Genomic DNA, 457,717 nt, shown 5'->3' with positions numbered 1-457,717 from the left:
TATATTTGGGGCGGTTTTGTAATTGCTCTAAAAATATAATAATAACAATATCTTACACCGTTCGAGTTGAGCCGATTGCGTGCTATTTGTGCAACACATCCCTAAAAACGGCTGGAACCGCACCGTTTCAAGGCGGTCCTTTGTTGCTTGATCACAAGTGTTGAGCAATTGTCTGTGAAGCGACGGAGGGGGGCATCCCGAGGTCGTTCCGTTAGGTGGTTTCGCTTAAGTCGCTCGCGTTCAGCGGGAGTGTCCGAAAGCGCGAGGCGGCCGAGCGGTTAGCGGGGATTAAGGGAACCACCCCAAGGTGTGACTTACACCGACGGACCGGAACCTTCCCTAACAGAGCAAAACTTGGAGGTTTTATGAGCAAGATTAAGAGCCTTATCCTCGGATCGGCTGCGGTTATCGCAGCATCCGCTGGAGCACAGGCAGCTGATCTTCCGGTGAAGGCGAAAGCCGTTCAGTACGTGAAGATCTGCTCCCTTTATGGCGCCGGTTTCTATTATATCCCCGGTACCGACACCTGCATCAAGCTGGGCGGCTACGTTCAGGCTGACGCGAACTTCAACGGCGGCAACTACGGCAAGCCGGCGTGGCAGGTTGTTGCAACGGACGTCAACGGTGCGCACAGCCGTGATGCTGACTTCTTCACCACTCGTACGCGTACCCAGCTGAACATCGACACCCGCACCGCCACTGAATACGGCGTTGTCCGTACCTTCTGGTCGAGCAACTTCCAGCACTCCACCGGTGAAGGTCCGTCGAGCGGCGTTCTCACCATGGACTATGGCTTCGTTCAGTTCGCCGGCTTCACCTTCGGTAAGGCGGTCTCGGTGTTCCAGACGCCATGGGGTGCCTACGGCGGCAACCAGAACAACTCGTTCACCCTCGGTGCTTACGATGACGCGACTGGCGTTACTCAGGCTGCCTACACTTGGCAGTTCGGTAACGGCGTTTCGGCGTCGGTCGCGGTCGAAGACGCACGCGGTATCTTCCGCGGCCCGTTGATCAACGGCAGCGCGGCTCCAACCGCTGCTAACCTCTACACGGGGGTGTATGCTAGCGCCTCCGGCGGCAACACCGCTCCGGACATTACGGGCAACATCAAGATCGACCAGGCTGCGTTCACCGCTCAGCTGTCGGCTGCTGCTCATAACATCCACTCCACCTATTATGGCGCGAACGAGACCACCGGACATCCGAGCGATGCCTGGGGCTTCGCCATCCAGGGCGGTCTTCAGTTGAAGAACCTGCCGACCGGACCTGGCGATAAGCTGTCCATCAGCGGTATCTACACCGACGGCGCGATCAAGTACGTGATCAGCGGCGTTACCGGAACCTCGTTCGCTTCCTACGGTGGCGGTGAAGGCGGGCTCGGATACAACACGTTCGCGGCCTTCCCGGTTGCAGACGGCGTTTTCGCGACTGGCGGATCGATCGAGAAGACGAAGGCCTGGGGCTTCCAGGGCGCTTTCGTTCATAACTGGACCCCGAATTGGGAAACCAGCGTGTTCGGCAGCTACACCAACGTCGACTTCAACACCAATGCGTCGGCGATCCTCTGCGCCGCTCCTGCTGCTGGTACTACCCGCAGCGTCGGTGCTACTTGCAACCCAGATTACAACATCTGGCAGATCGGCAGCCGCACGGCCTGGACTCCTGTCCAGAACCTGACGTTCAGTGCCGAAGTCATGTACACCACGCTCGACCAGAACAACACGGGCACACTGACCTCGACGACTGCGCCGACTACCTTCAAGCCGGCTGGTACTTACGAGTACAAGGATCAGGGCATCGTCTCTGGCAACATCCGCGTGCGCCGCACCTGGTAATGTAACCGCCTCACGGCGATTACAGCCTGAACTAAAAAAGACCTCCGGCAGGAAACTGCCGGGGGTTTTTCTTTGCGGCCTGAAGTGCAGAAGGTTCTCTCCGCGCATTCCCGCGTTTCAAAAAGGAATGGGCACTCGCCGCTCGCGGGGGCGAGGAGAGGAGCTGCAATCATCGCTGAGAAGTGCGGGACGGGTTAGATCTTCGCCCCATCGCACCGCGCGCAGAACGCGACGATACGCTCTATCGTAGGCCTGTCCGCCAGCAGGGGCGCGTGACCCTGATCGGCCACTTCCACCAGGTCGATGTCGCTGCGTCGCGCGACCATGTCCCGCACGCCCTGCGGGGACAGCAGGTCGGAGAGGCCGCCATGGATCAGCATCAGCGGCACGCTGGCCAGCTTGTCGAACAACTCCCACACCTGTGGCAGCGGATTGGCGGGGTCGAGGCCATCCAGCGTATGCGCGAGTTTCAGATCGTAGGTCCGTTCCAATCCGCCTTCGGCCTTTTCCCGGAACGCCCGTCGGGCCCACGCCATCCATTCCGCATCGGTAAGCGAAGGAAAAACGGTGCCGAACAGCTCCTTCAGCCCGCGGGCTGCCTCGTCCCATGTCTGCCGGGGCGGCGGATTGGCGATATAGCCCTTGATCTTCATCAGGCCGCCGATCTCAAGCGCAGGGCCGATGTCGTTCAGAACCACACCGGCCAGCAACTGAGGCTGCGCCGCCGCCAGCGCCATCGAAATCAGGCCGCCGCGCGAGGTGCCGAGCAGAATCGCGCGTGAAATACCCAGCGAAGCGGCGATGGTAAGGACATCGACCAGTTCGACGGGGACCGTGTATTTGGCGGGATCCGGATCGTAGTCCGACAGGCCGCGGCCGCGATAATCGACAGCCACCACCTTGCGGGGTGCTTTGGTGTCCGTGGCAATGGCGCTGGCGATGTCATCGAAATCGTCGGCGGTCCGCGTCAGGCCGGGCAGGCACAGCACCGGCAGCGCGGTGCTGTCATCGGGGCCGACGACCTTTGCATGAAGTTTCAGCCCGTCGGCCGACTGACAGAAGACGTCACGAAACGAGCTGGACATTTGCCGAGGTCTCTGTGGTTCGGTGTAGAAGGCGGGGCTAAGGAGCCAGTCTATTCCACGCTCGCACCGCGGCGCAAATCCGCCTCGATCAGCAGTTTTGACCCGCCGCCAAACCGGGCGCGGTAGACCTGCAGATTTTCCATGATCCTCTGAACGTAGTTGCGCGTTTCCGCGAATGGAATCTGCTCGACCCAGTCGACTGCATCCACCTTGGGATCACGCGGGTCGCCATAACGCTCGATCCACTTGCGCACGCTGCCGCGGCCGGCATTGTAGCCGGCGAATGTCATGATGTAGGAGCCACGGTAGTCCTCGATCAATCCGCCGAGTTCGGCCGCACCGAACGCGGCATTGTAGGCGGGATCGGACTTCAGCCGGGCCAGATCGAACGTCGCACCGTGGCGCTTGGCGACGTATTTGCCGGCGGCCGGCGTCACCTGCATCAGGCCATAGGCGTTGGCCGGAGAGACCACCGCCGGGTTAAACGCGCTTTCCTGGCGGGCGATGGCGAACACAATCGCTTTTTCGACTTCGGGTCCGAAATCCTTGTAGGGCGGGATGCCGCTGACGGGATAGGCATAGTGATCGAACGGCATGCCGCGGTTGAGTGCAGCCTTGCCGACCATCAGCATGCCCCGCGCATCGTCGCGCCGCTGGGTCAATTCGCAGAGCGCGAGCAGGGCATCCATATCGGCGCGCTCGCCCATGTCTGCCAGGATTGGAATCGCAAGCTCGCGTTCATCCAGTGCATAGAGCAGATCGACCGCGCGGACGATTTCCAGTCTCTCGCCGTTGCGCGAGCGTCCCGGTGGGCCGTTCAGCGCAATCTGGGGCAATCCCAGCTTGGCCCGCGCGAGCTGACCGTAATAGCTGGTCGATTGCGCCGCCGCCGCTTCATATCCTGCGCGGGCTTCCTGCGTTCGTCCCGCAGCCTCCGCTGCGCGGCCTTGCCAGTAACCGGCACGGGCCAGCGCGGTCGGATTGACGCTGCCGACGCCGATGCGGGCGAAATGCTGGGCGGCAAGATTCGGATCGTTGAGGAAACGCAACGCGATCCACCCCGCGGTGAATTCCTGCTCGGTCTTGTAGATATCGCGCGCGGGCAGAGATGCATCGCGGGCAACAGCGTAAGCGGTCCGCGGTTCATTGGTGTCGAGCAGCTTGCGCGCCAGCAGCCGCCGCTCGATCCACCATTCGTCGGCATTGACGAGCCGCGCCGGATCGCGCGGCGCGGCCTGCATGGTGCGCGCGGCTTCCGCGAACTTGTCTTCGCGCCGCAGCCACTGTGCCTTGCTGAAAAGATAGAGTGGATCGTTGTGTAGGTCGCCCGGGACCGCGTCGAGCAGGGCCTTCGCGTTCGAAGCCTTCTTGTTGAGGGCAATCCGCGCCTTGGCGAGCGCGACATGGCCGCTGCCGAGCCGCTTGGCGGACCGCAGCCCGGCTTCCGCGTTGTCGCCGCTGTACAGCAGCATATCCATCCGGACCTTGATGTCACCGGCCGTCAGCAGCGTGCCGAACCTGTCGAACGCGGTCTCTTCGGTGTCGGATGAAAAGGAATCGCCGCGCCAAGCCTCTCGCACCAGCCGCTCGGCGCTCGGACGATCGCCGCGTGCGAGCAATGCTCGTGCGAGCATGAAGCGGCCTTTGGCGGAAATCGGCTGCTCGCCGTTGAAGAATGCGAGGACAACGGAATCATCCCGCTTGTCGTCCCACAATGCAGCTTCGCCGCGCCGCCGCAGGAATGTCTGGCTCGGCCAGCTCGGATTTTCTGTGATGAACGCCTTGTACCGATCGGACGATGCGCCGTTGTCATCGCTGCGCAGGATGATCCATTCAGCCAGTTTGCGTGCGACCGGGTCGCCGATCGATGCCTGAAGCTGCGTGGCATCGGCCGGCTTTTTGTTGCGCACCAGTTCGATGACCTGCTCAAGCGTATCCGCATCCGCCTTCGAGGTGGATGATGTGGTGGACATGGCCAGGGGCGCCGAAGGCTTCTTCGGCGGAGCAGGGCGCGCGGCCGACTGGTCGGAGACTTTCGGCGCGGGGGCGAGCGGGGTTGCTTTGGCGGACGAGGCTGGTGGCGGCGCAGGCTTCGCCGGGACGGTCTGCGGAGTCACGTTGCGGGGGATCGGTCGCGGCTTGGGCAGCGGAACTCCAAGCGCCGCGTGCGATGCCAGTGAGATCGCCGCTGCACCGAGCAGCGCGGCACCCCAGCGCTTGCGCCGGGCTAGTCCCACCGATGAAGGAGCAAATGGCGTCACGGGCAGCCTGCGGGGCGAATCATCAAGAGCCTTCACCTTCGGTGTAGGGCATTGAATATGTGGACAAAACATCAAATGTGTTAGAAGGGGCACATTGTCGCAACACCGCGGCAAAATAGCGGCTGGTGCAGGCTGTTTTGGAGCGCCCATGCATCAGTCCCAAAGGCAGGGACTTTCATCGCGCCCCCGGACCCGGTATCAATCTGTCCCAAAATCATAGCGTCGCGATACGCGTTCGGAGAACGACCATGGCAGTCAAGACGAAGTTTGGAGGTTCCTTTACCGCCTTGGTTACGCCGTTCAAAAATGGCGCGCTGGACGAAGCCGGCTTGCGTGAACTGGTCAACTGGCAGATCGAGCAGGGATCGCATGGTCTCGTTCCCGTCGGCACGACCGGCGAAAGCCCGACGTTGACTCATGACGAGCACAACAAGGTGACCGAATGGGTCGTCGAGGAGGCGAAGGGCCGCGTCCCCGTGATCGCAGGCGCGGGCTCCAACTCGACCAAGGAAGCGGTCGCGCTGGCGAAGCATGCCGAGAAGGCTGGGGCAGATGCGGTTCTTGTGGTGACGCCTTACTACAACAAGCCAACCCAGGAAGGCATGTATCACCACTTCAAGGCGGTGAACGATGCGATCGGGATTCCGATTTTCATCTACAACATTCCGCCACGCTCGGTGGTCGATCTGTCGGTTGAGACAATGACGCGGCTGTTCGAACTGAAGAACATCGCGGGCGTGAAGGATGCGACCGCCAATCTTGCGCGCGTCTCGCAGCAGCGCCACGCCATGGGACCGGATTTCATCCAGCTCTCGGGCGAAGATATGACGGCGCTCGCCTATATGGCCGCGGGCGGCCATGGATGTATTTCGGTCGTTGCCAACGTCGCGCCGAAGCACTGTGCCGACCTGATGTCCGCGGTGCTGAAGGGCGATTATGCCGGCGCGCTCAAGATCCAGGATCGGCTGACGCCGCTGCACGATGCCATCTTCAAGGAGCCGGGCCTCGCCGGCGCAAAGCACGGCCTGAAGCTCTTGGGCCGCGTGCATGAAGAAGTGCGTCTGCCGCTGATGCCGGTGACGCCGCCGACCGGCAAGGTGATCCGCGATGCGATGGTGTATGCAGGATTGTTGAACTGACGCCGCAACGGATGGAGGTTGCCGATGCTTGAGGAATTCAAGAAATTCGCCCTGAAAGGCAACGTCGTCGACCTCGCGGTCGGTGTGATCATCGGGGCGGCGTTTGGAGCCATCGTCACGTCCATGGTATCGGACATCATCATGCCGATTATCGGTGCGGTGACGGGCGGGCTCGACTTCTCGAACTATTTCACCGGCCTCTCCAAATCGGTTACCGCAACAAACCTTGCCGATGCGAAAAAGCAGGGGGCGGTGCTGGCCTGGGGCAGTTTTCTCACACTAACGCTGAACTTCCTCATTGTTGCGTTCGTGCTGTTCCTGGTGATCCGTCTCATGAATCGGCTGAAAGCCAAGGAAGAGGCTGCGCCTGCACCAGCCGCACCCACGAAAGAAGAAGTGCTGCTGACGGAAATTCGTGACCTGTTGAAATCGAAATAATCACTATCTAACGCAGCAGATTCTCTGACAGCGCAAATCTGTTCGGAAGTGCAGTCAGCTTCATTCTGGAGGATTGCGTTCTCTCGCGCGCTGCTTGTCGCGCGACCACGCTCCGAGGCACTTGATGGCCGAAAAGAAAGAAAAACCGATCAAGGTCGTTGCGGAAAACCGCAAGGCCCGATTCAATTATGCCATCGAGGATACCGTCGAGGCAGGCATCGTACTGACCGGCACCGAGGTGAAGTCGATACGCGGCGGCAAGACCACGATCGCTGAGTCCTATGCCGATGCCAAGGACGGCGAAATCTGGCTGGTGAACGCAAATATCCCGGAATATCTGCAGGCGAATCGCTTCAATCACGAGCCGAAGCGGCTGCGCAAACTGCTGCTGCACAAGAAAGAGATCAACAAGCTCGCTAGCGCCATCGAGCGCGAAGGCATGACGCTGATTCCGCTCAAGATGTATTTCAATGAGCGCGGCCGCATCAAACTGCAGCTCGGTCTTGCCAAGGGCAAGAAGCTGCACGACAAGCGCGACACCGAGAAAAAGCGGGATTGGGAGCGCGAGAAGGGCCGACTGCTGCGGGCGAGAGGTTGAAATCATGAGCCAGCCAAACCTGATGGGGGTCGACTGGAGCAAAATTCCAGCGCCCCTGGATGACGGAGCCGCAGGGCATCTTGTCGGCATGAAAATCCCGCCGGTGACCTTGCCTGCGACCGACGGGACGTCAGTCACGCTTGCATCGTTGCCGGGGCGGGTGGTGCTGTTTGCCTATCCGCGCACCGGCGAACCGGGAAAGATCAGCCTTGTGGACGACTGGGACATGATTCCCGGTGCGCGTGGCTGTACGCCGCAGACCTGCGCGTTTCGCGATCTGTTCAAGGATCTCAGGGAAGCCGGCGCGAGGCACGTTTTCGGGATTTCGACTCAGGACACGGCCTATCAGCGCGAGATGGTGGAGCGGCTGCACGTGCCGTTTCAGGTGCTGTCCGACAGCGCTCTTGCGATGGCGCGCGCGCTCAAGCTGCCTTCAATGGATGTGGCGGGTCTGACGCTGATCAAGCGCCTGGCGCTGGTCATCGATGATGCAGCGATCGCGCATGTGTTCTATCCGGTGTTCCCGCCGGATAGGAATGCGGGTGACGTTCTGACGTGGCTGCAGGAAAATCCGCGCTAACCCAGATACTCCCGCACCCGGGCGAACACGGCCCTGAACATTTCAGGCGTAAGGACGCGCGTGTTCGTGTTGTATCGCGAGCAATGGTAGCTATCGAATAGCCGGACTGATCCTGCCTGATGTTCTGCGCCATGTGCGAACGGTGCGGCCGCAGCGCGAATGCCGAGCATCTTCAGGGTTGAATCGTGTGAGACACGCCCCAGCGCGACAATGGCTCGCAGGCGCGGCATCTCATCGATCGCGGCGCGCAAGAACGGGCGGCAGGTGTTGATTTCCACAGGTAAAGGTTTGTTCTGTGGGGGCACGCAACGCACAGCGTTGGCGATCCGGCAATCGACAAGGGTCATCCCATCATCGGGCCGGGCCTCATACGATCCCCGCGCGAAGCCCAGCTCCGTCAGCGTCCCGTAAAGAAGATCGCCTGCAAAGTCGCCGGTAAAAGGCCGTCCCGTGCGATTGGCGCCTTGCAGGCCGGGCGCGAGGCCCACGATCACAAGCCGCGCATCGGCGGGCCCGAAAGAGTGGACGGGCGCATTGTACCAATGCGGGTGCAGCGCGCGATTGGCGTCGCGATAATCTTTTAGGCGGGGGCAAAGAGGGCAATCCGGGCCGGGTTCGTTTGATTGCCCTGCAACGGAGACGGCAGGGCCGGCGCTGTTGCGCCGGCTTTCCTTGGTCTTGTCCTCAATCGTCGAATTGGTCGGCATCGCCTCGCGGTACAATGGTGCTCGTGCTTCGCTGCAGGAATTGCGGCGTGTGCTGACGAGGTTCGCGCGGTTCACGGGGAGCAGGGCGCTCGCTCGGATCGCGGCCGAGTTTGGACTGTAGCTGCACCAGATCAGTAAAGACATCCGCCTGCCGGCGCAATTCGTCGGCGATCATCGGAGGCTGGCTGGAGATGGTGGAGACGACCGTCACCCGCACGCCGCGGCGCTGCACAGCCTCGACCAGCGAGCGGAAATCCCCGTCGCCCGAGAACAGCACCATCTGGTCGATGTTTTCAGCCAGCTCCATGGCATCCACCGCAAGTTCGATGTCCATGTTGCCTTTCACCTTGCGGCGTCCCGAGGCGTCGATGAATTCTTTCGTCGCCTTGGTCACCACCGTGTAGCCGTTGTAATCCAGCCAGTCGATCAACGGCCTGATTGATGAGTACTCCTGATCCTCGATGATGGCGGTGTAATAGAAGGCTCGCACCAGAGTGCCACGACTCTGGAATTCAAGCAGAAGGCGCTTGTAGTCGATATCGAAACCAAGAGTCTTCGCTGTTGCATAGAGGTTGGCACCGTCAATAAACAGCGCGATCTTGTTCGTGGCAGAAGGCATCAGTTTTTTCTCGCATCGTTGTATTAGTATATTTTTGGCGCAGCGTTTTGGGGCGCTGCACTGGTGCGTGGATTTCAGCTATCCACGCTACGGGATTCTTTAAGGATTAGGGCCGTCAAAGCCAACCCGGCATGCGTGACGGTGCCAACATTCACTTCATCATCCTTCTGGATGAAAGAGGATGTTCTTTGTTAGATGAATAAAGCGATTTCTTGTCCATTGGACTAATTGCCTCGCAGCCATGCGCCAGGGGCAGGCTTCCGGGAGAGGCTGTTTTAACGCCCACCCTGAAATTCTTGCTTGCGGAAACACGCCGGTCGCTATACCTAGCGCGCATAGCGACATATTTTCAGGTCCAGACCCGGAGCGGCAGCCGATGGCGCGCGTCACTGTTGAAGATTGTATCGATAAGGTCGACAACCGGTTCGACCTCGTCCTGTTGGCCGCGCACCGCGCCCGCATGATCTCGTCCGGCTCGCCTTTGACCATTGACCGGGATAATGACAAAAATCCGGTCGTTTCGCTACGCGAAATCGCCGATACGACCATTTCTCCGGAAGATTTGCGGGAAGAATTGGTCCATTCGCTGCAGAAATTCGTCGAAGTGGACGAGCCGGAACCCGATACCGTGCCTCTGATCGGCTCCGCGGGGGCCTCCGTGGACGCCGACGACACCGAAGTGGCCGTCGAGCGTATGACGGAAGAAGAGCTCCTGAAGGGCTTGGAAGGTCTCGCGCCTCCCGAAGAGCAGCCCGAGGAAGACGAATAGGATACATTCGCTCGCCTGCGATCCCGAGTTTTGGGGGCTTGAATCAAATTTTCGCAAAGGCCCGGGCGGATCGCCCGGGCCTTTGCATTTATTGACATTTTTAGGGGCTTCCTTGTGGTGACCGGCGAAGCCGGTGATATTGTTGATAGCGGTTCCTTTTTAAATCGCTCTTCGAGGCAGCAAAGCGGATGGCCATCTGGCGCCGAAATCAGCCCCAAATGCAGGCGGCGACCGAAGCGGTCGCCGAGGCTCCGGCTGCGCCTTTGGCCGCGCCGGTCAAGAAGCCGCCGCGCGCCAAGATGATGCGGCAATACGACCTTGTGGACCGGGTCCGGGCCTATAATCCGAACACCGACGAAGATCTGCTCAATCGGGCTTACGTCTACGCCATGATGGCTCATGGCGAGCAGACACGCGCGTCGGGCGATCCGTACTTTTCGCATCCGCTGGAAGTGGCGGCGATCCTCACCAATCTGAAGCTGGACGATGCAACCATCGTTGCGGCGCTGCTTCACGACACTATCGAAGATACCGAATCGACCCGCACCGAAATCGACCAGATGTTCGGTCACGAAATCGGCGCGCTGGTGGAAGGGCTGACCAAGCTCAAGCGGCTCGAACTGGTGTCGCGCGAAGCCAAGCAGGCCGAAAATCTTCGTAAGCTGTTGCTTGCGATTGCGGATGACGTGCGCGTGCTGCTCATCAAGCTCGCCGACCGGCTGCACAATATGCGAACGCTGGAATTCGTACCGCCCGCGTCGCGTCACCGGATCGCGGAAGAGACGCTGGACATCTATGCGCCGCTCGCAGGCCGCATGGGTATGCAGGAAATGCGCGAGGAATTGGAAGATCTCGCGTTCAAGGTGATCGATCCGGATGCTCACGCCGTGGTCGTGCAGCGCCTCGATGCTCTGGAAGAGCGCGACCGCAATCTGATCGGCGAGATCGAAGCCCAACTGTCTGCCAAACTTACCAAGAACGGTGTCAACGCGCAGGTGAAGGGCCGCCGCAAGCAGCCTTTCTCGATCTGGATGAAGATGGAGCGCAAATCGGTCGGTTTCGAGCAGCTGTCCGACATCTTTGGCTTCCGCATCATCGTCAACAGCATCGCGGAAGTCTATCGCACGGTCGGCATCGTGCACACGACGTGGCCCGTCGTGCCAGGGCGGTTCAAGGATTATATCTCGACGCCGAAGCAGAACGACTATCGCTCGATCCACACCACGGTGATCGGCCCCGGCAAGCAGCGCGTCGAACTGCAGATTCGCACCGAGGAAATGGATCGCGTCAACGAATACGGCATCGCCGCGCATGCCTTCTACAAGGACGGCGTCGGTTCGCCCACCGAACGGCTTGAGCGCGAGTCCAACGCGTTCGCATGGTTGCGGCACACGGTCGAGGTGCTTTCGGAAAGCGCTAATCCGGAAGAATTTCTCGAACACACCAAGATGGAGCTTTTCCACGATCAGGTGTTCTGCTTCACCCCGAAGGGGAAACTGATCGCGCTGCCGCGCCGTGCCAATGTTATCGACTTCGCCTATGCCGTGCATACCGACGTCGGCAACAGCGCGGTGGGCTGCAAGATCAACGGCAAGTTCGCGCCGCTGTCGTCCGAATTGCAGAATGGCGACGAGGTGGAGGTGCTGACGTCGCAGGCGCAATCGGCGCCTCCGACAGCATGGGAATCCCTTGCAGTTACAGGCAAAGCCAAGGCGGCCATCCGCCGCGCCACGCGCACCGCCGTGCGCGATCAGTATGCCGGCCTCGGCCGGCGCATTGTCGAGCGCTTGTTCATGCGTGCCAAGATCGTTTACGCCGACGACAAGCTGAAGGGCGCGTTGCCGCGTCTCGCCCGCGCTTCCATCGACGATGTGATGGCGGCCGTCGGACGCGGTGAGATGAAAGCGTCCGATGTCGCCCGTGCGATGTATCCCGATTACAAGGAAGAGGCGCGGCTCAGCGGCAAGAAGGCTGCCGGCGCGAAGTCGAAGCCTGCGGGCGACGCCAAGACTTCGAACGCGATCCCGATTCGCGGCATCAACAGCGACCTGCCGGTGAAGTTCGCGCCGAACGGCGGTGCCGTGCCTGGCGACCGCATCGTCGGCATTGTGACACCGGGTGAGGGGATCACGATCTATCCGATCCAGTCACCGGCGCTGAAGGATTTTGAGGAGGAGCCGGAGCGCTGGCTCGACGTGCGCTGGGATACGGATGAGGCGGCGCCCCGCCGGTTTCCGGCGCGGTTGCTGGTGCAGAACGTCAACGAGCCGGGAAGTCTTGCGCAGGTCGCGGGTGTCATCGCGGAACATGACGGCAATATCGACAACATCAATATGAGCCGCCGGTCGCCGGATTTCACAGAACTGACCATCGATCTTGAGGTCTATGACCTCAAGCATTTGAACGGTATTATCGCGCAGCTTCGCGCCAAGGCGGTCGTCGCCAGTGTCGATCGCATTAACGGCTAATTGCCATCGCTATCCGGGTTTCCGTTTCCATGTCAGTCCTTCCGCCGCTGCGTCTCGGGGTCAATGTCGATCACGTCGCGACCCTGCGCAACGCCCGCAACGGGCGTGCGCCCGATCCGGTGCGGGCCGCACTGCTGGCGATCGAAGCCGGCGCCGATGGCATCACAGCGCATCTGCGCGAGGATCGCCGCCATATTCGCGACGACGACATGACGCGGCTCAAGGCTGAAATCTCCAAGCCGCTGAATTTCGAAATGGCCGCGACGGAAGACATGCTGCGGATCGCGCTCGCAACCGGGCCGCATGCGGTGTGTCTCGTCCCTGAGCGGCGAGAGGAACTGACCACCGAAGGGGGCCTCGATGTGGTCGGGCAGCAAAAAGCACTTGCGCCATTCATCACGCGGCTGAACGATGCTGGCGTGCGGGTCTCGCTCTTTATCGCAGCCGATCCGGCGCAGATCGAAATGGCGGCGAAGCTGCGTGCGCCCGTGATCGAGATTCACACCGGTGCCTGGTGTGATGCCGTGGTCGCCGACGACAAGGCGAAGGCAGAGTCGGAGTGGCAGCGGATCGTATCCGGCGCGGCGCTGGCGCAATCCGCCGGGCTCGAGGTGCATGCGGGGCATGGACTCGACTATGTCACTGCCGAGAAGATCGCAGCGTTGCCGCAGATCGTCGAACTCAACATCGGATATTTCATGATGGGCGAGGCGATGTTCGTAGGCCTCACGCAAACCGTGCTCGATATGCGCGCGGCGATGGACCGCGGCCGCAAGACGCTCCGGACCTACCTATGATTATCGGCATCGGATCGGACATCATCGATATCACCCGCATCGAGAAGGTGATCGGCCGTCACGGCGACCGCTTCATCGATCGCATCTTTACCGACGTCGAGCGGGCCAAGGCCGAGCGCCGCTCCGCGATGCCGAAGCTGATCTGGGCGACCTATGCCAAGCGATTCGCTGCCAAGGAAGCCTGCTCCAAGGCGCTGGGTACCGGCATCCGGCGCGGGGTGTGGTGGCGCGACATGGGTGTCATCAACCTGCCGGGGGGCCGTCCCACCATGAGATTGACCGGCGGGGCGCTGGTGCGGCTGGAATCCCTGATTCCGCCGGGCCATGAGGCGCGGATCGACCTTACGATCACCGACGATTGGCCGCTGGCACAGGCTTTTGTCATGATTTCGGCATTTCCTGCCGTCAGAGAGTGATCGGCGCTGGCCCCCGGATCAAATCGCTCAAGAATCTAAAATTCGCTGATTTGTCAGACGATTAGCAAGTTTTCATGACGCTCTTGATTGCGCCACTTGCGACAACCGTCTAAAACCCGCGCGGGTGATTTGGGCGGCGTGTTCGCCTCCTCGGGCGAAGTGATCCGGTCCGGAGGCGCATAACCAGGATTTTGAAAGAGCAGATGAGCGTGACAACCCCGGCCAAATCTGAAGGCGGCGTCGGCGAGACCGTCCGCGTCGTTATTCACGCACTCATTATCGCGCTGGTGATCCGCACCTTCCTGTTTCAGCCTTTCAACATTCCGTCCGGATCGATGAAGGCGACGCTGCTGGTCGGCGATTACCTGTTCGTCTCGAAATATTCTTACGGTTACAGCCACTATTCGATCCCGCTGTCGCCACGTCTTTTCACCGGGCGGATATTCGGTTCGGATCCCGATCGCGGCGACATCGTCGTGTTCCGTCTGCCGAAGGACGACACCACCGATTACATCAAGCGCGTCATCGGATTGCCGGGCGACCGTATCCAGATGAAGGAAGGGTTGCTCTACATCAACGACAAGCCGGTGCAGCGTGAGCGGCTGGCCGATTTCGTCGGCGAGGATCCTTGCGGCACGGATGCCACCGCGCGCGTCAAGCAATGGAAGGAAACGCTGCCCAACGGTGTCGTCTACAAGACGCTCGATTGCGTCGATAACGGTTTCTACGACAACACTAACGTCTACACCGTGCCGCCCGGACATTTCTTCATGATGGGCGATAACCGCGACAACTCCACCGACAGCCGCGTGCTGTCCGCCGTGGGTTATGTGCCCTCCGAAAATCTGATCGGTCGGGCGCAAATGATCTTCTTCTCCATTGCCGAGGGCGAACAGGCCTGGCAGTTCTGGCGCTGGCCGGTCTCGGTGCGCTGGAATCGTATCTTTTCCATCGTGCGATGAGCGGCGATACCGCAGCCGTCAAAACTCCTCCGGATACGGACGTCGCCGTGAGCACGGGCGCCGCGGACGTCAAGCCTGCGACGAAGAAGGCGCGCCGGCCGAGCGCGAAGGCCGCCGCCAAGATCATCGAACAGCGGATCGGTCATACCTTCGCCGATCCCTCGCTGCTGGCGACGGCGTTCACGCATGTTTCCGCGCTGAAATCCGCGCGCAGCCGCGCAGACAGCTATCAGCGTCTTGAATTTCTCGGCGACCACGTCCTCGGGCTGATTGTTTCGGACATGCTATATCGCGCGTTTCCGAAGGCCGACGAGGGCGAACTGTCGAAGCGTCTCGCCGATCTCGTGCGCCGGGAAGCCTGCGCCGATGTCGCCAAGTCGCTCGGGCTGGATGAAGCGATCAAACTTGGTTCGGTCGGCGCGGGCGCGAGCGCGCGGCTGCGCAACTCCGTTCTCGGCGACATCTGCGAAGCGGTGATCGGCGCGGTGTTCCTCGATGGCGGTTACGCGGCAGCGGCGGAATTCGTCGAACGCAACTGGACGGAGCGCATGCGCAAGCCGGTACGGCCGCTGCGCGATCCGAAAACCGTGTTGCAGGAATGGGCGCAGGGCAAGGGCCTGCCGACGCCGGTTTATCGCGAGGTAGAGCGCACCGGGCCGCATCACGATCCGCAGTTTCGCGTGGCGGTGGAATTGCCTGGACTGGCGGCAGCCGAAGGAGTTGGCGGCAGCAAGCGCGCCGCAGAGAAACTCGCAGCGACAGCGCTGCTGAAGCGGGAAGGCGTGACGGGCGGCAATGATGCCTGATGAAGCACAAAATGATACGGCCCGCGAAACGCGTTGCGGCTTCGTCGCCCTGATCGGCGCGCCGAATGTCGGCAAGTCGACGCTGGTGAATGCGCTGGTTGGCTCGAAGGTTACCATCGTCTCAAAGAAGGTGCAGACCACGCGCGCTCTGATCCGCGGTATCGTGGTCGAGGACAACGCGCAGATCATCCTTGTCGATACGCCGGGTATTTTCGCGCCAAAGCGCCGTCTCGATCGCGCGATGGTTTCGACCGCATGGAGCGGTGCGCACGATGCCGACCTTGTCTGCGTGTTGCTGGACGCGCGCGCGGGCATTGACGAGGAGGCTGATGCCATTCTCAGCAAGCTCGCCACCGTCAATCATCCGAAAATTCTGGTGCTGAACAAGATCGATCTGGTGCCGCGCGAGAAGCTGCTGGCACTGGCGCAGCAGGCGAACGAACGGCTGAAGTTTGCCGAGACCTTCATGATTGCGGCGCTGTCCGGCGATGGCGTCGATGACCTGCGCCGTGCGCTTGCCAAGGCGGTGCCGCCCGGTCCGTTTCACTATCCCGAAGACCAGATGTCCGACGCGCCGCTGCGGCATCTGGCGGCGGAGATCACGCGCGAGAAGATTTATCGTCACCTGCATCAGGAGTTGCCGTATCAGTCCACGGTCGAAACCGACTCATGGACCGATCGCAAGGACAAGTCGGTGCGGATCGAGCAGACGATCTTTGTGGAGCGCGATAGTCAGCGCAAGATCGTGCTCGGCAAGGGCGGCGCAACGATCAAGGCCATCGGCGCGGACTCGCGCAAGGAGATCGCGGAAATCGTTGGCCACCCGGTGCATCTGTTTCTGTTCGTGAAGGTGCGGGACGGCTGGGGCGACGATCCGGAGCGTTATCGCGAGATGGGTCTGGAGTTTCCAAAAGAATGAACGGCTCCAACGTTCAGGTTCCGAAGAATATCTTCTACTTTGAAGTGCTGTTGTATCTGTCGCTGCTGATCGACGTATTGTCGGCTGCGTTCCTCGATCGGATGCCCGACGACATAACCGAGTCGGCGAAGCTTGCGATCAACTTCATCGCCGTCGCGATGACGCTGGGATTTGTCCAACTTGTGTGGCTTGCCGCGCGTCGGCGCAGGAACTGGGCGCGGATGATCCTTTTGGCAGCGCTGGTGCTATCGACGGTGTCCATCCTCACGACGGTGGGAGATACCGGATTGCAGTTCAGCACGTTTGTGGATGTGATCTCGACGGCCTTAACCGCGCTGGGCCTGTTTTTCTCGTTCACCGGCGATGCGCAGAACTGGTTCCGGCAGCCGGAATAGCCCCGCTTTTCCGGAAATGTACCGGGCGACAGAAACGCGCAGAATCCTGTAAGCTCCGCTCATGGAATGGACCGACGAAGGCATCGTTCTTGGCGTGCGGCGGCATGGCGAATCCAGCGCCATCGTCGAACTGTTGACGCGTAGCCACGGCCGCCATCTGGGGCTGGTGCGCGGCGGCGCGGGCACGCGCATGCGCCCGCTGCTCCAGCCCGGCAACACTGTGAACGCGGTCTGGCGGGCGCGCCTCGACGAACATCTCGGATACTACGCCATCGAGGGGACGCGGCTGCGCGCGGCGACTATGTTTGCGTCTCCGCATGCGGTCTACGGCGTGACGCATCTGGCCTCGCTGGTCCGACTATTGCCCGAGCGTGATCCCCATGAAGACATCTACGAGATGCTGGAATCCATCCTCAACGATTTCGACGATACCACCGTGGCCGGCGTGCAACTCGTGAAGTTCGAACTCGCGATGCTGACCGAACTCGGCTTCGGCCTCGATCTGTCGTCCTGCGCCGCGAGCGGGACGGTGAACGATCTGATTTACGTGTCGCCGAAATCCGGCGGCGCGGTGTCGCGTCAGGCGGGCGAGCCGTGGCGAGACCGGCTGTTGCGATTGCCACCGTTCCTGCGCGAGAGTGATGACGGCACCAACGGCTGGACCGGCCAGGATGTCGAAGACGGCTTCCGGTTGACGGGCCTGTTCCTGCTGCGGAATGTGCTCGAGCCGCGCGGGCAGGGTCATTCGGATGCCCGCGAGGGCTTCATCAATGCGGTGCTCCGGCCGCGCGCCAGCGTGGCTGCCGAATAGGCGAAAAGCGGCGTTCTGCGCCTCAAAAACCCTCGAATCAGATGTTGTTCATCCGCCAGACAGGAGTTAACCCGTTTCCATGGGCAAAAGACTGATTCCACCAGAGCCGATGGACATTCAGGAGGTCGCACTCCGCGAAGCGCTGGAAGAGCGCTATCTCGCCTATGCGCTTTCGACCATCATGCACCGTGCGCTGCCGGATGCGCGTGACGGACTGAAGCCGGTTCACCGCCGCATCCTCTACGGCATGCGGCTGCTGCGGCTCGACCCCGGCACGCCGTTCAAGAAATCCGCCAAGATCGTCGGCGACGTGATGGGTTCGTTCCATCCGCACGGCGACCAGTCGATCTACGACGCGCTGGTGCGTCTCGCGCAGGATTTCTCTTCGCGCTATCCGCTGGTGGACGGGCAGGGCAACTTCGGCAACATCGACGGCGATAATCCCGCCGCCTATCGCTACACCGAAGCGCGCATGACGGAAGTCGCGCGGCTGCTGCTGGAAGGCATCGATGAGGACGCGGTTGAATTCCGCGCCAACTACGATGGCCAGTCGCGCGAACCGATCGTGCTGCCGGGCGCGTTTCCGAACCTGCTGGCCAACGGCGCGCAAGGTATCGCGGTCGGCATGGCCACCTCGATTCCCCCGCACAACGCAGCCGAACTCTGCGACGCCGCGCTGCACCTGATCGACAAGCCGAACACGAAATCCAGCGGCCTGCTGCGTTACGTCAAGGGCCCCGACTTTCCGACCGGCGGCATTGTCGTCGACTCCAAGGAAAGCATCGCGGAAGCCTATGCGACGGGACGCGGCTCTTTCCGTGTGCGCGCGAAATGGGCTCAGGAAGAGGGCGCGCGCGGCACCTGGAACATCGTTGTCACGGAAATTCCATGGCTGGTGCAGAAGTCGCGGCTGATCGAGCGCATCGCCGAACTGCTCAACGAGAAAAAACTGCTGCTGGTCGGCGACATCCGTGACGAGTCGGCGGAAGACGTGCGCATTGTCATCGAGCCGAAGTCGAAGAACGTCGATCCTGAAGTGCTGATGGAAACGCTGTTCAAGCAGACCGAACTTGAAAGCAAGATTCCGCTCAACCTCAACGTGTTGGTGAAGGGGCGCATCCCAAAGGTGCTCGGTCTCGCCGAGTGCCTGCGCGAATGGCTGGACCATCTGCGCGATGTACTCGTTCGGCGCGCGAATTTCCGCAAGAACCAGATCGAACATCGGCTCGAAGTGCTGGGTGGCTACCTGATCGCCTATCTGAATCTCGACAAGGTCATCAAGATCATCCGCACCGAGGACGAGCCGAAGCCGGTCCTGATCAAGACTTTCAAGCTGACCGATCTTCAGGCCGACTCCATTCTCAACATGCGGCTGCGCAACTTGCGCAAGCTCGAGGAAATGGAGATCCGGGGCGAGGACAAGGATCTTCGTAACGAATTGAAGGGCATCAAGGCCGTCCTCGCTTCGGAAGAAGAGCAGTGGAAGAAGGTCGGCGAGCAGGTCAGGAAGGTGCGCGACACCTTCGGTCCCAAGACGCCGCTCGGCAAACGCCGTACGCAGTTCGCCGATGCGCCGGAGCATGATCTTGCCGCCATCGAGGAAGCGCTGATCGAGCGCGAGCCGATTACGGTCGTGGTCTCGGACAAGGGCTGGGTCCGCACGCTGAAGGGCCATGTCGAGGATTTGTCGAACCTCGCGTTCAAGACCGACGACAGCATGGGCTTCTCGTTCTTTGCGGAAAGCACCTCGAAGCTGACGCTGTTCGCGACCAACGGCCGCTTTTACACGCTCGATGCGCAGAAGCTGCCGGGTGGGCGCGGCCATGGCGATCCAATCCGCATGACCATCGACATGGAAGGCGATGCCAACATTGTCTCCATGTTCGTGCAGAAGGGTGGCCGCAAGTTCCTCGTGGCGAGCAGCGACGGGCAAGGCTTCGTCGTCAACGAGGACGACTGCGTCGCCAACACCCGCAAGGGCAAGCAGGTTCTCAACGTCACCGCGCCCAATGAAGCGGCTGCAATTGCGACGGTCAGCGGCGATACCGTCGCGGTGATCGGCACCAACCACAAGATGGTGATCTTCCCGCTCGAGCAGATCCCGGAAATGGCGCGCGGGCGCGGTGTACGGTTGCAGAAGTACAGCGGCGGCAAGTTGTCCGACGTGATGACGTTCACATCGAAGGACGGCATGACGTGGAAAGATTCTGCCGGTCGCGACCAGAGTTCGACCTGGAAAGAACTCGCCGACTGGCGCGGCAACCGCGCGGACGCCGGCCGTCTGGCGCATGGTTTCCCGAAGTCAAACAAGTTCGGCAAGGTGATCGAGTAGGACGAAGTTCTCTCGCCAGCACGGCTTGTTCGCGTCGGAGGCGGCGCTAGATTACAGAACACTGCCGATGTGCCGGGTAAACTGAATGGTCCGTTACAACGAAATCCGCGATGGCGAGGTCGCCGTCGATCCACCACCGCCGACAGACGCCGGTCTCGTCTTCATCGGCCGCATCCATACGCCGTGGACCGATCGACTGATGACGCCGAGGCAGGGCAGGCAGGACGGTCCGATCTGCCGCATCGAGATTTTCGATCCCTGGGTGCCCGCATTGAAGGGACTCGACCGGTTCACGCAGGTCGAGGTGATCTACTGGCTGCATCAGTCGCGCCGCGATCTGGTGCATCAAAGCCCGGCAAGCGATGCCAAGACCCACGGCACCTTTGCCTTGAGGTCGCCGGTGCGGCCCAATCCGCTCGGCACCTCGATTGCCAAACTGGTCGGCATCGAAGGCAACATCGTTCTGGTCCAAGGTCTCGATTGTCTCGACGGCACGCCGCTGGTCGATCTCAAGCCCGATCGCTGCCAGTTCACCCCGGTTGCCCCGCCGCAGCCGGGAGATTTCGAGGCGGACGCCTGATATACATTGCAGTGCCTCAACGGTCGGCTGCTGTTGCAAATCAGTTGCAACTAGCTTCCTGTCATGCATAATAACATTATGGATGCACGATCTCCGTCAACGCCGCCCGAGCCGGCCGCTGCGCCGCTGGTGCCGGGCGGATGGCGGACGCCGCGTGGCGAGCCGTCGCTGGCGGATATGTTCGGTTCGATCCGCGTCGCCAAGAGCGGGTCGTTCTGGCGCAAGCTGGCGGCCTTCCTGGGCCCCGGCTATCTGGTCGCGGTCGGCTACATGGACCCGGGCAACTGGGCGACCTCGCTCGCCGGCGGCTCCAAGTTCGGTTACGCGCTGCTTGCGGTGGCGCTGATTTCCAACATCATGGCGATCGTGCTTCAGGCGCTGTGCGCGCGGCTCGGCGTCGGCTCGGGACGCGATCTGGCGCAGGCATGCCGTGATGCTTATCCGAAATGGGTGTCGTGGCCGCTCTGGCTGTTTGCGGAAATCGCCATCAGCGCGACGGACCTCGCCGAAATCATCGGCACCGCCATCGGCCTCAACCTGCTGTTTGGCATTCCGCTGGAAATTGGCGTGCTGATCACCGCACTCGATGTGTTTCTCATTCTGGGATTGCAGGCCATCGGCTTCCGCTGGATCGAGGCATTTGTAGTGACGCTGCTCGGCGTCATCGCCATGTGCTTCGCTATACAGATCGCGATGGCCGATCCGGACTGGGGCGCGGTGATCCGCGGTTTCGCGCCGACGGTCGACATCGTGCGCAATCCCGACATGCTCTACCTTGCGCTCGGCATTCTCGGCGCGACGGTGATGCCGCACAATCTCTATCTGCATTCCGGTCTGGTGCAGACGCGTGGATACGGCGACAGCGTTCCCGAGAAGAAGGAGGCGATCAAGCTCGCCACTATCGATTCCACCATCGCGTTGTGTCTTGCACTGCTCATCAACGCGTCGATCCTCATTCTCGCCGCAGCGACATTTCACAAGGCTGGAAAAACCGACGTCTCCGAACTCGATCAGGCGCACACGCTGTTGTCCCCGATGCTCGGTTCGTCGATTGCGCCCACGCTGTTCGGCATCGCGCTGCTCTGCTGCGGATTGAATTCAACCGTGACCGCGACGCTGTCCGGCCAGATCGTGATGGAAGGCTTCATCAACATCAGGATCGCGCCATGGCTGCGGCGTCTGGTGACGCGCGCCATCGCCATCATCCCCGCTGCCATCGTCACGATCTGGTACGGCGAGAAGGGCACGGGTCAGTTGCTTATTCTCAGTCAGGTGGTGTTGAGCCTGCAATTGCCGTTCGCCATCGTGCCGCTGGTGATGTTCACGGCGAGCAAGGCGAAGATGGGGACGTTCGTCGCCCCGCGCTGGCTCTCGTTGGCCGCAACGGTGATTGCGGCGGTCGTGATCGCGCTCAATGTAAAGCTGCTGGTCGATTTCGTGACCGGCTGATCGTCAGGACGCGATCAAGCGACGTGCGTCGCGCGTTCGCTGTGACCCTGATTCAATTTTCAAACAGCCACGCATCATTGCTCTCGCGCCGCGCGCGAGTTTTTCTTTCAGTCTCGCCCCACGAAACAACGAGGGGCATGGAGCGCCGCAAGGCGCAAATGTGTTGGTTCGCTTCCTCTGCGAAAAGGAAGCGCGTCGCCTCACGGCGCTCCATTCGCGGCGATTTGTGTCCGAGGGACCGTGCTTCCGGGACAGGACGAGCGCGTACCGCGCCTCCGATCCGGCAGGCTTTCGCCCGCCTTCATCCTGTCCTCGTCCAGCCATCGAAGGCAGAGCCACGTAGTTGGCCCGGACGGTGACCCCCGGCCTCCCGGACGTGTGGGTGCGAATCCACATCGCGCAGGCGCCGCATCCTGTTCCGCTTAACGAACGCCCTCGAGAAGCGCCCCTCACGAACAGGACGCTTCGAACTTAAGAGAGGTTTGAAGGGCGGGGATTGGTATCCCCATCACGAAATGTTTCGGCGCCGGAAGAGGTTTTCCGAGAGGTGCCAGGATCACTCGCGCGTGCTGTCGAACTTTTCGCGTGCGGTTTGAATCTGCGGCAGGTTGTCGAATGCCCACGAGCCCAGATTTTCCACTGGTCCTCGCAGAGAGCGGCCCAGCTCCGTCAGTTCATAATCGACCCTCGGCGGAATCGTCGGGAACACGGTGCGGGTGACAAGGCCATCGCGCTCCAGTCCCCGCAGTGTCAGCGTCAGCATCCGCTGCGAGATGCCGCCGACCATGCGCTTGATCTCGTTGAAGCGGCGCGGGCCGTTGGCCAGCAGCATGATGACGAGGACGCTCCACTTGTCGCCGATCCGCGACAGGATGGAACTGACTGCGGTGCAGTCGCCCGGCAGGTGTTGGTCTGGAGGGGCGGTCACATCCGTGTGCGCGGGTTTCATGCGTGTGCTCGGGTTCAAAAAATGTGCCTTCTTGTGCGGTTTATCAAAGGTCACCAATAGTGTCCAGGTATCAATCTGATACTAGAGCTAAAGGAGACCCCATGAAACTGCTCCACATCGACGCCAGCATTCTCGGCGGTAATTCCGTTTCCCGGCAACTCTCGGCCGCAGCCGTCGAGCGCCTGCGCAAGACCGCACCCAACCTCGACGTGACGTATCGCGACCTCAGCGCCGCGCCGCTCTCCCATCTGAGCGGAGAGCATCTTGCCGCCGCTCACGGTGCCACGCCGGAATCCGAGGCCGTGCGCGACGACATCGCCGCCAGCACTGCTGCGCTTGAGGAGTTTCTTGCCGCCGACACCGTGGTCATCGGCGCGCCGATGTACAATTTCACCATCCCAAGTCAGCTCAAGGCCTGGATCGATCGCATTCTGGTCGCGGGAAAGACCTTCAAATACTCTGAGAAGGGCGTCGAGGGCCTCGCGGGCGGCAAGCGCGTGATCGTTACCATCGCGCGCGGCGGTTTCTACGGCGCCGGCATGCCGGCTGCAGCGGGCGAACATCTGGAGACATATCTGCGCTGGGTGTTCGGCTTCATCGGCATCACCAATCCCGAAATCATCATTGCCGAGGGAATCCAGGTCAGCCCCGAGCAGCGCGAGAAGTCGGTTGCCGAAGCGTTGCAGGCGGCGGGCACCTTAAAGGCGGCTGCCGGTCTGCAGGCGGCGTAACAAATTATCTTACGTCATGCCCGGGAGTGCCGGGCATCTGCGTCTTGCCCCAACCTCAAGACGTGGGTGGCCGGGACGAAACCCGGCCATGACGACCTTCGAAACGGGGCGAAAAGTCAGTCCTGCGGTTCGGGCGCCATCGTGCCGGTGGCATCGACGCGCAGCCAGCCGCTGGGCGCGAGGCGCTGCTGCGGCAGGAAGCGGGCCTTGTAGTCCATCTTCCGCGAGCCATCGATCCAGTAGCCGAGATACACGTAAGGCAGGCCGAGCCGCCGGGCGCGGGCGATGTGGTCGAGGATCATGAAGGTGCCCATCGAGCGGCTTTCCTCGCCGGGCTCGAAGAACGAATAGACCATCGACAGTCCGTCCCCCAGCACATCGGTCAGCGCCACCGCGATCAGGTCGCCGCCCTTGCCGGTGATGCCGCTGTCGGGAGTGCGCCTGCGATATTCGATCAGCCGGGTTTCGACATGGCTGTCTTCGACCATCATCGCGTAGTCGAGCACGGTCATGTCGGCCATGCCGCCATCGCGATGGCGGGCGTCCAGATAAGCGCGAAACACCGAGTACTGTTCGGACGTCGGCACCGCAGTGCGCAACTCGCTGACGATGTCGCTATTGCGCGCCTGGATTTTCCGGAAATTGCGCGAGGGGCGGAATTCGTTGACGATGACGCGCACCGACACGCAGGCGCGGCACTGGTCGCAGGCCGGACGGTAAGCGATCGACTGGCTGCGGCGGAAGCCGCCATGAGTGAGGAGATCGTTCAACTCGCCGGCCTTATCGCCGACCAGATGGGTGAACACCTTGCGTTCCTGCTTGCCCTCCAGATAGGGGCAGGGTGAGGGCGCCGTCAGATAGAATTGCGGCGTATTGCGCGAGTGTTGTGTCACGTGAGGCCGTAGGTCTCCGATCAGCCGCGATTCCCGTCAGCAGCATCGCGCCGCGGCGGGCAGGGGTCAACGAATTTGAGCAGCCCGCGAGGACAGTTTGGCGTGATTGTAAGACCGCGTTGTCTGCAGCCGGCCGGGAGGATGACGCACCAAACATCATCCGCCCGGAGCCAAAGCCACGTTTAGACGCGGGTGGTCTGCACCGCGGATGCACGGACGCTGCTGTTGATGAAAACCGTGCCCAGCACGATGTCATGCAGCAGCCGGCGGCGGCCATTGAACAGGCCGACCAGCAGGACCAGCGGGGTCAGGAACGAGACCGACACCCAGTAGAGAATGGCGTGAACCGCGCCGAGAACGAAGTAGGGCCGCTCGCCGGTCCATGTCCGCATCTCGATGTCCATCATGCGCATACCGACGGTCGCGCCGTGCGGGCCGCCGAGCGACGCGCCGTAATAGATCAGCGCCCAGATCACCGAGAGCGGCGAGATCAGCCAGAACAGGAACCAGCCGAGCCCCAGCGTCACCACGCCGAACAACGTCACGAAGATGACAGCAAGGACGATGGGAATCGCCAGCACCACAAGGTCGATGAGGAACGCAAAGACCCGCTTGGTCAGCACGCCGCGAAACAGTTCGGGCTGCAACCACGGATCATAGGCCTGCTGCGCGCTGGCGCTGGCCGAAGGATTGTTGCGCCAGGTCGCACCCGGTGCCGCGCCGCCAGTGTTTCTCGTGTCAGACATGGAAACCCTCCTCCGGTCCCATCCGGACCGCTTGCTGCGCACATGGCCCCGCCGGTCCGCGCTCGCAAGACAGCTTAGGCTCACATGGAGAAAAAGTTATGGCGAGTTCCAGCCGGAAGACCGGCTCGAAGCTCAGGATGACGGTCAGCGTTTCTATCGCCCGGCCTTGAGTTTCTCCGCCGCGGCCGGTGCAAAATAGGTCAGCACACCGTCGGCGCCGGCGCGCTTGAACGCAATCAGGCTTTCCATGATCGTGCGATCACGCTCAAGCCAGCCGTTGTTGATGGCGCCCGCGATCATCGCGTATTCGCCGGACACCTGGTAGGCGAAGGTCGGCATCGCGAAGGTGTCCTTCACGCGCCGGACGATGTCGAGATAGGGCATGCCCGGCTTGACCATCACCATGTCCGCGCCTTCCGCGATGTCGAGTTCGACCTCGCGCAGCGCCTCGTCGGAATTTGCCGAATCCATCTGGTAGGTGCGCTTGTCGCCGGTCAGCGTCTTCGCCGAGCCGATGGCGTCGCGGAACGGGCCATAAAAGGCCGATGCGTACTTCGCCGCATAGGCCATGATCTGCACGTCGCCGAAGCCAGCGCGGTCGAGGCCCTCGCGGATCGCGGCGACGCGGCCGTCCATCATGTCCGACGGCGCAATGATGTCGCAACCGGCCTCAGCCTGCACCAGCGCCTGCCGCACAAGGATCGCGACCGTCTCGTCGTTCAGGATCCTGCCGTCCTGCAGCAGGCCGTCATGGCCGTGGCTGGTGAACGGGTCGAGTGCCACGTCGCAAAGGATGCCGAGATCGGGGAATTCCTTCTTGATCGCGCGCACCGCCTGGCACACGAGGTTGTTGGCGTTCAAGGCCTCGGAGCCGGTCTCGTCACGCAGCGATGGATCGGTGTAGGGGAACAGCGCGATGCAGGGGATGTCGAGCTTCATCGCGCGCTCGGCGTCGCGCACGGTCTGATCGACGCTGAGGCGGTCGACGCCGGGCATCGAGGCGATCGGCGCGCGCTTGTTGTCGCCGTCGACGACGAACAGCGGCCAGATCAGATCGTCGGTGGTGAGCACGTTCTCGCGCACCAGCCGCCGCGCCCATTCGGACTTGCGGTTGCGGCGCATCCGCGTGGTCAGATTAAGGGAAGGGGCGGCGTTGCCCAAGTTGTTGGCTAGGTCGCGCGGGGTGTCCCGCATTTCGATCGGACGTCCGAACTTGATCGCCATTGTGATACCACTCCCGCGCGAAACAGATGCAGCGAGATGTAGCATCTGCCGGGGCCGCCGTCACCGCACGGAGGTGTCATCGGGCGGATTGATTTTAGGGGCGTAAGGGATCAAACAGACGGCATGAACAAGGACATCCGGCAAACAATGGCCGCGCGCATGGTCCGTGGCGCGAACGACGACGTGCCGCGCGACCAGGTCAATCTGGTGACGCCGATGACGTCGCCGGACGCGGAGAGCGGCGACAACACGTGGACCGGCCGCCTCGTGCTGTTCCTGCGCGTCATGGCTGTGCTGTCGATGATCAAGGGCCTCTACCACTGGGCGGAGATCACCGGCTTCATCGGCGGCGAGGATCGCGCCTTCGAAGCGCAGACCACGCAATGGCAAACCGCCACGGTTTACTTCGCGGTGATCGAACTCGTGGCGGCGGTGGGACTGTGGCTCGCGACGCCATGGGGCGCGGTGGTGTGGCTTACGACCATCGTGTCCACCGCGGTGATCGAACTGATGTTCCCGGCGATCTATGGCGGCAACCTTTTCGCGGTGCTCGTCGCGTTGGTGCTGCTCGGGGCCTACCTTATCCTGGCGTGGCTTTCGGCGCGGGAGCGGCCGCCGTAGCGTTTCGCGACAGCCCTGCCTTGATGTTTTACGAAGTCTTTCAAATTTGAGCGACCGGTGTTCTGGAATGCGACAGGGCGCGCGACGAAGCGTGAACATCGGCCGTTCTCGGTGAATCAAAACTAACAAAAAGCCCTTATTTTATCGATGTAACATACGATTCACCGTTTCAAATAAACCTTCTCTTTATGCTGTTATTTAAGCTGATCTTCAAACGCCTCCCTTAGTTTCCACCTATCAGACGGGACAAAAGTTTCGTCGAATAAGTCGTAAAAAACGACAACAGGGGAAGTGTCATGATCAAAGCCGCCGCTACGGCCATTGAGCCCGCACGCGACAACGCTGCTGCACCCGTGCAGCCGCTCTATCTCGAAGCTCTTACGCTTGTCGAACGTCTGCATCGCCGTCTGCTCGACGTCATCAAGGATGAATTCGATCGCCGCGGCCGCGCCGACATCAACTCGGTCCAGGCGCTGCTGCTCTATAACATCGGCGACAAGGAACTGACCGCAGGTGAGCTGCGCACGCGCGGCTATTACCTCGGCTCCAACGTCTCCTACAATCTGAAGAAGCTCGTCGAGATGGGTTTCCTCGATCATCAGCGTTCGCGTGTCGATCGCCGCTCGGTCCGGATTCGTCTGACCGCGCAGGGCCAGGAAATCCGCCACATCGTCGACGCGCTGTATCAGAAGCACGTCAAGACGGTGGAGCAGGTGGGCGGCATCTCGAACGCCGAGTTCGCGACGCTGAACAAGTCGCTGCATCGCCTCGAGCGCTTCTGGACCGACCAGATCCTGTATCGGCTCTGAGACACCGGGCCTCACGATATTCGGGTCAGCCGGCGGATCAAAAAGACCGGCGGCCCGCGCCAACTTTCTGAAAGTTTAAGCCGGTGCCCTCCGGCCGTTACCGAAGTGCGCGCAAGATGCACGCGGAAGAATTCCGCACGAGTTTCCCCTGGTGTGGGACGACGCGACTTGAGGCGCCCGAAAAGGCGCCTTTTCGCGTTCATGTCCCCGAGAATCGACTCGTAAACGAGTCCTGAATCATCGCCCGCCAAGAGCAAAAATATCGTCCGAGACTCTTGCGCGGACTCTTTCCATCATCCTCACATCATGAGGCCGATTCTCAAATTCGCCGGCGACCGCCTGCAGGTCGCGTTGATGCTCGTTCTGCTGGCCGCGTGCTCGCTGAACGTGATGTTCCTTTACGCCCGGCTTTAACCGGGGCAGGGCATCCGCCCGCCGGCGTCCATTTTCTCATTAATTGCAGCCGGTCCGTATCGAACCCGGGTTCCCATGGGTCAATTCACGTATTCCCCGAAGGCGCGGGAATCGTCCAAGCGTGGGGGCGTTGGCAAACAATTAAGCGAAGAGCCGCACGATCATGTGGTCAAGGCTCTCACTGATGGAAACGAGGAAGCCCATGGACGCGCAGACCATTGCCATCGACGCGGTTGTCGTTCTGACCGGCAGTAACCGGGATACGGTCACCGCCCTGATTCAGAAATTCTACCTGACCGGGGTGAAGGACCCCAAGCGCCTGACCTTCAAGGGATTGCAGGCCGTCGCCCGGATTTAGGCGTTCCGCCCAAGGTCCAGCCGTCCCTGAGCCGCTCGTCGCCGTGCCGCGACAGGGGGCTGGCGGGTCGCTTTTCCTCGTTTTCGGCCGGTCAGACTGCCCAACGGGCCTGAAGCGCCGTTTTGTGGGCCGTTATCGCCTAAATGTGGCCCACCTGCTTGTGGAACTTGGACCCCACCGCCAGATATGGTATCTCGCGGCTGCCGCCCTTGATGCCACACAGCATTTTCAGGAAAAGTGGAAACCGGTTTTCCGTTGGAAAATGCTCCTAAACTGACCGTCCGTAGCCGTCCGAAGGCTGCGGCGGTGGAGACATTTCATCCATGAGCTCTTCCGCCAAAACCGCATCCGCCCCCGACTCGTTTTTCACGGCCTCGCTCGCGCAGGCCGATCCGGAGATCGCAAACGCGATCAAGGGCGAGCTTGGCCGCCAGCAGCATGAGATCGAGCTGATCGCGTCGGAAAACATCGTCAGCCGCGCCGTGCTCGAGGCGCAGGGCTCGGTGATGACCAACAAGTACGCGGAAGGCTATCCGGGCGCGCGCTATTACGGCGGCTGCGAGTTCGTCGATGTTGCCGAGACGCTGGCTATCGAGCGCGCCAAGAAACTGTTCGGCGCGGGTTTCGCCAATGTGCAGCCGAACTCCGGCAGCCAGATGAATCAGGCGGTGTTCCTCGCGCTGCTTCAGCCGGGCGATACCTTCATGGGCCTCGATCTTGCCGCGGGTGGACATCTCACCCACGGCGCGCCGGTGAACATGTCCGGCAAATGGTTCAAGCCTGTGCACTACACCGTGCGCCGCGAAGACCAGATCATCGATATGGACGCGGTGGCGAAGCAGGCTGAACAGGTCCGGCCGAAGCTCATCATTGCCGGTGGCTCGGCCTATTCGCGTGCGTGGGACTTCAAGCGTTTCCGCGAGATCGCCGACAGCGTCGGGGCCTATCTGCTGGTCGACATGGCGCATTTCGCGGGCCTCGTCGCGGGTGGTGTTCATGCCTCGCCGGTGCCGTATGCGCACGTCACAACCACGACCACACACAAGTCGCTGCGCGGTCCGCGCGGTGGCCTGATCCTCAGCAACGACGAGGCGATCGCCAAGAAGCTGAACTCGGCGATTTTCCCCGGTCTGCAGGGCGGCCCGCTGATGCATGTCATCGCGGCGAAGGCGGTGGCGTTCAAGGAAGCGCTGCAGCCGGACTTCAAGATCTACGCCAGGAACGTGGTCGAGAATGCCAAGGCGCTGGCGGAAACGCTGCGCTCCAACGGGTTCGAGATCGTCTCCGGCGGCACCGACAACCACCTGATGCTGGTGGACCTGCGGCCGAAGGGCCTCAAGGGCAATGTTTCGGAGAAGGCGCTGGTCCGCGCCGGTCTCACCTGCAACAAGAACGGCATTCCGTTCGACCCCGAAAAGCCGTTCGTCACCTCCGGCCTGCGTCTCGGCACGCCGGCAACCACCACGCGCGGTTTCGGCGTTGCCGAATTCAAGCAGGTCGGCGCGCTGATTTCGGAAGTGCTCAACGCGGTCGCACAGTCCGGCGACGGCGCGGCGCCTCTGGTCGAGGCTGCGGTGAAGGAAAAGGTGAAAGAACTCACCAGCCGCTTCCCGATCTACCAGTAAGGCGGGCTCATGCGCTGCCCAAGCTGCAACAGTCTCGATACGCAGGTGAAGGATTCACGGCCGACGGAAGATTCGGCCGTGATCCGGCGGCGGCGTGTCTGCATGGCGTGCAACTTCCGCTTCACCACCTTCGAGCGCGTGCAGCTTCGCGAACTCACCGTCATCAAGCGCAACAGCCGCCGCGTTCCGTTCGATCGGGACAAGCTGGTGCGCTCGCTGCAGATCAGCCTGCGCAAGCGCCCTGTCGATCCCGAGCGGGTGGAAAAGATGGTATCGGCCATCGTGCGCGAACTTGAAAGCGGCGGTGAGTCGGAGATTTCGTCTGAGGTGATCGGCGAGACCGTGATGGAGCATCTGCGCCAGCTCGATGACGTGGCCTATGTCCGCTTCGCCTCGGTCTATCGCAATTTCCGCGAGGCGAAGGACTTCGAAGCCGTGCTCGGTGAACTGTCGGGCGAGGACGAGCCGCCGCGTCCTGCGGTCGTGCGCAAATGATTTTCTTACGACGCGGCGTTCGCGTTTCCGCTACGCTTGATCGTTGTGACGGACGTTTCTGATCATCGATACATGCAGCTTGCGCTGGCGCTTGGCCGGCGCGGGCAGGGCCGTACCTGGCCGAACCCGGCCGTCGGCGCGGTGGTCGTCAAGGATGGCATCATCGTCGGGCGGGGCTGGACCCAGCCCGGTGGGCGGCCTCACGCCGAGCCCGAGGCCCTCAAGCGTGCGGGCGATGCGGCGCGCGGCGCGACGCTCTATGTCACGCTGGAGCCATGCTCGCATTTCGGCAAATCGCCGCCCTGCGCAGACGCGGTCATCGCGGCGGGCATTGCCCGAGTCGTCTCCGCCGTTGAAGATTCCAATCCCGAAGTGGGCGGACAAGGGCACGCGCGGCTGCGGGCCGCGGGCATCGCGGTGGAAGTCGGCGTCTGCGGCGAGGAAGCCGTGCGCGATCACGCCGGACACTTCCTGCGGATCCGGGAGAAGCGCCCGTTCGTGATCCTGAAACTTGCGGTCTCCGCTGACGACAAGATCGCCGCGGCGGGACATCGCCCGGTCGCGATCACCGGCGAGGCCGCGAAGGCGCGGATGCATCTGTTGCGCGCGCAAAGCGATGCGATCCTGGTCGGCATCGGTACCGTACTGGCCGACGATCCGCTCCTGACCTGCCGCCTGCCCGGGCTGGAGGCGCAATCGCCGGTGCGCGTGGTGCTGGATCGCGCTCTGCGGCTGCCCGGCGAAAGCAGGCTGGTTCATTCGGCGCGCGAACATCCGCTCTGGGTGATGACATCCGATCTGTCGGAAGCTCCGGCGGCGATGAAGCTGGGTGCAGCGGGCGCGCAGGTGATCCGCTTGCCTGTCATCACTGCGCCGATGCCGGGTCTCGATCTGAAAGCCGTTTCAAACACGCTGTCGGAGAAGGGCATCACGCGGCTGATGGTGGAAGGCGGCGCGCGGGTGGCGTCCTCGTTTCTGAGCGCGGGGCTGGTCGATGAGGTCTGGCTGCTGCGCGGGCCGGACACAATCGGCATGGATGGTATTCCGGCGCTCGATACGCAGCCATTGTCGGTCATCGCCCAGTCGCCTCGCTGGCGCGTGCGTGCTACCGAGACCTTGGATCGAGACATCCTGACAATTTACGAGCGCACCTGAATGTTCACCGGCATCATCACGGATATTGGAGAGATCACCACCTTCACGCCGACCGCGCCGGGGCAGCTGCACCGGCTGCGCATCGCTTGCCATTTCGACCAGACCACCATCGCCGACGGCGCGTCGATCGCGTGCAACGGCGTCTGCCTGACGGTCGTTCAGTCCGGCGTCGATCAGGGCCAGACGTGGTTCGATGTCGATACCGCCGCCGAGACATTGCGCATGACGACGGCGAAAGGCTGGGGCAAGGGCACCCGCCTCAATCTCGAACGCGCGCTCAAGATCGGCGACGAACTCGGCGGGCACATCGTGGCGGGCCATGTCGACGGAATCGCGACGATTGTTGCGCGCGATGATCTGCCGGACATCACAAGGTTAGAGATGGCGAAATTCGAACTGCGCGCGCCGCGCGATCTGGCGAAGTTCATCGCGGCCAAGGGATCGGTGACGCTCGACGGCGTTTCGTTGACCGTCAACACGGCCGTGGACGACCGGTTCTCCGTGCTGATCATTCCACATACGCTGAAGATGACGACACTAAGCGATTGGCGTGCAGGGTCCGAAATCAATCTCGAGGTCGATCTGATGGCGCGCTATGCGGCGCGGCTGACGGAGATGCGGACCTAGTGTGGTGGTTCGCAAGTCCGCAACACCGCTTCTGCACATCCATCTGCGGACTTGCGAACCAAAACCACACTAGAATTATAGTTTGCTAGTGTCCTTTTGAATCCGAAGTTCGCTATGGAGCGCGCGGCAAAATAAGGCGAACTTCGGATTCAGGACACTAGAAGCCGCATTTCATTCTGTCATTATAAAATCCGGGGGGATTCACATGCCGCTGTTCAGCGATTATCCGGTCGCAACGCTCGAGGACGTCGTTCGGTTCGAGACCGAGAAGACGCTCGAACAGCGCTACGATGCCCGCAGCGTCTACGACATTTTCGCAAAGAGCGCGGCGCGCCATCCCGACCGCACCGCGCTAACCATGCTGATGACGGGCGCGGATGACGAGACGCCGCGCCTCGTCACCTATCGGCAGATGCTGGAGGGGATCACCCGCGCGGCGAATTTCTTCGCAAGTCTCGGCGGACCCGGAGCAGGCATCGCCTACATTCTCCCGAGTCTGGTCGAGACGCACTTCACGCTCTGGGGCGCGGAAACCGCCGGCTACGCCGTGCCGCTCAATTTCCTGTTGCAGGCGCAGAATATCGCCGACCTCGTCCGTGCATCCGAGGCGAAGATCCTCGTGGCGCTCGGTCCGCATCCGCAACTCGACATCTGGGAGAAGGCGGTCGCAGTCGGCAAGCTGCTGCCGGACCTCAAGTTGGTGCAGGTGTCGCTGACCGATGCGCCGCGGCCGGACGGCGTGTTCGGGTTTGGGCCGGGGTTGAAGGAGCAGGACGGCAGCGCGCTGACCTTCGGACAGGCGCGCAGCGGCGAAGATGTCGCGGCCTATTTCCACACCGGCGGCACCACCGGCCTGCCCAAGCTCGTGACCCATACGCACCGCAACCAGATCGCAGCGGCGTTCGGCGGCACGGTGCTGCAGGATCTGACCGAAGCTGACGCTATCACCAACGGCCTGCCGCTGTTTCATGTCGCGGCGACGATCTCTTGCGGGCTGTCGTTTTTTATCGCGGGTGCGAATGTGCTCGTGCTCTCGCCGGCGGGTATGCGCAACCCGTCCATCGTCAAGAATTTCTGGAGGATCGTCGAACGCTATCGTGCCACCGTGATCGGCGGTGTGCCGACGGCGCTGGCCGCGCTGCTCAATGTGCCGGTCGATGCGGATATTTCCTCGGCCCGCTACAGCATCTCTGGTGCCTCGCTGCTGCCGCGCGCGGTCGCACTCGCGTTCCAGAAAATGACCGGAACGACGATCCACGAAATTCTCGGCATGACCGAAACTGGCGGATTGGTGTCGATAGACCCTGCGGCGGGCGAACCGGTGCTGGGTTCTGTCGGTGTCCGGCTGCCTTATACAAAGGTGGTTGTTCGCAAGCTCGGCGCCGATGGTTCGCTCAGCGAGGCCTGCGCGCCGCACGAGGTTGGCGTTATGACGATTTCCGGCCCGAACGTCACACCGGGTTACAAGGACGCAAGCCAGAACAGCGGAGCATTGCGCGCCGGTTATCTGGACAGCGGCGATCTTGCCTACACGGATGAGCAGGGGCGGCTGTTCGTTGCCGGCCGTTCCAAGGATCTGATCATCCGCAGCGGTCACAACATCGATCCGGTCCTGATCGAGGACGCGCTGCAATCCCACCCGGCGGTGGCGCTGGCAGCGGCGGTCGGTCAGCCCGACAAATATGCCGGTGAACTGCCGGTGTGCTACGTGGCGCTGAAGCCGGGCGCGCAGGCAACCGCCGACGAACTGAAGGCCTATGCCGAGCCGCTGATCGCGGAGCGTCCGGCGTGGCCGAAGCAGATCATCGTGATCGACGCCATTCCTACGACCAGCGTCGGCAAGATCTTCAAGCCGCAGTTGCGCACCGACGCCGTGCAGCGGCTGGTGGCGCAGGTGGTTGCAGAGGTGATGGGGAGCGGCGCCGCCGTGATCGACGTTGTGGCGGGGGGCAAGCGCGGCATCGACGTCACGGTGACGCTGCCTGCGGTGCTCGCGGGTCAGCAGGCCGTGGTTGAGAAGGTGCTGGATGGATACCTGTTCGACTACAAGGTGCAGCAAGCGAATTGAGGCGGTTCTGGTGTCCTGAATCTGAAGTTCACCTTGCATCCCTGCCTTGAAAGGCGGCTGTTGCGCTTGGCTTTGCGGCGGGCAGCGACTACAAACACGCAACACTGACAACATGCTCGTGACTGGATCGAATAATGGCTGAACCGCGCCGCGCCGAACTGAAAGATGAAACCGATATCAGCGGCGCGCATGTCGTGATTATCGAAGCGCGCTTCTATGATGACATCCAGGAAGCGTTGCTTCAGGGCGCGCTGAAGGAACTGGAGGCCGCGGGCGTCGGCTATGACGTGATCAGCGTTCCGGGCGCGCTGGAAATTCCGGCGGCGATTGCGATTGCGATGGATGCCTCGAAGAAAAACGGCAGGCCTTATGACGGTGCCATTGCGCTCGGTTGCGTCGTGCGCGGCGACACTATTCACTTTGAAATCGTCTCGATGGAGTCTTCGCGCGCCCTGATGGATCTTTCCGTCGCACGTGGCCTGCCGCTCGGCAACGGTATCATCACCGTCAACACCACGGAGCAGGCGTGGGAACGCGCCCGCGCCGACCGGCTGAACAAGGGCGGCGATGCGGCCCGTGCGGCACTTACGATGATGCGGATCAAGAAGCGTCTGGCGAAACCGCTATGAGCGAGCCCAGGAAGACTGGCGACAAGGGGCCGGGCGATAAGAAAGCCAACCGGCGCGGCGCGGCGCGTCTCGCAGCGGTGCAGGCTCTTTACCAGATGGACATCGCGGGCGCGGGTATCGGCGACATTTTCGCCGAGTTTGAAAGCCACTGGCTCGGCAGCGAAGTCGAAGGCGACACGTATCTGCCGGCCGAAGCGGCCTTCTTCAAGGACGTAGTCGCCGGCGTGGTGCGCGATCAGAGCAAGCTCGATCCGCTGATCGACAAGGCGCTCGAAAGCGGCTGGCCGCTGAAGCGTATCGACGCGATCCTGCGCGCGACGCTGCGGGCAGGGGCCTATGAACTCGAACATCGCAAGGACATTCCCGCCCGCGTCGTGGTGTCGGAATATGTCGATGTCGCGCATGCTTTCGTCGACAAGGATGAAACGGGAATGGTGAACGCCGTGCTCGACCAGATCGCGCGGCAGTTTCGTGCGGGCGAATTCGCGCGGGGGTAGGATACAGCCGTCATGCCCGGCCATGACGAAAATGGAATTGGTCGCAACGAATGGCCTCTGGTGAAGATGATCTCATCGCGCGCTACTTCCGTCCGCTCGCGACCGATCCCGGCGCGCTCGGCCTGATCGACGATGCCGCCTTGCTGAAACAGTCCGGCGACGATCTCGTTGTCACCACGGACGCTATTGTTGAAGGCGTCCACTTTCTCCCCAACGATCCACCGGACATTCTTGCGCGCAAGGCGCTGCGGGTGAACCTGTCGGATCTGGCAGCCAAAGGGGCCGTGCCCGCAGGTTTCGTGCTGACGCTGGCGTTGCGCGAGGCGAGCGACGAATGGCTCCGGCCGTTCGCGCAGGCGCTCGGCGAGGATGCGACTGCGTTCGGTTGCCCGGTACTCGGTGGCGATACGGTCTCGACGCCCGGTCCGCTGATGATCTCGATCACCGCATTCGGCCGCGTTCCGCCGGGCAGGATGGTCCGGCGCGACGGCGCGACGGCCGGCGACAGGATCGCCGTCACCGGGACCGTCGGCGATGCCGCACTGGGTTTGCGAATTCTCAAAGGCCAGATCGGAGGCGAAGCGCTCGACGTGCCCTCGCGCGATTTTCTCGTTCAGCGTTATCGCGTGCCGCAGCCCCGCAATGCGCTCGCTGTCGCCATCCGCGATCATGCGAGCGCGGCCATGGACGTCTCGGACGGCCTGGCCGGCGACCTAGCGAAATTGTGCGCGGCCTCAAACGTTGCAGCGTCCGTCGAAATGGCCACTGTTCCGCTCTCGGCACCGGCCCGTGCCTTGCTGGCAAAGGGAAGCGCCGGGATCGAGACATTGATATCGGGCGGTGACGACTACGAGGTCGTTTGCTCCGTCCCGGAGAATCAGTGGGATTCGTTCGTTGCCGCCGCGCGGAGGGCGGATGTCCCGGTTAGCGCCATTGGCAGAGTGGCGGCGGGCACGGCTGCGCCGCAGTTCCTTGACGCCTCCGGCAAGCCGGTCGCCCTGAAACGCTTGTCTTACAGCCATTTCTGACAGTTTCCCCCGCAAACGCGGCATCCGGCGCGATTCGTGGAATCGCCCGAAAAAGCGCCTCGCAAGCGTCTGGCGGCGTTGCGTCAAGGGTATGATTTTGGCATTGTCCGCGCCGAATTGAGGCAGCTTTTCGGCTTCCGACGAGCATGCCTCCTTTTTTGCGCCCCCGGCCATCCTGTACGGCCAGCGGAGCGTTTCTGGGGAAACAGCAGGGATCTGAGGCAAATTCAATGACAGCATTATGGTTGATCGTGCTCGCGGGAGCGCTTTCCATCGTTTACGCCGCGTGGGCCACCTCGTCGGTACTCGCAGCAGATGCGGGCAATGCCCGTATGCAGGAAATCGCAGCGGCGGTGCGCGAAGGCGCGCAGGCCTATCTCAAGCGTCAGTACCTGACGATCGGTATCGTCGGCATCGTGATCTTCGCGCTGCTGGCTTACTTCCTCGGCATTCTCGTGGCGGTCGGCTTTCTGATCGGCGCGGTGCTGTCCGGCGCCGCCGGCTTCATCGGCATGAACGTCTCGGTTCGCGCCAACGTGCGCACCGCGCAGGCGGCGACCAAGTCGCTGGCTGGCGGTCTTGAACTCGCGTTCAAGGCGGGCGCGATCACCGGTCTGCTCGTCGCAGGTCTCGCGCTGCTCGGCGTGACGCTGTACTTCATGTATCTGACGCAGGGTGCCGGTTTCGCCCCCAACAGCCGCACTGTTGTCGACGCCCTGGTGGCGCTCGGCTTCGGCGCATCGCTGATCTCGATCTTCGCGCGTCTCGGCGGCGGCATCTTCACCAAGGGTGCGGACGTCGGCGGCGATCTCGTCGGCAAGGTCGAAGCCGGTATTCCGGAAGACGATCCGCGCAACCCCGCCACCATCGCCGACAACGTCGGCGATAACGTCGGCGATTGCGCCGGCATGGCGGCGGACCTGTTCGAGACCTACGCGGTGACGGCTGTCGCCACCATGGTGCTGGCGGCGATCTTCTTCGCCACGTCGCCGCTGCTGGTGAACATGATGACGCTGCCGCTTGCCATCGGCGGCATCTGCATTCTGACCTCGATCGCCGGTACCTTCTTCGTGAAGCTCGGTGCCAGCCAGTCGATCATGGGTGCGCTGTACAAGGGCCTGATTGCCACCGGCGTTCTGTCGTTGATCGGTGTGGCGATCGTGATCCACCAGCTGATCGGCTTCGGTCCGCTCGCCGGCGTGAAGTACACCGGCCTCGCGCTGTTCGAATGCGGCATCGTCGGTCTGGTCGTTACGGGTCTCATCATCTGGATCACCGAATACTACACCGGCACGGATTTCCGTCCGGTGAAGTCGATTGCGGCGTCTTCGGTGACCGGTCACGGCACCAACGTGATCCAGGGTCTCGCGATCTCGATGGAATCGACAGCGGCTCCGGCCATCGTCATCATCGCGGGCATCCTCGTCACCTACAGCCTCGCAGGCCTGTTCGGCATTGCGATTGCCACCACGACGATGCTGGCGCTGGCCGGCATGATCGTCGCGCTCGACGCTTTCGGACCGGTCACCGACAATGCCGGCGGCATTGCCGAAATGGCCGGCCTTCCGAAGGAAGTGCGCAAGGCCACCGACGCGCTCGACGCGGTCGGCAACACCACCAAGGCCGTCACCAAGGGCTACGCGATCGGTTCGGCCGGTCTCGGCGCGCTGGTGCTGTTCGCGGCCTACAATGAAGACCTCAAGTTCTTCATCGCCAACGCCGCGAAGTACCCGTACTTCCAGGGCGTCATTCCGGACTTCTCGCTGAACAATCCTTACGTCGTGGTCGGCCTGCTGTTCGGCGGCCTGCTGCCGTATCTGTTCGGCGCGATGGGTATGACCGCTGTGGGCCGTGCGGCCGGCGCGATCGTCGAGGAAGTGCGTCGCCAGTTCCGCGAAAAGCCGGGCATCATGAAGGGCACCGACAAGCCGGATTACGGCAAGGCGGTCGATCTCCTGACCAGGGCGGCGATCAAGGAAATGATCATTCCGTCGCTGCTGCCGGTGCTGTCGCCGATCTTCGTCTACTTCGTGATCTACGTCATCGCGGGTGGCGGCGCGGCCGGCAAGTCGGCTGCCTTCTCGGCGGTCGGCGCCATGCTGCTCGGCGTCATCGTCACCGGTCTGTTCGTCGCGATCTCGATGACCTCGGGCGGCGGCGCATGGGACAACGCCAAGAAGTACATCGAGGACGGCCATCACGGCGGCAAGGGTTCCGACGCGCACAAGGCGGCGGTGACCGGCGATACCGTCGGCGACCCCTACAAGGATACGGCAGGTCCTGCGGTGAACCCAATGATCAAGATCACCAACATCGTGGCGCTGCTGCTGCTGGCGATCCTGGCACACTGATCATCAGGCCGAATCGAAAACAAACCCCGCAACGCAAGTTGCGGGGTTTTTTCATTGCGCGGACGCCACACCTGATTGTTGCGATTTGATGACATGTTGAATCGTTATCCCCGCTGAAAACTTTTCAGCAGCAGGAAACCCGAGCGCCGCGGCGTGCGTTGATCCAACTCACCAAGGGAGGCGAAACATGGCAGCCGACGACGGAGATCCGTTTGAGCAGGGGAAGCTTGCGCGATTCAACAACGAGCCGCACGACAATCCCTATCCGGAAAACACCGAGCAGCATCAGCGCTGGGAGGCGGGTTACAAGTTTGTCGAGCAGGGACTGATGTCGGTGTAACGCTGATCTATTTCGAAGACGAACGGCCGCTCCATCGGGGCGGCCGTTTTTATTTTGAGAACCGAGGGGCCTTTGACGTCGTCAGTTGACGTCCATCTTGAGGCCTTCCTTGTTGATGATGCCCGCGAACTTCTTGATCTCGTTATTGATGAAGGTCGTGAACTGTTCGGGCGTGCCGTAGTCCGGCACGGCGCCCATCGCCGCGATGTTCTTCTTGATGTCTTCGCGCTCCAGCATTTTCTTGATCTCGGCGTTGTAGGCATCGACGATCGGCCGCGGCGTGCCGCTCTGGATGAACATGCCGAACCACGATGACACGTCGAAATTGGCAAGCTCCGGGGCGCTCTCGCGCATGGTCGGGATGTTCGGCGCCTTGAAGCTGCGCTCCGGCGTGGTCACGGCCAGCGCCACCAGCGTTCCGGTCTCCGTCTGCGGCAGCGACGGATAGAGATTGTCGAACAGGATCGCGACATCACCGCCGAGCGCACCGGTGAGGGCGGGGCCAGCTCCGCGGAACGGGATGTGGGTCATCCTCAGTCCCGTCAGTTGCAGGAACCAGACCGCGGTGAGATGCGGGCTCTGTCCCACGCCTGAGGTGCCGTAGTTCAGCTTGTCCGGATTGGCCTTGAGATAGGCGATCAATTCCTTGATCGATTTGATTCCGCTCGAAGGATGCGCCGAGACGATGTTGGGAATCCGGATCGCGTTGCTGACCGGCTGAAGCTGTTCCGGTTTGTAGGGCAGGGAGCGGAAGATGCTGAAGGCGACCGCGTTGGGGCCGGGATTGCCGACCAGGATAGTGTTTCCGTCAGGCTTCTGTTGCGTGAAATAGGCTGTGCCGATGGTGCCGCCGCCACCGGACTTGTTCTCGACGACAGCCGAGATGCCCCACGCCTGTTGCAGATGCTGCGCGAGATAGCGCCCGATCACATCGGTGCTGCCGCCCGGCGCGGCGGGCACGATGATGCGGACGGTATCGGTCGGACGCCAGTCGGCGGCTTTCACCGAACGTGGCCAGAGCGAACTTGTAGAAAGAGCAGCAGCACCTGACAGCACGGTGCGGCGCGACAGTGAACGTGTCATCGGTATCCTCCCAGCGACATCTCGTTTGCGAGATTATTGTTGGGACGAAGCGTAGCGAGCGCGACCGCCCCGTCAAGCGACGAGGATTTCGCGCAGCGAAATGCCCGCAGCTAAAACTGCGGGCATGGCCGGCGAAGACAATGGAAATCAGCGCGGGCTGAGAATCTTGAAGATCGGAGTGAGGTAGCTCATCTCCTGACCACTGGTCGGTGTAGTGCGGCTGATGAAATCGAAGATCTTGCCGTCTTGCAGTCCGTAGTTGGCGACGCGCTGCACGGTGCGGTTCTTGTCGAAATAGATCGCGATCACGCGCTGGTCGACGACTTGCTGCTGCATGAACGCGACTTTGCGCTCGGAGCGTTGCGAGATGTAGTAAAATACCTCGCCGCTGAGGGTGGCAACCGTCGACGGTGTGCCCATCACGATCAGAACCTGATCCTGACTGGCGCCGATCGGAATTTGCTCAAGCGCGCCGGGCGGCAGGATGTAACCCTTCTGAAACTGCTCGCCGGCGCAAGCTCCCAGAATGGTGCAGACGAGTGCCACGACGGCACCCGCACGCAAGCGGGCGGCGAACCGTCGTGGTCCGGCAATATGAAGACCGGGCTGTATGGAAACAGTCATGTCTTGCGTAGCCTTCCTCTTGCTTCTTGGCTCTTGCGTCAGCCGGGGCGTTGACGTACCGGGCAGTTTCAATACACCGGGGGGCTCCGGGGACGATCAGATATCGTCTCCGGATTCGACGTGGAACCGAAAAATGCTTTGGCCGTTCAATCGTTTCAGGAACCCCGCCGTCCCGCGCGGCACCATTGAAGCCATCTATGGCATGATCGTGGCGCAAGCGCGAGAACCGGCGTTCTACGCGGATCTCCACGTCCGCGACACGGTTAATGGCCGTTTCGACCTGCTGATCCTGCATCTGTGGCTTGTGTTGCGCCGGTTGCAGCCGGCGCCGGGAGGCAGTGGCCTGTCGCAGGCGCTTTTCGACCGCTTTTGCGCGGACATGGACGACAATCTCCGGGAAATGGGGGTGGGCGACCTGACGGTCCCGAAACGGATGCAGGCGTTCGGCGAGGCGTTCTATGGGCGAACCTCGGCCTACGATCTGGCTTTTGAGGCGGGCGACGAGGCATTGGCGCAGGCGCTGTCGCGCAACGTCTTCAACGGCGAATTTCCCGAGAGTGCCAAGTTGCTTGCGGCCTACGTCCGCCAAACCAGCGATGCATTGAAGGCATTGGACGACGCGGTTATCACCGGCGGATCGTGGTCCTTTCCGAAACCCATGGTCGCCGCAGGGGCCTCAGCATGAGCAAATCTGGCCAGATGCCGGACGGGGATTTTCCGTGGAGCTTTCCCGTCGTGGTGGCTCAACTGCCCGAGGCAGGGTTGCATCAGGTTCTGGAAGCCAGCGCCGCGCAGCGGCAGCTGCTGGCGGACGCGGCCGGCGTGAATGCGGTGCTGCGGGCGACGGCGACCTTCGACGTCGTGCCAGAAGCGGATGGCCGGGTGAACGTCACCGGCAGCGTTCAGGCACGGGTGGAACAGGCGTGCGTGGTTTCGCTCGAGCCGGTGGAGAATGACCTCGACGAGAGCATCACGGCGGTGTTCGCGCCACCCGCGCAGATTCCGGTCAGTCCGAGATCCGTTCAGAAGGAAGATGGGGAGGATGCTGAGATCCCCGATCTGCCGGAGCCGATCGTTAATGGCGCTATCGACCTTGGCCATCTGGCGACGGAGTTCCTGATTCTGGGAATTGATCCCTATCCACGCAAACCGGGCGTGGCTTTTATCCCGCCCGCCACGCCGCAGGACCCGGATGAGCATCCGTTTGCTGCCCTAAAGGCGCTCAAGGCTGCTCCGGGCAAGCCTGAAGGGTCCAAAGGCAAGAAACCCAAGGGAAAATGATGGACAGGCGGGTAGGCGCTTGTCCGAACCGGCGGTCGTGGTCAAGCCGTTGTATCGCACCACAAAAACGCTATTGTCGCTGCCCGGCTGGGGTTGCGCTGGTTGTAGCGAATACCTCCGCCTAATGCTGTCAGAACGACGGCTTTCAGACCGCGGCCAATCACCTCAAGGCCGCAACGATCAGGTTTCCGGGACGCCTTATGCCGCAAAAGGTTCGAATCGCGCTTGATGCCATGGGCGGCGATTTCGGTGCATCGGTCGTCGTTCCGGGCGCGGCTCTCGCGTTGACGCGGCACACCGATATCGAATTTCTGCTGTTCGGCGACAGCGCCTTGATCAACACGCAACTGGAAGCCCATCCGGCGCTCAAGGCCGTGTCACGGGTCTTCCATGCCGATATTGCCATCAGCATGGACGAGAAGCCGAGCCAGGCGCTGCGCCGGGGCCGCAAGTCTTCTTCCATGTGGTTGGCGATCGATGCCGTGAAGAAGGGCGAGGCCGATGTCGCGGTTTCCGCCGGCAACACCGGCGCGCTGATGGCGATGGCGCGGCTGAACCTGCGGATGATGCCCGGCATTGACCGTCCGGCGATTGCAGCCGTTTGGCCGACGGTGCGCGGCGAATCCGTCGTGCTCGATGTCGGCGCCTCAATCGGGGGTGACGCGCGCCATCTCGCCTTCCTGGCGATCATGGGCAGCGCCATGGCGCGGGTGTTGTTCGATCTTGAGCGGCCGACGGTGGGCCTGCTCAACATCGGCGTGGAAGAAGTGAAGGGCGTCGAGGAGGTGCGGGGCGCGGCGGAACTGCTCCGGGCGATGAACCTGCCGCAACTCGAATTCATTGGATTTGTCGAGGGCGACGGCATCGGCAAGGGCGCTGCCGACGTTATCGTGACCGAAGGATTCAGCGGCAACATCGCCTTGAAGACTGCCGAAGGCACCGCGCGGCAGATCGCGGAATATCTGCGCAGCGCCATGAGCCGGACCTGGCGCTCGAAACTCGGTTACATCTTCGCGCGTGGCGCTTTCAACGCGCTGCGCGACAAGATGGATCCCCGCAAGGTCAATGGCGGCGTCTTTCTCGGGCTGAACGGAGTGGTCATCAAGAGCCACGGCGGCACCGATGCCGAGGGCTTTGCGTCGGCAGTCGATGTTGGTTATGACATGGTTCGCTACGATCTCCTGCCCAAGATCAATCAAACACTCAACCGCGATGGCCACGCTCTTTCGATCGTGCCCAACGCGCAGGAGGCTGTCTCGTGACTGTGATGCGTTCGGTCGTGCTTGGCTACGGTTCTTATATGCCGGAGCGCATCCTGACCAATGCCGAATTGGCAAAGATGGTGGACACATCCGACGAATGGATTGTCCAGCGTACCGGCATCAAGCAGCGGCACATCGCTGCGGAAGGCGAGTTCACGTCGCACCTCGGCCTCAAGGCCGCGCAGGCGGCGATCGCCAATGCCGGCATCGACACGCAGTCGATCGACCTGATCGTGCTGGCAACCTCGACGCCGGACAATACTTTTCCTGCCACGGCTGTCGCTATTCAGAACGGCCTCGGCATCAACCACGGCGCTGCATTCGATTTGCAGGCCGTGTGTTCGGGATTCATCTTCGCGCTGGCGACCGCCGATAATTTTCTCAAGAGCGGAGCGTTCAAGCGCGCGCTGGTGATCGGCGCAGAAACCTTCTCGCGGATTCTGGACTGGAACGACCGTGGAACCTGCGTCCTGTTCGGTGACGGGGCTGGTGCCGTGATCCTTGAAGCGCAACCGCAAGCCGGAACCTCCAACGATCGCGGCATTCTGACCACGCATCTGCGTTCCGATGGCCGCCACAAGGATAAGCTGTTCGTCGACGGTGGGCCGTCGAGCACCCAGACCGTGGGCCATCTGCGGATGGAGGGCCGGGAGGTGTTCAAGCACGCCGTCGGCATGATCACCGACGTCATCGTCGACGCCTTCGCTGCGACCGGCACCAGCGCGGACGATCTGGACTGGCTGGTTCCTCATCAGGCCAACAAGCGCATCATCGATGCGTCGGCGAAGAAGCTGCATATTGCGCCGCAGAAAGTGGTGCTGACGGTCGATCGCCACGGAAACACCTCAGCGGCGTCGATTCCTCTCGCGCTTGCGGAGGCCGCGGGTGACGGGCGCATCAAGAAGAATGATCTTTTGATGCTGGAGGCGATGGGCGGCGGATTTACGTGGGGATCGGCGCTGTTGCGCTGGTGAGTCTTTTGCTAAAGTCTGGCGATAATTGAATCCAATTCCATGCTTGTGCATTGATGAGCAAGGTTGACCCTCGCTCGCTAAGCTCATAATTTCAGAACATAAATTTTTCGCCGTGAGCGGGGCAGGCGATGACCGGAACCGGAAAGACAGTCACACGTGTCGATCTGTGCGAAGCAGTCTACCAAAAGGTAGGGCTGTCGCGTACGGAGTCGTCGGCATTTGTCGAGCTTGTGTTGAAAGAGATCACTGATTGCCTTGAGAAGGGCGAGACAGTGAAGCTGTCCTCGTTCGGCTCGTTCATGGTGCGCAAGAAGGGCCAGCGCATCGGCCGCAATCCCAAGACCGGAACGGAGGTGCCGATTTCTCCGCGCCGCGTTATGGTGTTCAAGCCGTCAGCGATTCTCAAGCAGCGTATCAACGGCAATGGCAGTGCCGCCGCGGCGGGCGCGGACGACTGACCACTGAGAGCGGCGGCTTTCAACGGGGAGCCTGCATTTGGACAAGGCGCCTGACGCATTTCGGACGATCAGTGAAGTCGCTGATGACCTTGATGTGCCGCAGCACGTCCTGAGGTTCTGGGAAACACGCTTCACCCAGATCAAGCCCATGAAACGGAGCGGCGGACGCCGCTATTACCGCCCGGACGACGTCAACCTGCTGCGCGGCATCCGACGCCTGCTGTACGGCGAGGGCTACACGATCCGCGGCGTGCAGCGCATTTTGCGGGAACACGGCATCAAGTCGGTGCAGAGCCTGACCGACGGGTCGGCGGATCATGCGTCGGCGCTGTTCGACGGTCCCTCCTTCGAGGCAGAGAAGAATGAGCGCGCGCCGAATCTGGCGGAACTCGATGCTGAGATCGAAGAGGAGGACGAGTTTGCGGAGGACGAGCCGGAGATTCGCTCCGGGAGCTATGCGTCGCCGCTGTCGCTGCGCGATCTTGGACCGCCGCTGAACGAGGCAGCCAAGGCTGTCATGCCGAAGCCGGTGCAGCCCGTCCCGGCAAATGGTCCATCAGGGGCCGAGGCCTATGCCCCGCCCAGCGTTCGCAAGGGCGCAAAGCCGATCGACCGGGGCAGGCTCCAGGCGGCGCTCGACGACCTGATCGGGGCGCGGGCGCTGATCGATCAGGTGCTGAAGGACAACTAAGGAAGGCGTTCTGCCGGGTCAAAACCGGCTCCATGGCCCCAGTGGGGGCGGCCCCTTCTTGCGCGGCAGCGTGAACGAGGCTACAGCATCCCTGCCTCTTGGCACGGTTCGGAGCGTAGCGCAGCCCGGTTAGCGCACTAGTCTGGGGGACTAGGGGTCGGAGGTTCAAATCCTCTCGCTCCGACCAACCAAATCAAAGACTTAAGCCCGATCTTTTTGTTCTATTTTTCCCAAAAACCCGGCTGGGAAGGGTGTGGGATTGCGGCAACAGGTCGCAGCAAAGTGACGGGCTTCAGGCGGCCTTCCAACTGAGGTTCGCGTTTTCGTCTTCTGAAAAGACCTCATCCCACCTGTCACGATAGGTTTTCTTTTCCGGTTTCAGCGCGCTGCCAGACACCATCTGATCGAGCAACTGGCCGATCAGACCCAAGGCGTCCACCGCGTCATCGTGCCGGCCCGCTGGGAAACTCATAAGCTCCGCTTTAAAATCGGGATACCAGTTGGCCGTCATCGGGACATACAGCCCCTTCATGGCCATGCGACCGCGAATGGACTGCGCGCGAACGGCTTTGTCCCCACGCGTCGGGAACTGTTGGCGATACACGTAAGCGTGTCGCTCACGCAGTCGCTTTTCTAGGAACGGCCCGACGCCGGATTTGATCTGGCCTGACTCTTCGGCCCAGGCCATCGGCTGCCACTGTCGAACAAGATCACAGAAACTCTCCACCCATTCATCCGACGCAGCCTGTTTGCGCCACAGGTCGAGCAGATACATATCGCCCTTCGGATCGATGCCGACCACGGCGTGCACCGTGTAGTCGCCCTTGTCGGCACTCACCGCGTAGTCGGATGCCCCGTAAATCCGCAGCTCCTTTCGATCTGGAATCTGATCATAAGCGCGGAGCCATTCTGCTTTGAAGTAGTCACCATCTTCCGGCGCGGGCTTCTGCTGAAACAGCGCCGCCCACATCATGGGCGAGGTTTCGTTCTGCCGAGCGCGGAGAAAGTCGCCGTATTTGTAGGCGGGATCATCGTCCCAAAGGTATTCACCGGGCGCGCGTCCGATCGGGTCGCTTTCACCAGCAATTGCCGGAATGTCGATTATCTTGCCGCGCACTTTGCCGGCCTCGATTTGAGAGACAATGCGTCCTGCAACGTCCATCTCATGCCAGCGCGTATTCATCAGAATGCGCTTGGCACCCGGCTTCAAACGCGATCCGAAATCGTCCGTATACCAATCCCATCGCTTCTCCCGCACTGTGTTTGACCACGCGTCCTCTCGATTACCGAACAAGTCATCGCAGAGGCCAAGGTCTGCACGGAAACCGCTGATGCCCTTGCCGGCACCCACCGCGTAATATTCGCCGCCTTGCTCAATGCTGAAATTGTCCGACGCCGCGTTAGATGCTGACAGACTGATTCCCAGCACATCCGAACAATCCTTGATCGACGCGCGCACCCTGCGGCCCCAGCGCATGGCGAAATCATCGGAATGTGTCGCAAACAGCGTGTTGTTCTGCGGGTAGTTGGCAAGATACCAGGGAGGAAATAACTGCGAGATGTAAGTTGATTTGGCGCAGCCGGGTGGGGCGTGGAATAGCAGGACGTCAAACTCATCTGTAGCGACGAAGCGCTCCAACTCGTCCATTATAATCTGATGGTGGCGAGCCGGCACATAGCCGCAATAGCGCGCCCATGACGAAAGCGACCGGCGCACAGCGAGGACGCCCTGCCTTTCAAGCAGTCGCCGCTCTAATTCGGCAAGGGCTTCCGGCGCAACGTCCGTAGTCAATGTTCTGTCTCGGTCTGGGCGTGTTGGCTGGCCGCCCTCATGGCGCGAAGATTGTTCAGCGCCTCAACGACTTCCTCCTCTGTCATGGCGTCGATTGCGCCATCAGAAACAAACAATTCTTTCGGAAGAATGCTGGCGACAATCTTGAGGTATTCCGTTGGCTTTTCAGCCCGAACGATTTTGATAACGCCCGCGCCATGCTCAGCGAAATCATTCGCAAGCTCGTCAATAAACTTTCCCTGCAAGCGATTGCGGGAGCCGGGCACGCGACCGTTGTTGCCCTTGCCAAATCGCCCGTTAGATTCACGAGACATCCGGCGCACTCCCAATTTCGGATTCCACGATATAGCGGTAGCGCTGAAGGGGAAGTTCTGCGGAGACGCCAGCCTCATGGCGGTACTCACAATGCACCCACTCGCCAGCATCGTTGCGATATTGGACAGCCAGGCGGAACGCCGAACCGTCGTCTGTCATGATCTTTACTTGCGCCATTCCCTCGTTCCTTTAATGTTTGTCCATGTCGAATGATCCGCGCGAGATTGCTTCAGGGGCAATTGCCAAACTTGAGCGCAAAATAAACGCGCCGTTTCCGGTTGCGGACATCAGGAGGCAAGCGGAGCCTCGTCTGTTACTCCCTCGGCCACGAAGAAATTGGCCGTGGTACGTTCTGCAATGGTCGGCGGTCCTTGGCGTAATTTTGCTAGAGTGGGCATACGAATGGACACCCAACGGTAATCCATGGGTGCTGGCCATCGCTTGCATCTTGGCTGCTGCTTGCGTCACCGCTTTGACTTCTCTTGTTCTAGACGGCGCTTATTTACTGCGCTCGATCCAGTCGCGATTATTCTCGCCGCAAGAATCTGACCGGCAGTAGAGTCAATCGGCATCCGAGAAATGTGCGCAAGCATCGTCCTTGATCGAGGATCAATAAGAAATTCCGCAATCCCGGTGAGATTGTTGCCTAGCTGCCAACGTGACCATGCGTCGGAAATGGTAGACAGCCATTTGGCGGGGCTGGCGCTGGTCTTGATGGCGTTGCCCACCGTCCCGCCTGACGAGAGGTCTTTAAGGTCCTGCACATTGAAGGCGGTCTTAGAGCCTTGCGCCTGACGTGTGCCGGTGGCCTGTACAATATCAAGAAGGCGGTCGAAACCATCCCACACACGCGGGCCATTTGGCCCAAGAGACTCCACGGCAGCCTGCAAGTTTGCGCGCTGCTGAGAATTGCCGACGAGGCGGTTCGCGAACTTTGCGCCGCCGAACTGATTGGGACCACTTTGCAGGCTGCGGGCGGATTCGTTAAACACACCCTCAACGTGAGCGCGGACAAGATCACGTGCCGCGCCGGGATTCCGGTTAACGAGCGTAGTCACCGTGCGGGCAATCTCCCGTTCCGAATTTGCGAGAGGCTGCGACGGGAACAGCGCATTGATTGCCTCGCGTGTAGGCAAGTCGCGTTTCGCGAGTCGTCCAATCGGGCCGTCAATGATCGGTTGCAGGATTTGCTCGCGGCCGCCGCTCTGGATTGCGAGCGCGGTGTCGTAGTCGGGAGAAGCGCGGCGGGCCGCGTCGCGTACCGCCGTAGCGTCCAAGCCATAGCCAGCCGAGCGCTGCATGTTCTGTTGCGCAGTGACCGGCGAAGCCGCATTTGTTGCAGACTGGTCTAGCTGTTTTTTGACTTCGTTCAGAAAGCCAACGGAATCCTCAGGCATACCGCGCACATAGCGCGCAAGTTGAGGATCACTGAAAACGGCGTTCCGCGCCTCCTCATAACCCGGCAGCGCACGCACGCGCGCCATTTCCTGCGGACTGAGGCGGACCCCTGCTGCTTGCGTATAGTAAGGCTCTGACGCCGTGTTAATCATCCCACGAGTGTCATCAATGTGACCCTCTGCGGCGCGACCGACAGCGGGGCCGATATTGGACGGCGCGTTGTTAGCCGGTGCTATATTTTGAAACTCGGCACGAGCTGCGTTTTCGATCTGCTGCGGGCGCTGCGCAAGAATTGGCGCGAGGACTTCACGGCCACCGCGATTTGATTCCACAACGCGCTGAAGGTTCGTAAGCCCCGCGCCTGGTGATACCTGTTCAAGGGCTTCCGCCCAGGTGAGGGTAACGCCATGCGCGGCGGCATCGTCCATCAACGCGGCGGCCTGCTGAACTGCCGCCTCATCGACATTGGCGGAAAGATTGGCACGAACAGCGCGGCCAACGGATGACGGGCGATTGATGGCCGCAGCCACACCGCCCGTCATCAACGCCGTTCCGACGCGGGCAGGAATTTCTAGCGCCGTGCCCTTCGTTGCGCCCCCCGCAAGTTCTGACGCGATGCCCGGCACCACTGCGAAATTGACAGCATTGCGAGCTGCGCCACCGGGGCCAAGTGCCGCGCCCGGCAAAAACTCACCGACTGTCTGTGCATACTCGCCAGCGCGGGTCTGTGGCTTGTAAAACTTTCCGGTCACGCCTTCGATGTACTGCTGAATATCATGAGAGGTCGGGATATATTTTGAAACCGTGTTGTCGCGCGCTGGCATGTCGTAAGCAGGAAAGCCCATCGCTTCCGCAGCTTTGTTGCCGAGGTAGTTCGTTGCCGTCGCAAGTCCCTGCGATGCATCCCCGATCAATCCACCGATACCGATTAGGCCACGACCAATTCCAACGCCGGCTGACTTCGCAACATCGAGCGCAACATCACCGGCAGTATTCGCGAACGGATCATAGTCAACTGGCGTCAATTTCGGACTTTCGGTGCCAGGGCCGATGTAGACGCGCTTGACGCCCGGCGTTGGAGCCGGGCTGTCTGCGAACGGGTCATAGTCAACAGCGGTAAGCGTTGGCATCAGGGATTGACCATCAAATATTTGCCGGGGCGCGCGGGATCGGGAACATAATAATTTCCGTCACGACCCTGACGGGGCTGCATCTGCATCTGCGCCTGGGCCGATTGGCCAGATGCAGCGCCATTCGGAAACAGCGGGTTTGAGTTCGACCACTCGGCAAGGTCACGATAAAAGCCCTCGTCCAAACGACCTTTTTTCTTGATGTAGTTCTGCCGAAATTGCTCAACATCAATGGCGCGCTGATTCAGCTTGCGATTTACGTCAACGATCAACCGGTTGCCATCCGGCGTCTTTTCAAGGCCGGGCTGCATCTCCTTCAAATAGGCTCGGTCGCTGTCCGACATAGAGCCGGGCATGCCAGCGCCCCCAGCAGGGTTGCGCGCTTGCAGGGCAAGTTGGTTAGAAATGGATTGCACCGCTTCGGCACCGCCTACACCCTCGCCAACATCAATCCCGAGAGATTTTGCAATCTTCTTGGCCTGTAAGACCTTCTCGCCAGCGGTGCCTTGATAGACGCCGGGGTCCTGAAGCAACTGTTCTAGGCGATCCAGATTTGCATTCGACGTGCGAGCGCTCGCAGCTCCCTTAATGATTCCAATGTTCATATCAGCAAGCTCTTTGCCCATCGCCTGATCGTATGCCTTCTCTTGCGGGGGCATATTGATCGTTGATTTATTTGCGCCTGCCTGAGAAACTGCCGTCTGATATTCGAGCGGCGACATGGGCGGCAAACCCTTTGCAGCGCGGGCGGCGTTCTCAGCGGAAAGGTTCTTCAGGGTGTCCGTCTGGTCGGCTTTGCCAATCGAGCCAATTGCAGTCAGGAGGGGAGCGGCCTGCGGTCCCATGCCGATAATCTTGCCGAGCGACGCCTTGTCGATCGCGCCTTTTGTTGCAATCTGATTGCCGACTTCAGCATACCCGTCTTCCAACTCGCGCTCTTTCATCTGCCTGCGCGTGGTGCCATAGGCAGACACCCCCGACATGAGGGCATCAAAGATATTCGGGGCCTGCACTTCAAAAGGATTTGCCATCAGGTTTTAACCCTTCGTAGTCTTGCGCTGCCTCTCGCGCTCTTGGGCGCGGGGGCTGGTGAGATAGCTCCGAAGATTCGACCCGGCATTTGCCAGCGCCGCGTCAGAGTCATAGAACGTCGCACCCCCTTGCGTTACCCTGTCACCGCTAGAGAAGACATCTCCGCGATGTTCAATGGTCCACTGCCAAGAGGGCAGCGCCACATTCGCCGCCGATGCGCGGGGCGTGTGGGTGATTGTAATTTTAGTTTCGGTCATGGTCGCTTCCTGTTGAAAATGTCTTCCAGCTTTGATGGCCCGCCCCAAGCGGGGCCGATCCGTTTCCCGACATTGCGAGCGCCGGCAAGATTCGTGGGCATGACTCGCGGACGAGCGTTCTGCTGCGAGGCGGTTGGCGACCAACCGAGAGTTTCTGATGCCCATTGCGCCATCACAGCGACGGGATCATTCGACGCTCGCATTCTCTCGCTAAGAATAGCGTGGTCGGGGTGACCCTTCCGCATTACGTCGTCAACGATCCGGTCAAGGTCCTCAAAGGTCGATTTGCCATACTCAGAAATAAACTCCGCTCGCGAAGCTCGCGAGTTCGTCCTGATTTCCACTTCCCGAACCGTCTCATGCGGATTTAACCAGTACTGAGTTTCTTCCGGTGAGGCCTCGCCCTTCTGCGACTGCTCATACAGCAGCGCGTCGCGCTCCTCTTCGACCTCCCGCAGGCGGGCGGCAGTGGCCTGTCGCTTTTTCTTCTCGCTCTCGAACGCCTTAAACGTCCAATTATTGTCGCGCTGGGCGTCGCTACCGGTATCATCGGGGCTTGCCGCGTCCGACTGCTCCCGATGATTCTGTTGTGTGGCGGATTGCGACTCCGCTGACGAATTCTGTTCGCTAAAAATCTGGCCAAGATCGGTTGGCGCAACAGGTGACTCGTTTAGAACCTGATTCTGATCGTCCATATGGTCTACTCCTTACGCCCGAAAGCCCGGCGTCAGCATTGCCCGATTATTGCGCCGGCACCACGCGAACGCGGTCACGACGCAACGTGCATCGTTCCGCGCGACCTATTTTCTCGAGAGTGATTTTTCGCGAACCATCGTGTGCCGGTCCATCGTCGTTCACGACGCGAGAATCCACATACTTCCATCCGAACACCGACGTGCGAACGATCTCGTCCGGGGCAAGAATAGGAAATGCATTTGCGCGCCGCTCTTGCTCGCGTCGCTGCTCAATTTCAAAGGAAGCGCGCCGCTTAGCAGCCCTATCCTCTTCTGAGATTTCTGGCCCGGCCATAGCTGCCAAACGCTCAGCTACAGACATGTCCTCAATGCGTTTATTGACTTTTGGTTTGCTCATTCGATTCTCACAGCTTGATGAAAAACGTGCCGAGCATGGTCTTTTGCACGTTGTTGTGCGCCGTACCGGAGCCTTGTGTGTTGGTCTTGTTCTGCGTGCCGCCGCCACCAGATGCACTGCGAACTTGAACGCCGGTTGTTGCCGCCTGAATCCCGATAGAGACGACGGTCTGCAAGCCGCTACCGGAACCGGTGCCGACCGACACGCCGTTGGCTCCAGTAAGCCCATTAGTGAGTGTGTGGTTGTGGCCGGGGTCATTTATGAACACGTCATGATCGTGTGAGGCGTGCTCCGCAGCAATGAGGGCATGAACAGTCTCACCAACGATGCTGCCGGCGGTCGTGACATTGCCGACTATAACGGGCACACCCGTGTACCCACCCGCCGCCGTATTGCCCATGTCATCGAGACCGCCGAGAACAACGTTGCGACCATTGAGGAGGGCAATCGGCTTGTTCGCAGCATAGTCCGCAGCAGCATTCGCGCCGCGACCGCCCGTAACGTGGCACAGCGTGTCAGAGAAATTATTCCAAAGCACAGTGTAAAGCGCAGACGTGTCAGCGTTCGCGCGCTCCGTCGCGCCGGAAGAGGTATTGCCTACGGTTCGACCGTTCAACCTGACCCAGCCGGTGCGCGTGCTGTTTACTGGCGACCAGATTACGTCGCCAGTTTGAGCAATGGTCGTCGGGTCAACACCACCGCCGCCGCTTTCGCCGGAGCTAGGTCCGATAACCGGGATGTTGTCCTGCGCGAATTGCTGGAGGCCGTTCGCATCTTCAATACGAATCTTAACCTGTCCATCTTCCAAGTAAAAAAATGGAATGTTTCCTCCGGCGTCCAGTGTGATCGGGCGCGGTAAGGGCTGCGTCAGTGCGCTGTCATAGAATCCGTCCTGCGGGGCAGAAGTAGTCCCGGCCTGGATGATCCAGACTTTCCCGCCGTTGAGTGGCTTTGCGGTGACGCTGTGGAGTCGCTGCGTGCCGGCAAGTGTGATTGTGCCAACCATTCGGTGTTACTTCTTTCCGGCGAGGGCGCTACCCCAGCCGCCGCCGAGCGCAGCACCGCCGAGATAGCCACCAACTTTGAGAAGATTCCCCAGAGCGCCGGCTTCAGCATTTGCCCCCGCTACCATCCCTTGGCCGATGGTGCCGGCAGCATTCATCTGCCCGCCAAAAGCGGTCTGCTGTGCACCGAGGTTACCAGTGAGGCCCTGGCCGACAGTGTTGACGTACTGACCGGTAGCGTTCTGACCCATCGTGGCCACGTTGCCGAGATTGCCGAGGTACTGTTGCGAGCGCTGATCTTCGTAGTCGCTACCGAATTTCATCGCGTCAATATCTGCGTTGCCGCTGTCCAGCATCCCGCCAGCCGCGCGACGGCGGTTGATCGCATCAAGACCGGTGCTAAGGCCAGCCTGATAACCCGGCGTCGCTCGATATGCCGCCGTAAAATCTGCCCCATTGCCGCCGAGGCCGAGGCCAGCCATCAGACGTTCAAGCGCAGATGTGCCGGCAGCCTGGTAGGGCTGAAACTCCCCCGCAAGCGATTTGAAGTCGGTCGCATACTGATTGCCCGCTGTCTTCAGATCGCCAATAGCGGTCTGCTGCTTTGCGTAGGTGTCAGCCGCAGCGGCCTTTGACGCCTTGCTGGCATCCTTGCCTAGCAACGTATCGAGAAATCCCATTAAGCTAACTCCGCTGCCGCTTGGCGGCTTTCCAGCGCCCGGCGCAGCGTCATGCGAATGAACGTTGAGGTGTTTAGACCCTCTCGCTCTGCTTCACGCTCAATGCGCTCTAGGTCAGATTCGGAAATCCGAGTTACGACCTGGGCTGACTTTCGTTCTCTCATCGGAAATCCTTTGTGTGCCGATGTCCTGAGAGGGATGTAGAAAACGTTGTCGTGCAAAAGAAGGACAAGCCGCTGCGTTTGTCGTGCCATGTGCTGCCAAGACGTGACAGCGCGCGGAATGTTTGCTCTCAAGTTCTGCTGACTAAGGGTCGCAAAACTCAAACGCCTGATTTGTCGCCGGATTTTCAGAAACGCAGCGCTGTTGCAACAAGTTGGGAAGTCAATGGGAAGACTTCGCGCGCCAAACGATGCCGTTACGTTTCCGACGCAGTCGCTCAGCAACTCTAGCTGCCGCTCGGTTTACAGCTCGTCGCTGATGTCTTGTCGGCGGCGTTCGCAATCGGGGATAACACCACGCCACCAGATCATGTGTTGAAAGCTCAGCAAGGGGCTTGGCAATGAATGCACGCCAGACCCGCCGCTGAATCCTCCCCAGGCCCTTTGGGGAGACGACAGCCGCCGCAGCCGCGCCGTTTGCGCCGGGCGCTGACACGTGATTTTTACCACCATCATCTTGCATGGTTACAGGTTCGGTTCGGGTTCGGTTCGGGTTCGGACTTCACAGGTTCGGGGTTCGGTTCGGTTCTCCCCCCTATAAGGGGAGAACGATCCGTAACCACCTCAGCGATGATCCACCGTCCAGCGGTCGCCATAGGAGCGCACCAGCCCCTTAGTTTTCAGGGCGTTGCGATTATCTGTCAGATCGGCTTTGCGGCGTTCGCCCAGCCCAGCCTCACGCGCGGCGGCATTCCATTCGTCCAGCGTCAATCCGCCGGCACCAGCATCGTGCAGGATGGCGAACATGGTTTGTTGGTTCTTGGTGAGGCGGGGGCCACGCTCTGCGGCCTTGGTGGCCTCCGGCGTGTCCGCACTCACGATGTTGACCGTGATCGGGTCGCCGTCCTCATCAACACCGAAATGGTGAATTTCCGAGGTGAAAGAAAACAGAGGCCCTTCGGGCATGTCGTTTGCTTTTATGACGGTTGCGGTCTTTACGGCGTCGCCACTGATTTGGACCATCACGTCCACGTCGCCAAGAATGGCGTTAGAGCCGCGCGCACCGCGAGACTCATCCTTGCCGGTGTGGCCGACAAGCGCGACGTGTGCTTCTTTGACCTTCTCCTTGATGCGCTGAATGTTGGCGAAGATTTTGCCCTGATCTTTCGCCTGTTGCTCATCGCCGCCGCCGGCAGCGATCAGCTTGGCGAACGTGTCAAAGATAATGAGCTGAACCGGCTGCCCTATCTCTTCGAAGGCGGCATCAATGGTGTCCAGGACATGCTTGACGGAGTCAGGGTGCGTCAAATCCACCATCCTATCGCAAACAGCGAGGGGGATTTCGGCCAACGTCTCTCCCGTTATTCCCTGCTTGGCGCAATGGGCTGCCAGGCGGCGGCGGACAAGGTCGGCTCGCTCGAGAGCAAAATAGATTACGGCGCGGCATGCTGTTGAACGGTGCCCATGCCAATCCAACTGCCATGCGGTGGCGAGAGCAAGCTGAGCCATCAGCGCGGATTTCATCCCGCCCGGCGGCGCGATCCATGCCGAGGTTTCACCCTGGGCAATGACCCCCTTCACGATCCAATATTTGCGAGGCGGCTTAATCGTGAAGTCGGAGATAAGCTGAAACGGGTATTTAAGTCCTTTGAGCCGCTGCCGACGATCATTTGCAAGTGTCTGAAGGTCCAACGCGATGTTTTCGTTCACTCCGCAGCCTCCAAGTGGGGCTGATCGATGATCGGGGGCACAGTGCCAAACACATGCGGCCCGCCGATGTCATGCGCCCATTCAACCGCCGTCTCATCGCTGATGAAGCCACCCTTCAAGGCGACTCCGATTGAGTCGATCTCGCTGGCCATGAGGCGGGTGTGTAGGCTGGCGGCCCGCAGCTTTGACAGCAGATATTCGGTGCGATTGGTCATGCGGCTACTCCCGTGCGCGTGAGTTGCCTGCCTGCTTCCTCATAAAGGGCTTCCGATGCGGCGGCCAATTCAGATGCAATCTCGGAAAGATCGATATGCGTCCCCTCGTTGTCGGGGGCCGTGCAGTACTCGGTGATCGCGCGAATCTGATTGATAAGCGCCCCGGTGTGGGTGTGGCCTGCGTTGATCATGCCGCCTCCTTGAATGCGAGGCGGGCGACAACGAGCGCATGTTCCGCGCTGATCCGATACCGGCGGGCGAGATATGAAGTGAGGGTTTCCAATGCCATCAGACCGCGACCCCACAGGTCGTGATCCGCTCAATTTCCGAAAGGGGAATTCCGCGCCTACGCTCCGAAAGAGAGATTACCTTGATCTCTTCCTTGGAAATCATCCGCCACAGGGTGCGCTCTGACACCGCGAGAGCGAAGGCCGCGCGCTTGATGGTCAGCACGCGCTGTTGCTTGGTATTGTCCATCGTCACCATGTCCTCTTTTGTGAGTGCATGGTGATGCATTGTGCACAGGTGCCCGTACGGGAAAACAGGTCCGAGATATAAACGTTGGTACGGAAATTACTTTCCGGGGGTTTTCGTAGGATAAACTGTGTCGAGGCGCGCCAAAGACATCCCGTCCTTTATCGGACGCGCGGCTGCGCGCTTCATGATGTCTTTGAATTCATAGTAGCGGGCTAGATGGCTGGCGGCAGCCTTAGTGCCAACAAGCGCCCTTGCTGCCTCGGTTAGCGGCACGACGCGGCCCTTGTTCTTCGCCATCTCCCGCTGCTTGGCTTCCAAATTCTCAACATGTGAAATTATCTTGACCGGATCATCATACTTGGATGGCCGACCAGCACGCTTTGCCGCCTTTGGCGGGGTGTTGGTCGTTTGAAAACCGGGGACGTGCTGGGCGGCAAGCTCTCTTGCTAGGCCCTCCCAATCGTTCGGCTCGATATCGTAAAGGATGAAAAGCAGATTCCAACGTGTGGTGACGCGACGATAAATCGCGTCGCGATACTCTCGCTTTGCTTTCGGCACCAACTTGGCCACCTTGCCGCCGGAAGCGATTTCCGCAGGCCATTGCTTTTCATCAACGTAAATTGGCTCTGACAGTGGATAAGGATACTTTTTAGGCCGCTTGCCCTTGCTCAATGACATACGGAATCTAGCGAATGCCTTAATTGATTCATCCTCGGTCATGGCTACTCCGAAATGGAAAGGGGCACGCAATATATGCGCACCCCATGTTGTCAGTTCAATTGCAGGATGTGAATCGAGCGGCTGACGCCCGCAAGGATGGCTTCCCTCGTTTCCGGCGGAAGCCCGCTCCACGCTTCTGCCGGCAACCCCCCGAGGTAGTCCCGTTGCCGCTGCAACTCCGGCACGTCTTTAGCAGCCGCCAGGATCACCGCCCGAAGTGTATGTCGCGCGACAGTTCGCTCCGGCGTCCTGAGGGCAGGCTTCATTGTCGCCAGCCGGTGAGCCGCTATAGCGATGTGGATCGGCACATTCACCGGCACAAATGCCGAGCAAGCCTTGATAACGCCCGCTGCGGTCAGGTCTTGAACGGCTGGCTCATGCCTCGGCATGGCAAAGCTCCAGATCTTGCCGCGCGCCAAGCTCGCCATCGACGGTCCAACCAAGTGACGGTTCGCGGTCGCCGTTATCCTCTGCATCGCAGTCGTCCAGCTCGAGGTCGGCTTCGTAGCAAAAGCCGATGCTGGGTTCATCGTCGCCCGTGTCCTCTAGATCAGGATCAAGGTCGCTTTCGTCCAGAAACCTTATCAGACGGTCGATCTCGTCGCGCGCCTGCCTCCTGAGTCTGGCAATGGTTTTAAGTGCGGATTGCCGTTCCTGCATCTGAATAGCCAGATGTGCGGGAATCGAATCCAGCGTGTCCGCCGGCCTTTCTAGTACGGTTTGCATGGTGGTGGTCTTTCGGTTTGGCTTCCTACAGCCGTCGCCAGCATCGGGCTGGCTGCCGGGGGGTAGGAACCTGCCGAAAGACAGGTCGCTGCGCTTTTAAGCTTGAAGGTTTGCCCCGATCTCTCGGTTGCCCCTTTTAAGCTCTGGACATGGCGCAACGCCCCCGGCATAAAGCCAGAACGGCGCGCCCGCCAAGGCGCTCCTTAGCGCCAGGAAAGCCCGCCAAGGCCTTCTGCGCTTTCGGCAGCAATCGACGCCAATCGATCGCCAGCCTATTTCGGTCCGGGTTCCTACACCCACGGACATGCTGCCACTGATTTGCTAAAAAAGTCCACCCCGCCAGGGGATGTAGAGAAGCAAATGGCTGAAGAAGACCCTTTCAAAATAGAAGACCCGTCAGGCCTAGAGGACGCTGACTACGCTGCGCTCAATAAGCTGAGACGAGCTTACGAGGAGGGCGGAGAGAAGGGCCTTTCGCTAGCTTTTGAAGCGCTGTCCAAGGACCCTCTACGATATATCCGGGTCGTTGGGGCCATGTTTCCCGATATGACCCGAGAAGCTATCAAGGACGAACTTGCGGCGAAGGGCATAGACGAGGAAGACCTCGCTGAAATGAAGCGCAAGGTCGAAAGCCCAGCGCGGGATCAGTGATTTTTCCAAGTGGGCATGACCTCACCATCCAGGGCCTTTACCGCGCGACGGATTGCTTTCCAGTTCAGCTTTTCAATATCTCGGGGGCGAGCGCTGCTAAAATAAGATCGAGTACGAGCCATTTTATCGACATCGAGTAGAGATAGATTTAGGCTGAAGGCTCGCGACCTTATTGAGTCCAACACTGGAACACCCGTTTTGGGGTATACTCTAGGGCGGGTGTAGCCAGCCTTTCGTGCGCGAGATTTGATTTCGTTTTGGGTTCTTCCGGGAAAGGCTTGATAGAGTTCGGCCCACGTGGCTTGGCTAAAAATCCTTCCCAACTTTTGCAAATCGCGAGAGGTCCAGGGCTTCCTCTTTTTACTGATACCTAGGTAGCAAGCCCGGCTTTGAATTGCCCAATACGACCGCAGCGGAAGTGCTTTCCGCAGGGCGACGTAATCGGGATAAAGATTGCGGACGATTCTGTCCTCAATCTTGGTCCAGATTCTATAACCGTAAAAGTTCACGCCTCTCCGGCGGCAACGCTCCCGTTGAACTTGGGCACGGGCCGCGTCTTTGCTGACTCGTCTGAGGTCCATCTGAAGCCCTCTTTTTTGGGGGGGCAGCTTGCATCCAGATTACTCAAGATTAGAATCGAAAACTAAAATCTCCCCGGTTTCCACATGCCGCTGACGCGCCGCCTTATGCGGAAAGATCAATACGAAGAATGGGGCGTCTTTGACGGAGACGTGCGTGTTGGAGGTCTAACTGAAGTGAGCGGGACCGGCGGTCGGACCATTTGGCAATGGGCGTGCGGCTTTTATCCAGGCTGTGACCGGAGTCAGATGTCTTCCGGCAGCCACGATACTTTCGTTGATGGCCGGGCGGCGCTTCAGGCAGCTTGGGAAAAACTGGAACCGCAGATCACCCCTGCCATGCGCCAAGAGTGGCTGGAGTATCAGGCGTTCACGGCGTGGAAATGCGCCATGTGGGACGCGGGCTGCCGGATGCCGACACAGAACACCACCGGTCGTTCGCGATGTTTCTGCGGGGCCGAGATAACCACCGATGGCGTTCCGGAGCATATTCGGGAACTTCACATGGCGATGGCCACCAGCCGTTAGAACGCGTGCTGTAAGATGACATACATCCAAGCGAGCAGGGTAACTCCTGCGGCCACGCCGGTAATGATCGCACCGCGTGCGATTAGCGGTAAGCTCCCCCAGCCCATCGGGTTAAGCTCTAAGCTGGACAACGTTCGCCCCCTCGGCACGAGCCAAGATCAGGGCCACGTGGTTGCCCCACAGGTCGAGCGCGGCGCGTTTCTCAGCGGCATAGGTGGATCGGTTGAACGGCTTGAAATAGAGCTGCAGGTGACGCTTGCACTGATCGAGGCTGGACGCCTTCATGTCGCTTTCGCGCGCCTCAAGGTAATCCTTCGCGACAGCCTCAAACCGGAGCTTGTCAGAGACCTTGGCGCGGGCCTTGGCGGCGATTGGGTCGGCACCCTCATCGATCCCAACCAGAAGCTTGCGGGCCTTCCTGCGGGCTTCGTCAAGCGACAGAACGCCCACCTTGCCGATGGTTGAGCGCCGCTGAAAATCGCCTTGGCTCCACTGAATGACGAACGTGCGCGATCCCGCCGAGCGGACCCGCAGATACAATCCCGGCACGCCTTGCTTGCTGTCACTATCGGAGTAGAGCGCGTCACCCTTCGGCCCAGCCGACAGGGTGCGGATCGATTCGGCAGTGAGTTTCGGCCCCTTGGTCATCTGCAATCCTTCGCGCTGGGAAGTGATTGGGAAGTGACGACGGACACCGCATGGCATCGTGTGTCACCAATGACTAAGGGTATGAGTCTCGAAACTCCTTATTTCAATGGGTTTGTCACACCATGGCACGCCATGGCAGAACAACGCTGATGTCTGGGGGACTAGGGGTCGGAGGTTCAAATCCTCTCGCTCCGACCATTTTCCATATGGATGGCGCACGCTCGCCAGGGCGTCTCAAGAACATCTTCAGGCTCCGGCAGGCAGGGCAGTGGTCCGCGAATGATCTAGAATTCGCGCGATTCGCCAGGAGCCGCCATGAACGAGACCTTGATTTCCGCCTGCCAGATGTTCCTGATCCCCGCGACAATCCTGTTTGCGGCCGTCGGCGTGCCGAACGGCCGGGGATTGAAGCTGCTCATTTGCCTGATGGGCATGGTCACGAGCGGGCTCTGGTTTTATCGCGTCTGGTATTGGGCCGGCCTGTCAGTGCTGGACCGCAGAACGGCGCTGGGCCTCGCCGGTCTCTATGTACTCGCCTGGATTTTCACCCTGCTGATCCACCTGAAGAACATGGCTTCGGCCGGGTACAACAGGCGCTGATCGGAATTATGCTCTGAACGACCGGTAGGCCAAGGTGTTCAAACCCTCTCGCCGCCACCGTCGGCATATCCGGAGCGCGATCCCTTTGCTACATTGTGACGGGGATCGGCGTTGAGGGGCGAATGCGGCGAACGGATATTGATGCCCTGCGAATAGTGCTCTGTTTCAGCATTATTCTCGTCCACGCGCTCGCGATTTTTTCAACCGAGCCGCACTACCATCTCAAGAGTTTCGAACCATCGCAGACGGCCACGGTTCTCTTCGACTTCGTTCGTGCGGCGGCGATTTCATCGTGGTTTGTATTGGCGGGATGGTCGGCGGTCACGTCGTTGCGCGCGCGAAGCCCTGGCCGCTTTGCGAAAGAGAGAGTGTCCCGCCTGCTGGTACCGCTGATATTCGGCATTGTGATCTTCGGTTCCATCATCAAATACATCGAACTCTACGACGGACGCGACATGGGCCTTCATGGCCTGCGTGAAGCAGAATGGCTGCAAGGGATCATGCAGCTTGACCGGCCCGTGGGCTACTTTGACTTTTTCCCGCGCAACCTGATGCGCCTGCCTTTGATGACGTGGTCGCATCTCTGGTTCCTGGCCTATCTGTTCATGATTTCGATCATGCTGTTGCCGCTGCTGGTGCGGCTCGCGCGGCGTCGTCCGAGTCCAGCCGTTCCTTCGGCTTTCTGGATCTATCTCCCCGTGCTCCCCATGGCGGCGCTGCTGGTGACATTCAATGGCTACTGGCCGTACTTTCCAAATCTGGTCACGGACTGGACGAATTTTTTCTATTTTGCGCTCTGCCTTGCGATCGGTGCCGGGATCGCTGCATGGCCCGGTTTCGAGACGGGACTTCGCGCGGAAGCACCGCGATTGCTGGGGCTCTTGTTGCTGGGTCTCGCTGGTCTGATCCTGTGCGGCGAATCCACATGGGGACGTTTCTTCATTGCGCTGATCGCGTGGGGCGGTGTGGGGGCAGGGCTTGGTTTCGCGGCCCGTTTGAATCCGGCCCCGGCACAGAGGATCGCTTATCTCAGTGAAGCGACACTTCCAGTCTACATCCTTCATCATGCGCCGCTGCTGCTGATCGGCTGGTACGTGCTGCCGCTCGCAGTTCCAGTCTGGCTTAAGGTTGTGGTGATTTGGCTCGCTGCGACAGCAGTCTCGCTGATGATCTACCACTGGCTTGTCAGGCCGTGGACGTGGGCCCGTTGGCTGATGGGGATGGCGCCTCAAAAGGGGAATCCGGTCGCGTTGCGCGTCGTCCCCGAGACGACCTGATACGCAAGGCCGTTGGGCGATCACCGCAGCTTGCCGCGTGCCGCCACTGGCAGAATGCCGACGATCTCGTCACCGCGGACCATCACCACCTCATCGGACATATTCACCACCACGCAGACATGGTTCGGCACGATGCGGACGACGTCGCCCACCGCCGGACGCGTATTGCTTCGGCTTAGATCGAGGAAGCCATGCTCCTCGGCGAAGCGCGCGATCCTTGCTTGCGGGTGTTCGAGGATCAGTCCGTAGCCGTCGAGCCCGCCGGTATCCGCGGTGAGAGTCTTGGAGCCGGCGTCGAGAATACCGCGATCGGGTGCGGCCCGGCTGACCACGGTGGAGTAGACGTGCAGGGCACAGTCCTCCCATGTGGCGACGCCGGCCGCGACCTGCATGCGGTCATTGTAGATATAGGTGCCGGGACGATGTTCGGTGGCGCCCTTGAGCTGACCGACGTTCTTCAGGTTCGGCGATCCGCCGGTCGAAACGATGGCAGGATCGAGACCCAACTGCCGAAGGCCGGCCAGGGCTTCATCATAAAAGCGCTGCGCATCGCTCCAGCCGGTTTCCGTCGGGTACATGAGGAGGCCTGCAAATGTGAGACCGCGCGCGTCCCTGATCTGTCGAGCAAGAGCGATCACTTCCGCCGGTGTCTCGACGCCGGCGCGCTTGCGGCCGGTGTCGCACTCGATCACCACAGGTAACGAGCGCCTGGCAACGGCCGCCGCGCCGGGCAGTCCTGCGATGACAACCTCATTGTCTGCTGCAACCGTGACATGGGTCTTTGCCAGCAGGGCGCCAAGGCGGGCCATCTTCTCGTCGCCGAGCAGATTATAGCTGATGAGAATGTCATTGATCCCGGCGTCGGCCATCACCTCGGCTTCGCCGAGCTTCTGGCAGGTGATGCCTTTTGCGCCGGCCTTGATCTGAAGCTGGGCAAGCAGCGGACTCTTGTGCGTCTTGATATGGGGCCGGTTGGCGACGCCCGCGGCATCGCAGATGCTCTGCACCCGCGCGATGTTTCGTTCAACACGATCCATGTCGATGACGAGCGCGGGCGTTCCGTATTCGCGAGCGATCTTTGCGGCGAGCGGGCTGGTCAAGACAATATCCTCGTTGCGGTGGGCGGATGTCGGCGGTGGGGTTACAAATCGCGTCAAGGCTAGCCCCATTCGCCGTGGCAATGAAGCCGGTGTCTCATCGCGATGCCGCCCATTCCAGACCTTCTCCGCCGCAAACCTTGCTTCACAAGACGTTGATCCCGGCAGGAAGCCGTTGTTGTCCCAAATTCATCCTTATTCTCGACCGATGATCGGAACCGTGGCGCTGCTGAAAGGTTAGCAGGGCTCAGTCTTTCGCTCGCTGATTTTGCGAGCGTTTCTGTATTGATGTGAGGTGCAATGCTTTCGTTTGAATCAATCGGACGGCGTGCCGCGGTCGCCGTCATTCTCGGACTTTCACTCGTTTCCAGCCAATCCTCTGCTCAATCAGGACAGCCATTTGCCGGCATGTCGGGTGTCTGGTCGGGGAAGGGCTCGATTTCGCTTGAAGGCGGCGCGCGCGAGGCGATCAGGTGCCGCGCGACATATGCGGTCCGGAATGACGGTAATGCTCTTCAGCAGACGCTGCGCTGCGCGAGCGACAGCTACAAGATCGAACTCACCAGCAATGTCGTTGCCAGTGGCGGCAAGCTGAGCGGGACATGGAGCGAGGCGACACGCAATGTCAGCGGCGATGTCGAAGGAACGACATCGGGGGGGCGGTTTCAGGTCGTGGTTCGCGCCGGAACATTCTCCGCGGATCTTGCCCTCACCACACGCGGCAATTCCCAATCAGTCGTGATCCGCTCCGAGGGCGGCGAGTTCAAGGGCGCCAACATCACATTGACTCGGACCTGACCATATCATCGACGATCCGAGCTTGAATCGGCGGACGTTCCGTGGACGTCCGCCGATTCGTATATCCGGCCCGCCGCGATGCCGACGACGATGACGTACAGCCAGCCCTGATAGAAATCGGAGAGATGGGAGTTGAACAGCGAACTCAGGATGTTCTGTGCGACCGCCAGCAGTCCGAACCAGGCGACAAGTCCGCTCCCGCGGAAGGTCCACAAATGTGTGATCCACATGGCGTAGAGGGCCAAGCATCCCAGGATTCCCCATTGCAGAGCAAACAGCAGCGTCTGGTTATGGGGATTGCCGGTGACCATCGCCTCCAGACCCGTCTTGCCGACGGCATCGCGCTGGAACAGGGTTCTGATCGCGCCGGTGCCGTGGCCGAGAACAGGGGCGGCTTCAAAAAATCTGATCGACTTATCCCAGTAGGTGAGCCTCTGTCCCACGGAGGAGGGGCCGCGATCCGTCATGCGGACCTGGTATTCGGTGAGCACCGCGGCAGTTTTGTTCTGGAGGTTCGGTGACGCCGCCCACAGACCGGCGGCGGCGAGAACGAGAGCCAGAACCGCGATCCAGAATCGCCTCCGGTCGAGATACCGATAGGCAAACAGCACGGCAAGAATTGGCGAATAGACAAGCGCCGTTCGGGCAACATTGACGAAGGCCAGATTGGCCAGGAGCGCCGTTGCGATGACGGCAGACAATATGGCGACGGCGCGTTTGTTTTTACGATAGGCCTCGACAGTCACCGCAGCGAGCGCGAACGCGCAAAAAACAAATCCCTGGCTTTGATCGATGTAATTCTTGACCGGAACGCCGGGCTGGTCGGATTTGTAGTGGATCGCAAAATTCGGGAAAAAAAGCACGATCCAGGAAAACAGCATCAGGATCGTACATGATGCGGCAAAGGCGAAGAAAATGTAACGGCTGCGCTCGGACTTTCCGAAGTAGTAGATCAGCACCGGAATGCCGAGCAGTTTGGCGATCGGCGTCAGGCCGCGCCACCGATCGGACCACGGAATATCAACGGCCCATAACAGTCCCAGCAACGCGATAAGGCAGATGGCCAGGACGCTCAGGCTGGCGGGATGCTTCAGAGAACGAAAGAAAGCCCCCGGCTTCATCGTGGTCAGGAATGCGATCAGAAACGCGAGCGCACAGGACGAGGCGATCGACGTCGACCACGGCAGCGCCGCCGCTGCGATAATGGCGAAGTTTTCCGTTCCCTTGCGTCGCGCAGCCTCGGCGAGTGCCCGGTTCGGGCCGCGCCACGTGCTGAACGCAAGCCACACATCGGCCAATTCCCGCTTTATTGCGATATACATTTGCCTCTGTGCGGGTGTTATTTCCGAGTGAAGGTGATAAGGAATACACAATATGTCTCAAGACGATAACAGCAAATCAGTGTATCTTCCAGAAGGACTGTCGCCGGAAGCCCGATGAGCGCCATCGACCGCTACATTGTCCGAACAACGCTGCTCGCGTTTCTGATGGTTCTCGTCTCGTTGACGAGCGTCATCTGGATCACGCAGGCGTTGCGCGGCATCGATCTGATGACCGGGCAGGGTCAATCGATTCTCGTCTTCCTCGGGGTCACGGGTCTGGCGATCCCGCTGCTGGCCATGATCATCGCGCCGATCGCGCTGCTGATCGCGGTGATGCATACCCTCAACCGGCTGGCCTCCGACTCCGAAATCATCGTCATGAATGCGGCCGGGCTAGCGCCGGCCAGATTCCTTCGCCCGTTTTTGATCGCAACATGCATCGTGAGTTTGTTCGTTGCGTTTCTTTCGACTTATCTCGCGCCGGAATGTTTGCGCGCGTTGCGGCGCTGGCAAACCGAAATCGGCGCTGATGTCCTCACCAACATTCTTCGTCCTGGCGAGTTTCAGAAACTCGGACCTCTGACGATCCGCATTCAGGGACGGCAACCCGGTGGTCTTCTCGTTGGAATTTTCATCGACGACCAGCGCAATCCGGCCGAGCGAATTGATATTCTAGCGGACCGCGGCACCGTTCAGAAGAACGAGCGGGGCTCGTTTCTGATTCTTCAGGACGGCAACTTGCAGCGGTTTGAGACCGGGAAGCGCGATCCGGCGCTTGTTGCGTTCAACAGCTACGCCTTCGATCTTTCTCAATTCTCGAATGTCGTTCAGAGCGTGACCTATGGTCCACGCGAGCGGTCGATGGGAGACCTGATCTCGCCGCCGCCCGACGATCCGGTGGTCAAGCGCGTCCCCGGCGAGTTTCGTGCCGAACTGCATGATCGGATTTTCGGGCCGATCTATCCCTTCGTTTTCGTCCTGATGGCCTTTGCCATTCTCGGCGCTCCACGGACCACGCGGCAGAATCGAAATTTCGCCATCGCGCTCCTCATTGTCGGAATCCTCGTGGTGCGTATCGCCGGATTCGGCCTTTCGACCGTATCGGTCGCGCAACCCATGGCGATTGTTCTCCAATACCTCATGCTGGCACTGGTCTGTGGGGCCAGCTTCTGGATGACGGTACGGGGGGTAATCGTCGATGCACCCACGAATTTGATCGGGGCGGTTAACGGCATATTCAGTCGTATGGGGTCATTAATGCCCAGGTAATCGGTCTCTCATGCGGAGACAGGGCGGTGATCCATGATCCATTCGAGCAAGCGCATTATGGTGACCGGAGGCGCGGGCTTTCTGGGGTCTCATCTGTGTGAAAAACTGCTTGAGGACGGGCATGACGTCCTGTGCGTTGATAATTTCTTTACCGGAAGCCGGCGCAACGTGGCGCCCCTGATGGGCGATCCGAACTTCGAACTGATGCGCCACGACGTGACGTTTCCGCTCTATGTCGAGGTCGACGAGATCTACAATCTGGCCTGTCCGGCGTCTCCGATCCACTACCAGTTCGATCCGGTGCAGACGACCAAGACGAGCGTGCACGGCGCGATCAATATGCTGGGCCTCGCCAAGCGGGTTCGCGCCAGGATATTCCAGGCTTCCACGTCCGAGGTTTATGGCGATCCCGCCGAGCATCCGCAGCGTGAGGAATACTGGGGCAACGTCAATCCGATCGGATTCCGCTCGTGTTACGACGAGGGCAAACGGTGCGCTGAAACGCTCTTCTTCGATTATCATCGTCAGCATCATCTGCGCATCAAGGTTGCGCGGATTTTCAATACCTATGGCCCCCGGATGCATCCGAACGATGGCCGCGTCGTCTCGAACTTCATCGTTCAGGCACTTCGCGGTGAGGAGATTTCGATTTACGGCGATGGTTCTCAATCGCGGGCCTTCTGCTACGTCGATGACATGATCGATGGATTTGTGCGGATGATGGACACGCCGGACTCGGTGACAGGGCCCGTCAATCTCGGAAACCCCTCTGAATTCACGATCCGTGAACTGGCGGAACGCGTGATCGACTTGACCGGATCGTCATCGAAAATCAGCTACAAGCCCTTGCCGCATGACGATCCGAGGCAGCGTTGCCCCGATATCAGCAAGGCACGTGAGCTGCTGAACTGGCAGCCCGTCACGTCCCTGAATGAGGGGCTTCTCAAGACCATCAATTATTTCGAGAACCAGCTCTCGGGTCTGGTCGAAAGTCCGAGTCTTTCTTTCGCGTAACTGCCGGTTCGGGCCTGTCGCGTCGTTGGACGCCCTCGATCGCCGCCAGTTCAACTTGCCGGATATCAGATGGTGGCCAGATCCCTTTTGATCGTGACTCCGGTCTTCAACGACTGGGATTCATTCGGCCAGTTGTTGGCAGAGATCGACAGGATCATGCCGGCCTGGAACGTGAGCGTCGACGTTATCGCGGTCGACGATGGATCGTCCCAGCGCCCCAGGATCGAGGCGGCAGTCAACTCGCTGCAAAACATCGACGGCGTGACCGTCGTGTCGCTCGCCGCCAATATGGGGCACCAGCGCGCCATTGCAGTTGGATTGGCGCACGCCAACCGCATGGCCGCGCACGATCTCTGCCTTGTCATGGATAGTGATGGAGAAGACAGGCCCGAAGACATCGCCACCATGCTGAATGTGTCGGCCAAGAAGCCCGGCGCTATCGTGGTCGCAAAGCGGGCGCAACGCTCGGAGAGCTGGCGTTTCCGTGCATTCTACAAGGTCTATAAAGCGCTGTTTCGTCTGCTGACCGGCAAGGCCATCGATTTCGGCAATTTCTGCCTGATACCGGGCGACCAGCTTGGGCGAATTGCCCATATGGCAGAGCTGTGGAATCATTTCGCTGGTGCGCTGGTGCGATCCAGAGTCCCGCTGGAAAGCACGGACACGACTCGTGGCACGCGCTACGCCGGGCAATCGACAATGAACTTTGTTTCGCTCGTCGTTCACGGCCTGAGCGCAATCTCGGTGTTCAGCGATCTCATGTTTGTTCGTTTGCTTGTCGGCTCGCTCATTGTCGGCGCATTGCCTGTTCTGATCTCTGCTGTCGCGATCGCATTGCGGCTCACAACGGATCTGGCCATTCCGGGATGGACGACGAACGTCGCGGGCTTCGCTGCGCTGGCGATCCTCCAGATACTTACGCTGCTGGTGACCAGTGTGTTCGTCTCTCTGAGCGGGCGCTCGGGCTTTCCATTCGTGCCTGCCATTCACGCCCTGACTTACATAAAGGATACGACGTGCCTGCGCCGATCGAGGAAGGATCCGGTCATTACAGCTATGAAGGCGGCGAACTAGATGTCTTCACGCTAGCGACCAACTGGAAGGCCTACTGGGCGTCGCGTATTGAACCGCATATGGGTCCGCGGGTGCTCGAGGTCGGTGCAGGGCTGGGCGCAACGGCGCGGACGCTATGCAAAAGGCAGAAGAGGTGGGTCGCGCTGGAGCCTGATCCGGCACTCGCCGGGCGAATGCGCGATGAAATCGCCGCGGGGCATTTGCCTGCGATCTGTGAAGTGAGGGTCGGAAAGCTCGAAGATCTCGACGCGTCGGAACTCTTCGATACCATTCTCTACATCGACGTTCTGGAGCATATTTTGAACGATCGTGGCGAACTTGAACGCGCCGCTGTGCAACTGGACCGCGGCGGTTGCATCGTCGTCATCGCGCCGGCGCATCAGTATCTGTATACGGCGTTCGATAAGGCGATCGGCCATTTCAGGCGGTACGATCGCGAAATGATCGTTGCATTAAATCCGTCCGGACTGAATCTCTCCAGATTCGAGTATCTCGACAGCGTCGGATTCCTGGCCAGCCTGGGAAATCGCTTGCTGCTGAATTCGGCTTCACCCAGTTCATCGCAGATCAAGATCTGGGACCGGTTCATGGTGCCGTTGTCGCGATGTCTCGATCCGATCTTGCAGCGCCGATTCGGAAAGTCGGTTCTTGCGGTATGGAGCAAGAATTGAGCGCGGCCGGCACGTTGGGCGTAAGAACAAGAGGACCGCATTGCTTCGTGCGCCGCGTTTCCGCGATTCTGTTTTTCTCTGGAATTAGTCGAAACCCGTGGTCGATCCCATGAAATCCTGGTTAGGCAAGCTCATGGCGAGCGCCGGGTTTGTCGTGATCGGCGTGGCGTTTGCCGTTTACGTGGTGGGCGTCAGGGTTCTCAATCCATTCGATATTTCTTGGCTGGGCGGAGATTCGGCGACAGGCTATCTCGGCTGGAAGTTCTTTCGTCAGGAAGAGCAACTGAGTTTTCCGCTGGGCTGGGCGTCCAAGCTCGGTTATCCGCTCGGAGAACCGATTGCATATCTGGACTCGCTGCCCCTCGTGGCGACCATATTCTGGCCTTTTCGCCATGTGCTGCCGACTGACTTTCAGTATATCGGCCCCTGGTTTGTGCTTTGCGTCGTTCTGCAATTCTATTTCGGGTATCGGATTTCAAAGCGGCTCACCGGAGGACATGAATTATCGGCGTTGCTCGGTGGCCTGCTGTTCATGACAGCTCCGCCGTTCATCTGGCGTGGGCTCGGGCATTTCCCGCTTGCGAGTCACTGGCTCATTTTGGCGGCGTTCGATTTCTATCTGTCGACCGCAAGGAGAATGTCACGCGCGCAGATGGCGGCTGGCGGTCTGCTGTGCTTCGTCGCGGGCGGCATCAATCCTTACATCACGGCGATGGTGCTGCTGGTTCTGTTTGCGGCTTATCTGCGCTGGTTCCTCGCGGCGGATGAGGAGTCGAAGCAGGGGAGGTTCGCCAGTTTTTCGCGTGCGGCGTTTGGCGCCGGTCTCTCGTTCGGACTCGCGATATCCGCGCTGTTGATCTTCGGGTTTCTCCGTCCGGGGGAGTCCGGTTACGCCGGGGCCGGATATAAAATCTATTCGATGAATCTGCTGGCACCGATCGATCCATGGGATTATCCGGGCCTTTTGTGGGATCGGCTGCCGATCTCGCCAAATCAGTATGAAGGCTACAACTATCTGGGCCTCGGCATCATCCTGCTGGGTCTGGCGGCGGTGGTGTGGCGCCCATCGATCATCACGGAATTGTTCAAGCGGGAAGCGATTGCAGGCTGGTTGATTTTCGCCGCGTCACTCTTTTTCGCTCTCTCTTTGAAAGCGACCGCCGGCAGCACTGTCCTCTATGACATTCCGGTTCCTGATTTTGTGTTGAATGCGTTCGGAGCCTTTCGCGCCTCCGGCCGGCTTTTCTGGCCGGCGTTTTATCTGATCCTGTGCTGCGTCATCGGCGCAGCGTATGCCGCATTCGGTACCGGCGTGAGGACGGCTTTATTGCTTGCGCTCCTCGTTCAAATGTTCGACCTGCGCCCGCTGCACATTGGAGTTCGTGAAAATTGGGCACGCACGTCTTCAGCGGCATTCACCGATGACCCGATCTGGCAGGAGGTCGGACGGAAGCATCGGCATTTGATCGTCATTCCGGCTTGGCAATGTAGCAAAGACAGCAAGGATACGCCGGGCGGGTTTTCCGGGTACTGGATTTTCGGAAAACTTGCCGCTGATCACGGCATGACAATCAACAGTTTTTATGCGGGGCGCAATACACCGAAACAACTGGAGTATTTCTGCGAAACACAGCCGGCGGCTATTGCAAGGGATGGCCTTGGATCGGACGCTGCTTACGTTTTCAACTCTGCCGCACCGTGGCTTTCAACGCAGATCCGAGGCCATTTCTGCCGCGGTTTGAACGGCGTAGTGTTGTGCTCGATTGTCGACGGCCAGCAAGGCAATGCGGGCAATATTCTGAGGTCCGGCCAATAGCACCGCGAGGAATCCGAGAGCCAACCAGGTCCGGGGCGGTGCTGTTTCAGTGCCTTGGCCAGGTATCTACAACGACTATCCGATTGACGGAAGCTCTTTGAAGTCAAGTCTTTTCAATAGGATGGCTATATTGTAGGAGTTCGCCATCTACGGTGGTTTAGTGTAATTTGGACACAGTCGACGTGCCCTTGCCGAGTTTGGAGCCTGCCGGCCAAACATGCAGTTGGACTGCGTCGTACATGCGGTCTGTAGGGCAGATAGCATTCCTGTACAAGAAATTCCGTACCGCGACCTTCCTGCCGGGTTGCGGTTCGCGTCGCAATGAAAGTCATATAAATGAAGCGAAAAACTGCACTCATTACCGGCATAACCGGGCAGGACGGGGCGTATCTCGCTGAACTGTTGTTGTCCAAAGGATATTCGGTTCACGGCATCAAGCGGCGTACCTCGCTCTTCAACACTGACCGCATCGATCATCTCTATCACGATCCGCACGACAAGGGTTACGACCTGACGCTGCACCATGGCGATCTGACCGACTCATCGAGTCTCATTCGCATCGTGCAGGAAGTTCAGCCGGACGAGATCTACAATCTCGCGGCTCAAAGTCACGTCGCGGTTTCTTTTGAGGAGCCCGAGTACACAGCTAATTCCGACGCATTGGGTCCGCTGCGCATACTCGAAGCGATCCGTATTCTCGGACTTGAGAAGAAAACCAAATTTTATCAGGCCTCGACTTCAGAGCTTTATGGCCTTGTGCAAGAGACTCCCCAGAAGGAGAGCACGCCCTTCTACCCTCGATCACCTTATGCGGTTGCAAAACTGTACGCATACTGGATCACGGTGAATTACCGCGAAGCCTATGGTCTGTTTGCGTGCAACGGAATTCTTTTCAATCATGAATCGCCGATCCGCGGTGAGACGTTCGTAACGAGAAAGATCACGCGAGCCTTGGCTCGCATCAAGCTCGGCCTTCAGGAGAAGGTCTATCTGGGAAATCTGAATGCCCTCCGCGACTGGGGGCATGCGCGTGACTATGTCGAAATGCAATGGCTGATGCTGCAGCAGGACGTGCCGGAAGATTATGTTATCGCCACCGGCGAACAGCACTCGGTGCGCGAGTTCCTTGAAGTCGCAGCGAAGGAAATAGGCATCGCCATCCGGTGGGAAGGGAACGGCGTCGACGAAAAGGGATACGATATCGCCACCGGCCGGTGTATTGTTGAGGTCGATCCGCGATACTTCCGGCCGGCGGAGGTGGAGACTTTGTTGGGCGATCCGGCAAAGGCTTACCGCAAGCTGGGATGGTCGCCAAAGACGTCTTTCGTCGAACTGGTGACGGAGATGATGGTTGAGGATATGAAAGTCGCGCAGCGCGATGAACTCGTGAAGCAGCACGGCTTCAAGCATTTCAATTATAACGAATGAATTTTTGAAGCGAGGATGCGTCCGGTGGCCTAACCTCGCTGGAGGTATGTTCTTCCAGAGGATGTTTTTTAATCTGTTTGGATGTGAGGCTATTGTAAGCTGGGTTGAGACGTAGGAATGCCGTTGAAAAAAGTATTGGTGACGGGGGCGTCCGGGCAGGACGGCTTTTACCTGATCAACCTGCTTCATCGGCAGGGATGTGTGGTGCACGCGCAGTCGCGCCGCCTGCCGCATCCAAGCCGTCGTCAGGATGAAACGTGCTGGCACGTCGGAGATCCCGCCGATCGCGATTTTCTCGATTCATTGGTGTCCAGCGTGATGCCGGACGAGATATACAATCTTGCCGCGATCTCTCGACCGATCCTGAGCTGGGGGCTGCCGCGAGAAACAGCAGACGTCAACGGACTTGTTCCGCAGGATCTCTGCGAGTTGTTGCTCAGGCACAAACCGGGTTGCCGTTTGTTTCAGGCTTCGTCTTCCGAGATTTTTGAAGACGGAGCTGATCGCATTCAAAATGAGCAAACGCCGTGCGTGCCAAAATCTCCATACGGCGTCGCCAAACTTTATGCTCATCGCATTATAGGCGCATATCGGGCCCAGTATGGCTTGCATGCGTCGACGGGCATCATGTTCAATCACGAAAGCCCACGGCGTCCGCTTTCCTTCGTTTCGCAAAAAATTGCCTATGCCGCGGCTGCTGTATCCCTGGGTTTGACTGAGACATCTGAAACCGACGAGCGTGGCCGGCCGATCTTGCTTGATGGGAAAATGGCTTTGGGCGATCTAAGCGTTCGGCGAGATTTTGGTTTTGCCGGTGACTACGTTGAGGCGATGCGGCTGATCGTTCAGCATCGTACGGCAGATGACTATGTCATCGGTACGGGCGAGGATCATTCGATTGAAGAGTTTTGCGACCGGGCTTTCGGCTTGGTAGGCCGCAGATGGACGGAGCACGTCAGTTCCGATCCCAGTTTGTTTCGAAGGGTGGACAGTCATTATACCCGCGCCGACACCGCCAAAATCCGTTCGATCTTGAACTGGCAGCCAAAAGTCGCTTTCGACGAGCTTGTTGCCATGATGGTGAAAGCGCAGATTGATTTTATTGAGCGGCGGACATTGTCACGCCTCCAGCCTGATGCCAGTCACCGGCGTGTCGAAAACTAATGCGGATCTTGCACGCCTATAAATGTTATTTGCCGGAAGTTTATGGCGGTGTTCCCTCCGTTATAGCCATGCTGGCCAGGCTTCCGCCCTTGGGATTCGATACCGAGGTCCTAGTTGCCCGTGTGCGCGGTTGGGCGCGCAAGTACAAGTTCGAGGGGGTGGAAGTCGAGGCAGTCGGATCAATTGGAATGTTGATGTCGATGCCTCTGGCGCCGACGTATGCTTTCAGGCTGGTCAAGCGGGCAAAAGATTTCGATATCATCGTTCATCATGCGCCCTTTCCCCTGATAGATCTGGCGGTATTGCTGATCCCGAAGAGTTGCAGCCTCATCATTCATTGGCATGCCGAGGTCAGCGGTCGCCCCACATTGATGAAGTTTCTGGCGCCATTGTTTCGACGCTCGCTGAAACGTGCGGACAAGATTATCGTGTCCGACCCGGCCATTATCGAGAATTCGCCCTTTCTGCGAAACTTCTCAGATAAATGTATTGTGGTCCCATACGGATGTGACCTGACGCACTGGAGTGAACTGAGCGCGGCCCAACGAGAGATCGTCGATAGATTACAGGAACAGTATCCACGACTCGTGATCGCGATCGGCCGGCTGGTCAGCTACAAGGGGTATGAGGTGTTTCTGCGCGCGATCCAGGACGTGGATGCCGAAGCGATTATCATTGGTGACGGGCCACTCAAGGCGGATCTCACCGGCCTCGCCGCACAACTGGGCATCCTGGACCGAGTCAGATTTTTGGGTGTATTGCCACCTGACGAAGTCAAACAATATCTTCACGCAGCAAAAGTGTTCGCATTTCCGTCGGTCACGGAGGCGGAGGCTTTCGGCCTCGTTCAGCTCGAGGCCATGGCTGCGGGCAAGCCGGTCGTCAATACCGATCTTCCTACCGCCGTTCCGCATGTGGCGCGCGATGGCATGGAGGGCTTCACCGTTCCGCCGAATGATCCGGCCGCATTTACGCTGTCGCTTCGCCGGCTGCTCGATCAGCCCGACCTTGCGGCCAGGTTGGGTGCCGCCGGGAAGGAGCGGGCTCATTCGGAGTTCAGTCAGTCATTGTTCCTATCGCGTATTCAAGCGGTTTATAACGAGGTCTTTGAACGTCGCCGTTCAGCTCGGTGAGCGGTTGAGCGCAACGTGTGGCAGATGACATCAAGGTGAATGAAACTGCGATGCTGGTGATCGGGCAGACACAGATGCCAAGTCAGGCGCAAATGGCATCGCAGGATGTTGTCGACGGGCTCTCGTTGTGGAGGCTATGGGGCGCGCTTGGATGGAATGATATTCTGCAGCGCTATCGGCGCTCGCTGCTGGGGCCGCTCTGGTTGACTGCGAGCATGGCTATCATGGTCGTGTCGCTCGGATTGATTTATTCAAGGATATTCAAAACGGAAATCGGCGACTTCATGCCGTTTCTCTGTGTCGGGCTTTTGCTTTGGAACTATATCGCTGCTGTTCTATCGGAAGCTGGCGCACTTTTTACCGGGGCGGAATCCTACATCAAGCAGATTCGTTTGCCGTATTCGGTTTACGTCTTGCGATTCATGTGGAGCAAAATCATCATCTTTGCCCACAATTTCGCAATCTACTTTGGCATTTTGCTCTATTTCCAGATCTGGCCCGGCAGCGTTGCGCTTTTTGCAATCCCGGGTTTTCTTCTGATAACGCTTAACGGTGCGCTGGCGGGTATGTATCTCGGTATGATGTCTGCACGCTTCCGGGATATTCCCCAGATCATCGGAAGCGTGATTCAGATCGTTTTTTTTATTACACCGATCATGTGGAAGCCTGAATTGCTCGGTCAGAATTCAGGACTCATCATTTTTAATCCGTTCTTTCATCTCGTCGAGATCGTGCGGGCGCCTTTGCTCGGATATATGGCGTCGCCGCTGAACTATGCGGCGGTAGGGCTGATCACGATCGTCAACGGCCTTCTGGCTGCGGGTTTCTTTATTCGTTTCCGCGCGCGTATCTCATACTGGATTTGATCCCGATGATGCAGCCGCAAAAAATTGGCGAGCGCGAAACGATTCTCGGTCTTGATCGTGTCAGCGTGTCTTTTCCAATCTACCACGGCGGGTCACGTTCGCTGAAGAAGATCATCTTGTCACGCAGTTCTGCGGGACGCATTGCCCGTGATGCCAACGACCGCGTCATGATCGATGCCTTGCGCGACGTGTCTCTCTCGCTCGTCAGCGGAGATCGGCTAGCCCTGATCGGCGCGAATGGCGCAGGAAAAACCACGTTGCTGCGTGTCATGGCCGGTATCTATGAACCTGTCTCGGGAGCCGTCCGGATACATGGCCGCGTCTCGCCGATGTTCGATCTTGGGCTCGGCATTGATACCGACCTGAGCGGTTACGATAACATCCGTATCCGAGGTTTGCTGCTCGGTCTCTCTTCCCAGGAAATCGAACGACTGCTGCCTGACATCGCGGAGTTCACGGAACTTGGCGAATATCTGGATATGCCGGTAAGGACCTATTCATCGGGCATGACATTGCGGCTTACTTTCGCCGTCGCCACCTGCTTTGAACCGGAAATTCTGCTGATGGATGAGTGGATCTTGGCCGGGGATGCGCACTTTATGGCGAAGGCACATGTGCGGATTGAATCGTTCTTGCGGAAGGCGAGCGTTCTTGTGCTGGCGTCGCATAACCTCGAGATCTGCCGCACATGGTGCAATAAGGGACTTTGGATGGAGCGGGGACGAGTACGGGCGCTTGGCCCGGTATCCGATGTAATTGCGGCGTATCAGGGCGCGGTGACTTAAGTTCGTCGCTCAGGAGAACATGTCAGCTCGCGTGTGACAGCTTTTATCGACGCGACGATAATTGTGGCGCTATTTTCCGCATTGAATCACAAGCCCGATCGATGTCGAGACAAAATTAGCGAGAGCCAGGCGGATGTGCGTATCTGCTGTGAATGGAGGAATATCGACAAAAAGGTCGATTGGCTCGCTCAGAACATCGTAGCAGACCTCCGCAACGAAATGACCATCGGAACGCAGTTCCTCCACGAGGCCGTCGATGTCGCGTCGTCGAAACAGCACGAGGGTCGGATTGTTGTCGATGGTCGCATCATTGGAGGAAACATTATATTCGGTCGTATGAACAGCAACTCCGCCGACCTTGAGGGTTTTGACCGAGGCCTTGATAAAGTCCAGCCCGGCTTTGATCGATCCCAGGTGTTCAAGGCTGCATGAAGACCAGCAGAAGTCGTAATCTGCGAAGGTAGCGGGAATTGCATTCATATCGCAGACTCCGAATGAAACCTTGCGATTGAACTCGTCGTCTGGACAAATTCCCTTTGAGTTCAATTGGGAGAGTTGCGACGCGTGTTGGTTTGTCTCCATCCAGCCCGCGGCCGTGGCAGCGTCGGGAGACATATCAGTCGCAAGAACGGAAACTCCAAGCGCGGCAAAAGCGGAAGGCAGTGGCTCCCGACCTACGCCGAAGCCAAGCCCTCGGCGTCCGGCCTGGATCAGCCCAGCGGCCTCGATATGTCTGGCGATGAACACATGTTCCCAGATCTTACGGTGAACGCGCGGCGTTTCCTTTATCAGGCCGAGCCAACGATGGAAATCTGGATGGCGGAAGTCCTGAGCCGTGCAAAGCGACGAGCGAAAATAGAGCCGCTCCCCGATTGCGGGAATTGTCGTGAAATCGACGCCTCTTCGGCCATCCATAGGATGGGAAAGTATATCCTGAATATGAGCGAAACGGTCCGCTTGCCAGCTGACGGTGGATCGGACATTCCTTCTCGCCGATCGAGACAGCAAGACAAGGGACCCATCCGGTCCTATCCTGATTCCCAGATATTCTGCCCCTTTCCGCAAAATTGACCGTAACATCCGTTAACCTCATAAATCGGCGAACATCGGGTTCCGGGCGGGCGACGTCACGCTGTGACCGTAGAACACAGAATCTATTTTGTGTTAGGACTTGCTATCAAGAAGTCTTATTTCCGGTCACCAAATGCTTTGGTTCGACGTTACTGACCTGCAAAGATGGCACCATTCTCACCTGACCGGTATTCAGCGGACCGCTGTGGGCGTTCTGTCAGAACTGTTGCAGTTGCGGAAGGACGTTGGTCTTTTTTGCTATGATGAAGCAGCGCGCGCGCTTCAAGTAACGACGAGTCAATCTCTGTCAGAAATCGTGCGGCGGCATCTCGATCAGGCCGGCAGCGATCCGGATTCTGCCCCCGCTGTTGACAGCTATACGCCAGCGATATTGGGGGAAGCCAGAACGTCCAGATCGCACGCCAGTTTAGCGGCCGCCCTGGCGCCGGTGGCTCCATTGGCGTACGCCACGGGGAGGTTGAGATCCAGGTCTGGCAGGTTTTTGCGGCCCATCATCGGCGCCGAGATGACGGATGCATTGCGAGATTTCTTGCGAAGCGGATTTCATTTGCTTCGAGTTATAAAGAAAAAACTTCAATCGGCTCTTTCAAGGGCAAATCGCATCGTTATCAACGCTGCAAAGAAAACTAAAATCATCTCTGAAGGTGTCGGCGTTCGACCGATCGTATTCCAGCCTGGCGATGTGTGTTTGTCGCTATCGGCCACTTGGGGAATTCATCGCTACGGAGAGACGATTGCCGAGAACAAGACTAAGTATCGTTTCAAATGCGTGAGCATGATCTATGATCTTATTCCGACGCTGTATCCTCAATGGCTGACGCCCGGCGCCTCGCGTGTTGTGACCCTGTGGGTTCGCCAACAGATTCGAAATGCCGATGTGATTTTGACAATTTCAAATTTTCAGAAACAAGAGATAGCGAAGTATATTGAGGATGAAAGGTTGCCATCACCGCCTGTTGAAGTCGTTCGCTTGGGTGATAATCCCAACTTCTACGGCCGAAAGGGTGCCAGCAACTCACCTCCATTGCCCCGCTTTGTTCCGGACAGGAAGTTCGCTATCTGCGTCTCGACACTCGACATCCGCAAAAATCAGAGCGTTCTCTATCAGGTATGGCGACGTCTGGCCGAAGACCTTAAGGAGGAATGCCCGCAACTTCTGTTGATCGGCACGCCTCATTTGTACGTGACCGATTTGCTCTATCAAATTCGGCACGACAGACTGGTCAATCGTCTTATCATGCCACTGACCGGAATTACAGACGAGGAACTGGCATGGTACTACAGGCACTGTCTGTTTACGTTGTACCCTTCGGTCTATGAAGGATGGGGATTGCCGATTTCAGAAAGCCTCGCTGTCGGAAAATATTGCATTGCTGGAGACAGGACCTCTCTTCCGGAGGCGGGAGGGGATTTCGTCGATTATTTCGATCCGCTCGATGTTCCGGCCTGCTACCGGCTCGTCCGCCGCGCAATCGATGATCCCGACTACGTCAAGATGCGCGAGACCAACATCTGCGAGAATTACAAGCCGTATTCTTGGAGGATGACAGCTCAGTCGATTTCTCAAATCGTAGATGAATGTATCGCAACAGACGTCAGCGCGATGTCAATGCTGACGCTACAGAGATGATACGCGCGGGTTTTGAATCCGGCATTCTCGATGGCCCGATGACGGGCATCGCGAATTATACGTTCCATATGATCCGCTCGGCGCTTGAGTTGTCGCCGGATCTGAGGTTCTCCGGTTTTCGCCGGTTTAATTGGGAGACGGTCGATCTCGCAGCGCTGGAGCAGTTCGCTGCACGGCAAGATTCGTATGGAGCGGAAAACGGACTTCGACGAGGAGCGCGCAGCGTTGTGCGCACGTCGCTTCTCAACGGCGGTCGCCGCGCAGGCTTGGGTTCAGTCCGGACGATCTATCGCGCATTGAGACGAATGCGTTTTGCGTCGTCGGTCGGCAGCCGATCGCTCGATCTGTTTCATACGTTTAATTTCCGCCCGCTGGCTGATCCCGGGGTGCCGGTGTTGCCGGTGATCTATGATCTCTCGACGTTCCGGCATCCGGAGTTTCATCCGGACGATCGGGTGCGATGGCTCTCGCCGTTGCGGGATACTCTCGCTCAGGCGCCGCGAGTGCAGACAATTTCCGAGTTCAGCAGGCGGGAAATCGCTGGACTTTTCGGCTATCCGCTCGACAGGATTTTTGTCGCGCCGCCGGCGGCTGCGGCGCAGTTTGCGCCGATGGGAGAAGGCGCGACGCAGCGCGATCTCGACATCCTGGATTTGCGTTATGGAAATTTCTTTCTTGCGGTCGGGACGCTCGAGCCCCGGAAGAATCTTCGCACGCTGATTGCGGCCTATGCGCAACTGCCGCTTGCTATTCGTGCCCGCTTTCCTCTGGTTGTAGCCGGCGGGGCGGGGTGGGGAGAACTGAAGTTGCCGACGCAAACGGCGGCGCTTGTCGCGGAAGGTGCGTTGCGCTTCGTTCAGCATGTGTCAGGCGCGCAGTTGCGCAGCCTGTATGAGGGTGCGCGGCTGTTGCTGATGCCGTCGCTTTACGAAGGGTTCGGAATGCCCGTGGTCGAGGCCCTGGCATGCGGGACGCCGGTAGCCCATAGCGCCGATACCGCGATGGACGAGATTTCCGCGAACCTTGGCAACCGGATCTCTGCCTTGGATGTCGATGGCTGGACAGATGCGCTTCAGGACGCGCTGGACAGCGGCGGGCATGCCGACCTCGCGCAGCGGCAAGCGCGGATCGCACAGGCCCGCCGGTTCGACTGGCGGCACAGCGCTGGTCTAATGGTCGATGCATACCGGCAGATTCTGCGCTGAATCGCTGCGCAGCAATCCGGCGGGCGACGTCGGATTTTGTGGACTTGGGTTGCATCGGAAATCTTGCCAATGTTGACCCGTCCGTGCCCGGTCGGATAGGGCTAACATCTCTATGTTGCAACCGGTGGGATCTTGCCATCATGGCCTCGTTTTTCGATACGTGGCTCGATGGCGTTGAGAAGGGCTGGGGTATTCCCGCACTGCTCGCGATCTTCGTAGTGCTGTGGACGGTGTTTCTCGGGATTGCCTACGCCAACGGTGATCTGCATCCGGACGTTCTGGAGGCCTGGACTATCGGGCGCGCGCCGGACTGGAGCGGAGCCAAGCATCCGCCGCTGATGGGCTGGATCAGTCATGTCTGGATGCTGGTTTTTCCGGTCAGGGACTGGTCGCTTTACCTGCTGGCCATGACGAATTCAGCCATGGCACTCTGGATCGTCGATCTGACGGCGCGCCGTTTTATTCGCGACGACAAACGCGCCATCATCCTGCTGCTGCTGATGCTGCTGCCGGTGTATCAATTCCAGGCGCAGCGCTTTAACGCGAATTCCGTCCTGTTCGCGATCTGGCCGCTTGCGATCTACTGCTTCCTGCGATCCTTCGAGACTCGACATGCCGGATGGGCTGTCGTGGCCGGGTTGGCCGGCGCTTTAGCCGTTCTCGGCAAGTACTATTCTGTCTTTCTGATCCTGGGGTTCGCTTTCGCGGCAGTGTGCCATCCCGCGCGCCGGGCTTATTTCACGTCCGGAGCCCCGTGGATTTCAACGGGGGCGGGCTTGCTGCTGCTGGGGCCGCACATCCATTGGATGCTGAGTTCGGGGGTAAGTCCCCTCGGTTACGCGCTGGCGACCCACGGCGGCTTCACCACCGGCCGTGCCTTCCTTTCGGGCCTGATGTTCCTGCTGAGCCTCGCGGCTACGCTGGCCCTGCCGGCGCTGGTGTGGGCCGTCATGATCCGCTCGCGGGCGGGGGACTATCTCAGGGGCCTGAGGACGCTGGAGCCGGGTCTCCTGCTGTTGCTTCTGGTCGCCATTGGAGCCGCCGTAACTCCCCCGCTGATCAGCCTGATCCTCGGAAGCTCGCTCAGCGCGGTCTGGGCATCCCCGGGAGTTTTCGCCTTCGTGCTCGTGGCGGTCTGCGCCGCCAGGTTTCCGGTCGAGTGGCGGGAAACGCGGCGGCTCGCTCTGGGTGTGCTGACGCTGACCGTGATCGCGGTCCTGCTTGCGCCAGCTCATGCCTACTACCGGAATAGTCACCCCTTTAGCGAGGGGCGGAATTACTACAGCCTCGCGACGAACGAGTTAATGAAGCACTGGCGTCAGACGTCGGTCAGCCCTTTGAAAACCGTCAGCGGTGACAAGCTGGCGATGGCGCTCGGGTTCTACTCCCCTGATCACCCGGCGTTCGTGATTCCGTTCAACCAGCAATACGTGTGGCAGATGCCGCCCGAGGCGGCACTACAGGGAGGCTGGGCGACCATGTGTCTCCCCGATGAGGAGACCTGCCTGATCTGGTCGAAACAAATCGCGGCAATTGCGCCAGGTGCCATCAGCTTCGATTTCGTCGTTCAGCCGCAGCTTTGGGGCATGCCGGGCGTTCCGGCGCGGATTGCCGCATTGATCGTTCCGCCTCGCGCGGTGCGCTGAGATCGGCGACGCTACAAGCCGTGACGTGAACCATACGCTGGATGTGGTGCAAATTACTTCAGTTCAAAAATTGAATTTTGGTTCCTGATTCATTCGATCGATGCAGGCGGATGGCATGCTGCTCTGCCTCATATCGCATGTTGTCCTTGTTTTACGGGGGGGTGCTCTCACCGGCACCGAACGATCCATTCCCCTGTCTCGGCGCTTGACTAGTTCTAAAAAAGAACTGTAACGTCGAAGCCAATGACGGCCAGTCCAAACGCCGCAGCCGAAAATCACGCCTGTGCCGGTCGCGAGGACGGGCGCAGTTCATTGCCAGGGAGGAGATACGATGTTCAAGGGCTTCAAAATTGCGTCGGCATTGGTGCTGGCGCTGTCCGGATCGGCGTTTGCGGCTGATGCGCCGGGAGTCACCGCAACGGAAATCAAGATCGGCGGCATATTCCCGTTCAGCGGGCCCGCATCGTCGATCGGACTGGTAGGCAAGGGCGTGCTTGCCTACGTGCAGTCGATCAACGACCGCGGCGGTATCAACGGCCGCAAGATCAATTACATCGCCTACGATGACGCCTACAGCCCGCCGAAGGCTGTCGAACATGCCCGCAAGCTCATCGAAAGCGACGAGGTCGCCTTCATGTTCGGGCAACTCGGAACGCCCGGTCTTTCCGCCACGTCGAAGTATTACGGCAGCAAGAAAATTCCATCGCTGGCGATCATCAGCGGATCGGCCAAGTTCACGAACGTCGCGGATTTTCCGACCACCACCACGGGCCTCGTCAGCTACGACACCGAGGGAAAGATCTACGCCAAGTATTTGACCAGAACGCTGCCGAACGCAAAATATGCGATCCTTTATCAGAATGACGACCTCGGCAAAGACTACGTCAAGGCCTTCAAGGAGTTTCTCGGGCCCGACTTCGACAAGCGGGTCGTGACCGCGGCTTACGAAATTTCCGATCCAACGGTCGATTCGCAGGTCGTCACGCTCAAGGCATCGGGCGCCGAGGCGTTGCTGGTTGCGGGCACGCCGAAGTTTTCCGCACAGGCCATTCGCAAGGCAGCCGAGATCGGATGGAAACCGACCCTTATCATCAACTTCCCCTCGACGTCGGTTGCGGCAACCCTGAAACCGGCCGGCCTGGACAAGTCTGTCGGCGTGATCGTCGGCACCTTCCTCAAGGACCCAACGGACTCGAAGTGGGACAACGATGCCGGAATGAAGCAATACCGGGCATTTTTCGACAAATATCTGTCGGGATCGGACATTGGTGACACCAACTACCTAACGGGATACCAGCAGGGTCTGGTTCTCGAGCAGTTGCTCAAGCAGTGCGGCGATGATCTGTCCCGGGAAAACGTCCTCAAGCAAGCCAAGAGCCTGAAGGACGTTGTGCTCCCGACGGCAATGCCGGGAATCAAAATCAACACCACCGACAAGGTCAACCAGCTCTGGACGCAGCTTCAGCTTCAGCGCTGGAGCGGTTCGAACTGGGAGCAGTTCGGCGACGTGCTGGACGCCAAGTCCGAGTAACGCGGCGCTTGTCGAACGAAAATCGCGGCCGGCGTCTGAACAAGGATGCCGGCCGCGTAACGAACTCTGCTCGTCGAAACCGCCTTCGAAATTCAGGGAGAAAGCCAGTGAAGGGCCTGATGCAAAATCAGCCGCTGCTGCTGTCGTCGCTTTTGCGCCATGCGGACCGGTTTCATGCCAGCACGGAGATCGTCTCGCGCACGGTCGAGGGACCGATCCATCGCTACACATATCGCGATGCTGCACGCCGGGCGCGCCAACTGGCCAGCGCCTTGCAACGCCACGGCATCGAACACAGCGACCGCGTCGCGACGCTGGCCTGGAATAACTATCGCCATTTCGAGATCGAACATGGCGTCACCGGGATGGGCGCCATCTGGCACGCGATCAATCCGAGGTTGATCCCGGCGCAGCTCATTTACATTGCCAATCACGCCGAGGACAAGGTTCTGTTTTTCGAGAGTTCTTTTCTGCCGGTGGTGGAGAAACTCGCGCCTGATCTATCAACCGTAGGTCTGTTCGTTCTGATGGCTGATCGGGCCGCGTTGCCCGCCGTGACCAACATTCCCAATCTTCAGTGCTATGAAGATTTCATCGCCTCAGGCGACGAAGGTTTTGTCTGGCCGGTGTTCGATGAACTGTCTGCATCGTCACTGTTTTACACCTCGGGCACGACGGGTAATCCGAAGGGCGTGCTTTATTCCCATCGTTCGGATGTGCTGCATTGTCTGTCCATCACAGGCGTCTACTCGATGGGGCTCGCCGCAACCGACACCATCTTGCCGATGACGCCGATGTTTCATGCCAACGGCGCATGGGGCTTCACCCATGCCGCGCCGATGGTGGGTGCGAAGCTTGTGTTCCCGGGCCCGAAAATGGATGCCGCGAGCATCGCCGAACTCATAGAGACCGAAGCGGTCACCGTCACCGCAGGCGTCCCGACGCTCTACTCCAAACTGCTCCAGCATTTCGAGGACCAGGGTCGGGGAGCGGGAACGATGCAGCGGCTGGTGGTGGCAGGCTCCGCGCCCGCGCCCAGCATGATTGAAGGTTTCGAGCGTCTCGGCGTTTCAGTCAATCACGTCTGGGGTATGACCGAAACCAGTCCGTGCGGGACATCGACGCAGCCGTCGCGGAAGGCAGCGAAGGCTTCGCCGCAGGAACAGCTTCGCCGCAAGACCATGCAAGGCACGCCGGTCTACGGCGTGGACGTCAAGATCGCCGACGAGAACGGCAATGAACTGCCGCATGACGGAAAATCCAGCGGGCGCTTCATGGTGCGCGGTCCTTGGGTTCTCAGCGGCTACTATCGCGACGAGAAGCCTTTGCTGGAGGACGGCTGGTTCAATACCGGCGATCTCGCTGTGATGGACGACGACAACTACATCCAGCTTACCGACCGCGCCAAGGACGTCATCAAGTCGGGCGGCGAGTGGATCAGTTCGATCGATGTCGAAAACCTGGCGGCGGGATGCCCTGGCGTCGCGGAGGCTGCGGTCATCGGCATTCCTCATCCGCAGTGGGAAGAGCGTCCGCTGCTCATCGTGGTGCCAGCGGCGTCTGAGCCGGCGACGGCGAAAGCCGTGTTGTCATTTCTCGAAGGGAAAATCGCCAAATGGTGGATGCCGGACGACGTCATCTTCGTCGAGGCATTAACTTACGGTGCGACCGGCAAGGTGCAGAAGATGGAATTGCGGCGGCGATTCGCGGGTCACTACACGTCGCAAAAGAGCGCCTGACAAAAAGGCGCCGGAAGGCCGGCGCCTTTGGTCGTTTTGGCCGTTGATCCCGACGTTCGGTGCTCAGGCGGCGCGGGCCTTTGCGCGCGCAGGCTTTGCCTTGGCAACTTTTGCCGGCTTCGGCGTATCGGTCTTCGGGCGGGCGCCGGGGCCGGGGAAGACGTCGACTTCCTTGGCGACGAGAGGGTCACCGCATTCCGAGCACACCATGACCGGATCGAACTGCTTGCCGCAATTCTTGTGAACATGGATCAGCGGGCGGCCGCGCTCGTCCACCATATGGATGTCGCCCCAGTGAACGATCGCCATCATGATCGGGTAGAGGTCGAGGCCCTTCTGGGTCAGAATATACTCGTGGCGCTTCGGCGATTCCTGATAGGGCACCCGCCGCAAGACGCCGAGACGGACCATCTTCTTGAGCCGTTCCGCCAGCAGATGCCGGGTGATCCCAAGCGCAGCCTGGAAGGCCTCGAACCGGCGGGTGCGGAGGAAGCATTCGCGCAGGATCAGCAGACTCCAGCGGTCGCCAATCACGCCGATGGTGCGGGCCATGGAGCATGGCTCCTCTTCAAGTTCGTCCCATCTCATAGTCGTCTCCGATTCGGTCCTTAGGCGTAGTTCCAATGGTATTTATATAGCCTGATGTGGTCCCATTCTAAATAGGCACTGAGCTGGACAAAAGTCCTAATCGGGCGGTTGCGAGCACAAAACCGAGGAACAGTTATCCCGAATTGACAGTTCGATTTTAGAACTTTATGAATGAGCCGTCGCTCCGGCAAGGTCAGGGCGTTAAAAAAGCACGCGGAAATGGCGTGCGGCAGAGGAGGAAAAGCGCGGTGGCCAGTCCCTTGAAAGTCGAGTTTCAGTTCGATTTTGGCAGTCCGAATGCCTATCTGGCGGAGTACGCCCTCCCGGGAATCGAAAAACGCACCGGCGTGAAGTTCGACTACGTTCCTGTTTTGCTTGGCGGGATTTACAAGGCGACCAACAACATGTCGCCGTTCGACTCGCTTCGCGGCATCAAGAACAAGCCGGAATACAACGCGCTCGAGACGCAGCGTTTCGTCCGCCGCCACAACATCACGAAATTCAAGCAGAACCAGTTCTTTCCGGTGAACACGCTGATGCTGATGCGCGGCGCCACAGCTGCGATATTCGAGAACATGTTCGAGCCGTACTTTCGCGCCGCCTACCATCACATGTGGGAAGAGCCGAAGAAGATGGACGACCCCGAAATTTTCCGGAACGCTTTCCTGTCATCAGGTATCGACATCGATCGCTTGATTGCCCGCGCGCAGCAGGACGATGTGAAAAAGAGGCTGATCGAGGTGACGACGGACGCTGTCAACCGCGGCGCGTTCGGTTCGCCGACTTTCTTCGTCGGCAAGGAGATGTTCTTCGGCAAGGACCAGCTTCGCGATGTCGAGGAATCGATCGTCGAGCAGCTCGGTGCAGCGAAAGCCAAATCCGCCTGATTTCGAAACGCTTGCTTAGCGTTTAAACTGATCTCCGGAATCCAGCGGCAAGGCCCTCAGCCAGCCCAGCTGTCAAGACAAACAGGAAGAAACAGATGCCCGGTCCCCTTCATGGCGTGCGCGTTCTGGATCTGACGGCGGTGGTGTCGGGTCCCTATGCGACGATGTTTCTGGCCGATCAGGGCGCGGATGTGCTGAAGATCGAGCCGACCAGCGGCGATGGCACGCGACGGAGCCGGACGCTGATCGATGCGGCCGGTGAGTTCTCGGCGCTGTTCGTGTCGTGCAATCGCGGCAAGCGCTCGCTTTCGATCGACATCAAGAGCGATGCGGGCCGCGAGGTGTTGGCCAAGCTGGCGTCGCAGGCAGACGTGCTGGTGCAGAACTTCCGCCCCGGCACCATGGAGCGCCTGGGACTCGGCCAGGAAGAGCTGCGCAAGAAATATCCGCGGCTGATCTATGTCTCGATCAGCGGCGTCGGCGACAGCGGTCCTTACGTCAAGAAGCGGGTCTACGATCCGATCATTCAGGCTCTGTCGGGCTTTGCCGACATCCAGTCGCAGCCGGTGACCAACCGCCCGCAGATGATCCGGACCATCGTCTGCGACAAGACAACCTCGGTCTTCACGGCGCAGGCGGTCTCGTCGGCGCTGTATGCCCGCGAGAAAACAGGCAAGGGCGACCACATCCAGGTGGCGATGCTCGACACCATGATCTCGTATCTGTGGCCGGAAGGCATGATGCAATACACCGTTGTCGGCTCCGAAGCGGCCGCGGGGGACCCGAACGACCGGCCTGACCTCGTGTTTCAGACGCTGGACGGCTATATCACCGCCGGCACCATTTCGGATTCCGAATGGCAGGGTTTCTGCAAGGCCTCGGGCGATCCGGAGCTAGCGAAAGACGAGCGTTTCGCGACGCCGAGCGCGCGTTTCGTCAACGCCACCGCGCGCATCAACAAGATGCAGGAATACATCAGTCAGCGCACCACCGCCGAATGGCTGGAGCGTCTGGATGCCGCCGATGTGCCGTGTTCTCCGATCCTGCGCCGCAGCGAGATTATCGGCAACGACCAGGTGGTGGCGCGCGGCCTGATCGAGGAATTCGACCAGCCGACGGTGGGGCGGGTGCGTCAGCCGAAGCCCGCGGCGATCTTCGAGGTCAACAAGGCCGTCATCGGCGGCCCTGCGCCGCGGGTCGGTGAGCATTCGCGCACCGTGCTGCGCGATCTCGGCTACAGCGACGCCGCCATCGATGCGATGATTGCTGATAAATCGGTGCGGGCGGCGCGCTGAAACAAAAAGGCCGCAGGTTTTGCCCGCAGCCTTTCCTTCATCCTGTTACGGACAACTCAGGCCGGCCGGACGGATGACCGGCTCGCCGGGTGCGGGCGGAACGTTCGCCGCGGTGCCGCGCTGGTAGCCGGGCCGCAACTGGATGCGTTCAAGATAAGGCTTGGCGTTGTCGCAGATGCCGACGCCGTAGGCGATCGCCCATTCGAGGCATGTCGTCAACAGAATGTCCGCGCTGGTAAATTGCTCGCCCATCAGGAAGGTTCGTCCGTCCTCAAGTGCGACCTCGACATGCCGCAATTGCTCGCGGAAGTATTCACCGGCTTTCGTGGTGACTTCCGGCGCAACGCCATAGATGTGTCCGAGCGCGCCGGCGCTATGGCGCCGCATGACATACAGGCTGGTGGAATCAAGTTCGGTGACGATGAAAAAACACCATTCCAGCCACTTGGCGTAGGCTTGCTTGTCATCGGGGATCAGCCATCGGCCGGGACTGCCATACGTCCGCGCCAGATAGGCGACGATGGCGGCACTCTCGCCGATCGAGAAGTCGCCGTCCTGAAGCATCGGCACTTTCTGACGCGGATTAAGTTTTGTGTATTCCGATGTCTTGGTTTCGCCGGTGCGGGGGCCAATGGCGCGAGTTTCGTAACGCAAACCGAGTTCTGCCAGCGCCCAATGCGGACGGACCGTGCGGCTGGTTCCGACGCCCCATAGCGTGAGGTTCGGAGCGGCAGCCATCTTACCATGTCTCCACAGAGGGACGCAGATCGAGTTCGTGAGTCCAGCCGTCGCGCCTCTGATGATGCGCGAACCAGTAGGCATCCGCGATGGAGTCCGTCTTTGTCAGGCTGTCGGCGGGGATGTCGCTTGCTTCGATCCCCTTCGCAGCTTTCATCCGCTGGTGAATGGCTTCGCTGTCCACAGCGGCGTCAATCAGCAGATGGATGACATGAATATTCTTCGGGCCGAGTTCACGGGCCATTGCTTGAGCGACGGCGCGCAGTCCGAATTTGGCGGACGCGAAGGCCGCGAATCCCTTGCCACCGCGGACGCTGGCGGTGGCGCCGGTAAACAGGATTGTGCCGTGGCCGCGCTGCATCATGTATTTGGCAGCTTCGCGTCCCACGAGGAACCCGCCGTAGCACGCAAGCTCCCATGCCTTGAAGAACAACTTCTCGGTGGTTTCCAGCAGCGGTTTGTTGACGTTGGATCCGGCGTTGTAGAGGCAAACCTCGATCGGGCCGATTTCCTTTTCGATGCGGGCGAACATGGCTTGCACATCGGCTTCCTGGCGGGCGTCCACGCTGATAGCGTGAACCTCGCATCCTTCCGCCTTCAATTCATCGACGAGCCCCTGAGACTTGGCTGCATCGCGGCGCGCCACACAAACCTTGTATCCGCCCTTGGCGAAGCGCCTGGCAACCGCTGCTCCGATGGCGTCGCCCGCACCAACCAACACCACTGCGCCTTTGCTTTGAGCCACGGAATCCTCCTATATAGTTCTTATTTGGTACTTTGTTTCATAACCGGCGGGATGCTCGTTGTAAACGGCTATCGCGCTGCGGAATGAACGTTATGTACCCGGGAGAGCAGTTCATATCTGTCTTGCGCCGCATCAAATCCGATTGACTAGTTCTAAAAAAGAACGATAGGTTGAGCGAAGTTCAAAGGTCGCCCCGGAAGCGGCCGGACATTGCCCGGGAGGTTGAAATTGGCAAGCGCTGCTCAGGCGATTGACGTCGCTGACATACTGAAAGAGATCCCGGATCGCCTGCACCAGACCATGGATCGCGCAGTCTCCGCGACGCCCGATCACCCGGCGCTAGTCGAAGGATCTGTAATCTGGTCGTACCGGCAGCTTTCCGAATCCGTGGAGCAGGTGGCCTCGGCGCTGCGGGAGCTCAACGTTCGGCCCGGCGACCGGATGATGATCGTCAGTGAGAATTGCATCGCGCTGGCAGCATTGTTGCTCGCGGCCAGCCGGATCGATGCTTGGGCGATCGTTGTCAATCCGCGGTTGTCCCCGCGCGAACTGGATCAGATTCGCGACCACAGCGGCGCAAGACGGATGTTCTTCACGGTGAACGTCTCGCCGGAGTCCGCGAACCATGCGACGCGCGTCGGCGCGACTATTGGCAATGTCGGTCCGCTGAAAGATATCGGGATCGGACTCCTGAATGAAACTGCGGCGGCGGAGCCGGTTCACGTCAATCCCGCCAAGCAGGTCGCCGTTCTGATCTATACTTCGGGGACTACAGGTACGCCGAAAGGCGTGATGCTGACTCACGAAAACCTGCTGTTCAGTGCCAAGGCGATCGCGCTGTTCCGGAAGATGGACAATCGCGACAGGGTCTATGTCGTGTTGCCGATCTCTCACATCGTCGGTGTCTCGCTGTTGCTCCAGACTCTGATGACCGGCGGCACGGTCCAAATGGTCAGCAAATACGATCCCGCTGTATTGGCAAAGGCCATCGCCGAGGACGGCGTGACCATCCTCAACGGCGTACCGGCAACCTTCCAGCGGTTGCTCGAATACAAGACGTTGCAGGGCATCGATAAACTGAACACCGGCTCGCTGCGCATGATCACCGTTGCAGGCGCGCCGCTCGATCTTGATCTCAAGCGCCGCACTGAACAGGAATTGGGTCTGTCGCTGCTGAACGGCTACGGCATCACGGAGTGCTCACCGGGCATTTCCGGCGTGCGGCTGGATTCGCCGCGTCCGGATGAGGCGGTCGGAACACTGTTGCCCGGTATCGAGGCGCGCATCGTCAACCGCGAAGGCGCAATTGTCGCTGACGGAACTGTCGGTGAACTGCATGTCCGCGGCCGCAACGTCATGCTTGGGTATTATCGCGCGCCGGATCTCACCGCGAAAGCGATCGACAGCGACGGCTGGTTCAATACCGGCGACCTTGCGCGCGCCGATGGCGGATGCTTCTTCATCGTCGGTCGCACCAAGGAAATGATTATCCGGTCGGGCTTCAATGTCTATCCGGCCGAGGTGGAGGCCGTGCTCAGTTCGCACGATGCCGTGGTGCAGTCCGCCGTGGTGGGGCGCTCTGCCGATGGCAATGAAGAAGTGGTGGCCTTCGTTCAGTTGCTGAAGGGCTCCAATGTGACCCCATCGGAGCTGATGGCCTTCGCCGGCAAGCAGCTTACGTCCTACAAGCGTCCGTCGCAGATCATCGTGCTGGACGCTCTGCCGGCGACATCGACGGGCAAGATCCTGAAGCACAAACTGGCTGAATCGCTGCGGGAGACGTGACGCAAGATTTGCGTCACTGAAATCGCGACAAAATCCTGAAATTTACTCTCGCCGGGAGAAAGACCTTGCAGAAACGTAACGCGACCGTGGCCGTCATCGGCGCCGGAGACTTCATCGGCGGCGAGATCGCCAAGAAATTCGCAGCCGAAGGCTTCACTGTTTTCGTCGGCCGGCGTCAAGGCGAGAAGCTTGAACCTCTGATGAAGGAAATCCGCGATGCAGGCGGCACGGTGTTTGGCCGCTCGCTCGATGCGCGCAAGGAAGAGGAGATGATTTCCTTCATCTCCGATGCCGACAAGCATGCGCCATTGGAAGTCTGCATTTTCAACATCGGCGCCAACGTTAACTTCCCCATTGTGGAAACCACCGAGCGCGTATTCCGCAAGGTCTGGGAAATGGCTTGCTATTCGGGCTTCCTCGCTGGGCGCGAAGCCGCCCGCGTGATGCTGCCGCGCGGCAAGGGGGCCATCTTCTTCACCGGTGCGACGGCGAGCTTACGCGGTGGTTCGGGTTTCGCGGCATTCGCCAGCGCCAAGTTCGGCCTGCGTGCCGTTGCGCAGTCGATTGCGCGCGAATTGGGCCCGAAGAACATTCACGTCGCCCATCTTATCATCGACTCCAGCGTCGATACCGAGTGGGTGCGGCAGTTGATCGCCAACCGCGAAGGCAAGGAGGCGATCGAGAACCTCGATCCGAATCGTCTGATGCGTCCGGCGGCCGTCGCGGAAACCTACTGGCAGCTTTATCAGCAGCCCCGCGACGCCTGGACATTCGAGACCGAAATCCGCCCGTTCGGCGAGAAGTGGTAACGGAGCCGTCCGATGGAGCTGAAGCTTTCCAGGGAGGATGCGGCATTTCGCGATGAGGTGAGAGCCTTCATCGCGGAAAACTATCCGCAGGAAATGCGCGTGCCGAATCCGGAAACGGATCTGACGAAAGAGCAGTCGATGCTCTGGCACAAAATTCTCCACAAGAAAGGCTGGATCGCTCCGCTGTGGCCGAAGGAATACGGCGGCCCCGGCTGGTCGATCACGCAGCGCTTCATTTTCGAGCAGGAGACGACCCGCGCCGGGACGCTGCCGCCGCTGGCTTTCAGCGTGACGATGGTGGGGCCGGTTATCTACACTTTCGGCAACGAGACGCAGAAAAAGAAATATCTACCCCGGATTTTGTCGGGCGAGGACTGGTGGTGTCAGGGCTATTCCGAGCCGGGCTCCGGTTCCGATCTCGCTTCGGTCCGCACCAAGGCTGTGCGCGAGGGTGACCATTACATCGTCAATGGTCACAAGACCTGGACCACGCTGGCGCAGCATGCGGACTGGATCTTCTGTCTGGTGCGCACCGATCCCGCCGCCAAGCCACAGTCGGGCATCTCGTTCCTGCTGATCGATATGAAGACACCGGGCGTCACCGTGCGTCCGATCATCACCATCGATGGTTCGCATGAGGTCAACGACGTTTTCCTCGAGAACGTTCGTGTGCCGGTTGAAAATCTGATCGGCGAGGAAAACAAGGGTTGGACCTACGCGAAGTTCCTGCTGGGCAACGAGCGCACCAGCATGGCCGGGATCGGGCGTTCGACCCGCTACCTGAACAAGCTCAAGACCATCGTGAAGACCGAGATCGGCGAGGACGACCCGGCTTTCGGCGAGTTCACCAAGGACATCGCGCGGGTCGAACTCGATGTGCTGGCACTGGAAGCTACCGAGCTTCGGGTTGTCGCGCAGATGTCGCGCGGCATCGATCCGGGACCGGCGGCGTCGCTGTTCAAGATCAGGGGGACTGAAATCTTTCAGCGCATCACCGATCTGACGCACAGGGCTATCGGAAACTACGGACTTGCGCTGCGCGAGCATCCGGTCAGCGCCAATATCTTTATGCCAGGGCCTGCCGAAGGGCACACCGCGGCTGAGAAATATCTGAACGCGCGCAAGCTCAGCATTTACGGCGGATCGAACGAGATCCAGCGCAACATCATCGCAAAAGCGGTGCTCGGACTTTAACGCGTCGCACGAGGCATCCGGTGGATATTCAGTTTACAGAAGAGCAGGAACTCCTGCGCAGCAGCATCCAGCGTCTGTTGCGGGACCAGTATGACTTCGACACACGCCGCAAGATCGTCGCGACCGAAGACGGCTGGAGCCGGAAGCACTGGAGTGCTTTCGCCGAGCTCGGTTTGCTGGCGGCGCCGTTTTCCGAGGCGTCCGGTGGCCTCGGCGGCGGTCCGTTGGCGACGATGATCGTGATGCAGGAATTCGGCCGTCATCTCGTCGTCGAGCCTTATTTTGAAACCGTAGTGCTGGCAGGTGGCCTGATTGAAAGCCAGGGGACCGACGCGCAGCGCGAGGCGCTGCTGCCGCCGATCATGGCGGGTGAAGCGATTTGGGCGTTGGCCTGGACCGAGGGCAAGTCGCGCTACGATCTCAACAATGTCAGCACGACTGCAAAGCGCAGTGGCGATAACTATATTCTGAACGGCGCCAAGGCGGCGGTGATTGGCGCGCCGTGGGCCGACAAGCTCATCGTGTCTGCGCGAACGTCGGGCGGTCCGCGCGACCGCGTCGGCGTCAGCCTTTTCATCGTGGACCGGCAGTCGGCGGGACTTCATCTGCAAAGTTTCAAGACCATCGACGGCCGGCGCGCGGCGGAAATCACGTTCAAAGACGTCAGCATTCCGGCGATCAGCTTGCTCGGGAAGGAAGGCGAGGGCGTCGTGGCACTCGAAGCATGCCGGGATCGCGCCATCGCAGCGCTCTGCGCGGAAGCGACCGGTGCAATGGATGTGCTGAACGCGTCGACGCTGGAATACACCAAGACCCGCAAGCAGTTCGGTGTGACGCTGGGGACCTTCCAGGTCCTGCAGCACCGGATGGTCGATATGTTCATCGCGCTGCAAGAAGCTACATCGCTGATGCAGCACCTGAACCTGACCGTCGCCGAGGGCGATCCGCAGGCATCGAAACTGGCGTCCGGCACGAAGTCAAAGGTCGGCGAGGCGGCGCGTTTCGTTGGCGAGCAGGCGATCCAGCTTCACGGCGGCATGGGTATGAGTGACGAGCTCAACGTCGGGCATTACTTCAAGCGCATCGCCGCAATCAATATCCAGTTCGGTGACCCGACTTACCATCTGCTTCGCTATGCGCGCGCGGCCTGATTTTCAATCGTAGCATTCGGGCCTCTTCGGCATGGCAGCCTTGCCAAGGCCTTGGGCGCTTCTAATTGAATGATGATTATCATATAACGTAGACATTCACAGAGAGTCCGCCCGCAAACTTGGTTGTGCCGGCTCATATATCGGAGGTCACCGCATGGTCGATGCAGTTATCGTTTCCACCGCCCGCACCGGAATCGGCAAGGCCTATCGCGGCGCGCTCAACAACACCGAAGGCCCGACCATGGCGGGGCATGTCATGGCTGAGGCCGTGAAACGGGCCGGAATCGATCCGGGTGAGGTCGAGGACGTGGTGATGGGCTGCGCCATGCAGCAGGGCACCATGGTGATGAACGTCGCGCGCAAGGGTGCGATCCGCGCCGGGCTTCCGGTCACGGTCGCAGGCACCACGATCGACCGGCAGTGTGCGTCCGGTTTGCAGGCGATCGCGGTTGCCGCGCGTTCGGTGATGCTCGACGGGGTCGAGGTCGCAATCGGCGGCGGCATTGAATCGATCAGCCTCGTTCAGAACGACCACATGAACAAGTTTCATGCGGTCGATGACGAACTGATGGCGATGAAGCCCGACATGTACATGTCGATGCTGGAGACCGCGGAAGTCGTTGCGGCGCGTTACAACATTCCGCGTGACAAGCAGGATGAGTACAGCCTGGAGTGTCAGCGCCGGACCGGCGCTGCCATTCAGGGCGGCCGTTTCAACGACGAGATCGTGCCGTTCAAGACCAAAATGGCGGTGATGGACAAGGAGACCAAGCAGGTCTCGTTCAAGGACGTCACCCTGACCAAGGACGAGGGGCCGCGTCCAGAGACCACAGCCGAGGGGCTCGCCGCCATCAAGCCGGTGTTCGAAGGCAAGACCATCAGCGCCGGAAACGCCAGCCAGCTGTCGGATGGCGCTTCGGCTTGCGTCATCATGAGCGACAAGGTCGCCGCGAAGAAGAACCTCAAACCGCTCGGCATCTTCCGCGGTTTCGTTGCCGCGGGCGTCGAGCCAGACGAGATGGGCGTCGGTCCTGTTGCTGCTATTCCCCGTCTGCTGAAGCGGCACGGCCTCAAGATCGACGACATCGATCTGTGGGAGCTGAACGAAGCCTATGCCGTTCAGGTGATCTATTGCCGCGACAAGCTCGGGATCGACCCCGAGAAGCTCAACGTCAACGGCGGTTCGATCTCGATGGGGCATCCCTATGGCATGACGGGCGCGCGTCTGGCCGGTCACGTGTTGATCGAAGGGCGCCGCCGCAAGGCCAAATACGGTGTTGTAACCATGTGCATCGGCGGCGGCATGGGGGCCGCAGGTCTTTTCGAAATCGTCCACTAAGGCGCTCAGCGTCTTTTGCTCTGTAAGGTACTCCCAGACTTGGCCCGGCTGCGGAAAGGCAGCCGGGATTTTTTTTGTCCGGTATTCACGGCCCGATCAGCTTCCAAAATTATTTGTATCAAGGCCGAACAAAAATACCTCTTGATGCGTTGGTGGGTGTCGATCAGTATTGCCGTCGATCCCCGACGATGATTGGGTACACCGTGTTGCGACGAAAAAGCATTGCTTTGGCACTGGGATCTCTCGCCGTGCTATTCGGCGGTGCCGCCATGGGTCAGACGGCTCAAACCACCGCCCCGGGTATCCAGTCTCCCTCAGAATCGCGCGATGCAGGTGTTCCGCCGCAGGCGACGGGGAGTCTTCCGACTAAGCAGGAGCCGGTTACCGCAGCTCCTGCGCAATCCGGTGAAGCTGCCCCCCCGGCATCACCGCCGGCACCGGTGGCATTGACGCCCGCTGAGCAAAAAGCCGCTGACAACAAAGCCGCCCTCGACACGCTCCTGGCTGAAGCGACGGCCTTGAAAACGAGTTATGAAAACGCCAGACGAAGCAGAAGCAAGACGCCGGTTTCAATCTCGGCGTTTCGCAGCATGGAGCTGCGCCTTCAGATGGCGGCTGCGGCGGACCCGGCGAATGGGGCCGCGCTGGATATGGCGCATGTCATGCGCATGGCCCAATACGAGATTCTTCAGCCATCGGTTCAAATCGCAGCCGTCGCCAATCGTGAGCTTTACGCGCACCAGATGGGCCAGCAGATGCGGGATGGCGGCATGAAAGTCGAGGCATCAGGCCGCGGAAATAGCACAGTCCGCTTTGTGTCGCCGCAGATGACCCGGCAGATGGCGATGCAGCTGGTTGAAACGGCAAAAATCCCCGAACAGGCGAGGGCGTTGCAGTTCAGGCGGGTGGTCTTCAGCAGCGGTCGTCGCTCCTGGACTTTCAATGTCGCCAGCGGACGCCTTCGATAAATTCTGACAAACCGTAAAAAGAAAGGCCGGTCTTACGACCGGCCTTTTTTGAATTCGCAGTGCTGAACTTAAGCGTCCAGCACGGCGACGATTTCCATCGTCCGGGGATTCACCACCACGATTTCATTGCCGACGAGGAAAAATTCATATCCGCGCCAGTCAGGATAAATGGTCACCACTTCCGCGGGCAGCGGATGGAAGCTCACGGTCCGGGGAACTCGCGTGCCGACGGAAATCGAGAAGTTGACGTTGGTGACAGGCTTGATGTTCTGCTTGGTGATAGACGTGCGAATGGTCGTGCGCTGATCGCTCGACAGCTTCGCACCGGCGCCGGCCTGACCGGTTGTGGTGCCGGCCTTGCCTTCGGCAGCGTTCTTCTGATCGGCCTTCATGCCGTTCTTCGACTTGTCCATCGTCGAATCCGTAGCGGCCTTGCCACCCTTCTGATCCTGGGTCGTCTCGGCGCCCTTCGACTTCATACCATCGCGCGCATTGTCCTGCGCTCGCTGGGCGCTACCGCCCTCACGAGGCATTTCAGCCTGGCCGCCTTTCATTCCACTTGGCGACTCTCCGCGATTCATCGGCGCGGCCCTCTCGGCCGGCGCGCCTTGTGTTGTGGACGGAGCGGATTGAGTTGCAGCCGGAGCGTTTGGTGCGTTGCTGGGAGCTTGCGCCGTCGCAATGCCAGCCGAGCCGATCAAAGCAGCCATGGCTGTCGTAATTAAAAGGCTATTTCTCATGATGTCCTCCTCGTTGTCTGCCCGGCTCTTCAACGGGAAGCGACAGTCTCTGTTCCGCCGGAAACAGGTATATTGCGTGAACATCCATTCATTGCGGAACAGGCGGGTGCTGCGACGATCAGGGGCTGTGGGTCAAAGCGCCGACGGGGACTAACGTACTTGCGCTGCGTGTTTGCGGGCCTGATAGCTGTAGGCATGGGCGGCGGCGAACATCGCCCACATCGTTCCCAGCATCATCCAGAAGTGACGCCAGTGGTCGACGTCGATGATGAAGGCTTCGCCGACTGTCCCCACGAACGCGGCAAAGATCGCGAGATAAGTCCGCTGCCACGGCACGCGGACGAAGATCAGCTTGAAGCCCATGACGACCGTCGTGAAAATTAGTGCGGGGAAGGCGATCCCCGCGATCCAGCCGCCGGACATGAATGCATTCAGGAATGAGTTGTGGGTGTCCTCGGGAAAGAACCTGGTGAACTGAAGCGGTCCGATCCCCAACGGCAATTCCAGGGCCATCTGGAAGCCCAGAGCGTGCCGCCCGAAGCGCCCGAAGCGCCCGGTGTCATAACTCTGATTGAAGCTGGCGCGCTCCTGAAAGAGGTTGCTGACGGAATCGAGTGACAGCAGCACGACCAGCAGCAACGCCGCGCAAATCGCAGCCGCGATTGCCACGGTCACGATGCGGGTGCGCTGTTTTTGGGACGGTGTCGTCAGGTACATCAGCACCAGCATGAAGGCCGAACAGATCACCAGTTGGCCCCAGGAGGCGCGCGAGAACGCCAGCAACACCGCGAGGCTGACAATTCCGAGCGCCACCGCGCTTCGAACCGATTTCCAGAAAGATTGCGTGACGACGGTTTGCAGCAGGAACAGCGCGGGCAGGATCAGATAGGCGCCCAGCACGTTGGGATCCTTGAATGTACCGCGTGCGCGGCTGTACAGGGTGAACAGGTCATATCCACCTGGCACAAGGTGAAAGTATCCCGCGACGGCAGCGAGCGAGGCGATCAGTGCCCCGAAAATCAGGCCGCGCCGAAGAAATTCAAGCCGGCTGGCCGTGTCCTCGGACAGCACCATCGCGAAAAACAGCGAGGTAATGGCCATGTACCACGAGGTCAGAATCCAGTTCAAAATCTCCTTCTTGTCCATCAGGTACACCGAGCAGATCGTGTAGCCGATGTTCAGCAGGAATAGCAGGATCAGCAGCGCGAGGAAGACCGGGCGCATGCGCAGGCCCGTGGCGAAGAAAAAGATGACCGACACCAGTGTCACGAGTTCGTAGGGGCTGGGCTCGATGAAAACGATAGCGCCGCCAGCGCCGACGCCCCACATCAATAGACGCTGGATGGCCGTGATGCCGGGCGGCGTCGCAGCCGCGGGAAGGGCGTAGTCTGCCGCTGCGAATGCCATGCGAACTGGAATCCCCTCCGCGCATCCTGCGCGTCAGTTCAATGATGTGAGCACGAGGTTTTCCGAAATCCGCCTCGTGATTTTCGGAGCCATGCGCTCAGTAAGCGTTCTCACCCTTGATCAGGGCGAATGGAGTCTTGAAGAGGATGTAAAGGTCGAACAGCACCGACCAGTTCTCGATGTAATACAGGTCGAACTCGACGCGCTTCTGGATCTTCTCTTCGCTGTCGACCTCGCCCCGCCAGCCGTTGATCTGCGCCCAGCCCGTAATTCCAGGCTTCACGCGATGGCGCGCGAAATATCCGTCGACGGCTTCGTCGAACAGCCGGCTTTGAAGCTTGCCCTGCACTGCATGGGGCCGCGGCCCGACCAGCGAAAGATTGCCCTTGAAGACCACATTGAACAGCTGCGGCAGTTCATCGAGACTGCTCTTGCGGATGAAGCGGCCAACGCGGGTGACGCGCTTGTCGCCTTTGGTGACCACCTTGGAGGCCAGCGGATCTGCTTGGTCGTGAAACAGCGAGCGGAATTTGTAGACGTCGATGCGCTCGTTGTTGAAGCCGTAGCGCTTTTGCAGGAACAGCACCGGGCCAGGACTGTCGAGTTTGATGGCAAGCGCGACGATCGCCATGACCGGGGAAAGCAGCACCAGAATGATTGCACCAACCACCCGGTCGAATGCCGCCTTCAGCACCATGTCCCAATCGGTGATCGGCTGCTCGAACACATCGAGCGTCGGAACCTTGCCGAGATAGGAGTAGGAGCGCGGCCGGAAGCGCAGCTTGTTTGTGTGGGCTGAGAGACGGATATCGACCGGCAGCACCCACAGTTTTTTCAGCATCTCCAGAATGCGTGTCTCCGCGGAGATCGGCAGCGCGAACAGCACGAGATCGATCCGGGTCCGGCGGGCAAACTCGACGATATCGTCGATCTTGCCGAGTTTGGGTTCGCCGGCGCATGTCTCCAGTGCACGGGAATCATTTCGGTCATCGAATACGCCGAGAATCTGAATGTCGGAATCGTCCTGGGCCTTGAGCGCGCGGATCAGGTTCTCTCCGTTCTCGTCGGAGCCGACGATAATCGTTCGGCGGTCGAGCCGGCCTTCGCGGGCCCAGCGGCGGACGAGGGCGCGCAGGATGAGCCGTTCCGCGAACAGCGCCGAGAGGCCGCCGAAGAAGAACGCCGACAGCCAGACGCGAGAGATGGTGCCGCCCAGTTTTGCGAAAAACGAGGCGCCGATGAACAACAGGAAGACGAAGGCCCATGACGACGCCAGCCGCGTCATCTGGCGAATCTGTCCGCGGAACACTTGAACGTCGTAGATTTCGGCGGCCTGAAAACTGATCACCGCGCAGGCGGCGACCGCGAGGACGGCGGCGGTGTACTGCCATGAGAAGCCGTCGATGGGCGTCACATACCAGAGATACAGAGCAAGGCCGACCACGCTCAGCAACAGGAAGTCGACGATGCGGACGATCCCGCTGATGACGACCGTCGAGTAGGCTTTTCTCACCTTCTCATTGGCGACCGCGAGCGCGGCAGGAGACAGCCGCTTGCGGCGTTCAGGCCGCGGTGCGCCATCGGCGTCGCCCATGGTCGCGGCTCCCGCCGTCGCGGCGTTCATCATGGTTCGGACGTCGATGGGTTCCAAGGTGCAAATTTCCGATCTGTGCCGTCATGTGGCGGTAAGCCACGCGGAACCAAGGGTTCCCGGCCTTATGCCTAGCCAACAAATCGGAAGAATTGGTTATCTCGATAAGGATAGGTTAACGCGCGTTGAATGCATCGCGATAGCCGTCCAAGACGCCTTCGACCATGGCCTTCTGGGAAAAGTGGATGAAGATCCGTTCGCGAAGGCTTTTGGCGCGCTCGCGAGCGGCACCGATGTCGCCGAGCGCTGTTTCGATCGCATCTGCAAGGGCACCGACGCTGCTCGCGACGAAAAGTCCGCTCGTATGCGGCCCGAGAATTTCAGGAATGCCACCGACGCTTGCGGCAATCATGGGAACACCTGCAGCGGCGGCCTCGATCACGACATAGGGCATGGAGTCGCCGCGCGATGGAACGACCAGCAGCTTGCCCTTCGAAAAACCATAACGCGCCCTGACGTGCCCGATGAAGCGGACTGCGTCCTCGATGTTCAGACGCTTAATGAGGGCTTTCAGCGCTGCCGTCTCTTCGCCGTCGCCGGCGAGCGTCAGGGTGACGGGTTTGCCGTCGGCCCGAAGCCGCGCCACCGCCTGGATCAGCAGGTCGGCGCCTTTGATCTCCCGGAATTCCCCGACATAGACCAGGTCGGTGGCATCTTCCGCGAGCGGCACTGGATCGAACTCCGACGCGGTCACGCCGTTGAAGACGCAGCGGACCAGACCGGCGGGTCTACCGACCACGCGCTCATAGGTGTCGCGCGCGAAAGCGCTTTCAAACAGGAACAACTCTGTTCGGTTCATGAGTGCGCGTTCGAGCCGCGCATAGAACGCGCCTTTGAGTGTATTCGGCGGATAGTGCAGGGAGCCGCCGTGCGGGGTGTAAACCCGGATCGTCTTTTTGGATTTTCCTTTCAGGCGGACGAAGGCGCCGGCCTTCGCGCCGTGACCGTGCAGAACATCCAGCTTGAGGGATCGCACGAGACGAAGAAAATGCAGCGATGCCACCGTATCGATCGGATGAGGCTCACGGCGGATCGCGAGGCGAAAGACGCCTAGTTTGAGTTTCGGGCCAAGCTCCTTCAGCGCGGTGTCCGCACGCTCCCCGCCGGTGAGGCTGTCGGCGAGAATACCGACCTCATGTCCGCGCTCGGCCTGTCCGGCGGCAAGGTCGAGAATATGACGGAATATTCCCCCCACAGGCGCGCGAACGGCGTGCAGGATGCGGAGCGGCGAATTGGACGTCTCGGGCATTGTCAGAACCAGCGTTCGGCGACAACGACCGTGTCCCCGGGTTTCAGGAGCGTGCCAGGCGGCACGACAGCCTGAGCGGTACCAGCTTCGCCCATGCGGGTTAATTTGATGCTGCTTCGCAGCGCGCGGGGCGTGAAACCGCCTGCGATGGCGACGGCGCTCTCGATCGTCATATTCGGCACGTAGGGGTATTGCCCGGGTGCGGCAACTTCTCCGAGAATAAAGAACGGGCGGTAGGTCTCCACCTCTGCTGCGACATAGGGTTCGCGCAGATAGCCGTTCTTCAGTCGCGATGTCACTGCGGCGGCCAATTGGGCCGGCGTCATGCCGCGCGCGCGCACCGCACCGATCAGCGGCATTGTGATCGAGCCACCGGCGTCGACGGTATAGGTGTTGGTAAGGCCTTCCTGGCCGTAGACCACAATCCGCAACCGGTCGCCCGCATCGAGCCGATATGGCTCGTCGTGGGCGGCATAAGCGTAGACGGGCGGGACAGGAGTTGTCGCAACCTCCATCGCGCGCACCGGCTGTACCTTGCCGTAAGCGATCGCATCGAGGCTGCCGTCGTCGACGGCGGCGACCGGCGCAGCCGTCCTCATGCAGCCCGAGACGATGAGCGCAAGAACAAGACAGGCGAGGCGCGCGCGGCTGCGCAGCATGAGAGAATCCGGGTAAGTATCGAAGCCGATTTAAGGACTTTCATGGTTAATAAAGTATGACGCAGGGCTTTTCCCAACTGGAAAACAGCCGGATCGGAACGTGGATTAACTCAGCGGCAACCTTAATAGACTGTAATCGCCCCCACAAAGTTCAGCAGTCGCCTGAGTTCAGTAGCGTCCGGGTGGGGAGTGTTCGATGCGTTTTTCGTTCTGGCGTGACTGGACGGACAAGATGCCGTTCCGGACAAAGGCGGATGCCGCAGTGGCCGCCCCGGCGCCCGCGTCCGTCACTCCGCGCAGACCCCTTCCAACCACAAGTCCTGAGTTCAGCGACGTGGACCTGCGCACGATTTGGCAGGCGATTGTCCGCAAGAGGATGTGGATCATCGTGCCGACTGCCTTTGCATTCGGTTTGTCGCTGCTCGCGGTCAATATGATCACGCCGCGCTACAAATCCGAGGCGCGCATTCTGATCGATGGCCGGGAAAATTTCTTCCTGCGCCCGACCGGCGAGCGCACCGAGGAGCGTGGCAGCCTCGACGCGGAAGCCGTCACCAGCCAGGTCCAGTTACTGCTGTCGCGCGATCTCGCCCGCGAGGTCATCAAGGAGAACAAGCTCGCCGAACTGCCCGAGTTCGACCCGGTGCTGCGCGGCGTCTCGCCGCTGCGGACGCTGCTGGCGCTTTTCGGCATCGGACGGGACCCATTCAAGATGACGCCCGAGGAGCGGGTGCTCGAGGCCTATTATGAGCGGCTGACGGCCTATGCCGTCGACAAGTCGCGGGTGATGGTGATCGAATTCCTGTCGCGCGATCCGGAACTGGCGGCGCGCGTTACCAATTCCATCGCCGACGGCTATCTGGTGCTTCAGCAGGCGGCGCGGCAGAATCAGGCGAAGTCGGCGTCACAGTGGCTGCTGGTCGAGATCGAGAGCCTGCGGAAGAAGGTCGCGGACGCCGAAGCACGCGTGGAAGAGTTTCGCTCGAAATCCAATCTCTTCGTCGGCACCAACAACACCACACTGTCGAACCAACAGCTTGGTGAGCTGAACACGCAACTCAACAATGCCCGTGCGCTGAAATCCGATGCGGAATCGAAAGCCCGTCTGATCCGCGAGATGCTTCAGAGTGGCAGGCCGATCGAAGCGTCGGAAGTCCTCAATTCCGAACTGGTGCGCCGCCTGTCCGAGCAGCGGGTGACACTGCGCGCGCAGCTTGCCGAGCAGTCATCTACATTGCTCGGGGGACATCCGCGCATCAAGGAATTGAAGGCGCAGATAGCGGATATCGATCGCCAGATCCGCGACGAGGCAAGCAAGATTTCCCGTTCGCTGGAGAACGATGCGCGAATCGCCAGCGCGCGGGCGGATGGGCTGAACGGCAGCCTCGACCAATTGAAACGTCAGGCGACATCGAACAACGGTCAGGACGTTCAACTCCGGGCCTTGGAGCGCGAAGCCAAGGCCCAGCGTGATCTGCTCGAATCCTATCTTGCCAAGTACCGCGAGGCGACCACGCGCGAGAACATTGATGCGGTCCCGGCCGATGGCAGGATCATCTCCCGAGCGATCGTCTCCAACACGCCCGCGTACCCGAAGAAACTTCCGACCGTGCTGATCGCGACCATGGCCATGCTGATGCTGACCGCGGGTTACATCGCCACCGGCGAGTTGTTGCGCATGACCGCACCGCGCCCGGTTTCCGGGGGCCTTATTCCGGTTGCTCCCGTGCACGACACGCATCCACAGATGCCGGCCGGCATCACGGAGATCGAGCGTCTGGCTGACATGCTGCGTCACGGCGGCGATTCGGCACGGAAGATCACGGTCATCGGGGCACATCAGGATGAAGGTGTGACGCTAACGGCTCTGACGCTCGCTCGCCTTCTCTCTCGGGGCTCCAAGGTTGTGCTGGTCGATCTGGCCATGGAATCGCCGACGCTTGCTGCGGTATCCTCCGATCCGTCTGCGCCGGGCCTGACCGAATTGATGCAAGGGGCGGCTTCGTTCGGCGAGATCATTACCAAGGATCGCCTGTCGGGGGTTCACATCGTCGGCGCAGGCCGGGACGCCGCTCAGCGCGAGCTGTTGCAGTTGCCGCGGATCAATCTTGCGATCGACGCGCTGTCACGGGCCTATGATCACGTTGTGCTGGATGCCGGCACGGCATCGGACCTGCCTGCGAGCGTCATTGCTGCGCAGTCGCACGCCGTGATCATTCCCGATCCGGCAATCACCGCCACTGCTCGCGAGGTGATGAAGGGCCAATTGCGGGCATCTGGATTTGCCGGCGTCACCATTCTGAGCGCGCCGCCGAAAGCGATGGACTTCGGTGTACCGGGAGACCGGTTTGTGGCGGCGTAAGTCCGCGCTACGGTATATTTCTAATCAGCGGGAGATGGCGTTGCGCAGCATCTGCGCCATCTGCATCAGCGCCGGATTTTGCTTCACGAGCCGTTTGGCGTGCGTGAGCGATGACATGCCGAGCGCCGCGAACTTTCCGCGGGCGGTCAGCGGAATAAAAGTATCCACCATCGGCTCGTCGTGCTTGCAGAACGTCAGCTTGTAAACGTCCGAGCCGACGCCGAAGTCGGCTGAACTGTAGCCGCGCTCGCCGAAGTGATCGATCATATAGCGCAGCAGAATAAGGCCGGGACTATAGCGGGCGTTGTCCGAGATCGTATAGGTATTGAACATGGTCGAGAAACGCTCACCGTCCGCGACGGCGGCAAAAATCGAAATCATCTCGCTGTCGCATTCGATGGCGTGAAGCTCGATCGCGCGCGCGCCGTTGGGAAGCGTTGCCAGGCAGGCGTCGCGAACAAATTTCTTGGTCGCCTCATCCGAAAACACATCGGGAAGTCTGGAGAGCGCCATGCGCTGCGGCTTGATGATGAAGAACGCGTCGAGAAGGCGGTTGATGTCGGCGTCGGTCTCGGCGACAAAATAGCGATAGCCGGGAAGGGACTGCAGTTTGCGTTCCTTGTTCCGCAATCGCCGCCGGGTGGACGCGCTGACGCGGTCTTCAGGCTTGCAACCCGGTGTCATGATCAGCAGTGGGCACTGATTGGTCGAGGGCTGCCCTGAGAGCTGAGCCAGCGGGTTCGCAATGTTCCGCCACCGCTGTGGCTGTTGCGTGAAAGCAAGTACGTCGGGACCGTTCGGCTGCCGGCGAATGGCCGCGATCAGGCCGTCGAGTTCGGTCCCCGTAATGGTTTCCGCGAACTCGCGTCGCCAGAGCGCCATGTTGAAGGTTGGATGCTTGCCGCCCATGAAGCGCGCAATTCTTGCGCCGTTCTCGCGGCCGACGGTCAGGGGAAGCAGCAGCAGCGGACGGTTGTCGGCGTCGGTGGCGATGACGATGAAAGGAGCGGCGCCGTCGTGCACGCCGATGGTCTGCTGCCAGGCATCGAGAAACTCGAAGCGCTGATAGGGCGTAAAAAGGAAATCGGGGCCCTCAAAGGCCTGCCAGCGATGTTCGGCTTCGACCATGTCACGAATAACATCGACACGCGCGATGCGGCTTGCATCGCCATGCGGTCGCGGATGCGCGTCTGCGTCGTGAAGCGTTGCAGCCATGGCCATTGGCGGACCTGTTTTCTCTGACATTTTAGGATTTATGGCTTGGGCCGACATTATTCAAAGAAATGTCAACAAAGAGTAATGAGAATGGCGTTCCGGCTGGCATTTATGTGTATCGGAAAGGGATTAAGTGCTGTTTCGAAAGGGCCTTCTCGCAGATATGGGGCTGGAATTCGCGTATTTCAGCGGCGTGGCGCGCATCATCGAGGCCAGAACCGGAGGCTCCGGTATCATCCTGAAGTTTGAGCATGTTCGTCCGCGGCGCAGCGAGCCGTTCCAGCCATTGCGTTCGCAGGACATAACCCCCGAATTTCTCGAGGACGCGATTGTTGCGCTAAAGCGGTGGAATTTCGATATTCTCTCTCTTGATGAAGTGGTCGAGCGGGCGCAGCAGGCATCGCTCGCGCGCCGTTTCGTCTGCCTGACGTTCGATGGCGGCCATCGCGATTTCATGACATTCGCCTATCCGGTGTTGTCGCGTCACCGGATACCGTTCGCGCTGTACGTTCCGACCGGCTTTGTCGACGGTATCGACCAGGCGTGGTGGCTGGCACTTGAGCAGGTCATCACGTGCAATCATCGGATCGGCCTCGTGATGAACCGCGTCGAGCGGCATTTCTTTGCCGCAAGTCTCGTGGAAAAGTACCAACTTTACGACATTCTGCATGCCTGGATGATGACATTGCCGCCGCCGGACCTGGCAACCGCGATCGGCGACCTGTGCGGGCGCTATGGCGTCGATCTCGCTGCGGTGTCGCGGGACATCGCGATGAGCTGGGAAGACCTGACGAAATTGGCGCGAGACCCGCATGCGACCATTGGAAGTGCAACTGTCAATTATCCGAACCTCGCGCATACCAAGGGGACTGCCGCGTTGCGCGAAATGATCATGGGCCGGACGGTGTTGGAGACCGCGCTCGGCGGCCCCTGTCCGCACTTCGCCTATCCGTTCGGCGGAGAAGGAAGCTTCGGTCCACGGGAGATGCTGTTGGCGCGAGAAGCCGGGTTTGTCGCGGCAGTTTCCACCAAACCCGGCGTCGTCAGGGCTGATGGCCAGTCGAACTTGATGGCGCTTCCGCGGATTTCATGGGACGGACGGCGATCGTTGCGCGCGCTGCGCGTGGTTCTTTCGGGAATGACGGCGCGCAGGGAGAAGCGCCGCGCGATCGAGCCAGCGATCAACTACGGTTGAGGATCCGGCCGGGACATCCACGCGATCAGCGGCATTGCAGGCAGTACCCAACCGAGGCCTGCGACGACATAAAAGATCGCCTGGGCGAGCTTTGACGCCGCCAGCCACGGCGTCTGGGCAATTGCCATTCCGGCAAGGGACCAGACGACGACGAGGCCGAGCAGGCCGAATGTTCCGATCAGTTTTCGCGTGCGGATATTCATAACAGAATTGTGCTGGTCGCTGCGGCAGCGCGCCTTGCGCGGAAAAGTGCGGGGACTATAAGGTCCGCGCGAATTCATTCAAGGCTGCAATTTCGGATCATGACCCACATCGCGACCGAGCGACCGGCAGGCGCCGCAGGCATGCGGAGCGTCCGCGCGTGGCTGATCGTCGTCGCGGCCCTCATTGTCTGCACCCTGATGGTCGGTGGCGCGACGCGGCTGACGGAATCCGGCCTTTCCATCGTCGAATGGAAGCCGGTTACCGGAACTCTGCCGCCATTGACGGATGCTGAATGGACGCGGCAGTTCGAAGCCTACAAGACCATTCCTCAATATCGCGAAATGAATCGCGGGATGAGCCTTTCCGAATTCAAGACCATCTTCTGGTGGGAGTGGGGACACCGCCTGCTCGGTCGTTTGATCGGCGCGGTGTTCTTGCTGCCGTTTCTCTGGTTCCTGTGGCGCGGGTTTCTGTCGCGGGAACTGAAGCGCCGGCTCTGGGTGATCTTTGTGCTCGGCGGCGCGCAGGGCGCAGTCGGATGGTGGATGGTCTCGTCCGGTCTGACAGAGCGTGTGTCCGTTTCTCAATACCGGCTTGCCATCCACTTCATGCTGGCGCTGGTGATTTTCGCGGCGATCGTCTGGACACTTCAGCGGCTTCAGCGCCAACCGCCTGCCATTGCGCCGCCGCGCGTGAAAATCACCGGCAGGATTCTGCTGGCTCTGGTGTTTCTGCAACTCTATTTCGGAGCACTCGTCGCCGGATTGCGGGCGGGCCGCGTGTTCAACACCTGGCCGCTGATCGATGGTTCGTTTATTCCGACCGCCGCGCGTCTGTTCTTTGAACAGCCGTGGTGGCGAAACTTTTTCGACAACATGCTGACGGTGCAGTTCACCCATCGCATGATCGCCTACACACTGGTGGTGGTGGCCGCTGCTCATGCCGTCGATGCCGTCCGCTCCCGCACCAGTCCGGCCGTCGTCACCGGCGCGGTCTGGATCGCGGCTGTGATGCTGGTGCAGGTCGCCATCGGCATCCTGACGCTGCTCAATCAGGTCCCGATCGATCTCGGTCTTGCCCATCAGGCCGTCGCGATCGTGGTGCTCACCCTGGCATTGTTTCAGGTCGAGCGGCTGGGCCGCACGTTGCCGGCAACGACGCCAGCCAAGCTGCGTCTTGTCGTCGACGAACGCCGCTAAATCGAAGTATTCTAAAGTAACCCGGAATGAAAGAAATGCCCGGTTAATGGGCGTTTCTTCAATTTCGTGCTCGGTCACGATTTGGTGCGGTCCGGGCGTACTTTAACTTCGATTTGCCGCGCGATAGAACGGTCACCCACGCCGATTATAGCAAGGTCATCCATGTCCAACGCATTCATCCAGGCCGCCGTTATCCTGTTGCGCGAAGGGCTGGAGGCCATGCTCGTTATTGCGGCGCTTGCGGGGTATCTGCGGAAGGTGGGAGGCGGCCACCGCGTGACGGCGCTGTACGCCGGCGCTCTGGCGGCGATCGGCGCCAGTATCATCGCCGCATGGCTCTTCGCCGTGCTCAATTCCGGCGAGCACAATGACATTTTCGAAGGCATTGTTATCCTCTTCGCGGCGGCGCTGATGCTCTATGTGAGTGGCTGGCTGATGGTGAAGCAGGATCCGCGCGGCTGGCAGGACTACCTGGCGACCAAGGCTGACGACGCGCTGGCGCAGGAGACGGCGTGGGCCGTCGGCGCGCTGGCGTTCTTCGCCGTGTTTCGTGAAGGCGCGGAAACCGTGCTCTTTATCAATGCGCTTGCTGTCACCGAGGGGGGCTGGAGCGCCGGGCTGTTCGCGGGTCTTGCCGTCGCGACCGCGGGTCTCGTGGTGCTGTTCTATTTCATCAACCTGATCGCGCGCAGAATTCCGCTGCGTCCGCTGTTCATCATCACATCGGCATTTCTGTTCGCGATGGGCATCAAGTTCATCGGCGAAGCGGTTCAGGAATTCCAGGAACAGAACATCGTGCCGTTCACCGAGTTGAAGGGCTTTGCGTGGCTGCAATCGCTCGGGCTCAATCCAAGCCTGGAGGCCTTGTCGGCTCAGCTTCTGGTGGTTCTGGTCGCTCTCGCGGCATTCTCGATTGTCCAGCGCAATGCCCGGCTGGCCCGTGAGAACAAGGCGAAAGCCGCCATGGAAACCGCAAAGACCTGAATTTTTCACAAAGCCATTTTGCTCTGTACCAATAAAAAACGCGGCGCCATGCCCGGCGCCGCGTTTGGTTTTTGATGTTGGAAGGCGGGCTACGCTTTCAGGGCCTGATCGAGATCGGCGATCAGGTCTTCCTTGTCTTCGAGACCGACCGAGAGCCGCACCACGTCCACGCCTGCGCCCGCCTGCGCCTTTTGCTCGTCGCTCAACTGGCTGTGGGTGGTCGACGCGGGATGGATGATCAGCGATCGGGTGTCGCCGACATTGGCCAGATGTGAGAACAGCTTGACGTTCGACACAAGGCTGACGCCGGCGTCGTATCCGCCTTTGAGGCCGAAGGTGAAGACCGCGCCGGCTCCCTTCGGTGAATATTTGCGGGCGAGATTGTGATAGCGGTCACCGGGCAATCCGGCATAGCTCACCCATGCAACGGCAGGATGATTGGAGAGCCACTCGGCGACGGCCTTGGCGTTGTCGGAGTGACGCTGCACGCGCAGCGGGAGCGTCTCGATACCCGTCAGGATCAGGAAGGCGTTGAACGGCGAGAGGGCTGGGCCGAGGTCGCGCAGTCCGATCACGCGTGCCGCAATGGCGAAAGCGAAGTTGCCGAACGTCTCCTGCAGCCTGATGCCGTGATATTCCGGCCGCGGTTCGCTCAGAACGGGGTAGCGCCCGCTCTTCGACCAGTCGAAGGTACCGGCATCTACAATGATGCCGCCGATCGAGTTGCCATGTCCGCCGAGAAACTTGGTCAGCGAATGAAGCACGATATCGGCGCCGTGATCGATCGGCTTGATCAGATAGGGTGACGCGAGCGTGTTGTCGACGATCAGCGGCACGCCTGCTTTGCGCGCAATGGCCGCAATGGCTTCGATATCGGTCACCGTGCCGCCCGGATTGGCGATGGATTCGATGAAGATCGCCTTGGTCTTCGGCGTGACAGCTTTTTCGAAGGTCGAGATGTCATCGGTGTCCGCCCAGACGACGTTCCAGCCGAAATTCTTGAACGAGTGATTGAACTGATTGATCGAGCCGCCGTACAGCCGCCGCGCCGCGATGAATTCATCGCCGGGCTGGAGCAGGGCGTGAAATGTCACCAGTTGCGCAGCATGTCCCGACGCAACGGCCAGCGCGGCAGTACCGCCTTCCAGCGCCGCGACCCGTTCTTCGAGCACGGCATTCGTGGGATTGCCGATACGGGTGTAGATGTTGCCGAACGCCTGCAGCCCGAACAGCGAGGCGGCGTGGTCGGCGTCATTGAAGACAAACGAGGTGGTCTGATAAATCGGCGTCGCGCGCGCGCCCGTGGTCGGATCCGGTTGCGCGCCGGCATGAATGGAGAGCGTGGAGAAGCCGGGCAGTCTGTCCGTCATGAGATGTCCCTTTGAGAGCCGCGAACGGGCGTGAGAAGGATATGCTGCGGGCAGGTATAGCCTTCGTCAAGCTATCAGCAAGCATTGACGTTAACAGGCAACAGTCCTGTCGTTATTTTCTTTGCGCGCGGACAATCGTTCTGCAGCGGGCAGGGTTTAAGGTACGTCGTTCTTGTCTTTGGCGGCGCGGTCGGCGGCCGTCGTTGCGCCGCCAACGACGCTGCTGCGATTCAGAGACAGTCGCATATTGCTGGTCGGAATGGGCGCGCGTTTGGAACTCAGCGTGCGCGAATTGACGCCCAGCCACTGAATTTCGGATGTCAGCCGCGCGTATTCGATCTTCGGGCAGCGATTCATCACGACCTTGAGGCCGGCGCTCTCCGCCTTTGCGGCCGCTTCGTCGTTCCGCACGCCGAGCTGCATCCAGATCACCTTCGGCGACACCGGCAGCGCGAGCGCGTCATCTACGACCGCCGCGGCGGCATCTGAATTGCGGAAAATATCGACCATGTCGACGGGACGTCCGATGTCCTTGAGCGAAGCGACGAACGGTTTGCCGACCAGACTTTTACCGACCTGGCCCGGATTGATCGGGATCATGTCGTAGCCGCGCTCGACGAGATATTTGAATGCGAAATAGCTCGGTCGCACATTGACCGGCGATGCGCCGACCATGGCGATCGACTTCACGCTGGTCAGGATCCCGCGGATATAGCTGTCGTCGTAGACGTCGTGGTTCACTTTGCGGCCATCAAATTCTTGTCGTCTTTGCGAGCGGAGCGAAGCAATCCAGCGTGAGAAAAGCAAGTCTGGATTGATTCGTCGCTTCACTTCTCGCAATGACGAATCGCAGGATTTACCGGTCTTCCCACTTGGGCGCGCGTTTTTCGATGAAGGCGCCGATGCCTTCCTGCGCGTCGCGCGCCATCATGTTCTCGGTCATCACCTGTGCCGCATAAGTATAGGCGTCCGCAAGATTCATCTCGGCCTGCCGGTAGAAGGCTTCCTTGCCCACCTTCAGCGTATAGGCGGATTTCAGCGCGATGGCCTTCGCAAGTTCGATCGCGGTATCGCGTTCTGTTCCGGCGGGGACCACGCTGTTGACGAGACCGAGTTCACGGGCGCGCTCGGCGGAAATATGGTCGCCGGTGAGCAGCATATGCAGGGCATGCTTGCGCGGTACGTTACGCGAGAGCGCCACCATCGGCGTCGAGCAGAACAGGCCGATATCGATCCCCGGGGTGCCAAAGGTCGCTTTCTCGGATGCGACCGCGAGATCGCAGGTCGCGACCAGCTGGCATCCGGCGGCGGTCGCGACGCCTTGCACGGATGCGACGACCGGTTTTGGCAAATGCACGATGGCCTGCATCATGTCGCTGCACGACTTCATTATGTGAGCGAAATAGGCGCGGCCCTTGTCCGCGTCGGTGCGGCGGGCGGTCAGTTCCTTCAGATTGTGGCCGGACGAATAGGCTGGACCGTTCGCGGCAATAACGACCGCGCGAACGTGCTTGTCGTCACGAATGGAATTCAGTTCGTCATGCAACGCCACGATCATCGCTTCCGATAGCGCGTTGCGCGTTGATGGTGAATCGAGCGTCAGCACGGCAATGCTGCCAATGGTTTCACGCAGCAGCGGCGAGGGCGCCTGTGGAGCGGCGGAGCGGGATGTTTGCGGCATGTTTTGGCTCAGATTCGAGGTTCGCTTTTCGGTTCTGTCAGGCTCGCCATCGTGCTCACCCTAAGATACAAAACCGTCACATACGAGAGCAGGGCAGGACATACGTTCCATGAACAAAGCGAAAATGACCGTGGCAGAAGTCGAAGCGTTTCTCCACAAGGAGTTTCCGCAGGCGTTCGCCAATGGCGATGTTCTGATCGAGAGCGCGGATGGTGCGACCTGTTTGCTGCGGCAGCCCTACAGCGAGCGCATGCTTCGCCCCGGTGGAACGGTCTCGGGACCGACGCTCATGGCGCTGGCGGATTTTGCCATGTACGTCGTGCTGCTTTCGGCCATCGGTCCTGTCGGACTGGCCATGACCACGAGCCTGAACATCAATTTCCTGCGCAAGGGCCAGCCCGGCCAGGACGTGCTGGCGGCGGCCAAGCTGATGAAACTTGGCAAGCGTCTCGCCGTTGGCGAAATAAGCCTGTTATCAGGGACTTCGCCGGATCCGATTGCTCACGTCACAGCGACTTACTCCATTCCGAATGTTCAGTGATTTTGCAGGTATTATCGCACCATATTTGTAAACAATTGTTATTGCTGCGCTATTTTAACATGCAAGGCATTGACGCGCAGCACTCGGTTATCTAGAACCGCGCCAGTTTGGCGATTGCGCCGAACGTGCCATTTCACGGACAACTCACATGAAGACGTTTTCGGCAAAGCCAGCCGAGGTCAACAAGAAGTGGGTGCTGATCGACGCCAAGGGTCTGGTGGTCGGTCGCCTCGCAACCTTGGTCGCCATGCGTTTGCGCGGCAAGCACCTCCCGACTTACACCCCCCACGTCGATTGCGGTGACAACGTCATCATCATCAACGCGGCTCATGTCGTTCTCACCGGACGCAAGCGTGAGAACAAGGTCTATTACAATCACACCGGTTTCATCGGCGGCATCAAGGAACGCACGGCGAAGTCGATCCTCGAGGGTCGTTTCCCGGAGCGCGTCGTCGAGAAAGCGATCGAGCGCATGATTCCGCGCGGTCCGCTGGGCCGCGTTCAGATGGGCAATCTGCGCGTCTATGCGGGCACCGAGCATCCGCACGAAGCACAGCAGCCGGAAGTCGTGGACATCGCGTCGATGAATCGCAAGAACATGAGGGCCGCGTAATGTCCGATACCATGCAGTCTCTCGACCAGTTGTCGGCGCTGAAGACGGCCGCTCCTGAGGGTCCGAAGTACGTCAAGAAGGTCGACAAGCAGGGCCGCGCCTATGCTACCGGCAAGCGCAAGGACGCGGTCGCGCGCGTCTGGATCAAGCCGGGCTCCGGCAAGGTCACCGTCAACACCCGTGAAGTCGAAGTCTACTTCGCGCGTCCCGTGCTGCGCATGATGATCCAGCAGCCGATCGTCGCGGCCGCCCGTCAGGGCCAGTACGACGTCGTCTGCACGGTCGCCGGCGGCGGTCTGTCGGGTCAGGCCGGCGCGGTGCGTCACGGCATCTCGAAGGCGCTGACGAATTTCGAACCGGATCTGCGCGGCGTCCTCAAGAAGGGCGGCTTTCTTACGCGCGACTCGCGTGTCGTCGAGCGCAAGAAGTACGGCAAGGCGAAAGCCCGCCGCTCGTTCCAGTTCTCGAAGCGCTAATCGTTTCGTTCAAATTGTCCGCAATTGCGGACTGCACAAAGTTACAAAGAGCGCCCTTGGGGGCGCTCTTTTTTGTTCCAGATACAACCGAATTACCGCGATTTTTCTAGAAAACTTTGTGACCGCCGCAAACGGAGTGCCAAGACACCGCTGCTAAATATGAAGGCGGTTGAGGGAGCTATTCAGGTTCCGTCTCGTTTTTGTAAGCGCTGCATAGAAAATGCCGGCTGGTACACATCTCTCCCTCGATATTTCCACGCTTTATCTCGCGGCGACGCTGGCGGCTGCGCTGCTCGGCGCCATGCTGCTGTTTTTGTGGCATCAGGAAAAGATCGAGGCGCTTGGCTGGTGGGGTGCTGCCTACGTTCTGGGCGCAGCGTCGGTGGCGTTGTGGTCGGTTGGCGGGTCCGATCTGGGCTGGGAACTGTCGCTTGCGGTTAACGCCGTGGGCTTCATCGCCTGTGGTCTGGTCTGGGATGCTGCACGTGTCTTCCACGGCCGCCCAGCCAACTGGATCGGCGTGATCGCGGGCCCCGCTCTCTGGGTCGCGGCGGTGGTCTGGCTCGATCCGATCGATCCTGAACTGCGGATGCTGCTCGGAGCGGGGATCGTCGCCTTCTATGCTGCTCTGACCGCGGGCGAGCTGTGGCGCGAGCGGCGCAAGAGTCTGCGCGCGCGCTGGCCCGCCATCGCCGTACCGGTCATGCACGGTGGCGTGCTGATGCTGCCGATCATTTTGGGCGATATGTTCCGCTCCAGCGATGCGGCAAGCATGGGGCCGGTTTGGATCGCGGCATTCGGAGCCGAGTTGCTTCTTTACGCCGTTGGAACTGTTTTCATCATCGTCATGCTGATGTCCGAGCGGACGGTCAGCGCGCACAAGACGGCTGCATCGGTCGATCCGCTCACGGGCTTGCTCAACCGGCGGGGCTTTAGCGAAGCGACCGCGCGCATGATCGACCGTGAAGCCAAGGCAGGGCGCCCCATCACCGTGATGATCTTCGACATCGACCACTTCAAGTCGGTCAACGACCGCTTCGGCCATGCCGCGGGCGACGACGTCCTGAAGGTTTTTTCCGACGTCGTCGTCAACAATCTGCGCATCAGCGATCTAGTCGGCCGGGTTGGCGGCGAAGAGTTCGCGGCGCTGCTGCCCTGCACCGTGGAGGAAGCGCTGGTCGCCGCCGAGCGCGTGCGCGAAGCGTTCGAGGCGTCCGGCATCAAGGTCGATGAAGCGCCCCTGGAAACCACGGTCAGCATCGGCATCGCAGGCGGCCCGGCGCAAACCGAGCTCGAAGTGCTGATGGCTTCGGCCGATACCGCGCTCTATCAGGCCAAGCGCGGCGGCCGCAACCGTGTGGAAGTCGCGGCTGAGCAGCCATTGTCGCTTCAGAGCGGCCGCCGCGGCCTGACGAAGAACGCCGCTGCGCCGAAGGCAGAGGCCGATATCGGCCGGGCAGAGCCGGTGATGGATTTTCGCATCTGAACGCCGGCGCGCCGCTTTTCATCGGGACATCACCGGCTTCTAACCATCTGTTTACCATACCCGCTCTACGATGCGGTCATGATCACCGCACGCAGCCACGATACAAATCCCGATCTCATCGCTCTTGAGGCCACGGTCGATTCCGCGCGCGCGGGATTTGCCTGCATGTTCTCGACATCCGACGAGTACGAACACGCCCTGATCGCCGCACGCCGCGCCGAAGGCCGCTACGGTTCATCCTTCGATTGGCAGCCGGTGCTGCTCGGCGGCTGCGCGGTTGTCCTCTTGGGGATGCTGCTCGCGCTCATCTGAGCGCAGAACGAAAACGGTCCGGACGACGGGACGCCTTGCTGCGTCCTTTTGCTTTTCTGGCCGGTCAATCTGCGCTACAGCCCTCACATAATCAAAAAGGGGCGGAAGACCATGATTACCGAGATTGCACAGATCGAGATCAAGCCGGGCAGCGAAAAGGATTTCGAGGCCGCGATTGCCATGGCGCAGCCGATCTTCAAGCGCTGCAAGGGCTGGAAGAGCTTCGAGCTGCATCGCTCGATCGAAAAGCCGTCGCGCTACCGGCTGCACATCACATGGGAAACGCTGGAAAATCACATGGTCGATTTCCGCGAATCCGCCGATTTCACCGAATGGCGCGGGCTGGTCGGCCCGCATTTCGCCTCACCGCCGGAAGTCGAGCACACCAACACGGTGATCAAGTTCTGAGATCGCGGGACTGAAGAAAAAAGGCGCCCGATGCGGCGCCTTTTGCGTTCATGTCACACCGTCTTGCATGTCAGGCCATCCTGAATTCGGGATCGCGGATCTCTTTATCCTCGCGCAGATAGGTCATGATCACCTTCACAATGGCCATCAGCGGCAGTGCCAGCGCCAGCCCCCACAGCCCGAACACGACGCCGAGCAGGATCTGGAACGCGAACAGCGTCGCCGGCGGAATGTCGAGCGCCTGGCGCTGGATGATCGGCGTCAGAATGTAGCTTTCCAGCGCATGCACGCCCAGGAACAGCAGGAAGGCGCTGAACGCCGCGACCCATCCCGACGCGAGGCTCGCCAGCACGATGATCAGCCCGCCCATCAGCGCGCCGACCGTCGGAATGAAGGCGAGCAGGCCGGCCTGGATTCCGAGAATGAACGAACTGTCGATACCGATGATCGAGAGGCCGATCCATGTCACGAGAAACACGGCGGCCATGGTGATCATCTGCGCGATCAGCCAGCGCTCCAGCGTATCGCTGATTCGGTCGACCACGACGGTGACGCTGTGGCGATGCCGCGCGGGGGCCAGCGCCAGCAGGCCCTTGCGATAGACGCTTGGCTGTGCCGCGAACGACAGCCCGAGGAACAGCACGATGAAGAAGTTGCCGACCACGCTGACGGTGCCCAGCAGCAGCTTCAGCGTTTGCGTGACGATGGCGCCGCCGCCGGAGGCCAGCGCACCCGCGCTCGGGAGATTTTTCGGCAATCCCGCCGGAGCGGTTTCGGGGCCCGTCGTGGACCCGGGCGTGGCGGTGGAGGGACTGCCGAGTTCGAGATAGCTCGTATCGACGCCGTGCTGTTCGAGGAACGCCTTGACGGTGACGATCTGCGACTTGAGCGTGTTGCTCAGCACCGTCGCCTGGTGTGCGATGGTCGAGCCGCCGAGGAAGACCACGCCCGACAGCAGCCCGGCCAGCACCACGCAGACAATCGCAAGGCGCAAGGCATGGGGTCCGCCCATGACCTTTTGCAGCAGATGCGTCATGGCGGTGAGGGCGACGCCGAGCAGCGCGCCGGCGAACACCAGGAACAGCGTGGCCGCATAGTACCAGGCGAACAGCACGAAGACGGCGAATGTGACGATGCCGATGCCGCCCACCGCGATCGACCATGCGAGGTCGCCACGGGTCTGAACTCTGGTCTCGATGGGGGCTGTCACGTCTGTCCTCCGAACTGGGTTGCGCCACTCTTTCCTGAAAGCCGGCGGCGGATCAAGCGAAGATAGCGTCGGACGGCGTATCGAGCACTCAGCCCACACGACTTACAGTTCGTCATGGCCGGGTTTGACCCGGCCATCCACGTCTTCCTTTCAACATAGCAAGCGAGGCGTGGATCACCGGGTCAAGCCCGGTGATGACGATTGTGGATGGCGCGACAGCGCGTGTTATCTCGAACTCCAGATTCAATTGTCATACGGCCACGCATAATTACCCCTGCGCGACGTCGCGCGGGTTGTGCTTTCAGTCTTGCCCCTTCAAAGCGAGGGGCATGGAGCGCCGCGAGGCGCACCTTGTCTTGTTTCGCTGCCGGCATCCGCTTGCGAGGCGAATGGTTCTCCGGAAGCGCGTCGCCTCACGGCGCTCCATTGCGGCGATTTTGGGCGAGAGGACCGTACTTCCGGGACAGGACGAGCGCGGCGCGTCTCTGATCCAGCGGGATTTCCCCGCCTTCATCCTGTCCTCGTCCAGCCGCTGACGGCAGAGCCACGTAGTTGGCCCGGACGGTGACCCCAGCCTCCCGAACACAACGGGTGCGAACCGTGCGTGCAGGCGCCGCATCCTGCTCCGCCTCAAGACGCCTCTAGAAAGCGCCCCTCACGAACAGGACGCTTCGAACTTAAGAGCGGTTTGAAGGGCGGGGATTCGTATCCCCATCACAAAATGTTTCGGCTCGCCGTCATTCCGGGCCTGCGCCAAGAGGCGCATCCCGGAATGACGGGCGGAAAATCATTCTGAAGCGCCGCGAAATCCGGAATGGCCGCCTGCCAAAACCCGCTTCGCTCCATCCGGGCCACGTCTGTTTTCGATGTTTTCCGAAACCACAAACTCGACCGGATGCGGGGTCATCTCAAACCCCGCGACCCCGGCGGCACCGTTGAAGGCTCTCTCACTTTGCTGTAAAATATTATCCGCGTGGCAAGCAGCAGGAATGCTTTCCGCTGCATGGTTGCCAACGGAGGAAGATGCAATGCGCAATCTTCGTTTTCCGCGGCTTACCGGTCTGTTGCTGGCGCTCACGGCCGGCGCCGCGATGCAGGCCAATTCCCAGACAGCGCCGCCAAATCTGCCGACAAAGGAACAGCTCGCCAACGACAACGGTCTCTTCCTCTCGCTCGCCCGAAAGTTTTTCAAGTGGGAAGAGCCGGCCGAGCCGGTCCGCATCGTCGGACCGGTTTATTTCGTCGGCACCAAGGGGCTTGGCGTATTCCTCATCACGACGCCGGAGGGCCACATCCTCATGAACACAGGCATGCCGTCCTCCGGTCCGATGATCGCGGAGTCGATCCGCAAGCTCGGATTCAAGCCTGAAGACATCAAGCTGATGATTAACGGCCACGCGCATATCGACCACGCCGGCGCATTTGCCTACATGAAGCAGCAGTTCGGCGCGCCGATTGCCGTCATGAAGGACGATGTGGCCGCAATGGAGAGCGGCGACAGCAACGATTTCAAATACGCCAACGACTTCGTTTATCCGGCGGTCAAGGTCGACCGCATTCTGCGCGACGGCGATCAGATCAAGATGGGCGACGTCATGCTCACGGCGTATCACACGCCCGGCCATACGCGCGGCGCGACGACGTGGGTGATGAACCTTGTGGTCGACGGTAAAGCCTATCTCGTGGTGTTTCCCGACGGCAGTGGATTCAATCCGGGCTATCGCATCGCCAAGAATCCCTCCTATCCGGGTATTGAGCATGACTATCGCCGCACGCATCACACGCTGGAAATGCTCAAGCCCGACATCTGGCTCGCTCAGCACAACGAGTATTACGATTTTGAAGGTAAGGCGAAGCGGGCTGCGACCGAGGGTATGACAGCGTGGATCGATCCGGAGGGCTATCGGCGTTTCATTTCGGGCAAGAAGCGCGCCTTCGAGGACGAGGTCGACGACGAACTGGGTGTGCCGAAAGACACCGGCAAATAACGGAGGCGGCTATGCAGTGTTTGAACCGCATCGCGCTGGGCATCGCTTCGCTTGCGCTCACTTCGGCGGCGTTCGCGCAGGATGCCAAGCCGACTCCCGTCACCGTGCAGAATTTCACGCGTGCGGAATCCGATCTCTACATGGGGCGGACGGCAAAGGACGGCGGGCTCGGAAAGTTCGTGCATAACCGCACGCCGACCGAGATCGACAATCAGAAAGTCATCCGCATGAACCGCGACACGCTCTATTCATCGGCGGTGTTCGATCTCGATGCCGGCCCGGTCACGATCACGCTGCCCGCCACGGGCAAGCGGTTCATGTCTTTGCAGGTCATCAACGAGGATCACTACACGCCGATGGTTGTGTACGCGCCCGCCACCGTGAAGTTGACTAAAGCAAATGTAGGCACGCGTTACGTCATGACGCCGGTGCGCACGCTGGTCGATCCCGCCGATCCGAACGATCTCAAGGCAGTTCATGCCGCGCAGGACGCCATCAAGGTCACCCAGGCAAGTATTGGCACGTTCGACGCGCCGAACTGGGATCAGGCGGCGCAGAACAAGATTCGCGACGCGTTGCTGGTGCTGGCGTCGATGAATGAAGGCTTTGGAAATTCGTTCGGTGTGAAAGGGCAGGTCGATCCGATCCGGCATCTCATTTCCACAGCGGCCGGCTGGGGCGGCAATCCGGACAAGGACGCGCGCTATTCGAGCTTCACGCCTGTGAAGAACGACGGCACGACGATCTACCGTCTCAAGGTGCCCGGCAACGTGCCTGTGGACGCATTCTGGTCAATCAGCGTTTACAACGCGGCGGGGTTCTTCGAGAAAAATCCCTACAACGCCTATTCGCTCAACAATCTGACGGCCAAGAAAAGCCCGGACGGCTCGGTCGATGTGCAGTTCGGTGGTTGCGATGGGAAAATCCCGAATTGCCTGCCAGCGTCGAAAGGCTGGAATTACACCGTGCGCATGTACCGCCCGCGCAAGGACATTCTCGACGGAAGCTGGAAGTTTCCGGAAGCGAAGCCGGTGACATAGGCCGGGGCGGTTCGGAGCCGGCGAAACAAAAAAGGCGCCCCGTTTGGAGCGCCTTTTGTCTTTTGCAAAAACAGTCGCGGTGAAGCGAGTGCTTACTGGGAGTAGTACATCTCGAACTCGACCGGATGCGGGGTCATTTCGAACCGCGCGACTTCGGTCATCTTCAGTTCGATGAAGCTGTCGATGAAGTCGTCGTCGAAGACGCCGCCGGCCTTCAGGAACGCGCGGTCCTTGTCGAGATTTTCCAGCGCCTCGCGCAAGCTGCCGCACACCGTCGGGATCTGCTTCAGCTCTTCCTTCGGCAGGTCGTAGAGGTCCTTGTCCATCGCCGGACCCGGATCGATCTTGTTCTTGATGCCGTCGAGGCCGGCCATCAGCATCGCGGCGAAGGCGAGGTAGGGATTCGCCATCGGATCGGGGAAGCGCACCTCGACGCGCTTGGCCTTCGGCGAAGCGGTGTAGGGGATGCGGCAGGAGGCCGAACGGTTGCGCGCCGAGTAGGCGAGCAGCACCGGCGCTTCGTAGCCCGGGACCAGACGCTTGTAGGAGTTGGTCGACGGGTTGGTGAAGGCGTTGATGGCCTTGGCGTGCTTGATGATGCCGCCGATGTAGTGGAGGCAGGTCTCGGAGAGGTCGGCGTACTTGTTGCCGGCGAACACCGGCTTGCCGTCCTTCCAGATCGACTGGTGCACGTGCATGCCCGAGCCGTTGTCGCCGTAGACCGGCTTCGGCATGAAGGTGGCGGTCTTGCCGTAGATGTGCGCGACCTGATGGATGCAGTACTTGTAGATCTGCATCTGGTCGGCCATGTGGGTCAGCGTGTCGAACTTCATGCCGAGTTCGTGCTGGGCGGAAGCGACTTCGTGGTGATGCTTCTCGACCTTGACGCCCATCCTGGCCATCGAGCCGAGCATTTCCGAGCGCATGTCCTGCACCGAGTCCTGCGGCGGAACGGGGAAGTAGCCGCCCTTGGTGCGGATGCGGTGGCCGAGGTTGCCGCCTTCATACTCGGTGTCCGAGTTGGTCGGCAGTTCGGAGGAGTCGAGCTTGAAGCCGGTGTTGTACGGCGTGGTCTGGAAACGCACGTCGTCGAACACGAAGAACTCGGCTTCGGGGCCGACGAACACGGTGTCGCCGATGCCGAGCGCCTTGACCTGGGCTTCGGCCTTCTTGGCGATGCCGCGCGGATCGCGGTTGTAGGGCTCGCCCGTGGACGGCTCGAGAATGTCGCAGGTGATGACCATGGTGGTCTCGGCGAAGAACGGGTCGATCGTCGCCGTGGTCGGATCGGGCATCAGCGTCATGTCGGATTCATTGATCGCCTTCCAGCCGGCGATCGAGGAGCCGTCGAACATCGTGCCTTCGGCGAAGATGTCTTCGTCGATCATCGAGATGTCGAAGGTGACGTGCTGCCACTTGCCGCGCGGATCGGTGAAACGCAGGTCGACGTATTTTACGTCGTTGTCCTTGATCGACTTTAGGACGTCTTTGGCGGTCTTCATGAATACCCCTTATGGCTGCTTGGTGTCGTTTTGGTCGTTCGTGGTGGGCTAGAGTCGTGGATGGTTCGTGGTCGTCGTGGTGGCGTCATTCGCGCGCCGGTCAAATCCGGCGATGCGGGCTGCCGCGAGGAAGGCGAGGCGGGCAGTCCTGATGGACAGGGTTAGATGGCGTCGAGGCCGGATTCGCCCGTTCTGATGCGGATGGCCTCCTCGATGTTGGACACAAATATCTTTCCGTCGCCGATGCGGCCGGTCTGTGCCGCACGCCTTATCGCGTCGATGGCTTTTTCGACAAGATCGTCGCCAATCACAATCTCAATTTTGACCTTCGGCAGGAAGTCCACGATGTATTCAGCGCCGCGATAAAGCTCGGCATGGCCTTTCTGCCGCCCGAAGCCCTTGGCCTCGGTGACGGTGATGCCCTGAATCCCGACTTCCTGAAGGGCCTCCTTCACTTCGTCGAGCTTGAAGGGCTTGATGATGGCCTCGATCTTTTTCACTGAGCGTCTCCCGGGCACTTCCAAATTGCTGCACGTCTATTTCCACATCGCGCGATGTCGCGCACCTCGTTTCACACCCGAGCGTGTCCGGTGTAAAATAGGCTTCGTCGTCGGAGCGCTTCTCCCTGAGGAGTTGCGCGCGTGATGTCCGCAAGCCGATAGGCGCTTTCGCAGATACGCGATTGCCGACCCTCCGGCTCACCGCCTCCCGTTGCCGGAATGCGGTGGCTTTATCGGCCGGCAAAGCCTAACGAACCTGTATCCAGCGCCCTAAAAGCAGGGTCCGTGCCAAATTCTTAACGCCTCTAATACTTTAGGTATATCAGATTGTTACTGCTGAAAACCGCCTGCTTCTTCAGCGCCTCGGCGATGGGGGTAGGCTATAAAATAGGCAATTGCCCATAAAGAAGGCGATTGATTCCGGGGTTTGATCCCGCAATTGCCTCAGGATGAGGCGAACCGAACAGGCAAGCAGCATGGAAGTTCTTACAGTCCCTGAAATGACGCGGGCTGATCAAATTGCGATCAGGGACGGCACGCCGGGATTTGCGCTGATGCGGGAGGCCGGCAGGGCCGTTGCCGATGTTGCCGAGGCGATGGCCGAACGGGGATCGATCCTGGTGGTTGCGGGCCGCGGCAACAATGGCGGCGACGGCTTCGTGGCGGCCACCGAACTCGCGGCGCGCGGGCGGGATGTCTCGGTCATGCTGCTGTGCGACCGCGCCACGCTGAAAGGCGATGCCGCGCTGGCCGCCGCCGCATGGAAAGGCCCGGTGCTGCCGTGCGATCCGTCGGTCCTCGGCAGGCCCAGCCTGATCATCGATGCGCTGTTCGGCGCCGGTCTCGACCGCCCGCTGAAAGGCGACCCCCACACCATCGTCGAGGCGATAAACGCCAGCGGCGTTCCTATTCTCGCCGTGGATCTGCCGAGCGGCGTCAGTGGCGATAGCGGCGAGGTGATGGGCATCGCGGTCGAGGCTTCGGCGACGGTCACGTTCTTCCGCCGCAAGCCCGGTCACTTGCTGCTGCCGGGCCGCGTTTACTGCGGCGAGGTCGAGGTCGCGGACATCGGCATCGAGCCGGAGGTGCTCGACGAGATCGCGCCGCAGACATTCGAGAACGTGCCGGACCTCTGGGCTGATATCTTTCCGTCGCCGCAGATCGACGGCCACAAATATGCACGCGGGCATGCGGTGGTGGTCTCCGGCGACATGACGTCGACCGGAGCCGCGCGGCTGTCGGCGCGGGCGGCGCTGCGCGCGGGCGCAGGGCTGGTGACGGTGGCGTCGCCGCGCGATGCGCTGGCGGTCAACGCGGCGGCGCTGACGGCGGTGATGGTGCGCGAGACGGAGAGCGCGCAGCAATTCGCTGACCTGCTGGCGGACAAGCGCCTCAATGCCTGCGTGATTGGGCCGGGCGCCGGTGTCAGTGATCGCACGCGCAGCTTTGTCCTGACGGTGTTGTTAGCGGGCCGTAGCCTCGTGCTCGATGCCGACGCGCTGACGAGTTTCGCCGAAAGTCCCGAGGCGCTTTTTGCCGGGATCAAAAAGCTGACCGATCCACAGGTTGTCCTCACCCCTCATACAGGCGAATTCGCGCGGCTGTTCAAAACTCTCACGGCGGGGGCGGCTCATTCAAAACTCGAACAGGCGCGGCTGGCCGCGCACACCTCGGGCGCGGTGGTCTTGCTCAAAGGCGCGGACACCGTGATCGCGTCACCGGACGGACGCGCGGCGATCACGGCCAACGCGCCGCCGTGGCTGGCGACGGCGGGATCGGGCGACGTGCTGGCCGGCATCATCGGCGGGATGCTTGCCCAAGGGGTGCCGGCATTCGAGGCGGCGAGCATGGCGGCATGGCTGCACGGCGAGGCGGCGCACGAGTTCGGTCCCGGCCTGATCGCGGAAGATCTTCCCGAGGCGCTGCCTGCGGTGCTGCGCAATCTCTACGACGAACTGGGGATCGCGTACTGAAGCCCGCCTGAAACGCTTTCAGAATTGCGTGCGATTGAGTCTTCGAAAGCGGTCGCGTTTTCGCTAAGCGGTTGTGCCGCAAGAAACGACGGGGAGAGGAATGACGGTTTACGTGATCGCCCAGTTGAAGTTCACCGACGCGGAACGCTATCGCAAGTATCAGGCGAGGTTCTTCGACGTGTTCAAGGAGTCCGGCGGCAGGTTGCTGGCCGCCGACGAAAAGCCTGTCGTTCTCGATGGCGACTGGGAACGTGACAAGATCGTTGTGATGTCGTTCGCCGACGAGGCACGGGCGAGGGGCTTTCTGGATTCGCCCGGCTATCGTGAGATTTCCAAGGACCGCATCGCCGGTGCGGATACCCTCGGCCTGCTGGTTCATGGGCTGCCGTCGCCCGCCTAGGCTGCGCTATTCCACCGCGTAACTGCGTAACAGTTTCGGTGCGGCCCAGTTGAGTGCGGTGGCTTCCATCAGCCAGCGTCCGGAATATTCCGCGAGGAACGCGATGCGCTGGGTCTGGCCCTTGTCCAGCATCAGCGTGTCGAGCCAGAACGGTTTCCAGCCGTCGTCGAGCCGGTCGAGCAGCCGGAAATGATGACCGTGCAGCCGGAACACCACCGGCGCTGTGGCCGGATTGGTGATCGCCATCACCGCGGTGCGTCCGCGCTTGACGCGCCAGGCCGGCGCGGTCGCGGCGTCGAATTTCACAGGCGACCCCCATTGCGCGTTCGGATCGAGCGACAGTTCGGCGCGCAGCGCGCCTTGCAGGTCGAGACGCGCGGGAAGGCCGACCGAGGGAAGCGCAGCCGACAGCGGCAGCGCCGCCGCCCGCACGGGCGCGTCGTTCGACATGATCAGCCGCGCGATGGTTTGTGGTGAGGCGCCGTCATGCAGGATAATCGGCGAGATGGTGCCCGGCGCCCGCGTCGCGTCGATGAAAGCATCGACGCGCGAACCGGGCGCTAGCACCAGTTGGCCGTCGCGGGCGGTGAAAGGTTCGGCGGGTGCGCCGTCGATTGCCATCACGCGAACGTCGTGATTCTCGATTTTCAATCCGACCGGCGACCGCGCGCAGCCGTTGATGAAGCGCAGCCGCAGCCGCTCGTTGATCTTCACGTTGAGGCTGAAGTTCAACTGTCCGTTGACGGTGTAGATTGCGGGCGTGGCGTCGGGAGCGGTTCCGGGAGCAACCGCCACACCCGATTTGAACCGCCATTCCTCGATCAGCAGAACCGCGTCGCGGTCCACGGCGACCGGCGGGCTGTCCTCGACGATGAGCGCACGGCCTGCCGTCGGAGGGGGCGCGCCTTCCGGCACCAGCGCGTTGACCAGATAGGTTCCGGATTGCCGCAGGGGCACGGTGAAGGACGCCCGTCCACCGGGTAGGACCGGAGCCTGTCCGGTCAGCGGCTCCGCGGCGGCTGCGCCGTCGATTCCAAGCCAGTTCAGGACGATAGGTGCGGGGAGTTCATTTGAAAGGTTGACGGCGAGATCGCCTTTGCCGAACCGCAGGGCACCCGCCTGATCCGTATCGAGCATCCAGACCGCCTGTCCGGTTCCTCCGGCCTGAAGGGGGATCGTTCCGGGCCGCGCCCGCAGGGACAGGCTTGCTCCGGACTGCGCGGCGGCGGGCAGCCGCAGCCCGGCAGTGAGAGCGGTCCCTCCCAGCCCGGCCAGCAGACCCCGTCTCGACGGCGAAAAAACCTGATTTGTCATGGCCTATGCGGACCATTTTCAATCCATCCTGTCCAGCGGACGGTTGGTCGCTGCCGAAGCCTCCGGCGCGCGCTCTAAGGCCGCGTCGCGAAAGCCATTTTTTTGGCTCGCGAAGCGGTTACACCATGTTATAAGCCCGCCGCTCGCGGCTGTGCCGGGACACTCAACCAACCAGACTGATGTGTGCTGCGCGCTCGTGGCGGAACTGGTAGACGCGCTGGGTTTAGGTTCCAGTGTCGAAAGATGTGGGGGTTCGAGTCCCTCCGAGCGCACCAAGCGCGATCTTATGTTTGCGCAAGATTTCTGGAGGAGGCGTTTCCGATTGGAGCGTTTCCGCCGCACCACCGATGCATGCCGGACGGCTCTGCTGCCGAACGGTTCGCATCCAACCGATTGACAACGACCCGGCCATGCCGGGCCAAGCCGGAAGAAGATTGACGCCATGCAGGTCACAGAAACCCTCGCCGAGGGATTGAAGCACGAGTTCAACGTTAGCGTTCCCGCTGCCGACATCGACGCCAAGGTGGACGCGAAACTCGTCGATCTGAAGGACAAGGTGAAGCTCAACGGCTTCCGTCCCGGCAAGGTGCCGGTCGCGCATCTCAAGAAGGTTTACGGCCGTTCGGTTGCCGCCGAGACCGTCGAGGAGCTGATCCGCGACACCAACGCCGGCATCTTCACCGAGCGCGGCTTCCGCCTGGCGACCGAACCCAAGGTCACCATGCCGAAGGAAGAGAAAGAGATCGAGGCGATTCTCGCCGGCAAGTCCGACCTGAACTATTCGGTCGCGATCGAAGTCGTGCCCGCGATCGAACTGGCCGATTTCAAGAGCTTCAACGTCGAGAAGCCGGTGGCCGAAGTCACCGACGCCGACGTCGACGAGGCGTTGAAGCGCATTGCCGAGCAGAGCCGTCCCTATGAAGCGAAGGCGGAAGGCGCGAAGGCCGAGAAGGGCGACCGCGTCACAATCGCGTTCAAGGGCACCATCGACGGCGTGGCATTCGACGGCGGCACCGGCGATGGTATTCAGGTCGTGATCGGCTCGGGTACGTTCATTCCGGGCTTCGAAGACCAGCTGATCGGCATCGCGTCCGGCGAGACACGCACCGTCAAGGCGTCGTTCCCGAAGAACTACACGGCGACACATCTCGCCGGTAAGGACGCGGAGTTCGAGACCACCGCGAGCCTGATTGAGGCTCCGCAGGACGCCAAGATCGATGATGAGTTCGCCAAGACCCTCGGCATGGAATCGCTCGACAAGCTGAAAGAAGCGATGCGCGAGCGTCTGGTGGTGGAATTCGCCGGGGCGTCGCGCCAGCGCGTCAAGCGCATCCTGCTCGACAAGCTCGACGAAACCCATCGCTTCGATCCGCCGCCGTCGCTGGTGGAGGAAGAGTTCAAGCTGATGTGGAATTCGATCCAGGCCGAGATGGAGTCCACCGGCAAGACCTTCGCCGATGAAGACACCACCGAGGAAAAGGCCAAGGACGAGTATCAGAAGATCGCTGACCGCCGCGTGCGCCTCGGCCTCGTGCTCTCCGAGATCGGCGAGAAGAACAAGATCACCGTCACCGACGATGAAGTCAGCCGGGCGCTGATCGATCGCGCCCGCCAGTCGCCGGGCCGCGAGAAGGAGGTCTGGGACTTCTATCGCAGCAATCCGAACGCGCTGGCCCAGCTTCGCGCCCCGATCTACGAGGACAAGGTTGTCGACTTCATTCTCGAACTCGCCAACGTGACCGAAAAGCAGGTGACCCGCGAGGACCTGCTCAAGGAAGAAGACGACAAGACCGCTGCCTGATCGGGGCCGTTGTCTCAACCACGACAAAGCCCGGCATTCGGGGCGTATTAACGATACGCCCCGAATGAGCCCGGCGCGGCGCGCGCTACCTTTGCGCCCCCCGCCGAATCAGCGTCAACTGCCGCCGCTTCGGCTTTTTGCCGATGCCGTTTTCCGCTCTTGTGGGCGGGCTAACCGCTCATATCTGTAGTGCCCAACCTTTTGCATCACGAGGCATTCCCGGCCGGCTGCCTCCGCCAACCCTCAGGTGACCAATGCGCGATCCCGTTGAAACCTACATGAACCTCGTGCCGATGGTGGTCGAGCAGACCAATCGCGGCGAGAGGGCCTACGACATTTTTTCGCGCCTGCTGAAGGAGCGCATTATCTTCGTCACCGGACCGGTCGAGGACGGCATGGCCACGCTGACGGTCGCGCAGTTGCTGTTTCTGGAAGCCGAGAATCCGAAGAAGGAAATCTCGATGTACATCAACTCGCCAGGCGGCGTGGTGACATCGGGTCTGGCGATCTACGACACCATGCAGTTCATCCGTCCCCCGGTCTCCACGCTGTGCACGGGACAGGCTGCGTCGATGGGCTCGCTGCTGCTCGCGGCCGGTCACAAGGACATGCGCTTCTCGCTGCCGAATTCGCGGATCATGGTTCACCAGCCGTCGGGCGGCTTCCAGGGCCAGGCCACCGACATCATGCTGCACGCGCAGGAAATCCTGAACCTGAAGAAGCGGCTCAACGAAATCTACGTCAAGCACACCGGCCAGGACTATAAGGCGATCGAGGACGCGCTGGAGCGCGACAAGTTCCTCACCGCCGACATGGCGAAGGACTTCGGTCTCGTCGACAAGGTGATCGACAAGCGGCCGGAGGAAGCAACTCCGAAGCTGCCGTAAGCCGGATCGCGGTCTGATTGTGAAAATTGAAGCGGACGCCTTTCCGGCGTCCGCTTTTTGTTTGAGCGCATCACCTGTTCGGGTGATTGCAAAATACTTTTGAGTTCCATCCTGCGCCGCGCTTGACCCTGTGCCGGTCTTTGCTCCTAATAATACCTATTGATCCGGGACCGTTGGACCCGTCGTTATTTTCAGTTCCGTATGTTTGAACGGCATCCAATTTCATCCCGGACACACCGCATTTTCGGTGGGAATGACAATGTCCGGGAGCGCGCCATGACGAAAACTGCACGAAGCCGCGTTGCGGCGTTTCTCGGCTTGCTCTGCTCGTTCGCAGCCGCTCCGCCAGCCTCCGCTCTTGAACTCGCGCAAGCGCAAGAGAGCTGCCGCAATTCGATTGGCCGGCCGACCTATATGGCCTGCAAGCAGAGCGGTGGACCGCACGAAGTCTGCATGGCGAGAGCCAAGGCCGCCGCAACGCCTTGCGTTCGCAATGCCATGATGGCCGCGCGCCCGAAGGCGGCGCTGTTCGACGCGGCGAAGGTGTCGGCGCCGAAGGCCGACGAGATCGCAGCAGGCGCCCAGCGCGCAAAGGAAAACACCACGCTCGTCGCGCCGCCGCGCACGGTCTCCGACATCACCGCCATTCTCGATCAGCAGAAACCCGACCCGGCGAAGATCGCCGAATTGACGGCGGCGGCCGACGCGCCGGTGCCCGCCGGTTTGAAAGGTACGGCTCTCGCGGACTTCCACTACAAGCGGGCGCAGGCCCGCACGCTGCTTGGCCGTTCCGAGGAGGCGCTTGCGGATTCCGAACTGGCCGTCAGCAATGGACAGGGCGGGGACTACAAGAACGAAGGCAGCCGCTACGAGTCGCTCCTGATGCGTCACCTGCGCGACGCGGGGCAGCACAAGCGCGCCAACGCGCTGTTGTCCAAGCAGTCGGCGGCGTTTGCCAATCAGGCAAAAGGCCGGCTGTTCGTTCTGCAGTACTTGCAGGTGATCGGTTATATCCGGAATGGCGATACCAATACCGCGGAGAGCTACGCCGCGCGAAATCGCTCGCTATTGGCAGAAGCGCAGCGCTGGCCGGTGTTTCCAATCTACGGGATGAGCTGGCAGGCGACCGTCGAAGATGGCAACGCGCGCGTTGCGGAAGCCCGCGGCCGGTTTGCCGATGCCGAGGCTGCCTATCACAAGGCATCTGTTTTTTACACAAATTCGCTCGCCACGCTCTCGAAATGGGAAAGCAAACCGCCGGAGGGGCAGATCGAGCGCTCCGCCGACTGGGCGCTGGCGCTGGAAGGACGCGTCAAGGTCAAGCAGGGCCGGGTCGGCGAGGGCGAGGCGGATGTGCGCCGCGCGCTGTTGAGCCGTCTGAGCAAGTCGGGGAAGTTTCATGCCGACACGGCCGGTGTTCTTGGCGTGCTGGTCTATGTCATTCAGGAACAAGGCCGCTACCAGGAGGCTGAGCAGCTTCAGCGTCAGGTCATCGACATCTACAAGGGGCTCGGCTACACGCCCGAGTCCGGTCAGATGGTTTCGGCGAATGTGTTCCTCGCGCAAATCCTGAATCTCGAACGTAAATACGACGAGGCGACGAAGCTCTACGACCAAGTCGATGTCTGGACGGCGAAGTGGGAGCCGTCGCGCCGCGAGGGGGTGAGCGGCGGACTGGCCCGCGTGTCGATTTTGTTGTCGCAGAAGAATTATGACAACGCGCTTGAAATCGCCCAGCGGTCCTTCGAGCGGGAGCGCAGCAGATCGGGCGACAAGAGTGTCAACACAGCCGTGACACGCGGCTACTACGCCGTGACGCTTGCGCGCAAAAACAGGCCGGAGGATGCGCTGCGGGAGTTCAAGGCCGCGATCCCCGTGCTGCTGACCGCATCGAACGGCAGCGACGACGACAGCGGATCGACCGCCGCTGCGCAGGAGGGACGGGTTCGTTTCGTGATCGAGGGGTATCTTCGATTTGTATCGGTCTTCCCCGCCGCTGCGCCCGCCAATGTGGCCGATGAAACCTTCGGCTACGCAGACGTGATGCGTGGGCAATCGGTACAGCGTGCGCTGCAGGCTTCGTCGGCTCGTTCCGCCGCCAGCAATCCTGAACTGGCGAAGCTGATGCGTGCGTCGCAGGACGGCGAGAAGCGGATCGGCGCGGCCGTCGCGACATTGAACAACCTGCTCACGCTGCCGCCGGCGGAGCGCGACGAGAAGGCGGTCAAGGCGACGCAGGCGGAGATCGCGGCGTTACAGGCATCGCGTGCGCAGACGCTGAAGGACATCGCGAAGAAGTTTCCGGACTACGGCAATCTGGTGAACCCGCCGCCGCCGAATTCCGCTGACATCCAGAAGCAGCTCAGGGACGACGAGGCGTTGCTGTCGTTCTACTTCGGCCGCTTTGACAGTTTCGTCTGGGTGCTGCGCAAGGACAGCCCGGTTCAGTTCGCCCGGCTCGGACTGTCGGTCGGCGACCTCAATGCGACCGTGACCAAGCTGCGCGAGGCGCTGGAGCCGAAAGCCGCGATGATTTCGGATATTCCCGCGTTCGACGTAAAACTCGCGTCCGAGCTTTACGACAAGATACTGAAGCCCGTCGAGAGTGGCTGGAAGCCGGCGAAGAGCCTGATCGTTGTGACCAACGGCGCGCTCGGGCTGTTGCCGTTGTCGCTGCTGCCGACGGCGGCTGCGGAGGTGAAAGCCGACGACGATCCGCTGTTCGTCAGTTACCGCAACGTGCCGTGGCTGGCGCGAACCCATGCTGTGACGCTGGTGCCGTCAGCGTCAGCTCTGCAGACCTTGCGTAAGCTGCCCCCGGGCAAGGCCACGCGGCAGGATCTGGTCGCGTTCGGCGATCCGTATTTCAACAAGGAGCAGGCCGACGACGCGGCGAAAGCCGACAAGCTGATCCAGGTCGCAGATGCGTCGAACGTCACGCGTGGCGCCCCGCTGAAGCGGCGCAACAGCCCGCAGCTTGAAGGCGTCGACAGCGCGCAACTTGGACAGTTGCCGCGCCTGCCGGACACATCCGACGAACTCACCTCCATCGCGCTCGCCTTGCAGGCCGATCCCGCCAAGGTTCTCAACCTCGGCAAGGACGCCAACGAGAAAAAGGTGAAATCGATGGACCTGTCGGGGTTCAAGATCGTCGCCTTCGCCACCCATGGTTTGGTGCCGGGCGAACTGGATGGTTTGACCCAACCGGCGCTGGCGCTGTCTGCACCCGCGCTGTCGGATTCCGACGGCGACGGGTTGCTGACAATGGAAGAAATCCTTTCGCTGAAGCTCGACGCCGACTGGGTCGTGCTGTCGGCCTGTAACACCGGCGCGGGGGCTGGAGCGGGAGCCGAAGCCGCGTCGGGGCTGGGCCGGGCGTTCTTCTACGCCGGGACGCGCGCGCTTCTGGTCACGAACTGGTCGGTGCATTCGCAATCGGCGCGTGAACTGGTGACCGACCTGTTCAAGCGGCAGGCGGACGATCCGAAGCTGACGCGCGGCGAGGCGCTGCGGCAAGCCATGATGGCGCTCGCCGATGGACCCGGCTATCTCGGCGCGGACGGCAAGACGGAGTTCGCCTATGCGCATCCGCTGTTCTGGGCGCCGTATTCGATCATCGGTGACGGCGGCGGGCGTTAAGGTAAAAAGAGAGACGTCTTTCGAAAAATCCCGCCGTGCTGTAGGCTCGCGGCATTGCTTGAAAGAGATTTGGCGGTTGGGGAGATTTGGAAATGCGGCGTTCGCTGTTTCAGGCGGCTGGCTTGGCGGCCGGGCTTGTTGTGTCGATGGTTTCACCCGGTGCGAGTGCGGGAACGGTTCTGATTTCTCCGGATGAGGCCAAGCTGCCGCCGCCGAAAGGCGGGGTTGCTGTCGCCACCCGCGGCATCACGCGCGGACCGAAGATCGAACTGGTCGGCAGTCCTGACGCCGCGCGGTCGCCGATGCGGCTGCAGTTGAAATTCGAATCCTTTGGCGGTGCCAAGATCGACACCGATTCACTGAAGGTGACATATATAAAAAGTCCCGCCGTCGATCTGACGTCGCGTCTGAAGCCCTTCGTAGTTCCCACCGGCATCGATATGCCCGACGCCGAACTGCCCGCCGGCGACCACCTCATTCGCGTCGATGTGAAGGATTCCGACGGCCGCACCGCGACCACCAGCTTCACACTCAAAGTGGCGCCCTGACCCGCATGACGGACGAGTGCCCCTTCTGCACGCAACCCGTCGCTCCCCGCGCAATGGTTTGCAGCTCATGTTCGCGCGATATCACGGTTCCTGAAACGCTGATTGCCGAGCGGGACGATCTCATCCGCAAGCGGGCCTTGGCCACGGACGAACTTGCGCATGCGAAGGCAGAACTTGAAACGCTTCGGCGCCGCCAGCGCCTCTCATTGCGGCGGAACTGACATGTTCACCCCACACGCACCGGCATTCTGATGGAATGTCCGTTCTGCGCCGAGAAGGTGAAAGACGAAGCGCTCGTCTGCAAGCATTGTTCGCGCGATCTCCGCGTTGTGCGGCCGGTGCTTCTCGAAATTGAGGACATCGTCGCCGACATCGAAAAGGTGAGGCGCGAGTTCGACAATGTCAGCGCGCGACTGTACCGCCGCCGTCATCCGGTCCGGTCCTTCGCTGTTCACAGCATCGCCTACATTCTGATCCCCACGATCCTGCTGGTTGCGGCCCACATCATCGTCACCATCGTGCTGAACGTGTCGCCGCTCTATCTGCGCATTGCGTCGGTGCTGATTCCGTTGCCGTTCGGCTTTGCGATCTACGCAATCCAGAAAGTTGGATATCGCGGGGCAACCATTGTCGGAGTCCTGACAGCGCTGCTCAGCGTATTCTGCATGCTGACGGTGACCGGCTTCAACGACCATGTTCCCATCCTTCCGGGACCGTGGATCGAATGGCGCGAGGTGCTCGAATACTCCGCGAGCATCGCGCTGGCCTTTGTGACCGGTAATATCCTCGGCATTTTGATGCTGCAGCTTCTTGCCAGTTCGCTGTCGCAGGGTGACAAGCCGAATGCGGCGGCCTATCGCGTGGCGAAGATCCTGGGCCCCTATGTCGGGGAGGACCAGTTGCGGCGCCGGGCGAGAATTATTCAGGAATTGATGAAGACGGCCGGTCCGCTGGCCGGCATTTTGTCGACTGCGGCGGGCTCGATCTACGCGGGCCTCAAGGGCATCATTGGCTCCTGACGCCCACCGAGGGCGGACCGGCGGAGTTCCGCCGGTCCGCCCGTGTCATTCCCGCAACGCTGCAATGAATTCGTTGCCGACTGTCCCTGAAAAGGCGCAAAATTGCGCCAAGATCACGGAGTTGGCTGTTTTGCGGGTTAGCGAATTCTTGATAGTCGGGTGGCACCATGATTGGCTAGTGTTTGTGGGTTACGATGACCGGGGATTCGATTGAACCGTGATTCGCACGGGAAACTGGAGTGCAGGGTCTTTTTTGGTACGGTTTTTGCTCCTATCTACACGTCATGCCGGTCTGTACCGGGATGGGGCAAACCCCTGAGACAAGATCGAGCGGCGGACGGAGACAGGAATGAGCAAGGTCGGTACGAGCGATTCAAAGAACACCCTCTATTGCTCGTTTTGCGGGAAGAGCCAGCACGAAGTCCGCAAACTGATCGCGGGCCCGACGGTCTTCATCTGCGATGAGTGCGTCGAACTGTGCATGGACATCATCCGCGAGGAGAACAAGTCCTCGCTGGTGAAGTCGCGCGACGGCATTCCGACGCCGAAGGAAATCTGCAAGGTTCTGGACGACTATGTGATCGGTCAGCAGCACGCCAAGAAGGTGCTCTCGGTCGCGGTCCACAACCACTACAAGCGCCTCAATCACCAGACCAAGCACAACGACGTTGAGCTTGCGAAGTCGAACATCCTGCTGATCGGTCCGACCGGTTCGGGCAAGACGCTGCTCGCGCAGACGCTCGCCCGCATCCTCGACGTGCCGTTCACGATGGCTGACGCGACGACGCTGACCGAAGCCGGCTACGTCGGCGAGGACGTCGAGAACATCATCCTGAAGCTGCTGCAGGCTGCCGACTACAACGTCGAGCGGGCGCAGCGCGGCATCGTCTATATCGACGAAATCGACAAGATCTCGCGCAAATCCGACAACCCCTCGATCACCCGCGACGTGTCGGGCGAGGGCGTGCAGCAGGCGCTGTTGAAGATCATGGAAGGCACGGTCGCTTCCGTGCCGCCGCAGGGCGGCCGCAAGCATCCGCAGCAGGAGTTCCTGCAGGTGGATACGACCAACATTCTCTTCATCTGCGGCGGTGCGTTTTCCGGCCTTGAGAAGATCATCTCGGGGCGCGGCCGCACCACGTCGATAGGCTTCGCCGCCCAGGTTCTGGCTCCCGAAGACCGCCGCACCGGCGAAATCTTCCGTCACGTCGAGCCTGAGGACTTGCTCAAGTATGGCCTGATTCCAGAGTTCGTCGGCCGTCTGCCGGTCGTGGCGACGCTCGAGGATCTGGATGAAGCCTCGTTGAAGAAGATCCTGACCGATCCGAAGAACGCGCTGGTGAAGCAGTATCAGCGCCTGTTCGAAATGGAGAACGTCGAGCTGACCTTCGCCGACGAGGCGCTTGGCGCGGTGGCCCGCAAGGCCATCGAGCGCAAGACCGGCGCGCGCGGTTTGCGGTCGATCCTTGAAAGCATCCTGCTGGAGACCATGTTCGATCTCCCCGGGCTGGAAGGCGTCGAGGAAGTTGTGATCTCGCGAGAAGTCGTCGAGGCGACGGCGCGTCCGCTTTATATCTACGCGGATCGGGCCAAAGAAGAGAACAGCGCCAGCGCCTGAGGCGCAGGGAAACCGTTGGCGGTTTTCCGACAAAACGGGCTGCCGAATGCCCTTCGGCAGCCATTGTCGTGTTCGTCTCCGCTTTAGAATAAGCCAAGACTGGCAGGGGTTTTCGCTCTCTTGACACCCCCATATGCCATAGCCACCTAATGGTGTGCTGCGGAACGAAGACCTTCCGAGATTCGCAGCAATCGACCCGGGCGGGTGAGTGGCCGTATCGCGGCCAGTGGCTCAAAAGAGCTCTTTCTTTTCCGGTACACACGGCACCTTGTGGCGGTTGCGTCAGTACGGCGGACTGCGTGCAAGGGGGCGCAACAAAAGGAATATGGGCATGACTGCCTCAAAGCCTCGTCCAACCATCGTTCACGGCGAAAGCCATTCCTATCCGGTGCTGCCGCTTCGCGACATCGTCGTCTTCCCGCATATGATCGTGCCGCTGTTCGTCGGCCGCGAGAAGTCGATCAAGGCGCTCGAAGAGGTGATGAAGAACGATGCGCTGATCTTCCTCGCGACGCAGAAGAATGCGTCCGATGATGATCCTGCTCCGGATTCCATCTATGAGATCGGCACGCTCGCCAGTGTGTTGCAGCTCCTGAAATTGCCCGACGGCACCGTGAAGGTGCTGGTGGAGGGCCTGGAGCGCGCCAAGGCCGGCAAGTATTCCGATCGCTCCGACTTCTACGAAGCCGAAGCAGTCGCGCTCGCCGACGTCGACGCCAAGAGCGTCGAGGCGGAAGCGCTGTCGCGCTCGGTCGTGTCGGACTTCGAGAGCTACGTGAAGCTGAACAAGAAGATTTCCGCCGAGGTGGTGGGCGTCGTTCAGCAGATCACGGATTTCGCGAAGCTCGCGGACACCGTGGCGTCGCATCTTGCCGTCAAGATTTCCGATCGTCAGGCGATCCTTGAAACCCTGTCCGTCTCCCAGCGCCTTGAGAAGGTGATGGGTCTGATGGAGAGCGAAATCTCGGTCCTGCAGGTCGAAAAGAAGATCCGCTCGCGCGTCAAGCGCCAGATGGAGAAGACCCAGCGCGAGTACTACCTCAACGAGCAGATGAAGGCGATCCAGAAGGAACTCGGCGACGACGAAGGTCGCGACGAGCTGGCCGATCTGGAAGAGAAGATCGCCAAGACCAAGCTCTCGAAGGAAGCTCGCGAGAAGGCGACCCACGAGCTCAAGAAGCTGCGGCAGATGTCTCCGATGTCCGCCGAGGCCACGGTCGTGCGCAACTATCTCGATTGGCTGCTGTCGATTCCATGGGGCAAGAAGTCCAAGGTCAAGAAGGACCTCGTTGCCGCGCAGGAAGTGCTCGACTCGGATCACTACGGGCTTGAGAAGGTCAAGGACCGCATCGTCGAGTATCTCGCCGTGCAGTCTCGCGCCAACAAGCTGACCGGACCGATCCTGTGCCTCGTCGGCCCTCCGGGCGTCGGCAAGACCTCGCTTGGCAAGTCGATCGCGAAGGCGACCGGACGTGAGTTCGTGCGCGTGTCGCTGGGCGGCGTGCGGGATGAAGCGGAAATCCGCGGACACCGCCGCACCTATATCGGCTCGATGCCCGGCAAGATCATCCAGTCGATGCGCAAGGCGAAGACCTCGAACCCGCTATTCCTGCTGGACGAGATCGACAAGATGGGCGCGGACTTCCGCGGCGATCCGTCGTCGGCTTTGCTTGAGGTCCTCGACCCCGAGCAGAACGCGACGTTCGCCGACCACTATCTGGAAGTCGACTACGATCTGTCGAACGTGATGTTCATCACAACCGCGAATACGCTCAATATTCCCGGCCCTCTGATGGACCGCATGGAGATCATCCGGATTGCCGGCTACACCGAGAACGAGAAGGTCGAGATCGCCCGCAAGCATCTCATCCCGAACGCGATCGCCAAGCACGGCCTGACCACGAAGGAATGGTCGATCGACGATGAGGCGCTGTCGTTCCTGATCCGCCGCTACACCCGCGAAGCGGGCGTGCGTAACCTCGAGCGTGAGATTTCGACACTGGCCCGCAAGGGTGTGAAGGAACTCATGATCTCGAAGAAGAAGTCGGTAAAGGTGACGGCGGCTGTGGTCGAGGAGTTCCTCGGCGTGCCGAAGTATCGCTACGGCGAGATCGAGAGCGACGACCAGGTGGGCGTCGTGACGGGTCTGGCGTGGACCGATGTCGGCGGCGAGCTGCTCACCATCGAAAGCGTCATGATGCCCGGCAAGGGCCGCATGACGGTGACGGGCAACCTGCGCGACGTGATGAAGGAGTCGATCTCGGCTGCTGCGTCCTACGTCCGCTCGCGGGCGATCAACTACGGCATCGAGCCGCCGCTGTTCGACCGTCGCGACATCCATGTGCACGTGCCGGAAGGCGCGACGCCCAAGGATGGTCCGTCGGCCGGCGTTGCGATGACGACCGCGATCGTGTCGGTGCTGACCGGCATCCCGATCCGGCATGATGTCGCCATGACCGGCGAGATCACGCTGCGGGGCAGGGTGCTGCCGATCGGCGGTCTGAAAGAAAAGCTGCTTGCGGCCGCACGTGGCGGCATCAAGACAGTCTTTATTCCGGAAGACAACGCCAAGGACCTGACGGAGATTTCCGACGCCATCAAGGGCGGCATGGAGATCATCCCGGTCGCTCGGATGGACGAAGTGCTGGCCAAGGCGCTGGTGCGCAAGCCCGTTCCGATCGTCTGGGAAGAGGACGTCAAGGCGCTGGCCAAGCCGGATGGCGCCGATGAAGCGGCCGGCGGCCTGACCGCGCACTGAGCGGCTTTTTGAACGAGATGGAAGCGGCGCCCGAAAGGGCGCCGTTTTTCTTTGTTTTAAGGGGAGCATCCTCTCCGAAGCAGGCTGTCCGTGTGGGGAATCATGCCCAAACAAATTCCCTGCCGCGGGCGATGCCGGGTTGCGCCAAAGGGGCCCGTCCAGCTAAAACACGCGGGCATCGCCGGTCATTCAACGGCATCGAGGGCGGTTAGCTCAGCTGGTTAGAGCATCTCGTTTACACCGAGAGGGTCGGCGGTTCGAATCCGTCACCGCCTACCACCGTCACGCCTCCGCCATGTTGCCCGCCTAAGCAACTCGCTATCGTCGGCCCCCAGAGCGATGTGTGTGATGAAGTATTTCCTGTGCCGTTTCATTCCTCCCGGCCCCGATTTCCTCAAGACCATGACGCTCGAGCAGAAGTCGCTGATGAAAGCGCATGGCGACTTCCTGCAAGCGCTGCTGGCAGAAGGCGGCGTCGTCGCACACGGTCCGGTGGCCGATCCGTCAGGCGGCTGGGGCATGTCGCTGTTCGAAACCGCCGACAACGAAACCATGGATGACGTCCGCGCCATCGTCGCGGAAGACCCGATGATCAAGGCGAATATCGGCGCGCGCTACGACGTGCTGCCGATGCTTCAGTTGCGGATGCGGGAATAAATACTTGGCTTTCTCGGTGTAAACGAGATGCGCTCATCACGCTGTCTGGCTACTTTTTCGTTAGCGTGAACTGCGACCGCGTCAGCCGGCACGGCTTGCCGCCAGTGCAATCGGCGAGGGCCAGCAGCTTCGCATCGCGGACGAGATGCTCCTTGGTGTCCTCGGAGCGCTGCGGCGTCAGTACCGTCATCGCGGTGCGCAGCGAATCCGCAATCTCCTCGTTGGCCCTGGCGTCGTTCTTGTCGGTCAGGATGGCCACGTCGATAATGTCGTGGTTGCGCGCGTCGATATCGACGAACACCAGTCCGATCGGCATCGGCTGGAGCGCGACATTGCTGAACGTGCAGGTCGTTTGGTTTTGACAAACCGACAACAGGCGGCGTCCTTCGGGACGCCACAGGCATTCCGGCTTTGCATTCGCACGCACGAGGCACACCGCGATATCGGGGGCCGCGTTGAGATTGAGCTTTGAATTGCCGAGCCGCGGCACGCCGTCCCACGGGCTGCCGTTGGCCTTCGTCGCATCCGCCGTCACGGTGATGTCGAACAGCTGTTCCTGTGCTCCTGCAGCCAGTGGCGCGAGGAGCACCAGCGCCAACGCGAAGGCCGCGCCGAGGCGTCTGATATTCCGGATCATGCTTTTTCTTCCCAGAGCGCCGCGAGGTGCACGATGGTTCGCACCGCCGCTTCCATGTCCTGAACGCTGACCCATTCGAGGCGCGAGTGAAAGGCGTGTTCGCCCGCGAAAATGTTCGGGCAGGGCAGACCCATGAAGGACAGGCGCGACCCGTCGGTGCCGCCGCGGATGCTGCTGAGCACCGGCTGCACGCCGGCGCGGCCGATCGCTTCCAGCGCGTTCTCGACCACTTCGGGGTGACGGTCGAGAACCTCTTTCATGTTGCGGTACTGCTGCTTGACCTCGATCCGGTAGGACGAGCGCGGAAAATCCTTCATGACGGCACGGACAAGGTCTTCGAGCAGGCCTTCCTTTTCCTTCAGGCCCTGTTCGGTAAAGTCTCGCACGATCAGGGACAGCGTTGCGCTGTCGAGGCCGCCTTCCAGGCCCACAGGATGCAGAAAGCCCTCGCGGCCTTCGGTGGTTTCCGGAGTCATGTCCTGCGGCAGCCGGTCGACGATGCGCGCGGCAATCTTGAGCGCGTGCTCCATCTTGCCCTTGGCGAAACCGGGATGCGCGCTGACGCCCTGGATGGTGATGGTCACGCCGTCCGCCGAAAACGTTTCGTCCTCAAGGTGGCCGACGCTTTCGCCGTCGATGGTGTAGCCGAAGGCGGCGCCGAGTTTTGTCAGATCGACCTTGTCCGCGCCGCGGCCGATTTCCTCGTCGGGTGTGAACAGGATCTTGATGGTGCCGTGCCTGATCTGCGGATTGGCGAGCAGCACCTGCACGGCGTCCATGATCTCAGCGACGCCGGCCTTGTTGTCGGCTCCGAGCAGCGTGGTGCCGTCGGTGGTGACGATGTCATTGCCGATCTGCTCGGCGAGCGCGGGATGCTCGGCGGCGCGGATGATCTGCTTTGGATCGGCGGGCAGCATGATGTCGCCGCCCCGGTAGTTGCGAACGATCTGCGGTTTCACGTCCTTGCCGGTGCAGTCCGGCGAGGTGTCCATGTGCGAGCAGAAGCAGATGACGGGCACGGTCTTGCCGGTGTTCGCGGGCAGCGTGCCATAGACATAGCCGTGCTCGTCCATATGCGCGTCTTTGAGCCCGAGATCGCGCAATTCCTGGGCGAGCAGGCGGCCGAGGTCTTTCTGCTTTTCTGTGGAGGGGCAGGTGGGCGACGACGCATCGGACTGGGTGTCGATTCGGACGTAACGCAGGAATCTGTCGAGGACGGTGTGGGTGAAGTTAGGGGACAAGATGGGCGGCTCCGGTTTCGATCGTCATACGCGGGCTTGACCCGCGTATCCATCTCACTTCGGGAAATACATTTCCTGGGAGATGGATTGCCGGGTCAAGCCCGGCAATGACAATCTGGACATTGCGCGCGATCTCGTGTCGGTGCCCCCCAAAAGAAAACGCCATCCCGGCATCGCGTGTCGCGACCGGAACGGCGTTTGATCTCTGCGAGTTAGGCCGTTGTTTAGACGGCTTCCTTGAGTTCCTTGGCGGCGCGGAAGGCAACCTTCTTGCTGGCCTTGATCTGGATCGCTTCGCCGGTGGCGGGGTTGCGGCCCATGCGGGCGGCGCGCTTGCGGACCTGAAGGATGCCGAGGCCGACGATGCGGATGCGCTCGCCCTTCTTGAGGTGCTTGGTGATCTTGGTGACGAGGTCGCCGAGGATGGCTTCGGCGGTCTTCTTCGACAACTCGTGCTCTTCGGCGAGCGCGGCGGCGAGATGCTTGAGGGTCACTGTGGCCGGGGTAGCTGCTTTCTTCGCCATATTGGTCCTCCTCTAGGGCACGTGGCGGTGCGGAACTAACGATATATCAGGGCTTAGTTGATTCGGGAGAGTCCTGACTACGAGTTTTGCCCATAAACAGGCGCTTATTTAAATCGACGGTGGAAAAGAGGCTGACACACAAGGGGATTTGCAACAACCTTGACTTGGAATGTTCGCCCCTTTAAGTCCCACCTCCTGTGCGGTTCGTATTCGATCCACGCGGGAGTAGCTCAGTTGGTTAGAGCGCCGGCCTGTCACGCCGGAGGTCGCGGGTTCGAGCCCCGTCTCTCGCGCCATCCTTAAAAAATCCCCCCATTTATTCAGTGGTTTACTGACGACGCGAGGTGCGCGGCGCGCCCGCCGGGCCGATTTGTCCGGCCGTGAACTGCGCCTGCCGCATTCCCGCCAGTTGCGATTCAGGGTTTTGGCCGCCGCACGCTGTCCTGTATTGCTGGGGCGCGTTCGCTCCGGACGCCAAGAATTCCCCTCAAAACATATGTCAGGCGAGGAACGTCAGCATGTCGTCCACCAGAACCGGGACCAACAGGAAATACAGGCTGGCCGTGATTCCCGGCGATGGTATCGGCAAGGAAGTGGTGCCGGAGGGCCTGCGCGTGCTGGAAGCGGCGGCCAAGAAGTTCAATTTTGAACTAACGCTCGACTCCTTCGACTTCGCGTCCTGCGACTACTATCAGAAGCACGGCAAGATGATGCCGGACGACTGGAAGGCCCAGATCGGCGGCCATGATGCGATCTTCTTCGGCGCGGTCGGCATGCCGTCGATTCTGCCGGACCACATTTCGCTGTGGGGCTCGCTGATCCAGTTTCGCAGGGAGTTCGACCAGTACGTCAACCTGCGTCCCGTGCGCCTGATGCCCGGCGTGACGTCGCCGCTGGCCGGCAGGAAGCCCGGCGACATCGACTTTTTCGTCGTGCGCGAGAACACTGAAGGCGAATACTCGTCCATCGGCGGGCGCATGTTTCCCGGCACCGACCGCGAGGTGGTGATTCAGGAAACCGTCATGTCGCGCACCGGCGTCGACCGGATTCTGAAGTTCGCGTTCGAACTGGCCCAGAGCCGCCCCAAGAAACACCTGACATCCGCGACCAAGTCCAACGGCATCTCGATCACCATGCCGTACTGGGACGAGCGCGTGGAAGAGATGGCGAAAGCCTATCCGGGCGTGAAATGGGACAAGTATCATATCGATATTCTGGCCGCGAACTTCGTGCTGCATCCGGACTGGTTCGACGTCGTGGTCGGATCGAACCTGTTCGGAGACATCCTGTCGGACCTTGGGCCGGCCTGCACCGGAACCATCGGCATTGCCCCGTCGGGCAGCCTCAATCCGGAACGCAAGTTTCCCTCGCTGTTCGAGCCGGTTCACGGCTCCGCGCCGGACATTGCCGGGCAGGGGATTGCCAACCCGGTGGGCCAGATCTGGTCGGCGGCGATGATGCTGGATCATCTCGGAGAGCCGGATGCAGGCCAAGCCATTGTCTCCGCCATCGAGACCGTTCTGGCGGACGAGAAAATGCGGACGCGGGACCTAGGCGGCAAGGCCGATACGGTGGCATGCGGCAAGGAAATCGCACGGCTGCTGTCATAAATTGCACAGGACCGCAGGACTAAGCCAAAGGTCGCAGATGCGCCGGTCCCCGGCGTCGTTCGCGCACGTAATAGGCGCACCGGATCAGGCCATCGGCGGCGCCTGTTGATCCAGGACAATCCGGTCAGGGGCGGTTTTCCCGGGGCGATGGAAGCGGGAACGCGCCTCAAAACAGCTTGTCTTGCCCTCCCTGTTGCGCTGCGCTATCCCTTTCGAACCATTCCAATGTTTCGCGAATCCGCGAGGCAAATTCGGGCAGCACGAGGGTCGCCGATGGGCGGAATTCTGCAGAATTATCTGCCACTAGTGGTGTTTATCGGGGTAGCGGCCGTGATCGGTCTTGCGCTCCTGATTGCGCCCTTCATCGTCGCCTATCAGCAGCCTGACCCGGAAAAGCTCTCGGCCTACGAATGCGGATTCAATGCATTCGACGACGCGCGCATGAAGTTCGACGTCCGGTTCTATCTCGTCGCGATCCTTTTCATCATCTTCGATCTCGAAGTCGCCTTCCTGTTTCCGTGGGCGGTGGCGTTCGGAAAGCTCGGCCTCGCCGGGTTCTGGTCGATGATGGTGTTTCTTGGCGTGCTGACCATCGGCTTTGCGTATGAGTGGAAGAAGGGAGCGCTCGAATGGGATTGAACCCGACAGTTGCTCCCGTCAGGCAGCCAATGGTTTCCCAGGCGGCCACAGGGATTCTCGACCCGCGCACCGGTCAGCCGATCGGCGCGGATGACAAATATTTCCTCGAGGTGAACAACGAACTGTCCGACAAGGGCTTCTTCGTTGCCGCGACCGACGACCTGATCACATGGGCGCGCACCGGCTCGCTGATGTGGATGACCTTCGGTCTTGCCTGCTGCGCGGTCGAGATGATGCAGGTCTCGATGCCGCGCTACGACGTCGAACGCTTCGGCTTCGCCCCGCGCGCGTCGCCGCGCCAGTCCGACGTCATGATCGTCGCCGGTACGCTGACCAACAAAATGGCGCCGGCTTTGCGCAAGGTCTATGACCAGATGCCGGAGCCGCGCTATGTGATCTCGATGGGATCGTGCGCAAACGGCGGTGGCTACTATCATTATTCCTATTCGGTGGTGCGCGGCTGCGATCGCATCGTGCCCGTCGATATTTACGTTCCGGGCTGTCCTCCGACGGCGGAAGCGCTGCTTTACGGCGTGCTGCTGCTGCAGAAGAAGATCCGGCGCACCGGCACGATTGAACGGTAACGCTGATGGACGACGCGCGACTCAACACGCTTGGCGAAACGATTGTGGCCGCGCTTCCGGGCGCGGCGCTCGGGTATGCGGTGGCGTTCAATGAACTGACGGTATCGGTCGATCTGGCGAAGATCGTGGATATCGTCCGCCTGCTGAAGAGCGATCCGCGCTTCCGCTTCGTCAACGTCACCGATGTGACGGCGGTGGATTATCCGGGCCGCGAGAACCGCTTCGATGTGATCTATCACTTCCTGTCGCCGGTGCTGAACACACGGCTGCGGCTGCGCGGCGAAGCCAACGAATCCACCCAGGTGCCGTCGATTATCACGGTGTTTCCGGGCGCGGACTGGTTCGAGCGCGAGACCTACGATCTTTACGGCGTGATTTTCACCGGTCATCCCGACATGCGCCGCCTGCTGACCGATTACGGTTTCGACGGTCATCCGCTGCGCAAGGATTTCCCGCTGACTGGTTTCGTCGAGGTCCGCTACGACGATTCCGAAAAGCGCGTGGTGTACGAGCCGGTCCGGCTCAATCAGGAATTCCGCAAGTTCGATTTCCTCTCGCCATGGGAAGGCGCGGACTATCCGCTGCCGGGCGACGAGAAGGCTGATACGCCGAAGGCAGGTGGCTGATGACTGAACAGCCCGGCATGCGCAACTTCACCATCAACTTCGGACCGCAGCATCCGGCGGCGCACGGCGTGTTGCGGCTTGTGCTGGAGCTCGACGGCGAAGTGGTCGAGCGCGTCGATCCGCATATCGGCCTGCTTCATCGCGGCACCGAGAAGCTGATCGAGCAGAAGACCTATCTGCAGGCGATTCCGTATTTCGACCGGCTCGATTACGTCGCGCCGATGAATCAGGAGCATGCGTTCTGCCTCGCGGCGGAAAAGCTGCTCGGCATCACCGTGCCGCGCCGTGGCCAGTTGATCCGCGTGCTTTACTGCGAGATCGGCCGCATCCTGTCGCATCTCCTCAACGTCACCACGCAGGCGATGGACGTCGGTGCGCTGACGCCGCCGCTATGGGGCTTCGAGGAACGCGAAAAGCTGATGGTGTTCTATGAGCGCGCCTCGGGCTCGCGCATGCACGCAGCATTCTTCCGCGTCGGCGGCGTGCATCAGGACCTGCCGCCGAAGCTGATCGGCGACATCGATGCCTGGTGCGATCCGTTCCTGAAGGTTGTTGACGACCTCGAGACCCTTCTGACCGACAACCGCATCTTCAAGCAGCGCAACGTCGATATCGGCGTGGTCACGCTGGAGCAGGCGTGGGAGTGGGGCTTCTCGGGCGTGATGGTGCGCGGCTCGGGCGCTGCATGGGATCTGCGCAAGTCGCAGCCTTACGAATGCTACGCCGAGATGGATTTCGATATTCCCATCGGAAAGAACGGCGACTGCTACGACCGCTACTGCATCCGCATGGAAGAGATGCGCCAGTCGGTGCGCATCATGAAGCAGTGCATCGAGAAGCTGCGCGCGCCGGACGGGCAGGGCCCCGTCGTTGTCGAGGACAACAAGATCGTGCCGCCGCGCCGTGGCGAGATGAAACGCTCGATGGAAGCGCTGATCCATCACTTCAAACTCTACACCGAAGGCGTCCGCGTTCCCGCCGGCGAAGTCTACGCTGCGGTGGAAGCGCCGAAGGGCGAGTTCGGTGTGTTCCTGGTCGCTGACGGCACCAACAAGCCTTACAAATGCAAGATCCGCGCGCCGGGCTTCGCCCACCTTCAGGCGATGGACTTTATTTGCAGGGGCCATCTGCTGGCCGACGTTTCCGCCATCCTCGGTTCGCTCGACATCGTGTTCGGTGAGGTGGACCGGTGATGGCCCAGCCGCCCATCGTTTTCGATCGCGTCACCGGCGACATGCGTGGCGCCAGTCCGTGGGAGCGCGGCATTGGCCTTGCGCTGATCGCGGGATCGAAGGTGGGCGCGCTCATCTCGCACCGCGGCTATAACGATTGCGCCAATCTGTTGAAAACGCTGCTGCCGGAGCGCGACATCAACATCATGCTCAATCCCGACGCGACGTTCTCGTTCCCCTATGGCGACGGCTACTGGAGCAAGCTGCTCAACCGTACGTTCAAGTACGAGGACGAACTGGAACTGTTCCTGCTGGATTCCGCGGACGTCGACTACACGCTGATCGATTGCGGCGCCAATTACGGCTATTGGTCGGTGATGGTTTCCAGCCGACGCTTCGGCTCGCACCGGTCGATTGCGATGGAGCCATCGTCGAAAAATTTTCCGCGGCTCGCGCATAACGCCAAGATCAACGGCAACCGGTTTTATCCGATCCATGCCGCCATCGGCGCGACGCGCGGCATCGCGCGCCTGTCCGGCACCAAGCATGAAGCTTTCAGCATCGCCGGCGGCGAAAACGCGGGTGGGGAGGAAGTTCAGGTGCTTTCGCTCGACAACCTGATCGACGATGGACGGGTGGCGGCGGAGGGCAAGTACATCATCAAGCTCGACGTCGAAGGCGTCGAGATCGACGCCATGAAGGGCGGCAAGCGGATTCTGGAGACCGACTCGGTGGTGGTCTGCGAGGAGCACGGCAACGACCCGACCCACAGCGTGTCGCGCTACATCCTCGAACAGACGCCGATGAAGGCCATCATCCACGACCCGGCCACCGATCGCTTCGAGGCGCTGACGCAACTCTCCACGCTCGACCGCATCAAGGTCGCCTCGCATGTCGGCTACAATGTTTTCGCCACGTCGAGCGCGTTCTGGGAAGAGCGCATCTACGGTTTGAACTCAGGCAATGCGCGCCGCGCCATGACGCAATAAAAGCTGGCGCAATGAAAGATCGAAAGACCTAAACGATGGCCGTTCGCCGTTTGGCCCCGAAAGAAAAGCAGCCCGCCAGTTTCGCGTTCAGCGCGGAGAATTTGGCGTGGGCGAAGGCGCAGATCGAGAAGTATCCGCCGGGCCGGCAGGCGTCGGCGGTGATTCCGGTCCTGTGGCGCGTGCAGGAGCAGCATGAGGGCTGGGTGTCGGAAGCCGCGATCCGTGCGGTCGCCGATCTGCTTCATATGCCCTATATCCGCGTGCTCGAAATCGCGACCTTCTACACGATGTTCCAGCTCGAGCCGGTCGGCAAGAAGGCGCACGTTCAGGTCTGCGGCACCACGCCCTGCATGCTGCGCGGCGCGAAGGATCTGATCGAGGTCTGCAAGCACCGCATTCATCACGATCAGTTCCATGTATCTGATGACGGTAACTTCAGTTGGGAAGAGGTCGAGTGCCTCGGTGCCTGCGTGAACGCGCCGATGGTCATGATCTGGAAGGACACCTACGAGGATCTGACACCGGATCTGCTGAACAAGGTGCTCGACGGCTTCGAGACTGGCAATCCGCCGAAGCCGGGTCCGCAGATCGACCGTCAGTATGCCGCGCCCGTGACTGGACTGACCTCGCTCAAGTCCGACTCCGGCACCAAGAGCAGCACATCCGCTCCGAAAAAGGAGCCGGTGCTGGCAGATGCCGAACCCAAGAAGCAGACCGAGTCCGCCAACGTGCAGGAGCGCCCTGCGCCGAAGCCGCCGATGGGCGACGCCAGCAAGGCCAATCCGCCGAAGGGGGACAAGTCATGACAGCCGACAAGATCCGTTACATCGGGCTGCATGCGCTTTGCGCGGCGGTCTTCATCTTCGTGCTGAACTTCTACATCCTGAAGTCCGAACTTCAGTCCGCCGTGTTCTGGGCCATCGGCTTCGGCGTGATGGCGGCGGGGCTCGCCTATCAGCAATCCAAGCGTTCGGGGTCTTAAGGTAGCGATCATGCTCGACGACAAGGACCGCATCTTCCGCAATCTCTACGGCCTCGAGGACTGGGGCCTGAAGGGCGCGCGCGCGCGCGGAGCCTGGGACGGCACCAAGGCCATCATCGACAAGGGCCGCGACTGGATCGTCAACGAGATGAAGGCGTCCGGCCTGCGCGGACGCGGCGGCGCGGGATTCCCGACCGGCATGAAGTGGTCGTTCATGCCGAAGGACAATGCCGACGGACGGCCGAGCTATCTTGTCGTCAATGCCGACGAATCCGAGCCGGGCACCTGCAAGGATCGCGAGATCATGCGGCACGATCCGCATCTGCTGGTGGAAGGCTGCCTGATCGCCAGCGCGGCCATGGGCGCGCATGTCTGCTACGTCTATGTGCGCGGCGAATTCATCCGCGAGCGCGAGCATCTGCAGGCTGCCGTCGATCAGGCTTACGAGGCCAAGCTGATCGGCAAGGACAACATCCACGGCTATCCGTTCGACATGTATGTCCACCACGGCGCGGGTGCTTACATCTGTGGCGAGGAAACCGCGCTGCTCGAAAGCCTCGAAGGCAAGAAGGGCCAGCCGCGGCTGAAGCCGCCGTTCCCGGCCAACGTCGGTCTTTATGGCTGCCCGACCACCGTGAACAACGTGGAGTCGATCGCGGTCGCGCCGGACATCCTGCGCCGGGGTGCGGCGTGGTTCGCGGGCATCGGCCGCGCGAACAATGTCGGCACCAAGCTGTTCGGCATCTCGGGTCATGTGAACACGCCCTGCGTCGTCGAAGACGCCATGGGCACCACGTTCCGCGAACTGGTCGAGAAGCACGGCGGCGGCATTCGCGGCGGCTGGGACAACCTGCTGGCGATCATCCCCGGCGGCGCATCCTGTCCGCTGATCCCGGCGGCGGATTGCCAGGAACTGATCATGGATTTCGATGGCACCCGTGCGGTGAAGTCGAGCCTCGGCACTGCCGGCATGATCGTGATGGACAAGTCGACCGACGTGGTCGCGGCCATCGCGCGCATTTCCTACTTCTTCAAGCATGAGAGCTGCGGCCAGTGCACGCCGTGCCGCGAGGGCACCGGCTGGATGTGGCGCGTGCTGTCGCGCATGGTCGAGGGCCGCGCCCACAAGCGCGAGATCGACATGCTGCTGGAAGTCACCAAGCAGGTCGAAGGCCACACCATCTGCGCGCTGGGCGACGCGGCGGCGTGGCCGATCCAGGGCCTGATCCGCGCCTTCCGTCCGGAGATCGAACGGCGCATCGACGATTTCACGCGCAAGGCCACGCTGGATGACCAGGGCATCCTCGATCCGGCCCACATGGTCGCGGCGGAGTGAATGCGATGACCAAGATTCTCATCGACGGCAAAGAGATCGATGTTCCGGCCGAGTACACGCTGTTGCAGGCGTGCGAGGCGGCGGGCGCTGAAATTCCGCGCTTCTGTTATCACGAGCGTCTGTCCATCGCCGGTAACTGCCGCATGTGCCTCGTCGAGGTTGCGGGTTCGCCGAAGCCGGTCGCAAGCTGTGCTTGGGGTGTGCGCGATTGCCGCCCGGGTCCGAAAGGCGAACTGCCGTCGGTCAGCACCAAGTCGCCGATCGTGAAGAAGGCACGCGAAGGCGTGATGGAATTCCTGCTGATCAACCATCCGCTCGATTGCCCGATCTGCGATCAGGGCGGCGAATGCGATTTGCAGGATCAGGCGATGGGTTACGGCGTCGATACCAGCCGGTTCGCCGAGAACAAGCGCGCGGTCGAAGACAAATACATCGGCGTGCTGGTGAAGACTTCGATGAATCGCTGCATCCAGTGCACGCGCTGCGTCCGCTTCACCACGGAAGTGTGCGGCGTGCCGGAAATGGGCCTGACCGGCCGCGGCGAGGACGTCGAGATCACGACCTATCTGGAAAGTGCGCTGACGTCAGAGTTGCAGGGCAATCTCGTGGACATCTGCCCGGTCGGCGCGCTGACCTCCAAGCCCTATGCGTTCGCGGCGCGTCCGTGGGAATTGCAGAAGACCCAGTCCATCGACGTGATGGACGCGGTCGGTTCGGCGATCCGAGTCGATACGCGCGGCCGCGAAGTGATGCGTATCCTGCCGCGCATCAATGAGAACGTGAACGAGGAATGGATTTCCGACAAGACGCGGCACATCGTCGATGGCCTGCGCACCCAGCGTCTCGACCGGCCTTATGTCCGTGAAGATGGCAAGCTGCGCGCGGCCACATGGAGCGAAGCCTTCGCGAAGATCGCCGCGGCGGTTGCGCGCACCGACGGCAAGCGCATCGGTGCGGTCGCGGGCGATCTCGCCGCCGTCGAGGAGATGTTCGCGCTCAAGGAACTGCTGGCGAAGTTCGGCTCGGCCAATGTCGCCCCGCAGGACGGCGCCGCGTTTGATCCGAAGGCGGGCCGCGCGTCCTACATCTTCAATCCGACCATCGCCGGCATCGAGCAGGCGGATGCGTTGCTGATCGTCGGCTCCAATCCACGCAAGGAAGCGGCTGTGCTCAACGCGCGCATCCGCAAGCGCTGGCGCACGGGTCAGCTCAAGATCGGCGTGATCGGCGACAAGGCTGATCTCACCTATAGCTATGAGCATCTAGGCGCGGGCACCGATACGCTGAGCGATCTGGCTGCGGGCAAGCATTCCTTCGCCGATGTGCTGAAGGGCGCCAAGAACCCGATCGTGCTGGTGGGCGCAGGCGTTGCAGGGCGTCACGATGGTTCGGCTGTGCTGGCGCTGGCGGCGAAACTCGCGGTGGACTTCGGCGCGCTGAAGGACGGCTGGAACGGCTTCGCCGTGCTTCACAAGGCGGCCTCGCAGGTCGGCGCGCTCGACATCGGCTTCACGCCGGGTGCGGGCGGCCTGAATGTGGCGCAGATGACGACGTTCGGCACGCTCGACGTGCTGTTCTCGCTCGGCGCGGATGACATTGCGCCGGCCGAAGGCACCTTTGTGGTCTACATCGGCACCCACGGCGACAAGGGCGCGCACCGCGCCGACGTGATCCTGCCGGGCGCGGCGTACACCGAGAAGGCCGGCATCTACGTCAATACCGAGGGCCGTACACAGATGGCCAACCGCGCCGCGTTCCCGCCGGGCGACGCGCGCGAGGACTGGGCCATTGTCCGCGCGCTGTCGGATGCACTGGGCAAGAAGCTGCCTTATGACTCGCTGGGCGCGTTGCGGCAGGCGATCTTCAGGGCCGCGCCGCACCTGATGCGGATCGACCAGATCGAGGCTGGTGATGCAGCGAGCGTGAAGACGCTTGCGGCGCGCGGCGGTTCGGTCGAGAAGGGCGTCTTCAAGAGCCCGGTCGAGGATTTCTACCTGACTAATCCCATCGCGCGGGCATCCGCCGTGATGGCCGAATGTTCCAAGCTCGCCTCCGGGCAAGTCCTGACGGCAGCGGAGTGAATGTGATCCGATGACCGAATTCTTCACAAGCGAGTTGTGGACAGGCTTTCTGTGGCCGCTGATCATCATTGTCGCGCAGAGCGTGCTGATGCTCGTCGTGCTGCTGATCGCGATTGCCTACATCCTGCTGGCAGACCGCAAGATCTGGGCGGCGGTGCAGATCCGGCGCGGCCCTAACGTGGTCGGGCCATGGGGCCTGCTGCAATCCTTCGCGGACCTGCTGAAGTTCGTGCTCAAGGAACCGACGATTCCGGACGGCGCCAACAAGGGCGTGTTCCTGCTCGCGCCACTGGTGAGTTGCGTGTTGGCGCTCGCGGCTTGGGCGGTGATCCCGGTCAACCTCAACTGGGTGATCGCCGACATCAATGTCGGTATCCTCTACATCTTCGCGATCTCGTCGCTGTCGGTCTACGGCATCATCATGGCCGGCTGGTCGTCGAACTCGAAGTATCCGTTTCTCGCCGCGCTTCGCTCCGCCGCGCAGATGGTGTCCTACGAAGTTTCCATCGGCTTCGTCATCATCACGGTGCTGCTGTGCGCCGGTTCGCTGAATCTCACGGCCGTGGTTGAGGCGCAGCACACCCGCGGTCTCGCCAGCCTGATCGGCCTGCCGTGGCTGACGTTCCTGAACTGGTACTGGCTGCCCCTGCTGCCGATGTTCGTCGTGTTTTACGTCTCGGCGCTGGCGGAAACCAATCGCCCGCCGTTCGACCTGGTCGAAGCGGAATCCGAACTGGTCGCCGGCTTCATGACCGAATACGGCTCGACGCCGTATCTGCTGTTCATGCTCGGCGAATATGTCGCGATCTGCACCATGTGCGCGCTGGGGGCCATCCTGTTCATGGGCGGCTGGTTGCCGCCGATCGATCTGCCGCCCTTCAACTGGGTGCCGGGCGTGATCTGGTTCAGCCTCAAGCTGTTCTTCATGTTCTTCATGATCGCGATGGCGAAGGCGATCGTGCCGCGCTACCGCTACGACCAGCTCATGCGTCTGGGCTGGAAAGTGTTCCTGCCGTTGTCGCTGGCGATGGTCATCATCGTCGCCGGTGTTCTGCAATTCGCGGGGCTTGCGCCGAAGTGAGGATGTCATGAGCATAGCAAGCACAGCCAATTCGCTTCTGCTGAAAGAGTTCGTTTCGGCGTTCATTCTCGCCATGCGTTACTTCTTCAAGCCGAAGCCGACGTTGAACTACCCCTTCGAGAAGGGGCCGATCTCACCCCGCTTCCGGGGCGAGCACGCGCTGCGCCGTTATCCGAACGGTGAGGAACGCTGCATCGCCTGCAAGCTGTGCGAGGCGATCTGCCCGGCGCAGGCCATCACCATCGAGGCCGGTCCGCGCCGCAACGACGGCACCCGCCGCACGGTGCGCTACGACATCGACATGGTGAAGTGCATCTACTGCGGACTTTGCCAGGAAGCCTGCCCGGTCGACGCCATCGTTGAGGGGCCGAACTTTGAATTCGCGACGGAAACGCGCGAGGAACTTTATTATGACAAGGCGAGGCTGCTCGCCAACGGCGACCGCTGGGAGCGCGAGATTGCGAAGAATATCGAACTCGATGCGCCGTACCGGTGAGGTGAAGGTATGATCGGTCCAGCGCTCTTCTTTTATCTGTTCGCCGGCGTTTGCGTGGCGTCCGCGATCATGGTCGTGACGTCGCGCAATCCCGTGCACTCGGTGCTGTTCCTGATCCTGGCGTTCGTCAACGCGGCGGGGCTTTTCATGCTGCTCGGCGCGGAATTCCTCGCCATGATCCTCATCGTCGTTTACGTCGGCGCCGTCGCGGTGCTGTTCCTGTTCGTCATCATGATGCTGGACGTGGACTTCGCCGAACTGCGCCAGGGCTTCATCGAATATCTGCCGTTCGGCCTTTTGATCGGCGCGGTGTTCCTCGCCGAACTGCTGCTGGTGGCCGGCGGCTGGGTTCTGAACCCGAATATCGCGAAGGCGATCACGTCGCCGATTCCGGGCGGCGTCACCAACACCGAGGCGCTCGGCCTCGTGCTGTACACGAAATATCTGCCGTACTTCCAGTTGTCGGGAATGGTGCTGCTGGTCGCCATGATCGGCGCCATCGTGCTGACGCTGCGGCACAAGCCGAGCGTGAAGCGGCAGGACATCAACGTCCAGAACGCGCGCACGAAGGCCGCCGCGATGGACGTGCGCAAGGTCGCCGTGGGGCAGGGCTTGCAGGATGCTGATTCCGGGGAGTGGGTGAAATGACGATCGGCCTCGGTCACTATCTCGCTGTCGCCGCGATCCTGTTCACGATCGGCATTCTTGGCATCTTCCTCAACCGGAAGAACGTGATCGTCATCCTGATGTCGATCGAACTCATTCTGCTGGCCGTGAATATCAATCTGGTGGCGTTCTCGTCGTTCCTCGGCGACATCGTGGGACAGGTGTTCGCGTTGCTGGTGCTGACGGTCGCCGCCGCCGAGGCCGCGATCGGTCTCGCCGTGCTGGTGGTGTTCTTCCGCAATCGGGGATCGATTGCGGTCGAGGACATCAATCTGATGAAGGGCTAACGAGCATGATCCCGAAAAGTGGGAACCGGTTTTCGGATCAGATCATGCTCAATGATATGAGCAGAGGTCGGGCGATGCTTTGTGCCGCCGGGCTTCGCTTGGGGACGTCGTTATGATTCAAGCCATCGTCTTCCTGCCGCTGATCGGCGCGCTCCTCGCGGGCGCGATCACGCTGTATGGCGCGCATCGGCGCAATCCGAGCGGCGACGAAATGGACCATGCGCACGGTCATGGGCATGGCGATCACGGGCACGATGCGGCTCATACCCACGCTGCGCACGACGATCATGCGCACGACGATCACGGCCCGGTCGAGCCACCCGCCGCCGGCTCGCGTGCGGCGGAAGTCGTCACCACGGCCTTGCTGCTGATCTCAGCGGCGCTGTCATGGGTGACGTTATTCGATGTCGGCTTCCTGCATCATGATGCGCGAGTTCAACTGCTGACCTGGGTTGGCTCGGGCGATCTCGTCGTGAATTGGGCGTTCCGCGTCGATACGCTGACCGCCGTGATGCTGGTGGTGGTCACCTCGGTATCGTCGCTCGTGCATCTGTATTCGATCGGCTACATGCACGAAGATCCGAACCGGCCGCGGTTCATGGCGTATCTGTCGCTGTTCACCTTCGCCATGCTGATGCTGGTGACGGCGGACAATCTCGTGCAGTTGTTCTTCGGTTGGGAAGGCGTCGGTCTTGCGAGCTATCTGTTGATCGGTTTCTGGTTCCAGAAGCCATCGGCGAATGCCGCAGCGATCAAAGCTTTCGTCGTCAACCGCGTCGGCGACTTTGGTTTCCTGCTCGGCATCTTCGGCATCTTCATGCTGGTGGGGTCGGTCGATTTTGACACAATCTTTGCCGCAGCACCGGGACTTGTCGGCAAGACCATTCACTTCTTCCGATGGGACATCGACGCGCTCACGCTGATCTGCCTGTTCCTGTTCATGGGCGCGATGGGCAAGTCGGCGCAGTTCCTGCTGCACACCTGGTTGCCGGACGCGATGGAAGGCCCGACCCCAGTGTCGGCGCTGATCCACGCCGCGACCATGGTCACCGCCGGCGTGTTCATGGTGGCCCGCCTGTCGCCGCTGTTCGAACTCGCGCCGAATGCGCAAGCCTTCGTGATGTTGATCGGCGCGACCACGGCGTTGTTCGCCGCGACCATCGGCCTCGTGCAGAACGACATCAAGCGCATTATCGCCTATTCGACCTGTTCGCAGCTCGGCTACATGTTCGTGGCGATGGGCGCGGGGGCCTACTCGGTCGGCATGTTCCACCTGTTCACCCACGCCTTCTTCAAGGCGCTGCTGTTCCTCGGCGCGGGCTCCGTGATCCACGCGATGCACCACGAGCAGGATATCCGCGCCATGGGCGGTCTAAAGGACCGGATTCCGTTCACTTACATCACCATGGTGATCGGCACGCTGGCGCTGACCGGCTTCCCGCTGACGGCGGGCTACTTCTCCAAGGATGCAATCATCGAGGCCGCCTTCGTCGCGCACAATCCGTTCGCGCTATACGGCTTCCTCTGCACCGTGGTCGCGGCGGGCCTCACCTCGTTCTATTCTTGGCGCCTGATCTTCAAGACGTTCCATGGCGAACCGCATGACGCGCACCATCATGAGGCGGCGCATGAGAGCCCCTATACGATGCTGATCCCGCTCGGCCTCTTGGCCGCGGGTTCGATCCTCGCGGGCTTCCCGTTTAAGGAACTGTTTGCCGGGCACGGCATCGGGGAGTTCTTCCGCTCGTCGCTGAAGATGAATCCGAAAATCATCGAGGAGATGCATCACATCCCCGCGATGATCGCGTTCCTGCCGACGGTGATGATGGCGCTCGGCTTCCTCGTCTCGTGGCTGTTCTACATCCGTAAGCCGTATCTGCCGGTCGAACTCGCGCACCAGCAGCCGCTGCTCTATAATTTCTTCCTCAACAAGTGGTACTTCGACGAGCTGTACGACATCATCTTCGTGCGCCCGACGAAGTGGCTTGGCCGCTTCCTGTGGAAGAAGGGCGACGGCTTCGTCATCGACGGTTTCGGGCCTGACGGCGTGTCGGCGCGCGTGCTGGATGTGACGCGCAACGTGGTGCGTCTGCAAACCGGCTATCTCTATCACTATGCCTTTGCGATGCTGATCGGCGTGGCTGGTCTCATCACATGGTTTATCTTCGGTCTTGGGGGCCAATGATGACAACCTGGCCCATCCTGTCGGTCGTCACGTTCCTGCCGGTTGTCGGCGCGATCCTGATCTATCTGAGCCGCGGCGACGACGAGGCCGCGCGCGGCAACGCGCGCTGGATCGCGCTGTGGACGACGATCATCACCTTCGCGGTGTCGATCATTCTGGTGTTGCGGTTCGATCCGTCGAATCCGGGCTTCCAGTTCGTCGAAAAGGCGCCGTGGCTCGCCAACACCATCACCTATCACATGGGCGTCGACGGCATTTCGCTGCCGTTCGTGATCCTGACCACTGCGCTGATGCCGTTCTGCATTCTGGCGAGCTGGAAGTCGGTTACCAAGCGCGTGCGCGAATACATGATGGCGTTTCTGTTCCTCGAAACGCTGATGATCGGCACGTTTTCCGCGCTCGACCTCGTGCTGTTCTATCTGTTTTTCGAAGGCGGCCTGATTCCGATGTTCCTGATCATCGGCGTGTGGGGCGGCCCACGCCGGGTCTATGCCAGCTTCAAGTTCTTCCTCTACACGCTGCTGGGCTCGGTGCTGATGCTGCTCGCCATTATGGCGCTGTATCTGAACGCCGGCACCACTGATATTCCGACGCTGATGCACACCGCCGTGCCGCGCAGCCTGCAGACATGGGCCTGGCTGGCGTTCTTCGCGTCCTTCGCGGTGAAAATGCCGATGTGGCCGGTCCACACCTGGCTGCCAGACGCGCACGTCGAAGCGCCGACGGCAGGCTCCGTTGTGCTCGCCGCGATCATGCTGAAGATGGGCGGCTATGGCTTCCTGCGCTTTTCGCTGCCGATGTTCCCGCTGGCCTCGTATGACTTCGCGCCGCTGATCTTCACGCTGTCAGCCGTTGCGATCGTCTACACGTCGCTGGTCGCGCTGATGCAGGAAGACATCAAGAAGCTGATTGCCTATTCGTCGGTCGCTCACATGGGCTTCGTCACCATGGGCATTTTCGCGGGCACCATGCAGGGCGTCGCAGGTGGTGTGTTCCAGATGATTTCGCACGGCATCGTCTCCGGTGCGCTGTTCCTCTGCGTTGGCGTCGTCTACGACCGGCTGCATACCCGCGAGATCGCGGCCTATGGCGGCCTGGTGAACCGGATGCCACTTTATGCCTTCGTGTTCCTCGTGTTCACGATGGCCAATGTCGGCCTGCCGGGAACCTCGGGCTTCGTAGGTGAATTCCTCACGCTGCTCGGCACCTTCAAGGTGAGCATCCCGACCGCGACGGTGGCGTCGCTGGGCGTCATCCTGTCGGCGGCCTATGCGCTGTGGCTCTATCGCAAGGTGGTGTTCGGCGTGCTCGACAAGCCGGCCTTGCAGGGCATCAAGGATCTGACGCTGCGGGAAGGGGTCATTCTGGCGCCACTCGTGGTCCTCACCATTCTCTTTGGCGTGTATCCGAAGCCGGTGCTCGATATGTCGGCGGCGTCGGTGCAGCAGCTTGTGAATAATTACAACACCGCCATCACCGCTGTGAAAGCGGCGGCGTTGGTTCAGTAAGGGCGGGATCGGGCTTATGACTTTCGCTGGGTATTCGCTGCTCCCCGTGCTGCCGGAACTGGTGCTGGCGATAGGCGCCATGGCGCTGCTGATGCTGGGCGCGTTCCGCGGCCAGCAGACGACGCAGCTTGTGACGGGGCTGGCGATTGCTCTTCTCGCGATAACGGGCGTGCTGATCTTCTGGCTGCCGGCAGGCAAGCTGACGACGTTCGGGGGCAGCTTCATCGTCGATGACTTCGCGCGGTTCCTGAAGGTGCTGGCACTGATCGGCTCCGGCACGGCGCTGATCCTGTCGCGCGGCTATCTCGCGCAGCAGGCCAAGATTTTCGAATACGCCATTCTGATTATGCTCTCGACCGTCGGCATGATGGTGCTGATCTCCGCCGGCGATCTTATCATGCTCTATCTTGGCCTCGAACTGATGAGCCTCGCGCTCTATGTCGTGGCGGCCAGCCACCGCGACGACACCAAGTCGACCGAAGCGGGCCTGAAGTACTTTGTCCTCGGCGCGCTGTCGTCCGGCATGCTGCTCTACGGCGCGTCGCTGGTTTACGGCTTCACCGGCACGGTCAGCTTCGCTGGCATCGCGGCGGAAGCGAAGAGCGCCAATGTCGGCCTGCTGTTCGGTCTCGTGTTCCTGCTCGCCGGTCTCTGCTTCAAGATTTCCGCCGTGCCGTTCCACATGTGGACGCCGGACGTTTACGAAGGCGCGCCGACGCCAGTCACCGCGTTCTTCGCATCCGCGCCGAAGGTCGCGGCGCTCGCTGTGTTCACCCGCGTGGCGCTCACCGCGTTTCCGGGCATCGTACCGCAGTGGCAGCAGATCGTGGTGTTCGTCTCCATCGCCTCGATGGCGCTGGGATCGTTTGCCGCCATCGGTCAGAAGAACATCAAGCGCCTGATGGCGTACTCCTCCATCGGCCACATGGGTTTCGCGCTGGTCGGCCTCGCCGCCGGAACCCAGCAGGGCGCGCAGGGCGTTCTGGTCTATATCGCGATCTATGTCGCCATGACCCTCGGCACCTTCGCCATCATCATCGCCATGAAGCGCAATGGTCAGGCCGTCGAAACCATCAGCGACTTCGCCGGATTGTCGCGCACCAATCCGCTGCTGGCATTCTTCTTTGCGATGTTCCTGTTCTCGCTGGCCGGCATTCCGCCGCTCGCAGGCTTCTTCGCGAAGTTCTATGTGTTCCTTGCCGCGATCAATGCCGGCTTGTTCACGCTCGCCGTGATCGGCGTCCTGACCAGCGTGGTCGGCGCGTTTTACTATCTCACCATCGTCAAGGTGATGTATTTCGACGAGCCGAAGGAAGCGGTCGAGCCGATGGGTGGCGAACTTAGGTTCGTGCTGGCCATCGCGGGTGTCTTCAACGTGCTGTTCTTCGTCTATCCCGCGCCGTTGGTCAGCGCAGCCACGGCGGCCGCGAAGTCGCTGTTTTAATGGTATTCGCGCTCGGTCCGCGAGCCAGAGCCCAGAACTACCGTCTGGAAGCGTTCGACAGTATTGGATCGACCAATGCCGAGGCGCTCGAACGGGCGCGGGCGGGGGAACGCGGTCCTCTATGGCTGGTGACGGACCAGCAAACCGCTGGACGCGGACGCCGTCAGCGCGCATGGATATCCCCGCGCGGCAATCTCGCAGCCACCATCGTCGAGACCATCGACGTGCAGCCCCCCGTCGCAGCGACGCTGGGCTTTGCAGCGGGGCTCGCACTCGAAGCGGCCTTGCAGGCCATCAGTCTGGAATACCGAATGCGATCTGGCGGCACAGCCAACAGCACGTTTCTTCTGAAATGGCCGAACGACGTTCTGGCGAGCGGCGAGAAGCTGTCAGGTATTTTGCTGGAGGCGGAAACCATCGGCGGCAATCTCGCGGTTGCCGTCGGCATGGGAACCAATGTGGTGTCCGCGCCGGAGGGAACGCCTTATCCCGCGACGTCGCTGGCGGCGCTGGGGATCACGGCCGGCGCAGAAGACCTGTTCATGGCGCTGTCGGACTCATGGGTCGAGTATCGCGGCGTCTGGGAAAACGGCAAAGGCTTTCCCGACATCCGCCGGCTGTGGCTGGAGCGTGCCGCAGGGCTCGGCGAGCCTGTCTCGGTACAGTCGGGTGGAGCGAGCGTCGAGGGAATTTTCGAGACCATCGATGACACCGGTTGTCTCATCATCGCGGGCCATGACGGCAAGCGCACACCGATTGCCGCCGGCGACGTGCATTTCGGATCGGCCAAATCGTCTGGAGCAGCCTGATGTCTCGTCCGGATGAGTTGACGTTTGCGCCGCTCGGCGGCGTCGGTGAGATCGGCATGAACCTGTCGATCTATGGTCTCGGCAACCGCCACCAGCGGAGCTGGCTCGCGGTCGATCTCGGCGTGTCTTTCGGCAATGAGGAGCATCTGCCGGGTATCGACGTCATCATGCCGGATATCCGTTTCTTGGTGAAGGAGCGGAAGAACCTGATGGGTCTGGTGCTGACCCACGCCCATGAGGATCATTTCGGTGCGATCATCGATCTGTGGCCGCAGCTGAAATGTCCCATTTACGCGACCCAGTTCAGCGCTTCGCTGTTCGAGGCGAAATGTGCCAGCGAACGCAATCCGCCGAAGATCCCGGTCACCGTCGTGCCGTCCGGCGGCACGGTGAACATCGGTCCCTTCAGCGTCGAATTCATTCCGGTGGCGCATTCGATTCCCGAATCCCATGCGCTCGGGATCAAGACCCCGGCCGGCACGGTGCTACACACCGGCGACTGGAAGATCGACCCGACGCCAATCATCGGCAAGCCGACCGACGAGAAGCGGCTGCGCGAACTGGGCGACGAGGGCGTGCTGGCGCTGGTCGGCGATTCGACCAATGCGGTGCGCGAAGGCCGCTCGCCCTCGGAGCAGGAAGTCGCCAAGAACATCACCGAACTGGTGAAGGCCGCACGCGGGCGCGTCGCGGTGACGACATTCGCATCCAACGTGGCGCGGCTGCGCGCCGTGGCGGATGCCGCGAAAGCCGCCGATCGCGAGGTTGTTGTTGTGGGCCGCGCGATGGAGCGCGTGGTGCAGGTCGCGCGTGAAACCGGCTACCTCGACGGCGTGCAGCCGTTTCGCGGCGCAGATCTCTATGGCCATTTCCCACCGGACAAGGTGCTGGCGCTGTGTACAGGCAGCCAGGGCGAGCCGCGTGCAGCGCTGGCGCGGATCGCCAATGACGATCATCCGCAGGTGACGCTCAACAGGGGCGACACCGTGATCTTTTCATCGCGCACGATTCCGGGCAACGAGAAGGCCGTCAGCGCGATCATCAATGGTCTTGTCACGCAGGGCATCGAGATCATCACCGACCGCACCCACATGGTGCATGTCTCGGGACATCCGCGCCGCGACGAATTGCGCGACATGATCTCGTGGGTGCGCCCGCAACTGCTGATCCCGGTCCACGGCGAGGCGCTGCACCTGTCGGAACACGCAAAGCTGGCGCGGGCCTGTGGCGTGCCGAAGGTGCTGATCTGCAAGAACGGCGATCTGGTGCGGCTGGGGCCGGGCGATCCGGCGATCATCGAGGAACTACCCAACGGCCGTCTTTACAAGGACGGCAATATCCTTGAGCCCGATAAGGCGCGCGCGGTGATCGAGCGGCGGCGGCTGGCGTTCGCCGGCTGCGCCTTCGTCGCCATTGCACTGACGGACAAAGGCGAACTGGCCGACGATCCCGAGGTTGATCTGGTCGGTATTCCGGAAAAGAATAAGGAAGGCGTGGTGATCGCAGACGATGTGTTCGATGCGGTTGTCACCACCGTGGAGAGCTTGCCGCGCGCGAAGCGCCGCGATCCCGATGCGGTCGCCGAATCCGTGCGGCGCGCAGTGCGTGCCGAGATCAACGATCAGTGGGGCAAGAAGACGCTTTGCATCGTTCACGTCCTGATGGTTTGATTCTCGTTATTGGTTTTGTGCGGAGAGAGACATGCTGGGCAGGCTCAATCATGTGGCGATTGCGGTGAAGGATGCCGAAAAGGCCGCGAAGATTTATGGCACGGCCTTTGGAGCTGAGATCTCCGGCGCGGTGCCGCTGCCGGAGCACGGCGTCATCACGGTGTTCGCGACGTTGCCCAATACCAAGATCGAATTCATCCAGCCGCTCGGCGAAGATTCGCCGATCGCGAAGTTCGTCGAGCGGAATCCCGACGGCGGCATTCATCACATCTGCTACGAGGTTCCGGAGATCATCGCGGCGCGTGACAAGCTGATCGCGGAGGGTGCGCGGGTGCTCGGCGACGGCAACCCGAAGATCGGGGCGCACGGAAAGCCGGTGCTGTTCCTGCATCCGAAGGACTTTTCCGGTGCGCTCGTCGAAATCGAGCAGTCGTAATTATGGTCTATTCGATCTCAACCGCGATCGCGATCTACTTCGTACTCTGGTGGGTGGTGCTGTTTGCGGTGCTGCCTTTCGGCGTGCGCAGTCAGCAGGAAAGCGGCGAGGAGATCGCAGGCACTGACCCGGGCGCGCCGAGCGTGCCCCGCATGGCGCGGAAGCTGCTGTGGACCACGGTGGTTTCGGCGGTGATCTTCGCCGCCGGCATGGCGGCCTTCAAGGCCGGCTACCTCAACATCGAGCGCTTGACCAAACTGATGGGCATCCCGCTCTAAGCGGCGGGACCGTGCCGGCCTGATCACCGTCGCTCAATGCATCAATGAATTGCTATATGTTCGGCGTCGTGTTCGGACAGATGTTGTCGAACACCGTGGCCAAATAAAAAAGAGCAGGGCCAAAGCCCTGCTCTAAAAATTGTGTCGACCCTATTTTCCCCGAAAAGGTTGGATTTATCCTTGATTGAACGGGGCGACGCTGCTTGTGCGCGCCAGGGACTCCTCCCGAGACTTGGACCACCAGAATGTGCAAGCTGATTGCCACACTTCTGACGGGGGATTTGTAGCTGAAGGATTCTGTGTTGTCACGTTTTTCGGCATGAAATGTCTACTTATGCGGCACTGCACAAATGGGCTATTTCGGCACGATATCTGATGTTTTCGGAGGCCCGAAGAAGGGCGCGAACAAGGCGAGCCATATCGGTGGTGCTGAACTACCATTTTACGCGCATCCCCGCATAGACGGCACGACCGGTGCCGGGTTCGAACAGCGGCGAGGCGGCGTTCGCCGTTCGCGCGATGCTTGAGCTGGCGATGTAGGCCGTGTTGGCGATGTTGCGGGCTTCGAGGTACATTGAATACGTGCCGTCATCGACGCCAGCCTTGAGTCCCCAGATCGCATACGCATCAGCCGCCAGCGTGTTGGCGTTGTCGACGTAGTAGGCCTGCGGCACCCATTCGATATTCGGGCCAATGTAGAATCCGTTGGCGTGCTTGTAGAGCACTTCCGCGCGCAGGAAGTGACGCGGGGCGCCGGGCAACTGGTTGTTGCCGAACGTGACGTCATTATCGAAACGGAAGTCGTTCAGCGTGTAGGCGAGGTTGAGCCAGATCTTGTCCGCGTCGGGGATGTTCGAGAAGATGTTCCTGAACACCGCGACGCCAAGGCCCGCCTCGAGACCCTGATGAATCGTTCGGTCGGCATTGACCACGTTGCATTGGCCCGGCGCGCCATACATGCATTGCAGTTCGTTCCGGATGTTGGCGCGGTAGCCGGTCAGCTCCCACGTCAGATCGGGACGTCGTCCGCGCGTGCCGATCTCGTAGGTCGTCGCCGTCTGCGGCTGGATCAGCCAGAACGGGATGGCGGGCGCGGATGAGCTTTCACCGAAGCTTGGCACCTCGGCGCTGCGCGAGATATTGGCGAAGGCCTGCCAGGTGGGATCGATGTCCCACAGCAGACCGCCTTTCGGACTCCATAGATTGAATTCCGTCGAACCGCTCGACGAGGCTCCGAACCGCGCCGTGCGGTCGCGCGTCGCGTACAGGAACTGCGTGCCGCCGATCGCTGCAACGTTCGGCAGGAAGTAGAATGAATTTTCGATATAGGCCGAGGTATTCTTCGACTTGTCGAGCGATGAAGACAGCAATGATCCTTTGTAACCGCCGACGTTGGCATACTGCTTGTTGTCGATCTCGCCGTTGACGACATTCACGCCTGCGATCAGCCGGTTGCGAAAGCCGCCGATCAGGCGGTCGTCGGTCGCTTTCGCAAAGCCTCCATAGTCGCGGTACTGGTAGTCGAGCCACTGGAAGATCGGATGCATCAGGTGGCGATCCACTGCGAATGCACCGAATTCAACAGTCGTGGCATCGAACCGGATGGTCGTCTTGTTGGCGATCCGCCCGCTGTCGATATTGCGCTGCTGGTCGTTGATGACGTTCCCGGCTGCAGCCGTCTCCGGCGAGGTGAGCGCAGACGCCCTTGTCACTGAACCCGGAATACGCTGACGCACGTCGTTCGCGTTGATGTAGAAGCGCGTCTCGAAGTCCGGCGAGAACTGGTAGCCGACGTTGCCGCTGGCGCGCGTGGAGTGCCCGTAGCTGTGATCGCGGAAACCTTCGGCGCTCTGGTTCGACGCCGTGAAGAACGCATCCCACGGACCGCTGGCGCCGCCGACGCTGCCCTGAAAGCGGCGATAGCCGAAAGCGCCGAGGTCGATGGCGGCGCTGTTGACCTTGGCATCGCGGCCGGTCGGCGTGACGAAGTTGATCGCGCCACCGAGCGAGTTCGCGCCGAACTGCAGCGCGTTCGCGCCCTTGTAGACCTCGACATATTTGTAGGCAGTCGGATCGATTTCCTGGAAATCGCCGTAGCCGTCCGATGTGTTGATCGGAATCCCGTCCATGTAGAGCTGAATGCCGCGCAGATGGAAATTGCGCGACAGGCTCGAACCACGAATCGAAAGGCGCGTATCGTCGCCCCATTTCGGCTGCGCGAATACGCCGGGCACGTAGCCGAGCACGTCCTTGATTGTGCTCGCGACGGAGTTGTTCTTGTAGTCTTCGGCGGCGACGACTGCGACGCCGCCGGGCGTTTGCTGAATGTCATGGCGTGCCTGATCGGCGGTCTTGACCCCGAGCGGTCCTTGCGGACCTGCCGGTGCGTTCAAGGTCGCGGCGGGAGCGCTTGTTGGCTGACGATTTGTTGTGGCCCGGTCTTGTTTGTCAGCCTCGACGACGACGGGAGGCAGCGTTTGAGGAGCGGTTTGCGCGCGTGCGAACGATACCGTCGCGACGGCGGCAGCGGACGCCAGCAGGATGCTGCGCGTCCGTACGGAAACGGAAAACATGGATGAACTTCCACCAATGAGAGACGATTGAACGGATGCGCCGGAGCGCGGGTCGTCAGCTCAGGTGGGGAGGGCCGCGCGGCTGGTGGTCGGTGGCGGCAAAGAGCGCAATGCCGTCGTCGTGCCGGGCTGTTTCGAACAGAATCTGCAACGCAATCCGGATTGCCAGCGCGGGCGACTGCGGCGGCAGGTCAACGGCCGCGACGCCGGAAATGCAGAGCGGGCAGCGGATGATCGGCTTGCTGTCGTCAGTGCTGCCGTCCGCGTTAGTGGAGGCCGAACCGGCGTTGAGACAGAGCTCATGGAGGGCGTTGAACTTGAGCGGGGAGATCGTCGCCAACACGGTGCTGGTCAGCATCACGTTGAAGACAAGCGCATAAGCTGCCGCCCAGGCGGCAAAACGTCCAATTCTCTTGATGCGCGACGTGAAGATCACGGCTGAACCCCCGTCATTTGTTAGCATGGCCGGAGAAGGTCGAAAAGAGCAGCTTTTTCCGGGATTTGGTTTGGATCTAGCCTCTTTTACTTGTGTTTTTGCAGCCGATCCGGTTTCACTAGCCGCCTCAGGCCTCATTCGATTCCTGACATCATCCAGCAAACTCCGAGTGTTCCCATGCGACTGTCGCGTTTCTTTCTGCCCATCCTCAAGGAGACGCCGAAGGAGGCCGAGATCGTCTCGCATCGGTTGATGCTGCGCGCGGGCATGATGCGGCAGGAAGCGGCCGGCATCTATGCGTGGCTGCCGCTCGGCTTCCGGGTGCTGAAGAAAATCGAGCAGATCGTGCGCGAAGAGCAGGACCGCGCGGGCGCGATCGAACTTCTGATGCCGACACTGCAACTCGCCGATCTCTGGCGCGAGAGCGGGCGGTACGACGCCTACGGCCCGGAGATGCTGCGCATTGCCGATCGGCACAAGCGCGAACTGCTCTACGGGCCGACCAACGAGGAAATGATCACCGAGATCTTCCGCGCTTATGTGAAGTCTTACCGGAGCCTGCCGCTCAATCTCTATCATATCCAATGGAAATTCCGCGACGAGCAGCGTCCGCGTTTCGGCGTGATGCGCGGCCGCGAATTCCTGATGAAGGACGCCTATTCCTTCGACATCGACGAGGCGGCGGCGCGGCTGTCCTACAACAGGATGTTCGTCGCCTACCTGCGCACCTTCGCGCGCATGGGGCTCAAGGCAATCCCGATGCGCGCCGAGACCGGCCCGATCGGCGGCGATCTCAGCCACGAGTTCATCGTGCTGGCGGAGACCGGCGAGTCCGGCGTGTTCTGCAACAAGGATGTGCTCGACCTGCCGGTGCCCGGCGCGGATGTCGACTACAACGGCGACCTCACGCCGATCATCAAGCAGTGGACGGATCTCTATGCCGCCACCGAGGATGTTCACGACACCGCGCGCTACGAAAGCGAAGTGCCGGCCGACAAGCGGGTGCAGACCCGGGGCATCGAAGTTGGGCAGATTTTCTATTTCGGCACCAAGTATTCCGACAGCATGAAAGCGCTGGTGTCCGGTCCGGACGGCGCGGAGAAGCCGATCCACGGCGGCTCCTACGGCGTCGGCGTGTCGCGTCTCGTCGGCGCGATCATCGAGGCCTGCCATGATGAAAACGGCATCAAGTGGCCGGAAGAGGTGGCACCTTTCCGCATCGCCATCCTCAATCTCAAGCAGGGCGATGATTTGACCGGCGCGGCGTGCGAGAAACTCTATGCCGCGCTGACGGCGAAGGGCGTCGACGTGCTCTACGACGACACCGACCAGCGGCCCGGCGGTAAATTCGCGACCGCCGATCTGATCGGTATTCCCTGGCAGATCCTGATCGGGCCGAAGGGGCTTGCCGACGGCAAGGTCGAAATCAAGCGCCGCAGCGATGGGTCGCGCGAGTTCATGAGTCTGGACGACGCGATCAATCGCTTCGCCGCCTGAAGTCATACACTGTTTTATGTGCAGGTCGTGTCGCAGTTACCGCGGCACGAGACTAGAATTTGCCCGATTCGTGTGAAAATCCGAACCATGGAACAGACATGAGCGAGCCAGTTCGGACCCCACCTTTCGCACCCTTCGAATGGATGTTGTCGTCCCGTTATCTGCGGGCTCGGCGCAAGGAAGGGTTCATTTCGGTCATCGCCGGCTTCTCGTTTCTCGGCATCATGCTCGGGGTGGCGACGCTTATCATCGTGATGGCGGTGATGAACGGCTTCCGCAAGGAATTGCTCGACAAGATTCTCGGATTGAACGGCCATATCGTTGTACAGCCGCTGGAATCGCCGCTGACCGACTGGAAGGACGTGGCCGAGCGTATCAGCAGGGTCCAGGGCATCCGCCTCGCGGCTCCGGTGGTGGACGGTCAGGCGCTCGCATCGTCGCCGTTCAACGCATCCGGCGTGTTCGTGCGCGGCATCCGCGCGCAGGATCTCAACGGCGTTACCTCGATCACCAAGAACATCAAGCAGGGCACGCTGGAAGGCTTCGACGAAGGGCAGGGCGTCGCCATCGGCCGCCGGCTTGCGGATCAACTGTCGCTGCGCGCCGGCGACAGCATCACGCTGGTCGCGCCGCGCGGTGCGGTGACGCCGATGGGCACGACGCCGCGCATCAAACCATACAAGGTCGCCGCCGTGTTCGAGATCGGGATGTCGGAATACGACTCCTCGTTCGTGTTCATGCCGCTGGTGGAGGCGCAGGCCTACTTCAACCGCGCCAACGATGTCACTGCCATCGAGATCTACACGACCAATCCGGACAGGATCGACACCTTCCGTAAGTCGGTGACCGAGGCGGCGCAGCGGCCGATCTTTCTGGTCGACTGGCGGCAGCGCAATTCCACGTTCTTCAATGCGTTGCAGGTGGAGCGCAATGTCATGTTCCTGATCTTGACCCTGATTGTGCTGGTGGCTGCGCTGAATATTGTTTCCGGCCTCATCATGCTGGTGAAGGACAAGGGCAGCGACATCGCGATCCTGCGCACCATGGGTGCGTCGCAGGGCTCGGTGATGCGGGTCTTCCTGATCACCGGCGCCGCCATCGGCGTGGTCGGGACGCTGGTGGGCTTTCTGCTGGGACTGATCGTCTGTCTCAACATCGAGTCGATCCGCCAGTTCATCTCATGGATGACCAACACGGAATTGTTCTCGCCCGAGCTTTACTTCCTTTCCAAGCTCCCGGCCGAGGTCGATGTCGGCGAAACCGCCGCTGTCGTCATCATGGCGCTGACGCTGTCGTTTCTGGCGACGCTGTATCCCTCCTGGCGCGCTGCGCGTCTCGATCCCATCGAAGCCCTCAGGTACGAATGAGCGCACAGATGGAGCAGGGGGAAAATGGCGTTCCGGTCGTGTATCTGCACGACGTCCACAGGCGTTACAAACAGGGCGAAGCGACGCTGACGATTCTCAGCGGCGCCAATCTGGCGTTGTGGGAAGGACAGTCGGTCGCGCTGGTCGCGCCGTCGGGCACCGGCAAATCGACGCTGCTGCATATCGCAGGCTTGCTCGAGCAGGCGGACGAGGGCGAGGTCTATGTCGGCGGCACCGCCACGTCCGGACTTTCCGATTCCGAACGCACCCAGATCCGCCGCACCGATATCGGTTTCGTCTACCAGTCGCACCGGCTGCTGCCGGAGTTCTCGGCGCTGGAGAACGTGATGATGCCGCAGATGATCCGCGGCCTGCCGAAGAAAGAGACCGTGAAGCGGTCGCAGGAAATCTTGGCCTATCTCGGATTGGCGGACCGGGTCACGCATCGCCCGGCGGAATTATCCGGCGGCGAGCAGCAGCGGGTCGCGATCGCCCGCGCGGTCGCCAACGCGCCGCGCGTTCTATTGGCCGACGAGCCGACGGGAAATCTCGATCCGCATACCGCGGATCACGTTTTCAACGCGCTCACCCAGCTTGTGCGGGCGACACGCGTCGCGATGCTGATCGCGACGCATAACATGGACCTCGCTGCGCGGATGGACCGTCGTGTGTCGATTCAGGATGGCCATGTCGTCGAACTCGACTGAGCCGTTAGACGTCAACGGAGCGAGAACTCGGCTCGCTTAGCGCAAGCGCCGGCGGGGCGCGTATCCCTGATCGTACCCGTCGTCGTCGGAACCGCCGCTGTAAAAGTAGTTGCGATCGCAGTAGGCACGGGTGCCGGAGGCTGTGGTCTGGCACTGGGCATAGGACCAGTAACGGCAGTCGCCGCGCGAGTTGCCGGAAAATTCCGCTCCGATCAGGCACCAGGGGCCTTCGCGCGCCTCGGCCGGAGCGCTGCCGATCGTTGTCAGCGCCGTGAAGGCGGCGAGGGCCAAAAGCAAACTGCGCATTCTGTTCTCCTGTCGGGTTGTCGCCCGCTTTGCCTGAAGTGTTGATGTAGCCACAGATCGTTGTTCGCGCCGTTCGTCAACTCACGTTCCCGCGTAGCAGTTGATGGATTTGCGAGCCGTTCCGGCTGTTTACGCTTTGTTAGCAACACTGCTTTGTCGAAAGAGGAACCTCAGGCTCCTATCCTTGACATTGAGAACAAAAAAGGAACAATGTTCTTATTACGTTCTCATGGAGTCGATAGGGAGTTCGGTCATGTTGAAGACGTTCGTGGAAGAAGCCGCTGCGCTGACCTCACTGGTGCTGTTCGTTGGAATGGTCGCAATCTGGGCGCAGGTCATTCCCCAGATGTGAGGAAGGCCCGGCTTCGGGACAGTCCGAGGCTGGGGATAAGGATGATGGATCAGCGGGTCCCCGTGTTCTGAATGGACTCTCGCCAGTCGGGGCACCACCATCAAACTCTGAGTCGCTCTGTTGCCGCTCGTGGTCCATCGCGTCCAAGACGATTTGCGAGTGACCGCCTGCGAAGGTTGCCAAGGTCACCATGTCCAAAACTGTTACGAAATCGGCCGGGTCGGACCCGGGGTTCGTGCATCTGCACGTCCATTCGGCCTATTCGCTGCTGCAAGGCTCGATCACCATCAGCAAGCTGCTCGACCTTGCCAAGGCCGATCACCAGCCTGCGCTCGCGCTGACCGACAACGACAACATGTTCGGCGCGCTGGAGTTTTCCGACAAACTGGCGGGCTACGGCATCCAGCCCATTACCGGCTGCGCGATGTCGATCGACTTCGGCGATCAGGACCCCGCCGCGCGCAACGCGCTGCTTCCGGCGCGGATCGTTCTGCTTGCGATGAACGAGGCCGGCTACAGCAGCCTGATGAAGCTGAACTCGCGCGCGTTTCAGGATACGCCGACCCATCAGGCGCCGCATATCAAGGTCGAATGGCTGGAGGGCGAAACCGGCGGCCTCATTGCATTGACCGGTGGCCCGGAAGGGCCGATCGCGCAGGCTGTCGCCGCCGATCAGCCAGCCTTGGCGCAGGCGCGCTGCGATACCCTGGCGCAATTGTTCGGCGACCGGCTCTACATCGAATTACAGCGCCACGGGCTGGACAGCGAGCGCCGCTGCGAATCCGCGCTGATCGACATGGCCTATGCCATGGATCTTCCGCTGGTTGCGACCAACCAGCCATATTTCGCCAGTGCTGATGACTACGAAGCTCACGACGCGCTGCTCTGCATCGCAGGCGGACGATTGGTGTCTGAGACCGACCGGCATCAACTCACGCCCGATCATCGCTTCAAGACGCGCGCCGAAATGGCCGTGCTGTTCGCCGACCTGCCGGAGGCGCTCGCGTCCACGGTCGAGATCGCGCGGCGCTGCGCGTTCCGTCCGAAGACGCGCAAGCCGATCCTGCCGCGCTTTGCGGTGGTCGGCAGCGCGAACGCTGTAGATGCGGAGAGCGAGGAGTCGGAGGAACTGCGGCGGCAAGCCGAGGAGGGGCTGGCGCGGCGGCTGGCAACGCACGGCCTGTCGCAAGGTGTGTCCGAGGAGGACTACCGCGCGCGGCTGGCGTTCGAGATCGATGTCATCATCCGGATGAAATATCCGGGCTACTTCCTGATCGTGTCGGACTTTATCAAATGGGCGAAGGCCCAGGGCATTCCGGTGGGGCCCGGCCGCGGCTCGGGCGCGGGATCGCTAGTCGCCTATGCACTCACCATCACCGACCTCGATCCGATCCGGTTCGGTCTGCTGTTCGAGCGCTTTCTCAATCCCGAACGCGTGTCGATGCCGGACTTCGACATTGATTTCTGTCAGGACCGGCGCGGCGAGGTGATCCGCTACGTGCAGGAGCGCTACGGCCGCGATCAGGTGGGCCAGATCATCACCTTCGGTACGTTGCAGGCACGCGGCGTTTTGCGCGACGTTGGCCGGGTGTTGCAGATGCCTTACGGGCAGGTCGACAGGCTCACGAAGCTGGTGCCCCAGAATCCGGCCGCACCCGTGACGTTGTCGGCGGCGATCGCCAGCGAGCCAAAACTGCAGGCCTTCCGTGACGAAGACCCCGTGGTCGCGCGCGCCTTCGACATCGCGCAGCGCCTTGAAGGCCTCACGCGCCACGCCTCGACCCACGCCGCGGGCATCGTGATCGGCGACCGGCCGCTCTCCGAACTCGTGCCGATGTACCGCGATCCGAAATCGGACATGCCGGTCACCCAGTTCAACATGAAGTGGGTTGAGCCTGCGGGACTGGTGAAATTCGACTTCCTTGGCCTGAAAACGCTGACGGTGCTCGATGTTGCGGTGAAGCTGCTCAAGCAGCGCAACATCGACGTCGATCTCGCTACCTTACCGCTCGACGACAAGCCAAGTTACGAGATGCTGGCGCGCGGCGAAGTGGTCGGGGTGTTCCAGGTTGAAAGTCAGGGCATGCGGCGCGCGCTCGTCGATATGCGCCCCGACCGTTTCGAGGACATCATCGCGCTGGTCGCGCTCTATCGGCCGGGTCCGATGGCGAACATCCCGACTTATTGCGCGCGCAAGCACGGCGACGAGGAGCCGGAATATCTGCATCCGATGCTGGAGCCGATCCTGAAGGAGACCTTCGGTGTCATCATCTATCAGGAACAGGTGATGCAGATCGCGCAGGTCATGGCTGGCTACTCGCTCGGCGACGCCGACCTGCTGCGTCGCGCGATGGGCAAAAAGATTCGTGCGGAGATGGACAAGCAGCGCGCCGGCTTCGTCGCCGGCGCCGTCAAGAACGGCGTGCCGAAGGGGCAGGCGGAAACCATCTTCGAACTGCTGGCGAAATTCGCCGACTACGGCTTCAACAAGAGCCACGCCGCGGCCTACGCGCTGGTGTCGTACCAGACCGCCTACATGAAGGCGCACTATCCGGTCGAATTCATCGCCGCGTCGATGACGCTCGACATGAACAACACCGACAAGCTCTCGGAATTCCGTGCTGAGGCGCAGCGGCTCGGCATCAAGGTCGAAGCACCGTCGGTCAATCGCTCCGGCGCGACGTTCGAGGTCAACGACAACACCATCTACTACGCGCTCGCAGCTCTGAAGGGCGTCGGCGCCCAGGCGGTTGAGTTGATTGTGGAGGCGCGGGGAGACCGCGCCTTCACTTCGCTGGCCGATTTCGCCTCCCGCGTCAGTCCGCGCGCCATTAACAAGCGCGTCGTGGAAAGCCTCGCGGCGGCGGGCGCGTTCGACACCATCGACGCCAACCGTGCGCGGGTGTTCGCGGGCGCGGAGGCCATCGTTGCTGCATGCCAGCGCGGTCACGAAGCTGCCACCAGCGGGCAGAACGACATGTTCGGCGGTATGGCGGATGCGCCGAGCATCGTGCTTCCCAACGTGGAGCCCTGGCTTCCGGCGGAACGCCTGCGGCGCGAATACGACGCCATCGGCTTCTTCCTGTCGGGGCACCCGCTAGACGATTACGCCACGGCGCTGAAGCGACTGCGCGTGCAATCTTGGAGCGAGTTCTCCCGTGCGGTGAAAACGGGTGCGACGGCCGGACGCGTTGCGGCCACCGTTGTGTCGCGCATGGAGCGTCGTACCAAGACCGGCAACAAGATGGGCATCATGGGCCTGTCCGATCCCACCGGCCATTTCGAAGCGGTGCTGTTCTCGGAAGGACTGGCGCAATATCGCGATGTGCTCGAACCCGGATCGGCGGTTCTGTTGCAACTCGGCGCAGAACTCCAGGGCGAGGACGTGCGCGCGCGGGTGCTGCATGCCGAACCGCTCGATGATGCCGCGGCCAAAACGCAAAAGGGTCTGCGCATTTTCGTGCGCGACGACAAGCCGCTGGAGTCCATTGCAAAGCGGCTGGAAGGCCAGCAGGCCCCGGCCGGAAACGTCAGCCGGTTCCAGCCGGCAAAGCCCGTCACCCCGACGCCCGGCGGAAGCGACGGCGAAGTCACCTTGGTGATGATGCTCGATCTCGAAACAGAAGTGGAGATCAAGCTACAGGGCAAGTTCCGGGTGTCGCCGCAGATTGCCGGCGCGATCAAGGCGGTCTCCGGCGTGGTGGACGTGCAGACGGTGTGACGCTTGCACGCAGGCATGCCTGCTGCCTTATTCCGACTACCTTTCGTTCAAACAATGTTCATGCGGCGCAGGATTGACTGCGCGTGATGGGCTGAACGGGGACACGTTTCATGCGCGGAATTGCCAGACTCCTGAATGTCGCGGCGGTATTGCTTGCCGCCGCCTCGATGTCGCCGCTTCACGCGCAGACGCAAACACAGCAACCGCAGGCCCAGCAGAACCGCATCGCGCTGGTGATCGGCAACGGCAACTATCCGGCAGCACCCCTGGCGACCGCCGCAAACGACGCCGGTCTCATCGCGCAGACATTGCAGGCGGCGGGATTCGATGTGGTCGGCGCACGCGATCTTGATGGCGAAACGTTGCGCCAGACCTTCCGCGATTTCATCCAGAAAGCCAAAACGGCGGGACCGGATACCGTCGCGGTGGTTTATCTCGCGGGCTATGGCTTGCAGCTTGCGGGCGAAAACTATTTCGCGCCGGTGGATGCGGCCATGGCGCGCGACACTGACGTTCCGGTCGAAGGCCTGCGGATCGGCGACTACATCCGGCAACTGTCGGCTTTGCCGTTGAAGGCCAATGTCGTCGTGCTCGATGCCGCCTACAATCCCCCATTCGCGAAGGACGGCCAGCCGCTCGCGGGCGGTCTTGCGCTGATAGAGCCAGAGCCGAAAGGCCTGATCGCGTTCAACGCCGCGCCTGGCACGATCGCCCCGTCGCCGACCGGCAACTATGGACCGTATGCACAGGCGCTGGCGGAGATGATCCGCACGGGCGGCATTTCGCTTCCCGAAATTTTCAACCGCACGCGCCTTCGCGTCAACGATGTCACCAAGGGCGCGCAGGTGCCGTGGGATGCGCAGAAACTCGAAGGTGACTTCGTGTTCTTCGAGCGCGCACCCGATGCGCCGCCGGTTGCGGCAAATCAGGATGCCACCGCCCGCTCAAAGCCGATACGCGATTTCAGCGCGCAGGAGGCTTACACTGCGGCGCTGGAGCGTGACACGATTGCGGACTACGAAGCGTTTCTCGCTGCTTATCCGGACGATCCGATGGCGAAGCGGGTGAGGGCGATCGTCGCCGCGCGCCGCGAGGCGATCACCTGGCGGCAGACCTACCGCGCCAACACGCAGCAATCCTACTGGTCGTATCTGAAGCGTTATCCGAAGGGACCGCATGCCGCAGACGCGCGCCGCCGTCTTGCCAACATCGCGGCTGCGCTCGAGCCGCCGCCGGCGTTCGACGAATATGCCTACGACGTGCCGCCGCCGCTGGACTACGAATATGAGTATGTCGATCGGCCGTACCTGATGTTCGACGATCCGGTGTTCGCATTCGCGCCGCCACCGCCGCCGCCGATCTTCTTCCTGCCGCCGCCGCCGGACGATTTCATCGTGCTTGATCCGCCGATGTATTACGACGACGTCTATTATCTGCCGCAGCCGGTATTCATTCCGATCCCGGTCTTTATCCGGCCGCCGATCTACGTGCGTCCGCCGAGGAACCGTTTCCTGTTCACGAACATCCACAACAGGGACGTCATCAACACCATCATCAACCGGCGTCCGCCGTCTGCCGATGCTCGTACTGCTCCTGGCGGTCAATTCCGGCCCGGCCGGGCCGGCAGGTTGGATAGTGCAGCGACGGTCCGTCCCGCTTTCGCTCCGGGCTTGCCGCCATCGGCTGAACGCAGGGGCAATCTGATCCGGCAAGGCCGTGTAGCAGCGCCTGCGGGTGTGCTGCCCGGCGCTGCCGGTCGTAGCCGCCCCGGACCGGGCCAGACACAGCAGGGTATCTCACGGCCAGGCAATCTTCCTGCGCCTAACCTGCTGCCGGGACAGACGCCGGGAATCGGTTCGGCGGCTCGTCCGGGCGGTCGTCCGCTGCTCAATGCCTTGCCGGCACCCAGTGTGTCCGGCCCGCAGCCCGGTCAGGATAGCCGCCCCGGACGATTCGACCGGAGTCCCGGCGGCAGACCCGGCCTTGCGCGGCCATCGGCGCAGCCGGAGACCGCTGCACCGTCTGGACCGGCGGCAAGGCCCGGCCGTCCGGAACGGCCTGCCGCCCAGTCCCGGCCGCAGTTCCAGAGGCCGACGGCCGCGCCACGGCCCCAGATGGCTCCCCGTCCACAGGTCCAGCGGCCTCAGTTCCAGCGCCCTGCGGCTGCTCCGCGTCCGCAGATGGCGCCGCGGCCACAGCCGCAATTCCAGCGGCCGGCCATGGCTCCACGGCCTCAGATGGCTCCGAGGTCTCAAATGGCCCCACGGCCTCAGCCGCAAATGGCTCCGCGTCCGCAAATGGCGCCGAGGCCGCAAATGGCCCCGCGTCCGGCTCCGCCGCCGCCGCGCGCAGCCCCGGCGCCCCGGCCCGCACCGGCCGCAAGGCCCGCAAGACCACCGCCGGGCTAGGGGATCGCGCAGCGAGCGCTCCGCACCGGGATCGGCAGCATCCGGCCGTAAAATCGGCCGGATTTGCTTGCTTAACCACGGTCGCGTGGGTATAAGCCGCGCATCTCACACGGAAGCATGGCTCTCAAAGGCCGTCCGGTGGCAACCGGGCCATAAGGCTCGTATTGCTCACACGCTTCCGGAGGAACCAACCGGAGAATAGAACTATGGCGCTACCCGAATTCTCGATGCGTCAGCTTTTGGAAGCTGGCGTTCACTTTGGTCACCAGTCTCATCGATGGAATCCGAAGATGGCGGATTACATCTTCGGTGCCCGCAACAACATTCACATCATCGACCTCGCGCAGACCGTGCCGCTGCTTCATCGCGCGTTGCAGGCTGTCAGCGACACCGTCGCCAAGGGCGGCCGCGTGCTGTTCGTCGGCACCAAGCGTCAGGCACAGGACGGCGTGGCTGAAGCCGCGAAGCGCTCCGCGCAGTACTTCGTCAATTCGCGCTGGCTCGGCGGCACGCTGACCAACTGGAAGACTGTATCCGGTTCGATCAAGCGTCTGCGCCAGCTCGACGAGATGCTCGGCTCGGGTGAAGGCAATCAGTACACGAAGAAAGAGCGCCTTACGCTGACGCGCGAGCGCGACAAGCTCGACCGTTCGCTTGGCGGCATCAAGGACATGGGCGGCTTGCCTGACCTGATCTTCGTGATCGACACCAACAAGGAAGACATCGCGATCCAGGAAGCCAACCGCCTGAATATTCCGGTGGCTGCGATCGTCGATACCAATTCCGACCCGAAGGGCATTTCCTACGTGGTGCCCGGCAACGACGACGCCGGCCGTGCGATCTCGCTGTATTGCGATCTCGTCGCCCGTGCGGTGATCGACGGCATTTCGCGCGCGCAGGGTGGTGCGGGCGTTGATATCGGCGCGATGGCGAGCCCGATTCCGGAGGCGGCGGTTGCGCCTGCAAAGTCGGAAGGCTTCCAGGGGCTCGCTGGCCCGCGCGGCGTTGCCGACGACCTCAAGAAGCTCAGCGGCGTGTCCGGCACGATCGAGAAGAAGCTGAATGACCTCGGCGTCTTCCACTTCTGGCAGATCGCCGAACTCGATCACGATACCGCCCACAAGATCGGCGAAGAAGTCGGTCTTCCGGCGCGTGCCGATGGCTGGGTTGCCCAGTCGAAGGCGCTGACCGCGGAAGCGGAATAAGCCTCGCCCCTTTCTCGCGGCCGGTTCATCCGGCCGCGACATTCTCCGGCTAACTAAAATCCTGCGCGTCGAACCCGGCTTGTCAGCATACGCTGCGCCGCGCGGCCCGCAGAGGCAAAGGACATTCCACAATGGCAACGATCACAGCAGCAATGGTCAAGGATCTGCGCGAGAAGACCGGCGTAGGCATGATGGATTGCAAGCAGGCGCTCAACGAAACCAGCGGCGACATGGAAGCCGCCATCGACTGGCTGCGCAAGAAGGGTCTCTCGAAGGCCGCCAAGAAGGCCGGCCGCGTTGCGGCTGAAGGTCTGATCGCAGCGATCACCGCGGGCACCAAGGGTGTCGTTGTCGAGGTCAACTCCGAGACCGATTTCGTTGCGCGCAACGAACAGTTCCAGGGCCTGGTCAAGATGGTCGGCCAGGTCGCTCTGAAGACCGGCACCGATATCGAGAAGATCAAGGCCGCCAAAGTCGGCGACATCACTGTCGAGCGAGCCATCGCCGACGCGATCGCCACCATCGGCGAGAACATGACGTTGCGCCGTGCGGCGGACCTGTCCGTGAGCGACGGTGTCATCGCAAGCTACATTCATAACGCGGTGTTCGACGGCCTCGGCAAGATGGGTGTGCTCGTCGCGCTGGAATCGACTGGTGCGAAGGATGAACTCGCGACCCTCGGCCGCCAGATCGCCATGCATGTCGCCGCCGCCAATCCGCAGGCGCTCGATGCCGCAAGCCTCGATCCCGAGGTCGTGCGCCGCGAGAAGGACGTCATGGCCGACAAGTACCGTCAGCAGGGCAAGCCGGACGCGATGATCGCCAAGATCGTCGAATCGGGCCTCAAGACCTACTACAAGGAAGTTACCCTGCTGGAGCAGGCCTTCATTCACGACAACGCCAAGAGCGTGGCGCAGGCCGTGAAGGAAGCTGAGGGCAAGGTCGGGGCGCCTATCAAGGTTACCGGGTTTGTGCGCTATGCTCTGGGCGAGGGAATCGAGAAGCAGGAATCCGATTTCGCCGCTGAAGTCGCCGCCGCTGCCGGGCAGGGGTAACGAGCATCTGCGCGCGCCGGTCGAGGTTCTGAGCGCATTCAGCAAAGCCGTTTTGCTCGGGAATGCGCTCAATTCGAAAGAGTGAGCGATCGCATGGGTGAACCGGCTTATCGACGTGTCGTGATCAAGGTCTCCGGCGAGTATCTCGCCGGCGATCAGCCCTTCGGCATTCACCAGCCCACCATCGATCGCATCGCCAGCGACCTCATCGAGGCCCGCAAACTCGGCGTCGAAGTCGCTGTCGTCGTCGGCGGCGGCAATATCTTTCGCGGCGTCGAGGTCTCCTCGCGCGGTGTGTCCCGCACCACCGGCGACACCATGGGTATGCTCGCCACCATCATGAACTGCCTCGCGCTGGAATCGGCGCTGGAACGCAAGGGCCAGCCGGCGCGGGCGCTGACGGCCTTCGTCATGCCGCAGATCTGCGAACTGTTCACCCGCGGCGCGGCTCACAAATATCTCGCCGAGGGGCGCATCGTGTTGCTCGCCGGGGGCACGGGCAATCCATACTTCACCACCGACACCACGGCTGTGCTGCGCGCGGCCGAGATCGGGGCGCAGGCGGTGCTCAAGGCCACCAACGTGGATGGCGTCTACAGCGCCGATCCGAAAAAGGACAAGTCCGCCAAGCGGTTTGAGCGGCTGACCCATTCGCAGGCTGTTGAAGGTGGCTATAAGGTGATGGATGCCACGGCCTTCGCGCTTGCCCGCGAGACCTCGTTGCCTATCATCGTGTTCTCGATCGCCGAGGCAGGGTCGATCGGCGCCATTCTGAGCGGCAAAGGCAAGGGAACGATCGTCTCCGGCTAAAAGCACGGATTTCATCGGGCGAAATTGAAAAAATCGCGCCGAAACAATAAGATAAAGATGCGCCTGATGCTTCGGGCCGCATCGGACCTGAAGGAGTAGCATCACATGGCCGCCGGGAATTTCGACATCAACGACCTCAAGCGCCGGATGGAAGGGGCGATCAACGCGCTCAAGCACGAACTGGGCGGATTGCGCACCGGCCGTGCTGCGATCTCGATGGTCGAACCGGTGCAGGTCGAAGCCTATGGCAGCCATATGCCGCTCAACCAGGTCGCCACCGTGAGCGTGCCCGAGCCGCGCCTGCTGTCGGTGCAGGTCTGGGACAAATCGATGGTGAAGGCGGTCGAAACCGCGATCGTCAATTCCAACCTCGGCCTCAGCCCGGCGACCGAAGGCCAGGTCATCCGCCTGCGGATTCCCGAACTCAACGAGGAGCGCCGCAAGGAACTGGTGAAGGTGGCGCACAAATACGCCGAAGCCGCGCGCGTCGCGGTCCGCCATGTTCGCCGCGACGGACTCGATGTTCTGAAAAAAGCCGAGAAGGATCACCAGCTTTCGGAGGACGACGAGAAGCGTCTTTCGGGTGATGTGCAGAAGGCCACGGACGCGGCGATTGCCGACGTCGACAAGCTGCTTGCGACCAAGGAAAAAGAAATTCTCACCGTTTAAGAGAACACGCGATGTCGAACGGCGCCATGCCAAAGCCTGAGGTCTCGGATCGTGCCGACGCGCCTCGGCATGTCGCGATCATCATGGACGGCAATGGACGCTGGGCGGCGGCGAGGGGACTGCCGCGCGCGGAAGGTCATCGCCGTGGCGTCGAGGCGCTGCGCAAGGTGGTCCGCGCGTCGCATGAACTCGGAATTTCCTATCTCACGATCTTCTCCTTCAGTTCGGAGAACTGGTCACGCCCTGCCAGCGAGATCGGCGATCTGTTTGGGCTGCTGCGGCGTTTCATCCGCAACGATCTTGCCTCGCTGCATGCCGATGGCGTGCGGGTCCGCGTGATTGGCGAGCGCGGGGGCCTGGAATCCGACATCTGCGCATTGCTGACCGAAGCCGAGGAACTGACGCGGAACAACACGCGGCTCACGCTCGTCGTCGCATTCAACTACGGTTCGCGGCAGGAAATCGCCAACGCGGCCCAGCGGCTCGCGCGCGAAGTCGCCGAGGGCAAGCGCGATCCCGCCACCATCACGCCCGAAACGCTGGGCCAGTATCTTGACGCACCGGACATTCCGGACCCCGATCTCATTATCCGCACCAGCGGCGAGCAGCGCCTGTCGAACTTCCTGATGTGGCAAGCCGCCTATAGCGAACTGGTGTTCGTTCCGATCCATTGGCCGGACTTCGACAAGGCCGCGCTTGAAAGCGCGATTGCCGAATACGCGACCCGCGAACGCCGCTTCGGCGGTCTGGTCGCGAAAAACGCGTCGTGAGCGGCGTGCCGCCGGAGACCTCCCCACAGACTCCCGAAACCGGCGCCGGCGCGAGCAATCTTTTCCTGCGCGTTGTGGCGGCGATGGTGCTGGCGCCGCTGACCATTGGCATCGCGTGGATTGGCGGTTGGCCATGGATCTGTCTCGTGACGGCGGCGGGCGCGCTGCTTTACGCCGAATGGCTGATGATCGTCGGCGCCTCGCGCAATCGCTTCCTCGTGGCCGCGGGTGTGTCGGCGCTGGTGATTGCCGGACTGCCGATGGTGGCCGGGCGAACAGATGTTGCCGTTGCAATTCTCGTCGCGGGAACAGCAGTCGTTGCGATCTTCGCCTCAAAGCAGCGATTGTGGGTTGCGGGTGGGATGGTCTATGCGGCAGCGGCCGTCATTGCTTCCATTCTCGTCCGGCTCGATGCGGAGGCGGGGTTTCTCGCGCTGATGTTCGTGCTGCTGGTCGTCTGGGTGACCGACATCGGTGGCTACTTTGCGGGTCGCGGCATCGGCGGACCGAAACTCTGGCCGCGCGTCAGCCCGAAAAAGACATGGGCCGGCGCGATCGGCGGACTGGTGCTCAGTCTTGCGGTCGCGGCGGCGTTCGCTCTGCTCGGTTATGGCAGAATGCTGCCGCTGTTGCTGCTCGGCACGATGTTGTCGGTGGTGTCGCAACTCGGCGATCTGTTCGAGTCTGCGATCAAGCGCCAGTTCGGCGTCAAGGATTCGAGCCACATCATTCCCGGCCACGGCGGACTGATGGATAGGCTCGACGGTTTCGTTGCGGCGATTGTCTTCGCCGCGTTTATCGGGTTCCTGCGTGGCGGCCTTGATGGCGTCGGCCGCGGTTTCATGGTTTGGTGATACGATGAGTGCAGTTCCGTTGCGTAACAACAAGGCTTCGGCGACCGCCGTGCGCGGCATCAGCGTTCTCGGCGCGACCGGATCAATCGGCGACAGCACGATGGATCTGCTGCGAGCCTCGCCGGAGCGCTATCGCGTCGAGTCGTTGACCGCCAATACCAATGTCGCGGGACTTGCGAAACTCGCCAAGGAATTTAACGCGCGGTTCGCAGCCGTGGCCGATGCGTCGCTGCTCGGTGAGTTGCGCTCGGCGCTGGCGGGTACCGGCATTGCCTGCGGCGCCGGTGAAAGCGCCATCATCGAAGCCGCCGAGCGGCCGGCGGACTGGCTGATGGCGGCGGTGAGCGGCGCGGCGGGATTGAAGCCTGCGCTTGCGGCGGTTGATCGCGGCACCACCATCGCGCTGGCGAACAAGGAATGCCTGGTTTGTGCCGGCGATTTCTTCATGCAGCGCGCCGCGAAGGCCGGGGCCTGCATCCTGCCGGCGGATTCCGAGCACAATGCGCTGTTCCAGGCGCTGGGATCCGGCAACCGCGAGGAACTGACCCGCGTCATCATCACCGCATCGGGCGGACCGTTCCGCACCTGGGCTGCGGCCGACATCGAACAGGCGACACTGGCGCAGGCGCTGAAGCATCCGAACTGGAGCATGGGGCAGAAGATCACCATTGATTCCGCATCGATGATGAACAAGGGCCTCGAAGTGATCGAAGCCTCGTATCTGTTTGCGCTGTCGCCGGACGAAATCGACGTGCTGGTGCATCCGCAGTCCATCGTTCACGGTATGGTCGAGTTTACCGACCGCTCGGTGATGGCGCAGTTGGGATCGCCCGACATGCGCACGCCGATTGCGCATTGCCTCGGATGGCCGGATCGCATTGTCGGCCCTGCGGCCAAGCTCGATCTCGCCAAAATTGGCCAACTGACGTTCGAGGCTCCTGATTACGACCGGTTCCCGGGACTGAAACTCGCATACGACGCGCTGCGGACCGGCGACGGCGCAACGACTGTCTATAACGCGGCCAACGAGATCGCGGTCGCGGCCTTCATCGCGCAGAAGATCAGGTTCGGTGCCATTGCGCGACTGGTCGAAGCCACCATGAATGCGTTCGTTCGCGGTGGAAATCTGGCGCCTTTGAGTTCCGCGGACGACGCGCTCGCTGTTGACTATAACGCGCGAAAAATAGCGGCCACCCTCTTGCCTCAAATTGCCTTAAAGGCATCCTAGAGCGTTGGGGAACGGGGCCGGGCGGCCCAGCGGTGAGGGATTGGGTTGTGGATTTTTTTCTGAATGGTTTCAATACGTTGAGTCATGGCCTGATCGGCTACATCATCCCCTTTCTGTTTGTTCTCACCATCGTCGTTTTCTTCCATGAACTCGGCCATTTTCTCGTCGCCCGCTGGGCCGGGGTGAAGGTGCTGACGTTCTCGCTCGGCTTCGGGCCGGAACTGTTCGGCTTCAACGACCGCCACGGGACGCGCTGGAAGGTGTCGGCAATTCCGCTCGGCGGTTACGTCAAGTTCTTCGGGGATGAGTCCGAAGCCAGCACCCCGTCGTCGGATGCGCTTCGCACGATGACGGAAGAGGAACGCAAGGTCTCCTTCCATGGCAAGAAGGTCGGTCCGCGCGCGGCTATCGTGGCGGCCGGGCCGATTGCGAACTTCTTGCTCGCGATCGTCATCTTCGCGGCTCTGTTCACGTTCTTTGGCAAGCCGAGCCAGACCGCGCGCGTCGATTCCGTGCAGGAGAACAGCGCCGCCGCAACTGCCGGCTTCAAACCCGGGGACATCGTCACTGCCATCGACGGCAGCGCGATCGAAAGTTTCACCGAGATGCAGCGGATCGTGAGCACCAAAGCGGGGACGCCGCTGGTCTTCACCGTGAAGCGCGGCGATACCGTCGTCACCCTGAACGGCACGCCGCAACTGCGCGAAATCAAGGACAGCTTCGGCAATGCCCATCGGGTTGGTGTGCTTGGAATCACCCGGGCCACCGGGCCGGGTGATACCGTCACCCAACCAGTGAATCCCGCGACCGCTGTTTGGCTGGGCGTGAAGGAAACCTGGTTCGTCGTTGACCGCACCGTCGCTTATATCGGCGGAATTTTCACGGGCCGCGAGAATGCCGACCAGGTCGGCGGTCCAATCCGGATCGCCCAGATCTCAGGCCAGGTCGCCACCATCGGCCTTTCGGCATTGATTCACCTTGCCGCGGTACTGTCGGTCTCGATCGGGCTGCTCAACCTGTTTCCGGTGCCGCTGCTCGATGGCGGACACCTTTTGTTCTATGCCGTTGAAGCGATCCGCGGGAAGCCGTTATCCGAACGTTCCCAGGAGCTCGGCTTCCGGGTCGGGCTGGCTCTGGTGCTAATGCTGATGCTGTTTGCGACCTACAACGACATCCTGCATCTGGCGGCTTCCTGATTGCGGCTTTTTTGCAGGCGTTGCCTATCAGCAACGTCTTGTTGGGAAATTGGAATTGCGTGGCGAAAGGACGTTTGCCCACTGGGTAAAATTGGCTACAAGCAGTGCAACATTTGGGGAATCTCCCGGCCCGGAAACGGATCGGCTTTGGAATGACAAGGGCGCCTGGCGCATGATGGTTGGAATGCGAGTGCTACGGGGTGGCTTGGCCGCCGCCCTGATCATGGTTGCTTTGCCGATCGCCGCGGTGGCGACGGTGTCGCTCGTGTCGTCTCAGGCCTCTGCCCAGACTACAGCCTCCATCGGCGTTGAAGGCAATCGCCGGATTGAAGCCGATACCATCCGTTCGTATTTCAAGCCCGGCCCCAATGGCCGTCTGGACAGCGCCCGCATCGATGACGGCCTCAAGGCTCTGATCGAGACCGGCTTGTTCCAGGACGTGAAGATCAACAACGCCGGCGGCCGTCTGGTCGTGGTCGTGGTTGAAAACCCGGTCATCGGACGCGTTGCCTTCGAAGGCAACAAGAAGGTGAAGGACGAGCAGCTTCAGGTTGAAGTGCAGTCCAAGGCGCGTGGGACGCTGTCGCGCGCGATGGTTCAGTCCGACACCGCGCGCATTACCGAAATCTATCGCCGCAACGGCCGCTACGACGTGAAGGTCGAGCCCAAGATCATCGAGCAGCCGAATAATCGCGTCGATCTGGTCTTCGAGGTCACCGAAGGATCGAAGACCACCGTCAAGTCCATCGAGTTTGTCGGCAATCAGGCCTTTTCGTCCTATCGGCTGAGGGATCAGATCAAGACCCGCGAAAGCAACTTCCTGAGCTTTCTCGCCTCCAACGATACCTACGATCCGGACCGCATCGAAGCCGATCGCGACGTTCTGCGCCGCTACTATCTCAAGAACGGCTACGCCGACGTTCAGATCGTCGCCGCGCTGACGGAATACGATCCGGCGCGCGGCGGTTTCCTCGTGACCTTCAAGATCGAGGAAGGCCAGCAGTATCGCGTCGGTTCGGTTGAATTTCAGTCGAGCATTGCGACGCTCGATGCGAACTCCTTCCGTCCTCTTTCCCGCGTGGGCGTCGGTTCGGTCTATAACGCCGAAGCCGTGGAAAAGTCGGTCGAGGAAATGTCGATCGAGGCCTCGCGCCGCGGTTACGCATTCGCGACGGTGAAGCCGCGCGGCGACCGCAACTTCGAGGCGCATACCGTTTCGATCGTGTTCGCCATCGAAGAGGGACCGCGCACCTACATCGAGCGAATCAACGTTCGCGGCAATACGCGAACCCGCGACTACGTCATCCGCCGTGAGTTCGATATTTCGGAAGGCGACGCGTACAACCGCGCGCTGGTCGATCGCGCCGAGCGCCGCCTCAAGAACCTGGACTACTTCAAGAGCGTGAAGATCGTACCCGAGCCGGGATCGTCATCCGATCGCGTCGTGCTGAACGTCGATCTTGAAGAGAAATCGACCGGCGACTTCTCTGTGTCTGGCGGCTATTCGACGGCTGATGGCTTCCTCGGCGAAGTCAGTGTCTCGGAGCGCAACCTCCTGGGCCGTGGTCTGTATGCGAAGGCGTCTGTGCAGTACGGAGAGCGCACGCAGGGCTATTCGCTGTCGTTCGTGGAGCCGTATCTGCTCGGCTACCGTGTCGCGCTGGGGCTCGATTTCTATCAGCGCAAACAGCTCGCTTCGAGCTATGTATCATATGATTCGAAGACGATGGGCTTCAGTCCGCGACTCGGCTTCCAGTTGCGCGAGGACTTGAACCTGCAGGTGCGCTACTCGATCTCGCAGCAGGAAATCACGCTGCCATCGTATCTGACGAACTGTAATAACAACATCAGCAATACTAACTTGCCGTTCAATCCAACGCCGGCATATGTTGCTGCCAACCCGGCTGATCCTAATGTGATTGCTGGAGGTTTTAGCCCACTAATTGGTGGTGTGAATTGCTACAGCGATGGCGAAGCTTCGGTTGCTGTGAAGGAAGGGCTTGCCAGTGGCCCGGTCATCACGTCCGCAGTGGGATATTCGTTGGCTTACAACACGCTCGACAACAACAAGGACCCAACCAGCGGTATTCTCGCGACCCTTAACCAGGATTTCGCTGGCGTCGGCGGTGACGTGAGCTACCTCAAGACAACCGGCGACGTGAAGCTCTATACGCCGGTCGTGTCCGACATCATCGGTGTCCTTCGGTTGCAGGGTGGCGTACTGACCGACACCGGCAAGGGCATCCGCATGCTGGATCACTTCCAGATGGGGCCGAACTTGGTCCGCGGTTTCGCGCCGGTCGGCATCGGCCCGCGTGACATCACGCCCGGCACCTATAACGACGCGCTCGGCGGCACGAAGTACTGGGGCGCATCGGCGGAGTTGCAGATGCCGTTCTGGTTCCTGCCCAAGGAAGTCGGCCTGAAGGGTGCAGTCTATGCCGATGCCGGTTCATTGTTTGGCTATGAGGGGCCGACATGCCGTGCAGCGACTGCGGAGTGTCTGACGGTCGGTGCCGACAACGGCCTCATCCGGACCTCGGTGGGCATGGGCCTGATCTGGCAGTCACCGTTCGGTCCGCTGCGCTTCGACTACGCGATCCCGCTGACCAAGAGCGCAAATGATCGCACGCAGGAATTCCGGTTCGGCGGCGGTACTTCATTCTGAGTTCGGGCCGAACTCGCATTTCGCACAGGCGGATACCGGACACGCGTCCGGTATCCGCTCGTTCTTTTAGTTGCAGGCATTTTCCCTCAACGCGCCCATGTTCGAGTCGCGGGAAAGTGCATTTCCCTGACCGCGGCGGGTGGAATGGCGCAGCCGACATTCTTTAAGCGGCCCTCGCCGGTGACGCTGGCGGATCTGGCCACGCTGACCGGGGCCCAGCTTGCGGACTCATCCTGTGCGGATCGGGTCATTGCAGGCACCGCGGCGCTCGATCGTGCGGGGCCGGGCCATCTGACCTTCTGCGAAAACAAGAAATACGCGGCGCAGCTCGAACAGACGCATGCGGGCGCCTGTCTGGTGAACGAGCGGCTGGAGGGGAGCGTTCCTTCCCATGTCGCCGTTCTCCGCGTCGCGGAGCCGTACCGTGCGTTCGTGATCGCGATGCGCATGCTGTATCCCGACACGCTGCGACCGACCTCATGGTTCGATAATAGCGGCGTCGCCGCCGCCGCCGTGGTGCATCCTTCCGCTCACCTCGAGGACGGTGTGGTGGTCGATCCGCTGGCGGTGGTCGGGCCCGATGTCGAAATAGGGTCCGGAACCGTGATCGGATCGGGCGCGGTGATAGGGGCAGGGGTCCGGATCGGCCGCGACTGCAATATCGGGGCGAATGCGTCGGTACTCTGCGCGCTGATCGGCAACGACGTCATCATCCATCCGGGCTGCCGGATCGGCCAGGACGGCTTCGGCTACATGATGGGGGCGAAGGGGCACCTGAAGGTACCGCAGGCCGGCCGGGTCATCATTCAGAACGGGGTCGAGATCGGCGCCGGCTGCACCATCGACCGCGGCGCGCTTAACGATACCGTCATCGGCGAGGGCAGCAAGATCGACAACCTGGTCCAGATCGGCCACAACGTCGTCATCGGCCGGAATTGTGTCGTGGTCAGCCAGAGCGGAATCGCGGGCAGTTCCACCCTGGGTGACGGTGTCGTCCTTGCCGCGCGGATCGGCGTCAGCGATCATGCGACGATCGGCGAGGGCGCGCAGATCGCGGCGCGCAGCAGCATCGTGGGCGAGGTGCCGGCGGGTGCGCGTTGGGGCGGTTCGCCGGCCAAGCCTATCAAGCAGTTCTTTCGCGAGCTGTTCGAAGTCGAACGTCTCGGCCGCGAAGGCAGCGCAAGACTCAAATCGAAGCCGTCCGGTTCGGGCGACGAGGAAAAGACATGACGGACGAGCAGGCCCCAATCACCATCGAGGCCGTGGACATCGGGCAGATCCTGAAGACCCTGCCGCATCGCTATCCCATGCTCCTGATCGACCGGGTGATCGACATCCGGAAGGATTTTAGCGGCATCGGCATCAAGAATGTCTCGGCCAACGAACCTCAATTCCAGGGACACTTTCCCAATCGTCCGATCTATCCCGGCGTGCTGATGATCGAGGGCATGGCGCAGACCGCCGGCGTGATCGGCATGCTGTCGACCGAAACCGACCGGCCGACTGCGGTGTATTTCCTGACCATCGACAAATGCAAATTCCGCAAGCCGACCGGGCCGGGGGATATCATTCATTATCACATGAAGCTGGTAACGCGCCGGCGCGACATGTGGTGGTTTCACGGTGACGCCAAGGTCAACGGTGAAATCGTCGCCCAGGCCGACGTCGGCGCGATGCTGGCCGACTGACCGGCTGGCGCTGCGCACGTCATCATACGTAACAATTCATGACCACATTTGTGCCGCCAATCCCCTAAGGGGTGGGTGGGGTTGAGTTATAAAATCGTCATGTCATTCGCGGGAGCAAATTTTCTGCTGTGCGAAGTCACTGACACGAGGGGCTTAATGGGCAAGATTGATCCAACCGCGCGAATTGAGGACGGAGCCGTGATCGGCGATGACGCCTCGATCGGGCCTTACTGCATCGTGGGACCACATGTGAAGATCGGCCCGGGCTGCACGCTGCACGCTCATGTCAATGTCACGGGTCACACCACCCTCGGGGGCGGCTGCACGGTATTTCCTTTCGCGTCACTCGGAACAGCACCGCAGGATCTCGGCTACCGTGACGAACCGACAACGCTGGAGATCGGTGAAAACTGTGTTATCCGCGAAAGCGTGACCATGAACGTCGGCACCGTCAAAGGCGGCGGCAAGACCCGCGTCGGCAACAACGGTTTCTTCATGGCCTATTCCCATATCGGCCACGACTGCATCGTCGGGAACAAGGTGATCTTCGCCAACAGCGCGACGCTGGGCGGTCACTGCGAGATCGGCGATTTCGTCTATTTCGGCGGGCTGTCCGCGGCCCATCAGTTCGTGCGCATCGGACATCAGGCGATGATCGGCGGTGTGTCGGGGCTGCGGCACGACATCATTCCATATGGTCTTGCCAGCGGCCAGTTTGCGCATCTTGAGGGTTTGAACGTCGTCGGCATGCGCCGCCGCGGCTTCACCCATCAGCGCCTGCAGGTGGTGCGCGATTTCTATCAGCAGCTGTTTCACGGCGGTGGAATCTTTGCCGAGCGGCTTGAGGCGCTGCGTCCGATGGCCGGCGCGGATCCTGCGATCAGCGAAATCCTCGCCTTTATCGACAATGGCGACAAACGTCCGATTTGCATGGCGCACAACAATCCCAACAAATCGACCGAGCGCGCCCACCTCGAACACCGATGACCCTCTCTCCCGCAATATCCTCCACGGTCGGCATCATCGCGGGAAGCGGTGTATTGCCGTTCTCGGTCGCGGAGTCTTTGCGCGGACGCGGGATCGCGCCAGTCCTGTTTGCCATCAGGGGCTTCTGCGATCCGGTTCAGGTCGCGAAGTTTTCTCATCACTGGGTCGCGCTCGGGCAGGTCGGTCGGCTGACGCGCCTGCTGCGCGCCGAAGGCTGCCGCGACATCGTTTTCATCGGCGGGCTGGTGCGGCCCGCACTCTCCGAGATTCGCCTTGATTGGGGCACCTTGCGCGCAATCCCCGCGATTGCCGCCGCGCTGCGCGGCGGTGACGATCATTTGCTGTCGGGCGTGAGCCGTATTTTCGAGCGATACGGTTTTCGCGTTGTCAGCATCTCCGATGTCGCCCCCGAATTGCTGATGCCGGAAGGCAGCATCACGCGCCTGACCCCTGATGTCGATGCTCTGTCCGACATCGCCAAGGGATGCGACCTGATGCGGGCTATCGGTCCGTTCGACATCGGGCAGGCGGTGGTCGTTATCGACGGTCATGTGGTGGCGGTCGAGGACATCGAGGGCACCGACGGGCTTCTGGCGCGGGTCGCGCGGCTGCGTCAGGAAAAGCGAATTCGCGCCAGGTCCGGGCGTGGCGTGCTGGTGAAGATGCCCAAGACCACCCAGGATTTGCGGTTCGATCTGCCGACGCTCGGTCCGAAGACCGTCGAGGGTCTTGTTGTCGCGGGGCTTGCGGGTATCGCCATCGTTGCCGGCCAATCCCTCGTCGCAGAGGCGGATGTGATGATTGCGAAAGCCGATCAGGCCGGACTGTTCGTTACGGGACTGCCGCAGTGAGCGCGCGCGACACCGGTGCGCCCCGGACGATATTCCTGATTGCCGCGGAGGAATCCGGAGACCGGCTGGGCGCGGGGCTGATGACCGCCTTGCGCGAACGGCTCGGACCTTCTGTGAAACTGGTCGGCATCGGCGGCCGTCACATGGCAGAGCAGGGACTCGCGTCGCTGGTTTCGATCGACGAATTGTCGATCATCGGCTTCATGGCGATCCCAAAGAAACTGCCGATGATCCTGCGGCGCATTCGCGAAGCAGCGGATGCGGTGCTGAACGAACGTCCCGACGTTCTTGTCATCATCGATAGCCCGGATTTCACCCATCGCGTGGCGCGGCGCGTGCGGGCTCGCGATCCGTCGATCCCTATCGTCAATTATGTCTCGCCGACGGTGTGGGTCTGGCGCGGCGGCCGCGCGAAAAAAATGCGCGCCTATATCGACCGGGTTTTGGCGGTGCTGCCGTTCGAGCCCGAGGTCCATCGCCGGCTCAGCGGGCCGCCCTGTATCTATGTCGGTCATCCTCTGCTGGAAGACCTCGATGCCCTCCGGCCGAATGTCCAGGAGCTGGCGCGCAGGACCGCCGCGCCGCCGCTGCTTCTGGTGCTGCCCGGAAGCCGCCGCAGCGAGATCAAGCGCAACATGGCGATCTTCGGCAACACGCTACGTCTGTTGCGGGACCAGGGCGTCACATTCGAGCCCGTCCTGCCGACAGTGCCTGATCTCTTGGAGAGCGTCCGGGCGGCTGCGGAAGGCTGGCCCGTCCAACCCAGGATCGTCGTCAGTGACAGCGACAAGAGGGCCGCCTTCCGGACGGCGCGCGCGGCTCTCGCAAAATCCGGAACGGTGACGCTAGAACTGGCGCTCGCCGGCGTGCCGATGGTGACGGCCTATCGCGTCACGGAAATCGAGGCTTTCGTTGCGCGGCGCGTGATCCAGACCCCGTCGATTATTCTCACCAATCTTATCCTCGGCGAGAATGTCGTGCCGGAGTTCCTGCAACAGGATTTCACGGCCGAGAAACTTGCGCCCGCGTTACGCGATATTCTCAGCGATACGCCGGCGCGACAGCGGCAGGTGGATGCTTTCGCTCGTCTCGAAGGGATTATGTCGACCGGCGGAAGGAAGCCCAGCGAACTGGCCGCCGATGAAATCATAGCGACGCTGCGCTGACTCGTCTGGCGAGGCCGGTTTCCATTGCCAAAAGAAAAGGCCGGAGCATCGCACCGGCCTTTCCGTGTCGTGAACGGGGTCGCGCTTACTTGCGCTTGTCGATGCCGACGTAGTCGCGCGAAGTCGCGCCCGAATAGAGCTGGCGTGGACGACCGATCTTCTGCTGCGGGTCCTGGATCATCTCGCTCCATTGGCTGATCCAGCCAACGGTGCGCGCGACCGCGAACAGCACAGTGAACATCGAAGTGGGGAAGCCCATCGCCTTCAGCGTAATGCCCGAATAGAAATCGACGTTCGGGTACAGCTTGCGGTCGATGAAGTACGGATCGCTCAGCGCGATCTTCTCGAGCTCTAGTGCGATCGGCAGCAGCGGGTCATTGGCGTGGCCGGTTTCCTTCAGCACCTTGTGGCACATCTGCTGCATGATCTTGGCGCGCGGATCATAGTTCTTGTAGACGCGGTGGCCGAAGCCCATCAGGCGGACGTTGCTGTTCTTGTCCTTCACCTTGGCGATGAATTCCGGAATCTTGTCGACGCTGCCGATCTCGGCCAGCATCTGCAACGCGGCTTCATTCGCGCCGCCGTGCGCGGGCCCCCACAGGCAGGCAATGCCGGCGGCGATACAGGCGAACGGATTGGCGCCCGACGAGCCGGCGATGCGCACTGTCGAGGTCGATGCGTTCTGTTCGTGGTCCGCATGCAGGATGAAGATCTTGTCCAGCGCTTCGGCCAGCACCGGATTGATCTTGTACTCCTCGCAGGGCACCGCGAAGCACATGTTGAGGAAGTTGGCTGCAAAGCCGAGCGAGTTCTTTGGATACACGAACGGCTGGCCGACATTGTATTTGAAGGCCATCGCGGCCAGCGTCGGGATCTTTGCGATCATGCGCATGGAGGCGATCATGCGCTGCGTCGGATCGGAGATGTCGGTGGAGTCGTTGTAGAACGCGGCCAAGGCACCGACCGATGCGACCATGACGGCCATCGGATGCGCGTCGCGACGGAAGCCCTGGAAGAAGCGGGCCATCTGTTCGTGAACCATCGTGTGGCGGGTCACACGATCGTCGAAATCTGCTTTCTGAGCGGCGGTGGGAAGCTCACCGTAAAGCAGCAGATAGCAGGTCTCGAGGAAGTCGCCTTTCTCGGCGAGCTGTTCGATCGGATAGCCACGATAGAGAAGAATACCAGCGTCGCCGTCGATGTAGGTGATCTTGGAATCGCAACTGCCGGTGGAGGTAAAGCCGGGGTCGTAGGTGAACATCCCGGTCTGGGCATACAGCTTGCTGATGTCGATGACGTCCGGCCCGACGGTGCCGCTCAGGACCGGGAAATCGACGGTCTTCCCTTCGACCGTCAGCGTTGCTTTTTTGGTGTTTGTCTTTGCATCCATCGTGAAGTCCCCGGTGAGTGTTGCGCAGGGCAAGAAGCGATGCTTACAGCGGTCATATAGCGATGTAAGCGTTTTGTTCCAGAAGCGTGGCTCAAATGGGTAGCTTATTGCTGTGTGCGCTGCAAGATAGGCGGTCTCAACCCAAAGTTGGGGCTGCCCTGCATTGGCGTTGATTATCCCGAGGCCTGATCTTGCAGGCGTTCCAGACAGGTTTGCCGCCCCAGTACGGCCAGAACGTCGAAGATGCCGGGCGAGGTGGTCCGGCCGGTCAACGCGACGCGTAACGGCTGCGCAATCGCCCCGAGTTTGAGGTTATTCTGCTCCGCGAAACTCCGCATTGCTGCTTCCGTGGTGGCCGCCGCCCAGGGCGTGACCGTTTCAAGCGCGGTGCGGAGCTTTCCGATCAGTTGCCGCGTTTCCGGCGTCAGGACTGCAGCCGCCTTCGGCTCAAGGGGAAGCGGCCGTTCGGCGAAAATAAACTGCGCGCTGTCGATCAGTTCGATCAGCGTTTTGGCACGTTCTTTCAGTCCCGGCATCGCGGCCAGCAGTTGGGCGCGGGTGGTGTCGTTCAGCTTGGCGCGAAGGTCCGCGCCGCCCGGAACGAATTGCAGCACATCCTCGAAACTTGCCAGCAACGCCTTGTCGTCGGCGTTGCGGATGTAATGGCCGTTGAGGTTTTCGAGTTTGGCGAAATCGAAGCGCGCGGCCGAGCGCCCGACCGCGGGCAGGTCGAATTCCTTAATCATCTCCTCGGTCGAGAAGATCTCCTGATCGCCATGGCTCCAGCCGAGCCTCACGAGATAGTTACGCAGCGCGGCCGGCAGGTAGCCCATGGCGCGGTAGGCGTCGACACCGAGGGCGCCGTGGCGCTTGGACAGTTTCGATCCGTCCGGTCCGTGGATCAACGGAATGTGAGACATGACCGGCACGTCCCAGCCCAGCGCATCGTAAATATGTTTCTGACGCGCGGCGTTGATGAGGTGGTCGTCGCCGCGGATGATGTGGGTGATGTCCATGTCGTGATCGTCCACCACTACGGCGAGCATGTAGGTCGGATTTCCGTCGGATCGCAGCAGCACCAGATCGTCGAAATTCTCGTTCTGCCAGACCACGCGGCCCTGCACCTGATCCTCGATCACGGTCTCGCCGGTTTGCGGCGCGCGGAGCCGGATCACCGGCTTGACGCCGGGCGGGGCTTCCGAGGGATCGCGGTCGCGCCAGCGGCCGTCGTAGCGCATGGCGCGGCCCTCGGCTTTGGCCGTTTCACGCATCTGGGTCAGTTCTTCTGCCGATGCGTAGCAGTAATAGGCCTTGCCGGCAGCGAGGAGCTGCTCGGCGACTTCCCGGTGCCTTGCGGCGCGGGTGAACTGGTAGACGGTCTCGCCATCCCATTCGATGCCGAGCCATTGCAGGCCATCGAGAATGGCCGCGATAGCCGCGTCGGTTGAGCGTTCGCGGTCGGTGTCCTCGATCCGCAGCAACATCCGGCCGCCGCGCCCGCGGGCATAGAGCCAGTTGAATAGGGCGGTGCGCGCTCCACCGATATGGAGGAAGCCGGTCGGAGAGGGCGCAAAGCGGGTGACGACGGGTTTGGTCATGGTGGCGGTCAATGGTCCCGGGATTGTTACCGGCGGGCGTGTATCACACCGTCCGCGGGCTGTCTCAGAGCGAATTGAGAAGGGTTATCGCCGGCCTTACGGGGTGGGGAACCGGTGTGCCCGGCCGAGGTGCCGGAAGGGCATTTTATCCGGGATCGGGACGTGGCCGGGAGGGTCCACGGCACTTGGCGCGGCCCCCCGGATTTGGCACATAGGCCCCAATGTCCTGAATCCGAAGTTCGCCTCTTTTCCCAGCCTGTTTCGTAGCGAATTTCGGATTCTAAAGGACACTGGAAGTTGTGATTCCAGTGTGGCGTCAGTTCGCAAGTTCGCAAAGGAACGTGCGGCCGAATGGTGCGGACTTGCGAACTGCCACGCTGGCTTGAAAGGGTCAAAATGAACGACGAATCGGTATCGGATGCAGGCGGCGATTTCATCCGCGATATTGTCACCGCGGATCTAGCGTCCGGAAAGCACAAGAGCGTGGTGACGCGCTTTCCGCCGGAGCCTAACGGATACCTGCATCTTGGCCACGCCAAGTCGATCTGCCTGAACTTCGGCATTGCTGAGGAATTCGGCGGGCATTGCAGTCTGCGTTTCGACGACACAAATCCGACCAAGGAAGAACAGGAATATATCGACGCCATCGAGCGCGATGTGCGCTGGCTCGGTTATGACTGGGGATCGCATCTTCACTTCGCCTCGGATTATTTCGAGCAGCTTTACGTCTGGGCGCAGCATCTGATCCGGGCCGGCAAGGCCTATATCGATGACCAGACGCAGGAGGAAATTCGCCTCACGCGCGGCACGTTGACCGAGCCGGGACAGAACAGCCCGTTCCGCGAACGTAGCGTCGATGAAAATCTCGACCTGTTCACGCGGATGCGCGCGGGCGAGTATCCGAACGGCGCGCGCGTGCTGCGCGCCAAGATCGACATGACCTCGGGCAACATCAACCTGCGCGATCCGGTGCTCTACCGTATTCTCCATGCGCACCATCCGCGCACCGGCGACAAGTGGTGCATTTATCCGAGCTACGATTTCGCGCACGGCCAATCCGACGCCATCGAGCACGTCACCCACTCGATCTGTACGCTGGAATTCGCCGATCACCGCCCGCTCTACGACTGGTGCATCGAGAACCTGCCGGTGCCGTCGCGGCCCCGCCAGTATGAATTCGCGCGGCTCAACGTCACCCACACGCTGCTCTCCAAACGCGTGCTCACCGAACTGGTGCGCGGCGGTCACGTCTCCGGCTGGGACGATCCGCGCATGCCGACGCTTGCGGGCTTGCAGCGGCGCGGCGTGCCGGCCGAAGCGCTGCGCGAATTCGTCAAGCGGATCGGCGTCGCAAAGTCGAACAGCACCGTGGATATCGGCATGTTCGATTTCGTGGTCCGCGAGACGCTGAACAAGACCGCGCCGCGCCGCATGGCGGTGCTGCGTCCGCTCAAGGTGGTGATCGAGAATTATCCCGAAGGACAGATCGAGCAGCTCGACGCCGTCAACCATCCCGAAATGCCGTCGCTCGGCACGCGGCAGATTCCATTTGGCCGCGAGCTCTACATCGAGCACGACGATTTCATGGAAAATCCGCCGAAGAAGTTCTTCCGTCTTGCACCGGGCAGGGAAGTGCGGCTGCGCTACGGCTATTTCATCACCTGCCGCGACGTCATCAAGAGCGCAGCGGGCGACGTGGTCGAACTGCGTTGCACCTACGATCCCGAAACGCGGGGCGGCAACGCGCCCGATGGCCGCAAGGTTAAGGGCACGATCCACTGGGTCAGCGCCGCGCACGGCGTGCCGGCGGAAGTGAGGATCTACAATCTGCTGTTCACGGCGCCGCAGCCCGATGCCACCAATTTCGCGGAGCAGGTCAATCCGGCATCGCTCGAAGTGGTCAATGCCATCGTCGAGCCTGCGCTGACCGGCGCGGATGAAGCTGGCGCGATGCAGTTCGAGCGGCAGGGGTACTTCTGCCGCGACAGGGACTCCACGCCGGGCAAGCTGGTGTTCAACCGCACCGTTGGCCTGCGCGATACGTGGGCCAAGGTCGCGTCAGAAGGCTGAGACCAGCTCAAATGCCGCCAATGCATTTTGGCGCTTCGCCAGAGTTCGTCATGGCCGGGACAGGCCCGGCCATGAAGGGCAGAGAGCCGTTCTCTCATCAAGCGTGGCGTTGCAGGTTCGGGCAATCGCCTGAAGATATAGCCGCGCATTCTGCATCCGTTCCGCTGTTCCGGCTGGCGGCTCGTCAGTAGCATCCCGTCACTGCAACGCGCGGACGGGGCGGCGCGATGGCCAGTCGGGACAGCGATCGGCGGCGGACGCACGGCCAGGTCAGCACCTGGCCGCCGCGCGATGCGGCGCGTGCCGGAGCGGCCGCCGACAGCGGCATCGGCGTTTGGTCGTCGTGGATCGAAGCTCTCAAAAGCTGGCTGCGCGCGGAAGCGGGGCCGGGCCGTTTGCTGCCATGGGTGCCGGTCGCATTCGGCACCGGCATCGCCTTGTATTTCGCGGCGGAGCGCGAGCCGGTGGCGTCTGTTGCTGCAGCGACTGCGGCAGCGCTCTGTATCGCCGCCTTCCTGGCGCGGCAGCATCCGGTCTTTCCGTTTGTTGTGATGCTGGCTGCGTTGTCGGCGGGCTTCGCCACGGCTGCGCTGAAGACCGCGCGGGTCGCCCATGGTGTGCTGGCGCGGCCGATGTTCTCCGTTGCCATGAAGGGGTTTGTCGAAACCCATGACGAGCGCGAACGCACCGACCGCTTCGTGTTGCGCGTGGAGGAGATGGAATCTCCGCGCAGTGAGGTGAAACTCGAGCGCGTGCGGCTCTCGGTCAAAAAGGGCACCGCACCGGCGGTCGGCAGTTTCGTAGAACTGAAAGCGCGATTGCAGCCGCCGCTGTCGCCGCTGCGGCCGGGCAGCTACGACTTTGGCCGCGATATGTACTTTCAGGGCATCGGCGCATCGGGCTTCGCGATGGGCACGATCAGGATGATCGAAGCGCCGCGCCCCGGAGGCGCGTATCTGCGTTATGCTGCGACGATGCAGAACATGCGCGACGCGATCGACGCGCGCATCCGCAGCGTGCTGAGCGGCGATTCGCGCGCCATCGCCACCGCGCTTTTGACCGGCCGCCGCGACGCGATTTCCGCGCCGGTCAACGACGCCATGTTCATCTCTGGATTGGGCCATGTGCTGTCGATCTCCGGCTATCACATGGCCGTGGTGGCGGGCGTGGTGTTCTTCGCGGTGCGGGCGTTGCTCGCGCTGTTTCCCGCGCTGACCGTGACGTTCCCGATCAAGAAGTGGTCGGCGGCAGCGGCCTTCCTCGCAGCCGCATTCTATCTGCTGCTGTCAGGGGCGGAGGTTGCGACCCAGCGCTCGTTTTTCATGACGGCGGTGGTGCTGATCGCGGTGATGGTGGATCGCCGTGCCATCACGTTCCGCACCCTCGCGGTGGCGGCGATGATCGTTCTTATCATCGCGCCGGAGGCGCTGGTGCATCCGAGTTTCCAGATGTCGTTCGCCGCCACGCTCGGGCTTGTGGCGCTGGTGCAACTCGGCATGCCGAACCTGTTCGCGTCGCCGGACAATTCTCAGGTGGCGCGCGCGGCATTGTGGGGCGGGCGGGAAATTACCATGCTGGCGCTGGCGTCGCTGGTCGCTGGCCTTGCGACCATGCCTTACGCGGCGTTTCATTTTCATCGCGTGACGCCTTACGGCGTGGTGGCCAATCTCGCCGCGATGCCGGTGGTGTCGGTGCTGGTGATGCCCGCAGGTTTGCTGGGGCTGCTGGCCATGCCGTTCGGCTTCGATGGCGTGTTCTGGCGGCTGATGGATCTCGGCATCGGCTGGATGGTTGCGGTGTCGCAATGGGTCGCGGCGTTGCCGGGCGCGATCGGGCGGCTGGCGGCATTCGGCGCCGGTCCGCTGGCGGCGATGAGCATGGGCATCATTGTCTTGGGCCTGTTGCGTACGCCGCTGCGCTGGGCCGGAGCAGGGCTCGTTGCGCTGGCAGCGCTGTGGGCGCTCACCACGCCGCAGCCGGACATTCTGGTGGCGGGCGACGGACAAACCGTCGGCGTGCGCGCCAAGGACGGCAGGCTGCGGCTGATGCGCACGGCGAAAGATACGTTTCTGTCGCGGGAATGGCTTGCGGCCGATGCCGATGCACGCAACGCCGCCGATCCGTCGCTGACGGAAGGCGTGTCATGCGACGGTTCAGGTTGCGTGGTGCAGGCCGCTGACGGCGCGATCATTGCGTTGACGCTGAAACCGGAGGCTTTCTCGGACGATTGCACACGCGCCGCTATGATCGTGACGTTGCGGCAGCCGCCAACCGATTGCGCCGCTCTGGTGTTGGATCAGGAAATGCTGAAGCGACGAGGACCGCTCGCCCTGCGCAAGATGGCTGAGGGCTACGCAATCACGGCGATCCGGCCCCGCGGCGTCGATCGTCCGTGGTCACCAGCCATTGCAGAGGACGACGCGGCTGTGCCTGTCGCTCGGCCCGGCCGTCCCGCGCAGTCGGTCGATGCGACGCCTGCGGAAAGCGACCTGCAGCCGGACGATTGATCCAGCGATCCGTCTCAGTACTTGCGGACGAGTCCGACCAGCTTGCCCTGAATCCGTACGCGGTTGGGCGGCAGGATGCGGACTTCATAGGCCGAGTTAGCGGGCTCGAGCGCGATGGATGCGCCGCGCCGCCGGAAGCGCTTCAGGGTGGCTTCTTCCTCATCGATCAGCGCCACCACGATGTCGCCGGTGTCAGCGCTCTCGTTGCGTTGAATCAGCACGGTGTCGCCGTCGAGGATGCCGGCCTCCATCATCGAGTCGCCGCGCACTTCGAGCGCGTAATGCTCGCCGGAGCCGAGCATGTCGGGCGGCACGCTGATGTTGTGGCTGCGGGTTTGCAGCGCCTCGATCGGTGTACCCGCCGCGATCCGCCCCATCATCGGCACCGAGACCGGAAAGCTCGCATCCTCGTCAGGACCGGCAGACGGATTGGAGCGGACCTTGCCGAGATTGCCTTCGATGACGCTCGGGGTGAAGCCGCGGCGTGCACCGCCGGGATTGACGCCCAGTTCAGGGAGCTTGATGACTTCGATGGCGCGGGCGCGGTTGGCCAGCCTGCGGATGAAGCCGCGCTCCTCGAGCGCAGTAATCAGCCGGTGAATACCGGACTTGGAGCGCAGATCCAGCGCATCCTTCATCTCGTCGAACGAGGGCGGAACGCCAGCTTCCTTCAGCCGCTCGTTGATGAAGCGAAGAAGCTCGTACTGTTTGCGTGTCAGCATCTGAAAAGGTCCCTGGTCCCGCGACTCTTGAAGTTTCGAGCTGCCGGTATCGCGCCTCTCTGGGCCCATTTTGAAGGGTGATCAGGAGTTGCGAGTCAGTCGAAACAAAGCATGAACGAACACTATCTGTTCCATATGTGTTCCGCAACCCCTTAATTTCAGGTCAACGGCGCGCGACGGAATGCAGATGGTTCAGCGCGGCAGCCGCAGGATCGTGCAGGGGGAGCCGGCTGGGGCGGCGGGCGCGAAAGGGGGCCGGACAATCAGCACGTTGGCCGCCGCCAGATTGGCCACCAGGGAGCTGTCCTGCGCGCCCACCGAGGATGCCACCGGCAGGCCGTCCGGGCCGGGTGCGGCTCGCGCGCGCAGATAATCCTGACGTTTGTCGTTGGCCGGCAGGTCGTGTCCGAGCACGGCACGCTCGGCCACGTGATCGATCTGCGTGCGTCCCGACAGCGCGCGGATCAGCGGCACCAGAAACACGAAGGCGCAGATGTAGGACGACACCGGATTGCCGGGCAGGCCGAGCACCCGCATCGACTTCAGCCGTCCGTGCATCATCGGCTTGCCGGGGCGCAGCGCGATCTTCCAGAATGCGATGTCGACGCCTTCGGCCCTCAGCGCCTCCTGAACATAATCGTGATCGCCCACCGACGCGCCGCCGGTGGTGACGAGCACATCGACGCCGAGATCGCGCGCGCGTCGGATGCTGCTGGACGTCGCCTCAAGCGTGTCGCGCGCGACGCCGAGATCGATCGGCTCCGCGCCCTCGCTGCGGACCAGCGCGGTCAGCGCGAAGACATTGCTGGAAATGATCTGGCCGGGGCCGGGCGTTGCGCCCGGCGCCACCAGTTCGTCGCCGGTGGCCAGGATCGCTACACGCGGGCGGCGGTGCACCGGGAGCCGCGGATGGTTCATTCCGGCCGCCAGCGCGACGGAGCGGTCGGACAGCAGGGTGCCGCGTGGCAGAAGCATGTCGCCCTCGCGGAAGTCGATGCCCGCCGCGCGGACATTCCTGCCTGCCGCGATGGCTGCGTTGACGATCACGAAGTCGCCGTCGCGGGTGGCGTCTTCCTGAATGACAACGGTATCCGCACCGTCGGGCATGACACCGCCGGTGAAGATGCGCGCCGCCTGTCCGGCGTGAACCGTCTCGTTGAAAGGCCGGCCCGCAGCGACTTCGCCGATCACCTTCAATCGTGCGCCGGGCACCGCATCTGCTGCGTGCACCGCATAACCGTCCATCGCCGACATGGCGGCGGGCGGCTGCGTGCGGAGCGCGGCGATGTCGCGCGACAGTGTGCGGTGGAAGGCGTCGGTGAGCGCGGCCGTCTCTTCGGGCAGTGCCTTGACGTCCTTGAGAATGGCGGCATAGGCCTCGGCGACCGGCATCAGCGCCATGGTGAAATCCTCAGTAGTCCGCCAGATAGTGACCGGACTTTCCGCCCTTCTTCTCGACCAGACGGACGCCTTCGATGTGAATGCCGCGCTCGACGGCTTTCACCATGTCGTAGATGGTGAGACATGCCACCGACACCGCGGTCAGCGCCTCCATCTCGACGCCGGTCGGCCCCTTGACCTTCACGGTTGCGCGGACGCGGCAGCCGGGCAGCTTGGTGTCCGGCGTGATGTCGAGCGTGACTTTCGACAGTGCCAGCGGATGACACAGCGGAATGAGGTCGGAGGTGCGCTTGGCCGCCATGATGCCGGCGACACGCGCAGTGCCGAGCACGTCGCCCTTGGCGGCATTGCCCTTGACGATGAGATCGAGAGTCTTGCGGGTCATGACGACATGGCCCTCGGCTACTGCCACCCGCTCGGTATCCGGCTTGGCGGAAACGTCCACCATGCGCGCCTCGCCCTTGGCGTCGATATGGGTGAGGGCGGCACCAGTCTTCTTTGATTTTTCCTTGGCCACGGCTCAGCGCGTCCCGGTGGCGCGTTGCGCATCGTTGCGTGCCAGCAGCGTGCGGGTCGCTGCGGTTACGTCGGCCTGCCGCATCAGACTTTCGCCGACAAGGAAAGTAGCCATGCCGACCTTGGCGAGCCGCGCCAGATCCTCCGGCGCGAAGATACCGCTTTCGCCGACGCTGATGCGATCCTTCGGGATCAGCGGCGCGAGGTCTTCGCTGGTGGCGAGCGTGGTCTCGAAGGTGCGCAGGTTGCGGTTGTTCACGCCAAGCAGCGGCGAGCGCAGCTTGAGCGCGCGGTCGAGTTCTTCGCGGTTATGAACTTCGAGCAGCACGTCCATGCCGCGCGCGAAAGCGTCCTCCTCGATGTCCTTGGCCGCAGCATCGTCGAGCGCGGCCATGATGATGAGAATGCAATCCGCGCCGTGCGCGCGGGCTTCCGCCACCTGATAGGTGTCGTACATGAAATCCTTGCGCAGCACCGGCAACGAAACGGCGGCGCGTGCGGCGACCATGAAATCCAGCGAGCCCTGAAACGAGGGCGTATCGGTCAGCACCGAGAGACAGGCCGCGCCGCCGGCCTCATAGGCTTTCGCCAGCGCCGGCGGATCGAAGTCGGCGCGAATGAGCCCCTTGGACGGCGAGGCCTTCTTGATCTCGGCGATCAGTGCATAGTCGCCACTGGCATGTTTCGCGCGGATAGCCTTGACGAACCCGCGCGGGGCGGGCGCGGCCTTGGCGCGCGCCTCCATCTCGCCGAACGAACACGCGCGCTTGGCTATGGCGATTTCCTCGCGCTTGTAGGCTTCGATCTTGGTGAGGATGTCCGACAAGGGCAGTTCTTCCTCAAGCATTGGAGACGGCGACGAGGCGCGTCAGCCGGTCGGTCGCAGCGCCAGTGTCCAGCGCCTTGGTGCCGAGCGCAACGCCTTCCTTGAGGTCTTTCGCTTGCCCTGCAACCACGAGCGCCGCGGCGGCGTTGATCAGCGCGACATTGCGATAGGCGCCGGGCTTGCCGTCCAGTACATCGCGCAGAGCGCTGGCATTGGCCTCGGCGTCGCCGCCCTTGAGTTCCTCACTGGTGGCGCGCGGCAGCCCGGCATCCTCGGGTGTGACTTCGAAGGTGCGGATGTTGCCCTTCTCTAGCGCCGCGACGTAGGTCGGGCCGGTGAGGGTGATCTCGTCGAGACCGTCGGAGCCGTGCACGACCCAGATCGACTCCGCGCCGAGGTTCTTCAGCACCTGCGCCAGCGGCTCGACCCAGTGCTTGGAGAACACACCGACCATCTGCCGTTTGACCCCGGCTGGATTGGACAGCGGTCCGAGCAGGTTGAAGATAGTGCGGGTGGCGAGTTCGACGCGGGTGGGGCCGACATTCTTCATCGCCGGATGATGCGTCGGTGCGAACATGAAGCCGATGCCGACCTCGGCAATGCAGCGGCCGACGTCGTCCGGCGTGATGTTGATGTTGACGCCGAGCGCCGCCAGCGCGTCGGCCGCGCCGGATTTCGATGATAGCGCGCGGTTGCCGTGCTTGGCGACCGGCACGCCGGTGCCTGCGAGAATGAACGACGCGCAGGTCGAGACGTTGACCGAGCCGGAGCCGTCGCCGCCAGTGCCGACGATGTCGACCGCGTCGGGCGGGGCTTTTACGGTGAGCATCTTGGCGCGCATCGCGGAGACCGCGCCGGTGATTTCATCGACGGTCTCGCCGCGCACGCGCAGCGCCATTAGCAGGCCGCCCATTTGCGACGGCGTCGCTTCTCCGGACATCATGCGGTCGAACGCCGCCGCCGCTTCCTCGCGCGTCAGCGCCGCGCCGGTCGCGACTTTTCCGATGGTAACTTTCAGATCGTCCATGATTTCGCTTTAGGTAGGATGACTTCCGATTTTGAGAGCGTCATTGAGTCGAGGCTGCGCCGGTCGCCACCGCAAACGCGTTCTGGTTGATCGTGACGCCGATCTCGGTCTCAAGCTTGGTCACATAGGCGGCGAGCTGCTCCTCGGCTTCCGCCTGGCGAAGATTGTCCTTCAGCTTCTTGACGTCCTCGGAGGCGAGATCGACCGCCGGCACGACGACGTCGGTCACCTTGAACACCAGCCAGTCGCTTCCGCCGGCACCTTCAGCCTGACCGTTGCCGTCCTTCGGCGTGCGGAACGCTGCCGCCACCAGCTGCTCGGGCACGCCCTTGGGGTCCGCGTCGCGCTTGAACAGCGCCGCCGTTTCAACCTTTACGCCGGCCGCCGCAGCTTCGGCGTCGAACTTGGCGCCCTTGTTCAGCTTCTCGACGATCTCCGCGGACTTGGCGCGGAGCCGCGTCGCGACCTGTTCGTCCCGCCAGCGGACTTCGACCTGCGCCTTTACTTCGTCGAGCGGGCGTTCGCGCGACGGTGTGATGCCGAGCACGTCGAACCAGACTTCGCCGCCATTGAACTGCGCCGGCTCGTTCTCGACGCCGATATTGCTGGCGAAGGCGGGGGCGATGATGTCGATGCCCTGCGGCAGGCCGGTCACCGGCTTGCCGTCGGGGCCGCGGCCGGAGCGGTCGACGGCCTCGATCGTGACGGCGGTGAGGCCGAGCTTCTGCGCGGCCTCGGCGATGTTTGATCCGCCGCCGCGCTCGTCCTCGATCTTGTTGTGCAGGTCCTGCAACTGCGCCCGCGCCCGCTCGACCGCGATCTCGCGTTTGATCTGCGCGGCGAGGCTTTCATAGCTGGGGTTGGTGCCCGGCTCGACCTTGGTGACCTTGAGCAGCGCGGTCACCAGCGCGCCCTTCACCGGCGGACTGACGGCGCCCGGCGCCAGCGCAAACGCGGCATCCGCGAGCGCGGCATCCATGCCGGCTCTGGTCACGTTGCCGAGATCGATGTCGCTCGGCGTGAGGTTGCGCTCCTTGGCGATGTCCTCGAACGATGTCCCGGCGGCGATGCGGTCGCTTGCGGCTTTCGCCTCGTCCGGATTCTGAAACGGGATCTGCAAGACCTGACGCTTTTCCGGCGTCGCGTAACGCTCACGGCGCTGCTCGAACACCTTCTTTGCATCGTCGTCCGATACCTCGATCTTCTTGGCGAGTTCGTCGGGCGTCAGCGCCAGCACCGCGATCTTGCGATACTCCGGCGCGCGGAACAGTTGCTTGCGGTCTTCGAAGTATGCGGCAAGCGCTTCGGGCGAGGGCGCTTCGATGGTGCCTGCCTGCGCCGCGGTCAGCCGGATGTATTCGGCCGAGCGCTGTTCGTTCTGGAAGCGGACCAGCGCTTCGAGCTGGGTCTTCGGCGGCTCAAGACCGGCGGTGATTGTGCCGGTGATCTGGGTGCGCAGCGAACGGCGGCGCTGCTCGGCGATGTAGCGCTGCTCGGTGTAGCCGGCCTGACGAATGATCTGCACGAACCGCTCATGCTCGAACCGGCCGTCGAGACCCTTGAAGTTCGGATCGTTTGAAATCACCCGCACCACGTCGGCGTCTGATTGTCCGAGACCCAGACGGCGCACGTTCTCGTCGAGGGCGGCGTCCGCGATCACTTCCTGAAGTACCTGGCGGTCGAGGCCGAACTGGCGCGCCTGCTCCATCGTGATCGGACGTCCGAAGCGGCGGCCGATCTGCTGGAGCTTGTCGGTGAACAGATTGCGGAATTGCTCGGTGGTGATTTCCGTGCTGCCGATCTTGGCCAGCGACGATTGTCCGAAGCCCTTGAAGATGTCGGCGATGCCCCAGACGCCGAAACTGACGATCAGCACGCCAAACAGGACGGACATTACCGTCTTGCCGAGCCAGTTCGATGAGGCTTTGCGCATTCCTCGGAGCATGGGACCAACTTGATGTTTCAGGAGGAGGGGCGGTTCGCCGCAGTGGCGTTACCGCGTTGTTTCGCCGACATATAAAGGGGTGCCGGTTCCCTAGCAACCGTGCTGACGGCGACGCTTCAGCGCGGTTAACAAGCCAGATGTGGAACTGGCGTCTTCGGACACCCTCTGCTAGCGCAAATCCATCAATTCGCATGTGAGATCGACGATGACCGACAAGCGCCGCCCCCTGATCGCCGGGAATTGGAAAATGAACGGCCTGAAAGCCTCGATGACCGAACTGGCGTCGATCTGGCAGGGGGCCGGGGAGTTGAAAGACAAGGCCGATCTTCTGGTCTGTCCGCCCGCGACACTGTTGTTCACCGCCGTTTCGGTTGTTTCCGGATCGAAGGTTGCGATCGGCGCGCAGGACTGCCACCCCGCGCCCTCCGGGGCTCATACGGGCGATATTTCGGCGGAAATGGTCGCTGACACGGGCGCCACGGCGGTAATCGTCGGCCATTCCGAGCGCCGCGCCGATCACGGCGAAAGCGACGCCGTGGTGCGGTCCAAGGCCGAGGCGGCATGGCGCGCCAAACTGGTCGCGATCGTCTGCGTCGGCGAGACGCAGGCCGAACGTGACGCGGGACAGACGCTTGATGTCGTCGGACGCCAGTTGGCCGGATCGCTGCCAGACGGCGCGACCGCGGCCAATGTGGTGGTCGCCTATGAACCGGTCTGGGCGATCGGAACCGGCAGAACCCCGACGACCAAGGATGTCGAGGAAGTTCATGCGTTTATCAGGGGCAAACTCAAGGAGCGGTTTAGCCAAGAGGGGGCCAGCGTGCGAATTCTGTATGGTGGCTCGGTCAAGCCCTCCAACGCCGCCGAACTGATGACGGTGCCGAATGTCGACGGGGCGCTCGTCGGAGGGGCCAGCCTGAAAGCGGTTGATTTCCTTGCGATTGCGGCTGCGTGCCCCTAAATGCCGTTGCGGCGGCACGGCCTTGCGGGGGTGACAATACCCCCTGCAATCGTGTACAGACCGCGCAACTTCAACCCCCGCAGGCATCCGTGCGGCCGGCTCCCCGGCGCTGGTGGCTTGTGACGGAAGGTCACGATGCAAACTGTCATTATCGTCATCCACCTCATGATCGTTGCGACCCTGATCGGGGTGGTGCTGCTGCAGCGATCTGAAGGCGGCGGCCTGGGTATCGGCGGCGGCGGAGGCGGCGGTTTCATGTCGAGCCGCGGCACCACCAACCTGCTGACGCGCACCACGGCCATTCTGGCAGCGGGCTTCTTCATCACCAGCCTGTTCCTGTCGTGGCTCGCGAGCTACGAACGCAAGCCGGCGTCGATCATCAACACCAGCCCGGCGCCGATCTCTCAGCCCGGTGCTCCAGCGGCCCCTGCGGGCGGCCTGCTGGATTCGCTTAAGAAGCCGGAAGCGCCGTCTGCTCCGCAAGCGCCGCAGTCGAAGTAGCTCGGGTGTCGCGTCAAGTCTTGCAGGCATGCGTGAACGGCTTGTCTGCAAGTCTTAGAATTGTCTTCCAAGCGCCTGACTAAACTTACATATCCAAGTCACCCACAGCGTCGCGATTTATCGGCGTGCGCGTGGGTTTCATTTTGCGAATCGCAGCGGCGGAGATAAAGGTAGAGTCCCATGACGCGGTATATTTTCATCACCGGCGGCGTGGTCTCCTCGCTCGGCAAGGGTCTGGCTTCAGCGGCGCTCGGCGCTGTTCTGCAGTCACGAGGCTACAAGGTCCGCCTTCGCAAGCTCGATCCCTATCTCAACCTCGATCCCGGAACGATGTCGCCGTATCAGCACGGCGAAGTATTCGTGACCGATGACGGCGCGGAGACCGATCTCGATCTCGGTCACTACGAGCGCTTCACGGGACGTCCCGCGACCAAGCAGGACAACATCACCACCGGCCGCATCTACCAGGACATCCTGAACAAGGAGCGCCGCGGCGATTATCTCGGCGCGACCGTTCAAGTGATTCCTCATGTCACCAACGCCATTAAGGAGTTCATCCTCGGTGGCAACGAAGGCTACGACTTCGTGCTTTGCGAAGTCGGCGGCACCGTCGGCGACATTGAGGGTCTGCCGTTCTTCGAGGCCATCCGCCAGGTGAAGAACGATCTGCCGCGCGGCGAGGTGATCTACATTCACCTCACGCTGCTGCCCTACATTCCAAGCGCCGGCGAACTGAAGACCAAGCCGACCCAGCACTCGGTCAAGGAACTGCGCTCCATCGGCATTCAGCCGGACATTCTGCTGTGCCGCACCGACCGCGAGATTCCGAAGGAAGAGCGCCGCAAGCTGGCGCTGTTCTGCAACGTGCGCGAATCCGCCGTCATCGAGGCGCGCGATGTCGACAACATCTATGCGGTGCCGGAGGCCTATCACGCCGCGGGTCTGGACGATGAAGTGCTGGCGGCGTTCGGGATCGAGCCGAGGACGAAGCCTTCGCTCGACAGCTGGCACGTTATCAACGAGCGCATCCGCCATCCGGAAGGCGAGGTGACCATCGCCATCGTCGGCAAGTACACCGGCATGAAGGACGCCTACAAATCGCTGATCGAGGCGCTGTCGCACGGCGGCATCGCCAACAAGGTGAAGGTCAATCTGGACTGGATCGAATCCGAGGTCTTCGAGAACGAGGACCCCGCGCCGTTCCTCGAGCACGTCAACGGCATTCTGGTGCCGGGCGGCTTCGGCCAGCGCGGCGCGGAAGGCAAGATCAAGGCGGCGCAGTTCGCGCGGGTGCGCGACGTGCCGTATTTCGGCATCTGCTTCGGCATGCAGATGGCGGTGATCGAGGCGGCGCGCAATCTGGTCGGAATCGAGGACGCCAATTCCACCGAGTTCGGCCCGACGAAGGAGCCGCTGGTCGGCCTGATGACGGAATGGCTGCGCGGCAACGAGCTTGAGAAGCGCTCCCGCGCGGGCGATCTCGGCGGCACCATGCGCCTCGGCGCGTACCCCGCCGCGCTCAAGAAGGGCAGCCGCGTCTCCGAAGTCTACGGCGGTGCCACGGAAATTTCCGAGCGCCATCGCCATCGCTACGAGGTCAACACCGCCTACAAGGATCGGCTGGAACAGCACGGCTTGCGGTTCTCGGGCATGTCGCCGGATGGCGTGCTGCCGGAGATCGTCGAGTATGAGGACCATCCGTGGTTCATCGGCGTGCAGTATCATCCAGAACTGAAATCGCGCCCGTTTGAACCGCATCCGCTGTTCGCGTCGTTTGTGCAGGCTGCGGTGGTGCAGAGCCGTCTGGTGTAACAGCCCCAGCCCTCATTACGGCGCTTTCATCCAGCCGGGCTTTCATTGAATGATCGCGGCCGCCAGATAAGCTGTCTCCGGAAATTACCGGGAACGCTGTCGGATTGCTCATGATTCCCAAGATCAAACCTCCTTCCGGCCCGTCGAACGGTGAACCGGCCGGGCCGTGGGGAAAGCCTCCGGCTGAACAGCCGCCGCATCAGCCAGCGGCTCCACAGCCCGAGGCTGGCCGTCGCCGCTGGCTCGGCCGCAGTTCACTTGTATCGATGCTGTTCGCGATCATGATCGTTGGCCTCTGGGGCAGCCGCGCGTATCAGGACCTGTCGTCGCCATCAGCCTGGGCGTACTGGAAAGATCTGTATTTTTCACCGTCGCTGACATCATCCGTTGTGCGGATCGAGATCGGCGGACGATCAGTTCGCGCGCTTGCCATCAAAGGGGAGATCGGTGCCGCCGCCGCGAGCTGGTTTCGCGACAGATTGGACGAAGCGAAACTCGTTCCGGGCGACCTCGTCCTGATGTCGTCGCCGGGCGGGCGTCTCGATCAGGCTATGATCATCGGCGAGGTCATTCGATCGCGCGGACTGACGACGATGGTCGGGACGGCCGACGCGGACGGACGCCTGCGCGCCTCTTATTGCGCCAGCGCCTGCGTGTTCGCCTATGCCGGCGGAAAAGTTCGCGAAGCCTTTCCCGGCTCGGCTTTGGGCGTTCACCAGTTCAGGACCGAAGCGCCAAAGGGGGCCGATGCCGGACGCGATATCGTTGCCGACACGCAAAAGACCACCGGGATGATTCTGGAATATATGACGCGGATGGGCGTTTCGCCGGCCATCCTGCAGGCAATGTCCACCACCAGGGATATTCGCTGGCTCAAGGAGAAAGAGGCTTTCGATCTCAATCTCGCAACCGATCGTTACGCTGCGAACTAAGAGCACGCGCCGTCCTTAGTTCGGACACCCCGACGTCTGGTCGCCGGTACGTGCCGCCGGCTTGCCGTTGATATAGATTCCGCCAGCGCCTCCGACCACCACGCCGCCGCATCCGGTTCTGCCGCCGAGCACCGCCGCGGGCCTGCCGTTAATGAAGACGTTGGGCGATCCCTCCACAATCGCGCTGCCGTCGCTCGTGGTGTCGCCCTGGCGTGCCGCGGGCTTTCCGTTGAAGGTCACGCCGTCCGCGCCGCCGGTGATGACGCCGGGCACGCCGGTCGACTGGGCCAGCACTGTCGTCGAGAGAGCTGCTGCCAAAGCGATCTGGCAAAACAACATGGTTCGCATGACAAGCCTCTGTTCGGCGGGAAGCGCTTGATAACCGTTCGCGCAGGCCACTATATGCCGGACCGGGAGAACCTGCATAACAACAGTCGGTGCCGCCCATGCGCCGGTTCAAAATAAGAAGAGGTGAAATGAGCAAGATTTACGAGATGCGCGTGTATCGCTGCCTGCCGGGTCGTCTTCCCAATCTGCTGAAGCGGTTTGAGAACACCACGCTGGAGCTTTGGAAAAAGCATGGCATTCGTCAGGCGGGCTTTTTCACCACCGCAGTCGGTGAATCCAATCAGGAACTCACGTATTTTCTGGAATGGGACTCGATGGCGGACCGCGAAACGAAGTGGACCGCGTTCATGACCGACCCGGCTTGGATTTCCGCGCGCGCCGAGACCGAGAAGGACGGTCAGATCGTCGGCAACATCGTCAATCAGTTCCTGGTGCCGACGGCGTTCTCGTCGGTGAAGTAAAGGGCGCATCTCGCGCAATCGCCATGCCTCGCGGTCTCGATCACATCGTTCATGCCGTTAGCGATCTCGATGCGGCAGCGGACGTCTATCGGCGCGCCGGCTTTACGATTGGCGCGCGCAACCGGCATCAGTGGGGCACGCACAACCACGTCGTTCAGTTTCCCGGCTTTTTCATCGAAATTCTGACAGTGGCCGAGCCTGAAAAGCTCGGCGACGACGGCCTGTCACAGCACTTCGGCAGTCCCAATCGCGAGGCGATCACGCGCGGCGACGAAGGCTTCTCGATGCTGGTGCTGGAAAGCACCGACAGCAATGCCGACGTGGCCGATTTCGCCCGCAGCGGCATTGGCGTCTCGCAGGCCCTGCCGTTTTCCCGCGAGGCAAAATTGCCGGACGGCAGCGCGACGACGGTGGGATTCTCGCTGGTCTTCGCCAGGGATGCGCGATCGCCGCACACCGGCTTCTTCACCTGCCGCCAGCAAAATCCGGCGGCGTTCTGGAAGCCCGACTATCAGCAACACGCCAACGGCGCGAGCGGCGTTCTCGGCGCGGTTCTCGCTGCCGGCAATCCGGCCGACCATCACATTTTTCTGGAGGCATTCACCGGCGTCCGCGATCTGCATGCGAGTTCGATGGGCATGACGGCGCATACGCCGCGCGGCGATATCGAGATCATGGAGCCGGTCGCCTTTCACGATCAGTTCGGTGTGACGCCCAAACTGGACGGCGAGGGCGCCTCGATTAAAGGACTACGTCTGGCGGCGCCGGACATCGACCGTATCGCGCGCGTGCTCAGGGACGGCGGGATTGCGTTCCGGCGTCATGTCGGGCGGCTCGTTGTTCCGCCCGAGGCCGCCTTCGGCGCAACCCTGATATTCGAGGCTCCCGGCAGGATTTGACGGCCCGCCCTTGATCGATTCATCCCGGGTCGGCATGGTCAATCCGGTTTCTGAAAAGGATATCTCTTGAACGCCAAGATCTCCGCAGCCCCGGTGGTGTCCGCAGGCAACGTCACATTCGGCAACGCGCTGCCGCTGGCGGTGATCGCAGGGCCGTGCCAACTGGAAAGCCGCGCGCATGCGCTTGAGACCGCGTCGGCGCTGAAGGAGATCGCGGCGCGTCTCGGCATCGGGCTGGTCTACAAGACCTCATTCGACAAGGCCAACCGCACCAGCGCGTCCGCCGCGCGCGGCATCGGACTTGAGACCGCGCTGCCGATCTTTGCCGAAATCCGTTCGTCGCTGGGATTGCCGGTGCTGACCGATGTGCACGAGATCGATCAGTGTGCGCGCGTCGCCGAAGCGGTGGACGTGTTGCAAATTCCGGCGTTCCTGTGCCGCCAGACTGATTTGCTGCTGGCGGCGGCGGCCACCGGCAAGGTGGTCAATGTCAAGAAGGGGCAATTCCTCGCACCCTGGGACATGGCCAACGTCGTCGCCAAAATCACCGGTGGCGGCAACGCCAATGTGCTGGTGACCGAGCGCGGCGCGTCGTTTGGCTACAACACCCTGGTCTCCGACATGCGTGCGCTGCCGATCCTGGCACGCACCACCGGCGCGCCGGTGATCTTCGACGCCACCCATTCGGTGCAGCAGCCCGGCGGCAAGGGCACCTCGAGCGGCGGCGAGCGTGAGTTCGTGCCGGTGCTCGCGCGGGCGGCGGTTGCGGTCGGTGTCGCGGGTGTGTTCATCGAGACCCATCCCGATCCTGACAACGCGCCATCGGACGGCCCCAACATGGTGCCGCTGAAGGATTTCGAGGCGCTGGTGAAAAATCTCATGGCATTTGACACGCTTGCAAAGAGCGGGACGCGCTAAAGCCAACCGGCTGGCGCGGCGTTAAAGGAACGAATGAAGTCCTGATGCTGCCAATCCTCAATGTCATCGCTATGGTGACCTTCGCCTCGGCTCTGTCGTCGCGCGCGATGGAGCCGGTTGTGCCGCTGGTGTCGACCGACCTTGCAGTCAGCATCGCGGCTGCGGCCAGCCTGTCCACCGCGATGGCGCTGACATTTGCGATCGTCCAGCCGATTATCGGTGCGGCGGCCGATGTGTTCGGCAAGCCGCGGCTCCTGATCGTCTGCCTGTCGCTGCTCGGGGTCGCGAACATCGCCGGCGCGCTGGCCGCGTCATTCGAAATGCTGTTCTTGTCCCGTATCCTCTGCGGCATCGCCGCCGGTGGTACGTTTCCGGTCGCGATGGGGCTGGCGTCCGATCTCGTGCCGCTGGAGCGGCGGCAGGTGGCGCTGGGCCGTCTGCTGTCCGGCGCCATGGCGGGCAATCTACTCGGCGCGACGGCGTCGGGTGTCATCGGCGACTTCCTTGGCTGGCGCGGCGTCCTCACCGTACTGGGCCTGCTGATGGTGTTCGCATCCGTTGCGGTCTGGCTCGGTTTCCGGCGCGGCGGAGTCACCCACGCGAAACAGGCGGTGAACTTCTCAGCGCTCAAGCGCGGCTACCGCACGATCATCGGCAATCCAAAGGCGCGAATCTGTTTTGCGGCAGTGTTCTTCAACGGGCTTCTCGTGTTCGGATTCTTCCCGTTCGTGGCGGCGTTGCTGTTCGAACTGGGGGAAACGCGGGCGTCCATTCCCGGGGTGATTATCGCTGTTTTCGCCATCGGTGGTCTAATCTATACGGTGACGGTGTCGCGGATGCTGGCGGCTTTCGGCGTCAAGGCGCTGATGATCGGCGGCGCACTGGTGGTGACGATTCAGTTCGTCATCGTCGCGCTGGGACCGGACTGGAGGGTGCAGGCTATCTGCTTCCTGCTGATGGGGATTGGCTTCTACAGCTTCCACGGCTCGCTGCAGGTGTTCTCCAGCGATCTCGCGCCGGAGGCGAGGGCGTCGGCGATGTCGCTGCATGCCTTCTGCTTCTTCATGGGGCAGGCGGCTGGCCCCATCGTCTACGGTTTCGCGCTCGCGCATTTCGGCACACTGTTCACGCTGTCGCTGAGCGGGACTATCATGCTCGTCAGCGGCGTGACGGCGGCATGGCTGTTGAACCGCCTGCCGCCCGACCGAAGCGCTCCCGCCTAGCCCCGCCCGCGATAGGGCGCGACACCCTGATCGGGCACCCAGACGCCGCCCGGCAGTTTTCCGGTCTGCCAGAACACATCGATGGGAATGCCGCCGCGCGGATACCAGTAGCCACCGATCCGCAGCCAGCGCGGCTTGATCTCCTTCACCAGCCGCTTGGCAATGGAGATGGTGCATTCCTCATGGAAGCCGCCGTGGTTGCGGAAGCTGGTGAGATAGAGCTTCAAGGCCTTGGACTCGACCAGCCACTGGCCGGGCACATAATCAATCACAAGGTGAGCGAAATCGGGCTGGCCGGTGATCGGGCACAGCGTCGTGAATTCGGGCGCCACAAAACGCACCAGATAATCCGTGCCGGGATGCGGGTTGGGCACGCGGTCGACTTTGGCCTGGTCGGGCGAGGCCGGGGTTTCGACCTGATGACCGAGTTGCAGGGACTGCGCAGCGGCCTTGCTGATGCGGGGCTTTCTGGACATGGGTGTCTCCGTTGCCCTCTGATAGCCATTCCTGATCAAAACGTCACGGGATCAAGAGCTTCGCCCGGCCTTTTCCAGCGCGGCGCGTTCCTGTAGAAGCTGCCCCAAATCCTTAAAACCGGACTCCTGAAAGGGCGCACATGACCGCAATCGTCGACATCATCGGCCGCGAAATCCTCGACAGCCGTGGCAACCCGACCGTGGAAGTCGATGTGATCCTTGAGGATGGTTCGCTGGGCCGCGCCGCGGTTCCGTCGGGCGCCTCCACCGGCGCGCATGAGGCCGTCGAACTGCGCGACGGCGACAAGAGCCGTTATCTCGGCAAGGGCGTTCAGAACGCGGTCGAGGCCGTCAACGGCGAGATCTTCGACGCTGTCGGCGGCATGGAAGCCGAACAGCAGGTCCAGATCGACGATACCATGATTGATCTCGACGGCACGCCCAACAAGAGCCGCCTCGGCGCCAACGCCATTCTCGGTGTGTCGCTGGCGGTCGCCAAGGCTGCTGCGGAATCGCTCGGCATGCCGTTGTATCGCTATGTGGGCGGCACCTCGGCGCGTACGCTTCCCGTGCCGATGATGAATATCGTCAACGGCGGCGTCCACGCCGACAACCCGATCGATTTCCAGGAAATCATGGTGATGCCGGTCGGCGCGAAGAGCTTCTCCGAGGGCTTGCGTTGCGGCGCGGAGATTTTCCACACGCTGAAGGGCGAACTGAAGAAGGCCGGCCACAACACCAATGTCGGCGACGAGGGCGGCTTCGCGCCGAACCTGCCGTCGGCGGACGCGGCGCTCGACTTCGTCATGAGCGCGATCGGCAAGGCCGGATATTCCGCGGGCAAGGACGTGATGCTGGCGCTCGATTGCGCCTCCACCGAATTCTTCAAGAACGGCGCCTACGTCTATGAAGGCGAAAAGAAAACCCGTTCGCGCTCGGAGCAGGCAAAATATCTTGCCGATCTCGTGTCCCGCTATCCCATCGTCTCGATCGAAGACGGCATGGCGGAAGACGACATGGACGGCTGGAAGGAACTGACCGATCTGATCGGAGCGAAGTGCCAGCTCGTCGGCGACGATCTGTTTGTCACCAACGTCACGCGCCTCGCGGACGGCATCAGGAAGGGTCTCGGCAATTCCATTCTGGTCAAGGTCAACCAGATCGGCTCGCTGACCGAGACACTGGCGGCCGTCGAGATGGCGCACAAGGCGGCCTACACCGCGGTGATGTCGCATCGTTCCGGCGAGACGGAGGATTCCACCATCGCCGATCTCGCGGTGGCGACCAACTGCGGGCAGATCAAGACCGGCTCGCTGGCGCGCGCCGACCGCACGGCAAAGTACAACCAGTTGCTGCGCATCGAGCAGGAACTCGGCAACCAGGCGATCTACGCGGGCAGGGCCGCGCTGAAGGCGCTTGCCTAAATTGCTTTGCGCCGGAAGTGACGCCGGAGCATCGCTGCATTTCATTTCTGTGAGCAACTGACGGCTTGCCTTGGCAGGCCGTCGCCGCTTGACTTGGTGCAAGCCGGGATTCCACCGGCGCAGGAGACGATGTGATGCAGGGTCCGCTCGCCGGAATCAAAGTCATTGAAATCGGACAGGCGCTCGCCGGTCCGCTGGCCGGCGCAATCATGGCGGACATGGGTGCCGACGTGATCAAGATCGAGAAGCCCGACGGCGGCGACGATGCGCGCGGCTGGGGGCCGCCGTTTATCGAGGAGGCCTCGATCATGTTCCACATCACCAACCGCAACAAGCGCTCGGTGACCATCGACATGAAGGATGCCGCCGGCATCGAGAAGCTCAAGACCCTGGTGCGCGGCGCCGACATCCTGATCCAGAATCTGCGCTCCGGCGTGGTCAACGATCTCGGCATCGGCCCCGGCGACATGCGCGCGCTCAACCCGCGGCTGATCTATTGCTCGATCTGGGCGTTCGGGCCGAAGGGGCCGTTGTCGAAAGCGCCGGGCTTCGATCCGCTGTTGCAGGCGTTCGGCGGCGTGATGATGCAGACCGGCCGTCACGAAGACCCGCCGACCTTCTGCGCGCCCGCCATCAACGACAAGGCCACTGCGCAGTGGTGCGTGATCGGCGCGCTTGCGGCGCTTCAGCAGCGCCACGTCACCGGCCAAGGATGCGTGATCGATACCTCGCTGCTCGACAGCGCCGCATCATGGGTGGATTCGTCGCTGGCGACCTATCACGTCACCCAGGAACTCTCGCCGCGCACGGGTGCCGCGACGCCGACCATCGTGCCGTATCAGGTATTCGAGACCGCCGACCGTCCGATGGTGATCGCCGCCGGTTACGACCGGCTGTTTCACAAGCTCGCAGCGGCGCTCGGATTTCCGGAATGGGCGACAGACCCGCGGTTCGCGCGGGGCAGGGATCGCTTCTTGCATCGCGAGGCTTTGCTGGGACTGATGAAGCCGGTGCTGCTGACAAAGACACGGGCCGAGTGGCTGGCCAGGTTCGAGGCGGTCGGCGTGCCGTGCAGTCCGGTCAACACCATTGCGGAACTTGAGCAGACCGAACAATTCAAGGCGTCCGATCTGCTTCGCGTGCTGCCGGGAAGCGGGTTGCCGGTCATCGGATTGCCGATTTCATTCGATGGTCAGCGCCCGCATCCGCATTCCGGCGCGCCGCACCTGGGGCAGCATAACGACGACGTGCTTGGGTGATTTGAGTCGGATGAGCGTGCGGCCTGAATTTAATGCACTTGCATCCTTTTGACGGCGACGCTAATCCGGCGTCTTGCGCGCTCGATTTGCAGTCGTTGAAAGGATCGTCTCATGGCCCATTCCGTCGCCGTCATTGTCGGCAGCCTCCGCAAGGAGTCGTTTTCCCTCAAGATCGCCAATGCGTTCGCCAAGCTTGCTCCATCGTCGCTGAAGCTTGAGATCGTGACCTTGCACGGTCTGTCGTTCTTCAATCAGGATCTGGAAGCGCCCCCCTCGGCGGACTGGGTGACGTTTCGCGAAACGATTCAGAAGTCCGACGCGGTGCTGTTCGTGACGCCGGAATACAACCGGTCCGTTCCCGGCGTCCTTAAGAATGCCATCGACGTCGGATCGCGTCCCTATGGCAAAAGCTCTTTCAACGGCAAGCCGACCGGGATCGTGGCCAATTCCCCCGGACCGCTGGGTGGCGTAGCGGCGGCCATGCACTTGAAAACCATTCTGCCAGGTATTTCCGGCCCGATCATGCAGCAGCCGGAAATCTACTTGAACGGGATCGGCACCGCCTTCGACGACAAGGGCAATCTGACAACGGAAGCCCTTGAGAAGGTGATGAAGGCCTACATCGACGCGTTCGCGGCCTGGGTCGATCGCCTGAAGAAATGACACCAGCGTGACGGCAGCGCGGTTGTTAGCACTCGATTAACCGCGCTGTCGCATCGTGCGGCATGGTTTCACGCTCCCGACTCAAAGCCGTCATGACCGGCCTCGCGCTCTACGCGATCGCGGCGGCGCTGATCGCCTATTTTGGCGTCAATGCCTACACCGGCAAGTACGGGCTGAATGCACGGCAGGATCTCGATCAAGAGATCGTGCAACTGACGGCGGAACTGGCGCGGCTCAAGGCCGAACGCATTGCGGCCGATCAGCGCGTGGCGCTGCTTCGCTCCGACCGCGTCGATCCCGATATGCTCGACGAACGCGCCCGTTATCAGCTCGATTACGTACATCCGCGTGATGTGGTCCGGATGATCGGTCCGAACTGATGTTCTAAGCCGAAGTTCGTGGCGCGCTCCCTTGCGAACCGCGACATCAGGTTTCAAATTTCAAAAATCGTTCGCTTTGGATTTTAAAATTGCGTTCGCTGCATTGCGTCATAGACGCGCGAATTTGCAGCACAGGCAATGCTTTCATGGTGATGTGAGTTGGAGTAGAGAGGATCGTATCCGCTCTCTCATCCGGACATGACATGGCCTCACCAAAGAAAAGCGCCGCAGCTCCAAATGCGGGCCAAGGCACCGGCAACGGCTCCCGCCATCCCAACACGCTGACGTTCACCAAGGAGCAGGAGCTTCACGCTTTTCGCGAGATGATGTTGATCCGCCGCTTCGAGGAGAAAGCGGGCCAGCTTTACGGAATGGGCGCGATTGGCGGTTTCTGCCATCTCTATATCGGCCAGGAAGCGGTCGTGGTGGGCATGCAGATGTCCCTCGAGCAGGGCGACCAGATCATTACCAGCTACCGCGACCACGGCCACATGCTGGCCTGCGGCATGGACCCAAAGGGCGTGATGGCCGAGCTGACTGGACGTGAAGCCGGCTATTCCAAGGGCAAGGGCGGCTCCATGCACATGTTCAGCAAGGAGAAGAATTTCTTCGGCGGTCACGGCATCGTCGGCGCGCAGGTTCCACTCGGCACGGGTCTGGCTTTCGCCAACCGCTATCGCGGCAACAAGAACGTCAGCATCGCCTATTTCGGCGATGGCGCGGCCAACCAGGGTCAGGTCTACGAAAGCTTCAACATGGCGGAGCTGTGGAAGCTCCCCGTGATCTACGTCATCGAGAACAACCGCTACGCGATGGGCACTTCGGTGACCCGCTCGTCGGCGCAGACCGATTTCTCCAAGCGCGGCGCGTCGTTCAACATTCCGGGCGAACAGGTCGACGGCATGGACGTCCGCGCCGTGAAGGCCGCGGGCGACAAGGCCGTGCAGTGGTGCCGCGAAGGCAACGGGCCCTTCATCCTCGAGATGCAGACTTATCGTTATCGCGGACATTCGATGTCGGACCCCGCCAAGTACCGGACCCGCGAGGAAGTGGACAAGGTGCGCCACGACAGCGATCCGATCGAGCAGGTGCGCCAGCGGCTGCTTGAACTCAAGGTGAGCGAGCAGGATTTGAAGTCGGTCGACGCGGAAGTGCGCGAGATTGTCAACGCCGCGGCGGATTTCGCGCAGCACACGCCGGAGCCGGACGCGTCCGAGCTTTACACTGACATTTACCGATAAGCGCGCGCAGCCTGCGCATTGAGAAGAATACGTCCGGAGCGACCATGCCGATTCAAGTTCTGATGCCCGCGCTTTCGCCCACCATGGAGAAGGGCAACCTTTCCAAATGGCTCAAGAAGGAGGGTGAAACCGTCAAGTCCGGCGATGTCATCGCCGAGATCGAGACCGACAAAGCCACGATGGAGGTCGAGGCGACCGACGAAGGCACGCTCGGCAAGATCCTGGTCGCGGAAGGCACCAACGACGTCGCGGTGAACACGCCGATCGCAACCATCCTGAGCGACGGCGAAAGCGCCGCCGATCTCGTTAAAGCTCCGGCGGCCGCTGCGGCCAAGGCCCCTGAACCCAGCGTTACAGTTAAGCAGGAGGTTGAAGAGTCCCGCTCACCCGTCGGGGAAGGCAAGCCCCAGATCAGTGCGCCGCCCGCCGTCGCAGCCCCAGTGGCCCCGGTCGAGCCGGACCCCGAAGTGCCGCCCGGCACGGAGATGGTGAAGATGACCGTGCGCGAAGCGCTGCGCGACGCCATGGCCGAGGAAATGCGCCGCGACGGCGATGTGTTCGTGATGGGCGAAGAGGTCGCGGAGTATCAGGGCGCCTACAAGATCACGCAGGGCCTGTTGCAGGAGTTCGGCGACAAGCGCGTGATCGATACGCCGATCACCGAGCACGGCTTTGCCGGCGTCGGCATCGGCGCGGCGATGGCCGGACTGAAACCGATCGTCGAATTCATGACTTTCAACTTCGCCATGCAGGCGATCGACCAGATCATCAACTCGGCGGCGAAGACGCTCTACATGTCCGGCGGCCAGATGGGCTGCTCGATCGTGTTCCGCGGTCCGAACGGTGCCGCGGCGCGCGTCGCCGCCCAGCACAGCCAGGATTACTCGGCCTGGTACTCGCAGATCCCCGGCCTGAAGGTCGTGACGCCATATTCTGCCGCCGATGCAAAGGGCCTGCTGAAAGCCGCGATCCGCGATCCCAATCCGGTGATCTTCCTCGAAAACGAAATCCTCTACGGGCACTCCGGCGACGTGCCGAAGCTCGACGACTATGTCGTTCCGATCGGCAAGGCGCGCATCGCACGCGCGGGCAAGGACGTCACCCTGATCGCGTGGTCGAACGGCATGACCTACGCGCTGAGCGCAGCCGAAGAGCTGGCCAAGGAAGGCATCGAGGCCGAAGTCATTGATCTTCGCACGCTGCGTCCGATGGACACCGAGGCCATCATCAATTCGGTGAAGAAGACGTCGCGCGCTGTCGTTGTCGAGGAAGGCTGGCAGCAGTCCGGCGTCGGCGCGGAAATCGCGGCGCGGATCATGGAGAACGCGTTCGACTACCTCGACGCTCCGGTGGCGCGCGTGTCGGGCAAGGACGTGCCGATGCCGTATGCGGCCAATCTCGAAAAGCTCGCACTGCCGACGGTGGCCGAAGTCGTCGCCGCCGCCAAGGCCGTTTCGTACCGCTGAGAGCAGGACCAGGTTCATGCCGATCAACATTCTGATGCCTGCGCTGTCTCCCACGATGGAGAAGGGCAACCTTTCGAAGTGGCTCAAGAAGGAAGGCGACAAGGTCAAGTCCGGCGACGTCATCGCCGAGATCGAGACCGACAAGGCCACGATGGAAGTCGAGGCCGTCGACGAAGGCACCATCGCGAAAATCCTCGTGCCGGAAGGCACGCAGGATGTTCCGGTCAACAACATTATCGCGGTGCTCGCGAGTGACGGCGAGGACGTGAAGGCTGCGGGAGCGGGGGCCGCATCGGCGCCTGCCGCGAAATCCGACGCGCCCAAAGCTGAAGCACCAAAGGCCGCAGCGCCTGCCGCAACTTCCGCGCCGGCATCGGCCGCGCCAGCGGCCAAAGCACCGGCTGCTCCGCAGGCAGCTCCACCTCAGGCTGCACCCGCCGCCAGCAACGGCGCGCGCGTGTTCTCGTCGCCGCTGGCTCGACGCCTCGCCAAAGAAGCGGGTATCGATCTGTCGCGCGTCAATGGCTCCGGTCCGCACGGCCGCGTGGTCGCGCGCGATATCGATCAGGCCAAATCCGGTCAGGGTCTCAAGCCTGCTGCTGCGGGCGCGCCCGCGGCCGGCACCGGCGCGGTCGGTGCACCGGCGATGTCCGACCAGCAGATTCTGGCGCTGTACGAGGAGGGCGGCTACGAAAGCGTGCCGCACGATTCCATGCGGCGGACCATCGCGCAGCGCCTCACCGCCGCGACCAGTTCGATGCCGACCTTCTACCTCACGGTGGATTGCGATCTCGGCAAGTTGAATGCGGCGCGCGAGGAGATCAACGCTGCGGCGGGCAAGGACAAGGACGGCAAGCCGCTCTACAAGCTCTCGGTCAACGACTTTGTCATCAAGGCGATGGCGCTGGCGCTGCAGAAAATCCCCGACGCCAACGTGTCGTGGACCGAGGCCGCCATGCTCAAACACAGGCATTCGGATATCGGCGTTGCGGTGGCATTGCCGTTCGGACTCATCACGCCGATCATCCGGCAGGCCGAGCTCAAGACGCTGTCGGCGATCTCCAGCGAGATGAAGGATCTTGCCGCGCGGGCAAAGGCCAAAAAGCTCAAGCCGAACGAATACCAGGGCGGCACGTCTTCGGTGTCGAACCTCGGCATGTACGGCATCAAGGATTTCACCGCGGTGATCAACCCGCCGCAGTCGTCGATCCTTGCAGTCGGCACCGGCGAGGAGCGCGCGGTGGTCCGCAACGGCCAGATCGTGGCCGCGTCCATGATGAGCGTGACGCTGTCCTGCGATCACCGCGCCATCGACGGCGCGCTCGGCGCGGAGCTGATCACGGCGTTCAAGAAGCTGATCGAAAATCCCGTGATGATGGTGGTGTAACGCCGGCGCGGGGGCTTCGATGAAACTCTTCGGCGTCGTCCTTCTGGCGGGTTTGTTGTCGCTGATCGTCGGCGTTGGCGTCACCATCGGACTCAATGCGATTGCACCGTGTTTCAGCGACAAGGCCGGATGTGGCCTGGCCGAGGCCTACCGTTTCTTCTTCGTGCCGGGCTTTGTGTTATTGGCAATGATCGCGTTCGGAATTTCGGCGGCAGGAAAGGGCCGGGAGCGGCCGCTCTGGCTGACGCTGATGACGCTCGCTCTGGTGCCGGTGTTTCTGGTCCTGTTCGCCGTCGGCTCGGATGTGTTGTCGGGTCGCGCGACGACGATCGGGGACCTGTCGGATTCATTGCTGGCCGCGCTTGCATTCTGGTCGGTCATTTTTGTGCAATGGCGTCTGATCTGTGATTTTCTGCGCCGTCGTGAAGCCGCATGGCAGGCATCCATATGACGACGCGTGTCAAAGCATTTTGGCCTTCGATCAAGATGCTGGCGGTTGCGGCAGCGCTTGCCGTTACGACCGGTGCTACGGCATCGGCGCAGATCAAGCCGAACATCACCGCGCTCAAGGATGTGCCGCGCAACGCTCTCTTTGTCGGCAACAGTTATTTTTACTACAATAACAGCCTGCACAATCACGTGCTCAATCTGCTGCGCAGCGCCGATCCAGCCAATACCTATGCGGCGACGTCTGCGACCATCAGCGGCGCTCCGCTGAGTCTGCACAATGTTGACGCCCTTCTCTCGTCGCACAAGCGCAAAGAATTCAACGCCGTGGTCATGGCCGATTGCAGTTGGTGTTCGGTCGATCCGAAGCGCAAGCCCACCTTCGCGGAGACGGTCGCGAAGGATGTCGCCGTCGTCCGCAAGCATGGCGCTCAGCCGGCGCTGTTCATGACGTGGGCTTACGCCGACAGGCCCGACCTGACGGACAAGCTGGCGGACGCGTATACGAGAGCGGGCAACGATAACAGCGCGCTTGTGATCCCGGCGGGTCTGGCATTCGCGCGCGCACGCGCGCAACGGCCCGATCTCTCTCTCAATGTGCCGGACAAAAGTCACCCGACTCTGGCGGGAACATATCTCGCCGCCTGCATAGTATTGGCTTCGGTCTATCGGCGCTCGCCGGTCGGCAACAGCTATCACGCCGATCTCGACGACAAGACCGCTGCATTTCTACAGGATGTCGCGCTGGCAACAGTGCAGGACTATTACGGACAATAGTGCGCCACCCGGCGAATGGAGTTCTCTATGGCTGATACATCTTTCGACGTCGTCGTGATCGGTTCGGGCCCCGGCGGCTATGTGACGGCCATCCGCGCCGCGCAGCTCGGCTTCAAGACCGCCATTGTCGAGAAGTCGTATCTCGGCGGCATCTGCAACAACTGGGGCTGCATACCGACCAAGGCGCTGCTGCGCTCCGCGGAAATCTACCATTACATGCAGCATGCCAAGGATTACGGCCTGTCCGCCGATAACGTCTCGTTCGATCCGAAGGCGGTGATCGCGCGCTCGCGCGCCGTGGTGAAGCGCCTCAACGGGGGCGTCGAATTCCTGATGAAGAAAAACAAGATCAGCATCATCTGGGGCAAGGCGACGCTCGACGGCGGCGGCAAGTTCACGGTGACGAAATCGGAAGTCGAAGCGCCGAAGGGATCGCTGGGCGAGGGCGCCTATACCGCCAAGCACATCATCGTCGCCAGCGGCGCGCGTCCACGCGTGCTGCCGGGCCTCGAGCCCGACAAGAAACTGGTCTGGACCTACTTCGAGGCGATGAATCCCGACAAGTTTCCGAAGTCGCTGCTGGTGGTGGGCTCTGGCGCGATCGGCATCGAGTTCGCCTCGTTCTACAAAACGATGGGCGCGGACGTGACGGTGGTCGAAGTGCTGCCGCAGATTCTTCCCGTGGAGGATGCCGAGATCGCAGCCTTCGCGCGCAAGCAATTTGAGAAGCAGGGCATCAAGGTGCTCGCCAATACCAAGGTGACCAAGCTCGACAAGAAGGCCGACAGCGTGGTCGCTACCATCGACGACGGCAAGAAGCCGGTGACGGCGGAATTCGACCGCGTCATCTCGGCGGTCGGCGTGGTCGGCAACATCGAGAACATCGGGCTGGAAAAGCTCGGTGTGAAGACCGATCGCGGCTGCATCGTGATCGACGGCTACGGCAAGACCAACGTGCCGGGCATCTACGCCATCGGCGACGTCGCCGGTCCGCCGATGCTGGCGCACAAGGCCGAGCACGAGGGCGTCGTCTGCGTCGAGGCCATCAAGGGCCTGCATCCGCATCCGATGGACAAGCTGCTGATCCCGGGATGCACCTATTGTCATCCTCAAATTGCTTCTGTCGGTCTCACCGAAGCCAGGGCAAAGGAAGCGGGCAAGGACGTCCGCGTCGGCCGCTTCCCGTTCGTCGGTAACGGCAAGGCGATCGCGCAGGGTGAAGATCAGGGCATGGTCAAGGTGGTGTTCGACAAGAAGACCGGGCAATTGCTCGGCGCGCACATGGTCGGCGCGGAAGTCACCGAACTGATCCAGGGCTTCGTGGTGGCGATGAATCTGGAAACCACGGAAGAAGAACTGTTCCACACCGTCTTCCCGCATCCGACCATTTCGGAAACGATGAAGGAAGCGGTGCTCGACGCCTACGGGCGCGTGCTGAACATGTGAGAGACGTTCAGGTTCGCCGGGCTTTCGTCGTGTCACGGAAGTAAGCTAGGGTGAGACGTTCGCCGGACGACTCGGTTGAACATTAAAGTTGGGGGGAACGATGGACGCACAGGCCTTCTTCAGCCAGCCGGGAGTGGGCTTCTTCACCATGCTCCTGATCGGCGCCATCGCCGGATGGATCGCCGAGCGGGTGACCTCGTCCGACCACGGCATCTTCACCAATATTCTGGTCGGCATCGCCGGATCGTTCGTCGGCGCCAAGCTCGCCGAAATCGCGCAGGTGCCGGTGTTCGGCTTCTGGCGCACGCTGATTTCTGCCGCGGTCGGCGCGGTCCTGTTGCTGTTTGCCTGGCGTATGATCCGCGGACGATAGACGCGGGACCTCTGCCGAGGGCGCCAGACGGGAAGGCCGTTACCCAAGCTGGGATTCGATGGCGGCCTTGTCGATAACCGACCAGACGTCGGCGATCCGTCCATCGCGAAATTCGTAGAAGACGTTTTCGGAAAACGACACGCGCTTGCCGTTAACGGGCAGGCCGAACAGGCTGGCTTTCGGCGTGCAGTCGAATATCAGACGGCTCGCCACACGCGGCGGCTCGGTCACCAGCACATCAATGTTGAAAGCGAGGTCCGGGATGTCGCGGAAATTCTCTTCCAGCATCTCGCGATAGCCGGACAGGCCAACACGCTTGCCGTTGTAGCGCACGTCCTCGTCGACGAATTGCCCGAGCTTCGGCCAGTCCTGCGCATTCAGGCAGGCGATGTAGTTTCGATAGATGTCGGAGAGGTGGGCCGTGGTCATGCGGTGGCGCCGTTTCCTTCAAGGCGGTGTGGCAAGCGGTATAAATGCCGCCCCAATGTAAGTCCCGAGCGGCCTGCTGGTTCTGATCCGGCCCTCGAAGGGCGGACGATCATCGTTGCCGCAGCGCAACGAATGTTGCGCCCCTACAACACTTCGTGAACATTTAACCGTCGCCGCAGCAAGCACTTGCGCGCGCCGCTATTTAGCCACACGCCTCCATGAGATCATTGCTCCGTAGGCTAAACGCCACAGTGTTCGCGAAGGTATTGGAAAATCCTGCTTTTTAAGGACTTTCCGGACGTCACGGCAGGCTGTTGGCCAAAGGGACACGATGGACGCGAAGAGCAACATCAAGGCGAGGCTTCCCAGCCGTCATGTGACGGAAGGTCCCGCGCGCGCTCCGCATCGGTCCTACCTCTATGCCATGGGCCTGACCACCGAGCAGATCCACCAGCCGTTCGTCGGCGTGGCGTCCTGCTGGAATGAAGCGGCTCCCTGCAATATTTCCCTGATGCGCCAGGCCCAGGCCGCCAAGAAGGGCGTCGCTGCCGCCAGCGGCACCCCCCGCGAGTTCTGCACCATCACCGTCACCGACGGCATCGCCATGGGCCACGAGGGCATGCGCTCGTCGCTTCCGTCCCGCGAGACCATCGCGGATTCGGTGGAATTGACCGTCCGCGGCCATGCCTATGACGCCCTGATCGGGCTCGCCGGCTGCGACAAGTCCTTGCCGGGCATGATGATGGCCATGCTGCGCCTCAACGTGCCGTCGATCTTCATCTATGGCGGGTCGATCCTGCCCGGCAATTTCCGCGGCCAGCAGGTCACGGTTCAGGACATGTTCGAGGCGGTCGGCAAGCACTCGGTGGGCGAGATGTCCGACGAGGATCTCGACGAAATCGAGCGGGTGGCGTGTCCTTCGGCAGGCGCCTGCGGTGCCCAGTTTACCGCCAACACCATGGCGACCGTGTCCGAGGCTATCGGCCTTGCGCTGCCGTATTCGGCCGGGGCGCCTGCGCCTTACGAAATCCGCGACGCCTTCTGCATGGCGGCCGGCGAGAAGATCATGGAATTGATCGCGCTGAACATTCGTCCGCGCGACATTGTCACCCGCAAGTCGCTGGAAAACGCCGCCGCCGTGGTTGCGGCCTCCGGCGGCTCCACCAATGCTGCGCTGCATCTTCCCGCAATGGCGCATGAATGCGGTATCGACTTCGATCTTTTCGATGTCGCCGAAATCTTCAAAAAGACACCGTATATCGCGGATTTGAAGCCGGGCGGTCGTTATGTCGCCAAAGATATGTTCGAAGCAGGTGGCATACCGCTTCTGATGAAGACGCTGCTGGACAACGGTTACTTGCACGGCGACTGCATGACAGTCACCGGCCGCACGATCGCCGAAAATCTGAAAGGCGTGAAGTGGAATCCTCATCAGGACGTGGTGCGTTCGGCCGATAACCCGATCACCGTCACCGGTGGCGTCGTCGGCATGAAGGGCAATCTCGCGCCGGACGGCGCGATCGTGAAAGTCGCTGGAATGTCGGTGCTGAAGTTCACGGGACCCGCGCGCTGCTTCGATAGCGAGGAAGCCGCGTTCGAGTGCGTGAACCGAAAGACCTACAAGGAAGGCGACGTCATCGTGATCCGCTACGAGGGCCCCCGGGGCGGTCCCGGCATGCGCGAAATGCTCCAGACCACGGCGGCTCTCACCGGGCAGGGCATGGGCGGCAAGGTCGCGCTCATTACCGACGGACGTTTCTCGGGAGCCACCCGTGGCTTCTGCGTCGGCCATGTCGGACCGGAGGCCGCGGTCGGCGGCCCGATCGGACTGATCCGCGACGGCGACATCATCGAACTCGACGCGGTCGACAACACCCTCAATGTCCGGCTGACGGATGCCGAACTGGCCGAGCGCCGCAAGGCCTGGAAGCCGCGCGAAACGTCGGTCGGCTCCGGCGTGCTCTGGAAATATGCCCAGCAGGTCGGACCAGCCGTAAAGGGGGCCGTGACCCATCCCGGCGGGGCCGGTGAGAAAGTGTGTTATGCGGACATCTGAACGCATCGGCATGGCTGCTGTCCTGACCGTCGCGATGTTCGCGGTGGCGCCGGCCTTTGCCTTTGAAGGCACATCGCCGGGCAGCAAGGAAGCCGCGCTCCCGGTGGCCGTCGCGCCGAGCGGCGTCGCTGTTCTGAAGAAGCCGGTTCCCCCGGCCGATATTCCGCAGGCGGCTCCGTCGCTGACGGCCCTGCAATATGCCGCCGAGGGCGGTCATCCGGTGGCGCAGTGGAAGCTCGGGCGGATGTACGCCAAGGGCGACGGCGTCGCGCAGGACGACCTGCGCGCCTATGACTATTTCAGCAAGATCGCCAATGCCCACGCCGAGGACAGCCCGTCGGCTCCGCAGGCGACCATCGTCGCCAACGCCTTCGTGGCGCTCGGCCGCTATTATGCCTCCGGCATCCCGAACACCCGCGTGAAGGCCGACCCGGAGCGGGCGCGGGAGATGTTCTCTTACGCCGCGTCGTATTTCGGCAATGCCGAGGCGCAGTACAATCTCGCGCGGATGTATCTCGACGGCGTCGGCATGCAGCGTGATGTGAAGTACGGGGTTCGCTGGCTCGCCCTTTCGGCCCAGAAGGGCCAGCATCAGGCGCAGGCGCTGCTCGGCCAGATGCTGTTCAACGGCGACCGCCTGCCGCGGCAGTCGGCGCGCGGCCTGATGTGGCTGACGCTGGCGCAGGACAGCGCCACGGCGGACGAAACCTGGATCAAGGACAGCTACAAGACCGCGATGGCCAAAGCGTCCGAGGACGACCGCGCGATGGCCTTGCAGATGCTGGAACGCTGGGTTCAGGGCCGGCGGGACTGACGGTCGCGTGCACTTTCCTCGTCATTGCGAGGAGCGCTTGCGACGAAGCAATCCAGCTTAATCTTCTTTCTGGCTGCTCATTCATGGATTGCCTTGCTGCGCTCGCAATGACGGGCAGGGGCACTGCGTTCAATCCAGATCCAGATCGATCCACACCGGCACGTGGTCTGATGCCTTCTCCCAACCGCGCACATGCTTGTCGATGCCGGCGTCGCGCAGCCGGTCGCTCGCCTGCGGTGACAGCAGGAGGTGGTCGATCCGGATGCCGTTGTTCTTCGGCCAGGCACCGGCCTGATAATCCCAGAACGTGTATTGCCCCGGCTGGTCGGACACCGCGCGGATCGCGTCGGTCAGGCCGAGGTTGAGCAGGGCGCGGAAGTGCTCGCGGGTCGTCGGCAGGAACAGGGCGTCGCCCGCCCAGGCTGCCGGATTATGAACATCGGCTGCGGTCGGGATGACGTTGAAATCACCCGCCAGCACCAGCGGCTGTTCGTGCTTCAGATTCTCTCTTGAGTAATCAAGAAGCCGCTTCATCCAGTTGATTTTATATTGATATTTATCTGTTTCCGGAGGGTTTCCGTTGGGCAGATAGAGGCAGGCGATCCGCAGCGGATGCTTGCCGTGCATCAGAAAGCCTTCGAGAAAACGGGCGTGGAGATCGGTGTCGTCGCCTTTCAGGCCGGGCCGGGTTTCTTCGAACGGAACGCGGGAGAGCAGGGCGACGCCGTTGAACGTCTTCTGTCCGTGGGTGACGACCTGATAGCCCAGCGCCTCGATCGGCTCGCGCGGGAAGGCCTCGTCCTGGCACTTGATCTCCTGAAGGCAGACCACGTCCGGCGCGCGCTCTTTCAGCCAGACCAGCAGGTGTTCGAGCCGCTGGCGGACAGAGTTAACGTTCCAGGTGGCGATCCGCATGGCCGATTCCGTTAGTTACAAAAGGGAATTTCAAAGAATTTCATGGATATGGCGTACCACGACAATCACGGCTGTGATAAGCCGGTTGCAAATAACGCTGGAAAACCAGCGCAAAAGGGGGCGGGAACAACAATGGCTGCCGGTTTGGCGGCCTGCGCCTGCGAGACGATATGGCATCAGGATTTTTGAAAAGACGCGGCCTGCTCATTCTGGGAGTCTGCGCGGTCGCGATTGCGGCCTATGCCACCCGCGGAATGTGGAGCGGTAGCGGGACGACGGCTCAGGTTGCGCCGCGGCCCCAGGCTGTTTCCGTTGAAGTTGCGAAGGCTGAAAAGAAGCCCGTTCCGGTCGACGTCGATTCCATCGGCGCGGTCACGCCGATCTCGAGCGTGGCGCTGAAATCCCGTCTCGAGACCACCATCGTCGCGGTCCACTTCGAGGACGGCGCCCGCGTCAAGGAAGGCGATCCGCTGTTCACGCTGGATTCGCGCCAGATCGACGCGCAGATCGCGCAGGCCGAAGGCAATCTCGCGCGGTCCAAATCGCAGCTGGTCGCCGCCGAGCGCGATGTGCGGCGTTTCAACGAATTGATCGGCAAGGGTGCCACGACCCAGGTCAGTGTTGATAACGCGAAGACCGCGGTGGACACCGCGACCGCGACGATCCAGGCGGATCAGGCGATCCTCGACAATCTGAAGGTTCAGAAGAGTTACACGAATATCACCGCGCCGATCAGCGGACGCATCAGCGCCGCCACGGTCAAGGTCGGGAATTTCGTCCGTCCGGCCGATACGTCGCCGCTCGCGACCATCAACCAGATGGCGCCGGTCTATGTGACGTTCGCGATTCCGCAGCGCGTGCTGAGCGATCTGCGCGACGCGATGAAAACCGGACAGTCCTCGGTGACGGCGACGATCCCCGGCAACGGCAAATCGGAAACCGGCACCATTGCCATGGTCGAAAACACCGTCGATGCCACCACGGGCATGGTGACGGTGCGCGGCATCATGGGCAACGAAAGCGAACTCCTGTGGCCGGGCATTCTGGTCAACACCCGGCTCACGGTCCGGACCGAAGAGGCGGTGATCGTGCCGTCGGTCGGCGTCCAGCGCAGCCAGACCGGGAACTTCGTGTTCGTGGTCAGAGACGGCAAGGCGCAGGTCCAGCCCGTTACCATCAGCCGCACGTTCCAGGGCTTTTCGGTAGTCGACAGCGGTCTGCAGGGCGGGGAAGATATCGTCGTCGATGGTCAGCTGCTGCTGTCGAATGGCACCGCGGTCGAGCCGCGCAGCCGCAAGGCCGGAGCGTAAACCCGGTGATCCGATTCTAATATTCGCCTCTCTTTTCGGCAGGCATTCTTACGAATGTTAGAATCAACGGATCACAAGCAAATATAAGTTTCGAGTGTCCTTCCGATCCGCCGTTCGCTGCGGAAGGCGCTGCAAGGTAGGGCGAACGGCGGATTCGGAACACTCGCATGAACCTGTCGGAGCTTTGTATCCGCAGACCGGTGATGACGACGTTGATGACAGCGTCGATCATTGCATTCGGCGTGTTCGGCTTCCGGCTGCTGCCGGTCTCGGCGCTGCCCAAAGTGGACTTCCCGACCATTCAGGTCACCGCGACCCTGCCGGGCGCAAGCGCCGACACCATGGCGGCCTCCGTCGCGGGTCCGATCGAGCGCCAGCTCTCGACCGTCGCGGGCATTTCCTCGATGTCGTCGAGCTCCTCGCAGGGCACGACCTCGATTACCATTCAGTTCGACCTCAACCGCAGCATCGATGGCGCAGCGCTCGATGTGCAGACCGCGTTGACCATCGCGCAGCGGCGCCTGCCGGTCGAGATGCTGATCCCGCCGAGCTTCCGCAAGGTGAACCCTGCGGATTTCCCCGTCCTGTTCGTGTCGCTCAGTTCGGAGACACTGCCGCTGTCGACGGTCAACGAATACGGCGACATCACCATCGGACAGACGCTGTCGCAGATTCCGGGCGTGGCGCAGGTCCTGATCTACGGCACCCAGAAATTCGCCATCCGCGTGCAGGCCGATCCCGAAGCCGCCGCGGCGCGCGGACTGTCGCTGGAAGACATCCGCGCGGCGGTGTCGCGCGCCAACTCGTCGACGCCGGTCGGCACGCTCAACGGGCCGAAGCAGGATATCGCGCTGCAGGCCTCCGGCCAGCTCAACAAGGCGATCGATTACCGTCAGGTGGTGGTGGCGTGGCGCAACGGCTCGCCCGTCAAGCTCGACGAGGTCGCCCGCATTTACGACAGCGTCGAGAACGACAAGATCGCGACCTGGTTCAACGGCACGCGCTCCATCGTTCTGGCGATCCAGAAACAGCCCGACGCCAATACGGTGGCGGTGGTCGATGCGGTCCGCGCCAAGCTGCCGTCGCTGCGGGCGCAGATCCCGCCGTCGATCACCATGGACGTCACCCTCGACCGTTCGGTCTCGGTGCGCGAATCCGTGGCCGACGTGGAAGAGACCCTGCTGATCGCGGTCGGTCTCGTGATCGTGGTGATCTTCCTGTTCCTGCGCTCGGCCTCGGCGACCTTCATTCCGGCGCTGGCGGTTCCGATTTCGGTGCTGGGCACCTGCGCCGTGATGTACGTGCTGGACTACTCGATCAACAACATGACGCTGCTGGCGCTGACGCTTTCGGTCGGCTTCGTGGTCGACGACGCCATCGTCATGCTCGAAAACATCATGCGCCACATCGAGGAGGGCATGAAGCCCTATGAGGCGGCGCTGAAAGGCGCGCGCGAAATCGGCTTCACCATTCTGTCGATCACCTTCTCGCTGATCGCGGTGTTCATCCCGGTGCTGCTGATGGGCGGCATCGTCGGCCGCGTGTTCCGCGAATTCGCTGTAACCATTTCGGTCGCGATCATCGTGTCCGGCTTCGTCTCGCTGACGCTGACTCCGATGCTGTGCGCCCGCGTGCTGAAGGCGCACGATCCGCATCACCGGCCGAATTTCGTTCTGCGCTGGTTCGAATCCGGGTTCAGTTCCTCGCTGCGCGCCTACGAATGGGCGCTCGACCGCGTGCTGGCCTACAAATCCATTATGCTGATGGTGACGTTCGCGACGCTCGGCGCAACGATCTGGCTGTATATGATTGTGCCGAAGGGCTTCTTCCCGCAAGAAGACACCGGCTTTCTCAGCGGCACCACGGAGGCGGCGACCGATACCTCGTTCGAGGCGATGGGCGCGCGGCAGAAGATCCTCGCGGACATCCTGCGCGCCGATCCCGCGGTCGAGTTCGTCAACAGCACGGTCGGCTCCGGCGGCCCCAATCCGACTGCGAACTACGGGCGGCTGTTCATCGGCCTGAAGCCCAAGAACGAACGCGATTCCGCACCGGTGGTGATGGGACGGCTGCGGCAGAAGGCGCTGCAGGTGCCCGGCCTGCAGGCGTTCTTCCAGGGCATCCAGAACCTCAACATCGGTGGGCGGCCGTCGAAGAGCCAATACCAGTACACGTTGCAGAGCGGCGACACGGAATCGCTGTATCGCGTCGCGCCGGAAATGCGCGAGAAGATCGCGAAAGTGCCGGGGCTGCAGGACGTAACCACGGACCTCTACATCAAGAACCCGCAGCTCACCGTCGAGATCGATCGCGAGAAGGCCGCCGTCTATGGCGTGACCGCCGACCAGATCCGCAACCAGCTCTTCAACGCTTATGGCGCGCGGCAGGTGGGCACGATCTACATGCCCTCGAACGACTACCAGATCATTCTGGAAGTGCAGCCCAAGTTCCGCGTCGATCCGACCGACCTGTCCAAGCTCTACGTCAAGACCGCGAACAACCAGACGATCCCGCTCGAGGCCGTGGCCAAGATGGTGCCGACGGTCGGACCGCTGCAGATCAATCACCAGGGCCAGCAGCCGGCGGTAACGATCTCGTTCAACCTCGCGCCGGGCACGTCGCTCGGCTATGCGGTCGACCAGATCACCCGGATCGAGCAGGAGTCGAATCTGCCGGCGACCATCGCCACCGGATTCTCCGGCACGGCGCAGGTGTTCCAGGACTCGCTGCGCGGGCAGGGCGTGCTGATCCTCGCCGCCGTATTCGCCGCGTTCGTCATCCTCGGCATTCTCTACGAGAGCTTCATCCATCCGATCACGATCATCTCGGGCCTGCCGTCGGCCGGCATCGGCGCGATCCTGACCCTGATGCTGTTCAAGATGGAGCTGTCGGTGATTGCCATGATCGGCATCGTCATGCTGGTCGGCATCGTCAAGAAGAACGCCATCATGATGGTCGACTTCGCCATCGAACGCCGCGCTGTGGGGCTGAGCGCCGAACACGCCATCCGCGAAGCGGCGCTGCTGCGTTTCCGCCCGATCATGATGACGACGTTTGCTGCGATCTTCGGCACGCTGCCGATCGCATTGGGTGCGGGCGCAGGCGCCGAGTTGCGCCAGCCGCTCGGCGTATCGGTGGTCGGCGGCCTCTTGGTGTCGCAACTCTTGACGCTGTTCATCACGCCGGTGATCTACATTTATCTCGACCGCATTGACCGCCGCCTGAAGCGCCGTCTCGATCCGACCCTGCAGGATACGCCGGACGTCGAGCCGCCGCGCGTCGCCGCGGCGGAGTAGAGCTTCGGTGCCCATCATGATTGCGAGAGTATTGGCGCGCGCCGCAGCGGCCGCTGCCGTCGTTCTGCTGGCTGCCGCGCCGCTGCGCGCGGCCGAGGAGCCGATCGAAATCTTCGATGCACATCTGCACTACAACTGGGAGCCGAAACCGTTCTACGATGTCGATCAGGTGCTCGCGCTGTTCAAGAAACATCGCGTCACCGGCATCCTCGCGACCAGCCGACCCAACGACGGCACGCACGCGCTGATGGATGCGACCAGGGGCGGCAAGGCCGCCGGGCTGTGGGTGGTGCCGTTTCTGCGGCCCTATCGGGTGCGGCCCGACATCCAGACCTGGTTCAACGATCCGACGATCTTCGATCTCATTCAGGATGAGTACAAGCGCGGCTACTATCGCGGCCTCGGCGAATTCCATCTGTCGGGAAAAGCCGCCGACACCGAATGGGTGAAGAAGGCGGTCAATTTCGCAGTCGCCCACGATCTCTACCTGCATGCCCATGCGGACGATGAGGCTGTGGAGATTCTGATGCGCCACAATCCGCGCGCGCGGATCATCTGGGCGCATACCGGATTTGGTCTTTCATCGGCGCGCGTGGCGGCGATGCTCGCGACCTATCCGCAATTGTGGGGTGAACTGTCCTATCGCAGCGGCATCACGGCGAACAGCGGCCAACTGACGCCGGAATGGCGCGGGCTGTTCGAAAAATATCCGGACCGCTTCCTGCTCGGATCGGACACCTGGATCAGCGAGCGCTGGGCGAGCTACGGCGCGATCATGGCTGAGTATCGCGGCTGGCTGAAGCAGCTGCCGCCGGATGTCGCCAAGCAGATCGCCCACGGCAACGCGCGGCGGCTGTTTGCGGAAAAGAATTAGCCACGCCCGTTGCCGTCATCCTGAGGTGCGCGCACTTTCTTGCGCGCCTCGAAGGATGGGCTGCAAGTGCTAAACTTTCATCCTTCGAGTCTCGCCGAAGGCGGCTCGCACCTCAGGATGACGGCGCGTTTCGTGGTGAAAAGCAGGTTCAGATCGAAAAGCTCGTGCCACAGCCGCAGGACGCGGTGGCGTTCGGATTGACCACGCGGAACGACGCGCCGATCAGGTCATCGACGAAATCGACTTCCGATCCGGCGAGGAACGGTACGGAGGCGGAGTCCACCAGCACCACGGCGCTGTCGCGCTCGATCACAAGATCGTCGTCGGTCTTGCCTCGTTCGACGTCGAACTTGTACTGGAACCCGGAGCAGCCGCCGCCCTCGACGCTGATGCGCAGCATCGCGCCGTCGCCTTCCGACTTGAGGATGGCGCCGATTCGCTGCGCAGCCCGCTCCGAGATTGTGACATTGGCGGCTGGGGCGAGGTCAGTTGCGGTCATAAAAGCCTCTCCGGACGTCCGGGGTGTTTGCAAGGGTGTTTGAATGTCCTTGAAGGACATAGTTAAGTCGGTACAGGCCAGAATCAAACACCGAAAGAAAAATAATTCGCATGTCCGTTGGAATGGCTGCTCCCCGCGTCGCCTATGGCTGCGATCCCGGCCAAAGCCGGGGCCGGCGCTTCAATGAGCCGCCGAGCCTGCGGCGCAGTGCCTTCCGGCGCGACTGCGACCGGGTGATCCATTCCACGGCATTCCGCCGCCTGAAGCACAAAACCCAGGTTTTCGTGTTCCACGAGGGCGATCATTACCGCACCCGTCTGACCCATACGCTCGAAGTGGCCCAGATCGCCCGCGCGCTGGCGCGGCAATTGGGCCTCGACGAGGACCTCACCGAAACGCTGGCGCTGGCCCACGATCTTGGCCACCCGCCGTTCGGTCATGCCGGGGAGCGGGCGCTGGACGAATGCCTGAAGGATCACGGCGGTTTCGACCACAATGCGCAGAGCCTGCGTGTGGTGACGCTGCTGGAGCGGCGCTATCCGGCCTTCGACGGCCTTAACCTCACGTGGGAAGCGCTGGAAGGCATCGTCAAGCACAACGGCCCGATGATCGATCGCAACGGCGAGGCGGTCGGACGCTACCGCGAACATGGCGTTCCGGTCGGCATCTCCGACTATGTCGCGTTTCACGATCTCGAACTATGGAGCCACGCCTCGCTGGAGGCGCAGGTGGCCGCCGTCGCCGACGACATCGCCTATGACGCCCACGACATCGACGACGGCTTGCGGGCGGGGCTGTTCTCCGTCGACGATCTCGGCGCTATTCCGCTGATCGCGGACATCAACGCCGTCGTCATCGCGCGCTATCCGGTGCTCGACGAAGCGCGGCGCGGCGCCGAACTGGTGCGCGAACTGATTTCCTATTTGATCGAGGACGTGTTTTCCGAGACGCTCAGGCGGCTCTCGGCGGTCAAGCCGAACAGCGCCGCCGATGTCCGCAATCATGGCGGCACCATCGTCGGCTTCTCCACCGAGGCGGAAATCACCGAAGCTGCGATCAAGCGTTTCCTGAAAGCGCGGATGTATCGCCACGAGCGGGTCATGCATGTGATGCGCGACGCCGAACGCGTGGTGCGCGATCTGTTCGGCCGCTACCAGGCTGCGCCCGCGGACCTGCCGGCCGAATGGCTGCCGGACGAGGGCGAGCACGACGAGGCGGGCCGGGCCCGCCGGATCGGCGATTTCATCGCCGGAATGACCGACAGATACGCCATCATCGAGCACCGGCGGCTTTTTGACTCGACCCCGGATTTGCGTTAGGCGGCGGCCTCACACGGCCATTTCTCCGCGTTGTACAGGACCCTCCGATGACGTCGCCCAGCCAGTCCCGGCATCTCTTCGCAGACGTGCTTTCGCGCGTTCATGCGGTCTGCGCGGCGCTGGCGGCCGACGGCGTGTTGCCTTCGGGTATTGATCTCACGCGCATCGTGGTCGAACCGCCGCGCGACCCGACCCACGGCGACATGGCGACCAACGCGGCGATGGTTCTGGCCAAGGACGCCAGGGCGAAGCCGCGCGAACTGGCGGACAAAATCGCCGACAAGCTGCGCGCCGATCCGGTGGTCGAGAAGGTCGCTGTCGCCGGTCCCGGCTTCATCAATCTGACGCTGAAGACCTCCGCATGGTTCGGCGCGCTGCGTTCGGTGCTGGAGCAGGGCAACGGCTATGGCCGAAGCACTGCGGGCGCGGGCGAGAAGGTCAATGTCGAATACGTCTCCGCCAACCCGACGGGGCCGATGCATGTCGGCCATTGCCGTGGCGCGGTGTTCGGCGACGCGTTGGCGAGCCTGCTGTCGTTCGCTGGCTTCGACGTCACCAAGGAATACTACATCAATGACGCTGGTGCGCAGGTCGATGTGCTCGCGCGCTCCGCGTTCCTGCGCTATCGCGAGGCGCTGGGCGAAAACGTCGGCGAGATTCCGGAAGGGCTTTATCCCGGCGATTATCTGAATCCGGTCGGCGAGGCGCTCGCGCGCGAACACGGCGACAAGCTGCTGAAGCAGCCGGAATCCGAATGGCTTCCGGTCGTGCGCGCCAAGGCCATCGCCATGATGATGGATATGATCAAGGGCGATCTCGCCGCGCTCAACATCCGGCACGACGTGTTCTTCTCCGAGCGCTCGCTCAACGAAAACGGCAATGACCGCGTCGGCGCGACCATCGCGGAGCTGCGCGCCAAGGGCGACGTCTATGAAGGCCGCCTGCCGCCGCCGAAAGGCGCTCCGGTGGAAGACTATGAAGACCGCGAGCAGACCCTGTTCCGCGCCACGGCTTTCGGTGACGACGTCGATCGCCCGCTGAAAAAGTCGGACGGCTCCTATACCTACTTCGCGTCCGACATCGCCTATCACAAGACCAAGGTCGATCGCGGCTTCCTCAACATGGTCGACGTGTGGGGTGCGGACCACGGCGGCTATATCAAGCGCGTGCAGGCGGCGATCAAGGCGGTCACGGCTAACAAGGCCACGCTCGACGTCAAGATCGTGCAACTCGTGAAGTTGCTGCGCAACGGCGAGCCGGTGAAGATGTCGAAGCGCTCCGGCGACTTCGTCACGCTGCGCGAGGTGGTCGACGAGGTCGGCTCGGATGCCGTGCGCTTCATGATGCTGTTCCGCAAGAACGACGCGGTGTTGGACTTCGATCTCGCCAAGGTGATCGAGCAGTCGAAGGACAACGCGGTGTTCTACGTGCAGTACGGCCACGCGCGCGGCCATTCGATCTTCAAGAATGCGCGTGAGACGGTGCCAAAATTGCCGGAGGAGGAGGCTGCGCGCGTCGCGTTCCTGCGCGATGCGAAGATCGAACGGCTTTCCGATCCGGTTGAGCTGAGCCTGATCCGGCAGATCGCGATCTTCCCCCGGATCGTGGAGGCAGCGGCGGTCGCCCATGAGCCGCACCGAATCGCTTTTTATCTCTATGATCTCGCCAGCGAGTTTCACGCCCTCTGGACCAAGGGCCGCGATATGCCTCATTTACGCTTCATTATCCAGAATGATGCAGAAGTAACAATCGCGCGACTGGCCTTGGTGCAAGGCGTCGTCTCGGTTCTGGCTTCAGGCCTCGCCGTTCTCGGCGTCCATGCTCCAGACGAGATGCGATAATGGGGGATATGACCGCCGCGGGGAACGGGTGGCGGCAGTGTGAACAGCGGCCGCTTCGTTTGAATGACGGGCGGGCAGCTTTCCCGAAGGGGATGCAACATCGCAATGGCGGACCGATATCGCGACAGACCGTTTCCGGCGGATGACGACTACGGCCGGGATCACTCACGCATGGCTCCACAGCCTCAGGGCGAGAGCGATCCGCTGGCAGAACTGGCGCGCCTGATCGGGCAGGCCGATCCGCTGTCCAGTTTCGGTCGCGAGACCCAGACCCATCCGGCTCGTCATGTTCAGCGCGATCAGGTGCAGCACGATCACTACGCCGAGCCGGAGGCTTATGCGCCGGACTCCTACGCGCCCGAGCCTTATGCCGACGAACCGGAGGAGCCGCCTGCCAGCCGCCCGTCCTGGATTCAGAATTTGACCGCGGGGCGGCAGTCCCGCGAGCCGTCCTATCGCGAGGACGATCATTTCGATCCGCGATATGTTGGCGGCGCCCAGCAGCCGGTTCACGGCCATCACGATCCGCAATTCGATCATACCGGTTACGATCCGCTGCCGCAGGAGCGCGCACGCGGCCAGCAGACGCCAAGCGATCGCTACGACGATGTGCTTTACGGCCGCACCGATCACGATGCCGGTCACGGTTATGCGCAAGAAGCGGCCTACGACGAGAGCTATGACCGGCCGCCTTACGATGACGGTTTCGACCAGCAGGAACAGAAGCCGCGCCGCGGCGGGACCATGACCGTTGTGGTCGTGCTGCTGCTGGCGGTTGTCGGTACCGGCGCCGCCTTCGCTTACCGCACGTTCATGGGTTCTCCGCGCAGCGGCGAGCCACCGGTCATCAAGGCCGATACCAGTCCGAACAAGGTCATTCCGCCGGGGGCCGGCGACGGCTCGGGCAAGCAGATTACCGATCGGGTCGGCGACAAGACCGCCGAGCGCGTGGTGTCGCGCGAGGAGCAGCCGGTCGACGTCAACGCCAAGACCGGCCCGCGCGTGGTGTTTCCGCCGCTGACCCAGAATGCCAATCCGCCGACGGTCGCCAGTGCTTCCACGGCCACCCGGCCGACCGGGGCAGGCGTCGGCAACGGCACGCTGAACGGCGAGGAGCCGCGCAAGATCCGCACCCTCAGCATCCGGCCGGATCAGGCGGCGGACGCCTCGGCGACTGCTGCGCCGGCGCCAGCTCCGCGTGCTCCGTCTCCGGTTCAGCGCACGGCTGCCGCTCCGGCCAGCACTGCATCCACAGGAGCGCCGTCAGCCAATGGGCCGGTATCGCTGTCGCCACAGGCGGCTCCGGCCGAAGCGCGCCCGAAGGTCGCCGCGGTTAATCCATCGATCGGAACCGGCGGGAGCGGTGCTTACGTGCAGGTCTCGTCGCAGAAGTCCGAAGCCGACGCGCGGGCGTCGTTCCGGGCGCTGCAGGGCAAGTACGCGGGCATTCTCGGCTCTCGGACGGCCTCGATCCACAAGGCCGACATCGCCGGCAAGGGCACCTTCTACCGCGCCATGGTTGGTCCGTTCGGGACAGGCGATGAAGCCGTGCAGTTTTGCACCAGCCTGAAATCCGCCGGCGGCCAGTGCGTGGTCCAGAGGAACTAGTATCGCGGAGATTTTGACGGGTTGAGCGGCGGCCAGCTTTGCGGCGCGCCGGATATCGAAGATCGCAAAACTTACGCCGGCAGAAGCCCGGCCACGCGATAGCTGTCGATCAATGCGTCGTAGACCGAAATATCCGAGCGGCTCCTCGCAATCAGTTGAGCGCCTGCGATGGCGGCAAAGATCGCGCGCGCCCTCTGTTCGCTTTCGTTGGCACCGACCACGCCCGCCGCGGACAACACCTTGCCTAGCCACGCCACATTGACATCGGCGAAGGTCTGGACCTCCTTTTGCACCGCTTCCGGCAGGTCGTCATGTTCGGCGGCCATGAAGCTGCAAAGGCACATGCGGTTGTTGTTCTCGAGCGCCCAGCGAAATGTATCGGGATATTGGCGCAGGCAACGCACCGGATCGGCGGTCTCCGCCAGCATTGTCTCGAGATAGGCCGCAGAGTCCTGCCAATAGCGCTTGGCTACCGCCGCAGCGAGATCGGCCTTGCCCGGGAAGTGGTGGTAGACGCTCGCGGCCTTGATGCCGACTTCGTCCGCGAGATCGCGAAAGTTCAGGCCGGCGTAGCCGTGTGCCTGCGCGGCCCGCTTGGCGGCCGCCAGGATGGCTTCCTTGGAGTTTGAACTCATTTTCCCTGCCTCACCGACCCGTGACCTACCAAGTGGCAGATAGGCGTTGACCGTCCAAATCATAGCCCTTACCCTCCAATCTACCAAGTGGCAGGTAGACAAAAGGTAAAGCAGCGATGATGAAGATTCACGATTGGCGCACTGGCCCTTATCCCGCGCGGGTCCGTATCGCTCTGGCCGAGAAAGACCTGCAGTCACGAGTCCGGTTCGTGTCGGTCGATCTCCGGAAAGGCGAGCACAAGACGCCCGAATTTCTCGCCAAGAATTACTCAGGCACGCTGCCGGTGCTCGAACTCGAAGACGGCACCTTCATTGCCGAGTGCACGGCCATTACCGAATACCTCGACGCGCTTGTCGGTGCTCCTGTGCTCACCGGCAGGACAGCTCGCGAAAAGGGCCTGATCCACATGATGAGCAAGCGCGCCGAACTGGAGCTGCTCGACGCGATCAGTGTTTATTTCCACCACGCCACACCGGGACTTGGACCGGACGTCGAGATTTATCAGAACGCCGAGTGGGGTTTTCGCCAGCGCGACAAAGCCCTTCGGGGCATGCACTACTTCAATGATATTCTCAAAAGGCAGCCGTTCGTCGCCGGTGAAGTCTTCTCCATGGCCGACATAACGGTCATCGGCGGTTTGATCTTTGCCGGGCTCGTGGAGTTGCCGGTGCCTGCGAACTGCGAGGCCCTCCAGGCCTGGTACGCAAGGATGCAGGAGCGTCCCAGCGTCAAGAACCGGGTGACGATGTCAGAACCGGCCAAGGCATCCATTTGAAATCGTCGTCCGTGGCCGCCAAATCATTGAGACGACTGCATTTGCGGCTGTGGATGACGCCCGCATTGCCTCCGGAATCTCCCGGCTTTCCTTGACCGTGCGGGCAGGTGCGGGCTAATCGCCGACCTATGGCCGCGCGCGCATTCATCACGGGTGTTTCCGGGACTGCTCTGACCGAGGACGAGCGGGCGTTTCTGCGCGACCGGCAGCCTTGGGGCTTTATCCTTTTCAAGCGCAACGTTGAGACCCCGGACCAAGTGGTTCGGCTGGTTCATGATTTGCGCGCGGCGGTCGGACGCCCCGACGCCCCGGTGCTGATCGACCAGGAGGGCGGCCGGGTGCAGCGCTTGCAGCCGCCGCAGTGGCCGGCGTACCCTCCCGGCGCGATCTTCAGCGCGCTTTACGACATCGATCGCGAGGCCGGGCTGGAAGCCGCCCGCCTGACCGCACGGCTGATTGCCGCCGATCTGGCCGATCTCGGGATCACGGTGGACTGCCTGCCGCTGGCGGATGTCCCGGTGCCGGGTGCGGATGCCGTGATCGGCGACCGGGCCTACGGCACCGCGCCGGACAAGGTGGCGGCGATTGCCCGGGCGGTGACCATCGGGCTGGAGCAGGGCGGCGTCCTGCCGGTCCTGAAACACATTCCCGGCCATGGAAGGGCCACAGCGGACAGCCATTTTCGGCTGCCGACGGTGGATGTTCCGGAGACGGAACTCGCCGGAACCGATTTTGCGGCCTTCAAGCCCCTGGCCGATCTGCCGATGGCGATGACGGCACATGTTGTGTTTAGCGCTCTCGACCCCGCCCAACCGGCGACGACATCTGCGACAATCATTGCTCAGGTGATTCGCGGAACGATTGGATTCCAAGGCTTGCTGATGAGTGATGACGTTTCCATGAATGCCCTGCAGGGATCGATTGCGGAGCGGACCCGCGCCAGTCTGGCGGCGGGCTGCGACGTGGTCCTGCATTGCAACGGCAAGCTCGACGAGATGACGCAGGTCGCCGATGAGACGCCGCTGCTTGCGGGCAAGGCATTGGCCCGCGCCGATCGCGCACTGGCGTCGCGCAAGGCGCCGCAGCCGTTCGATCGCGTGGCGGGGCGTGCCGAGCTGGACCGGCTGATCGGCCGCGCCGGAGGCCTGACCTCATGAGCGCGGAAATCCTGTCATTCGAAACCGGCTTGCCGGCAGCTGAACTTGCTGAAGACGAACCGTCGCTCGTTGTCGATGTCGAAGGCTACGAAGGCCCGCTCGATCTGCTGCTGGCGCTCGCGCGTCAGCAGAAGGTGGACCTGCACAAGATTTCCATTCTGGCGCTGGCCGACCAGTATCTCGTGTTCATCGAAGCGGCGCGGAAGCTGCGCCTCGAGCTCGCCGCCGACTATCTCGTCATGGCGGCGTGGCTTGCCTATCTCAAGTCGCGCCTGCTGCTGCCTGAGCCTCCCGAGGCGGAAGGCCCGAGCGCGGAAGATCTTGCGACCGCTCTCGCCAATCGGCTGCGCCGCCTCGAGCAGATACGCGAAGCCTCGAACCGGCTGATGACGCGGCCGCAGCTGCGGCGCGACATCTTCCCGCGCGGTCAGCCGGAATCCATTGCAACGGTCAAGCACGCCCGCTGGACCGCGACGCTGTACGATCTGTTGTCGGCTTACGCGACGCAGCGCCAGCAGCGCGTGCTGGCAACGGTGCATCTGGCCAAGCGCACGGTGTGGTCGCTGTCGGAAGCGCGCGCCTCGCTGGAGCGGCTGGTGGGGGCTGCGGATTCCGAGGACTGGGCGAGCCTCGACGAGCACCTGATGCGCTACGTGGTCGATCCCACGCAGAAGGCAACCGTGTTCGCATCGAGCTTTGCCGCGGCGCTTGAACTGGTGCGCGAAGGCACGCTCGATCTGCACCAGAAAGAAGCGTTCGCCCCTTTGTATTTCCGTAAACATGTGGCCCACGTGCCTCCCGACGCTCAGGCAGCGCCGGGAATGCAAGCTGATTAGTTGAAGCCGGCGAGTAAGTGGAAGAAGGAGACAAGGCCATGGCAAGTCCGGCAAGAACGAACGCGGTGGCGAAACATATCGCTCCGGTCGAGCAGGACTCCGTGCAGGAGCCTTCACAGGAATCAGCGCACGAGTCCGTGCAGGACTCCTCCGGCGATGCCGTCGCGCGGCCCGAGGAACTCCGCCTGCTCGAAGCGCTGCTGTTCGCATCGACCGAGCCGCTGGACGAGGCGTCGCTGGCCAAGCGCATGCCGGAAGGCGTGGACGTCAAGGTCGCGCTGGCGCAGTTGCAGGCCGACTATGCCATGCGCGGCGTCAATCTGGTCCGCGTCGCCAGCAAGTGGACCTTCCGCACCGCGGGCGATCTGGCGTGGCTGATGACCCGCGAGAGCACCGAGACCCGCCGCCTGTCGCGCGCCGCCATCGAGATGCTTGCGATCATCGCCTATCACCAGCCGGTGACGCGCGCCGAGATCGAGGAAATCCGCGGCGTGGTCACGTCCAAGGGAACCCTCGACGTGCTGCTGGAGACCGGCTGGATACGTCCGCGCGGACGGCGCAAGACGCCGGGCCGGCCGCTGACCTTCGGCACCACCGAAGCGTTCCTGTCGCAGTTCAGTCTGGAAGCCCTCGGCGATCTGCCGGGTCTGGACGAACTGAAGGGGGCCGGCCTGCTCGATACCCGCCTGCCGTCCGGCTTCAATGTTCCGTCGCCATCCGACGACCCGGCGCTGCGCGAGGACGAGGAGCCGCTCGATCCCGGCGATCTCGAACTGGCGCTGGCGCCCGCCGTGGAGCCGGAAAAGGGCGACGAAGGCTGAGTTTCCGCGTCCGGTCCTTGCCCCGGACGCGGCGCATCACGAAGTGGTGCGCTGCTGATCCGGGGCCGTTGCGGATGCGGTCTGTGCGGCGGTCCCGGTTCTGCGAAGCAAGGTTGCACGTTGCATCGCGCCCGGGACACGAAACGGACGGACGGGCGGCCCACATTAACGCTCGCGTCAATGCGTTAATCTGCGCAGCCGCGGGCAGGGCTTAAGTCCTTGTTTTTGACACCTCTGCGGCCTACTTTCCGGTCAGATTTGGCCGGATATGTCGGTCGCGTGTTTGGAGGACGGCAGTATGGGTTCGTTTAGTATCTGGCACTGGATCGTCGTGATCGGCGTTGTCCTGCTGCTGTTCGGCCGCGGCAAGATTTCGGACCTGATGGGCGACGTCGCGCAGGGCATCAAGGCCTTCAAGAAGGGCATGGCCGACGACGAGGTGAAGCCCGCCGACAAAGCCGATCCGGTCAAGACCATCGACAGCGCGCCGTCGGCCACGTCGTCGCGCACGGATGTCGGCAGCAAGGTGGTCTGACGTTCCGGCGTTGAAGTCCTGAGTGGATACGGGGCGTGGCCCCGTAAGCGGAATTTTCCATGTTCGACATCGGGTGGAGTGAACTGGTCGTCATCGGCGTCGTTGCGCTGATCGCCATCGGCCCGAAGGAGCTTCCCGGTGTGCTGCGCATGGTCGGGCAGTGGATCGGCAAGGCGCGTCGCATGGCCTCGGAATTCCAGGGCCAGTTCAACGAGGCGATGCGCGAAGCGGAAATGGCCGACATCAAGAAGACCTTCGACGACGCATCCGCCGCCGCGAAGGATCTGTCGCCGACCAATCTTCTGACCTCGATCGAGAAATACGGCGACGACGCATTGAAGACCGATCCGCCGGTGACGCCGACCACACCCGAACCGCCGACCCCGGCGACATTCGTGGAAGCGGAGGCACACGCGCCCGCGCCGCAGATTCCCGAGCCTGCCCCGGAAACGTCCGCGCCACACATTTCGGACGCCAAAGCGTCATGAGCGCCGAAGACATCGAAGCCACCAAGGCCCCCTTGATGGATCACCTGATCGAGCTGCGCTCGCGGCTGATCAAGGCGCTGCTGGCGTTCGCGCTCGCTTTCATCTTCTGCTTCTTCTTCGCCAAGCAGATCTACAACGTGTTGGTCTGGCCGTTCGTCTGGGTCGCGGGTCCGGAGAATTCCAAGTTCATCTACACCGCGCTGCTCGAATATTTTCTCACGCAGCTGAAGCTCGCGATGTTCGGCGCGGGTTTCATCTCGTTCCCGGTGATCGCGGCGCAGATCTACATGTTCGTCGCGCCCGGCCTCTACAAGCACGAGCGCGGCGCGTTCCTGCCGTACCTGATCGCGACGCCGATCTTCTTCGCGCTGGGTTCATTGCTGGTCTATTTCCTCGTGCTGCCGATGCTGATCCGCTTCTCGCTCGGCATGCAGCAGGTCGGCGGCGCCGAGACCGCGCAGATCGCGCTGTTGCCGAAGGTCGGCGAATATCTCTCGCTGATGATGTCGCTGATCTTCGCCTTCGGCATCGCGTTCCAGTTGCCGGTGATTCTGACGCTGCTGGGACGGATCGGCATTCTCACCTCGAAGCAGTTGCGCGAGAAGCGGCGCTATTTCATCGTGGTGGCGTTCATCATCGCCGCGGTGCTGACGCCGCCGGACGTCATCAGCCAGGCCTCGCTCGCGATCCCGCTGCTGATCCTCTACGAAGGCTCGATCATCGCGGTCAGCATTGTGGAAAGGAAGGCCGCCAAGGCTGCGGCCGGCACCACGCCGCCCGCCGATGCGCCCCCGACGCCTCCCGCCACGACGCCTGCGGAGTAGGGGCTCCGTTTCCTCCTGATCTCTGGAACGTGTCCCGGATGCAGCGCAGTGCGCCGCCTTGCGGCGTGGTGCGCTGCTGATCCGGGACCGTTACGTATGCCGTGTTTGAGGCGGTCCCGGCTCTGCGGAGCAGCGTGAAAAACGCTGCACCGCGTCCGGGACACAGCTCTCGCAGAGCAGGGCTGTCACGCCATTTGCGCGTATTCGCGTATCATTCGGCGCAAATCTCTCGATTCGTCATGCCCGGGCTTGACCCGGGCATCCACGCCTTGTTTTAACGCGCTCAACCGAAAGACGTGGATGGCCGGGACAAGCCCGGCCATGACGGGAATTTTCAAATGCACGACATCAAAGCCATCCGCGAAAATCCGGACAAATTTATTGAAGCCTTGGGGCGGCGCGGAATCGATGCAGCGGCGATCGCTCGATCCCTGATCGCGCTGGACGAGAAGCGCCGCGCGGCCATTCAGGCGTCGGAGCAGGCGCAGGCGCGGCGCAACGCGGCCTCGAAGGAAATCGGCGAAGCCAAGAAGGCCAAGGACAACGCCCGCGCCGATGCGCTGATGGCCGAGGTCGGCGAACTCAAGACAAAACTTCCCGAGCTTGAGTCCGCGGTGAAGCAGGTCGAAGAAGAACTCAAGAAAGAACTCGCGCAGATTCCGAACCTGCCGCTCGCTGAAGTACCGATTGGGGCCGACGAGCACGGCAATGTCGAGCATCATCGCTACGGTGCGAAACGCGAGTATGCGTTCAAGCCGAAGGAGCATGTCGAGCTTGGCGAAGGTCTGAAGTTCATGGACTTCGAGACCGCCGCCAAAATGTCCGGTGCGCGCTTCGTGGTTCTGAAGAAAGGCCTCGCGCGCCTTGAGCGCGCCATCGGGCAGTTCATGCTCGACCTGCATACGAACGAACACGGCTATGCCGAAGTCAATCCGCCGCTCCTGGTGCGCGACGATGCGATGTTCGGCACGGCGCAATTGCCGAAGTTTGAGGATGATCAATTCAAGGCGACTCGAAAACTAAGTCTCGAAGACCGAAAGAATATATTTGCTCAGATTGGTGTTGAGGATACGCAGCCAGACTCACAGGGAAATTCGAAATATCATGAGCTGATTGAAGAAATTCCGGGCAGGCAGAAGATTATTTTCAGCCCTGCGGGGTTGCAGCGAATTGAAGAATTGCGCGATGCAGCCAATTCGCTCTGGCTCATCCCCACCGCCGAAGTGCCGCTGACAAACCTCGTCCGCGAGTCCATCCTCGACGAAAAAGAACTGCCGATGCGCCTGACCGCGCTGACGCAGTGTTTCCGTGCGGAGGCGGGTGCTGCCGGACGCGACACGCGCGGCATGATCCGCCAGCATCAGTTCACCAAGGTCGAACTGGTCTCGATCACGACGCCGGAAGAGTCGATGAACGAACACGAGCGCATGCTGTCCTGCGCCGAGGAAGTTCTGAAACGGCTCGGCCTGCATTACCGCGTCATGACATTATGCACCGGCGACATGGGCTTCGCCTCGCAGAAGACCTACGACATCGAGGTGTGGATGCCGGGACAAGGTGAGGGCGGCATGTACCGCGAAATTTCATCTTGCTCGGTGTGCGGCGACTTCCAGGCGCGGCGCATGGACGCGCGCTCGCGCGGGCCGGACGGCAAGCCGCGCTTCGTGCACACGCTGAACGGCTCGGGCACGGCAGTTGGCCGCGCGCTGATCGCCGTGATGGAAACCTATCAGCAGGAGGACGGCTCGATCGCCGTGCCGGATGTGTTGCAGCCCTACATGGGCGGCCTCAAAGTGATCGCGAAGGACAACTAAGAAAATGCGCATTCTCTGCACCAACGACGACGGCATTCACGCGCCGGGCCTCAAGGTCATCGAGGAAATCGCCAAGCAGCTGTCCGACGATGTCTGGATCGTTGCGCCCGAACTCGACCAGTCCGGCGTCTCGCACTCGCTGTCGCTGAACGACCCGCTGCGCTTGCGCGAAATCGACGAGCGCCGCTTCGCGGTGCGCGGTACGCCGACCGATTGCGTCATCATGGGCTCGCGCCACCTCGTCGGCGACAAGCAGCCGGACCTTGTGCTGTCGGGCGTCAACAAGGGCCGCAACGTCGCCGAGGACGTGGTCTATTCCGGCACCATCGCCGGCGCGCTGGAAGGCACCATCCTCGGTCTGCCGTCGTTCGCGCTGTCGCAGGAATTCTCGATGGAGACCCGCAACAAGCCGACATGGGACACCGCGCTGACATTCGGCCCCGACATCATCCGCAACGTGATGAAGCTCGGCGTGCCGCGCGACACCGTGATCAACGTCAACTTTCCGGCGTGCACGCCCGACGAGGTCAAGGGCGTGATCGTCACCCGGCAAGGCAAGCGCAATCTCGGTTTTCTCAAGATCGACAGCCGCCGCGACGGCCGCGGCAATCCGTATTACTGGATCGGCTTCGAGAAGCTGGCGGTGATCGACGTTCCGGCCGAGGGCACCGACCTTGCCGCGCTCCGCGACAACTTCGTTTCGGTCACGCCGCTGCGGCTCGATCGCACCGATGTGGCGTTCTCGGAGCAGTTGAAGGGCGTGCTGAAGTAACCTTCGGAGTCGTCCCGGCCTGCACCGGGACGACGAAGAGAGATCGCGCTTCGCTCGCAATGACGAAGGCTTAAGCCGCGACGCCCTTCAGCACGCTCTCGATGGTGCGCGCCAGCGTCTCGATCTGGAACGGCTTCTGAATCGTCGGGCGGTCGCGGAATTTTTCCGGCAAACCCTGCGCGCCGTAGCCGGTGGCGAACACGAACGGCAGGCCGCGCAGTTGCACGGCTTCGGCCACCGGGGTGATCACCTTGCCGTTGACGTTGACATCGAGAATGGCGATGTCGAAATCGGCGACCTGCACCAGCCTGATGGCTTCGTCGATATCGCCGGCTTCGGCGGTGACGGTGTAGCCGATTTCTTCAAGCATGTCGGCGACCATCATGCGGATCATGACTTCGTCTTCGACCAGCATGACCGACCGGCGCGCCGCTGCTTTCAGTCCATCCGGCATTCGTGCCCCAACGACAAATTATGAATTGCCCGCTGCTAGAATAACATAATTATTCGCGCATAACTTACTTCCTACAAGATAGGTTCCACGGAAGGAACCATTTTGCAAATGCCCGGTCCCGGCATTGCCGCTAAATGCAGACAATCGGACCGCCTGTCCTCCAGCCCTTGATCGCCATGCCGTCACCCCAGCCCACGCCGCACGAAAAGATGATGTTTCAGCTCAACCTGCGGCAGCGCGGGATCAGCGATCAGGCCGTGCTGAAGGCCATGGAAGACGTACCGCGCGAGCTGTTTGTGACGTCGGCGGAACGGGCCTATGCCTACCGCGACACCGCGCTGGGGATCGCCTGCGGCCAGACCATCAGCCAGCCGTTCGTCGTGGCCTACATGACCGAGCAGCTCGATCTGCACCCCGAGCACCGGGTGCTGGAAGTGGGGACGGGGTCGGGCTACCAGGCCGCGATCCTGTCGAAGCTCGCCCGGGAAGTGGTGTCGCTGGAGCGGTTTCGCACGCTGGCGGATCGCGCCCGGCTGGTGCTTGCCGAACTCGGCTGCAGCAATGTGGATGTGGTTCTCGGCGACGGCTTCGACGTGCCGGAGACGCTCGGCACCTTCGACCGCATCATGGTCACCGCCGCGATGGAGGAGATTCCGGACGCGCTGCTGGCGCGGCTGGAGCCGGGCGGCGTCCTGATCGCGCCGGTTGGGCCAATGGACGACACGCAGATGCTGACCCGTGTGGTCCGCAACGGCGACGCGTTCGACCGCCAGGAATTGATGGCGGTGCGTTTCGTGCCCGCGCTGCAAGGCGTCGCCCGCGAGCTGTGAGGCGCGTTGCACGTTGCAAAATCGGGCGGAATTGCAGCCTTAAAGAGTTGTTTACTCGGCATGTGTTTACTCAAATTTGTGTTAGTTGCGTACAAGTGAGTAACCATGTCCCGCTTTGTCGAGTTGATAAGCTCGCGCCGTGCGCCGCATTTCGTGGTCCTGGCGCTCGTCTCGGTCGGATTTGGCGGATGCAGCGCCGACACCTCGACACGATTTTCTGACACCTCATTCTCGAATCCGTTTGCCTCGCGCAACGACGCGCCGCAATCGACGGGTTCGGTTCCGCAGACCAATTATCAGCAGCCGCCGCGCGAGCTTCCGCAGTACAGCCGTCCGCGCAGCGCGCCGGTGATCTCCGCGCCGTTGTCGGCGCCGGTCGCTACGTCCGGCGGGGGCAGGGGCATGGCCTCCTATGCGCCGCCGTCGTCGCCGATCGAGGCCACGGGAAGCGTCGCGCCACGTTCGGTCGCTGCGACCTCCGGCTACAGCCGCGAGGGTGGCACCACGATCATCGTCGGCACTGCCGACACGCTCGACGTCATCTCAAAACGCTACAACGTGCCGTCGGCTGAAATCCTGAAAGCCAACGGCTATGGCGGGCCGCGCGTTCTGCAGCCCGGTCAGCAGCTCATCATTCCGCGCCGCACGGCGAATGCGGCTCCGCCGGCGTTGTCACCTGCGCCGGGCACCAAGATCGCCGCCGGACTTCCGGCCAGCGTCCATGTCGTCAAGCCTGGCGACACGCTGATGAATCTGTCGCGCCGTCACAACATCGCGCCGGCACAGCTTGCCGCCGCGAACCACATCCCGGTGACGACGCAGCTCAAGATCGGCAGCAAGATCAACATTCCCGGCGGCAAGGCCGCCGCCGCAGTTCCCGCACCGCAGGTTGTCGCGGACGTACCGAAGCCTGCAGCGGCGCCTGTAGCTGCAGCACCGGCCGCAAAGCCGGTCGCTGTCGCACAGGCAACTGAACCTCAGCAGAAGGCGCGCGTCGCCACCGAAGCGACCGATTTGCCCGAAGCCCAGTCGCCCGTGAAGGCGGCGGACGCCACGAATGCATTGCCGACCTTCCGCTGGCCGGTGCGCGGCCGCGTGATCACGGCCTACGGCGCGAAGACGAATGGAAAACAGAACGACGGCATCAATGTCGCCGTTCCTGAAGGCACGCCGGTGAAAGCCGCTGAAGACGGCGTGGTTGCTTACTCGGGCAACGAACTCAAGGGTTATGGCAATCTGATCCTGGTGCGGCACTCCAACGGTTATGTCACCGCGTATGCCCACGCGAGTGAACTGATGGTGAAGCGCGGTGATACGATCAAGCGCGGCCAGGTCATTGCCAAATCGGGTCAGACGGGAGAGGTGGGGTCGCCGCAGCTTCACTTCGAGATCCGCAAAGGATCTTCAGCCGTCGACCCGCTTCAATTCCTGAACGGCGCGTAAGGAGAGGTCCAATCTCTCTCCACGTCGTCCCGGCGAATGCCGGGACCTATAATCCGTGAGCCATTGATTTATCGCGATGGCTGGGCAATCTCCTCGATCATCATCACAGCATTCGGGGTGATGGGTTCCGGCATTCGCCGGGACGACGAGGGATTTGCGCTCGGGTAAGGACAGTCCAGAGGTGACCGACGAAACGACGTGGCTGACGGTTATCTTCCTGCTCGTCGCCTTGCTGTACGCGTCGGTCGGCCAGGCCGGTGCGACCGGCTATCTTGCGGCGATGGGGCTGTTCCAACTCGCGCCATCCACCATGAAGACCACGGCGCTGTCTCTCAATCTTCTCGTGGCGGCGATCGGGACGTACCAGTTCTGGCGCAGCGGTCTGTTGTCGTGGCGCACCTTCTATCCCTTCGGCGTGCTTGGAATTCCGTTCTCGCTGGTGGGCGGCGCGGTGCAGATGCCGGCGCACGCCTACTATCCGGTGGTGGGCGTCATTCTGTTGCTTTCCGCCGCGCAGGTGGTTCGTTCGGCCATCACGACCAATAAGGACACGGACCTGACGCCTGCGGAGCCTCCGTTTATTCCTGCGCTGCTCACCGGCGCTGTGATCGGATTTATCTCAGGCACCACCGGGACGGGAGGCGGGGTTTTTCTGGCGCCCGCCATCCTTTCCATGAACTGGGTCAGCGTCCGCCGGACGGCGGCGGTGACGGCGGCCTACAACCTGCTGAACTCGGCGGCGGCGCTGATCGGCGCCTACGGCATTCTCGGCTCGCTGCCGCCCGCGCTGCCGGTCTGGCTCGTTGCCGTCGGCGTCGGCGGCACGATCGGGTCTTTCATCGGCAGCCGTTATCTTCCCGAAAGCGCGCTGCGCTACATTCTCGCCGCCATCCTGCTGGCGTCGGGCATCAAGCTGGTGCTGAGCTGATGCTCTTGTGGTTGATGGATGGCGCGGTTGGAAGAGGGCGCGCCGCCCGTCCAGATTCGAAAGGCAATCCGTTCATTGCGCCTTAGGCTGCCTCGCGCGGGGCGAGCGTGAGGCGCATCCCGAGAGGCTTGAGCGCCTTGTTGATCGTTTCCAGCGTTGGATTTCCGCCGGGCCTGAAGGCTTTATAGATCGCTTCGCGGCTTAGCCGAGACTCTTTTGCGAATTCACTCACCCCGCGCGCTTTCGCGACATCGCCGATTGCTGCTGCGATGAAGGAAGGATCGTCCTGTTCAAGAGCCGCTTCGAGATAGGCGATTTGTTCCTCGACCGTCTTGAGGTGTTCGAGAACATCGAATTTTTTGGTCTTGATGGGCATGTCAAATTTCCTTTGCCATTTTCTGGGCCGCAGCAATCTCCTTGCGCTGGCTTTTCTTGTCCCCACCGCAGAGCAGGACAACGGACCTGCCGCGCTTCGTGAAGTAGACCCGGTAGCCGGGGCCGTAATCGATCCGCATTTCGCTGACACCTTCTCCGACAGACTTGGCATCGCCAGCATTGCCGAGTTCGAGGCGGCGGATACGAACAACGATCCGCGCGGTGGCCTGAACATCAGCCAGCCCGGTCAGCCCTGCCGTGAAAGTCCCGGTTTGAACGATCTGCATTGTGTGTATCAAGATACACGCGGGGACCGGCGCTGTAAACTATAATACACAGATGTAATTTTTCTGGGAATCTGGATGGTTCGGCCGTCCGGCGCGACGTTTCGTTCGACGATGTTGCCGGGCGCTCTTTTACGTATTCGCCAGCCGCACACCCATCCGGCCCGCCAATTCCCGCGTCATTGCCGCCTTACCACAAGCCCCGGCCACCGCCCCGCCGCGCATTGCTCGGCTGGGGATTCGGATTGCGCTGGAAAAGGAAACCGAAGCCATCGTCCTGTTGGCTGCCGTTGCCCCAGCCGTTGTCGTCCGCCATGAGAACTTCGCTCGGTTTGCGCGTGATGAATCCGCCCTGGGGCTGGTCGTTCAGCACGGCCACAAACTCGGTGCGATAGTTGGTCTCCTCGCTCAGCGGCTCATCGGAGACGATGATCGAGGATCGCGGCAATGCGGTCGGCGCGATGCGATCGAGGACTTCCTTCGGCATGGTGATGCGGTCGAGCGCGTTTTTGGCGTCATCCGCATTCTCGATCGTAACAGCAGTCCAGCGCAGTCCGGCGTCGTTCCGCGCCACCGCCGTGAACACATGCGTGCCGAATGGTTTGCCCGGATCGCGGATCGTGACCGGCACTTCGATGGTTGCATCGAAAACCTCGCCGCCGCCGTCCGGCGCCGGTTTATGCGTGTTGCGCCGGACGTAAAGCGTCCGCGTCGCGCGGCTGACATAGATCGAGACCGGCTCGATCGCGAGCTTCGCGTCGAGCGCTGCTCTCGCGATGTCGGCTTTCTTCGTCTGAGCCGTCTTCGCCGCTTCTTTCGCGGCGCTGGCTGCGTCGAGCTTCGACGATGCCTCCGCCTTGGCGGCGTCGAACCGGGTTCCCAGCTCCGCCGCCTTGGCCGCGGCCTTTTGCCTGCGATCCTCGGCCTTCGCCCTGGCCTGGTCGGTCCTGGCGGCGGCCACAGCCTTGTCGGCGGCGAAGAGGTCGGCGTCGGCCCGGGTCTTGATCCGCTCCAGCTTGCGCAGGGACGCCGCGAGCGGTGCGGAGTCGCGGGCTGTGGTCGCAGCAATCTTCCTGGCTTCGTCGGCCGCCGCGGCAGCGTTCGCGGCCTCGCGTGCCAGCGTCTCGGCCTTTGCCGGAGCAGTTGCGATGGTCTCCGCGTTCGGCGTGAAGAGGGCCAGCGTCGGGTGCGAAAAGTCGGCCGGGGCCGCATCGTCCGGCGAGATGATCACGCGCATTCCGATCCGGGTCTTGTCGAACAGCTTCTCCGCAAAGCCAAAAGGCATTCGCACGCAGCCGTGTGAAGCCGCATAGCCGGGCAACGGCCCGCCATGCAGCGCGAGGCCGTTCCAGGTAATGCGCTGCATGTTCGGCATCGAGGCATCGTCATACATGTTGGACCGGTGGTCCTTGTTCTTCTCCACGATGGCGAAGACGCCGGCCGGCGTCTCGCGCTCCCTGACGCCGGTCGATACCGGCGCGCGCAGGATCCAGCCCTCGGCATCATAGAGCGTAACCTGCTGGCTCTTCAGCGACACGATCGCCATGATCGGTTCGCCTGCCTCGCGCGGCGCCGTTGTCTCGACGGGTTGCGCGCGGCGCGCCGGTTTCGCTGCGGCGTCGGCGGTCGGTGCGGCCAGCGCGGCCATCGCCGCGAACGCTACAACGGCTGAATGCCTCCAATGGCGCGTCGCCACCGCGGATTTCCCCGACGTCCATCGATTCAGCATTCGTTTCCCCGTTGCCGTGCCTGTCCGCCGCTGTGGCCCATCTCACATATCCGACTCGTGAGGAAGACGCATGTTCGCAACTGATATGGGCGATTTGCGGACCTCACGCGATTGGACGTGGGCGACAGCGCATTTATGGGGACACGCCCTAGTTGGCGAGCCGGACGCCCATCCGGCCGGCGATCTCCTGCGTGAACTGCCAGGCGACGCGGCCGGAGCGCGAGCCGCGCGTGGTGGACCATTCGAGCGCCTCGCGCTCGAGCTGGTCGTCGGGAACATTGACGCCGAAGTGCTTGCAGTAGCCGCGCACCATCTCGAGATATTCATCCTGGCTGCATTTGTGAAAGCCGAGCCAGAGGCCGAAGCGGTCCGACAGCGACACCTTTTCCTCGACGGCTTCGCCGGGATTGATCGAGGTCGAGCGCTCGTTCTCGATCATGTCGCGCGCCAGCAGGTGGCGGCGGTTCGAGGTGGCGTACAGGATGACGTTCTCGGGTCGGCCCTCGATGCCGCCTTCGAGCACCGCCTTGAGCGACTTGTAGGAGGCGTCGTTGCCGTCGAACGACAGGTCGTCGCAGAACACGATGAAATGGAATTTGGACTCGCGCAGCAGCGCCATCAGCAGCGGCAGGCTCTCGATGTCCTCGCGGTGAATTTCGATCAGCTTGAGCCGGCCGCGCACCTCGGGCATCGCGTTCACGCTGGCGTGGGCGGCCTTGACTAGCGACGACTTGCCCATGCCGCGCGCGCCCCACAACAGCGCGTTGTTGGCGGGCAGGCCCTTCGCGAAACGCTCGGTGTTCTCGATCAGGATGTCGCGCATCCGGTCGATGCCCCGCAGCAGGCCGAGATCGACGCGGCTGACCCTGGGAACCGGCACCAGATGGCCGTTGGGCTGCCAGACGAAGGCGTCGGCGGCTTTCAGGGAATCGGCATTTGACGGCCTGACCGCCGACGCGTTCAGGCTGGCCGCGATGCTCTCCAGCGCAAGGGCGATCCGGGCCGTGGTGGCGGCGTCGGCCTTTGCCGCAGGGCGTTTTGTCGCGGCCGGGACGGTTTTGCGGGAGGCGCGCTTTGTTGCGGTTTGTTTAGTTGTTTTGCGGGCTTTTTTGGCCATGATTTCCTCTTGCGCTGGCACCCTTAGCGAGGCTGAGGACCGCCCGCAAGCGCCACAAATGCATGGCAAAATCGGCCTAGTGGAGTGGATTTGACATTCGCGCTCGCGCGCCACAAGTCAGCAAAGCGAATGTCAAATCCAAACTCCACTAGAAACCCATATTTCTAGTGGTCCTTTGATTCCAGCATTCGCAAGAATGCCTGCCGAGACAGGGTGCGAATGCTGGAATCGGACCACTAGCCGGTGCCGTTGCTTTTGGGACGCCCATCGCTATAGTCCGCGCAAATTCGGCCAAAACGGCCCAACGCCAACGCGTTTCGCCCTTTGGCGTGCGCCTTCCCGAGGACTTTCCGAATGTTCATTACCCCTGCCTTTGCTCAGGCCGCTGGCGCCGGTGACACCAACAGCATGCTGATGTCGCTGCTGCCGTTCGCGCTGATCTTCGTCATCATGTACTTCCTGATCCTGAAGCCGCAGCAGAAGAAGCTGAAGGACCACGCCGAACTGGTGAAGAACATCCGCCGCGGCGACACTGTGGTGACCAATGGCGGCCTCGTCGGCAAGGTGACCAAGGTGGTCGACGACGACCAGATCGAGGTCGAAATCTCCGATGGCGTCCGCATTCGTCAGATGCGCCAGATGATCTCCGGCGTGCGGACCAAGGGCGAGCCCGCCAAGGACAAGGACTCCAAGGAAGAAACCGCCGCGAGCTGATGCTTCGGTCGCGTTGGTCGCGGCGCGCTTTACCAATCTGACGGGTTATCTCGATGCTATATTTCACGCGGTGGAAAGCGCTGGCGGTCATCCTGACCGCCTTGCTCGTCTGCCTTTGTGCGGTTCCGAATTTCTTTCCCGAGGCGACCGTCAAGACCTGGCCGAAATGGGCCCAGCGTCACATCGTGCTGGGTCTCGACCTGCAGGGCGGCTCCCACATCCTGCTCGAAGTCGACTCCAACTCGGTCAAGAAGGACAAGCTCGATCAGGTGCGCGACGACGTGCGCCGGGTGCTGCGTGACGCCAAGATCGGCTACACCGGTCTTGCGGTGCGCGGCGACAGCGCCGAAGTCCGGGTCAAGGATACCGACCTCACCAACGCCCTCGCCAAGCTGCGCGAACTCTCGCAGCCGCTCGGCGGACTGCTCGGCTCCTCAGGCCAGCGCAGTGTCGAGGTTTCCGACGCCGGCGGCGGCCTGATCCGGCTGACCGTTCCACCGGCCGCCATCACCGAGCGCATCCGTCAGTCGGTCGAACAGTCGATCCAGATCGTCGAACGCCGCATCAACGAACTCGGCACGGTCGAACCGCTGATCCAGCGTCAGGGCGTCGACCGCATCCTGGTGCAGGTGCCGGGTCTGCAGGACCCGACCCGCCTCAAGGAATTGCTCGGCAAGACCGCGAAGCTCGATTTCCGGATGGTGGATTCGACGGTGCCGCCGGATCAGGCGCAGCAGGGACGGGTTCCGCCGGATTCCGAAATCCTGATGAGCGCCCAGCCGCCGAAGGTGCCTTACGTCATCAAGAAGCAGGTGCTGGTGTCGGGCGGCGACCTGACCGACGCGCAGCCGGGTTTCGACCAGCGTTCCGGCGAGCCGATCGTCAGCTTCCGTTTCAACACCTCCGGCGCGCGCAAGTTCGCGCAGGCGACGCTTGAAAACGTCGGCCAGCCGTTCGCCATCGTGCTCGACAACGAAGTGATTTCCGCGCCGGTTATCCGCGAACCGATCACCGGCGGCTCCGGTCAGATTTCCGGCAGCTTCACCGTGCAGGGCGCCAACGATCTCGCCATTCTGCTGCGCGCGGGCGCGCTGCCTGCGCCGCTGACCATCATCGAGGAACGCACCGTCGGCCCCGGCCTCGGACAGGACTCGATCGCCGCCGGCGAACTCGCGTCCTATGTCGGCTCGGTGCTGGTCATCGTCTTCATGCTGCTGACCTACCGGCTGTTCGGGTTCTTCGCCAACGTCGCGGTCGCCATCAATGTCGCGATGATCTTCGGCATCCTGTCGCTGCTCAACGCCACCCTGACGCTGCCGGGCATCGCGGGCATCGTGCTGACGGTCGGCATCGCGGTGGACTCCAACGTGCTGATCTACGAGCGCATCCGCGAGGAACTGCGCGCCGGGCGCACCGCGATCTCGGCCATCGACGCCGGCTTCACCCGCGCGCTGGCCACGATTCTGGATTCCAACATCACCACGTTCATCGCGGCGGCCGTGCTGTTCTACATCGGCACCGGCCCGGTACGCGGCTTCGCCGTTACGCTCGGCATCGGCATCATCACCACGGTGTTCACGGCGTTCACCGTGACCCGGCTGATCGTTGCGACGTGGGTGAGCTGGAAGCGGCCCAAGACCGTGCCGATTTGAGGATTGTGTAAGCCGTGACTCATACCATCATCATCGCTCTCGCCGTCTTCATCGTCATTCTGACGGTGCTCAGCATCTATGGCGTGATTCCCGCGCTTCGTATCGTTCCGGACGATACCAAGTTCGACTTCATGCGCTTCCGCCGCATCAGCTTCCCGATCTCGGCGCTGTTGTCGCTGCTCGCGATCGGCCTTTATTTCGTGCACGGACTGAACTTCGGCATCGATTTCAAGGGCGGCACGCTGCTGGAAATCCAGACCAAGTCCGGCCCGGCGGACATCGCGGCCTTGCGCGCGCAGCTCACGACGCTCAATTTCGGCGACGTGCAGCTTCAGCAGTTCGGCGGCCCCTCCGACGTCCTGATCCGCATCGCAGAACAGCCCGGCGGCGATCAGGCGCAGCAGGCCGCCGTTCAGAAGGTCCGCCAGCTTTTGGGCGACAGCGTTGAATACCGCCGCGTCGAAGTGGTCGGACCGCGCGTGTCGAGCGAACTTTTGGCCTACGGCACTGTCGGTCTGATGCTCGCGATCATGGGCATCTTTATTTATCTCTGGTTCCGGTTCGAGTGGCAGTTCTCGCTCGGCGCGATGATCGCCAACGTCCACGATATCGTGCTCACGCTCGGCTTCATGTCGGTGACGCAGATCGAATTCGATCTGACCAGCATCGCGGCGCTGCTCACCATTCTTGGCTATTCGCTCAACGACACGGTCGTGATCTACGACCGCATCCGCGAAATGCTGCGGCGCTACAAGAAGATGCCGATGCCGGATCTGCTCAACACGTCGATCAACTCGACGCTGTCGCGCTCCATCATCACCCACGTCACCGTCACGCTGGCATTGCTCGCGCTGCTGCTGTTCGGCGGCAAGGCGATCCACTCCTTCGCCGCGACGATGACCTTCGGCGTGGTGCTGGTCGGCACCTATACGTCGATCTTCATCGCGGCGCCGATCCTGATCTATCTCGGTGTGGGCCAGAACCGGGGCGGCGAGGACAAGCCGCCGAAGCCTTAATGGCGGAACAACCGGACACGCTGCATCTTCCGCGGTCCGCGCCGATCGAGGCCTACGGCAACGGCGGTTTCCGTTTCGCCGAGATGTCGCATCGCGGCTCGCTGCTGTGCTTGCCGGACGCGATCTGGGCATGGGCGGTCAGCGATCCTTCTCAGATCGACCGTTATTCTTTGGCGCGGGTGTTCGAGAATGCCAACGTTATCGATACGCTGCTGATCGGCACGGGGAGCGGTGTCTGGATCGCGCCCGCGCCGCTGCGCAACGCCCTGCGATCCGCTGGCGTCGTGCTGGATACCATGCAGACCGGTCCCGCGATCCGCACCTATAATGTCATGATCGGGGAGCGGCGGCGCGTCGCCGCCGCTTTGATCGCGGTGCCATGAGCAACACTCCCGGCCATGATGCAGCGGCGTTCTGCGCCGATCTCGTGCGCGCGCAGGATTTCAGAACCTATGCGGCGACCCTGTTCGTACCTGCGGACGCGCGCCGCGCGTGGCTGGCGCTGGCGGCGTTCAACGCCGAAGTTGCGCACGTCCGCGATCATGTCAGACAGCCGCTGCCTGGCGAAATCCGCCTGCAGTGGTGGCGCGATGTGGTGACAGGCGAAGGGCAGGGCACGGATCGCGGGGAAGTCGAAGGCAATCCGGTCGCCGCCGAATTGTTGCGCGCGATCGCGCTGCACGATCTGTCCCGCGAAGCCCTGGTGCGCCTGATCGATGCGCATGTGTTCGACGTCTACGACGATCCGATGCCCGACATCGCGGCGCTGGAAGCGCACTGCCGTGATACGGCTGCGACGTTGTATCTGCTGCGTGCGAAAGTGCTCGGCGCAAATTCCCCCGAGATCGCGCGCTCGGCCGATCACGCCGGCATTGCCGAAGGCCTGACCGACGTGATGTTGACACTGCCCCGTCATGCCGCGCGGCGGCAGCTTTATCTGCCGGGCGATCTGATGACACTTCACGGCGCCGTCGCCGAAGAGATATTTTTGCATCAGGCGAATGCGCCGTTGAAAGAGGTGCTGTCGCATCTGCGTCGCGAGGCGCGGTCGCAGCTGGAGCAGGCGCTGGCGGTGCTCGCCGATGCGCCGCCTGCCGCACGCCGGGCTTTCCTGCCGCTTGCTGTAATCGGAAAGATTTTGACGCGGCTTGAGACGTCGGAGCCGTTCGCGCCGCCGTCGCAATCGCGGCTTGGCGCGCTCTGGACGACGTGGCGTGCGGCCAGCGCAAAGCCGCTCAAGGCGTGAACCGTTATTCGAACGTAGGCAGTCAAGTTAATTCGGCCCGGTTATGTGAGATGAATCACGATCCGGCTGCCGTCAACCTCCGTTGCAGTCCGGATCGAGCGTGTGTCGCCATTCGGCCGCCATTCCGCCTTTTGCAGCGAAGTCCGTCACCATTTTGCCGTTGTGATTTCGGCGCGATATTTCGTCCGCGCCGGGGCCGGTTTACGCCGCGTCCGCCGTCCGCAGCGTCTCCGCGATCCAGCGGTCGAGATCGGTAAGCGCCCGCGCGCTGATCGCCTGCTTCTTCGCGACGGTCTTCTCGTTGCCGCGCAGCCGTGTGCCGTCCGGTTTCTTCGTCGGCGGCGAGGCGAGCTGCGGAAACAATCCGAAGTTGATGTTCATCGGCTGGAACGAGCGCGGTCCGGCGTCGATGGTTTCGATATGGCCGCCGGTGATGTGTCCCAGCAGCGCGCCGAGCGCGGTCGTCGGCGGCGGCGGTGTGATTTCATTTCGCGTGGCATCGGCAGCCGCAAACAGGCCGGCGAGCAGGCCGACGCCGGCGGATTCGACGTAGCCTTCGCATCCCGTCATTTGCCCCGCGAAGCGCAGGCGCGGCTGCGCGTGCAGCCGCAGTTGCGGATCGAGCAGCTTCGGCGAATTCAGGAAAGTGTTGCGATGCAGGCCGCCGAGCCGGGCGAACTCCGCCTTCTCAAGACCTGGAATGGTGCGGAACACCTGTGTCTGCGCGCCGTGCTTCAGCTTGGTCTGGAAGCCGACCATGTTGTAGAGCGTGCCGAGCTTGTTGTCCTGCCGCAGTTGCACGATGGCATAGGCTTTCACGGTCGGATCGCGCGGATTGGTCAGGCCGACCGGCTTCATCGGGCCGTGACGCAGCGTCTCGCGGCCGCGCGCGGCCATCACCTCGATCGGCAGGCAGCCATCGAAGTAGGGCGTGTTTTCTTCCCATTCCTTGAAGTCGGTTTTCTCGCCCCCGATCAGTGCATCGACGAAGGCGTCGTATTGCTCGCGGGTCATCGGGCAGTTGATGTAGTCGGCGCCGGTGCCGCCGGGGCCGACCTTGTCGTAGCGCGACTGAAACCATGCGATCTCCATGTTGATGGAGTCGCGATGCACGATGGGCGCGATGGCGTCGAAGAAGGCGAGGGCGTCTTCACCGGACAGGCCGCGGATCGCATCGGCCAGCGCGGGCGATGTCAGCGGTCCGGTCGCGACGACGACGTTCTGCCATTCGGCCGGAGGGAGGCCCGCGATTTCCTCGCGGCGAATCTCGATCCGCGGATGAGACTGAAGAGCCGCGCTGACCGCTGCGGCAAAGCCGTCGCGATCGACCGCAAGCGCGCCGCCGGCCGGGACCTGGTTGGCATCGGCGCTGCGCATGATGAGGGAGTTGAGCTTGCGGAGTTCTGCGTGCAGCAGACCGACCGCGTTGTTGGCGGCGTCATCGGAGCGGAAGGAATTGGAGCAGACCAGTTCCGCAAGGCTCTCGGTGCGATGCGCGTCCGTCGTGCGAACCGGCCGCATCTCGTGCAGCACGACATCGACGCCGGCATTGGCGATCTGCCACGCGGCTTCCGAACCGGCGAGGCCGCCGCCGACAACATGGACGGTATCGGTCGGGGTGGTCTTGGGATGATTTGTCATGGCCCTGAAGTAGAGCCAGCCGGATCACCGCGCAACCGCAGTTCTCGCCGACAGCAATGACCGCGGGCCCTGATACGACAACGCCCGCGAGTGGCGGGCGTAATCCGTTCGTGATGCAGTTGCGGCCTTAGCCGTTGTAGGCGCCGGCTGCGACGCGCTGGATATCAGAGCGGTCAAGCCCGATATCGGCCAGTTCCCGATCGCTCAACTGGGACAGTTCAGCAACATTGCGCTGATAGTCGCGGAACGCCTGGATAGCGCGGATAAATGAGAGCAGCATGGTTAGTCTCCTTCGTAATCCCGATTCAGCTTTTCGATCAGCGTCCTCGTTGAAAACGAATATAGGGAAGGATTCTGCGGTGCAACACCGCAAATGTTGCGATGCAGCTAATCATACAGCGCATATCTATTGTAAGAAGTGATTAATCTTTCAGCTATGATTTGATCTTTTAAAGTCACAGCACGTTACATCTTTCAAGCCGCGCGCCAATTTTAGGACGATATTTCATCAGCTTGACATAAATCAAGTTGGGTCGGTCGAGGTTGTCCAGTGTATGGTATCTGAATAAGGTGTCATTAAGCTATGCTTTTCGAGGACTGATTCGGATACCAAACCGCTCTTCGGCCGCTTCGCCCTAGATGATGTATAATACCGAATATTTGTTCACTTTATGAACCGAAACCTTATGGTGATTTCAATCGAATGCTCGCAAGTCTGCGTAGACGTTGTGGCTGTGCCGTGGCATAGGCGCTAAATGACCGCCCGCTATTCCCTCCGCAGGCTCCTCGTCGCCTTGGCGCTGTCGCAGGTGCTCGCGCTTCAGGCCTTGCTGCTGAGCTGGGGCGGGGCGCTGGCGACTGCTGGCGAGTTTGCAGGTGGCGGCTTTGGTGTCCTTTGCTCCAGCCTGTTGGAAAGCGGGGGAGCCGCGGGCACCGAACCACCAGTCCAGCCCGTACCCCACAAAGACTGCTTTGACGCCTGCCTAATAGGACAGGCCCTCATCAAGCCGCCGGACAGCCCTTCGCTAATCGTGGAGCCAGCGGTTTACGCGGACGTTTCAGTCGTGGCTGAAACACCCCCGCGCGAAAGATCGGGAATGCGGGCCTTCCTGGCCCGGGCCCCGCCGATGCTGACCTGAGACGTTCGTTCCCGAATTCTCTCTCAGCTTCATTGAGGCAAATATGATCATCAACTTTCGCAGCCCCCAGCGGCTGCTGGCCGGCGTCGGCTTTGCCGCAACGGCCGTCATCGCATGGCAATCGACCGCATTCGCGCACGTCACGCTCGCGACGGGTGAGGTCCGCGCCAACACATACTACAAGGCGGTGTTTCAAGTGCCGCATGGTTGCGATGGCGCGGCCACCCAATCGATCCGTATCCAGATTCCGGAAGGCGTTATCGGCGTGAAGCCAATGCCCAAGGCGGGCTGGACGCTCAGCGTGACGCGCGGCGCTTACGCCAAGTCCTATCAGAGCCACGGCAAGGCCGTGACCGAAGGGCCCAAGGAGGTGGCTTGGTCGGGCGGAGCACTGTCCGACGATAATTACGACGAGTTTGTCTTCGCCAGCTTCGTCACGGATTTTCCTGCAGGGCAGGTCGTCACCTTTCCCACTGTTCAGCAATGCGCCAAAGGTGAAGTCCGCTGGGATCAGATCGCGTCGGCGGGAGAGAATCCGCACAACCTGAAATCGCCTGCACCGACATTGAAGATTGTCTCGGATACAACGGTCGCGCAGGCCCGAATGGACCATGGCAACATGGACCACACCAAGACAGGCGCCACGCCACAGACCGGCAGCGACACATTCAAGATTGGCGATCTCGTCGTGGCATCACCGTGGACGCGCGCAACCCCGGGTGGTGCCAAGATCGCTGGCGGCTATCTCAAAATCACCAACACCGGCAAGTCGCCGGATCGTCTGGTCGGTGCAACATCGGTTGGTGCCGATCGCGTGGAGATCCACGAAATGTCGATGACCGGCGGCGTTATGAAAATGCGGCCGCTGGCCGATGGATTGACCATCAAACCCGGCGAGACGGTGGAACTGAAACCGGGCGGCTTCCACATGATGTTCATGGACATCACCCAGCCACTGAAGCAGGGAGATGTGCTGAAAGCCACGCTGAAGTTCGAGAAGGCCGGCCCGCTCGACGTCAGCTTCAATGTCAGCGCGATGGGGGCGACCAGCGAGCCGGCGCACAAGCACTGACGGTCTCCGACAATGACGCGGCAGCATGCCTGCCGCGTCTTCCGCTTAACCGCACTCCGACCGCCACAAGATCACGCAGTGCGGCTATCGATTCCGGTGAATCCACGAGAACAGGTTGACCGGAAAATCCGCTGCATAGCCTCGTGCTTTGGGCTGCTGCTGCGGCTCATACGGCATTGCCACCGGCTCGACCACCTTACGGTAGAGATGCCACGTTGCGTGGCCGAGCATGGGGATGACGATGGTTAGACCGAGGAAGAACGGGATCGTTCCGGCCATCAGCATTGTCGTAACGATCAGGCCCCAGGCCGCCATCGGGATCGGATTCTGAGCGACCGCGCGCACTGATGTGAGCATAGCATCCGTCGCGCTGGCATGACGATCGAGCATCAGCGGGAATGAAACTACGCTGATGCAAAGCGCGAGCAGCGCAAACAGGAAGCCAACTCCACAGCCAACAATAATGAGTTGCCATCCCTCGGGCGTCGTCAACACGCGTTGGAAAAAGTCAGGAAAACTCGACGCCGGTGCGTATCCGAAGGTTGAATTGTAGATCGAATTCGCGGCCGCGAGCCACACCAGAAACAGGACAAGAAGAAGGCCGCCGAAGAAGGTCATGGCGCCCATGGACGGTGACTGCAGCACACTCAGGGCATGTGAAGCCGTGGGGGATTCGCCGTGTTCGCGGCGCCGGCTGAGATCATAGAATCCCAACGCTGCAAACGGCCCCAGCAACGCGAAGCCTGCCGCAAGCGGAAACAGCAGCGGCAGGATCGAATAGCCGAGGACGGTCCGGGCCAGCAGGATTCCGAGCACGGGATAGATCAGCGCCAGCAGAATGGCGTGAGTGGGAACGGCTTTGAAGTCCTCCCAACCCATGCGAAGTACATCGTTGAGGTCTTGCAAAGTAATTTTACGAACGGTGTATTTCGTTGAGTCCGACGCAAGCGGGAATGACTTGATGTCAGCGGAAACGGGGTTGCTCATGGTGACTGTCTCCTTGTCTCACAGCGCTCTGAGACGCTGTGGAATTTATAAGGGGCACCGTGCGAGCATTCAGACTATCACGATCAGTTAAACGCGCTTGAGAAAAGTGGCGACCAGTCTTCGCACTTGCGTGAGCAGGCGCCGCAAAGTTCTGAAACGTGATACTCGGAACCTATCGCGTACACTCTTGTTGTCGATGCGAAGGCCACAGTCATTGTGGCGTCATTTTGGCGCAATTGATTCAATTCACCGTCGGCACATTCAACTGCTGCATTGGCAAGCGATGATGCGACGTCTACACTCTTTTGTGACCGGTGGGACGTATGCCGGGGCAGGGAAAAGCGTCAGCTTCATCCACCATCCATTGATGGGTTATCGGGAGTTTACAGATGAGCATTTTCGGAAAGATCATGAGCGCGATTTTCGGCACCAAGGCTGACGCTGCTGAACCTGCCGGTGGCGCAGGCTCTACGGCGGGAGGATCGGGTGCGAGTGTGCCGATGGTTGATGTCGCGCCGATTCTCGATAAGGCGGTGGCCGCCAAGGGCGAAAAGCTTGAATGGCGTACCTCGATCGTGGATTTGATGAAGGCCCTCGATATCGATTCGAGCTTGGGCGCACGCAAGGAACTCGCCAAGGAATTGAAGTACGATGGCGATACCAGCGACTCTGCAAAGATGAATATCTGGCTGCACAAGCAGGTGATGACCAAGCTGGCGGCTAACGGCGGCAAATTGCCTGACGATCTCAAGCACTGAATTCTCTGGGTGCTTTCACTCAACGTTTTGAGGCCCGCCACGGCGGGCCTTTTTCGTTGCGCTGCACAAGCCATGCGCTGGCAGAGTCACTGTTCAAGTCGCGCCGGGTCGGAACAAAATGCCGGGGCCGGTATAATCGTCCGCGGCCCGGCTCGAATTCAATAACAATGCCCGCGCAGTTCAGCAGAAGAGGGAAACAAACATGACTGAATTCAATCGCAGAAATGTTCTTGCCGGTGGTGCTGCCGCCGTCACCGTTACCGGGAACGCCGAAGCGAAAATCGGCCGGACGCCGATTTTTTCCGTCGCCCAAGTGACAATCCCCGTTGTTGGTTTGAAGGAAGTCTTTCCCGTTCGCCGCATTTACTGCATCGGTCGAAACTACGCTGCTCATGCGATCGAGCGAGGCTCCGATCCAACGCGGGAACCGCCATTCTTCTTTCAGAAGCCCACCGATGCCATTCAAGTCGTCGCGATCGGCTTGGTGGCCGAGCATCCGTATCCGACGTTGACTAGGAATTATCATCACGAAGTCGAACTGGTGGCGGCGCTAAAGTCAGGCGGCAAAAATATCCCTGCCGACAAGGCGCTCGACCATGTCTACGGCTATGCGCTTGGCCTCGACATGACGCGGCGCGACTTGCAGAACGCGATGGGGGCCGAGAAGAAGCCGTGGGAAATCGGCAAGAGCTTCGATCAATCGGCGGTGCTTGGCCCGATCCATCCGGTGACCAAGACAGGGCACCTCACCAATGGCGCGATTTCGCTCGCCGTGAACGGCACGGTGAGACAGAATTCCGATCTCACTAAGATGATCTGGAGCGTGGCCGAGCAGATTTCGAAGCTGTCGGAGGCTTTTGAATTGAAGGCAGGCGACATCATCTATTCCGGAACGCCGGAGAATGTCGGCCCGGTCGTGAAGGGGGACGTCCTGCTCTGCAAGCTGGAAGGCTTGCCAGATATGTCGATCAAGATTGTCTGAGCGCCATTCAGATCCGCGAAAAGCCCGCCGATGTGGCGGGCTTTTTATTTGGATCATGATGGAAAGGCTAAGCCGCGAGATCAGCAAATTCGGGATGCTTGTCCAGATAATCGACGACGAAGCCGCAGCCGGCCACGACCTTCAATCCGTCGGCGCGGATTTGCTCCAGCGCGCCCTGCACGAGTTTTGACGCGATGCCGCGGCCGCGCAGGGCGGGCGGCGTCTCAGTGTGGGTAATGATGACGGTGCGGGGCGTGAGTCGGTAATTGGCAAACGCAATTGCGCCATCGACGTCGAGTTCATATCGGCTCAGCGCGGTGTTGTTGTGGACGGCATTCTGGCTCATGGGCTTCAGCCTCTTTGTCGTTAAAAATTGTGAAAGCCTATTTCAGAAGATCGGCATATTCCGGGTGTTTGCCGATGTAGGCCTTCACAAACGGGCACTGAGGGATGACCTTGAGCCCGGCCGCGCGCGCCTGATCCAGCGCCCCTTTGATGAGCCTCGATCCGATACCCTTGCCCTCTAGTTCCTTCGGCACTTCGGTGTGGATGAAGGTGATCACGCCATCCGAAAGCGCATAATAGGTCGCAGCGATATGGCCTTCGACGGCCAGTTCGTATCGTTTCCTGGAGGGATTGTTTTGGACTGTGTCGGTCATTGGTTGCTTTCTTGATGGTGGGATACAACAAATCATCTTGGCGCACCTTGTAAAGGCCTGCTGGATTCATATGTCGCTTGCAGACATACCCCGATGCGGCCAAAGGTCGTTTTCAATCGGAAGGTGAGGCCTGAGGGCCGCCGGCGTATGCCTCTTTACAGGAGGTTTTACGATGTCTGACATCCGGTTTTTCGAAACACATCACACATGGGAAGACTGGCTCGGCATGCTGTTGGGCCTGCTGATCGTGCTGTCGCCGTGGATCACGGGCGAATCGAATCACGGATTCGGCCAGCTCTATGAGCCGGGATTCGCAATTCTGAATGCGGTTCTGGTCGGCATCCTCGTCTTTGGCCTTGCCCAGATGGAATATATTGCGCTCCAGCGCTGGGAAGAGGCGGCCGAGATGGCGCTGGGTCTGTGGCTCGCCGTTTCGCCGTACGTCCTCGGCTATTCAGGAGAGGGCGCGCTCAGAGTCCTGCACACCGGCCTTGGCGGATTGGTCATTCTGCTGGCGGCGTTGAAACTCTGGCAGGACTGGGGTCTGACGGATCAAGATCTCGCCCGCCACGGGCAGTGACGTTTGCATGGCGCGCCACCGGTTGGCGTGACGCAATCCGGCCTGACGGCTCACGGTGGAGCCGTCAGGTCACATCTGTCCGCGCGGCATCATCACTCTCCCTCGCATTGAGCGAATAACGGCACCTTACGAGCCTTGCGGTGCTATGCTGGTCCCCGCGCGTGACGCATGCCTTAAACTGGAGAACTTCATGGCAAATGAAAAAGGCCCCAACATCAAAAAGAAGCAGAAGTGCAAGAATTGCGAAGGCAAGGGCTTGCTGAAGAAGGGCGACAAGGTTGTCACGTGCCAGCGCTGCAAGGGCACGGGAGTGAGGTGATGGTCCTCATGGCCTGGAGAAAAACGCTTGCCAATGCTCTATGGAAGCGGCGTTACTCCGCCGCCTCATCGGTATCGCGAATTTTTCCCGCGCGGCCTTTTTTCAGAACCGGTGCCAGGAATTTTCCGGTGTAGCTGCGCGGCGCCTTGACGATGTCTTCCGGCGGCCCCCATGCAACGATTTCGCCGCCGCCGTCGCCGCCTTCCGGCCCCAGATCGATGACCCAGTCGGCAGTCTTGATGACTTCGAGATTGTGCTCGATGACGACCACCGTGTTGCCCTGAGCGACCAGTTCGTGAAGCACCTCGAGCAGCTTGGCGACGTCGTGGAAATGCAGGCCCGTGGTCGGCTCGTCGAGAATATAGAGGGTGCGGCCGGTGGCCCGCTTGCTCAGCTCCTTCGCCAGCTTGACCCGCTGCGCCTCGCCGCCGGAGAGCGTAGTCGCTTGCTGGCCGACGTGAATGTAATCAAGCCCGACGCGATGCAGCGTTTTGAAGGTATCCCGGATGCGCGGCACCGCCTTGAAGAAGTCGGCGGCTTCCTCGACGGTCATATCCAGGACGTCGGCAATCGACTTGCCCTTGAACAGCACTTCCAGGGTTTCGCGATTGTAGCGCTTCCCCTTGCAAGTATCGCAAGTGACGTAGACGTCCGGCAGGAAGTGCATCTCGATCTTGATAACGCCGTCACCCTGGCAGGCTTCACAGCGTCCGCCCTTGACGTTGAACGAGAAGCGGCCCGGCTCGTAACCGCGCGCCTTGGATTCCGGCAAGCCGGCGAACCATTCGCGGATCGGTGTGAACGCGCCGGTATAGGTCGCGGGATTCGAGCGCGGCGTGCGGCCGATCGGCGACTGGTCGATGTCGATGATCTTGTCGATATGCTCCAGCCCCTCGATGCGATCATGTGGAGCAGGACCTTCCGACGCATTATTAAGCTTGCGCGCGATGGACTTGTACAGTGTGTCGATCAACAGCGTGGACTTGCCGCCGCCGGACACCCCGGTGACACAGGTGAATAGCCCGAGCGGGATTTCAGCCGATACGTTCTTGAGATTGTTGCCGCGCGCGTTGATCACCTTGATGGTGCGGCGATGATTAGGCGGCCGCCGCTCGGGAATCGGCACATACATCTCGCCGGTGAGATATTGTCCCGTCAGTGATTTGGGATTGGCCTTGATCTGCTCCGGCGTGCCCTGAGCAACGATATTGCCGCCATGTACGCCCGCACCGGGACCGACGTCCACGACGTAGTCTGCGGTTTCGATGGCGTCTTCGTCGTGTTCGACCACGATCACGGTGTTGCCCAGATCGCGCAGCCGGCGCAGCGTATCGAGCAGCCGTGCGTTGTCACGTTGATGCAGTCCGATGGATGGCTCGTCTAGCACATAGAGAACGCCGGTCAGACCGGAGCCGATCTGGGATGCGAGGCGGATGCGTTGGCTTTCGCCGCCCGACAGGGTGCCTGACGAACGAGACAACGTGAGATAGTTCAAGCCGACATCGAGCAGGAACGACAGCCGTTCACGAATCTCTTTAAGGATTCGGACAGCGATTTCGTTCTGCTGCTTGTTTAGTTGCTTAGGAACAGACTCGAACCATTCGCCGGCGCGCAGCACCGAAAGTTCCGAGATTTCGCCGATGTGCTTGCCGCCGATCTTGACGCAGAGAGCTTCGGGTTTCAGGCGATAGCCGTGACATGCTTCGCAAGGCACGTCGGTGAAATACTTGCCGAGTTCCTCGCGCGCCCATTCGCTTTCGGTCTCGTGAAACCGGCGCTCAATGTTGGTGACCACTCCTTCGAAGGGCTTCTTGGTGTCGTAAGACCGCACGCCGTCTTCATAGGAGAACTTGATCTCATCGTCGCCGGAGCCGAACAGGATGGCGTCCTTCGTCTTCTTTGGCAGGTCCTTCCACTTGGTGTCGAGCGTGAATTTGTAGAATTTGCCGAGCGCTTGCAAAGTCTGCACGTAGTAAGGTGATGACGACTTCGCCCACGGCGCGATCGCGCCCTTGCGCAGCGTCAGTTCCTTGTCCGGAATCACCAATTCCGCATCGATGTGCTGCTCGACGCCAAGGCCGCCGCATGCGGGGCACGCGCCATACGGATTGTTAAACGAGAACAGCCGCGGTTCGATCTCCGGAATTGTGAATCCGGACACCGGACAGGCGAATTTTTCCGAGAACAGGATGCGTTCTGGACCGCTTTTGTCGTGGATTTTGGCGGTCTTCTTGTCTGCCTTCTTCTCTGGCGCGGGTTCGCTGCCCGTAGGCGTGTCTGCGAACTCGACGACCGCCAGACCCTCCGCGAGTTTCAACGCGGTCTCGAAAGATTCCGCGAGCCGCTGCGCCATATCAGGGCGCACGACGATACGATCGACCACCACGTCAATGTTGTGGGGAAATTTCTTGTCCAGCGTCGGTGCTTCAGCCAGTTCGTAGAACTTGCCGTCAACCTTGACCCGCTGGAAGCCCTTCTTGAGAAACTCCGCGAACTCCTTGCGATACTCGCCCTTGCGACCCTGGACGACAGGCGCCAGCAAATACAGCCGCGTGCCTTCGGGCAGGGCGAGCACGCGGTCCACCATCTGCGAGACGGTCTGGCTTTCGATGGGAAGTCCTGTCGCTGGCGAATAGGGGATGCCGACCCGTGCCCACAACAGGCGCATGTAATCGTAGATCTCGGTGACGGTTCCGACCGTTGATCGCGGATTCTTGGATGTGGTTTTCTGTTCGATGGAGATGGCAGGCGACAGGCCGTCGATCTGGTCGACGTCGGGCTTCTGCATCATTTCCAAAAACTGACGAGCGTAGGCCGATAGCGATTCGACGTACCGGCGCTGCCCCTCGGCGTAGATCGTATCGAAGGCGAGCGACGATTTTCCGGAACCGGAAAGGCCGGTGAACACCACCAGCTTGTCGCGCGGGATTTCCAGGTCGACGTTCTTGAGATTGTGCTCGCGCGCTCCACGAATCGTAATGGCCCGCATGCTCGATCCAGCGGTCGATTTGCGGGTCGCCTTGATGACTTCATCCATTGGGGAGTTCCGGGCACGTTATGCGCATAAGCCGCGCTGCCTCCGGAAAACGCGATGATCGCTCGCCGGTTGCTTGTTGTCGGTCAGATTCATGTATCGGGAACATAGGAAGAACGAGGATGGATTTCCAGTCCCGTTCCAGCGTCATCAACGATTTGCTGTGTGGACGGCATTTGATCGTCAAAAAGTCGACCTGCAAGCAAAAAGGCCGGCTCAAAGAGCCGGCCTTTCCGTAATCCTGAGAAGCTCAGGTCTGCGAAGATCAATACTTCGCGACGACCGGGCCACCCCAGTTGAAGTGATAGTTCACGCCAACCTTCACAGTGTGAAGATCATCCTTGTAGCTGAGAGACTGCGGAAGACCGCCACCGGTGTAAGCAACGTTGGTGGTGTCGAAGTTATAGTACTGGTACTCAACCTTCGCCGACCAAGCGGGGGCGAACATGTATTCCAGACCACCGCCGACAGTGTAGCCGGTCGACTGGCGATCAGTAACCGCCGGCAGGAAGCCAGCGGTTGCAGCGAGGCCAGCATCATCACGGAACGCGACACCGCCCTTGGCGTAGATCAGGCCCGGACCCCAAGTGTAGCCGAGGCGGCCGGTGACCGAAGCGAGCCAGTCAGACTTGTCACGAAGAACATCGAAGCCATCGGTGAAGCTACGATCGTTGTTCGACAGGCCGCTGATCTGGCCTTCGATACCAACCAGCCAGTTCGGAGCGAACTGGTAGTCAGCGCCGATCTGACCGCCGCCGAGGAACGCTGCGTCCCGGTTGCTGCCGGAAAGCAGCGGATCGGTGGTCGCGAACCCATCATCACCACCGAAAGCGGCGCCGATGTGCGCACCGACGTAGATGCCGGTCCAGTTGTAGACAGGCGCGGCATAAACCGGCGCCTTGGTGTAGGTACGTGCCGGCAGGTCAGCAGCGACCGCCGAAGCAGTACCGAGGGCAACGAGTGCCACGGTGCCGAGCAAAAATTTCTTCATCTTCTCTTCTCCAGTTTTAGGCCTGCTTCGATTTTTCGAAGCAGTTTGTCCAACGCGCGAACGCAATGGGATTCTCGATTTCGTGGTCGGAATATACGCGGTCCTGCGGAAAAAGCCGTCTCCGAAATGCAACAGTCGAAAGCGAAGTGAAATCCTCTAATGCAAGGAATTGTTTGAGATATTTGACCTTTTGGTTCCATGATTTCATCACGGTTTGGACACATTTTCGGGAACCCGATTCAACAATGTTTTATGCATCAAAGGGTTCCCTCTCAGGTTCCGCTTGCACGAGAACAAAAAGAGTACGTATTATGTCTCGGATTTAGATGGGTTGCGTGTGGATAACCGGCGGCCCGGCGTCATTCGCTCGGACGGGAGAGTATAGGGTCATCTTGGAAGCGGGCGCACTCCCGGTTGGGATCGTGCTCTCGCGAACATAAATCCTTACAGATTCGGAGCGCGCCGGATTCGGAGCGCGAAAGTGGAGAACAGCCATGGCGGGAAGCGTCAATAAAGTCATTCTGGTTGGAAATCTTGGCGCAGACCCTGAGATCAAGCGCACGCAGGATGGCCGCCCGATCGCCAACCTCAGTGTTGCGACATCTGATACCTGGCGCGACAAGAACACCGGCGAGCGGAAAGAAAAGACGGAGTGGCATCGCGTGGTGATCTTCAGCGAAGGCCTTTGCAAGATTGCCGAGCAATACCTGAAAAAGGGCTCCAAGGTTTATCTTGAAGGTCAGTTGCAGACGCGCAAGTGGCAGGACAAGGATGGCAAGGACCGCTATTCGACCGAGGTCGTTCTTCAGAATTTCAATTCCACTTTGACAATGCTCGACGGCAAGAGCAGCGGTGGCGGCTCGTTTGGTGCTGAAGAAGGCGGCGGCGATTTCGGATCTTCTGGACCTTCGCGCTCGGCGGCGCCGCGCCGTGTGGCAGCCGGCGGCGGCGGCCGTGACGACATGAACGACGACATTCCATTCTGATCGTTTGTTTTCATAATGCGGGTGCAAAAGCCGGTGAGATTTTCACCGGCTTTTGCGTGACCATGATCATGTTGGTGCGTCTCCGCACCACAAACATTCCGGTGCAGAGAATGCGCCCTTGAATCGATTTAGAGCGGCCATCTAAATATCTGATAAAAAAGAGGTTTTTATCTCGTTTTCGAGCGGTGAGGTGGTTGGCGTTGGCCAGCGAAATGGCCTATATAATAACTGTATTTCGCACCCAGGATTCGCACGTTGGCTAACCAAGAAGATCCGCCGTCCGGCCCGCCCGAGACGGTCGATATCCGTCCCGTTTCGATCACGGATGAGATGAAGCGCTCCTACCTCGATTACGCCATGAGCGTGATCGTGGCGCGGGCGCTGCCGGATGCGCGCGACGGTTTGAAGCCGGTTCACCGCCGCATTCTTTATGCGATGTACGAGAACGGTTTCGAGTGGAACAAGCCGTACCGCAAGTCTGCGCGCACCGTCGGTGACGTGATCGGTAAGTATCATCCGCATGGCGACCAATCGGTCTACGATGCGATGGTCCGCATGGCGCAGGACTTCTCCATGCGCGTGCCGTTGATCGACGGGCAGGGCAACTTCGGTTCGGTGGATGGCGATATGGCCGCCGCCATGCGTTACACCGAAGCCCGCCTGCAAAAGGTTGCGCATTCGCTGCTCGACGACATCGACAAGGACACCGTCGATTTCCAGCCGAACTACGACAGTTCGGAGCGTGAGCCGAAGGTTCTGCCGGCAAAATTCCCGAATCTGCTCGTCAATGGCGCGGGCGGTATCGCGGTCGGCATGGCGACAAATATTCCGCCGCACAATCTCGGCGAAGTTATCGACGCCTGCATCGCGCTGATTAACGATCCCGCGCTTGGCATCGACGATCTCATGGGCATCATTCCCGGCCCCGATTTCCCGACTGGCGGCATTATCCTTGGCCGCCAGGGCATCCGGGCCGCCTATCATCTCGGCCGTGGCTCCATCGTGATGCGCGGCAAGGTGAGCATCGAAACGATCCGCAAGGACCGCGAAGCGATCATCGTCTCGGAAATCCCGTATCAGGTGAATAAGGCGAGCATGGTGGAGCGCATCGCCGAGCTGGTGCGCGAAAAGAAGATCGAAGGCATTTCCGATCTGCGCGACGAATCCGACCGCGACGGCTACCGCGTGGTTGTCGAGCTGAAGCGCGATGTCGTGCCCGAAGTGGTGCTGAACCAGCTCTACAAGTTCACGCCGCTCCAGACCAATTTCGGCGCCAATGTCGTGGCGCTGGATGGCGGCCGTCCGCAGGTGATGAACCTCAAGGACCTGCTGACGCTTTTCATCGCGTTTCGCGAAACCGTGGTCTCGCGGCGCACGAAGTTCCTGCTCAACAAGGCGCGCGACCGCGCCCACATCCTGGTCGGTCTCGCGATCGCCGTCGCCAATATCGACGAAGTCATCCGCGTCATCCGCACGTCGCCGGATCCGAACACCGCTCGCGAGACCCTGATGGCGCGGGACTGGCCCGCCAAAGACGTGGCGACGATGATTCTCCTGATCGACGACCCGCGCCATCGCGTCGCCGAAGACGGTACGGCCCGGCTATCGATGGAACAGGCCAAGGCCATTCTCGACTTGCGGCTGCAGCGCCTGACGGCGCTCGGCCGCGAGGAAATTTCGGATGAGCTCGACAAGCTCGCGGTGGAGATCGCGGATTATCTCGACATCCTGCGCTCGCGCGCGCGGATTCAGTCGATTATCAAGGACGAGCTGGTCGCGGTAAAGGATGAGTTCGCCACGCCGCGCCGGACCCAGATCATCGATCAGGAAGGCGAGGTCGAGGACGAAGACCTCATCCAGCGCGAGGATATGGTCGTTACCGTTTCGCACGCGGGCTACGTCAAGCGTGTCCCGCTGTCGGCTTACCGGGCGCAGAAGCGCGGCGGTAAGGGCCGTTCCGGAATGCAGACTCGCGACGAGGATTTCGTCAGCCGGCTGTTCATTGCTTCGACCCATACCCCGGTGCTGTTCTTCTCGTCTCGCGGACAGGTCTATAAGGAGAAGGTCTGGCGTCTGCCAATGGCTGCGCCGAACTCGCGCGGCAAGGCGCTGATCAACATCCTGCCGCTGGAGCAGGGTGAGCGCATTACCACCATCATGCCGCTGCCGGAGGATGAATCGTCGTGGGGCAACCTCGACGTGCTGTTCGCCACGACCGGCGGCAACGTCCGGCGCAACAAGCTGTCCGATTTCGTCGATGTGCGCCGCTCCGGCATTATCGCCATGAAGTTGGAGGACGGTGAATCCATCGTTGACGTGCAGATCGCCACGGAGAACGACGATGTGCTGCTGACCGCTGCAGGCGGTCAATGCATCCGTTTCCCGGTCACCGATGTGCGCGTGTTTTCCGGCCGCACATCCATGGGGGTGCGTGGTATCGCGCTCGGCGAAGGCGACAAGCTGATTTCGCTGACAATCCTGCGGCATCTTGAGGCTTCGTCTGACGAGCGGGTGGCATATCTGAAAATGCGCCGTGCGGTTGCGGGCGAGACAGCGGCTGAAGAGACAGCGGAGACGGATGCGGAAGAAACCTCGGCATCAGTGCAACTCAGCCAAAATCGTTATGTCGAGATGTCGGCCGCCGAGCAGTTCGTTCTCACGATCAGCGAGAATGGCTACGGCAAGCGCAGTTCATCGTTCGAATATCGCACCACCGGCCGTGGCGGTAAGGGTATCGTTGCGATGTCTGTCAACAACCGCAACGGCAAGCTGGTGGCGTCATTCCCCGTCGAGGACAGCGACCAGATTATGCTGGTCACCGATAAGGGACAGCTCATCCGCTGCCCGGTGGAAGACATTCGCATCGCCGGACGATCGACGCAGGGTGTAATCGTCTTCGATACGGCAGAGGACGAGCATGTGGTCTCCGTCGAACACATCACCGATGAGACCGAAAACGGCAACGGCGGCTAAAGCCGTGATCGCCGCGCTGACTGACCCGGACTCCGCTTCCGCTGGATTAACTGCGGTCGGTACTGACGACACGCACCGGCTGAATCGTCGTTTTTGAATTGCTGCGGCGCAGACAGGATACGTCGATATTCGGCCAGTTCTGACCCGCACAAGCATCGCTAAGGGCTCGAATCGGCAGCCGGTCTGCCTTGGTGAGTGTGTGGGGTACGCTCGCCTCCACCGGAGGCGCGAAGCTCGGCAGAAGAGTGATGGCGGCTGCGGCAAAGGCGGCAATCGTCACGGCTGCAATAGCTTTGATCATGTCCGTCCCCTGTGTAGATGGCCTCTGCGGCCCGCTTGCAGGGAAGACGCCTGAAACCCGTGAAAGGTTCACGGGACGTTAAAAATATGGTCTTCCGAAACTGGACCGGCCTGTGGAACCGGATGCGCTTGCGGCGCTCGCCGGGCCGGGGTAGGAGGGGTGCCATGTCTCGTGTCGCACTTTACCCGGGGTCGTTTGACCCTGTTACCAACGGCCATCTGGATGTAGTGCGACAGGCTTGCAGTCTGGTCGACCGGCTGATCGTGGCGATCGGTATTCATCCCGGCAAGGCACCGCTGTTTCCCGTGGAAGAACGGCTGGAGATGGTTCGCGAGGTTTTCGCGCCTATCGCCGCCCATGCCGGCTGCGAAATCGATTGCGTCACTTTTAGCGATCTGACGGTGACGGCCGCACAGCGGGCAGGCGCGACGATCCTGATTCGCGGGCTGCGTGACGGGACTGATCTCGACTACGAAATGCAGATTGCCGGCATGAACCAGACGTTGATGCCGGAAGTTTACACGGTTTTCCTCCCAGCCTCAGCCACCGTCCGCCCGATCACCGCCACACTGGTGCGTCAGATCGCGGGAATGGGGGGCGACGTTTCGCATTTCGTGCCCAAGGCGGTGGCCGCGCGCCTGAAGACAAAGTTCGCCGGCAAATAACTTTCCTCTGATCCGGAGTAGTCATGATCCGCATCCTCGCCGTTCTCGCGGCTTTCGCTTTTGCTACGCCCGCCTGGTCTCAGGCGCTTCCAGCCGGTCTCGACAAGGCCAACGCCATTGTTATCGACACCACCAAGGGGCGTGTGATCGTCAAATTGCGGCCGGACCTCGCTCCGCAGCATGCCGAGCGCATCAAGCTGCTGGCGCGCGACGGCTACTACAACAACGTGCCGTTCCACCGCGTGATCGAGGGCTTCATGGCGCAGACCGGCGACGGTCAGCGTTTCAATGGCACCGGCGGCTCGAAATATCCGAACCTGCCTGCGGAATTCTCCAACGTGCCATTCAAGCGCGGGATTGTGGGTATGGCGCGTTCGAGCGAACCGAATTCGGCCAACTCTCAGTTCTTTATCATGTTCGCCGACGGCAGCTTCCTGAACGGTAAATACACTGTCGTCGGTGAGGTCGTATCCGGCATGGATGTTGTGGACAAGATCAAGCGGGGCGAACCGGTTCAGGACCCCGACAAGATGGTCAAGGTCCAAGTCGCATCTGACATCAAGTAACGGAAATCATTCGACAGCGAGGGAGCGATGCCGCGGCTGCGAGGCATGGTTGTTTTCGGCGCGCCCCTCGCCATATTGCTCTTGGTGGAATCTTCCTGCGCGCGCGCGGAGGAAAATCCTGCCAACACCGTTCAGGAGATGATTGCGAAACTGAAGCAGTGCTGGAAACCGCCGGCACTGCCGCGTTCGAGCCCGGGAATGGAACTTACGGTGCTGGTGAGTTTCACGCGTCATGGCGAGATATTCGGTCATCCGAAAATTGTCCATGAATCCCCGGATGCCCCCGATGATGACCGGCTGCAATACCGGCTCGCGCTCATGAAGACCTTGGAATCATGCACGCCGATGTCGTTGACCGATGGCCTCGGTGATGCAGTCGCCGGACGCCCCTTCAGGATACGATTTGACGGGCGCAAACGAACTCCCAAACCGACAGAGAGAACAACATGGCTGATACCGAAAATACTCTGATCCTCGAAACCACCCAAGGTCCTGTGACCATCGAGATGCGTCCCGATCTCGCGCCGGGTCACGTCGAGCACATCAAGAAACTGGTCCGCGAAGGTTTCTACGACGGCATCGTGTTTCACCGCGTCATCGAAGGTTTCATGGCACAGACCGGCTGCCCCAATGGCACTGGCACGGGCGGCTCCAGCTACCCGAACCTCAAGGCCGAGTTCAACAAGGAGCCTCATGTGCGCGGCACTGCGTCCATGGCGCGCGCGGCCAATCCTGATTCCGCCAATTCGCAGTTCTTCATCTGCTTCGATGACGCTGCCTTCCTCAACGGCCAGTATACCGTTTGGGGCCAGGTGACGTCGGGCATGGAGAATGTCGACAAGATCAAGCGCGGGGAGCCGGTGAAGAACCCGGACAAGATCGTCAAGGCGCACATCGCGGCTGACGCCGCCTGACCGGCGTTATAATCTCAATTTGGTTGATGGCCCGGCGTAGCCGTTCGAAGAACGGCGTCGCTTTCGCTCGCCTGTGTCCGGCCATCGACATTTGAGCATCATGCGCACCGATCTTTTCGATTTCGAGCTTCCAGAAAGCAACATCGCGCTGCGGCCGGTCAGCCCGCGTGATGCAGCGCGTATGCTTGTGGTGATGCCGGATCAACCGCTGGCGGACGCCGTGGTTCGCGATCTGCCGAACTACCTCAAGGCCGGCGATCAGCTTGTGGTCAATGACACCAAAGTCATCCCGGCTCAGTTGTCTGGCCGTCGCATTGGCCGCGAGACCGAGCCAAAGATCGAGGCCACGCTCATCAAGCGTCTCGACGGTTCGCGCTGGCAGGCGTTGGTAAAGCCGGCAAAGAAACTGTCCGAAGGCGATAATATCCGTTTCGGCAATGAAGGCCGCGTTTGTCTGCTCGGCAATCTGGACGCGCGAGTCGAACGCAAGGGCGACAATGGCGAGGTGACGCTGGCGTTTTCCTTCCACGGTCCGGTGCTTGATCAGGCCATTGCGGATGTCGGCGCGCCGCCGCTGCCGCCTTACATCGCTTCGCGCCGCACCCCGGACGAGCGCGACACGACGGACTATCAGACTATGTTCGCGGTCAGCGAAGGCGCGGTCGCGGCTCCCACGGCAGGGCTGCATTTCACGCCGGCGCTCGAAGCCGCATTGCGCGAGCATGGCGTTGGTCTGCATCGTGTGACCCTGCATGTCGGGGCAGGGACGTTTCTGCCGGTGAAGGCCGACGACACGTCCGGCCACAAGATGCATGCGGAATGGGGTACGGTCTCCGCCGCGACAGCGGATGCCTTGAATGACGCGCGCGCCAAGGGCGGTAGGGTCGTAGCTGTGGGAACAACGTCATTGCGCCTGCTCGAGAGTGCCGCAGCGGATGATGGGAAGATCCAGCCGTTCAGCGCAGAGACCGCGATTTTCATCATCCCTGGCTACAGGTTCAAAGCTGTTGATGTGCTGATGACCAATTTCCATCTGCCGCGCTCGACGCTGTTCATGCTTGTGTCGGCCTTCAGCGGGCTGGAGACCATGCAGCATGCCTACGCCTACGCCATCGCAACGGGCTATCGTTTCTACTCCTACGGCGATGCGTCGCTGTTGTTTCGCAAGCCGACCTGACCCATAACGTCGCCCGATGACCGTTTCCAACCATTTCAAACTTCAGGGCCGTGACGGCGAAGCGCGGACCGGCGAATTGACCACGCCGCACGGCGCGGTGCGCACGCCTGCCTTCATGCCGGTCGGCACGGCGGGCGCAATGAAGGGCATTCACTGGCGCGACATTCGCGAGGCGGGCGCCGACATCGTGCTTGGCAACACCTACCACCTGATGCTGCGGCCGGGTGCCGAGCGCATCGCAGCGCTTGGCGGGCTGCAAAAGTTCACCACATGGAACGGTCCGATGCTGACCGACTCCGGCGGCTTTCAAGTCATGTCGCTCGCAAAAATTCGCAAGGTGACTGAGCGTGCCGTGACTTTCAGTTCGCACATCGACGGCACCAAGGTGGAATTGTCACCCGAACGCGCCATCGAGGTGCAGCGGCTGCTCGGCTCCGACATTGCCATGCAGCTCGACGAGTGTGTACGGCTGCCGGCCAACCATGCTGAGATCGAGCGGGCGATGCAGTTGTCGATCCGCTGGGCGGAGCGCAGCAAGCGGGCATTCGAGACAACGCCTGACGGCTACATGCTGTTCGGTATCGCGCAGGGCGGAGATATCCCTGAGTTGCGCCGGGAGAGCGCCCGTGCGCTGATCGACATCGGCTTTCATGGTTACGCGATCGGCGGACTGGCTGTCGGTGAGCCGCAGGCCGTCATGCTGGCGATGATCGAGGAGGTGGCGCCGATCCTGCCAAAGGATCGTCCACGCTATCTAATGGGCGTCGGGACGCCCGATGACATGCTGGAGGCGATCGCGCGTGGCATCGATATGTTTGATTGCGTGATGCCGACCCGAAATGGCCGGCACGGCCACGTCTTCACACGGTTTGGCGTGATCAACCTGCGCAATGCGCGGCACGCCGACGACCCGCGTCCGCTGGACGAAGAGAGCGGCTGGCGCTCCACCAGCGGCTATTCACGTGCTTATCTGCATCACTTGGTTAAGTCCGACGAGGCCCTTGGCGCGATGCTGCTCTCGGAAATCAATATTGCGTACTATCAGAGTTTGATGCACGACGCCCGTGCCGCCATCGCGGCTGGGACTTTCGACGATTTTCGCGCAGTGACTCGTGAGAGATGGTCGCGTGGCGACATTGCGCCGCGCTAGAACAATTCCGAACTCAGTTACAGGCGATGATCCGCGTCGAATGTTTCGTGACGAATCCATACCCGCAATTGTCGCAGGTCCAGAGATAACTGATCACATCGTCGGAGAGAAAAGCTGACGCCTCGGCGGCAACCATGGAGTTTGCGCAGACGGCGCAGAAAGGCCGGTCGGCAATGCGCGGGGGTAACCGTGATGGTCTGGTCGACAGAATTTCAGCAAGTGCTGGCATCGTGACCTCCCTTACAAACTTGGGCGCGCCCGCACTATAGACCGGAAAGTTTGAAAATGTCGCAACACAAATACGTTCCTTTTGCGAAATCCTGTTTTGCGATGCAATGCATCTCGTGATGCGATTGCCTCTTGCGCGCTCTATCGCTGCGCCTCTTAATGCTGAAGCTGCTCGTTTTGCAATATTATTCTCGATGCCGCGCATTTGACTGAATTCGGAGAGCAATCATGGATACCAAGACCACCCCCGCCGCGCAGACACATCGGCCCGGACGCGGCCGGGTTTACGACAGCATCGTTGATGCATTCGGTGATACGCCGATCGTGAAGCTGCGCCGCTTGCCGGAGCAGAACGGGGTGAAGGCGACGATTCTCGCCAAACTTGAGTATTTCAACCCTGCCGCAAGCGTGAAGGATCGGATCGGCGCGGCGATGATCATCGCGATGGAAAAGGCCGGGGTCATCAATCAGGATACCGTTCTTATTGAACCGACCTCCGGCAACACCGGCATTGCGTTAGCGTTTGTTGCCGCGTCGCGCGGCTACCGGCTGAAGCTTGTGATGCCGGAATCGATGTCGATCGAGCGCCGCAAGATGCTCGCGTTCCTCGGCGCGGAGATCGTTCTCACGCCGGCGGCTCAGGGCATGAAGGGCGCGATTGCCACGGCTGAAGAACTGATCCGCAGCACGCCCAATTCCGTGATGCCGCAGCAGTTCAAGAACCTCGCCAATCCGGAGGTTCACCGCCGCACCACGGCGGAGGAAATCTGGAACGACACCCACGGTAACATCGATATTTTTGTTGCGGGGGTCGGCACCGGCGGCACTATCACCGGCGTGGGGCAGATTCTGAAGCCGCGCAAGCCGTCGCTCCGCGTTGTCGCCGTCGAGCCGGTGGAAAGCCCAGTGCTGTCGGGCGGCCAGCATTCACCGCACAAGATTCAGGGCATCGGCGCAGGTTTCGTGCCTGACATTCTCGACCGATCCGTGATCGACGAGATCGTCAAGATCGACAGCTCCACCGCCATCGCGACATCCCGGGCGCTGGCGCGCATGGAGGGCATTCCGGCCGGTATCTCATCCGGCGCAGCCATCGCGGCGGCGCTGGAACTCGGCAAACGGCCGGAGAACGCCGGGAAGACGATTCTGGCGATCGTCCCATCGTTCGCGGAACGCTATCTGTCCACGGCGCTGTTTGAGGGAATTTGACGATGGCTTCACCTCCGAGACGGCCCCGCACGCTGAGCGACGCCAAGACCGAGGCCGAGGCGGCGTTCAAGGCGGCGACCAAAAAGGAGCCGGAGGCCGTTCCAAAGAAAGCTGCGATTCCGGGTATAAAGGAACTGGTGTCGATCCGGATCGACCAGGAGGTCCTTGAGCATTTTCAGGAGGATGGTCCCGGTTGGCAGGAGCGCATCAATGCCGCGCTGCGCAAGGCGGCGGGGATGGCGGAGTAGGTCAGGCGACGCGATTGGCGCGGGCGGCTTCCTTCTGCGTGTCGAAGTCGCGCCGCCGCCGGGCAAGATCCTCCGGAGACATGCGCTCGACGTTGTTGTAGTCGAGTTTCCAGGAGGCGTCGGCGCTCCAGCGCAGCGGCGATTGCACGGTTGTCTGCGGGCTCGGCGCACTTTCCAGAACTTTCAGCGCCAGTTCCAGCGTGAAAGCCTGTGATGCGACGTCGTGAGGTTTGCCGGCGGAATTGCCCAATGGAAAATCGCTGAACATGAAGCGTGGAACGGCGGCGTGTTCGACGATGTCCTTGGCGCAACCCATCACCACAGTCGGGATGCCGTTGGTTTCGAGATGGCGCGAAACGAGCGCCGTCGTCTGATGGCACACTGGACAGTTCGGCACGAGGACCGCGACATCGACGTGGTCGGCGTTGCATCGCGCCAGAATATCCGGCGCATCCGTCTCTACGGTGACGCGATAGCTGCGATTGGTGGGCGCGCCGAAGAAGCGCGGCGCCACGGAACCGATACGGCCTTGCGCGGCGAGGCGATGAAGCTGCGCCAGCGGAAACCAAGTGTTCATGTCAGTCGCGGACGTATGCGCGCGATCGTAGGCGATGTGGGAAATGCGCAGGTCGTGCTGCTGGGACGTATCGCCGTCGTAGACCTGATAGAATTTCGCGCTGCCGTTATAGGCTGCGCCCGGACCCTGATCGCCCTTCGTGGGATCGAACCGTGCCGCGGTTGTTATGATTGCGACGCGGGATGCCGCCAACGGCTTTTTCAGCGACTGGAACGGAGCGGCGATATTGTGCGCCCAGCGATAAGGTGTGTCGTAGCCGATTGCGAGATAATAGTCGCGGGTCCGCCGCATGTAAGGAACGGGCACGTCAAATTCGCTGGGGGCTTCCTGGAGTGGCGGCGAGTCCGTCATGGTGTATCGTCCTGAAATCGAACGAACCAGACGTAGCAGATGCGTCGGGGGTCAGCCATATTCAAGAGAAGATGCCGGCTATCCCGGCTCTGCCGGTAAGGAAACAACCCGATGACGGGCCCGAAGAAAAAAGACAAGGCCAAGACCAAGAGTGGCGGCAAACCAAAGCCACCCAAGGATCCGACCAAGGATGCGCCGTTCAAGGTTGATCCGGAAAGCAGTGATTTCGCGACGCCCCGGATCGATCTCAGCGAGGACGAACTGAAGGAACAGGAAGACCGCCTGTCCTAACGCGCAAATGCGTCGCATACAAAGATGGAATGTCAGAGCGCCGCGAGGTCCGAAGGAACGCTGCCAAAGGCCTTTAGCAGCGTGGCGTCTCTGAAATCGCCCGTCATGGGGTCACCGGAGCGGGTAAAGGCGAGCGCTCCTATAACGCCCTCGCTCCTTGAAAGTGTTTCGGCCCGCCGTATCGCGCTGGAGGCACTCTGAAACTCTTCCGCTGCTCCGGCTACGACACTGCCTTCATCGTCCGTGCTGAAGGGGAGGGCAACGTAGTAGGAAATGTCGGCCATCACGTTCAGTCCTCTTCATGACGTAGCTAGAATGTTCTCTTTTTGTTCCAATGTCAATGGAAGAGACCGCTGAGGCCGTGCCATGCACCTCCCGCGCCGCGCCCTAGCTCTCATGAAACGAATAAATCTTGATGCCGAATTCGGGATTGCACACGGCAAGATTGTTGTCGTGAATGGCAAGGCCCTTGGGACCGCCTTCCATTTTGTTTTCCGCATTCACTTTCTGAAAAATCGAATCCTCGCCGACGGACACTTGCAAGGCAGTCGGCCGATTCCACTTCATACGAAAGCGGCCTCTGCGCGGACTGTAAGCGCTAAAGAAGTTTCCTCCGGCATTGGTCACGACGAGGTGGTTGGTCCGTGGGGTAAATGCGACTGAATGCGGACAACGCAACTGATCGTCAGCGATAATCGATATGGGTTTGGGGCCAAATCGCAGCCTGCCCATTGTGCGCAACGTGTTGCGTCGGCTGAAAACACTGACGGTGTTGTTGCCGTGGTTGGCGACCGCGAGCCACGTACCGCACGGTGAGAAAGCCAGTCCATCGGGGTGAACGAGGCTCGGATGCGTCAGCTCGAAATCCGGCGTCACGGCGAAGCGTACCGGCGATGAAGAAACCCTCGGATAGAACGAAATGCTGTTCGTGATCAGATTGCACGCGGCGAGACAATCGTTGTAGGGCGGAACGAATGCGACGCCGTCGGAAAACGAGAGCTTCGATGTCTGACCGCTGATCTCGAAAATTCGTTCCGGCGCGAAGTCGTCGCGCGTTTCGTCCACGCGATAGAGCGGAATGGCCCCGGTTCGCTGGGCGATGGCCATCAGTTCAATCGGCCCGCACATGGAAAAGGAAAGATCGTGCGGATAGTCGAGCCCTTCAAGCCTGCGATATGGCGTGTCTTCAAAGAGTCCATTGCTCTGTCGGCGGAACAGCAGCACCGCATTTGTATCCGCTGTCGCGACGCCCAGCGTGCTCCCGGATGTCGAGAAGGCCAGACCCTCAAACCTCTCTGATTTGCCGGTCGGCGCGAGATGCTGAAGCGGCTTTTCACTGATTCTGAGATTGCTGGGGGACAAACGGAACCCGCGGTTTTGATCCTGATTGACCTCCCACAATAAACGGCCTGCCGCGTGCAGCAAGCAGCCCACGGTTCATCCATTGTCACGAGACCTTGCAGGCGCAAATCGGCGCCCTTGAGTCTCAATCTGCTTGTTTGATTTTGTTGGTGAGCGCGGAGGGACTCGAACCCTCGACCCCATGATTAAAAGTCACGTGCTCTACCGCCTGAGCTACGCGCTCACGTGTGGGGGTGTGTAGGTGGAGGGTCGGTGCGGGTCAAGTGCAGCGTCCTAGGGCTCGCTTCGGAAACATCCGAGAATCGAACGAGTTGCTCTGTCCCGTGCTCAGATTCTAGCTGGCAGGCTGTGCACAATGCCGGGAGCGCCCTCAATTCATGAACGAAAGACGAACATTGCGCTGTATCGATTCGATTGCGCTTGAATTGGGCGTCTCTTGTGGAATCTGCGCCCCTTCAGGCCGATGAAGACACCGATGGCGCTGGTGATGGGCGATTTCTGCGACTGGAATTTCTCGGTAAACGCCGAGAAACTGCTTCAGGATGGTACGAGCGCTGCAACTGAATGTGGCTCAGCAGAAGGATGTCCGTGCCAGGATCGCCGCAACCACCCGTCGGGCGATATGCAGACGTTTCCCGGCAACCGGGCAGGCGCGTTTGCGGCCAAGTTCTGCAAGCTGGAGGAACGCGTCAGGCTTGAGGCCATGATCGGGCGATTGCGTTCAAGTAACCCGTGTGTTGGCGTCCGAGAGAAACGGCACGAGCAACCGGCAAGCTCGGGCCGGGATCAGTTCGCTTCCGGCCGCGCATCTGAGGTGGCCGGCTGCTGCGCCGTAACGGCCGGAGTTGCCTCGCGGCGAAGCCCGATCAGTTCCGCTGCGCGGATCGTGGAGTTGCGCCAGAAGCTGAAGTCGTTGATCCGCGAGTTCTCGAGAATCGCGATGGCAACGGCCGACAAAAATGGCAGGCTCTGAAGCACCAGCACGCCCGCAAAGATGTCGATCTCGCGGACTTCCTTTTGATTGAAGGCCACGAGCACGATAGCGCCGATGATCAGGAGAATGCCGATCACCGCTTCCCAGAACGCCTGAAACTCCACCGACATGCGCGAGAGGCCGCCCTTGGAGGTGCGCGCGAACGGCAGGTGGTCGGTGATCAGGCCGTTGGCCACGGCGCGCGAGACGGTCCACTGCACCGACATCGCTGCAAACATCGCCCCCAGCATCTGGCCGACTTTCACCGGCACGCGGAGGCGGTAGAGGATCAGGAAATGCGACATCGAGACCACGAAAGCGGCGATGATCGGCAGTGTCAGAATCTTGTCGGGAATAGCGATGTCGGCGAACGAGACGATCGGCACCCAGATCAGGTTGAGGATCGCAACGACCACGCCAAGGCTCTCGGCGCCGAGCCAGTTTAGCCAGCCGAGTGCGAATTCACGCTTTTGATCCGGTGAAAGCCGGCTGGCGTTTGGTAGGAATCGGCGCCAATGTTTCTTCACGATCTGGAAGCCGCCATACGCCCAGCGGTGACGCTGTTTCTTGAACGCTTCGTAGGTGTCCGGCAGCAGACCGAAGCCATAACGCTTGTTGGTGTAGTGCGTCAGCCAGCCGTGTTCGACTATCGCGAGGCCGAGATCGGTGTCCTCGCAGATGGTGTCGCCGGCCCAGCCGCCCGCCATGTCCATCGCTGCGCGCCGGATCAGGCACATGGTGCCATGGACAATGATCGCGTTGGCTTCGTTCCGCTGCACCATGCCGATATCGAAGAAGCCGGCGTATTCGCCGTTCATGGCGTAATGCATCAGCGAGCGATCACCGTCGCGGTGATCCTGTGGCGCCTGCACAAGGCCTACATACGGATCGGCGAAGACGGGAACAAGATCCTTGAGCCAGTCCGGTGTCACCGTATAGTCGGCGTCGATGATGCCGATGATCTCGGCGTCGGCCGCGGTTCGCGCCATGGCGATCTTCAGCGCCCCGGCCTTGAAGCCTTCGACCTTTTCGGCGTTGATGAAAATGAAACGTTCGCCCAGCGCGCGGCAATGGTCCTGGATCGGCTGCCAGAAGGTCGGATCCGGCGTATTGTTGATGATCACGACGCATTCGAAATTCGGATAGTCCAGCCGCGACACCGCATCGAGGGTCAGTTTCAGCATCTCCGGCGGTTCGAAGTACGCCGGAATGTGAATTGAAACTTTCGGAAAGAAGCCTTCGTTGGCTGTTGGTGCGTTGCCGATCAAACGCGCGGGCTTGCGTCCGAATGCGATGGTGGCGATTTCCTCGATCCGGGCCATCGCAATCAGAACAAGCGGCACAAGAAGAATCAGACCCAGCGTGAGCGCAAAGGCCGATCCGAAGACGAAATAGTGCGTGTTCCAGTACGCGAACACGGTGGCGAACCAAGTGCCTACGCCGCATGCGGCGGTCGCCAGAACGATTGATTGCAGAACCGTCGGATGAGCAAGGCGCAAGATAGGAAGCGACAGCAAAACGCCAATCAGCAGGGCGATGCCTGCAATCTTCCAGTAATCCTGATCGACAATGGGGCCGGTCCATGCGAATTTCGGCTCGCGAGACGCATTAAGAATCCCCCAGTAAGGGCCTACGCCACCTTCGAAAAATTTCCACGGCTGATCGATCGCTTCGACGATATTGTAGTCCATGCCCACAGCTTCGGCGCGGGTCACGAAATTCCGCAAGACGGAGGCCTGTTCGAATGCGCCTGGAAAGGCGTTCTTCAGGTTGTAGCCGGCACTCGGCCAGCCAAATTCGGCAATCACCACCCGCTTGCCCGGGAAGCCGGTCCGAAGAAGCTGGTAGATGTACATGGCCTGATCGACGGCCTGCTTGTCGGTGAAGTTTTCCCAGTACGGCAGGATATGCGCGGCGATGAAATCGACGGACGAGGCGAGCTGCGGATTGTCGCGCCATATGTTCCAAATTTCACCCGTAGTTACAGGAACATTCGTCTGCTTCTTGACGCGTTGGATCAATTCGATGAGGTCTTCGACCTTTTGCTCGCCGCGGTAGATGGTTTCGTTGCCGACGACGATCCCGATGACATTGCTGTTGTGCTTGGCCAGATCGAGAGCTGCAGCAATCTCGCGCTCGTTCCGTTCCACGTTCTTGTCGATCCATGCGCCGACGGTGACCTTGAGGCCGAATTCGTTGGCGATGGCGGGGACCAGTTCCACGCCGCCCGTGGAGGAGTACAGACGGATGGCTTTGGTGAGCGGAACCAGCTTTTTCAGATCGGCGCGAATTTTCTCGGCGTTCGGGATGTTGTCGACGTCAGGATGCCCGGTCCCCTCGAACGGAGCATAGGACACGCTGGGCAGCATTCCATTGAAGTCTGGGGCTTTCTGCTCGTCCCGCAGAACGCCCCAGAGGGCGGCGTGGGCAGCGGTAACGCAGAGGAGAACAGCGACGATGGCGCGCATCAAGAAAAACCATACGGGGCCAAACGTGGCAGATCGCGAACCTGTCCCCTCGGTTCGGCAGCGTCAGAAGCTTTGGCAGCTTATCTATGCTGCGCAGCTTAACAACTCATATGGCGACATGGCCTTTTGAGGGCGCAGCCGGAAACCAATGGAAATTAAGCCGATTCGTTCCGGTCTGGTGAAACCGCGACCGGCTTATTTCGCTGGTGCAGCCGGCGCGGGTGCTGCTGCCGGGACAGGCGGCGTTGCAGTCGCCGGAGCGGCTGGCGGGGGCGCGGAAGCGGCGGCCTGCGGCTGGGCGGCGGGATTGATCCAGCAGGCATGGACGCGGCCGTTGAGGGTTTCGGCGACCTTGGGGTCGATGGTGGCGCCAAACCGCACGACGCAGCGGAACGTCGCCTGGATATGGCCGCCTGGGCATCCGAAACGCTCATAGAGATCGAGATGGCGGAAGGCCGTATCGAGATCGTCGCGCCACATCAGCCCGACGACGCGCCGGCCAAGCCAGACGCATTCGGGATTTCCGGCAGGGCCATTGATCGCCTGCGCGGCTTCGACGAATTCGTCCGCCTTGCGCTGGCTGTCCTTGGCGGCAGCATCCCCCGGGGTGGCCTGCTGCTTGGGAGCATTGTCCTGAGCGCGGCTGTCGCCGCTCTGGGCGATCGCGGCGCCGATCCCGATAAACAGCGCCAGGGCAGGGATGGCGACGCGCTGAAAAACTGCAACTCGAAACCCGGTACGAACCCGACGCATGAAATCCCCAATTGATTGTGGGCCGCACACCTCAGCGCGGCGCCACATGGATGCCTTCCTATTGCGGCGGAAGATAGCCTTACCGCAACTGCCTGATTCCCATGAAGGACATTTATGTTTTTGTCCAGCAAGGCAGAAGTCTGGCGCGTTTTTTTGGAACGTGTGCGACGAGAAGACCGGGGTCTGCTGCCCGCAGGGGTCTTGGCAGACCGTCAGCGACCGGTTATCGACGTGCCTCCCTGGAGGACGGATCCCATTTCCCTACGCACGCCGCTGGCCCTTCTCGTCATTTCCCTGAGTGCGATTGCCGCGGTGTGGTGGTGGCTGGCCACGCCGATCATCTTGGCGCGCGCGCCGATTGACCCTGCCGCCAAGCTCGAATGTGTCTCCTATGCCCCGTTCCGGGGAGCCCAGAACCCGCTCGAGCCGGGACTGGTGATTGCTGCCGAACAGATGGCAGAGGACTTTGCGCAGCTCGCCAAGGTCACCGGCTGCATTCGTACCTATTCTGTCGGCAACGGGCTGGACCGGGTGCCTGAGCTCGCGGAAAAGGCTGGCCTCAAGGTGATGCTCGGTGTCTGGATTGGCACCAATCGCACCGACAACAAGACCCAGATGGAAACCGGTATTGCGCTAGCCAAGAAATATCCGGGCACCGTTACCGCCTTCATCGTCGGCAATGAGGTTCTGCTACGCGGTGAAATGACGGCGGCCGATCTGGTAGCGAACATCCGCTACGTGAAGTCCAAGGTCGGCCCAATGCAGGTCACCTACGCGGACGTTTGGGAATTCTGGCTCAAGAACCGCGATGTTTACGACGCAGTGGATTTCGTCACCATCCATATCCTACCGTACTGGGAGGACTTTCCGATTCGGGCGCGCTACGCCGCCAATCATGTGGATTCAATCCGCAAGCGGATGGCGGTGGCATTTCCGAACAAGGAAATCCTGATCGGCGAGACCGGTTGGCCGAGCGCTGGCCGCATGCGGGAGGGGGCATTGCCCTCCCGTGCCAATCAGGCCCGCGTGGTGTCTGAAATTCTCCAGATGGCGCGGGAGCAGAAATTTCGCGTCAATCTGATCGAGGCCTACGATCAGCCTTGGAAGCGGATGTGGGAAGGGACCGTCGGCGGTCACTGGGGATTGTTCGACGCGAACGGCGACCGTGCGCTGAAATATCCTGCGGGCGAACCGATCACCAATTTCCCGCGCGCGAAGATCTACGCCGCCGCCGGCATGATCTTCTCCGCGCTTGTCTTCGGCGTGGCGCTGTTGACCCTGCGCCGCAGGCCCTGGTCGCCCCGATTGAGTTCATGGCTGACGGTGGCGATCTGCGCCACCGCTGGCGGCGCGCTGCTCGGTGTGGCGTACGACAAGATGGTGGTGGAAAGCCTTGGCATCGGCGGCTGGACCGTTGGCATCCTGCTGTTCGGAGCCGCAATCCTGTCGCCGCTGGTCGTCGCCAATACGGTGATGTACGGCCGCGGGCTTCCGACATTCCTCGAGCTTCTCGGGCCGAGCGGTTATCGCACCGGCTCCCGCATGCAGACCATTCTCGGAATTGTACTGCTTGTCACGACGGCGCTGGCAACCCAGACGGCGCTCGGGTTCGTGTTCGATCCCCGTTACCGTGATTTCCAGTTCGCGGCGCTGACCATGGCGATCGTGCCATTCCTGCTGCTGACGGCGCTCAACAGGCCAACGACCGGCGCGCGTCCGATCACCGAATCAGTCTTTGCTGTTACGCTTGCGCTGTCGGCGATCTATGTCGGCTTCAACGAGGGACCGGCCAACTGGCAGTCGCTCTGGACCTGTGGGTTGTATCTGCTGCTGGCGCTTACGCTGTCGCGGGCGCGGGTCGTGCGAACCCCAGGATAAGCAGCGCGATCGCAACGCCCGACAGGCCGATATTGTAGAGCACGATCCCGAAGCACGCTGCCACCAGCCCTGCGGTGAGGGTGACGATCGATGGGCGGATCACATGCAGCAGCGCGATGATCAGCGCGGCTATTCCGAACACGTAGTGCTTGAACAGGTAGGTCATGAGCAGCCGTGTCTTGCACAGCATCGTCTGCAATCCCGCCTCGCATTCGAGCCTGACCTGCGCAAATTCGATCGCCATGTAGCGCAGGTAGAGGGCGTATCCGATGGTGAGAAATCCCACGATCAGAATCCATTGGACCTGATAGGGCGTCAGTCTGAACGGCTCTTTTTTCATGCGTCGAATATGGTTCGGATCGAACGGCGATACAACCCAAACCTCACAGGCGAATCCGCGCGAACCGCGGCTATCGGCCGCCGAAAAATGAACTGAATGAGGAGGTTTTTGGTTTTTCTTCCGCAGCTTCTCCCCGCGACCGGCTGCGCCGTTTCGGACGCTGTACCGGACGTTCTTCGGCTGTGGCCTTTTCCTTTTCGGTTACGGGCTTTTCGCTGCTCAGGCTCAAGCGCTGGCCCTCATAGACCGACGTCTCGCAGGCGCGGTTGCTTTCGGTCAGGAGACCAGCGCAGATTTTTGCAGCTTCGGCGGCATCCGCCAGCGGCCCCGCAACCAGCCGGAGCTGCATTCTCAGACCGTCGGTCCGCTCCTTCACGACAATGATGGGTTGCAGTGACGCGAGATGCTGCGCGTTGGTCTTGATTGCGCCACGCCACACCGCGCGAAGGCCCTCGATGGATTTGGCTGTGCCGAGATCGACGCCGAATTCGGTGCGGCGCACGATGCCGGCCGAAGGCAGGTCACTGGTTGCCGGATCTGGCGGTATAGCAGCGGTTACCGTTGGCGCAGCCGATTCATCGGTGGCAGGCGTCTCTGCTCTCTGCTCGGCGGGTTTGGCGGGCGCGGGCGGAGTTGCCGCGGCGACAGTAGCGACGGGCGCAATCTTGGGAAGCGGCGCGGGGGGCTCGGCTTTTGTCTCTGCGGCACGGGTTTCGGATGGCCGCGAAGGACCGATCGGATCGGCCTCGGCCGATGGTACAGGTGATACTGGTGTGGCGGCCAAAGCCGAAGGTGGCGTCGGCTGCGCGGTTGTCGCGGGCTCAGGCTGCCGGGATAGTGCGCCGGTTACCGAGTCCAAGCCCTGCTCAAGGACGGTCACGCGTGTATACAGCCGGTCGCGGTCGGCGTTGAGGACTTCGACCGCCGCCGCAAGTTCACGCGCCTTGTTCTGGCTTTCCTTTGCGATCCACTGCACCTGCTGGGATTGCCGCGCGAGTTCTGCCGCCGCCGTTTGATCCCGGTTGATCGCTGCCGGCGAACGTGTTGCGAGGATCGCGACCACCAGGGCCGCCACCGAACCCGCGCCCCAGGACGCCAGACGCCACATCGAGCGCCCGTCGAATTCATCCTCCTCCGCAAGGAAACGATTGATCCAGCCGGCTCCATCGTCGTCCGGCAGATCGTCACGGAATTGGTTGCGATCCTTGGCCATGGTGCGTCGGCCCCTCCCGTAGCCCCGCGAATCATTGGAGAAAGATTAACAGAACCGGGGCCGTATGCGCGCATCCGGAGGCATCCAAAACACTTTTGTCGCCTGCTTCTCTCGGGTAAGACCGCTCCACAGGAGAAGGCATGAGCAGCAGATCAACACTCACTATTGTGCTCGCGGCCGGCGAAGGAACGCGGATGCGCTCCAGCCTGCCCAAGGTGCTGCATCCCGTGGCGGGTCGGCCATTGATCGCCCATGTGCTGGCTGCTGCGCCGGATGACAAGAACGATGCGATTGCGGTGGTGGTCGGTCCGGATCATCAGGTGGTGGTCGATGAGATCAAGCGCGCACGCCCCGAGGCGAAGACGTACGTGCAGCACGAGCGGCTCGGCACCGCGCATGCGGTGCTGGCTGCGCGCGAAGCCATCGCATCGGGTGCGGACGACATCCTGATCGCGTTCGGCGATACACCGCTGATTGACAAACGCACCTTCGAGCGATTGCGCACGGCATTGAGAGACGGCGCGGCGCTGGCGGTTCTGGGATTCCGCGCGGCCGACCCGACCGGCTATGGACGGTTGCTTGTGGAAGGTAGCGAACTCATTGCGATCCGCGAGCAGGCCGATGCCAACGAGGTCGAGCGCGCCGTGACCCTCTGCAATGCGGGCGTGATGGCTTTTGCGGGCAAGACCGCGCTGAAGATTCTCGACCGGATCGGCAATGGCAATAGCAAATGCGAATACTATCTGACCGATGCGGTGACCATCGTGCGCGAGCTTGGCCTGCGTGCGGCGGTGATCGAAACCGATGAGGACGAAGTGCGCGGAATCAACACCAAGGCCCAGCTGGCCGAAGCCGAGCAGGTGATGCAGCGCAAACTGCGGCAGGCGGCGCTCGACGCCGGCGTCACGCTGATCGCGCCGGAAACGGTTTTTCTCGCAGCCGATACGACGTTCGGCAAGGACGTCACCGTCGAGCCCTTCGTAGTGATCGGGCCTGGTGTATCGATCGACGACGGCACGGTGATTCATTCGTTTTCGAACATCGTCGGCGCGCGCATCGGCAGGAACGCATCCATCGGTCCTTATGCGCGGCTGCGGCCGGGCACCGTGCTGGGCGAGGGCGTCCGGATCGGCAACTTCGTCGAAACCAAAGCCGCCGATCTGGATGCCGGCGTGAAGGTCAATCACCTGACCTATATCGGCGACACCCATATCGGCGAGAACGCCAATATCGGTGCGGGCACTATCACCTGCAACTACGACGGCTTCGACAAGCACCGCACCGAGATCGGCGCCGGCGCGTTCGTCGGCTCGAATTCGTCGCTGGTGGCACCGGTCAGGATCGGCACGGGAGCGTATATCGGCTCGGGTTCGGTCATCAGCAAGGATGTGCCGGACGATGCGCTGGCCGTCGAACGGGCCGAACAGGCCCTCCGGCCAGGCTGGGCAAAACGCTTTCGTGACATGAAAATGCTCAATCGGAAGCCTAAAAGTCCGAAGTAAGGCACTCCCGCTTACCACGCTGATTTCGTTAACGGTTTACCCTGTCTCAATCCGCAACAATTGTTGAGGCGGGATTGTGTTATTCCTCGCTACACAAGGCCGCATTCGGGCGGGCTGGAGACATCGAACCGCATGTGCGGAATTGTAGGAATTCTCGGACGCGGACCGGTTGCGGAGCAACTGGTCGACTCCCTCAAGCGTCTCGAATATCGCGGCTACGACTCCGCGGGCGTCGCCACGCTTGAAGGTATGCAGCTCGATCGCCGCCGCGCCAAGGGCAAGCTGAAGAATCTCGAAGCCGTGCTGAAGACATCGCCGCTGGCGGGACACACCGGGATCGGCCACACGCGCTGGGCGACCCATGGCAAGCCGACCGAGAACAATGCACATCCCCATGCGACCGACAGGGTCGCTGTCGTTCACAACGGCATCATCGAGAATTTCCGCGAGCTGCGCGCGAAACTGGAATCCGAAGGCGCGAAGTTTTCCAGCGAGACCGATACCGAGGTCGTCGCGCATCTCGTCAGTTCGTATCTCGCCAAGGGCATGACGCCCGCGAACGCGGTGAAGGCGACGCTGCCGCTGCTGCACGGCGCGTTCGCGCTGGCCTTCATCTTCAAGGGCGAAGAGAACCTGATGATCGGCGCGCGCAAGGGCTCGCCGCTCGCGGTCGGCTATGGCGAGGGCGAGATGTATCTCGGCTCCGACGCCATCGCGCTCGGACCCTTTACCGACACCATCAGCTATCTCGACGACGGCGACTGGGTGGTGCTGTCGCGCAGTGACGCCACCGTCTACGACGACAAAAACGCGGTGGTCGAACGCGAGATCATCAAGCACAACACCGCAAGCGCGCTGGTCGACAAGGCCAACTATCGCCACTTCATGGCGAAGGAAATTCACGAGCAGCCCGAAGTCGTCGGTCATACGCTGGCGCATTACATCGACATGGCCACCGAGCGCGTGGCGCTGCCGGTGAAGCTGCCGTTCGACTTCTCCGCTATCCAGCGGGTGTCGATCACGGCATGCGGCACTGCGAGCTATGCGGGCTTTGTCTCGAAATACTGGTTCGAGCGCTTTGCGCGGTTGCCAGTCGAGCTCGATGTCGCCTCGGAGTTTCGTTACCGCGAAGCGCCGCTGCGCAAGGGCGATCTCGCTATCTTCATTTCGCAGTCCGGCGAGACCGCGGACACGCTGGCTGCGCTGCGCTATGCCAAGTCGCAGGGACTCCATACTGTTTCCATCGTGAACGTACCGACATCCACCATCGCGCGTGAAAGCGAGACGGTGCTGCCGACATTGGCCGGGCCGGAAATCGGCGTTGCTTCGACCAAGGCGTTCACCTGTCAGTTAGCGGCGCTCGCAGCGCTGGCCATCGCGGCGGGCAGGGCGCGCGGCGAACTGTCGGAAAGCGACGAGGCGAAGCTGGTGCACGGCCTGATTGAAGTGCCGCGCCTGATGACGGAAGCGCTCGCGCTCGAACCGCAGATCGAAAAGCTGGCGCGTGATATCGCCAAGAGCCAGGACGTGCTTTATCTCGGCCGCGGCACCAACTATCCGCTGGCGCTGGAAGGCGCGCTGAAGCTCAAGGAAATTTCCTATATTCATGCGGAAGGTTATGCGGCCGGCGAACTCAAGCACGGTCCGATCGCGCTGATTGACGAGAAGATGCCGGTCGTGGTGATCGCTCCTCATGACCGCGTGTTCGAGAAGACGGTTTCGAACATGCAGGAGGTCGCGGCGCGCGGCGGCCGGATCATTCTGATGACCGACGCGCAGGGGGCGAAGGAAGCCACCGTCGAGTCGCTGGTGACGATTATCCTGCCGGACATGCCTGCTGCCGTGACGCCGTTGGTCTATGCCATCCCCGTGCAGTTGCTGGCCTATCATACGGCTGTCGTGATGGGCACCGATGTCGACCAGCCCCGGAACCTCGCGAAGTCGGTGACGGTCGAGTAGGCCGCTGCCGGAACTGACAATCGGTCGCAGCGCGGGCCGTTCGCGTCCGGAAAAGTCTGATACAGTGGTGTCGCAATGATTTGCGATGCTGTTCCAACATATTGAATGAGGATGGTTCGGTTCGACGATGAACGAAAATCCGCCGCCCATGATACCCGAAGACTTGCCGGTCAGTCCGCCGCCTGAAACGCCGCGCGGCGTGATGGCGCGGCTGCGCGCGTACTTCCTGACGGGTCTGATCGTCGCAGGACCCATCGCGATCACGTTCTACCTGACATGGTGGTTCGTGACCTGGGTGGACGGTATTGTCCGGCCGTTCGTTCCGCTGGTGTACCGGCCGGAGACCTATCTACCGTTCGGTTTGCCGGGGTCCGGGTTGATCGTCGCCGTCGTCGGCCTGACGCTGCTCGGATTTCTCACCGCCAACCTGATCGGGCGTACCCTGGTCGATCTGGGAGAGGCGCTGCTCGGCCGGATGCCGGTGGTGCGTGCGATCTATCGCGGCCTCAAGCAGGTATTCGAGACGCTGTTCTCGGGCAAGGGCTCGAGCTTCCGCCGCGTCGGTCTAGTGGAATTCCCGTCGCCGGGGATGTGGTCGATCGTGCTGATCTCGCAGCCGCCAAGCGTTGAGATCGCGTCGAGCCTGCCCGGCAAGGAAGAGTTCATCTCGGTGTTTCTGCCGTGTGCGCCGAACCCGACCACGGGTTTCTTTTTCTACGTGCCGAAGAGCAAGATCATCGATGTCGACATGAGCGCCGAGGATGCCGCGACGCTGATCATGTCCGCGGGCGTGGTGCAGCCCGGCGGCGATGCGCAGAAGAAAGTCAATGCGCTGGCCGAGATGGCCAATGCCGCGCGCGTCGCGACGGCGTCCCAATCGCCCACTGCCGCGAAGGTCGAATAGCGGGCGGGGCGGCACGAATGTCCAGTTTAACGACGCGATCGCTGGTCTGGACGGTTGTTCTGATCAGCGTTCTGGTGACGGCCGTGACGGAATTGCGGATCGCAGGCTATGGCGGTACATCGCTGTCGGTTATTGTGGCTTACGCGGCATTCTTCGTAAACGTCGCTTGTTCAGGCTTGGGATTTCGGACGCCCCAGTGGGGATGGTGGATCGCTAATCTCGTGCTGAGCATATTGGCCATCACAGCGATCGGTGCGCCCACGCTTCCGAGCGCGCTCTGGACCATAGGGCGTGTTCTGTTGGCAAGGCTTCCGGGATAGGCCGGACGCTATCCGGCTCCGATCAGCGGCAGGGCTTCATCCCGCTCATAGAGATAGAGCAAACAGCGCAGCGCTTCGCCGCGCTCGCCCTTGAGCTTTGGATTGTCCTGCATGATCCGCACGGCTTCGTCGCGCGCCTGCGCGATCAGTTGGGCGTGAACCTCGGGCCGGGCGATGCGGTAGCCGGGCAGGCCGCTCTGACGGGTGCCGAGCACTTCGCCTTCGCCGCGCAAACGCAAATCTTCCTCGGCGATGCGGAAACCGTCGGTGGTTTCGCGGATCACCCTTAGCCGCGCTGCCGACATTTCCGTCAACGGCTCGTGGTAGAGCAGCAGGCAGGTCGAAGCTTCGGAACCCCGGCCGATGCGGCCGCGCAACTGATGTAACTGTGCGAGGCCAAAGCGTTCCGCGTTCTCGATCACCATGATGGTCGCCTGCGGAACATCGACGCCGACCTCAACCACGGTGGTCGCCACCAGGACCTGAATCTCGCCGGCGGCGAACTGCGCCATGACGCGATCCTTCTCGGTGCCTTTCATCTGGCCATGGACCAAGCCGACGCGGTCGCCGAAACGCTTTTGCAAAATCTCGAAGCGTCTGGTCGCGTTGGTCAGGTGCTCAATACCTTCGGCCTCGGATTCCTCCACCAGCGGACAGATCCAGTAGACCAGCTTGCCGTCCTTGATGGCGCGGCCCACCGCGTCGATGATCTCGCCGGTGCGGCTATCCGCCACCGCGCGGGTGTCGATCGGCTGGCGGCCCGCGGGTTTTTCGCGCAGTTCGGAAATATCCATGTCGCCGAAGTATGTGAGAACCAGCGTGCGCGGGATCGGCGTGGCGCTCAACACCAGCACATCGACGGCCTCGCCTTTTTCAGTCAGTGCCAGCCGCTCACGCACGCCGAAGCGGTGCTGCTCATCGACAACGGCGAGCGCCAGCGCCTTGAAGATTACATCGTCCTGAATCAGCGCGTGGGTGCCGACCAGAAGATCGATCTCGCCATCCGCGAGCCGTTCAATGATGTCGCGGCGCTCCTTGCCTTTCTCGCGGCCGGTGAGAATGGCAATGCGCATCCCGGCGCGTTCGGCCAGCGGCGCGATGGTCTTGATATGCTGGCGCGCGAGAATTTCCGTTGGCGCCATCAGTGCGGTCTGCTTGCCGGTTTCCGCCACGGCCGCGGCGGCAAGCAGCGCTACCACGGTCTTGCCGGAGCCGACGTCGCCCTGCAGCAGCCGCAGCATCCGCACCGGCTGGTTGAGATCGTCTGCGATGGCTTTGGCGGCGTCCTGCTGTGAGGTGGTCAGCGCGTAGGGCAGCGCATCGATGATCTTGTGCCGCAGATGCCCGTCGCCGGCGTTGCGCACGCCGGCGGGCCGGCGTAACTGCGCGCGCACCAGCGCCAGCGCCAATTGTCCCGCCAGCAGTTCGTCGAAAGCGAGCCGCGACCAGAATGGATTTTGCGGCAGGATGTCGGTGAGTTCTTTTGGCTCGTGAACCCGATGTAACGCTTCGGCAATCGGCGGGAACGAACAGCGCCGCAGCACTTCGGGGCTGATCCATTCCGGCAAGTCGGGTAATTTCGCGAGTGCTTGCGTCATGGCGCGGCGGATCGAGCCGATGGCGAGGCCTTCGGTCAGCGGATAGACGGTGTCGATCTGCGGCAGCTTGGCGAGACCTTCTTCGTCCACCACGCGGTCGGGATGCACGATCTGCAAGGTGCCGTCGAACATCTGCGCGGTGCCGGAGACGAAACGCTTCTCGCCCTTCGGCAGCAGCTTCTCGATGTAGTCGGGCTTGGCGCGGAAATAGGTGAGGACAACGTCGCCGGTTTCGTCGTTGGCATAAACCAGATGCGGCGCCTTGGAACGGCCTGGCGGTGCGGGACGATGACGGTCGATGGTCACTTCGAGGGTGACCACGGTTCCCGGAACGGCATCGCGGATTTTCGGCCGCGCGCGGCGGTCGATCACGTTCGTGGGCAGATGCAACAGCAGGTCCACCAGTCGCGGCGTCTCCGCGCGCGCGAGCAGATAGCGAAACATCTTGTCTTGTTTCGGCCCCACGCCTGTGAGGCTCGTCACGGGCGCGAACAGCGGATTGAGCAGTGCAGGGCGCATGCGGCGACTCGTTGGAGGGCTGCTTTTGCATATCCCGAATGCAAGACGAGAGAAATGCTGACACAGCCAGTCCCGATGGCTATATCAACCTCGCCCGGCATGTCCGGGCTTTCGGCGTTGGAAAGAATACGGGACATGACGGGAACGACACGATCGAGCGACGGCCTGGACGACCGGCGCAAGCGCTTGCTTTACCGCTGCTGGCACCGCGGCACACGCGAGATGGACCTTATCCTCGGTGGATTCGCCGATGTGCATATCGGGGAACTGTCCGATGCGGCCGTGGCCGATCTCGAGGGGCTCCTTGAACTGCCGGACCCGGATCTCTATGCCGCTTTCAGCGGTGGCAAGCCGCTCGATCCGGAGCATGCCAACGGCATCTTTGTCGACATCGCAAAGCATGTTGCCGCAGGCCAGCACCGATGAAGGCTCCGGTTAAATCTCCGGCGCAGGCGCTGCGGCCCGGCCACGCCTTGACGCTGGCCAATGTCGCGGAAGGTGCGGAAGGTCTGGTCGTCTCGGATCTGGCTCGCGCCGTGGCGGCGAAGAAGGACGCGCCAGCTGTGAGTCTGGCGATGGTGTGCCGAGACGGGCCGCGCATGGCGCAACTGGCGCGGGCACTGGAATTCTTCGCGCCAGATCTCGCCGTGATGCAGTTTCCGGCATGGGATTGCCAGCCCTATGATCGCGTCTCGCCGCACGGGGGCATTCTGGCGCAGCGTCTCACGACCCTGGCACGGCTGTCACGACTGCAAGGCAGCGAGAGGCCACTGATCGTGCTGACTACGGTCAACGCCATCGTGCAGCGCGTGCCCGCGCGGGATAATGTCGCGGCGCAAGCGTTGTCTGTCGCGCCGGGACATCGCGTGGCGATGGACAACATCGCGGCTTGGCTCGAGCACAACGGCTACAACCGCACCTCGACGGTGCGCGAGCCCGGCGAATATGCCGTGCGCGGCGGTATCCTCGATCTGTTTCCGGCCGGGCTCGACCAGCCGGTGCGATTTGATTTCTTTGGCGATACGCTGGAATCGATCCGCACCTTTGACGCGGAGTCCCAGCGCACGCTGCTCGACATGCGCGGACTCGATTTGGTGCCGGTGTCGGAATTCCAGCTTGTCACCGAAACCATCAAGCGTTTCCGCATGGGCTATGTCGCGCAGTTCGGCGCGCCGGAACGCGACGACATGCTGTACGAGGCGGTGAGCGAAGGCCGCCGCCATCCCGGCATGGAGCACTGGCTGCCGCTGTTCCAGGAGCGGATGGACACGCTGTTCGATTATCTCGGCGGTGCCCCCGTTGTGTTGGAGCATCAGGCCGACGACGCCGCGCGCGAGCGCTTCACCCAGATCAACGATTATTACGAGGCGCGGCGCGAGGTGATGGATACGCCGGGCGGCGGCGCGATCTACAAGCCGCTGCCACCGGACAAGCTGTATCTTACCGACGCGGAGTGGACATCGCTGTTGAGCCACAGTTCGTTGGCGCGGCTGACGCCGTTCGCGCTGCCGGACGGCGAGGGCGTGATCGACATCGATGCGCGGCAGGGCCGCGACTTCGCGCCAGAGCGCGCCGACACCAAGGTCAACGTGTTCGAAAGCGTGGTGGCGCATGTCAACGGCCTGCAGGCCGCGCGCAAGAAGGTGGTTGTGGCGCTGTGGTCGGAAGGCTCGCGCGACCGCATGGCCTCGATGCTGAAGGACCATAAGCTGCTCAACATCACCAGCGTCAATTCGTGGCGCGCTGTGCAGGCGACGCCACGCAACGAGACCATGCTGGCGGTGATCGGCCTAGAATCCGGTTTCGAGACCGAGACCACTGCACTCATTACCGAGCAGGACATTCTCGGCGACCGTCTGGTGCGGCCGCGCAAAGCGACGCGCAAGCTCGAGAACTTCATCTCGGAGGTAACGTCGCTTGCCACCGGCGATCTGGTGGTGCATGTCGAACATGGTATTGGCCGTTTCGTCGGCTTGCAGACGCTTCAGGTTGGCGGCGCGCCACACGACTGTCTCGAACTGCACTATGCCAACGACACCAAGCTGTTTCTGCCGGTCGAGAACATCGAACTGCTGTCACGCTACGGCTCCGACCATTCCAACGTCGAACTCGACAGGCTGGGCGGCGGCGGATGGCAGGCGCGCAAGGCCAAGCTCAAGAACCGGATTCGCGAAATTGCCGGGGACCTGATCAAGATCGCCGCCGAGCGGCATGTCCATGTCGCGCCGAAATTCCCGGTTCACCAAGGGACGTATGACGAATTCTGCGCGCGGTTCCCCTATGAGGAGACCGAGGACCAACTCGGCGCGATCAACGCGGCGCTGCACGACCTCGACGCCGGACGTCCGATGGACCGTCTGGTCTGCGGCGACGTCGGTTTCGGCAAGACGGAGGTAGCGCTGCGCGCGGCGTTTGCCGTCGCGCTGGACGGCAAGCAGGTCGCCGTCGTTGTGCCAACCACACTGCTAGCGCGGCAGCACACCAAGACGTTCACCGAACGCTTCAAGGGCTTCCCGGTCAATGTGGCGCAGGCCTCGCGCCTCGTCGCACCGAAGCAGATGACGCAGGTGAAGAAGGATCTGGCCGAAGGCAAGATCGACATTATCGTCGGCACCCACGCGCTGCTTGGCAAGAGCATCAAGTTCAAGGACCTCGGTCTCTTGATCGTGGACGAGGAGCAGCACTTCGGCGTGTCGCACAAGGAGCGGCTGAAGCAGTTACGCGCGGAAGTGCATGTTCTGACGCTATCGGCGACGCCGATCCCGCGCACGCTGCAACTGGCGCTCACGGGCGTGCGCGAACTGTCGATCATCGCCTCGCCGCCGGTGGATCGCCTTGCGGTGCGCACGTTTATTGCGCCGCACGACCCGCTGATGATCCGCGAGGCGCTGCTGCGCGAGCGGTATCGCGGCGGTCAGGCGTTCTATGTCTGCCCGCGCATCGAGTATCTCGCCGAGGCCAAGGACTTCCTCGACAAGCATGTGCCGGAAATGAAGGTCGCAGTCGCGCACGGCCAGATGCCGCCGACAGTAATCGAGGACATCATGTCCGCGTTCTACGATGGCAAGTACGATATCCTGCTCTCGACCACGATCGTGGAATCCGGCCTCGATATTCCGTCCGCCAACACGCTGATTGTGCATCGCGCCGACATGTTCGGTCTCGCGCAGCTCTATCAGTTGCGCGGCCGGGTGGGGCGCTCGAAGCTGCGCGCTTACGCGCTGTTCACGCTGCCGTCCACGCACAAGATCACCGCGCAGGCCGAGCGCCGCCTGAAGGTGCTGCAGTCGCTGGAAAACCTCGGCGCGGGCTTCCAGTTGGCGTCGCACGATCTCGACATCCGCGGCGCGGGCAACCTCTTGGGCGAGGAACAGTCCGGCCACATCAAGGAAGTCGGGTTCGAACTGTATCAGTCCATGCTGGAAGAGGCGATCCTGTCGCTCAAGGCCGGGATTTCCGAGCCGGTCGCGGATCGCTGGTCGCCGCAGATCACGCTGGGCATGCCGGTGCTGATTCCGGAAGACTATGTGGCCGACCTGTCGATCCGGCTGTCGTTGTATCGCCGTCTTGCGGATCTTGAGACCGACGACGAGATCGTGAATTTCGGCGCGGAACTGCGCGACCGGTTCGGCCCATTGCCGGACGAGGTGCGCTACCTGTTCCAGATCGCGGCGATCAAGGCCTACTGCCGCCGCGCCAACATCGAGAAGGTGGATGCCGGACCGAAAGGCGCGGTCATTTCGTTCCGCGACAATTCCTTCGCACACCCAGACAAGCTGATGTTCTTCATCAGCCGCCACGGCAAAGCCGCGAAGGTGAGGCCCGACATGAAGGTGGTGTTCTTCCAGGAATGGGAGACGGCGGACGAGCGTGTCGAAGGCACGACAACGATCCTGCGCGATCTCGCCAATCTCGCCGAGGGTAAGAAGGCGGCGTAGTCATTCTCCACCGTTCATTCCCGCACAGCGGGAATGAACGGAGATTTGCTTCTTACTTCGGATACTTGAACTCAGGCGCAGCCTTGAGCGCCTCCTTGGTGGTGTTCATCTTCGCGCTCCAAGTGTCCTTGTCCTTGTTGTAGCTGACGCGGACGGACGACGGCGACACGGCGACATAGCGCTCGCCCATGCCGAGGAATCCGCCGACGGACAGGATCATGGCCTGGATCTGTTCGCCCTTGCCGATAGCGAGATCGGTGATTTCGCCGACCTTTTCGTCCTTCTGATTATAGACGTTCAGGCCCTTGAGCTTCGAGCTGAACATCTCGTCCTTCGCAACGGTCGAGAACTTCGCCTCGGCGGGAGCGGTTCCGCTTGTGGATTGGGCGAAAGCGGGGGTGGTGAGGACGGCGAGCGCTGCGCCGATGAGTGCAAATTTCTTCATGGTAGCCTCCAATGGAACAAGAGGCTCGTCAATGCGAGACCGGCTCGATTGTTCCGGTCGAAATCAAACTGTAAATGAACCTGTCACGACGCCGCGCGATGGGGGTCCGTGTAGAGGCGGGCAAAGATTGTCGAGGCGGTATCGCCCGGCATCATGGTCGCGATAGCGACCTGCGGATCGAGTCGCTGGTCGCGCTTCTCGCTGTACATGGTGTGCTTCAGCACACTGCCGAGCCGCCGCGCGATCATGTGCGCGTTGCGCAGGTCGGTTTCCGCAAACACCACGATGATCGCGCCCGTGTCGTCGAGGGTGGCGAAGTCCATCCGCCGCATCAGCCGGCTAAGAATGCGCGCGGCGTCGAGGCGCATGCGTTCGGAGGTCTGGCCGCGAGCAAAGGATATGCGGGCGACCGACAATCCCGCGCCGCGCGCCTGGGTCTCGGTGACGGCGGTCTCGAAGTCGCGGTTGAAGGCTTCGTTGGTCAGCAGTCCGGTGCGGGGATCGAGCAGGCCGCCGACGTCGATTGATTTGAGCGCACGGCCAATGCGGGCCTCCAGCGCCTGCTGGCGGATCAGCGGAACGGCGTGCGCGGCGACCATGCGCGGTTCACCGCTGACGATTTCAAGGTTCGGCAGGTCGTAATCGGCGATTAGTCCCGGGGGACTTGCAACCACCACCGGAAGGTTGCGGAAGCGCGAGTCTTCCGAAAGTACGGTCAGGAAGGCATCGAGCACGCGAAGGGTGAAACCGTCGCCGACAATGATGCCGTCGAGTTCGCGCGCGTTGAGATGTTTGGCGGCGGCTTCGATGCTCAGCGCGCCGATCACGCCCATCTGCTGGCCGAGCGCAACCGACAGCGCCGGATAGGATGAGCCGCGGCCGAGCAGCAACACGGTGGCGTCGTCGAGTGGATCGTTGGTTGGCATTCGCGTCGCGGTGCGGTTGTTGGACAGGCGCCGGATCAGCGTGGCGTGCAGGGCGCGGACGCGTAGCGCGGCGTTGAGGCGGTGGACCAGACGTTCGGGACTGCGCCCGGTCTGCGTGAACGGGATCGCATTTCGCGGCAGCGTCGCCCCCGGATCGAGCGCGATCAGGGGCAGGTAAGGTTCGGCGCGGGCGGTCCGGCTTGCGAGCTCGGTCAGCGCAGCTATGTGTTCTTTCAGGTCGCTGACCAGCAGAGCGGCGGGATTCAGCCGTCCAACCGCGTCCACGGCATCCGGCCAGCTGACATCGATCAGGGGAAACATCTTCACCTGCGCAACAGCCTCTGCAAGCGCAGGACCTTCCCGATTTGAAACAGTGATGATCGGGCCTTGTTGCGACATGATCTGACGACTCGTGGACTTGTGGCGCAGCCGAACGCATCCGGCGCCAGCCGGAATCCTAGGCCTCGGGTCTTAATGGCAGGTCAATGTGATCGCGGAAATTAAGTCGAGCTGGATCGGTCGCGAAACGCTTCCACCATCAGGGGGTTAAGCCCCAGTTCGCCGAGCGCTTCGCGGGCGCGGCGGTTGTCCGAGGCGCGTCCGGCGAGACGGAACCCGTTCAGCTGATCCGGCAATGCCGTCAGCATCGCACCGGCCGCAAGCCTCCTGGCCCACTCGTCGAGATCCTGTGAGAGAAAACGATAACCGCCAACGCCGACGATGCCGACCGGCGGCGCAGTGATGCCGATGGTGCCCTTGGCACGATCGAGATGCGCGGCATATCCCGTATCGACATAATCGGGAGCAGGCGTTTCCATCAGCGACTCTCCCGACGGCAGGCGATAGGCGGTGACCGGCACCATTGCGCCACGTAGGGCCAGGGTTGCCTTTGGCGTCACGATGATCTCGCCGATGGATTTCGAACGTGCCGCGCCGCGCGGCGCGCCGAATGCTCCCGGCGCGATGGGAGCGGGTGCGCCGTCTTCGAGTCTGCGGGCGGCGAACAGGCCGATCTCGCCGAACAGATAGACATCGGTCAGCGTTGTGCCGCCGTCCTGCCAGTTGTCGCTCCCCGCCACGCGGTCTGGGGTGCGCCACAGGCCGACGACATGTTTCACCGCGGCTTGCGGCCGCGCCAGCGTGCCGTTCTCCGCCAGCCGCAGCGCCAGCAGGGCGGGTGCGATTAGCGTGTCACACGGGCCGTCGACGATCTGCTGTTCGAGAACCGGCAAGTCCGCCGGGTGATGCAGCGCGAGCGACCCGCCGCTCAAAAGCCACGTCATCACCGTCGACGCGAAGGCCGCGAACGACGCCGGAGCCATTGCCGAAAGCAGCTTTGCCCCCTGCGGCAGTCCGGCTTCGAGGAAGACCGCAAGTCCGCCCGAGATCAGTTGCAGATGGTTGCGCGGGATCGCGCGAAAGCCATCCGGCGTGACGTCGAATGTGATGATCGCCGGCCGCCGCGCATCGGGCGGAGCCGGCGGCAGCCAGCCGTTCATGCCGCTGGTCGTGATGGCAAGGGGCGCCATGCCTTCCGGCATATCGTTGCCGAAGCCGAACACGTGGCGGATGGAAAATGCCTCCGCCGCGGCGTTCAGTGTGAGGTCGGCGTGATCGATGATCTCGATGCGGCCGATGCCGACGATGGCGCGGGCGCCGATCCTGTTCAGCGCAGTGGTCAATTCCGATTGCCGCCACAGTTGCGGCAGCAGCGCCACCACGAGGCCGGCGCGGATGGCGGCCAGCGCCGTCACCGCGAACTCGACGGTGTTGGGCATCTGCATCGCGATAATCGACCCGGCCGGCAGTCCGGAGTCGACAAACTGGGCGGCAATCGCAGAGACGGCCTGATCGGCCTGCGCGAAGGTCAGTTGCAGCGGCGTTTCACCGGTGATGCGCTGCTTGTTCGGCGGATCGACCAGCGCAATGTCGTCGGGCTGGCGCGACACCGTGCGGCGAAACAGGTCGTCCAGCGTCAGCGCCGTGCCTGAGGAGCCTGCTGATGGGGTCGGCGCGGTCTGCAAAGGCTCGCTCACATCGTCTCGCTTACGGGGTTTTCGCACCCGGCTTTTGCCACCAAGTCTCCGGCAGATAGCCGGTGAGCGCGGCAGCCTTGGGCCGTTCTATCCGATTCCATCGCGCGATCCATTGCTGCTGCGCGTTATAAAGCGGGATAGCGTAGAAGCCCGACATCAGGGCACGGTCGAGTGCCCGAACAGCAGGCACGAAGTCGGTTTCTTCCCGGGCTTCAAGCAGCGCCGCGATCATGGCGTCCACAGCGTGGGATTTCGCTCCCATGTAATTGCGTGTGCCTTGATTATCGGCAGCGGCGCTGCCCCAGTAGAACGCTTGCTCGTTGCCGGGCGACAGCGACTGGTCCCAGCGGATCTGGATCATGTCGAAGTCGAAGGCGAGGCGTCGCTGGTCGAACTGCACAGCATCCACCGCGCGCACGGAGACGCCAATGCCGGCGCGCTTGAGATCGCGCTGATAGGCCAGCGCGATGCGCTCCTGATCGCGCGTCGTCACCAGTATCTCGAATGTCAGCGGCGCGCGGCTGCCGCGCTGGCGCAGTACGGTGCCGTCGAGGTCGTATCCGGCCTGCGCCAGCAGCGCCAATGCCACGCGCAGGTTGGCGCGGTCGCGGCCCGATGCGTCGGTGACGGGGAGGCGATAGCTGCCGTCCATGATGTCCGGCTTGATGTCGGCAGCGAAGGGCGCGAGCAGCGATTTTTCCCGCGCGTCCGCCGGGCGCATGTAGGCGGACAGTTCCGAGCCAGCGAAGTATCCCGCCGAACGGCCGTACAGGCCAAAGAAATAGTTGCGGTTGATCCATTCGAAATCGAACAGCAGGGTCAGCGCCTGACGGACGCGGATGTCCGCGAACATCGGCCTGCGGCTGTTGAAGACGAGATATTCCGACGGTTGCGGCGTGCCGGGTTTGACCGTGTCGCGTATGACCTCGCCGCTTTTCACCGCTGCGAAGTTGTAACCTTCGTGCCAGCGTAGCGGTTCGTTTTCGACGCGGAAGTCATATAGGCCGCGCTTGAACGCTTCGAACGCGCCGTTGGCCTCGCGGTAGTAATCCAGCCGCACCTCGTCGAAATTCCACAGGCCGCGGTTCAAGGGGAGGTCGCGCCCCCAGTAATCCGGATTGCGCGTCAGGGTGACGCTCTGGCCGGCACGCACGGCGGTGACCCGGTAGGGGCCAGATCCGATGAGGCCGGTAAGCGATGTCTCCTCGAAGGTTGCGACATCGATGGCGTGTTTTGGAAACACCGGCATCAGCCCGAGGATCAGCGGCAATTCGCGGTCGTTTGCGCCGCCGAAGTCGAACCGCACGGTGCGGTCGTCCAGCGCGTGGGCTTTTTCGACCTTGGCGTAATACAACCGGTGATTGGGACGGCCCTTGTCGCGCATCAACTGCCAAGAGAACAGCACGTCCTCCGCCAGCACCGGCTTGCCATCGGAGAACCGGGCAAGTGGGTTGAGCTTGAACGTCGCATAGCTGCGCGCGCTATCGGTCTCGACGCTCTGCGCCAGCAGACCGTAGAGCGTGAACGGTTCGTCGTTGCCGCGCGCCATCAGGCTCTCGATGACATAGCCGCGGATCTGCTGGACCGCGATCCCTTTCACGATGAACGGATTGAGACTGTCGAAACTACCCAATAAGCCGAAGATGATCCGGCCGCCTTTCGGCGCGTCGGGATTGGCGTAGGGCATGTGGGTAAAGCCGGCGGACAGGGCCGGGACGCCATGCATGGCGATGCCGTGGGCCGGAACCGGTGCGGGATACGCCGACTGGGCCTTAGCCTGCATCGCAGCGAGGCCGACGGAGGCCAAAACCGCGCAATACAGCCGCCACGCCCGGCCTCGGTCGCTGCGGCGCAACGCGGATGGCACCCTGTTTGATTCGGCTGCGGTCACGTCAAAATTTACCACGATGGAACGCGATAATATGCGGCGATCGGGGCAAATATCGCTGTCGGCATTGATCTTTTCGCGCGCCGTTGTATTGAAGGCGGGCAATTAGGGGCTGGATGCGCGATCTGTCACGTAACCGCCTCAATTCGCTCCGAGACAGCCGCCGAACAAACAGGCGTTCGCGCTTCCGCGAGGGGCTGGGCGTTCAGGTTCAGAAAGGGTTTTCCGCAATGAATTTCCGTATCTTGGCCGCGCAGGCCTCGCCGCGCAGCCGGGTGTTTGCCGCCATGACCGCCGGTGCCTTTTTGGCTGCCACGACCATTTCCGGCGCTTTCGCCCAGACCCCCGCGCCAGCTCCCGGCGCACCGGCTCCGAAGGCTGCGCCCAAGGCTGCTCCGAAGGCTGCTCCCAAAGCACCAGCTCCTGCCGCTCAGGCTCCCGCCGGCGCGCCGCAGCAGGCTCCGGCGGACCAGCAGGTTCAGTTGATCTATCAGCCCTGGACCAAGTTCTGCATGAAGGGCCAGGACGCTAACGCCAAGCAGGTCTGCTTTACCGGCAAGGACGGCCGCATCGAATCCGGCCAGCCCGTCGTCGCCGCCGTCATCATCGAGCCGGAAGGCGAACCGAAGAAGCTGCTGCGCGTCACGCTGCCGCTCGGCATGCAGCTCGTTCACGGCACTCGCATCATCGTCGACCAGAACGCACCGGCGCAGAGCCCTTACGTGATCTGCTTCGCCAACGGCTGTATGTCGGATTACGAAGTGACGCCCGAACTGCTCGCCAACATGAAGAAGGGCCAGAACCTCGTGGTTCAGGCGATCAACGCCAATGGCGCGCCGCTGACGCTGGCGCTGCCGCTCGCCGAGTTCGCGAAGGCCTACGACGGTCCGCCGACCGATCCGAAGGTGTTCGAGGAAACGCAGAAGAAATTGCAGGAAGAGCTTCAGAAGCGCGCGGCGGAAGCCCGCCAGAAGCTGGAAAACGCGGCGCCTGCCGCCAATCCTGCGGCGAAGTAACGCCGCAAACTCTGCACACCGATGAGGGCGCGCAGCACCGCGCGCCCTTTTCATTTGAGGCAGGGCGGAGCAAAATCCGCTCGCAGTCTTATTCGCAGGCGGGTCGATGCCGATCCGTCCCTAAGCCCGTTTCTTCCAGGAGACATCACGGCATGTCCGACTATAGCGCGCTCTCGCTTCCCGAACTCGAAGACCGCATCGCAATCGTGCGCGACAACATTCGCCAGTTGATCGAACAGGCTGCGGCTGTGTCCGGCGGTCAGAACGAGGAGCGCAACGCGGATCGTATCGCGCAGCAGACCGAAGAGCTGGAAGCCATGGTGAAAGAGCGGGACGGGCGCAAGCGCTCCTGAACCGACCGAAGTCCGAGCGTCAGTTCAACGACGGATTGCGCGGCCGGTAGCTGCCGGATTTGTCCTTGATGAAGATTTCGGCGACCTGCGAGTGGCGAATGGGCTCGCCCGAGTCGTCGGGCAGCAGGTTCTGCTCCGAAACGTAGGCGACGTATTCGGAGTCCGAGTTTTCGGCCAGCAGGTGATAGAACGGCTGGTCCTTGTGGGGCCGCATTTCCTCGGGAATCGACAGCCACCATTCCTCGGTGTTGTTGAATTCCGGATCGATATCGTAAATCACGCCACGGAAAGAGAAAATCCGGTGGCGGACGATCTGGCCGATCTGAAACTTGGCGGTGCGCGCTTTTATCATCATCCGTCGAATAGACCATGATTGTGGCCGATGCTAGGGGATAAGGCATGAATCGTGCCGGGTGGCACCCCTGCGCGGGGGCCGGTTTTCCGGCTCGGCCCCGCATGCCAAGCGTATCCCGATGATCGATATTCTGAATCTTGCATTGCCCTATTTCGGGCTGATCTTCATCGGCTACGCCTGCGGCAAGTATAAGCGCCTGCCCGAAGCGGGGCTGGAGTGGATGAACTTTTTCCTGCTCTACGTCTCGCTGCCGGCGCTGTTCTTTCGGACCCTCGCGAGGACGCCGCTCGAGGAATTGAACAATCCGCCGTTCGTGATCGCCACCACGCTCGCGACCGCGAGCGCGTTCTTTCTGTCCATGTTCGGCACAAAGCTGTTCGCGAAGCTCTCGATGCGCGAGTCCGCGATGGCGGGGCTGGGCGGCGGTTATGGCAACATCGGCTATATGGGGCCGGGGCTTGCGCTGGCGACGCTGGGCGCGAAAGCGAACGCGCCGGTCGCGCTGATTTTCTGCTTCGATACGATCTTCCTGTTCACGACCGTGCCGCTACTGATGGTGCTGACCGACGGCGAGCGACGGCCGTTGCTGCCCACGCTGAGGCTGGTCGCGAGACAAATCCTGCTGCATCCGCTGATCGTGGCGTCGTATTTTGGGGTGGCGGTGGCGGCGTTCCATGTGCCGGTGCCGGTCGGACTCGACAACATGTTCCAGTTTCTGCAAAGCGCGGCCGCGCCGGTTGCGCTGTTCGCGCTCGGCGTCACGGTTGCGCTGCGCCCCTTCGAGCGGGTGCCATGGGAAGTGCCCGGCGTGATCGCGGTCAAGTTGATCGCGCATCCGCTGATCGTGTTCGGATTGCTGATCCTGCTCGGACCGTTCCCGCCGGAATGGGCGGCAACAGCGCTGCTACTGGCGTCACTGCCGCCCGCTCTGAACGTGTTCGTGATCGCGCGTCAATATAACACTTGGATCGAGCCGGCCTCGACACTGGTGCTGGTCGGCACCTTCGTGTCGGTCGTGACCCTGACCAGTGTGATGTGGATGATCAAGACCGGTGCGATCGTGTTTCCCTGATACGCGTCACGCTCGAAAGATCGTGAACCCCAAGATTAGCAGGATCAGGAAGATCACGCCGAAGATGTAAAACAAGACGCGGGCGATGTCGGCAGATGCGGCGGAAATACCCGTGAATCCGAGCACGCCCGCGACAATTGAAATCAGAAAGAAGATCAAGGCCCATTTCAGGATCGTCATCGCAAGTCCTCACGTTCTCCGGTCCAATGAACGGCGAAAAATGAAGATGGTTCCAGCCCGGAACATCGGGCGCGGCCACTACAGGGACCGTTGATTCTCAGGTCGACAAACAGGCACGCAACGTGGCACGAGCGATTTCCGAGTTGGATCCAATCAGACATACGGCGTATGTGTTCATATCTTCCATCTTGCTTGACGGTCGATGAACCGCAAGTATTGAAGCTCCTTCAAGCATCACCAGGGAATTTCCGACCCATGCAATTTGATGACGTTATCCTCGGCCGCCGAAGCATTCGCGGATACAAGCCGGATCCGGTACCTATGGCGCTGATTAAGGAAATTATCGCTCTGGCGATGCGCGCTCCGTCATCGATGAACACCCAGCCCTGGAATTTCTACGTCGTCACCGGCGAACCGCTCAATCGCATCCGCGCCGGAAATACCGAGCGGATGCTGGCAGGCGTGCCGCAGTCCCGCGAATTTCGCACGGGCCAGGCATTCGCAGGTCCGCACCGTGAGAGGCAGGTTGGCGTCGCCAAGCAACTGTTCTCCGCCATGGGGATCGCCCGCGATGACAAGGATATGCGCCAGGACTGGGTTCTGCGGGGCTTCCGTCAATTCGACGCGCCTGTCTGCATCATCGTGACTTACGATCGCGTGCTCGACGGCAGCGACGATACGCCCTTCGATTGCGGAGCCGTGGCAACCGCCTTGGTCAATGCCGCCTGGTCTCGTGGGCTGGGGGCCGTGATCAACAGCCAGGGCATCATGCAGTCACCGGTGGTGCGTGAACATGCCGGGATAGCCGACGATCAAGTCATCATGAAAAGCATCGCATTGGGGTGGCCGGATGAAAGCTTCCCGGCAAATGCGGTGGTGTCCGAACGAAAGTCAGTCGAAGAGGCTGCGGTGTTCGTGGGTTTCGACAATTAACCCCTAGCGTCCGCGCCACGATGGCGACAATCCCTCGCGCATTGCGAGGCGGCGGATCGGTCCCACCCGATCCAGCAGATGCATTCCGGCGGCGCGCAGTGATTGCGCGGGCAGGAAATCGCTCAGCAACGTACGGTTCGCCATATCCACCGCGAAGGTGCGGCTGAACACGTCGGCGCGCCGTGCGCGGGCATAGCGCTGCAACACGTCGTCCGCGCCGGGATCGCTGCCCATCGAAAGCGCGTCGCGCACGATATTCGTCAGGTCCGCTGCGTCGCGCAGGCCCATGTTGAGGCCCTGCGCTCCGATCGGCGGGATGACATGAGCCGATTCACCCACCAGCACGATGCGGCCGGCGGCAAGACGGTCAGGAGTTTCGATGGCGAGCGGGAAGACATGACGGCCGGGCGCAATCGTCAGCTTGCCGAAAATGGAGTGCGACTGCTTTTCCAGCGCGAGCGCAAGCTGCTCGTCGTCAAGCGCCTTAAGCCGTTCGGCTTCATCGGGTCTCACCACCCAGACGATGCTGGAGCGCTGGCCGGGCAGCGGCACGAACACGCACGGACCGGATTCAGTGTGAAATTCAGTGGAGCAGTCATGATGCGGCCGCGCGTGCCCGATGTTCAGCGTGAGCGCGGACTGGTTCAACTTGCGCCGCTTGACGCCGATACCTGCTGCTTCCCGGCACAGCGAATGCCGTCCGTCAGCGCCCGCGACCAGCGCGGCGGTAAGCGACTGACCCTGCTTTGTCGTGATGGTGACTGATGACCGTCCGGTGACCACCGATTGCGCCTCGTCATCGATGCGCGTGAGGTTCGGCAGTTCCGCCGCGCGTGCTTCCATCGCGACCAGCAGCAGGCTGTTCTCGATGTTGTATCCAAACGCTTCCAGACCGATTTCGTCGGATGAGAACTTCACCTCAGGGGAACGGATCAGGCGGCGCGTGTCGTCCACCAGCCGCATCACGCGCAGCGCCGCGGCGTGAGCGCTGCAACGGTGCCAGATATCCAGCGATTGCAAAAAGTCCACCGATCCGCCGAGCAGCGCCGTGGTGCGGTTGTCGGCATAGGGCGAGCGGCGCGCGACCAAGGCGGTGCTGACGCCTTCCTGCGCCAGCGCGATGGCGGTGGCGAGGCCGGCGGGTCCGCCGCCAACAACGGCAGCCTGATAGAAGGGGGAAGGACGTTCGGTCATAAGCTATCTATCGCCGGAATTTAACGCTGTCACAATCGATCTGGGCGTCACCCTGAACCGCATTTGAGGCAAATCAGCGTGAGCGAGTTTGGTCGTATATGCAATCGCATGAGAATCCTGATAGTCACAACCCCAATGACTGAGCCGAGCCAACAGGACCAATCTTCGTTTTCTGCCAGAATGCGTGTGCGCGCCTTCGGGGTTCATATCTTCACGGCGCTGGGCGGCGCAATTGCGCTGATCGCTATGCTGGAGGCGGTGAGGGAACACTGGGCCGCGATGTTCGGCTGGCTGGGGCTGGCGCTGCTGATCGACGGTCTCGACGGGCCGCTGGCGCGCCGACTCAATGTCGGCGACGTGCTGCCGAACTGGTCAGGCGACACGCTCGATCTGGTGGTGGATTTTCTCACCTATGTCTTCGTGCCTGCCTATGCGATCACCGCGAGCGGCCTGCTGATCCCGCTGGCGACGCCGCTGCTCGGAGGCGCGATCGTCATTTCCGGCGCGCTGTATTTTTCCGACCGGCGCATGAAGACCCACGACAATCACTTTCGCGGTTTCCCGGCGCTGTGGAACGGTGCGGCGTTCTACCTGTTCCTGCTGAAGCCGCCGGCGGCGGTCGGCAGCATCGCCCTCGCCATTCTCGTGGTGCTTACCTTTGTACCGTTCCACGTCATGCATCCGCTGCGGACCACGCGGTTCCGCAAACTGAATGTCGCGCTGCTGACCGTGTGGGCGATCTTGGCAATGATCGCGATTGCTGCCAATTTCGAAGTGCCGGTTTGGGTCACTGCGGGGCTGTGCGCCATCGGCGTCTATATTCTTCTCAGTGACGTGCTGATCCGATTGATGGGCGGGACTCGCGCATGATGGAATTACTGACCAGCCCGGAAGCCTGGGCCGCCTTGCTGACTCTCACGGCGCTGGAGATCGTTCTCGGCATCGACAACGTGATCTTCCTGTCGGTGATCGTGTCGCGGATTCCGCCCGCGCAGGCGGAGAAGGCGCGCAAGATCGGCCTCGCGCTGGCGCTGATATTCCGAATCGCTCTGCTGAGCGTGCTGGTCTGGCTGATCGGACTGACGCAGCCGGTCTTCACCGTCGGCAAATTTGAACTGTCGTGGCGGGACATCATCCTGCTCGGCGGCGGCCTGTTCTTGATCGCCAAGGCGACTCACGAAATCCACGCCGAGGTCGAGGCGCGGGACGACGAGGGCGACGCCAAGCCGAAAGCCGGTGCATTTTTTTGGGTTATCGTGCAGATCATCGTCATCGATCTTGTCTTCTCGCTGGACTCGATCATCACCGCGATCGGGATGGCGCAGGATCTGGAAATCATGATCGCGGCGGTCGTGATCGCGGTCGGCGTTATGTATGTGTCATCCGGGCCGGTGGCATCATTCGTGGCCGAGCATCCAACCACGAAGATGCTCGCGCTGGCGTTCCTGGTGCTGATCGGTGTCGCGCTGGTTGCGGACGGCGCCCACTTCCACATTCCGCGCTCGTTCATCTATGTCGCGATCTGCTTCTCAGCGGCGGTCGAGGCTTTCAACATCATGGCCAAACGCAACCGCAGGAAGCACGTAAAAAACGAGAGCATTCAGGAAGGCTAAACCTTGCGGCTTTCGTCCGCGTTGACAATTGCAGTCCGATAGACTTCGCTCCCGCCTAGTAGTCCAATTCTCACATTCGCATCCCATTTCAGCGATATTCCTGCGAATGTGAGAATTGATGGACCACTAGCAAATTTGGGTTTCTAGTGGAGTTTCAGATTTGACATTGGCTTGGCGGGATCGCGGCTAGCTGCTAGCGAATGTCAGATCCACTCCACTAGGTCTTTCAAGAAAAAGCTCGGGAGAAACCATGACCAAGGCTGTGCGCGTCCACCAGGTGGGCGGTCCGGAAGTAATGATCTATGAGGACGTGGATGTGCCTGCACCGGGTAACGGCGAGGTTCGTATCCGCCAGCGCGCCATCGGTCTGAATTTCATCGATGTCTATTTCCGCAACGGCCTCTATAAGGCGCCTAGCCTGCCGTTCATCGTCGGCAACGAAGCGTCGGGCGAGGTGGTTTCGGTTGGTCCCGGCGTCACCAATTTTCACCCTGGCGACCGCGTGGCGTACTATTTCAACCTCGGCGGCTACGCGACCGAGCGTAACATTCCCGCCGACAAGCTGGTGAAGCTGCCGGATCAAATAACCGACGAGCAGGCCGCGGTGTTGATGCTCAAGGGGTTGACGGTCTGGTATCTGCTGCACAAGACCTTCAAGGTCGAACCAGGCCATCGCGTTCTGATCCATGCCGCGGCTGGCGGCATCGGATTACTGGCCTGCCAGTGGGCGAAGGCCTTGGGTGCGAACGTCATTGGCACCGTCGGCACGGAAGAGAAGGCCAAGCTGGCGTTGGCAAATGGCTGCGATCACGTCATTCTTTACAAAAAGGAAGACTTCGCTGAGCGCGTGAAGCAGATCAGCCGGGGCGAATTGTGCGACGTGGTTTATGACGGCGTCGGCAAGGACACCTTCGCCGGATCGCTGAAATCACTCAGGCCGCGCGGGTTGTTTGTGTCGTTCGGCAATGCGTCGGGACCGGTGCCGCCGTTCTCCATTGCAGAGTTGAACAATCACGGCTCGCTGTTCGCGACCCGTCCGAAACTCAACGACTATGTCGGCACCCGCAGCGAATTGATCGAAGGCGCCGACGCAATATTTGCCGCCGTGCTCAGCGGCACGCTGCATGTGCCGATCAATCACGCCTATGCGCTGAAGGATGCGCAGAAGGCGCATCGCGATCTCGAAAGCCGTGTCACCACGGGATCGTCGATTTTGAAGCCGTAAATTTCCTAGAACCCCGCCACGGTCCCGTGCAGGTCGTACTGATCTGCGCGGTCGATCTTTGCGGTGACGATGTCGCCGACCTTGAGCGGGCGGCGGCTCGAGACGTAAACATTGCCATCGATCTGCGGCGCGTCGGCCTTCGAGCGGCCCTTCGAGACGGTCGGGCCGACTTCGTCGATGATGATCTGCTGTCGCGTGCCGACTTTTCGTTTCAGCCGCTGCGCGGAAATCTTCTGCTGCCGCGCCATCAGTGCATTCCAGCGCGCGGTCTTGATCTCGTCCGGCACCGGGTTCTCGATGGTGTTGGAGGTCGCGCCCGCCACCGGTTCGTACTTGAAGCAGCCGAGACGATCGATCTGCGCTTCGTCCAGCCAATCGAGCAGATACTGGAAATCGGAATCCGTTTCGCCGGGGAAGCCGACGATGAAGGTCGAACGCAGCGTGAGGTCTGGACATTCCTCGCGCCACTTCTTGATGCGATTGAGTGTCTTGTCCTGCGCGGCGGGGCGGCGCATCTGCTTCAGCACATCCGGGGCGGCATGCTGGAACGGAATGTCGAGATAAGGAAGTATCTTGCCTTCGGTCATCAGGCTGATGACCTCGTCGACATGCGGGTAGGGGTAGACGTACTGCAGCCGGACCCATGCGCCGAGTTCGCCGAGTTCGCGTGACAGGTCGAAAAATTTTGCGCGGACCTCGCGGTCCTTCCACGGACCGGCAGCATACTTCAGATCGATGCCGTAAGCCGACGTGTCCTGCGACACCACCAGCAGTTCCTTCACGCCGGCGGCGACCAGCTTCTCGGCCTCGCGCAACACGTCGTTAGCCGGGCGCGACACCAGATCTCCGCGCAGTTTCGGAATGATGCAGAAGGTGCAGCGGTTGTTGCAGCCTTCGGAAATCTTCAGATAGGCATAATGGCGCGGCGTCAGCTTGATACCCTGCGGCGGCACCAGATCGAGATGCGGGTTGTGCAATGGCGGCAGCGCGCGATGCACCGCATCCAGCACGCTCTCGTATTGCTGGGGCCCAGTGATCGACAGCACGTTTGGATAGGCTTTCTCGATCTGTTCGGGTTCCGCGCCCATGCAGCCGGTAACGATGACCTTGCCGTTCTCGGCCATGGCCTCGCCGATGGCCCCCAGCGATTCCTGTTTGGCGCTGTCGAGGAACCCGCAGGTGTTGACGATCACCAGATCCGCGCCGTCGTGCTTGCGCGCAAGCTCATAGCCTTCGGCGCGCAGGCGCGTGATGATCCGCTCGGAATCCACCAGCGCCTTGGGGCATCCAAGCGACACAAAGCTGACTTTTGGGGCGACGCCCTGTTCCATACCACCACCTGTCGGGAGAGCGCATCAGCTATCCCCGATCCTGTACAAATACAAGGCTTTAAGCCTGGCGCGTGCGCATGCTAAGGTCGCTCTGCCGGAATGCAGGGATTGAATGGTCGCGGATTCGTCGTTCAAGATCGTCATCGTTGACGAAAGCCCGATCAGAGCCGCCATCCTGAAAGAGGGATTGCGTGATGCTGGCTTTGCCAGCGTCGAACACATCAGTGAAATGCACAACCTGCTGGCGCGGATCTATCGCATTGATCCCGACGTCATTCTGATCGACCTTGAGAACCCCAGCCGCGACGTTCTGGAACAGATGTTCCAGGTCAGCCGGGTGGTCCGCCGTCCCATTGCGATGTTCGTTGACCAGAGCGACGCCAGCTCCATTCAGGACGCGGTGGAAGCCGGCGTGTCGGCCTATATCGTCGACGGCCTCAAGAAAGAGCGCATCAAGCCGGTGCTCGATCTCTGCATTTCCCGGTTCAACGCCTTCGCAAAGCTGCAGGACGAACTCGATCGCACCAAGTCGGCGCTGGAGGACCGCAAGATTCTCGACCGCGCCAAGGGACTGCTGATGAAAGCGAAGGGCCTGACGGAAGAGGAGGCCTACGTGCTGATCCGCTCGACGGCCATGCGCGAGAAAAAGAAGATCGGCGAAATAGCGCAATCGATCATTACCGCGGCGGAGTTGCTGAAATGACGGACACACCGCTAAGGATTGGATTCATTCCGCTGGTCGATGCGGCGGCGCTGATCGTCGCCGTGGACAAGGGTTTCACCGCCGCCGAAGGCCTCGACGTCACGCTGGCGCGTGAGGTGTCATGGTCGAACGTGCGCGACAAGCTCAATATCGGTCTGTTCGACGCGGCGCATCTGCTGGCGCCTGTGGCGATTGCATCGACGCTCGGTCTCTCGCAGGTCAAGGTGCCGATCGTCGCCTCGTTCAATCTCGGCCTCAACGGCAATGCGATCACGGTGTCGCCAGCGCTGCACGCTGCGATCATGGCCGAAGCTGATGGCGATCCCGCAAATCCCATGGTGACGGCGAAGGCGCTGGCGCGCGTCGTCGCGGCGAGGCGCAAGAGCGGCGCTGATCCGCTCACCTTCGGCATGACGTTCCCGTTCTCGACGCACAATTACCAGTTGCGGTTCTGGATGGCCGCTGGCGGCGTCGATCCTGATGAGGATGTGCGGCTGGTGGTGCTGCCGCCGCCGTACATGGTCGAAAGCCTCGTCAACGGTCACGTCGATGCGTTCTGTGTCGGCGCCCCGTGGAATTCGGTCGCGGTCGACCTCGGCGTCGGTCACATCCTGCATTTCGTTTCCGACATTCTGGAGCGCGCGGCGGAAAAGGTTCTGGCGGTGCGGGAGAAGTGGTCGCTGGAACATCCGGAAGTGCTCGCGAAGCTGACGCGGGCGCATGGCCGCGCCGCCGACTTCATCGAGAACCCCGCCAATCGCGGGGAGGTGTCGCGCATCCTCGGCGCGCCGGAACGCATCGGGGTCGATCCCGAAGTGATCCAGCGCACGCTCGACGGCCGCCTGAAAATCTCGCCGGACGGTACGTTCCGCGAAAGCGGCCGCTATCTGCTGGTCGGGCGCGAGGGTGCTGCGCGGCCCGATCCGGTGCAGGCGGCCTGGCTCTATGCCCAGATGGTCCGCTGGGGGCAGGCGGCCTATTCGCAGGAGGCGCTGGAGACGGCCAGAAAGGTGTTCAGGCCCGATCTTTATGACGCCGCGTTGGGAGCGTCCGCACGGCCGGCCCATATCGTCAGGGACGGCGTAGGGGCGTTCGACGGCGCTCCGTTTGATCCCGCGAACATCGCTGCGCATCTGGCCTCGGTGACCATCAAGCGGCCCCCGCCCAAATAGCGAATTTAGGTTCAAATTTGCGTGCCTAAATTTTGCGCGACGCACACACAGTAGGCATTTGCCGCCTGTAGAGGCCGAGGCGCGCGCTGGCCAAGCGAAGGCGTTCTTTCAAACGATTGTAAATACTGGATTTGGTGCGCCGCACCCGGCTGGCACGATCCTTGAATAGCTATTCGCAGGCCGCGACGACGGCCAGAGGGTCCATCGATGGCCCAAGCAGCAAAGCCGCTGTCCCGACGACTACGCATCCGCGTGTCTCGGGCGCGGCTTTTGCTTTTTGGGCCCGGGGGACCGGGCGTTACGCGGCGAATGGACAGTTCAGACAGCGACACGGTCGAAAGGACGACAGACACGATGGCTACCAAACAGGGCAAGGATGGAATGATGGGCCGCAAGATGAGCCGCCGCGCGTTGCTCAAGGCCGGTGCGGGCACGGCGGCGCTTCTGGCAGCTGCAAAACTGAACTTCCCGGCCGGCGCCTTTGCGCAGACGGCTGGACCGGAAGTGACCAAGGCGATCTTCGGTTACATCGCGCTGATGGACGCCTCGCCGCTGGTGATCGCGAAGGAGAAGGGGATCTTCGCCAAGCACGGTGTGCCTGATGTCGAGGTCAACAAGCAGGCCTCGTGGGGCGCGACGCGCGACAACCTCTTGCTCGGTGGCGAGAAGAACGGCATCGATGGCGCGCACATCCTGACGCCGATGCCCTATCTGATTTCCGCCGGCAAGGTGACGCAGAACAACGTACCGACGCCGATGTACATCCTGGCGCGCCTCAATCTCGACGCGCAGGCGATCTCGGTTTCCAACGAATACAAGGATCTCAAGGTCACCGCGGACGCGTCCGCGCTGAAGGAAGCTTTCGCCAAGAAGAAGGCCGAAGGCAAGGAAGTGAAGGTCGCGATGACCTTCCCCGGCGGGACCCACGACCTATGGATTCGCTACTGGCTCGCGGCCGGCGGCATCGATCCCGACAAGGACGTCTCGACTATCGTCGTTCCGCCGCCGCAGATGGTGGCAAATATGAAGGTCGGCAACATGGACGCCTTCTGCGTCGGTGAACCGTGGGGCGAACAGCTGGTCAATCAGGGCATCGGCTTTTCAGCATGTTCGACCGGCGAAATCTGGTCGAAGCATCCGGAAAAGGCGCTCGGTATTCGCGCCGAATACGCCGACAAATATCCGAAGGCGACGCAGGCCATTCTCATGGCGGTTATGGAAGCCCAGCAGTGGTGCGACAAGCCCGCCAACCGCGCCGAAATGTCCGAGATCGTCGGCCGTCGTCAGTGGTTCAATGTGCCGGTCGCCGACATCATCGGCCGCGCCAACGGCGACATCAACTACGGCAACGGCCGCGTCGAGAAGGGCACCAAGCAGTTCATGAAGTTCTGGCAGGACCACGCGTCCTATCCGTTCAAGAGCCATGACGCCTGGTTCGTCACCGAAGACATTCGCTGGGGCAAGTTCGAGCCGACCACGGACGTCAAGGCCTTGGTCGACAAGGTCAACCGCGAGGACATCTGGCGGTCGGCGGCGAAGGCACTCGGCGTTGCGGCGGCTGACGTTCCGGCGACCTCGTCGCGCGGCAAGGAAACCTTTTTCGACGGCAAGGTTTTCGATCCGGAAAATCCGTCCGCGTATCTCAAGAGTCTCACGATCAAGCGTATCGAAGCCTGAGAACCTGCGGGCCGCTCCAAGCAGGGGCGGCCTCGCACTTAACGCAACCGAGGCCTCTCATGAACATGCCGCTCGTCAAAACGACCAGTCCCCTTCCGACAACGACACCGTCGCAGGCTTCGACCGCGGCAGTTCTTTCGCTGCCAAGGTCATCCCGGAGCTTTATGACGGACATGCTGCTTCCGAATTTGCGCGCGCTAGCCGCTCGCGTCATCCCGCCGATCATCATGCTCACACTGATCTTCGGCATCTGGCAAATTCTATGCATGAAGCCCGGCGCGACGCTGCCGTCGCCGTCGCGCATCTGGTCCGACGCCAAGGACCTGATCGTCGATCCGTTCTTCGTCACCGGCCCGCAGGACATCGGTCTGGGCTGGCGTGTGCTGACATCCTTGCAGCGCGTCGCCGTCGGCTTCGGTTTGGCGAGCATCGTCGGTGTGCTGGTCGGCGCTGTGATCGGTCAGTCGATTTGGGCGATGCGCGGTCTCGATCCGATCTTCCAGGTGCTGCGCACCGTGCCGCCGCTGGCCTGGCTGCCAATCTCGCTGGCCGCGTTCCGCGACAGCAATCCGTCGGCGATCTTCGTGATCTTCATCACCTCGATCTGGCCGATCATCATCAACACCGCGGTTGGCATCCGCAACATCCCGCAGGATTATCGCAACGTCGCCGCCGTGGTGCGGCTCAACCAGCTCGAGTTCTTCTGGAAGATCATGATCCCGTCGGCGGCGCCGTACATTTTCACTGGCCTGCGCATAGGCATCGGCCTGTCGTGGCTCGCCATCGTTGCGGCTGAAATGCTCACCGGCGGCGTCGGCATCGGCTTCTTCATCTGGGACGCGTGGAATTCATCGCGGCTGTCCGACATCTTCGTGGCGCTCGCCTACATCGGCATCGTCGGATTTGTGCTCGATCGCATTGTCGCCTTCGTCGGCAATATCGCGACACGCGGCGTGCAGGCAAGCTAGTGATCCGGTTCTGACATTCGTATCGTATCCTTCGCGGACGCCTTTACGAATGTCAGAACCAAAGGATCACTAGAACCATAGTTTGCTAGTGTCCTTTCGTATCCGACGTTCGCTCGGAAGGCGCTGCAAAGTGAGGCGAACGTCGGATACGGGACACTAGTGGAGAATGACAATGGCTTATCTTCAACTCGATCACATCGACAAGGTGTTCACCCGCGGTTCGACCCAGAGCGAAGTCCTGAAGGACATCAATCTGACCGTGGAGCAGGGCGACTACGTTTCGATCATCGGCCACTCCGGATGCGGCAAGTCCACGCTGCTCAACATCGTCGCCGGGCTCACCAACGCGACCCAGGGCGGTGTGCTGCTCGAAGGCCGCGAGGTGAATTCGCCCGGACCGGACCGCGCGGTTGTGTTCCAGAACCACAGCCTGCTGCCGTGGCTGACGGTCTATGACAACGTTCGTCTCGGCGTCGACAAGGTGTTCGGATCGAGCAAGAGCCGCGCCGAGCGCGACGAATGGGTACTGCACAATCTCAACCTCGTGCAAATGACCCACGCCAAGGACAAGCGGCCATCGGAAATTTCCGGTGGCATGAAGCAGCGCGTCGGCATTGCGCGTGCGCTGGCGATGGAGCCGAAGGTGCTGCTGCTCGACGAGCCGTTCGGCGCGCTGGACGCGCTGACCCGCGCCCATCTTCAGGACTCGGTGATGGCGCTGCATCAGAAGCTCAACAACACGGTGATGATGATCACCCACGACGTCGACGAGGCCGTGCTGCTGTCGGACCGCATCGTGATGATGACCAACGGCCCGAGTGCTCGGATCGGCGAGGTGCTCGAAGTGCCGCTGCCGCATCCGCGCAAGCGGCTCGAACTGGCTTCCAACCCGATCTACCTCAAGTGCCGGCAGCGTGTGCTCGAATTCCTCTACGAACGGCAGCGTTTCGTCGAGGCGGCGTGAATCAGGATTGAAACGAAAGGAGTAGACACCATGACTCCCGCTCAAGTTTCACTTGTTCAGGACAGTTTTGCCAAGGTCGTTCCGATCGCCGATCAGGCGGCGGAAATTTTCTACGGCCGTCTTTTCGAGATCGCACCGCAGGTCAAGCCGCTGTTCAAGGGCGACATGGCCAAGCAGCGCCGCGCGCTGATGGGCACGCTGGGCGTGGTGGTCAACGGCCTTTCCGACCTGCCGTCGGTTCTGCCGGCGGCGAGCGTGCTCGCCAAGAAGCACGTCAGCTATGGTGTCGAGGCGGCGCACTATCCCGTGGTTGGCGCCGCACTGCTGTGGACGCTTGAAAAGGGGCTTGGCGAGGCATGGACGCCTGAGGTTGCCGGCGCCTGGACCGATGCCTACGGCACCTTGTCGGGCTTCATGGTCAGCGAGGCTTACGGCCAGCAGGCGGCCGCGGAATAGGGGGCATAGCCGTGAGCGAACCTCTAGTCATCATCGGCAACGGCATGGCGGCAGCGCGCCTTGTCGAGGAAATGGCGAAGCGCGCGTTGGGCCGCTATGCCATCGCCGTGATCGGTGACGAGCCGCGGCTGGCCTATAACCGCGTGCTTTTGTCGTCGGTGCTGGCAGGCGAGGCGACCTCGCAGGAGATCGAGTTGAAGTCCGCCGCGTGGTGGCGCGATCGCGGCGTGACCGTCACCTACGGCTGTGCGGCGAGCGCGGTGGACCTCGCCACACGTCGGGTGCATCTCGCCAATGGCGCGGAGGTGCCGTTCTCTAAGCTGGTGTTTGCGACCGGCTCGACGCCGCTGCGGTTGCCAGTCCCCGGCTCCGATCTTGAAGGCGTTCACACCTTTCGTGATAGCCGCGATGTCGATCGGCTGCTCGCGCTCGCAGACACCAAGGCTCGCGTCGTGGTGGTCGGAGGCGGACTGCTCGGGCTGGAAGCGGCTTACGGTCTGGCAAAAGCCGGATCGAAGGTCACGCTACTGCACCTGATGGACCGGCTGATGGAGCGGCAGCTCGACGGGCCAGCCGCTGCGCTGCTCAAGCGCCTTGTGGAGATGAAGGGTGTCGAGGTGCTGCTCGGCGCGAACACTAGGCAGATTCTCGGTACCGAAAGGGTTGAAGGCATCGAACTGGCCGACGGACACACCGTCGCGACCGACGCCGTCGTGTTCGCGGCCGGTATCCGCCCGAACGTCGCGCTGGCGAAACAGGCCGGCGTGCCGGTCAATCGCGGGATCGTGGTCGACGACCAGCTCCGCACCGGCAGCGAGAACATCTATGCGCTCGGCGAATGCGCCGAGCATCGCGGTACCTGCTACGGCCTGGTCGAGCCGGCCTATGAGCAGGCTCGCGTGCTCGCCGATCATCTGGCCGACGGCGCCAGGGATTATTCCGGCAGCGTCGTCGCCACCAACTTGAAGGTCTCAGGAGTCAGCGTGTTTTCGGCCGGCGATTTCCTTGCCGCCGACGACAGCGAAACCCTCGTGTTCAACGATGAACGGCGGGGCACGTACAAGAAGCTTGTGGTGGCGGACGGCCGCCTCAGGGGAGCGGTGCTGGTGGGCGACACCCAGGATGCACTTTGGTATCTCGAATTGATCAGGACAACGGCGTCCATCGAAGCGATTCGCGGCGACATCATGTTCGGCCGCGCCATCGCACAACCGAAGGCCGCATAAGATGTCCGGTGATTTCTCTCCTGACCAGAAGCGTTACCTCGAAGGCTTTGTCTCCGGCCTAAGCGCATCGCGCGTGGCCCGGACCAATGCCCCAGCAAAATCCGAGCCGGTCGGACCCGACGCCGTCCATTTCAAGGCGCAGGACCGTGTTGTCGCGGCCGGCGGCAAGCTGGTCGATCAGGAGAAATGGAAGCGCGAGGAACATCCGTTCGATGCCTATTCGCGTCTTGTCAGGCAGGCAGAACACAACGAGGCGCCGAAACCGGCGGACAATTTCCGCTGGCGCTACTACGGTATCTTCTACGTCGCGCCGACGCAGTCGTCCTACATGTGCCGGATGCGGATTCCCAACGGCATCCTCAAGCACTGGCAGTTCGCCAGCATTGCCGATCTCGCCGAGAACTTCGCCGGCCCCTATGCCCATGTGACAACGCGCGCCAATCTTCAGCTCCGAGAGATCGAGCCGAAGAACGCGATCAATATCATCGAGGGGTTGCAGGATCTCGGCCTGTGCTCGCGCGGCTCCGGCGCGGATAACATCCGCAACGTCACCGGCACATCGACGGCGGGCATCGATCCGCAGGAACTGCTGGATACGCGGCCTTTCGCCAGGGCGTGGCACTATCACATCCTGAACGAGCGGGCTCTGTACGGGCTGCCGCGCAAATTCAACGTCGCGTTCGATGGAGCGGGGCGCATCGCGACGTTGGAAGAAACCAATGACATTGCCTTTCAGGCAGTTGATGTGCGCGAAGGCTTTGGCGTCGAGCCCGGCATCTATTTCCGCCTCGCGCTCGGCGGCATCACCGGCCACAAGGATTTCGCCCGTGATACCGGTGTGATCCTCAAGCCGAATGACGCCATTGGCCTCGCCGACGTCATCGTCCGCGTCTTCATCGAGAACGGCGACCGCACCAACCGCAACAAGTCGCGGCTGAAGTATGTGCTCGACTCCTGGGGCTTCGACAAGTTTCTTTCAGTCGTCGAGGAGCGGTTGGGGCGCAAGCTGGCACGCGTGCCGGCAGAGGCCATCGCGCCGCGTCCGGCCTATGACCGGCTCGCCCATATCGGCGTCCATCCGCAGAAACAGGCGGGCCTGAACTGGATCGGCGTTGCGCTGAAACTCGGTCGCCTGTTGCCGGAGCAGATCCGCGGCCTGGCGAAACTCGCCGCCGATTTTGGCGACGGTGATATTCGCCTCACGGTCTGGCAGAACCTGCTGATTTCCGGCGTCGCAGACGCCAATGTCGCCACCGTCGTGGCCGCCATTGAGGCGCTCGGGCTTGCCGCGGCGACGTCGACGCTTCGCGCGGGCCTGATCGCCTGCACCGGAGCCACTGGCTGCCGCTTCGCTGCTGCCCACACCAAGGAGAACGCCGACGAGATCGCTGCGTGGTGCGAAGATCGCGTGCCGCTGGAAACGCCGGTCAACATTCATCTCACGGGCTGTCACCATTCCTGCGCGCAGCATTATATCGGCGACATCGGCCTGATCGGCGCGCGGGTGCCGATCAACGATGACGGCGATACGGTCGCGGGCTATCACGTCTATGTCGGCGGCGGTTTCGGTCCCGAAGCCGCGATTGCCCGCGAGTTGATCCAGAATGTGAGGGCCGAGAACGCGCCGCAGGCCATCGAACGCGTGTTGAAAGCCTATGTTGCCAATCGTGCATCCAGCGACGAGACATTCCTCGGCTTCGCCAGCCGTTACGATGTCGATGCACTGCGCCAGCTGATCGGCCAGGGAGTCGCGGCATGAACCAGATGTCCCCAGCGCCGAACTTCGAGATCATTCCCGAGACCGCTCCGTTTTCGCCGGAGCAGCGCTCGTGGCTGAATGGCTTTTTCGCCGGACTCGTCTCGCTCGATAACGCCGTAACACCGCTGTCGCCGGAGCAGGGCGCGGCGGTGATGAAGGAAGCCACCGGCGATGGCGACGACGGCGAAGCGCCGTGGCACGACCAGACCATGCCGATCGCCGAGCGCATGAAACTAGCCGAGGGCCGGCCGCTGCGGCGGCGCATGATGGCGGCGATGGCGCAGCAGGATTGCGGCCAGTGCGGCTACAACTGTCACGATTATTCCGAGGTGATTGCCAACAAGAGTGAGGCACGGCTCAACCTCTGCGTTCCGGGCGGTAAGGAAACCGCGCGGATGCTTAAGTCTCTGTACGAAGAACTGGACAAGACACCCGCCGCGGTGGTGCCAGCAATACCCGCGCCAGGCGTCGCAGCTGCATCCGCCGGAGAAGCAGGCCGCTCGCGTGATAATCCGGCGAAGGCATCGTTCCTTTCGCGCCGTCTGCTCAACAAGTCCGGCTCTGACAAAGAGACCTGGCATATCGAGTTCGATCTGGAACAGGCCGGTCTCGATTACGTTGTCGGCGATTCCTTCGGCGTGTTCGCGCGCAACGATCTCGGCCTTGTGGATCAGATCATCGCCATGCTGGGCGCATCGCACATGACGGAGATCAACGGCAAGCCGTTGCGCGACGTGTTGCTCAACGATGTATCGCTATCGCCCGCACCCGATACGCTGTTCGAACTCATCTCCTTCGTCACCGGGGGTGCTCAACGCGAAAAGGCGCGGGCGCTGGCTCATGGTGACGATCCGGACGGCGATGCCGCCAATCTCGACGTGCTGGCAGCGCTGCAAAAATTCTCTGGCGTGCGTCCGCATCCCGAGGCCTTCATTGAAGCGCTGGAGCCGTTGCAGCCGCGGCTCTATTCGATCTCGTCATCGAACAACGCCACGCCGGGGCGATTGTCGCTGACCGTCGATGCGGTGCGTTATGTGATCGGCAAGCGCAAGCGTCTCGGCTTGGCGTCAACGTTTCTGGCCGAACGCATCAATCCCGGCGACCAGCTTGACGTTTATGTGCAGAAGGCCCATGGCTTCGGCCTGCCGCAGGATCCGAACACGCCCATCATTATGATCGGTCCCGGCACCGGCATCGCGCCATTCCGCGCCTTCCTGCACGACAGGCAGGCGACGAAAGCGCCGGGCCGCAACTGGCTATTCTTCGGCCATCAGCGCAGCGATTACGACTTCTTCTACGCCGACGAGTTGAACGCCATGAAGGCGTCCGGTGTGCTGACGCGGCTGTCGCTGGCATGGTCGCGCGACGGCGCGGAAAAGTTCTACGTGCAGGATCGCATGCGCGAGGTCGGACGCGAGTTGTGGACGTGGCTGGCCGACGGCGCGCATGTCTATGTCTGCGGCGACGCCAAGCGGATGGCGAAGGATGTCGAGCGCGCGCTGGTGGACATCGCCGCGCAGTTCGGCGCGCGTACCACCGACGAGGCAATCGCCTATGTGGCCGATCTGAAGAAGAAGGGCCGCTACCAGCAGGACGTCTATTGATGACGAAGGGGAGCGGAACGCGTATTTTGACGGAGATGGTTCGTTCTCTGCCGAGCATCTCGGGAGGAATTTTCTCTCTCGGAAGGCGGGCGGAGGCAACTTTATCGTCTTTTGCCAAGGCTCCTTGTAACCCTCTGACAAAGCGCCACTATATCGCATGTCATGATCGACTGGAGATTGGCGATGAGCGATATTGTGTCAGGGGCGGAAAGCCCGATCCGGACCGGCGCCCGGGTGGCGTCGCAGGAGCAGGACACCCGCATCCATACACTCGCCGTCTACGGAGCGTTCGCGCTGATCGCGGCCATCGTGTTCGGCACGCTGTCCTATCATCCGTTCTAATTCCTGATCTGTTTGTCATGCGGGTGACCGCATGACCGCCGTCGATCTCGACCTCAAATCCACCAAGACCACCTGTCCTTATTGCGGCGTCGGCTGCGGCGTCATTGCGACGCCCGATGGTCGCGGCGGTGCGGCGATCTCCGGCGATCCTGAACACCCTGCCAATTTCGGCCGGCTCTGCTCGAAGGGATCGGCACTCGGCGAAACGTTGGGCCTTGGCGAACGCCTGCTGCATCCGATGATCCGCTGTTCGAACGACAAGTTCGAGCAGGTGGACTGGAGCGACGCCCTCGATCATGTAGCCAACCGCCTGCAACACGTCATCGCCAAGCACGGACCGGGCTCGGTCGCGTTCTATCTGTCGGGGCAATTGCTGACCGAGGACTATTACGTCGCCAACAAGCTGATGAAGGGGTTCATCGGCACGGCGAATGTCGATACCAACTCACGGCTCTGCATGGCTTCGTCGGTTGCCGGTCATCGCCGCGCGTTCGGCGCGGACACCGTGCCGGGCTGTTATGAGGATCTTGATCAGGCTGATCTGCTGGTGCTGGTCGGCTCCAACGCCGCGTGGTGCCATCCGGTGCTGTACCAGCGGATGATCGCCAACAAGCAGAACCGTGGTGCGCGCATTGTGGTGATCGACCCGCGCCAGACTGAGACTGCCGGCGATGCCGATCTGTTTCTCGGGCTCAAGCCCGGCACCGACACCGCATTGTTCAGCGGATTGCTGACGTATCTCGCAGACCATGGCGCGGTGGATCAGGCTTATATCGCCGCGCACACGAGCGGTTTCGAGGATGCGCTCGTCAAGGCGCGCCGCATCGCCGGCAGCATCACCGCGACCGCGCTGGCGACAGGGTTGTCCGAATCCGATGTAGCCACATTCTTTCAGATGTTCGCGACCACGCCGCGTGCGGTCACGCTGTATTCGCAGGGCGTCAACCAGTCGGCGCAGGGTACCGACAAGGTCAACGCCATCATTAATTGCCATCTCGCGACCGGGCGTGTTGGCGAGGTCGGCGCGTCGCCGTTCTCGCTGACCGGCCAGCCGAACGCGATGGGCGGCCGCGAGGTCGGCGGTCTCGCCAACCAGCTCGCGGCGCATATGGGCTTTACGCCGCCGGATATCGATCGCGTACGCCGGTTCTGGAAAGCGCCGCACATAGCGACCCATGAAGGGCTGAAAGCCGTCCAAATGTTTCAGGCCATCGGCCGCGGCGAGATCAAGGCGCTGTGGGTGATGGGCACCAACCCGGCGGTATCGCTGCCGAATGCAGACGCAGTGCGCGCAGCCATGCGCAAGCTCGACCTGCTGGTGATCTCGGAGAATGTGCAGTCCAACGACAGCGTGAATTCCGGCGCGCATGTGCTGTTGCCCGCGCACGCTTGGGGCGAGAAGTCCGGCACGGTGACCAACTCCGAACGCCGAATCTCGCGGCAGCGCGCGTTTCTACCGGCACCAGGACAGGCTAAGCCGGACTGGTGGGCGATGAGCGAGGTTGCCAAGCGCCTCGGCTACGGTGCGGCTTTCGCCTACACGTCGGCCGCCGATATTTTCCGCGAGCATGCCGACCTCTCGGCGTTCGAGAACAACGGCAGCCGCGACTTCGACATCGGGGCGGTCAGGTCTGTTTCCGAAACCGAATTCGATGGCATGAAGCCGTTCCTGTGGCCGATGCGGGAAGGCGCCACGGAGCCGACGCCGCGCTTCTTCGCTGACGGCGGCTTCTTCACCAACGATCATAAGGCCCGCTTCATCGCGCCCGACATGCCGATGTTGCGTGGCGAAACCTCGTCCGCGCGGCCGCTGCGCCTGAACACCGGGCGTATCCGCGACCAGTGGCACACCATGACGCGGACCGGCATGAGCCCGCGGCTCGGCCAGCATCTGCCGGAGCCTTATGTCGAGATTCATCCGGCGGATGCTGCGCAGGCAGACCTCGTCGACGGCGGCTTCGCGCGGCTCGCGACCGATCTCGGGCAATGCATTCTCAAGGTCGTGGTCAGTGAGCGTCAGCAGCGCGGCATGCTGTTCGCGCCGATCCACTGGAGCGCGGAGAATTCCGCGTCGGGCCGTATCGGCGCACTGGTCGCGCCGTTCACCGATCCGTTCTCCGGTCAACCCGAGAACAAGGCTACGCCGGTCGCGATCGAGGCGTTTGCCTTCACCCAGCGCGGCTTCGTGCTGTCGCGCAAGCAAATGGCTTTTCCCAAGGGTGTGTGGTGGGCGCGCGTCGCCGTCACCGGCGGTTATGGCTACCTTCTGGCCAGCAACGCCGAGTTGGCAACGTGGAAAACCTTTCTCGCGCCGCAGGATGAGGCGCGTCACATCGCCGAATACGAGGATGCTGCGCGCAGCGTTTATCGCGCGGCGCAATTTTCCGATGACGTTATGGATGCGTGTTTGTTCATCGGGCCGGCGGCGGACGCGCCGGACTGGGATGCCATGAAAGCTGTGTTCGCGGCGGAGACGATCAGCGACGAGCAGCGGCGGCTGTTGCTCTCGGGCAAGTCCGCCGACGGCGTGACCAGCGACGGTCCGGTGGTCTGCGCCTGCTTCGGTGTCGGACGAACGACGATCTGCGGTGCGATCGGTAACGGCGCGCGCACGGCGGCCGAGATCGGCGCAAAGCTCAAGGCCGGCACCAATTGTGGCTCGTGTATTCCGGAACTGAAGCGGCTCATCGCGCAGACGGATGCACCGCAGCCGCTGACCGCTAGCGTCGCGAGCTGAACGGCGCCACCTTGATACCGCTGTACTCCAGCTCCGCGCGTACCTGACGCGCAATGTCCACCGCGCCCGGCGTGTCGCCGTGGATGCACACGGTATCGATCTTCACCTTGATGATCTTGCCCGACGCCGCCGTGATCGCGCCGTCCTGCACCATGCGCACCACGCGCTGCGCGATCTGTGGTGCGTCGTGCAGCACGGAGCCTGGCTTGCTGCGTGACATCAATTGCGCATCGTCCTCATAGGCGCGGTCGGCGAACACCTCGGAGATCAGGTTCAATCCGGCGGCTTCGCCGGCACGTTCCAGCGCGGTGTTCGGCAGCACCACGAAATACAGTTTCGGATCGACCGCCTTGATCGCCGCCGCAATGGCGCGTGCGGTCATGTCATCCACGCAGCCGACGTTGGAGAGCGCGCCATGCGCCTTGACGTGGGTGACCTTGTGGCCGGCGAGTGCGGCCACCGCCTGCAGCGCGCCGATCTGGTAGGCCACCATGGTCTCGATCTCGGACTTTGTCAGGCCGGGGACTGGCCTCCGCCCGAAACCGTGCAGGTCGCGGTAGCCCGGATGAGCGCCGATGCTGACGCCGCGCTCTTTTGCCAATGTCGCGGTCTTGAGCATGATGTCGGAATCGCCGGCATGGAATCCGCAGGCGACGTTGACGCTGCTGGCGAGGCCGAGCATCGCCTCGTCATTGCCCATGTTCCATGCGCCGAAGCCTTCGCCGAGATCGCTGTTCAGATCGACTGTCATGGCTGTGCCTGTGCGAAATTAAGGATCGATGGCATTGATGGCGGCGCCCGCGACATTGGCCTGTTGCAGTTCGGCGAGATTGAGGCTGGAGCCGCCGGCGGCATGAACGCGGTCCGGCAACACGTGCAGGAATTCCGCCACCTTGCGTGCTTCGGTCTGCGCGTCCGCGACGCTGACGGCCTTGAAGCGAAAGGTCGAGCCTGCGGGCATCTGGGCTAAGCGACCGAGATCGGCGCTGATAACGGTTGCGATCTTCGGATAGCCGCCCGTCGTGCCATGATCGGCCATCAAGGCGATGGGCTGGCCGTTGCCGGGCACCTGAATGCTGCCGTGAACCGCGCCGTCCGAGACGATATTGTGGCCGCCGGGATGCACAACCTTCGGGCCTTCGAGCCGATAGCCCATGCGGTCGCTGGTGGCCGAGATGCGCCAGTCGCTATTGAGAAACACCTCGCAAGATGCGCCGAACTCGTCGTCCTGAGGTCCCATCACCACGCGGATCGGCGTCTGCGGCTGATCGAAAGCGTCGAGTGCGCGTTCGTGAGGCGCAATCTGCGCGGTGCCGACATCGAGCACGTCACCCGCCTGCAACGGACGGGGGAAGGGGCTGCCAAGACCGGCGCGCGCATTAACCGAGAGGCTGCCGAACACGGGCTCGCCTGCAATGCCGCCCTCAATGGCGAGATAGCTGAACACGCCGTTACGTGCGGGCCCAAGATTGAGTGTTTCGCCCTCTGCGATCAGCGCGGTCTCGTTGAGTGGGAACGGAGTGCCAGCAATGTTCGCGACGCGCGCTGCGCCTGACACCGCGATGCGGATCGCGCCGTTGCGCGCCGTGAACGATGCGCCGAACGGGCCGATCTCGATGGCGGCGGCGAACGGCTTGTTTCCTGCAAGACGATTGGCCATGGCGAGCGCGACGTGATCCATCGCGCCGCTGGTGGTGAGCCCGTAGCGCTGCGCGCCGAAGCGCCCGGCATCCTGTACGGAAGTCACGGGGCCGACGGTGAGGGCGACAAGCTGGCTCATGACGCGATCAATTCGGCGACGATGTCGCCGCGCTCGGCGGCGCGGTTGAGGGCGTCGAACTCCTTGGCGTCGATGGCGTGAAAATGGACCGCATCGCCGGGCTCCATCAGGAACACCGGATCGCGATGCGGATGGAAGGTACGCACGGGCGTGCGCCCCAGAAGGTGCCAGCCGCTCGGCGCCGCGAGACATTGCACGCAGGCCTGCACGCCGCCAATGGAAATGGTGCCGGGCGGCGTTGCGGTGCGCGGGCTCTCGCGCCTTGGGGTGGCGATCGAAGGATCGAGACCGCCGAGATAGGCGAAGCCGGGCGTGAAGCCGATCATCGCTACGCGATACTCGCTGCCGCTATGTTTCGCGATCACATCCGACGTAGAGATGTTGTGCGCGCGCGCGACATCGTCGAGATCGAGGCCGTATTCGCCGCCATAGACCACCGGCACGCGCCACCGCCGAACGACGGCCTCAGCCGGAACAGGTAGTTTCGCGAGCGCGAGAAGTTTCTGGGACAGCGCCGCGTAGCCGATCCGGACTGGATCGTAATGAACCAGCAGGGAGCGATAGGTCGGAACGGTTTCCAGAACGCCACCAATGGCTTCGCGGGCAACATTGCGGTCGAGGTTCAGGACCTGCCGGTTGATCGCCGGATCGATGCTGCGGCCGAATTCGACGACGAGAGCCATGTCGCCGGACGGCAGGATGCGGGGCAAGGCACTGGGCGAAGCGGTGGTCATCGATCGGTTGTTGAATCTCGCAGACGGGTTTCTGTTGTCCGATAAATGGGCTCGAATGGCAAATAAGTGGTGGTTATCGCAACGCATAAATGAGCATTACCGCTCACGCGATTGTCGCCTTGACGCCATGCCGGGCTTTCGCAACAAGGCGTGGCACACCACACCGGAGTTTCTCTCATGTCGCTCTCGCCCGAAGCCGTCGCAACGCTCAAAAAGATCACAACCGCCACCATCACGACCATCCTTCTCAAGAAGGGTCTTCGCAATGTGTGGCTGCGCGGATCGCGTCCACTGCGTCCGGGGCAGGAGCGTCTGGTCGGTCCAGCCTTTACCTTGCGCTTTGTACCGGCGCGCGAGGATCTGGCGACGCCGGAATCCTGGTCGAAGCCGATTTCCACTCGCACGGCCATCGAGGCGATGCCGGCTGGCTGCATCGCCGTGGTCGATGCCATGGGGATTACCGATGCAGGCATCTTCGGTGACATCCTGTGTGCGCGCATGGCCAAGCGCGGCGTCACCGCGCTGGTGACGGATGGTGTGGTGCGTGATCTCGAAGGCGTGCTGGGAACCGGTTTGCCGGTGTGGTGTGACGGCGCGGCTGCTCCGCCGTCGGTTGCCGGGTTGACGTTCGTGAACTGGGGCGAACCGATCGGCTGCGGCGGTGTCGCGGTGTTTCCGGACGACGTGATTGTGGCCGATCAGGATGGCGCGGTGCTGATCCCGCAAGCGTTTCTCGACCTCATTCTGACGGAAGGCCCGGAACAGGAAGCGATGGAGGGCTGGATCGTCAACCAGGTCAACAACGGCGCGGCGTTGCCCGGCCTCTATCCGATGAACGCGGAAACCAAGGCGCGCTATGCCGCGTCGAAGAAGTAACGCGAAACAATATTAGATTCTGGCGCGGCGCCAGCCGACGACTGTCGCCTCGACCAGACTTCCGGATTCGCTGTTGCGCCATTCGCCATTCACGCGACGGCATGAAAACGGCAGTTGATAGGTCCCGCTCTTGTCTTCGCACAGCACCTGAACCGCTTCTTCGGGAGACGGCTCTCCGTTGCCGTCGAACTCCGCAAGCCGCTGTAAACGTGTGGCCATCGGCAATTCTCCTTCCACGCATAAAATGCGTCGGCGCCACGAACTGTCCCGGCGCCTGAAACCACAATGAGTCCGGGAGATTTGCGTTTTTCCTGTGACGTTGGGCCATGTAGTCACAATGGAACCGGCAGGTGGATTTTGCGTCAAAGCACCGGAGTTTCGGCGATCGGAACAAGCATTGATTTACGTCTTTCCGCCGACCATCCGCGGCGGAAAGGAGTCGAACCATGCGGCAATTCATTCTCGCAATTATCGGTGTGGGCGGCCTGTTTCTGCTTGCGGGCGCTATGCGGAACCGGGGCTGGTACTTGGCCGATCAGGTTTGTGCTCAGGGAGCAATCCTGTGCGACAATCCGGGATGGGTGGTGGCCATCAGCGCGGTGCTGGTGTTTGTTGCGACCATCCAGACTATCGCGAAAACGTGAGGGGATGATCGGACTACATCGCAAGCGTCAGAATAAATTCGTCGGCCGCGGCTGCTTGCGGACCAGTGGCTGACATGTTCGCGTCAGTTGCGGGATCGCGAGTATCGATCTCTGCCGGGCGAACCTGCATATTGCGCGCGGCCTGCGCGAATGCCGGCTGCTCAAAGCGCTTCGCGCCTTCCGCGTCGATCGCAAAGAGAGCCCGGTATTTGACGAGGTCGCTGTCGTCGATCATCACAAAGGTACGATTGTCGAGCACACGCCAGTGTCCGTCGGCACGCGCCGTGACGACGGCATGATCTTCACCGGTCGCGGTTTCACGAATGATGACGAGACGAAGATCTTCCGCTGGAACGCCGGCCGCGCGCAGTGCCACCAGCTTCGCAATCGCATAGTCCTCGCAATCGCCAGCTCCTGACGCGAGGGTGGCCAGCGGCGATGCCCAGCGGTCCTCGACGCCGTATTGCGCACGATCGCTAACCGGACGGATCGCCAGGTTGATCGCGCGATTGACCTCGCCGAGCCGGGCGAGACCCTGCCGGGCTGCGGCGGCTTTCACGATCTCGAGAAACCGCAGCGCGGGGCGGGAGGCGCAATGAGTCGGATCGTTTGCGCAACCGGCGATGATGCTGGCTTCCGCGGCAATGGCGCGTTCGACCTCCACCCACTTGGCGCGGAGCGGCCCCTCGCTGACCATGGATGTCGGAAGCCCGAAAGGCTCCGAAGTAAGGGCTGATTGATTTTCCAGGGGGCCGGCAAAGCTGTCAGGCGGCGCGTAGGCTGCCGCATGAGCGCTTTCGCACAATACATTGATAGCAAGCACAAATGCCAAAGCGCCTGCGCGCGCAGTGATGAAAACAGACATGTGACGCCCCTTGTCCGGGCATCGGCTTGCAATGGTCTGCGCGCTCGTGCCCGGATCTTTTCGACACAAGCTGTAGAGTGCGGACGCTTTTCAGCGCCTTAAGCGGAAGGGCAAGGTGTGATTTGGATTCAAATATGAGGAACTAGTGCTGAGCAGATTGTGTAAAATTGGAAATAGGGCTAATGGCGGTCGGTCTTATCTATAAATCTGCAAATGTCCTAGTAATCATAATATATCTGACAAAAGATCCGGTAAAATATAGCTATAGACTCGATGAAAGAAAGATATTTCCGCATTTTTGCGATGCCTGTAGTCCCATTTATAGGTTCGATTTGCCGCTGATGGCTGTTGCGGGTTTCGTGCGAGGTCGCAAATATCGATTTAAACTCATGGATTTGGAATACGTAGCCGCGCTTACTCCGTCACCCGGAAGCAACTTTACTTAAAATTCGCGAGTTGAATCAGATCGTTTGGGTCAATCCGCTATGGACTTGCACCCTTTGATGCTATGAATCCGGCCTTATCGATTTCTTAAGATTAAATTTTTTTTGCGCGGGCGGGCTCCATTGAATTTTGCTGGACCATTTGACGCCAGATCCCTGACCGACTCCCCAGTTTCGCTGGGTGGAGAGGGTTTTTCGTTCGGCGCAAAGCCCGGATTCGTTCAGCATCATCCGTCGGATGCCTACATTGTCATACCCGATGCCCATCTGCTGTTTTCGGGCACCTACGTGCGAATCGGCAATGACCTCATCATCTCGGGCGCCGATCAGAAATTTGTGGTCGGAAATTACTTCAAGGGCGAAACACGGCCGTCGTTGTCGTCGGCTGATGGCGCGACGCTGTCCGGCCAGATTGTGGATGCGCTGACCGGCCATGTTCATGTCGCGCAGGCCGGGGCTGCGCCCGCCGCCGCTCAGGTGATCGGGCATGTTCTGAAAATGTCAGGCAGCGCCACGGCGGTCCGGAACGGCGTGTCGATCGAACTCCACATCGGCGATGCCGTTCAGAAGGGCGACGTGATCCAGACCGGATCGGATTCCTCCATCGGCATGACATTCGTCGACGGCAGCGCATTCGGCATGACGTCGAATGCGCGCATGGTGCTGAACGAGATGATCTACGATCCCAACGGATCGTCGAATTCGTCGCTGATCAGCCTCGTCCAGGGCACGATCACCTTCGTCGCCGGCCAGACCGCCAAGAACGGCAACATGCGTGTCGAGACGCCCGTTGCCACCATGGGCATTCGCGGCACGGCGGTGCTGGTGGAAATCGCGGCCGACAACGGTCCGACCAAATTTTCCGTGCTGGTCGAACCTGACGGGCACACCGGCTCCTACAACCTCTATGACAAGGCTTCAGGTCAGTTGATCGGCACCGTGTCGCAGGCCGGGCAGGTGACGTTCGTTTCGGTCGGCGGCATCGGCCAACCGCCGACGGCGATCGAGCAACTCAAGACGCTTCAGGACCAGCAGCAGGAAAAGGCACTGATCCAGCAGGTCTTCCAGCTCTATTTTCCGAACTACAATCCGGATAACTCCAATCCGAAATCGCAGAAATTCGGATCATCGAGTTATAACAACCTGGCTGACATCGTGTTCACGACGTCGACGTTTAATCAGCAGACGTTCCTGAACCAGATTGAGTTGCGTTTTGCCGTGACCGATCCGGTGACCGGGGTCGTCACCTATCAGAACCGGATTTTTTACAATACCAAGGCGGTATTCTCCGCAGATATGGTGACGGCAGAGCAGTCCACTGTATCATCCGTCAAGACGTTCAAGATTTCGGATGTCGTCCATATTGACGATCCCGATATCGGTAGTCAGCCGTTCTACGACACCGCGACCCCTTTTGTCCCCGGCAGCGCCGTAATCAAGAGCGCGGTTAGCAGCAATCCCAATCTGGATGCGAATTTTCTCTCGCAGTTCCTGCACATCGATCAGGAAACCGGTGATGTTTCATTTGATCGCCTCGGCTTCAACTTCCTGGGCCAAGGTGAAACCGCGACCTTCGTACTGCAGGTAATGTCGCGGTCCGGTCCCGATTCCGCGCTGGTTCTGATTTCGATCATCGTCACTGGCGACAACGACATACCAAACGGCCCGCCGACTATTGTTGTCGGACCGGTGACGGTTGTTACCGGTGAGGTCAAGGAAGATGCGAGCGTCACGCCTAGCAACACCGTCGCGAGCAACGGAACGATCACATTCCAGGACGTTGATCTGACCGACACGCATACTGTCTGTCATGAGTTTACGTCGTCGTGCTCGACGTTGCCTGGTTTTGTGACGGGGCAGCATCTCGGAACATTTACGATCGGTCTCGATCCAGAGAATACAACTGATACCATCAATACCGGAACGGTTCAGTGGCACTTCTCGCTGCCCGACGACGATCCGGTCCTGCAATCGCTTGCCGAGGGGCAGACGATTACGCAGGTCTACACGATCACGATCAAAGACGTTCACGGGGCCTTTGTTACACAGGATGTGACAATCACAATCAGGGGCACCAACGATGTGCCGGTATTTACCTTGGATTTGGCTGGCGGGGTCACCGAGACGTCCGGCACCCCACTGAATTCTACGCCTTTGACCGATAGTGGCGTCATCACTTTTACCGACATCGATCTGAGCGATACGCATGCGGTGTCGGCGATTGGCACGTTCGTACCGGCGAATGCTGGTGATGTGGCACTAGGCTTGCTGACGGCCGTAAGGGATAGCGATACGACGAACGGCACCGGTGGCAAAATCACGTGGACCTACAGTGTCGATCCGGCCAATGTCGAATATCTCGCCGCGGGCCAGAAGGTGACCGAAAACTTCACGATCACGATCGCCGATGGCACCACTGGCGGTGCGCCCATCACCCAGACCATCCAAGTCGTCATTACCGGAACGAACGATGCGCCGGTGATCGATGCGATCGCCGCTACGTCGTTGAACGAACAAGCCAATACCTGTCCGCTGCTGGCGTCGCCTATCCATGTCACGTTCACCGATGTCGACCTCACCGACGTGGGCCATACCGCAACCATCACCGCAGTCGTCGCAACGGGTGTGACCGCTGGACTCGCGCTGGATACTGACGCGCTGAAAGCGCTTGTGACTCCGGGCGTGGTATCGAAGCTCTCGGGAGATTCGAGTGGATCGGTTGATCTTGGATTTTCCGCGCCGTCCACGGCATTCGACTACCTGGCCGCAGGCCAAACGCTGAATCTGACCTACACGGTCGCCATCAACGACGGCGACGGCGGGACCACGCCTGCAACGTTTGACATCACCATCACCGGAACCAACGATGCGCCGGTGGTCGATGTGGTCGCCGCGACGTCGTTGAACGAGCAAACCGATACTTGTCCGCTGCTGGCGTCGCCTATCCATGTCACGTTCGCCGATGTCGATCTCGCCGACGCAGGCCACACCGCGTCGATCACCGCAGTCGTCGCAACGGGCGTGACCGACGGCCTCGCGCTGGATACTGACGCGTTGAAAGCGTTGGTAACTCCGGGCGCGGTATCGAAACTCTCGGGAGATTCGTGTGGATCGGTTGATCTTGGATTTTCCGCGCCGTCCACGGCTTTCGATTATCTGGCGGCCGGCCAGATCCTAACGCTGACGTATATAATCTCCATCAGCGACGGAAATGGCGGCGTCACGCCTGCAACGTTTGAGATCACCATCGCTGGAACCAACGATGCGCCGATGGTGACGGCGGTCACTAAATCGGTCGTCGATACGGCTGCAATCGACACCTTTGCCGACCAGACCGGTACGCTCGTCGGTAGCGATGTCGACCACGGCGAGACAGCCGGGCTGACTTACGCGGCGTTCGATGGAACAAACTACGTCAACAGCGCGATTGTCGGCGTCTACGGCGCGCTGACGGTCAATGTCGACGGCACCTACAGCTATGTGGCCAACGCTGCGGCGATCAACGCGCTGGGTGCCGGGAACTACGTCGATACGTTCATCGTGCAAACCAAAGACATTCACGGCGCGGCCGGCACCGCGACATTCCAGGTCAACGTTACCGGCGCTAACGACGCGCCGACGGTCGGTGCCGCCCTGACTCTTAATACGACTGAAGGCAGCGCGCCGGTCGTCAAGGACTTGCTTGAAGGGGCCGCTGACGCCGATATCGGCGACACGCTGAGCGTCACCAATCTCAGTTATACGATCGACGGAGTTGCGGCGGGGTCTGCCACGCCGCCGGGCGTCCTTGTTTTCCCGGACGCGGGGACGATCAAGATCAATGTGGACGGTGCACATCCTGCCTTCGACCATCTGGCGGCGGGGGAGACCCAGACGATTCTCGTCAGTTACGATGTCACCGATGCTCATGACGCGACTGTCGCGCAGACTGAAACTATTACTGTCACCGGCGCGAACGACCGGCCTGTGCTCGGCGCGGGCCAGAACCTTACGACGATTACTGAGAATGACACGGCGAATGGCGGGCAACTTGTCAGTTCGTTCGCCACCGCCATTGCCGACGCGGACGATGGCTCGGTGAAGGGAATTGCGATCACCGGCTTCACGAGCCAGCATGGGCATTGGGAATACTCGATCAACAATGGCACGAGTTGGACTGCGTTCGGCGCATATTCGTTATCGTCCGGGTTGTTGTTGACGCTCGACGACAAGGTGCGTTTCGTTCCGGATGGCGGCCACGGCGGCTCAAATACCTTGACCTACGTTGCCTGGGACCAGACCACCACCGCAACTCATGGCCAGACGACAAGCATTTCCGGCGGGCTGCATTCCGATCCATTCTCGCAGGGCAGTCAGACCGCGACACTGACGGTAACGGATGTCAATGACGCACCGGTACTGAACGTCATGAATCACTATGTGGTGGAGACGTTCGATCCGCCAGGTCCTTCGGCCACATACACATCGACGATTCATAATCTGATTGCCTCCGATGTCGATGGTGGCGATTTCGAGTCATTCACGCTGACGGCCACCGCCGAACACGGCACGTTGTCATTGGCCGGATCGGGATCAGGAGTTGTTGTCAGCAATAGCGGAACCGCTTCGCTTACGGTCAGCGGGCTGCTTGGATCTCTCAACGATGCGCTTGCGCAGGGCGTCAGCTACACGTCGGGCCTGAACGACGCGAACGTTGAGCAGGTGACCGCCGTGCTGACCGACAGCCACGGCGCGTTTGATACGGTGAATTTCATATTTCCGCAGCATGGTTCGGGTTTATCCGGTGTTGTGGACGTTCATGGCACCGCCGGGCGAGATGTGATTACCTCCAATTTCGGTTCTAATAACCTTTGGGGGGAGGCAAGTAACGACGTCTTCGTATTCAAGGGAATGTTGGGCAACGACACGATCGAGGATTTCCATCACGGCGAAGACCTTATTGCGCTTGCGCAAAGCGGCATCGCGGACTTCGCCGATTTGCTCGCACATACGACCGACGTCAGCGGTAACGCCGTGATCGCGAATCCGCTGGTAGGTTCTGGCAGCATTACGATCACCGGCGTCGAAAAAGCACAGCTCGCGGCGTCCGATTTCCATTTCGTGGTCTGATGAGTACCGCTCCGCAGTCCGGAAAATCCGAACTCGGTGCTTCGCTGCGCGCCTGCCGCAGCGCGTTCGTCGGCGTCGGCGTGATGAGCTGCGTCATCAACGTTCTCTATCTGACGGGCTCGTTCTTCATGCTCGAGGTCTACGACCGCGTGCTGCCGAGCCGCAGCGTTCCGACACTGGTCGGCCTGATCGTGCTGGCGGGAGGGCTCTACGTCGTGCAGGGCATCCTCGACCTGATCCGTAGCCGCATCTTGATCCGGATCGGATCGACGCTGGACGAAATGCTGAGCCGCCGGGTCTATGACATCGTTGTGCGGATGCCGCTGCTGATCGGCAACCGCAGCGAGGGTCTTCAGCCGCTGCGCGACCTCGATAACGTCCGCTCGTTCCTGTCCGGTATGGGGCCGGGCGCGCTGTTCGACCTGCCCTGGCTGCCGCTCTATCTCGCGATCTGTTTTGCCTTCCATCCCCTGATCGGTGTCACCGCCTTGGTCGGCGCCGTTATCCTGATCGCGCTGACGATCCTGACGGAATACCTCACCCACGAGCCGATGAAGCGCTCGACCGGCTTGGCCATGCGGCGGCAGGACCTTGCGCTGGCCAGTCGCCGCAATGCCGAAGTGCTCACCGCCATGGGCATGGCGGGTCGTGTGGGAAAGCACTGGGAAAGCTCCAACCGGGATTATCTCGCCAGTAACCAGCGGGCGAGCGACGTCGCGGGCGGCCTCGGCGCCATCGCCAAGGTGATGCGCATGATGCTTCAATCCGCCGTGCTGGGCGTCGGCGCATATCTCGTCATCAACCAGCAGGCGACGGCCGGCATCATCATCGCAGGTTCGATCCTGAGCGCTCGGGCGCTGGCGCCGGTCGATCTGGCCATTGCGCACTGGAAGGGCTTTGTCGCCGCGCGGCAAAGCTGGCATCGCCTCAACCGGCTGCTCGGCATGATGCCGGAGCAGGATGCGCCGACGCTGCTGGAAGCTCCGTCCGGCAAGCTGTCCGTCGAGGCGCTGACCGTCAGTCCGCCAGGTGAGCAGAAGGCGGTGGTCCACGACGTTACGTTCGCTCTGGACGCCGGTCAGGCCGTCGGCGTCATCGGCCCCAGCGGTGCCGGTAAATCCTCGCTGGTGCGCGCGCTGGTGGGCGTCTGGCAGCCGCTGCGCGGCAAGGTACGGCTTGACGGCGCGGCGCTCGATCAATGGTCGCCGGAGATCCTCGGCCGCTATATTGGCTACCTTCCGCAGGACGTTGAACTGTTCGCCGGCACCATCGCGCAGAACATTTCGCGGTTCGAGGACAATGCATCGTCCGACGACATCATCGCCGCGGCGCGCGACGCGCGCGTCCATGACATGGTCATCGGCATGAAGGACGGCTACGACACCCAGATCGGCGATCAGGGCAGCGTGCTCTCCGCAGGGCAGGCGCAACGGGTCGCGCTGGCCCGCGCGCTCTACGGGAATCCGTTCCTCGTGGTGCTGGATGAACCGAACTCCAATCTCGACAGCGAAGGCGACGTGGCGCTGAACAAAGCGGTTCTCGCGGTTCGCGAGCGCGGCGGCGTGGTGGTGGTCGTGGCGCATCGCCCGGTCGGCATCGAGAGCGTCGATCAGGTTTTGGTCCTGAAGGACGGACGGGTGCAGGCGTTCGGCCCGAAGGACAGCGTTCTCGGTCAGGTGCTGCAACGTCCCGTGGCGGTGCCATCCGCGATCAAGATCGTGTCGGACAAGGGAGGAGCGCAATCGTGAAAGGGCCAAGCCTCGCTGGCACCGAGAGCGTCATCCGCCGCCTCTTGAACGCGGTGCTTTCGCCGCTGGATCGTCTCTCGATTTTCAAGAGTCTCGACCAGCCGGGTTCGCGCGGTTCGATCCGCTTTCATCTGATCGTGGGCCTCGTCGTGGTTACGCTGTTGACCTGTGGACTGGGCGGCTGGGCCTCGACGGCGCAAATCTCCGGCGCGCTGATCGCGCCGGGCTCCATCGTGGTCGATTCGAACGTCAAGAAAGTGCAGCATCCGACCGGCGGTGTTGTCGGTGAGGTGAGGGCGCGTGACGGCGATCGCGTCAAGGCCGGCGATGTCGTGGTGCGCCTCGACGATACGATCACCAAGGCGAGCCTCGCGATCGTCACCAAGGGTCTCAACGGGCTTCTGGCGCGCAGGGCGCGGCTGCTGGCCGAGCAGGACGGCGCGGAGCGGATTACGTTTCCGCCGGAATTGATGGAGTCGTTCGCCGATCCCGAGGTGCAGTCGCTGATCGGAAACGAGATCAAGCTGTTTCAGGTCCGCTCATCGGGGCGTGTCGGCCAGAAGGCCCAGCTCAAGGAACGCATCTTGCAACTCCGGGAAGAGATCGGCGGCCTGGAAGCACAGGAAAACGCCAAGTCGCGCGAGATCGAACTCATCCAGAAAGAGCTTGTGGGCGTCCGCGATCTGTTCGCCAAGAACCTCGTGCAGATCTCCCGGCTGACGGTGCTTGAACGGGACGCCGCACGGCTGGACGGAGACCGTGCGCAGTTCGTCGCCCAGAAGGCGCAGGCAAAGGGCAAGATCACAGAAATCGAATTGCAGATCATCCAGATCGACAAGGATCTCTCCAGCGAAGTCTCCAAGGAGATGCGCGAGATCAACGACAAGATCGGCGAATTCGTCGAGCGCAAAGTCACTGCCGAGGATCAACTGCGCCGCATCGACATCCGCGCGCCGCAGGACGGCATGGTGCTGCAGTCCACAGTGCATACGGTGGGCGGCGTCATCACTGCCGGCGACGCCGTCATGCTGATCGTGCCGGAATCCGACAATCTGTCGGTCGAGGCCAAGGTCAATCCGCAGGACATCGACCAGTTGCGGATCGGGCAGAAGACGCTGCTGCGGCTTTCTGCCTTTAACCAGCGCACCACGCCCGAATTGAATGGGACGATCAGTCGCATCTCGCCGGACACCACCGTCGACCAGCGCACCGGCCAAAGCTATTACACCATCCGCGTTTCCTTGCCTCCGGCGGAGGTTGCGAAGCTGGGAGATGTCAAACTGATTCCCGGCATGCCGGTTGAGGCTTTTGTGCAGACCGGCGAACGTACCATGATATCCTATCTCGCGAAGCCGCTGAGCGACCAGCTCATGCGCGCGTTCCGGGAAAAGTGACGGATATCGGTCTGCGGCATGGTGCATGGCGTCCTGAAATCGGCGGTCCGTTTCCTCGCCCGCCTGCGGCACTACGCGAGGCTGTTCGGCTACGCGCGAATGCTGTGTATCCTGCTGCTGATCGCGCTGCTCGGCGTGCGCGTGGCTGATCCGATTCCGCTAGAGGAATTACGCGTCCGCACCTTCGACGGCTATCAGATCCTTCAGCCGCGTAACACGACGCAACGTCCGGTCGTCATTGTTGATCTCGATGAAAAGAGTCTCGCGAAGTTCGGGCAATGGCCGTGGCCGCGAACGCGCGTCGCCGATCTCGTCAAGCGCCTGACCGATCTCGGCGCAGCTGCGATCGCCTTCGATATTGTCTTTGCGGAGCCGGACCGGCTGTCGCCAGCCCTTGTGGCTGATTCATTCCGCGATCTCGATGAAGATAGCCGCGCCAAGTTGCGGACGCTGCCCAGCAACGATCAGGTGTTCGCCGACGTGTTACGACAATCGCCTTCCGTTCTCGGTGAATCCGGTTTGCCGAAATTTGTGCCGCAGCCTGATCTGAAACTGCCGTTGACCGGATTAGCGACCCTGGGCGGCGATCCGCGCCCGTTCCTGCTCAACTTCCCCGGCTTGCTTCGCAACGTCCCCATTCTCGAGGAAGCGGCGCCGGGACGGGGGCTGTTCACGATCCGCACCGAACGCGACGGCATCGTACGGCGCGTCCCGATGATCATGGAGGCGCAGGGCGAACTGATGCCCTCGCTGACATTCGAGATGCTGCGCATCGTCACCAAATCCGACACCATCCTCGTCAAATCCGACGAAGCCGGCGTCAAAAGCGTGGCCGTGCCGGGGTTTGAAATCCCGACCGATCGCAACGGCCAGCTCTGGGTGCATTTCGCCAAACATGATGCGGCTCGTTACGTGTCCGCGGCCGACGTGCTGGATGGCACAATCGGTCCGGACAAGATTTCCCGCAAGCTGATTCTGATCGGCACCTCGGCCGTCGGATTGCTGGACGTCAAGACCACGCCGCTCGATCCGGTGATGCCTGGCGTTGAGGTCCACGCACAGGTCTTGGAAAGCGCGTTGACGCGTTCGGTGTTGTCGCAGCCGAACTACGCCGTTGGAGCGGAACTGCTGGCGGCAATCCTGTTCGGGCTGGCGATCATCTGGTTGGCACCGGTTCTTAGCGCCGTCATGCTACTGGTCTTTGGAGCCGTTATCGTTGCCATTATGGTGGCGACGTCATGGTACTTTTTCACGCAACACCGGCTGCTGATCGATTTCACCTTTCCATTGCTCGCCAGCACGGCCATCTATCTGGTGCTGGTGTTCAGCAGCTATTTCCGCGAACAGGCCCAGCGCCGCCGCATCCGCTCCGCATTCGGTCAATATCTGTCGCCGGCACTGGTCGAGCAGCTGGCGCAGTCGCCGGAAAAGCTCGTGCTCGGCGGCGAAGAGCGCGACATGACCATCATGTTCAGCGACGTGCGAGGTTTCACCACGATCTCCGAATCGTTCAAGCATGATCCTCAAGGTCTGACCTCGTTGATGAACCGGTTCCTGACCCCCTTGACCAACGCGATCCTCGATCGCAAGGGCACCATCGACAAATACATGGGCGACGCCATCATGGCATTCTGGAACGCGCCGCTAAACGATCAGGCGCACCAGATCAACGCCTGCGAGGCGGCGCTCGACATGATCGACCGTATCGAACTGCTGAATGTCGAACGCGAGCGTGAGGCCAAAGAGAGTGGCAAGCCCTTCATCCCGATGCATGTCGGTATCGGATTGAACACTGGCACTTGCGTGGTCGGCAACATGGGATCCAACCTGCGGTTCGACTACTCGGTGCTGGGTGACAGTGTGAATCTTGCCTCCCGTCTGGAGGGGCAGTCGAAATCCTACGGCGTTCCGATCATTGCCGGTTCGGCGACGGCTCTGGCGGCGAAGGACAAGTTCGCAATCCTCGAACTCGATTTCATCACCGTGAAGGGCAAGAAGGAGCCAGAGGTGATCTATGCTATCGCGGGACGGGAAGATGTCGCAAAATCAGGCCAGTTCCAGCGGCTGCGCAATCTGAGCATCGAGATGCTGGCCTGTTACCGCAGCCGCGACTGGGACGGCGCGCTCGCTGCGATTGCGAAGGGCCGTATTGCCGATGAAGCCAGGAATTTTACGGCGTTCTACGATCTTTATTCCGAGCGTATCGAGGCGTTCCGGAAGACGCCCCCACCCGATGACTGGAATGGCGTGTTTGCCTTAACGACGAAATAAAAGAGACGAAATGCCGTCGCTATCGTCCGCGCCGTCATCTGGCAAGACCTTTTTCGGTGAACAGCGCGCGCTATCGCGCTGGCGAATATGACAGCCGCATGCAATTCTCGCGCAGGGTTTATTGAGTTCTTTCATGTCGACCACAATGTCCGTGCGGTTCTGGGGTGTTCGCGGGAGTATTCCATGTCCCGGTCCAAACACCGTGCGCTATGGCGGCAATACGTCGTGCGTTGAAGTTCGCTGCGGTGAACATTTGTTGGTTTTTGACGCGGGGTCGGGATTGCGATTGCTTGGCGGCGCGCTGGCGGAAGAGGCGGCGCATGTCGATATCGATTTGTTTCTGAGCCACTGTCACATCGATCATCTGATCGGACTACCCTTCTTCGTTCCAGCTTTCGTGAAGGGAAATCGGCTTCGCCTGTGGGCGGGCAACCTGAAGCCCGCGGGCGGCGTGAAGGAAACTGTCCGGAAGCTGATGAGCTATCCGCTGTTCCCGATCGAGATCGAAGCCGCGCAGGGGAGTGTCGCATTCACCGATTTCGATCCGGGCGATGTGCTGACGCCACGGCCCGGCATTAAGGTCACGAGCGCTGCGCTCAATCATCCCGGCGGCGCCACCGGCTACCGTGTTGAATTTGGCGGCCGCGCCATGGCTTACATCACCGATACGGAACTCAGCGCGGATGAAATCGATCCGGCGCTTCTAGCGCTCGCCCGCGACGCGTCGATCGTTATCATCGATACGACTTACACCGATGAGGAGTTGCCGGAGCATGTCGGCTGGGGCCATTCGAGCTGGCAGCAGGCCGTGAGGCTGGCCAATGAAGCCGGTGTCGGGAAGCTCTACCTGTTTCATCACGATCCCGAGCATGACGATGACGAAATGGACCGAATAGCGGAAGCCGCAGCGAAGGCGCGGCCAGGCACCGTGGTCGCAAGGGAAGGGCTCTCAATAGAAATTTAGGCGAGGCTTGCGAATGTTTTTGGCAAAGCTCGCCGTCGCTAGATGCCATTTTTATGAATTGTCGCACTCAGATTTGACGCCGGATTGACACATCAGGAGTGAGAACCGTTGTCGCGCAAGGCGCGGCGCGGCATAATACATACCAGATATCTTTCAGCATCAGGTTGATTCCGATGGACATGTCAGGACTCGTTTCCGGCGCCGGCGGTTTTATCGCGTCTGCGTTCGTAGTCGCCGGCTACACGATGCGGACGATGATCCCGCTGCGCATCTTCGGAATTCTCACCAATCTGTTGCTGATTGCATTTTCGATCGTGCATCACCATTACCCGGTAATGGTGCTGCATCTCATTCTGCTGCCGCTGAACGTCTACCGTTTGCGCGAAATGTTGCTGCTGGTTCGCGAAGTGAAGAAGTCCGTTAATAGCGATCTATCGATGGCGTGGCTGAAGCCGTTCATGACCGAGCGGAAATGCAAGGCCGGTGAGATATTGTTCTACAAGCACGAAAAAGCCGAGGAGATGTTCTACATCGTCAGCGGGCGCTTCCGGCTGGTGGAGTCAGGGATCGAACTTCCGATCGGCGCCATCGTCGGCGAACTCGGTATGCTGTCGCCGTCAAACAAGCGGACCCAGACGCTCGAATGTCTGGAAGGCGGGATCATCCTCAGCGTGACCTATCAGAAGGTGGAGGAGCTTTACGTTCAGAATCCCGAGTTCGGCTTCTACTTTCTCCGCCTGGTCAGTGCACGGCTGTTCCAGAATCTCGGCAGGCTTGAGGAACAGCTGGCCAGCAGTGGCGCACGGGCATCGTCGTGAGGATCCGGGTCAAAGTCCCGCCGTCGCCGTTCCGGCTGCTCAAGGAGCGGTACTTCGGCGAGGAGACACGCAATCCGAGGGTGGCGCGCGCGGCGCTGGCGCGATTGTCCGCGCGTCTGCCGCCCGATGTCGTCCCCATCGTCAGCGAGGCCGTCAACTCGCTGATCGACTATCAAGACCCGGACTATGCTCTGGCTTATCTCGACAGGATCGAGCGCTATATAGGACCGGCGGGCCCGATGTTGCCCAATCTTGCCGAACTTGCCCAGTTGCTGTCGGACCGGATGCACTTCGAGGATCCGATCCGGATCGCGCAATTGAAACTCGTTGAAGCCGGAGGCGTGACCGCCCAGCCCAATCCGGCCAGCACCGACAGAATTGAAAAATTCCGTTGGGATGAAGTGATCCCGATGCTGCCGACGAAGGCTGCCGGCCCGGCGCTGGATCTGTTTCAACGGTTGCATCTGGCACGATTGTCGCGCAGGAGCGTCCGGCTCCGTTTCAGTTCCAGAACCCGTTTCAAGCTGCAACGGCTGAAATGGCTCGCCGGGGCAAGGGTCACCCGGCCCTTTTCCGAACGCTTCAAACGGGAGAGGGTCTGGGTTGAGCGCTGGCTTCATATGGTCGATCGAAGTCTGGTGAAACAGCCCGAAGCCACCGTCGCGGTCGTCAGAACGGCCGACCTCATCAAGGGGCATGGCGATACCTACCAGAACGGTCTCGCGCAGTGGAATGCAATCATTGATGGTCTGGTCAAGCCGACATGTGACGGCACGCTGCCTCTGCGGAGGCTTGGCGATGCCATTCAGGAGGTGCGCGAAGCGGCCATCGGTGAGCAGGCGCAAAGCCTGCTCTTGAGCGCGGTCGAACAACAAAGATCGCAGGCGCTGGCCGGAGCGTGATCGCAGGCCGGCCGCTGTTCAAACGCTTTTGTTGGGGCGTGATAACTCCGAAAACCAGTTTCCGCTTTTCGGCATCATGTCCTACAGTTATCAGGAGCGCGGCGCCCGGCACGATTTGCTGCGACGCGCAGGCGCATAGGGGACGTTCGATGAAGATGCTTTCGGGGTTATTTCTTGGACTCATTCCTGCTCTGGCGCTGTCCGCTTTTGCCGCTATCGGCGAAGCACGCGCTGCCGATGACATTATCAAGCTCAGCAATAACCAGCGGATCGCCTGCGGTCGAGGACTCAACGCCGGCAAGCTCCAGAACATCAACTGCAAATCCTATGCGTATCTTTTCAACTCGCGGACGTCGGAGTTTTATCGCTGTCAGGTGAGTGTCGGCGTGACGCGCGACAACAAGGAAGTTCTCAAAGTCGATACCGATGGTTCGTGCAGCCTGAAGGCGCGCATCTTCCCGGGCGACTCGACTTATGCGTTCGATGCGACCGAAACCGAGCCGCCGAACACCAATGCGTTCTTCGGATCGGGTGGCACCGCAATCTGGACCAGCGATACCACCAAGCTCGCTGCGAGAGGGTGCATTCTGCTTAATGTCGGCGTGGGGCCGGATGTGCTGAAATGCGTGGACATGACCTTCAATAAATAGCACGGTCGGCTTGAAGCTCGGCCACGGCTTCTGGGTGCGATCGGTTGTGCTTCGTACTCGAGCTATCGCTTCAGAAAGATCGCCAGAATGATCAGCGCGATCACGATCGCCATACCGATAGCCCAAGTGCTCAACCGGACGTCGCCGGTCAATTCGCGCGCGGCTTCGTTCTCCGCGATTTTCTGGTTGCGCTTGCGGTTGCTATGATCCGGATCGCTCACGGTTGCTCCTGATCTTGGCAGGGCGCTGGAGGACGATCCACTGGTCGGCCGTTCGGATGGCCCACACCAGCAGCATCCCAAGCATCGCAATCAATCCGCACAGGACAAAAGCAAGATCGGCAGCAGTCAATGACAGGTCCATGGGACACTTCCTTGATTTGAAGCCCGGCAGCACCTGTCATTCAAGCAGGATTCGCGCCGAATTGCTGCATTGCAAAATCAATTGCGGGCCGGCCCTGCGGTCCGTGCATGTCTCATCCTTCAACGTCTTCGTCGCAACTGTGTTCCCCGAACCGTGATTGCATGACACGGCAGGATCCCTTGAGAGATGGCGATGTTTGATATCGTATGTCCGCCGTTCCTAACCGTTCGAATCCAAGGGGGATCCATGGGGGATCCATGGGGCGCGACCGAGCGGTGCTATTATTCAACAACGGCGCAATGCCAGGCGAGGGCGCAGGGCTGGGCGGACCGTGTTTGGCGAACTGGCGTTTGGGATGGAGCCGGAGCCAAACCCCGGATGCCGGCGCGCCTGTGGCCAGGAAGAAGCGTATTCGCCATTAAGGGTGAGTGGAGCGGCTTCCCGTCAGGTCCGTTCAATAAATTCGACGCCGATAACTGACTCCTTCCGCCAGACGAGCCGGCAGCGCGTCACCTTCCTCACGTCGCCGGTAAGCACAAGGCTGAGGTCGCTAGTGATCGATCCACTGTCGGTCAGTTTGATACGCGCGCCGGTGGACGACAGATCGAGGATCGTGCAGTGGCGTTTTGCAAATCCGCCATCGAGCAGCATCCATGCGTGATATCGCATGCTGTGACGGGGTTTGCGGGCTTCTTTCTTGAAGACGACCATCGGCATCTCTCCTGCTTGAGGCGTGTTTATACCCGGCGGACGTTTCTGAAAATTTGAATCAAAGCCCGAAGACGGGGCAAGGGCGTTTAGGGATTCGTTAACCATCACCGTGTGGCCAGCACACCAGGGCGGCGGCTTTCCGCGTCATTTTCCGGCAGGCGCGCACTCTTGGACATGCGAGGATGAAACGAAACTGCTGCTTGCGCGCGTTCTTATCTCGTTTTCTTATGGGGCGATATTGCCGGACAGTTTGCATGCGCGGAAACTGGGGCAGAGCGGGTGGGGTGGGATGAAACGATACGTCATTTTCGCGGCGATAGGGCCGCTGGTCGCAGGCTTTTTCCTTCTCGTGCTCGGTGCGCCTGCCGGATACTGGGACAAGCCCAATGTTCTCGGAAATCTGTTGACGGTTGTCGTCAAGACCGTGCCCTACAATTATCTTTTCGGATTCATTCCCGCCCTGATGATTGGCGCGGTCGATGACATTCTTTTGCATGTCAGATCCATCAAGCCGAGTGTTCGGATGTTATTGACCGGCCTCGTTGCCTTTGCGGCGACGGCGTTCCTGTATGGAACATTGGGCACCGAGACCGGCCTTAAGCACTATGCGCTCTACGGGCTCGTTGGATTTATACCTGCGACGATTTCGTCCTGGCTGGCGCATAAGTTCGACAAGGAGACAGGGGCGCAGTAAGCGGAAGTATTGTCGCCAGATTAGTGAGGGACCATCGATGACGGAGGTTCGCTGTTGGATGGCAGTCGGAAGCCGATTCTATCGCGGTCAAGCATTGACCGAATCGTAATGAACCGCTGCTCTTCTTGGGACAAGGAGAGCGCGAATGCTCAGTTATTTTGAGAATGTTCGTCTTGTGCGAATGGCTGACGGTAAAACCTTTAAGCTGATACGCGATCTGGGTCTGGTAAAGGGCGGGAAGGGGCTGCGTTGCCACGAACCGATCATGACCTTCCAGCTAAAGCTGAAGCCGATCAGGTTTCATGTTCCGATCTCCGAGATATTCTCCATGCTGACCATCACTTCCGCGCGCGGATCTGCCGCGTAGATATGGCAGAAACTGGCGAACCATTCGAACGGCTAAAGCTTGGCGGAAGGGGTGTCCGCCTATTCTATATCTGGCTAGAACCAGCTAGAACACTGAGGCCGCACTAACACCCCGTTTTCATTGACTTTATCGTCCAGCTAGCTCTAAGGGGTTTTCACCACTGCGCGCGCTCGCGTGTACGTAGACATGTACGTTGGGATTTTCCATGGCCACGAATACCGCCCTGCACCGATTGACCTCAGCGAAGCTGAAGCATGGCCTTGAAGCTCACCGGCGATATTCGGACGGCGGCGGCCTCTGGCTTCAGGTGTCGAAGTCCGGAACGCGCTCGTGGATTTTTCGTTATGTCATCGGCGGGCGCGTTCGCTGGCACGGACTCGGGGCTTATCCCGATGTCACGCTGAAGGAAGCGCGCGAACGCGCCGCCGATCTGCGGAAGCTGGTACGTGACGGCGTCGATCTCATCGTCGAAAAGCGCGCTGAGAAACTGAGGGGCGTGTCGTTCAAGGCATTCGCCACGGACTACATCAAGGCGCAGTCTCCCGGTTGGAAAAATCCGAAGCACCGCCAGCAATGGACCAACACCCTCACGACCTACGCCTACCCCGTCATAGGCGACCTGCCGATTGACAGCCTCGACCAAAGCCACATCCTCAAAATTCTGCGGCCGATCTGGAACGGCAAAACCGAAACCGCGAACCGCATACGGTCACGGATCGAGAACATCTTGGATGCGGCAAAGGTCGAGGGCCTTCGCACCGGTGAAAATCCCGCACGCTGGCGCGCCAACCTCAAGCATGTGCTGCCGAAGCGCGCGGACGTTGCGCCGGTCAAAAATCACCCCGCGATGCCGTATGCGGATGTTCCGCAGTTCATGGCCGAACTGCGCATCAAGAACAGCACCAGCGCCCGCGCGCTTGAGTTCACCGTCCTCACCGCCGTCCGCACCAGCGCAACAATCGGTGCGGTTTGGGATGAGTTCGATTTCGACGCGAAGTTGTGGACGGTCCCGGCTGAGCGCGCTGATGTCAAAATCACTGACGGCAAGCCTAGGTTCGTCCCGCTCTGTAAACGCGCGCTGGAAATCTTGGATAGTTTTCGCGAGCGCACCGACGACAGCCCTTACGTGTTCCCCGGAGGCAAGCTGCGCTATCCGCTGAGCAACATGGCGATGCTCAATCTGCTTCATGATATGCGGAGCGATTTCACCGTTCACGGATTTAGGTCTTCCTTCAAGGATTGGGCGTCGGAGTGCACGCGGGCAGATAATATTGTGAGTGAGATGGCACTGTTCCACGTCGTGAAGGACGAAACGGAACGGGCTTATAGACGGGGCGTACTCCTAGAGAAGCGCCGCAAGTTGATGCGAGATTGGGAAGGCTTCTGCGCTCAGCCACCGGCGAAGCGTGATGGCGTGGTGACGCCGTTTAGAAAGAAGGAACGCGCGTGATGTCCTCCCGCTTTGAAAAGGTGCTTGCCCAATGCAGCCCGACGCGGCCAACAAAAACGAAAACGCTCGACCACCTTTCCGGCCTCGTCATCCGTGCACGGGACGGCGAATGGGATGACCTGATCGAGCATATCAACGGAAACAAGCCGATCACCCGGCAAGGCCGCGCCTCACTGGCCCTGTTGCTGTTGCAGCTTTCAGAACACCGCGCCGGTCGGCCTTCGGGGGCCGCGAACGCGGAACAGGAAGCTAAACAAATCGCGGTGTGGTTCATGCACGCGGCACGCGACCGCTTCCTGCCCCAGCCGCGCCGTCTCACGCGCGCTGAACTTGAGGTGTTGGAAGCGAGCGTCCTCAAACATGCGAACGAGGAATTCGCGCGCGGTCTGAAGCCACCGTTGAAAAAGGGCAGCTTGATCGGCAAAGGCAAGAACTCGCGGGGACATCCGTATGGCCGCAAGGTGAGTAAAAACATCGAACGCATCATTCAGGATGAGTTGTGGCCGCTTGCGCCTTCGATCACCAACGAACTGGTCGCTGCGCTCACCGCCCATGCGGTAAAATCCAAGCCCGGTAGATAGCCGAATATTTCGTGCTTAGGTTTGGATAGAGGTTTTGTCGCGTCTAGCGATGGAGCCGACAGTTGAGTTCAGAACAAGCCCGCCCGCTCATCAGCATTTTGCGATTGCCCGATGTCATCGGCATGACCGGCCTGCCGGAGTCGAGCATTTATGCGCTTATCGCGAAGGATGAATTTCCGAGGCCAATAGCACTCGGAGCAAAGCGCGTGGGCTGGAGTCTGTCAGACGTGCAGGCGTGGCTTTACGCAAAAATCGAAGCAACCAAGAACGAGACTCCCGAAGCTACCCGCCAGCGCGGCTGTCGCCCGCCGAAAACGGCGCGCGTTCAGCGCAGCACGAAATCAACCCGCGCCGATGGTCGGCGCTCAGCGAGGACCTGATAATGAAGAAGCCTGCCAAGCTATATCGAAACGGGAAATACGTGCGCGATGTCGAACCCGGCTATGTGGCGGCTGATGGCGAGACTATCAGCTTCGGCGGCGTGCAGTTCATGGACTCGATGGACCCGCTTCAGCGGGCCGTCTTGCAGGATAGCATGACGTCCGCCGCGCCGCTGCACCGGCCCGGCGCGGTAACGCTCAACGACGCTGAACGCGACCGCCGCGCGGATATGTACGATGCGCAGAAGGCGCGGCTTTCGAACGCTTATCGCGACGTGCCGCCACTGGCGGCCGATGTTGAGCGCGCGCCGATCAATACCGGCGATGCGCGTGAGGATGCATACGAGGCCCGCAATCGTCGGCTCGAAGCCGCTTATTCGGGTGTAGCGCGATGAGCAGCGCCATCCTTACAAAAAAGGCGGCCGCCAAAATGAACGCGCTCACCGCGTGGACTGCCGACCTCAGGGCCATCGCGAACAACGCTAGTTTGCGCGCGGCCGAGATGCGGGCCAGTTTGGCACACGCGCCGTCACCGCCACCACCGCCCCATGGCAGCGAAAGGCCGCCGGGCGCGATGAGCGTCGAGGCGAAAGAGTTGCAAGCTGAGATCGATCGGCTTCAGGCTCACGCTGGTGTTCAGCACGCGAAGGCTGCGACCGCGATGCAACTCATCGCCCATATTGAGCACTGGTTGACGACCCTCAGCCCTGACGTGAAGCTGGTCGATACGCCCGCCGTCAAATTGACGTTGGGCGATGGCGAAACCTACATGAGTGCAATCGGCCGTGTTCGACAAGAGATTGCGACGCTCAGTTCCGAGCACCACGCAGTCCATAACAGCCATCCGAGCATGACCGAAAAGCTAAAGTTGGTTGAGCGATATGTGGACGGTTTGGATGCTAAGACCAAACCGCGCCTGAAAATCTCGCGCGATGCGTTCGAATTGGATTTTTCGGTCGAAGGTTCATTCACGCCGAAGGCGAACCTCGCAGCGGCGATGGTCTTTCTGGATCGCGATAGGTTTCTGCGAAAGGTCATCGATATGGTTGAGGCGCATGACGCTGCTCAGGCGCAGCATCGACTCGTCATGACCGCCGATGCGAGAGCGGAGCGACTCGTCGAAATTCGTACCCGTTTGCGAGAACTGGAGTCCATCGAGGAATATTTAATTTCGGAAGCCGCGCAGGATGATGTTTTCCTTGCCCGCCGCCCCACAGCCGATCCCTGCGCGGTCCTATCGGTCAAGATCATGAAGAAGGAAACCGCTCGCACGGCCGCCGCGTAATCGAATTCGCTGGGGTCAGTAACGCCGTCTCTCAGCGGATGCTAGCAGCGGGGTCTGACAACTACCTGCGCTGCCGAGGCGTTAGTCAGTGAGTGGCCTCGACATAGAAACTAACCGCTGACACGTTCGCGGCTTGGGACTCCTTTGAAGCGCGGCGAACACCTAGCGCGCGGCGGGGCTTCCTTCGCGCGCCGTGACCGGCGGGTGAAGTACCCTAGCGCACCCGCCGGTTGCGTTCGCCTGAAGGTCCCGCAAAGCGGGATTTTTGAGAACGGCTTGTCGCGAACGGACGGCCGCTTTCGAGGCTCCCGGTCAGGACGTTGCCGCAGGCCGGGCCGGAAGGCCCCTCAGCGGCCGCGTGTGCCCCGACAAACCGCGTTCTGAGGCCGGGGAGAACCCCCGAAATCGGGATGCGGCGCTCAAAGAAGGCCCGGCTAGCCGGTGTTTCTTGAACTTCCCGGACCCCGGCGGGGCCGGGCATCACTGTAAAAATTCAGCCTCGGAAGGGCCTTCATGCGCGCGGCGACCCCACCAAAACCAGACCGGGTCCGCCGCTCGACTCGCGCCGCGCCCACCGCCGCCGACATACTTGCCGCGCTCGCGCCGCTCGATGTTTACGGTTACGCGCACTCCGGTCGTTCTCATTTCAAGCGAAAGCTGACACCGGAAGAACGTCAGCATCTCGCGGACAACTGCCAAAGCCTCGACGTTCGTTATCATGGCGAATGGATAAGAGATGCGAACGGCGCATTCCGTCAGTTGAACATCTTTCCCTACCGCGAGCAGGTTCAGGTTGTCGGCGCAAACCTCGTGGCCCTCACATTCCTCGCCTCACGCGATGACCGCATACCGAAAAGCAACGGCGCTTTGCCGAAGCGTGACCGTAATCCGCCACGGATCGTCTATCTCGAAATCGCGCTCGACATCATTCTTCCCGACGAACAGATCTTGAGGAAGGCGTTCGCCGCGTTCAAGCGATGCTTCGTGCAGCTTTGGAACGGCAAGCATGAGTCCGTTGAGTTTGACAACGGCGGCATGTCCACCGGCCGCCGCTGGAATGGCAAATACGTCAGCGGGTACATCTCGAAACCCAGCCCGGTCACCGGCGAGGTCGATTGCCTGCATATCGAATATCGGATTTGCTCAACTCGCGCCGTACGCGACATTGGTATTGCCAGCATCGCGGATTTGCTCGCGTTCGACTTCCGCGCCTTCTGGCAGAAGCATCTCATTTTGCGCGACGTTGATATTGAGCGGCTAGGTCGTCATAGCCTGAACAAGCGTTTCGGGGAGCGGCGGCAAGAATGGGGACCCGACGACCGCCGTACCGGACAAGTTCACTGGCGCGCGAACGCCTATGATGCATCGGGTAGCTTATGCGTTCAGGCGTTTATCCAGAACTACGGATCCGGGCCGTTTCTCAAGAACATCCCCATTGCTCATTTTCTGCCGTCGAGCGGTGAAAATGCTCTGGTTTCCTGATACGCCTGTATCTACGGTCTGAGAAACAAAGTTGTTCTATTGCGCCAGATTTAGCCCCGACCATATGATTGTTCAGTCAACCGTGGAATTGGATTGCTAGCTATGAGTTGCAGCCGAGGACAGGCCAATCCAGATACGCAAACAAAGCTGAGGTTGTTTGCTGACTCCGGCGGATATTGCCAAAGACCTGATTGTGCGAACCGGCTTTTCGTTGATACAGGCTCGAAGAATATTCACTTAGCCGAAATGGCGCATATCATCGCGGCGAGTGGCGATGGCCCTCGTGGCGACGCTTCGGTATCGCAAGAAGATAAGGGCGCGTATGGCAATCTGATTTTGCTTTGCGCAAATTGCCACACCATGGTCGATAAGGTCCCTGAGGATTTTCCGGATGCGCTTATGCAGGACTGGAAACGCAAGCACGTCGAGCGCATCGCGGCGCTTTTCGGTGCCTTCGAGTATTCAGATCGCGCGACCGCACGAAAGGCTCTCGAACCGGCGCTCGCTGAGAACCGAGCGATTTTCGAGAAGTACGGACCCGATAATGATTATCGTGAAAATCCCGAAAGCGACGATGCTAAGGCTTGGCAGCGCAAGATGCGTTCGATCATTCTGCCGAACAACCGGAAGGTATTAGCTATACTTGATGCGAACCGACGTCACTTAAACAAGGGTGAGAGCGGCGTTCTTGAAGCGTTCCGGCAGCACGTTGATGATCTGGAAGTAAAACATCTCGGTGAGGGCGGGAATGTTGCGCAGCGATTTCCTAATGGCATGAATAAAATACTTTTGGAGGAAGCCAGTGGCTCGTAGCCCGCGAAGCACCACTGAATGGGTCGCGACTTCTCTGAGAGAAGCCGAAGACGTTTCGGAAGTTGAGGTCCTGTCGGACCGCGTCATCCGAGTGACCCGCAGTACGTTCGAGCCCTTTATCGCTGGCATCGTATCCGCGCCGCGTGTTGAAAGAGAGACTCTGCAGCCCGTCGTCAGTCCCAACCTAGGCGTCGAGATCGTTGCAAACATACCAAAGGAAGCATTTTGGACGGGCGGTGCATTGAAGCTCGCGGCTGAGCACAATATGGCGACAGGTTCATTCGGCGATTTGTATCGGGCCATTCGCGAGGAGGATGTTCGAGCTTTTCAACCTAGTGAAACGGCATTTGTGGAGCGGGGCCTTCGCCAACACAGCCGGGTGACAACATTCGACCGGCTGCATGATCGCCTCTATTCCATAAGCAGGAAGGGTTTACCCGACCTGATCGCGGTGATGCTGAACGAATATGAACTCACTGCGGACCATCTCCGCGCTGCCCGTGACCGCTACGGCCCGTTTTCGGTAGCGGTGATTACAAATCCAAATGGTCAGTCCACTACTGCAGCGGATGAAGCTGCCGTGAACATGGATGTAGAAGTTCTCAAGTGGGCTCCCTTCTTCGGTCGTTTGAATAAGGCATGACTAGGCCAGCAGCGGATGTTGCAGTTGACTTCGTCCGCAGCGAGAGGGCGAGGATTTCGAAGATTATCCCTCTGACCAAGTGGTATCTGTTCGGCTCGGTCACACGTACCAAGAGGCCAGTGAGCGATATCGATTTACTTGTGGTTTGCGAGCAAGCCGAGGATTGCGCAATTGTCAGGAACGAGCTGCGCGACTGTTGTCTCAAATACCCGGTCCACTTGATGCTTATGACGCGAGCGGAAGAACTCGAACTCGACTTTGTTGTAAGCGAGAGTGCAAAAGAGATACCGGGGTTCGCTGCTTAGAGCCGCCTCAGGCTATTTTAGCCTGAAAGAAGCCGAGTACCGGGGTCGCGACGCTCGCGCTCAACGGCGTGGCTGGCTCGCGGCGATTGTGTGTACGTAGCGGTGGACGCGGCGAGAGCAGCGTTTAAAATTACTTAGTAATATCAAATATTTATAAGAAATATTGGCGGAAGGGGTGGGATTCGAACCCACGGTGCCCTTGCAGGCACGCCGGTTTTCAAGACCGGTGCCTTAAACCACTCGGCCACCCTTCCAAAGCTTTGACACCACCCCCGCTATTCGAATCGGACTTCGAGGACCGTTTCTGCCGGATGTGGCTGGTGCGCCTCTTTATGGCAGCGGGGTGTGCTTCGTCAACGCGAACCGCGGTATTGGCCGTTCACAAGGCATGGTCCGATAATCAGCGTCGGCTGATGCGCCAAACCCATTTTGCGATCATCAGCACGAGCGCTGACAGGACAAGCGGCAAGAGAAACGTACTCGCGATGCTGGCCCAGATGATCTGATCCTTGCCGTCGCTCCCGTCCGACCAGAGAAACGCTGGCAGGTAGCGGGACACGTCACCGCTGACCAGCGTGTACAGGGGCCGGAACAGTAGCGCCGCCAGCGCCACGATCAGGAGATAGTCCCACCACTGCCCGGCTGCATGCCGGATCAGAACCAGCGCCCCGGTAATCAAGGCGAGGGTGATGAGAAAAGCCGAAATCCAGCCCATCGTTCATCCCCTCGTAACCGCTTAGTGTCCCAGCGCGAAGCGCCGCTGACTTGGCGATCCGAAGGATTATGAACAGCGGAGGCCTTAAATCCGGAAAAATCAATCTCCGGTTTACCACCTCCGGGGCCGGACCTTTTTGGGCGCACAAGCAATGGGTTAAGGTATGCAACGTATGAAGGCGGGGCTTGTGCCACTGTGGCCGGTAGGCAAGGCGGCGGTGAAAGTGCTATTGGGGTTCTATGGGGATTTGCGTAACTGAATCTGGCGGGATGGTCGCGCGCATTTTTGCGGCGGGGGCGTTGTGCCTGTTGGTGGCTAACTGCGCGGCGTCGAGCAAATTCTCCAGCCGCGTGGATCCGAAATATGGCGTCTCAAGCAGCCCTCGGGTTGTCGACTTCAACGAGCCCGTTCCCAAGGGCGGCGGGACCTATCGCGTCGGCAAGCCTTACGTGGTCGCAGGCCGGACTTACGTTCCGGAAGAAGACCCGAATTATCGCGCCGAGGGAATGGCATCATGGTACGGCGACGCGTTCCACGGTCGTCTGACCGCCAACGGCGAGGTCTTTGACATGACCTCGCTCACGGCGGCGCATCCGACGCTGCCGCTGCCGAGCTATGCGCGCGTCACCAATCTGGCGAACGGCAAATCCGTCATCGTGCGCGTCAATGATCGTGGCCCGTATCACGGCAACCGCCTGATCGATGTGTCCAACACCGCAGCCAAGTTGCTCGAATTTCGGGACAACGGCATCGGCCGTGTCCGTGTGGAATATGTCGCTCGTGCACCGCTTGAAGGATCTGATGATCGCCAGTTGATGGCGACGCTACGGACCGGCGTGCCTGCGCCGGCGCCGTCCACTGTGCGGATTGCATCCGCGAATGCCTTCATTCCCGAACTGCCGCCATCGCGCGGGGTGGTGCGGGGAGATGTTCCGCTGCCCGCCGGCCGCCCTTATACGCTCGGCCATACGGCAGATGACGTTGCATCGGGGTCATCTGAAGTCTCGGCTTCTGCCCGCAGCACGCGTCCGGGCGGACGGCGGTTCGAGCGCAGCTTTCCCGACGATGCACAGATCGCTGAGGACGCGCCTGGCACGACGCGGCCGGTCGCGGCCTATGCGCCACGCGACACCGGCGTCAGTCTCATGTCCGCTCGCGGCCTTTACTGAAATCAGCCGCTTACGTCTTTCAGAAATTCGATCAGCGCAGCGTTGACCTCATCGCGTCGCTCCTGTTGAATCCAATGACCGGCACCCTCGATAATCAGCTTGCGCTTCAGGTTCGGCAGCACGCGATGCATTTCAGTCACGCGCTTGCCGCCAAGAATGCTGGTGACAACCGAGTCCTTTGCACCCGCGATGAAAATGGCGGGCTGATGGATCTGGGCGCCGTGCCACGGCGCGGTCAGGTCCCAGTTGCGGTCGATATTGCGATACCAGTTCAGGCCGCCGCGAAATCCGGTGCGGCGATAGGTTTCGACGACGTGCGCATGGTCCGCTGGGCCGATCCAGTCCGGCAGCTTCCGTTCGATGGCCGGATTGCCCAGAAACCCGAATCCCTCCCTCAGGTACAATGAATCGTCCACGCCGAAGGAGATAGCCCGCATGGTGTAATCGACGTCGCGCTCGAATTCGGCTTCGGCGACGCCCGGCTTCTGGAAGTACTGCCAGTAGAAGTTGGTAATCCCGCTCTTTGCCAGCGTCTCCATCGGCCGCTCATGACCCCGCCAGGGTGGCGCGACGCTGAGGCCGCCGACGGCGGTGAAAATGTCCGGCCTGAACAGAGCGGCGTGCCAGGCGACCGGCGCGCCCCAGTCATGGCCGACGATGATCGCTTTGGTTTCGCCCAGCTCTGCGACGAGGGCGACCATGTCCCCGACCAGGTCGAAGATAGAGTAGGATTCGACGCTTTCCGGCGCCGAGGTACGCCCGAATCCCCGCATGTCGGGCGCGACGACATGGAAACCGGCGGCGGCGATGGCGGGAAGCTGATGCCGCCAGGAGTGCGACAATTCCGGCCAGCCATGGCAAAGCAGGACGAGGGGGCCGGAGCCCTGCTCGGTCACAAAAATTTCAATGCCGTTGGCTGAAATCAATCGCGATGACAACATCGATTTTCTGCCTCTTTTTGGGGGAATTCTCGGTGTGGGGCGGTCAGCGGCACGTTGTTTGGTATCAGTCCAACTGGTACAAGACGACCCTCAGGAATCTCAGCATGGCAGCCATTCAAACAGCACCCCGATTTCGCGGGCGTCCGAGCGGGCGGTTTTGGCGTGTCTGTGCTGCGGTCCTGATCGGCTGCGTCGCATTGGGCGCGGCTCAAGCCGCCAACAACAGCGTGCAGGGCGCGAAGAAGGACGATGGCTACGACACCGATGCACCGACAGCGATCCTGATCGAGGCTAAATCCGGCAGCATTCTATTCGAGAAGAATGCAGATGAACTTCGTGCGCCGTCCAGCATGATGAAACTGATGACCGCCGAAGTCGTCTTCGATGCAATCATGAAGGGCGAGATCAAGCTCAACGATGAATTCAGGATCAGCGAGAACACCTGGCGCAAGGGCGGCGCGCCGTCGGGGGGCTCGACCATGTTCGCCGCGATCAACAGCCGAGTCAGCGTCGACGATCTCCTGCACGGCGCGCTGATCCAGAGCGGCAATGACTCCTGCATGGCGCTCGCCGAAGGCCTCTCCACCACTGAGGCAGCCTTCGCAGAGCGGATGACGAAGCGCGCGCGGGAACTTGGCTTGACGAGATCTACCTTTGCCAATTCCAACGGTCTGCCGGACCCCGGCAACAAGATGACCGTGCGTGAACTCGGCATGCTCGCGCGCCACATCATCCTGACTTATCCGGACTTCTACAAACTGTTCAATGAGCGTGAGTTCACCTGGAACAAGATCCGCCAGCAGAACCGCAATCCGCTGCTCACGATGCTGGAAGGCGCCGACGGCCTGAAAACCGGTTACACCAAGGAGGGCGGCTACGGCATGGTCGGTTCCGCCGTGCAGAACGGCATGCGGCTGATCGTGGTGGTCAACGGCCTCGAGGATTCCGACGATCGCGCCACTGAGGCCAAGAAACTGCTGGAATGGGGTTTCCGCAATTTCGAGGCGCGGACGCTGTTCGCTGCAGATCAGACTGTCGGTTACGCGCGGGTGTTCGGCGGCGAAAGCCGTTCCGTCAAACTGGCAAGTCCTGAGCCTGTCAAAGTCATGGTGCAGCGGAACGGCAACGACAAGCTGGTGGCCCGCATTGTCTATACCGGCCCTGTGCCTGCGCCGGTTCAGCCGGGACAACGCGTCGGTATGCTGAAGGTCTGGCGGGGGAGCAACATCGCGTTGGAGTTACCGCTGGTGGCCGCCGAAGCCGTGGCAACCGGATCGACGACCCGCCGTGCGCTCGATGGCGCCAGTGAACTCGTTGTCGGACTTTTCCGCGCCGGCGCAGAGAAACTGTGACATGACCGAAGTCCCCAAGGCCCGGAAGCCCGTGCGGGGCCGTTTCATCACTTTCGAAGGCGGCGAAGGCTCCGGCAAGTCCACTCAAATCCAGATGCTGGCGGAACGGCTGAATGCAGCCAAGCTGCGTACCATCACCACGCGCGAACCCGGCGGATCGGCGGGCGCCGAAATCGTTCGGCATCTGCTGCTGTCGGGTATGGGCAAGATGTTCGGCCCTGAGACTGAGTCGTTGCTGTTTGCCGCAGCGCGCGACGATCACGTTGCCCAGGTAATTGTCCCGGCGCTGGATCAGGGAACGTGGGTACTGTGCGACCGCTTCACGGATTCGACGCGCGTGTATCAGGGCGAGTTGGGGAAGGTCGATCCCAAGCTGATCCGGGCGATGGAGCGTGTCACCATCGGCGATCTCAAGCCCGATCTCACCATCATTCTCGACGTTCCGGTCGCGATCGGCATGGAGCGCGCCATGAAGCGGCGAGGAGCCGCGCTTCCGGACCGGTTCGAAGGTGAGAGCGGGGACTTCCACGAGAAGCTGCGCGAGGCCTATCGCCGAATTGCGGAAAACGATCCGCAGCGCTGCGCTCTTGTGGACGCCAATGCCGATCCCAAGACCGTCGCCGAGCGGGTCTGGAAAGCTCTGCGCGATCATCTGTTTTCTGTGGCGGCCACGCGCGAGACCGCCAAGGCATGAGCGCCCGCAACGCCGAGCCTGAAATTGCTGTTCGCGCCGCCCGCGAGACAACTGCTCTGTTCGGTCATCGCGAGGCGGAACAGACTTTGCTGAATGCCTATCGCAGCGGACGAATTCCTCATGCGTGGCTGATCGGCGGCGCCCAGGGCATCGGCAAGGCAACGCTGGCCTATCGCATGGCGCGCTTCGTGCTCGCGCATCCCGATCCGTCCGCTCGATCCGTTCAGGATGCCGATACGCTATACGTCGATGAGGATCATCCGGTTGCGCGTCAGGTTGCCAACGGCAGCCATGGCGGCCTGCTGACGCTGGAGCGCACCGTTAACGACAAGGGCACGATGCGCACCGTCATCACCGTAGACGAGTCGCGAGAGACTATCGGGTTTTTCGGCTCGACCGCCGCGTCCGTCGGCGGCTGGCGAATTTGCGTGGTCGATACCGTTGACGAACTCAACGCCAACGCATCGAACGCGCTCTTGAAAATTCTGGAAGAGCCGCCGGCGCGCTCCTTGTTCCTCTTGATCAGCCACGCGCCCGCGCGGGTGCTCGCCACGATCCAGTCACGCTGCCGGAAACTGCCGTTGCGGCCGCTGGAGCCGGACGATGTGGTTCGCGCGGCGGCAGAAGCCGCGGGACAGGATCGTAATGATCCGGCTCTGCGAGATGCAGCAGAAGCCGCGGAGGGGAGTGTATCGCGCGCATTGACGCTGTTCGGCGGCCAGTCGCTGGGTTTGCACCAGCGTACGCTTGACCTGCTGAACAGACTGCCACAGCTCGACCAGCGCGCTCTTCATGCGCTTGGCGATGCGCTTCCGCTCAACGACCGCGTCGGGCTGAAAGCGTTTGTCGATACCGTAGACCGTTGGCTGACGGGACATCTGCATGCGCCGGACGCGGGCGCAAACCTGCCGCGCCTTGCACGGCTTGCCGAGGTATGGGAAAAGATCAACCGTGCCGCGCGCGAGACGGAAGGCTTCAATCTGGAGCGAAAACCGTTGATTTTCTCTGTATTTGGCATGCTCGCCGAGGCGACAGCAGGTCGCCCGTCGCAGGCTCATTAACCGGACAGCCAGCGGTCTTGCAGCACCCCGTGAGTGATCGCCCGCCCGTCGGGGCCGTTTGGAATTTTAAGGAAGCGTAATGGCCAAAGCCAAGAAAACCGCCGCGAAGAAGAAAAAGAAGGCAGCCAAAAAGGCTGGCAACGCAGCGTCCCGACGCGGGACGGTGTCCTCCAAGAAAAAGGGACGCAAGGCGGCCCAAAAGACCAGCAAAAAATCTTCAAAGAAAGTCGTCAAGAAGACGGTCAAGAAAGTTGCAAAGCGAACTGCTGCAAAGCGTGCAGGCAAGAAGGCCACAGCAAATAAGACCGGCGCCAAGAAGCCTGCTAAAAAACCTGTGACGAAGAACCGTTCTGCGAGAGTCGTCGCGAAGACGGTGGAACCGGCCAAGCCGGTGACAAAAGCACCAGCAAGACCGGCGCCCCCCAAACCGCAGGCTGCTGCGCAGAGTGTCGCGAACGTCTGCTCAAAGAATTCTTTCTACATCACTACCGCGATCGTTTATCCGAACGGCGCGCCGCATATTGGCCACGCCTATGAGGCGATCGCGACCGATGCACTGGCACGCTTCCAGCGCCTCGAAGGCAAAGAGGTGTTCTTTCTGACCGGCACCGACGAGCACGGTCAGAAAATGGTCCAGACCGCGCAGAAGGAGGGCATCCCGACGCTTGAGCTGGCTACGCGAAATGCCGGCCTGCTCCGCAAGCTCGACGAGAAACTGAACGTCTCGTTCAACCGCTTCATTCGTACGACGGAAGAACAGCATCACCGGTCGGTGCAGGAAATCTGGAAGCGGATGGCCGCGAACGGCGACATCTATCTCGACAGCTACGCCGGCTGGTATTCCGTGCGCGACGAAGCGTATTACGCCGAAGATGAAACCGTCGTTGGCGAGGACAACGTGCGCCGCGGTCCGCAGGGCACACCCGTGGAATGGGTAGAGGAAAAGAGCTACTTCTTCAACCTCTCCGCCTATCAGGACAAGCTGCTCGCGCTCTACGAAAGCCAGCCCGATTTCATCGGCCCGGACTCGCGCAAAAATGAAGTCATCAGTTTCGTCAAAGGCGGCCTGAAGGATCTGTCGATTTCGCGCACGACGTTTGACTGGGGCGTCAAGGTGCCGGGTGACGAAGAGCATGTGATGTACGTCTGGGTCGATGCCCTGACGAACTACCTTACCGGCGTCGGCTTTCCGGATGAGAACGACGCGAACTGGAACTACTGGCCGGCGGATGTGCATATCATCGGAAAGGACATCATCCGCTTTCATGCGGTGTACTGGCCTGCCTTCCTGATGTCGGCCGGCATTCCGCTGCCGAAGCGCGTGTTTGCGCACGGCTTCCTGTTCAGCCGTGGCGAGAAAATGTCGAAGTCGGTCGGCAACGTGGTCGATCCGTTCAGTCTTGCGGATACGTACGGCGTTGATCAGCTCCGTTATTTCTTCCTGCGCGAGGTGCCGTTCGGTCAGGACGGTAACTACAACCATGAAGCCATCGTCGCGCGCACCAATGCGGATCTTGCCAATGACCTCGGCAATCTGGCGCAGCGGTCGCTGTCGATGATCGGCAAGCAATATGGCGGCGTGTTGCCTGAGCCGGGCGCATTCAGCGACAATGACAACGCCATTCTCGCGATGGCGGACGGCATGCTTGATCAGGTGCGCGCCGCAATGAGCACGCAGCAGATTCACCATGCGCTGAATGCCATCTGGGCGGTTGTCGCCGAAGCCAACCGATACTTCGCGGGCGAAGCGCCGTGGGCGCTGGCGAAGACCGATCCCGCACGCCAGCAGACGGTGCTGTATGTCACCGCCGAAGTCGTGCGGCAGATCGCGATGCTGGCGCAGCCCGCGATGCCTGATGCGTGCGCGAAGCTGCTCGACATTCTCGGCATCGCACCGGATGCGCGTGACTTCGCGGCACTCGCAACCCGGATCAAAGGCGGCACGCAATTGCCGCCGCCCGCGCCGGTTTTCCCGCGTTATGTCGAACCAAAAGACGACGCGGTGGGTTAAGCGATATGCTTGTTGACAGCCACTGCCACCTCGATTTTCCCGACTTCGCCGACGATCTCGACGGCATTGTCGCGCGCGCCGAGTCGGCTGGCATAGGCCGCATCGTCACGATCTCCACACGTGTGCGGAAACTTGACGGGCTGCTTGCGATAACGTCGCGATTTCCGAATGTCTATTGCTCGGTCGGCACCCATCCTCATAACGCCGAGGAGGAAGATGGCATCACGTCCGACGAACTAATCGCCTTGACGATGCATCCCAAGGTGGTGGCGCTGGGCGAGGCGGGGCTGGACAATTTTTATAGGGATGGCTCGCCGGAGGCGCAGGAGCGGGGCTTTCGCGCCCATATCGCCGCGGCGCGCGCCACCGGATTGCCGCTGGTGATCCACACCCGCGAGGCGGACGAAGCGTGCGGCCGCATTCTCGACGACGAGATGGCGAAAGGTCCATTCAAGGCGGTACTGCATTGTTACACCGGCGGGCGCGAGCTGGCGATGAAGGCTATCGGGCTTGGCCTGTCGATTTCCTTCACCGGCATTCTGACCTTCAAGAACTCGCAATCAATCCGCGACATTGCTGCCGAACTGCCGGCGGACCGCATCATGGTCGAAACCGATGCGCCATATCTCGCGCCGGGAAAATTCCGCGGCAAGCGCAACGAGCCATCCTTCGTGGTCGAGACGGCGAAGGTTCTCGCCGAGACGCGCGGCACGTCGCTCGAAGAGATATCACAACAAACCACTGAGAATTTCTTTCGGCTGTTCGCCAAGGTGCCGCGCCCGGACGCGAAAGCCGCATGACGGTGACGCTTACGATACTGGGATCCGGATCGTCTGCCGGCGTACCGCGGCCTGCGCTGGGCTGGGGCGCATGTGATCCGAACAACCCGAAGAACCGCCGCCGGCGCTGTTCAATGCTCGCCGAGAAGGCGGGGTCGAACGGCATCACGCGCGTGCTGATTGATACCTCGCCCGACCTGCGCGAGCAGTTGATCGACGCCAATGTCGATCATCTCGACGCTGTGTTTCTCACCCACGAACACGCCGACCAGACCCACGGCATCGACGACCTGCGCTCGGTGGTGATGCACCAGCGAAAGCGCATTCCGGTCTATCTCAACAGATCGACAGGCAGGGACATTCTCACGCGCTTTGCTTATTGCTTCGACCAGGCCCCGGGCAGCGATTATCCGGCGATCCTCGAGAAACGTTCAATCGAGGCCAGCGAAACCGAAACCATCAACGGGAAGGGCGGTTCCCTCGCCCTGACGGCCTTCCTGGTTCAGCACGGCAATATTCCGGCGCTCGGCTACCGCATTGGCGATGCCGCCTATACGCCGGATCTTCACGACATTCCCGAGGAAAGCTGGCCCACCCTGGAGAATCTCGATCTATGGATCATCGATGCGCTACGCTATGCGCCGCATCCGAGTCATTTCAACGTGGATGACGCGATGGCCTGGATCGACAAGTTCAAACCGCGCCGCGCGGTGCTGACCAACCTGCATTCCGACCTCGACTACGAGGAGCTGCGCGGCAAGCTGCCGGACGGCGTTGTGCCGGGTTATGACGGCATGCGGTTGACGGTCGCCTAAGCCGAAATCGCCTTTGCGGATCCCGCCTGCTCGCGCAGCGCGAATTTCTGGATCTTGCCGGTGGAGGTTTTCGGGATCGAGCCGAAAATCACCGCCTTCGGCGACTTGAATCCCGGCAGCACGCTTTTGCAGTAGGCAAGGATCTCGGCCTCGGTAGCCGTCGCGCCTTCTTTCAGTTCAACGAAGGCGCAGGGCACCTCGCCCCATTTCGAATCCGGCTTGGCAACCACGGCGGCGAACAGCACAGCCGGGTGCTTGTACAGGACGTCCTCGACCTCGACCGACGAGATATTCTCGCCGCCGGAGATGATGATGTCCTTGGAGCGGTCCTTGATGATGACGTAGCCGTCCTTGTCCAGCACGCCCAGATCACCGGTGTGAAACCAGCCGCCCTCGAAGGCTTCCTTGGTTGCCTTTTCGTTCCTCAGGTAGCCCTTCATCACGATGTTGCCACGGAACATGACCTCACCGATGGTTTCGCCGTCGCGCGGCACTTCCCGCATGGTCTCTGGATCGAGCACCGTGACAGCTTCCTGAAGCGGATAGGGCACACCCTGGCGGCGCTTGAGTTGCGCGCGTTCTTCGGCCGGCAGATCGTCCCAGCCGGGCTGCTCGGCGCAGACGGAGGCGGGGCCATAGACCTCGGTCAGGCCGTAGACGTGGGTGATCTTGATGCCGATGCTCTCCGCGCCCTCAAGCACCGCTACTGGCGGCGCGGCGCCCGCGATCAACCCGACGACCGGCTTGGCCTTCTTGCCCTTTGGGGCCATCGGCGCGTTGACCAGCGTGTTGTAGACGATCGGCGCGCCGCACATATGGGTAACCCCGTGGGCCGCGATCAGCTCGAAAATCTTAGCAGGATCAACCTTTCGCAGGCACACATTAATCCCGGCCGACAGCGCTACCGTCCACGGGAAGCACCAGCCGTTGCAATGGAACATCGGCAGCGTCCAGAGATACACTGGATGCTGGCCGAGATTGCCCGCGAGAATGTTGCTCGTGGCGTTGAGATACGCACCACGGTGATGCGTTACAACGCCCTTGGGATTGCCCGTGGTGCCCGAGGTATAGCCGAGCGCGATGGCGTCCCATTCGTCCTCAGGGTGCACCCAGGCGAAGTCCGGATCGCCCAGCGCGACCGCGTCTTCGTATTCCAGTTCGCCGATCCGCTCGCCACCTGAAAACGCCGCATCGTCTACATCGATCACGAGCGGTTTCGGGCCCTTCATCAGGACCAGCGCGTCGGAAATCACGCCGGTGAATTCAGGATCGACCAGAATGATTTGGGCGCCGCCGTGATCGAGCTGAAATGCGATCGACGTCGCATCCAGCCGGATATTGAGCGCATTGAGCACGCCGCCGGCCATCGGCACAGCAAAATGCAGTTCGTTCATCGCTGGAATGTTCGGCAGCATGGCCGCGACCGTGTCGCCACGACCGATGCCACGTTTGGCGAGATACGACGCGAAACGTTTGCAGCGTTCAGAGGTCTGCGCCCAGGTAAAGCTGCGGCCTTCATAGACGGTGCTGATGTGGTTCGGATAGACCTTGGCACTGCGCGCGAGGAAGCTCAGTGGCGACAGCGGCACGTAGTTGGCAGGGGTCTTGTCCAGACCGATGCTGTACTGTCCCTGACTGCTGCTCATATCCGGACTCCCTGATTTGCCGTTGCTCTCGGCGGCGCCAAGGCGCCGGGCAGGCAATTTGCTACCCGGTTCTACAACGGCTGCCTTCGCGGTCAATCATGGTCAATACGACAGCTTCAGGCGAGCCTGAAGGCTCGCCATGGGTGACGGCCAACTCAAGCCCAAAATTCAGCAACGAATTGAAGATCCCACGGTAATTTCAGCAAAATCTTTCATAGGCATCTGAAACTATAGAACATTTTCTTGAAAACACTCTGCGTCTTTGACGATCCTCAAGGCGGCGGCCACCTCCGGCTTTGCCGAATCGGCAAGTTCGACGAGCGGCAGACGCAGCCGCGGCGACATCAATCCGAGCAGACTCAGGGCATATTTGAGCGGAGCAGGCGTCGAATCCTTCGATAAGGCGGCAGTGAGGCGTCCGACGCGCATCGCCAGCGCTCTGGCGACCTGTAGATCCCCCTCCTTGCAGGATCGATAAAGCTGCTGGCAGATCTCCGGAATGACGTTTGACGTGATCGATATACAGCCGTCCCCGCCATGCACCAGGAAAGCCGGCGCGGCTGTATCGTCGCCCGACAGCAGACGAAACCGGGGTCCTGTCAGAACACGCAGGCGTTGCGGCCGGGCAAGGTCGCCGGTTGCATCCCGGAGGCCAGCGAACTGCGGCGATTCCGCCAGTCGTGCGACGGTATCGTCGGCAAGCTCACGCACCGTGCGGGAAGGGACGTCGTGCAGAATGATCGGCAGCCGGGTGTTGTCTGCAATCGAACGGAAGTGCGCATATATCCCGGCCTGCGTAGGCTTGTTGTAATACGGCGTCACGGACAGCACTGCGTCGGCGCCGTCAGCTTCCGCCCTCCGCGTCAGTTCGATGGCTTCGCTTGTCGAGTTCGATCCCGCACCGGCGATAATCGCTGCACGGCCTCTGGAGGCTCGGACGGCGACGCGAACGAGGGCGGTATGCTCGGCGTGGTCGAGCGTGGAATCCTCGCCGGTGGTTTCACCGACCACCAATGCGGTTGCGCCGGCTGCGATCTGCCGTTCGCAGAGCCGCCGGAACGCTCCGAGATCGACCTCGCCCGCGTCGTCGAAAGGTGTCGGAAGATCAGGAATATAACCCGTCAGCCATGTGGCGGGATGGTGCGTCGAAAAGGTCATGAGATGTCGTCACGCTGCGTTGGCCATGTTGCTGAAATTTCGCCGCCGCGCCGACAGCACGAAACGCTCATGGCATCTCACGCCGGCTTCGATGCGGAAGCCGAGACGTTCCAGATTCTCCCGAACCTTCATGTTGGAACCCTCGCCGCGAAAATCGATCACCACGGCGATCGCAGCCGTGGCACTCAGAAATGGCGAGATTTCGGCCAGAGCTGCTTCGAGGGCCTGTAGCGAATGCTGTCCTGTGACAATGCCGACGGCATATTGTCCATGCGGCACGCACCGGCTCGTTATCGACACGCGCAGGAATCCGTGGTGTCGCAGTTCGAGTTCAGTCGCAGCGCTGTCGCCGCCTGCGACAATGATCCGATGCAGAATGGATGGACGCGTCAGATCGATCATGGTCGCCATGACCTGATCATGGGTCAGGTCGAAATTGAGCTGAAGCATTGCTTTATCCCCGAACGTTGGAGTGAGGCGTAGCGTCATGCGACGCGGCGCAGCCGGAAGCTGTCGTAATCCGAATGGTTTTCTCGCGGTTCCGTAAGGCCGCGTGGAGTAGGGCTGCTGGTCATGTCCAGCTCAAGAGTGCTGGGAGCTGGCACGATCGCTTCAGGATGATGGCCGTTCTCGAAGAGCGCGTATCGGACCGCTTCTGCCCGGTTAATGAAGAGTCCGCCGAACAATCCGTTTTGTTCCTGCGCGACCCAGTTGCCGTGGCTGTTCTTGCCGATGAAAACCAATGACGAGCTACACGACGGAGGTTCTGTCTGTTTCATGATTAAGTGCCTCGAGTGACATCTGCTGTTCCGGGATCGTGCAGCCATCGTGGATGGGAATCGGACGGCCTTGCGCGATCACGGCGCTAATGTCTGGTTGAGCACCGTATGAATTCGAGAGCAGCGCTGGGCCGATCTCATAGGCGCGGCATAAGCGGCGCAGGATGGGCCGGCGGGTATGATGTCGACGGATCAAGGTCGGTATGGCCATCGAAGGCAGAAGTCGCCAAATTTTGCGATTACTTGATGAGGGTCTGGGTCGATCTATTTGAAATCATTTTGAGATAAAATATTCCATAATATACCTTATGCGAATCCAAGATATGTTCAGCATCGTCATTGATGCTGGCTCCCTCGCGTCATTCCGCCTCGTTCTCGATCATTCTTCGGGCGCAATGATGATCCCTTCGGCGTCACGCAGTTCGAGCGTTCCGTCCGTGGCCTCGTCGTGCCGGTCCATGTAAGTCGATAGCATCACGCGGCCGCGCAGGCTGATCGTGACGTCCGTCAACGTGACGGATGTTGCGCCGAGGTTCAGCGCGATGAGCAGCCGTTGGCCTCGATACGCGCGCTCAAACGCCAGCACCTCGCCAGTCACGCTCACGAGCCTGTAGCTCCCCAGCGACAATTCCGGTCGCGTGCGCCGCAAATCGATCAGCGCCCGGTACAGGTTCAACATCGATGTTGCGTTCTGCCGCTTGGCCGCCACGTTGTCCCGGCCGAAATTTGTGTCAAGCGGCAGCCACGGCTCTCCAGTACTGAAGCCGCCGTGCAGCGTGGCATCCCATGGCATCGGGGTCCGGCAGCCGTCTCGGCCGATACCGAATCCGGGCAGGTTTTTCTCGAACGGATCCCTTACCCGATCCGGCAGAATCTCGACCTGCCGCATGCCGATCTCGTCGCCATAATACAGCGTCGGCGTTCCTCTGAGCGTTAGCAACAGCATCGCAGCAACACGAGCCTGATCAGCGCCGATACGGCTGGCGATGCGTCGACGGTCGTGGTTGCCGAGCACCCAGTTCGGCCATGCGCGAGGCGGCAACGCCTTCTCATAGCCGTCGATCAGTTCCGCGATGGCCTGTGCGGCCCACGGCGTCGAGATCAGCGCAAAGTTAAATGGTAAATGCGCGCCGGCAAGGTCGCGGCCGTAATAGGCCACGAGCTTGTCCGGCAGCAGATAGATTTCACCGATCAGTACGCGATCGTCGAACGCGTCGATGACCTGACGCAGTTCGGCCACGACCGTGTGCACCTCAGGCCGATCGGTCGAATACAGTGGGATCAGGCGCTCGTAGGGCTGCCGCCCCGGCTCGAAGTCAGGATTTTCCGGATTGTCCCGCAGCAACTCGTCCTTGATCAGATGCCACATCACATCGACGCGGAAGCCGTCGATGCCGCGCTGCAGCCAGAAGCGCATCACCTCGTGGATCGCGTGGCGCACCTCCGGGTTGCGCCAGTTCAGATCGGGTTGGGAGCGCAGGAATGCGTGGTAGTAGTATTGGCCGGTACGGGCGTCGAATTCCCACGAACTGCCGCCGAACTCCGAGAGCCAGTTGTTCGGCGGAGCGCCCTCGCCGCGGCCATCGCGCCAGATGTACCAGTCACGTTTCGGATTGTCCTTTGAACTGCGGCTCTCGACGAACCACGGATGCTGGTTCGACGTGTGATTGGGAACCAGATCGAGAATGACTTTCAGGCCGCGAGCATGGGCCGCTGTGACCAGCGAATCGAAATCGTTGAGCGTGCCGAACAGCGGATCAATCCCGGTGTAGTCGGAAATGTCGTAGCCGAAATCCTCCATCGGAGACGGAAAGACCGGCGACAGCCACAGCGCATCGACCCCCAGCTCGCACAAATAGGGTAACCGCTGGATGATGCCGCGCAGATCGCCCACGCCGTCGCCGTTCGAGTCCTGAAACGAACGTGGATATATCTGATAGAGGATGCCGGATTGCCACCACGGAATATTCTCACACATGGGCCCACTGATGCCGGATCTAATCTGCCGCATATTTGGCACATAGGCGCAGGCGAAAGTTGTTGGCAAGGTGCGCTTGAACCCCAAGCCGATGACGCCGATAATTCGGTGAATGACTCGCCGTCGTACAGGCGGCTGACACAAAACGTTCACATCACATCTGAACAGCCGGCATTCGTAGATGATCTTTTCGATGCCAGGAACGTCCCGATGACACAGTGGCCACCACAACGCAGACCGCTTCGATACGGTTCGGATACCCGGCGCTGGACCCTTATGGTGATCGTGCTGATAGGCTCGCTTGGTGTCTATGTGGCCGAGCGCTGGATGCGGGTGCCGGATGCGCCGGTCATCGGCAGTGCCTTCGTTGCCGACGGAGATACATTGACGATCGCTGGCACACGAATTCGCTTGATCGACATCGACGCACCCGAACTCGATCAGAACTGCCTCGATGCCCAGGGTCGCGACTGGCCGTGCGGACGGCAGGCGTCGGCGCAGTTGCGAAGCCATATTCGCGGTCGCGACCTGACGTGTCAGCCGAATTCGCGCGACCAGTACGGACGCTCGCTGGCGACCTGTACCCTGCCCGACGGCGCAAACATCAACGCGTGGATGGTTGAGCAAGGCTGGGCGGTGACTTCGGGTCAGGCAAATGTTTACGGAGCGCAGCAGGCGGACGCAAAATCCGCCCGACGCGGATTGTGGACGGGATCGTTTACGCCGCCGCGGCAATGGCGGCAACAGCATCCGCGCGTGGGCGACAACCGTAAGGACTGACTTGCCGTACTTTTGTCAGCCGGCTTTCGCCTGACATGGCTGTTCGCGCAAATGCCGCTCGGTTGAAGCCGGATATTTTCGCAGCATGACCGCCGGACGAATTGGGCGTGGCACGAAGTTGCCGCAGCAGTTCGGGCACATACCGCTGAAGACTGTGTCGGCGCAGGTCGCGCAGAAAGTACATTCGAAGGTGCAGATCATCGCCTCACGGCTGTCGGGCGGCAGATTCTTGTCGCAGCATTCGCAGTTGGGCTTGAGCTTCAACATTGGCACCTCCTCCACTGCGACTCAAATGCCAAGGCGCACGTCGCGATTGCGCAGCCAGTCGATCGCCGGCAGCGTCAGCACGACCATAACAGCCTTGCCCACGATTTGGCCCGCCAGAAATTCGAGGCTGCCGAAAGCGAGCCACAGGAACAGCAGCGAGTCGGCCACAAGCCCCACGAAGCTGCTTGCTGCCACGGCCACAACGAGGCCGCGTTTCTGCAACGGCGTGTAAACCGCGAAGTCAGCCAGTTCGGACAACAGAAACGCTACGGCGGATGCGACCACCAGCGGCGCGGGTGCCAGTGCCGCCGAGATCGCGGTCCCTGCTCCGATCGCTACTAATCCGTAAGCGACGCCGAGCCGCCGCTGCACCAAATCGCGCAGCACCAGCGCAAGGCCTGCCATCAGCACACCGCTTGGAGCCATCAGGCCCGGCGCAACGGGGATGAGACAAGGGCCGTCGGGCGGGCAGATCGTGCCAACGTACTGGATCAGCCAGTTGGCGATCGGAATGCAGGCGATGTAAGCCGCCAGAAACAGCAAACCTTCCGCACGGCGGCGCTGTGCAGGCATCATTGCGCGTTAATGTCGGCCTGAGCGGCGTAGGCAGCCCAGCCCTTGGCGCGCAGGCCGCACGCCGGACATTCGCCGCAGCCGTAGCCCCACACGTGGCGCGCGCCCCGCTCGCCCAGGTAGCAGGTGTGGGAGTGCTCGATGATCAGATCGACGAGACCTCTGCCGCCGAGTTCTTCCGCCAGCCGCCAGGTATTGGCCTTGTCAAGCCACATCAACGGTGTGTGCAGTTCGAACGGACGCGCCATGCCGAGATTAAGAGCGACGTTGAGCGCCTTGATGGTCTCGTCGCGACAGTCGGGATAGCCGGAGAAATCTGTCTCGCACATGCCGCCGACGATGTGGGTGAGGCCGCGCCGATACGCGAGGGCCGCGGCGAAGGTGAGAAACACCAGATTGCGCCCGGGCACGAAAGTATTTGGCAAGCCGCCCTCGCCCATTTCAATCGCGGTATCGCGGGTCAGCGCCGTCTCGGAAATCACGCCGAGGGTCGGAATATCCAGTGTGTGGCTGTCGCCGAGCTTAGCTGCCCAGTCCGGCCGCAGCTCCGTCATGCTGCCGATCAGTTTGGCCCGGCTTTCGAGTTCGATGGCATGGCGCTGGCCGTAAGAAAATCCGATGGTTTCCACGCGGTCGAACCGCGACAACGCCCAAGCGAGGCATGTCGCGGAATCCTGCCCGCCGGAGAACAGCACCAAGGCTGCGTTGTTCTGGTCTAACTCGCTCATGGGACTGCACTTAGCACCCGGACACCGCGCCGCCAATTGTCTACGGGCTGCCATTGCGGCATAGAGGGCAGAACCTGCTCAAGCCTGCGGTGTGCCATGCCCCCCTCCCAAGATATTTCCCGACTGCTCGAGATCATGGCGGCGCTGCGCACGCCGAAGACCGGCTGTCCGTGGGACTTGGAGCAAACGTTTGCGACCATTGCGCCCTACACCATCGAGGAGGCCTATGAGGTTGCCGATGCGATCGCGCGTGGCGATCTCGACGACCTTAAGGAGGAACTCGGCGATCTGCTGCTGCAGGTGGTGTTCCATGCACGTATGGCCGAGGAACAGGGTGCGTTCGAGTTCGGCGACGTGGTCAATGCGATCAGCACTAAGATGATCCGGCGGCACCCACACGTCTTTGGCGACCGGGCCGGACAGCTCACGCCCGACGAGGTCAAAGGCTTGTGGGGGCGCATTAAGGCCGAAGAAAAAGCCGAGCGTGCGGCGCGGCGCGGCGAAGCACCTGACGAAAAGCCAAGCCTGCTGGCAAGCGTGAAGAAGAGCCAGCCGGCTTTGGCGCGCGCGATGGATTTGCAGCGCACGGCATCGACCGTCGGATTCGACTGGAACGATCCGCGTGCGGTGTTGGCGAAAATCCGCGAGGAAGCTGACGAGATCGAAGCGGCGCTGGATCACGGCGATGCCTCTCATGTCGCGGAAGAAACCGGTGACCTGCTGTTCGCGGTGGTCAATCTGGCGCGCCATGCCAAGGCCGATCCGGAAATGGCGCTGCGCGCAACAAATGCCAAATTCGAGCGGCGCTTCGCTTATATCGAACGCGCTCTTGCTGCGCGCGGTTCATCGCTGGAGAAGGCAACACTCGCCGAAATGGATGCGCTCTGGAACGAGGCGAAGACGGAAGGGTAGTTACGTGCGCGGGATCGCTACCGCGCCTCGTCAATGCGTACTTGGTACTGCACCGAATTTGGCGATGGTGATGTCGCGCTTGGTCTCGTCGACGCGCACGGTCATGGCGTACCGTCCGTTCTCCATGTGTTTGTCTAGCACCTCCGCGTTGCGGTGCAGCCAACTGATTCCGGCCCCGTCGGAGGCATCGATGGACAGGTCGAGCGTCACCCGCGTTGCGGCAAGACGATCTTCGATCGCGGCAAGCAGGGCGTCGATGCCCTCTCCGGTTTCGGCGGATACTGGAAAGCATGGCCGCTCCAACGGCCGCCGTGCGGCGATGTTGGCAAGATTGGCGCGGCCCTCCGCATCGAAGCGATCGATCTTGTTCCAGACCTCGATGATGCGCTGACCGCCGTCAGGATCAATGCCCAGTTGCCGCAGCACACCTTCGACGTCGTGCTGCTGGGCTTCGGCATCCTCATGCGAAATATCGCGAACGTGGAGGATGACGTCTGCCTCGATGACTTCTTCCAGCGTGGCGCGGAATGCCGCGACCAGCATGGTCGGCAAGTCCGAGATGAATCCCACAGTGTCCGACAGCATCGCCTTGCCGCCATGGGGCAGCGTCAGCGCGCGGAGTGTCGGATCGAGGGTCGCGAACAGCATGTCGGCGGCTTGCACCTCGGCGCGCGTCAGCCGGTTGAACAGCGTGGACTTGCCGGCATTGGTGTAGCCTACCAGTGCGACGACGCGGTATGGCACCCGCTGGCGCCCTGCCCGGTGCAGCCGGCGCGTCGCCTGCACCTTCTTGAGTTCGGCTTCGATCTTGGAAATGCGATCGCCGATCAGCCGGCGGTCCGCCTCAATCTGAGTTTCGCCAGGGCCGCCCATGAAGCCAAAACCGCCGCGCTGGCGTTCGAGATGCGTCCACGACCGAACCAGACGGCTGCGTTGGTAGTTCAGGTGTGCGAGTTCGACCTGCAAGGTGCCTTCGCGGGTCTTCGCGCGGCGGCCAAAGATTTCCAGAATGAGGCCGGTGCGGTCGAGTACCTTCGCGTTCCATTCCTTTTCGAGATTGCGCTGCTGGACCGGCGATAATGCGCAATCCATAACAACCAGATCGACATCGTTGGCCTTGATGAGACCGAGCATCTCTTCGACCTTGCCCTTGCCGAGATAGGTCGCTGGCCGGATTTCGCTCAGGGGTGCAACGATGGCTTGGGCCACGGTGAGATCGATTGCGCGCGCAAGACCGGCGGCTTCTTCAAGCCGCGCATCCGGATCGCGAACCCCATTGTTACCCGTCGGCGCGTCGGGGTCGCCCCGTCGCACTCGTTTGTACGGGCCGATGACCAGCACCCGCCCTGTGTCGCCCCGCGCCGATCCTGGACGATCGACGCCCCCGTCGAAGTTTCGGGGTTCCAAATCAGTTCAATCTCAAGCTGGCGCGTCCTCGCCGCCTTCGAACAACTGGATGGGAGCGCCCGGCATGATGGTCGAGATCGCATGCTTGTAGACAAGCTGCGAATGACCGTCCCGCCGGAGCAGCAGGCAGAAATTGTCAAACCAGGTGACAATGCCCTGCAACTTCACTCCATTGACCAGAAAGATCGTCAGAGGCGTTTTGGTTTTGCGAACGTGATTGAGGAAAGTGTCTTGTAGATTCTGTGCGCGGTCTGCCGCCATTTTCTTATCCCGCAGTCTTGTTTTTGGGCCAAGCCTGCCCTCTTCGGGGCGTGGTTCGGCTGCCGGCGTCCCTGAGATCCCCCTCCGGGTGCTGCACCGCGATTAAAGGACAGGCCCGAATGTTAGGCAAGACCGGTTGCGTCGGACGGGCCGCCAAACGGCGGCAAAACTTAGGAAAAATCCGAAAAACGGTGAAATTCTTCACGCAAACGCATGGAAATGGCTCCCGGCTTGCCGTCGCCGATGGGGCGGCCGTCGATCCGGACCACGGGCATGACGATCTGGCTGGATGCCGTCACGAAGGCCTCGGCGGCCTCATAGGCCTCCTGCGGTGTGAAGGGACGTTCCTCGAACTTGATTTGGAGCGCGGACATCACATTCGTCAGCACCGCGCGGGTGACGCCCGCAAGGATGCCGCTCTTCGCCGATCGGGTGATGACCTTGCCGTCCCTGGTGACGATCCACGCATTGCTCGACGCGCCTTCCGTGACGTGGCCTTCACCATCAACGAACCATGCCTCGTAGGCGTCGTTCTCTCGGGCCTGCTGCTTCGCCAGCACATTCGGCAACAGCGATACCGATTTGATATCGACGCGTGGCCAGCGATTTTCGGGAATGGTGATGACGCCGATGCCGCGCGCAGCGGTATCTTGATTCTTCCGGAAATTGAGGCCGCGGGCCGTTACAACAATGGCAGGTTTCACCGGCTTGACCGGAAACGCATGGTCGCGCCGCGCCACGCCACGCGTCACTTGCAGATAGACGATACCGTAGGCGACGCGATTGCGCCGCACCGTTTCGTGAATCACGACTTCCAGCGCCGGCAACGGCATTGGCATATCGATGCGCAACTCGCGCAGCGAGCGTTGCAACCGCGTCATGTGCCGCGGCAGATCGACGACCTTGCCGCCGCGGATCTCGCAGACCTCGTAAACGCCATCGGAAAATTGATAGCCACGGTCCTCGATATTCACGCTGGCGTCGCGCATGTCGCGGTACTGGCCGTTCACATAGGCAATGCGGGACATTTAACTACCCCACGCCCAGCGCCTTGAGCTTGCGATGCAGCGCCGAGCGCTCCATGCCGACAAACTCCGCCGTGCGCGAGATGTTGCCGGAAAAGCGGCTGATCTGCGCGATCAGATAGTCGCGCTCGAACACCTCGCGAGCTTCGCGCAGCGGCAGGCCCATGATGTGCTCGCCGTTGTTACCCGTCGGCATCGCAGGAATCATCGAGCCGACGTCCTGCGGCAGCATGTCCGCTGTAATGGCGGCCTCAGCATCGCCGCCCGCAAGGATCATCACGCGCTCGACATTGTTGCGCAACTGGCGGACGTTGCCCGGCCAGACATGCGATTGCAGCACTGCCATCGCGTCTTCGCCTATCCGCCGTTTCGGCAGGCCGGTCGCTGATGAAATCTGATCCATGAAATATTCGACCAGTTCGGGAATATCCTCACGCCGCTCCGACAGCGGCGGAACGCGGATCGGAACGACCGACAGTCGATGATAAAGGTCCTCGCGGAATTTTCCCTCCGCGATCTCGGCTTCCAGATTGCGCGCTGTCGACGAAACGATGCGCACGTCCACGCTGACCTTGGTGGTGCCGCCTGCGCGCTGGAAAGTCTGGTCCACCAGCACCCGCAAAATCCGGTTCTGGGTTTCGCGCGGCATGTCGGCGATCTCGTCGATGAACAATGTACCGCCGTGCGCCTCTTCGAGAGCGCCCGGTTTGCGGCCGGTTTCACCGTCGGACAATTCGACGCCGAACAGTTCGACTTCCATCCGCTCCGGGGTGATCGCCGCAGCGTTGATGACGACGAAAGGTCCCTCCGCGCGGCTCGACATCGCATGCAGCGTGCGCGCCGCTAGCTCCTTGCCACCGCCCGACGGGCCGACGATCATGATGCGACTGTTGGCCTTGGCCGCCCGATCAATGGTCTGGCGCAACTGGTTCATGCAGGGTGATCGGCCGATGAGCGTGCCGGACGATGGCGCATGCTGTTTGAGTTCGCGGACTTCGCGTTTGAGGCGCGATGTTTCCAGTGCGCGGTTCGCCACCAGGATCAGGCGGTCGGCCTTGAACGGCTTTTCAATAAAATCATATGCGCCGCGCTTGATCGCAGCGACCGCTGTCTCGATGTTGCCGTGGCCCGAAATCATCACCACGGGCACTTCGGGGTGTTCGCGCTTGATCTGCTCGAGCAGTTGCAGGCCGTCCAGCTTGCTGCCTTGCAGCCAGATATCGAGGAAAATCAAGTTCGGTCGGCGACTGGAAATCTCAGCGAGCGCGGTGTCGCTGTCGCGCGCCGTGCGCGTCTTGAAACCCTCATCGTCGAGAATGCCCGCGACGAGGTCCCGAATGTCAGCTTCGTCATCGACGATCAAAATATCATTCGCCATGAATCACGCCCGCTCTGTCAATTGCCGGTTACGGCTTCTATTTCTGTTTTTGGCTCTTCGGTCGCAGCGTCTTTCGCCTGTCCCGAGATGGAGAATCTCATTCGCACCCATGCACCCCGTGCGCCGGGACGCAGTACGGATGCGTCGTTCAGTTCGATACGTCCACCGTGATCCTCCAGAACACGGCCGACGATTGCGAGGCCGAGGCCGGTGCCCTTCTCGCGGGTGGTGACGTAAGGCTCAAGCAGCCGTGCACGGCTTTCTTTGGGCAGCCCAATTCCGTTATCCACAACATCGATCACGATATCGTCGTTTTCGCGCGCGGCGATGACGTCGATGCGCCCGCGCTCGATTTCTCCAGGAGGAACAGCCGCGATGGCTTCCGTCGCGTTCTTGATAATGTTCGTCAGCCCCTGTGAAATTAGCCGCCGGTCGAACTTCGCGAGCATGGGCTCCTGTTTGATGTCGACTTCGATATCGACGTCGGGATATCCGACCCGCATCAAAAATACCGTCTGACGGACAGTGTCCGCGACATCTTCGCCCTCGATGACAGGCTTCGGCATCCGCGCAAACTTGGAGAATTCATCGACCATTCTGCGGATATCGTCGACCTGGCGGATGATTGTATCTGTACATTGGTCAAAGATCGGCCGGTCTTCTGTAATCACCTTGCCGAACTTGCGGCGGATACGTTCGGCGGACAACTGAATCGGCGTCAGCGGATTCTTGATCTCGTGCGCAATACGGCGGGCGACGTCCGCCCACGCCGATGTGCGCTGCGCCGTCACCAGTTCGGTGATGTCGTCAAGCGTGATGATGTAACTCTCATTCGATTGTCCGGTCTGCTCCGAACTGACGCGCACCGAGAGATTGCGCGAGATATTGTCGCGGCTGACGTCGATCTGGCCCTGTAAAAGGCGCTGCGCACTGCTGCGCGCCGTCGCCATCAAGTCGTCGAGTTCCGGAACGATTTCGGACAACGGCTTGCCCATCACTTCCGATTCCGAATGTCCGATCAGTTTTTCTGCCGAACGGTTGAGGACGGCGATCTTGCCGTCGCCATCGACGCCGATGATACCTGCGCTCGCCGATGACAGAACCGCTTCGATGAACCGGCGGCGGCTGTCGATCAGGCCGCTCGCATTGACAAGATCGTCACGCTGGGTCCGCAGCTCCTGCGTCATCTTGTTGAAGGTCTCGCCGAGATTGGCGAGGTCGCCTTCGGATTTGATCACAGGCACCTGGACATGGAGGTCTCCGGTGGAGACGAGTTTGGCCGCGCCCATCAGCCGCCGGATCGGCGCCACCAGCCAGTTGGCGAAATTCAGGCCGATCAGTACCGACGACATCAGCACCGTCAGTGCGATCACCGTAAACATCAGTGCGAATGCGACCTGAATTCCGAGCCGGCGCGATTCAAGCTCGGCATATTCCTTGACGCTATCCTGCGTCTGCCTGAGTTGCGCGACCACGCGCGGGTCGAGCAGCCGCGCGACGTAGAGAAATGTGTTGTCGAAGGCGCGCAGACGAATGACCGCGGCGACGTAATTCTGCTCGATGAAGACGCCGATCTGCGGCTCGTCCTCGGTCACGTTGCGGAGAAAATCCCCCGCGGGAGTCTGGAAATCCTGCCGGATGCCGGTGGCTGCGGTCTCCAGAATATTGCGGTCCTTGTCGATAATCATCGCGCCCGGAAGATTGCGGGACGCTGCACTCGACGTGAGAATGTTGCGGAAGGTTTGGCGATCCTGATCGAACAGCGGTCGGGCGCGGGCAATGTCGCTCGACATGCCGATAATGTCGCCGCGGATGAGCTGTGCGTGCTCGTAAACATAGGCATTGGCAACGATCAGCGAATTCTCGATTACCGCACGCGTTCGCACCGAGAATAGTCGGTCGAGACCGCGATCGATGGTGACATTGGCGACGATTGACACCAGAACCGCCGGCAACACCGCGATCACCGAGAACAGGCTGACAATCTGGACATGCAGTCGGGCGGCGGCACGTCCGCGGCGCCGGGCCTGAACCACCTGCCAGACCTCGCGGGCGATGATGCCCAGCAGGAGCAGGATGGTCGCGCCGTTGATCAGCAGGAAGGTGACGACCACCTGATGGGTGGGCGCAATCGGCGTCAACCCGGTCAAAACAACGAAGGTGAGGAAGGCCGACAGCAGCGCCAAGCCCACCGCGACCGGAGCGAACAGGCGGCGCAATGGCCGGCCGGGCGACTCGGCTACCGACGGATCGAAGCTTTGGGCCGACGTCTCTGCTGTGGTCATGCCGGGATTGGGTCAGGCCAAATTTGAGCCGGCACACGGCGGTTGCCGTGCCCAGTGATGCATTCATACCACAATGTTGCTGAATTGCGACATTTCCTAGGCGTGGCCACTATGGCACAGCACCTTCTACCGGTTCTAAGCTGAACGGCTGCCTGACAAGATTGCTGCCGTTACCGGAATGCCACTGCCCTCGCCTAGCCGCCGCTGCGATAAACCTGAATATCCAGATCGCGGATTTTCTTGCGCAGCGTGTTCCGGTTCAATCCGAGCAGGTCCGCGGCCCTGATCTGGTTGCCGCGATTGGCCGCAAGTGCAGCCGTCAACAGCGGAACCTCGATCTCCTTCAGGATGCGGTGGTAGAGGCCCGGTGGCGGTAGCCCGTTCGGGAAGCCCGCGAAATGCGATGCCAGATACATTTCAACCGCCCCGCCGAGATTATCCACGCTTTGCGGCATGTTGCCGCCCGAGACCACGGCGGGTGGCGCCAGTTCGCCTTCGATGACCGATCCGGTGATGACGTCCTGCGGATAAAGCGCCGCCAGACGCCGCGCCAGATTTTCAAGCTCGCGCACGTTGCCGGGCCAGCGATGCTGCTTGAGCCGTTCGACCGCCTGCGCGTCGAGCTTTTTGGGCGGCAAGCCGTCCTTTTCCGCTAGCGCGAAGAAATGCCGGATCAGATCGGGCAGATCCTCGATGCGCTCACGCAACGGCGGCAGACGCAGCGGCACCACGTTGAGACGGAAGAACAGGTCCTCGCGGAACAGGCCCTGCTGAATCAAAATGCGCAGATCCTTGTTGCTGGCCGCAACGATCCGCACGTCAGTCTTGATCGGGGTGCGGCCACCGACCGTCGTGTACTCGCCCTGCTGCAGGACGCGCAGCAAACGGGTTTGCGCCTCCATCGGCATGTCGCCGATTTCGTCGAGGAACAACGTGCCACCTTCGGCCTGCTCGAAACGGCCAGTCGCCCGCGCATTCGCGCCGGTGAACGCGCCGCGCTCATGGCCGAACAATTCGGATTCGATCAGGTCGCGCGGGATCGCGGCCATGTTGACGGCTACGAAGGGACCGTTGCGGCGTTTGCCGTAGTCGTGAAGCGCGCGCGCTACCAGTTCCTTGCCGGTGCCGGACTCGCCGGAAATCATCACGGTGAGATCGGTCTGCATCAGACGGGCGAGGACGCGATAGATTTCCTGCATTGCCGGCGAGCGGCCGACCAAGGGAATGGAATCGAACTCGCCCTCATCCTTGACGGCGGTGGGGCGCTCCTTCGGCTCCGACAAGGCGCGACCGACGATCGCGATCAACTCCTTGAGGTCGAAGGGCTTCGGCAGATATTCGTAGGCGCCGCGTTCCGATGCGCGGATCGCGGTCATGAATGTATTCTGCGCGCTCATGACGATGACCGGCAGATTGGGCCGCATCTTCTTGATACGTGGCAGCAGATCGAACGCGTTCTCGTCCGGCATCACAACGTCGGTGATAACCAGATCCCCCTCACCCTGACTGACCCAGCGCCACAGCGTGGCTGCGTTTCCGGTCAGCCGGACCTCGTATCCCGCGCGTGACAGCGCCTGATTGAGCACCGTCCGGATGGCGGTGTCGTCGTCTGCAACAAGTATGCTACCTGCGGGCATTTTTGTTAGTCCTCATCTGCGGTCTGTGAGGCATGCGACGGCGTTCCCGGGCGCTCGTCGCTATTGCTGTGATTTTGATTTTTGGATGCGTTGTACATCGGCAGCAGCACGCGGAACGTGGTTTTCCGCGGCTGTGATTCACATTCGATAATGCCGCCGTGATCGCCGACGATCTTGGCGACGAGGGCGAGGCCAAGGCCACTCCCCGTCGGCTTGGTCGTCACGAACGGATCGAAAAGATTGGCGAGAAGATCGTCCGGCACGCCCGGACCGTTATCCTTCACGCAGAATTCCAGCGGCAGCGATACGCGTGATTTCTTGCCGGGGACCGACAGCCGCACACCGGGCCGGAACGCGGTGGTCAACTGGATCTCGCCATCGGTACCGAGGTCTGCAACGGCTTCGGCCGCGTTCTTCACCAGATTGAGAAACACCTGAATAAGCTGATCCTGATTGGCCAGCACCGGCGGCAGCGACGGATCGTACTCCTCGACAAACTTGATGTTGCGGGCGAAGCCGGACTGCGCAAGCCGCTTGACGTGGTCGAACACCGAATGAATGTTGACTGGCCCGCGGGCCACGGGACGCTCGTCGCCGAACACTTCCATGCGGTCCACAAGCGTCACGATGCGGTCGGCCTCGTCGCAAATCAGCCGCGTCAGCGTGCGGTCTTCCGGCGATGCGGCCTGCTCGAGCAGTTGCGCTGCGCCACGGATACCTGACAGCGGATTCTTGATTTCGTGTGCCAGCATCGCCGCGAGTGCGATCACCGAGCGCGCCGCGCTGCGATGGGTTAATTGCCGGTCCATCTTGTCGGCGATGGTGCGCTCCTGCAGCATCACCACGATATGTCCCGGCCGCTCGCTGAGCGGCGCGACATGGAGATCGACCTGACGATCGCCGCCGATGCGCGGCGTGCCGAGATCAACTTTATATTCGTTCACCGCCGAACCGGTGCGGCGAACCTGATCGATCAACGCCAGCAACGGGCTGCCGAACGGCACCAGTTCGCGCAGCATCTGTCGCTGCAAATGCGGGATCGATGTTTCGAAGAAGGATTCGGCTGCAATATTCGCATCGACGATCTTGCCGTCCGGCGCAATCAGCATCACCGGATTCGGCAATGCGTTCAGGATGAGGTCGCTGCTCGCAAGTGTTGGGAGGCGTTTTTCGGCGACATTGCTCATGCAGCGGCGCTCCAGGCGAATTCACCGAAGGCATCGTGAAGCGAGCGGCGCACGTGAGCCGCATCGGTAGCGGTCAGAATGGTCTGGCGCCAGCGTTTGAGAACGCCGGCCGATGCGGCGCTGCCCTTGGCCGCCACTTCGAGCGCCCAGCCGAGATGTTTGCGTGCGTGGCGCAGCCCGATATGCGGCCCATAATGATCGACAACCTGGTCATAGAGACTGCACACGTAGCCAAGCTGGTCGGTGAGTTGCGGCGTCGGCTCGATTGTGCCGCCCTCAAGGCGTCGGGCGATCTGTCCCGGCAGCCAGGGCCGGCCCTGTGCGCCCCGCCCGATCATGACGGCGTCCGCGCCGGATGCTTCGAGCGCGCTTTGGGCCTGCTCAAACGAAGTGATGTCACCGTTTACGACCACCGGAATACTCACCGCGTCCTTTACCGGCCGCACCGCGCTCCAGTCAGCGCTGCCCTTGTAGAATTGGCAACGGGTGCGTCCATGCACCGTGATGAGTTTGGCGCCCGCCGCTTCGGCGCGTTGCGCCAGTTCGGGCGCATTGAGGGATTTCTCATCCCAACCGAGACGCATTTTCAGCGTCACGGGAACGCGGACGGCGGAGACCGTCGCATCGATAAGTCGAAGCGCATGATCGAGGTCGCGCATCAGTGCAGAGCCGGACTGACCGCCTGTGACATGGCGCGCGGGGCACCCCATGTTGATGTCGATGATGTCGGCACCGGCGGCTTCCGCGATTCGCGCGCCTTCGGTCATCCAGTGCGTTTCGCAACCGGCGAGCTGCACCACGTGCGGGCCGATGCCTGTGGCCTCGCAGCGCAGGACGGACATCGGACGGCCTCGGGCGAGATCATCGCTGGCGGTCATTTCAGATACAACAAGACCAGCGCCGAGTTCCGCGGCGATGCGGCGAAACGGTGCATCGGTCACGCCGGACATGGGTGCGAGAAGGACGCGATTGGCGATCTTGATATCGCCAATGGTCAGGGCTGACTGACGTGCCGGAGTCATGCCACTCACTGCGTTTCTCGTTTTCTCGCGAACCCCGCGTCGTTGCGAGGAACGCATAGCTTAATTTCTAAGCACCTTACGATCATGCCTACACTTTAGCCAATTCTGAACGGCATGCAAGTGCGGCGCAACAATTCTTCCTGATTGTTCACATGGATGCGGAATCATGCTGTGAACCGCCCGAATATGGTAAGGGCAGCGCCTGATACTGCCAATATCCCGTTCAGCCATCCGCACTGGTCGTTAAATTACCCATGCCTACGTCAAAACGGACTGCCGCCATTATCGTCGCCGCCGGCCGAGGCCTGCGGGCCGGGACCGGCGGACCCAAGCAATATCGGACCATCGGCGGTAAAACCGTCCTTTCGAGGGCGATGGAGCCGTTTTGCACCCATCCCGGCGTCTTTGCGGTGCAGCCGGTACGCAATCCGGACGATGCCGAGATCTTCGATCAGGCCGTCTGTCATCTGAAGTATCAGCCCCCCGTGGGCGGCGGCGCGACGCGGCAGGCATCGGTGCGCGCGGGTCTTGAGGCTTTGGCGGATCAGGCGCCGGACATCGTCCTCATTCACGACGCAGCCCGCGCCTTCGTCACCGACAAGGTCATCTCGCGCGCCATCGATGCAGCGCTGATCACGGGCGCGGCGATTCCGGTTGTCCCCGTCACCGATACCGTGAAAGTGGTCGATGGCTCCGGCGCCATCACCGCGACGCCGGATCGTGCGAACTTGCGGATCGCGCAGACGCCGCAGGCATTTCGTTTCGATGTCATTCTTGAAGCCCATCGCCGCGCCGCGCGCGAGGGCCGCGACGATTTCACAGACGACGCCGCGATTGCCGAATGGGCGGGATTGACGGTTGCGACCTTTGAAGGCGATGTTGCCAACATGAAGCTGACCACACCGGAAGACTTTGCACGGGAAGAAGCGCGGCTCGGCGCCATGCTCGGCGACATCCGCACCGGCACCGGTTACGACGTGCATGCGCTGACCGACGGCGATCACCTGATGCTGTGCGGCGTGCGCGTGCCGTTCAATCGCGGCTTCCTCGCCCATTCCGACGGCGATGTCGGACTGCATGCGGTTGTCGATGCGATCCTCGGCGCGCTGGCCGACGGCGACATCGGCTCGCACTTTCCGCCGTCTGATCCGAAGTGGAAGGGCGCCGCGTCGGACCAGTTCCTGAAGCATGCGGTCGGTCTTGTGCATCAGCGCGGCGGACGCATCGCCAATCTTGAAGTCACGATGATCTGCGAAGCGCCGAAAATCGGCCCGCTGCGCGATGCGATGCGCGCGAAGATCGCGGAGATCACCGGACTTCCTCAATCACGAATTGCTGTGAAGGCGACCACCAGCGAGCGGCTTGGATTCACCGGCCGGCAGGAAGGCATCGCCGCTACCGCCGCGGCGACGATCCGCCTCCCCTGGAACGAGAGCAACTGATATGAGCGGCAGCGCCACCCGCGCCCTCTCCCGCTCGTTGCTGGATCTGTGCCGGATGCGCAAGCTCACCATCGCGACCGCCGAATCCTGCACCGGCGGACTGGTCGCGGCGGCGCTCACTGAAATCCCGGGCTCGTCCGACGTAGTCGATCGCGGATTCGTCACCTATTCCAATCAGGCCAAGCACGCCATGCTCGGCGTCGAGACTTCGACGCTGGAAACCTTCGGCGCGGTGAGCAAGGAAACCGCCGTTGCTATGGCGTTCGGCGCGCTCGAACATGCCGACACCGATCTCGCAGTCTCGATCACCGGCATCGCCGGACCCGGTGGCGCAACGCCGGGCAAGCCGGTCGGGCTGGTGCATCTGGCGGTCGCCGCCCGCGACGGCCGGATCATTCACAAGGAATGCCGCTTCGGCGCGGTCGGCCGCAGCAATGTGCGCGAGCAATCCGTCGTCGAAGCGCTGAAAATGCTGATGGAGATGGCGCGCGGACCGCAGCCGCCGCTCAAGAAGCGCCCACGCGCGGCGGCCCATAGACCGCATCCGCGCGTTTCTCGAACGCCGCGGCGAAGCGCTGGAAAGCGGCGTCGAACATCGCGCCCATCAGCACCGCGAGCATCCGACTCTTGAACTCATAGGCGATGAAGAAGCCGACGTCGCAGGCGGCTTCCGATTTTGCCTCGAAGGTCCAGCGGTTCTCGAGCTTGCTGAACGGGCCTTGCAGATACTCGACGAGGATTTTCAGGTTCGGCTTGTCCAGCGTGACGCGGCTGGTGAAGGTCTCGCGCACCACCTGAAACGACACCGTCATGTCCGCGATGATGACTTCGCCGCCGTCGGGCTTCTGCGTGCGCTGACGGACCTTCAGCGACTGGCACATCGGCACGAATTCCGGATAGCGCTCGACGTCGGCGACCAGATCGAACATCTTTTCCGCGCTGTGGCGGACACGGCGCTTGTTGGAAAACTGCGGCATCGAGGGACTAGCGTCCGGCTGCCGCGCGCGCAGCCTGCAGCTTCGCGAAGTCCTCGCCGGCGTGATGCGAGGAGCGCGTCAGCGGGCTTGCCGATACCATCAGGAAGCCCTTGGTATAGGCGACCTTCTCGTAGCCTGAGAATTCGTCCGGCGTCACGTAACGCATCACCGCATGATGCTTGAGGCTCGGCTGCAGATACTGGCCGATGGTAAGGAAATCCACATCCGCTGAGCGCAGGTCGTCCATCACCTGCAACACTTCGTGGCGCTCCTCGCCGAGGCCGACCATGATGCCGGACTTCGTGAAGAGTGTCGGGTCCATCTCCTTGACCCGCTGCAGCAGCCGGATCGAATGGAAATACCGCGCGCCCGGACGCACCGTCAGATAGCGCGACGGCACGGTTTCGAGATTGTGGTTGAACACGTCGGGCTTCGCCGCGACCACCTGCTCCAGCGCGCCCTCCTTGCGCAGGAAATCCGGCGTCAGGATTTCGATGGTCGTGGTCGGGCAGCTTGCGCGAATGGCGCGGATGGTTTTCGCGAAATGATCCGCGCCGCCGTCGGCGAGATCGTCGCGGTCCACCGAGGTGATGACGACGTGATGCAGCCCGAGTTTCTGCACAGCCAGCGCCACGTGGTCGGGTTCGGAGGCATCGAGCGCGCCGGGCATCCCGGTCTTGACGTTGCAGAAGGCGCAGGCCCGCGTGCAGGTGTCGCCCATGATCATGAAGGTGGCGTGCTTCTTGTCCCAGCACTCGCCGATGTTCGGGCAGCCCGCCTCCTCGCACACCGTGACGAGGCCGTTTTCCTTGACGATATTTCGGGTGTTGGCGTAGCCGCGCGACATCGGCGCGCGGACGCGAATCCAGTCGGGCTTCGCCGGCGACTTCGCGTCCGGCCGATTGACCTTCTCCGGATGGCGCGGACGCACCTGATTGGAAGACACCGTATCGATCAGAACAACCATGAAAAGCCTGCAATTATCCTGTACTTACGTAGGCCTGCCGATCCCTTGGCGCAAGCCGTCCGCATCGGGCACATTGGGCATGATCCTGACCGAAAACCGGTTTCCACTTTTCGGGATCATGCCTATCTTGGAATGAATATCATGTTTCGAAGCGATCCTGCATGGTCCTGAACGCCCATCCCCTGCCCATAAATGGCTGAGCTTCGGTCCTCGCCCGCGAAGGGCCGTCTGCTGACCCGGAAATTTTTTGCGCGTAGCGTCCATGACGTGGTCCCCGACCTGATCGGCGCGACGCTTCTGGTCGATGGTGTTGGCGGCATCATCACGGAGGTCGAGGCCTATCACCACACCGAGCCTGCGGCGCATTCCTTCAACGGACCGACCCCGCGCAACATGGTGATGTTCGGCCCGCCCGGTTTTCTCTACGTGTATCGCTCCTACGGCATCCACTGGTGCATGAATTTCGTCTGCGAGAAGGAAGGCTCCGCCAGCGCGGTGCTGATCCGCGCGCTGGAGCCGACGCATGGCATCCCGGCGATGCGGCGGCGGCGCGGATTGCACGACGAACGCTCGCTCTGTACGGGCCCCGGCAAGCTCTGCGAAGCGATGGCGGTGAGCAACAAGCACAACGGCCTCGTGCTCGACGCGCCGCCGATTGCGATCTACGCGCGGACTCGCAAACCTGAGATCGTCACCGGCATCCGCATCGGCATCACCAAGGCGGCGGAGCTGCCGTGGCGATATGGATTGAAGGGTTCGAAATTCCTCTCAAAGCCGTTTCCGGCATAAGGCAAAATGGCGACGCACTTCGCTGCAAAAGGCGAAGTGGTGACGGGATCGTGGCGCGACGAAATTTCGAACATTTACAGCGCGGGAGCGGCGCTTCGGCGGAATGCTCCGGCGCCATGCGTAATCCGCATGGTCAATTACCTCGCTCGCCCGCAGAACGTGCATTCATCAAAATGCAGGCATGCGCAGGGAGCCGCTCAGAACTGCCGTCGACTGAAGTCAGTCAGCAGCGCAAACAAAATAATGAAGAACGCGGCGACGGTCACCGGCGCGAATGCGTAGGCCGCATCCCGGCTGACATCCCACGCGATTCCGCCGAGAATGGAGATCACCATCGCCAGGCCGTAGCCGATCGTGAACACGCCCGCCGAAAAGCGCGGCACATCATCCGGCGCAACCATCAGCGCCGGGAGTGCGAGCACAAGCGTGAGCACAACGGCGCAGGCAAATCCGATCGCCGCCGCGGCGCCGACAATCACCCATGACGACGAGCCGAGCAGCAGGCCGGCGACGCCGGCAACACCGATCGCGCCCGCGCCGAGCAGCGGCCACTTCTTCCGCTCCCAGCGGCTTGCCATCGCGAGCAGGATGAATGACGCCGGGAGTTGGCCGATATTGAGCGCGGTCAGCGCCGGGCCGATCAGCTCGGTATGGCCGATCTGCAGCATGTAGCCGGGGAAGAAGGCGTTGGCGCAGAAGTACAACTGGTTGGCCCCGCCCATCATCAGGCCGATTTTCCAGAGCAGCGGGCTGCGCCAGTCCGGCATCCAGTGACGGTGGCGCGCGGGTGGCGCGCTTTTGCCGCCGGGCTGGAAAATGAAAATAACCAGCGCAATGATCGCAAGCGGAATCGACCACAACACGAGGCTGGCGCGCCAGCTTCCGGCAACGAGCGGCAGGATGACGGCGGCAAGCACCACCGGGAAGATTTCACCGAACAGCAGGCCGTTGGTGTAGACCGCCGTGGCGAAGCCGATCCGCTGGGGCGCCCACTGGCGCACGGTCGGGGGCAGCGCGGGCTGCATCACCGCAATCCCCGCCGCCATCACGACCGTGGCGACGTAAAGCGTCATGGCGTCGAATGCGACGCCCCGCAAGGCCGAGCCTGCGGCCGCGATCAGGAGCCCGATGATGAGCGCGGGCACCGCACCCACCCGCGCAATCAGCAGCGAGCCCGGCACTGCCACCAGCGCGAACAGGAACACCGGAATCGCATTCAGAATGCCGACCTGCGTCCCGGACAGCTTGAGGTCCAGGATGATGAGCGCAAGGATCGGCGGCACTGCCAGAATGGTCAGCCGAAGGCCGTTTCCTGCGAGCCATAGAAGAATGAGCGCGGCGAACGCCGAGGACCGCGTTGATGTCACGCCACGTCCTTCAGCCGTTCCAGCGCTTCCAGAATCTTCGCCTTGCGCGTCTCCGCTTCCTCGCGCTTCTCGCGCTGCTCGTCGATCACCTCTTCCGGCGCGTTGGCGACGAATTTCTCGTTACCCAGCTTGGCGTCGACGCGCTTGATGTCGGCTTCGGCCTTCGCAAGTTCCTTGTCGAGGCGGACCTTCTCGGCGCCGAGATCGATCACGCCCTTGAGCGGGATCGCAGCGACTTCGCCGCGCACCAGCAGTTGCACCGAGCCGTCCGGCGCGCGATCCGCAAACGAAATCTCGCCGAGCCGCGCGAGCCGCTTCATTACGTCGCTCCAGCGCTCCGCGCGCGTCTTGATGTCGCCGGAGGCGCCGACCAGCACCAGCGGAAACAGCGTCGCCGGCGGGATGTTCATTTCCGCGCGCAGCGAACGGATCGAGGAAATCAGCTCGGTCAGCCAGCCGATTTCGGATTCGGCGGCGGGATCGCTGAACGGTTCGGTTGCGGGCAGCACGACAAGGCCCGGCATCGCCATCGGATCGCCCGAAATCGCCTCGGCGAGCATCGGGGTCATCCCGGCGTCCGGCTTCAGCGGCCATTCGGCAAGCGCCAGCAGGCCGTCGCGCCGGGCCGTCACAGCCCACAATTCCTCGGTGAGGAACGGCATGAACGGATGCAGCAGTTTCAGGATTTCGTCGCGCGCCCAGGCGATGCTGGCCTGCGTCTCGGCCTTGGCGGGACTATCCGGTCCCATCAGCACGGGCTTGGCGAGTTCGAGATACCAGTCGCAGAACACGTTCCAGACGAAGCGGTACATGATCCCCGCCGCGTCGTTGAAACGATAGGCCTGAATGGCTTCGGTAACCTCGCGCGTCGCTTTCGCGGTTTCGTGCGCGATCCAGCGGTTGAGCGTCTCTCTGGTTTTCGCCGGATCGAAGCCGTCGGCCAGCGCGCAGCCGTTCATTTCGGCGAAGCGCGAGGCGTTCCACAGCTTGGTCGCGAAGTTACGATAGCCTTCGACGCGCTGGGTCGAGAGCTTGATGTCGCGGCCCTGCGCCGCCATCGCCGCCAGCGTGAAGCGCAGCGCGTCGGCGCCGTAATCGTCGATCAGGTGCAGCGGGTCGATGACGTTGCCTTTCGACTTCGACATCTTGGCGCCCTTCTCGTCGCGGACGAGGGCGTGGATGTAGACGGTCGGGAACGGCACATCGTCCATGAAGTGCAGGCCCATCATCATCATCCGGGCGACCCAGAAGAAGATGATGTCGAAGCCTGTGACCAGCACGTTGGTCGGATAGTAGCGCTTTACGTCCACGTCGGTGTCGGGCCAGCCCAGCGTCGAGAACGGCCACAGCGCCGACGAGAACCAGGTGTCCAGCACATCTTCATCACGCGTGATGAAGCCCTCGCGCCTGGCGGGATCGAGCGCCATGTCATGGCCCTGCTCCGCGGTGATGACCTCCTGCTCGACGTAATAGCCGAGCGCCTTGCCGATCGCCTCGTCCTCGGTCTCGGCGACGAACACCTTGCCGTCGGGCCCGTACCACGCCGGAATCTGGTGGCCCCACCAGAGCTGGCGCGAGATGCACCACGGCTGGATGTTCTCCATCCATTCGAAGTAGGTCTTCTCCCAGTTCTTCGGCACGAACGCCGTCTCGCCATTGCGCACCGCCGCAATCGCAGGCTCCGCCAGCGTCTTGGCGTCGACGTACCACTGGTCGGTCAGATACGGCTCGATCACCACGCCGGAGCGGTCGCCGTGCGGCACCATGTGGGTGTTGGGTTCGATCTTCTCGAGGAAGCCCGCCTCTTCCAGTTTCGCAACAATGATCTTGCGCGCGGCGAAACGGTCCTTGCCGTGAAGCTCTTCCGCGAAGATCAGCGCGGCTTCCGGCAGACCGCGCAGATAGTCCTCGTTGGCCGTGAGCGACAGACGCGCTTCCTGATCGAGCACGCTGATCGACGCCAGGTTGTGACGGCGGCCGACCTCGAAGTCGTTGAAGTCATGCGCCGGCGTGATCTTCACCGCGCCCGAGCCCTTCTCGGGATCGGAGTATTCATCGGCGACAATCGGAATCAGGCGTCCGACCAGCGGCAGCACGGCGAAGCTGCCGACCGCATCGCGGTAGCGCTCGTCGTCGGGATTGACCGCAATGCCGGTGTCGCCGAGCATGGTTTCGGGGCGCGTGGTCGCGACCACGATGTAGGTGCCCGGATTGTCCGGATCGAAAGTCACGCCTTCCAGCGGATAGCGCAGATACCACAGACTGCCCTTGACCTCGATCTGCTGCACTTCGAGGTCCGAAATCGCGGTCAGCAGTTTCGGGTCCCAGTTGACCAGCCGCTTGTCCTTGTAAATCAGCTTCTGATTGTAGAGTTCGACGAACACTTTCGCGACCGCGCGCGACAGCCCCTCGTCCATGGTGAAGCGTTCGCGCGACCAGTCGCAGGACGCGCCGAGGCGCTTCAACTGGTTGACGATGACGCCGCCGGACTCGGCCTTCCACTTCCACACGCGCTCCAGAAACGCCGCGCGGCCCATGTCGCGGCGGCCCGGCTCCTGCCGTTCCATGAGCTGCCGCTCGACCACCATCTGCGTGGCGATGCCGGCGTGATCAGTGCCGGGCTGCCACAGCACATCGCGGCCGCGCATACGCTCAAACCGGCACAGGATGTCCTGCAGCGTGTTGTTGAGGGCGTGGCCCATGTGCAGCGAGCCGGTGACGTTCGGCGGCGGAATGACGATCGTGAACGGTTCGGCGTCGCGCCGTTCGGGCCGGCCCGCTTTAAACGCGCCGGCGTCTTCCCACTGGCGGGAAATGCGGTTCTCGATCTCGGCGGGCTGGTAGTTTTTCTCGATCATCACACTGCAATCATGAATTGGTACTAGAGCGCCTTCATATCAGGCCACAGAACGAGCGCCGTCATCCTGAGGTGCGAGCTCTTGCGAGCCTCGAAGGATGACGCTGCCACGCTGCCGTCGCCCTTCGAGGCCTCCGCTTCGCTGCGGCACCTCAGGGTGACGGCGCATTTGCCGCCAACATCAAGCAATCCAACGCCTAGAAACCTGCCGGCGCGGTTCAAGTCAACTGTTGGGAGTATGGGGAATTTAAGCCGAAACAGCGAAATCAGCGGCCGCGGGAGACCCGTTCGATCTCGGCCTTGACGATCCGTTCCACCAGATTGGGCAGATTGTCGTCGAGCCAGGATTTCAGCATCGGACGCAGCATTTCCTTGACGAGATCCTCAAGGGTCCGTGCGTTGTTGCTCAGAACTGTATTCGCCAGCGTGTTGAATGCCGACTCCACCGCCGAAACCGTCGATCCCGACAGGATCTGCTGCGTGGGCGGCAGATCGCGGGGCGGCGTCCGTTCGACAAAAGCCGGCGGCTCCATCGCCATCGCGCGCTGCGGCGGCATCTGGACCACAGGCGACTCGGTAAATTCCAGATCGTCGTCCGGCTCGATGGTGTTGAACGTCGGCGGAGTCATTTCGGGAACTGCCATCTGTTCGGTCAGTTCGAACACATCGGCATCGGCTTCCGGCTCTTCGGGTTCTTCCGGCTTTGCCGCTGCCGCCGGCGCGTCGAAGCTCGCCATCATCGCATCGATTTCGGCCTGACTGTTTTTGGCCGCGGCCGGCGGCTCTGCGACGGCTGCCGGCGCTGGCCGGGCCGGTGCAATCTTGGATGGCGGAATGCCGGCCATCGGCGCACGCGCGGCAGGCGCCGGGCGTGCAATCTCCGCCTTCGGGACCACAGTCTTGGGGGCTTCCCTGGGGGCTTCGGCTTTCGGAGCTGCGGCTTTGGGAGGTGCAGCCGGAGCCGCTGCAGGTGCCGCGGCATTTGCGGCAGGCTTGGCCTCGTCATCGGAGATGATGCGCCTGATCGACGCGAGAATTTCCTCCATCGAGGGCTCTTGCGCCTTTGCCGGTTGCGTCATCTCCCCGACTCCACCTCATCGGCAGCCGGATCGAGAGACCCGACAAAGCCGCACACCAACGTCACGAATCGCTTCGCGATCCTTTCAAACGGTATGTCATGGCAACAAATGATTGCAAGCAACGGGCTGCGGACTCGGCCGGTTGATCACAATGCTGATGGGTACGTTGCGAGCGGCGGCGGGGGATCCGGCATTCGCGCGCGCCCATCGCGGGTGCGCAACGCGAATGCCGGAATCAAATCACCCGCTGTCAGCGGCCGTCGGGAGTCCGGACGCCACCCCAGCTATCGCGCACCTGATGATAGTGGACGCTCGGGTCGTAGACGTTGGTGGCGAGGTTGAGCACGGTCGGCGACAGGCGTCCGATCGAGTTCAGCACGCTGTACGATGCGACGACGCGGTCGTGCTGCGCGGTGACGAGTGCGACGCGCGCGTTCACCAGAGCCTGCTGCGCGTTCAGGACGTCGAGCGTGGTGCGCTGACCGACCCGCGCCTCTTCGCGGACGCCGTTCAGTGCGATTTCGGACGCGCTCACCTGCGACTGCGCCGATGTCACCTGCGCCTTGCCTGCGACGAGCTGGCCCCATGCCTGCGCCACGGTGGCGCGGGTCTGGTCGCGAACCTGTTCGAGGTTGAGGCGCTGCTGCGCCAGCGATTCTTTCGACTGGCGGATCAGCGCGTATTCGGCACCGCCCTGATAGACCGGCACTGTCAACTGGGCGACGGCGGACGCACCGAAGGCGCGGTACGTGGCCATGTTGCTCTCGTAAGCCTGCTGCACGCTGCCCTGAAGCGTGACGGTCGGAAACAGCGCGCCTTCGTTGACCTTGACCTGAAGGAAGCTGACGTCGATGCCGTACATCGCGGCGGTGACGTTCGGATTTTCCAGCAGCCCGCGATCAATGGCGGCGGTCAGCGTGGTCGGCAGGAAACGATCGACCGGCGAACCGGGGGCGAGATTGCCCGGATCGTTGCCGATGATGCGGCGGTAATTCGCGCGCGTCGTCGTCAGATTTGATTCAGCGGTCAGAAGCTGCGTCTTGCCGGCGGCAAGCTGGGCTTCGGACTGCGCCACGTCGGTGCGCGTGACTTCGCCGACATTGAAACGATCGCGGGTCTGCTTGAGTGTCTGCTCCAGCACGCGGACGTTGCTCTTTTGCACCTCGACGATGGCCGAGTCGCGCAAGTAGTCCATGTAGATGGTGGCGGCTGCGAACAGCACGGTCTGCTCCAGCACGCGCAAACCTTCGCGGGAGGCGGAGACCTGGCTTTCGGCGGCGCGGGTGCGGTTGGCGGTCTGGCCGCCGTTGAACAGCGTCTGCGTGACGGTCGCGCCGACCGAGCGCGGCGCGTTGACGCCGGCAAGGCTGGTCGTGCTCAAACGTCCGCCGACATTTGTGTTCTGCGCCGTGTCGGTGAACTGGGTCCCGACGCTGGCCGTGACCGCGACCTTCGGACGATAGCCGGACAAGGCCTGCGGCACATTTTCGTCGGTGGCGCGCACCGATGCGCGCTGCGCGTTCAACTGTGGATTGTTCTGGTACGCACGAATCAGCGCGGCTTCGATGGTCTCGGCCATGACGGGCGTCGTCATGACGTGACTCATCAAAAGAGCCGCGAGAGCAACGCCCGCGCTGAGCTTCATCCGATACTTAGCTTGCATCTATCTTTCCCCAAACCGGTTCCCTCGCCATTAAAAAGCACGAGCCGAAACCGGGCAGTCGAGTCGGGCGCCCGCCCGACGATAGTCTATGCATCGGCTGTCCCGGGTGAAACCCCGCCCCGCGTTGCGGCAACCGAAACTGTGCATATGGGACATTGTAGCCACACCTGCGTGCGGCCAAGGAAAACTATCCTAGTGGAGTGGATTTGACATTTGCTTCCCGCCGGCAACGAACCACTAGAAAGTGAACTCCGGAACGCGCTCCAGGCCCGGTAAAACCGGCGCAGAGGCGTCGAAAAGCACCCGGCTGCCGAAATCGGACGGTGACCGCGTGATCAGCGTGGCCCGCGGCGGCTGGCTGGTTGCGAAGACGCCGACCAGCCGTCCGCCCCGCCGCAACTGGTCGTACAGCCCGTGAGGCTCGATCTCGGTGGCGCCATCGAGCAGGATCACATCATAAGGTGCATGGGCGTGGTCGCCATCGACCGGGTCCGCCGCATCGACGGTTACATGGGTGTAACCGAGGCTGGCCAGATTGCGCTGCGCCGCGGCCGCCAGTGCCGAATCCGGCTCGGTCGCCGTCACTTCCCGCGCGAGCAGGCTGATGACCGCCGCCGAATAGCCGGTGGCGCAACCGACCACCAGCACGCGGTCGGTCTCCGCAATCGCGGCGGCCTGAATCATCTTCGCCAGCACCGCCGGCTTGATGAGATGGCGCCTCGGCTTGCCGTCAGCGGCGACGTCGATGTCCATATCCAGATAGGCGATCGGGCGCTTGGCGTCCGGCACGAACGCCTCGCGCGGCACCGCCAGCATCGCGTCGATGATGCGCAGATCGGTCACATCGCTGGGCCGGACCTGACAGTCGACCATGTTCTGCCGAGAGGTTGCGAAATCTGACATGGGATAACCTCAAGACATCAGGGACAATTCGATCGCGCGCGGCACGCGCCCCACGCTGTTTTGCGACGCATATTTGCTGCAAGGCCGCACGCGATGCAAGCCTGCCCTGTGCGCGGTCCGGCCGCGGAACGCCTGTCCGGCGCAACGGCGGCTGTGATATGAGACCGCGAAGGCAGGGACCTTTCGGGCCGGGATCGAGGGATTGAAATATATGACAGGCAGCTTGAGGCGACATCCTGTCCCTTCCCCGCGCCGCGCGATTGCCCGCGCCCTGCTGCTGTCCGCGTTGCTGATGGCTCTCGGAATTCCAGCCGCCCCGGCACAAACTGCTGCGGCTGCGGCAACCTCGGCCGATCAGCCCGCGCCCAAGCGCAAGAAGGTCCTCGAGCGCGCCGCCGCCGTCATCAAGTCGCTGAGCGACTATTCCGCGAAGCGCGGGCAGAAGCTTCCCGCCCTCGCCGACTACTACGCGGCCAAGGCCGATCTCGGCAAAATCGACGACTCGGCGCCTGAAGCGCCCCGCGCGAAAAAGCTGCTGGCCGCGATGCAGAAGAACGAGCGCGAATACATCCGCAAGGTCGGCACCGGCAACATCGCCGCACGGCTGCAATCGCTGGAGGGCAATGCCGACGGCCGCAAACAGTTTGCGCTCGATACGCGCAAGCAGATGTTGCGCCGGGGTCTGGCGATGGACATCAGCACGTCCGGCGAGCGCGAGACTGTGCTGAACTACAAGTATTTCAAGATGGACCGGCCGACGGTGCTCAACCTTGCCGAATCCGGGAAGATCTTCAACAAGGCGCGCGATCTTGGATTTCATGCGGTGATTTTCACCGACGGCCGCCTCACCTGGACCTACGACGTCGCCGCCAATACGTTCAAGTGAGTGTTTGCAAATGACCGCACCCCGCCAACACCGCGATCCGCTCCCGATGCCCGACAGCCCCAAAACGCCACACGATGCCGAAGGCGGATTGTCCGCTCACGGCCTGTCGACCGTCCGTAAACAGATGGTGGAGTTCGACGACCTGCCGCGCGAGGTGCGGAGCGCTCTTTCGTCCGCCGATCAGCCGAGCGAGCAGATGATCGACGTGCTGTGCGCGATGCACCGCGGCGGGTTCCCGGTGGCCGATATGCTCAAGGTGATCGCCGCCAGCAACGCGAAAAGCGGCGGTTAGGCGGGCCTTGCGGGTTCGCATCGCGCCCGATCTTAACGTATGATTGCAAATCTGCTCCTCGACAACCGTAGTCCCTGTGTGTTGAAGTGGAACCGGGCTGGGGAACGACCGTGACCAATATCGATTCGATTCGTGAGGATGGATCGTCGGCTGCTGGCGCCGAGGCCGTCTACTATCCAGAACTTGTTATTTGCTTGTCAGTAGCTGTCGGAACCGACACGACTGCTGTTGCTGATGCGTTATCCGCGGAGCTTTTAGCTGTCGGATACATACCAGTTTTAGTCCGTTTGAGCGCTCTTATGAGCCAAATTCCAGGTCTCGATTATCTGGCTAAACTGGAAGCTGAAGACGACCGCATTCGAGACAGCATGACGGCTGGAAACGAAATTCGGCGCATAATAGATCACGCCGACGCTGTCGTTAGGCTAGCCCTCTCCGATATCCATGAAAAACGCGCGAGCTTGAACGAGAGCGGGGATGGCTCTGTTCCAGCCGAACGTCATTGCTTCATTATTTCGTCTTTAAAGCGCGACGAAGAACTTCAAACACTGCGCAAGTTGTTCGGTCAGCGAGTTTTACTTGTATCTGTTTATGAGCCAAGAGAGCAGCGGATTGAGAACCTTTGCAAAAAGATTGCAAGCAGTAGAAGTTCGGCTGACCCAGAACTTTATCGAACTACAGCCGATGAATTGATCGATACTGATCAGAAAGAAAGAGCCAATTTACTAGGACAGCGCCTTGAGGATGTATTTCAAAAAGCCGATGTCTTTTTGAAAGCTGGCGTAGACTTAAGGAGCGACGTACGGCGTTTTATCCAGTTGCTCTTTCAGGCCCCCTACATCACTCCGACTGTCGATGAGTTGCTGATGTTTCAAGCTCGCGTTACGGCACAACGATCGGCTGATCTTTCCCGGCAAGTCGGCGCAGTGCTTGCTACAAAGAAAGGCGAAATTCTTGCTACGGGCTGCAATGAAGTTCCTCGAGCCGGCGGCGGGGTGATCTGGGATGCAGTCGCAGGGACCGAGAAAGACTATCGCGATTACAAAGTTGGGCAGGATGCTGCAGTAGGTACACGCAAAGAAATTGTAGGGGAACTACTCCAAGCCCTTTCCGACGCGGGATGGCTTGTTGACAGCAAAAAGGAACTGGCAAGTGAACAAAGAGCACAAGAAGCTCTCTACATAGAGCCAAAACCCTTAGCTAGTACGGCCGTCGCAAGCCTTCTCGAATTTGGACGAATCGTGCACGCTGAGATGGCTGCAGTTTGTGACGCAGCGATGCGCGGCGTGTCAGTGAGGGATAGCACCCTATATTGCACGACATTTCCTTGCCATATGTGCGCGCGGCATATCATTGCGGCCGGTATAACGAGGGTTGTGTACATTGAACCTTACCCCAAAAGTCGGGCCAAAAAGCTGTACAAACGAGCGATTCAAGTGGATCGCGACCGAGAAGCTGATGATGATGCGGTCAGATTTGACGCTTTCGTCGGTATAGCCCCAACACGGTTTATTGACCTTTTCGAAATGGTTCCACGTAAGAATGGACAAGGTTACGCGCTCAAATCGGACGCTCCCCGAGGGGCTCCTAAAGGCGTCACCATGGGATCGCTAACGGCAGAACTGGAATCGTCTTATCTTGCATCCCTTGCTGATGCTGATTGGTCACGGCTCAAGACAGGTATTTTCAGATGAAGCCAAATGATCAGAGATCTTCTGTGATGAGAGTCGCCACAAAGGCCGCATCGAGAACTGAAAATTGGTCTCCTGCTAAACAAGCTTTTGCAATTAAGGTGACTGCAGGTGCTTCGAGCGTTTTAGTCCATAGCGATTCTAGGACGAAATCCGTTAGCGCAGCATCTTCATCGTCGGACAAGAAGACGAAGTGATGCGGTTTTGAATTTGCGTTCGAAGGACCGCGCGGTCCAGCGACGTGAGGTCTTTGCGCTACATTCAACTTCCCACCTCTTGGTATCGATGTAGGACGAGGTGCCTCCGCCGGGGTGTCTAGGAAGAACAGAACCAGTAGTGTGTTTCAGAAACGACACGGAAATGCATTTTAGAATTCGCAACCGACCGCCCCTCGCGAGGTTGCCTAGCTGATTGATAGCCGATAAGTGTTTCGCGCAGTGGGGCCACGTGGCGGAGTGGTTACGCAACGGTCTGCAAAACCGTGTACACCAGTTCAATTCTGGTCGTGGCCTCCATTAATCTTTTCAGCAGGTTATGCGCTTTTCATAAGAAGTTGCTGAAATCGAGCGCCGCCTCCCCAATCTCACGGAACATCTCTCCCCATCAGGATTTGATCACAGGCACCATCCGCGCAACGGTGTGAATGGCGTGACGGATGCAGCGCATTAATCGCGCTGCCGTTCGTTTCGCTCAAACCCGCTGCCGGCGTGCATTTGATTTTAACTGAAGGAGCGAAGCGCGCTTCGCCTATGGTTTTGTCATGGACACTCGCACACGTCTTTCCTGGCTCATCTTCGGCATGACCAATGCCGTTCTGTTCGGCATGGGTCTCGTGCCCGTTCTGACGATCAAGCCCTGGTCGGAACACGCGGCCATTTTGATACCTCTGGTGGTGCTCGCAAGTTTTGTGCTGGCCTTTCCGATTGCGTGGTGGCTGGTCCCCTGGATGCGCGCGCGATACGAGCGCCGCCGGTCCCTGATGCAGTAGGGAGTGGCGCAGCGCGCGAATGCAAAAGGCCCCGGCTTGGGCCGAGGCCTGAGTTGAAACTGGAGACGACTGTTCTCAGTAACCGAAGCGATAGTTGATGCCGCCCTTCACGGTGTGAAGCGTGGTGCCGAGTTCAAGGCCGCCGAAATAGGTCTGGGTGCCGAGATCGGCATAGAGATATTCGACCTTCGCGGACCAGTTGGGCGCGAAGCCATATTCAACTCCGCCGCCTGCCGCCCAGCCGGAGTGAAACTGGCTGTCCGACGCCGAGAGGCCGAGGATGGTCGCATCCACCTTGTTGCTGGCCCACGCATAGCCGGCCTTGCCGTAAATCAGCGCGTTGCTGAGCGCGAAGCCGGCGCGGCCGGTCACCGTGCCGAAGGCCTGAATCTTGGTGCTGACGGCGACGCCCGGTGCGGCTTCGGAATACTGGATTCCGGCGCCCGCTGCGTCGGCCTCGAGGCCGAACACGAACTGGCTGCCGGGCGCCTGCCAGTTGTAGCCGATGGTGCCGCCGCCGAAACCACCCTTCAAGGCATCCGAGGTCCCGGTCACCGTACCGATCCCGGTAATGCCGACCGTGACTTCGTCCGACCATGCGTAGCCGCCCATCGCGCCGACATAGAAGCCGGACCAGTTATAAGCGGGCGAAACCACCGGCGTCTTGTAGGTGCGGGCTGGCAGATCCGCTGCCGCGGCGGCCGTGGTGGTTGCAAGAAGTGCCAGCGCAATAAGCCTTAAATTCATCGGAAGCCCCCAAAATCATGAATTCGATGGGGGCATTCTCGGCCCTGTCCACCTGGTGGATCAAGCTGAAAATACAACCTTTGCGTGTTTTAACGACGTATTGCGCTTTTTAAGCAACATGGACCCGCACGCACGTCGTCCGCGAGCCAGACGAACATGGTGGGCATCGCCGCCCTCTTTGCCCGAAGCCGCGATCTCGTGACGCCGATGAGGATGCAGTGGCTGGATTCCCGCCCGGGCGCGGCGAAGGGCCGAAGTGCGCCGTTGAATTGCGGGCGCGGCCGCCAAATTCCCTTGCCGTTCGTGCACTTCCGCATTTTCGCGATTAACGCTTTGCAAGACTCGGGGCCTTTGTTATATGCGGCCCCATTGCTGCTTCAGCAGTATTCCTCGGTAGCTCAGCGGTAGAGCATTCGACTGTTAATCGAATGGTCGCTGGTTCGAATCCAGCCCGGGGAGCCAACAAATTCAATCACTTGCCAGATTCACCTGCCACGTTCCGCCTTGCGGAGGATAACACGCGTATATAGCTCCCGTGACTGAGGGGGCTGCGGGCTATCCGGGACACAGGTGGGTTTCACGTGAGCGCAGAAGCCAGAGCCGAACTTGATCGCCACTTCGAGTGGTTTGCCGAGCGGCTTCCGGAGAAGCCGGCCCGTTTCGTGCGCTGGGTGCGGCAGCCGTCCTCGATGTGGGTGCGGATTCCCGTGGCGGCGCTGCTCATCCTGGGCGGCATTCTCAGCTTCCTGCCGGTGGTGGGACTCTGGATGTTGCCGCTCGGCCTGCTCCTGATCGCACAGGACGTTCCCTTCCTGCAGAAGCCGCTGGCCGATGCACTCGGATGGATGGAACGCAAGTGGATGGAGCGGAAGGCCAAGGCCGCGGTCCGCGCCAAGGACCGCGAATGAGCACGCCGCTCGACATCATCGTTCCGGTTCTGATGTGCGCCGCCCTGCTGTGGTGGATCGGACGCGGAATGAGTTCGCGTTCGATGCTGATCGCCACCGCCGCGACGCTGGCGGTGATCGTGGGTGTGTTGTTGATCCAGAACGTCGGCGGATGGTGAGGTGAACGCGCGTTCGCCGCGGTCACGCGTGTGTTTTCGCCGATGATTTCTTGCCGCGCCGGTTTTCCGGACGCCGGTAGTCGCGCTTCTTCGGCTTCGGAGCCAGTTCCGGCATGGTAGTCTGCACGGCCTTGTACTGAGAAAGCATGCGCTGGAAGGTTGCGTTCAGCGTTGTCTCTATCTCGGGACGGCCTTCGAGCCGGGAGAGCACCAGTCCGGCCGCCTCGATGGTCGAGAGGCCATCGCTGCGCGGCTCCTTGCGCAGCTTGCCATAAAGCGACGGACGCGCGGGGCCGAGAATGATGCGGCGGCATTTCAGCATCCACGCATTGCGCCACCACAGCGCCTTGGCCTGGCTCCACGTGCCGTCGAGCAGCACGATGCCTTCGATGTCTTTCAGGATCGAGCGCTGGTTGTCCTCGATCTCGCCCTTGCGATCGATGGCGACGACGTCGCGTTCGGTGGCGAGGTCGGCGACCTTGGCCGAGCCAAGATAAAGGATCGCCCAGTCCTGCGGATCGACGCTGCGCCCGAGCGCCTTGGACAGGCTCGGCCATGACAGCCCGATCTTGAGGGTGGCTTTCTTGAAATGCTGCGCCGTCAGCCGCGCCGTGCCGAGCGCCCTGTCCTGCTCCTGCGGATGCTGCAGGATCAAGAGTTCGATCTTGTTGTTGATGGGCTCAATGCTGTCGCAGATGCACAGCGGCAGCGGCTTGCCGCAATGAGGGCATTCCTCGATCTCTTCAGCGGTATCGGCGGCAACAGTTTTGGCGGATTTGGACATGGCCCGGCTATACGCTCCGCGCCCGGCGTCAGCAACCGGTCAGGGGCCAATTGCGGGCCTCAGGCCGCCCGTGTCGGCGGATGGACGGTGCGTCCACGCAGCCAGCGGCCCAGCAGAAGCCGGCGGCCGCTGCGCGGGATCAGTTCGACATCGCTCACCAGCTTGGCACCACCCTTGCGGCGCTCAAGGGTAATCTTGCGTGAGTGAAACGCTTCCAGCTCCGGGCGATGGGCGACGCTGATGATGGTCGCATCCTTCAGTTCCTCGTTGAGTAGCCCCATCATGTTGTCCTGCCCCTTGGCATCGAGCGCGGACGTGGCCTCGTCGAGAACGATGATGTCGGGCCGATGCAGCAGCAGCCGCGCAAACGCGAGCCGCTGCTTCTCTCCGCCCGACAATGTCTGATCCCAGGGCGAATCTTCCTCGATTTTCTCCTTGAGATGGGCAAGACCCACCTTGTCCAGCACGTCGCCCATCTGCTCCATGGTCCAGTCTTCCGCCGCACCGGGATAGGCAACCGCGCGCCGCAGCGTTCCCGACGGGATGTAGGGCTTCTGCGGCAGCATGAACATGCGGCGGTCGGCATGAAAATCGACACTGCCGCCGCCCCATGGCCAAAGTCCCGCAATCGCGCGCACCAGCGTGCTCTTGCCCGTGCCGGACTCGCCGGACACCAGCACCCGCTCGCCGGGTTCGATCAGGATTTCCGATTGGCCGACAACGGCGGTGCCGTCGTCCAGCGTCACCGACAGATCGTTGAGCCGCAGCATCGCATTGCCTTCGGTCTCACCGCGCTTGATGCGATTTACTCCGTCTCCGGATTCCGCCCGCTCCAGGCCGTCGAGCGACATCATGAGCGAAGCGATGCGGCGCGCGCCGGCGTTCCATTCCGCCAGGCGCGGATAGTTGTCCACCAGCCAGCCGAATGCATGCTGGACGATCGTGAAGGCCGACGCCGCCTGCATGACCTGCCCGAGCGACATGCTGCCTTCGAGAAACTTCGGCGCGCAAAGCAGGATCGGGATCACCGGCGCGATCAGGTTCGATCCCTGCGAGACGATGGTGGTGCGCATGTGCTGGCCGCACAACCGCGCCCATTGCCGCAACACGCCGGTAAAAGATTTGTCGATGCCGGAGCGTTCTTCTTCCTCGCCACCGAGCAAGGCGATGCTTTCGCCGTTCTCGCGCACGCGCGTCAGCGTGTAGCGGTACTCGGCCTCCGCCTGGTTCTTGGCTTCGGACACCGACACGAAATGGCGACCGATGACGATCATCGAGCCGCTCGCGACGGCCGCGTAGATCACGGCCGCGACGACGAGAAAGCCGGGAATGGTCACGGTCGCGCTGCCAACGGACAGCGTCATCGCGCCGCCGATCGTCCACAGCACGACGATGAACGTCGCCGCCGACAGAAAGGCCTGCGTTACGCCCGCCGCAAAATCGACCGGCGCGTCGGTAGCCACCCGCAGATCCTCAGCAATGCGATATTCCGGGTTCTGGTGGTCGCCGCTGACGAGATTGAGCTGATAGTAGCGGCCGTTGGTCAGCCAGCGCGACACGACCGAATTCGTTAGCCATGCCCGCCAGCGGCGCTGGATGCTCATCCGCGTGAAGACCTGCGTCACGCCGAGCACCACGCTTCCGATCGCCAGCGGAAAGAACACGCCAGTCAGGTAGAAAACCCTGGCGGCGTCCTTCTTCTCGATGGCGTCGAAGATTGCCCTGTTCCAGACATTAATTCCGTACTGAAAGGTGATCTGCAGGACGATCAGAGCAAGCAGACTGAGGGTCAAAACCCACGCCAGACGGCCGCCGCCCTTGCCCCAGAAGCCCCGGGCGCTGATCGCGAACCGGGTCAGCAGGTAATCGCGCCTGATCTGCTCGGCTTCCTCGGGTGAAATCGCCGGATCGGCCTCCAGGATTTCCGGCGGAGGTGCTTCCACCGGTGCTCCGGTTTCAGAGGTAACTTCTTGAATTGGCGGTTTATTCATACCGGCTCAACGCAACCGGAACCCCGAAGTTCCATTGCCGCGTGCGCTGCCGCAAATACTTCTATTCCGCCGGAGTGGCGCTCGTGACCGGCACCGGCCGCTGTCGGCCGCGCAGCCGGTCGATTAGCAGATAGATCACCGGCGTCGTGTAGAGCGTCAGGATCTGCGACACGATCAGCCCGCCGATGATGGTGATACCGAGCGGCCTGCGCAACTCGGTGCCCGGCCCGGTCGCCAGCACCAGCGGGACTGCGGCCAGCAACGCTGCCATGGTCGTCATCAGGATCGGCCGGAACCGCGCGAGGCAGGCCTCGAAGATCGCGCCCTCCGACGACAGTCCGCGCTGCCGTTCGCCCTCCAGCGCGAAATCGACGATCATGATTCCGTTCTTCTTCACGATTCCGATCAGCAGAATGATGCCGATGAAGGCGATCACCGTCAGCGGCGTGTTGGTCAATTGCAAGGCGAGCAGCGCGCCGAGCCCCGCCGACGGCAAGGTGGAGATGATCGTCAGCGGATGGGCGAGGCTCTCATACAGCACGCCGAGCACGATATAGACCGCGATCAGCGCGCCGAGGATCAAGAGCGGCTGCTTGTTGGCGGTCTTCTGGCTGTCGGCGGCATTGCCGGCAAACTCGCCGCGAATGCCTTCCGGCATGTGAAGTTCTTCAATCGCCTGCTGGATGTTGTTCGTTGCGGTCTGCAGCGGCACGCCGTCGGGCACGTTGAACGAAATGGTGTTCGAGGGATACGACGCCTGATGGTAGACGGACAGCGGCGACAGCCCCCGCTCCATATGCACCACCGCCGACAGCGGCACCTGCGCATCGCCGGCGCCCGCGACATAAATCTTGTCCAGCGCCGATGGGTCGCCCTGCAATCGCGGATCGACTTCCAGCACGATCTGGTACTGGTTCCGCTGGGTGTAGATGATCGAAATCTGGCGCTGCGAGAAGGCATTGTTCAGCGCGTTGTCGATGTCCTGAACCTGGACGCCGAGGCTTGCGGCGGTCTTGCGGTCGATCGACAGGTTCAGCGCGAGGCCCGCGGCGTCGCGGTCGCTGGAGACGTCGGTGATGCCTTCGACGCTTTCGAATTTCTTCGCCACGATCGGCGCCCACTTCGCCAGCAAATCCAGATCGGAACTGATCAGCGTGTATTGATAGTTGGAGTCGCTCTGGCGGCCGCCCGCGCGCAAATCCTGCGCGGCAAACATGAACAGCCGGATGCCGGGCACCTGCCCGAGATTGCGCCGCAGCCGGTCGATGACCTGCGTGGTGGTCAGACCGCCGCGCTCTTCAAGCTCCTTCAGGCTGATGAACATGGTGCCGCGGTTGGCCCCGCCCCCGCCCGGCCCGCCGCTGCCGCCGAGGCTCGATCCGACGCCCGCCACCGCCGGATCGGCCATCACGATGTCGGCGATCCGCTGCTGCAGGCCGAGCATGGCCTGAAACGAGACGTCGGGCGATGCGCGGGTCGAGCCGATCACCAGACCGCTGTCGTCGGTCGGAAAATATCCTTTCGGCGTCTTGATATACAGCGTGACGGTCAGCGCGATGGTGGCGACGAACACCACCATGGTCAGGAACGGGAAGCGAAGCACGATGTGCAGCGTGCGTTCGTAGAATCTGACGATCCGGGACAGGCTGCCTTCGATCAGCCGGTCGAACCACGTCGCGTCCGGCGAAACCGTGGTCTTGATGTAGTGCGCGCAGATCATCGGCGTCACGGTCAGCGACACCACCATCGACACCAGGATAGCGAAGGTCAGCGTCAGCGAGAATTCGCGAAACAGCCGTCCGACGATGCCGTCCATGAAGATCAGCGGCGTGAACGCCGCCACCAAAGAAATACTGATGGACAGCACGGTGAAGCCGATCTGCTTGGCGCCGAGTAAAGCCGCCTGATACGGCTTCATGCCGTCTTCGAGATTGCGGTACATGTTCTCGATCATGACGATGGCGTCGTCGACCACGAAGCCGACCGACACCGCGAGCGCCATCAGCGACAGATTATTGATCGAAAATCCCGCGACCCACATCGCAGCACACGTTCCGGCCAGCGCCAGCGGCACGGAAATGCCCGCCGCGATGGTCGGCGTCAGCCGCCGCACGAACACGAACACCACCAGCATCACCAGAAACGCGGTCGCGCCCAGCGTCCATTCCATGTCCTCGACATTGGCGCGGATGGTGCCGGTGCGATCCGACAGAATGGAAATCTCCACCCCGCCAGGAATCCACTGCTTGAGCTCGGGCAGCAGCGCCTTCACCCGATCCACCGTGTCGATCACGTTGGCGTCCTGCTGCTTGGTGATCAGGATCAGCACCGCGGGCTGCTTGTTGAACCACGCTACGGAGCGGCTGTTGCGGGTGGCGTCGACGACATTGGCGACATCCGACAGCTTCACGAAATTGCCGTTGGCGCTCTTGATGACGATGTCGCGGAACTGCGCCGCGGTCCGCATCTGCGGATTGGTGGCGAGAGTCTCGCCGAGCACCGGGCCGTTGAACGCGCCGACCGGGCCGATGGCGTTGGCGTTGACGATCGCAGTGCGCACGTCGTCGCTGGCGATGCCCGCGGTCGAGAGCGCGCCGGGGTTAAGCTGGACGCGCACGGCCGGCTGGTCCGCGCCGCTCACCGTCACTTCGCCGACACCCGGCACCTGCGAAATGCGCTGGGCGATGACGGTGTCGGCGACGTCATAGATCGCGCTCGACAGCATGGTTTTCGAGGTCAGCGCGATGATCAGCACCGGCGAGGCCGCCGGATTGGCCTTCCGGAAATTCGGCAGCGTCGGCAGGTCGGTCGGAAGGTCCGACAGCGAGGCGTTGATCGCGGCCTGCACGTCGCGCGCCGCCTTGTCGATGTTGCGGCCGATGGCGAATTGCAGCGAGATGCTGGTGGTGCCCAGCGAACTGGTCGAGGTGATCTGGTCGATGCCGGCGATTTCGCCGAGCCGCCGCTCCAGGGGTGCCGCGACCGTGGACGCCATGATGGTCGGATCGGCGCCGGGCCGCGAGGCCGAAACCCGGATCGACGGGAAATCGACCGACGGGATGCTGGCGACAGGAAGAAAGTTGTAGGCGACGGCTCCGACCAGAAACAGTCCGATCGCCAGCAGCGTGGTGCCGACCGGCCTGCGGATGAATGGTTCGGAGAGCGAGGCCATTACTGGATGCCCTCGGTCGCTCCCGCGATCGGCGGCGACGGCTTGCCGGACTCGTCAGGCGGCACCGCGGCTTCGATCCGGCGATTGATCCGGTCCAGCGCAAGATAGATGACCGGCGTGGTGTAGAGCGTGAGGATTTGCGACACGATCAGGCCGCCGATAATCGAGACACCGAGTGGAAACCGCAGTTCGGAGCCGGTGCCGCTTTCAAGCGCCAGCGGCAGCGCGCCGAACAGCGCCGCCAGTGTCGTCATCATAATGGGGCGGAAGCGCAGCAGGCACGCCTGCACGATGGCGTCGTAGGCCGACATGCCCTGATGCCGCTCCGCTTCCAGCGCGAAGTCGATCATCATGATAGCGTTCTTCTTGACGATACCCATCAGGAGAATAATGCCGATCAGGCCGATCACCGACAGATCCTGCCCGCACAGCATCAGCGCGAGGATCGCGCCGACGCCGGCGGAGGGCAGCGTCGAGAGAATGGTGATCGGGTGAATGTAGCTCTCGTACAGCACGCCGAGCACGATATAGATCGTCACCAGCGCGGCGAGGATCAGCCACGGCTGGCCCGACAGTGACTTGGAGAACTCGGCGGCGTCGCCCGTATAGAGGCCCACGATGTTGCCCGGCATGCCGATGCGCGCCTCGATCTCCGCGACCTTCGCGACCGCGTTGCCGAGCGCCTCGCCCGGCGCGAGATTGAACGACAGCGACACCGCCGGGAACTGCGACTGGTGCGAAATCGACAGCGGCGCGGTGGTCCGCACGATGCTGGCGACGGCCTCGATCGGCACCTGCGCGTTGGGCGATCCGGTCGCGCCGGCCGCGCCCGGCACATACAGTTTCGACAGCACCGACGGATCGCGCTGATATTCCGGCAGCGCTTCGAGCACGACACGATACTGGTTGGCCTGTCCGAAGATCGTCGAAATCTGCCGCTGGCTGAAGGCGTCGTTCAGCGTGTCGTTGACCGCCTGCACCGAGACGCCGAGCTGGCCCGCACGCTGACGGTCGATATTGACGATGGCGCGAAGACCGCCCTCCTGCCCGTCCGACGAGACGTCGCGGAACATCGGGTCGCGGCGCATCTCCTGGATCAGCTTGTTCGACCATTCGACGACGGCGGCGGAATCGGTCGCAGTCAGCGTGTACTGGTACTGCGACCGGCTGGCGCGGGTGCTGATCTGAATGTCCTGCACGGCCTGAAAGTAAACCGTCATGCCGGGGATGGCCGCCACGCGCTGCTTGAGGCGATCCACCACCACAGAAATATCGGTCTTGCGCTCGCCGCGCGGCTTCAGGGTCAGGACGAGACGGCCGACATTGGTGGTCGGGTTGACCGAGCCCGCGCCGACCACCGAGACTACGCCGACGATGTCGGGATCGGCCTTGATCGCGTCGGCGACCTGGGTCTGCCGCAGCTTCATGTCGGTGAAAGACACTTCCGGTCCGGCTTCGGTGATGGCGGTGATCGACGCCGTATCCTGCAGCGGCAGGAAGCCCTTCGGTACGAACACATAGAGCGCGAGGGTGGCGATGATGGTGAGGAACGTCACCACCAGCGTGGCGCGCTGATGCCGCAGCACCCAGAGCAGCGTGCGGTGATAGAACGCGACCATGCGGTCGATCCAGCCCGAGAGCGTGGCGAGACCGGGCACCTGGAATTCCTCGTGGTGCATCTTCAAGAGCCGCGAGCACATCATCGGCGTCAGGGTCAGCGACACCACCGCGGATGTGACCACGGCGATGGTGAGCGTCAGCGCGAACTCCCGGAACATGCGGCCGACGAGGCCGGACATGAACAGCAGCGGAATGAACACCGCGATCAGCGAGACCGTCAGCGAGATCACGGTGAAGCCGATTTCGCTGGCGCCCTTCAGCGACGCCTCCATGACGCTCTCGCCGTTCTCCATATGGCGGACGATGTTCTCGATCATCACGATCGCATCGTCGACCACGAAGCCGGTGCCGATGGTCAGCGCCATCAGCGAGAGGTTGTCGAGGCTGAAGCCGGCGAAATACATGACCCCGAACGAGGTGATCAGCGACAGCGGCAGCGCCACGCCCGCGATCAGGGTGGCGCGCAGCGAGCGCAGGAAAATCAGCACCACCAGCGTCACCAGCACGACGCTGAGCACCAGCGTGAACTGCACGTCGCGGACCGAGGCGCGGATGGTCACGGTGCGGTCGCTGACAACGGTCAGGTCGACGCCGGCCGGAACGGCTTTTTGCAGCTTGGGAATTTCCTCGCGGATCTGCCGCACCACGTCGATGACGTTGGCGCCGGGCTGGCGCTGGATCTCGATGACCACGGCGGGTTTGCCCTGATACCAGGCCCCGGTCTTCTCGTTCTCCAGACCGTCGATGATCTGGGCTACGTCGCCGATGGTGACCGGCGAACTGTTGCGATAGGCGATGATGATCGGCCTGTAGGCGTCGGCGGCGGTGATCTGGTCGTTGGCGGCGATGGTGTAGGCCTGTTGCGCGCCGTCGAGCGACCCCTTCGGCCCCGATACGTTGGCGCCGGCAATCGCCGTGCGCAGGTCTTCCATCGAAATGCCGTAGGCCGCGAGCCGGGCCAGATCGGCTTGCACGCGCACGGCGGGTTTCAAGCCGCCCAGAATGGAGACTCGGCCGACGCCGGAAATCTGCGCCAGCCGCTGCGCCATCATGGTGTCGGCGAGATCGCTCATGGCGCGCAGCGACGAAGTGTCCGAGGTCATCGCCAGCGTCATCACCGGCGCGTCGGCTGGATTGACCTTGGCGTAGGTCGGCGGATACGGCAGGTTTTTCGGCAGCACCCCCGCAGCGGCGTTGATGGCGGCCTGCACATCCTGTGTCGCGCCGTCGATGTCGCGGTTGAGATCGAACTGCAATGAAATCTGGCTGACGCCGAACGAACTCACCGAGTTCATCGACACCAGCGACGGAATTTGTCCGAGCTGGCGTTCCAGCGGCGCGGTGACGAGAGACGCCGCGACATCGGGGCTGGCGCCGGGCAGTTGCGTCGTGACCTGCACGGTCGGAAAATCGACCTGCGGCAAGGCCGACACCGGCAAGAACCAATATCCGAGCGCGCCGCCGATCAGCAGCGCGACGCCGAGCAGCGACGTCGCGATCGGCCGGTGGATGAATGGCTCAGAGACGCTCATCGTCGCGCGCTCACAGGTTTTGCGTCAGACGGGATCACTGCGGCGCTTTCGCGCCGCCGCCCGCCGGTTGTTGTCCGCCTTGCGGAGAGGCCCCCTGCTCCTTCTGACCCCGGCGTTCGCCCTTCTCGCCGCGCTGGCCTTTTTCGCCGGGAGGGCCTTTCTGCCGGCGTGGTGCGAGGTCCGGCGTCGGCGCCTGATAATCCTTGCTGATCGTGACCTTCGCGCCTTCGGACAGGTTGGCGAAGCCGGTCGTCACCACCTGATCCTGGACCGTGATGCCCGAGGCGATCACGGCATTGGTCTCGGTCTGCTGCGTGACCTTGACCGTGCGCGCCGACACGATGTCGTTCTCGCCGATGACATAGACGAACGTGCCGGCCGGGCCGCGCTGAACCGCGGCGGTCGGCACCACGAGGGCCTTGTCGAGCGTCTGCACCTTGAGGCGCACGTTGACGAACTGTCCCGGCCAGAGCTGGAAGCTGGCGTTGGGAAACTCCGCCTTGACCTTCACCGTGCCCGTGGTCTGGTCGACCTGGTTGTCCATGCCGGTCACCTTGCCGGTATCGACCACGGTCCTGCCGTCGTTGCCAAACACGTCGACGGACAACGCGCCCGCCGCCGACGCGGCGTTGACGCGAACGATCTGCTGCTGCGGCAGGCTGAACTGGACCGCGATCGGCTGCAGTTGCGTGATCACCACCACGCCCGTCGCATCCGATGGCTGAACGATGTTGCCTTGATCGACCTGGCGCAGGCCGGCGCGGCCCGACAACGGCGCGACAACTTTGGTGTAGCTGAGGGTAGCCTGCGCATTGTCGATGGCCGCCTGATCCGACTTCACCTGCGCCTCAAGCTGCGCCACCAGCGACTTCTGAGTATCGGCCTGCTGCGCCGAGCCGGCCTTGGCCGTCGCCAGTTGCTGATAGCGGACCAGATCCATCCGCGCATTCGCGAGCGTCGCTTCGTCCTGCGCCTTCTTGGCCACCGCCTGATCGTACTGGGCCTGATAGATCGCCGGATCGATTTCGGCGAGCACATCGCCTGCCTTGACGTCCTGGCCTTCCTTGAAATTCACCGACAGCAGCTTGCCGCTCACCTGCGCACGCACCGTCACATTGTTGAGCGCGCGCACGGTGCCGACGCCGTCGAGATAGACCGGCACGTCCTCGATCCGCGGCATCGCGGCGAGCACCGGGATCGCGAGATCGGGCCGCGTTCGGGTCGCGGTCTGCGTCGGCTTGAAGTAGGTCCAGGCGATGTAGCCGAGGCCGCCGATGATCAGCAGCCACACCGCGATCGACACGGTTCGCCGCCGCGCGCCCGACGCCACGCGTGCAACGCCTTCGCCGGCCGCTTTGGCCTTTTCGTTCAGCTCGGGCTTAAAGAGCATCCGCAGGCCCTTCTGTTGTTCTTGGCGACCAGCCGCCGCCCAATGCCTGATAGAGAGTGACGACTGCAAGCAACTGGGCGAGTTGGAACTGCGCCAGCGAATCTTCAGCCTGAAATAGTGTCTGCTGCGTGTTTAGCACAGTTACGATGTCAGCCGTGCCGGCGCGAAGCTGCCGTTCGGACAGTTCGAACGCCCGGCGGGACGCCGCGACCACGGTACGCTGCAGCCGCAGCCGCTCGTTGGCCTGCTTGATGGTGGCGAGCGCCGTGTCCACATCGGCGAAGGCCGACACCACGGTCTTGCGATAGGTTTGCAGCAGTTCGTCCTGCCGCGCCTGCTGCAGGTCAAAGTTAGCCTGGATACGGCCGGCGTCGAAGATCGGCTGCGTCAGTCCGGCGGCGACGTTGAAGAACGCCGATTGCGGCGTGAACAGCATCGCCAGTTGCGCGCTCTGGTAGCCGCCCTGCCCGGTCAGTTGAATGCTCGGAAAGAACTGCGCCCGCGCGCTGCCGACGTTTGCTGTTGCTGAGGCCAGTTGATTTTCCTGACGCCGGATGTCCGGGCGCTGGGTCAGCAATTCCGACGGCAAACCGGGGGTCACGCGCGGCACGGCGATTTTTCCGAGCGATCCGCCGGTCAGCCGCACGCGCTCCGGCGGGCGCGCCACCAGCGTGGCCAGAATGTTTTCATTCTGTGCCAGCGCCTGCCGCAGCGGCGGCACAGATGCTTTTTGATTTGCGAGCAGGCTTTCCTGCTGCGCCAGATCGAGGTCCGAGCCGGTGCCTGCATCGACCCGCGCCTTGATCGCATCGTAAATGCGCTGCGCGCTGGCGATGTTGCGCGTGGCGATGGCGATGCGGTCCTGCGAGGCGACCACGTTGAAATAGGCCGTGGCGACGCTGGCGAGCGTGGTGAGCGCCACCACGTCGCGGTCGAAGCGGTTGGCGTTGGCGGTTTCTTCCGCCGCCAGCAGGGCGTCGCGGTTCTTGCCCCAGAAATCGATCTCGTAGCTCGCGCTGAGCGAAGCGCTATGATTCGTGACTTCGCCGCGGCCGCCGATCGTACTGCCCGACGTCACCACGCCGGTGTTGCTCGACGAGCGCGACCGCGAGCCGGAAAAACTTCCCGTCAGACTTGGCAGCAGCGCGGCCCCTGCGGTCTGCGCCAGCGCGTCCGCCTGCCGGATGCGGGCGACGGCGGCGGCGATGTCCAGATTGACGGTCTGCGCCTCTTCCATCAGGACGGTCAGCTCCCGGGAGCGGAAGCCGCGCCACCAGTCCAGCGTCGGTGGCTTGTCCTGGGCGGAACCCGTCGCCTCCTTGTAGACGGCGGGCACGTCCAGCGCCGGATCGGGCAGATCGGACGTGACAATGCAGCCGCTCAGAGTGACAGCCATCGCGAATGCGGCGCACAGGGCGAGCGGAGGCGACGGGACAACGCCACGCCTTACCTGGAGGGGGAACTCGAACACCGGGGCGCACACTTCTCCATAGAGCCAGAATCCCATTCTAGCGGGCTGTTCCGGCTGCGGACAGGGACGTTCCGGCGCGGCCCCCAAGACAAAAGCGACCTGTGTTCCTTCGGTGTCACACCCGGAATCGCAGTTAGGCCTGAAAATGCTGGGGTTCCGTGCCTTCATCGGGCCCGAGGCCGAATCGGCCTTACGAAGATTTCATGTTCGATCGGGATTTGGCCGAACATTCGAAGTCTTTGAAACTTCGGCCAAACCGCCCCGTAGCTCAAGCCTCTGGTGCAACGGGGGCTTTGGAATGCGCGTCGCGATCATTGGAACGGGAATTGCCGGCAATGCCGCAGCCTGGGCGTTGTCACAGCGATACCCGGTGACGGTGTACGAGCGCGAACTTCGCCCTGGCGGCCACAGCCACACCGTCACCGTCGACTATGATGGAACACCGGTCGCCGTCGACACCGGCTTCATCGTCTACAACGAACTCAACTACCCGGATTTCACCGCCATGCTCGCCCATCTCGGCGTCGAGACGGTCGAAAGCTGCATGAGCTTTGCCGTCACCGCCGACGGCGGGCGATTCGAATGGAAGGGCGGCGGCGATACCTGGCCGCAGACCGCGAAAGGCCTGTTCGCGCAGCCGCGCAACCTGCTCTCCCCCTCCTATCTGTGGATGCTGCGTGACATCCTCGCCTTCAACGAGATGAGCGTGAAGGATCAAGCCGACGGGACGCTGCAGAACCTGTCGCTCGGCGCGTATTTCACGATGCGCGGATTTGCGCCGCGCCTGCTGTCGGACTACCTCGCGCCGATGGGCGCGGCGATCTGGTCGGCGCCGGCCGACCGCATTCTCGATTTTCCGGCGGAAAACTTCGTCGCGTTCTTCAGCAATCATCGCCTGCTGCAATACGATCGCCCGACATGGCGCTCGATCAAGGGCGGCAGCCATGTCTATGTCGACAGGCTCACCGCCTCGTTCCGGGACCGCATTCGCCTCGGCTGCGCCGTGACCTCGATCCGGCGCACTGCGCATGGCGTTGTGGTTGATGACAGCCACGGCCGCACCGACACCTACGACCACGTCGTCATCGCATCCCACAGCGATCAGGCGCTGGCGATGCTGGCGGATGCCGATGCCAATGAGCGCCGCGTGCTCGGCGACATCCGCTATGCGCCGAACACCGTCTATCTGCACCGCGATCCGCGGCTGATGCCAAAGCGCAAACGCGCCTGGGCGTCCTGGAATTTTTTGCGCTGGAAACGCCACGGCACGCCGGTCAACGACGTCGCGGTGACCTACTGGATGAATCCGCTGCAGGGGATCGACGACTCGATGCCGCTGTTCGTCAGCCTCAATCCGCCGTTCGCTCCCGACCCTGCCCTGACCTTCGGGCGCTACCTGTGCGATCATCCGCAATACGACGCCGCCGCTTTTGCAGCGCAGAAGCGGCTGCCGGAGATTCAGGGCAAGCGTCACACCTGGTTCTGCGGCGCATGGACCGGCTACGGGTTTCATGAGGACGGGCTGCGCGCGGGTCTCGCGGTCGCGGACGCGCTGGGAGCGTCGGTCCCTTGGCGGCAGTCGCCCGAAGAGCTTGCGCAGGCAGCGGAGTAGATCATGCCGGACAAGGCGCACATGGATGATGCGGCGGCGCTGTATGTCGGCAACGTCATGCATGCGCGGCTCAAACCAATGAGCCATCGCTTCAGCTACAAGGTCATGAGTCTGCTGATCGACCTCGACCGGCTCGACGAAGCGGACCGGCAGTCCCGGTTGTTCGGCGTCAACCGGGCGGCGCTCTACAGCTTTCACGAGGCCGATCACGGCGAGCGCGACGGATCGCCGCTGCGATCCTATGTGCAGCACTGCGCAGCCGAGCACGGAATCGATCTCACCGGCGGAAAAGTCCGGCTGCTGTGCTATCCGCGGCTCCTTGGTTACACCTTCAATCCGCTGTCGGTGTATTTCTGCAGCCGGGCCGATGGCGCGCTGGCGATGCTGATCTACGAGGTCCGCAACACCTTCGGCGACATCCACTCCTATGCTCTACCCGTCACGCCCGACCAGATCAGCGCGTCCGGCGTCCGACAGGAGCAGGACAAGCTGTTCTACGTCTCGCCCTTCATCGATATGGCGATGCGCTATCACTTCCGGATCGTGCCGCCGGGAGACGGCGTGAAACTGCGCATCCTGGAATCGGATCAGGACGGGCCGCTTTTGTCGGCCACGTTCAGCGGCGCGCGGCGGCGGCTGACCTCGGGCGCGCTGCTGACAACTTTCGCTGCACTGCCGTTGGTGACATTCAAAATCATCGCAGCGATTCATTGGGAAGCCTTGCGTCTTTGGCTCAAAGGCGCGAGACTTGTTCCAAGACCAACAGCGAAAGATAATTCGGCGCACGAACGGCCGACACACGCGAGCAGAAGATTTGGACACAGGGCCATATCACACTGACGGAATTGCGCGATGTCTGACCCGATCATCCTGACCCCCGACATTGTTCTCACTCCGGACAATGTGGAGGCGGTCCTTCCGGACGTGCCGAAACTGGTCCGTTTCGCACTCAGCTTCGCAGCGAAACTGCGGCGCGGCACGCTGGACGTAACGCTGCCCGACGGACGCACCGTGCGCTGCGGCGGGCTGGAGCCCGGCCCCGCCGCACAGATGACGATCTACAGTTACGGCTTCGCCTGGCGGCTGGCCCGCGGCGGCGATATCGGAATTGCCGAGGCCTACCTGCGCCGCGAATGGGACACGCCGAACCTGACGCAGTTTCTCTACATATTCTGCGTCAATCACGATCTGATCCAGACCATGCTCGGCAGCAAGCCGATCGCGCGTTTCGTGCAGCATGTACGTCACTGGTTCAATCGCAACACGAAACGGCAGGCGCGGCGCAACATTTACGCGCATTACGACATCGGCAACTCGTTCTATTCGGCGTGGCTCGACCCGAGCATGACCTATTCGTCCGCGCTGTTCGAGGACGGCACGCAGGATCTCACCGCCGCCCAGCACAACAAGTACCGGCGGCTTGCCGAAGCCATCAACCTTCAGCCGGGGCAGAAGGTTCTGGAAATCGGCTGCGGCTGGGGCGGCTTTGCGGAATATGTCGCGAAGAACTACGACGCGCAGGTCGTGGGATTGACCATCAGCACCGAGCAGCGCGACTTCGCGCAGAAAAGGATTCAGGCCGCAGGCCTGAGCGACAAGGTCGAGATCCGGTTGCAGGACTACCGCGACGAGCGCGGGCAATATGACCGGATCGCCTCCATTGAAATGATCGAAGCCGTCGGCGAGCAGTTCTGGCCGCAATATTTCACCCAGCTCCGCGACCGGCTGGCGCCGGGCGGCTTCGCCGGCATTCAGGCGATCACCATTCAAGACAAGTTCTTCAACGCCTACCGGCGCGAGGTCGATTTCATCCAGCGTTATGTATTCCCCGGCGGCATGCTGCCGTCGCCGCAGGTGTTGAAGTCGCTCGGCGAGAAATTCGGCGTTCCCGTGGTCCGCGAGCGCATTTTCGGGGAAGATTATGCCAAGACGCTCGCGACATGGAGAGACAATTTCCGCGCGGCGTGGCCGAACCTGATGCCGCTCGGATTCGACGAGCGGTTCCGGCGGCTGTGGGAATACTATCTCGCCTATTGCGAAGCCGGATTTCTGTCCGGCAATATCGACGTGCGGCAGGTCGTGTTCGCGAAACCGGCTTAAACAGCACGTCTAACCATCTCAAAACCAAGGCAGATCACGCCTGCGCGCCTCACCCTTGTCGGATCGGCGGGCGGCCACTAGTTTGGCGGCCGACATTCGCCCCCTTCCTGTGTCTCCTGACACATCCGGTCCCAGGTCCTTCGCTCTCATGCATATTCGCAAAGACGTCGTCGAAGCCATCGGCAATACCCCGCTCATCAAGCTGAAGCACGCATCCGAAGTGACCGGCTGCACCATCCTCGGCAAGGCCGAGTTCATGAATCCCGGCCAGTCGGTGAAGGACCGCGCCGGCAAGCAGATGATCCTCGAGGCGGAGAAGCGCGGCGACCTCAAGCCCGGCGGGCTGGTGGTGGAAAGCACCGCGGGCAACACCGGCATCGGCCTTGCGCTGGTCGCAGGCGCGCGCGGCTACCGCACCATCATCGTGATCCCGGAAACGCAGAGCCAGGAAAAGAAGGACGTGCTGCGGCTGCTCGGCGCCGAACTGGTCGAGGTGCCGGCGCTGCCATACAGCAATCCGAACAATTACCAGCATGTCGGCCGCCGTCTCGCGGACGAACTGCGCAAGACCGAGAAGAACGGCGTGCTGTTCGCCGACCAGTGGAACAATCTCGACAACCGCAAGGCACATTACGTCTCGACCGGTCCCGAAATCTGGGAGCAGACCGGCGGCAAGGTGGACGGTTTCATCTGCTCGATCGGCAGCGGCGGCACGCTTGCGGGCACTGCGACGTTCCTGCGCGAGAAGAAGAAGGACATCATGATCGGCGTCGCCGATCCGCGCGGTGCTGCGATGTACAACTACTTCGATCACGGCGAGATGAAATCGACCGAGGGCGGCTCGGTCACCGAAGGCATTGGTCTCGGCCGCCTCACCCCGATTATCGAAGGCATCAAGGTCGACAAGGCCTATCTCATCGAAGACGCGGAAGCGGTGCCGATCGTGTTCGACCTGCTCGAACATGAAGGCATCTGCGTCGGCGGCTCGTCCGGCGTGAATATCGCAGGCGCCATTCGGCTGGCGAAGGACCTCGGCCCCGGCCACACCATCGTGACCGTGCTGTGCGACTATGGTACCCGCTACCAGTCCAAGCTGTTCAATCCGGACTTCCTTCGCTCGAAGAACCTGCCGGTGCCGGCCTGGCTAGAGCGCAAGAGCACGATCAAGCCGCCGTTCGAGAAGGTGTGAGCGACTAAAATGACGTCATTCCGGGGCGCGAGCGCTTGCGAGCGAACCCGGAATCTCGCTGTTGCTTCCGATGAATTTTTCTGGATTCCGGGTCCGCGTGAAGAACGCGTCCCGGAATGACGTTGGGTTTGCGTCCCGCCTTGTCACCTCAAAATCTGACTAAGAAACAGCTTCGTCCGCGCGTGCTGCGGATTGGAGAAGAACCGGTCCGGCGTGTTGGCCTCGATGATCTGCCCGGCGTCCATGAACACCACGCGGTCGGCGACCTCGCGCGCGAAACCCATCTCGTGGGTGACCACCAGCATGGTCATGCCCTCCTTGGCCAGATCCACCATGGTGTCGAGCACCTCCTTGACCATTTCTGGATCGAGCGCCGAGGTCGGCTCGTCGAACAGCATCACCTTCGGATTCATGGTGAGCGCGCGGGCGATCGCCACGCGCTGCTGCTGGCCGCCGGAAATCTGGCCGGGATACTTGTTGGCCTTGTCGGGAATCCGCACCCGTTCGAGATACTTCATCGCCGCCGCTTCCGCGTCCTTCTTCGGAATGTTGCGCACCCAGATCGGCGCCAGCGTGCAGTTCTCCAGCACGGTCAGGTGCGGAAACAGGTTGAAGCTCTGGAACACCATGCCGACTTCGCGGCGCACGGCATCGACATGGCGCAGGTTCGGCCCAAGCTCGATGCCATCGACATTGATGCGGCCTTCCTGAAATTCCTCCAGCGCGTTGATGCAGCGGATCAGCGTCGATTTGCCGGAGCCCGATGGCCCGCAGATCACGATGCGCTCGCCGCGCCCGACGCTGAGGTCGATGTCGCGCAGCACATGGAAGTCGCCGAACCATTTGTTGAGGCCCGAGATGCCGACGATGGGGGCTGCGGTCATGATTTCATCTCAGACATTCTTGTGGGCATTCAGCCGCCGTTCCACGAACAGCGAGTAGCGCGACATTCCGAAGCAGAACACGAAATAGATAATGCCGGTGAAGGCGAAGCCGGTGAACAGCGTGGTCGGCGTTGCCCAGTTCGGATCGGCGAACGAGGCGCGCAACTGGCCGAGCAGGTCGAAGATCGCCACAATCAGCACCAGCGTGGTGTCCTTGAACAGTGCGATGAAGGAGTTGACGAGTCCCGGAATGACGTGGCGCAGCGCCTGCGGCATCACGATCAGGCCCGTGGTCTTCCAGTACGACAGCCCGAGCGCGCTGGCGGCTTCCGGCTGGCCACGCGGCACCGCCTGCAACCCGCCGCGAATGACCTCGGCATTGTACGCGCCCGCGAACAGCGCGATGCCGATCAGCACCCGCACCAGTCCATCCACGGTGAAGTTGCCGGGCAGGAACAGCGGCAGCATGTAGGTGGCGAAGAACAGCACCGTGATCAGCGGCACGCCGCGCCAGAATTCGATGAAGGCAATCGAAAACACGCGGATCAGCGGAATGGTCGAGCGTCGTCCCAGCGCCAGCGCCATGCCGACCGGCATCGACGCGACGATGCCGGTGACCGACACCACCAGCGTTACCAAAAGGCCGCCCCATGCGCGGGTATCGACAATCGGCAACCCGCCGCGATCGAGACCCATCACCGCGATCACAACGGCGGTGCCGGCAAAGATCGCGATGCTCGTGAACAAGGCGCGCCAGCCGTTGCGGACACCTCCGGTCAGGACAAACATCAGCAATGAGACGATGATCGCGGTCGCGATGAAGTCCGCCCACAGCGGCGAATGGAAGCGCTCGATATAATCGCGCAGCCATGCGAGCGGCCACGCCAGCAGAGCCAGTCCATCCCCGATCCAGCCGACCAGCCTGCCGAGGAAGGAAATGACCTGCCCCGGCGCACCTGCCGTTGCCGTGGATGCGAGGCGGCCGCCTGCCTCCTGAAAACTCAACGCCAGACCCGATCCGAGATCGGCGATCCAGTGCACGGCGAAGCCTTTCAATCCGCCGCCGCGCAGCAGGAAGAACCCGATCACCGGATAGGCGATGAAGAACAGCCCCGAGTTGAGCGCTTTCGCCGGCGCGCGCGGGATCAGCAGCGGCAACAGCAGCAGCGCGCCCAATACAAACGTGAGATTGACGCGCCAGCGCTGGTCGGCGGGATAAAAGCCGTAGATGAACTGATCGAACTTCGCCTGCACGAACGGCCAGCAGGCGCCGACCACACGACCCACGTTGGCCTCAAGGCAGGCGTTGCGGTCGCTGCCGGTCCACACCGCGTCGACAAACAGGAACTTCACCGTGGGCACCAGGATCAGCCACAGCAGAATTGCGCCTGCCACTGTCATCATGATGTTGAGCGGCGAGTTGAACAGCCGCTCGCGCGCAAAGCCGACGACACCCGTCGTTTTGACCGGCGCGGTGCGGGGCGCGACAAGATCGGTCCGGATGAATGCAGCCTGCTCGGTCATGCGGCGAGGCTCCGGTTCAGGCGCCAGCCGTAGAAACTCATGATCGCGCTGGTGACCAGCGACAGCAGCAGATAGACGCCCATGGTCAGCGCGATGATCTCGACCGCCTGCCCGGTCTGGCTCAATGCCGTGCCGGCGAACACCGAGAACAGATCCGGATAGCCGATGGCCACCGCGAGCGACGAATTCTTGGTGAGGTTGAGATACTGGTTGGTCAGCGGCGGCAGGATCACGCGCATCGCCTGCGGAATGACGACCTGCCGCAGCGTCTGGCCGCGCGTGAGGCCGAGCGACGCCCCCGCCTCCATCTGGCCCTTCGGCACCGATTGAATTCCCGCGCGCACGATCTCGGCAATGAATGCGGCGGTGTAAGTCGAGAGTGCAATGGTCAGCGCGGCGAATTCCGGCAGCACCCGCGCGCCGCCCGCGAAGTTGAAGCCTTTCAATTCCGGCATGTCGAACTTAACCGGCGCCCCGAACATAACTGCCGCCAGCGCGGGCAGACCGATCAGTGTCGCCAGCGCGAACGGCCAGATCGTCAGCTTCTCGCCCTTGGCGAACAACTGATGCCGCGCATAGCTGCGCATCACGAGCGACGCCACGATGCCGACCGCAATTGCCACCGCGAACACGCCGAACGACGGCTGCGGCACCGGATTGGGCACGACCAGCCCGCGATTGCTGAGAAACACGGAGCCCAGCAGCGAGATGCTCTGCCGCGGATTGGGCAGCGTCGCCAGCACGGCCAGATACCAGAACAGAATCTGGAACAGCAGCGGCAGGTTGCGGATCAGCTCGACATAGCCGCCGGAAATCCGCGCCAGCAGCCAGTTCGGCGACAGCCGTCCCAGCGCCACGGCGACGCCGATGATGGTGGCGATCGCGATGCCGACGATGGAAACCAGCAGTGTGTTCAAGAGGCCGACCACGAACACCCGCGCATAGGTATCGCTTTCGCTGAATGGAATCAGCGCCTGACTGACGGCGAAGCTCGCGGTATTCGACAGGAAGCCGAAGCCCGATGCGATCCGTTGCGCCTGCAGGTTGGCGCGCGCGTTCTCGACAATCTCGTAACCGATCCAGACCACGGCGGCGACAAACAGGATCTGGATGACTACTCCGGCCCACCCCGCCTGCCCGCCGAGCGTGCGGCGAAGCCGGGCGACCAGCCGGAGCGGCGGCTTGCGGGGGGCGTCAGCCATTGCCGCGTCGGGCAACGCCGTTACCGGATCGGCGGCGCGTATTGCAGCCCGCCCTGGTTCCAGAGCTTGTTCAGTCCGCGCGCGATCTGGAGTTTGGAGCCGGCGCCGACGTTGCGGTCGAACGACTCGCCATAGTTGCCGGTGGCCTTGATGATGCGCGTGACCCAGTCCTTGGTCAGGCCAAGCTGTTCGCCGAGATTGCCGTCGGTGCCGAAGATGCGCTTCAATTCTGGCTTGTTCGACTTCGCCATCTCGTCGACGTTTTTCTGCGTGACGGCGTATTCCTCGGCGTTGATCATGGCGAACAATGTCCACTTGACGATGTCGAACCACTGGTCGTCGCCGTGGCGCACGACGGGGCCGAGCGGTTCCTTCGAGATCACTTCCGGCAGCACCGCATGATCGGCCGGCGCGGCCAGCTTGAGGCGTTCGGCATAAAGCTGCGACACGTCGGAGGTGAACACGTCGCAGCGGCCGGACTCGTAGGCTTTCACGGTCTCGTCCGCGGTGCCGAAAGCGATCAGCTCGTACTTCATGTTGTTGCCCTTGAAGTAGTCCGAGACGTTCTGCTCGTTGGTGGTGCCGGTCTGCACGCAGATCGACGCGCTATTCAGCTCCAGCGCGGAATTGACCTTGAGCGATTTGCGAACAAGGAAGCCCTGCCCGTCATAATAGGAAATGCCGGTGTAGTTCAGGCCGAGCGAGGTGTCGCGCGACAGCGTCCATGTCGAGTTGCGTGACAGCACGTCGATTTCGCCGGATTGCAGGGCGGTGAAGCGGTCCTTCGCCGACAGCGGCACGAATTTCACCTTGGTGGCGTCGTTGAAGATCGCCGCCGCAATGGCGCGGCAGACATCGACGTCGAGGCCGGTCCAGTTGCCCTTGTCGTCCGGCGCCGAGAAACCCGGCAGGCCCTGGCTCACGCCGCAGGACAGTGTGCCGCGGTCCTTCACGCTCTGCAGCGTTCCCCGGTCTCTCGGCTTGTCCTGCGATTGCGCCTGGGCGGTCTGAACGGCGAACGCGGCAAGAAGAGGAATCAGAGCGAGCGATACGCGTTTCATGGAATGGCCTTTCTCGATGGTTCGGCGCCGGCGACGGACAACGTCGCGCGAGATAAAACGATCCTGCACAAGCGCACGGAACGGCTTCTAAATATCTGGTCTGCATAACAGAACGCCGGGCGCGACGGGTCAAGGGGTTGACGTCCGCCATTGCGGTCAGCTTACTGAGCATACCTTATAAACAATCCATTGCCCTTTTACCGGGCAACGCTGCCTCTGCGGCAAGATGTCTTCTCACAAGTGAACGTCACATGATTCTCCCCAAAGACGATGGCTCTTCCCTGCGACTCGATCCGCAGACCGAACTGGTGACATCCGGCCGCGATACTGTCGCGCAAAAGGGCTTCATCAATCCGCCCGTCGTGCGGGGCTCCACGGTGCTTTATCCAACCGCGGACGATCTGCATGCGCATCGCGGCGAGTTTCAGTACGGCCGCCACGGCACGCCGACCACCAAGGCGCTGCAGCAGGCGCTGATGACCCTCGAAGGGCCGAACTGCGCCGGCGTCGGTCTTGCACCGTCCGGTGTGGCGGCGATCTCCACGGCCCTGCTGGCGATTCTCAAGGCGGGCGATCACTTGCTCGTTATCGACAGCGCCTATCGTCCCACGCGGAATTTTTGTGACAGCCTGCTGAAGCGCTACGGTGTCGAGACCGACTATTTCGATCCGCTGATTGGCGCCGGGATCGCGAAGCTGTTCAAGCCGAACACCAAGGCCGTTCTGGTCGAAGCGCCGGGGTCGCAGTCGTTCGAGATGCCGGACATTCCCGCCATCGCCGCTGTCGCGCATGCCAGAGGCGCGCTTGTTGTCGACGACAACACCTGGGCGACGCCGCTGTTTCACCGTTCGCTGGATCAGGGCGTCGACATCAGCATCCAGGCGGCGACGAAATATCTCGGCGGACATTCCGACATCATGTTCGGAACGATCTCGGCCAATGCAAAGACATGGCCCTTGATTACAGAGGCGATCCGCCTGCTTGGCGTCTGCGCCGGTCCGGACGATGTGTTTCTGGCGTTACGCGGCGTCCGCACGCTGGCTGTCCGCCTCGCGCATCATCAGCAGGCGGGCCTCGATATGGCACACTGGTTCGCCGCGCGGCCGGAGGTTCTTCGCGTGATCCACCCTGCTCTCGAGAGCGATCCGGGTCACGCGATCTGGAAACGCGATTTCACCGGCGCCACCGGCCTGTTCAGCATCGTGCTGAAGCCGGCATCGAAGCAGGCCGTGGACGCGTTGCTCGATACGGTGAAACTGTTCGGGATGGGCTATTCGTGGGGCGGTTTCGAGAGTCTGGTGATCCCGTTCGACTGTTCGTCCTATCGCACGGCGACCGCATGGAATCCCGGCGGTCCGACCCTGCGCTTCCACATCGGTCTGGAAAATCTCGACGACCTGAAAGCGGATCTGGCGCGCGGCTTTGAGGCGTTCAACGCGGCGAAGTAGCCGGCGATAGTGTCGCGATACGGCTCGTCATCCTGAGGTGCGAGCCACCTTCGGCGAGCCTCGAAGGATGACTGTCCGCGATAGCGCCGCCGCCCTTCGATGCCTCCGCTTCGCTACGGCACCTCAGGGTGACGGCGCATCTTCCAAAGACCTCAGGTCTTCTCGACCTTCGAGCCCCTGCCCCTGTTCTTCACGATCAGCATGATGTTGCGGACGTAGATGATCGTCGCCAGTCCCTGTCCGAGGATGATGACCGGCTCGCGCTTGGCGATGCCGTAGATCAGGGTCATCAAGCCACCGGCGATCGAGAAGAACCAGAACGCGATCGGCACCACGCTCTGGCCGGCGCGCTCGCTGGAAATCCACTGCACGAGAAACCGTGCTGTAAATGCCAGTTGCGCGATCAGGCCGAACGCGAGCCAGAAGTCGAACTTTGCAACGAACACGTCGTAGAGGTAGTCGCCAAGCTGCTGGCCAAAGTGAATCAGCATCACACCACCTCCGTCGCCACCGGCGTCGATTTCTTGCGGCGGATCAGCCACCACACCCCGGCCAGATCCATGATCCCGATCCACAGCCGGTCGAAGAAGCCATAGTTCGACACGCCGGAGTGCCGCGGCCGGTCGATCACATCGACATAGACGATATCGAAGCCTTCACGGCGCACCAGCGCCGGAAGAAACCGATGCAGACCATCGAAATACGGCAAGGCGAGGAACACGTCGCGGCGCAGCGCCTTCAGGCCGCAGCCGGTATCGCGAGTGCCGTCGTGCAGGATCGCATTGCGCACGCGGTTGGCCGTGCGCGACTGGAATCTCTTGAAGGCGGTGTCCTTGCGGCCGACACGCTGACCGGCGGCGAGCCCGACCTTGTCGCCGCCCTTCTCGATGGCTTCGATCAAAGCCGGAAGAAATGCGGGATTGTTCTGGCCGTCGCCGTCGAGCGTTGCGACGATCTTGCCGCGCGCCATGCGGATGCCGGTGCGGACGGCAGCGGATTGTCCCGACGAGGCGGCATGACGAATCTGGCGCAGGTTTTTCCGCACGCGCATTTCGGCGGCGAGCCGTTCGCCGGTCGCGTCGGTCGAGCCGTCGTTGACATAGACGATCTCGTAGGCCCAGCGGCCATCGAGCGCCGCCGCGATCTCCGCGATCAGCGGCGCGACGTTGTCCTGCTCGTTGCGGACCGGAACCACAATCGATACGTCGGGGGCCGGCAGGCCGGAATTTGGTGCTTGATCGCTCATATACCGATGGGGTCCAAACGCCCGGAAATGCGGTCAAATCGCCGCATGGGGCGACCGCTTCTTATGGCGCGAACGCCTCGCGGGCAACCCTTTTCAGGGCGGGCCAGGATGGCCCTGCGAGGGGATAAATCGACCCGTCCCGGCCGATTTTGAAGCCAAGGCGGCGGGCCGCGAACCAGTATCGGACGAACATCGCACCGATGACGCCGGTCAGTGCGCCGCCGACCACGTCGCTCGGATGATGCGCCAGCAGCACGATCCTGCTGAGGCAGATCAGCACCGCATAGACGAACATGACAAGCGTCGCCTTTCGCCACACCGCCGACACCGCGAAGGCCAGTGCGAACGCCGTGGTCGCATGACCGGACGGCAGGCTCGCAAACGCCGGACTTCCGGAGAAGTGTTCGTAATAGAACGCATTGGCGTCGCCGCCGACGAACGGCCGGCTTCTGCCGATGGCGTATTTCAGGACTTCGCTGGTCAGAACGGCAACCAGCACGGCGAAAAAGATAAACTGCATGCGCACGCCGAACGCGATCAGCACCGAGCGCGATGTGCCGTTCAATCGTGGCAGGATCAGCAGCAGGACCAAAAGTACAGCCGCGAGCGTCCACAACACGTATTCCGATTTGCCCAGATCGGTGAAGTAGCGCAGCGGCCAAAGGCTGGCGGTGCCGCGCGGCGGCATCAGTTTGATGGTCGCAACGTCGACCGCGAACATCAGAAGTCCAATGACGAGCGCGGTCAGCACGGACAATCCCAGCCAGCGCCGGGCCAGCGCGCGGCGGGCCTCGGCGCGGCGGGAATGCGACGGCGCGTGCACGAGGCGCATCACCGACTGCCATGCGACGAAGCCTAACCGGGGCAGATAGCCGGTCCGATGAACGCCGCCTGCTTCGACGGCCATTTATTCGGTGCCTTCGGAGCGGAAGACGGCGACCGAGATCGCGCGGCCTTGCGAGAAGTTATAACCGTCGATGCGGGCGCCGGCGTTGTAACGCAGGCCGATGGCTTCGGCGCGCTGCGCGAAGGCGCGCTCCTCGCGCCATTCCACCAGCGCGAACCGGCAGCTCCCCTGCAGCAGGAAGTCCGCCGCGCCGGACCCGTTGGTCAGAACGGTCGATGTGCCGACCATGAAGACAAGGCTCGGCTCCTGGAAACCGGCTGCGGCCGCGGCCGGGCCGACGCATTCCACATTGCGGAGCGCACGGGCGATCTGCACGCTCGGAAACAGCGGCGCGAGCGAAGGTACCACCACGCCATAAATGCACGCCGCCATGAACCACGATGCGCCGACGGCATTCAGCAGCGAGCGTTCGGCGCGGTAGTCGTCGAACATCCACCAGGCGAAAAGCCCGAAGATCAGCGCGCCTGCGGCGAACGGCCATGCCAGAAACTCCGGTTGCCGCAGCAGCACGATGGCGCCGATGATGCAGGCAACGGTGATGATCAGCGGCACAGCGAACCACCATGCCGATCCGCGCACGATCCACGCCGAACGCGACAGCACGTTTCGCTCCAGCGCGCCGACGATCAGAATGGCAATGGCCGGATAGAGCGGCAGCACATAGTGCGGCAGCTTGGTGATGACGAGTTCGAACACGATCCAGGCCGGCACCAGCCATGCCAGCAGGAACTGTGCGCCGGGCTCGCGCCGCGCGCGCCAGACCGCAGGCGCCGCCATGCCCGCCAGCGTCGCGCCCGGCCAGAACGTGAGCCAGAACAGCAGGAAATAAAGTCCCGGCGGCGCGCCGTGCGATTCCTTCGCGCTGGCGACCTTGCTCAGCATGTCGCCGCCAAGTGAATCCGCAAAGAACGTGTCGCCGGCCTTGAGAACGATCGCGACGAACCACGGCAGTACCAGCACCAGCGTCCACATCAGTCCCCATACGGGACGCAGACGCCACAGCCACGCCGCCGAGCGGTCCATGATTGCGAGCGCGATCACGGTGAGCGCGACGAACATCAGGATCAGCGGACCCTTGAGCAGAATGCCCCACGCAATCGCGGTCCAGAAGATCGCAGCCCATCGCCAGGGCTGCGGCGAGTCATCTCCGCGCTGCCACGACAGATAGGCGCGCGCCATCGCGCCCATCACGGCGGTCGTCGTCAACAGCAGCATGGCGTCGGTCTTGGCCAGACGCGCCTCGACCCCGAGCAGGATCGAGCTGCACATGATGAGAGCGGCCAGCAGCGCGCCGCGCCGCGTCACGAAGGCGAGCGCCGTCCAGTAGGTCAGCAGCACCGCGCCGATGGCACCAATCAGCGAAGGAATGCGATAGAGCCAGATGCGGACCTGCGCGCGCGGCAGGCCGAGCGCCGATGCGCCTTCCACCACGGCAGCCTGCGCCCAGTAGATGCCGACCGGCTTCTTGTAGCGCACCTCATCCTGAAAACGGATGTCAACGAAATCGCCGCTTTCAACCATCTGTTTGGTCGCCTGCGCGAAACGCGCTTCGTCGCGGTCGACCGGCGGAATGTTGAAAAAGCCGGGCAGGAAAAACAGCAACCCGACGAGTATCAGGAGGGCGACCGTGCGGGTATGGCTGCCGACCGCAAAATCGATCACGCGCGCGAGTCCGCTGCCCGGGTTTTTCTGTTCAACCGGCTCGCGCGGAGCGCCAAATCTGGGTCTTGGGTAGGTCTCAGCCATCGGTTCCGCATACGCTGAAACCGCCACCCGGACAACAGCTTGGACCGGCCCTACTGAATTCTCACGACGACTGTGTCCGCCGCGCCCGTGGCATCCATCACCGTCAGGCGGACGAAGCCGGGGCCCGGCGGATCGATCAGCCGCTGGCGGCGGCTATCGATGTTCCCGACCGCGACACCGTTGACGATCATGGTCAACGGCAGCACCCCGCCCGCCACCTTGACCGGCATGGCCGACGGGACCGCCTCGCCGCTACCGGCGGCGTCGATGCGGGAGCCGTTGAGCGGGAACTGGATCCGCAACACCTGCTCGCTGCCGGTGCGGACGAAATCGCCTGCGGGCCGGAACCGGCGCAACGGCAACGGCAATTTGGCATTGCTCGCCATCAGCGTGCCCTTCGGCGCCTTGGCCAGCGCCATGGGAAGCTTTCCGGTGCGGGCAAAGGCGTCGAACAGAATCGGCGCGGCCGCCGTGCGACCTGTCAGCCCCGGAACCGGCGCGCCGTCCGGGCGGCCGACCCAGACACCAATGGTCATGCGGCCATCGAAGCCGACCGACCAGGCGTCACGGTAGCCGTAACTGGTGCCCGTTTTAAACGCGAGGCGGTTATGCGGCGCGTTGTCCGGCGGCGGCGTGCCCATCAGCACGTTGCCGACCAGCCATGCGGCGGACGGATCGAGCAGCCGGCGCGTCTCAGGCTCGGCCTTGTCGTCAGCGCGCACGATTTCCCGCAATGACACCGTATCACCTTGACGCGGGAAACCTGCATAGAGCTTTACCAAATCGTGCAGCGTGACGCCGACGCCGCCGAGGCCCATGGCAAGGCCGGGCGTTTCGTCTTTCGGCAGGATCAGGTTGCCGCCCGCCTGCTTGATGCGTGCGGTCAATCGGCTTGAACCGACGCGATCGAGCAGCGCGATGGCCGGCACGTTGAGCGACATCTGCAACGCCTTGCGGACGGTGACGGTGCCCTGAAATGTCATGTCGAAATTTTCCGGCGCGTAAGAGCCGTAGCGGATCGGCCGGTCCTCGATCAGGCTTTCCGGATGCACGAAGCCATCCTCAAAGGCGAGACCGTAGATAAAAGGTTTCAGCGTCGAGCCGGGCGAGCGCACCGCGCGGGTCATGTCCACCTGCCCTGCGCGCCGCGTGTCGAAATAATCCGACGAGCCGACATGGGCCAGCACGTCCCCGCTTTCATTGTCGACGGCAAGGATGCCGATGGACACGTCCGGCCCGAGCGCCAGCGCGCGGTCCTTCGCCAGCTGCTCCAGCGCTTTCTGGATGGTGGAATCGAGCGTGAGCTGGATGCGCTGTTCGTTCTTCATGATCGCCAGCGACTGATCGGTCGCATGCGGCGCCAGCAGCGGCATCGGCTTGCGCAGCCGCGGCACGGCTTCAAGTTTGGCGTGCCTTGCGTCGTCAGCGGAAACGCGGCCATCCTCCACCATGCGCGACAACACACGGTCGCGCGCGGCGCGCGCCACATCGGGGTAACGATCAAGCCTGCGCGTTTCCGGCGATTGCGGCAGCGCCACCAGCAGCGCGGATTCCGCCAGCGACAGCCGTTTCGGCTCCTTGCCGAAATAGGCGAACGAGGCGGCGCGCACGCCTTCAAGGTTGCCGCCGAACGGCGCCAGCGTCAGATAGAGATCGAGGATCTGATCCTTGGAGAGTTTCCGCTCAAGCTGGATCGCGCGCACCATCTGGCGCAGCTTGGCCGCGACCGACCGCTCCTGCCGTGGCTCCATCAGCCGCGCCACCTGCATGGTGATGGTGGAGCCGCCCGACACGATATGTCCGCGCGTCACAAGCTGGAATGCGGCGCGGCCCATCGCCAGCGGATCGACGCCGATATGCGAGCGGAAACGCCGGTCCTCATAGTTCAGCAGCAGATGGAGATAGCCGGGATCGACATCTTTCGTCTGCGCCGACAGCCGCCAGCGCCCGTCCGCCATCGCGAACGCGCGCAGCAGCTTGCCATTGTGATCCACGATGGTGGTAGAGACTTGTTTCGGTTGCTCGAACGGCAGCGGCGGCAGGGAGGCGATCCAGAGGGCGGCGGCACCAAGTCCAGCGATCAGCACGACAGCAGCCGAGGCCACCAGTGTCCGAATAGTCCGCCAGCCTCTCACCTTGTCATCCCGGCGAACGCCGGGATCCATAACCACTGGCCCATCGTCCGTTGAGCGAGATTGATCAACATCCCGCTCCATCATTCCCTGACAGGGGTGATGGGTCCCGGCCTGCGCCGGGACGACCGGAGAACTTGCCCCGGCGACCCGAGCGTTATGGTCGGCCTTCCCGCTCATTTTGTCTTCGTCACCTCGACGGTTCCGGTGCCGGTGCGGCCGTAGCGCGAGGGATTGTACATGTCCTCGACATAGGCCTGCGGCAGAACGTATTTGCCGGGCGACACCGCGCGCACGATGTAGGCCACCGTGAACACGGCAGTGTCATCGCTCGCGCGTTCGATGGCTGCATTGAAGCGATCGTCGCGGAACTCGGTGTTCTGCGGGTCTTCGCCGTCCTCGATCCAGTCGAGTGTGCCGCTGTCGCCGGACGACACCAGCTTGGGATTGTCGATCTCCAGGCCTGCCGGGAGATAGTCCACCACCATGATCTGACCGTATTCCGGCTTGGCCTCGGTGATCTTCAGCACGACTGCAAAGCGGTCGTTCTGCTTGGCCTTGGACGGATCGGCGGGCTTGCCGTCGAGCGTGAAGTAATTGCGCTCGATCTTGAAGCCGTTGGCGACTGCAGGTTCCGGAGTGACCGGTGCGCCGGTGACTGAAACGACCGCCTGCACCGGCGTATCGCCGGTGTTGGTGATGGTGACCGGCTTGGCGGCGATGTCAGCGCTGCGATAGTTGCGATAGACCGCGTTCTTCGCTGCCTCGCCGTTGACGGACACGACGAGGCTGTTGGCCTCCTTTGCCAGCGCGCGCGACGCCAGCACCATCCACGCATTCTCCTGCGTCGAGGTGTAGGGCGTGAGACCGCGTGCCGCCTCGACACGTTCGACCGCGAGGCTGATCGTCGCCTTCGGCGCGCTGCCTTCGCTGGCGAGCGAGACCAGGGCCGCAGCATCACGCAGCGACGAGCCGTAATCGCTGCGGCCGAATTCCAGAACGGGTTTCGGATTGAGGCTGTTGACCGCAGCCGCATAGACCCGCTCCGCGCGGGCGCGGTCGCCGACCAGCGCCAGCGCCGCCGCCAACTGTGCCTTGGCGATGGGAGTTGCGATGTTGTTCAGCTTGGTATCGGCGAGATAGCGCAGGTCCCCGATGGGAGCCGTGCCGTTCTTCGCCAGCACATAGAGGCCGTAGGCCAGATCGCGGCCGCCGTCCTTCTCCGGCTCGTCGGCATTGACCACCGAGTTGCGGATGCGATCCAGCGCCGTCCTGAACAGGATGTCCGGTACGGCGAAGCCCTTTTCGCGAGCCCGAGTCAGGAAGTCGGTGACATAGGCATCGAGCCAGGCGTCATCGCCGCCCGCCGACCACAGCCCGAACGATCCGTTCGAACCCTGCCGTGCGAGAAGGCGATCAATCGCGTCCTTGATGCGCTGATCGATGGCGGTGTCGAGCGCCAGATGGTTCTCCGCCGCAAGATCGTTCACGTAAAGCAGCGGCATGGCACGGCTGGTGATCTGCTCGGAACATCCGAACGGATAGCGGTCCAGCGCTTTCAGGATGGTCGCAGCGTCGAGCGCCGTGGAGAGACCCACGGACAGTTGCACACCGCCGGTGCCCTGCACGAGATCGCTGAACATGTCGGAGGTCAGCGTCAGGCTCTCGCCCTTCGCCAGCGTCCGCACCGAGCGCCGCGCGAGGATTTGCGTGGCCGCCTTGACGTCGAGTGCGTAGTGCCGCGCCAGCGTCAATCCGTTCGGCCCTTTGATATCGACATCGAGCGCCGCCTGCCCGGCTCCGCCCGATGCGTCGATGGCCAGCGCGACGGTACTGCGCTGTTTCGCAGCGAGCCGCATGGTGGTCGCCGGGTTGCCGGTGAGTTTCACGGGGCCGGATGTCTTGACGCTGATGACGTAATCGCCGGCAGCACCTTCGACGTTGTCGAGATCGAGGTTCATGGAGCCGCGATCGCCGTTGAGCAGGAAGCGCGGCAGCGTCGCCGTCAGCACGACGGGATCGCGTACCGTTACGTCGGTGTTGGCGCGGCCGACTTTGGTCGCAGACCAGGCCACCGCCATGATGCGCGCGGTGCCGGCGAATTCCGGAATGTCGAAGGTGACTTCCGCCGTGCCGTTGGCGCCGACCGTGACGATGCCCGAATAGAGCGCCAGCGGCTTCTGCGTCGGGGGGCTGCCTTGCAGTTCGGCGCCTGCGCCGTCACCGCCGGTGCGGATCTGGCCGCGCGTGCCCTGCATGCCGTCGATCAACTGCCCGTAGAGGTCGCGGATCTCGGAGGTCATGCGGCGCTGGCCAAGATAGTAATCATCCGGCGCGGGCGGCTTGTAGTTGGTGAGATTGAGAATGCCGACATCGACCGCCGCGACGACGATCTTGGCGTCCTCCCCGCGGTTGAGACCTTCGATCTTCACTGGCAGTTTCAGTTGCGTGCCCGGACGCACCAGCGCGGGCGGCGTCAGCGAGACCTTGAGCGTGCGCTCGCCCTTGTCGATCCCGAACCATTTCAGACCGATGGCACGGCCCGGCATCCTTTGCGCGGCCGCATCGAGCGGACGCCGCAGCGTGGCGACGACATAGGCCCCGGTGCCCCAGTCTTTCCCAACAGTGAGATTGACCTTGGTCTGGCCTTCCTTGATGTCCGTGGACTGGGTCGTCAGCAGCCGGTCGCCCAGTACATTGATGGTCAGCTTGCCCGCGCTGCGCGCATTGACGGAGACGACCATGGTGTCGCCGGACTTGTACTCCGGCTTGTCGATGGAGGTTTCCAGGAGGTCCGGCGTATCGGCGCTGCCGTCGGAATACCAGCCGACGTCGAACTGCACAGAGGTGACCGGGCCGTCGTTGTCGGTGGACTTCACGTCCAGACGATAGCGGCCCGGCTGCGGCGCGACCGTGATCCGCGCCGGCTTGTCGGCGGCCACATTCACTTCGCCATCGGCCACGCGCTTGGTGGATTTCACCGGCTCATAATCCCAGGACGAGCCCTGCCGGTACCACTGATAGCGCGACTCCATTTTTAGCAGTTCGTAGCGCAGCCCGCTGCGCGCCAGCGCCTTGCCGTCCGACGCCACGAACACCACGTCGAAATTGGCCGGATCGCCTTCGGCCACGTTCTTGTCCGCGAACAGCGGTTTGACGCCGATCATGTCGCCAGCCGGCGCAACGGGAATAGTGAGCTTGCGCTCGACCGCGCGGCCTCCGCTCTCCACCATGCGGACGAATATCTGTGCTTCCTGCGGACGTGTGGACGATGGCGGCTTGGGCAGGCTGACCTTGAAGGTTGCCTTGCCGTTGGCGTCGGCCTCGGGGAGGTTTTCCAGCGGGGTGCGCTCATTGCTGGAGGTTTCCTCGTCCGCAACACCGAACTTGTAGCCGGCATACCCCGGACGGTCCGATGCCGTGGCGACCAGCATGTCGCCTTCCAGCGCGAGGCCGGAAGCCGGCGCGCCGTAAAGGAAGCGGCCATCAACCTCAAGTTCTGCAGGAGCCTCAGCAGTGACCTGCTTCACCTTGGAAGTTAACGTGAATTCGATCCGATCGGCGACATAATCCTCGACCATGAAGGTGGTTTCGCCCACTGACGGGGCCTTGGGATCGGTAAACGCCCGGACCCGCCAGGTGCCGGTCGGCACCGCCGAATTCAGCGGCAGGGGCAGGCTGCGCCCGCCCGCGCCCTGATCCGGCACCACGACCCGGCGGAATTCCACGCCATCAGGGCGCTCGACCACCAGCGTCAGCGGCGCGCCGGTTATGCCGTTGCCCTTGCCGTCGCGCAGCAGCGCTGTGAGATACACCGTCTCGCCGGAGCGGTAGACGCCGCGCTCGGCATAGACGAAGGCGTCCGGTCCCGCAGGCACTGTGCGTCCCGACACGCCGCGGTCGGTGAGGTCGAACGCGTTGGATTTGAGGTTGAGGAAAGCGTAGTCGCCCTTGTCGCCGGAGACCGACAGCATCGCCGGGGACAGGCCGCCCTCGCCGCGCGCCAGCCCGGCCTCGAACAGCACATGGCCCGCGCTGTCGGTCTTGCGGGTGGCGAGAATTTCGTTGCTGCGCGACACCAGCCGGACTTCTGCGCCGGACGTCGCCTCGGTGCTCGCCAGCGAATTGATGAAGACGTGGATGCCGTCATTGCCGGAATAGGCAGTGAGCCCGAGATCCGAGACGATAAACCACTGGGTCGCCAGCGAACTGGAATCGTCGTCGCCGGACGAGCCCGGTCCCTTCGCGGCCGCCGTCATCACATAAACGCCGGGCTGCATTTCGCCGACCGCCTGATCGACCGGAAACGCGGTGACGACGTCGGCGTTCAACGTCGTCGCGGTGGCGACCTCGCCGGTCCAGACCTTGACGCCCTTCTCGTTGCCGAGATCGGACAGCTCATAGCTCGACAGGCTGCGCTGAAAATCGCTGCCAAGCACCGAATTGATCAGGTTGCGATCGCCGATCCGGAAGATGTTCACCGACACCGAGGGCGTGTTGACGCTGACCAGCGGAATGCCGCGCTGGCCGGTGCGCGGCAGCACATAGGCGCGGCCGGTGAACCGCACGAACGGCTTGCGGTCGCGGACGTAGATGTTGAACTCCGCGGACTTCGGCAGCGTCTCCTTGACGGTGGACGGCAGGCCGGCGCGCAGGTTGATGGTGTAGCGCTCACCATGCTTGAGGCCTTCGACGCACAACTGCTTCTCTTCCGAGGTCAGCGCCGGGCTGTCAGCGCCAGCCAGTGCCACGAACGGATTGAAGTCCGCCCGCTTGGCGAGGTCTTCGGAGAACTGGAAGCAGGCGCGCGGCGACGCCGAGTCCGAATCCACGCTGTAGTCCATCAGCCGGAAGCCGTGGTCATCGCGCAGTTTCTCGTACTGGCCGCGTACCTCGGCGACCTCTTTCTGGTCGAGCGACAGGCGCAGCGCATCGAGCGCGGGACGCCACAGCTTCCGCTCGGCCAAGGCATTGCCCAGCACCGCCAGCGCATCGGCTTCCTCGCCTGCGTTGGCGGCGCGCTGGTAGGCGATATAGGCGGCGGTGGAAGCGCGTTCGTAGAAGAAGGTCCGCTCCCGGCTGTCCGCCGGACGGATCTGAAAGACGGTTTTGGCCAGCCGCAGCCAGTTGCCGCTGTCCTCGGGGGCCACGGCTGCGGTCTGTCCCAGAAGCTGAAGAGCGCCGCGCAAGTCATTGCGTTTGAAGGCCGCGTCGGTGTCGGACTTCAAGGTCGCCGCGGTCTTGTTGATGATCCCGGCCTCGGTCTTGATCTGGGCCTCAAGCCGCACGCCCGCGTCCGCCAGATCATCTCGCTTGAACGCCTTGTCGGCGGCGTGCACTGAGCCGAGGCCGAGCGCCAGCGTGGCGCAAACCGAAATGGCGCGAACCAGACCAATCATGATGAAAACTCCCTGCCGACCTGCCAAGGCCGCCTTGAAATAGAGAAATACAGACAATGCGCGAATCGTGACGGACTCATGGTCGTATCGATAGCGGCTCGAAAGATTTGGCGCGACATCCGGACCCGAAGGCTAAAGGCGGTACCGGACCATTGATCCGGCGGCATCAGGACTTTAGGCCGGGAGGCGCCGACGGCAACGCGGATACATACCAAACCTTTCGGCACACCCCGGCGGTTTGTCGCGGCGTCAGGGCAAAGGGTTCAGAAATTTCTGTGCCGGGGTGGCGGTTTTTTCACGATCAGGATGGTATGAGAGGCCCACCGGTCCCGTAGCTCAACTGGATAGAGTAGCGGATTTCTACTCCGCGGGTTACAGGTTCGAATCCTGTCGGGATCGCCAGCCTTCAATTACAGCGCGCACATCCGCTTCTGAACGAGCCGTTTCCCGGGCGCTTAAAATCCAACCGATTGCCGCGCCGGTGATTTAGTATTTTTCCCTCACCTTCGTCGGGTTGGCTCAAATCACGCGGAGTGTGCAATGACAGATCCGGACGTTTTGCCGTTGTCGCTGGACGCCTTTGGAGCATCCGATCACCGGCTGCCCCTCATCTATATGAGAGAGCGGCGACGCGAACTGGTGCTGGAATTGCAGACAGCCGGCCCGGCGGTCAGCATGCAGAAAATACGCGATATCGCCGCCGTTCAGCAGGCCATTAAAGCGATCGAAACCGTTATCGCTGAATAATGGTGGCCTCTCGGGTCACCAGCCGCAGCCCTGTCTGCGTGGAGGAAGGGCGTTAAAATGTACTTTGTCGCCGGTCTTTTAGTGGCCTTGTCCGGCCTGTTCTACGCCGCCGATCATGGTCAACTGGGCCGCTTCGGCTCCACCATGTGCACCTACGGCGACACGTTTTGCCGGCACCCGGTCTACGTCCTGATCGGAGCCGGTCTTGTCGCCGTCTGGGGTACGTTCGTGAGCATCCGATAAGGATGTGATTCACCAACGGGTTCCAGCCAGCCTCGTCCCTTCCCGTCCCTGAAAGGCCACACTGGACCGGCATTTTCAGCGCCGTTGTCTCAGCTTTTTTCAATTGGCCGGCAGGCCGACAAAGACCGGACATTTCCCAAAAATCTGCTACAACGCGCCAAATCAACGTCACGCCACAGAAAGATATCTACCCGATGGGTTTTAAGGAGCCGAGTTTTGCCGACCGCCAGGCCGCCGCGCAGAACGCCAGAAAGTCTATTCTCGAGAAGTTCAAGGCCAAGCCGGGTCCCGACGATCCCGAGGTCCTGAAGAAGGCTGCGGAACGGCAGGCGCAGGCCGCCGCGCGCGCGGAAGCGCAGAAGCTGCGCGAGGCCGCCAAGGCCGAAAAGAAAGCCCGCGAAGCAGAACTCGCTGCGCTGGCCGTCGCCGAGGCGCTCCGCCTCCAGGCCGAGAAGGAAGCTGCGGAAGCCGCATTGAAGGCCGAGCAGAAGGCGGCGCGCGATGCGCGCTACGCTGCGCGCAAGAAAAAGAAGTAACGCCGGACGGATATTCTCGCGGAGTCCGACCACGGTCCATTGCATATCTGACAACAGCAGGCTCGTCCGGACGGACGGGCCTGCTGTCGTTGGAAAACAGAAACGACGAGACGGCTTACTTCTTCATCTCGTCCTTCTTCATGTTATCCTTCTTCATGCCATCGTTGCTCATTCCGTCTTTCTTCATGGCATCTTTCTTCATGCCGTCTTTCGACATGCTGTCTTCCTTCTTCATGCCGTCCTTGGACATCTTGTCCTGAGCGAAAGCGACAGGTGCGAAGGCGAGACCGAGGGAGATGAAAGCGGCAGTGCCGAGCGCGAGACGTGAGGTGCGTGCCATGAGCATGGTCCTTTGAAGCCGGTTATCTGAATGCGACGAAGGTCGCTTTTCGATATTCGGTGACGGACCGGTTTTGTTACACGGGGCAGAAAATGATTTTACAGCCCGGTGTCTCGACGGGCTGCCCGATCCGGCGACGGGGCCTGAATCAGTTCCGCTTGGCATTCAGTGCCGACGCCACGCGGCTGACCGGAGGCTTGCCGAGCACCTGCGCGATGCCGTTGGTGGCGGCGACAAGCTGCGTCATGTCCACGCCGGTCGCAATCCCCATGCCTTCCAGCATGTAGACCACATCTTCCGTCGCGACATTGCCGGTCGCACCCGGCGCGTAGGGACAGCCGCCAAGGCCGCCCGCTGCGGAATCGATCACCCGCGCGCCTTCTTCCAGCCCCGCATACAGATTGGCCAGCGCCTGTCCGTAGGTGTCGTGGAAGTGCATGCCGAGATTTGGCATCGGCACCTCCGCTGCGACCGCGCGCAGCAAAGCCCGCGCCTTCGACGGCGTGCCGACGCCGATGGTGTCGCCGAGCGAGACCTCGTAGCACCCGAGATCCCACAGCTTCTTGGTCACCGCGACCACGGCCGACGGTTTCACCTCGCCGTCATAGGGACAGCCGAGCACGCAGGAGACATAGCCGCGCACCCTGATGCCGTCGGCCTTCGCTCGCTCGATCACCGGGACGAAACGTTCGATGGATTCCGCCACCGTGCAGTTGATGTTGGCCTTCGAGAAACCTTCCGACGCCGAGGCGAACACCGCGATCACCTTCGCGCCCGCGGCTTTCGCGGCCTCATAGCCCTTCTCGTTCGGCACAAGGACGTGGAATTCATAACCGGGATGATGGTCGACCGCGCGCAGCACCTGATCCGAATTGACCATCTGCGGAATCGCCTTCGGCGACACGAAGCTGCCGACCTCGATGGTGTGCAGGCCCGCCTTGACCAGGTTCTCGATGAACGCGATCCGCGCCTCGGCGCTCACCGGCGTCTTCTCGTTTTGCAACCCGTCGCGCGGGCCGACTTCGACGATGCGGACCTGATCGCTCATGAACCTGTGCCTCGAGTTATGCCTTGGGTTCGATCTCGGCGAGTTCGACGCCTTCCTGCACGATGTCGCCGACCTTGCACTTCAACTCTTTCACAATGCCCGCGAATGGCGCGCGCAACGTCTGCTCCATCTTCATCACTTCCAGCGTCAGGATCGCCGCACCCTTCTCCACGGATGTGCCCTCCTCGACCAGAAGCGCCACCACTGTGCCGGGCAACGGCGCGACAACGCGGTCGGCACCGGCCTGCTCCTCGTCCTCGGTACCGAACGGATCGACCCAGTGGAATTCAAAGCGTCCATTGCGGGTGCGGACGTAGACCTCGTGCTCGTCAAGCAGTCCGGAAACGTGGTGCTTGACGCCATCGAGCACAACATCGAGGCCGCCGCGCGCGGACGGCGAACTTGCGAAGGTCAGTTCGCGCCCGTCAATTGCAAGCGTCGACGGCCCGCTGCCATAGTGCAGCGCCACCTTGCGCTCGCCGTCCGCCTGCCGGAACACGAAACTGCGCTGGCGCGCGCCGACGGCGGTCCAGCCCGACGCAGCCCGCCACGGTGACCTAGCATCAGCCCCTGCCGCGATCTCCTCGCTGCGCAGGATGGCCGCGACGGCCGCGCCCAGCTCAAGCTCGGTCAACGCAGCTTCCGCCGGTGTCAGCTTCGCCAGTTCGCGCTCGATGAAGCTGGTATCGATCTGGTTGGCGCGTACATCCGGATGCGTGATCAGCGCCGACAGGAACGGAATGTTGGTGACGATGCCGCGAACGTCGGTCTCTTCCAGCCCGCGATTGAGCCGTGAAATTGCAAGGTCGCGCGTCGGCGCCCATGCGATCAGCTTGGCCAGCATGGCGTCGTAGTTCGGCGAGACGGTCTTGCCTTCGCCGTACCCGGCGTCGATGCGCAACCCGTCCACCTCATCTGGCGTGCGCCACGTGCGGATACGGCCGACCGAGGGCATGAAATTCTTGTTCGGATTCTCGGCGTAGACGCGCGCTTCGATAGCATGGCCATTCAACTTGATCTGATCCTGCGCCAGCGGCAGCTTTTCGCCGAACGCGACGCGCAACTGCCATTCCACCAGATCGACGCCGGTGATGAGTTCGGTCACCGGATGCTCGACCTGAAGCCGCGTGTTCATTTCGATGAAGAACACCTCTTTCCCGTCGGACACGAACTCGATGGTGCCTGCGCCGACATAGTTCACTGCGCCTGCGGCCTTTCGCGCCGCGGCGCAGACCGCTTCGCGCTGCTCCGGTCCGAGGGTCGGCGACGGCGCTTCCTCGATCACCTTCTGGTGGCGGCGCTGCAGGGTGCATTCGCGCTCGAACAGCGACACCAGATTGCCGTGACTGTCGCCGACAATCTGCACCTCGATGTGGCGCGGGTTCTGCACGAACTTCTCGATCAGCATGCGGTCATCGCCGAAGGCTGCCAGCGCCTCGCGTTTGGCGCTGACGATGGCCGCCGCAAGTTCATCCGCGCTGCGGACGATGCGCATGCCGCGCCCGCCGCCGCCGGCGGATGCCTTTGCCAGAACCGGAAAACCGATCTTGTTCGCCGCATCGGCGAGCGTTTTCTCGTCCTGCGCCTCACCGTGATAACCGGGTACCAGCGGCACGCCGGCTTTTTCCATCAGCGCCTTGGAGCCCGACTTCGAACCCATCGCCTCCATCATTTCGGCGGTCGGACCGACGAACACGATGCCTGCTTCGGCACAGCGGCGCGCGAAGTCCGCGTTCTCGGAGAGGAAACCGTAGCCGGGATGGATCGCTTCCGCGCCGGTCTTCTGTGCGGCTTCGAGAATGCGGTCGATGTTGAGATAGCTGTCGCGGGCCCGCGCAGGTCCGAGCAGCACGGCGTCGTCCGCCATCGCTACATGCAGCGCGTCGGCGTCCGCTTCGGAGCAAACCGCGACGGTTCGCAATCCCATGGCGCGCGCGGTCCTGATCACGCGGCAGGCGATCTCGCCGCGATTGGCGATCAGCAAGGTGCCGAACCGTCGGTACAACGCGCTTGCTCCGGACTTGGTGACGGCTTTGGCGTTCATCGGATCAGGTCCACGACGGTTTGCGCTTTTCAAGGAATGCGGAGAGACCCTCGCGGGCCTCGGGTTTCGCACGGATATCCGCGATCAGATGCGCGGTCTCGGTCATCAGAGCTTCATCGATAGGACGGCCCGCGATATCACCGGCGAGTTTCTTGGCGATGCTGCGCGCACCGGGGGCGGCGGATTTCAACTGCTTCAGCATTTTCGCGATGCGCTCGTCCAGTGCCTCAGCCGCGACAATCTCATGCAGCAGGCCGATGCGGCGGGCTTCCCGTGCGTCGAACACTTCCGCGGTCTGGAAATAGCGCCGCGCGGTGCGCTCGCCGATGGCGCGCAGCACGTAGGGGCTGATCATGCCGGGGACGATGCCGAGCCGCACTTCGGACAGGCAGAACGTGGCTTCGGAAGAACCTATCGCAATGTCGCAGGCCGCGACCACGCCGACCCCGCCACCATAGATCGGCCCCTGCACCCGCGCGACCGTGGTCTGCGGCATGCGGTCGAGCGCGGACAACATCCGCACCAGCGGCAGCGCGTCCTTGATGTTCTCGTCGCGCGTATAGCTGCCCGCTTCGCGCATCGCGCCGATGTCGGCCCCGGCGCAGAGGCTCTTGCCCTCGCCCGCCAGCACCAGCGTCGCGATCGAGCGATCTGCGGCGATATTCTCGAACGCGGCACGCAGCGCCTCGATCAGCGCCCTGTTAAGCGCATTGTTCAACTCCGGGCGGTTCAGCGTGACACGCGCCACGTCGTGGTCGCGTTCGATGCGGACAAGGTTGCTCATGGCCTGCTCCGCGTCACATCCGGAACACGCCGAACTTCGGCGGCTCGATCGGGGAATTCGCGGCCGCCGACAAGCCAAGGCCGAGCACCAGGCGCGTATCGGCAGGATCGATCACGCCGTCGTCCCATAGTCGCGCCGTGGCGTAGTAGGGATGCCCTTGGGTTTCGTACTGCTCGCGGATGGGGCTGCGGAAGGCGTCTTCTTCCTTGGCCGACCACTCGCCGCCCTTGGCCTCGATGTTGTCACGGCGCAACGTACTCAGCACCGTGGCGGCCTGCTCACCGCCCATCACCGAGATGCGTGCGTTCGGCCACATCCACAGGAAGCGCGGGCTGTAGGCGCGGCCGCACATGCCATAGTTGCCGGCGCCGTAGGAGCCGCCGATTACCACGGTGAACTTCGGCACCGATGCGGTCGCCACCGCCGTGACCAGTTTGGCGCCGTCGCGCGCGATGCCGCCGGCCTCGTATTTCTTGCCGACCATGAAGCCGGTGATGTTTTGCAGGAACAGCAGCGGGATATTGCGCTGGCAGCACAGTTCGATGAAATGCGCGCCCTTCAGCGAGCTTTCACTGAACAGGATACCGTTGTTGGCGATGATGCCGACCGGATAACCCCAGATGTGGGCGAAGCCGCAGACCAGAGTCGTGCCGTAGAGCTTCTTGAATTCCTCGAACTCCGAGCCATCCACAATGCGCGCGATGATCTCGCGCACATCAAATGGCTTGCGCGCGTCGGCAGGCACCACGCCGTAGATGTCCTCGCGATCGAACAGCGGGTCGCGCGGCTCCCGCAGGCCGGTGGCCGAGGACGTCGCCGGATTGAGGTTGCCGACGATGCGCCGCGCGATGCCGATGGCGTGGCTGTCGTTCTGCGCGTAGTGATCGGTGACGCCGGAATGGCGGCTGTGGACGTCCGCGCCGCCGAGTTCTTCCGCCGTGACGACCTCGCCGGTCGCCGCTTTCACCAGCGGCGGGCCGCCGAGAAAGATGGTGCCCTGATTGCGCACGATGATGCTCTCATCGGACATCGCGGGTACATACGCGCCGCCGGCGGTGCACGATCCCATCACGATGGCGATCTGCGGAATGCCCTGCGCGGACATATTGGCCTGATTGTAGAAGATGCGGCCGAAGTGTTTCTCGTCGGGGAAAATCTCGTCCTGCTGCGGCAGGAACGCGCCGCCGGAGTCCACCATATAGATACACGGCAGATTGTTCTGCCGCGCGATATCCTGCGCGCGCAGATGCTTCTTCACCGTCATGGGATAATAAGTGCCGCCGCTGATGGTGGCGTCGTTGGCGACAATGACGCATTCACGCCCCGCGACGCGGCCGATGCCGGTGACGATGCTGGCGGAATGCACCGCGCCGCCATACAGGCCATAGGCCGCCATCGGCGAGAATTCCAGGAACGCCGTGCCGGGGTCGATCAGCAGATCGACGCGCTCGCGCGCCAGCATCTTGCCGCGCGCCGTGTGCTTGGCGCGAGAGGCCTCCCCGCCGCCGCCGGCGACCTGCGAGAGCTTGTCCTTGAGGTCCGCGACCAGGGCGCGCATCGCTTCCGCATTGCGCGTGAAATCGGACGATTTGGGATCGAGTCCGGAGCGAAGTGCCATCGTTTCCTGCCGCGTAACGTTTTGATCTTGCTTGCTTCCGCCTCTGTCCGGGGCGGCTTTGATCTTCAAGGTGTCACTGCTTGGCGGCCGATTGCAACCACAACTTTTGCGCCGATATTGCGGGGATTGGCCTGAGGCGGGACGGCCTTGCTTAAGGTAGGACGCAGGGCGGGAATGTCTTGTTCAGGACATTCCCCGGGCATTTTCCCAAAGGCCTCGCATGGGAAAGCCGCTGGTCCAGCCGGCGGACGGGAGCCGCAAGGACGGTTCAGTGCGTCCAGGGCTCAGGGCGGCGGAACGCGAAATTGTCCGCATAGGCCTTCACGCGGGGCTGCAATTCCTTCGGCTCGAGCACCTGATAGGGAATGCCCTCTCGCTCGCAATAGGCGACGGCGTCTTCCCTCGTATGGAAATGGAGGGTGACCTGCTGCTTCATGTCGCCGGAGCTGGTCCAGCCCATCAGCGGCTCGATCACCCGGGGCTGCTCAGGTTCATAGTCGAGTTGCCACGCCTTGGTCTTCGCCGCTCCGGACTGCATCGCATTTTTTGCCGGTTTGAAGATTCGTGCTGTCATGGCGGTGAACCAGTCCCTGAGCCTGATGGGTGTGGTGTCGATAACATCGATAAAATGCGTGTGATTCTGATTTCTATGGGGATCAAGATACGGCGCGCAGGTTCCCTATAGAGACTTTCCCAAGCGAATTCTGGTATAGTGCCTTCGAAACGCGGTGACAATGTCGGGCCACCGGGTCCGGGCTGGCGCTGCTGACGTTTTTCATTCGACCGCACCACGAAACGGTATCCATGGAAATTCAGGCAAAACTTCCCGAAAAGGGGCGAGATCTCCGGCTCGATTTTTTCCGCGGTATCGCCAATTGGTGGATTTTCCTCGATCACATCCCCAACAACGTCATCAACTGGGCTACCCCACGCAATTACGGGTTCAGTGACGCCGCCGACTTGTTCGTCTTCATTTCCGGCTACACGGCGTCCTTCGTCTACGCCAAGATGATGCTGGATCGCGGATTTATCGTCGGCTCGACGCGACTGTGGAAGCGCGTCTGGCAACTGTACGTCGCCCACGTCATCCTGTTCGTGATCTATATTGCCGCAATCGGCTGGGTCGCGCTGCGTTATGCCGACCCCGACATCATCAACGAGTTCAACGTCGCGGTTGTGGTCGAAAATCCGATCCAGACGCTGACGCAGGGTCTGCTGTTGCGGTTCAAGCCGGTCAATCTGGATGTGCTGCCGCTTTATATCGTCCTGATGGGCTTCTTCCCGCCGATCCTGTGGCTGATGCTGCGCAAGCCCGATCTGGTGATGATCGCTTCGCTGGTGCTCTACTTCGCCGCGCGCCAGTTCGGCTGGAATTTCTCGGCCTATCCGACGGGGTCTTGGTACTTCAATCCATATACGTGGCAGTTGCTGTTCGTGTTCGGCGCGTGGTTTGCGCTCGGCGGCGCGGCTGAGTCCCGCTCGGTGATCAAGTCGCGATGGCTGCTGGTCGCGGGATCGATCTATCTTCTGTTCGCGCTTGTCATGACGATGGCGGGCCGTTTCGAATCCTTCGGCGCGATGTTTCCGAAGTGGCTCTATGACGCCTTCAATCCGAACGACAAAACGTTCCTTGCGCCCTATCGCGTGATCCATTTCGTGGTCATTGCCTTTTTTATCACGCGTTTCGTGCCCAAGGACTGGAAGCCGCTCGAATCGAAGTTGCTCGACCCGCTGATCAAATGTGGCCAGCAATCGCTTCAGGTGTTCTGCGTCGGCATCTTCCTGTCGTTCGTCGCGCACTTCGTCCTGATGCTGAGCTGGGGCACGATCTGGGCGCAACTGGGCGTCAGCGCTGCCGGGGTCGCGATCCTCACGGCGGTAGCCTATTACGGGAACTGGTCGAAGAAGCAGGACAAGCCAGCGGCGCGGTCGCCCAAGCCGCCGGAGGCGCAGGCCGCAGCTGCCCCCGGCGCTTGATCCGGAGCGGGTCAGTCCTACGCGTTAAATAGCGACCGTTTAGGCCCAGCATCCGGTCGTTCCGCCTTGCTGGCGTCGGGCGAAGCGTGTATCGACTGGGTTTCTCGGGGTATAGCGTAGCCTGGTAGCGCGGCGGTTTTGGGTACCGCAGGTCGGAGGTTCGAATCCTCCTGCCCCGACCAAATTATCAAGTATTTCCAGATGCTTATTGAAATTTCTTGAGGCGCTGCAGCGCCTTGATCGGGAGGTCCGTCAGCGCGTCCCAAACAGCGGATGGGCAACCCGGTCACCGGGCTGAATGCCGTATTTCCGCGCGGTGCCCCCGATCACCTCCAGAACGCCTTTGGCCAGACCGCCGGACGAGATGATCTTCTCGGACTGCGGTTCGGTATTCTCTGCAATGCGCAGAATTCGTCCGTCGCTGCGAATGAAGATCATGTCGAGCGGAATGAAGGTGTTCTTCATCCACATCGACACCGGCTGCTCGGGCGAGAAGTCGAACAGCATCCCGCGTCCCTCCGCCAATTCCTTGCGGTACATCAGGCCGGTGGCGCGCTCCTCGTCGGTCTTGGCGATCTCGACGGAGAACACGTGGACGCCGGACCTGGTAACGATCTCGAGCGGTTGCACCTCGGCGGCCGTCGCGCGAATCGACGTGACGACGAGCAGCGCAAAGACCGTCGCGGCAAACGCGCGCCAGAGCCCTTTCGGGCGTCGCAATGAGACCGGCGATGTGGAAAGTTTCAGCAAGAGATCAGGATACATCCGGAAACCAGGTCTTGACGATCGACGCGGCACCCTAGCGCGGCAATCATGGCGAAGACCAGACGCCGCAGAGCCCGGTTCGTCAGGATCACGTGGATGTGGTCAGCGACCAACAGCCCGCATGCTGTTCGCCATAAAAGCCGGATGATCAGTGCGACGACAATCCCGGTGTGCCGGTTTCCGGCTGGATCTCGGCTGCCATCATGCCCTTGGAGCCGGGCCCGAACCGCACCATAACGTACTGGCCGGGGCGCAGTTCGGTCATGCCGTAGCGGCGCAGGGTTTCCATATGGACAAAAATGTCCGGGGTGCCCTCGCCGCAGGTGAGAAAACCGAAGCCGCGCAGCCGGTTGAACCATTTGACCTGCGCCCGCTCCAGCCCGCTGGTCGGCGTGACGCTGACATGGGTCCGGGCCGGCAGCATTTGCGCCGGATGAATGGCCGTGGACTCGTCCATCGAAACAATGCGGAACGCCTGATAGCCCTTCTGGCGCTGCACGCATTCGACGATCACGCGCGCGCCTTCATAGGCGGTCTGATAGCCGTCGCGCCGTAGCACCGTAACGTGCAGCAGCACATCCGGCCAGCCATTGTCAGGAACAATGAAGCCGTATCCCTTGGATGCATCGAACCATTTGATTGCACCGGAGATCTCGACGAGGTTGACGGCGGCGCCATCGGCTGCTGCGAATGAATCCGCAGCCAGATTTCGCTCGGCACCGGCAGCCAGTTCGCTTGGCGCGAACCTGTCGGGACCAGTCCCCGCTGATGCGCTGCCCGCCTTCTTGGACTCAAATCCGTCCGAACCCATGACCCCCGGACCTCAACCAAATCTGCCGCTGGTCACTTGTGTGACCAGTACGTTATGCGCCGAAACAAGCTCTGCGATTCTCACCGAGACAAACAGGCGATGCACCGCGAATCCCTTGATTCGACGATAACACTCCGGGTCATTGCTGAAAGACAAAAAACAAATCAACGGTGACCTATGAACAGCCTTGAACGATTGCGAATCAATCGAGCTGGTCAGTTGCCGACGAATGGCCCCAGGGCCTCGCCAATGTCGTGACGGATGACCAGATCGGCAATGTCGTCCTGGTCGGTCGGTTCGTTGTTGATGATCACCAGTTTGGCGCCGCAGTTCCGCGCCAGTACCGGAAACCCTGCCGCAGGCCACACCACGAGCGACGATCCGATCGCGAGAAACAGATCGCAATGCTGCGCAAGCTCCGTCGCGCGGCGCATCTCGTCTTCCGGCATGGATTGCCCGAACGAAATTGTCGCCGATTTTACCGACTCGCCGCAGGCCGTGCATGACGGCGCCACGCCGGTATCGTCGAAACGCTCTTTGACCCAGGCGATCTCGAAGCGTTTCCCGCATCCGATGCAACGGGCATAGGTCGTATTGCCGTGCAACTCGACGACATGCTCGGAACAAAACCCCGATGCCTGATGCAGGTTGTCGATATTCTGGGTCACGATCGCCGGCACCTTGCCCGCCTTGTAGAGCGATGCAAGGGCCCGGTGCCCCCGCCCCGGCCGGGCTGCAGCGAAGCTCGGCTCCATCGCGAAACGCCGGCGCCAAGCTTCGTCCCGTGCATCCTGGCTCGCGACAAATTCGCCGAACGGGATCGGCCGGTTGCGAGTCCAGAGGCCCCCGGGCGAGCGGAAGTCGGGAATGCCGCTCTCGGTCGAGATTCCGGCCCCGGTGAACGGCACAATGGTCCGCGCCTCGGCGATCATGTCGCCGAGCATCCCAATTCCGCTGCGGAGATCGGTTGCGATCATTTAACGTGCCGGCCGTTTCGAAGCAGAGCCCAACTATAACTCAACAAAAATGGGGGCGCGAAGCCCCCATTTCAAAACGATCCCCGGACGCTGCAATTCATGCCGCCTTGGTAACCTGCGGCTTCGGCGCGTCCTGATGCTTCACCTCCAGAGGTTTCAAGGCCTCCTTGATGTCTTTTACGTCCTTCTTGGGCGCAGCGACCTTTGCCTTCTTGCCCAGCGCGTTGAGCTTCTCCATCTCGGCAGCTAGTTCGCGCTGCCGCGCGGCGATCTTGTCGGCAAGCTTCTCGCTTGCATCGTCGCACAACTTCGCCAGATCGTCGATCGACAGGGACTCCAGATCTACTTTTTGCATGACCTACTCCGTTGACTGTCAACGGAGGTAGCAAGAAGGATTTTGTCTCGCTAGGCGATGACGTTTCTTATCCACTGTCATCGGTCAGCGCGCTATGGCGCTCGGGCGCGTCAACACCCGGTCAGTCCCTGCGGTGTACCGTCCTCCCGGTTGCGCAGATAGGCCAGTCCATAAACCGCCAGCCGCTTCGGATCGGTCTCGCCCGCTGACGAAAGCGTGGAGATGTAGCTGTCGACGCTCTCGCGAGCCTCGCGCAATCCCGCTTCGTCAAGATTACGCATCATGCCGAAGGTATGGATAACCCGATCGACCACTTCATTCATTGACCACTCCTTCATTGCTAATCTGCGTGAAGGTAACGGCGACGCAGCATTAAAGTTCCTTCATTCCCGCGGGTTTCTGGAACTGAATTAAGAACAAGTTGTTTTTCTCTTCCGCAAAGGAGAGCAACCATGTGGGCCGTATTTTACGAGCACGCGCGGGTGAGCCGACCTTATCCCAACAGGGCCTCGGCTTATCGCGATGCGATCAAGGCTGGAATTGCCGACAGCCAGACGTCCGCGCTGGACGAAGGCTATGAAATTCGCGAGATCACAAAGGAAGACTCCTAGCCGAAAGAAATCCATCAGCGGCAAGGAACGAAAACCGAAAACCCCGTCATGCGCTTCGGCCGATGGCGGGGATTTCGTGAGGAGAACCGAAATGCCTGTTTTCAGTTTCCATCTGGTCGATGCGACATCCAGCTCCGATCTCGGCGGTCAGGAGTATGACGACGCCGTTCAGGCGACGGAGGTGGCGGATTTGCTGACCCGCCGCCTTGCGGTCGAAGAGCCCGCACTGCTGGGCGGAGGCTGGGCCATTGTGGTCAGCGACGAGCGAGGCGAAGTCTATCGCTCCGCGATCGAGCCCGAGCGGGTACACTAACGGCGCCGGCGGCATCGGAGCTGGCTTTCAATCAAGATTGATCCCGAAGGCCTGCACCCCAGCATATTTTCTGCTATCCAGTGCCGGTTCGGTTCTCAAAAGGACAAGAAAATATGCGCTATCTGCACACCATGCTCCGCGTCCGCAATCTGGACGTGGCCTTGAAATTCTACAGCGATGCGCTTGGACTGAAGGAGGTGCGCCGCACCGAAAGTGAGAAAGGGCGCTTTACCCTGGTGTTTTTGTGCGCGCCCGAGGACGAGTCCCTGCTTAAACAGGTCAAGGGCCGGGGCGCGCCACTCGTCGAACTCACCTATAACTGGGATGAAGAAACCTACGGCGAAGACCGCTACTTCGGTCACCTCGCCTACGAAGTCGATGACATCTACGCTACCTGCGATCGGCTGATGAAGCTCGGCATCACGATCAACCGCCCGCCTCGCGACGGGCAGATGGCCTTCATCCGCTCGCCCGATCTGCACTCCATCGAACTCTTGCAGAAGGGCGATGCGCTAGCACCGAAAGAACCGTGGAGTTCAATGCCGAACACCGGACACTGGTGAGCAGCGCAATCGCCGCCGAACCTGTGTCCAATTGACCGGAACAACCGCATGGGCCGGACGTTCTCCGTATCATCGCAACGATGGAATGGAGAGGAAGATGGGACGCGGAATTCTGTTGTGGCTGCTGGGCGTGCCGATCCCGGTGATCATATTGCTCTGGCTGTTCTTCGGCCGCTGATCGAAATGTAAATAAAAGCCCCGCTCGCGCGGGGCTTTTTATGAGGGCATAATCGCCGTCGCAGGACGCTCAGGGCCTTTTGCAGTCCGCCGTGCCTTCCACCAGCTTTAGCAACTTGTTGCCCGCAGCCTTGAGGATGCACATCTCGACCTGCTTGCCGGCGGGCACAGGCTTAGCGCAGATGATTTGCGGATTGTCATCGTATACCGCGGTCGAGAATTTGCAGTTCGCCTGACATGAGGCGGTGTAATTGAGGGGGTTGGTCAACAAAACGCTCGCCGCCTCGCCGCCCGGCAGAATGGTGCAGACGACAGGCACCGGCTCCGCATGCAAAGCGGAGCATGGAACACCTGCCAGTGCCGCCACAGAAATCAGGATTGGTGTGCGCAACATGAATCGCCCGTGGTAACCCGGCGCAACGGTAGCAAGGGCGATCCTGGAAGACGAGCGTTTCATGGCGGGCAGCCGTTCAGGTTGTCGTCTTGAGTTGCAAACCCCGGCGATCTCTGTTCGAAGTCGGGCATTGAACAAAGGCCGTCGGGACGGACGTCATGCAAAATATCCTCAACGCATTTCTGCTGGTCTATGCCGCGCTGTTTCCGATCGTCAATCCGATCGGCAGTGCGCCTCTTTTCCTCCGCATGACCCGCGGCCGCAGCTCGGCCGAACGCAGCGTTCTGGCGCGAAGCGTCGCGCGCAACAGCTTCTTCCTGCTGCTCGGCTCGCTGTTCATTGGCTCGCACGTTCTTGAATTCTTCGGAATCACCCTGCCCGTCGTGCGCATTGCCGGCGGGCTTGTGGTGGCGACCTTCGGATGGCGTCTGCTTCATGCGCCGGAGGAGCCCGAAGCGGATCGCGCAAAAGTCGGCGATACCGGGCCTGCCGTCGATGCGTTCTATCCTCTGACCATGCCGTTGACCGTCGGCCCCGGCTCGATTTCCGTCGCAGTCACCTTGGGCAGCCAGCGGCCGACGCCGTCGGCCGACCTGACCCAACTTGCCGTTCTCGGGGGCGCAGCCGTGGCAGGCCTCGCCGCAATCGCCGTCACAGTCTTCGTCAGCTACCGCTTCGCCGATCGCATCATTCTTTTTCTCGGCGCGCGCGGGACGGATGTTCTGATGCGATTGTCGGCCTTCATTCTGTTCTGCATCGGCATCCAGATCATCTGGAACGGGGCGAGCGTGCTGATCGCTCCAACTGTCTGAGGCGCGACGGAAGAATGCGAGTTCTCCGCCGCCTCACGCGGTTTTGCGGTGCAACAGCATAAATGCCCCCTTAACGTTTGGATTTTGCAATCAAATTTCATTAAGTATGAGTTCCCTGAGGCGAAGGATGCATTGAATCAGGCGGTGTTTTTCGCTAGGTATTGAGCACCGCGGACCTCTGATGGCCGCCACGCCAAGGTCTGCACCTGATGCTTCGCCTTTCTCGCCGCCTCAATACTGCATCGACTTTCGCAGCGACTTTCAGCGCGCTTGCGTTCGGGCTGTCCGCCATCGTCCTGTGGCCGACAGTCTCGCGCGCCGAGCAGGCAAACAGCGGCGCAGCCACAAGCGTTACCGCATCCGACGATCTGAATGCGGTGTTCAAGGCGCAGCCCTGCCTGAAATCCAAATCCCTCGCGCAACTCGACGCGCCGATCGCCCGGGTTGCCAAGCGGCTCGATGCGCACACACCTGTGACAATCGTCGCGGTCGGTTCGTCGTCGACCGGTGGATCGGGAGCGAGTTCACCCGCCTATTCATATCCCAGCCGCCTTGAGCGCGAACTGCGCCAGAGATTTCCCGGCGCACCGATCACAGTGCTCAATCGCGGCGTCAACGGCGAAGACGCCGCCGACATGATGGCGCGGATGGATGAGATTCTCGGCGTCAAGCCGGATCTGGTGATTTGGCAGCTCGGCACCAATACTCTTTTGCGCGACGGCAGCATCCCGGCGACCGGCGAATTGTTGCAAGCCGGAATTTCTCGCATCCGGAAAGCCGGAGCCGACGTGCTGCTGATCGATCCGCAGTTTGCGCCGCGCGTCAACGCCAAGCCGGCCGTCAACGACATGGTCGGACTGATCGCCTATGTCGCCAAGCAGGCGCACGTTCCGCTGTTTCGGCGCTACGTGGCCATGCGGCATTGGCACGAAGATGAAGCCATTGCATTCGACCGCTTCATCACCGCCGACGGCCTGCACATGAACGACTGGGGCTATTCCTGCCTCGCCCGTTTGCTTGCCGACAACATCGCGACCACCGTGTCCCGCTCGCGCGCGGTTGCCGACGTGCAG

The 457,717-nt window shown here is 61.6% G+C and carries 428 protein-coding genes, 10 tRNA genes and 2 pseudogenes (1 of these 440 only partly in view); 278 read left to right on the top strand and 162 right to left on the bottom strand.

Features of this window, described 5'->3' with window-relative positions:
- Nucleotides 1-365 precede the first annotated feature (365 nt).
- Nucleotides 366-1,835 (top strand): porin, encoded by a 1,470-nt coding sequence (locus LVY71_RS14370; protein WP_235100547.1) that lies wholly within the window; start codon nt 366-368, stop codon nt 1,833-1,835.
- A 194-nt stretch (nt 1,836-2,029) separates the two neighbouring features.
- Here the strand turns inward: LVY71_RS14370 and LVY71_RS14365 are convergent, their stop codons facing one another.
- On the bottom strand, nt 2,030-2,920 hold the full coding sequence (locus LVY71_RS14365) for an alpha/beta fold hydrolase (protein ID WP_235100546.1): 891 nt from the start codon (nt 2,918-2,920) through the stop codon (nt 2,030-2,032).
- A gap of 50 nt (nt 2,921-2,970) precedes the next feature.
- Complete coding sequence (locus LVY71_RS14360; RefSeq protein ID WP_502797581.1) at nt 2,971-5,181, bottom strand: lytic transglycosylase domain-containing protein; 2,211 nt, start codon at nt 5,179-5,181, stop codon at nt 2,971-2,973.
- 248 nt (nt 5,182-5,429) lie between these two features.
- On the opposite strand from LVY71_RS14360, the gene dapA (LVY71_RS14355) reads away from it, so the two are divergent.
- From dapA (LVY71_RS14355) to LVY71_RS14340, 4 genes are all read left to right on the top strand, one after another.
- Nucleotides 5,430-6,320 carry a 4-hydroxy-tetrahydrodipicolinate synthase gene (dapA, locus tag LVY71_RS14355; protein ID WP_235100545.1) on the top strand — a complete coding sequence of 297 codons (891 nt, stop codon included), beginning with the start codon at nt 5,430-5,432 and terminating at the stop codon, nt 6,318-6,320.
- Nucleotides 6,321-6,344: 24 nt separating this feature from the next.
- The gene (gene mscL / locus LVY71_RS14350) at nt 6,345-6,758 is read left to right on the top strand and encodes a large conductance mechanosensitive channel protein MscL (protein WP_235100544.1); all 414 of its coding nucleotides are present in this window, start codon (nt 6,345-6,347) and stop codon (nt 6,756-6,758) included.
- A gap of 124 nt (nt 6,759-6,882) precedes the next feature.
- Entirely contained in the window at nt 6,883-7,356 is a 474-nt protein-coding gene (gene smpB, locus LVY71_RS14345; RefSeq protein ID WP_235100543.1) for an SsrA-binding protein SmpB, read from the top strand.
- Nucleotides 7,357-7,360: 4 nt separating this feature from the next.
- Nucleotides 7,361-7,936, top strand: a complete 576-nt coding sequence (locus LVY71_RS14340; RefSeq protein WP_235100542.1) for a peroxiredoxin — start codon at nt 7,361-7,363, stop codon at nt 7,934-7,936.
- Here LVY71_RS14340 and LVY71_RS14335 read toward each other — a convergent pair.
- Both LVY71_RS14335 and LVY71_RS14330 read right to left on the bottom strand, forming a co-directional pair.
- Complete coding sequence (locus tag LVY71_RS14335; protein ID WP_235100541.1) at nt 7,933-8,643, bottom strand: uracil-DNA glycosylase; 711 nt, start codon at nt 8,641-8,643, stop codon at nt 7,933-7,935. The two genes, LVY71_RS14340 and LVY71_RS14335, sit on opposite strands and share 4 nt — an antisense overlap.
- The gene (locus LVY71_RS14330; protein ID WP_235100540.1) at nt 8,621-9,262 is read right to left on the bottom strand and encodes a LabA-like NYN domain-containing protein; all 642 of its coding nucleotides are present in this window, start codon (nt 9,260-9,262) and stop codon (nt 8,621-8,623) included. Before LVY71_RS14330 ends, LVY71_RS14335 begins: the two co-directional genes overlap by 23 nt.
- Nucleotides 9,263-9,638: 376 nt before the next feature.
- On the opposite strand from LVY71_RS14330, the gene rpoZ reads away from it, so the two are divergent.
- The 12 genes from rpoZ (at nt 9,639) to LVY71_RS14270 (ending at nt 21,966) form a co-directional block, all read left to right on the top strand.
- The gene (rpoZ, locus tag LVY71_RS14325) at nt 9,639-10,031 is read left to right on the top strand and encodes a DNA-directed RNA polymerase subunit omega (RefSeq protein ID WP_006020886.1); all 393 of its coding nucleotides are present in this window, start codon (nt 9,639-9,641) and stop codon (nt 10,029-10,031) included.
- Nucleotides 10,032-10,219: 188 nt separating this feature from the next.
- Entirely contained in the window at nt 10,220-12,499 is a 2,280-nt protein-coding gene (locus LVY71_RS14320; RefSeq protein WP_235100539.1) for a RelA/SpoT family protein, read from the top strand.
- A gap of 29 nt (nt 12,500-12,528) precedes the next feature.
- Nucleotides 12,529-13,296 carry a pyridoxine 5'-phosphate synthase gene (locus LVY71_RS14315; RefSeq protein ID WP_235100538.1) on the top strand — a complete coding sequence of 256 codons (768 nt, stop codon included), beginning with the start codon at nt 12,529-12,531 and terminating at the stop codon, nt 13,294-13,296.
- Nucleotides 13,293-13,712, top strand: a complete 420-nt coding sequence (acpS, locus tag LVY71_RS14310; RefSeq protein ID WP_235100537.1) for a holo-ACP synthase — start codon at nt 13,293-13,295, stop codon at nt 13,710-13,712. Before LVY71_RS14315 ends, acpS begins: the two co-directional genes overlap by 4 nt.
- A 203-nt stretch (nt 13,713-13,915) precedes the next feature.
- Nucleotides 13,916-14,674, top strand: a complete 759-nt coding sequence (lepB, locus tag LVY71_RS14305) for a signal peptidase I (protein ID WP_235100536.1) — start codon at nt 13,916-13,918, stop codon at nt 14,672-14,674.
- Nucleotides 14,671-15,480 carry a ribonuclease III gene (gene rnc, locus LVY71_RS14300; protein WP_235100535.1) on the top strand — a complete coding sequence of 270 codons (810 nt, stop codon included), beginning with the start codon at nt 14,671-14,673 and terminating at the stop codon, nt 15,478-15,480. The genes lepB and rnc overlap by 4 nt, the downstream gene beginning before the upstream one ends.
- Nucleotides 15,473-16,399 carry a GTPase Era gene (era, locus tag LVY71_RS14295; RefSeq protein ID WP_235100534.1) on the top strand — a complete coding sequence of 309 codons (927 nt, stop codon included), beginning with the start codon at nt 15,473-15,475 and terminating at the stop codon, nt 16,397-16,399. Before rnc ends, era begins: the two co-directional genes overlap by 8 nt.
- The gene (locus tag LVY71_RS14290) at nt 16,396-16,794 is read left to right on the top strand and encodes a hypothetical protein (RefSeq protein ID WP_235100533.1); all 399 of its coding nucleotides are present in this window, start codon (nt 16,396-16,398) and stop codon (nt 16,792-16,794) included. Before era ends, LVY71_RS14290 begins: the two co-directional genes overlap by 4 nt.
- A 61-nt stretch (nt 16,795-16,855) precedes the next feature.
- Complete coding sequence (gene recO / locus LVY71_RS14285) at nt 16,856-17,605, top strand: DNA repair protein RecO (RefSeq protein ID WP_235100532.1); 750 nt, start codon at nt 16,856-16,858, stop codon at nt 17,603-17,605.
- 79 nt (nt 17,606-17,684) lie between these two features.
- Entirely contained in the window at nt 17,685-19,937 is a 2,253-nt protein-coding gene (parC, locus tag LVY71_RS14280; protein WP_235100531.1) for a DNA topoisomerase IV subunit A, read from the top strand.
- A gap of 85 nt (nt 19,938-20,022) precedes the next feature.
- Nucleotides 20,023-20,517: a tRNA (N6-threonylcarbamoyladenosine(37)-N6)-methyltransferase TrmO gene (gene tsaA, locus LVY71_RS14275; protein WP_235100530.1), complete on the top strand. Its 495-nt coding sequence runs from the start codon at nt 20,023-20,025 to the stop codon at nt 20,515-20,517.
- A 78-nt stretch (nt 20,518-20,595) separates the two neighbouring features.
- Nucleotides 20,596-21,966, top strand: coding sequence for an Nramp family divalent metal transporter (locus LVY71_RS14270; protein ID WP_235101503.1), 1,371 nt, complete (start codon nt 20,596-20,598; stop codon nt 21,964-21,966).
- Nucleotides 21,967-22,522: 556 nt separating this feature from the next.
- Here the strand turns inward: LVY71_RS14270 and LVY71_RS14265 are convergent.
- Nucleotides 22,523-22,915 carry a winged helix-turn-helix transcriptional regulator gene (locus tag LVY71_RS14265; RefSeq protein WP_235101502.1) on the bottom strand — a complete coding sequence of 131 codons (393 nt, stop codon included), beginning with the start codon at nt 22,913-22,915 and terminating at the stop codon, nt 22,523-22,525.
- A 101-nt stretch (nt 22,916-23,016) separates the two neighbouring features.
- Here LVY71_RS14265 and LVY71_RS14260 point away from each other — a divergent pair, with 101 nt between their 5' ends.
- The gene (locus LVY71_RS14260) at nt 23,017-23,646 is read left to right on the top strand and encodes an FMN-dependent NADH-azoreductase (protein WP_235100529.1); all 630 of its coding nucleotides are present in this window, start codon (nt 23,017-23,019) and stop codon (nt 23,644-23,646) included.
- Nucleotides 23,647-23,762: 116 nt separating this feature from the next.
- Here LVY71_RS14260 and LVY71_RS14255 read toward each other — a convergent pair whose 3' ends face one another.
- The 3 genes from LVY71_RS14255 to hemB form a co-directional block, all read right to left on the bottom strand.
- Nucleotides 23,763-24,539 carry an arginyltransferase gene (locus LVY71_RS14255; RefSeq protein ID WP_235100528.1) on the bottom strand — a complete coding sequence of 259 codons (777 nt, stop codon included), beginning with the start codon at nt 24,537-24,539 and terminating at the stop codon, nt 23,763-23,765.
- 182 nt (nt 24,540-24,721) lie between these two features.
- Entirely contained in the window at nt 24,722-25,285 is a 564-nt protein-coding gene (locus LVY71_RS14250; RefSeq protein ID WP_235100527.1) for an RDD family protein, read from the bottom strand.
- Between the two features lie 153 nt (nt 25,286-25,438).
- Nucleotides 25,439-26,509, bottom strand: coding sequence for a porphobilinogen synthase (hemB, locus tag LVY71_RS14245; RefSeq protein ID WP_235100526.1), 1,071 nt, complete (start codon nt 26,507-26,509; stop codon nt 25,439-25,441).
- Between the two features lie 123 nt (nt 26,510-26,632).
- Here hemB and LVY71_RS14240 point away from each other — a divergent pair, with 123 nt between their 5' ends.
- The 13 genes from LVY71_RS14240 to LVY71_RS14180 all read left to right on the top strand — a co-directional run bounded on the left by LVY71_RS14240 (nt 26,633) and on the right by LVY71_RS14180 (nt 39,526).
- The gene (locus LVY71_RS14240; RefSeq protein ID WP_235100525.1) at nt 26,633-27,130 is read left to right on the top strand and encodes a DUF6163 family protein; all 498 of its coding nucleotides are present in this window, start codon (nt 26,633-26,635) and stop codon (nt 27,128-27,130) included.
- 296 nt (nt 27,131-27,426) lie between these two features.
- The gene (gene ldtR / locus LVY71_RS14235; protein ID WP_235100524.1) at nt 27,427-27,939 is read left to right on the top strand and encodes a transcriptional regulator LdtR; all 513 of its coding nucleotides are present in this window, start codon (nt 27,427-27,429) and stop codon (nt 27,937-27,939) included.
- A 616-nt stretch (nt 27,940-28,555) separates the two neighbouring features.
- Nucleotides 28,556-28,711 (top strand): hypothetical protein, encoded by a 156-nt coding sequence (locus LVY71_RS14230; protein WP_235100523.1) that lies wholly within the window; start codon nt 28,556-28,558, stop codon nt 28,709-28,711.
- Nucleotides 28,712-29,034: 323 nt separating this feature from the next.
- Nucleotides 29,035-30,336 carry a serine hydroxymethyltransferase gene (gene glyA, locus LVY71_RS14225; protein ID WP_235100522.1) on the top strand — a complete coding sequence of 434 codons (1,302 nt, stop codon included), beginning with the start codon at nt 29,035-29,037 and terminating at the stop codon, nt 30,334-30,336.
- 9 nt (nt 30,337-30,345) lie between these two features.
- On the top strand, nt 30,346-30,831 hold the full coding sequence (nrdR, locus tag LVY71_RS14220) for a transcriptional regulator NrdR (protein ID WP_024575176.1): 486 nt from the start codon (nt 30,346-30,348) through the stop codon (nt 30,829-30,831).
- A gap of 45 nt (nt 30,832-30,876) precedes the next feature.
- A complete protein-coding gene (gene ribD / locus LVY71_RS14215; protein WP_349629893.1) occupies nt 30,877-31,986 on the top strand; it encodes a bifunctional diaminohydroxyphosphoribosylaminopyrimidine deaminase/5-amino-6-(5-phosphoribosylamino)uracil reductase RibD in 1,110 nt (369 codons plus the stop codon).
- Nucleotides 31,987-32,613: a riboflavin synthase gene (locus LVY71_RS14210; RefSeq protein WP_235100521.1), complete on the top strand. Its 627-nt coding sequence runs from the start codon at nt 31,987-31,989 to the stop codon at nt 32,611-32,613.
- 205 nt (nt 32,614-32,818) lie between these two features.
- Entirely contained in the window at nt 32,819-34,681 is a 1,863-nt protein-coding gene (locus LVY71_RS14205) for an acyl-CoA synthetase (protein ID WP_235100520.1), read from the top strand.
- 134 nt (nt 34,682-34,815) lie between these two features.
- Nucleotides 34,816-35,310 (top strand): 6,7-dimethyl-8-ribityllumazine synthase, encoded by a 495-nt coding sequence (gene ribH, locus LVY71_RS14200; RefSeq protein ID WP_235100519.1) that lies wholly within the window; start codon nt 34,816-34,818, stop codon nt 35,308-35,310.
- Complete coding sequence (nusB, locus tag LVY71_RS14195; RefSeq protein WP_235100518.1) at nt 35,307-35,807, top strand: transcription antitermination factor NusB; 501 nt, start codon at nt 35,307-35,309, stop codon at nt 35,805-35,807. Before ribH ends, nusB begins: the two co-directional genes overlap by 4 nt.
- A gap of 50 nt (nt 35,808-35,857) precedes the next feature.
- A complete protein-coding gene (thiL, locus tag LVY71_RS14190) occupies nt 35,858-36,835 on the top strand; it encodes a thiamine-phosphate kinase (protein ID WP_235100517.1) in 978 nt (325 codons plus the stop codon).
- Nucleotides 36,836-37,065: 230 nt separating this feature from the next.
- Nucleotides 37,066-39,186 (top strand): sodium-translocating pyrophosphatase, encoded by a 2,121-nt coding sequence (locus LVY71_RS14185; RefSeq protein ID WP_235100516.1) that lies wholly within the window; start codon nt 37,066-37,068, stop codon nt 39,184-39,186.
- 187 nt (nt 39,187-39,373) lie between these two features.
- The gene (locus LVY71_RS14180) at nt 39,374-39,526 is read left to right on the top strand and encodes a hypothetical protein (RefSeq protein WP_235100515.1); all 153 of its coding nucleotides are present in this window, start codon (nt 39,374-39,376) and stop codon (nt 39,524-39,526) included.
- 81 nt (nt 39,527-39,607) lie between these two features.
- Here the strand turns inward: LVY71_RS14180 and LVY71_RS14175 are convergent, their stop codons facing one another.
- Both LVY71_RS14175 and LVY71_RS14170 read right to left on the bottom strand, forming a co-directional pair.
- Nucleotides 39,608-40,609 carry a Bug family tripartite tricarboxylate transporter substrate binding protein gene (locus LVY71_RS14175; RefSeq protein ID WP_235100514.1) on the bottom strand — a complete coding sequence of 334 codons (1,002 nt, stop codon included), beginning with the start codon at nt 40,607-40,609 and terminating at the stop codon, nt 39,608-39,610.
- Nucleotides 40,610-40,756: 147 nt separating this feature from the next.
- On the bottom strand, nt 40,757-41,233 hold the full coding sequence (locus tag LVY71_RS14170) for an outer membrane protein assembly factor BamE (RefSeq protein WP_235100513.1): 477 nt from the start codon (nt 41,231-41,233) through the stop codon (nt 40,757-40,759).
- Between the two features lie 133 nt (nt 41,234-41,366).
- Between LVY71_RS14170 and LVY71_RS14165 the strand changes: the two genes are divergently transcribed.
- The 7 genes from LVY71_RS14165 to LVY71_RS14135 all read left to right on the top strand — a co-directional run bounded on the left by LVY71_RS14165 (nt 41,367) and on the right by LVY71_RS14135 (nt 46,086).
- Complete coding sequence (locus LVY71_RS14165; protein ID WP_235101500.1) at nt 41,367-41,918, top strand: ubiquinol-cytochrome C chaperone family protein; 552 nt, start codon at nt 41,367-41,369, stop codon at nt 41,916-41,918.
- A complete protein-coding gene (locus tag LVY71_RS14160) occupies nt 41,915-42,514 on the top strand; it encodes a YceD family protein (RefSeq protein WP_235100512.1) in 600 nt (199 codons plus the stop codon). The genes LVY71_RS14165 and LVY71_RS14160 overlap by 4 nt, the downstream gene beginning before the upstream one ends.
- Nucleotides 42,515-42,714: 200 nt before the next feature.
- On the top strand, nt 42,715-43,776 hold the full coding sequence (gene plsX / locus LVY71_RS14155) for a phosphate acyltransferase PlsX (RefSeq protein WP_235100511.1): 1,062 nt from the start codon (nt 42,715-42,717) through the stop codon (nt 43,774-43,776).
- Nucleotides 43,773-44,750, top strand: coding sequence for a beta-ketoacyl-ACP synthase III (locus LVY71_RS14150; RefSeq protein ID WP_349629892.1), 978 nt, complete (start codon nt 43,773-43,775; stop codon nt 44,748-44,750). Before plsX ends, LVY71_RS14150 begins: the two co-directional genes overlap by 4 nt.
- 128 nt (nt 44,751-44,878) lie before the next feature.
- Nucleotides 44,879-45,208 carry an integration host factor subunit alpha gene (locus tag LVY71_RS14145; RefSeq protein ID WP_235100510.1) on the top strand — a complete coding sequence of 110 codons (330 nt, stop codon included), beginning with the start codon at nt 44,879-44,881 and terminating at the stop codon, nt 45,206-45,208.
- A gap of 37 nt (nt 45,209-45,245) precedes the next feature.
- Nucleotides 45,246-45,899 (top strand): MerR family transcriptional regulator, encoded by a 654-nt coding sequence (locus LVY71_RS14140; RefSeq protein WP_235100509.1) that lies wholly within the window; start codon nt 45,246-45,248, stop codon nt 45,897-45,899.
- Between the two features lie 109 nt (nt 45,900-46,008).
- Nucleotides 46,009-46,086: transfer RNA gene (locus tag LVY71_RS14135), tRNA-Pro, on the top strand.
- Nucleotides 46,087-46,191: 105 nt separating this feature from the next.
- Here LVY71_RS14135 and terL read toward each other — a convergent pair.
- The 16 genes from terL to LVY71_RS14055 form a co-directional block, all read right to left on the bottom strand.
- Nucleotides 46,192-47,691: a phage terminase large subunit gene (gene terL / locus LVY71_RS14130; RefSeq protein ID WP_235100508.1), complete on the bottom strand. Its 1,500-nt coding sequence runs from the start codon at nt 47,689-47,691 to the stop codon at nt 46,192-46,194.
- Nucleotides 47,688-48,005 carry a hypothetical protein gene (locus LVY71_RS14125; RefSeq protein WP_235100507.1) on the bottom strand — a complete coding sequence of 106 codons (318 nt, stop codon included), beginning with the start codon at nt 48,003-48,005 and terminating at the stop codon, nt 47,688-47,690. The genes terL and LVY71_RS14125 overlap by 4 nt, the downstream gene beginning before the upstream one ends.
- A complete protein-coding gene (locus LVY71_RS14120; protein WP_235100506.1) occupies nt 47,995-48,183 on the bottom strand; it encodes a hypothetical protein in 189 nt (62 codons plus the stop codon). Before LVY71_RS14120 ends, LVY71_RS14125 begins: the two co-directional genes overlap by 11 nt.
- A gap of 287 nt (nt 48,184-48,470) precedes the next feature.
- Nucleotides 48,471-50,534 carry a hypothetical protein gene (locus LVY71_RS14115; RefSeq protein WP_235100505.1) on the bottom strand — a complete coding sequence of 688 codons (2,064 nt, stop codon included), beginning with the start codon at nt 50,532-50,534 and terminating at the stop codon, nt 48,471-48,473.
- Nucleotides 50,534-51,565, bottom strand: coding sequence for a hypothetical protein (locus LVY71_RS14110; protein WP_235100504.1), 1,032 nt, complete (start codon nt 51,563-51,565; stop codon nt 50,534-50,536). The genes LVY71_RS14115 and LVY71_RS14110 overlap by 1 nt, the downstream gene beginning before the upstream one ends.
- 254 nt (nt 51,566-51,819) lie before the next feature.
- Complete coding sequence (locus LVY71_RS14105) at nt 51,820-52,518, bottom strand: hypothetical protein (RefSeq protein WP_235100503.1); 699 nt, start codon at nt 52,516-52,518, stop codon at nt 51,820-51,822.
- Between the two features lie 46 nt (nt 52,519-52,564).
- A complete protein-coding gene (locus tag LVY71_RS14100) occupies nt 52,565-52,915 on the bottom strand; it encodes a hypothetical protein (protein WP_235100502.1) in 351 nt (116 codons plus the stop codon).
- A gap of 7 nt (nt 52,916-52,922) precedes the next feature.
- On the bottom strand, nt 52,923-53,921 hold the full coding sequence (locus LVY71_RS14095; protein ID WP_235100501.1) for a hypothetical protein: 999 nt from the start codon (nt 53,919-53,921) through the stop codon (nt 52,923-52,925).
- Nucleotides 53,922-53,927: 6 nt separating this feature from the next.
- Nucleotides 53,928-54,599: a hypothetical protein gene (locus tag LVY71_RS14090; protein ID WP_235100500.1), complete on the bottom strand. Its 672-nt coding sequence runs from the start codon at nt 54,597-54,599 to the stop codon at nt 53,928-53,930.
- Between the two features lie 785 nt (nt 54,600-55,384).
- Nucleotides 55,385-56,470: an AAA family ATPase gene (locus LVY71_RS14085; RefSeq protein ID WP_235100499.1), complete on the bottom strand. Its 1,086-nt coding sequence runs from the start codon at nt 56,468-56,470 to the stop codon at nt 55,385-55,387.
- Nucleotides 56,467-56,685: a hypothetical protein gene (locus tag LVY71_RS14080; RefSeq protein ID WP_235100498.1), complete on the bottom strand. Its 219-nt coding sequence runs from the start codon at nt 56,683-56,685 to the stop codon at nt 56,467-56,469. The genes LVY71_RS14085 and LVY71_RS14080 overlap by 4 nt, the downstream gene beginning before the upstream one ends.
- Nucleotides 56,682-56,876, bottom strand: coding sequence for a hypothetical protein (locus LVY71_RS14075; RefSeq protein ID WP_235100497.1), 195 nt, complete (start codon nt 56,874-56,876; stop codon nt 56,682-56,684). Before LVY71_RS14075 ends, LVY71_RS14080 begins: the two co-directional genes overlap by 4 nt.
- Nucleotides 56,877-56,973: 97 nt before the next feature.
- The gene (locus LVY71_RS14070) at nt 56,974-57,162 is read right to left on the bottom strand and encodes a helix-turn-helix transcriptional regulator (protein WP_235100496.1); all 189 of its coding nucleotides are present in this window, start codon (nt 57,160-57,162) and stop codon (nt 56,974-56,976) included.
- A gap of 96 nt (nt 57,163-57,258) precedes the next feature.
- A complete protein-coding gene (locus LVY71_RS14065; protein ID WP_235100495.1) occupies nt 57,259-57,882 on the bottom strand; it encodes a hypothetical protein in 624 nt (207 codons plus the stop codon).
- A 50-nt stretch (nt 57,883-57,932) separates the two neighbouring features.
- Nucleotides 57,933-58,301 carry a hypothetical protein gene (locus LVY71_RS14060; protein WP_235100494.1) on the bottom strand — a complete coding sequence of 123 codons (369 nt, stop codon included), beginning with the start codon at nt 58,299-58,301 and terminating at the stop codon, nt 57,933-57,935.
- Nucleotides 58,258-58,608, bottom strand: a complete 351-nt coding sequence (locus LVY71_RS14055; RefSeq protein WP_235100493.1) for a hypothetical protein — start codon at nt 58,606-58,608, stop codon at nt 58,258-58,260. The genes LVY71_RS14060 and LVY71_RS14055 overlap by 44 nt, the downstream gene beginning before the upstream one ends.
- Before the next feature lie 360 nt (nt 58,609-58,968).
- Here LVY71_RS14055 and LVY71_RS14050 point away from each other — a divergent pair, with 360 nt between their 5' ends.
- Both LVY71_RS14050 and LVY71_RS14045 read left to right on the top strand, forming a co-directional pair.
- Nucleotides 58,969-59,259 carry a hypothetical protein gene (locus tag LVY71_RS14050; protein WP_235100492.1) on the top strand — a complete coding sequence of 97 codons (291 nt, stop codon included), beginning with the start codon at nt 58,969-58,971 and terminating at the stop codon, nt 59,257-59,259.
- An 827-nt stretch (nt 59,260-60,086) separates the two neighbouring features.
- Nucleotides 60,087-60,365, top strand: coding sequence for a hypothetical protein (locus LVY71_RS14045; protein WP_235100491.1), 279 nt, complete (start codon nt 60,087-60,089; stop codon nt 60,363-60,365).
- 111 nt (nt 60,366-60,476) lie between these two features.
- Here the strand turns inward: LVY71_RS14045 and LVY71_RS14040 are convergent, their stop codons facing one another.
- Nucleotides 60,477-61,013 (bottom strand): Arm DNA-binding domain-containing protein, encoded by a 537-nt coding sequence (locus LVY71_RS14040; RefSeq protein ID WP_235100490.1) that lies wholly within the window; start codon nt 61,011-61,013, stop codon nt 60,477-60,479.
- Nucleotides 61,014-61,328: 315 nt separating this feature from the next.
- On the opposite strand from LVY71_RS14040, the gene LVY71_RS14035 reads away from it, so the two are divergent.
- Nucleotides 61,329-61,613 carry a hypothetical protein gene (locus tag LVY71_RS14035; protein WP_235100489.1) on the top strand — a complete coding sequence of 95 codons (285 nt, stop codon included), beginning with the start codon at nt 61,329-61,331 and terminating at the stop codon, nt 61,611-61,613.
- Nucleotides 61,614-61,735: 122 nt separating this feature from the next.
- Entirely contained in the window at nt 61,736-62,890 is a 1,155-nt protein-coding gene (locus tag LVY71_RS14030) for an acyltransferase family protein (RefSeq protein WP_235100488.1), read from the top strand.
- A 20-nt stretch (nt 62,891-62,910) separates the two neighbouring features.
- Here the strand turns inward: LVY71_RS14030 and LVY71_RS14025 are convergent, their stop codons facing one another.
- The gene (locus tag LVY71_RS14025) at nt 62,911-63,990 is read right to left on the bottom strand and encodes a D-TA family PLP-dependent enzyme (RefSeq protein WP_235100487.1); all 1,080 of its coding nucleotides are present in this window, start codon (nt 63,988-63,990) and stop codon (nt 62,911-62,913) included.
- A 297-nt stretch (nt 63,991-64,287) separates the two neighbouring features.
- Here LVY71_RS14025 and LVY71_RS14020 point away from each other — a divergent pair, with 297 nt between their 5' ends.
- Complete coding sequence (locus LVY71_RS14020; protein WP_235100486.1) at nt 64,288-64,785, top strand: hypothetical protein; 498 nt, start codon at nt 64,288-64,290, stop codon at nt 64,783-64,785.
- Nucleotides 64,786-64,790: 5 nt separating this feature from the next.
- On the opposite strand, the gene LVY71_RS14015 is transcribed toward LVY71_RS14020, so the two are convergent.
- Nucleotides 64,791-66,107, bottom strand: coding sequence for an O-antigen ligase family protein (locus LVY71_RS14015; protein WP_235100485.1), 1,317 nt, complete (start codon nt 66,105-66,107; stop codon nt 64,791-64,793).
- Between the two features lie 114 nt (nt 66,108-66,221).
- Between LVY71_RS14015 and lptF the strand changes: the two genes are divergently transcribed.
- From lptF to LVY71_RS13965, 10 genes are all read left to right on the top strand, one after another.
- Nucleotides 66,222-67,376, top strand: a complete 1,155-nt coding sequence (gene lptF / locus LVY71_RS14010; protein WP_235100484.1) for an LPS export ABC transporter permease LptF — start codon at nt 66,222-66,224, stop codon at nt 67,374-67,376.
- Nucleotides 67,377-67,409: 33 nt separating this feature from the next.
- The gene (locus LVY71_RS14005; RefSeq protein ID WP_235100483.1) at nt 67,410-68,390 is read left to right on the top strand and encodes a UDP-glucuronic acid decarboxylase family protein; all 981 of its coding nucleotides are present in this window, start codon (nt 67,410-67,412) and stop codon (nt 68,388-68,390) included.
- A 69-nt stretch (nt 68,391-68,459) separates the two neighbouring features.
- Nucleotides 68,460-69,464: a glycosyltransferase gene (locus LVY71_RS14000; protein WP_235100482.1), complete on the top strand. Its 1,005-nt coding sequence runs from the start codon at nt 68,460-68,462 to the stop codon at nt 69,462-69,464.
- Nucleotides 69,407-70,135 carry a class I SAM-dependent methyltransferase gene (locus LVY71_RS13995; RefSeq protein ID WP_235100481.1) on the top strand — a complete coding sequence of 243 codons (729 nt, stop codon included), beginning with the start codon at nt 69,407-69,409 and terminating at the stop codon, nt 70,133-70,135. Before LVY71_RS14000 ends, LVY71_RS13995 begins: the two co-directional genes overlap by 58 nt.
- Before the next feature lie 97 nt (nt 70,136-70,232).
- Entirely contained in the window at nt 70,233-71,951 is a 1,719-nt protein-coding gene (locus LVY71_RS13990; protein WP_235100480.1) for a DUF6311 domain-containing protein, read from the top strand.
- 336 nt (nt 71,952-72,287) lie between these two features.
- Nucleotides 72,288-73,379, top strand: coding sequence for a GDP-mannose 4,6-dehydratase (gmd, locus tag LVY71_RS13985; protein ID WP_235100479.1), 1,092 nt, complete (start codon nt 72,288-72,290; stop codon nt 73,377-73,379).
- A 123-nt stretch (nt 73,380-73,502) separates the two neighbouring features.
- Nucleotides 73,503-74,543, top strand: a complete 1,041-nt coding sequence (locus LVY71_RS13980; protein WP_502797580.1) for a GDP-mannose 4,6-dehydratase — start codon at nt 73,503-73,505, stop codon at nt 74,541-74,543.
- A complete protein-coding gene (locus LVY71_RS13975) occupies nt 74,543-75,676 on the top strand; it encodes a glycosyltransferase (protein WP_235100477.1) in 1,134 nt (377 codons plus the stop codon). Before LVY71_RS13980 ends, LVY71_RS13975 begins: the two co-directional genes overlap by 1 nt.
- Nucleotides 75,677-75,768: 92 nt before the next feature.
- Nucleotides 75,769-76,542 carry an ABC transporter permease gene (locus LVY71_RS13970; RefSeq protein ID WP_235101498.1) on the top strand — a complete coding sequence of 258 codons (774 nt, stop codon included), beginning with the start codon at nt 75,769-75,771 and terminating at the stop codon, nt 76,540-76,542.
- Between the two features lie 5 nt (nt 76,543-76,547).
- Nucleotides 76,548-77,327: an ABC transporter ATP-binding protein gene (locus LVY71_RS13965; protein ID WP_235100476.1), complete on the top strand. Its 780-nt coding sequence runs from the start codon at nt 76,548-76,550 to the stop codon at nt 77,325-77,327.
- 69 nt (nt 77,328-77,396) lie between these two features.
- Here LVY71_RS13965 and LVY71_RS13960 read toward each other — a convergent pair whose 3' ends face one another.
- Nucleotides 77,397-78,242, bottom strand: coding sequence for a class I SAM-dependent methyltransferase (locus LVY71_RS13960; protein ID WP_235100475.1), 846 nt, complete (start codon nt 78,240-78,242; stop codon nt 77,397-77,399).
- Nucleotides 78,243-78,531: 289 nt separating this feature from the next.
- Between LVY71_RS13960 and LVY71_RS13955 the strand changes: the two genes are divergently transcribed.
- The 5 genes from LVY71_RS13955 (at nt 78,532) to LVY71_RS13935 (ending at nt 86,170) form a co-directional block, all read left to right on the top strand.
- Nucleotides 78,532-80,049, top strand: a complete 1,518-nt coding sequence (locus LVY71_RS13955) for a glycosyltransferase family 4 protein (RefSeq protein ID WP_235100474.1) — start codon at nt 78,532-78,534, stop codon at nt 80,047-80,049.
- Nucleotides 80,046-81,254, top strand: a complete 1,209-nt coding sequence (locus LVY71_RS13950; protein ID WP_235100473.1) for a glycosyltransferase family 4 protein — start codon at nt 80,046-80,048, stop codon at nt 81,252-81,254. Before LVY71_RS13955 ends, LVY71_RS13950 begins: the two co-directional genes overlap by 4 nt.
- A 140-nt stretch (nt 81,255-81,394) precedes the next feature.
- Complete coding sequence (locus LVY71_RS13945; RefSeq protein WP_235100472.1) at nt 81,395-82,900, top strand: glycosyltransferase family 39 protein; 1,506 nt, start codon at nt 81,395-81,397, stop codon at nt 82,898-82,900.
- Nucleotides 82,901-83,231: 331 nt separating this feature from the next.
- A complete protein-coding gene (locus LVY71_RS13940; RefSeq protein ID WP_235100471.1) occupies nt 83,232-84,431 on the top strand; it encodes an ABC transporter substrate-binding protein in 1,200 nt (399 codons plus the stop codon).
- 119 nt (nt 84,432-84,550) lie between these two features.
- Complete coding sequence (locus LVY71_RS13935) at nt 84,551-86,170, top strand: long-chain-fatty-acid--CoA ligase (protein ID WP_235100470.1); 1,620 nt, start codon at nt 84,551-84,553, stop codon at nt 86,168-86,170.
- A gap of 63 nt (nt 86,171-86,233) precedes the next feature.
- Here LVY71_RS13935 and LVY71_RS13930 read toward each other — a convergent pair whose 3' ends face one another.
- On the bottom strand, nt 86,234-86,758 hold the full coding sequence (locus LVY71_RS13930; RefSeq protein ID WP_235100469.1) for a winged helix-turn-helix transcriptional regulator: 525 nt from the start codon (nt 86,756-86,758) through the stop codon (nt 86,234-86,236).
- A 248-nt stretch (nt 86,759-87,006) separates the two neighbouring features.
- Between LVY71_RS13930 and LVY71_RS13925 the strand changes: the two genes are divergently transcribed.
- A complete protein-coding gene (locus LVY71_RS13925) occupies nt 87,007-87,645 on the top strand; it encodes a 2-hydroxychromene-2-carboxylate isomerase (protein WP_235100468.1) in 639 nt (212 codons plus the stop codon).
- A gap of 95 nt (nt 87,646-87,740) precedes the next feature.
- Complete coding sequence (locus LVY71_RS13920; RefSeq protein WP_235100467.1) at nt 87,741-88,940, top strand: CaiB/BaiF CoA transferase family protein; 1,200 nt, start codon at nt 87,741-87,743, stop codon at nt 88,938-88,940.
- A gap of 45 nt (nt 88,941-88,985) precedes the next feature.
- Here the strand turns inward: LVY71_RS13920 and LVY71_RS13915 are convergent, their stop codons facing one another.
- Nucleotides 88,986-89,678, bottom strand: a complete 693-nt coding sequence (locus LVY71_RS13915; protein ID WP_235100466.1) for a glutathione S-transferase family protein — start codon at nt 89,676-89,678, stop codon at nt 88,986-88,988.
- A gap of 1 nt (nt 89,679) precedes the next feature.
- Nucleotides 89,680-90,423: an SDR family NAD(P)-dependent oxidoreductase gene (locus tag LVY71_RS13910; RefSeq protein ID WP_235100465.1), complete on the bottom strand. Its 744-nt coding sequence runs from the start codon at nt 90,421-90,423 to the stop codon at nt 89,680-89,682.
- Between the two features lie 228 nt (nt 90,424-90,651).
- Here LVY71_RS13910 and LVY71_RS13905 point away from each other — a divergent pair, with 228 nt between their 5' ends.
- The 6 genes from LVY71_RS13905 to LVY71_RS13880 all read left to right on the top strand — a co-directional run bounded on the left by LVY71_RS13905 (nt 90,652) and on the right by LVY71_RS13880 (nt 97,669).
- The gene (locus LVY71_RS13905) at nt 90,652-92,208 is read left to right on the top strand and encodes a class I adenylate-forming enzyme family protein (protein WP_349629891.1); all 1,557 of its coding nucleotides are present in this window, start codon (nt 90,652-90,654) and stop codon (nt 92,206-92,208) included.
- Nucleotides 92,209-92,273: 65 nt separating this feature from the next.
- The gene (locus LVY71_RS13900; protein ID WP_235100464.1) at nt 92,274-93,017 is read left to right on the top strand and encodes an SDR family oxidoreductase; all 744 of its coding nucleotides are present in this window, start codon (nt 92,274-92,276) and stop codon (nt 93,015-93,017) included.
- Between the two features lie 12 nt (nt 93,018-93,029).
- Entirely contained in the window at nt 93,030-94,211 is a 1,182-nt protein-coding gene (locus LVY71_RS13895) for an acyl-CoA dehydrogenase family protein (protein WP_235100463.1), read from the top strand.
- 20 nt (nt 94,212-94,231) lie between these two features.
- Entirely contained in the window at nt 94,232-95,362 is a 1,131-nt protein-coding gene (locus LVY71_RS13890; protein WP_235100462.1) for an acyl-CoA dehydrogenase family protein, read from the top strand.
- A 154-nt stretch (nt 95,363-95,516) separates the two neighbouring features.
- On the top strand, nt 95,517-96,701 hold the full coding sequence (locus tag LVY71_RS13885) for an acetyl-CoA C-acyltransferase (RefSeq protein ID WP_235100461.1): 1,185 nt from the start codon (nt 95,517-95,519) through the stop codon (nt 96,699-96,701).
- 74 nt (nt 96,702-96,775) lie between these two features.
- A complete protein-coding gene (locus tag LVY71_RS13880; protein WP_235100460.1) occupies nt 96,776-97,669 on the top strand; it encodes a hypothetical protein in 894 nt (297 codons plus the stop codon).
- A 68-nt stretch (nt 97,670-97,737) separates the two neighbouring features.
- On the opposite strand, the gene LVY71_RS13875 is transcribed toward LVY71_RS13880, so the two are convergent.
- The 5 genes from LVY71_RS13875 to LVY71_RS13855 all read right to left on the bottom strand — a co-directional run bounded on the left by LVY71_RS13875 (nt 97,738) and on the right by LVY71_RS13855 (nt 103,375).
- Nucleotides 97,738-98,409: a DUF1236 domain-containing protein gene (locus LVY71_RS13875; protein WP_235101496.1), complete on the bottom strand. Its 672-nt coding sequence runs from the start codon at nt 98,407-98,409 to the stop codon at nt 97,738-97,740.
- Nucleotides 98,410-98,559: 150 nt separating this feature from the next.
- Nucleotides 98,560-99,816, bottom strand: a complete 1,257-nt coding sequence (locus LVY71_RS13870) for an O-antigen ligase family protein (protein WP_235100459.1) — start codon at nt 99,814-99,816, stop codon at nt 98,560-98,562.
- Nucleotides 99,817-99,913: 97 nt separating this feature from the next.
- Nucleotides 99,914-101,467, bottom strand: a complete 1,554-nt coding sequence (locus LVY71_RS13865; protein WP_235100458.1) for an undecaprenyl-phosphate glucose phosphotransferase — start codon at nt 101,465-101,467, stop codon at nt 99,914-99,916.
- A gap of 115 nt (nt 101,468-101,582) precedes the next feature.
- A complete protein-coding gene (locus LVY71_RS13860; protein ID WP_235100457.1) occupies nt 101,583-102,716 on the bottom strand; it encodes a glycosyltransferase family 4 protein in 1,134 nt (377 codons plus the stop codon).
- A 2-nt stretch (nt 102,717-102,718) separates the two neighbouring features.
- A complete protein-coding gene (locus tag LVY71_RS13855) occupies nt 102,719-103,375 on the bottom strand; it encodes a polysaccharide biosynthesis/export family protein (RefSeq protein ID WP_235100456.1) in 657 nt (218 codons plus the stop codon).
- A 196-nt stretch (nt 103,376-103,571) separates the two neighbouring features.
- Between LVY71_RS13855 and LVY71_RS13850 the strand changes: the two genes are divergently transcribed.
- Complete coding sequence (locus LVY71_RS13850) at nt 103,572-105,737, top strand: GumC family protein (RefSeq protein WP_235100455.1); 2,166 nt, start codon at nt 103,572-103,574, stop codon at nt 105,735-105,737.
- A 24-nt stretch (nt 105,738-105,761) separates the two neighbouring features.
- Here the strand turns inward: LVY71_RS13850 and LVY71_RS13845 are convergent, their stop codons facing one another.
- Nucleotides 105,762-106,958 (bottom strand): GNAT family N-acetyltransferase, encoded by a 1,197-nt coding sequence (locus LVY71_RS13845; protein ID WP_235100454.1) that lies wholly within the window; start codon nt 106,956-106,958, stop codon nt 105,762-105,764.
- A gap of 127 nt (nt 106,959-107,085) precedes the next feature.
- Between LVY71_RS13845 and LVY71_RS13840 the strand changes: the two genes are divergently transcribed.
- Nucleotides 107,086-108,147, top strand: coding sequence for a polysaccharide deacetylase family protein (locus tag LVY71_RS13840; protein ID WP_235100453.1), 1,062 nt, complete (start codon nt 107,086-107,088; stop codon nt 108,145-108,147).
- On the opposite strand, the gene LVY71_RS13835 is transcribed toward LVY71_RS13840, so the two are convergent.
- Nucleotides 108,138-108,350, bottom strand: a complete 213-nt coding sequence (locus tag LVY71_RS13835) for a DUF2842 domain-containing protein (protein WP_235100452.1) — start codon at nt 108,348-108,350, stop codon at nt 108,138-108,140. The two genes, LVY71_RS13840 and LVY71_RS13835, sit on opposite strands and share 10 nt — an antisense overlap.
- A gap of 99 nt (nt 108,351-108,449) precedes the next feature.
- Between LVY71_RS13835 and LVY71_RS13830 the strand changes: the two genes are divergently transcribed.
- Both LVY71_RS13830 and LVY71_RS13825 read left to right on the top strand, forming a co-directional pair.
- Nucleotides 108,450-109,550, top strand: a complete 1,101-nt coding sequence (locus tag LVY71_RS13830; RefSeq protein ID WP_235100451.1) for a COX15/CtaA family protein — start codon at nt 108,450-108,452, stop codon at nt 109,548-109,550.
- Between the two features lie 162 nt (nt 109,551-109,712).
- On the top strand, nt 109,713-110,534 hold the full coding sequence (locus LVY71_RS13825; RefSeq protein WP_235100450.1) for an FTR1 family iron permease: 822 nt from the start codon (nt 109,713-109,715) through the stop codon (nt 110,532-110,534).
- Nucleotides 110,535-110,623: 89 nt separating this feature from the next.
- Here LVY71_RS13825 and LVY71_RS13820 read toward each other — a convergent pair whose 3' ends face one another.
- The 3 genes from LVY71_RS13820 to LVY71_RS13810 all read right to left on the bottom strand — a co-directional run bounded on the left by LVY71_RS13820 (nt 110,624) and on the right by LVY71_RS13810 (nt 113,585).
- On the bottom strand, nt 110,624-111,904 hold the full coding sequence (locus LVY71_RS13820; protein WP_235100449.1) for an O-acetylhomoserine aminocarboxypropyltransferase: 1,281 nt from the start codon (nt 111,902-111,904) through the stop codon (nt 110,624-110,626).
- A 156-nt stretch (nt 111,905-112,060) separates the two neighbouring features.
- Entirely contained in the window at nt 112,061-112,645 is a 585-nt protein-coding gene (locus tag LVY71_RS13815) for a CoA-binding protein (RefSeq protein WP_235100448.1), read from the bottom strand.
- A 115-nt stretch (nt 112,646-112,760) separates the two neighbouring features.
- Nucleotides 112,761-113,585: an enoyl-CoA hydratase gene (locus LVY71_RS13810; RefSeq protein WP_235100447.1), complete on the bottom strand. Its 825-nt coding sequence runs from the start codon at nt 113,583-113,585 to the stop codon at nt 112,761-112,763.
- A gap of 109 nt (nt 113,586-113,694) precedes the next feature.
- Between LVY71_RS13810 and LVY71_RS13805 the strand changes: the two genes are divergently transcribed.
- The 6 genes from LVY71_RS13805 (at nt 113,695) to LVY71_RS13780 (ending at nt 117,421) form a co-directional block, all read left to right on the top strand.
- On the top strand, nt 113,695-114,126 hold the full coding sequence (locus LVY71_RS13805; protein ID WP_235100446.1) for a PaaI family thioesterase: 432 nt from the start codon (nt 113,695-113,697) through the stop codon (nt 114,124-114,126).
- A gap of 148 nt (nt 114,127-114,274) precedes the next feature.
- A complete protein-coding gene (gene rplM, locus LVY71_RS13800) occupies nt 114,275-114,739 on the top strand; it encodes a 50S ribosomal protein L13 (RefSeq protein WP_235100445.1) in 465 nt (154 codons plus the stop codon).
- On the top strand, nt 114,739-115,215 hold the full coding sequence (gene rpsI, locus LVY71_RS13795; RefSeq protein WP_235100444.1) for a 30S ribosomal protein S9: 477 nt from the start codon (nt 114,739-114,741) through the stop codon (nt 115,213-115,215). Before rplM ends, rpsI begins: the two co-directional genes overlap by 1 nt.
- Before the next feature lie 220 nt (nt 115,216-115,435).
- Entirely contained in the window at nt 115,436-116,701 is a 1,266-nt protein-coding gene (locus tag LVY71_RS13790; protein WP_235100443.1) for a GGDEF domain-containing protein, read from the top strand.
- Between the two features lie 78 nt (nt 116,702-116,779).
- Nucleotides 116,780-117,013, top strand: a complete 234-nt coding sequence (locus tag LVY71_RS13785) for a hypothetical protein (RefSeq protein WP_235100442.1) — start codon at nt 116,780-116,782, stop codon at nt 117,011-117,013.
- 111 nt (nt 117,014-117,124) lie between these two features.
- Nucleotides 117,125-117,421, top strand: a complete 297-nt coding sequence (locus tag LVY71_RS13780) for an antibiotic biosynthesis monooxygenase family protein (protein WP_235100441.1) — start codon at nt 117,125-117,127, stop codon at nt 117,419-117,421.
- Nucleotides 117,422-117,491: 70 nt separating this feature from the next.
- Here LVY71_RS13780 and LVY71_RS13775 read toward each other — a convergent pair whose 3' ends face one another.
- Both LVY71_RS13775 and LVY71_RS13770 read right to left on the bottom strand, forming a co-directional pair.
- Nucleotides 117,492-118,631: an AI-2E family transporter gene (locus LVY71_RS13775; RefSeq protein WP_235100440.1), complete on the bottom strand. Its 1,140-nt coding sequence runs from the start codon at nt 118,629-118,631 to the stop codon at nt 117,492-117,494.
- Between the two features lie 787 nt (nt 118,632-119,418).
- Nucleotides 119,419-119,667 (bottom strand): hypothetical protein, encoded by a 249-nt coding sequence (locus LVY71_RS13770; RefSeq protein WP_235100439.1) that lies wholly within the window; start codon nt 119,665-119,667, stop codon nt 119,419-119,421.
- Here LVY71_RS13770 and bla point away from each other — a divergent pair.
- Together bla and LVY71_RS13760 are read left to right on the top strand one after the other, a co-directional pair.
- Nucleotides 119,660-120,619 carry a subclass B3 metallo-beta-lactamase gene (gene bla, locus LVY71_RS13765; protein WP_235100438.1) on the top strand — a complete coding sequence of 320 codons (960 nt, stop codon included), beginning with the start codon at nt 119,660-119,662 and terminating at the stop codon, nt 120,617-120,619. The two genes, LVY71_RS13770 and bla, sit on opposite strands and share 8 nt — an antisense overlap.
- A gap of 11 nt (nt 120,620-120,630) precedes the next feature.
- The gene (locus LVY71_RS13760) at nt 120,631-121,659 is read left to right on the top strand and encodes a DUF1254 domain-containing protein (RefSeq protein ID WP_235100437.1); all 1,029 of its coding nucleotides are present in this window, start codon (nt 120,631-120,633) and stop codon (nt 121,657-121,659) included.
- A gap of 92 nt (nt 121,660-121,751) precedes the next feature.
- Here the strand turns inward: LVY71_RS13760 and glnA are convergent, their stop codons facing one another.
- Both glnA and LVY71_RS13750 read right to left on the bottom strand, forming a co-directional pair.
- Nucleotides 121,752-123,161: a type I glutamate--ammonia ligase gene (glnA, locus tag LVY71_RS13755; protein WP_235100436.1), complete on the bottom strand. Its 1,410-nt coding sequence runs from the start codon at nt 123,159-123,161 to the stop codon at nt 121,752-121,754.
- A 161-nt stretch (nt 123,162-123,322) separates the two neighbouring features.
- Nucleotides 123,323-123,661: a P-II family nitrogen regulator gene (locus tag LVY71_RS13750; RefSeq protein WP_002712006.1), complete on the bottom strand. Its 339-nt coding sequence runs from the start codon at nt 123,659-123,661 to the stop codon at nt 123,323-123,325.
- A gap of 476 nt (nt 123,662-124,137) precedes the next feature.
- Here LVY71_RS13750 and LVY71_RS13745 point away from each other — a divergent pair, with 476 nt between their 5' ends.
- Entirely contained in the window at nt 124,138-125,634 is a 1,497-nt protein-coding gene (locus tag LVY71_RS13745; protein ID WP_235100435.1) for an NAD(P)H-hydrate dehydratase, read from the top strand.
- A gap of 100 nt (nt 125,635-125,734) precedes the next feature.
- Nucleotides 125,735-126,034 (top strand): DUF1330 domain-containing protein, encoded by a 300-nt coding sequence (locus tag LVY71_RS13740; RefSeq protein WP_235100434.1) that lies wholly within the window; start codon nt 125,735-125,737, stop codon nt 126,032-126,034.
- Nucleotides 126,035-126,040: 6 nt separating this feature from the next.
- Here the strand turns inward: LVY71_RS13740 and LVY71_RS13735 are convergent, their stop codons facing one another.
- On the bottom strand, nt 126,041-127,348 hold the full coding sequence (locus LVY71_RS13735; RefSeq protein ID WP_235100433.1) for a multicopper oxidase family protein: 1,308 nt from the start codon (nt 127,346-127,348) through the stop codon (nt 126,041-126,043).
- A 190-nt stretch (nt 127,349-127,538) separates the two neighbouring features.
- Here LVY71_RS13735 and LVY71_RS13730 point away from each other — a divergent pair.
- The 10 genes from LVY71_RS13730 to LVY71_RS13685 all read left to right on the top strand — a co-directional run bounded on the left by LVY71_RS13730 (nt 127,539) and on the right by LVY71_RS13685 (nt 140,275).
- Nucleotides 127,539-127,623 (top strand) — tRNA-Leu (locus LVY71_RS13730).
- Between the two features lie 167 nt (nt 127,624-127,790).
- The gene (gene tig / locus LVY71_RS13725) at nt 127,791-129,149 is read left to right on the top strand and encodes a trigger factor (RefSeq protein WP_235100432.1); all 1,359 of its coding nucleotides are present in this window, start codon (nt 127,791-127,793) and stop codon (nt 129,147-129,149) included.
- A 254-nt stretch (nt 129,150-129,403) separates the two neighbouring features.
- Nucleotides 129,404-130,036 carry an ATP-dependent Clp protease proteolytic subunit gene (locus LVY71_RS13720; protein WP_235100431.1) on the top strand — a complete coding sequence of 211 codons (633 nt, stop codon included), beginning with the start codon at nt 129,404-129,406 and terminating at the stop codon, nt 130,034-130,036.
- A 276-nt stretch (nt 130,037-130,312) separates the two neighbouring features.
- Nucleotides 130,313-133,675 carry a CHAT domain-containing tetratricopeptide repeat protein gene (locus tag LVY71_RS13715; protein ID WP_235100430.1) on the top strand — a complete coding sequence of 1,121 codons (3,363 nt, stop codon included), beginning with the start codon at nt 130,313-130,315 and terminating at the stop codon, nt 133,673-133,675.
- A gap of 92 nt (nt 133,676-133,767) precedes the next feature.
- Nucleotides 133,768-134,223, top strand: coding sequence for a hypothetical protein (locus LVY71_RS13710; RefSeq protein WP_235100429.1), 456 nt, complete (start codon nt 133,768-133,770; stop codon nt 134,221-134,223).
- A gap of 251 nt (nt 134,224-134,474) precedes the next feature.
- The gene (locus tag LVY71_RS13705; RefSeq protein WP_235100428.1) at nt 134,475-135,242 is read left to right on the top strand and encodes a hypothetical protein; all 768 of its coding nucleotides are present in this window, start codon (nt 134,475-134,477) and stop codon (nt 135,240-135,242) included.
- Between the two features lie 349 nt (nt 135,243-135,591).
- Nucleotides 135,592-136,860 carry an ATP-dependent Clp protease ATP-binding subunit ClpX gene (gene clpX, locus LVY71_RS13700; protein ID WP_235100427.1) on the top strand — a complete coding sequence of 423 codons (1,269 nt, stop codon included), beginning with the start codon at nt 135,592-135,594 and terminating at the stop codon, nt 136,858-136,860.
- Nucleotides 136,861-137,191: 331 nt separating this feature from the next.
- Nucleotides 137,192-139,618, top strand: a complete 2,427-nt coding sequence (lon, locus tag LVY71_RS13695; protein ID WP_235100426.1) for an endopeptidase La — start codon at nt 137,192-137,194, stop codon at nt 139,616-139,618.
- A 202-nt stretch (nt 139,619-139,820) separates the two neighbouring features.
- Nucleotides 139,821-139,897, top strand: a tRNA-Val gene (locus tag LVY71_RS13690).
- A gap of 69 nt (nt 139,898-139,966) precedes the next feature.
- Entirely contained in the window at nt 139,967-140,275 is a 309-nt protein-coding gene (locus LVY71_RS13685; RefSeq protein WP_235100425.1) for a YciI family protein, read from the top strand.
- Nucleotides 140,276-140,324: 49 nt separating this feature from the next.
- Here the strand turns inward: LVY71_RS13685 and LVY71_RS13680 are convergent, their stop codons facing one another.
- From LVY71_RS13680 to LVY71_RS13670, 3 genes are all read right to left on the bottom strand, one after another.
- On the bottom strand, nt 140,325-140,912 hold the full coding sequence (locus tag LVY71_RS13680; protein WP_235100424.1) for a hypothetical protein: 588 nt from the start codon (nt 140,910-140,912) through the stop codon (nt 140,325-140,327).
- The gene (gene pepT, locus LVY71_RS13675; protein WP_235100423.1) at nt 140,909-142,153 is read right to left on the bottom strand and encodes a peptidase T; all 1,245 of its coding nucleotides are present in this window, start codon (nt 142,151-142,153) and stop codon (nt 140,909-140,911) included. Before pepT ends, LVY71_RS13680 begins: the two co-directional genes overlap by 4 nt.
- A gap of 224 nt (nt 142,154-142,377) precedes the next feature.
- The gene (locus tag LVY71_RS13670; protein ID WP_235100422.1) at nt 142,378-142,677 is read right to left on the bottom strand and encodes an HU family DNA-binding protein; all 300 of its coding nucleotides are present in this window, start codon (nt 142,675-142,677) and stop codon (nt 142,378-142,380) included.
- A gap of 219 nt (nt 142,678-142,896) precedes the next feature.
- On the opposite strand from LVY71_RS13670, the gene LVY71_RS13665 reads away from it, so the two are divergent.
- The 22 genes from LVY71_RS13665 (at nt 142,897) to LVY71_RS13560 (ending at nt 163,556) form a co-directional block, all read left to right on the top strand.
- Nucleotides 142,897-142,973: transfer RNA gene (locus LVY71_RS13665), tRNA-Asp, on the top strand.
- A gap of 222 nt (nt 142,974-143,195) precedes the next feature.
- Nucleotides 143,196-144,287 carry a tartrate dehydrogenase gene (locus LVY71_RS13660; protein WP_235100421.1) on the top strand — a complete coding sequence of 364 codons (1,092 nt, stop codon included), beginning with the start codon at nt 143,196-143,198 and terminating at the stop codon, nt 144,285-144,287.
- 273 nt (nt 144,288-144,560) lie between these two features.
- Nucleotides 144,561-144,926 (top strand): NADH-quinone oxidoreductase subunit A, encoded by a 366-nt coding sequence (locus LVY71_RS13655; protein WP_235100420.1) that lies wholly within the window; start codon nt 144,561-144,563, stop codon nt 144,924-144,926.
- Nucleotides 144,917-145,510 carry a NuoB/complex I 20 kDa subunit family protein gene (locus LVY71_RS13650; RefSeq protein ID WP_235100419.1) on the top strand — a complete coding sequence of 198 codons (594 nt, stop codon included), beginning with the start codon at nt 144,917-144,919 and terminating at the stop codon, nt 145,508-145,510. The genes LVY71_RS13655 and LVY71_RS13650 overlap by 10 nt, the downstream gene beginning before the upstream one ends.
- A 5-nt stretch (nt 145,511-145,515) precedes the next feature.
- The gene (locus tag LVY71_RS13645) at nt 145,516-146,136 is read left to right on the top strand and encodes an NADH-quinone oxidoreductase subunit C (RefSeq protein WP_235100418.1); all 621 of its coding nucleotides are present in this window, start codon (nt 145,516-145,518) and stop codon (nt 146,134-146,136) included.
- Nucleotides 146,136-147,329 (top strand): NADH-quinone oxidoreductase subunit D, encoded by a 1,194-nt coding sequence (locus LVY71_RS13640; RefSeq protein ID WP_235100417.1) that lies wholly within the window; start codon nt 146,136-146,138, stop codon nt 147,327-147,329. Before LVY71_RS13645 ends, LVY71_RS13640 begins: the two co-directional genes overlap by 1 nt.
- A complete protein-coding gene (locus tag LVY71_RS13635) occupies nt 147,329-148,297 on the top strand; it encodes an FkbM family methyltransferase (protein WP_235100416.1) in 969 nt (322 codons plus the stop codon). Before LVY71_RS13640 ends, LVY71_RS13635 begins: the two co-directional genes overlap by 1 nt.
- A 35-nt stretch (nt 148,298-148,332) precedes the next feature.
- Nucleotides 148,333-149,103 carry an NADH-quinone oxidoreductase subunit NuoE gene (gene nuoE, locus LVY71_RS13630; RefSeq protein ID WP_235100415.1) on the top strand — a complete coding sequence of 257 codons (771 nt, stop codon included), beginning with the start codon at nt 148,333-148,335 and terminating at the stop codon, nt 149,101-149,103.
- On the top strand, nt 149,100-149,279 hold the full coding sequence (locus LVY71_RS13625; RefSeq protein ID WP_235100414.1) for a hypothetical protein: 180 nt from the start codon (nt 149,100-149,102) through the stop codon (nt 149,277-149,279). The genes nuoE and LVY71_RS13625 overlap by 4 nt, the downstream gene beginning before the upstream one ends.
- Nucleotides 149,280-149,289: 10 nt before the next feature.
- On the top strand, nt 149,290-150,615 hold the full coding sequence (gene nuoF, locus LVY71_RS13620; RefSeq protein WP_235100413.1) for an NADH-quinone oxidoreductase subunit NuoF: 1,326 nt from the start codon (nt 149,290-149,292) through the stop codon (nt 150,613-150,615).
- 5 nt (nt 150,616-150,620) lie between these two features.
- Nucleotides 150,621-152,696: an NADH-quinone oxidoreductase subunit NuoG gene (nuoG, locus tag LVY71_RS13615; RefSeq protein ID WP_235100412.1), complete on the top strand. Its 2,076-nt coding sequence runs from the start codon at nt 150,621-150,623 to the stop codon at nt 152,694-152,696.
- Between the two features lie 10 nt (nt 152,697-152,706).
- The gene (nuoH, locus tag LVY71_RS13610) at nt 152,707-153,777 is read left to right on the top strand and encodes an NADH-quinone oxidoreductase subunit NuoH (protein ID WP_235100411.1); all 1,071 of its coding nucleotides are present in this window, start codon (nt 152,707-152,709) and stop codon (nt 153,775-153,777) included.
- A 7-nt stretch (nt 153,778-153,784) separates the two neighbouring features.
- The gene (gene nuoI, locus LVY71_RS13605; protein ID WP_235100410.1) at nt 153,785-154,273 is read left to right on the top strand and encodes an NADH-quinone oxidoreductase subunit NuoI; all 489 of its coding nucleotides are present in this window, start codon (nt 153,785-153,787) and stop codon (nt 154,271-154,273) included.
- 9 nt (nt 154,274-154,282) lie between these two features.
- Nucleotides 154,283-154,921: an NADH-quinone oxidoreductase subunit J gene (locus LVY71_RS13600; RefSeq protein WP_235100409.1), complete on the top strand. Its 639-nt coding sequence runs from the start codon at nt 154,283-154,285 to the stop codon at nt 154,919-154,921.
- A complete protein-coding gene (gene nuoK, locus LVY71_RS13595; RefSeq protein WP_024575298.1) occupies nt 154,918-155,226 on the top strand; it encodes an NADH-quinone oxidoreductase subunit NuoK in 309 nt (102 codons plus the stop codon). Before LVY71_RS13600 ends, nuoK begins: the two co-directional genes overlap by 4 nt.
- A 112-nt stretch (nt 155,227-155,338) precedes the next feature.
- Complete coding sequence (gene nuoL / locus LVY71_RS13590; protein WP_235100408.1) at nt 155,339-157,411, top strand: NADH-quinone oxidoreductase subunit L; 2,073 nt, start codon at nt 155,339-155,341, stop codon at nt 157,409-157,411.
- A complete protein-coding gene (locus tag LVY71_RS13585) occupies nt 157,411-158,919 on the top strand; it encodes an NADH-quinone oxidoreductase subunit M (RefSeq protein ID WP_235100407.1) in 1,509 nt (502 codons plus the stop codon). The genes nuoL and LVY71_RS13585 overlap by 1 nt, the downstream gene beginning before the upstream one ends.
- A 16-nt stretch (nt 158,920-158,935) precedes the next feature.
- Complete coding sequence (gene nuoN / locus LVY71_RS13580; protein ID WP_235100406.1) at nt 158,936-160,363, top strand: NADH-quinone oxidoreductase subunit NuoN; 1,428 nt, start codon at nt 158,936-158,938, stop codon at nt 160,361-160,363.
- Nucleotides 160,363-161,172 carry a biotin--[acetyl-CoA-carboxylase] ligase gene (locus LVY71_RS13575; RefSeq protein WP_235100405.1) on the top strand — a complete coding sequence of 270 codons (810 nt, stop codon included), beginning with the start codon at nt 160,363-160,365 and terminating at the stop codon, nt 161,170-161,172. The genes nuoN and LVY71_RS13575 overlap by 1 nt, the downstream gene beginning before the upstream one ends.
- Nucleotides 161,172-162,842, top strand: coding sequence for a ribonuclease J (locus tag LVY71_RS13570; protein ID WP_235100404.1), 1,671 nt, complete (start codon nt 161,172-161,174; stop codon nt 162,840-162,842). Before LVY71_RS13575 ends, LVY71_RS13570 begins: the two co-directional genes overlap by 1 nt.
- 31 nt (nt 162,843-162,873) lie before the next feature.
- Nucleotides 162,874-163,278: a methylmalonyl-CoA epimerase gene (gene mce / locus LVY71_RS13565; protein WP_235100403.1), complete on the top strand. Its 405-nt coding sequence runs from the start codon at nt 162,874-162,876 to the stop codon at nt 163,276-163,278.
- Between the two features lie 2 nt (nt 163,279-163,280).
- A complete protein-coding gene (locus LVY71_RS13560; RefSeq protein ID WP_235100402.1) occupies nt 163,281-163,556 on the top strand; it encodes a DUF1467 family protein in 276 nt (91 codons plus the stop codon).
- 434 nt (nt 163,557-163,990) lie between these two features.
- On the opposite strand, the gene LVY71_RS13555 is transcribed toward LVY71_RS13560, so the two are convergent.
- Nucleotides 163,991-166,129, bottom strand: coding sequence for a TonB-dependent receptor family protein (locus tag LVY71_RS13555; RefSeq protein ID WP_235100401.1), 2,139 nt, complete (start codon nt 166,127-166,129; stop codon nt 163,991-163,993).
- 55 nt (nt 166,130-166,184) lie between these two features.
- Nucleotides 166,185-166,565, bottom strand: coding sequence for a DUF2946 family protein (locus LVY71_RS13550; RefSeq protein WP_235100400.1), 381 nt, complete (start codon nt 166,563-166,565; stop codon nt 166,185-166,187).
- 177 nt (nt 166,566-166,742) lie between these two features.
- On the opposite strand from LVY71_RS13550, the gene proS reads away from it, so the two are divergent.
- From proS to LVY71_RS13535, 3 genes are all read left to right on the top strand, one after another.
- Nucleotides 166,743-168,062: a proline--tRNA ligase gene (gene proS / locus LVY71_RS13545; protein ID WP_235100399.1), complete on the top strand. Its 1,320-nt coding sequence runs from the start codon at nt 166,743-166,745 to the stop codon at nt 168,060-168,062.
- A gap of 98 nt (nt 168,063-168,160) precedes the next feature.
- Nucleotides 168,161-169,429 (top strand): lipoprotein-releasing ABC transporter permease subunit, encoded by a 1,269-nt coding sequence (locus LVY71_RS13540; RefSeq protein ID WP_235100398.1) that lies wholly within the window; start codon nt 168,161-168,163, stop codon nt 169,427-169,429.
- An 8-nt stretch (nt 169,430-169,437) separates the two neighbouring features.
- Nucleotides 169,438-170,136 carry an ABC transporter ATP-binding protein gene (locus LVY71_RS13535; RefSeq protein WP_235101495.1) on the top strand — a complete coding sequence of 233 codons (699 nt, stop codon included), beginning with the start codon at nt 169,438-169,440 and terminating at the stop codon, nt 170,134-170,136.
- Nucleotides 170,137-170,172: 36 nt separating this feature from the next.
- Here LVY71_RS13535 and LVY71_RS13530 read toward each other — a convergent pair whose 3' ends face one another.
- On the bottom strand, nt 170,173-170,442 hold the full coding sequence (locus LVY71_RS13530; RefSeq protein WP_235100397.1) for a DUF3551 domain-containing protein: 270 nt from the start codon (nt 170,440-170,442) through the stop codon (nt 170,173-170,175).
- A gap of 542 nt (nt 170,443-170,984) precedes the next feature.
- On the opposite strand from LVY71_RS13530, the gene dnaE reads away from it, so the two are divergent.
- The 16 genes from dnaE to lpxB all read left to right on the top strand — a co-directional run bounded on the left by dnaE (nt 170,985) and on the right by lpxB (nt 192,070).
- Nucleotides 170,985-174,515: a DNA polymerase III subunit alpha gene (gene dnaE / locus LVY71_RS13525; RefSeq protein WP_235100396.1), complete on the top strand. Its 3,531-nt coding sequence runs from the start codon at nt 170,985-170,987 to the stop codon at nt 174,513-174,515.
- A 110-nt stretch (nt 174,516-174,625) separates the two neighbouring features.
- Nucleotides 174,626-176,923, top strand: a complete 2,298-nt coding sequence (locus LVY71_RS13520; RefSeq protein WP_235100395.1) for a caspase family protein — start codon at nt 174,626-174,628, stop codon at nt 176,921-176,923.
- Between the two features lie 206 nt (nt 176,924-177,129).
- Entirely contained in the window at nt 177,130-178,128 is a 999-nt protein-coding gene (locus tag LVY71_RS13515) for a 30S ribosomal protein S2 (RefSeq protein ID WP_235100394.1), read from the top strand.
- Between the two features lie 131 nt (nt 178,129-178,259).
- Entirely contained in the window at nt 178,260-179,183 is a 924-nt protein-coding gene (tsf, locus tag LVY71_RS13510; protein WP_235100393.1) for a translation elongation factor Ts, read from the top strand.
- A gap of 93 nt (nt 179,184-179,276) precedes the next feature.
- Nucleotides 179,277-179,993, top strand: coding sequence for a UMP kinase (gene pyrH, locus LVY71_RS13505; protein ID WP_235100392.1), 717 nt, complete (start codon nt 179,277-179,279; stop codon nt 179,991-179,993).
- Between the two features lie 105 nt (nt 179,994-180,098).
- Complete coding sequence (gene frr, locus LVY71_RS13500; RefSeq protein ID WP_235100391.1) at nt 180,099-180,662, top strand: ribosome recycling factor; 564 nt, start codon at nt 180,099-180,101, stop codon at nt 180,660-180,662.
- Between the two features lie 11 nt (nt 180,663-180,673).
- Entirely contained in the window at nt 180,674-181,432 is a 759-nt protein-coding gene (locus LVY71_RS13495) for an isoprenyl transferase (RefSeq protein ID WP_235100390.1), read from the top strand.
- Nucleotides 181,429-182,286: a phosphatidate cytidylyltransferase gene (locus tag LVY71_RS13490; RefSeq protein WP_235100389.1), complete on the top strand. Its 858-nt coding sequence runs from the start codon at nt 181,429-181,431 to the stop codon at nt 182,284-182,286. Before LVY71_RS13495 ends, LVY71_RS13490 begins: the two co-directional genes overlap by 4 nt.
- Nucleotides 182,287-182,290: 4 nt before the next feature.
- Complete coding sequence (gene dxr, locus LVY71_RS13485; RefSeq protein ID WP_235100388.1) at nt 182,291-183,514, top strand: 1-deoxy-D-xylulose-5-phosphate reductoisomerase; 1,224 nt, start codon at nt 182,291-182,293, stop codon at nt 183,512-183,514.
- A 47-nt stretch (nt 183,515-183,561) separates the two neighbouring features.
- Nucleotides 183,562-184,710: an RIP metalloprotease RseP gene (gene rseP / locus LVY71_RS13480; RefSeq protein WP_235100387.1), complete on the top strand. Its 1,149-nt coding sequence runs from the start codon at nt 183,562-183,564 to the stop codon at nt 184,708-184,710.
- Nucleotides 184,711-184,882: 172 nt separating this feature from the next.
- Nucleotides 184,883-187,378: an outer membrane protein assembly factor BamA gene (gene bamA, locus LVY71_RS13475; protein ID WP_235100386.1), complete on the top strand. Its 2,496-nt coding sequence runs from the start codon at nt 184,883-184,885 to the stop codon at nt 187,376-187,378.
- 144 nt (nt 187,379-187,522) lie between these two features.
- A complete protein-coding gene (gene lpxD, locus LVY71_RS13470; protein WP_235100385.1) occupies nt 187,523-188,608 on the top strand; it encodes a UDP-3-O-(3-hydroxymyristoyl)glucosamine N-acyltransferase in 1,086 nt (361 codons plus the stop codon).
- Nucleotides 188,605-189,066 (top strand): 3-hydroxyacyl-ACP dehydratase FabZ, encoded by a 462-nt coding sequence (fabZ, locus tag LVY71_RS13465; protein WP_235100384.1) that lies wholly within the window; start codon nt 188,605-188,607, stop codon nt 189,064-189,066. Before lpxD ends, fabZ begins: the two co-directional genes overlap by 4 nt.
- A gap of 156 nt (nt 189,067-189,222) precedes the next feature.
- Nucleotides 189,223-190,053, top strand: coding sequence for an acyl-ACP--UDP-N-acetylglucosamine O-acyltransferase (gene lpxA, locus LVY71_RS13460; protein WP_235100383.1), 831 nt, complete (start codon nt 189,223-189,225; stop codon nt 190,051-190,053).
- Entirely contained in the window at nt 190,050-190,904 is an 855-nt protein-coding gene (locus LVY71_RS13455; protein ID WP_235100382.1) for an LpxI family protein, read from the top strand. The genes lpxA and LVY71_RS13455 overlap by 4 nt, the downstream gene beginning before the upstream one ends.
- Complete coding sequence (gene lpxB / locus LVY71_RS13450) at nt 190,901-192,070, top strand: lipid-A-disaccharide synthase (protein ID WP_235100381.1); 1,170 nt, start codon at nt 190,901-190,903, stop codon at nt 192,068-192,070. The genes LVY71_RS13455 and lpxB overlap by 4 nt, the downstream gene beginning before the upstream one ends.
- A gap of 85 nt (nt 192,071-192,155) precedes the next feature.
- On the opposite strand, the gene gltA is transcribed toward lpxB, so the two are convergent.
- A complete protein-coding gene (gltA, locus tag LVY71_RS13445) occupies nt 192,156-193,460 on the bottom strand; it encodes a citrate synthase (RefSeq protein WP_235100380.1) in 1,305 nt (434 codons plus the stop codon).
- Between the two features lie 173 nt (nt 193,461-193,633).
- The gene (gene gltX, locus LVY71_RS13440) at nt 193,634-195,058 is read right to left on the bottom strand and encodes a glutamate--tRNA ligase (protein ID WP_235100379.1); all 1,425 of its coding nucleotides are present in this window, start codon (nt 195,056-195,058) and stop codon (nt 193,634-193,636) included.
- Nucleotides 195,059-195,454: 396 nt separating this feature from the next.
- Here gltX and LVY71_RS13435 point away from each other — a divergent pair, with 396 nt between their 5' ends.
- Both LVY71_RS13435 and LVY71_RS13430 read left to right on the top strand, forming a co-directional pair.
- Nucleotides 195,455-197,128 carry a glutamine--tRNA ligase/YqeY domain fusion protein gene (locus LVY71_RS13435; protein WP_235100378.1) on the top strand — a complete coding sequence of 558 codons (1,674 nt, stop codon included), beginning with the start codon at nt 195,455-195,457 and terminating at the stop codon, nt 197,126-197,128.
- A 227-nt stretch (nt 197,129-197,355) separates the two neighbouring features.
- A complete protein-coding gene (locus LVY71_RS13430) occupies nt 197,356-199,635 on the top strand; it encodes a ComEC/Rec2 family competence protein (protein ID WP_235100377.1) in 2,280 nt (759 codons plus the stop codon).
- 14 nt (nt 199,636-199,649) lie between these two features.
- Here LVY71_RS13430 and lexA read toward each other — a convergent pair whose 3' ends face one another.
- The 6 genes from lexA to LVY71_RS13400 form a co-directional block, all read right to left on the bottom strand.
- Complete coding sequence (lexA, locus tag LVY71_RS13425) at nt 199,650-200,357, bottom strand: transcriptional repressor LexA (protein ID WP_235100376.1); 708 nt, start codon at nt 200,355-200,357, stop codon at nt 199,650-199,652.
- Nucleotides 200,358-200,549: 192 nt separating this feature from the next.
- The gene (locus tag LVY71_RS13420; RefSeq protein ID WP_235100375.1) at nt 200,550-201,758 is read right to left on the bottom strand and encodes a molybdopterin molybdotransferase MoeA; all 1,209 of its coding nucleotides are present in this window, start codon (nt 201,756-201,758) and stop codon (nt 200,550-200,552) included.
- Between the two features lie 10 nt (nt 201,759-201,768).
- A complete protein-coding gene (gene moaC, locus LVY71_RS13415) occupies nt 201,769-202,206 on the bottom strand; it encodes a cyclic pyranopterin monophosphate synthase MoaC (RefSeq protein WP_235101494.1) in 438 nt (145 codons plus the stop codon).
- Between the two features lie 72 nt (nt 202,207-202,278).
- Complete coding sequence (trpC, locus tag LVY71_RS13410; protein WP_235100374.1) at nt 202,279-203,100, bottom strand: indole-3-glycerol phosphate synthase TrpC; 822 nt, start codon at nt 203,098-203,100, stop codon at nt 202,279-202,281.
- 13 nt (nt 203,101-203,113) lie between these two features.
- A complete protein-coding gene (trpD, locus tag LVY71_RS13405; protein ID WP_235100373.1) occupies nt 203,114-204,127 on the bottom strand; it encodes an anthranilate phosphoribosyltransferase in 1,014 nt (337 codons plus the stop codon).
- 40 nt (nt 204,128-204,167) lie between these two features.
- Nucleotides 204,168-206,060 (bottom strand): peptidylprolyl isomerase, encoded by a 1,893-nt coding sequence (locus tag LVY71_RS13400; RefSeq protein WP_235100372.1) that lies wholly within the window; start codon nt 206,058-206,060, stop codon nt 204,168-204,170.
- A gap of 217 nt (nt 206,061-206,277) precedes the next feature.
- On the opposite strand from LVY71_RS13400, the gene tpiA reads away from it, so the two are divergent.
- From tpiA to LVY71_RS13380, 4 genes are all read left to right on the top strand, one after another.
- The gene (gene tpiA / locus LVY71_RS13395) at nt 206,278-207,033 is read left to right on the top strand and encodes a triose-phosphate isomerase (RefSeq protein WP_235100371.1); all 756 of its coding nucleotides are present in this window, start codon (nt 206,278-206,280) and stop codon (nt 207,031-207,033) included.
- Between the two features lie 135 nt (nt 207,034-207,168).
- Nucleotides 207,169-207,534, top strand: coding sequence for a preprotein translocase subunit SecG (gene secG / locus LVY71_RS13390; RefSeq protein WP_235100370.1), 366 nt, complete (start codon nt 207,169-207,171; stop codon nt 207,532-207,534).
- 180 nt (nt 207,535-207,714) lie between these two features.
- Nucleotides 207,715-209,346: a CTP synthase gene (gene pyrG / locus LVY71_RS13385; protein WP_235100369.1), complete on the top strand. Its 1,632-nt coding sequence runs from the start codon at nt 207,715-207,717 to the stop codon at nt 209,344-209,346.
- A gap of 110 nt (nt 209,347-209,456) precedes the next feature.
- Nucleotides 209,457-210,278 (top strand): COG3904 family protein, encoded by an 822-nt coding sequence (locus LVY71_RS13380; RefSeq protein ID WP_235100368.1) that lies wholly within the window; start codon nt 209,457-209,459, stop codon nt 210,276-210,278.
- Nucleotides 210,279-210,293: 15 nt separating this feature from the next.
- Here the strand turns inward: LVY71_RS13380 and LVY71_RS13375 are convergent, their stop codons facing one another.
- On the bottom strand, nt 210,294-210,626 hold the full coding sequence (locus tag LVY71_RS13375) for a PAAR domain-containing protein (protein WP_235100367.1): 333 nt from the start codon (nt 210,624-210,626) through the stop codon (nt 210,294-210,296).
- Between the two features lie 128 nt (nt 210,627-210,754).
- Between LVY71_RS13375 and LVY71_RS13370 the strand changes: the two genes are divergently transcribed.
- The 4 genes from LVY71_RS13370 to LVY71_RS13355 all read left to right on the top strand — a co-directional run bounded on the left by LVY71_RS13370 (nt 210,755) and on the right by LVY71_RS13355 (nt 214,127).
- A complete protein-coding gene (locus tag LVY71_RS13370) occupies nt 210,755-211,087 on the top strand; it encodes an NIPSNAP family protein (RefSeq protein WP_235100366.1) in 333 nt (110 codons plus the stop codon).
- Between the two features lie 23 nt (nt 211,088-211,110).
- Nucleotides 211,111-211,986 (top strand): VOC family protein, encoded by an 876-nt coding sequence (locus tag LVY71_RS13365; protein ID WP_235100365.1) that lies wholly within the window; start codon nt 211,111-211,113, stop codon nt 211,984-211,986.
- A 66-nt stretch (nt 211,987-212,052) separates the two neighbouring features.
- On the top strand, nt 212,053-212,904 hold the full coding sequence (gene kdsA, locus LVY71_RS13360) for a 3-deoxy-8-phosphooctulonate synthase (protein WP_235100364.1): 852 nt from the start codon (nt 212,053-212,055) through the stop codon (nt 212,902-212,904).
- 44 nt (nt 212,905-212,948) lie between these two features.
- Nucleotides 212,949-214,127, top strand: coding sequence for an MFS transporter (locus tag LVY71_RS13355; protein WP_235100363.1), 1,179 nt, complete (start codon nt 212,949-212,951; stop codon nt 214,125-214,127).
- Here the strand turns inward: LVY71_RS13355 and queF are convergent.
- The gene (queF, locus tag LVY71_RS13350; protein WP_235100362.1) at nt 214,124-214,603 is read right to left on the bottom strand and encodes a preQ(1) synthase; all 480 of its coding nucleotides are present in this window, start codon (nt 214,601-214,603) and stop codon (nt 214,124-214,126) included. The two genes, LVY71_RS13355 and queF, sit on opposite strands and share 4 nt — an antisense overlap.
- 140 nt (nt 214,604-214,743) lie before the next feature.
- Here queF and eno point away from each other — a divergent pair, with 140 nt between their 5' ends.
- The 11 genes from eno (at nt 214,744) to LVY71_RS13295 (ending at nt 225,466) form a co-directional block, all read left to right on the top strand.
- On the top strand, nt 214,744-216,027 hold the full coding sequence (gene eno, locus LVY71_RS13345) for a phosphopyruvate hydratase (protein ID WP_235100361.1): 1,284 nt from the start codon (nt 214,744-214,746) through the stop codon (nt 216,025-216,027).
- Nucleotides 216,028-216,161: 134 nt separating this feature from the next.
- Complete coding sequence (locus tag LVY71_RS13340) at nt 216,162-217,286, top strand: CaiB/BaiF CoA transferase family protein (protein ID WP_235100360.1); 1,125 nt, start codon at nt 216,162-216,164, stop codon at nt 217,284-217,286.
- 111 nt (nt 217,287-217,397) lie between these two features.
- A complete protein-coding gene (locus LVY71_RS13335) occupies nt 217,398-217,949 on the top strand; it encodes an NADPH-dependent FMN reductase (RefSeq protein ID WP_235100359.1) in 552 nt (183 codons plus the stop codon).
- A 62-nt stretch (nt 217,950-218,011) separates the two neighbouring features.
- Nucleotides 218,012-218,329 (top strand): FtsB family cell division protein, encoded by a 318-nt coding sequence (locus LVY71_RS13330; protein WP_235100358.1) that lies wholly within the window; start codon nt 218,012-218,014, stop codon nt 218,327-218,329.
- Nucleotides 218,330-218,532: 203 nt separating this feature from the next.
- Nucleotides 218,533-219,570: a pyruvate dehydrogenase (acetyl-transferring) E1 component subunit alpha gene (pdhA, locus tag LVY71_RS13325; RefSeq protein WP_235100357.1), complete on the top strand. Its 1,038-nt coding sequence runs from the start codon at nt 218,533-218,535 to the stop codon at nt 219,568-219,570.
- 44 nt (nt 219,571-219,614) lie between these two features.
- On the top strand, nt 219,615-221,036 hold the full coding sequence (locus tag LVY71_RS13320) for a pyruvate dehydrogenase complex E1 component subunit beta (protein ID WP_235100356.1): 1,422 nt from the start codon (nt 219,615-219,617) through the stop codon (nt 221,034-221,036).
- Between the two features lie 16 nt (nt 221,037-221,052).
- Nucleotides 221,053-222,423, top strand: a complete 1,371-nt coding sequence (locus tag LVY71_RS13315) for a pyruvate dehydrogenase complex dihydrolipoamide acetyltransferase (RefSeq protein ID WP_235100355.1) — start codon at nt 221,053-221,055, stop codon at nt 222,421-222,423.
- A 55-nt stretch (nt 222,424-222,478) separates the two neighbouring features.
- On the top strand, nt 222,479-222,874 hold the full coding sequence (locus LVY71_RS13310; protein WP_235100354.1) for a hypothetical protein: 396 nt from the start codon (nt 222,479-222,481) through the stop codon (nt 222,872-222,874).
- A complete protein-coding gene (locus LVY71_RS13305) occupies nt 222,871-223,647 on the top strand; it encodes a hypothetical protein (RefSeq protein WP_502797579.1) in 777 nt (258 codons plus the stop codon). The genes LVY71_RS13310 and LVY71_RS13305 overlap by 4 nt, the downstream gene beginning before the upstream one ends.
- A 27-nt stretch (nt 223,648-223,674) precedes the next feature.
- Nucleotides 223,675-225,093: a dihydrolipoyl dehydrogenase gene (gene lpdA / locus LVY71_RS13300; protein WP_235100353.1), complete on the top strand. Its 1,419-nt coding sequence runs from the start codon at nt 223,675-223,677 to the stop codon at nt 225,091-225,093.
- Nucleotides 225,094-225,193: 100 nt separating this feature from the next.
- Nucleotides 225,194-225,466: a GlsB/YeaQ/YmgE family stress response membrane protein gene (locus tag LVY71_RS13295; RefSeq protein WP_235100352.1), complete on the top strand. Its 273-nt coding sequence runs from the start codon at nt 225,194-225,196 to the stop codon at nt 225,464-225,466.
- Between the two features lie 39 nt (nt 225,467-225,505).
- On the opposite strand, the gene LVY71_RS13290 is transcribed toward LVY71_RS13295, so the two are convergent.
- Complete coding sequence (locus LVY71_RS13290) at nt 225,506-225,895, bottom strand: ester cyclase (RefSeq protein WP_235100351.1); 390 nt, start codon at nt 225,893-225,895, stop codon at nt 225,506-225,508.
- A 331-nt stretch (nt 225,896-226,226) separates the two neighbouring features.
- Between LVY71_RS13290 and ilvD the strand changes: the two genes are divergently transcribed.
- Together ilvD and LVY71_RS13280 are read left to right on the top strand one after the other, a co-directional pair.
- The gene (gene ilvD / locus LVY71_RS13285; protein WP_235100350.1) at nt 226,227-227,951 is read left to right on the top strand and encodes a dihydroxy-acid dehydratase; all 1,725 of its coding nucleotides are present in this window, start codon (nt 226,227-226,229) and stop codon (nt 227,949-227,951) included.
- On the top strand, nt 227,938-228,765 hold the full coding sequence (locus LVY71_RS13280; protein WP_235100349.1) for a tetratricopeptide repeat protein: 828 nt from the start codon (nt 227,938-227,940) through the stop codon (nt 228,763-228,765). The genes ilvD and LVY71_RS13280 overlap by 14 nt, the downstream gene beginning before the upstream one ends.
- A gap of 129 nt (nt 228,766-228,894) precedes the next feature.
- Here the strand turns inward: LVY71_RS13280 and xth are convergent, their stop codons facing one another.
- A complete protein-coding gene (gene xth / locus LVY71_RS13275; protein WP_235100348.1) occupies nt 228,895-229,680 on the bottom strand; it encodes an exodeoxyribonuclease III in 786 nt (261 codons plus the stop codon).
- Between the two features lie 170 nt (nt 229,681-229,850).
- On the opposite strand from xth, the gene LVY71_RS13270 reads away from it, so the two are divergent.
- The 3 genes from LVY71_RS13270 to LVY71_RS13260 all read left to right on the top strand — a co-directional run bounded on the left by LVY71_RS13270 (nt 229,851) and on the right by LVY71_RS13260 (nt 235,160).
- Nucleotides 229,851-230,990 (top strand): efflux RND transporter periplasmic adaptor subunit, encoded by a 1,140-nt coding sequence (locus LVY71_RS13270; RefSeq protein WP_235100347.1) that lies wholly within the window; start codon nt 229,851-229,853, stop codon nt 230,988-230,990.
- 167 nt (nt 230,991-231,157) lie between these two features.
- Nucleotides 231,158-234,286, top strand: coding sequence for an efflux RND transporter permease subunit (locus LVY71_RS13265; protein WP_235100346.1), 3,129 nt, complete (start codon nt 231,158-231,160; stop codon nt 234,284-234,286).
- Between the two features lie 16 nt (nt 234,287-234,302).
- Nucleotides 234,303-235,160 (top strand): amidohydrolase family protein, encoded by an 858-nt coding sequence (locus tag LVY71_RS13260; protein ID WP_235100345.1) that lies wholly within the window; start codon nt 234,303-234,305, stop codon nt 235,158-235,160.
- A 148-nt stretch (nt 235,161-235,308) separates the two neighbouring features.
- Here the strand turns inward: LVY71_RS13260 and erpA are convergent, their stop codons facing one another.
- The gene (gene erpA, locus LVY71_RS13255; RefSeq protein WP_235100344.1) at nt 235,309-235,659 is read right to left on the bottom strand and encodes an iron-sulfur cluster insertion protein ErpA; all 351 of its coding nucleotides are present in this window, start codon (nt 235,657-235,659) and stop codon (nt 235,309-235,311) included.
- A gap of 110 nt (nt 235,660-235,769) precedes the next feature.
- On the opposite strand from erpA, the gene LVY71_RS13250 reads away from it, so the two are divergent.
- From LVY71_RS13250 to LVY71_RS13240, 3 genes are all read left to right on the top strand, one after another.
- The gene (locus tag LVY71_RS13250) at nt 235,770-236,978 is read left to right on the top strand and encodes a deoxyguanosinetriphosphate triphosphohydrolase (RefSeq protein WP_235100343.1); all 1,209 of its coding nucleotides are present in this window, start codon (nt 235,770-235,772) and stop codon (nt 236,976-236,978) included.
- A 47-nt stretch (nt 236,979-237,025) separates the two neighbouring features.
- Nucleotides 237,026-238,819: an arginine--tRNA ligase gene (gene argS, locus LVY71_RS13245; RefSeq protein ID WP_235100342.1), complete on the top strand. Its 1,794-nt coding sequence runs from the start codon at nt 237,026-237,028 to the stop codon at nt 238,817-238,819.
- 105 nt (nt 238,820-238,924) lie between these two features.
- Nucleotides 238,925-240,427: an SPOR domain-containing protein gene (locus tag LVY71_RS13240; protein WP_235100341.1), complete on the top strand. Its 1,503-nt coding sequence runs from the start codon at nt 238,925-238,927 to the stop codon at nt 240,425-240,427.
- A gap of 71 nt (nt 240,428-240,498) precedes the next feature.
- Here LVY71_RS13240 and LVY71_RS13235 read toward each other — a convergent pair whose 3' ends face one another.
- Nucleotides 240,499-241,062, bottom strand: a complete 564-nt coding sequence (locus LVY71_RS13235; RefSeq protein ID WP_235100340.1) for a TetR/AcrR family transcriptional regulator — start codon at nt 241,060-241,062, stop codon at nt 240,499-240,501.
- A 119-nt stretch (nt 241,063-241,181) separates the two neighbouring features.
- Here LVY71_RS13235 and LVY71_RS13230 point away from each other — a divergent pair, with 119 nt between their 5' ends.
- The 9 genes from LVY71_RS13230 (at nt 241,182) to surE (ending at nt 249,085) form a co-directional block, all read left to right on the top strand.
- Nucleotides 241,182-241,838: a glutathione S-transferase gene (locus LVY71_RS13230; protein WP_235101492.1), complete on the top strand. Its 657-nt coding sequence runs from the start codon at nt 241,182-241,184 to the stop codon at nt 241,836-241,838.
- 128 nt (nt 241,839-241,966) lie between these two features.
- Nucleotides 241,967-242,995, top strand: coding sequence for a beta-N-acetylhexosaminidase (gene nagZ, locus LVY71_RS13225; protein WP_235100339.1), 1,029 nt, complete (start codon nt 241,967-241,969; stop codon nt 242,993-242,995).
- A complete protein-coding gene (locus tag LVY71_RS13220; protein ID WP_235100338.1) occupies nt 242,992-243,831 on the top strand; it encodes a segregation and condensation protein A in 840 nt (279 codons plus the stop codon). Before nagZ ends, LVY71_RS13220 begins: the two co-directional genes overlap by 4 nt.
- Nucleotides 243,832-243,869: 38 nt before the next feature.
- Nucleotides 243,870-244,652, top strand: coding sequence for an SMC-Scp complex subunit ScpB (scpB, locus tag LVY71_RS13215; protein WP_235100337.1), 783 nt, complete (start codon nt 243,870-243,872; stop codon nt 244,650-244,652).
- 298 nt (nt 244,653-244,950) lie between these two features.
- Nucleotides 244,951-245,187 carry a twin-arginine translocase TatA/TatE family subunit gene (locus LVY71_RS13210; RefSeq protein ID WP_235100336.1) on the top strand — a complete coding sequence of 79 codons (237 nt, stop codon included), beginning with the start codon at nt 244,951-244,953 and terminating at the stop codon, nt 245,185-245,187.
- Nucleotides 245,188-245,246: 59 nt separating this feature from the next.
- Nucleotides 245,247-245,675 carry a Sec-independent protein translocase protein TatB gene (tatB, locus tag LVY71_RS13205; RefSeq protein WP_235100335.1) on the top strand — a complete coding sequence of 143 codons (429 nt, stop codon included), beginning with the start codon at nt 245,247-245,249 and terminating at the stop codon, nt 245,673-245,675.
- A complete protein-coding gene (tatC, locus tag LVY71_RS13200) occupies nt 245,672-246,499 on the top strand; it encodes a twin-arginine translocase subunit TatC (protein WP_235100334.1) in 828 nt (275 codons plus the stop codon). The genes tatB and tatC overlap by 4 nt, the downstream gene beginning before the upstream one ends.
- A 338-nt stretch (nt 246,500-246,837) precedes the next feature.
- Nucleotides 246,838-248,313, top strand: coding sequence for a serine--tRNA ligase (gene serS / locus LVY71_RS13195; RefSeq protein ID WP_235100333.1), 1,476 nt, complete (start codon nt 246,838-246,840; stop codon nt 248,311-248,313).
- A 4-nt stretch (nt 248,314-248,317) separates the two neighbouring features.
- A complete protein-coding gene (surE, locus tag LVY71_RS13190) occupies nt 248,318-249,085 on the top strand; it encodes a 5'/3'-nucleotidase SurE (protein ID WP_235100332.1) in 768 nt (255 codons plus the stop codon).
- A gap of 70 nt (nt 249,086-249,155) precedes the next feature.
- On the opposite strand, the gene LVY71_RS13185 is transcribed toward surE, so the two are convergent.
- On the bottom strand, nt 249,156-249,539 hold the full coding sequence (locus LVY71_RS13185; RefSeq protein WP_235100331.1) for a response regulator: 384 nt from the start codon (nt 249,537-249,539) through the stop codon (nt 249,156-249,158).
- 176 nt (nt 249,540-249,715) lie between these two features.
- Here LVY71_RS13185 and LVY71_RS13180 point away from each other — a divergent pair, with 176 nt between their 5' ends.
- From LVY71_RS13180 to LVY71_RS13170, 3 genes are all read left to right on the top strand, one after another.
- Entirely contained in the window at nt 249,716-250,369 is a 654-nt protein-coding gene (locus LVY71_RS13180) for a protein-L-isoaspartate(D-aspartate) O-methyltransferase (RefSeq protein WP_235100330.1), read from the top strand.
- A gap of 105 nt (nt 250,370-250,474) precedes the next feature.
- Nucleotides 250,475-251,812, top strand: a complete 1,338-nt coding sequence (locus LVY71_RS13175) for a peptidoglycan DD-metalloendopeptidase family protein (RefSeq protein WP_235100329.1) — start codon at nt 250,475-250,477, stop codon at nt 251,810-251,812.
- A gap of 181 nt (nt 251,813-251,993) precedes the next feature.
- Nucleotides 251,994-252,740: a sulfite exporter TauE/SafE family protein gene (locus LVY71_RS13170; RefSeq protein WP_235100328.1), complete on the top strand. Its 747-nt coding sequence runs from the start codon at nt 251,994-251,996 to the stop codon at nt 252,738-252,740.
- Between the two features lie 82 nt (nt 252,741-252,822).
- Here LVY71_RS13170 and LVY71_RS13165 read toward each other — a convergent pair whose 3' ends face one another.
- The 4 genes from LVY71_RS13165 to LVY71_RS13150 form a co-directional block, all read right to left on the bottom strand.
- Nucleotides 252,823-253,116: an addiction module antidote protein gene (locus LVY71_RS13165; protein WP_235100327.1), complete on the bottom strand. Its 294-nt coding sequence runs from the start codon at nt 253,114-253,116 to the stop codon at nt 252,823-252,825.
- 1 nt (nt 253,117) lies between these two features.
- Complete coding sequence (locus LVY71_RS13160; RefSeq protein ID WP_235100326.1) at nt 253,118-253,402, bottom strand: type II toxin-antitoxin system RelE/ParE family toxin; 285 nt, start codon at nt 253,400-253,402, stop codon at nt 253,118-253,120.
- A gap of 187 nt (nt 253,403-253,589) precedes the next feature.
- Entirely contained in the window at nt 253,590-255,128 is a 1,539-nt protein-coding gene (locus LVY71_RS13155; RefSeq protein ID WP_235100325.1) for a L,D-transpeptidase, read from the bottom strand.
- Nucleotides 255,129-255,276: 148 nt separating this feature from the next.
- Nucleotides 255,277-256,245, bottom strand: a complete 969-nt coding sequence (locus LVY71_RS13150; protein WP_235100324.1) for an ATP-binding protein — start codon at nt 256,243-256,245, stop codon at nt 255,277-255,279.
- Nucleotides 256,246-256,599: 354 nt separating this feature from the next.
- On the opposite strand from LVY71_RS13150, the gene yajC reads away from it, so the two are divergent.
- Genes yajC through LVY71_RS13125 form a run of 5 tightly spaced genes read left to right on the top strand, consistent with a single transcriptional unit; the run spans nt 256,600 to nt 260,873 of the window.
- Nucleotides 256,600-256,959, top strand: a complete 360-nt coding sequence (gene yajC, locus LVY71_RS13145; protein WP_235100323.1) for a preprotein translocase subunit YajC — start codon at nt 256,600-256,602, stop codon at nt 256,957-256,959.
- Nucleotides 256,960-257,012: 53 nt separating this feature from the next.
- Complete coding sequence (secD, locus tag LVY71_RS13140; protein ID WP_235100322.1) at nt 257,013-258,611, top strand: protein translocase subunit SecD; 1,599 nt, start codon at nt 257,013-257,015, stop codon at nt 258,609-258,611.
- A 14-nt stretch (nt 258,612-258,625) separates the two neighbouring features.
- On the top strand, nt 258,626-259,627 hold the full coding sequence (gene secF / locus LVY71_RS13135; protein WP_235100321.1) for a protein translocase subunit SecF: 1,002 nt from the start codon (nt 258,626-258,628) through the stop codon (nt 259,625-259,627).
- Nucleotides 259,627-260,010 (top strand): Mth938-like domain-containing protein, encoded by a 384-nt coding sequence (locus LVY71_RS13130; RefSeq protein ID WP_235100320.1) that lies wholly within the window; start codon nt 259,627-259,629, stop codon nt 260,008-260,010. Before secF ends, LVY71_RS13130 begins: the two co-directional genes overlap by 1 nt.
- A complete protein-coding gene (locus tag LVY71_RS13125; protein ID WP_235100319.1) occupies nt 260,007-260,873 on the top strand; it encodes a phytoene/squalene synthase family protein in 867 nt (288 codons plus the stop codon). The genes LVY71_RS13130 and LVY71_RS13125 overlap by 4 nt, the downstream gene beginning before the upstream one ends.
- A gap of 201 nt (nt 260,874-261,074) precedes the next feature.
- On the opposite strand, the gene trmFO is transcribed toward LVY71_RS13125, so the two are convergent.
- Both trmFO and LVY71_RS13115 read right to left on the bottom strand, forming a co-directional pair.
- Nucleotides 261,075-262,514: a methylenetetrahydrofolate--tRNA-(uracil(54)-C(5))-methyltransferase (FADH(2)-oxidizing) TrmFO gene (trmFO, locus tag LVY71_RS13120; protein WP_235100318.1), complete on the bottom strand. Its 1,440-nt coding sequence runs from the start codon at nt 262,512-262,514 to the stop codon at nt 261,075-261,077.
- A 127-nt stretch (nt 262,515-262,641) separates the two neighbouring features.
- Nucleotides 262,642-262,794, bottom strand: coding sequence for a DUF1127 domain-containing protein (locus tag LVY71_RS13115; RefSeq protein WP_002711692.1), 153 nt, complete (start codon nt 262,792-262,794; stop codon nt 262,642-262,644).
- Between the two features lie 475 nt (nt 262,795-263,269).
- Here LVY71_RS13115 and LVY71_RS13110 point away from each other — a divergent pair, with 475 nt between their 5' ends.
- Both LVY71_RS13110 and LVY71_RS13105 read left to right on the top strand, forming a co-directional pair.
- Entirely contained in the window at nt 263,270-263,653 is a 384-nt protein-coding gene (locus LVY71_RS13110; protein WP_235100317.1) for a hypothetical protein, read from the top strand.
- Between the two features lie 43 nt (nt 263,654-263,696).
- The gene (locus LVY71_RS13105; RefSeq protein ID WP_235100316.1) at nt 263,697-264,725 is read left to right on the top strand and encodes a DUF1775 domain-containing protein; all 1,029 of its coding nucleotides are present in this window, start codon (nt 263,697-263,699) and stop codon (nt 264,723-264,725) included.
- Between the two features lie 84 nt (nt 264,726-264,809).
- On the opposite strand, the gene LVY71_RS13100 is transcribed toward LVY71_RS13105, so the two are convergent.
- A complete protein-coding gene (locus LVY71_RS13100) occupies nt 264,810-265,712 on the bottom strand; it encodes a DUF2189 domain-containing protein (RefSeq protein WP_235100315.1) in 903 nt (300 codons plus the stop codon).
- Between the two features lie 389 nt (nt 265,713-266,101).
- Here LVY71_RS13100 and LVY71_RS13095 point away from each other — a divergent pair, with 389 nt between their 5' ends.
- Together LVY71_RS13095 and LVY71_RS13090 are read left to right on the top strand one after the other, a co-directional pair.
- On the top strand, nt 266,102-266,470 hold the full coding sequence (locus LVY71_RS13095) for a DUF3597 domain-containing protein (protein WP_235100314.1): 369 nt from the start codon (nt 266,102-266,104) through the stop codon (nt 266,468-266,470).
- Between the two features lie 202 nt (nt 266,471-266,672).
- Nucleotides 266,673-267,452, top strand: coding sequence for a fumarylacetoacetate hydrolase family protein (locus LVY71_RS13090; RefSeq protein ID WP_235100313.1), 780 nt, complete (start codon nt 266,673-266,675; stop codon nt 267,450-267,452).
- Nucleotides 267,453-267,519: 67 nt separating this feature from the next.
- Here the strand turns inward: LVY71_RS13090 and LVY71_RS13085 are convergent, their stop codons facing one another.
- Both LVY71_RS13085 and LVY71_RS13080 read right to left on the bottom strand, forming a co-directional pair.
- Nucleotides 267,520-267,798 carry a GNAT family N-acetyltransferase gene (locus LVY71_RS13085; protein ID WP_235100312.1) on the bottom strand — a complete coding sequence of 93 codons (279 nt, stop codon included), beginning with the start codon at nt 267,796-267,798 and terminating at the stop codon, nt 267,520-267,522.
- A 37-nt stretch (nt 267,799-267,835) separates the two neighbouring features.
- On the bottom strand, nt 267,836-268,111 hold the full coding sequence (locus tag LVY71_RS13080) for a GNAT family N-acetyltransferase (RefSeq protein WP_235100311.1): 276 nt from the start codon (nt 268,109-268,111) through the stop codon (nt 267,836-267,838).
- 172 nt (nt 268,112-268,283) lie between these two features.
- Between LVY71_RS13080 and LVY71_RS13075 the strand changes: the two genes are divergently transcribed.
- Nucleotides 268,284-268,691, top strand: a complete 408-nt coding sequence (locus LVY71_RS13075; RefSeq protein ID WP_235100310.1) for an SPW repeat protein — start codon at nt 268,284-268,286, stop codon at nt 268,689-268,691.
- Nucleotides 268,692-268,881: 190 nt separating this feature from the next.
- Nucleotides 268,882-269,010 carry a hypothetical protein gene (locus tag LVY71_RS22890; RefSeq protein ID WP_006020649.1) on the top strand — a complete coding sequence of 43 codons (129 nt, stop codon included), beginning with the start codon at nt 268,882-268,884 and terminating at the stop codon, nt 269,008-269,010.
- Nucleotides 269,011-269,062: 52 nt separating this feature from the next.
- Here LVY71_RS22890 and uvrA read toward each other — a convergent pair whose 3' ends face one another.
- Together uvrA and LVY71_RS13065 are read right to left on the bottom strand one after the other, a co-directional pair.
- Nucleotides 269,063-272,047 (bottom strand): excinuclease ABC subunit UvrA, encoded by a 2,985-nt coding sequence (gene uvrA, locus LVY71_RS13070; RefSeq protein WP_235100309.1) that lies wholly within the window; start codon nt 272,045-272,047, stop codon nt 269,063-269,065.
- A gap of 262 nt (nt 272,048-272,309) precedes the next feature.
- Nucleotides 272,310-273,035 carry an outer membrane protein gene (locus LVY71_RS13065; protein WP_235100308.1) on the bottom strand — a complete coding sequence of 242 codons (726 nt, stop codon included), beginning with the start codon at nt 273,033-273,035 and terminating at the stop codon, nt 272,310-272,312.
- A gap of 494 nt (nt 273,036-273,529) precedes the next feature.
- Here LVY71_RS13065 and LVY71_RS13060 point away from each other — a divergent pair, with 494 nt between their 5' ends.
- Complete coding sequence (locus tag LVY71_RS13060; protein ID WP_235100307.1) at nt 273,530-274,021, top strand: single-stranded DNA-binding protein; 492 nt, start codon at nt 273,530-273,532, stop codon at nt 274,019-274,021.
- 255 nt (nt 274,022-274,276) lie between these two features.
- Nucleotides 274,277-276,994 carry a DNA gyrase subunit A gene (gene gyrA, locus LVY71_RS13055; RefSeq protein WP_235100306.1) on the top strand — a complete coding sequence of 906 codons (2,718 nt, stop codon included), beginning with the start codon at nt 274,277-274,279 and terminating at the stop codon, nt 276,992-276,994.
- Nucleotides 276,995-277,040: 46 nt separating this feature from the next.
- Here the strand turns inward: gyrA and LVY71_RS13050 are convergent, their stop codons facing one another.
- Nucleotides 277,041-277,295 carry a hypothetical protein gene (locus LVY71_RS13050; RefSeq protein WP_235100305.1) on the bottom strand — a complete coding sequence of 85 codons (255 nt, stop codon included), beginning with the start codon at nt 277,293-277,295 and terminating at the stop codon, nt 277,041-277,043.
- Nucleotides 277,296-277,459: 164 nt separating this feature from the next.
- Here LVY71_RS13050 and coaD point away from each other — a divergent pair, with 164 nt between their 5' ends.
- The 6 genes from coaD (at nt 277,460) to tgt (ending at nt 281,767) form a co-directional block, all read left to right on the top strand.
- On the top strand, nt 277,460-277,960 hold the full coding sequence (gene coaD, locus LVY71_RS13045; RefSeq protein ID WP_235100304.1) for a pantetheine-phosphate adenylyltransferase: 501 nt from the start codon (nt 277,460-277,462) through the stop codon (nt 277,958-277,960).
- A 23-nt stretch (nt 277,961-277,983) separates the two neighbouring features.
- The gene (locus tag LVY71_RS13040) at nt 277,984-278,526 is read left to right on the top strand and encodes a peptidylprolyl isomerase (protein ID WP_235100303.1); all 543 of its coding nucleotides are present in this window, start codon (nt 277,984-277,986) and stop codon (nt 278,524-278,526) included.
- Nucleotides 278,527-278,553: 27 nt separating this feature from the next.
- Nucleotides 278,554-278,997 carry a UCP034077 family protein gene (locus LVY71_RS13035; RefSeq protein ID WP_235100302.1) on the top strand — a complete coding sequence of 148 codons (444 nt, stop codon included), beginning with the start codon at nt 278,554-278,556 and terminating at the stop codon, nt 278,995-278,997.
- Entirely contained in the window at nt 278,973-279,440 is a 468-nt protein-coding gene (locus LVY71_RS13030) for a peptidylprolyl isomerase (RefSeq protein ID WP_235100301.1), read from the top strand. The genes LVY71_RS13035 and LVY71_RS13030 overlap by 25 nt, the downstream gene beginning before the upstream one ends.
- 100 nt (nt 279,441-279,540) lie before the next feature.
- Nucleotides 279,541-280,617 (top strand): tRNA preQ1(34) S-adenosylmethionine ribosyltransferase-isomerase QueA, encoded by a 1,077-nt coding sequence (gene queA, locus LVY71_RS13025; RefSeq protein WP_235100300.1) that lies wholly within the window; start codon nt 279,541-279,543, stop codon nt 280,615-280,617.
- Between the two features lie 16 nt (nt 280,618-280,633).
- Complete coding sequence (tgt, locus tag LVY71_RS13020) at nt 280,634-281,767, top strand: tRNA guanosine(34) transglycosylase Tgt (RefSeq protein ID WP_235100299.1); 1,134 nt, start codon at nt 280,634-280,636, stop codon at nt 281,765-281,767.
- Nucleotides 281,768-281,780: 13 nt separating this feature from the next.
- Here the strand turns inward: tgt and LVY71_RS13015 are convergent, their stop codons facing one another.
- Complete coding sequence (locus tag LVY71_RS13015; RefSeq protein WP_235101491.1) at nt 281,781-281,996, bottom strand: hypothetical protein; 216 nt, start codon at nt 281,994-281,996, stop codon at nt 281,781-281,783.
- Between the two features lie 227 nt (nt 281,997-282,223).
- Here LVY71_RS13015 and cysK point away from each other — a divergent pair, with 227 nt between their 5' ends.
- Both cysK and LVY71_RS13005 read left to right on the top strand, forming a co-directional pair.
- Nucleotides 282,224-283,204 (top strand): cysteine synthase A, encoded by a 981-nt coding sequence (cysK, locus tag LVY71_RS13010; RefSeq protein WP_235100298.1) that lies wholly within the window; start codon nt 282,224-282,226, stop codon nt 283,202-283,204.
- 2 nt (nt 283,205-283,206) lie between these two features.
- A complete protein-coding gene (locus LVY71_RS13005; protein WP_235100297.1) occupies nt 283,207-283,452 on the top strand; it encodes a BrnA antitoxin family protein in 246 nt (81 codons plus the stop codon).
- 1 nt (nt 283,453) lies between these two features.
- Here the strand turns inward: LVY71_RS13005 and LVY71_RS13000 are convergent, their stop codons facing one another.
- Entirely contained in the window at nt 283,454-284,380 is a 927-nt protein-coding gene (locus LVY71_RS13000) for a glycine/sarcosine/betaine reductase selenoprotein B family protein (RefSeq protein ID WP_235100296.1), read from the bottom strand.
- A gap of 111 nt (nt 284,381-284,491) precedes the next feature.
- On the opposite strand from LVY71_RS13000, the gene LVY71_RS12995 reads away from it, so the two are divergent.
- Nucleotides 284,492-284,671 (top strand): hypothetical protein, encoded by a 180-nt coding sequence (locus LVY71_RS12995; RefSeq protein WP_235100295.1) that lies wholly within the window; start codon nt 284,492-284,494, stop codon nt 284,669-284,671.
- 32 nt (nt 284,672-284,703) lie between these two features.
- Here the strand turns inward: LVY71_RS12995 and LVY71_RS12990 are convergent, their stop codons facing one another.
- The 4 genes from LVY71_RS12990 to LVY71_RS12975 form a co-directional block, all read right to left on the bottom strand.
- Nucleotides 284,704-284,955, bottom strand: a complete 252-nt coding sequence (locus LVY71_RS12990) for a hypothetical protein (protein ID WP_235100294.1) — start codon at nt 284,953-284,955, stop codon at nt 284,704-284,706.
- A gap of 103 nt (nt 284,956-285,058) precedes the next feature.
- Entirely contained in the window at nt 285,059-286,105 is a 1,047-nt protein-coding gene (locus LVY71_RS12985; RefSeq protein WP_235100293.1) for an NHL repeat-containing protein, read from the bottom strand.
- A 75-nt stretch (nt 286,106-286,180) separates the two neighbouring features.
- Nucleotides 286,181-286,256: transfer RNA gene (locus LVY71_RS12980), tRNA-Lys, on the bottom strand.
- 563 nt (nt 286,257-286,819) lie between these two features.
- Nucleotides 286,820-289,474: a glycosyltransferase gene (locus LVY71_RS12975; RefSeq protein WP_235100292.1), complete on the bottom strand. Its 2,655-nt coding sequence runs from the start codon at nt 289,472-289,474 to the stop codon at nt 286,820-286,822.
- Between LVY71_RS12975 and LVY71_RS12970 the strand changes: the two genes are divergently transcribed.
- Entirely contained in the window at nt 289,464-289,604 is a 141-nt protein-coding gene (locus LVY71_RS12970) for a hypothetical protein (RefSeq protein ID WP_235100291.1), read from the top strand. The two genes, LVY71_RS12975 and LVY71_RS12970, sit on opposite strands and share 11 nt — an antisense overlap.
- Nucleotides 289,605-289,669: 65 nt before the next feature.
- Here the strand turns inward: LVY71_RS12970 and LVY71_RS12965 are convergent, their stop codons facing one another.
- Nucleotides 289,670-290,227 carry a beta-1-3, beta-1-6-glucan biosynthesis protein gene (locus tag LVY71_RS12965; protein WP_235100290.1) on the bottom strand — a complete coding sequence of 186 codons (558 nt, stop codon included), beginning with the start codon at nt 290,225-290,227 and terminating at the stop codon, nt 289,670-289,672.
- A gap of 342 nt (nt 290,228-290,569) precedes the next feature.
- Here LVY71_RS12965 and LVY71_RS12960 point away from each other — a divergent pair, with 342 nt between their 5' ends.
- Nucleotides 290,570-292,105 (top strand): glycoside hydrolase family 17 protein, encoded by a 1,536-nt coding sequence (locus LVY71_RS12960; protein ID WP_502797600.1) that lies wholly within the window; start codon nt 290,570-290,572, stop codon nt 292,103-292,105.
- Here the strand turns inward: LVY71_RS12960 and LVY71_RS12955 are convergent.
- Both LVY71_RS12955 and LVY71_RS12950 read right to left on the bottom strand, forming a co-directional pair.
- Entirely contained in the window at nt 292,065-292,445 is a 381-nt protein-coding gene (locus LVY71_RS12955; protein WP_235100289.1) for a hypothetical protein, read from the bottom strand. The genes LVY71_RS12960 and LVY71_RS12955 overlap by 41 nt on opposite strands.
- A gap of 70 nt (nt 292,446-292,515) precedes the next feature.
- Entirely contained in the window at nt 292,516-293,658 is a 1,143-nt protein-coding gene (locus LVY71_RS12950) for a hypothetical protein (protein WP_235100288.1), read from the bottom strand.
- Between the two features lie 140 nt (nt 293,659-293,798).
- Here LVY71_RS12950 and glmU point away from each other — a divergent pair, with 140 nt between their 5' ends.
- From glmU to LVY71_RS12930, 4 genes are all read left to right on the top strand, one after another.
- Nucleotides 293,799-295,160, top strand: a complete 1,362-nt coding sequence (gene glmU / locus LVY71_RS12945; RefSeq protein ID WP_235100287.1) for a bifunctional UDP-N-acetylglucosamine diphosphorylase/glucosamine-1-phosphate N-acetyltransferase GlmU — start codon at nt 293,799-293,801, stop codon at nt 295,158-295,160.
- A gap of 132 nt (nt 295,161-295,292) precedes the next feature.
- Nucleotides 295,293-297,119 carry a glutamine--fructose-6-phosphate transaminase (isomerizing) gene (glmS, locus tag LVY71_RS12940; RefSeq protein WP_235100286.1) on the top strand — a complete coding sequence of 609 codons (1,827 nt, stop codon included), beginning with the start codon at nt 295,293-295,295 and terminating at the stop codon, nt 297,117-297,119.
- A gap of 127 nt (nt 297,120-297,246) precedes the next feature.
- A complete protein-coding gene (locus LVY71_RS12935) occupies nt 297,247-298,023 on the top strand; it encodes a DUF502 domain-containing protein (protein ID WP_235100285.1) in 777 nt (258 codons plus the stop codon).
- 17 nt (nt 298,024-298,040) lie between these two features.
- The gene (locus LVY71_RS12930; protein ID WP_235100284.1) at nt 298,041-298,343 is read left to right on the top strand and encodes a hypothetical protein; all 303 of its coding nucleotides are present in this window, start codon (nt 298,041-298,043) and stop codon (nt 298,341-298,343) included.
- An 8-nt stretch (nt 298,344-298,351) separates the two neighbouring features.
- Here the strand turns inward: LVY71_RS12930 and recG are convergent, their stop codons facing one another.
- A complete protein-coding gene (gene recG / locus LVY71_RS12925; RefSeq protein ID WP_235100283.1) occupies nt 298,352-300,460 on the bottom strand; it encodes an ATP-dependent DNA helicase RecG in 2,109 nt (702 codons plus the stop codon).
- Nucleotides 300,461-300,595: 135 nt separating this feature from the next.
- Here recG and LVY71_RS12920 point away from each other — a divergent pair, with 135 nt between their 5' ends.
- Complete coding sequence (locus tag LVY71_RS12920) at nt 300,596-300,886, top strand: FAD assembly factor SdhE (RefSeq protein ID WP_235101489.1); 291 nt, start codon at nt 300,596-300,598, stop codon at nt 300,884-300,886.
- Nucleotides 300,883-304,398, top strand: a complete 3,516-nt coding sequence (gene mfd / locus LVY71_RS12915; protein ID WP_235100282.1) for a transcription-repair coupling factor — start codon at nt 300,883-300,885, stop codon at nt 304,396-304,398. Before LVY71_RS12920 ends, mfd begins: the two co-directional genes overlap by 4 nt.
- Before the next feature lie 52 nt (nt 304,399-304,450).
- Here mfd and LVY71_RS12910 read toward each other — a convergent pair whose 3' ends face one another.
- The 4 genes from LVY71_RS12910 to LVY71_RS12895 form a co-directional block, all read right to left on the bottom strand.
- Nucleotides 304,451-304,843, bottom strand: a complete 393-nt coding sequence (locus tag LVY71_RS12910; protein ID WP_235100281.1) for a PRC-barrel domain-containing protein — start codon at nt 304,841-304,843, stop codon at nt 304,451-304,453.
- Between the two features lie 83 nt (nt 304,844-304,926).
- A complete protein-coding gene (locus LVY71_RS12905; protein ID WP_235100280.1) occupies nt 304,927-306,168 on the bottom strand; it encodes a GGDEF domain-containing protein in 1,242 nt (413 codons plus the stop codon).
- 101 nt (nt 306,169-306,269) lie between these two features.
- On the bottom strand, nt 306,270-307,793 hold the full coding sequence (locus tag LVY71_RS12900; protein ID WP_235101488.1) for an AMP-binding protein: 1,524 nt from the start codon (nt 307,791-307,793) through the stop codon (nt 306,270-306,272).
- Between the two features lie 22 nt (nt 307,794-307,815).
- Nucleotides 307,816-309,531, bottom strand: coding sequence for an extracellular solute-binding protein (locus LVY71_RS12895; protein ID WP_235101487.1), 1,716 nt, complete (start codon nt 309,529-309,531; stop codon nt 307,816-307,818).
- Nucleotides 309,532-309,923: 392 nt separating this feature from the next.
- Between LVY71_RS12895 and LVY71_RS12890 the strand changes: the two genes are divergently transcribed.
- Nucleotides 309,924-310,709: an invasion associated locus B family protein gene (locus tag LVY71_RS12890; RefSeq protein ID WP_235100279.1), complete on the top strand. Its 786-nt coding sequence runs from the start codon at nt 309,924-309,926 to the stop codon at nt 310,707-310,709.
- Between the two features lie 152 nt (nt 310,710-310,861).
- Complete coding sequence (locus tag LVY71_RS12885; RefSeq protein ID WP_235100278.1) at nt 310,862-311,062, top strand: hypothetical protein; 201 nt, start codon at nt 310,862-310,864, stop codon at nt 311,060-311,062.
- 19 nt (nt 311,063-311,081) lie between these two features.
- On the opposite strand, the gene hspQ is transcribed toward LVY71_RS12885, so the two are convergent.
- Nucleotides 311,082-311,414, bottom strand: coding sequence for a heat shock protein HspQ (gene hspQ, locus LVY71_RS12880; RefSeq protein WP_235101486.1), 333 nt, complete (start codon nt 311,412-311,414; stop codon nt 311,082-311,084).
- 121 nt (nt 311,415-311,535) lie between these two features.
- On the opposite strand from hspQ, the gene LVY71_RS12875 reads away from it, so the two are divergent.
- Nucleotides 311,536-312,489 carry an AEC family transporter gene (locus tag LVY71_RS12875; protein WP_235100277.1) on the top strand — a complete coding sequence of 318 codons (954 nt, stop codon included), beginning with the start codon at nt 311,536-311,538 and terminating at the stop codon, nt 312,487-312,489.
- Between the two features lie 6 nt (nt 312,490-312,495).
- On the opposite strand, the gene LVY71_RS12870 is transcribed toward LVY71_RS12875, so the two are convergent.
- Nucleotides 312,496-312,669, bottom strand: a complete 174-nt coding sequence (locus LVY71_RS12870) for a DUF1328 domain-containing protein (RefSeq protein WP_235100276.1) — start codon at nt 312,667-312,669, stop codon at nt 312,496-312,498.
- Between the two features lie 255 nt (nt 312,670-312,924).
- On the opposite strand from LVY71_RS12870, the gene LVY71_RS12865 reads away from it, so the two are divergent.
- Nucleotides 312,925-313,602: a nitroreductase gene (locus LVY71_RS12865; protein WP_235101485.1), complete on the top strand. Its 678-nt coding sequence runs from the start codon at nt 312,925-312,927 to the stop codon at nt 313,600-313,602.
- 3 nt (nt 313,603-313,605) lie between these two features.
- On the opposite strand, the gene LVY71_RS12860 is transcribed toward LVY71_RS12865, so the two are convergent.
- The gene (locus LVY71_RS12860; protein ID WP_235100275.1) at nt 313,606-314,796 is read right to left on the bottom strand and encodes a UbiH/UbiF family hydroxylase; all 1,191 of its coding nucleotides are present in this window, start codon (nt 314,794-314,796) and stop codon (nt 313,606-313,608) included.
- A gap of 135 nt (nt 314,797-314,931) precedes the next feature.
- Between LVY71_RS12860 and pcsA the strand changes: the two genes are divergently transcribed.
- The 3 genes from pcsA to LVY71_RS12845 all read left to right on the top strand — a co-directional run bounded on the left by pcsA (nt 314,932) and on the right by LVY71_RS12845 (nt 317,634).
- Nucleotides 314,932-315,666 carry a phosphatidylcholine synthase gene (gene pcsA / locus LVY71_RS12855; protein ID WP_235100274.1) on the top strand — a complete coding sequence of 245 codons (735 nt, stop codon included), beginning with the start codon at nt 314,932-314,934 and terminating at the stop codon, nt 315,664-315,666.
- Complete coding sequence (locus LVY71_RS12850) at nt 315,663-316,409, top strand: TerC family protein (RefSeq protein WP_235100273.1); 747 nt, start codon at nt 315,663-315,665, stop codon at nt 316,407-316,409. Before pcsA ends, LVY71_RS12850 begins: the two co-directional genes overlap by 4 nt.
- Before the next feature lie 250 nt (nt 316,410-316,659).
- Nucleotides 316,660-317,634: a quinone oxidoreductase family protein gene (locus tag LVY71_RS12845; protein ID WP_235100272.1), complete on the top strand. Its 975-nt coding sequence runs from the start codon at nt 316,660-316,662 to the stop codon at nt 317,632-317,634.
- 5 nt (nt 317,635-317,639) lie between these two features.
- Here the strand turns inward: LVY71_RS12845 and rimO are convergent, their stop codons facing one another.
- The gene (rimO, locus tag LVY71_RS12840) at nt 317,640-318,965 is read right to left on the bottom strand and encodes a 30S ribosomal protein S12 methylthiotransferase RimO (RefSeq protein ID WP_235100271.1); all 1,326 of its coding nucleotides are present in this window, start codon (nt 318,963-318,965) and stop codon (nt 317,640-317,642) included.
- A gap of 112 nt (nt 318,966-319,077) precedes the next feature.
- Between rimO and LVY71_RS12835 the strand changes: the two genes are divergently transcribed.
- The 11 genes from LVY71_RS12835 (at nt 319,078) to LVY71_RS12785 (ending at nt 332,573) form a co-directional block, all read left to right on the top strand.
- Nucleotides 319,078-319,668, top strand: a complete 591-nt coding sequence (locus LVY71_RS12835) for an ANTAR domain-containing response regulator (RefSeq protein ID WP_235100270.1) — start codon at nt 319,078-319,080, stop codon at nt 319,666-319,668.
- Nucleotides 319,665-320,840: a CmpA/NrtA family ABC transporter substrate-binding protein gene (locus LVY71_RS12830; RefSeq protein WP_235100269.1), complete on the top strand. Its 1,176-nt coding sequence runs from the start codon at nt 319,665-319,667 to the stop codon at nt 320,838-320,840. Before LVY71_RS12835 ends, LVY71_RS12830 begins: the two co-directional genes overlap by 4 nt.
- 354 nt (nt 320,841-321,194) lie before the next feature.
- Nucleotides 321,195-322,517, top strand: coding sequence for a CmpA/NrtA family ABC transporter substrate-binding protein (locus LVY71_RS12825; protein WP_235100268.1), 1,323 nt, complete (start codon nt 321,195-321,197; stop codon nt 322,515-322,517).
- A 164-nt stretch (nt 322,518-322,681) separates the two neighbouring features.
- Nucleotides 322,682-323,485, top strand: coding sequence for a nitrate ABC transporter permease (gene ntrB / locus LVY71_RS12820; protein ID WP_235100267.1), 804 nt, complete (start codon nt 322,682-322,684; stop codon nt 323,483-323,485).
- A gap of 172 nt (nt 323,486-323,657) precedes the next feature.
- Nucleotides 323,658-324,449: an ABC transporter ATP-binding protein gene (locus LVY71_RS12815; RefSeq protein WP_235100266.1), complete on the top strand. Its 792-nt coding sequence runs from the start codon at nt 323,658-323,660 to the stop codon at nt 324,447-324,449.
- Nucleotides 324,450-324,479: 30 nt separating this feature from the next.
- Nucleotides 324,480-324,905, top strand: a complete 426-nt coding sequence (locus LVY71_RS12810; protein ID WP_235100265.1) for a globin family protein — start codon at nt 324,480-324,482, stop codon at nt 324,903-324,905.
- Nucleotides 324,906-324,916: 11 nt separating this feature from the next.
- Nucleotides 324,917-326,131 carry an NAD(P)/FAD-dependent oxidoreductase gene (locus tag LVY71_RS12805; protein WP_235100264.1) on the top strand — a complete coding sequence of 405 codons (1,215 nt, stop codon included), beginning with the start codon at nt 324,917-324,919 and terminating at the stop codon, nt 326,129-326,131.
- Between the two features lies 1 nt (nt 326,132).
- The gene (locus LVY71_RS12800) at nt 326,133-327,890 is read left to right on the top strand and encodes a NirA family protein (RefSeq protein ID WP_235100263.1); all 1,758 of its coding nucleotides are present in this window, start codon (nt 326,133-326,135) and stop codon (nt 327,888-327,890) included.
- Nucleotides 327,887-329,494, top strand: a complete 1,608-nt coding sequence (locus LVY71_RS12795; RefSeq protein ID WP_235100262.1) for a sulfite reductase subunit alpha — start codon at nt 327,887-327,889, stop codon at nt 329,492-329,494. The genes LVY71_RS12800 and LVY71_RS12795 overlap by 4 nt, the downstream gene beginning before the upstream one ends.
- A gap of 183 nt (nt 329,495-329,677) precedes the next feature.
- Complete coding sequence (locus LVY71_RS12790) at nt 329,678-329,836, top strand: hypothetical protein (RefSeq protein WP_235100261.1); 159 nt, start codon at nt 329,678-329,680, stop codon at nt 329,834-329,836.
- 31 nt (nt 329,837-329,867) lie between these two features.
- Nucleotides 329,868-332,573 (top strand): nitrate reductase, encoded by a 2,706-nt coding sequence (locus LVY71_RS12785; protein WP_235100260.1) that lies wholly within the window; start codon nt 329,868-329,870, stop codon nt 332,571-332,573.
- Here LVY71_RS12785 and LVY71_RS12780 read toward each other — a convergent pair.
- From LVY71_RS12780 to pxpB, 3 genes are read right to left on the bottom strand one after another with little or no spacing between them, the layout of a single operon-like run.
- The gene (locus LVY71_RS12780) at nt 332,557-333,324 is read right to left on the bottom strand and encodes a LamB/YcsF family protein (RefSeq protein WP_235100259.1); all 768 of its coding nucleotides are present in this window, start codon (nt 333,322-333,324) and stop codon (nt 332,557-332,559) included. The genes LVY71_RS12785 and LVY71_RS12780 overlap by 17 nt on opposite strands.
- 18 nt (nt 333,325-333,342) lie before the next feature.
- Nucleotides 333,343-334,353: a 5-oxoprolinase subunit C family protein gene (locus LVY71_RS12775; protein ID WP_235100258.1), complete on the bottom strand. Its 1,011-nt coding sequence runs from the start codon at nt 334,351-334,353 to the stop codon at nt 333,343-333,345.
- The gene (gene pxpB, locus LVY71_RS12770) at nt 334,350-335,087 is read right to left on the bottom strand and encodes a 5-oxoprolinase subunit PxpB (RefSeq protein WP_235100257.1); all 738 of its coding nucleotides are present in this window, start codon (nt 335,085-335,087) and stop codon (nt 334,350-334,352) included. The genes LVY71_RS12775 and pxpB overlap by 4 nt, the downstream gene beginning before the upstream one ends.
- A gap of 177 nt (nt 335,088-335,264) precedes the next feature.
- On the opposite strand from pxpB, the gene LVY71_RS12765 reads away from it, so the two are divergent.
- Nucleotides 335,265-335,963 (top strand): ribonuclease activity regulator RraA, encoded by a 699-nt coding sequence (locus LVY71_RS12765; protein WP_235100256.1) that lies wholly within the window; start codon nt 335,265-335,267, stop codon nt 335,961-335,963.
- Nucleotides 335,964-335,975: 12 nt separating this feature from the next.
- On the opposite strand, the gene LVY71_RS12760 is transcribed toward LVY71_RS12765, so the two are convergent.
- The gene (locus LVY71_RS12760) at nt 335,976-336,182 is read right to left on the bottom strand and encodes a hypothetical protein (RefSeq protein ID WP_235100255.1); all 207 of its coding nucleotides are present in this window, start codon (nt 336,180-336,182) and stop codon (nt 335,976-335,978) included.
- A gap of 227 nt (nt 336,183-336,409) precedes the next feature.
- Between LVY71_RS12760 and LVY71_RS12755 the strand changes: the two genes are divergently transcribed.
- Nucleotides 336,410-336,607: a hypothetical protein gene (locus LVY71_RS12755; RefSeq protein ID WP_235100254.1), complete on the top strand. Its 198-nt coding sequence runs from the start codon at nt 336,410-336,412 to the stop codon at nt 336,605-336,607.
- A gap of 13 nt (nt 336,608-336,620) precedes the next feature.
- Here LVY71_RS12755 and LVY71_RS12750 read toward each other — a convergent pair whose 3' ends face one another.
- Nucleotides 336,621-337,472: a transglutaminase-like cysteine peptidase gene (locus tag LVY71_RS12750; protein WP_235100253.1), complete on the bottom strand. Its 852-nt coding sequence runs from the start codon at nt 337,470-337,472 to the stop codon at nt 336,621-336,623.
- 566 nt (nt 337,473-338,038) lie between these two features.
- On the opposite strand from LVY71_RS12750, the gene LVY71_RS12745 reads away from it, so the two are divergent.
- The 8 genes from LVY71_RS12745 to LVY71_RS12710 all read left to right on the top strand — a co-directional run bounded on the left by LVY71_RS12745 (nt 338,039) and on the right by LVY71_RS12710 (nt 351,771).
- Nucleotides 338,039-343,024 carry a VCBS domain-containing protein gene (locus tag LVY71_RS12745; protein ID WP_235100252.1) on the top strand — a complete coding sequence of 1,662 codons (4,986 nt, stop codon included), beginning with the start codon at nt 338,039-338,041 and terminating at the stop codon, nt 343,022-343,024.
- Nucleotides 343,024-344,772, top strand: coding sequence for a type I secretion system permease/ATPase (locus tag LVY71_RS12740; protein WP_235100251.1), 1,749 nt, complete (start codon nt 343,024-343,026; stop codon nt 344,770-344,772). Before LVY71_RS12745 ends, LVY71_RS12740 begins: the two co-directional genes overlap by 1 nt.
- A gap of 53 nt (nt 344,773-344,825) precedes the next feature.
- Complete coding sequence (locus tag LVY71_RS12735) at nt 344,826-346,166, top strand: HlyD family type I secretion periplasmic adaptor subunit (RefSeq protein WP_235101484.1); 1,341 nt, start codon at nt 344,826-344,828, stop codon at nt 346,164-346,166.
- Between the two features lie 18 nt (nt 346,167-346,184).
- Nucleotides 346,185-348,437 carry a CHASE2 domain-containing protein gene (locus LVY71_RS12730; RefSeq protein WP_235100250.1) on the top strand — a complete coding sequence of 751 codons (2,253 nt, stop codon included), beginning with the start codon at nt 346,185-346,187 and terminating at the stop codon, nt 348,435-348,437.
- A gap of 133 nt (nt 348,438-348,570) precedes the next feature.
- A complete protein-coding gene (locus LVY71_RS12725) occupies nt 348,571-349,401 on the top strand; it encodes an MBL fold metallo-hydrolase (protein WP_235100249.1) in 831 nt (276 codons plus the stop codon).
- Between the two features lie 173 nt (nt 349,402-349,574).
- Nucleotides 349,575-350,219 (top strand): Crp/Fnr family transcriptional regulator, encoded by a 645-nt coding sequence (locus tag LVY71_RS12720; RefSeq protein WP_235100248.1) that lies wholly within the window; start codon nt 349,575-349,577, stop codon nt 350,217-350,219.
- On the top strand, nt 350,216-351,121 hold the full coding sequence (locus LVY71_RS12715; RefSeq protein ID WP_235100247.1) for a DUF6537 domain-containing protein: 906 nt from the start codon (nt 350,216-350,218) through the stop codon (nt 351,119-351,121). The genes LVY71_RS12720 and LVY71_RS12715 overlap by 4 nt, the downstream gene beginning before the upstream one ends.
- Before the next feature lie 149 nt (nt 351,122-351,270).
- Nucleotides 351,271-351,771, top strand: coding sequence for a hypothetical protein (locus tag LVY71_RS12710; RefSeq protein ID WP_235100246.1), 501 nt, complete (start codon nt 351,271-351,273; stop codon nt 351,769-351,771).
- Between the two features lie 62 nt (nt 351,772-351,833).
- Here LVY71_RS12710 and LVY71_RS12705 read toward each other — a convergent pair whose 3' ends face one another.
- Complete coding sequence (locus LVY71_RS12705; protein WP_235100245.1) at nt 351,834-351,992, bottom strand: hypothetical protein; 159 nt, start codon at nt 351,990-351,992, stop codon at nt 351,834-351,836.
- 586 nt (nt 351,993-352,578) lie between these two features.
- Nucleotides 352,579-352,845, bottom strand: a complete 267-nt coding sequence (locus LVY71_RS12700) for a PilZ domain-containing protein (RefSeq protein ID WP_235100244.1) — start codon at nt 352,843-352,845, stop codon at nt 352,579-352,581.
- Nucleotides 352,846-353,134: 289 nt separating this feature from the next.
- Here LVY71_RS12700 and LVY71_RS12695 point away from each other — a divergent pair, with 289 nt between their 5' ends.
- From LVY71_RS12695 to LVY71_RS23050, 12 genes and pseudogenes are all read left to right on the top strand, one after another.
- Nucleotides 353,135-353,539: a DUF5413 family protein gene (locus LVY71_RS12695; protein WP_235100243.1), complete on the top strand. Its 405-nt coding sequence runs from the start codon at nt 353,135-353,137 to the stop codon at nt 353,537-353,539.
- Between the two features lie 145 nt (nt 353,540-353,684).
- Nucleotides 353,685-353,906 (top strand): hypothetical protein, encoded by a 222-nt coding sequence (locus LVY71_RS12690; protein WP_235100242.1) that lies wholly within the window; start codon nt 353,685-353,687, stop codon nt 353,904-353,906.
- A 205-nt stretch (nt 353,907-354,111) separates the two neighbouring features.
- Nucleotides 354,112-354,378, top strand: a pseudogene (locus LVY71_RS22970) (Arm DNA-binding domain-containing protein); the annotation flags it as partial.
- 24 nt (nt 354,379-354,402) lie between these two features.
- Nucleotides 354,403-355,356 (top strand): tyrosine-type recombinase/integrase, encoded by a 954-nt coding sequence (locus LVY71_RS12680; RefSeq protein WP_235101560.1) that lies wholly within the window; start codon nt 354,403-354,405, stop codon nt 355,354-355,356.
- Nucleotides 355,356-355,937, top strand: coding sequence for a hypothetical protein (locus tag LVY71_RS12675; RefSeq protein WP_235100241.1), 582 nt, complete (start codon nt 355,356-355,358; stop codon nt 355,935-355,937). Before LVY71_RS12680 ends, LVY71_RS12675 begins: the two co-directional genes overlap by 1 nt.
- Before the next feature lie 62 nt (nt 355,938-355,999).
- The gene (locus LVY71_RS12670) at nt 356,000-356,317 is read left to right on the top strand and encodes a helix-turn-helix transcriptional regulator (protein WP_502797578.1); all 318 of its coding nucleotides are present in this window, start codon (nt 356,000-356,002) and stop codon (nt 356,315-356,317) included.
- Nucleotides 356,318-356,319: 2 nt separating this feature from the next.
- A complete protein-coding gene (locus tag LVY71_RS12665; RefSeq protein ID WP_235100240.1) occupies nt 356,320-356,712 on the top strand; it encodes a hypothetical protein in 393 nt (130 codons plus the stop codon).
- Complete coding sequence (locus LVY71_RS12660) at nt 356,709-357,602, top strand: hypothetical protein (protein WP_235100239.1); 894 nt, start codon at nt 356,709-356,711, stop codon at nt 357,600-357,602. The genes LVY71_RS12665 and LVY71_RS12660 overlap by 4 nt, the downstream gene beginning before the upstream one ends.
- A gap of 513 nt (nt 357,603-358,115) precedes the next feature.
- The gene (locus tag LVY71_RS12655; RefSeq protein WP_235100238.1) at nt 358,116-359,084 is read left to right on the top strand and encodes a hypothetical protein; all 969 of its coding nucleotides are present in this window, start codon (nt 358,116-358,118) and stop codon (nt 359,082-359,084) included.
- A gap of 102 nt (nt 359,085-359,186) precedes the next feature.
- A complete protein-coding gene (locus tag LVY71_RS12650) occupies nt 359,187-359,897 on the top strand; it encodes an HNH endonuclease family protein (protein WP_235100237.1) in 711 nt (236 codons plus the stop codon).
- Nucleotides 359,887-360,540 (top strand): hypothetical protein, encoded by a 654-nt coding sequence (locus LVY71_RS12645; protein ID WP_235100236.1) that lies wholly within the window; start codon nt 359,887-359,889, stop codon nt 360,538-360,540. Before LVY71_RS12650 ends, LVY71_RS12645 begins: the two co-directional genes overlap by 11 nt.
- Nucleotides 360,537-360,845 carry a nucleotidyltransferase domain-containing protein gene (locus LVY71_RS23050; protein ID WP_502797577.1) on the top strand — a complete coding sequence of 103 codons (309 nt, stop codon included), beginning with the start codon at nt 360,537-360,539 and terminating at the stop codon, nt 360,843-360,845. Before LVY71_RS12645 ends, LVY71_RS23050 begins: the two co-directional genes overlap by 4 nt.
- Before the next feature lie 164 nt (nt 360,846-361,009).
- Here the strand turns inward: LVY71_RS23050 and LVY71_RS12640 are convergent.
- Nucleotides 361,010-361,099, bottom strand: a tRNA-Ser gene (locus tag LVY71_RS12640).
- 146 nt (nt 361,100-361,245) lie between these two features.
- Entirely contained in the window at nt 361,246-361,560 is a 315-nt protein-coding gene (locus LVY71_RS12635) for a hypothetical protein (RefSeq protein WP_235100235.1), read from the bottom strand.
- A 239-nt stretch (nt 361,561-361,799) separates the two neighbouring features.
- Between LVY71_RS12635 and LVY71_RS12630 the strand changes: the two genes are divergently transcribed.
- Complete coding sequence (locus LVY71_RS12630) at nt 361,800-362,729, top strand: septal ring lytic transglycosylase RlpA family protein (protein ID WP_235100234.1); 930 nt, start codon at nt 361,800-361,802, stop codon at nt 362,727-362,729.
- 2 nt (nt 362,730-362,731) lie between these two features.
- Here the strand turns inward: LVY71_RS12630 and LVY71_RS12625 are convergent, their stop codons facing one another.
- Nucleotides 362,732-363,670 carry an alpha/beta fold hydrolase gene (locus LVY71_RS12625; RefSeq protein ID WP_235100233.1) on the bottom strand — a complete coding sequence of 313 codons (939 nt, stop codon included), beginning with the start codon at nt 363,668-363,670 and terminating at the stop codon, nt 362,732-362,734.
- 104 nt (nt 363,671-363,774) lie between these two features.
- On the opposite strand from LVY71_RS12625, the gene LVY71_RS12620 reads away from it, so the two are divergent.
- Genes LVY71_RS12620 through LVY71_RS12610 form a run of 3 tightly spaced genes read left to right on the top strand, consistent with a single transcriptional unit; the run spans nt 363,775 to nt 366,777 of the window.
- Nucleotides 363,775-365,022 carry a D-alanyl-D-alanine carboxypeptidase family protein gene (locus LVY71_RS12620; protein WP_235100232.1) on the top strand — a complete coding sequence of 416 codons (1,248 nt, stop codon included), beginning with the start codon at nt 363,775-363,777 and terminating at the stop codon, nt 365,020-365,022.
- 1 nt (nt 365,023) lies between these two features.
- Entirely contained in the window at nt 365,024-365,716 is a 693-nt protein-coding gene (tmk, locus tag LVY71_RS12615) for a dTMP kinase (RefSeq protein ID WP_235100231.1), read from the top strand.
- Complete coding sequence (locus LVY71_RS12610; RefSeq protein WP_235100230.1) at nt 365,713-366,777, top strand: DNA polymerase III subunit delta'; 1,065 nt, start codon at nt 365,713-365,715, stop codon at nt 366,775-366,777. The genes tmk and LVY71_RS12610 overlap by 4 nt, the downstream gene beginning before the upstream one ends.
- A gap of 66 nt (nt 366,778-366,843) precedes the next feature.
- Here the strand turns inward: LVY71_RS12610 and LVY71_RS22965 are convergent, their stop codons facing one another.
- The gene (locus LVY71_RS22965; protein WP_235100229.1) at nt 366,844-367,164 is read right to left on the bottom strand and encodes a hypothetical protein; all 321 of its coding nucleotides are present in this window, start codon (nt 367,162-367,164) and stop codon (nt 366,844-366,846) included.
- A gap of 4 nt (nt 367,165-367,168) precedes the next feature.
- Between LVY71_RS22965 and metG the strand changes: the two genes are divergently transcribed.
- The 3 genes from metG to LVY71_RS12590 are packed head-to-tail and all read left to right on the top strand — an operon-like array spanning nt 367,169 to nt 370,382.
- Complete coding sequence (metG, locus tag LVY71_RS12600) at nt 367,169-368,788, top strand: methionine--tRNA ligase (protein WP_235100228.1); 1,620 nt, start codon at nt 367,169-367,171, stop codon at nt 368,786-368,788.
- A 5-nt stretch (nt 368,789-368,793) separates the two neighbouring features.
- Entirely contained in the window at nt 368,794-369,588 is a 795-nt protein-coding gene (locus LVY71_RS12595) for a TatD family hydrolase (RefSeq protein WP_235100227.1), read from the top strand.
- Nucleotides 369,585-370,382, top strand: coding sequence for an MBL fold metallo-hydrolase (locus LVY71_RS12590; protein ID WP_235100226.1), 798 nt, complete (start codon nt 369,585-369,587; stop codon nt 370,380-370,382). Before LVY71_RS12595 ends, LVY71_RS12590 begins: the two co-directional genes overlap by 4 nt.
- Here the strand turns inward: LVY71_RS12590 and LVY71_RS12585 are convergent.
- The 5 genes from LVY71_RS12585 to LVY71_RS12565 all read right to left on the bottom strand — a co-directional run bounded on the left by LVY71_RS12585 (nt 370,379) and on the right by LVY71_RS12565 (nt 375,943).
- The gene (locus tag LVY71_RS12585) at nt 370,379-372,028 is read right to left on the bottom strand and encodes an acyl-CoA synthetase (protein ID WP_235100225.1); all 1,650 of its coding nucleotides are present in this window, start codon (nt 372,026-372,028) and stop codon (nt 370,379-370,381) included. The genes LVY71_RS12590 and LVY71_RS12585 overlap by 4 nt on opposite strands.
- A gap of 228 nt (nt 372,029-372,256) precedes the next feature.
- On the bottom strand, nt 372,257-373,186 hold the full coding sequence (gene dapA, locus LVY71_RS12580) for a 4-hydroxy-tetrahydrodipicolinate synthase (protein ID WP_235100224.1): 930 nt from the start codon (nt 373,184-373,186) through the stop codon (nt 372,257-372,259).
- 9 nt (nt 373,187-373,195) lie between these two features.
- On the bottom strand, nt 373,196-373,636 hold the full coding sequence (locus LVY71_RS12575; protein ID WP_235100223.1) for a hypothetical protein: 441 nt from the start codon (nt 373,634-373,636) through the stop codon (nt 373,196-373,198).
- Nucleotides 373,637-373,671: 35 nt separating this feature from the next.
- Complete coding sequence (locus tag LVY71_RS12570) at nt 373,672-373,965, bottom strand: hypothetical protein (RefSeq protein ID WP_235100222.1); 294 nt, start codon at nt 373,963-373,965, stop codon at nt 373,672-373,674.
- A gap of 379 nt (nt 373,966-374,344) precedes the next feature.
- On the bottom strand, nt 374,345-375,943 hold the full coding sequence (locus tag LVY71_RS12565; RefSeq protein WP_235100221.1) for an alpha-amylase family glycosyl hydrolase: 1,599 nt from the start codon (nt 375,941-375,943) through the stop codon (nt 374,345-374,347).
- Between the two features lie 210 nt (nt 375,944-376,153).
- On the opposite strand from LVY71_RS12565, the gene LVY71_RS12560 reads away from it, so the two are divergent.
- Nucleotides 376,154-376,723, top strand: a complete 570-nt coding sequence (locus LVY71_RS12560) for a thermonuclease family protein (protein WP_349629888.1) — start codon at nt 376,154-376,156, stop codon at nt 376,721-376,723.
- A 15-nt stretch (nt 376,724-376,738) separates the two neighbouring features.
- Here the strand turns inward: LVY71_RS12560 and LVY71_RS12555 are convergent, their stop codons facing one another.
- The 3 genes from LVY71_RS12555 to queC are packed head-to-tail and all read right to left on the bottom strand — an operon-like array spanning nt 376,739 to nt 378,291.
- Nucleotides 376,739-376,990 (bottom strand): DUF1272 domain-containing protein, encoded by a 252-nt coding sequence (locus tag LVY71_RS12555; protein ID WP_235100220.1) that lies wholly within the window; start codon nt 376,988-376,990, stop codon nt 376,739-376,741.
- Between the two features lie 21 nt (nt 376,991-377,011).
- Nucleotides 377,012-377,563, bottom strand: a complete 552-nt coding sequence (locus tag LVY71_RS12550; RefSeq protein WP_502797599.1) for a VUT family protein — start codon at nt 377,561-377,563, stop codon at nt 377,012-377,014.
- Nucleotides 377,563-378,291 (bottom strand): 7-cyano-7-deazaguanine synthase QueC, encoded by a 729-nt coding sequence (queC, locus tag LVY71_RS12545; protein ID WP_235100218.1) that lies wholly within the window; start codon nt 378,289-378,291, stop codon nt 377,563-377,565. Before queC ends, LVY71_RS12550 begins: the two co-directional genes overlap by 1 nt.
- A gap of 96 nt (nt 378,292-378,387) precedes the next feature.
- Between queC and mazG the strand changes: the two genes are divergently transcribed.
- The gene (mazG, locus tag LVY71_RS12540; RefSeq protein ID WP_235100217.1) at nt 378,388-379,203 is read left to right on the top strand and encodes a nucleoside triphosphate pyrophosphohydrolase; all 816 of its coding nucleotides are present in this window, start codon (nt 378,388-378,390) and stop codon (nt 379,201-379,203) included.
- A gap of 30 nt (nt 379,204-379,233) precedes the next feature.
- Here the strand turns inward: mazG and hflX are convergent, their stop codons facing one another.
- The 8 genes from hflX to dusB form a co-directional block, all read right to left on the bottom strand.
- Nucleotides 379,234-380,610, bottom strand: coding sequence for a GTPase HflX (hflX, locus tag LVY71_RS12535; RefSeq protein ID WP_235100216.1), 1,377 nt, complete (start codon nt 380,608-380,610; stop codon nt 379,234-379,236).
- Nucleotides 380,611-380,622: 12 nt separating this feature from the next.
- A complete protein-coding gene (gene hfq / locus LVY71_RS12530; protein ID WP_006020546.1) occupies nt 380,623-380,871 on the bottom strand; it encodes an RNA chaperone Hfq in 249 nt (82 codons plus the stop codon).
- Between the two features lie 170 nt (nt 380,872-381,041).
- A complete protein-coding gene (locus tag LVY71_RS12525; RefSeq protein WP_235100215.1) occupies nt 381,042-381,899 on the bottom strand; it encodes a D-amino-acid transaminase in 858 nt (285 codons plus the stop codon).
- Nucleotides 381,900-381,903: 4 nt separating this feature from the next.
- Nucleotides 381,904-383,274, bottom strand: coding sequence for a nitrogen assimilation response regulator NtrX (ntrX, locus tag LVY71_RS12520; protein ID WP_235100214.1), 1,371 nt, complete (start codon nt 383,272-383,274; stop codon nt 381,904-381,906).
- A gap of 17 nt (nt 383,275-383,291) precedes the next feature.
- Nucleotides 383,292-385,559, bottom strand: a complete 2,268-nt coding sequence (locus tag LVY71_RS12515; protein WP_235100213.1) for a sensor histidine kinase NtrY-like — start codon at nt 385,557-385,559, stop codon at nt 383,292-383,294.
- Nucleotides 385,560-385,753: 194 nt separating this feature from the next.
- Entirely contained in the window at nt 385,754-387,196 is a 1,443-nt protein-coding gene (gene ntrC / locus LVY71_RS12510) for a nitrogen regulation protein NR(I) (RefSeq protein ID WP_235100212.1), read from the bottom strand.
- Between the two features lie 5 nt (nt 387,197-387,201).
- Complete coding sequence (locus tag LVY71_RS12505) at nt 387,202-388,383, bottom strand: two-component system sensor histidine kinase NtrB (RefSeq protein WP_235100211.1); 1,182 nt, start codon at nt 388,381-388,383, stop codon at nt 387,202-387,204.
- Nucleotides 388,380-389,405 (bottom strand): tRNA dihydrouridine synthase DusB, encoded by a 1,026-nt coding sequence (dusB, locus tag LVY71_RS12500; protein ID WP_235101481.1) that lies wholly within the window; start codon nt 389,403-389,405, stop codon nt 388,380-388,382. The genes LVY71_RS12505 and dusB overlap by 4 nt, the downstream gene beginning before the upstream one ends.
- A gap of 254 nt (nt 389,406-389,659) precedes the next feature.
- Here dusB and LVY71_RS12495 point away from each other — a divergent pair, with 254 nt between their 5' ends.
- Nucleotides 389,660-390,847 (top strand): bifunctional 2-C-methyl-D-erythritol 4-phosphate cytidylyltransferase/2-C-methyl-D-erythritol 2,4-cyclodiphosphate synthase, encoded by a 1,188-nt coding sequence (locus LVY71_RS12495; protein WP_235100210.1) that lies wholly within the window; start codon nt 389,660-389,662, stop codon nt 390,845-390,847.
- Nucleotide 390,848: 1 nt separating this feature from the next.
- Nucleotides 390,849-391,319, top strand: a pseudogene (locus LVY71_RS12490) (CinA family protein); the annotation flags it as partial.
- Between the two features lie 34 nt (nt 391,320-391,353).
- Here LVY71_RS12490 and LVY71_RS12485 read toward each other — a convergent pair.
- Both LVY71_RS12485 and lipA read right to left on the bottom strand, forming a co-directional pair.
- Nucleotides 391,354-391,824: a type II toxin-antitoxin system RatA family toxin gene (locus LVY71_RS12485; protein WP_502797576.1), complete on the bottom strand. Its 471-nt coding sequence runs from the start codon at nt 391,822-391,824 to the stop codon at nt 391,354-391,356.
- A 7-nt stretch (nt 391,825-391,831) separates the two neighbouring features.
- Entirely contained in the window at nt 391,832-392,791 is a 960-nt protein-coding gene (lipA, locus tag LVY71_RS12480) for a lipoyl synthase (protein ID WP_235100208.1), read from the bottom strand.
- A 192-nt stretch (nt 392,792-392,983) separates the two neighbouring features.
- On the opposite strand from lipA, the gene LVY71_RS12475 reads away from it, so the two are divergent.
- On the top strand, nt 392,984-393,580 hold the full coding sequence (locus tag LVY71_RS12475; protein ID WP_235100207.1) for a DNA-3-methyladenine glycosylase: 597 nt from the start codon (nt 392,984-392,986) through the stop codon (nt 393,578-393,580).
- A 197-nt stretch (nt 393,581-393,777) separates the two neighbouring features.
- Here LVY71_RS12475 and LVY71_RS12470 read toward each other — a convergent pair whose 3' ends face one another.
- From LVY71_RS12470 to LVY71_RS12450, 5 genes are all read right to left on the bottom strand, one after another.
- Complete coding sequence (locus LVY71_RS12470; protein ID WP_235100206.1) at nt 393,778-394,947, bottom strand: MFS transporter; 1,170 nt, start codon at nt 394,945-394,947, stop codon at nt 393,778-393,780.
- A complete protein-coding gene (locus LVY71_RS12465) occupies nt 394,944-397,805 on the bottom strand; it encodes a valine--tRNA ligase (RefSeq protein ID WP_235101480.1) in 2,862 nt (953 codons plus the stop codon). The genes LVY71_RS12470 and LVY71_RS12465 overlap by 4 nt, the downstream gene beginning before the upstream one ends.
- A 265-nt stretch (nt 397,806-398,070) precedes the next feature.
- Nucleotides 398,071-398,883: a PopZ family protein gene (locus tag LVY71_RS12460; RefSeq protein ID WP_235100205.1), complete on the bottom strand. Its 813-nt coding sequence runs from the start codon at nt 398,881-398,883 to the stop codon at nt 398,071-398,073.
- Nucleotides 398,884-399,133: 250 nt separating this feature from the next.
- Entirely contained in the window at nt 399,134-400,489 is a 1,356-nt protein-coding gene (locus LVY71_RS12455; RefSeq protein ID WP_502797598.1) for a TolC family outer membrane protein, read from the bottom strand.
- A gap of 294 nt (nt 400,490-400,783) precedes the next feature.
- Nucleotides 400,784-401,449, bottom strand: coding sequence for a protein-L-isoaspartate O-methyltransferase family protein (locus LVY71_RS12450; protein ID WP_235100203.1), 666 nt, complete (start codon nt 401,447-401,449; stop codon nt 400,784-400,786).
- 211 nt (nt 401,450-401,660) lie between these two features.
- Here LVY71_RS12450 and LVY71_RS12445 point away from each other — a divergent pair, with 211 nt between their 5' ends.
- The 5 genes from LVY71_RS12445 to LVY71_RS12425 all read left to right on the top strand — a co-directional run bounded on the left by LVY71_RS12445 (nt 401,661) and on the right by LVY71_RS12425 (nt 405,306).
- On the top strand, nt 401,661-402,335 hold the full coding sequence (locus LVY71_RS12445) for a hypothetical protein (RefSeq protein ID WP_235100202.1): 675 nt from the start codon (nt 401,661-401,663) through the stop codon (nt 402,333-402,335).
- Between the two features lie 10 nt (nt 402,336-402,345).
- Nucleotides 402,346-402,627, top strand: coding sequence for a hypothetical protein (locus LVY71_RS12440; RefSeq protein ID WP_235100201.1), 282 nt, complete (start codon nt 402,346-402,348; stop codon nt 402,625-402,627).
- 110 nt (nt 402,628-402,737) lie between these two features.
- Nucleotides 402,738-404,321 (top strand): anti-phage dCTP deaminase, encoded by a 1,584-nt coding sequence (locus LVY71_RS22885; RefSeq protein ID WP_235100200.1) that lies wholly within the window; start codon nt 402,738-402,740, stop codon nt 404,319-404,321.
- Nucleotides 404,322-404,759: 438 nt separating this feature from the next.
- Nucleotides 404,760-404,833 (top strand) — tRNA-Cys (locus LVY71_RS12430).
- A 245-nt stretch (nt 404,834-405,078) separates the two neighbouring features.
- The gene (locus tag LVY71_RS12425; protein ID WP_235100199.1) at nt 405,079-405,306 is read left to right on the top strand and encodes a hypothetical protein; all 228 of its coding nucleotides are present in this window, start codon (nt 405,079-405,081) and stop codon (nt 405,304-405,306) included.
- A 75-nt stretch (nt 405,307-405,381) separates the two neighbouring features.
- On the opposite strand, the gene LVY71_RS12420 is transcribed toward LVY71_RS12425, so the two are convergent.
- A complete protein-coding gene (locus tag LVY71_RS12420; RefSeq protein ID WP_235100198.1) occupies nt 405,382-406,053 on the bottom strand; it encodes an outer membrane protein in 672 nt (223 codons plus the stop codon).
- A gap of 387 nt (nt 406,054-406,440) precedes the next feature.
- Between LVY71_RS12420 and LVY71_RS12415 the strand changes: the two genes are divergently transcribed.
- The 3 genes from LVY71_RS12415 to LVY71_RS12405 all read left to right on the top strand — a co-directional run bounded on the left by LVY71_RS12415 (nt 406,441) and on the right by LVY71_RS12405 (nt 407,119).
- Nucleotides 406,441-406,515: transfer RNA gene (locus LVY71_RS12415), tRNA-Asn, on the top strand.
- Nucleotides 406,516-406,634: 119 nt separating this feature from the next.
- Nucleotides 406,635-406,961, top strand: coding sequence for a hypothetical protein (locus LVY71_RS12410; protein ID WP_235100197.1), 327 nt, complete (start codon nt 406,635-406,637; stop codon nt 406,959-406,961).
- The gene (locus LVY71_RS12405; RefSeq protein ID WP_235100196.1) at nt 406,958-407,119 is read left to right on the top strand and encodes a hypothetical protein; all 162 of its coding nucleotides are present in this window, start codon (nt 406,958-406,960) and stop codon (nt 407,117-407,119) included. Before LVY71_RS12410 ends, LVY71_RS12405 begins: the two co-directional genes overlap by 4 nt.
- Before the next feature lie 22 nt (nt 407,120-407,141).
- On the opposite strand, the gene LVY71_RS12400 is transcribed toward LVY71_RS12405, so the two are convergent.
- The 6 genes from LVY71_RS12400 to LVY71_RS12375 form a co-directional block, all read right to left on the bottom strand.
- A complete protein-coding gene (locus LVY71_RS12400; protein ID WP_235100195.1) occupies nt 407,142-407,903 on the bottom strand; it encodes a tRNA-uridine aminocarboxypropyltransferase in 762 nt (253 codons plus the stop codon).
- Between the two features lie 59 nt (nt 407,904-407,962).
- On the bottom strand, nt 407,963-409,894 hold the full coding sequence (locus LVY71_RS12395) for an ABC transporter ATP-binding protein/permease (RefSeq protein ID WP_235100194.1): 1,932 nt from the start codon (nt 409,892-409,894) through the stop codon (nt 407,963-407,965).
- A gap of 61 nt (nt 409,895-409,955) precedes the next feature.
- The gene (locus tag LVY71_RS12390) at nt 409,956-413,066 is read right to left on the bottom strand and encodes an efflux RND transporter permease subunit (RefSeq protein WP_235100193.1); all 3,111 of its coding nucleotides are present in this window, start codon (nt 413,064-413,066) and stop codon (nt 409,956-409,958) included.
- Entirely contained in the window at nt 413,066-416,218 is a 3,153-nt protein-coding gene (locus LVY71_RS12385) for an efflux RND transporter permease subunit (protein WP_235100192.1), read from the bottom strand. The genes LVY71_RS12390 and LVY71_RS12385 overlap by 1 nt, the downstream gene beginning before the upstream one ends.
- A gap of 34 nt (nt 416,219-416,252) precedes the next feature.
- Nucleotides 416,253-417,608 (bottom strand): efflux RND transporter periplasmic adaptor subunit, encoded by a 1,356-nt coding sequence (locus LVY71_RS12380; protein WP_235100191.1) that lies wholly within the window; start codon nt 417,606-417,608, stop codon nt 416,253-416,255.
- Nucleotides 417,598-419,004 carry an efflux transporter outer membrane subunit gene (locus LVY71_RS12375; protein WP_235100190.1) on the bottom strand — a complete coding sequence of 469 codons (1,407 nt, stop codon included), beginning with the start codon at nt 419,002-419,004 and terminating at the stop codon, nt 417,598-417,600. Before LVY71_RS12375 ends, LVY71_RS12380 begins: the two co-directional genes overlap by 11 nt.
- 373 nt (nt 419,005-419,377) lie before the next feature.
- Between LVY71_RS12375 and LVY71_RS12370 the strand changes: the two genes are divergently transcribed.
- The 4 genes from LVY71_RS12370 (at nt 419,378) to LVY71_RS12355 (ending at nt 423,980) form a co-directional block, all read left to right on the top strand.
- Complete coding sequence (locus LVY71_RS12370; protein WP_235100189.1) at nt 419,378-420,691, top strand: NAD(P)/FAD-dependent oxidoreductase; 1,314 nt, start codon at nt 419,378-419,380, stop codon at nt 420,689-420,691.
- Nucleotides 420,692-420,694: 3 nt separating this feature from the next.
- Nucleotides 420,695-421,531, top strand: a complete 837-nt coding sequence (locus tag LVY71_RS12365) for a DUF1365 domain-containing protein (protein WP_235100188.1) — start codon at nt 420,695-420,697, stop codon at nt 421,529-421,531.
- Between the two features lie 12 nt (nt 421,532-421,543).
- Nucleotides 421,544-422,791, top strand: coding sequence for an SAM-dependent methyltransferase (locus LVY71_RS12360; RefSeq protein WP_235100187.1), 1,248 nt, complete (start codon nt 421,544-421,546; stop codon nt 422,789-422,791).
- 148 nt (nt 422,792-422,939) lie between these two features.
- Complete coding sequence (locus LVY71_RS12355; protein ID WP_235100186.1) at nt 422,940-423,980, top strand: cysteine synthase A; 1,041 nt, start codon at nt 422,940-422,942, stop codon at nt 423,978-423,980.
- Nucleotides 423,981-424,123: 143 nt separating this feature from the next.
- Here LVY71_RS12355 and LVY71_RS12350 read toward each other — a convergent pair whose 3' ends face one another.
- The 4 genes from LVY71_RS12350 to LVY71_RS12335 are packed head-to-tail and all read right to left on the bottom strand — an operon-like array spanning nt 424,124 to nt 428,651.
- The gene (locus LVY71_RS12350; RefSeq protein WP_249788526.1) at nt 424,124-424,864 is read right to left on the bottom strand and encodes an amino acid ABC transporter ATP-binding protein; all 741 of its coding nucleotides are present in this window, start codon (nt 424,862-424,864) and stop codon (nt 424,124-424,126) included.
- Nucleotides 424,865-424,873: 9 nt separating this feature from the next.
- Nucleotides 424,874-426,388: an amino acid ABC transporter permease gene (locus tag LVY71_RS12345; RefSeq protein WP_235100185.1), complete on the bottom strand. Its 1,515-nt coding sequence runs from the start codon at nt 426,386-426,388 to the stop codon at nt 424,874-424,876.
- Complete coding sequence (locus tag LVY71_RS12340) at nt 426,385-427,590, bottom strand: amino acid ABC transporter permease (RefSeq protein ID WP_235100184.1); 1,206 nt, start codon at nt 427,588-427,590, stop codon at nt 426,385-426,387. The genes LVY71_RS12345 and LVY71_RS12340 overlap by 4 nt, the downstream gene beginning before the upstream one ends.
- Nucleotides 427,591-427,610: 20 nt before the next feature.
- A complete protein-coding gene (locus LVY71_RS12335) occupies nt 427,611-428,651 on the bottom strand; it encodes an amino acid ABC transporter substrate-binding protein (RefSeq protein ID WP_235100183.1) in 1,041 nt (346 codons plus the stop codon).
- Between the two features lie 251 nt (nt 428,652-428,902).
- Between LVY71_RS12335 and metC the strand changes: the two genes are divergently transcribed.
- A complete protein-coding gene (metC, locus tag LVY71_RS12330) occupies nt 428,903-430,099 on the top strand; it encodes a cystathionine beta-lyase (protein WP_235100182.1) in 1,197 nt (398 codons plus the stop codon).
- A 152-nt stretch (nt 430,100-430,251) separates the two neighbouring features.
- On the opposite strand, the gene LVY71_RS12325 is transcribed toward metC, so the two are convergent.
- The 6 genes from LVY71_RS12325 to LVY71_RS12300 all read right to left on the bottom strand — a co-directional run bounded on the left by LVY71_RS12325 (nt 430,252) and on the right by LVY71_RS12300 (nt 441,529).
- Nucleotides 430,252-430,590, bottom strand: coding sequence for a lipid-A-disaccharide synthase N-terminal domain-containing protein (locus tag LVY71_RS12325; RefSeq protein WP_235100181.1), 339 nt, complete (start codon nt 430,588-430,590; stop codon nt 430,252-430,254).
- Nucleotides 430,590-431,345, bottom strand: coding sequence for a glycosyltransferase family 2 protein (locus tag LVY71_RS12320; protein WP_235100180.1), 756 nt, complete (start codon nt 431,343-431,345; stop codon nt 430,590-430,592). Before LVY71_RS12320 ends, LVY71_RS12325 begins: the two co-directional genes overlap by 1 nt.
- Before the next feature lie 61 nt (nt 431,346-431,406).
- Entirely contained in the window at nt 431,407-432,252 is an 846-nt protein-coding gene (locus LVY71_RS12315; RefSeq protein ID WP_235100179.1) for a phosphatase PAP2 family protein, read from the bottom strand.
- Complete coding sequence (locus LVY71_RS12310) at nt 432,253-433,998, bottom strand: ArnT family glycosyltransferase (RefSeq protein ID WP_235100178.1); 1,746 nt, start codon at nt 433,996-433,998, stop codon at nt 432,253-432,255.
- A 50-nt stretch (nt 433,999-434,048) separates the two neighbouring features.
- Nucleotides 434,049-436,163 (bottom strand): penicillin-binding protein 1C, encoded by a 2,115-nt coding sequence (gene pbpC, locus LVY71_RS12305; RefSeq protein WP_235101478.1) that lies wholly within the window; start codon nt 436,161-436,163, stop codon nt 434,049-434,051.
- 143 nt (nt 436,164-436,306) lie between these two features.
- On the bottom strand, nt 436,307-441,529 hold the full coding sequence (locus tag LVY71_RS12300) for an alpha-2-macroglobulin family protein (RefSeq protein WP_235100177.1): 5,223 nt from the start codon (nt 441,527-441,529) through the stop codon (nt 436,307-436,309).
- A gap of 325 nt (nt 441,530-441,854) precedes the next feature.
- On the opposite strand from LVY71_RS12300, the gene LVY71_RS12295 reads away from it, so the two are divergent.
- The 4 genes from LVY71_RS12295 (at nt 441,855) to LVY71_RS12280 (ending at nt 443,055) form a co-directional block, all read left to right on the top strand.
- Nucleotides 441,855-441,931: transfer RNA gene (locus tag LVY71_RS12295), tRNA-Arg, on the top strand.
- Nucleotides 441,932-442,069: 138 nt separating this feature from the next.
- Nucleotides 442,070-442,276 (top strand): hypothetical protein, encoded by a 207-nt coding sequence (locus tag LVY71_RS12290; RefSeq protein ID WP_235100176.1) that lies wholly within the window; start codon nt 442,070-442,072, stop codon nt 442,274-442,276.
- A gap of 57 nt (nt 442,277-442,333) precedes the next feature.
- Nucleotides 442,334-442,519 (top strand): hypothetical protein, encoded by a 186-nt coding sequence (locus LVY71_RS12285; RefSeq protein WP_235100175.1) that lies wholly within the window; start codon nt 442,334-442,336, stop codon nt 442,517-442,519.
- A 194-nt stretch (nt 442,520-442,713) separates the two neighbouring features.
- The gene (locus LVY71_RS12280; RefSeq protein ID WP_235100174.1) at nt 442,714-443,055 is read left to right on the top strand and encodes a DUF6481 family protein; all 342 of its coding nucleotides are present in this window, start codon (nt 442,714-442,716) and stop codon (nt 443,053-443,055) included.
- A gap of 115 nt (nt 443,056-443,170) precedes the next feature.
- On the opposite strand, the gene LVY71_RS12275 is transcribed toward LVY71_RS12280, so the two are convergent.
- The 6 genes from LVY71_RS12275 to LVY71_RS12250 form a co-directional block, all read right to left on the bottom strand.
- Nucleotides 443,171-443,395, bottom strand: coding sequence for a pentapeptide MXKDX repeat protein (locus tag LVY71_RS12275; protein ID WP_235100173.1), 225 nt, complete (start codon nt 443,393-443,395; stop codon nt 443,171-443,173).
- 148 nt (nt 443,396-443,543) lie between these two features.
- The gene (locus LVY71_RS12270) at nt 443,544-444,443 is read right to left on the bottom strand and encodes a hydroxymethylglutaryl-CoA lyase (RefSeq protein WP_235100172.1); all 900 of its coding nucleotides are present in this window, start codon (nt 444,441-444,443) and stop codon (nt 443,544-443,546) included.
- A gap of 16 nt (nt 444,444-444,459) precedes the next feature.
- Nucleotides 444,460-446,487: an acetyl/propionyl/methylcrotonyl-CoA carboxylase subunit alpha gene (locus LVY71_RS12265; protein ID WP_235100171.1), complete on the bottom strand. Its 2,028-nt coding sequence runs from the start codon at nt 446,485-446,487 to the stop codon at nt 444,460-444,462.
- Between the two features lie 4 nt (nt 446,488-446,491).
- Nucleotides 446,492-447,271, bottom strand: a complete 780-nt coding sequence (locus LVY71_RS12260; RefSeq protein ID WP_235100170.1) for an enoyl-CoA hydratase/isomerase family protein — start codon at nt 447,269-447,271, stop codon at nt 446,492-446,494.
- Between the two features lie 13 nt (nt 447,272-447,284).
- A complete protein-coding gene (locus LVY71_RS12255; RefSeq protein WP_235100169.1) occupies nt 447,285-448,889 on the bottom strand; it encodes a carboxyl transferase domain-containing protein in 1,605 nt (534 codons plus the stop codon).
- 268 nt (nt 448,890-449,157) lie between these two features.
- Nucleotides 449,158-449,463, bottom strand: coding sequence for an ETC complex I subunit (locus LVY71_RS12250; protein WP_235100168.1), 306 nt, complete (start codon nt 449,461-449,463; stop codon nt 449,158-449,160).
- Nucleotides 449,464-449,693: 230 nt separating this feature from the next.
- Here LVY71_RS12250 and LVY71_RS12245 point away from each other — a divergent pair, with 230 nt between their 5' ends.
- A complete protein-coding gene (locus tag LVY71_RS12245; RefSeq protein WP_235100167.1) occupies nt 449,694-450,866 on the top strand; it encodes an OpgC domain-containing protein in 1,173 nt (390 codons plus the stop codon).
- A 105-nt stretch (nt 450,867-450,971) separates the two neighbouring features.
- Nucleotides 450,972-451,048 (top strand) — tRNA-Pro (locus LVY71_RS12240).
- 70 nt (nt 451,049-451,118) lie between these two features.
- On the opposite strand, the gene LVY71_RS12235 is transcribed toward LVY71_RS12240, so the two are convergent.
- The 5 genes from LVY71_RS12235 to LVY71_RS12215 form a co-directional block, all read right to left on the bottom strand.
- The gene (locus LVY71_RS12235; protein ID WP_235100166.1) at nt 451,119-451,631 is read right to left on the bottom strand and encodes a DUF192 domain-containing protein; all 513 of its coding nucleotides are present in this window, start codon (nt 451,629-451,631) and stop codon (nt 451,119-451,121) included.
- Nucleotides 451,632-451,779: 148 nt separating this feature from the next.
- Nucleotides 451,780-452,442, bottom strand: a complete 663-nt coding sequence (locus LVY71_RS12230; protein ID WP_235100165.1) for a cold-shock protein — start codon at nt 452,440-452,442, stop codon at nt 451,780-451,782.
- A gap of 215 nt (nt 452,443-452,657) precedes the next feature.
- Nucleotides 452,658-453,419, bottom strand: a complete 762-nt coding sequence (locus tag LVY71_RS12225) for an SIR2 family NAD-dependent protein deacylase (RefSeq protein WP_235100164.1) — start codon at nt 453,417-453,419, stop codon at nt 452,658-452,660.
- A 97-nt stretch (nt 453,420-453,516) separates the two neighbouring features.
- Nucleotides 453,517-453,774, bottom strand: coding sequence for a hypothetical protein (locus LVY71_RS12220; RefSeq protein WP_235100163.1), 258 nt, complete (start codon nt 453,772-453,774; stop codon nt 453,517-453,519).
- Between the two features lie 110 nt (nt 453,775-453,884).
- Nucleotides 453,885-454,097 (bottom strand): hypothetical protein, encoded by a 213-nt coding sequence (locus LVY71_RS12215; protein ID WP_235100162.1) that lies wholly within the window; start codon nt 454,095-454,097, stop codon nt 453,885-453,887.
- A 129-nt stretch (nt 454,098-454,226) separates the two neighbouring features.
- On the opposite strand from LVY71_RS12215, the gene LVY71_RS12210 reads away from it, so the two are divergent.
- The 3 genes from LVY71_RS12210 (at nt 454,227) to LVY71_RS12200 (ending at nt 455,261) form a co-directional block, all read left to right on the top strand.
- Nucleotides 454,227-454,385, top strand: coding sequence for a hypothetical protein (locus tag LVY71_RS12210; protein ID WP_235100161.1), 159 nt, complete (start codon nt 454,227-454,229; stop codon nt 454,383-454,385).
- Between the two features lie 91 nt (nt 454,386-454,476).
- Nucleotides 454,477-454,698 carry a DUF6894 family protein gene (locus LVY71_RS12205; RefSeq protein ID WP_235100160.1) on the top strand — a complete coding sequence of 74 codons (222 nt, stop codon included), beginning with the start codon at nt 454,477-454,479 and terminating at the stop codon, nt 454,696-454,698.
- Nucleotides 454,699-454,811: 113 nt separating this feature from the next.
- Complete coding sequence (locus LVY71_RS12200) at nt 454,812-455,261, top strand: VOC family protein (protein WP_235100159.1); 450 nt, start codon at nt 454,812-454,814, stop codon at nt 455,259-455,261.
- 247 nt (nt 455,262-455,508) lie between these two features.
- Here LVY71_RS12200 and LVY71_RS12195 read toward each other — a convergent pair whose 3' ends face one another.
- Nucleotides 455,509-455,895 (bottom strand): hypothetical protein, encoded by a 387-nt coding sequence (locus tag LVY71_RS12195; RefSeq protein ID WP_235100158.1) that lies wholly within the window; start codon nt 455,893-455,895, stop codon nt 455,509-455,511.
- 95 nt (nt 455,896-455,990) lie between these two features.
- On the opposite strand from LVY71_RS12195, the gene LVY71_RS12190 reads away from it, so the two are divergent.
- On the top strand, nt 455,991-456,644 hold the full coding sequence (locus LVY71_RS12190) for a MarC family protein (protein ID WP_235100157.1): 654 nt from the start codon (nt 455,991-455,993) through the stop codon (nt 456,642-456,644).
- Between the two features lie 209 nt (nt 456,645-456,853).
- Nucleotides 456,854-457,717 carry the 5' portion of an SGNH/GDSL hydrolase family protein gene (locus LVY71_RS12185; RefSeq protein ID WP_235100156.1) on the top strand. Its footprint extends 12 nt past the window's final position, so the window shows 864 of its 876 coding nt (coding positions 1-864); its start codon is at nt 456,854-456,856; its stop codon lies off the right edge, out of view.

This window comes from Bradyrhizobium sp. G127, from assembly GCF_021502575.1.
In the GTDB taxonomy this organism is placed as follows: Bacteria; Pseudomonadota; Alphaproteobacteria; order Rhizobiales; family Xanthobacteraceae; genus Afipia.
This window is presented reverse-complemented; position numbering and strand designations above follow the sequence as displayed.

Bases quoted from the DNA above. Each gene is read 5' to 3' on its own strand.
- LVY71_RS14370 (WP_235100547.1), top strand. From the start codon at position 366: ATGAGCAAGATTAAGAGCCTTATCCTCGGATCGGCTGCGGTTATCGCA.
- LVY71_RS14365 (WP_235100546.1), bottom strand. From the start codon at position 2,920: ATGTCCAGCTCGTTTCGTGACGTCTTCTGTCAGTCGGCCGACGGGCTG.
- dapA (WP_235100545.1), top strand. From the start codon at position 5,430: ATGGCAGTCAAGACGAAGTTTGGAGGTTCCTTTACCGCCTTGGTTACG.
- mscL (WP_235100544.1), top strand. From the start codon at position 6,345: ATGCTTGAGGAATTCAAGAAATTCGCCCTGAAAGGCAACGTCGTCGAC.
- smpB (WP_235100543.1), top strand. From the start codon at position 6,883: ATGGCCGAAAAGAAAGAAAAACCGATCAAGGTCGTTGCGGAAAACCGC.
- LVY71_RS14340 (WP_235100542.1), top strand. From the start codon at position 7,361: ATGAGCCAGCCAAACCTGATGGGGGTCGACTGGAGCAAAATTCCAGCG.
- LVY71_RS14335 (WP_235100541.1), bottom strand. From the start codon at position 8,643: ATGCCGACCAATTCGACGATTGAGGACAAGACCAAGGAAAGCCGGCGC.
- LVY71_RS14330 (WP_235100540.1), bottom strand. From the start codon at position 9,262: ATGCCTTCTGCCACGAACAAGATCGCGCTGTTTATTGACGGTGCCAAC.
- rpoZ (WP_006020886.1), top strand. From the start codon at position 9,639: ATGGCGCGCGTCACTGTTGAAGATTGTATCGATAAGGTCGACAACCGG.
- LVY71_RS14320 (WP_235100539.1), top strand. From the start codon at position 10,220: ATGGCCATCTGGCGCCGAAATCAGCCCCAAATGCAGGCGGCGACCGAA.
- LVY71_RS14315 (WP_235100538.1), top strand. From the start codon at position 12,529: ATGTCAGTCCTTCCGCCGCTGCGTCTCGGGGTCAATGTCGATCACGTC.
- acpS (WP_235100537.1), top strand. From the start codon at position 13,293: ATGATTATCGGCATCGGATCGGACATCATCGATATCACCCGCATCGAG.
- lepB (WP_235100536.1), top strand. From the start codon at position 13,916: ATGAGCGTGACAACCCCGGCCAAATCTGAAGGCGGCGTCGGCGAGACC.
- rnc (WP_235100535.1), top strand. From the start codon at position 14,671: ATGAGCGGCGATACCGCAGCCGTCAAAACTCCTCCGGATACGGACGTC.
- era (WP_235100534.1), top strand. From the start codon at position 15,473: ATGCCTGATGAAGCACAAAATGATACGGCCCGCGAAACGCGTTGCGGC.
- LVY71_RS14290 (WP_235100533.1), top strand. From the start codon at position 16,396: ATGAACGGCTCCAACGTTCAGGTTCCGAAGAATATCTTCTACTTTGAA.
- recO (WP_235100532.1), top strand. From the start codon at position 16,856: ATGGAATGGACCGACGAAGGCATCGTTCTTGGCGTGCGGCGGCATGGC.
- parC (WP_235100531.1), top strand. From the start codon at position 17,685: ATGGGCAAAAGACTGATTCCACCAGAGCCGATGGACATTCAGGAGGTC.
- tsaA (WP_235100530.1), top strand. From the start codon at position 20,023: ATGGTCCGTTACAACGAAATCCGCGATGGCGAGGTCGCCGTCGATCCA.
- LVY71_RS14270 (WP_235101503.1), top strand. From the start codon at position 20,596: ATGGATGCACGATCTCCGTCAACGCCGCCCGAGCCGGCCGCTGCGCCG.
- LVY71_RS14265 (WP_235101502.1), bottom strand. From the start codon at position 22,915: ATGAAACCCGCGCACACGGATGTGACCGCCCCTCCAGACCAACACCTG.
- LVY71_RS14260 (WP_235100529.1), top strand. From the start codon at position 23,017: ATGAAACTGCTCCACATCGACGCCAGCATTCTCGGCGGTAATTCCGTT.
- LVY71_RS14250 (WP_235100527.1), bottom strand. From the start codon at position 25,285: ATGTCTGACACGAGAAACACTGGCGGCGCGGCACCGGGTGCGACCTGG.
- hemB (WP_235100526.1), bottom strand. From the start codon at position 26,509: ATGGCGATCAAGTTCGGACGTCCGATCGAAATGCGGGACACCCCGCGC.
- LVY71_RS14240 (WP_235100525.1), top strand. From the start codon at position 26,633: ATGAACAAGGACATCCGGCAAACAATGGCCGCGCGCATGGTCCGTGGC.
- ldtR (WP_235100524.1), top strand. From the start codon at position 27,427: ATGATCAAAGCCGCCGCTACGGCCATTGAGCCCGCACGCGACAACGCT.
- LVY71_RS14230 (WP_235100523.1), top strand. From the start codon at position 28,556: ATGGACGCGCAGACCATTGCCATCGACGCGGTTGTCGTTCTGACCGGC.
- glyA (WP_235100522.1), top strand. From the start codon at position 29,035: ATGAGCTCTTCCGCCAAAACCGCATCCGCCCCCGACTCGTTTTTCACG.
- nrdR (WP_024575176.1), top strand. From the start codon at position 30,346: ATGCGCTGCCCAAGCTGCAACAGTCTCGATACGCAGGTGAAGGATTCA.
- LVY71_RS14210 (WP_235100521.1), top strand. From the start codon at position 31,987: ATGTTCACCGGCATCATCACGGATATTGGAGAGATCACCACCTTCACG.
- LVY71_RS14205 (WP_235100520.1), top strand. From the start codon at position 32,819: ATGCCGCTGTTCAGCGATTATCCGGTCGCAACGCTCGAGGACGTCGTT.
- ribH (WP_235100519.1), top strand. From the start codon at position 34,816: ATGGCTGAACCGCGCCGCGCCGAACTGAAAGATGAAACCGATATCAGC.
- nusB (WP_235100518.1), top strand. From the start codon at position 35,307: ATGAGCGAGCCCAGGAAGACTGGCGACAAGGGGCCGGGCGATAAGAAA.
- thiL (WP_235100517.1), top strand. From the start codon at position 35,858: ATGGCCTCTGGTGAAGATGATCTCATCGCGCGCTACTTCCGTCCGCTC.
- LVY71_RS14185 (WP_235100516.1), top strand. From the start codon at position 37,066: ATGACAGCATTATGGTTGATCGTGCTCGCGGGAGCGCTTTCCATCGTT.
- LVY71_RS14180 (WP_235100515.1), top strand. From the start codon at position 39,374: ATGGCAGCCGACGACGGAGATCCGTTTGAGCAGGGGAAGCTTGCGCGA.
- LVY71_RS14175 (WP_235100514.1), bottom strand. From the start codon at position 40,609: ATGACACGTTCACTGTCGCGCCGCACCGTGCTGTCAGGTGCTGCTGCT.
- LVY71_RS14170 (WP_235100513.1), bottom strand. From the start codon at position 41,233: ATGACTGTTTCCATACAGCCCGGTCTTCATATTGCCGGACCACGACGG.
- LVY71_RS14165 (WP_235101500.1), top strand. From the start codon at position 41,367: ATGCTTTGGCCGTTCAATCGTTTCAGGAACCCCGCCGTCCCGCGCGGC.
- LVY71_RS14160 (WP_235100512.1), top strand. From the start codon at position 41,915: ATGAGCAAATCTGGCCAGATGCCGGACGGGGATTTTCCGTGGAGCTTT.
- plsX (WP_235100511.1), top strand. From the start codon at position 42,715: ATGCCGCAAAAGGTTCGAATCGCGCTTGATGCCATGGGCGGCGATTTC.
- LVY71_RS14145 (WP_235100510.1), top strand. From the start codon at position 44,879: ATGACCGGAACCGGAAAGACAGTCACACGTGTCGATCTGTGCGAAGCA.
- LVY71_RS14125 (WP_235100507.1), bottom strand. From the start codon at position 48,005: ATGTCTCGTGAATCTAACGGGCGATTTGGCAAGGGCAACAACGGTCGC.
- LVY71_RS14120 (WP_235100506.1), bottom strand. From the start codon at position 48,183: ATGGCGCAAGTAAAGATCATGACAGACGACGGTTCGGCGTTCCGCCTG.
- LVY71_RS14115 (WP_235100505.1), bottom strand. From the start codon at position 50,534: ATGCCAACGCTTACCGCTGTTGACTATGACCCGTTCGCAGACAGCCCG.
- LVY71_RS14110 (WP_235100504.1), bottom strand. From the start codon at position 51,565: ATGGCAAATCCTTTTGAAGTGCAGGCCCCGAATATCTTTGATGCCCTC.
- LVY71_RS14105 (WP_235100503.1), bottom strand. From the start codon at position 52,518: ATGGACGATCAGAATCAGGTTCTAAACGAGTCACCTGTTGCGCCAACC.
- LVY71_RS14100 (WP_235100502.1), bottom strand. From the start codon at position 52,915: ATGAGCAAACCAAAAGTCAATAAACGCATTGAGGACATGTCTGTAGCT.
- LVY71_RS14095 (WP_235100501.1), bottom strand. From the start codon at position 53,921: ATGGTTGGCACAATCACACTTGCCGGCACGCAGCGACTCCACAGCGTC.
- LVY71_RS14090 (WP_235100500.1), bottom strand. From the start codon at position 54,599: ATGGGATTTCTCGATACGTTGCTAGGCAAGGATGCCAGCAAGGCGTCA.
- LVY71_RS14080 (WP_235100498.1), bottom strand. From the start codon at position 56,685: ATGACCAATCGCACCGAATATCTGCTGTCAAAGCTGCGGGCCGCCAGC.
- LVY71_RS14075 (WP_235100497.1), bottom strand. From the start codon at position 56,876: ATGATCAACGCAGGCCACACCCACACCGGGGCGCTTATCAATCAGATT.
- LVY71_RS14070 (WP_235100496.1), bottom strand. From the start codon at position 57,162: ATGGACAATACCAAGCAACAGCGCGTGCTGACCATCAAGCGCGCGGCC.
- LVY71_RS14065 (WP_235100495.1), bottom strand. From the start codon at position 57,882: ATGACCGAGGATGAATCAATTAAGGCATTCGCTAGATTCCGTATGTCA.
- LVY71_RS14055 (WP_235100493.1), bottom strand. From the start codon at position 58,608: ATGCAAACCGTACTAGAAAGGCCGGCGGACACGCTGGATTCGATTCCC.
- LVY71_RS14050 (WP_235100492.1), top strand. From the start codon at position 58,969: ATGGCTGAAGAAGACCCTTTCAAAATAGAAGACCCGTCAGGCCTAGAG.
- LVY71_RS14045 (WP_235100491.1), top strand. From the start codon at position 60,087: ATGTCTTCCGGCAGCCACGATACTTTCGTTGATGGCCGGGCGGCGCTT.
- LVY71_RS14040 (WP_235100490.1), bottom strand. From the start codon at position 61,013: ATGACCAAGGGGCCGAAACTCACTGCCGAATCGATCCGCACCCTGTCG.
- LVY71_RS14035 (WP_235100489.1), top strand. From the start codon at position 61,329: ATGAACGAGACCTTGATTTCCGCCTGCCAGATGTTCCTGATCCCCGCG.
- LVY71_RS14030 (WP_235100488.1), top strand. From the start codon at position 61,736: ATGCGGCGAACGGATATTGATGCCCTGCGAATAGTGCTCTGTTTCAGC.
- LVY71_RS14020 (WP_235100486.1), top strand. From the start codon at position 64,288: ATGCTTTCGTTTGAATCAATCGGACGGCGTGCCGCGGTCGCCGTCATT.
- LVY71_RS14015 (WP_235100485.1), bottom strand. From the start codon at position 66,107: ATGTATATCGCAATAAAGCGGGAATTGGCCGATGTGTGGCTTGCGTTC.
- lptF (WP_235100484.1), top strand. From the start codon at position 66,222: ATGAGCGCCATCGACCGCTACATTGTCCGAACAACGCTGCTCGCGTTT.
- LVY71_RS14005 (WP_235100483.1), top strand. From the start codon at position 67,410: ATGATCCATTCGAGCAAGCGCATTATGGTGACCGGAGGCGCGGGCTTT.
- LVY71_RS14000 (WP_235100482.1), top strand. From the start codon at position 68,460: ATGGTGGCCAGATCCCTTTTGATCGTGACTCCGGTCTTCAACGACTGG.
- gmd (WP_235100479.1), top strand. From the start codon at position 72,288: ATGAAGCGAAAAACTGCACTCATTACCGGCATAACCGGGCAGGACGGG.
- LVY71_RS13975 (WP_235100477.1), top strand. From the start codon at position 74,543: ATGCGGATCTTGCACGCCTATAAATGTTATTTGCCGGAAGTTTATGGC.
- LVY71_RS13970 (WP_235101498.1), top strand. From the start codon at position 75,769: ATGGCATCGCAGGATGTTGTCGACGGGCTCTCGTTGTGGAGGCTATGG.
- LVY71_RS13965 (WP_235100476.1), top strand. From the start codon at position 76,548: ATGATGCAGCCGCAAAAAATTGGCGAGCGCGAAACGATTCTCGGTCTT.
- LVY71_RS13960 (WP_235100475.1), bottom strand. From the start codon at position 78,242: ATGGATGGCCGAAGAGGCGTCGATTTCACGACAATTCCCGCAATCGGG.
- LVY71_RS13955 (WP_235100474.1), top strand. From the start codon at position 78,532: ATGCTTTGGTTCGACGTTACTGACCTGCAAAGATGGCACCATTCTCAC.
- LVY71_RS13950 (WP_235100473.1), top strand. From the start codon at position 80,046: ATGATACGCGCGGGTTTTGAATCCGGCATTCTCGATGGCCCGATGACG.
- LVY71_RS13945 (WP_235100472.1), top strand. From the start codon at position 81,395: ATGGCCTCGTTTTTCGATACGTGGCTCGATGGCGTTGAGAAGGGCTGG.
- LVY71_RS13940 (WP_235100471.1), top strand. From the start codon at position 83,232: ATGTTCAAGGGCTTCAAAATTGCGTCGGCATTGGTGCTGGCGCTGTCC.
- LVY71_RS13935 (WP_235100470.1), top strand. From the start codon at position 84,551: ATGCAAAATCAGCCGCTGCTGCTGTCGTCGCTTTTGCGCCATGCGGAC.
- LVY71_RS13930 (WP_235100469.1), bottom strand. From the start codon at position 86,758: ATGAGATGGGACGAACTTGAAGAGGAGCCATGCTCCATGGCCCGCACC.
- LVY71_RS13920 (WP_235100467.1), top strand. From the start codon at position 87,741: ATGCCCGGTCCCCTTCATGGCGTGCGCGTTCTGGATCTGACGGCGGTG.
- LVY71_RS13915 (WP_235100466.1), bottom strand. From the start codon at position 89,678: ATGGCTGCCGCTCCGAACCTCACGCTATGGGGCGTCGGAACCAGCCGC.
- LVY71_RS13895 (WP_235100463.1), top strand. From the start codon at position 93,030: ATGGAGCTGAAGCTTTCCAGGGAGGATGCGGCATTTCGCGATGAGGTG.
- LVY71_RS13885 (WP_235100461.1), top strand. From the start codon at position 95,517: ATGGTCGATGCAGTTATCGTTTCCACCGCCCGCACCGGAATCGGCAAG.
- LVY71_RS13875 (WP_235101496.1), bottom strand. From the start codon at position 98,409: ATGAGAAATAGCCTTTTAATTACGACAGCCATGGCTGCTTTGATCGGC.
- LVY71_RS13870 (WP_235100459.1), bottom strand. From the start codon at position 99,816: ATGGCATTCGCAGCGGCAGACTACGCCCTTCCCGCGGCTGCGACGCCG.
- LVY71_RS13860 (WP_235100457.1), bottom strand. From the start codon at position 102,716: ATGCCCGAGACGTCCAATTCGCCGCTCCGCATCCTGCACGCCGTTCGC.
- LVY71_RS13855 (WP_235100456.1), bottom strand. From the start codon at position 103,375: ATGCTGCGCAGCCGCGCGCGCCTCGCCTGTCTTGTTCTTGCGCTCATC.
- LVY71_RS13850 (WP_235100455.1), top strand. From the start codon at position 103,572: ATGCGTTTTTCGTTCTGGCGTGACTGGACGGACAAGATGCCGTTCCGG.
- LVY71_RS13845 (WP_235100454.1), bottom strand. From the start codon at position 106,958: ATGGCCATGGCTGCAACGCTTCACGACGCAGACGCGCATCCGCGACCG.
- LVY71_RS13835 (WP_235100452.1), bottom strand. From the start codon at position 108,350: ATGAATATCCGCACGCGAAAACTGATCGGAACATTCGGCCTGCTCGGC.
- LVY71_RS13830 (WP_235100451.1), top strand. From the start codon at position 108,450: ATGACCCACATCGCGACCGAGCGACCGGCAGGCGCCGCAGGCATGCGG.
- LVY71_RS13825 (WP_235100450.1), top strand. From the start codon at position 109,713: ATGTCCAACGCATTCATCCAGGCCGCCGTTATCCTGTTGCGCGAAGGG.
- LVY71_RS13820 (WP_235100449.1), bottom strand. From the start codon at position 111,904: ATGACGGACAGACTGCCCGGCTTCTCCACGCTCTCCATTCATGCCGGC.
- LVY71_RS13810 (WP_235100447.1), bottom strand. From the start codon at position 113,585: ATGCCGCAAACATCCCGCTCCGCCGCTCCACAGGCGCCCTCGCCGCTG.
- LVY71_RS13805 (WP_235100446.1), top strand. From the start codon at position 113,695: ATGAACAAAGCGAAAATGACCGTGGCAGAAGTCGAAGCGTTTCTCCAC.
- rplM (WP_235100445.1), top strand. From the start codon at position 114,275: ATGAAGACGTTTTCGGCAAAGCCAGCCGAGGTCAACAAGAAGTGGGTG.
- rpsI (WP_235100444.1), top strand. From the start codon at position 114,739: ATGTCCGATACCATGCAGTCTCTCGACCAGTTGTCGGCGCTGAAGACG.
- LVY71_RS13790 (WP_235100443.1), top strand. From the start codon at position 115,436: ATGCCGGCTGGTACACATCTCTCCCTCGATATTTCCACGCTTTATCTC.
- LVY71_RS13785 (WP_235100442.1), top strand. From the start codon at position 116,780: ATGATCACCGCACGCAGCCACGATACAAATCCCGATCTCATCGCTCTT.
- LVY71_RS13780 (WP_235100441.1), top strand. From the start codon at position 117,125: ATGATTACCGAGATTGCACAGATCGAGATCAAGCCGGGCAGCGAAAAG.
- bla (WP_235100438.1), top strand. From the start codon at position 119,660: ATGCGCAATCTTCGTTTTCCGCGGCTTACCGGTCTGTTGCTGGCGCTC.
- LVY71_RS13760 (WP_235100437.1), top strand. From the start codon at position 120,631: ATGCAGTGTTTGAACCGCATCGCGCTGGGCATCGCTTCGCTTGCGCTC.
- glnA (WP_235100436.1), bottom strand. From the start codon at position 123,161: ATGAAGACCGCCAAAGACGTCCTAAAGTCGATCAAGGACAACGACGTA.
- LVY71_RS13745 (WP_235100435.1), top strand. From the start codon at position 124,138: ATGGAAGTTCTTACAGTCCCTGAAATGACGCGGGCTGATCAAATTGCG.
- LVY71_RS13740 (WP_235100434.1), top strand. From the start codon at position 125,735: ATGACGGTTTACGTGATCGCCCAGTTGAAGTTCACCGACGCGGAACGC.
- LVY71_RS13735 (WP_235100433.1), bottom strand. From the start codon at position 127,348: ATGACAAATCAGGTTTTTTCGCCGTCGAGACGGGGTCTGCTGGCCGGG.
- tig (WP_235100432.1), top strand. From the start codon at position 127,791: ATGCAGGTCACAGAAACCCTCGCCGAGGGATTGAAGCACGAGTTCAAC.
- LVY71_RS13720 (WP_235100431.1), top strand. From the start codon at position 129,404: ATGCGCGATCCCGTTGAAACCTACATGAACCTCGTGCCGATGGTGGTC.
- LVY71_RS13715 (WP_235100430.1), top strand. From the start codon at position 130,313: ATGACGAAAACTGCACGAAGCCGCGTTGCGGCGTTTCTCGGCTTGCTC.
- LVY71_RS13710 (WP_235100429.1), top strand. From the start codon at position 133,768: ATGCGGCGTTCGCTGTTTCAGGCGGCTGGCTTGGCGGCCGGGCTTGTT.
- LVY71_RS13705 (WP_235100428.1), top strand. From the start codon at position 134,475: ATGGAATGTCCGTTCTGCGCCGAGAAGGTGAAAGACGAAGCGCTCGTC.
- clpX (WP_235100427.1), top strand. From the start codon at position 135,592: ATGAGCAAGGTCGGTACGAGCGATTCAAAGAACACCCTCTATTGCTCG.
- lon (WP_235100426.1), top strand. From the start codon at position 137,192: ATGACTGCCTCAAAGCCTCGTCCAACCATCGTTCACGGCGAAAGCCAT.
- LVY71_RS13685 (WP_235100425.1), top strand. From the start codon at position 139,967: ATGAAGTATTTCCTGTGCCGTTTCATTCCTCCCGGCCCCGATTTCCTC.
- LVY71_RS13680 (WP_235100424.1), bottom strand. From the start codon at position 140,912: ATGATCCGGAATATCAGACGCCTCGGCGCGGCCTTCGCGTTGGCGCTG.
- LVY71_RS13670 (WP_235100422.1), bottom strand. From the start codon at position 142,677: ATGGCGAAGAAAGCAGCTACCCCGGCCACAGTGACCCTCAAGCATCTC.
- LVY71_RS13660 (WP_235100421.1), top strand. From the start codon at position 143,196: ATGTCGTCCACCAGAACCGGGACCAACAGGAAATACAGGCTGGCCGTG.
- LVY71_RS13655 (WP_235100420.1), top strand. From the start codon at position 144,561: ATGGGCGGAATTCTGCAGAATTATCTGCCACTAGTGGTGTTTATCGGG.
- LVY71_RS13650 (WP_235100419.1), top strand. From the start codon at position 144,917: ATGGGATTGAACCCGACAGTTGCTCCCGTCAGGCAGCCAATGGTTTCC.
- LVY71_RS13645 (WP_235100418.1), top strand. From the start codon at position 145,516: ATGGACGACGCGCGACTCAACACGCTTGGCGAAACGATTGTGGCCGCG.
- LVY71_RS13640 (WP_235100417.1), top strand. From the start codon at position 146,136: ATGACTGAACAGCCCGGCATGCGCAACTTCACCATCAACTTCGGACCG.
- LVY71_RS13635 (WP_235100416.1), top strand. From the start codon at position 147,329: ATGGCCCAGCCGCCCATCGTTTTCGATCGCGTCACCGGCGACATGCGT.
- nuoE (WP_235100415.1), top strand. From the start codon at position 148,333: ATGGCCGTTCGCCGTTTGGCCCCGAAAGAAAAGCAGCCCGCCAGTTTC.
- LVY71_RS13625 (WP_235100414.1), top strand. From the start codon at position 149,100: ATGACAGCCGACAAGATCCGTTACATCGGGCTGCATGCGCTTTGCGCG.
- nuoF (WP_235100413.1), top strand. From the start codon at position 149,290: ATGCTCGACGACAAGGACCGCATCTTCCGCAATCTCTACGGCCTCGAG.
- nuoG (WP_235100412.1), top strand. From the start codon at position 150,621: ATGACCAAGATTCTCATCGACGGCAAAGAGATCGATGTTCCGGCCGAG.
- nuoH (WP_235100411.1), top strand. From the start codon at position 152,707: ATGACCGAATTCTTCACAAGCGAGTTGTGGACAGGCTTTCTGTGGCCG.
- nuoI (WP_235100410.1), top strand. From the start codon at position 153,785: ATGAGCATAGCAAGCACAGCCAATTCGCTTCTGCTGAAAGAGTTCGTT.
- LVY71_RS13600 (WP_235100409.1), top strand. From the start codon at position 154,283: ATGATCGGTCCAGCGCTCTTCTTTTATCTGTTCGCCGGCGTTTGCGTG.
- nuoK (WP_024575298.1), top strand. From the start codon at position 154,918: ATGACGATCGGCCTCGGTCACTATCTCGCTGTCGCCGCGATCCTGTTC.
- nuoL (WP_235100408.1), top strand. From the start codon at position 155,339: ATGATTCAAGCCATCGTCTTCCTGCCGCTGATCGGCGCGCTCCTCGCG.
- LVY71_RS13585 (WP_235100407.1), top strand. From the start codon at position 157,411: ATGACAACCTGGCCCATCCTGTCGGTCGTCACGTTCCTGCCGGTTGTC.
- nuoN (WP_235100406.1), top strand. From the start codon at position 158,936: ATGACTTTCGCTGGGTATTCGCTGCTCCCCGTGCTGCCGGAACTGGTG.
- LVY71_RS13575 (WP_235100405.1), top strand. From the start codon at position 160,363: ATGGTATTCGCGCTCGGTCCGCGAGCCAGAGCCCAGAACTACCGTCTG.
- LVY71_RS13570 (WP_235100404.1), top strand. From the start codon at position 161,172: ATGTCTCGTCCGGATGAGTTGACGTTTGCGCCGCTCGGCGGCGTCGGT.
- mce (WP_235100403.1), top strand. From the start codon at position 162,874: ATGCTGGGCAGGCTCAATCATGTGGCGATTGCGGTGAAGGATGCCGAA.
- LVY71_RS13560 (WP_235100402.1), top strand. From the start codon at position 163,281: ATGGTCTATTCGATCTCAACCGCGATCGCGATCTACTTCGTACTCTGG.
- LVY71_RS13555 (WP_235100401.1), bottom strand. From the start codon at position 166,129: ATGTTTTCCGTTTCCGTACGGACGCGCAGCATCCTGCTGGCGTCCGCT.
- proS (WP_235100399.1), top strand. From the start codon at position 166,743: ATGCGACTGTCGCGTTTCTTTCTGCCCATCCTCAAGGAGACGCCGAAG.
- LVY71_RS13540 (WP_235100398.1), top strand. From the start codon at position 168,161: ATGAGCGAGCCAGTTCGGACCCCACCTTTCGCACCCTTCGAATGGATG.
- LVY71_RS13535 (WP_235101495.1), top strand. From the start codon at position 169,438: ATGGAGCAGGGGGAAAATGGCGTTCCGGTCGTGTATCTGCACGACGTC.
- LVY71_RS13530 (WP_235100397.1), bottom strand. From the start codon at position 170,442: ATGCGCAGTTTGCTTTTGGCCCTCGCCGCCTTCACGGCGCTGACAACG.
- dnaE (WP_235100396.1), top strand. From the start codon at position 170,985: ATGTCCAAAACTGTTACGAAATCGGCCGGGTCGGACCCGGGGTTCGTG.
- LVY71_RS13520 (WP_235100395.1), top strand. From the start codon at position 174,626: ATGCGCGGAATTGCCAGACTCCTGAATGTCGCGGCGGTATTGCTTGCC.
- LVY71_RS13515 (WP_235100394.1), top strand. From the start codon at position 177,130: ATGGCGCTACCCGAATTCTCGATGCGTCAGCTTTTGGAAGCTGGCGTT.
- tsf (WP_235100393.1), top strand. From the start codon at position 178,260: ATGGCAACGATCACAGCAGCAATGGTCAAGGATCTGCGCGAGAAGACC.
- pyrH (WP_235100392.1), top strand. From the start codon at position 179,277: ATGGGTGAACCGGCTTATCGACGTGTCGTGATCAAGGTCTCCGGCGAG.
- frr (WP_235100391.1), top strand. From the start codon at position 180,099: ATGGCCGCCGGGAATTTCGACATCAACGACCTCAAGCGCCGGATGGAA.
- LVY71_RS13495 (WP_235100390.1), top strand. From the start codon at position 180,674: ATGTCGAACGGCGCCATGCCAAAGCCTGAGGTCTCGGATCGTGCCGAC.
- dxr (WP_235100388.1), top strand. From the start codon at position 182,291: ATGAGTGCAGTTCCGTTGCGTAACAACAAGGCTTCGGCGACCGCCGTG.
- bamA (WP_235100386.1), top strand. From the start codon at position 184,883: ATGATGGTTGGAATGCGAGTGCTACGGGGTGGCTTGGCCGCCGCCCTG.
- lpxD (WP_235100385.1), top strand. From the start codon at position 187,523: ATGGCGCAGCCGACATTCTTTAAGCGGCCCTCGCCGGTGACGCTGGCG.
- fabZ (WP_235100384.1), top strand. From the start codon at position 188,605: ATGACGGACGAGCAGGCCCCAATCACCATCGAGGCCGTGGACATCGGG.
- lpxA (WP_235100383.1), top strand. From the start codon at position 189,223: ATGGGCAAGATTGATCCAACCGCGCGAATTGAGGACGGAGCCGTGATC.
- LVY71_RS13455 (WP_235100382.1), top strand. From the start codon at position 190,050: ATGACCCTCTCTCCCGCAATATCCTCCACGGTCGGCATCATCGCGGGA.
- gltA (WP_235100380.1), bottom strand. From the start codon at position 193,460: ATGGATGCAAAGACAAACACCAAAAAAGCAACGCTGACGGTCGAAGGG.
- gltX (WP_235100379.1), bottom strand. From the start codon at position 195,058: ATGACCAAACCCGTCGTCACCCGCTTTGCGCCCTCTCCGACCGGCTTC.
- LVY71_RS13435 (WP_235100378.1), top strand. From the start codon at position 195,455: ATGAACGACGAATCGGTATCGGATGCAGGCGGCGATTTCATCCGCGAT.
- LVY71_RS13430 (WP_235100377.1), top strand. From the start codon at position 197,356: ATGGCCAGTCGGGACAGCGATCGGCGGCGGACGCACGGCCAGGTCAGC.
- lexA (WP_235100376.1), bottom strand. From the start codon at position 200,357: ATGCTGACACGCAAACAGTACGAGCTTCTTCGCTTCATCAACGAGCGG.
- LVY71_RS13420 (WP_235100375.1), bottom strand. From the start codon at position 201,758: ATGGCGCTGATGCCGGTCGCCGAGGCCTATGCCGCCATTCTCAAGGAC.
- moaC (WP_235101494.1), bottom strand. From the start codon at position 202,206: ATGGTGGACGTTTCCGCCAAGCCGGATACCGAGCGGGTGGCAGTAGCC.
- trpD (WP_235100373.1), bottom strand. From the start codon at position 204,127: ATGGACGATCTGAAAGTTACCATCGGAAAAGTCGCGACCGGCGCGGCG.
- LVY71_RS13400 (WP_235100372.1), bottom strand. From the start codon at position 206,060: ATGCGCAAAGCCTCATCGAACTGGCTCGGCAAGACGGTAATGTCCGTC.
- tpiA (WP_235100371.1), top strand. From the start codon at position 206,278: ATGACCGACAAGCGCCGCCCCCTGATCGCCGGGAATTGGAAAATGAAC.
- secG (WP_235100370.1), top strand. From the start codon at position 207,169: ATGCAAACTGTCATTATCGTCATCCACCTCATGATCGTTGCGACCCTG.
- pyrG (WP_235100369.1), top strand. From the start codon at position 207,715: ATGACGCGGTATATTTTCATCACCGGCGGCGTGGTCTCCTCGCTCGGC.
- LVY71_RS13380 (WP_235100368.1), top strand. From the start codon at position 209,457: ATGATTCCCAAGATCAAACCTCCTTCCGGCCCGTCGAACGGTGAACCG.
- LVY71_RS13375 (WP_235100367.1), bottom strand. From the start codon at position 210,626: ATGCGAACCATGTTGTTTTGCCAGATCGCTTTGGCAGCAGCTCTCTCG.
- LVY71_RS13370 (WP_235100366.1), top strand. From the start codon at position 210,755: ATGAGCAAGATTTACGAGATGCGCGTGTATCGCTGCCTGCCGGGTCGT.
- LVY71_RS13365 (WP_235100365.1), top strand. From the start codon at position 211,111: ATGCCTCGCGGTCTCGATCACATCGTTCATGCCGTTAGCGATCTCGAT.
- LVY71_RS13355 (WP_235100363.1), top strand. From the start codon at position 212,949: ATGCTGCCAATCCTCAATGTCATCGCTATGGTGACCTTCGCCTCGGCT.
- queF (WP_235100362.1), bottom strand. From the start codon at position 214,603: ATGTCCAGAAAGCCCCGCATCAGCAAGGCCGCTGCGCAGTCCCTGCAA.
- eno (WP_235100361.1), top strand. From the start codon at position 214,744: ATGACCGCAATCGTCGACATCATCGGCCGCGAAATCCTCGACAGCCGT.
- LVY71_RS13340 (WP_235100360.1), top strand. From the start codon at position 216,162: ATGCAGGGTCCGCTCGCCGGAATCAAAGTCATTGAAATCGGACAGGCG.
- LVY71_RS13335 (WP_235100359.1), top strand. From the start codon at position 217,398: ATGGCCCATTCCGTCGCCGTCATTGTCGGCAGCCTCCGCAAGGAGTCG.
- LVY71_RS13330 (WP_235100358.1), top strand. From the start codon at position 218,012: ATGGTTTCACGCTCCCGACTCAAAGCCGTCATGACCGGCCTCGCGCTC.
- pdhA (WP_235100357.1), top strand. From the start codon at position 218,533: ATGGCCTCACCAAAGAAAAGCGCCGCAGCTCCAAATGCGGGCCAAGGC.
- LVY71_RS13320 (WP_235100356.1), top strand. From the start codon at position 219,615: ATGCCGATTCAAGTTCTGATGCCCGCGCTTTCGCCCACCATGGAGAAG.
- LVY71_RS13315 (WP_235100355.1), top strand. From the start codon at position 221,053: ATGCCGATCAACATTCTGATGCCTGCGCTGTCTCCCACGATGGAGAAG.
- LVY71_RS13305 (WP_502797579.1), top strand. From the start codon at position 222,871: ATGACGACGCGTGTCAAAGCATTTTGGCCTTCGATCAAGATGCTGGCG.
- lpdA (WP_235100353.1), top strand. From the start codon at position 223,675: ATGGCTGATACATCTTTCGACGTCGTCGTGATCGGTTCGGGCCCCGGC.
- LVY71_RS13295 (WP_235100352.1), top strand. From the start codon at position 225,194: ATGGACGCACAGGCCTTCTTCAGCCAGCCGGGAGTGGGCTTCTTCACC.
- LVY71_RS13290 (WP_235100351.1), bottom strand. From the start codon at position 225,895: ATGACCACGGCCCACCTCTCCGACATCTATCGAAACTACATCGCCTGC.
- ilvD (WP_235100350.1), top strand. From the start codon at position 226,227: ATGGACGCGAAGAGCAACATCAAGGCGAGGCTTCCCAGCCGTCATGTG.
- LVY71_RS13280 (WP_235100349.1), top strand. From the start codon at position 227,938: ATGCGGACATCTGAACGCATCGGCATGGCTGCTGTCCTGACCGTCGCG.
- xth (WP_235100348.1), bottom strand. From the start codon at position 229,680: ATGCGGATCGCCACCTGGAACGTTAACTCTGTCCGCCAGCGGCTCGAA.
- LVY71_RS13270 (WP_235100347.1), top strand. From the start codon at position 229,851: ATGGCATCAGGATTTTTGAAAAGACGCGGCCTGCTCATTCTGGGAGTC.
- LVY71_RS13265 (WP_235100346.1), top strand. From the start codon at position 231,158: ATGAACCTGTCGGAGCTTTGTATCCGCAGACCGGTGATGACGACGTTG.
- LVY71_RS13260 (WP_235100345.1), top strand. From the start codon at position 234,303: ATGATTGCGAGAGTATTGGCGCGCGCCGCAGCGGCCGCTGCCGTCGTT.
- erpA (WP_235100344.1), bottom strand. From the start codon at position 235,659: ATGACCGCAACTGACCTCGCCCCAGCCGCCAATGTCACAATCTCGGAG.
- LVY71_RS13250 (WP_235100343.1), top strand. From the start codon at position 235,770: ATGTCCGTTGGAATGGCTGCTCCCCGCGTCGCCTATGGCTGCGATCCC.
- argS (WP_235100342.1), top strand. From the start codon at position 237,026: ATGACGTCGCCCAGCCAGTCCCGGCATCTCTTCGCAGACGTGCTTTCG.
- LVY71_RS13240 (WP_235100341.1), top strand. From the start codon at position 238,925: ATGGCGGACCGATATCGCGACAGACCGTTTCCGGCGGATGACGACTAC.
- LVY71_RS13235 (WP_235100340.1), bottom strand. From the start codon at position 241,062: ATGAGTTCAAACTCCAAGGAAGCCATCCTGGCGGCCGCCAAGCGGGCC.
- LVY71_RS13230 (WP_235101492.1), top strand. From the start codon at position 241,182: ATGAAGATTCACGATTGGCGCACTGGCCCTTATCCCGCGCGGGTCCGT.
- nagZ (WP_235100339.1), top strand. From the start codon at position 241,967: ATGGCCGCGCGCGCATTCATCACGGGTGTTTCCGGGACTGCTCTGACC.
- LVY71_RS13220 (WP_235100338.1), top strand. From the start codon at position 242,992: ATGAGCGCGGAAATCCTGTCATTCGAAACCGGCTTGCCGGCAGCTGAA.
- scpB (WP_235100337.1), top strand. From the start codon at position 243,870: ATGGCAAGTCCGGCAAGAACGAACGCGGTGGCGAAACATATCGCTCCG.
- LVY71_RS13210 (WP_235100336.1), top strand. From the start codon at position 244,951: ATGGGTTCGTTTAGTATCTGGCACTGGATCGTCGTGATCGGCGTTGTC.
- tatB (WP_235100335.1), top strand. From the start codon at position 245,247: ATGTTCGACATCGGGTGGAGTGAACTGGTCGTCATCGGCGTCGTTGCG.
- tatC (WP_235100334.1), top strand. From the start codon at position 245,672: ATGAGCGCCGAAGACATCGAAGCCACCAAGGCCCCCTTGATGGATCAC.
- serS (WP_235100333.1), top strand. From the start codon at position 246,838: ATGCACGACATCAAAGCCATCCGCGAAAATCCGGACAAATTTATTGAA.
- surE (WP_235100332.1), top strand. From the start codon at position 248,318: ATGCGCATTCTCTGCACCAACGACGACGGCATTCACGCGCCGGGCCTC.
- LVY71_RS13185 (WP_235100331.1), bottom strand. From the start codon at position 249,539: ATGCCGGATGGACTGAAAGCAGCGGCGCGCCGGTCGGTCATGCTGGTC.
- LVY71_RS13180 (WP_235100330.1), top strand. From the start codon at position 249,716: ATGCCGTCACCCCAGCCCACGCCGCACGAAAAGATGATGTTTCAGCTC.
- LVY71_RS13175 (WP_235100329.1), top strand. From the start codon at position 250,475: ATGTCCCGCTTTGTCGAGTTGATAAGCTCGCGCCGTGCGCCGCATTTC.
- LVY71_RS13165 (WP_235100327.1), bottom strand. From the start codon at position 253,116: ATGCCCATCAAGACCAAAAAATTCGATGTTCTCGAACACCTCAAGACG.
- LVY71_RS13160 (WP_235100326.1), bottom strand. From the start codon at position 253,402: ATGCAGATCGTTCAAACCGGGACTTTCACGGCAGGGCTGACCGGGCTG.
- LVY71_RS13155 (WP_235100325.1), bottom strand. From the start codon at position 255,128: ATGCTGAATCGATGGACGTCGGGGAAATCCGCGGTGGCGACGCGCCAT.
- LVY71_RS13150 (WP_235100324.1), bottom strand. From the start codon at position 256,245: ATGGCCAAAAAAGCCCGCAAAACAACTAAACAAACCGCAACAAAGCGC.
- yajC (WP_235100323.1), top strand. From the start codon at position 256,600: ATGTTCATTACCCCTGCCTTTGCTCAGGCCGCTGGCGCCGGTGACACC.
- secD (WP_235100322.1), top strand. From the start codon at position 257,013: ATGCTATATTTCACGCGGTGGAAAGCGCTGGCGGTCATCCTGACCGCC.
- LVY71_RS13130 (WP_235100320.1), top strand. From the start codon at position 259,627: ATGGCGGAACAACCGGACACGCTGCATCTTCCGCGGTCCGCGCCGATC.
- LVY71_RS13125 (WP_235100319.1), top strand. From the start codon at position 260,007: ATGAGCAACACTCCCGGCCATGATGCAGCGGCGTTCTGCGCCGATCTC.
- trmFO (WP_235100318.1), bottom strand. From the start codon at position 262,514: ATGACAAATCATCCCAAGACCACCCCGACCGATACCGTCCATGTTGTC.
- LVY71_RS13115 (WP_002711692.1), bottom strand. From the start codon at position 262,794: ATGCTGCTCTCATTTATCCGCGCTATCCAGGCGTTCCGCGACTATCAG.
- LVY71_RS13110 (WP_235100317.1), top strand. From the start codon at position 263,270: ATGACCGCCCGCTATTCCCTCCGCAGGCTCCTCGTCGCCTTGGCGCTG.
- LVY71_RS13105 (WP_235100316.1), top strand. From the start codon at position 263,697: ATGATCATCAACTTTCGCAGCCCCCAGCGGCTGCTGGCCGGCGTCGGC.
- LVY71_RS13100 (WP_235100315.1), bottom strand. From the start codon at position 265,712: ATGAGCAACCCCGTTTCCGCTGACATCAAGTCATTCCCGCTTGCGTCG.
- LVY71_RS13095 (WP_235100314.1), top strand. From the start codon at position 266,102: ATGAGCATTTTCGGAAAGATCATGAGCGCGATTTTCGGCACCAAGGCT.
- LVY71_RS13090 (WP_235100313.1), top strand. From the start codon at position 266,673: ATGACTGAATTCAATCGCAGAAATGTTCTTGCCGGTGGTGCTGCCGCC.
- LVY71_RS13085 (WP_235100312.1), bottom strand. From the start codon at position 267,798: ATGAGCCAGAATGCCGTCCACAACAACACCGCGCTGAGCCGATATGAA.
- LVY71_RS13080 (WP_235100311.1), bottom strand. From the start codon at position 268,111: ATGACCGACACAGTCCAAAACAATCCCTCCAGGAAACGATACGAACTG.
- LVY71_RS13075 (WP_235100310.1), top strand. From the start codon at position 268,284: ATGTCTGACATCCGGTTTTTCGAAACACATCACACATGGGAAGACTGG.
- LVY71_RS22890 (WP_006020649.1), top strand. From the start codon at position 268,882: ATGGCAAATGAAAAAGGCCCCAACATCAAAAAGAAGCAGAAGTGCAAG.
- uvrA (WP_235100309.1), bottom strand. From the start codon at position 272,047: ATGGATGAAGTCATCAAGGCGACCCGCAAATCGACCGCTGGATCGAGC.
- LVY71_RS13065 (WP_235100308.1), bottom strand. From the start codon at position 273,035: ATGAAGAAATTTTTGCTCGGCACCGTGGCACTCGTTGCCCTCGGTACT.
- LVY71_RS13060 (WP_235100307.1), top strand. From the start codon at position 273,530: ATGGCGGGAAGCGTCAATAAAGTCATTCTGGTTGGAAATCTTGGCGCA.
- LVY71_RS13050 (WP_235100305.1), bottom strand. From the start codon at position 277,295: ATGATCAAAGCTATTGCAGCCGTGACGATTGCCGCCTTTGCCGCAGCC.
- coaD (WP_235100304.1), top strand. From the start codon at position 277,460: ATGTCTCGTGTCGCACTTTACCCGGGGTCGTTTGACCCTGTTACCAAC.
- LVY71_RS13040 (WP_235100303.1), top strand. From the start codon at position 277,984: ATGATCCGCATCCTCGCCGTTCTCGCGGCTTTCGCTTTTGCTACGCCC.
- LVY71_RS13035 (WP_235100302.1), top strand. From the start codon at position 278,554: ATGCCGCGGCTGCGAGGCATGGTTGTTTTCGGCGCGCCCCTCGCCATA.
- LVY71_RS13030 (WP_235100301.1), top strand. From the start codon at position 278,973: ATGGCTGATACCGAAAATACTCTGATCCTCGAAACCACCCAAGGTCCT.
- queA (WP_235100300.1), top strand. From the start codon at position 279,541: ATGCGCACCGATCTTTTCGATTTCGAGCTTCCAGAAAGCAACATCGCG.
- tgt (WP_235100299.1), top strand. From the start codon at position 280,634: ATGACCGTTTCCAACCATTTCAAACTTCAGGGCCGTGACGGCGAAGCG.
- LVY71_RS13015 (WP_235101491.1), bottom strand. From the start codon at position 281,996: ATGCCAGCACTTGCTGAAATTCTGTCGACCAGACCATCACGGTTACCC.
- cysK (WP_235100298.1), top strand. From the start codon at position 282,224: ATGGATACCAAGACCACCCCCGCCGCGCAGACACATCGGCCCGGACGC.
- LVY71_RS13005 (WP_235100297.1), top strand. From the start codon at position 283,207: ATGGCTTCACCTCCGAGACGGCCCCGCACGCTGAGCGACGCCAAGACC.
- LVY71_RS13000 (WP_235100296.1), bottom strand. From the start codon at position 284,380: ATGACGGACTCGCCGCCACTCCAGGAAGCCCCCAGCGAATTTGACGTG.
- LVY71_RS12995 (WP_235100295.1), top strand. From the start codon at position 284,492: ATGACGGGCCCGAAGAAAAAAGACAAGGCCAAGACCAAGAGTGGCGGC.
- LVY71_RS12990 (WP_235100294.1), bottom strand. From the start codon at position 284,955: ATGGCCGACATTTCCTACTACGTTGCCCTCCCCTTCAGCACGGACGAT.
- LVY71_RS12970 (WP_235100291.1), top strand. From the start codon at position 289,464: ATGGCGCGCATCAAGAAAAACCATACGGGGCCAAACGTGGCAGATCGC.
- LVY71_RS12975 (WP_235100292.1), bottom strand. From the start codon at position 289,474: ATGCGCGCCATCGTCGCTGTTCTCCTCTGCGTTACCGCTGCCCACGCC.
- LVY71_RS12965 (WP_235100290.1), bottom strand. From the start codon at position 290,227: ATGCGTCGGGTTCGTACCGGGTTTCGAGTTGCAGTTTTTCAGCGCGTC.
- LVY71_RS12955 (WP_235100289.1), bottom strand. From the start codon at position 292,445: ATGAAAAAAGAGCCGTTCAGACTGACGCCCTATCAGGTCCAATGGATT.
- LVY71_RS12950 (WP_235100288.1), bottom strand. From the start codon at position 293,658: ATGGCCAAGGATCGCAACCAATTCCGTGACGATCTGCCGGACGACGAT.
- glmU (WP_235100287.1), top strand. From the start codon at position 293,799: ATGAGCAGCAGATCAACACTCACTATTGTGCTCGCGGCCGGCGAAGGA.
- glmS (WP_235100286.1), top strand. From the start codon at position 295,293: ATGTGCGGAATTGTAGGAATTCTCGGACGCGGACCGGTTGCGGAGCAA.
- LVY71_RS12935 (WP_235100285.1), top strand. From the start codon at position 297,247: ATGAACGAAAATCCGCCGCCCATGATACCCGAAGACTTGCCGGTCAGT.
- LVY71_RS12930 (WP_235100284.1), top strand. From the start codon at position 298,041: ATGTCCAGTTTAACGACGCGATCGCTGGTCTGGACGGTTGTTCTGATC.
- recG (WP_235100283.1), bottom strand. From the start codon at position 300,460: ATGCGCCCTGCACTGCTCAATCCGCTGTTCGCGCCCGTGACGAGCCTC.
- LVY71_RS12920 (WP_235101489.1), top strand. From the start codon at position 300,596: ATGACGGGAACGACACGATCGAGCGACGGCCTGGACGACCGGCGCAAG.
- mfd (WP_235100282.1), top strand. From the start codon at position 300,883: ATGAAGGCTCCGGTTAAATCTCCGGCGCAGGCGCTGCGGCCCGGCCAC.
- LVY71_RS12910 (WP_235100281.1), bottom strand. From the start codon at position 304,843: ATGAAGAAATTTGCACTCATCGGCGCAGCGCTCGCCGTCCTCACCACC.
- LVY71_RS12905 (WP_235100280.1), bottom strand. From the start codon at position 306,168: ATGTCGCAACAAGGCCCGATCATCACTGTTTCAAATCGGGAAGGTCCT.
- LVY71_RS12895 (WP_235101487.1), bottom strand. From the start codon at position 309,531: ATGCATGGCGTCCCGGCCCTGTCCGCCGGCTTTACCCACATGCCCTAC.
- LVY71_RS12890 (WP_235100279.1), top strand. From the start codon at position 309,924: ATGAATTTCCGTATCTTGGCCGCGCAGGCCTCGCCGCGCAGCCGGGTG.
- LVY71_RS12885 (WP_235100278.1), top strand. From the start codon at position 310,862: ATGTCCGACTATAGCGCGCTCTCGCTTCCCGAACTCGAAGACCGCATC.
- hspQ (WP_235101486.1), bottom strand. From the start codon at position 311,414: ATGATAAAAGCGCGCACCGCCAAGTTTCAGATCGGCCAGATCGTCCGC.
- LVY71_RS12875 (WP_235100277.1), top strand. From the start codon at position 311,536: ATGATCGATATTCTGAATCTTGCATTGCCCTATTTCGGGCTGATCTTC.
- LVY71_RS12870 (WP_235100276.1), bottom strand. From the start codon at position 312,669: ATGACGATCCTGAAATGGGCCTTGATCTTCTTTCTGATTTCAATTGTC.
- LVY71_RS12865 (WP_235101485.1), top strand. From the start codon at position 312,925: ATGCAATTTGATGACGTTATCCTCGGCCGCCGAAGCATTCGCGGATAC.
- LVY71_RS12860 (WP_235100275.1), bottom strand. From the start codon at position 314,796: ATGACCGAACGTCCTTCCCCCTTCTATCAGGCTGCCGTTGTTGGCGGC.
- pcsA (WP_235100274.1), top strand. From the start codon at position 314,932: ATGACTGAGCCGAGCCAACAGGACCAATCTTCGTTTTCTGCCAGAATG.
- LVY71_RS12850 (WP_235100273.1), top strand. From the start codon at position 315,663: ATGATGGAATTACTGACCAGCCCGGAAGCCTGGGCCGCCTTGCTGACT.
- LVY71_RS12845 (WP_235100272.1), top strand. From the start codon at position 316,660: ATGACCAAGGCTGTGCGCGTCCACCAGGTGGGCGGTCCGGAAGTAATG.
- rimO (WP_235100271.1), bottom strand. From the start codon at position 318,965: ATGGAACAGGGCGTCGCCCCAAAAGTCAGCTTTGTGTCGCTTGGATGC.
- LVY71_RS12835 (WP_235100270.1), top strand. From the start codon at position 319,078: ATGGTCGCGGATTCGTCGTTCAAGATCGTCATCGTTGACGAAAGCCCG.
- LVY71_RS12830 (WP_235100269.1), top strand. From the start codon at position 319,665: ATGACGGACACACCGCTAAGGATTGGATTCATTCCGCTGGTCGATGCG.
- LVY71_RS12825 (WP_235100268.1), top strand. From the start codon at position 321,195: ATGGCTACCAAACAGGGCAAGGATGGAATGATGGGCCGCAAGATGAGC.
- ntrB (WP_235100267.1), top strand. From the start codon at position 322,682: ATGACGGACATGCTGCTTCCGAATTTGCGCGCGCTAGCCGCTCGCGTC.
- LVY71_RS12815 (WP_235100266.1), top strand. From the start codon at position 323,658: ATGGCTTATCTTCAACTCGATCACATCGACAAGGTGTTCACCCGCGGT.
- LVY71_RS12810 (WP_235100265.1), top strand. From the start codon at position 324,480: ATGACTCCCGCTCAAGTTTCACTTGTTCAGGACAGTTTTGCCAAGGTC.
- LVY71_RS12800 (WP_235100263.1), top strand. From the start codon at position 326,133: ATGTCCGGTGATTTCTCTCCTGACCAGAAGCGTTACCTCGAAGGCTTT.
- LVY71_RS12795 (WP_235100262.1), top strand. From the start codon at position 327,887: ATGAACCAGATGTCCCCAGCGCCGAACTTCGAGATCATTCCCGAGACC.
- LVY71_RS12790 (WP_235100261.1), top strand. From the start codon at position 329,678: ATGAGCGATATTGTGTCAGGGGCGGAAAGCCCGATCCGGACCGGCGCC.
- LVY71_RS12785 (WP_235100260.1), top strand. From the start codon at position 329,868: ATGACCGCCGTCGATCTCGACCTCAAATCCACCAAGACCACCTGTCCT.
- LVY71_RS12780 (WP_235100259.1), bottom strand. From the start codon at position 333,324: ATGACAGTCGATCTGAACAGCGATCTCGGCGAAGGCTTCGGCGCATGG.
- LVY71_RS12775 (WP_235100258.1), bottom strand. From the start codon at position 334,353: ATGAGCCAGCTTGTCGCCCTCACCGTCGGCCCCGTGACTTCCGTACAG.
- pxpB (WP_235100257.1), bottom strand. From the start codon at position 335,087: ATGACCACCGCTTCGCCCAGTGCCTTGCCCCGCATCCTGCCGTCCGGC.
- LVY71_RS12765 (WP_235100256.1), top strand. From the start codon at position 335,265: ATGTCGCTCTCGCCCGAAGCCGTCGCAACGCTCAAAAAGATCACAACC.
- LVY71_RS12760 (WP_235100255.1), bottom strand. From the start codon at position 336,182: ATGGCCACACGTTTACAGCGGCTTGCGGAGTTCGACGGCAACGGAGAG.
- LVY71_RS12755 (WP_235100254.1), top strand. From the start codon at position 336,410: ATGCGGCAATTCATTCTCGCAATTATCGGTGTGGGCGGCCTGTTTCTG.
- LVY71_RS12750 (WP_235100253.1), bottom strand. From the start codon at position 337,472: ATGTCTGTTTTCATCACTGCGCGCGCAGGCGCTTTGGCATTTGTGCTT.
- LVY71_RS12740 (WP_235100251.1), top strand. From the start codon at position 343,024: ATGAGTACCGCTCCGCAGTCCGGAAAATCCGAACTCGGTGCTTCGCTG.
- LVY71_RS12730 (WP_235100250.1), top strand. From the start codon at position 346,185: ATGGTGCATGGCGTCCTGAAATCGGCGGTCCGTTTCCTCGCCCGCCTG.
- LVY71_RS12725 (WP_235100249.1), top strand. From the start codon at position 348,571: ATGTCGACCACAATGTCCGTGCGGTTCTGGGGTGTTCGCGGGAGTATT.
- LVY71_RS12720 (WP_235100248.1), top strand. From the start codon at position 349,575: ATGGACATGTCAGGACTCGTTTCCGGCGCCGGCGGTTTTATCGCGTCT.
- LVY71_RS12710 (WP_235100246.1), top strand. From the start codon at position 351,271: ATGAAGATGCTTTCGGGGTTATTTCTTGGACTCATTCCTGCTCTGGCG.
- LVY71_RS12700 (WP_235100244.1), bottom strand. From the start codon at position 352,845: ATGGTCGTCTTCAAGAAAGAAGCCCGCAAACCCCGTCACAGCATGCGA.
- LVY71_RS12695 (WP_235100243.1), top strand. From the start codon at position 353,135: ATGAAACGATACGTCATTTTCGCGGCGATAGGGCCGCTGGTCGCAGGC.
- LVY71_RS12690 (WP_235100242.1), top strand. From the start codon at position 353,685: ATGCTCAGTTATTTTGAGAATGTTCGTCTTGTGCGAATGGCTGACGGT.
- LVY71_RS12675 (WP_235100241.1), top strand. From the start codon at position 355,356: ATGTCCTCCCGCTTTGAAAAGGTGCTTGCCCAATGCAGCCCGACGCGG.
- LVY71_RS12665 (WP_235100240.1), top strand. From the start codon at position 356,320: ATGAAGAAGCCTGCCAAGCTATATCGAAACGGGAAATACGTGCGCGAT.
- LVY71_RS12660 (WP_235100239.1), top strand. From the start codon at position 356,709: ATGAGCAGCGCCATCCTTACAAAAAAGGCGGCCGCCAAAATGAACGCG.
- LVY71_RS12655 (WP_235100238.1), top strand. From the start codon at position 358,116: ATGCGCGCGGCGACCCCACCAAAACCAGACCGGGTCCGCCGCTCGACT.
- LVY71_RS12650 (WP_235100237.1), top strand. From the start codon at position 359,187: ATGAGTTGCAGCCGAGGACAGGCCAATCCAGATACGCAAACAAAGCTG.
- LVY71_RS23050 (WP_502797577.1), top strand. From the start codon at position 360,537: ATGACTAGGCCAGCAGCGGATGTTGCAGTTGACTTCGTCCGCAGCGAG.
- LVY71_RS12635 (WP_235100235.1), bottom strand. From the start codon at position 361,560: ATGGGCTGGATTTCGGCTTTTCTCATCACCCTCGCCTTGATTACCGGG.
- LVY71_RS12630 (WP_235100234.1), top strand. From the start codon at position 361,800: ATGGGGATTTGCGTAACTGAATCTGGCGGGATGGTCGCGCGCATTTTT.
- LVY71_RS12625 (WP_235100233.1), bottom strand. From the start codon at position 363,670: ATGTTGTCATCGCGATTGATTTCAGCCAACGGCATTGAAATTTTTGTG.
- LVY71_RS12620 (WP_235100232.1), top strand. From the start codon at position 363,775: ATGGCAGCCATTCAAACAGCACCCCGATTTCGCGGGCGTCCGAGCGGG.
- tmk (WP_235100231.1), top strand. From the start codon at position 365,024: ATGACCGAAGTCCCCAAGGCCCGGAAGCCCGTGCGGGGCCGTTTCATC.
- LVY71_RS12610 (WP_235100230.1), top strand. From the start codon at position 365,713: ATGAGCGCCCGCAACGCCGAGCCTGAAATTGCTGTTCGCGCCGCCCGC.
- LVY71_RS12595 (WP_235100227.1), top strand. From the start codon at position 368,794: ATGCTTGTTGACAGCCACTGCCACCTCGATTTTCCCGACTTCGCCGAC.
- LVY71_RS12590 (WP_235100226.1), top strand. From the start codon at position 369,585: ATGACGGTGACGCTTACGATACTGGGATCCGGATCGTCTGCCGGCGTA.
- LVY71_RS12585 (WP_235100225.1), bottom strand. From the start codon at position 372,028: ATGAGCAGCAGTCAGGGACAGTACAGCATCGGTCTGGACAAGACCCCT.
- dapA (WP_235100224.1), bottom strand. From the start codon at position 373,186: ATGACCTTTTCGACGCACCATCCCGCCACATGGCTGACGGGTTATATT.
- LVY71_RS12575 (WP_235100223.1), bottom strand. From the start codon at position 373,636: ATGCTTCAGCTCAATTTCGACCTGACCCATGATCAGGTCATGGCGACC.
- LVY71_RS12570 (WP_235100222.1), bottom strand. From the start codon at position 373,965: ATGAAACAGACAGAACCTCCGTCGTGTAGCTCGTCATTGGTTTTCATC.
- LVY71_RS12565 (WP_235100221.1), bottom strand. From the start codon at position 375,943: ATGTGTGAGAATATTCCGTGGTGGCAATCCGGCATCCTCTATCAGATA.
- LVY71_RS12560 (WP_349629888.1), top strand. From the start codon at position 376,154: ATGACACAGTGGCCACCACAACGCAGACCGCTTCGATACGGTTCGGAT.
- LVY71_RS12555 (WP_235100220.1), bottom strand. From the start codon at position 376,990: ATGTTGAAGCTCAAGCCCAACTGCGAATGCTGCGACAAGAATCTGCCG.
- LVY71_RS12550 (WP_502797599.1), bottom strand. From the start codon at position 377,563: ATGCCTGCACAGCGCCGCCGTGCGGAAGGTTTGCTGTTTCTGGCGGCT.
- queC (WP_235100218.1), bottom strand. From the start codon at position 378,291: ATGAGCGAGTTAGACCAGAACAACGCAGCCTTGGTGCTGTTCTCCGGC.
- mazG (WP_235100217.1), top strand. From the start codon at position 378,388: ATGCCCCCCTCCCAAGATATTTCCCGACTGCTCGAGATCATGGCGGCG.
- hfq (WP_006020546.1), bottom strand. From the start codon at position 380,871: ATGGCGGCAGACCGCGCACAGAATCTACAAGACACTTTCCTCAATCAC.
- LVY71_RS12525 (WP_235100215.1), bottom strand. From the start codon at position 381,899: ATGTCCCGCATTGCCTATGTGAACGGCCAGTACCGCGACATGCGCGAC.
- ntrX (WP_235100214.1), bottom strand. From the start codon at position 383,274: ATGGCGAATGATATTTTGATCGTCGATGACGAAGCTGACATTCGGGAC.
- LVY71_RS12515 (WP_235100213.1), bottom strand. From the start codon at position 385,559: ATGACCACAGCAGAGACGTCGGCCCAAAGCTTCGATCCGTCGGTAGCC.
- ntrC (WP_235100212.1), bottom strand. From the start codon at position 387,196: ATGCCCGCAGGTAGCATACTTGTTGCAGACGACGACACCGCCATCCGG.
- LVY71_RS12505 (WP_235100211.1), bottom strand. From the start codon at position 388,383: ATGAGCAATGTCGCCGAAAAACGCCTCCCAACACTTGCGAGCAGCGAC.
- dusB (WP_235101481.1), bottom strand. From the start codon at position 389,405: ATGACTCCGGCACGTCAGTCAGCCCTGACCATTGGCGATATCAAGATC.
- LVY71_RS12495 (WP_235100210.1), top strand. From the start codon at position 389,660: ATGCCTACGTCAAAACGGACTGCCGCCATTATCGTCGCCGCCGGCCGA.
- LVY71_RS12485 (WP_502797576.1), bottom strand. From the start codon at position 391,824: ATGCCGCAGTTTTCCAACAAGCGCCGTGTCCGCCACAGCGCGGAAAAG.
- lipA (WP_235100208.1), bottom strand. From the start codon at position 392,791: ATGGTTGTTCTGATCGATACGGTGTCTTCCAATCAGGTGCGTCCGCGC.
- LVY71_RS12475 (WP_235100207.1), top strand. From the start codon at position 392,984: ATGGCTGAGCTTCGGTCCTCGCCCGCGAAGGGCCGTCTGCTGACCCGG.
- LVY71_RS12465 (WP_235101480.1), bottom strand. From the start codon at position 397,805: ATGATCGAGAAAAACTACCAGCCCGCCGAGATCGAGAACCGCATTTCC.
- LVY71_RS12460 (WP_235100205.1), bottom strand. From the start codon at position 398,883: ATGACGCAACCGGCAAAGGCGCAAGAGCCCTCGATGGAGGAAATTCTC.
- LVY71_RS12455 (WP_502797598.1), bottom strand. From the start codon at position 400,489: ATGAGTCACGTCATGACGACGCCCGTCATGGCCGAGACCATCGAAGCC.
- LVY71_RS12450 (WP_235100203.1), bottom strand. From the start codon at position 401,449: ATGTCAGATTTCGCAACCTCTCGGCAGAACATGGTCGACTGTCAGGTC.
- LVY71_RS12445 (WP_235100202.1), top strand. From the start codon at position 401,661: ATGACAGGCAGCTTGAGGCGACATCCTGTCCCTTCCCCGCGCCGCGCG.
- LVY71_RS12440 (WP_235100201.1), top strand. From the start codon at position 402,346: ATGACCGCACCCCGCCAACACCGCGATCCGCTCCCGATGCCCGACAGC.
- LVY71_RS12425 (WP_235100199.1), top strand. From the start codon at position 405,079: ATGGACACTCGCACACGTCTTTCCTGGCTCATCTTCGGCATGACCAAT.
- LVY71_RS12420 (WP_235100198.1), bottom strand. From the start codon at position 406,053: ATGAATTTAAGGCTTATTGCGCTGGCACTTCTTGCAACCACCACGGCC.
- LVY71_RS12405 (WP_235100196.1), top strand. From the start codon at position 406,958: ATGAGCACGCCGCTCGACATCATCGTTCCGGTTCTGATGTGCGCCGCC.
- LVY71_RS12400 (WP_235100195.1), bottom strand. From the start codon at position 407,903: ATGTCCAAATCCGCCAAAACTGTTGCCGCCGATACCGCTGAAGAGATC.
- LVY71_RS12395 (WP_235100194.1), bottom strand. From the start codon at position 409,894: ATGAATAAACCGCCAATTCAAGAAGTTACCTCTGAAACCGGAGCACCG.
- LVY71_RS12390 (WP_235100193.1), bottom strand. From the start codon at position 413,066: ATGGCCTCGCTCTCCGAACCATTCATCCGCAGGCCGGTCGGCACCACG.
- LVY71_RS12385 (WP_235100192.1), bottom strand. From the start codon at position 416,218: ATGAGCGTCTCTGAGCCATTCATCCACCGGCCGATCGCGACGTCGCTG.
- LVY71_RS12380 (WP_235100191.1), bottom strand. From the start codon at position 417,608: ATGCTCTTTAAGCCCGAGCTGAACGAAAAGGCCAAAGCGGCCGGCGAA.
- LVY71_RS12375 (WP_235100190.1), bottom strand. From the start codon at position 419,004: ATGGCTGTCACTCTGAGCGGCTGCATTGTCACGTCCGATCTGCCCGAT.
- LVY71_RS12370 (WP_235100189.1), top strand. From the start codon at position 419,378: ATGCGCGTCGCGATCATTGGAACGGGAATTGCCGGCAATGCCGCAGCC.
- LVY71_RS12365 (WP_235100188.1), top strand. From the start codon at position 420,695: ATGCCGGACAAGGCGCACATGGATGATGCGGCGGCGCTGTATGTCGGC.
- LVY71_RS12360 (WP_235100187.1), top strand. From the start codon at position 421,544: ATGTCTGACCCGATCATCCTGACCCCCGACATTGTTCTCACTCCGGAC.
- LVY71_RS12355 (WP_235100186.1), top strand. From the start codon at position 422,940: ATGCATATTCGCAAAGACGTCGTCGAAGCCATCGGCAATACCCCGCTC.
- LVY71_RS12350 (WP_249788526.1), bottom strand. From the start codon at position 424,864: ATGACCGCAGCCCCCATCGTCGGCATCTCGGGCCTCAACAAATGGTTC.
- LVY71_RS12345 (WP_235100185.1), bottom strand. From the start codon at position 426,388: ATGACCGAGCAGGCTGCATTCATCCGGACCGATCTTGTCGCGCCCCGC.
- LVY71_RS12340 (WP_235100184.1), bottom strand. From the start codon at position 427,590: ATGGCTGACGCCCCCCGCAAGCCGCCGCTCCGGCTGGTCGCCCGGCTT.
- LVY71_RS12335 (WP_235100183.1), bottom strand. From the start codon at position 428,651: ATGAAACGCGTATCGCTCGCTCTGATTCCTCTTCTTGCCGCGTTCGCC.
- metC (WP_235100182.1), top strand. From the start codon at position 428,903: ATGATTCTCCCCAAAGACGATGGCTCTTCCCTGCGACTCGATCCGCAG.
- LVY71_RS12325 (WP_235100181.1), bottom strand. From the start codon at position 430,590: ATGCTGATTCACTTTGGCCAGCAGCTTGGCGACTACCTCTACGACGTG.
- LVY71_RS12320 (WP_235100180.1), bottom strand. From the start codon at position 431,345: ATGAGCGATCAAGCACCAAATTCCGGCCTGCCGGCCCCCGACGTATCG.
- LVY71_RS12315 (WP_235100179.1), bottom strand. From the start codon at position 432,252: ATGGCCGTCGAAGCAGGCGGCGTTCATCGGACCGGCTATCTGCCCCGG.
- LVY71_RS12310 (WP_235100178.1), bottom strand. From the start codon at position 433,998: ATGGCTGAGACCTACCCAAGACCCAGATTTGGCGCTCCGCGCGAGCCG.
- pbpC (WP_235101478.1), bottom strand. From the start codon at position 436,163: ATGGATCCCGGCGTTCGCCGGGATGACAAGGTGAGAGGCTGGCGGACT.
- LVY71_RS12300 (WP_235100177.1), bottom strand. From the start codon at position 441,529: ATGATTGGTCTGGTTCGCGCCATTTCGGTTTGCGCCACGCTGGCGCTC.
- LVY71_RS12290 (WP_235100176.1), top strand. From the start codon at position 442,070: ATGACAGATCCGGACGTTTTGCCGTTGTCGCTGGACGCCTTTGGAGCA.
- LVY71_RS12285 (WP_235100175.1), top strand. From the start codon at position 442,334: ATGTACTTTGTCGCCGGTCTTTTAGTGGCCTTGTCCGGCCTGTTCTAC.
- LVY71_RS12280 (WP_235100174.1), top strand. From the start codon at position 442,714: ATGGGTTTTAAGGAGCCGAGTTTTGCCGACCGCCAGGCCGCCGCGCAG.
- LVY71_RS12275 (WP_235100173.1), bottom strand. From the start codon at position 443,395: ATGGCACGCACCTCACGTCTCGCGCTCGGCACTGCCGCTTTCATCTCC.
- LVY71_RS12270 (WP_235100172.1), bottom strand. From the start codon at position 444,443: ATGAGCGATCAGGTCCGCATCGTCGAAGTCGGCCCGCGCGACGGGTTG.
- LVY71_RS12265 (WP_235100171.1), bottom strand. From the start codon at position 446,487: ATGAACGCCAAAGCCGTCACCAAGTCCGGAGCAAGCGCGTTGTACCGA.
- LVY71_RS12260 (WP_235100170.1), bottom strand. From the start codon at position 447,271: ATGAGCAACCTTGTCCGCATCGAACGCGACCACGACGTGGCGCGTGTC.
- LVY71_RS12255 (WP_235100169.1), bottom strand. From the start codon at position 448,889: ATGGCACTTCGCTCCGGACTCGATCCCAAATCGTCCGATTTCACGCGC.
- LVY71_RS12250 (WP_235100168.1), bottom strand. From the start codon at position 449,463: ATGACAGCACGAATCTTCAAACCGGCAAAAAATGCGATGCAGTCCGGA.
- LVY71_RS12245 (WP_235100167.1), top strand. From the start codon at position 449,694: ATGGAAATTCAGGCAAAACTTCCCGAAAAGGGGCGAGATCTCCGGCTC.
- LVY71_RS12235 (WP_235100166.1), bottom strand. From the start codon at position 451,631: ATGTATCCTGATCTCTTGCTGAAACTTTCCACATCGCCGGTCTCATTG.
- LVY71_RS12230 (WP_235100165.1), bottom strand. From the start codon at position 452,442: ATGGGTTCGGACGGATTTGAGTCCAAGAAGGCGGGCAGCGCATCAGCG.
- LVY71_RS12225 (WP_235100164.1), bottom strand. From the start codon at position 453,419: ATGATCGCAACCGATCTCCGCAGCGGAATTGGGATGCTCGGCGACATG.
- LVY71_RS12220 (WP_235100163.1), bottom strand. From the start codon at position 453,774: ATGCAAAAAGTAGATCTGGAGTCCCTGTCGATCGACGATCTGGCGAAG.
- LVY71_RS12215 (WP_235100162.1), bottom strand. From the start codon at position 454,097: ATGAATGAAGTGGTCGATCGGGTTATCCATACCTTCGGCATGATGCGT.
- LVY71_RS12210 (WP_235100161.1), top strand. From the start codon at position 454,227: ATGTGGGCCGTATTTTACGAGCACGCGCGGGTGAGCCGACCTTATCCC.
- LVY71_RS12205 (WP_235100160.1), top strand. From the start codon at position 454,477: ATGCCTGTTTTCAGTTTCCATCTGGTCGATGCGACATCCAGCTCCGAT.
- LVY71_RS12200 (WP_235100159.1), top strand. From the start codon at position 454,812: ATGCGCTATCTGCACACCATGCTCCGCGTCCGCAATCTGGACGTGGCC.
- LVY71_RS12195 (WP_235100158.1), bottom strand. From the start codon at position 455,895: ATGAAACGCTCGTCTTCCAGGATCGCCCTTGCTACCGTTGCGCCGGGT.
- LVY71_RS12190 (WP_235100157.1), top strand. From the start codon at position 455,991: ATGCAAAATATCCTCAACGCATTTCTGCTGGTCTATGCCGCGCTGTTT.